380 protein-coding genes, 1 tRNA gene, 2 other RNA genes, 9 pseudogenes and 1 other annotated feature are annotated in these 392,072 nt (G+C 57.6%); of the genes and pseudogenes, 134 read left to right on the plus strand and 258 right to left on the minus strand.

Annotated elements, in window-relative coordinates; genetic code table 11:
* Window positions 1-236 precede the first annotated feature (236 nt).
* A pseudogene (locus tag ACFO6X_RS04580) lies at window positions 237-512 on the minus strand (transposase); the annotation flags it as partial.
* Window positions 513-1,062: 550 nt separating this feature from the next.
* Here ACFO6X_RS04580 and ACFO6X_RS04585 point away from each other — a divergent pair.
* Window positions 1,063-1,920, plus strand: a complete 858-nt coding sequence (locus tag ACFO6X_RS04585; protein WP_382430534.1) for a hypothetical protein — start codon at window positions 1,063-1,065, stop codon at window positions 1,918-1,920.
* A 110-nt stretch (window positions 1,921-2,030) separates the two neighbouring features.
* A complete protein-coding gene (locus tag ACFO6X_RS04590; protein ID WP_382430536.1) occupies window positions 2,031-2,204 on the plus strand; it encodes a hypothetical protein in 174 nt (57 codons plus the stop codon).
* Window positions 2,205-2,372: 168 nt separating this feature from the next.
* On the opposite strand, the gene ampC is transcribed toward ACFO6X_RS04590, so the two are convergent.
* From ampC to ACFO6X_RS04625, 7 genes are all read right to left on the minus strand, one after another.
* A complete protein-coding gene (gene ampC / locus ACFO6X_RS04595) occupies window positions 2,373-3,536 on the minus strand; it encodes a class C beta-lactamase (protein ID WP_382430538.1) in 1,164 nt (387 codons plus the stop codon).
* A gap of 262 nt (window positions 3,537-3,798) precedes the next feature.
* Entirely contained in the window at window positions 3,799-5,064 is a 1,266-nt protein-coding gene (locus ACFO6X_RS04600; RefSeq protein ID WP_382430540.1) for a cystathionine gamma-synthase family protein, read from the minus strand.
* 24 nt (window positions 5,065-5,088) lie between these two features.
* Window positions 5,089-6,303 carry an MFS transporter gene (locus tag ACFO6X_RS04605; protein ID WP_382430542.1) on the minus strand — a complete coding sequence of 405 codons (1,215 nt, stop codon included), beginning with the start codon at window positions 6,301-6,303 and terminating at the stop codon, window positions 5,089-5,091.
* A complete protein-coding gene (locus ACFO6X_RS04610) occupies window positions 6,293-7,330 on the minus strand; it encodes an alcohol dehydrogenase (protein ID WP_382430544.1) in 1,038 nt (345 codons plus the stop codon). The genes ACFO6X_RS04605 and ACFO6X_RS04610 overlap by 11 nt, the downstream gene beginning before the upstream one ends.
* Window positions 7,327-8,430, minus strand: a complete 1,104-nt coding sequence (locus ACFO6X_RS04615) for a flavin monoamine oxidase family protein (protein WP_382430546.1) — start codon at window positions 8,428-8,430, stop codon at window positions 7,327-7,329. The genes ACFO6X_RS04610 and ACFO6X_RS04615 overlap by 4 nt, the downstream gene beginning before the upstream one ends.
* An 18-nt stretch (window positions 8,431-8,448) precedes the next feature.
* Window positions 8,449-8,790, minus strand: a complete 342-nt coding sequence (locus ACFO6X_RS04620) for a carboxymuconolactone decarboxylase family protein (RefSeq protein ID WP_382430548.1) — start codon at window positions 8,788-8,790, stop codon at window positions 8,449-8,451.
* A gap of 59 nt (window positions 8,791-8,849) precedes the next feature.
* Complete coding sequence (locus ACFO6X_RS04625; protein ID WP_382430550.1) at window positions 8,850-9,131, minus strand: hypothetical protein; 282 nt, start codon at window positions 9,129-9,131, stop codon at window positions 8,850-8,852.
* Window positions 9,132-9,285: 154 nt separating this feature from the next.
* Between ACFO6X_RS04625 and gcvA (ACFO6X_RS04630) the strand changes: the two genes are divergently transcribed.
* Window positions 9,286-10,200 (plus strand): transcriptional regulator GcvA, encoded by a 915-nt coding sequence (gcvA, locus tag ACFO6X_RS04630; RefSeq protein WP_382430552.1) that lies wholly within the window; start codon window positions 9,286-9,288, stop codon window positions 10,198-10,200.
* 136 nt (window positions 10,201-10,336) lie between these two features.
* Window positions 10,337-11,557, plus strand: a pseudogene (locus tag ACFO6X_RS04635) (IS3 family transposase).
* Window positions 10,615-10,731, plus strand: a sequence feature (AL1L pseudoknot). Its footprint overlaps the pseudogene before it by 117 nt.
* Before the next feature lie 129 nt (window positions 11,558-11,686).
* Here ACFO6X_RS04635 and ACFO6X_RS04640 read toward each other — a convergent pair.
* Complete coding sequence (locus tag ACFO6X_RS04640; RefSeq protein ID WP_382430554.1) at window positions 11,687-12,001, minus strand: hypothetical protein; 315 nt, start codon at window positions 11,999-12,001, stop codon at window positions 11,687-11,689.
* Window positions 12,002-12,025: 24 nt separating this feature from the next.
* Between ACFO6X_RS04640 and ACFO6X_RS04645 the strand changes: the two genes are divergently transcribed.
* On the plus strand, window positions 12,026-12,217 hold the full coding sequence (locus ACFO6X_RS04645) for a hypothetical protein (RefSeq protein WP_382430556.1): 192 nt from the start codon (window positions 12,026-12,028) through the stop codon (window positions 12,215-12,217).
* Between the two features lie 841 nt (window positions 12,218-13,058).
* Here ACFO6X_RS04645 and ACFO6X_RS04650 read toward each other — a convergent pair.
* Window positions 13,059-13,640, minus strand: coding sequence for a hypothetical protein (locus ACFO6X_RS04650; protein ID WP_382430558.1), 582 nt, complete (start codon window positions 13,638-13,640; stop codon window positions 13,059-13,061).
* Window positions 13,641-13,673: 33 nt separating this feature from the next.
* Complete coding sequence (locus ACFO6X_RS04655) at window positions 13,674-14,645, minus strand: hypothetical protein (RefSeq protein ID WP_382430560.1); 972 nt, start codon at window positions 14,643-14,645, stop codon at window positions 13,674-13,676.
* A 373-nt stretch (window positions 14,646-15,018) separates the two neighbouring features.
* On the opposite strand from ACFO6X_RS04655, the gene ACFO6X_RS04660 reads away from it, so the two are divergent.
* Window positions 15,019-21,450: a hypothetical protein gene (locus ACFO6X_RS04660; protein ID WP_382430562.1), complete on the plus strand. Its 6,432-nt coding sequence runs from the start codon at window positions 15,019-15,021 to the stop codon at window positions 21,448-21,450.
* Window positions 21,422-22,081, plus strand: coding sequence for a hypothetical protein (locus tag ACFO6X_RS04665; protein ID WP_382430564.1), 660 nt, complete (start codon window positions 21,422-21,424; stop codon window positions 22,079-22,081). The genes ACFO6X_RS04660 and ACFO6X_RS04665 overlap by 29 nt, the downstream gene beginning before the upstream one ends.
* Before the next feature lie 471 nt (window positions 22,082-22,552).
* On the opposite strand, the gene ACFO6X_RS04670 is transcribed toward ACFO6X_RS04665, so the two are convergent.
* From ACFO6X_RS04670 to ACFO6X_RS04755, 18 genes and pseudogenes are all read right to left on the minus strand, one after another.
* Window positions 22,553-23,677 (minus strand): hypothetical protein, encoded by a 1,125-nt coding sequence (locus ACFO6X_RS04670; RefSeq protein ID WP_382430566.1) that lies wholly within the window; start codon window positions 23,675-23,677, stop codon window positions 22,553-22,555.
* 258 nt (window positions 23,678-23,935) lie between these two features.
* Window positions 23,936-24,199: a DUF2274 domain-containing protein gene (locus ACFO6X_RS04675; RefSeq protein WP_382430568.1), complete on the minus strand. Its 264-nt coding sequence runs from the start codon at window positions 24,197-24,199 to the stop codon at window positions 23,936-23,938.
* A pseudogene (locus ACFO6X_RS04680) lies at window positions 24,196-25,469 on the minus strand (TraB/TrbI/VirB10 family type IV secretion system protein). Before ACFO6X_RS04680 ends, ACFO6X_RS04675 begins: the two are co-directional and overlap by 4 nt.
* A gap of 2 nt (window positions 25,470-25,471) precedes the next feature.
* Entirely contained in the window at window positions 25,472-26,464 is a 993-nt protein-coding gene (trbG, locus tag ACFO6X_RS04685; protein WP_382430570.1) for a P-type conjugative transfer protein TrbG, read from the minus strand.
* A complete protein-coding gene (gene trbF, locus ACFO6X_RS04690; protein ID WP_382430572.1) occupies window positions 26,461-27,165 on the minus strand; it encodes a conjugal transfer protein TrbF in 705 nt (234 codons plus the stop codon). Before trbF ends, trbG begins: the two co-directional genes overlap by 4 nt.
* 12 nt (window positions 27,166-27,177) lie before the next feature.
* Window positions 27,178-28,557, minus strand: coding sequence for a P-type conjugative transfer protein TrbL (trbL, locus tag ACFO6X_RS04695; protein ID WP_382430574.1), 1,380 nt, complete (start codon window positions 28,555-28,557; stop codon window positions 27,178-27,180).
* Window positions 28,554-28,847 carry an EexN family lipoprotein gene (locus ACFO6X_RS04700; RefSeq protein ID WP_382430576.1) on the minus strand — a complete coding sequence of 98 codons (294 nt, stop codon included), beginning with the start codon at window positions 28,845-28,847 and terminating at the stop codon, window positions 28,554-28,556. Before ACFO6X_RS04700 ends, trbL begins: the two co-directional genes overlap by 4 nt.
* Before the next feature lie 10 nt (window positions 28,848-28,857).
* On the minus strand, window positions 28,858-29,622 hold the full coding sequence (gene trbJ / locus ACFO6X_RS04705) for a P-type conjugative transfer protein TrbJ (protein ID WP_382430578.1): 765 nt from the start codon (window positions 29,620-29,622) through the stop codon (window positions 28,858-28,860).
* Window positions 29,619-32,033: a conjugal transfer protein TrbE gene (trbE, locus tag ACFO6X_RS04710; protein ID WP_382430580.1), complete on the minus strand. Its 2,415-nt coding sequence runs from the start codon at window positions 32,031-32,033 to the stop codon at window positions 29,619-29,621. Before trbE ends, trbJ begins: the two co-directional genes overlap by 4 nt.
* Window positions 32,034-32,043: 10 nt before the next feature.
* Window positions 32,044-32,313, minus strand: a complete 270-nt coding sequence (locus ACFO6X_RS04715) for a VirB3 family type IV secretion system protein (protein ID WP_382430582.1) — start codon at window positions 32,311-32,313, stop codon at window positions 32,044-32,046.
* Window positions 32,310-32,696: a TrbC/VirB2 family type IV secretion system protein gene (locus tag ACFO6X_RS04720; protein ID WP_382430584.1), complete on the minus strand. Its 387-nt coding sequence runs from the start codon at window positions 32,694-32,696 to the stop codon at window positions 32,310-32,312. The genes ACFO6X_RS04715 and ACFO6X_RS04720 overlap by 4 nt, the downstream gene beginning before the upstream one ends.
* A complete protein-coding gene (gene trbB / locus ACFO6X_RS04725; protein WP_382431250.1) occupies window positions 32,693-33,730 on the minus strand; it encodes a P-type conjugative transfer ATPase TrbB in 1,038 nt (345 codons plus the stop codon). Before trbB ends, ACFO6X_RS04720 begins: the two co-directional genes overlap by 4 nt.
* A pseudogene (locus tag ACFO6X_RS04730) lies at window positions 33,713-34,147 on the minus strand (CopG family transcriptional regulator); the annotation flags it as partial. The pseudogene ACFO6X_RS04730 and the gene trbB, both read right to left, overlap by 18 nt.
* Complete coding sequence (locus ACFO6X_RS04735) at window positions 34,144-36,150, minus strand: conjugal transfer protein TraG (RefSeq protein WP_382430586.1); 2,007 nt, start codon at window positions 36,148-36,150, stop codon at window positions 34,144-34,146. The pseudogene ACFO6X_RS04730 and the gene ACFO6X_RS04735, both read right to left, overlap by 4 nt.
* 235 nt (window positions 36,151-36,385) lie before the next feature.
* Window positions 36,386-36,652 carry an EexN family lipoprotein gene (locus tag ACFO6X_RS04740; RefSeq protein WP_382430588.1) on the minus strand — a complete coding sequence of 89 codons (267 nt, stop codon included), beginning with the start codon at window positions 36,650-36,652 and terminating at the stop codon, window positions 36,386-36,388.
* Entirely contained in the window at window positions 36,649-37,593 is a 945-nt protein-coding gene (locus ACFO6X_RS04745; protein WP_382430590.1) for a LysR family transcriptional regulator, read from the minus strand. The genes ACFO6X_RS04740 and ACFO6X_RS04745 overlap by 4 nt, the downstream gene beginning before the upstream one ends.
* Before the next feature lie 57 nt (window positions 37,594-37,650).
* Window positions 37,651-38,247 (minus strand): carboxymuconolactone decarboxylase family protein, encoded by a 597-nt coding sequence (locus ACFO6X_RS04750; protein ID WP_382430591.1) that lies wholly within the window; start codon window positions 38,245-38,247, stop codon window positions 37,651-37,653.
* Window positions 38,248-38,267: 20 nt separating this feature from the next.
* Window positions 38,268-39,428 (minus strand): YbfB/YjiJ family MFS transporter, encoded by a 1,161-nt coding sequence (locus tag ACFO6X_RS04755; protein ID WP_382430592.1) that lies wholly within the window; start codon window positions 39,426-39,428, stop codon window positions 38,268-38,270.
* Window positions 39,429-39,491: 63 nt separating this feature from the next.
* Between ACFO6X_RS04755 and ACFO6X_RS04760 the strand changes: the two genes are divergently transcribed.
* From ACFO6X_RS04760 to ACFO6X_RS04770, 3 genes are all read left to right on the plus strand, one after another.
* Complete coding sequence (locus ACFO6X_RS04760) at window positions 39,492-40,361, plus strand: LysR family transcriptional regulator (RefSeq protein ID WP_382430593.1); 870 nt, start codon at window positions 39,492-39,494, stop codon at window positions 40,359-40,361.
* A 70-nt stretch (window positions 40,362-40,431) separates the two neighbouring features.
* On the plus strand, window positions 40,432-40,872 hold the full coding sequence (locus ACFO6X_RS04765) for a GNAT family N-acetyltransferase (protein WP_382430594.1): 441 nt from the start codon (window positions 40,432-40,434) through the stop codon (window positions 40,870-40,872).
* A 3-nt stretch (window positions 40,873-40,875) separates the two neighbouring features.
* A complete protein-coding gene (locus tag ACFO6X_RS04770) occupies window positions 40,876-41,403 on the plus strand; it encodes a 2-thiouracil desulfurase family protein (protein WP_382430595.1) in 528 nt (175 codons plus the stop codon).
* On the opposite strand, the gene gcvA (ACFO6X_RS04775) is transcribed toward ACFO6X_RS04770, so the two are convergent.
* Window positions 41,400-42,302 carry a transcriptional regulator GcvA gene (gene gcvA / locus ACFO6X_RS04775; protein WP_382430597.1) on the minus strand — a complete coding sequence of 301 codons (903 nt, stop codon included), beginning with the start codon at window positions 42,300-42,302 and terminating at the stop codon, window positions 41,400-41,402. The genes ACFO6X_RS04770 and gcvA (ACFO6X_RS04775) overlap by 4 nt on opposite strands.
* A 118-nt stretch (window positions 42,303-42,420) precedes the next feature.
* On the opposite strand from gcvA (ACFO6X_RS04775), the gene ACFO6X_RS04780 reads away from it, so the two are divergent.
* Both ACFO6X_RS04780 and ACFO6X_RS04785 read left to right on the plus strand, forming a co-directional pair.
* Window positions 42,421-43,848, plus strand: coding sequence for an L-lactate permease (locus tag ACFO6X_RS04780; RefSeq protein ID WP_382430599.1), 1,428 nt, complete (start codon window positions 42,421-42,423; stop codon window positions 43,846-43,848).
* Window positions 43,849-43,860: 12 nt separating this feature from the next.
* Complete coding sequence (locus ACFO6X_RS04785) at window positions 43,861-44,250, plus strand: DUF4260 domain-containing protein (RefSeq protein WP_382430601.1); 390 nt, start codon at window positions 43,861-43,863, stop codon at window positions 44,248-44,250.
* Window positions 44,251-44,259: 9 nt separating this feature from the next.
* On the opposite strand, the gene ACFO6X_RS04790 is transcribed toward ACFO6X_RS04785, so the two are convergent.
* The 9 genes and pseudogenes from ACFO6X_RS04790 to ACFO6X_RS04830 all read right to left on the minus strand — a co-directional run bounded on the left by ACFO6X_RS04790 (window position 44,260) and on the right by ACFO6X_RS04830 (window position 51,474).
* Window positions 44,260-46,236 (minus strand): DUF3363 domain-containing protein, encoded by a 1,977-nt coding sequence (locus tag ACFO6X_RS04790; RefSeq protein WP_382430603.1) that lies wholly within the window; start codon window positions 46,234-46,236, stop codon window positions 44,260-44,262.
* Between the two features lie 308 nt (window positions 46,237-46,544).
* Window positions 46,545-47,018 (minus strand): annotated as a pseudogene (locus tag ACFO6X_RS04795) (S26 family signal peptidase); the annotation flags it as partial.
* A complete protein-coding gene (locus tag ACFO6X_RS04800) occupies window positions 47,015-47,560 on the minus strand; it encodes a DUF2840 domain-containing protein (RefSeq protein WP_382430605.1) in 546 nt (181 codons plus the stop codon). The pseudogene ACFO6X_RS04795 and the gene ACFO6X_RS04800, both read right to left, overlap by 4 nt.
* A complete protein-coding gene (locus ACFO6X_RS04805) occupies window positions 47,557-47,841 on the minus strand; it encodes a chromosome partitioning protein ParB (protein WP_382430607.1) in 285 nt (94 codons plus the stop codon). Before ACFO6X_RS04805 ends, ACFO6X_RS04800 begins: the two co-directional genes overlap by 4 nt.
* The gene (gene parA / locus ACFO6X_RS04810) at window positions 47,838-48,476 is read right to left on the minus strand and encodes a ParA family partition ATPase (RefSeq protein WP_382430609.1); all 639 of its coding nucleotides are present in this window, start codon (window positions 48,474-48,476) and stop codon (window positions 47,838-47,840) included. Before parA ends, ACFO6X_RS04805 begins: the two co-directional genes overlap by 4 nt.
* 265 nt (window positions 48,477-48,741) lie before the next feature.
* Entirely contained in the window at window positions 48,742-49,587 is an 846-nt protein-coding gene (locus tag ACFO6X_RS04815) for a replication initiator protein A (RefSeq protein ID WP_382430610.1), read from the minus strand.
* A gap of 26 nt (window positions 49,588-49,613) precedes the next feature.
* Window positions 49,614-49,898, minus strand: coding sequence for a helix-turn-helix domain-containing protein (locus ACFO6X_RS04820; RefSeq protein ID WP_183018174.1), 285 nt, complete (start codon window positions 49,896-49,898; stop codon window positions 49,614-49,616).
* Between the two features lie 113 nt (window positions 49,899-50,011).
* Entirely contained in the window at window positions 50,012-50,779 is a 768-nt protein-coding gene (locus tag ACFO6X_RS04825) for a DUF2285 domain-containing protein (protein ID WP_382430613.1), read from the minus strand.
* Window positions 50,780-51,123: 344 nt separating this feature from the next.
* Window positions 51,124-51,474, minus strand: a complete 351-nt coding sequence (locus ACFO6X_RS04830) for a DUF2958 domain-containing protein (protein ID WP_382430614.1) — start codon at window positions 51,472-51,474, stop codon at window positions 51,124-51,126.
* 279 nt (window positions 51,475-51,753) lie between these two features.
* On the opposite strand from ACFO6X_RS04830, the gene ACFO6X_RS04835 reads away from it, so the two are divergent.
* On the plus strand, window positions 51,754-52,047 hold the full coding sequence (locus tag ACFO6X_RS04835) for a helix-turn-helix domain-containing protein (RefSeq protein ID WP_382430616.1): 294 nt from the start codon (window positions 51,754-51,756) through the stop codon (window positions 52,045-52,047).
* Window positions 52,048-52,288: 241 nt separating this feature from the next.
* Window positions 52,289-53,320 carry a DUF4917 family protein gene (locus ACFO6X_RS04840; protein WP_382430618.1) on the plus strand — a complete coding sequence of 344 codons (1,032 nt, stop codon included), beginning with the start codon at window positions 52,289-52,291 and terminating at the stop codon, window positions 53,318-53,320.
* A gap of 382 nt (window positions 53,321-53,702) precedes the next feature.
* On the opposite strand, the gene ACFO6X_RS04845 is transcribed toward ACFO6X_RS04840, so the two are convergent.
* Window positions 53,703-54,017: a DUF736 domain-containing protein gene (locus ACFO6X_RS04845; protein WP_382430620.1), complete on the minus strand. Its 315-nt coding sequence runs from the start codon at window positions 54,015-54,017 to the stop codon at window positions 53,703-53,705.
* Window positions 54,018-55,006: 989 nt separating this feature from the next.
* Here ACFO6X_RS04845 and ACFO6X_RS04850 point away from each other — a divergent pair.
* Both ACFO6X_RS04850 and ACFO6X_RS04855 read left to right on the plus strand, forming a co-directional pair.
* The gene (locus tag ACFO6X_RS04850; RefSeq protein WP_382430622.1) at window positions 55,007-58,273 is read left to right on the plus strand and encodes an AAA domain-containing protein; all 3,267 of its coding nucleotides are present in this window, start codon (window positions 55,007-55,009) and stop codon (window positions 58,271-58,273) included.
* Between the two features lie 17 nt (window positions 58,274-58,290).
* A complete protein-coding gene (locus ACFO6X_RS04855; protein WP_382430624.1) occupies window positions 58,291-58,668 on the plus strand; it encodes a hypothetical protein in 378 nt (125 codons plus the stop codon).
* 206 nt (window positions 58,669-58,874) lie between these two features.
* On the opposite strand, the gene ACFO6X_RS04860 is transcribed toward ACFO6X_RS04855, so the two are convergent.
* From ACFO6X_RS04860 to ACFO6X_RS04870, 3 genes are all read right to left on the minus strand, one after another.
* Complete coding sequence (locus ACFO6X_RS04860) at window positions 58,875-59,078, minus strand: hypothetical protein (protein ID WP_382430626.1); 204 nt, start codon at window positions 59,076-59,078, stop codon at window positions 58,875-58,877.
* A 63-nt stretch (window positions 59,079-59,141) separates the two neighbouring features.
* The gene (locus ACFO6X_RS04865; protein WP_382430628.1) at window positions 59,142-61,202 is read right to left on the minus strand and encodes a ParB N-terminal domain-containing protein; all 2,061 of its coding nucleotides are present in this window, start codon (window positions 61,200-61,202) and stop codon (window positions 59,142-59,144) included.
* A gap of 65 nt (window positions 61,203-61,267) precedes the next feature.
* Window positions 61,268-62,095: a DUF932 domain-containing protein gene (locus ACFO6X_RS04870; protein ID WP_382430630.1), complete on the minus strand. Its 828-nt coding sequence runs from the start codon at window positions 62,093-62,095 to the stop codon at window positions 61,268-61,270.
* A 522-nt stretch (window positions 62,096-62,617) separates the two neighbouring features.
* Here ACFO6X_RS04870 and ACFO6X_RS04875 point away from each other — a divergent pair.
* Window positions 62,618-62,986: a DUF3892 domain-containing protein gene (locus ACFO6X_RS04875; protein WP_382430632.1), complete on the plus strand. Its 369-nt coding sequence runs from the start codon at window positions 62,618-62,620 to the stop codon at window positions 62,984-62,986.
* A gap of 60 nt (window positions 62,987-63,046) precedes the next feature.
* Here ACFO6X_RS04875 and ACFO6X_RS04880 read toward each other — a convergent pair whose 3' ends face one another.
* The 5 genes from ACFO6X_RS04880 to ACFO6X_RS04900 all read right to left on the minus strand — a co-directional run bounded on the left by ACFO6X_RS04880 (window position 63,047) and on the right by ACFO6X_RS04900 (window position 69,113).
* Window positions 63,047-63,397, minus strand: a complete 351-nt coding sequence (locus ACFO6X_RS04880; RefSeq protein WP_382430634.1) for a DUF2958 domain-containing protein — start codon at window positions 63,395-63,397, stop codon at window positions 63,047-63,049.
* Between the two features lie 276 nt (window positions 63,398-63,673).
* Window positions 63,674-64,180, minus strand: coding sequence for a RadC family protein (radC, locus tag ACFO6X_RS04885; protein WP_382430636.1), 507 nt, complete (start codon window positions 64,178-64,180; stop codon window positions 63,674-63,676).
* Between the two features lie 371 nt (window positions 64,181-64,551).
* Window positions 64,552-65,622, minus strand: a complete 1,071-nt coding sequence (locus ACFO6X_RS04890; RefSeq protein ID WP_382430638.1) for a ComEC/Rec2 family competence protein — start codon at window positions 65,620-65,622, stop codon at window positions 64,552-64,554.
* A gap of 45 nt (window positions 65,623-65,667) precedes the next feature.
* Window positions 65,668-67,923, minus strand: coding sequence for a ThiF family adenylyltransferase (locus tag ACFO6X_RS04895; RefSeq protein ID WP_382430640.1), 2,256 nt, complete (start codon window positions 67,921-67,923; stop codon window positions 65,668-65,670).
* A complete protein-coding gene (locus ACFO6X_RS04900; protein ID WP_382430642.1) occupies window positions 67,920-69,113 on the minus strand; it encodes a ComEC/Rec2 family competence protein in 1,194 nt (397 codons plus the stop codon). The genes ACFO6X_RS04895 and ACFO6X_RS04900 overlap by 4 nt, the downstream gene beginning before the upstream one ends.
* Window positions 69,114-69,202: 89 nt before the next feature.
* On the opposite strand from ACFO6X_RS04900, the gene ACFO6X_RS04905 reads away from it, so the two are divergent.
* Window positions 69,203-70,105 (plus strand): WYL domain-containing protein, encoded by a 903-nt coding sequence (locus ACFO6X_RS04905; protein WP_382430643.1) that lies wholly within the window; start codon window positions 69,203-69,205, stop codon window positions 70,103-70,105.
* Between the two features lie 6 nt (window positions 70,106-70,111).
* Window positions 70,112-70,900, plus strand: coding sequence for a hypothetical protein (locus tag ACFO6X_RS04910; protein ID WP_382430645.1), 789 nt, complete (start codon window positions 70,112-70,114; stop codon window positions 70,898-70,900).
* 83 nt (window positions 70,901-70,983) lie between these two features.
* Here the strand turns inward: ACFO6X_RS04910 and ACFO6X_RS04915 are convergent, their stop codons facing one another.
* Genes ACFO6X_RS04915 through ACFO6X_RS04930 form a run of 4 tightly spaced genes read right to left on the minus strand, consistent with a single transcriptional unit; the run spans window position 70,984 to window position 74,546 of the window.
* Window positions 70,984-72,267 (minus strand): hypothetical protein, encoded by a 1,284-nt coding sequence (locus ACFO6X_RS04915; protein WP_382430647.1) that lies wholly within the window; start codon window positions 72,265-72,267, stop codon window positions 70,984-70,986.
* 13 nt (window positions 72,268-72,280) lie between these two features.
* Entirely contained in the window at window positions 72,281-73,096 is an 816-nt protein-coding gene (locus ACFO6X_RS04920; protein WP_382430649.1) for a TIGR02391 family protein, read from the minus strand.
* 19 nt (window positions 73,097-73,115) lie between these two features.
* Window positions 73,116-73,595, minus strand: a complete 480-nt coding sequence (locus ACFO6X_RS04925) for a hypothetical protein (protein WP_382430651.1) — start codon at window positions 73,593-73,595, stop codon at window positions 73,116-73,118.
* A gap of 12 nt (window positions 73,596-73,607) precedes the next feature.
* Window positions 73,608-74,546, minus strand: coding sequence for a hypothetical protein (locus ACFO6X_RS04930; RefSeq protein WP_382430653.1), 939 nt, complete (start codon window positions 74,544-74,546; stop codon window positions 73,608-73,610).
* A 184-nt stretch (window positions 74,547-74,730) separates the two neighbouring features.
* Between ACFO6X_RS04930 and ACFO6X_RS04935 the strand changes: the two genes are divergently transcribed.
* Window positions 74,731-75,066: a helix-turn-helix transcriptional regulator gene (locus ACFO6X_RS04935; RefSeq protein ID WP_382431252.1), complete on the plus strand. Its 336-nt coding sequence runs from the start codon at window positions 74,731-74,733 to the stop codon at window positions 75,064-75,066.
* A 14-nt stretch (window positions 75,067-75,080) separates the two neighbouring features.
* On the opposite strand, the gene ACFO6X_RS04940 is transcribed toward ACFO6X_RS04935, so the two are convergent.
* The 4 genes from ACFO6X_RS04940 to ACFO6X_RS04955 all read right to left on the minus strand — a co-directional run bounded on the left by ACFO6X_RS04940 (window position 75,081) and on the right by ACFO6X_RS04955 (window position 80,751).
* Window positions 75,081-75,605, minus strand: coding sequence for a helix-turn-helix transcriptional regulator (locus ACFO6X_RS04940; RefSeq protein ID WP_382430655.1), 525 nt, complete (start codon window positions 75,603-75,605; stop codon window positions 75,081-75,083).
* Window positions 75,606-75,609: 4 nt separating this feature from the next.
* Entirely contained in the window at window positions 75,610-75,885 is a 276-nt protein-coding gene (locus ACFO6X_RS04945) for a hypothetical protein (RefSeq protein ID WP_083881241.1), read from the minus strand.
* Between the two features lie 60 nt (window positions 75,886-75,945).
* The gene (locus ACFO6X_RS04950) at window positions 75,946-77,202 is read right to left on the minus strand and encodes a tyrosine-type recombinase/integrase (protein WP_382430657.1); all 1,257 of its coding nucleotides are present in this window, start codon (window positions 77,200-77,202) and stop codon (window positions 75,946-75,948) included.
* A gap of 393 nt (window positions 77,203-77,595) precedes the next feature.
* Window positions 77,596-80,751 (minus strand): hypothetical protein, encoded by a 3,156-nt coding sequence (locus ACFO6X_RS04955; protein WP_382430659.1) that lies wholly within the window; start codon window positions 80,749-80,751, stop codon window positions 77,596-77,598.
* Window positions 80,752-80,808: 57 nt separating this feature from the next.
* Here ACFO6X_RS04955 and ACFO6X_RS04960 point away from each other — a divergent pair, with 57 nt between their 5' ends.
* On the plus strand, window positions 80,809-81,015 hold the full coding sequence (locus tag ACFO6X_RS04960) for a hypothetical protein (RefSeq protein WP_382430661.1): 207 nt from the start codon (window positions 80,809-80,811) through the stop codon (window positions 81,013-81,015).
* A 134-nt stretch (window positions 81,016-81,149) separates the two neighbouring features.
* Here the strand turns inward: ACFO6X_RS04960 and ACFO6X_RS04965 are convergent, their stop codons facing one another.
* The 4 genes from ACFO6X_RS04965 to ACFO6X_RS04980 form a co-directional block, all read right to left on the minus strand.
* Window positions 81,150-81,347, minus strand: a complete 198-nt coding sequence (locus ACFO6X_RS04965; RefSeq protein WP_382431264.1) for a hypothetical protein — start codon at window positions 81,345-81,347, stop codon at window positions 81,150-81,152.
* Window positions 81,304-86,274 carry a glucosaminidase domain-containing protein gene (locus ACFO6X_RS04970; protein WP_382430663.1) on the minus strand — a complete coding sequence of 1,657 codons (4,971 nt, stop codon included), beginning with the start codon at window positions 86,272-86,274 and terminating at the stop codon, window positions 81,304-81,306. Before ACFO6X_RS04970 ends, ACFO6X_RS04965 begins: the two co-directional genes overlap by 44 nt.
* 105 nt (window positions 86,275-86,379) lie before the next feature.
* Window positions 86,380-87,357, minus strand: coding sequence for a Rha family transcriptional regulator (locus ACFO6X_RS04975; protein WP_382430665.1), 978 nt, complete (start codon window positions 87,355-87,357; stop codon window positions 86,380-86,382).
* A gap of 76 nt (window positions 87,358-87,433) precedes the next feature.
* Window positions 87,434-87,607 (minus strand): Arc family DNA-binding protein, encoded by a 174-nt coding sequence (locus ACFO6X_RS04980; RefSeq protein WP_382430667.1) that lies wholly within the window; start codon window positions 87,605-87,607, stop codon window positions 87,434-87,436.
* Window positions 87,608-87,748: 141 nt separating this feature from the next.
* Between ACFO6X_RS04980 and ACFO6X_RS04985 the strand changes: the two genes are divergently transcribed.
* The 3 genes from ACFO6X_RS04985 (at window position 87,749) to ACFO6X_RS04995 (ending at window position 89,381) form a co-directional block, all read left to right on the plus strand.
* Window positions 87,749-88,360 (plus strand): hypothetical protein, encoded by a 612-nt coding sequence (locus ACFO6X_RS04985; RefSeq protein ID WP_382430669.1) that lies wholly within the window; start codon window positions 87,749-87,751, stop codon window positions 88,358-88,360.
* A 169-nt stretch (window positions 88,361-88,529) separates the two neighbouring features.
* The gene (locus ACFO6X_RS04990; RefSeq protein ID WP_382430671.1) at window positions 88,530-89,180 is read left to right on the plus strand and encodes a DUF1902 domain-containing protein; all 651 of its coding nucleotides are present in this window, start codon (window positions 88,530-88,532) and stop codon (window positions 89,178-89,180) included.
* Between the two features lie 3 nt (window positions 89,181-89,183).
* The gene (locus ACFO6X_RS04995) at window positions 89,184-89,381 is read left to right on the plus strand and encodes a type II toxin-antitoxin system HicA family toxin (RefSeq protein ID WP_091451312.1); all 198 of its coding nucleotides are present in this window, start codon (window positions 89,184-89,186) and stop codon (window positions 89,379-89,381) included.
* 10 nt (window positions 89,382-89,391) lie between these two features.
* Here the strand turns inward: ACFO6X_RS04995 and ACFO6X_RS05000 are convergent, their stop codons facing one another.
* From ACFO6X_RS05000 to ACFO6X_RS05100, 21 genes are all read right to left on the minus strand, one after another.
* The gene (locus ACFO6X_RS05000; protein ID WP_382430673.1) at window positions 89,392-90,936 is read right to left on the minus strand and encodes a hypothetical protein; all 1,545 of its coding nucleotides are present in this window, start codon (window positions 90,934-90,936) and stop codon (window positions 89,392-89,394) included.
* A gap of 20 nt (window positions 90,937-90,956) precedes the next feature.
* Entirely contained in the window at window positions 90,957-91,721 is a 765-nt protein-coding gene (locus ACFO6X_RS05005) for a hypothetical protein (protein ID WP_382430674.1), read from the minus strand.
* Window positions 91,722-91,900: 179 nt separating this feature from the next.
* On the minus strand, window positions 91,901-93,154 hold the full coding sequence (locus ACFO6X_RS05010) for a hypothetical protein (protein ID WP_382430676.1): 1,254 nt from the start codon (window positions 93,152-93,154) through the stop codon (window positions 91,901-91,903).
* A 4-nt stretch (window positions 93,155-93,158) separates the two neighbouring features.
* The gene (locus ACFO6X_RS05015; protein WP_382430678.1) at window positions 93,159-93,488 is read right to left on the minus strand and encodes a hypothetical protein; all 330 of its coding nucleotides are present in this window, start codon (window positions 93,486-93,488) and stop codon (window positions 93,159-93,161) included.
* A gap of 9 nt (window positions 93,489-93,497) precedes the next feature.
* Complete coding sequence (locus ACFO6X_RS05020) at window positions 93,498-95,408, minus strand: autotransporter outer membrane beta-barrel domain-containing protein (protein WP_382430680.1); 1,911 nt, start codon at window positions 95,406-95,408, stop codon at window positions 93,498-93,500.
* Complete coding sequence (locus tag ACFO6X_RS05025; RefSeq protein WP_382430682.1) at window positions 95,405-98,419, minus strand: hypothetical protein; 3,015 nt, start codon at window positions 98,417-98,419, stop codon at window positions 95,405-95,407. Before ACFO6X_RS05025 ends, ACFO6X_RS05020 begins: the two co-directional genes overlap by 4 nt.
* Window positions 98,419-98,904 (minus strand): DUF2514 family protein, encoded by a 486-nt coding sequence (locus ACFO6X_RS05030; RefSeq protein WP_382430684.1) that lies wholly within the window; start codon window positions 98,902-98,904, stop codon window positions 98,419-98,421. Before ACFO6X_RS05030 ends, ACFO6X_RS05025 begins: the two co-directional genes overlap by 1 nt.
* 55 nt (window positions 98,905-98,959) lie before the next feature.
* Window positions 98,960-99,526 carry a glycoside hydrolase family protein gene (locus ACFO6X_RS05035; RefSeq protein WP_382430686.1) on the minus strand — a complete coding sequence of 189 codons (567 nt, stop codon included), beginning with the start codon at window positions 99,524-99,526 and terminating at the stop codon, window positions 98,960-98,962.
* Window positions 99,526-99,879: a hypothetical protein gene (locus ACFO6X_RS05040; protein ID WP_382430688.1), complete on the minus strand. Its 354-nt coding sequence runs from the start codon at window positions 99,877-99,879 to the stop codon at window positions 99,526-99,528. The genes ACFO6X_RS05035 and ACFO6X_RS05040 overlap by 1 nt, the downstream gene beginning before the upstream one ends.
* A gap of 28 nt (window positions 99,880-99,907) precedes the next feature.
* On the minus strand, window positions 99,908-100,228 hold the full coding sequence (locus tag ACFO6X_RS05045) for a hypothetical protein (RefSeq protein WP_382430690.1): 321 nt from the start codon (window positions 100,226-100,228) through the stop codon (window positions 99,908-99,910).
* Between the two features lie 134 nt (window positions 100,229-100,362).
* On the minus strand, window positions 100,363-101,307 hold the full coding sequence (locus tag ACFO6X_RS05050; protein WP_382430692.1) for a hypothetical protein: 945 nt from the start codon (window positions 101,305-101,307) through the stop codon (window positions 100,363-100,365).
* A 97-nt stretch (window positions 101,308-101,404) separates the two neighbouring features.
* Entirely contained in the window at window positions 101,405-101,593 is a 189-nt protein-coding gene (locus ACFO6X_RS05055) for a hypothetical protein (RefSeq protein WP_382430694.1), read from the minus strand.
* Complete coding sequence (locus tag ACFO6X_RS05060) at window positions 101,590-101,946, minus strand: hypothetical protein (RefSeq protein ID WP_382430696.1); 357 nt, start codon at window positions 101,944-101,946, stop codon at window positions 101,590-101,592. The genes ACFO6X_RS05055 and ACFO6X_RS05060 overlap by 4 nt, the downstream gene beginning before the upstream one ends.
* 370 nt (window positions 101,947-102,316) lie before the next feature.
* Window positions 102,317-103,012 (minus strand): phage adaptor protein, encoded by a 696-nt coding sequence (locus ACFO6X_RS05065; RefSeq protein ID WP_382430698.1) that lies wholly within the window; start codon window positions 103,010-103,012, stop codon window positions 102,317-102,319.
* A 9-nt stretch (window positions 103,013-103,021) separates the two neighbouring features.
* Window positions 103,022-103,633, minus strand: coding sequence for a hypothetical protein (locus ACFO6X_RS05070; protein WP_382430700.1), 612 nt, complete (start codon window positions 103,631-103,633; stop codon window positions 103,022-103,024).
* Between the two features lie 12 nt (window positions 103,634-103,645).
* Window positions 103,646-103,972, minus strand: a complete 327-nt coding sequence (locus tag ACFO6X_RS05075) for a hypothetical protein (protein WP_382430702.1) — start codon at window positions 103,970-103,972, stop codon at window positions 103,646-103,648.
* A 71-nt stretch (window positions 103,973-104,043) separates the two neighbouring features.
* On the minus strand, window positions 104,044-104,496 hold the full coding sequence (locus tag ACFO6X_RS05080) for a hypothetical protein (RefSeq protein WP_382430704.1): 453 nt from the start codon (window positions 104,494-104,496) through the stop codon (window positions 104,044-104,046).
* 9 nt (window positions 104,497-104,505) lie between these two features.
* Entirely contained in the window at window positions 104,506-105,621 is a 1,116-nt protein-coding gene (locus ACFO6X_RS05085) for a N4-gp56 family major capsid protein (protein WP_382430706.1), read from the minus strand.
* A gap of 65 nt (window positions 105,622-105,686) precedes the next feature.
* Window positions 105,687-105,899, minus strand: a complete 213-nt coding sequence (locus tag ACFO6X_RS05090) for a hypothetical protein (protein WP_382430708.1) — start codon at window positions 105,897-105,899, stop codon at window positions 105,687-105,689.
* Window positions 105,899-106,858 (minus strand): hypothetical protein, encoded by a 960-nt coding sequence (locus ACFO6X_RS05095; protein ID WP_382430710.1) that lies wholly within the window; start codon window positions 106,856-106,858, stop codon window positions 105,899-105,901. The genes ACFO6X_RS05090 and ACFO6X_RS05095 overlap by 1 nt, the downstream gene beginning before the upstream one ends.
* Before the next feature lie 20 nt (window positions 106,859-106,878).
* On the minus strand, window positions 106,879-107,076 hold the full coding sequence (locus tag ACFO6X_RS05100; RefSeq protein ID WP_382430712.1) for a hypothetical protein: 198 nt from the start codon (window positions 107,074-107,076) through the stop codon (window positions 106,879-106,881).
* Window positions 107,077-107,358: 282 nt separating this feature from the next.
* On the opposite strand from ACFO6X_RS05100, the gene ACFO6X_RS05105 reads away from it, so the two are divergent.
* Complete coding sequence (locus ACFO6X_RS05105) at window positions 107,359-107,634, plus strand: hypothetical protein (RefSeq protein ID WP_382430714.1); 276 nt, start codon at window positions 107,359-107,361, stop codon at window positions 107,632-107,634.
* Between the two features lie 62 nt (window positions 107,635-107,696).
* Here ACFO6X_RS05105 and ACFO6X_RS05110 read toward each other — a convergent pair whose 3' ends face one another.
* Together ACFO6X_RS05110 and ACFO6X_RS05115 are read right to left on the minus strand one after the other, a co-directional pair.
* The gene (locus tag ACFO6X_RS05110) at window positions 107,697-108,620 is read right to left on the minus strand and encodes a KilA-N domain-containing protein (protein WP_382430716.1); all 924 of its coding nucleotides are present in this window, start codon (window positions 108,618-108,620) and stop codon (window positions 107,697-107,699) included.
* A 76-nt stretch (window positions 108,621-108,696) separates the two neighbouring features.
* A complete protein-coding gene (locus ACFO6X_RS05115) occupies window positions 108,697-108,864 on the minus strand; it encodes a hypothetical protein (RefSeq protein WP_382430718.1) in 168 nt (55 codons plus the stop codon).
* Between the two features lie 106 nt (window positions 108,865-108,970).
* Here ACFO6X_RS05115 and ACFO6X_RS05120 point away from each other — a divergent pair, with 106 nt between their 5' ends.
* Window positions 108,971-109,294, plus strand: a complete 324-nt coding sequence (locus ACFO6X_RS05120) for an Arc family DNA-binding protein (RefSeq protein WP_382430720.1) — start codon at window positions 108,971-108,973, stop codon at window positions 109,292-109,294.
* 26 nt (window positions 109,295-109,320) lie between these two features.
* Here the strand turns inward: ACFO6X_RS05120 and ACFO6X_RS05125 are convergent, their stop codons facing one another.
* The 10 genes from ACFO6X_RS05125 to ACFO6X_RS05170 all read right to left on the minus strand — a co-directional run bounded on the left by ACFO6X_RS05125 (window position 109,321) and on the right by ACFO6X_RS05170 (window position 117,884).
* Window positions 109,321-111,624 (minus strand): portal protein, encoded by a 2,304-nt coding sequence (locus ACFO6X_RS05125; RefSeq protein WP_382430722.1) that lies wholly within the window; start codon window positions 111,622-111,624, stop codon window positions 109,321-109,323.
* Window positions 111,617-112,033 carry a hypothetical protein gene (locus ACFO6X_RS05130; protein ID WP_382430724.1) on the minus strand — a complete coding sequence of 139 codons (417 nt, stop codon included), beginning with the start codon at window positions 112,031-112,033 and terminating at the stop codon, window positions 111,617-111,619. Before ACFO6X_RS05130 ends, ACFO6X_RS05125 begins: the two co-directional genes overlap by 8 nt.
* A 28-nt stretch (window positions 112,034-112,061) precedes the next feature.
* The gene (locus ACFO6X_RS05135; protein WP_382430726.1) at window positions 112,062-113,648 is read right to left on the minus strand and encodes a terminase; all 1,587 of its coding nucleotides are present in this window, start codon (window positions 113,646-113,648) and stop codon (window positions 112,062-112,064) included.
* Window positions 113,629-114,345: a terminase small subunit gene (locus tag ACFO6X_RS05140; protein WP_382430728.1), complete on the minus strand. Its 717-nt coding sequence runs from the start codon at window positions 114,343-114,345 to the stop codon at window positions 113,629-113,631. The genes ACFO6X_RS05135 and ACFO6X_RS05140 overlap by 20 nt, the downstream gene beginning before the upstream one ends.
* 124 nt (window positions 114,346-114,469) lie before the next feature.
* Window positions 114,470-114,799, minus strand: coding sequence for a hypothetical protein (locus ACFO6X_RS05145; RefSeq protein WP_382430730.1), 330 nt, complete (start codon window positions 114,797-114,799; stop codon window positions 114,470-114,472).
* A complete protein-coding gene (locus ACFO6X_RS05150; protein WP_382430732.1) occupies window positions 114,796-115,236 on the minus strand; it encodes a RuvC family protein in 441 nt (146 codons plus the stop codon). The genes ACFO6X_RS05145 and ACFO6X_RS05150 overlap by 4 nt, the downstream gene beginning before the upstream one ends.
* Window positions 115,233-116,012: an ATP-binding protein gene (locus ACFO6X_RS05155; RefSeq protein WP_382430734.1), complete on the minus strand. Its 780-nt coding sequence runs from the start codon at window positions 116,010-116,012 to the stop codon at window positions 115,233-115,235. The genes ACFO6X_RS05150 and ACFO6X_RS05155 overlap by 4 nt, the downstream gene beginning before the upstream one ends.
* A complete protein-coding gene (locus ACFO6X_RS05160) occupies window positions 116,012-117,094 on the minus strand; it encodes a DUF1376 domain-containing protein (protein WP_382430736.1) in 1,083 nt (360 codons plus the stop codon). Before ACFO6X_RS05160 ends, ACFO6X_RS05155 begins: the two co-directional genes overlap by 1 nt.
* Window positions 117,091-117,462, minus strand: coding sequence for a hypothetical protein (locus ACFO6X_RS05165; RefSeq protein WP_382430738.1), 372 nt, complete (start codon window positions 117,460-117,462; stop codon window positions 117,091-117,093). The genes ACFO6X_RS05160 and ACFO6X_RS05165 overlap by 4 nt, the downstream gene beginning before the upstream one ends.
* Complete coding sequence (locus ACFO6X_RS05170; protein WP_382430740.1) at window positions 117,459-117,884, minus strand: hypothetical protein; 426 nt, start codon at window positions 117,882-117,884, stop codon at window positions 117,459-117,461. Before ACFO6X_RS05170 ends, ACFO6X_RS05165 begins: the two co-directional genes overlap by 4 nt.
* 77 nt (window positions 117,885-117,961) lie before the next feature.
* Between ACFO6X_RS05170 and ACFO6X_RS05175 the strand changes: the two genes are divergently transcribed.
* Window positions 117,962-118,309 carry a hypothetical protein gene (locus ACFO6X_RS05175; RefSeq protein WP_382430742.1) on the plus strand — a complete coding sequence of 116 codons (348 nt, stop codon included), beginning with the start codon at window positions 117,962-117,964 and terminating at the stop codon, window positions 118,307-118,309.
* 209 nt (window positions 118,310-118,518) lie between these two features.
* Here ACFO6X_RS05175 and ACFO6X_RS05180 read toward each other — a convergent pair whose 3' ends face one another.
* Entirely contained in the window at window positions 118,519-118,758 is a 240-nt protein-coding gene (locus ACFO6X_RS05180) for a transcriptional regulator (RefSeq protein WP_382430744.1), read from the minus strand.
* Between the two features lie 81 nt (window positions 118,759-118,839).
* Here ACFO6X_RS05180 and ACFO6X_RS05185 point away from each other — a divergent pair, with 81 nt between their 5' ends.
* Genes ACFO6X_RS05185 through ACFO6X_RS05195 form a run of 3 tightly spaced genes read left to right on the plus strand, consistent with a single transcriptional unit; the run spans window position 118,840 to window position 121,541 of the window.
* Window positions 118,840-119,541 carry a S24 family peptidase gene (locus tag ACFO6X_RS05185; RefSeq protein WP_382430746.1) on the plus strand — a complete coding sequence of 234 codons (702 nt, stop codon included), beginning with the start codon at window positions 118,840-118,842 and terminating at the stop codon, window positions 119,539-119,541.
* 36 nt (window positions 119,542-119,577) lie between these two features.
* Window positions 119,578-120,765, plus strand: coding sequence for a DUF262 domain-containing protein (locus ACFO6X_RS05190; RefSeq protein ID WP_382430748.1), 1,188 nt, complete (start codon window positions 119,578-119,580; stop codon window positions 120,763-120,765).
* Complete coding sequence (locus ACFO6X_RS05195; RefSeq protein WP_382430750.1) at window positions 120,762-121,541, plus strand: MAE_28990/MAE_18760 family HEPN-like nuclease; 780 nt, start codon at window positions 120,762-120,764, stop codon at window positions 121,539-121,541. The genes ACFO6X_RS05190 and ACFO6X_RS05195 overlap by 4 nt, the downstream gene beginning before the upstream one ends.
* Here the strand turns inward: ACFO6X_RS05195 and ACFO6X_RS05200 are convergent.
* From ACFO6X_RS05200 to ACFO6X_RS05215, 4 genes and pseudogenes are all read right to left on the minus strand, one after another.
* Entirely contained in the window at window positions 121,499-122,581 is a 1,083-nt protein-coding gene (locus tag ACFO6X_RS05200; RefSeq protein WP_382430752.1) for a DNA cytosine methyltransferase, read from the minus strand. The genes ACFO6X_RS05195 and ACFO6X_RS05200 overlap by 43 nt on opposite strands.
* Window positions 122,574-122,660, minus strand: a pseudogene (locus ACFO6X_RS05205) (type II toxin-antitoxin system HigB family toxin); the annotation flags it as partial. The gene ACFO6X_RS05200 and the pseudogene ACFO6X_RS05205, both read right to left, overlap by 8 nt.
* Window positions 122,661-122,681: 21 nt before the next feature.
* Window positions 122,682-122,981, minus strand: a complete 300-nt coding sequence (locus tag ACFO6X_RS05210) for an addiction module antidote protein (RefSeq protein ID WP_382430754.1) — start codon at window positions 122,979-122,981, stop codon at window positions 122,682-122,684.
* A gap of 9 nt (window positions 122,982-122,990) precedes the next feature.
* Window positions 122,991-123,281: a type II toxin-antitoxin system RelE/ParE family toxin gene (locus ACFO6X_RS05215; protein ID WP_382430756.1), complete on the minus strand. Its 291-nt coding sequence runs from the start codon at window positions 123,279-123,281 to the stop codon at window positions 122,991-122,993.
* A gap of 446 nt (window positions 123,282-123,727) precedes the next feature.
* Here ACFO6X_RS05215 and ACFO6X_RS05220 point away from each other — a divergent pair, with 446 nt between their 5' ends.
* The 12 genes from ACFO6X_RS05220 to ACFO6X_RS05275 all read left to right on the plus strand — a co-directional run bounded on the left by ACFO6X_RS05220 (window position 123,728) and on the right by ACFO6X_RS05275 (window position 131,406).
* A complete protein-coding gene (locus tag ACFO6X_RS05220) occupies window positions 123,728-123,958 on the plus strand; it encodes a hypothetical protein (RefSeq protein ID WP_382430758.1) in 231 nt (76 codons plus the stop codon).
* 608 nt (window positions 123,959-124,566) lie between these two features.
* On the plus strand, window positions 124,567-124,830 hold the full coding sequence (locus ACFO6X_RS05225; RefSeq protein WP_382430760.1) for a hypothetical protein: 264 nt from the start codon (window positions 124,567-124,569) through the stop codon (window positions 124,828-124,830).
* A gap of 151 nt (window positions 124,831-124,981) precedes the next feature.
* Entirely contained in the window at window positions 124,982-125,344 is a 363-nt protein-coding gene (locus ACFO6X_RS05230) for a hypothetical protein (RefSeq protein WP_382430762.1), read from the plus strand.
* 1 nt (window position 125,345) lies between these two features.
* A complete protein-coding gene (locus tag ACFO6X_RS05235) occupies window positions 125,346-125,537 on the plus strand; it encodes a hypothetical protein (protein WP_382430764.1) in 192 nt (63 codons plus the stop codon).
* Complete coding sequence (locus ACFO6X_RS05240) at window positions 125,534-125,668, plus strand: hypothetical protein (RefSeq protein WP_382430766.1); 135 nt, start codon at window positions 125,534-125,536, stop codon at window positions 125,666-125,668. The genes ACFO6X_RS05235 and ACFO6X_RS05240 overlap by 4 nt, the downstream gene beginning before the upstream one ends.
* Window positions 125,669-126,134: 466 nt before the next feature.
* A complete protein-coding gene (locus ACFO6X_RS05245; protein WP_382430768.1) occupies window positions 126,135-127,121 on the plus strand; it encodes a YqaJ viral recombinase family nuclease in 987 nt (328 codons plus the stop codon).
* A gap of 23 nt (window positions 127,122-127,144) precedes the next feature.
* Window positions 127,145-128,131 carry a recombinase RecT gene (locus tag ACFO6X_RS05250; protein ID WP_382430770.1) on the plus strand — a complete coding sequence of 329 codons (987 nt, stop codon included), beginning with the start codon at window positions 127,145-127,147 and terminating at the stop codon, window positions 128,129-128,131.
* A gap of 165 nt (window positions 128,132-128,296) precedes the next feature.
* Window positions 128,297-128,731: a hypothetical protein gene (locus tag ACFO6X_RS05255; RefSeq protein ID WP_382430772.1), complete on the plus strand. Its 435-nt coding sequence runs from the start codon at window positions 128,297-128,299 to the stop codon at window positions 128,729-128,731.
* A gap of 64 nt (window positions 128,732-128,795) precedes the next feature.
* A complete protein-coding gene (locus tag ACFO6X_RS05260; protein WP_382430774.1) occupies window positions 128,796-129,044 on the plus strand; it encodes a hypothetical protein in 249 nt (82 codons plus the stop codon).
* Between the two features lie 57 nt (window positions 129,045-129,101).
* The gene (locus tag ACFO6X_RS05265) at window positions 129,102-129,416 is read left to right on the plus strand and encodes a hypothetical protein (RefSeq protein ID WP_382430776.1); all 315 of its coding nucleotides are present in this window, start codon (window positions 129,102-129,104) and stop codon (window positions 129,414-129,416) included.
* 14 nt (window positions 129,417-129,430) lie between these two features.
* Window positions 129,431-129,991 carry a hypothetical protein gene (locus tag ACFO6X_RS05270; protein WP_382430778.1) on the plus strand — a complete coding sequence of 187 codons (561 nt, stop codon included), beginning with the start codon at window positions 129,431-129,433 and terminating at the stop codon, window positions 129,989-129,991.
* A 341-nt stretch (window positions 129,992-130,332) separates the two neighbouring features.
* Window positions 130,333-131,406, plus strand: a complete 1,074-nt coding sequence (locus tag ACFO6X_RS05275; RefSeq protein ID WP_382430780.1) for a hypothetical protein — start codon at window positions 130,333-130,335, stop codon at window positions 131,404-131,406.
* Window positions 131,407-131,489: 83 nt separating this feature from the next.
* Here the strand turns inward: ACFO6X_RS05275 and ACFO6X_RS05280 are convergent, their stop codons facing one another.
* Together ACFO6X_RS05280 and ACFO6X_RS05285 are read right to left on the minus strand one after the other, a co-directional pair.
* Complete coding sequence (locus tag ACFO6X_RS05280) at window positions 131,490-132,161, minus strand: response regulator transcription factor (RefSeq protein ID WP_382430782.1); 672 nt, start codon at window positions 132,159-132,161, stop codon at window positions 131,490-131,492.
* Entirely contained in the window at window positions 132,158-132,901 is a 744-nt protein-coding gene (locus ACFO6X_RS05285) for a hypothetical protein (protein ID WP_382430784.1), read from the minus strand. Before ACFO6X_RS05285 ends, ACFO6X_RS05280 begins: the two co-directional genes overlap by 4 nt.
* A gap of 353 nt (window positions 132,902-133,254) precedes the next feature.
* On the opposite strand from ACFO6X_RS05285, the gene ACFO6X_RS05290 reads away from it, so the two are divergent.
* Entirely contained in the window at window positions 133,255-134,076 is an 822-nt protein-coding gene (locus ACFO6X_RS05290; protein ID WP_382430786.1) for a KilA-N domain-containing protein, read from the plus strand.
* Between the two features lie 68 nt (window positions 134,077-134,144).
* Here the strand turns inward: ACFO6X_RS05290 and ACFO6X_RS05295 are convergent, their stop codons facing one another.
* Together ACFO6X_RS05295 and ACFO6X_RS05300 are read right to left on the minus strand one after the other, a co-directional pair.
* Entirely contained in the window at window positions 134,145-134,372 is a 228-nt protein-coding gene (locus ACFO6X_RS05295; RefSeq protein ID WP_382430788.1) for a hypothetical protein, read from the minus strand.
* Between the two features lie 14 nt (window positions 134,373-134,386).
* On the minus strand, window positions 134,387-135,649 hold the full coding sequence (locus ACFO6X_RS05300; protein WP_382430790.1) for a hypothetical protein: 1,263 nt from the start codon (window positions 135,647-135,649) through the stop codon (window positions 134,387-134,389).
* Between the two features lie 144 nt (window positions 135,650-135,793).
* Between ACFO6X_RS05300 and ACFO6X_RS05305 the strand changes: the two genes are divergently transcribed.
* Window positions 135,794-136,015 carry a helix-turn-helix transcriptional regulator gene (locus ACFO6X_RS05305; protein ID WP_382430791.1) on the plus strand — a complete coding sequence of 74 codons (222 nt, stop codon included), beginning with the start codon at window positions 135,794-135,796 and terminating at the stop codon, window positions 136,013-136,015.
* Here ACFO6X_RS05305 and ACFO6X_RS05310 read toward each other — a convergent pair.
* The 3 genes from ACFO6X_RS05310 to guaB form a co-directional block, all read right to left on the minus strand.
* The gene (locus ACFO6X_RS05310) at window positions 136,006-137,202 is read right to left on the minus strand and encodes a tyrosine-type recombinase/integrase (RefSeq protein WP_382430793.1); all 1,197 of its coding nucleotides are present in this window, start codon (window positions 137,200-137,202) and stop codon (window positions 136,006-136,008) included. The two genes, ACFO6X_RS05305 and ACFO6X_RS05310, sit on opposite strands and share 10 nt — an antisense overlap.
* Before the next feature lie 310 nt (window positions 137,203-137,512).
* The gene (gene guaA / locus ACFO6X_RS05315; protein WP_382430795.1) at window positions 137,513-139,132 is read right to left on the minus strand and encodes a glutamine-hydrolyzing GMP synthase; all 1,620 of its coding nucleotides are present in this window, start codon (window positions 139,130-139,132) and stop codon (window positions 137,513-137,515) included.
* Between the two features lie 63 nt (window positions 139,133-139,195).
* Entirely contained in the window at window positions 139,196-140,671 is a 1,476-nt protein-coding gene (gene guaB / locus ACFO6X_RS05320; protein ID WP_382430797.1) for an IMP dehydrogenase, read from the minus strand.
* Window positions 140,672-140,724: 53 nt separating this feature from the next.
* Between guaB and ACFO6X_RS05325 the strand changes: the two genes are divergently transcribed.
* On the plus strand, window positions 140,725-141,228 hold the full coding sequence (locus ACFO6X_RS05325; RefSeq protein ID WP_382430799.1) for a DUF4124 domain-containing protein: 504 nt from the start codon (window positions 140,725-140,727) through the stop codon (window positions 141,226-141,228).
* Here the strand turns inward: ACFO6X_RS05325 and ACFO6X_RS05330 are convergent.
* Together ACFO6X_RS05330 and ACFO6X_RS05335 are read right to left on the minus strand one after the other, a co-directional pair.
* Window positions 141,225-141,563, minus strand: coding sequence for an RnfH family protein (locus ACFO6X_RS05330; protein ID WP_382430801.1), 339 nt, complete (start codon window positions 141,561-141,563; stop codon window positions 141,225-141,227). The genes ACFO6X_RS05325 and ACFO6X_RS05330 overlap by 4 nt on opposite strands.
* Window positions 141,556-141,996, minus strand: coding sequence for a type II toxin-antitoxin system RatA family toxin (locus ACFO6X_RS05335; RefSeq protein ID WP_382430803.1), 441 nt, complete (start codon window positions 141,994-141,996; stop codon window positions 141,556-141,558). The genes ACFO6X_RS05330 and ACFO6X_RS05335 overlap by 8 nt, the downstream gene beginning before the upstream one ends.
* Before the next feature lie 94 nt (window positions 141,997-142,090).
* On the opposite strand from ACFO6X_RS05335, the gene smpB reads away from it, so the two are divergent.
* Window positions 142,091-142,564: an SsrA-binding protein SmpB gene (gene smpB, locus ACFO6X_RS05340; RefSeq protein WP_382430805.1), complete on the plus strand. Its 474-nt coding sequence runs from the start codon at window positions 142,091-142,093 to the stop codon at window positions 142,562-142,564.
* 24 nt (window positions 142,565-142,588) lie between these two features.
* On the opposite strand, the gene ACFO6X_RS05345 is transcribed toward smpB, so the two are convergent.
* The 9 genes from ACFO6X_RS05345 to ACFO6X_RS05385 all read right to left on the minus strand — a co-directional run bounded on the left by ACFO6X_RS05345 (window position 142,589) and on the right by ACFO6X_RS05385 (window position 156,272).
* The gene (locus ACFO6X_RS05345) at window positions 142,589-143,683 is read right to left on the minus strand and encodes an enoyl-CoA hydratase/isomerase family protein (RefSeq protein WP_382430807.1); all 1,095 of its coding nucleotides are present in this window, start codon (window positions 143,681-143,683) and stop codon (window positions 142,589-142,591) included.
* A gap of 184 nt (window positions 143,684-143,867) precedes the next feature.
* On the minus strand, window positions 143,868-145,691 hold the full coding sequence (gene typA / locus ACFO6X_RS05350) for a translational GTPase TypA (protein WP_382430809.1): 1,824 nt from the start codon (window positions 145,689-145,691) through the stop codon (window positions 143,868-143,870).
* The gene (gene truB / locus ACFO6X_RS05355) at window positions 145,688-146,683 is read right to left on the minus strand and encodes a tRNA pseudouridine(55) synthase TruB (protein WP_382430811.1); all 996 of its coding nucleotides are present in this window, start codon (window positions 146,681-146,683) and stop codon (window positions 145,688-145,690) included. Before truB ends, typA begins: the two co-directional genes overlap by 4 nt.
* Before the next feature lie 2 nt (window positions 146,684-146,685).
* Window positions 146,686-147,057 (minus strand): 30S ribosome-binding factor RbfA, encoded by a 372-nt coding sequence (rbfA, locus tag ACFO6X_RS05360; protein WP_382430813.1) that lies wholly within the window; start codon window positions 147,055-147,057, stop codon window positions 146,686-146,688.
* Between the two features lie 2 nt (window positions 147,058-147,059).
* Window positions 147,060-149,945 carry a translation initiation factor IF-2 gene (gene infB / locus ACFO6X_RS05365; protein ID WP_382430815.1) on the minus strand — a complete coding sequence of 962 codons (2,886 nt, stop codon included), beginning with the start codon at window positions 149,943-149,945 and terminating at the stop codon, window positions 147,060-147,062.
* Window positions 149,946-149,969: 24 nt separating this feature from the next.
* Entirely contained in the window at window positions 149,970-151,454 is a 1,485-nt protein-coding gene (gene nusA / locus ACFO6X_RS05370; protein WP_382430817.1) for a transcription termination factor NusA, read from the minus strand.
* Between the two features lie 79 nt (window positions 151,455-151,533).
* On the minus strand, window positions 151,534-152,127 hold the full coding sequence (rimP, locus tag ACFO6X_RS05375) for a ribosome maturation factor RimP (RefSeq protein WP_382430819.1): 594 nt from the start codon (window positions 152,125-152,127) through the stop codon (window positions 151,534-151,536).
* 176 nt (window positions 152,128-152,303) lie between these two features.
* Window positions 152,304-155,888 (minus strand): DEAD/DEAH box helicase, encoded by a 3,585-nt coding sequence (locus tag ACFO6X_RS05380; RefSeq protein ID WP_382430821.1) that lies wholly within the window; start codon window positions 155,886-155,888, stop codon window positions 152,304-152,306.
* A gap of 33 nt (window positions 155,889-155,921) precedes the next feature.
* Window positions 155,922-156,272, minus strand: coding sequence for a thioredoxin family protein (locus ACFO6X_RS05385; protein WP_382430823.1), 351 nt, complete (start codon window positions 156,270-156,272; stop codon window positions 155,922-155,924).
* 189 nt (window positions 156,273-156,461) lie between these two features.
* On the opposite strand from ACFO6X_RS05385, the gene ACFO6X_RS05390 reads away from it, so the two are divergent.
* The gene (locus ACFO6X_RS05390; protein ID WP_382430825.1) at window positions 156,462-156,668 is read left to right on the plus strand and encodes a YjfB family protein; all 207 of its coding nucleotides are present in this window, start codon (window positions 156,462-156,464) and stop codon (window positions 156,666-156,668) included.
* A 22-nt stretch (window positions 156,669-156,690) separates the two neighbouring features.
* Here the strand turns inward: ACFO6X_RS05390 and ACFO6X_RS05395 are convergent, their stop codons facing one another.
* From ACFO6X_RS05395 to ACFO6X_RS05415, 5 genes are all read right to left on the minus strand, one after another.
* Complete coding sequence (locus ACFO6X_RS05395; RefSeq protein ID WP_382430827.1) at window positions 156,691-157,509, minus strand: HDOD domain-containing protein; 819 nt, start codon at window positions 157,507-157,509, stop codon at window positions 156,691-156,693.
* Between the two features lie 6 nt (window positions 157,510-157,515).
* Window positions 157,516-159,882, minus strand: a complete 2,367-nt coding sequence (locus ACFO6X_RS05400) for a Tex family protein (RefSeq protein ID WP_382430828.1) — start codon at window positions 159,880-159,882, stop codon at window positions 157,516-157,518.
* A 72-nt stretch (window positions 159,883-159,954) separates the two neighbouring features.
* Window positions 159,955-160,560: an isochorismatase family protein gene (locus ACFO6X_RS05405; protein ID WP_382430830.1), complete on the minus strand. Its 606-nt coding sequence runs from the start codon at window positions 160,558-160,560 to the stop codon at window positions 159,955-159,957.
* Between the two features lie 50 nt (window positions 160,561-160,610).
* Complete coding sequence (locus tag ACFO6X_RS05410) at window positions 160,611-161,525, minus strand: ribose-phosphate diphosphokinase (protein WP_382430832.1); 915 nt, start codon at window positions 161,523-161,525, stop codon at window positions 160,611-160,613.
* Window positions 161,526-161,530: 5 nt separating this feature from the next.
* Entirely contained in the window at window positions 161,531-163,105 is a 1,575-nt protein-coding gene (locus ACFO6X_RS05415; protein WP_382431254.1) for a thymidine phosphorylase family protein, read from the minus strand.
* A 158-nt stretch (window positions 163,106-163,263) separates the two neighbouring features.
* Between ACFO6X_RS05415 and ACFO6X_RS05420 the strand changes: the two genes are divergently transcribed.
* On the plus strand, window positions 163,264-163,875 hold the full coding sequence (locus ACFO6X_RS05420; RefSeq protein WP_382430834.1) for a C40 family peptidase: 612 nt from the start codon (window positions 163,264-163,266) through the stop codon (window positions 163,873-163,875).
* 61 nt (window positions 163,876-163,936) lie between these two features.
* Here the strand turns inward: ACFO6X_RS05420 and ACFO6X_RS05425 are convergent, their stop codons facing one another.
* Window positions 163,937-165,319: a diguanylate cyclase gene (locus ACFO6X_RS05425; protein ID WP_382430836.1), complete on the minus strand. Its 1,383-nt coding sequence runs from the start codon at window positions 165,317-165,319 to the stop codon at window positions 163,937-163,939.
* 156 nt (window positions 165,320-165,475) lie between these two features.
* Between ACFO6X_RS05425 and ACFO6X_RS05430 the strand changes: the two genes are divergently transcribed.
* Window positions 165,476-165,727, plus strand: a complete 252-nt coding sequence (locus ACFO6X_RS05430; RefSeq protein ID WP_382430838.1) for a GlsB/YeaQ/YmgE family stress response membrane protein — start codon at window positions 165,476-165,478, stop codon at window positions 165,725-165,727.
* Window positions 165,728-165,732: 5 nt separating this feature from the next.
* Complete coding sequence (locus ACFO6X_RS05435; protein ID WP_382430840.1) at window positions 165,733-166,242, plus strand: hypothetical protein; 510 nt, start codon at window positions 165,733-165,735, stop codon at window positions 166,240-166,242.
* Window positions 166,243-166,247: 5 nt separating this feature from the next.
* Here the strand turns inward: ACFO6X_RS05435 and ACFO6X_RS05440 are convergent, their stop codons facing one another.
* Together ACFO6X_RS05440 and ACFO6X_RS05445 are read right to left on the minus strand one after the other, a co-directional pair.
* Complete coding sequence (locus ACFO6X_RS05440) at window positions 166,248-167,408, minus strand: hypothetical protein (RefSeq protein ID WP_382430842.1); 1,161 nt, start codon at window positions 167,406-167,408, stop codon at window positions 166,248-166,250.
* Window positions 167,408-167,983: a DUF4337 domain-containing protein gene (locus ACFO6X_RS05445; RefSeq protein ID WP_382430844.1), complete on the minus strand. Its 576-nt coding sequence runs from the start codon at window positions 167,981-167,983 to the stop codon at window positions 167,408-167,410. Before ACFO6X_RS05445 ends, ACFO6X_RS05440 begins: the two co-directional genes overlap by 1 nt.
* 116 nt (window positions 167,984-168,099) lie before the next feature.
* Between ACFO6X_RS05445 and ACFO6X_RS05450 the strand changes: the two genes are divergently transcribed.
* Both ACFO6X_RS05450 and ACFO6X_RS05455 read left to right on the plus strand, forming a co-directional pair.
* Window positions 168,100-168,414, plus strand: coding sequence for a DUF2322 family protein (locus ACFO6X_RS05450; RefSeq protein ID WP_382430846.1), 315 nt, complete (start codon window positions 168,100-168,102; stop codon window positions 168,412-168,414).
* A gap of 97 nt (window positions 168,415-168,511) precedes the next feature.
* Window positions 168,512-169,312, plus strand: coding sequence for a DNA-binding transcriptional regulator (locus tag ACFO6X_RS05455; RefSeq protein ID WP_382430848.1), 801 nt, complete (start codon window positions 168,512-168,514; stop codon window positions 169,310-169,312).
* A 136-nt stretch (window positions 169,313-169,448) separates the two neighbouring features.
* Here the strand turns inward: ACFO6X_RS05455 and ACFO6X_RS05460 are convergent, their stop codons facing one another.
* The 7 genes from ACFO6X_RS05460 to aceE form a co-directional block, all read right to left on the minus strand.
* Entirely contained in the window at window positions 169,449-170,519 is a 1,071-nt protein-coding gene (locus tag ACFO6X_RS05460) for a porin (protein WP_382430850.1), read from the minus strand.
* A gap of 193 nt (window positions 170,520-170,712) precedes the next feature.
* Window positions 170,713-171,633, minus strand: coding sequence for a class I SAM-dependent methyltransferase (locus ACFO6X_RS05465; protein WP_382430852.1), 921 nt, complete (start codon window positions 171,631-171,633; stop codon window positions 170,713-170,715).
* Window positions 171,634-171,663: 30 nt separating this feature from the next.
* Window positions 171,664-173,766: a CAP domain-containing protein gene (locus ACFO6X_RS05470; protein ID WP_382430854.1), complete on the minus strand. Its 2,103-nt coding sequence runs from the start codon at window positions 173,764-173,766 to the stop codon at window positions 171,664-171,666.
* A 61-nt stretch (window positions 173,767-173,827) separates the two neighbouring features.
* Window positions 173,828-174,526 (minus strand): M48 family metallopeptidase, encoded by a 699-nt coding sequence (locus ACFO6X_RS05475; protein ID WP_382430856.1) that lies wholly within the window; start codon window positions 174,524-174,526, stop codon window positions 173,828-173,830.
* A 116-nt stretch (window positions 174,527-174,642) separates the two neighbouring features.
* The gene (lpdA, locus tag ACFO6X_RS05480; RefSeq protein ID WP_382430858.1) at window positions 174,643-176,475 is read right to left on the minus strand and encodes a dihydrolipoyl dehydrogenase; all 1,833 of its coding nucleotides are present in this window, start codon (window positions 176,473-176,475) and stop codon (window positions 174,643-174,645) included.
* Window positions 176,476-176,487: 12 nt separating this feature from the next.
* On the minus strand, window positions 176,488-178,140 hold the full coding sequence (aceF, locus tag ACFO6X_RS05485; protein WP_382430860.1) for a dihydrolipoyllysine-residue acetyltransferase: 1,653 nt from the start codon (window positions 178,138-178,140) through the stop codon (window positions 176,488-176,490).
* Window positions 178,141-178,161: 21 nt separating this feature from the next.
* Window positions 178,162-180,873 carry a pyruvate dehydrogenase (acetyl-transferring), homodimeric type gene (gene aceE / locus ACFO6X_RS05490; protein WP_382430862.1) on the minus strand — a complete coding sequence of 904 codons (2,712 nt, stop codon included), beginning with the start codon at window positions 180,871-180,873 and terminating at the stop codon, window positions 178,162-178,164.
* A gap of 195 nt (window positions 180,874-181,068) precedes the next feature.
* Between aceE and ACFO6X_RS05495 the strand changes: the two genes are divergently transcribed.
* From ACFO6X_RS05495 to ACFO6X_RS05525, 7 genes are all read left to right on the plus strand, one after another.
* Window positions 181,069-183,651: a PAS domain S-box protein gene (locus ACFO6X_RS05495; protein ID WP_382430864.1), complete on the plus strand. Its 2,583-nt coding sequence runs from the start codon at window positions 181,069-181,071 to the stop codon at window positions 183,649-183,651.
* A gap of 21 nt (window positions 183,652-183,672) precedes the next feature.
* A complete protein-coding gene (locus ACFO6X_RS05500) occupies window positions 183,673-185,166 on the plus strand; it encodes a sensor domain-containing diguanylate cyclase (RefSeq protein WP_382430866.1) in 1,494 nt (497 codons plus the stop codon).
* Between the two features lie 186 nt (window positions 185,167-185,352).
* On the plus strand, window positions 185,353-185,979 hold the full coding sequence (locus ACFO6X_RS05505) for a response regulator transcription factor (RefSeq protein ID WP_382430868.1): 627 nt from the start codon (window positions 185,353-185,355) through the stop codon (window positions 185,977-185,979).
* A 51-nt stretch (window positions 185,980-186,030) separates the two neighbouring features.
* Window positions 186,031-186,888, plus strand: coding sequence for a bifunctional methylenetetrahydrofolate dehydrogenase/methenyltetrahydrofolate cyclohydrolase FolD (gene folD / locus ACFO6X_RS05510; RefSeq protein WP_382430870.1), 858 nt, complete (start codon window positions 186,031-186,033; stop codon window positions 186,886-186,888).
* 57 nt (window positions 186,889-186,945) lie between these two features.
* The gene (locus ACFO6X_RS05515) at window positions 186,946-188,976 is read left to right on the plus strand and encodes a M3 family metallopeptidase (RefSeq protein WP_382430872.1); all 2,031 of its coding nucleotides are present in this window, start codon (window positions 186,946-186,948) and stop codon (window positions 188,974-188,976) included.
* 24 nt (window positions 188,977-189,000) lie between these two features.
* A complete protein-coding gene (locus ACFO6X_RS05520; protein WP_382430874.1) occupies window positions 189,001-189,651 on the plus strand; it encodes a glutaredoxin family protein in 651 nt (216 codons plus the stop codon).
* A 213-nt stretch (window positions 189,652-189,864) separates the two neighbouring features.
* Window positions 189,865-192,954: a sensor domain-containing protein gene (locus tag ACFO6X_RS05525; protein WP_382430876.1), complete on the plus strand. Its 3,090-nt coding sequence runs from the start codon at window positions 189,865-189,867 to the stop codon at window positions 192,952-192,954.
* A 2-nt stretch (window positions 192,955-192,956) separates the two neighbouring features.
* Here ACFO6X_RS05525 and ACFO6X_RS05530 read toward each other — a convergent pair whose 3' ends face one another.
* From ACFO6X_RS05530 to ACFO6X_RS05560, 7 genes and pseudogenes are all read right to left on the minus strand, one after another.
* A complete protein-coding gene (locus ACFO6X_RS05530; RefSeq protein ID WP_382430878.1) occupies window positions 192,957-193,568 on the minus strand; it encodes a hypothetical protein in 612 nt (203 codons plus the stop codon).
* An 82-nt stretch (window positions 193,569-193,650) separates the two neighbouring features.
* The gene (locus tag ACFO6X_RS05535; RefSeq protein ID WP_382430880.1) at window positions 193,651-194,721 is read right to left on the minus strand and encodes an RNA-guided endonuclease InsQ/TnpB family protein; all 1,071 of its coding nucleotides are present in this window, start codon (window positions 194,719-194,721) and stop codon (window positions 193,651-193,653) included.
* 97 nt (window positions 194,722-194,818) lie between these two features.
* On the minus strand, window positions 194,819-195,664 hold the full coding sequence (locus ACFO6X_RS05540; protein WP_382430882.1) for a DODA-type extradiol aromatic ring-opening family dioxygenase: 846 nt from the start codon (window positions 195,662-195,664) through the stop codon (window positions 194,819-194,821).
* 107 nt (window positions 195,665-195,771) lie between these two features.
* Window positions 195,772-196,188: a group II truncated hemoglobin gene (locus ACFO6X_RS05545; RefSeq protein WP_382430884.1), complete on the minus strand. Its 417-nt coding sequence runs from the start codon at window positions 196,186-196,188 to the stop codon at window positions 195,772-195,774.
* A gap of 28 nt (window positions 196,189-196,216) precedes the next feature.
* Window positions 196,217-198,736 (minus strand): ABC transporter permease, encoded by a 2,520-nt coding sequence (locus ACFO6X_RS05550; protein WP_382430886.1) that lies wholly within the window; start codon window positions 198,734-198,736, stop codon window positions 196,217-196,219.
* 24 nt (window positions 198,737-198,760) lie between these two features.
* Entirely contained in the window at window positions 198,761-199,000 is a 240-nt protein-coding gene (locus ACFO6X_RS05555) for a hypothetical protein (RefSeq protein ID WP_382430888.1), read from the minus strand.
* 122 nt (window positions 199,001-199,122) lie between these two features.
* A pseudogene (locus ACFO6X_RS05560) lies at window positions 199,123-200,851 on the minus strand (AMP-binding protein).
* A 108-nt stretch (window positions 200,852-200,959) separates the two neighbouring features.
* Here ACFO6X_RS05560 and ACFO6X_RS05565 point away from each other — a divergent pair.
* The gene (locus ACFO6X_RS05565) at window positions 200,960-201,511 is read left to right on the plus strand and encodes a hypothetical protein (RefSeq protein WP_382430890.1); all 552 of its coding nucleotides are present in this window, start codon (window positions 200,960-200,962) and stop codon (window positions 201,509-201,511) included.
* Here the strand turns inward: ACFO6X_RS05565 and ACFO6X_RS05570 are convergent, their stop codons facing one another.
* A complete protein-coding gene (locus ACFO6X_RS05570) occupies window positions 201,512-202,480 on the minus strand; it encodes an SDR family oxidoreductase (RefSeq protein WP_382430892.1) in 969 nt (322 codons plus the stop codon).
* A gap of 150 nt (window positions 202,481-202,630) precedes the next feature.
* Between ACFO6X_RS05570 and ACFO6X_RS05575 the strand changes: the two genes are divergently transcribed.
* On the plus strand, window positions 202,631-203,686 hold the full coding sequence (locus ACFO6X_RS05575) for a CDP-6-deoxy-delta-3,4-glucoseen reductase (protein ID WP_382430894.1): 1,056 nt from the start codon (window positions 202,631-202,633) through the stop codon (window positions 203,684-203,686).
* 12 nt (window positions 203,687-203,698) lie between these two features.
* Here the strand turns inward: ACFO6X_RS05575 and ACFO6X_RS05580 are convergent, their stop codons facing one another.
* The 24 genes from ACFO6X_RS05580 to ACFO6X_RS05695 all read right to left on the minus strand — a co-directional run bounded on the left by ACFO6X_RS05580 (window position 203,699) and on the right by ACFO6X_RS05695 (window position 229,590).
* On the minus strand, window positions 203,699-204,937 hold the full coding sequence (locus ACFO6X_RS05580; RefSeq protein ID WP_382430896.1) for a hypothetical protein: 1,239 nt from the start codon (window positions 204,935-204,937) through the stop codon (window positions 203,699-203,701).
* Window positions 204,912-206,105 (minus strand): MbnH family di-heme enzyme, encoded by a 1,194-nt coding sequence (locus ACFO6X_RS05585; RefSeq protein WP_382430898.1) that lies wholly within the window; start codon window positions 206,103-206,105, stop codon window positions 204,912-204,914. Before ACFO6X_RS05585 ends, ACFO6X_RS05580 begins: the two co-directional genes overlap by 26 nt.
* Window positions 206,102-206,998, minus strand: coding sequence for an MbnP family copper-binding protein (locus ACFO6X_RS05590; RefSeq protein WP_382430900.1), 897 nt, complete (start codon window positions 206,996-206,998; stop codon window positions 206,102-206,104). Before ACFO6X_RS05590 ends, ACFO6X_RS05585 begins: the two co-directional genes overlap by 4 nt.
* A gap of 115 nt (window positions 206,999-207,113) precedes the next feature.
* The gene (locus tag ACFO6X_RS05595; RefSeq protein ID WP_382430902.1) at window positions 207,114-207,620 is read right to left on the minus strand and encodes a copper chaperone PCu(A)C; all 507 of its coding nucleotides are present in this window, start codon (window positions 207,618-207,620) and stop codon (window positions 207,114-207,116) included.
* Window positions 207,621-207,841: 221 nt separating this feature from the next.
* Complete coding sequence (locus tag ACFO6X_RS05600; RefSeq protein ID WP_382430904.1) at window positions 207,842-208,198, minus strand: hypothetical protein; 357 nt, start codon at window positions 208,196-208,198, stop codon at window positions 207,842-207,844.
* Window positions 208,199-208,251: 53 nt separating this feature from the next.
* Window positions 208,252-209,241 carry a CobD/CbiB family protein gene (locus ACFO6X_RS05605; protein WP_382430906.1) on the minus strand — a complete coding sequence of 330 codons (990 nt, stop codon included), beginning with the start codon at window positions 209,239-209,241 and terminating at the stop codon, window positions 208,252-208,254.
* 48 nt (window positions 209,242-209,289) lie between these two features.
* Complete coding sequence (locus ACFO6X_RS05610; protein ID WP_382430908.1) at window positions 209,290-209,994, minus strand: CoA pyrophosphatase; 705 nt, start codon at window positions 209,992-209,994, stop codon at window positions 209,290-209,292.
* A gap of 85 nt (window positions 209,995-210,079) precedes the next feature.
* Window positions 210,080-210,466: a 50S ribosomal protein L19 gene (gene rplS / locus ACFO6X_RS05615; RefSeq protein ID WP_382430910.1), complete on the minus strand. Its 387-nt coding sequence runs from the start codon at window positions 210,464-210,466 to the stop codon at window positions 210,080-210,082.
* A gap of 103 nt (window positions 210,467-210,569) precedes the next feature.
* On the minus strand, window positions 210,570-211,334 hold the full coding sequence (gene trmD, locus ACFO6X_RS05620) for a tRNA (guanosine(37)-N1)-methyltransferase TrmD (RefSeq protein WP_382430912.1): 765 nt from the start codon (window positions 211,332-211,334) through the stop codon (window positions 210,570-210,572).
* Window positions 211,335-211,346: 12 nt separating this feature from the next.
* The gene (rimM, locus tag ACFO6X_RS05625) at window positions 211,347-211,919 is read right to left on the minus strand and encodes a ribosome maturation factor RimM (protein ID WP_382430914.1); all 573 of its coding nucleotides are present in this window, start codon (window positions 211,917-211,919) and stop codon (window positions 211,347-211,349) included.
* 91 nt (window positions 211,920-212,010) lie between these two features.
* Window positions 212,011-212,262, minus strand: coding sequence for a 30S ribosomal protein S16 (rpsP, locus tag ACFO6X_RS05630; RefSeq protein WP_382430916.1), 252 nt, complete (start codon window positions 212,260-212,262; stop codon window positions 212,011-212,013).
* A 166-nt stretch (window positions 212,263-212,428) separates the two neighbouring features.
* Window positions 212,429-213,439, minus strand: coding sequence for an inorganic phosphate transporter (locus tag ACFO6X_RS05635; RefSeq protein WP_382430918.1), 1,011 nt, complete (start codon window positions 213,437-213,439; stop codon window positions 212,429-212,431).
* 22 nt (window positions 213,440-213,461) lie between these two features.
* On the minus strand, window positions 213,462-214,109 hold the full coding sequence (locus ACFO6X_RS05640; RefSeq protein WP_382430920.1) for a DUF47 domain-containing protein: 648 nt from the start codon (window positions 214,107-214,109) through the stop codon (window positions 213,462-213,464).
* 169 nt (window positions 214,110-214,278) lie between these two features.
* Window positions 214,279-216,078, minus strand: a complete 1,800-nt coding sequence (locus ACFO6X_RS05645; RefSeq protein ID WP_382430922.1) for an acyl-CoA dehydrogenase C-terminal domain-containing protein — start codon at window positions 216,076-216,078, stop codon at window positions 214,279-214,281.
* Window positions 216,079-216,100: 22 nt separating this feature from the next.
* Window positions 216,101-217,051 (minus strand): NAD(P)H-dependent flavin oxidoreductase, encoded by a 951-nt coding sequence (locus ACFO6X_RS05650; RefSeq protein ID WP_382430924.1) that lies wholly within the window; start codon window positions 217,049-217,051, stop codon window positions 216,101-216,103.
* The gene (locus ACFO6X_RS05655; protein ID WP_382430926.1) at window positions 217,052-218,713 is read right to left on the minus strand and encodes a long-chain-fatty-acid--CoA ligase; all 1,662 of its coding nucleotides are present in this window, start codon (window positions 218,711-218,713) and stop codon (window positions 217,052-217,054) included.
* Window positions 218,714-218,740: 27 nt separating this feature from the next.
* Window positions 218,741-219,316 (minus strand): chalcone isomerase family protein, encoded by a 576-nt coding sequence (locus tag ACFO6X_RS05660; RefSeq protein ID WP_382430928.1) that lies wholly within the window; start codon window positions 219,314-219,316, stop codon window positions 218,741-218,743.
* Entirely contained in the window at window positions 219,310-219,828 is a 519-nt protein-coding gene (locus ACFO6X_RS05665; RefSeq protein WP_382430930.1) for a DUF4442 domain-containing protein, read from the minus strand. Before ACFO6X_RS05665 ends, ACFO6X_RS05660 begins: the two co-directional genes overlap by 7 nt.
* 12 nt (window positions 219,829-219,840) lie before the next feature.
* Window positions 219,841-221,040 (minus strand): acetyl-CoA C-acyltransferase, encoded by a 1,200-nt coding sequence (locus tag ACFO6X_RS05670; RefSeq protein WP_382430932.1) that lies wholly within the window; start codon window positions 221,038-221,040, stop codon window positions 219,841-219,843.
* Window positions 221,041-221,061: 21 nt separating this feature from the next.
* Window positions 221,062-223,461, minus strand: coding sequence for a 3-hydroxyacyl-CoA dehydrogenase/enoyl-CoA hydratase family protein (locus ACFO6X_RS05675; RefSeq protein WP_382430934.1), 2,400 nt, complete (start codon window positions 223,459-223,461; stop codon window positions 221,062-221,064).
* A 129-nt stretch (window positions 223,462-223,590) separates the two neighbouring features.
* Window positions 223,591-224,871, minus strand: coding sequence for an OmpP1/FadL family transporter (locus ACFO6X_RS05680; RefSeq protein WP_382430936.1), 1,281 nt, complete (start codon window positions 224,869-224,871; stop codon window positions 223,591-223,593).
* A 136-nt stretch (window positions 224,872-225,007) separates the two neighbouring features.
* The gene (locus ACFO6X_RS05685) at window positions 225,008-227,368 is read right to left on the minus strand and encodes an acyl-CoA dehydrogenase (RefSeq protein WP_382430938.1); all 2,361 of its coding nucleotides are present in this window, start codon (window positions 227,366-227,368) and stop codon (window positions 225,008-225,010) included.
* Between the two features lie 176 nt (window positions 227,369-227,544).
* Window positions 227,545-228,219: a TetR/AcrR family transcriptional regulator gene (locus ACFO6X_RS05690; RefSeq protein WP_382430940.1), complete on the minus strand. Its 675-nt coding sequence runs from the start codon at window positions 228,217-228,219 to the stop codon at window positions 227,545-227,547.
* 72 nt (window positions 228,220-228,291) lie between these two features.
* Window positions 228,292-229,590, minus strand: a complete 1,299-nt coding sequence (locus ACFO6X_RS05695) for a replication-associated recombination protein A (protein ID WP_382430942.1) — start codon at window positions 229,588-229,590, stop codon at window positions 228,292-228,294.
* Window positions 229,591-229,673: 83 nt separating this feature from the next.
* Here ACFO6X_RS05695 and cutA point away from each other — a divergent pair, with 83 nt between their 5' ends.
* A complete protein-coding gene (gene cutA / locus ACFO6X_RS05700) occupies window positions 229,674-230,024 on the plus strand; it encodes a divalent-cation tolerance protein CutA (RefSeq protein ID WP_382430944.1) in 351 nt (116 codons plus the stop codon).
* Between the two features lie 37 nt (window positions 230,025-230,061).
* Here cutA and lolA read toward each other — a convergent pair whose 3' ends face one another.
* Together lolA and ACFO6X_RS05710 are read right to left on the minus strand one after the other, a co-directional pair.
* A complete protein-coding gene (gene lolA / locus ACFO6X_RS05705; RefSeq protein WP_382430946.1) occupies window positions 230,062-230,703 on the minus strand; it encodes an outer membrane lipoprotein periplasmic chaperone LolA in 642 nt (213 codons plus the stop codon).
* A gap of 19 nt (window positions 230,704-230,722) precedes the next feature.
* Complete coding sequence (locus ACFO6X_RS05710; protein WP_382430948.1) at window positions 230,723-232,864, minus strand: DNA translocase FtsK; 2,142 nt, start codon at window positions 232,862-232,864, stop codon at window positions 230,723-230,725.
* 197 nt (window positions 232,865-233,061) lie between these two features.
* On the opposite strand from ACFO6X_RS05710, the gene trxB reads away from it, so the two are divergent.
* The 3 genes from trxB (at window position 233,062) to rpmG (ending at window position 234,627) form a co-directional block, all read left to right on the plus strand.
* Window positions 233,062-234,021 carry a thioredoxin-disulfide reductase gene (trxB, locus tag ACFO6X_RS05715; RefSeq protein ID WP_382430950.1) on the plus strand — a complete coding sequence of 320 codons (960 nt, stop codon included), beginning with the start codon at window positions 233,062-233,064 and terminating at the stop codon, window positions 234,019-234,021.
* A gap of 190 nt (window positions 234,022-234,211) precedes the next feature.
* On the plus strand, window positions 234,212-234,445 hold the full coding sequence (rpmB, locus tag ACFO6X_RS05720; protein WP_091451105.1) for a 50S ribosomal protein L28: 234 nt from the start codon (window positions 234,212-234,214) through the stop codon (window positions 234,443-234,445).
* 11 nt (window positions 234,446-234,456) lie between these two features.
* Complete coding sequence (rpmG, locus tag ACFO6X_RS05725; RefSeq protein WP_091451102.1) at window positions 234,457-234,627, plus strand: 50S ribosomal protein L33; 171 nt, start codon at window positions 234,457-234,459, stop codon at window positions 234,625-234,627.
* A gap of 90 nt (window positions 234,628-234,717) precedes the next feature.
* On the opposite strand, the gene ACFO6X_RS05730 is transcribed toward rpmG, so the two are convergent.
* Together ACFO6X_RS05730 and ACFO6X_RS05735 are read right to left on the minus strand one after the other, a co-directional pair.
* A complete protein-coding gene (locus ACFO6X_RS05730; RefSeq protein WP_382430953.1) occupies window positions 234,718-236,613 on the minus strand; it encodes a hypothetical protein in 1,896 nt (631 codons plus the stop codon).
* 57 nt (window positions 236,614-236,670) lie between these two features.
* The gene (locus tag ACFO6X_RS05735) at window positions 236,671-237,993 is read right to left on the minus strand and encodes an RsmB/NOP family class I SAM-dependent RNA methyltransferase (RefSeq protein ID WP_382430955.1); all 1,323 of its coding nucleotides are present in this window, start codon (window positions 237,991-237,993) and stop codon (window positions 236,671-236,673) included.
* Between the two features lie 100 nt (window positions 237,994-238,093).
* Here ACFO6X_RS05735 and ACFO6X_RS05740 point away from each other — a divergent pair, with 100 nt between their 5' ends.
* A complete protein-coding gene (locus ACFO6X_RS05740) occupies window positions 238,094-240,310 on the plus strand; it encodes a Kelch repeat-containing protein (RefSeq protein WP_382430957.1) in 2,217 nt (738 codons plus the stop codon).
* On the plus strand, window positions 240,282-241,952 hold the full coding sequence (locus tag ACFO6X_RS05745) for a hypothetical protein (RefSeq protein WP_382430959.1): 1,671 nt from the start codon (window positions 240,282-240,284) through the stop codon (window positions 241,950-241,952). Before ACFO6X_RS05740 ends, ACFO6X_RS05745 begins: the two co-directional genes overlap by 29 nt.
* On the opposite strand, the gene ACFO6X_RS05750 is transcribed toward ACFO6X_RS05745, so the two are convergent.
* On the minus strand, window positions 241,914-243,053 hold the full coding sequence (locus tag ACFO6X_RS05750) for an ATP-binding protein (RefSeq protein ID WP_382430961.1): 1,140 nt from the start codon (window positions 243,051-243,053) through the stop codon (window positions 241,914-241,916). The two genes, ACFO6X_RS05745 and ACFO6X_RS05750, sit on opposite strands and share 39 nt — an antisense overlap.
* Window positions 243,041-243,781, minus strand: coding sequence for a response regulator transcription factor (locus ACFO6X_RS05755; protein WP_382430963.1), 741 nt, complete (start codon window positions 243,779-243,781; stop codon window positions 243,041-243,043). The genes ACFO6X_RS05750 and ACFO6X_RS05755 overlap by 13 nt, the downstream gene beginning before the upstream one ends.
* Before the next feature lie 235 nt (window positions 243,782-244,016).
* Between ACFO6X_RS05755 and xopAW the strand changes: the two genes are divergently transcribed.
* Entirely contained in the window at window positions 244,017-245,054 is a 1,038-nt protein-coding gene (xopAW, locus tag ACFO6X_RS05760; RefSeq protein ID WP_382430965.1) for a XopAW family type III secretion system calcium-binding effector, read from the plus strand.
* Between the two features lie 33 nt (window positions 245,055-245,087).
* Here the strand turns inward: xopAW and purN are convergent, their stop codons facing one another.
* Window positions 245,088-245,669, minus strand: coding sequence for a phosphoribosylglycinamide formyltransferase (gene purN / locus ACFO6X_RS05765; RefSeq protein WP_382430967.1), 582 nt, complete (start codon window positions 245,667-245,669; stop codon window positions 245,088-245,090).
* A 20-nt stretch (window positions 245,670-245,689) separates the two neighbouring features.
* Here purN and ACFO6X_RS05770 point away from each other — a divergent pair, with 20 nt between their 5' ends.
* Complete coding sequence (locus ACFO6X_RS05770; RefSeq protein WP_382430969.1) at window positions 245,690-246,370, plus strand: YceH family protein; 681 nt, start codon at window positions 245,690-245,692, stop codon at window positions 246,368-246,370.
* Here the strand turns inward: ACFO6X_RS05770 and ACFO6X_RS05775 are convergent.
* Window positions 246,351-247,292, minus strand: coding sequence for a bestrophin family protein (locus tag ACFO6X_RS05775; protein WP_382430971.1), 942 nt, complete (start codon window positions 247,290-247,292; stop codon window positions 246,351-246,353). The genes ACFO6X_RS05770 and ACFO6X_RS05775 overlap by 20 nt on opposite strands.
* A gap of 192 nt (window positions 247,293-247,484) precedes the next feature.
* Here ACFO6X_RS05775 and ACFO6X_RS05780 point away from each other — a divergent pair, with 192 nt between their 5' ends.
* From ACFO6X_RS05780 to ACFO6X_RS05795, 4 genes are all read left to right on the plus strand, one after another.
* The gene (locus tag ACFO6X_RS05780; protein ID WP_382430973.1) at window positions 247,485-248,519 is read left to right on the plus strand and encodes a bifunctional riboflavin kinase/FAD synthetase; all 1,035 of its coding nucleotides are present in this window, start codon (window positions 247,485-247,487) and stop codon (window positions 248,517-248,519) included.
* A gap of 89 nt (window positions 248,520-248,608) precedes the next feature.
* On the plus strand, window positions 248,609-251,479 hold the full coding sequence (ileS, locus tag ACFO6X_RS05785) for an isoleucine--tRNA ligase (RefSeq protein ID WP_382430975.1): 2,871 nt from the start codon (window positions 248,609-248,611) through the stop codon (window positions 251,477-251,479).
* Window positions 251,480-252,007: a signal peptidase II gene (gene lspA / locus ACFO6X_RS05790; RefSeq protein ID WP_382430977.1), complete on the plus strand. Its 528-nt coding sequence runs from the start codon at window positions 251,480-251,482 to the stop codon at window positions 252,005-252,007.
* A gap of 120 nt (window positions 252,008-252,127) precedes the next feature.
* Window positions 252,128-253,030: a DMT family transporter gene (locus ACFO6X_RS05795; RefSeq protein ID WP_382430979.1), complete on the plus strand. Its 903-nt coding sequence runs from the start codon at window positions 252,128-252,130 to the stop codon at window positions 253,028-253,030.
* A 3-nt stretch (window positions 253,031-253,033) separates the two neighbouring features.
* Here the strand turns inward: ACFO6X_RS05795 and ACFO6X_RS05800 are convergent, their stop codons facing one another.
* Window positions 253,034-253,420 carry a PilZ domain-containing protein gene (locus tag ACFO6X_RS05800; protein WP_382430981.1) on the minus strand — a complete coding sequence of 129 codons (387 nt, stop codon included), beginning with the start codon at window positions 253,418-253,420 and terminating at the stop codon, window positions 253,034-253,036.
* A gap of 103 nt (window positions 253,421-253,523) precedes the next feature.
* Between ACFO6X_RS05800 and ACFO6X_RS05805 the strand changes: the two genes are divergently transcribed.
* Window positions 253,524-254,282, plus strand: a complete 759-nt coding sequence (locus ACFO6X_RS05805) for a 2OG-Fe dioxygenase family protein (protein WP_382430983.1) — start codon at window positions 253,524-253,526, stop codon at window positions 254,280-254,282.
* A gap of 54 nt (window positions 254,283-254,336) precedes the next feature.
* The gene (locus ACFO6X_RS05810) at window positions 254,337-254,774 is read left to right on the plus strand and encodes a universal stress protein (RefSeq protein WP_382430985.1); all 438 of its coding nucleotides are present in this window, start codon (window positions 254,337-254,339) and stop codon (window positions 254,772-254,774) included.
* A 70-nt stretch (window positions 254,775-254,844) separates the two neighbouring features.
* Here the strand turns inward: ACFO6X_RS05810 and ACFO6X_RS05815 are convergent, their stop codons facing one another.
* The 5 genes from ACFO6X_RS05815 to gcvH form a co-directional block, all read right to left on the minus strand.
* On the minus strand, window positions 254,845-255,828 hold the full coding sequence (locus ACFO6X_RS05815; protein ID WP_382430987.1) for a Bug family tripartite tricarboxylate transporter substrate binding protein: 984 nt from the start codon (window positions 255,826-255,828) through the stop codon (window positions 254,845-254,847).
* Between the two features lie 56 nt (window positions 255,829-255,884).
* A complete protein-coding gene (locus ACFO6X_RS05820; RefSeq protein ID WP_382430989.1) occupies window positions 255,885-256,643 on the minus strand; it encodes an SDR family NAD(P)-dependent oxidoreductase in 759 nt (252 codons plus the stop codon).
* Between the two features lie 24 nt (window positions 256,644-256,667).
* The gene (locus ACFO6X_RS05825) at window positions 256,668-257,348 is read right to left on the minus strand and encodes an RluA family pseudouridine synthase (protein WP_382430991.1); all 681 of its coding nucleotides are present in this window, start codon (window positions 257,346-257,348) and stop codon (window positions 256,668-256,670) included.
* The gene (locus ACFO6X_RS05830) at window positions 257,345-259,522 is read right to left on the minus strand and encodes a PAS domain-containing hybrid sensor histidine kinase/response regulator (protein ID WP_382430993.1); all 2,178 of its coding nucleotides are present in this window, start codon (window positions 259,520-259,522) and stop codon (window positions 257,345-257,347) included. Before ACFO6X_RS05830 ends, ACFO6X_RS05825 begins: the two co-directional genes overlap by 4 nt.
* Before the next feature lie 104 nt (window positions 259,523-259,626).
* Window positions 259,627-260,001 carry a glycine cleavage system protein GcvH gene (gcvH, locus tag ACFO6X_RS05835; RefSeq protein ID WP_382430995.1) on the minus strand — a complete coding sequence of 125 codons (375 nt, stop codon included), beginning with the start codon at window positions 259,999-260,001 and terminating at the stop codon, window positions 259,627-259,629.
* Window positions 260,002-260,354: 353 nt separating this feature from the next.
* Here gcvH and ACFO6X_RS05840 point away from each other — a divergent pair, with 353 nt between their 5' ends.
* Genes ACFO6X_RS05840 through ACFO6X_RS05870 form a run of 7 tightly spaced genes read left to right on the plus strand, consistent with a single transcriptional unit; the run spans window position 260,355 to window position 269,233 of the window.
* Window positions 260,355-262,718: an MFS transporter gene (locus ACFO6X_RS05840; protein WP_382430997.1), complete on the plus strand. Its 2,364-nt coding sequence runs from the start codon at window positions 260,355-260,357 to the stop codon at window positions 262,716-262,718.
* Between the two features lie 20 nt (window positions 262,719-262,738).
* Window positions 262,739-263,815 (plus strand): ABC transporter substrate-binding protein, encoded by a 1,077-nt coding sequence (locus ACFO6X_RS05845; RefSeq protein ID WP_382430999.1) that lies wholly within the window; start codon window positions 262,739-262,741, stop codon window positions 263,813-263,815.
* Window positions 263,812-264,498, plus strand: a complete 687-nt coding sequence (locus ACFO6X_RS05850) for a GNAT family N-acetyltransferase (RefSeq protein ID WP_382431001.1) — start codon at window positions 263,812-263,814, stop codon at window positions 264,496-264,498. The genes ACFO6X_RS05845 and ACFO6X_RS05850 overlap by 4 nt, the downstream gene beginning before the upstream one ends.
* Window positions 264,495-265,625: an alanine racemase gene (locus ACFO6X_RS05855; RefSeq protein ID WP_382431003.1), complete on the plus strand. Its 1,131-nt coding sequence runs from the start codon at window positions 264,495-264,497 to the stop codon at window positions 265,623-265,625. Before ACFO6X_RS05850 ends, ACFO6X_RS05855 begins: the two co-directional genes overlap by 4 nt.
* Window positions 265,622-266,377 carry a hypothetical protein gene (locus ACFO6X_RS05860; RefSeq protein WP_382431005.1) on the plus strand — a complete coding sequence of 252 codons (756 nt, stop codon included), beginning with the start codon at window positions 265,622-265,624 and terminating at the stop codon, window positions 266,375-266,377. The genes ACFO6X_RS05855 and ACFO6X_RS05860 overlap by 4 nt, the downstream gene beginning before the upstream one ends.
* Window positions 266,367-267,176, plus strand: coding sequence for a hypothetical protein (locus ACFO6X_RS05865; protein ID WP_382431007.1), 810 nt, complete (start codon window positions 266,367-266,369; stop codon window positions 267,174-267,176). The genes ACFO6X_RS05860 and ACFO6X_RS05865 overlap by 11 nt, the downstream gene beginning before the upstream one ends.
* On the plus strand, window positions 267,176-269,233 hold the full coding sequence (locus ACFO6X_RS05870) for a PP2C family protein-serine/threonine phosphatase (RefSeq protein WP_382431009.1): 2,058 nt from the start codon (window positions 267,176-267,178) through the stop codon (window positions 269,231-269,233). Before ACFO6X_RS05865 ends, ACFO6X_RS05870 begins: the two co-directional genes overlap by 1 nt.
* Here the strand turns inward: ACFO6X_RS05870 and ACFO6X_RS05875 are convergent.
* The 4 genes from ACFO6X_RS05875 to ACFO6X_RS05890 all read right to left on the minus strand — a co-directional run bounded on the left by ACFO6X_RS05875 (window position 269,230) and on the right by ACFO6X_RS05890 (window position 273,775).
* A complete protein-coding gene (locus ACFO6X_RS05875) occupies window positions 269,230-270,024 on the minus strand; it encodes an ABC transporter ATP-binding protein (protein WP_382431011.1) in 795 nt (264 codons plus the stop codon). The genes ACFO6X_RS05870 and ACFO6X_RS05875 overlap by 4 nt on opposite strands.
* 23 nt (window positions 270,025-270,047) lie before the next feature.
* A complete protein-coding gene (locus ACFO6X_RS05880; RefSeq protein WP_382431013.1) occupies window positions 270,048-270,938 on the minus strand; it encodes an ABC transporter permease in 891 nt (296 codons plus the stop codon).
* Window positions 270,939-271,043: 105 nt separating this feature from the next.
* Complete coding sequence (locus ACFO6X_RS05885; protein WP_382431015.1) at window positions 271,044-272,009, minus strand: ABC transporter substrate-binding protein; 966 nt, start codon at window positions 272,007-272,009, stop codon at window positions 271,044-271,046.
* A gap of 65 nt (window positions 272,010-272,074) precedes the next feature.
* Window positions 272,075-273,775, minus strand: a complete 1,701-nt coding sequence (locus ACFO6X_RS05890; RefSeq protein WP_382431017.1) for an electron transfer flavoprotein-ubiquinone oxidoreductase — start codon at window positions 273,773-273,775, stop codon at window positions 272,075-272,077.
* A gap of 283 nt (window positions 273,776-274,058) precedes the next feature.
* Here ACFO6X_RS05890 and ACFO6X_RS05895 point away from each other — a divergent pair, with 283 nt between their 5' ends.
* The 10 genes from ACFO6X_RS05895 to ACFO6X_RS05940 all read left to right on the plus strand — a co-directional run bounded on the left by ACFO6X_RS05895 (window position 274,059) and on the right by ACFO6X_RS05940 (window position 285,139).
* Window positions 274,059-274,862, plus strand: a complete 804-nt coding sequence (locus ACFO6X_RS05895; protein WP_382431019.1) for a sulfite exporter TauE/SafE family protein — start codon at window positions 274,059-274,061, stop codon at window positions 274,860-274,862.
* Between the two features lie 6 nt (window positions 274,863-274,868).
* On the plus strand, window positions 274,869-276,641 hold the full coding sequence (locus ACFO6X_RS05900) for a nitrite/sulfite reductase (protein ID WP_382431021.1): 1,773 nt from the start codon (window positions 274,869-274,871) through the stop codon (window positions 276,639-276,641).
* A gap of 23 nt (window positions 276,642-276,664) precedes the next feature.
* Window positions 276,665-277,054: a DUF934 domain-containing protein gene (locus tag ACFO6X_RS05905; RefSeq protein WP_382431023.1), complete on the plus strand. Its 390-nt coding sequence runs from the start codon at window positions 276,665-276,667 to the stop codon at window positions 277,052-277,054.
* Complete coding sequence (locus ACFO6X_RS05910; protein WP_382431025.1) at window positions 277,054-277,815, plus strand: phosphoadenylyl-sulfate reductase; 762 nt, start codon at window positions 277,054-277,056, stop codon at window positions 277,813-277,815. Before ACFO6X_RS05905 ends, ACFO6X_RS05910 begins: the two co-directional genes overlap by 1 nt.
* A 14-nt stretch (window positions 277,816-277,829) precedes the next feature.
* Window positions 277,830-278,762 carry a sulfate adenylyltransferase subunit CysD gene (cysD, locus tag ACFO6X_RS05915; RefSeq protein WP_382431027.1) on the plus strand — a complete coding sequence of 311 codons (933 nt, stop codon included), beginning with the start codon at window positions 277,830-277,832 and terminating at the stop codon, window positions 278,760-278,762.
* Window positions 278,762-280,084 (plus strand): sulfate adenylyltransferase subunit 1, encoded by a 1,323-nt coding sequence (locus ACFO6X_RS05920; protein ID WP_382431029.1) that lies wholly within the window; start codon window positions 278,762-278,764, stop codon window positions 280,082-280,084. The genes cysD and ACFO6X_RS05920 overlap by 1 nt, the downstream gene beginning before the upstream one ends.
* A 114-nt stretch (window positions 280,085-280,198) precedes the next feature.
* A complete protein-coding gene (fdxA, locus tag ACFO6X_RS05925; protein ID WP_382431031.1) occupies window positions 280,199-280,528 on the plus strand; it encodes a ferredoxin FdxA in 330 nt (109 codons plus the stop codon).
* 34 nt (window positions 280,529-280,562) lie between these two features.
* Complete coding sequence (locus ACFO6X_RS05930) at window positions 280,563-281,657, plus strand: NAD(P)/FAD-dependent oxidoreductase (protein WP_382431033.1); 1,095 nt, start codon at window positions 280,563-280,565, stop codon at window positions 281,655-281,657.
* A gap of 48 nt (window positions 281,658-281,705) precedes the next feature.
* The gene (locus tag ACFO6X_RS05935; protein ID WP_382431035.1) at window positions 281,706-284,576 is read left to right on the plus strand and encodes a bifunctional diguanylate cyclase/phosphodiesterase; all 2,871 of its coding nucleotides are present in this window, start codon (window positions 281,706-281,708) and stop codon (window positions 284,574-284,576) included.
* Window positions 284,577-284,719: 143 nt separating this feature from the next.
* Window positions 284,720-285,139 carry an SH3 domain-containing protein gene (locus ACFO6X_RS05940; RefSeq protein WP_382431256.1) on the plus strand — a complete coding sequence of 140 codons (420 nt, stop codon included), beginning with the start codon at window positions 284,720-284,722 and terminating at the stop codon, window positions 285,137-285,139.
* A gap of 6 nt (window positions 285,140-285,145) precedes the next feature.
* Here ACFO6X_RS05940 and thiD read toward each other — a convergent pair whose 3' ends face one another.
* The gene (gene thiD, locus ACFO6X_RS05945) at window positions 285,146-286,000 is read right to left on the minus strand and encodes a bifunctional hydroxymethylpyrimidine kinase/phosphomethylpyrimidine kinase (RefSeq protein ID WP_382431037.1); all 855 of its coding nucleotides are present in this window, start codon (window positions 285,998-286,000) and stop codon (window positions 285,146-285,148) included.
* Window positions 286,001-286,270: 270 nt separating this feature from the next.
* On the opposite strand from thiD, the gene ACFO6X_RS05950 reads away from it, so the two are divergent.
* The 4 genes from ACFO6X_RS05950 to thiE are packed head-to-tail and all read left to right on the plus strand — an operon-like array spanning window position 286,271 to window position 289,299.
* On the plus strand, window positions 286,271-287,371 hold the full coding sequence (locus ACFO6X_RS05950; RefSeq protein WP_382431039.1) for an FAD-dependent oxidoreductase: 1,101 nt from the start codon (window positions 286,271-286,273) through the stop codon (window positions 287,369-287,371).
* Window positions 287,372-287,385: 14 nt separating this feature from the next.
* Complete coding sequence (thiS, locus tag ACFO6X_RS05955; protein WP_382431041.1) at window positions 287,386-287,583, plus strand: sulfur carrier protein ThiS; 198 nt, start codon at window positions 287,386-287,388, stop codon at window positions 287,581-287,583.
* Window positions 287,584-287,587: 4 nt separating this feature from the next.
* Entirely contained in the window at window positions 287,588-288,400 is an 813-nt protein-coding gene (locus ACFO6X_RS05960) for a thiazole synthase (RefSeq protein WP_382431043.1), read from the plus strand.
* Complete coding sequence (gene thiE, locus ACFO6X_RS05965) at window positions 288,397-289,299, plus strand: thiamine phosphate synthase (RefSeq protein ID WP_382431045.1); 903 nt, start codon at window positions 288,397-288,399, stop codon at window positions 289,297-289,299. Before ACFO6X_RS05960 ends, thiE begins: the two co-directional genes overlap by 4 nt.
* A 20-nt stretch (window positions 289,300-289,319) precedes the next feature.
* On the opposite strand, the gene ACFO6X_RS05970 is transcribed toward thiE, so the two are convergent.
* From ACFO6X_RS05970 to ACFO6X_RS06005, 8 genes are all read right to left on the minus strand, one after another.
* Entirely contained in the window at window positions 289,320-289,595 is a 276-nt protein-coding gene (locus tag ACFO6X_RS05970; RefSeq protein ID WP_382431047.1) for a FixH family protein, read from the minus strand.
* A 22-nt stretch (window positions 289,596-289,617) separates the two neighbouring features.
* Window positions 289,618-291,063, minus strand: a complete 1,446-nt coding sequence (ccoG, locus tag ACFO6X_RS05975) for a cytochrome c oxidase accessory protein CcoG (RefSeq protein ID WP_382431049.1) — start codon at window positions 291,061-291,063, stop codon at window positions 289,618-289,620.
* A 72-nt stretch (window positions 291,064-291,135) separates the two neighbouring features.
* A complete protein-coding gene (gene ccoP / locus ACFO6X_RS05980; protein ID WP_382431051.1) occupies window positions 291,136-292,056 on the minus strand; it encodes a cytochrome-c oxidase, cbb3-type subunit III in 921 nt (306 codons plus the stop codon).
* A 23-nt stretch (window positions 292,057-292,079) separates the two neighbouring features.
* A complete protein-coding gene (locus tag ACFO6X_RS05985; RefSeq protein ID WP_382431053.1) occupies window positions 292,080-292,217 on the minus strand; it encodes a cbb3-type cytochrome oxidase subunit 3 in 138 nt (45 codons plus the stop codon).
* Between the two features lie 14 nt (window positions 292,218-292,231).
* Window positions 292,232-292,864, minus strand: a complete 633-nt coding sequence (gene ccoO, locus ACFO6X_RS05990; RefSeq protein ID WP_382431055.1) for a cytochrome-c oxidase, cbb3-type subunit II — start codon at window positions 292,862-292,864, stop codon at window positions 292,232-292,234.
* 18 nt (window positions 292,865-292,882) lie between these two features.
* Entirely contained in the window at window positions 292,883-294,325 is a 1,443-nt protein-coding gene (gene ccoN, locus ACFO6X_RS05995) for a cytochrome-c oxidase, cbb3-type subunit I (protein WP_382431057.1), read from the minus strand.
* Window positions 294,326-294,387: 62 nt separating this feature from the next.
* Window positions 294,388-294,525, minus strand: a complete 138-nt coding sequence (ccoS, locus tag ACFO6X_RS06000; protein WP_300076935.1) for a cbb3-type cytochrome oxidase assembly protein CcoS — start codon at window positions 294,523-294,525, stop codon at window positions 294,388-294,390.
* Window positions 294,526-294,547: 22 nt separating this feature from the next.
* The gene (locus tag ACFO6X_RS06005; RefSeq protein ID WP_382431059.1) at window positions 294,548-296,950 is read right to left on the minus strand and encodes a heavy metal translocating P-type ATPase; all 2,403 of its coding nucleotides are present in this window, start codon (window positions 296,948-296,950) and stop codon (window positions 294,548-294,550) included.
* Between the two features lie 59 nt (window positions 296,951-297,009).
* On the opposite strand from ACFO6X_RS06005, the gene ACFO6X_RS06010 reads away from it, so the two are divergent.
* Entirely contained in the window at window positions 297,010-297,453 is a 444-nt protein-coding gene (locus ACFO6X_RS06010; protein WP_382431061.1) for a universal stress protein, read from the plus strand.
* Between the two features lie 5 nt (window positions 297,454-297,458).
* Here ACFO6X_RS06010 and ACFO6X_RS06015 read toward each other — a convergent pair whose 3' ends face one another.
* The 5 genes from ACFO6X_RS06015 to ACFO6X_RS06035 form a co-directional block, all read right to left on the minus strand.
* On the minus strand, window positions 297,459-298,928 hold the full coding sequence (locus ACFO6X_RS06015; RefSeq protein ID WP_382431063.1) for a malonyl-CoA decarboxylase: 1,470 nt from the start codon (window positions 298,926-298,928) through the stop codon (window positions 297,459-297,461).
* Window positions 298,929-299,025: 97 nt separating this feature from the next.
* On the minus strand, window positions 299,026-299,844 hold the full coding sequence (lgt, locus tag ACFO6X_RS06020; RefSeq protein ID WP_382431065.1) for a prolipoprotein diacylglyceryl transferase: 819 nt from the start codon (window positions 299,842-299,844) through the stop codon (window positions 299,026-299,028).
* 36 nt (window positions 299,845-299,880) lie between these two features.
* A complete protein-coding gene (locus ACFO6X_RS06025; RefSeq protein WP_382431067.1) occupies window positions 299,881-300,636 on the minus strand; it encodes an alpha/beta hydrolase in 756 nt (251 codons plus the stop codon).
* A 152-nt stretch (window positions 300,637-300,788) separates the two neighbouring features.
* Window positions 300,789-302,648, minus strand: coding sequence for a dihydroxy-acid dehydratase (gene ilvD, locus ACFO6X_RS06030; protein ID WP_382431069.1), 1,860 nt, complete (start codon window positions 302,646-302,648; stop codon window positions 300,789-300,791).
* An 85-nt stretch (window positions 302,649-302,733) separates the two neighbouring features.
* Complete coding sequence (locus tag ACFO6X_RS06035) at window positions 302,734-302,976, minus strand: TIGR04438 family Trp-rich protein (RefSeq protein ID WP_382431258.1); 243 nt, start codon at window positions 302,974-302,976, stop codon at window positions 302,734-302,736.
* A gap of 109 nt (window positions 302,977-303,085) precedes the next feature.
* Here ACFO6X_RS06035 and ACFO6X_RS06040 point away from each other — a divergent pair, with 109 nt between their 5' ends.
* A complete protein-coding gene (locus tag ACFO6X_RS06040) occupies window positions 303,086-303,391 on the plus strand; it encodes a c-type cytochrome (protein WP_382431071.1) in 306 nt (101 codons plus the stop codon).
* A gap of 105 nt (window positions 303,392-303,496) precedes the next feature.
* On the opposite strand, the gene ACFO6X_RS06045 is transcribed toward ACFO6X_RS06040, so the two are convergent.
* From ACFO6X_RS06045 to ACFO6X_RS06060, 4 genes are all read right to left on the minus strand, one after another.
* The gene (locus ACFO6X_RS06045; protein WP_382431073.1) at window positions 303,497-306,583 is read right to left on the minus strand and encodes an efflux RND transporter permease subunit; all 3,087 of its coding nucleotides are present in this window, start codon (window positions 306,581-306,583) and stop codon (window positions 303,497-303,499) included.
* Window positions 306,584-306,591: 8 nt separating this feature from the next.
* Window positions 306,592-307,719 carry an efflux RND transporter periplasmic adaptor subunit gene (locus ACFO6X_RS06050; RefSeq protein ID WP_382431075.1) on the minus strand — a complete coding sequence of 376 codons (1,128 nt, stop codon included), beginning with the start codon at window positions 307,717-307,719 and terminating at the stop codon, window positions 306,592-306,594.
* A gap of 129 nt (window positions 307,720-307,848) precedes the next feature.
* Window positions 307,849-308,301 (minus strand): ribonuclease HI, encoded by a 453-nt coding sequence (gene rnhA, locus ACFO6X_RS06055; protein WP_382431077.1) that lies wholly within the window; start codon window positions 308,299-308,301, stop codon window positions 307,849-307,851.
* A 6-nt stretch (window positions 308,302-308,307) separates the two neighbouring features.
* Window positions 308,308-309,078 (minus strand): class I SAM-dependent methyltransferase, encoded by a 771-nt coding sequence (locus ACFO6X_RS06060; protein ID WP_382431079.1) that lies wholly within the window; start codon window positions 309,076-309,078, stop codon window positions 308,308-308,310.
* Between ACFO6X_RS06060 and gloB the strand changes: the two genes are divergently transcribed.
* The 10 genes from gloB (at window position 309,077) to ACFO6X_RS06110 (ending at window position 321,039) form a co-directional block, all read left to right on the plus strand.
* On the plus strand, window positions 309,077-309,856 hold the full coding sequence (gene gloB, locus ACFO6X_RS06065) for a hydroxyacylglutathione hydrolase (protein WP_382431081.1): 780 nt from the start codon (window positions 309,077-309,079) through the stop codon (window positions 309,854-309,856). The genes ACFO6X_RS06060 and gloB overlap by 2 nt on opposite strands.
* Window positions 309,856-311,457 carry a transglycosylase SLT domain-containing protein gene (locus ACFO6X_RS06070; RefSeq protein WP_382431083.1) on the plus strand — a complete coding sequence of 534 codons (1,602 nt, stop codon included), beginning with the start codon at window positions 309,856-309,858 and terminating at the stop codon, window positions 311,455-311,457. Before gloB ends, ACFO6X_RS06070 begins: the two co-directional genes overlap by 1 nt.
* A gap of 88 nt (window positions 311,458-311,545) precedes the next feature.
* Window positions 311,546-313,342, plus strand: a complete 1,797-nt coding sequence (locus ACFO6X_RS06075) for a methyl-accepting chemotaxis protein (RefSeq protein WP_382431084.1) — start codon at window positions 311,546-311,548, stop codon at window positions 313,340-313,342.
* 4 nt (window positions 313,343-313,346) lie between these two features.
* A complete protein-coding gene (gene cheB / locus ACFO6X_RS06080) occupies window positions 313,347-314,411 on the plus strand; it encodes a chemotaxis-specific protein-glutamate methyltransferase CheB (protein ID WP_382431086.1) in 1,065 nt (354 codons plus the stop codon).
* Window positions 314,408-315,871: a CheR family methyltransferase gene (locus ACFO6X_RS06085; protein WP_382431088.1), complete on the plus strand. Its 1,464-nt coding sequence runs from the start codon at window positions 314,408-314,410 to the stop codon at window positions 315,869-315,871. Before cheB ends, ACFO6X_RS06085 begins: the two co-directional genes overlap by 4 nt.
* 2 nt (window positions 315,872-315,873) lie before the next feature.
* Entirely contained in the window at window positions 315,874-318,036 is a 2,163-nt protein-coding gene (locus ACFO6X_RS06090; RefSeq protein ID WP_382431090.1) for a hybrid sensor histidine kinase/response regulator, read from the plus strand.
* A gap of 34 nt (window positions 318,037-318,070) precedes the next feature.
* Window positions 318,071-318,442 (plus strand): response regulator, encoded by a 372-nt coding sequence (locus tag ACFO6X_RS06095; protein WP_382431092.1) that lies wholly within the window; start codon window positions 318,071-318,073, stop codon window positions 318,440-318,442.
* Between the two features lie 2 nt (window positions 318,443-318,444).
* Entirely contained in the window at window positions 318,445-320,127 is a 1,683-nt protein-coding gene (locus ACFO6X_RS06100; protein ID WP_382431094.1) for a GGDEF domain-containing response regulator, read from the plus strand.
* Window positions 320,124-320,636, plus strand: a complete 513-nt coding sequence (locus tag ACFO6X_RS06105; protein ID WP_382431096.1) for a chemotaxis protein CheW — start codon at window positions 320,124-320,126, stop codon at window positions 320,634-320,636. The genes ACFO6X_RS06100 and ACFO6X_RS06105 overlap by 4 nt, the downstream gene beginning before the upstream one ends.
* Window positions 320,637-320,643: 7 nt before the next feature.
* Window positions 320,644-321,039 (plus strand): hypothetical protein, encoded by a 396-nt coding sequence (locus ACFO6X_RS06110; RefSeq protein ID WP_382431098.1) that lies wholly within the window; start codon window positions 320,644-320,646, stop codon window positions 321,037-321,039.
* Window positions 321,040-321,055: 16 nt separating this feature from the next.
* Here ACFO6X_RS06110 and recR read toward each other — a convergent pair whose 3' ends face one another.
* The 3 genes from recR to dnaX are packed head-to-tail and all read right to left on the minus strand — an operon-like array spanning window position 321,056 to window position 323,791.
* Entirely contained in the window at window positions 321,056-321,646 is a 591-nt protein-coding gene (recR, locus tag ACFO6X_RS06115; RefSeq protein ID WP_382431100.1) for a recombination mediator RecR, read from the minus strand.
* 25 nt (window positions 321,647-321,671) lie between these two features.
* The gene (locus ACFO6X_RS06120) at window positions 321,672-322,004 is read right to left on the minus strand and encodes a YbaB/EbfC family nucleoid-associated protein (protein ID WP_382431102.1); all 333 of its coding nucleotides are present in this window, start codon (window positions 322,002-322,004) and stop codon (window positions 321,672-321,674) included.
* Window positions 322,005-322,057: 53 nt separating this feature from the next.
* The gene (dnaX, locus tag ACFO6X_RS06125; RefSeq protein WP_382431104.1) at window positions 322,058-323,791 is read right to left on the minus strand and encodes a DNA polymerase III subunit gamma/tau; all 1,734 of its coding nucleotides are present in this window, start codon (window positions 323,789-323,791) and stop codon (window positions 322,058-322,060) included.
* Between the two features lie 109 nt (window positions 323,792-323,900).
* On the opposite strand from dnaX, the gene ACFO6X_RS06130 reads away from it, so the two are divergent.
* Both ACFO6X_RS06130 and ffs read left to right on the plus strand, forming a co-directional pair.
* Window positions 323,901-324,449, plus strand: coding sequence for a cytochrome b (locus tag ACFO6X_RS06130; RefSeq protein ID WP_382431105.1), 549 nt, complete (start codon window positions 323,901-323,903; stop codon window positions 324,447-324,449).
* Between the two features lie 55 nt (window positions 324,450-324,504).
* Window positions 324,505-324,601, plus strand: an RNA gene (ffs, locus tag ACFO6X_RS06135) — signal recognition particle sRNA small type.
* Window positions 324,602-324,888: 287 nt separating this feature from the next.
* Here ffs and plsY read toward each other — a convergent pair.
* The 3 genes from plsY to ACFO6X_RS06150 form a co-directional block, all read right to left on the minus strand.
* Window positions 324,889-325,593: a glycerol-3-phosphate 1-O-acyltransferase PlsY gene (plsY, locus tag ACFO6X_RS06140; protein ID WP_382431107.1), complete on the minus strand. Its 705-nt coding sequence runs from the start codon at window positions 325,591-325,593 to the stop codon at window positions 324,889-324,891.
* 72 nt (window positions 325,594-325,665) lie between these two features.
* A complete protein-coding gene (locus ACFO6X_RS06145) occupies window positions 325,666-326,169 on the minus strand; it encodes an aminoacyl-tRNA deacylase (protein WP_382431109.1) in 504 nt (167 codons plus the stop codon).
* A 41-nt stretch (window positions 326,170-326,210) separates the two neighbouring features.
* Window positions 326,211-327,272 (minus strand): aldo/keto reductase, encoded by a 1,062-nt coding sequence (locus ACFO6X_RS06150; protein ID WP_382431111.1) that lies wholly within the window; start codon window positions 327,270-327,272, stop codon window positions 326,211-326,213.
* Window positions 327,273-327,416: 144 nt separating this feature from the next.
* Here ACFO6X_RS06150 and ACFO6X_RS06155 point away from each other — a divergent pair, with 144 nt between their 5' ends.
* From ACFO6X_RS06155 to ACFO6X_RS06175, 5 genes are all read left to right on the plus strand, one after another.
* Window positions 327,417-328,340 carry an alpha/beta fold hydrolase gene (locus ACFO6X_RS06155; RefSeq protein ID WP_382431113.1) on the plus strand — a complete coding sequence of 308 codons (924 nt, stop codon included), beginning with the start codon at window positions 327,417-327,419 and terminating at the stop codon, window positions 328,338-328,340.
* A 63-nt stretch (window positions 328,341-328,403) separates the two neighbouring features.
* A protein-coding gene (gene prfB / locus ACFO6X_RS06160; RefSeq protein ID WP_382431115.1) for a peptide chain release factor 2 occupies window positions 328,404-329,508 on the plus strand; the annotation gives its coding sequence in 2 pieces (ribosomal slippage) (window positions 328,404-328,484 and window positions 328,486-329,508; 1,104 coding nt in all).
* Window positions 329,509-329,516: 8 nt separating this feature from the next.
* The gene (gene pepN, locus ACFO6X_RS06165; RefSeq protein ID WP_382431117.1) at window positions 329,517-332,225 is read left to right on the plus strand and encodes an aminopeptidase N; all 2,709 of its coding nucleotides are present in this window, start codon (window positions 329,517-329,519) and stop codon (window positions 332,223-332,225) included.
* A gap of 11 nt (window positions 332,226-332,236) precedes the next feature.
* A complete protein-coding gene (locus ACFO6X_RS06170) occupies window positions 332,237-333,244 on the plus strand; it encodes a class 1 fructose-bisphosphatase (RefSeq protein WP_382431119.1) in 1,008 nt (335 codons plus the stop codon).
* Window positions 333,245-333,254: 10 nt separating this feature from the next.
* Window positions 333,255-333,330: transfer RNA gene (locus tag ACFO6X_RS06175), tRNA-Thr, on the plus strand.
* Between the two features lie 147 nt (window positions 333,331-333,477).
* Here ACFO6X_RS06175 and ACFO6X_RS06180 read toward each other — a convergent pair.
* The 10 genes from ACFO6X_RS06180 to gyrA form a co-directional block, all read right to left on the minus strand.
* Complete coding sequence (locus ACFO6X_RS06180) at window positions 333,478-334,515, minus strand: NAD(P)H-dependent flavin oxidoreductase (protein WP_382431121.1); 1,038 nt, start codon at window positions 334,513-334,515, stop codon at window positions 333,478-333,480.
* 163 nt (window positions 334,516-334,678) lie between these two features.
* Window positions 334,679-335,836 (minus strand): lipopolysaccharide assembly protein LapB, encoded by a 1,158-nt coding sequence (gene lapB / locus ACFO6X_RS06185; protein ID WP_382431123.1) that lies wholly within the window; start codon window positions 335,834-335,836, stop codon window positions 334,679-334,681.
* Complete coding sequence (locus ACFO6X_RS06190; RefSeq protein ID WP_382431125.1) at window positions 335,826-336,128, minus strand: LapA family protein; 303 nt, start codon at window positions 336,126-336,128, stop codon at window positions 335,826-335,828. The genes lapB and ACFO6X_RS06190 overlap by 11 nt, the downstream gene beginning before the upstream one ends.
* A 32-nt stretch (window positions 336,129-336,160) precedes the next feature.
* On the minus strand, window positions 336,161-336,475 hold the full coding sequence (locus ACFO6X_RS06195) for an integration host factor subunit beta (protein WP_382431126.1): 315 nt from the start codon (window positions 336,473-336,475) through the stop codon (window positions 336,161-336,163).
* Window positions 336,476-336,574: 99 nt separating this feature from the next.
* Complete coding sequence (gene rpsA / locus ACFO6X_RS06200) at window positions 336,575-338,260, minus strand: 30S ribosomal protein S1 (RefSeq protein ID WP_382431128.1); 1,686 nt, start codon at window positions 338,258-338,260, stop codon at window positions 336,575-336,577.
* Window positions 338,261-338,440: 180 nt separating this feature from the next.
* The gene (locus ACFO6X_RS06205; protein ID WP_382431130.1) at window positions 338,441-340,462 is read right to left on the minus strand and encodes a bifunctional 3-phosphoshikimate 1-carboxyvinyltransferase/cytidylate kinase; all 2,022 of its coding nucleotides are present in this window, start codon (window positions 340,460-340,462) and stop codon (window positions 338,441-338,443) included.
* Window positions 340,463-341,344, minus strand: a complete 882-nt coding sequence (locus tag ACFO6X_RS06210) for a prephenate dehydrogenase (protein ID WP_382431132.1) — start codon at window positions 341,342-341,344, stop codon at window positions 340,463-340,465. It abuts the gene before it with no gap.
* 8 nt (window positions 341,345-341,352) lie between these two features.
* Entirely contained in the window at window positions 341,353-342,468 is a 1,116-nt protein-coding gene (gene pheA / locus ACFO6X_RS06215) for a prephenate dehydratase (RefSeq protein ID WP_382431134.1), read from the minus strand.
* Window positions 342,465-343,577 carry a 3-phosphoserine/phosphohydroxythreonine transaminase gene (gene serC / locus ACFO6X_RS06220; protein WP_382431136.1) on the minus strand — a complete coding sequence of 371 codons (1,113 nt, stop codon included), beginning with the start codon at window positions 343,575-343,577 and terminating at the stop codon, window positions 342,465-342,467. Before serC ends, pheA begins: the two co-directional genes overlap by 4 nt.
* 38 nt (window positions 343,578-343,615) lie before the next feature.
* Entirely contained in the window at window positions 343,616-346,264 is a 2,649-nt protein-coding gene (gene gyrA, locus ACFO6X_RS06225; protein WP_382431138.1) for a DNA gyrase subunit A, read from the minus strand.
* Between the two features lie 224 nt (window positions 346,265-346,488).
* On the opposite strand from gyrA, the gene ompA reads away from it, so the two are divergent.
* From ompA to ssrA, 4 genes are all read left to right on the plus strand, one after another.
* Window positions 346,489-347,130, plus strand: a complete 642-nt coding sequence (ompA, locus tag ACFO6X_RS06230) for an outer membrane protein OmpA (RefSeq protein ID WP_382431140.1) — start codon at window positions 346,489-346,491, stop codon at window positions 347,128-347,130.
* 91 nt (window positions 347,131-347,221) lie between these two features.
* On the plus strand, window positions 347,222-347,935 hold the full coding sequence (gene ubiG, locus ACFO6X_RS06235; protein WP_382431142.1) for a bifunctional 2-polyprenyl-6-hydroxyphenol methylase/3-demethylubiquinol 3-O-methyltransferase UbiG: 714 nt from the start codon (window positions 347,222-347,224) through the stop codon (window positions 347,933-347,935).
* Window positions 347,936-347,949: 14 nt separating this feature from the next.
* The gene (locus ACFO6X_RS06240) at window positions 347,950-348,615 is read left to right on the plus strand and encodes an HAD family hydrolase (RefSeq protein ID WP_382431260.1); all 666 of its coding nucleotides are present in this window, start codon (window positions 347,950-347,952) and stop codon (window positions 348,613-348,615) included.
* A gap of 11 nt (window positions 348,616-348,626) precedes the next feature.
* Window positions 348,627-349,004: a transfer-messenger RNA gene (gene ssrA, locus ACFO6X_RS06245) on the plus strand.
* A gap of 203 nt (window positions 349,005-349,207) precedes the next feature.
* Here the strand turns inward: ssrA and ACFO6X_RS06250 are convergent.
* The 29 genes from ACFO6X_RS06250 to ACFO6X_RS06390 form a co-directional block, all read right to left on the minus strand.
* Complete coding sequence (locus ACFO6X_RS06250) at window positions 349,208-349,675, minus strand: hypothetical protein (protein ID WP_382431144.1); 468 nt, start codon at window positions 349,673-349,675, stop codon at window positions 349,208-349,210.
* Window positions 349,672-350,226 (minus strand): lysozyme, encoded by a 555-nt coding sequence (locus tag ACFO6X_RS06255; RefSeq protein ID WP_382431146.1) that lies wholly within the window; start codon window positions 350,224-350,226, stop codon window positions 349,672-349,674. Before ACFO6X_RS06255 ends, ACFO6X_RS06250 begins: the two co-directional genes overlap by 4 nt.
* The gene (locus tag ACFO6X_RS06260; protein WP_382431148.1) at window positions 350,223-350,510 is read right to left on the minus strand and encodes a hypothetical protein; all 288 of its coding nucleotides are present in this window, start codon (window positions 350,508-350,510) and stop codon (window positions 350,223-350,225) included. The genes ACFO6X_RS06255 and ACFO6X_RS06260 overlap by 4 nt, the downstream gene beginning before the upstream one ends.
* Before the next feature lie 65 nt (window positions 350,511-350,575).
* Window positions 350,576-350,836: a hypothetical protein gene (locus ACFO6X_RS06265; RefSeq protein WP_382431150.1), complete on the minus strand. Its 261-nt coding sequence runs from the start codon at window positions 350,834-350,836 to the stop codon at window positions 350,576-350,578.
* A gap of 41 nt (window positions 350,837-350,877) precedes the next feature.
* Window positions 350,878-351,408, minus strand: coding sequence for a hypothetical protein (locus ACFO6X_RS06270; protein ID WP_382431152.1), 531 nt, complete (start codon window positions 351,406-351,408; stop codon window positions 350,878-350,880).
* On the minus strand, window positions 351,408-352,673 hold the full coding sequence (locus ACFO6X_RS06275; protein ID WP_382431154.1) for a glycine-rich domain-containing protein: 1,266 nt from the start codon (window positions 352,671-352,673) through the stop codon (window positions 351,408-351,410). Before ACFO6X_RS06275 ends, ACFO6X_RS06270 begins: the two co-directional genes overlap by 1 nt.
* A complete protein-coding gene (locus ACFO6X_RS06280; protein WP_382431156.1) occupies window positions 352,643-353,545 on the minus strand; it encodes a hypothetical protein in 903 nt (300 codons plus the stop codon). Before ACFO6X_RS06280 ends, ACFO6X_RS06275 begins: the two co-directional genes overlap by 31 nt.
* A 9-nt stretch (window positions 353,546-353,554) precedes the next feature.
* The gene (locus tag ACFO6X_RS06285) at window positions 353,555-360,652 is read right to left on the minus strand and encodes a coiled-coil domain-containing protein (protein WP_382431158.1); all 7,098 of its coding nucleotides are present in this window, start codon (window positions 360,650-360,652) and stop codon (window positions 353,555-353,557) included.
* Between the two features lie 54 nt (window positions 360,653-360,706).
* Window positions 360,707-360,961, minus strand: coding sequence for a DUF1799 domain-containing protein (locus tag ACFO6X_RS06290; protein WP_382431160.1), 255 nt, complete (start codon window positions 360,959-360,961; stop codon window positions 360,707-360,709).
* 53 nt (window positions 360,962-361,014) lie between these two features.
* Window positions 361,015-361,458, minus strand: a complete 444-nt coding sequence (locus ACFO6X_RS06295; protein ID WP_382431162.1) for a phage tail assembly chaperone — start codon at window positions 361,456-361,458, stop codon at window positions 361,015-361,017.
* An 81-nt stretch (window positions 361,459-361,539) separates the two neighbouring features.
* Window positions 361,540-362,193, minus strand: coding sequence for a phage tail tube protein (locus tag ACFO6X_RS06300; RefSeq protein ID WP_382431164.1), 654 nt, complete (start codon window positions 362,191-362,193; stop codon window positions 361,540-361,542).
* A gap of 94 nt (window positions 362,194-362,287) precedes the next feature.
* A complete protein-coding gene (gene gp17, locus ACFO6X_RS06305; RefSeq protein ID WP_382431166.1) occupies window positions 362,288-362,641 on the minus strand; it encodes a tail completion protein gp17 in 354 nt (117 codons plus the stop codon).
* Window positions 362,638-363,216 carry an HK97 gp10 family phage protein gene (locus tag ACFO6X_RS06310; protein WP_382431168.1) on the minus strand — a complete coding sequence of 193 codons (579 nt, stop codon included), beginning with the start codon at window positions 363,214-363,216 and terminating at the stop codon, window positions 362,638-362,640. The genes gp17 and ACFO6X_RS06310 overlap by 4 nt, the downstream gene beginning before the upstream one ends.
* On the minus strand, window positions 363,213-363,548 hold the full coding sequence (locus ACFO6X_RS06315; RefSeq protein ID WP_382431170.1) for a phage head closure protein: 336 nt from the start codon (window positions 363,546-363,548) through the stop codon (window positions 363,213-363,215). The genes ACFO6X_RS06310 and ACFO6X_RS06315 overlap by 4 nt, the downstream gene beginning before the upstream one ends.
* The gene (locus tag ACFO6X_RS06320) at window positions 363,539-364,081 is read right to left on the minus strand and encodes a hypothetical protein (protein ID WP_382431172.1); all 543 of its coding nucleotides are present in this window, start codon (window positions 364,079-364,081) and stop codon (window positions 363,539-363,541) included. Before ACFO6X_RS06320 ends, ACFO6X_RS06315 begins: the two co-directional genes overlap by 10 nt.
* A gap of 1 nt (window position 364,082) precedes the next feature.
* Window positions 364,083-364,472 carry a hypothetical protein gene (locus tag ACFO6X_RS06325; protein ID WP_382431174.1) on the minus strand — a complete coding sequence of 130 codons (390 nt, stop codon included), beginning with the start codon at window positions 364,470-364,472 and terminating at the stop codon, window positions 364,083-364,085.
* A gap of 14 nt (window positions 364,473-364,486) precedes the next feature.
* Window positions 364,487-365,947 carry a phage major capsid protein gene (locus ACFO6X_RS06330; RefSeq protein ID WP_382431176.1) on the minus strand — a complete coding sequence of 487 codons (1,461 nt, stop codon included), beginning with the start codon at window positions 365,945-365,947 and terminating at the stop codon, window positions 364,487-364,489.
* A gap of 68 nt (window positions 365,948-366,015) precedes the next feature.
* Window positions 366,016-366,705: an HK97 family phage prohead protease gene (locus ACFO6X_RS06335; RefSeq protein ID WP_382431178.1), complete on the minus strand. Its 690-nt coding sequence runs from the start codon at window positions 366,703-366,705 to the stop codon at window positions 366,016-366,018.
* Window positions 366,677-367,936, minus strand: a complete 1,260-nt coding sequence (locus tag ACFO6X_RS06340; RefSeq protein WP_382431180.1) for a phage portal protein — start codon at window positions 367,934-367,936, stop codon at window positions 366,677-366,679. The genes ACFO6X_RS06335 and ACFO6X_RS06340 overlap by 29 nt, the downstream gene beginning before the upstream one ends.
* The gene (locus ACFO6X_RS06345; protein WP_382431182.1) at window positions 367,933-369,585 is read right to left on the minus strand and encodes a terminase large subunit; all 1,653 of its coding nucleotides are present in this window, start codon (window positions 369,583-369,585) and stop codon (window positions 367,933-367,935) included. The genes ACFO6X_RS06340 and ACFO6X_RS06345 overlap by 4 nt, the downstream gene beginning before the upstream one ends.
* Window positions 369,586-369,621: 36 nt before the next feature.
* Window positions 369,622-370,113: a terminase small subunit gene (locus ACFO6X_RS06350; protein ID WP_382431184.1), complete on the minus strand. Its 492-nt coding sequence runs from the start codon at window positions 370,111-370,113 to the stop codon at window positions 369,622-369,624.
* Window positions 370,114-370,302: 189 nt separating this feature from the next.
* Complete coding sequence (locus ACFO6X_RS06355; RefSeq protein WP_382431186.1) at window positions 370,303-370,632, minus strand: HNH endonuclease; 330 nt, start codon at window positions 370,630-370,632, stop codon at window positions 370,303-370,305.
* Window positions 370,632-370,886 (minus strand): hypothetical protein, encoded by a 255-nt coding sequence (locus ACFO6X_RS06360; protein WP_382431187.1) that lies wholly within the window; start codon window positions 370,884-370,886, stop codon window positions 370,632-370,634. Before ACFO6X_RS06360 ends, ACFO6X_RS06355 begins: the two co-directional genes overlap by 1 nt.
* Before the next feature lie 149 nt (window positions 370,887-371,035).
* The gene (locus ACFO6X_RS06365) at window positions 371,036-371,401 is read right to left on the minus strand and encodes a hypothetical protein (RefSeq protein ID WP_382431189.1); all 366 of its coding nucleotides are present in this window, start codon (window positions 371,399-371,401) and stop codon (window positions 371,036-371,038) included.
* A gap of 26 nt (window positions 371,402-371,427) precedes the next feature.
* Complete coding sequence (locus tag ACFO6X_RS06370) at window positions 371,428-371,778, minus strand: DUF1064 domain-containing protein (protein WP_382431191.1); 351 nt, start codon at window positions 371,776-371,778, stop codon at window positions 371,428-371,430.
* A gap of 4 nt (window positions 371,779-371,782) precedes the next feature.
* Window positions 371,783-372,388, minus strand: coding sequence for a hypothetical protein (locus ACFO6X_RS06375; protein WP_382431193.1), 606 nt, complete (start codon window positions 372,386-372,388; stop codon window positions 371,783-371,785).
* A gap of 70 nt (window positions 372,389-372,458) precedes the next feature.
* Entirely contained in the window at window positions 372,459-373,292 is an 834-nt protein-coding gene (locus tag ACFO6X_RS06380; RefSeq protein ID WP_382431195.1) for a helix-turn-helix domain-containing protein, read from the minus strand.
* Between the two features lie 22 nt (window positions 373,293-373,314).
* Window positions 373,315-373,494, minus strand: coding sequence for a hypothetical protein (locus ACFO6X_RS06385; protein ID WP_382431197.1), 180 nt, complete (start codon window positions 373,492-373,494; stop codon window positions 373,315-373,317).
* Complete coding sequence (locus tag ACFO6X_RS06390) at window positions 373,491-373,634, minus strand: hypothetical protein (protein WP_382431198.1); 144 nt, start codon at window positions 373,632-373,634, stop codon at window positions 373,491-373,493. Before ACFO6X_RS06390 ends, ACFO6X_RS06385 begins: the two co-directional genes overlap by 4 nt.
* 20 nt (window positions 373,635-373,654) lie before the next feature.
* Here ACFO6X_RS06390 and ACFO6X_RS06395 point away from each other — a divergent pair, with 20 nt between their 5' ends.
* Window positions 373,655-373,900 carry a hypothetical protein gene (locus tag ACFO6X_RS06395; protein WP_382431199.1) on the plus strand — a complete coding sequence of 82 codons (246 nt, stop codon included), beginning with the start codon at window positions 373,655-373,657 and terminating at the stop codon, window positions 373,898-373,900.
* A gap of 143 nt (window positions 373,901-374,043) precedes the next feature.
* On the opposite strand, the gene ACFO6X_RS06400 is transcribed toward ACFO6X_RS06395, so the two are convergent.
* On the minus strand, window positions 374,044-374,271 hold the full coding sequence (locus tag ACFO6X_RS06400) for a hypothetical protein (protein WP_382431200.1): 228 nt from the start codon (window positions 374,269-374,271) through the stop codon (window positions 374,044-374,046).
* A gap of 5 nt (window positions 374,272-374,276) precedes the next feature.
* On the minus strand, window positions 374,277-374,522 hold the full coding sequence (locus tag ACFO6X_RS06405) for a helix-turn-helix domain-containing protein (protein WP_382431202.1): 246 nt from the start codon (window positions 374,520-374,522) through the stop codon (window positions 374,277-374,279).
* 78 nt (window positions 374,523-374,600) lie between these two features.
* Here ACFO6X_RS06405 and ACFO6X_RS06410 point away from each other — a divergent pair, with 78 nt between their 5' ends.
* From ACFO6X_RS06410 to ACFO6X_RS06425, 4 genes are all read left to right on the plus strand, one after another.
* On the plus strand, window positions 374,601-375,128 hold the full coding sequence (locus ACFO6X_RS06410) for a helix-turn-helix domain-containing protein (protein WP_382431204.1): 528 nt from the start codon (window positions 374,601-374,603) through the stop codon (window positions 375,126-375,128).
* Window positions 375,129-375,244: 116 nt separating this feature from the next.
* On the plus strand, window positions 375,245-375,694 hold the full coding sequence (locus tag ACFO6X_RS06415; protein WP_382431206.1) for a hypothetical protein: 450 nt from the start codon (window positions 375,245-375,247) through the stop codon (window positions 375,692-375,694).
* Window positions 375,695-375,713: 19 nt separating this feature from the next.
* On the plus strand, window positions 375,714-376,115 hold the full coding sequence (locus ACFO6X_RS06420; RefSeq protein WP_382431208.1) for a helix-turn-helix domain-containing protein: 402 nt from the start codon (window positions 375,714-375,716) through the stop codon (window positions 376,113-376,115).
* A complete protein-coding gene (locus tag ACFO6X_RS06425) occupies window positions 376,112-376,558 on the plus strand; it encodes a hypothetical protein (protein ID WP_382431210.1) in 447 nt (148 codons plus the stop codon). The genes ACFO6X_RS06420 and ACFO6X_RS06425 overlap by 4 nt, the downstream gene beginning before the upstream one ends.
* 1,260 nt (window positions 376,559-377,818) lie before the next feature.
* Here ACFO6X_RS06425 and ACFO6X_RS06430 read toward each other — a convergent pair.
* Window positions 377,819-377,971: a hypothetical protein gene (locus ACFO6X_RS06430; protein ID WP_382431212.1), complete on the minus strand. Its 153-nt coding sequence runs from the start codon at window positions 377,969-377,971 to the stop codon at window positions 377,819-377,821.
* 176 nt (window positions 377,972-378,147) lie between these two features.
* Between ACFO6X_RS06430 and ACFO6X_RS06435 the strand changes: the two are divergent.
* Window positions 378,148-378,252, plus strand: a pseudogene (locus ACFO6X_RS06435) (hypothetical protein); the annotation flags it as partial.
* Between the two features lie 447 nt (window positions 378,253-378,699).
* On the plus strand, window positions 378,700-379,374 hold the full coding sequence (locus ACFO6X_RS06440) for a thermonuclease family protein (protein WP_382431262.1): 675 nt from the start codon (window positions 378,700-378,702) through the stop codon (window positions 379,372-379,374).
* 37 nt (window positions 379,375-379,411) lie between these two features.
* On the opposite strand, the gene ACFO6X_RS06445 is transcribed toward ACFO6X_RS06440, so the two are convergent.
* The 4 genes from ACFO6X_RS06445 to ACFO6X_RS06460 form a co-directional block, all read right to left on the minus strand.
* Complete coding sequence (locus ACFO6X_RS06445) at window positions 379,412-380,029, minus strand: hypothetical protein (protein WP_382431214.1); 618 nt, start codon at window positions 380,027-380,029, stop codon at window positions 379,412-379,414.
* Complete coding sequence (locus tag ACFO6X_RS06450) at window positions 379,984-381,015, minus strand: hypothetical protein (RefSeq protein ID WP_382431216.1); 1,032 nt, start codon at window positions 381,013-381,015, stop codon at window positions 379,984-379,986. Before ACFO6X_RS06450 ends, ACFO6X_RS06445 begins: the two co-directional genes overlap by 46 nt.
* A gap of 63 nt (window positions 381,016-381,078) precedes the next feature.
* On the minus strand, window positions 381,079-381,387 hold the full coding sequence (locus ACFO6X_RS06455) for a BrnA antitoxin family protein (protein ID WP_382431218.1): 309 nt from the start codon (window positions 381,385-381,387) through the stop codon (window positions 381,079-381,081).
* The gene (locus tag ACFO6X_RS06460; RefSeq protein ID WP_382431220.1) at window positions 381,380-381,691 is read right to left on the minus strand and encodes a transcriptional regulator; all 312 of its coding nucleotides are present in this window, start codon (window positions 381,689-381,691) and stop codon (window positions 381,380-381,382) included. The genes ACFO6X_RS06455 and ACFO6X_RS06460 overlap by 8 nt, the downstream gene beginning before the upstream one ends.
* A gap of 529 nt (window positions 381,692-382,220) precedes the next feature.
* Between ACFO6X_RS06460 and ACFO6X_RS06465 the strand changes: the two genes are divergently transcribed.
* Together ACFO6X_RS06465 and ACFO6X_RS06470 are read left to right on the plus strand one after the other, a co-directional pair.
* A complete protein-coding gene (locus ACFO6X_RS06465) occupies window positions 382,221-382,721 on the plus strand; it encodes a hypothetical protein (protein ID WP_382431222.1) in 501 nt (166 codons plus the stop codon).
* A 173-nt stretch (window positions 382,722-382,894) separates the two neighbouring features.
* On the plus strand, window positions 382,895-383,620 hold the full coding sequence (locus ACFO6X_RS06470) for a hypothetical protein (protein ID WP_382431224.1): 726 nt from the start codon (window positions 382,895-382,897) through the stop codon (window positions 383,618-383,620).
* On the opposite strand, the gene ACFO6X_RS06475 is transcribed toward ACFO6X_RS06470, so the two are convergent.
* Window positions 383,597-383,770 (minus strand): hypothetical protein, encoded by a 174-nt coding sequence (locus ACFO6X_RS06475; protein ID WP_382431226.1) that lies wholly within the window; start codon window positions 383,768-383,770, stop codon window positions 383,597-383,599. The genes ACFO6X_RS06470 and ACFO6X_RS06475 overlap by 24 nt on opposite strands.
* Window positions 383,771-383,927: 157 nt before the next feature.
* On the opposite strand from ACFO6X_RS06475, the gene ACFO6X_RS06480 reads away from it, so the two are divergent.
* The 5 genes from ACFO6X_RS06480 to ACFO6X_RS06500 all read left to right on the plus strand — a co-directional run bounded on the left by ACFO6X_RS06480 (window position 383,928) and on the right by ACFO6X_RS06500 (window position 387,168).
* Window positions 383,928-384,302: a hypothetical protein gene (locus tag ACFO6X_RS06480; RefSeq protein WP_382431228.1), complete on the plus strand. Its 375-nt coding sequence runs from the start codon at window positions 383,928-383,930 to the stop codon at window positions 384,300-384,302.
* Between the two features lie 88 nt (window positions 384,303-384,390).
* Entirely contained in the window at window positions 384,391-384,651 is a 261-nt protein-coding gene (locus ACFO6X_RS06485) for a hypothetical protein (protein ID WP_382431230.1), read from the plus strand.
* Window positions 384,648-385,862: a helix-turn-helix domain-containing protein gene (locus ACFO6X_RS06490; RefSeq protein WP_382431232.1), complete on the plus strand. Its 1,215-nt coding sequence runs from the start codon at window positions 384,648-384,650 to the stop codon at window positions 385,860-385,862. The genes ACFO6X_RS06485 and ACFO6X_RS06490 overlap by 4 nt, the downstream gene beginning before the upstream one ends.
* A 13-nt stretch (window positions 385,863-385,875) precedes the next feature.
* Window positions 385,876-386,121, plus strand: coding sequence for a hypothetical protein (locus ACFO6X_RS06495; RefSeq protein WP_382431234.1), 246 nt, complete (start codon window positions 385,876-385,878; stop codon window positions 386,119-386,121).
* Between the two features lie 9 nt (window positions 386,122-386,130).
* A complete protein-coding gene (locus ACFO6X_RS06500; RefSeq protein ID WP_382431236.1) occupies window positions 386,131-387,168 on the plus strand; it encodes a hypothetical protein in 1,038 nt (345 codons plus the stop codon).
* A 55-nt stretch (window positions 387,169-387,223) separates the two neighbouring features.
* On the opposite strand, the gene ACFO6X_RS06505 is transcribed toward ACFO6X_RS06500, so the two are convergent.
* The 5 genes and pseudogenes from ACFO6X_RS06505 to ACFO6X_RS06525 form a co-directional block, all read right to left on the minus strand.
* Window positions 387,224-387,517, minus strand: a complete 294-nt coding sequence (locus tag ACFO6X_RS06505) for a hypothetical protein (protein WP_382431238.1) — start codon at window positions 387,515-387,517, stop codon at window positions 387,224-387,226.
* A gap of 99 nt (window positions 387,518-387,616) precedes the next feature.
* Entirely contained in the window at window positions 387,617-387,973 is a 357-nt protein-coding gene (locus ACFO6X_RS06510) for a collagen-like triple helix repeat-containing protein (protein WP_382431240.1), read from the minus strand.
* Window positions 387,974-388,074: 101 nt separating this feature from the next.
* A complete protein-coding gene (locus ACFO6X_RS06515) occupies window positions 388,075-388,854 on the minus strand; it encodes a hypothetical protein (protein WP_382431242.1) in 780 nt (259 codons plus the stop codon).
* 338 nt (window positions 388,855-389,192) lie between these two features.
* A complete protein-coding gene (locus tag ACFO6X_RS06520; RefSeq protein ID WP_382431244.1) occupies window positions 389,193-389,966 on the minus strand; it encodes a hypothetical protein in 774 nt (257 codons plus the stop codon).
* Window positions 389,967-390,282: 316 nt separating this feature from the next.
* A pseudogene (locus ACFO6X_RS06525) lies at window positions 390,283-390,408 on the minus strand (DUF1010 domain-containing protein); the annotation flags it as partial.
* Between the two features lie 265 nt (window positions 390,409-390,673).
* Here ACFO6X_RS06525 and ACFO6X_RS06530 point away from each other — a divergent pair.
* A complete protein-coding gene (locus ACFO6X_RS06530; RefSeq protein WP_382431246.1) occupies window positions 390,674-390,946 on the plus strand; it encodes a hypothetical protein in 273 nt (90 codons plus the stop codon).
* 309 nt (window positions 390,947-391,255) lie between these two features.
* Here ACFO6X_RS06530 and ACFO6X_RS06535 read toward each other — a convergent pair whose 3' ends face one another.
* Window positions 391,256-391,798, minus strand: coding sequence for a hypothetical protein (locus ACFO6X_RS06535; RefSeq protein WP_382431248.1), 543 nt, complete (start codon window positions 391,796-391,798; stop codon window positions 391,256-391,258).
* Between the last annotated feature and the right edge of the window lie 274 nt (window positions 391,799-392,072).

The following is a 392,072-nucleotide window of genomic DNA, read 5'->3' on the forward strand; positions in this document are numbered from 1 at the left end:
ACCAAGTTCCGGTGGGGCTGCCCCAGCCCGCAGAGAATGTGTATGTCGAGCTCAAAGATTATGTGCAACTGGTGCCCACAGCCGCTTTGACAGGCGTGAGTTGGTACACAGGGTCGGTGGATTCGTTTTCCTAGAGCGTGTTATGAACTGCCAGCGGTAGCTAAGATCTAACTCGCCGCTGGCCACATCAGCATCACAAACACCAGAAAGTTAGGACGGCCTTGTTCGCCTCAAGCAACACGAATGCTAGAGCGCAAATCCGAGGTTATCACCTTAAAGCAACCAGCCTGCAGCCAGCGGTGTGTTGGTTGGTATACCGCTTCCCAAGGAGGCAGATCATTGGGCAGTATGCGCCAAGGAGCTTCAGCACGCACGAGCCAGCGCAGGGCGTTAAAGGCTTTTTGCAGATCGTAGTGACGTTGGGGCGCCTCGGTGATGATCAGTGTCAAGTACGGTAGAGCGAAATCCCATTCCTCGCCACTGACATCGGTGGGGTAGGGCTTGCGGGAGATGACCACAATTTAACCCAAGGCCAGGCCAGGTCTGAGTTCATGACACGCTCTAGGGAGGGCGACCGTCTAACGCTTGTCAGTTAAGGTGTCCAAACGGTTGCTGCCGACAGCGGCAAGTGGCATGCAACGCACAGAGAGGTGCCGACATGGCAGATATCCAAACGGTCATGAAACGGCTTTGCTCAGCTCGGCGACTGGGTGGGCCAAGACGACCGCTTGCTGGTTCAGGACAAAACGACAACGGTGTAGCGAAGAAAAGCGAATTGCTCATCTTGCCGAAGCCGAGGTGCAAAGCCTGAGCTTGGGCCGAGTTACATCAACCATGGTAGATGCCAACGGTAACGCCCACAAACAAGTGGGTACCTACACCCGCACAGACGGTACCAACCACGCTATGACTGAGTTTGGTTTGGCTAGGACACGGCGCGTACAGCAACGCTGTATCGTTGCCAAAGAAGAATGAAAAAAGAGCAAGCAATATATAAAAAATAAGCAATAAGTTTATTTTTTATATACACAGACAAGGCGCATCCAATTTCCGAGGTAACTCATGAGTCCATCTGCGAAATTCCGTTGGGGCAAACGCACCTTGTGGTGGCTGATCGGCCTGCTTGGGCTGTCGGGTGTGCTGCTGTTGTGGCGTTTTGCCTCCCCCATACTTCTTGGAAACCCGTTCGAGCCACCAGGGATGGCGGCGGCCCACTATACAACGCGCGATGTAGTAGGTGATCTGGGTGGTGTACCGGTCACCATTCCCCGCCACTTTGCCAACTTTGTGGAATACGAAGGCGACCCCGGCTGGGGAGAGAAACGCAAAGGCCCCCGGCACGAGCGCACTCACCAATCCAGGCTGGTGAGCTTTGGCTACGACACGCGCTTTCCAGACATGGCAGGTGAGTCCAGCCAGGAACTGATCAAGGATAAAAGCAGTTATTCGATTTACACAACGCCCTGGATCAGCGTTGGCATCACGACCGGCAATATTTATCCCGGTGACGGATTTTTGGATCGGCTCACTACGGCCAACATCGGCAATGTTGAACGCATTCTCAAATACGAACAGTATGAACCGTTGCCCGAACCAGAGCATGGTTTGACAGTTTATGCGGCTGTGGGAATTGACCCCAATACCAAAAAACTTTACTGGGAACATCCCAACGCCAAAGATATCTTTGTACATCGCGATAAAACGGAGCGGGTGGATACCTATATCCGATGCAGCAATCGGCTAGGGGTTCCATCGCAGCCATGTACGCACGATTTCAGCTTGGAGCCGCACATGCATGCAAATGTGTATGTGAGCTACCGCCGTACTCAGCTGCCTCATTGGCGAGAGATTCAACAGGCCGTGGCGCAGCAGATTCTGAGTTTCAAAGCACTACCAACGAATGCGGCATCTAAGCCTTGATGCCACATCGTTGAAACCAGGTTTTTTAAATTTATCCACCAGGAAGCCATCTATGCCACAACCACTTACCAGCACACAAATTCGGCAATACATCAACCAAATTGACACCGGTGGCGTTGAGCAACGCCCGCCAAATCTATGACACCCTGAACGACCAAGGCAACCGCTACGCGGGCTGGGCAGTGGACGTGGCCCGTGGTGACTCCACCACCGGCGTTGCGGCGCTGAACTTTTTGCAAGACACAGCACTCATGGCCTGGGCGGTGAAACCTGCCGCAACCTGATACCGGTGCAAATTGGGGCCGTCTCAGAATTCGGAAAAAATCTACATGAACTTCCCTAGTAGTCAAGCAGGGTAGGTGCGTTTTTCCTTGAAGACGATTTCCTAGCGATTGAAGCAGCGAACCTAGCGTGTCATGGTTAAATCAATGGCTGGTTACGACCCAAAGCTATCATTCCTTGCCGATTAGGTTACTGTAAATTTTGTGAGCAATTTCTACTCGTTCAGCATTGGGGTAGTTTTTATTGGCAAGCAACACAACTCCAAAGCGCTTTTGAGGCAAAAACGCAACGTAAGCACCGAAGCCATTGGTGGACCCCGTCTTATTGACCCACACATTACTGTTAGGTGGCATGGCAGGCTCTTTTGCTCTTACTGGGTGTGGATTCAGGATAAGTTTGGGAGCGTTGCCTTCTTGCAGCGTAGATAAGTCAACAGGCATTGCATATTCCTCCCAGATGAGGTCTTGAGTCATCTGGCCTACGCTGAAATAGCTCTTGCGGGTATTGTTTAAAGCCGCTTGCAGCGTGCTATCCACGAGCAACATGCCCATGTTTGCCTTCACAAAGGTGCTCAGGTCAGAAGCCGTGGTTTTGATGCCGTAGGCTTCACTATCCAACATGCCTGGATTGACGCGCACAGGCTTCTTATCCTTGTTGTAGCCCCAGGCGTAGCTGGGCATCTTCTGTGTAGGGACGCTCAGATAAGTGCTAGCCAAACCAAGGGGCTGGAAAAGGGTTTGAGCCATGGCCGTAACAAAATCTTGGCCCATACTTTTCGCCGTAATCCACCCTAAAGCACCGATGCTTGGATTCGCATAAGTACGCATCGTGCCGGTTTTGTACGCAGGCTTCCAGGTGCGGAAGTATTCCAGAAGCTGCTCCCGAGTTTGGACTTCGTCAGGCACCTGTAGAGGAATACCGCCAACGGTGTGTGTACCAAGATGGAAAAGCTGCAAGTTGCCGAAGTCCGTACCTGCCAACTCAGGCAAATACTTTGCTGCTGTATCGGTCAGCTTTAGCTTCCCAGTGGCTTCTGCGTGCGTCGCCAGTGTGGCCGTGAAGGTCTTGCTGATAGAGCCAATTTCAAAAATCGTCTCGTCAGTTACTGGTTTTTTTTTCTCAACATCTGATACGCCATAGTTGAAGACATAAGTCTTTTCACTCAGTACCAATGCCACAGCCATACCAGGAATTTGGTTCTTTTCCATGGCAGGCAGCACGACTGTAGAGATGGCTTTCATTGCTTCAGCACTGGAAATTTCAGCAGCGTTAACAGCCGAGCCAATACTAAAGACAGCGCTTGTCAGAAGAACAATAAATAGACGGTTTTTCAATTTTTACTTTACGGGTGAAGGAGGAAAGCCGACGCTGGCACTTTGGTGCAATTGAGTGCTGTTACGCTGCGAGCTGGGGATTCTACAAAATTTGATAGCAAATTGGCTCTGCATCGCGGAGCAATGGATGACTGCTTCTGGCCGATTCCTGGCGTTCAAAAGCACGATTAGGTGAAGGTAAGACAACCTTCTGGAGTTCGTATTAAATCAGCGAACTCATTAGAGCGTGTTATGAATAGCCCCTGGTTTCGTTGAGACACCTTTACCTGAGGGCGGCTTCGAAATCAGCGATCAGGTCAGCCACCTCTTCCAATCCCACGGAGACTCGGATTAGGCCTTCAGCAATACCCATCTCCTTTCGGGTATCCACGCCGGCCTCCCAGAAAATAGTCGGTGCAACGGGGATGATTAGTGTGCGAGTATCGCCAAGACCAGTGGATTTAATGGCCAGGGAAAGGCGGTTGAGTACATCGATCATTGAGGATGGGTCGCGTAACTCGAAGCTTAGTAACCAAGAGCCGGCGGAGAAGAGCCGCTTCGCGCGCTCGTGGTCCGCGTGAGATGTCAACCATGGGTAGTGAACAGCATCAATCTTCGGATGCTGCTCAAGCCACCGAGCCAAGCTGAGAGCCGTTTTGCTGGCCTGTTTTATCCGTAGGGATAATGTCTCGCTGCCAATGCTGATGCGATGCGCCTGGTCCGAGCACATCGTCCCCCCCATGTCACGGAGGCCCTTCTTGCGAATTTGCAGCAGTCCCCACCCCTTGGGCTCGCCCTTCCGATAAGACGAGAATAGGTTCGGGTAAACGGTCCAATCGAATAGCCCCGTGTCTGTAACAGCACCACCCAATGCCTCCCCGTGACCGGCAATGGTCTTGGTCAGCGAGTTGATCACCAGGCTCGCGCCGACCGAGCGAGGCCGGAATAGCGCCGGTGAGGTAATGGTGTTGTCCACTACGTAGACAATCCCGCGCTCGCGACACAATTGTCCAATGCCTTCCAGGTCCACCACCTGGGTCCGAGGATTGGCGATAGTCTCGACAAAAACCATGCGCGTCTCGGGACGGATTGCGGCTGCCACGGCCTCAACCGAACAGGCGTTCACCTTGTCTACGGCAATTCCAAGGCCCTCGACCGTACCAAGGAGACTGTTGGTGTTGCCGAAGATGAATCTGCTCGCGACAAGATGGTCCCCTGCACGTAGGAGCGAAAGCAAGGTCGCCGCGATTGCACCCATACCGGTTGCAAAGCATACCGTTCCTACACCGGCTTCCAAGGCGGTGATCTTGGACTCAAGGGCAGCGGTGGTCGGGGTACCTTGGCGGGCGTATTGGTAACCGCCTTTGTAGGTGCCCTGAAAAGCGCCGATCAAGTCTTCAACCCGGTCGAAACCATACTGCACCGAAGTATGAATCGGCTTGTGGAGGCCCCCATGTTCGACGCCAAAGCGGCGATCAGAATGAACATTGTCGGTGGAGAGGGCGCGGCTGACAGCGAATGACTCTTGTAAGGCGGTGTCTATTGGCATGACGATTCGGGAATTTCAAAAAACTTAAGCGTTGGCGTTACGTCGCATCTCGGAGCGCGCGAGCACAAACACCGCCAACGCGAGAGGTATGAAGGATAGCCAGAGCACCGTGTTCCATCCGTAGGCCGTCAGGAAGCCCCCAGATAGCAAAGAGCCCAAAGCCACCATCCCGAACAAGATGAAGTGATTGAACGACTGGACGCGTGTTTTTTCTTCAGGGCGATGACATTCCAGGACGAGTGCCGATGCGCCCACAAACCCGAAATTCCAGCCAATGCCGAGCAGGATCAGCGTCAGCCAAAAATGGGTGACATCTACCCCTAATAAGCCAATGCCGGCCGAAATTCCAGTCAACACTAGGCCTGCCATCACAACCAGTCGCGCACTAAAGCGCGTAATCAGTTGCCCAGTAAAAAAACTCGGGGCATACATTGCGATGACGTGCCATTGAACGCCCAGGTTTGCAGACTCCTGCGACAAGCCGCACATCCGCATGGCCAAAGGGGCAGCCGTCATAAGGAAGTTCATCAACAGATAAGAGACGACACCACAGGTAACGGCCGTAATGAATTCGGGTTGCCGCACAATCAGGCGGATAGGACGTCCTTCGGCAACTTCTTTTTTTGTCGGCTTGGGAAGCCGGACGCCAACCAGGATAACTGCAGACAAGGCAGCCACGGCTGCTTGTCCCATGAAGGTTCCTGCAAACGTATACGGTGCCCACCAATCCATGGTGTGCGTGACGAGCTGCGGCCCAATCACGCCGGCAAAGACTCCACCAGCCATGACGAAGGACAATGCTTGGGGACGTTTTGCCAGCGGTACGCAATCAGCGGCAGCAAAGCGGAACGTGAGGACCACGGCCGCGTACGCGCCACCAAAAAGCATCGCCAGGCAGAAAAGCCAGAATGAGCCCATCAACACAGCCAAAGCAGAGACCAAGCCGATTAGTACGCCGCATACCGTTCCCAAGAGAAAAGCCGTACGTCGTCCGTAGCGCTGAGCAATCATGCCGGCTGGTAGTGAGCATGCGGTCATTCCCAGCACAAAAATGGTGATCGGAAGAGTCGCCCATGCTCGATCGGGGGCAAGCATGTTGCCAACGATGGCGCCAGTTGCATAGACAACCACCGCGTTTGCCCCGGAAAGAGCCTGCGCCACCGTCAGCCTGACGATGTTGCTCTTTGAGTGTGCGTAAAGACTTGTAGAGTCGAGTTCGGTTTCGTCGTTAAGACCCATTGTGGGCTTCCTTCATCGTCAGAACCATCCGGAATTTGACGGTACCAGACTTCATTTTTTTATAAGCCTCGAATGCTCTTTCCAGAGGCATGGTTTCAATCAGAGGACGTATACCGGCGAGAACACTGAAATTCAGTGCTTTCTCATTTTCGTAGGGTGTGCCGGTAATGGAACCAAGCAAGCTGCGCTCGCCAACGACGAGATGGCCGGGTGTCACAGGTAGCGAATCCTTGCCAGCGCCCAGGAGCACCAGCCGGCCGCGAGGAGCAAGGCCTGGCAATACGGCGGATACTGTTCCCACCTGGCTAATTGTCGTAACGATGGCTTGAGCACCGCCCATGGACTGGAGTTGGGCAGCAGCATCCTCGACCTGGGTGTCGATGTAGACGTGAGCGCCCAAGGACAGGACGTCTGCGGAGATGTCCTGGCCGCGTCCGATGGCAACCACCTTGAAGCCCATCTTCCGGGCATACTGCAGCGCCATGTGCCCCAGGCCTCCGATACCCAGGATCGCAACGAGATCGCCGGCTTCTGCGCCAGATTTTTTCAGTGCGTTGAAGGTCGCGATGCCAGCACAGAGAATCGGGGCGACTTCCACGGAAGCGAGTTCGTCGGGGATCGAGACAAGCCCGGTGCTGCGCACCCGCATCATCTCGGCGTAACCGCCATCACAGGAGGCACCGACAGACGGCTGATTCTCGCAGAGCTGGAACCGTCCCTGACGGCACTGTGGGCATGCATTGCAGTGGCCACCGAGTCGACCTACGCCGACGCGTTGCCCAAGCTTCCAGATCGAGGGGACGTGCTCCCCGATAGCGGCAATGCGGCCAATCACCTCATGGCCTGGCACCCGCGGGGGCTGTAGCGAAGAATCTGCATCCTCAATATCAGTTGCATCGGCACCACAGATGCCGCAGGCTTCGACCTCAATCAGCACCTCACCAACACCAGGCTCAGGGGTTTTCCGCTCCACCAGCTCCAGGGTGCCGGGCTGGGTAATTTGCATTGCGCGATAGGTTGCCCTCATGAGGCTGCCTCCACTTTGTTCATAATTTGCATCACTGCATATTCAGCGGCTTCGACTGCCCCGGCAAGATAACCTGCGTCTCGGCGACCGGCCTCACTGCCGGCTAACCAAATGCGGTTATTCCATTTGCCAGGCACCGAGGCAAGGCCTCGCGGAATTGGATGTCCTCCCGCTTCCCCATCATCCGCTGTCGCAGTCAGCGAATCGCTGGCCCAATCCTTATACAGGGTCGCATGGGGACGGCCGGCTTCTGGCCCAAACAGCTGGGCGAGTTGCTGGATGGACGCTTCGATGATCGCATCGCGTCCAACCTTCTCGCGCTGCCGTATCAGAATGCCGACAAAGCCAAACAAGGCTGCTTTCCCGGAAGCCGTAGTCGCATCATGAATTTCCGAGAGTGGGCCGACCATGCTTTGAGCTGTCCCGGAGAGACCGGCTTCACGCCAGAATGGCCGATCGTAGAGGGCAAAAAACTTGGCGTGAGGCGCCATCCAGGTCGGTGTATCACGCCAGTTCCGGGCCGTTGCGGCATCCAAGGCGGGCGAGAATTCAACCGTGGCTTCGAGAAGGCGTGGTGGCAGGGCAAACAGGACATAGGTCGCCTCTATGCGTTGGGTCATGCCCTCAGCATTGACGAAGCAGACTTCTGCACCTGCTTCATTAAGGGTGGCATGAGTGACACGCGAACCAAGCTGGATATTGTCTTTTGGCAACGCTGCGGCCAGTACCGAAACAATGGCACCAATACCTCCATGCAGTCGCATCGACTCTGGAACTTGGCGAATGCCCTGGAAGCGCTCTGGGGTTTGGCTATGCATCCGCTGAAAGACGATGTCGCCATCGCTATGCTGCGGAAAATAGCGAAGTCCAAGCTCACCCACGAGGTAGTTCATCGCCGATTGCATACCCGGCCAGAACCATGAGGGCCCAAGGTCAAAGCCGTCATCCGAGACCTCCCCCGCGGCATCAGTCGAAAGGATCCGCCCTCCCAATCGGTCACGGGCCTCAAGAAGGTGAAAACCGATACCGGCTTGATGAAGGAAGCGGGCTGCCGTCAGGCCGGCGAGCCCACCTCCGATGATGAGGACGGAAGTCTTCATGGTACTCAGGTTCGACGACTATTTCGGCAAGGCTTCAATGGTGTCGAAGACGCGCGCAGTGTAGGCAAGGGCAGCACCTGCATTGAGCAGGATCGTGGTACCCAATGCCTCTGCGATTTCTTCGTTCGATGCACCCAGTTCTACGGCCTTTTGGGCGTGGACCGAGATACAACCATCGCAACGAGTCGTGACCGCAACGGCAAGTGCGATCAGAGCATGGATTTTCGGCTCCAGTTTGCCGTTCTTTGCAGCGCTGTTCTCAATCGTTTTCATTCCGCTCAGAACATCGGGGCTCAAGTTGGCGAAGTCGCCAATACGACTCATTAGTGAATCTCGGTAGGCATTCCAGTCTTGCATCATGGCAATCTATTTCCTGGGAGAAATGGCCAGACACCGAATACGCGCCCGGCAGAGACAATTTAGGCGACTTGATAGATGCGTACGTCCGGAGCTGCTTCCAGCAGCGGCTTCAGGGCTTCGACGACATCGGCGTTAAACAACGCGCTCTGCAGGTAGGCGCTTGCGTTCTCTGCAGTGTCGAAGCCGTGTAGCACTTGCACGTCTTCGCTACGCACCAGCAGTTCTTTAGATTTGGCACCGGTAATGGTGTCGCGGAACGGTGCCTTGTACTGCTGATAAATACCGGCGGCGGCAGGCCGATTGGCATCGGGGATCTTGAGGGTGATTTGCAGATAAACCATTTCATTTCTCTTGGTTGAGTGTTCGTTTGGCCAGGAGGCCGGCCTCGACCCACCATTCAAAGCGCACCTTGAATGCGGATTGAATTGTTTACTTGTCCGCTTTCGCCAGCAAATGAGATAAAGTGTGTGGCATTAAAAGAAAATCTTTATCGAGATGAAGGCTCCCGTCCATCTCAATGCCTTACGTGCTTTCGAGGCCAGCGCACGACATCAAAGCTTTTCTGCGGCAGCAATCGAGCTTCACGTCACACCTGCAGCGGTCGGCCAACTTGTACGGACCTTGGAAGAATGGCTGGGCACCCCAGTGTTTCTCCGCAATAACAGCGGACGTGCTCGACTTGTCCCAACAGAAGCGGCCGAACGTGCGTTATCTGAGATTCGTGCCGGTTTTGACCGACTGGCGCTTGGTTTGGAACGCCTCAAAGAGGGGGCGGCTAGCGGGGTACTCACCGTCACGGTCAGCCCAGCCTTCGCCGCCAAATGGCTTTTGCCCCGCATCGACGGCTTCCACACTGCCTGGCCAGATACTGATCTGCGGTTGGACACGAGTCTTAGGGGAGTAGATTTTGTTGCCCAGCGGGTCGATATCGGCGTGCGCTATGGCACAGGAAGCTGGCCTAGATTAGCGGCTGACAAACTGATGGATGAGGAAGTCTATCTGGTGTGTTCCCCCAAGCTGCTAGTTGAGCCAGGTCGCTTGCAGACACCAGCTGATCTGTCCTGGGAGACTCTCATTGATGACCTTTCGATGGACGGTCACTCAGGCTTTCCTACCTGGGATTCTTGGCTGCAGAAAGCCGGTGTGATAGAGGTGGCAACGAAGCGTGGTATGCGGATTAACAACTCCGCCGCCGTACTTCAGGCGGCCATTGATGGGCTTGGTATAGCCCTGGCTCGTAGCGTCATGGCACGTGACGATCTGGCTGCTGGGCGTCTCGTGCGCTTGTTTCCGGAAATCAACTACGCATCGGAACTTGCCTATTACGTCGTCTATCGGCCGGAGTGTGCAAGCTTGCCAAAGCTGATCGCATTCCGCGATTGGATTATTGGCGCAGCCAACGCGGGCTAGTTTGGGGTTGCTTCAGAATTCGAAAAAAATCTACTGGGACTTCCTAAGTAGTCAAGCAAGGTAGGCGCGTTTTTCTTTGAAGACGGTGAACCGCCCCGGGAATGGAGGAGGCACCAACGTCTGAGAAGATGGAGCCATGACAAAGTCAAACAAGTTCTCACCGGAAGTGCGCGAGCGTGCCGTGCGCATGGTGCAGGAGCACCGAAGCGACTACCCGTCGCTGTGGGCAGCCGTTGAATCGATTGCGCCCAAGATTGGCTGTGTGCGGCACACCCTGCACGAGTGGGTCAAGAAGGCCGAGGTCGATAGCGGACAGCGCCCAAGTACCAGCACGTCCGATTTCCAGCTCATCAAAGAACTGGAGCGCGAGGTCAAAGAATTGCGCCGGGCCAACGACATCCTGAAGATGGCCAGCGCATTTTTTGCCCAAGCGGAGTTCGACCGCCGTTTGAAGAGCTGAAACGCTTCATTGACCTCAACCGCCATGCCTTTGAGGTCGAGCCCATCTGTCAGGTACTACAGATGGCCCCATCGTGTTACTGGCGTCATGCGGCATGCCCACGCTGCCCAGCATTGCGCAGCCAGCGTGCCCAACGTGACGAACTCCTCAGCGCAGATATCCAGCGCGTTTGGCATGCTAACTGGCAGGTCTATGGTGCCGACAAGGTCTGGCTGCAACTCAACCGTGAGGGCGTGCGGGTAGCCCGTTGCACCGTCGAACGCTTGATGCACCGTTTGGGTCTACAGGGTGTTCGCCGAGGCAAAAGCGTACGCACCACCACAGCGGACACCTCCAGGCCATGTCCATCGGCAGTTCAAAGCCAGTCGGCCCAATGAGCTGTGGGTGTCAGACTTCACCTACGTCTCTACAGGGCAGGGTTGGTTGTATGTGGCTTTCGTGCTCGATGTGTACGCCAGGCGCATCGTCGGGTGGCAAGTGAGTCCCAGTATGCACACCAACTTTGTGCTCCATGCGCTCGAGCAGGCTTTGTACGAACGTCAGCCAGAGGCGCATGCCTTGACACACCATTCGGACAGGGGCAGTCAGTATGTTAGCATTCGGTACACCGACAGGCTCAAGCAGGCGGGCATACAGCCATCGGTGGGCAGCAAGGGCGACAGTTATGACAACGCACTGGCCGAAACTATCAACGGGCTGTACAAAGCCGAGTTGATTCACCGCCGGGCTGCCTGGAAGACCAGGCAATCCGTGGAACTGGCCACCCTAGAATGGGTACACTGGTTCAATCACGTCCGACTGCTCACGCCGATTGGGGGTATCCCCCCGGCAGAAGCTGAGGCAAACTACTGGAGGCAATTGGCCAACAGCAACACCTCGGCAGAGGTATTCACTTAAACCAACCTGCCTCCTCGAAACCCGGGGCGGTTCAGTGCTCAGTTCACCAGCATGTTGACGCAGGGCCACTGTCTGCCACATTTCTGTGCTGATGGGACATCGGATTGGAGTGGACGAACGGCTCCACTTTTATTTCATAGGCATCAACGAATCTGCCTCGCTAATTTCCGCCTTGCCTGTCTTACGTTCAAATAGGCACAATTCGCGGCCCTCTTGACCCTGCATGTGTTTTTGTGGATAGCGCCCCCCGATCATCAGCGCCGTGTAGCCTACGCTGTCGTCGAATAGCACCGGCGAGCCCAACACTTTTTTGTTCTGTAGATTGCTCCGCGCCAAACAGGTCTGACGCTGTAGCTTGTCTTGCGCCAGCCATGCATCATCGGACGAGGCCTGTACGCTGCCAGCGAAGAGCGTGGCGAGCAAGGTGAGGCAGGTGACTTTCATAGAGTTTCTCCTGAAGTGATATCTGTGATAGCTAATTTTAAGGATGGCTTTTCATTGCTTGGCCTGAGTGCCATCCTGTGGGGGGAATTTTTTTCAACTATTGATAGAAGAATCATGAAATTCTCTGCCCGCAATAAAGCGATCTTCACTGCAGCCACGGCCATGATCCTCGCATCGACTTGGACGGGTGAAAATCGACCATCAAAGACGTGGTGATATTTTAAATATCAACAAGTTAAATCTATACAGTACCATCACTCAAAGTTTGTGATGGTGTTGGGATCGTGCCACCTCGATGGTATCTGATAGCTTTAGTACCATGAAAAATGCCATGAAAAAACAGTTCTTGGCAGTTCCAGTTATTTCCAGTTGTTTCCATATTCAGGAGCAAAAAAGCCCGCAGTGATGCGGGCTAGAAGGCCATTTAGTTCCTGTCAGTTCCGGTAGTTTCCGGTTGCCGGATTATTCCCACTCGATCATCAATAGATCTCGCAGACCCGCATAGTTAAAGGGATTGGCTGTGATCGACATGGTTCTTTACCGTCGCTTTTACCGTCAAGGAAAAAGAGCTTGTCTGGTGCAAGAGATGAAGCTAACTTCACGGAAGCTACGGTGGCTAGCCCACATCGATCAGACTGAAGCATACCGAAAATACCAACTAAGGTCAGCCGCAGACTCGAACTATCGAGCCGCGCCCGCTAGTCGCCGCTATTGCCCCCTCAAGTTACGTGCCGGCCGGTTCCTTTCGTTTCGATCCATTCGCCATAAGTGTTCGATGCGGCCACTTAGGTGCTCGAGCAAACACCGCGCCACGCTGTGAGTTCGCGAATAACAGCAAGCAATTGGAGCAGGCCGATCTCGCTGGTGCGTGGGCTTCCAGTTCCATCGCCACTAAGCCCAGGAACCGACATCACATCCCTCTAAGCGAAACACCGCTCCATCCGGCGTCGGCAAGAACTCCAAAGACGCCATTGGCACATAGGGCAGCAACAGCGGCACGAAGCCTAGAGTGTTCACCGGAGTGCTGTTGCCCAGGCTTTTCGGGTGTTTTGACACGTCAGTCGTGCCATTCAAAGCACGCGCTACGGCCTATGAACCTCCTCAAAATTTTGTCGCAAGCTACAACTAGTTGGTGGTCACGGTGGTTCTCTACCGACTTCGATCCATGAAACAGATTGCATCGCACGAGGTAGATGGTGCGCAAGAGTTGCGACCAGGTAAGCATGGCTCCTTTCGTCCAGTCGACGGGCTGCTGCTTGACGGCGGCGCGCAGCGCTTCGTCCATGAGTGCTATGCGGTCGTACTTACGAAAAGCGTCTCTTCCGAGCTTCTTGCGCACGTCCCGCACGTTCAAGACCGGGAGCAGCGCAGTAAAATTCAAGATGTTCTCCTCGAACTCGGGATCATCGTTTAGGAGACTATGGTATGCGGTTACGAGTTTTGGGTGATCGGCCAAGGCGTTGATCATCGCCGCATCTGTCTCAGCCTGCGTGACGCACTCCATCCACCCGTTGAAGGCCATCCAAACATTGATGAACGACGAAAAAGCCGAGCGTTGCTGCTCGGACGCCTCGACAAGCTCGCGGGCCAAGTCAGCGGCTTCAGGATCAAGAAAACGAAAGTTGTCGAAACTGCTCATGGGATGAGCCAAGGCGGGAGTGGATGGTCTAGTTCATGAGGCGCGGAACTGAGCCGACCGTACGGTGACTTTTTCAGCATCAGACAAGAGCTGGATGACCCAATTGTTTGGGGAATTCACGAATACATGCTGTAGCACCGTACCGAACTTGGCCCTTGAAAAGCTCATGTCGTCGGAATTGATGTCGGCGAGTGTGCCGGCGAGGTAGTCCGGCAGTCTCACCATCTCATCGAAGCGGTGTCGCCCCGTCTTCTCCGGCATCTCGAAAATGATCTCCGGAACACTAAGTCGCAGACGGCCTTCGCTGTCTGAAATGGGCAGTTCGTGCTCGGAGCGAAGGAGCAGGAAGTAGAAGTACGCAATGTCGTACACCACCATGTCGTAACGCTCAAGCAGTGCGTCCCGGTCCGAAATCCATCGCAAGAACCCGGCCCGAGTCGACTCCGTCACCAGGTGGAACACGATGGCGGCAGCGCTCGCGGCGAGATGGATCTGGCGTGCGAGCTTTTCATTGACTTGTTTTTTCCGAAGATCTTGTTCAAAGAGCTTGAAGCGCTTGATCGCTTGGTCGTAGTACGGATTGACGTCGGCGGAGTTGTCTCGCCAGGCCTTCATCATCTCGCAGGCGTCGGGCAGAAAGTCCGCCATCTCCGCCGTTTGAAGGTAGCGGCGTAGCAGCGCTTCATCTCGACGCAATACGAAAGACAGACTGAACGTGATCGGCTTTGGACAGGTAAGGTACTGCACGAGCCCCAAGGGCACTTGGTTTGTGTTCTTGAGATCTTTCGGCGCAACGTTGCCCAAATATTCGCAAATTTCCGCCGCGGTGGCGTGGTTGGCAATCACAACGAGCGAAATGACATCGTTGTTTTTGTTGATGTTCCCGATGCAGTAGTCGGACACGACTGTCCAAGGCATTCCTGGCGGGTACTCTGAGAACCACGCCTCCATTTGTCGCTGCAAGGTGGCGGTTGCTTCGACCAGTCTTGGGAGGATGTCAATCATGATTCATCTTATGAGAACTTGCTCCTCAAATGGTGGCCGCTGTATTGATGCCGCTTATAGATGCCTCTCCCCTGGCTGGCGTAAGTAGCCCCCTCCTTTGGATCGGCTGACGCCTTCGTCCTCGCCCCGCAGTACGGGCCCTTCACTTGCCTCATGTGCGGCCTATCCCTGCCGCGTTGTTCCTTGCGCGCCTGAAGGACCGGCAAACAGTCGGTACCCGGTCGCCCGTCGCTCCCGCGGCGCTGCGCTCTTCGCTTGACTGGGTTCGACGCCAGCGTTGGCTAGTGCCCCCCCCCCCGCGGGTACGTTGACTCGACTGCAGAGTCGAGTAGAGGATAGCCGGGAGCAAAGCATCCTGAGAGAGAATGCACTGGTGTCTCAGTCCGAATTCCAAATTGACTACACCTCCGCGCGAGGATCCAACACCGGCGACGAGTACCATGAATTGTGGGCTGCGCGGCAAGCTCTGAAATTGCTCGATGGCCGCAGTTCTCTTTCGGTAGTCACCGTGGAGGGATTGACGGCGAACGAAGGGACGGACAAGGTATGGGATGGCGTGGACTGTAGCCTTATGTTCGGAGGTGACGACGCCGCGAGTGCAGAGCGTGTCGAGGTTCAGCAGCTGAAGTATTCGGGATCAAGCCCGACCAGCCCGTGGACGACGTCCAGGCTCTGTACGGGAAAGGATGGTAGCCCCAAGACGTCGCCCATCCGGCGACTGGCCGATGCCTACAAGGGATTGCTCGCTAAGCGCCCTGGCAAGCCGAACAACTCGCTGCGGGTCGTCCTGGTCTCGAACCAGCCGGTCGCATCCGAACTACTGACGCTGGTCGAAGACGCACGGAGCACGGTCCCCGAGTCCTATAGCCGCACCTGGAAGACGGGTTTGCCCGACCTGCATCGCCTGGTTTACGCCAGCGGACTGAAGCCCGCAGAGTTCGGGGAATTCGCCCAGGTGCTCGATCTGCAGGGCGCATGCGGCTCGCGCTTCGCGGTTGAAGATGGCATGTTGAAGGCCATCTCGGAATGGACGGATGTCGAGCTGCATGCGTCGGCAAGCCGCGTGCGCGACTACATTCGAAAGCGCATGCTCCCCGAGGCGGCTGGCGAAGTCATCACGCGCGAGAAGGTACTGGTCCAGTTCGCGGGTGTGTCCGAAGACTACACCCTGTTCCCATGCCCTTCAAAGATCGAACCCGTCTCGTCGGCCGTGCCTCGGCCGATCGCGGGTGAGATCGTTGGCCGGATGAAGGCAGGTGCCCGGCATCTGTGCCTGCATGGCGGAGGAGGCGCAGGCAAGACCACCACGCTGCAACAAATCGACCAGTCGCTGCCGGCAGGGTCTTTGATGGTGGTGTTCGACTGCTATGGCGCCGGTTCATACCTTGATGCCAGCGCGCTGCGCCATCGTCCGCAGGATGCGTTCGTGCAACTCACGAACGAGATTGCCTACCGACTTCGTCTTCCTCTTCTGCTCGTGCCGCAGGCATCGCGCGACTATCCGCGGGCCTTCCGCAAACGTCTGGAGTCGGCCGCCGGTGCTATGGCGACCACGTCGCCCGACGCGCTGTTGGTCGTGGCCATTGACGCTGCGGACAACTCGATCCTGGCGGCGCAGACGCGATCTCCGGCCGAGACCAGCTTCGTCCACGACCTGGTGACGATGGATGCCCTGCCCGGCAACGTGCGGATGCTGATCAGCGCGCGCACCGGGCGACTGGACGAACTCCGCCTGCCGGTCAGCTTCGAGAAATTCCCACTGCCGGCGTTTTCGCTGGAGGAGACCGCTTCCAACATCCATCGTTATTGGGCGGCACCGCAGCCTTGGGTCGATGACTTCCATCATCTCTCCGGTGGGGTGCCCAGAGTGCAGGCCTACGCCTTCGAGAATGCGGCCAACACGCCCGAACACGCGCTCGATGCACTGCGGCCATTCGGAAAGAACCTTGACCAGGTGTTCCGAGAACAGTTTCAATTCGCACTCCGCAAGAATGCACGCGAGAACGATCTGGAGCACCTTTGCGCAGGATTGACTTCGCTTCCGCGTCCGATACCCATCAGCGATCTGGCCATCGTCCTCGGGCAGCCTCAGGCCAAGCTCAGCGATATCTGTGTGGACCTCGCACCGGGGGTTCGCAATACAGGTGGGCTGATCAGCTTCGCGGACGAGGACTTCGAGAGTTTCGTGAGGACCGCTGCGCAACCCGCGATGGCGGATGTACAGGCCCGCGCGGCGCAGCACCTCCTCAATCGGTCCGGCGTCGACGCCTATGCGGCCCTGAACGTGGCACCAGCGCTGCTTGTCGCCGGCAGGAGCAAGGAGCTTCTGGAACTGGTAGAACGGGAGCCGCAGCCCCCGGTCCAACTTTTGCCCGATCCCATCCGCAGGCGCGAGGTGCAGTTGCAGCGCCTGCAGATCGCGATTCGCGTGTGCCGGGAAGCCAGCGATGCGGCCCATGTGCTGCGCTTCGTGCTGATTGGCGCCGAGGCCATCAAGACGGAAGAGGCGACATTGAAGCAGCTCGTCGCCAATCCAGATCTCACATCGCGCTACGCCAAGGACACGGCGAGCCGGCTTGTCCTCGGCGATCCGGGAAAAATCGCCGCTCATGGACCGCTCTTGTTCCACCTGCTCGCCGACGACGCCGCGCGTGGCGACGCCATCTCCGTCAGGGAAGGTTGGCGGCGCATTCGGGCGTGGGAAAGCGCACGCCGCGATGATTTCGATAAGCAGATCCGGCGCTACGGCCATGCCTCCGCATGGCAGATTTCGCCCAGGGACGTTGCTGCGGCCATCCACGCGACGCTCTTGCTAGAAGGTCCCGTTGCAGCCGCAAATCACTTCCAGCGAGTTGGCCCGCGAGAGTTCGCCTACCGCTCGGCGAAGCACCTCGTCAGCCGCCTACTCGCAGAGGGCAAGTTTCAGGACCTTGAGAAAGCGGCGGAGGTCCTCAATGATGTCGAGTCGCTGTTCCTGCTGGTCCCAATGGCGGCTGCAGGCCGCAATGTGGACTTGCAACGCGTGGCCTCCGGCCTACGCCTGGTCAAGCGCCGGATGCGCAGGGCCGGCGCAATTCTCGCCCGCGCGGAAACGTCTCGAGACGAGGTTGGTCTCTGGACCATCGACACCTCCCTGACAGCGGCCGAAATCCTGATCGCCCGTAAAGGGGAGCAGTCGGTTGCGGTAGATGTGCTTTCGCCCTTTTTGGATCTTGAGCTTCGGCGCATCGACAAGGTGCATGAATCTCACTATTTGTTGATCGACGCCATCCTCCGAGCCGTGACCTTGACCGATGTGCTTGCAGGCAGGACCGGTGCAGCTGATCTGATCCTCATTCCAAGGCCAAAACCGTCGGAGGAAGAGAAAAAGAAGGCAAGGCACGACAGCCACGCCGAAGAGCACGATCGCAAACTACGTGAACTGGTCGAAGCGTTCGTCGGCCTCTACGCTGCACGTGCGATGCTGCTCGTTTCGTCGTCCGGTGACGCGGTCAAGGATGCCGAACTGCTCGACAAGGCGAAGCAACGGTTGGAGCGCGACAGCTGGAGCATCGACCGTCGCTTTGGGACCTCCTCGATGCGAGCAAAGGCGGCGGAGAGCCTGTCATTGCTGCTTGCTACGAACGTGCCGCCGACCTTGACCATGGACCGTGCGCTCGAGGTTCGCCGCGGGTGGTCGCCGAGCGATGCACATGGACTGTTCTATCGGCTGGCCGCCGTTCCGGCTCTGCACGACCCCCTCATCCTCGGCATTGCGCAGGCCGCGACATCGAACCGCACCGGTCGCAGCCCCGCTGGAGAACGATCGGAGTTCCTGTCGGCGTACGCATCCCTCATGGCAGCGATCAGCCCTGCGGATGCCGATGCCATCTTCCAATCGTCCATCGAGGTCGCCGGCGAGCTGGACACGGAAGTGATCGACCAGCTTCGCTTGATCTCGCAGATGACCATGCAGAGCCATCGCAGCTTCGGGGACAGAGGACGTCTCCTTGCTGCGGACCTCACCGAAGTCATCCAGGATGCCGCGATCCGCATCGACAGCTACGACCACTTCCCTTGGCCCGATTCGATCCGGGCTCTGGCTCAACTGGACTACCCCATCGCGCTCGCCGCTGTCGCCCGTTGGCACGATTCAGAATTGGCAGCCCTGCGCCTGACCCTCAACAGCGCGCTCGCTGCCGGTCTCGAGCTTGGGGCGCTGTCGGCACCACAGGCAGCTTCGCTCGCAGTGTTGCTGCAGGATATCGACGGCGAGGTATTGCGCCAGATCGGCACCCATGCCGAACGCGACGGACGCGATGCATCTGCCCGGATGGCGGAAGAGTTTGCGCGTGATTGCCTACTTGATCGCTTCGATAATGAGCGCGCGATCCAGTCATTCCTTGCCAAGAATGCCGAGGGGTTCTGGTCCAGACGGCTGCTCGCCCAGCATGCGTTCCAGAGCACGCTGGCGGTGACGCCTGTCGCGGATGCGAGCGTCGACGATTCGGCGCGTGATGCTAATGGCAAGCCGACTGTTCCGCCGGCCTCGTGGGACGAAGCGGTTCTGGTCAACGTTGACCTGCTCGGGGCGGAACTTCGCCGGATCAAGGAGCAGTCGCGTCAGGATCGACGATACATATCGACCGAAGACACGCTGTCGCAGGCCGGGCAGCACGTACCCACCCGCCTTCGCATTGGTCATCTCGATGCGCTACTGCGCTTGGATGCGATGTGGGATGAGGCCGATGTGCTGCATGCTTTGCTGGCAAGACTCGACGCTTGGGCAGGTAGCCCTGCGGTTGTCCAATGGCGAGATCGGCACATGGCGGAGGTGCTCTCGCGACGGCTTGCGGCGCTTTGCCGTTATCTCCCTCACCATGATGTCGAGCTGCGGTCCGCACTGACAATGGCGCGTTCCGCAAGGATTGGACTGGCGGACGTTTTGCTGCGCGGCATCGAGCTCAATTTCGATCGATTCCGTGCATCCGGGCTGTTCGCCGTATCGGGGATCATCACAAGTGAACTGAAAAGCGAACAGGTCTCGGAACTCTGCGACTGGTACATCCGGCGTCTGGCTGGTCGCATCATCGACCAAGACAGGGAAGGCGTCCAGGCAGCCATGATCCCTGGACAGGTCGAAGAGACACTAGGCCGCTTCTTCTACGCCATGCTCGGTGATGTCGATGTCCGAGTTCGCTGGCGCTGCGCCCATGCACTTCGGCGCCTCGCTCGCATGGGAGAAAACAACATCCTGGACGCGATTGTCGCCCAGCATGCACGGACTGCAGAATCTGCGTTTCGCGTGCCTGGTGCCCCCTTCTACTGGGTGGCGGCTCGCCTGTGGCTGGTCATCGCCCTGGACAGGATTGCGCTGGAATCGCCGGCGGCAATTGCCAAGCATGGTGGCTGGCTCCAGCAGGTGGCCTTCGACGAGCAGTTCCCTCACGTGCTGGTCAGGGGCTTTGCACGCGACGCCTGCATGAAGTTGATCGAATCCGGCCATTTCGCCGCGGACAGCGGAACCAGAGAGGCGCTGGCCAAGGTCAATCGCAGCCCGCTGCCGCGCAGCAGAAAAAAGCGCGACTACGGCAGGAGCTTAGACTCCTTCCACAGTCACGACGAAGGCCTGCGATTCCATTTCGATGGTCTGGATACGCTGCGATATTGGTATGACCCCCTGCTTCGCGCGTTCCCCGACGTGACGCCGCGGGAATTCCTGGTCATTGCCGAGCATTGGATCGTGGATGCGTGGGAAGCGAAATCCGGCGACTCCTTGCGCCCACACGACCCAAGGAAGCACCGCTTCAGGGAGCGGAATTGGCAGCTTTACAGCAAGAGTCATGGCACCAACCCCACGCTGGAGGATTACCAGACCTATCTGGAATGGAACGCGATGTGGTGTACCGCGGGACAGCTGCTGCGCAGTCGCCCCTTGGCCGCACGCGACTATGGACGGGATGAACTCGAGGAGCGCATCGGGTACAACACGCTTACTCTGTCGCCGCTCTGGCTGGCCGACCTCGCCGGGCCGGTGCCGCTGCAGCCAAGCCGTTGGAAGACCCCCGCCAACACTGCCGGATGGATCAAGAACGTTTCCGACGATGAACTCCTGGCGGAGCTGCTGGCCAGCGACGCACCGGGCTTTGTCGTGGCCCACGCCCACATCGACGACAGATCAAGCGAGCATCACCAAACAGTGCGCGTATCGACGGGGCTGGTGTCGCCGGCGACTGCGCATGCGCTGGTCCGCGCACTGCAGACCACCGCGGACAGCTCGGCCTTCTACATTTGTCCGGAGGGCCACGATCTGGAGATCGATGAACTCGGTTTCCAATTGAGCGGATGGCTGGTCTGCCCGGAGGGCGACACGTTGCTCGACGAGAAGGACGTGTTCCGCAATGGTGTTGCACGTATCGACTACTGCCCAGGAAAGTCCGTCACAAAACTGCTCGGGCTCACGCGCCGCATCGAGCCCGAGATTGCTTGGTATCGTTCTGGCGAGCAAGCGCCAAGTTTCGTGTACCAGGCCTGGGGCCACCAGGAGAGCGAAACGGACCGGGACCATCGCTATGGTCGCCAGACCGAGTCGTCGGGGCACCGCCTGCTCGTCTGCAAACGCGGATTGGCCGAGTTCCTCGACAAGAAGAAGCGCGATTTAATCGCTGAAGTGGAGATCACGCGCCGTGAACCAAGAACATCCGGATATTCCGATCACGAAGAAGAGCCCAAGGAAGTTGAATTCGAGAGGATCCTCCTCCGACGAGACGGCTCGATCCAGGCCGCTGAGCGAGATTTTGGCACTTGGGGACCGGCTGGTTCGTGAGTTCGGACTGGAGGACAGCACCGACACCGCGGGCCGCTGGATGGCCCACCACCTGGCCGAACTGCTCGACCAATCGAGAACGCTGAAGGGCGAAAAAAAGAAACAGGCGGAGACGGCAGCGACGGATCTGATCCTGAGGCTTTGGTCTAGCCGCGAGGCTCTGCCCGGCGCTGCCTACCCGCTGAAGGCACTGGGGAGACCACTCTCCGTCTTGCGCCTGCTCGGTGAAGAATCGTCCCCGTTCAGTGCGAGGCACTCGCGGACGGAAGAGGCGCTGCTGGCCGATGCGTTCGACGGCTTGCGTAAGCTTGTTGCCCACGGCGTGCTGCTGTTCTCAGCTCGACTAGACGAACATCCAGAAGACAACGTAACGACACCCTTTCTGGTGGACGAGGAACGGCGGTCCATAGAGGCATTGAACCTGTGGGTAGAGCATTTCAAGCAGGCGCGGAAACCTAGCGTTTCGATCGTGGACTTTTCCATCGCTGCTCCCGATGCCAAGCCCAGCCCCGATCCCGATCCAGAGACCCTGACGGAAGAGGCCCGAGCCAAGCGCGCCTTTGTCGAAGAGATCGACAGGCTCCAGACCACGCTTTCGAAACTCAAAGATAGGCTCGTACCAGGCGGATGAGCTACGAGCAGTGCCGGGCCAGCGATGTCTATCGCTGCCATGCAAGGTTCGTGGCAGCGTCCCTCGTAACATTCGACGTCCAGCACGCACCCAACTCAACTGAGGCCACATCGCTAGGGCGCTGCCGGTACAGCTTTTAACTTCGGAAGCAGCTTTGGAAAATGCGATTGTCCGTCAATCCAAACACAACTCCGCCAGCCGCACAAAGGCCTCAGAGAGCGATCAATACTGTCGCGGAAGATATTGCCGTCGCTGCACGTGCGAGTGCTCAGCCAATGAGGCTCGTGCGAACCGTCACGTTACCGTAAGAAGCGCGCATCTTTTGATGGCGCGGGAGATGAAGCGATTTGTGGGGCGGCGACTCTGGCAACACCATCATCAATCAATTCACATCATACCGAACAAGGGCCAAAACTTCAGCCTTTGCGCATCAGCGCAATCCAACTTGCAGGAACGGCCGTCATCGACGCACTACGCAATGCGGCGCCGAACCCAGTCGGCAGCTTCTTCAGCGGAAGACATGACTCGGCACGCAAAGTCGCGTTCGATGGCTAGGTTTCGCTGCCTCAACAGTGCGTGCATGGGTCCATCGGTCAGGAGTACGTCACAGTAGCCCAGCGCCGCTTCTGCATGGTGAAAGTCGAACATGTCGTTGGCGTTCAACTTCTGCGTGCGATTCCAGCGCAAAGCTGCATGCAACAGAGCACCGACCTGCAAAGTACGCAAGGCCCGCCGACCGGCTGGCTTCCGGATGGCCGCCCGCAACAGGCCGAGACACTGCCTGGTGATTTCTTCCCGCTCTTCCGCCGAGGACTGGGCTGCAGGACCAAGAGCCTTCCTAGCCATATCGTGCAGCACGTCGGCGGCGATCGGGGCGGCGAGTTCCAGCACGCCATTGATCTCGTCCCGGTACACCTGTGCGAAGCTCTTCATTGATGGCGCATGCACCGCGTTGTCGCGGTTCAACCGATTGGCGATGTCGCCGAACGGTGAAGCAAGCGGCCAGGCGCTTCCGATGGTCCCCACCATCGTCGAAAGAGAAAACTCCCACAGGTGGTCGAAGAACGCCTTCTGGATCACGAGTTGCTCATCTTCCGGGAAGGCCGTGGCCACCGGATGCTGAACACCCAGGATGTACGGGACCTTTGTCCAGACCAGGTGCTCCAGCGGATGCACGCTGTGACCTGCATTCGCATGAAGGAAGTGAGCGACTTCCGTCGCGACGCGGGTCGGTTCGTGGCAGAGCGTGATGCCGCAGCTCAGTTCGTCGATCAATTCGGCAGTCGCACCCCGCGTGGTCAGGTCCGACTGTTTCATCAGTTCAAGGAACAGCGCATCGCTGATGGGACAGACCAGCCGCCCTGCCGCGACACCTGCAACGAGAGCATCCAGAAGATCCGATGCACCTGGTGGGCATGGCGCCCGCATTCGCGCGCCCCGCAGGTAAATCCAGAAACACTTGTCGAGGTAGATGCGGTCTCGTGCCATCACCCATTCGCCAAGTTCGATGACTCGGCGTCGCGCGTGCTCGTCGGCCGTGATTTGCGGCGTGGCGCGATGCAACGCGAATCGTTCGGCAATTTGGGCTGAGGTCACGGGGGCTTGCGCTTCTTGTCGGGTCGAACGGACTTTGGCTTGAGATGATCGGGCTCGCTCAGTACGAATCGAACACCACGGCGTTGCAGCAACCGTACATAGTATTCGACCAAATCGCCATTTTCGCTGCTCAGTAAGTCACGCCCTTCCCGCGCATCCTCACCCTGCCCTGCTGCCGACCATAAGTGGTGTTTGAGATGCCTCGTTGGGTCGTAGCTGGACTACGACAATATTTTTCCGAAATCTTCCGAACCGTCTTCAGAGCCCGTCCGGTGCAGGAGAACGCGAGCCCCCTCGTCTGCCCTCCTCCTTTTGTCGTCGGAACCCTCGATCCCTGACCATGAACGCCTCCAGCATGTGCGGAATCAGCGTCGCAGCATCGATCGTCTCGCCATATGTCTGCGCGTGCAGCGCGGCGTAGCGATCGAGGTCGGCCTTAAGGCTGGTCGGGCATGAGAAGGTCTGCTTGATGCTCTCGGTCTTGGGCAGCGGCCCCAGCCGCAGTTTGCGAGCCGTGCTCATCGCGAAGTCCCCCGATTGAAGAACAACGGTTGATACGGCCGCAGCACCAGATCCCGGTTGACGATGATGCGCACCGGCAAGCCGGGCCGCTCCGTCAACGTCGGCTGGATGTTGAGGTTGCGCCGCGTCATCTCCTGTCCGACCTGGTTCACGCTGTCCTGCAGGCTGTCGCGCCCGGCGATGACGACGCGATCGCCGTTCTGGCGGCTTTCCGGCGCAGCCAGCTCGGCGCCGATGCCCAGCAGCGTCGTCAACGCAGCGCCGGCGAAGATGCGGTCCCAATACCAATCGACGCCATCCTCCAGTCCAGCGTAGCCAGCCGGATCGGTGCCCGCCAGGTTGTCCAGCGTCAGCGAGGACGTGTCGGGCAGGATGATCCGGTTCCACACCACCTGCACCCGGCTCTGCCCGTAGCTCACCTGGCTGTTGTAGCGCCCCAGGATGCGGGAGCCCTGCGGGATCAGCATGAACTTGCCGGTGGCCGTGTCGTAGATCGGCTCCGTCACCGAGGCGATCACGTCACCCGGCAGATCGGATTTGATGCCCGTGACCAGCGCGCCCGCGATCACCGTGCCGGCCATGACCTGATACGGCGAGGCCGGCATTCGCAGGTTCCCGGAATTGCGGGTTTCCGTGGAACTGGCTTTCAGGAACGCCTCTTTCTGGTCCTGCCGGTTCTGCACGGTGGTCGGGTCGGTGGGCTGGGCCGCCGTCGAGGCCGGCCCGGCGGCCATCGGGTCAAAACCCGCCAGGCCAGACGACGGACTGGCCGTGGCGATCTGCATCGGCGCAGCAGTCGCACGCTGACCACCCGAACGGAAGAACACCGACGAGCCCGCCGCCGCTTCCGCTTCCTTGCGCTGTGCGTCGCGCCCAGCGGCGGCCGGGTCTTGGCCGGGTGGCGTGTAGGTGGGCATCACGGGCTGCTGCGACTTCACGATAGCGGGCCCCAGGTCCCCCGCGGCGGCCCCAGTTCCGGTATCTGTGGCGGCAGTTTCGAGTAGTCGGTTGGCAGCTTGTCGAGCCCTTCGGAGCGCGAGACCCGATCCACGTTGTAAAGCTCGCTCTGTTCGCTCGCACCGCGCTTGCGTGGTTGTAGCGACCACATCGTGGCGCCCAGCACGGCCACGGCGAGGCCTCCGGCCAGGATCGCCAAGGTGCGTCGGTTCAAGCGTGTCACCGCGCGCGGCTGCGCGCGCAGCGCCACTGCCTCGGGGGCAACCTTGCCCGCCTGCGGCGCAGCAAGGTCGGGGGTGTCGTCCTGGCTCATGGTCAGTACCCCCGCGCAATGCCATCCGTGCGTTCGATCCGCACGATGTCGCCCTTGTCACCGCCCAAGCGCAGTTCGGCCGCGCCGAACAGCCGATCTACGATGTAGTACGGCGCGCGGAAGCGGTAGTTCATCAGTTGCCCATCGCCTTGCGCGCCGATCACGAACAGCGGGGGCAGTTCGCCCTGCGCGATGCCCGGCGGGAACTGGATGTAGACCTTCTCGCCATCGTCGAAGGCGCGCAGCGGCTTCCACGGCGGATTGTTGCCGCTGACCGCGTAGCGGAAGCGAATCTTCTCCAGCGACAAGCCGGTATCGATCGGCGCCGTCGCCTGCGCGGCCTGTGCCTGGCGCTGCAAGGCCAGCATCCGGTCTTTCGGGTATTCCCACGACACCGAAGCCATCCAGGCGCGTTCGGTCGAGGTCAGCTCGATCAGGTAGGTGCGCCGACTGGTGGTGACGACCAGGTTGGTCTTGAGACCGGAGCGGATCGGCTTGACCAACACGCTGACGCGCATGCCGCTGGACGTGTCACCGACGATCCAGCGAACCGTGTCGCCGGCGGCGACCGTCACCAGTTCCTCGCCGGGTTGGAGAGAGATCACAGTGACCCGGCCCGGCGCCGCATAGACCTGGTACAGCGCGCCGTCGGTGAATGGCCAGACTTGGATGGCGTTGACGTAGCCCTCGCGCGTCGGCGCCATCCGCGCCTCGGCGTTGGCGCGAGAGACCCGGAGCTTTTCATCGGCGGGTTCGGGTGCCGCCTTGGTGTCGCCCCCCTCCGGCAGCGGCTTCATCTGCGCCGGCATCGGCAGCACCTTCGGCATCTCGACCACTTCAACCGGCTTGGGCAAGTCGGGCAACGGCTGGGCCTGTACCGGCTCATCGAGCGAGATGGCTGGCGGCGGCGTGCCTTGCGTGGCACAGCCCTGCAACAACAGTGCAGAGGCTGCAAGCGTCAACACGAAAGCGTAAATGCGGAAGAGCCGGTTCATGGTTTGGCTCCTTCGGTGGCATCGAGTTCACGGCTCCACGACAGGCCGTTGACGTAGATGCCCAGGGGGTTCTTGCGCAACCGCTGCTCGGTGCGCGGGGTTTGCAGGACGGTGGAAATCACGGCGTTCCAGCGCTCGGTGCCCGCAGGCGCACCGTTGACGAAGCGCTGCTCGTTCCATCGCACGTTGAACGACGTGTCGCTGGCGCGCACGACGCTGGTGATCTGCACCGTCACCGACTCCTTGCCGACACGAATGAACGGGTCGTGGGCACGTGCGTACTCATTGAGCACGGCCGCACCGCGGTCGGTGGTGTAGTCGTAGGCATCAAACCAGTTCTGCCGCACGACAATGGGATCGATGGACAGTGAACGAACCAGCACGACGAAGTGCGCCAAGTGATAGGCGATCTGCGCATCGTTCGGCCGGTACGGCGTGGCGGCCTCACCGACCGCCCGAACCTGGCCGGCCTGGTCCACTTCCACCACGTAGGGCGTGACGATGGATTGCGCCGAGCGCCAGACCATCCCGCCTGCCATCAATAACGCAAGCACCAGACAACCGAAGGCCATCAGCCGCCAGTTCTTGGCCTGCACGCGGGCCGAGCCGATGCGCTCGTCCCACACCTGGGCGGCGGACTGGTACGGAGTGGCAGGCTGCGGCGTATCGGCATAGCGCACCTGCGGTCGTTTGAATCGCATAGATCGTTCTCCTTATGAATCGGAATCGCGCAGGCTTGGACCACTGCTGGAGCCGCCGCCGTCGCCTCCGCGCAGTGAGTGGGCTGCGGTCGTGGCGGCATGGCTGAGCTGCTGGCGCCGGTGCAGCCGCTTGGCCCAGGCGGGTTGCTCCTGCTGTGCGGCGTCCGCAGGGGCTTCGCTGGCAGCGGACTGACCTCGTGCGGCTGCGGCAGCGCCACCGCTGGGCGCCGCACCCGCATCGTCTGTGCGGAAGGCCGCTGCCGCTTGCTCCTTGAGCGAGCGAGCCCCGGCGGCCGTCTTCTGCCCGACCGCCTGCGCACCGCTCTTGGCAACGTTGCCCACGCCGGCTGCGGCGCCCTTGAGGCCGCCTCCAGCGGCTGCGGAACCCGCTTGATAAGCCAACCGCGCGCTGCCTGCGGTCGAGGCCGCAGCACGCGCACCGCTGGCGGCCAGCTTGGCGGCGGCTGGCGCCATCCGCGCCCCGGCGGCCACCGCGCTGCCAACACCCGTTGCGGCGGCACCGACCGCAACGGCGGTTCCCGCTGCGCCCACCGCTGCCCCGGCCATCGCTCCAGCGCCGAGCTGCGGCGCCCCAGACACGAGGCCCGTGGCGATGCCCGGCCCGTAAATACCCAGGGCCAGCAGTGAGAGCGAAGCCAGCATCACGACAAGCGCGTGGTCGATGGATGGTTCGTCGGGCGTGACCTGGAACTCGGCGAACAGCCCGGTGCCGATACCGACGATCACCGCCAGCACCAGTACCTTCACGCCAGACGACACCACGTTGCCCAGCACCTTCTCGGCGAGGAAGGCGGTCTTGTTCCACAACGCGAATGGCACCAGCACGAAGCCGGCGAGCGTGGTCAGCTTGAACTCGATCAGCGTGATGAAAAGCTGCACCGCCAGCACGAAGAAGCAGAGGATGACCACCAGCCACGCGAGGAACATCACGACGATGGGCGTGATGTTGATGAACACTTCCGGGAAGCCGGCCATCTGGCTGATCTGGTCGAGGATGGGCGCACCGGCGTCGATGCCGGTCTTGGCCAGGTGCCCCGGCTGCAGGAACGTCTCCATGGTCATAGTCGAGCCGGAAGCCGTGAGGCCCAGACCGGCGAACGACCGGAACACAATGCTCGCCAGCCAGTTGAAGTTGCCGATGATGTAGGCGAAGGCGCCGACGTAGAGCACCTTGCGGATGAGCTTGGCCATCACGTCCTCGCCCTGGCCGGTGGCGTGCCCCAGCGCCCAGTAAAGTCCGGCCAGGGTCATGTCGATCGCCACCAGCGTGGCGGTGAGGAACGCGACTTCACCCCGCAGCAGGCCAAAGCCCGAGTCGATGTAGGTGGAGAAGACGTTGAGAAAGCGGTCGATGATGGCAACGTCGTTCATGGCCGTTCGTCCTGCGAAGTTGTGGGTGAGTCGAAGCTGACCGGAATCGCTGGTAACTCGGCCAGCGTCTGGTACTCGTCCGGCCCGGTGTGCCCGGAGAGGAAGCGCTGCAAGTCGGCCTGGGCGACCTTCGCGCAGAGCGCGCCGTCGTGCTCGCCGCTGTCGCATTGCATGCGCAGCGCATGCAGCCGCGCCGGATCGGCAGCCAGCGCATCGACCGACAGAACCTGCGGCCGGTCGCAACCGGCCAGCAGGCATGCAAGAAGGAACAGGACGGACGCGCGGTTCATGGCCTGCCCGTCAGTTGCGATAAAAGGTCACGGACTGCGGCGTGTAGGCCGTGCCGCTGCCGAGGAAGCGCCGCGTCACCTCGCGCCCACGCTCGACGGCGGCGGCCTGTCGCGCCAGTTCCAGCGAGGCCGCGCGGTCCTGTGTGAGCTGGAGTTGCTGCGACTGGATGGACTGCTTGGCTTGCAGAGCCAGGAGCTGGTTGGTCGCCTGCATGGCCTGCAAGGCGCCGGTGGCCGACTGGCTCTGGCTCACCAGATCGGCCAGCACGCCTTCGTCCTCGGACAGGTTCTGTGACACCTGCGCCTGCATGCGCATCGCGGTCTGCAAGCCGCCGAGGGTGTTCTTCCAGCGCTCGCGCGCGTCCTGGTACATCCGGTCGCCGCTGACGGTGGCGGCGTACTGTTCCGGGTACAGCCGCGCGAACTCGGCGTCCATGCGCCACAGGTCATAGGCCAGCCCTCGCGCCTGCGCGATGAGTTGCTTGGTCGTCTCCAGGTTCGAGCGCAGGCGGTTGACCACGTTGAACGGCAGGCTCGCCAGGTTTCGCGCCTGGTTGATGAGCATCTGCGTCTCGTTCTGAAGCTGTTTGATCTGGTTGTTGATCTGCTCCAGCGTGCGCGCGGCCGTCATGGTGTTCTGCACCAGGTTGGTCGGGTCGAGCACGATGTCGCCGATGCCGAACAGCGCATGCGCGGGCGGCACGGTGCCGATGGCCAGTGCGCAAGCGGTGGCCAGCGCGATCAGACGGGGTTTGAAGGAAGCATGGACCGTCATGGCAGTTCTCCTTTGGGGTGGTGGTGGAACAGGTCGGCCGCCCAGTCCAGGCCGTGTTGCCGCAGCCAGGCAGGAGCAAAACCAACGTGGGGAGCGGGGGTGGACAGCTCGTCGATGAGGCGCTGGTCCTGCGGTGTGGAAGCGCCCGCGAAGGCGAGCGTGACGGGCCCGAGGTCCAGGTCAAACAGGCGGTTGCCCAAACGCGACTGGTAGTAGTAGTCGCGCTTGGGTTGGGCGGTGGCAACGATCTCGATCTGTCGGCTGTTGAGGCCGAAGCCTTCGTAGATCGTGCGGATCTGCGGCTCGGTGGCCTGCGGGTTGGGCAGGAAGATGCGGCTGGCGCAGCTCTCGATGATCGCGGGCGCGATGGTCGAGTCCTTGATGTCTGCCAGAGACTGCGTGGCAAAGATGACGCTGACGTTCTTTTTGCGCAGCGTCTTGAACCATTGGCGAATACGCGCCGCGAACACCGGGTCGTCCAGGAACAGCCAGGCTTCATCAAGAATCAGCAGCGTCGGCGCGCCGTCGAAACGCTCGTCGAAGCGCGCAAACAGGTAGCCCAGCACGGCCAGTACCGCAGCCTTGCTGTGCATCAGCTCTTCCATTTCGAAGCACTGCACGTCCGCGGCGCCCAGCCGGTCGCGGTCGGCATCCAGCAACTTGCCGTGGGCGCCACCGAGCACATAAGGCGCAAGTGCCTGTCGCAGCACGTTGGACTGCAGCAGCAACGACAGGCCGGTGAGCGTGCGCTGCTCCACGGGCGCGCCCGCAAGACTGACGAGAGCCGACCAGATGGCCGCCTTCTCGTCTGGGCCGACACTGATCCCCTCATGCCGCAGGCGGCCTTCAACCCATTCAGCCGCCCAGGTGCGATAGCCCTCACGGTCGATGCGGGCGAGTGGCTGAAACGCGATCGAACCGTCAGCGCCCAGGTCGTAGTGCTCGCCGCCCAGACCAAGAATGGTGGCGCGCATCGAGCGCCCCATGTCGAAAGCGAATACACGCGAGCCGGGATAGCGGCGGAACTGCATCGCCAGCGTGGCGAGCAAAACCGACTTGCCCATGCCGGTCGGTCCGGCCACCAGCGTGTGCCCCACGTCGCCGATGTGCGTCACCAGCCGGAACGGCGTCGCGCCTTCGGTGCGCGTGACTATCAACGGCGGGCCGTCGAGGTGGTCGTTCTTTTCCGGGCCGGCCCATACCGCCGACACCGGCATCATGTGCGCCAGGTTCAGCGTCGAGACGATAGGCTGACGCACGTTCGCGTTGGCGTTGCCGGGAATGGACGACAACCACGCATCGACCGCATTGAGCGTTTCGGGAATCGTCACGAACCCGCGCCCCTGGATGGCGCGCTCCACCATACGCAACTTCTCGTCGGCCACGGCGGCATCCGCGTCCATGACGGTGGCGGTCGTTGTCAGGTAGCCGAAGGCGACTTGATCGCTGCCCAGCTCTTGCAAGGCGGCGTCGGCCGCCTTGTTGTTGGCGTCGGTATCCACCAGCGGGCTTTCCTGCTGGAAGATCGTTTCATGCAGCAGCGCGATGACGTTCTTGCGCTTGGCGAACCACTGGCGGCGAAGGCGTCCCAACTCCCGTTCCGCCTCGGATTTGTCAAGACATAGGAAGCGCGTACTCCACCGATAGGCAAAGCCGAGACGGTTGAGGTCGTCCAGAATCCCCGGCCAGGTCGAGGTCGGGAAACCCCGCACCGACACCACGCGCAGGTGCTGGTCGCCCAGCATGGGCGCCAAGCCGCCGACCAGTGCGGAATCGGTCAGCAGCGCGTCGATGTGGAACGGCACTTCGGGAACGCCGACGCGGTAGCGCCGCGTCGAGATGGAGGCGTGCAGGTAGGTCAGCGTCTGGCTGTCATCGAGCCAGGCGATTTCCGGCATCACGCCGTCGAGCAGGTCGAAGACGCGATCGGTTTCCGCGACGAAGGCTTGCAGGCGCTCGCGCCAGTCCACGCCATTCGTCGGCGTGTTCTCGTAGAGCATCTTGGCTGCACGGGCACGGGATTCTTCGGGCGGCAAGTACACCAGCGTCAGGTGATAGCCGCTCTCGAAGTGGTTGCCCGAGTCCTCAAAGGTGGCGCGGCGTTCCTCGTCCACCAGCCACGACAGCAGTTCAGGGAACTCCGAGTGCGGATAGTCGGCAGCGGCACGGCGTTCGGCTTCGATAAACAGCGCCCAGCCCGAACCAAGCCGGCGCAGCGCGTTATTCAAGCGCGCCGACGTGGCGATCAGCTCGCCTTGCGTGGCGCTGTCCAAATCCGGCCAACGAAAGCGTGCCGTGCGCTGGAACGAGCCATCCTTGTTCAGCACCACGCCCGGCGCGATCAGCCCGGCCCAGGGCAGCCAGTCGGCTAGCAGCGCGGGCCGCTGGCGGTATTCGGCAAGATTCAGCATGGCATCTCCCTCACACGTCCAGCAGCGGCTTGTGCTTGATGTGCCTGGCGAAGACCGGCATGAACTGCGGATCGACATGCACACCCCAGACCGCCAGCGAATGGCCGACGATCCAGAGCACCACGCCGGGAATCCACAATTGCAGACCCAGCCCGACGGCGGCGGCCAGCGTGCCGTTGGCAATCGCCACGGTGCGCGGCGCTCCTCCCAGCAGGATCGGCTCGGTCAGCGAGCGATGCAACGGCACTTCAAAGCCCGGAAGATCAGTGGCCGTGCTCATACGACGGCCCCGCCGGAGAAGCTGAAGAACGAGAGGAAGAAGCTCGAAACCGCGAAGGCAATGGACAGGCCGAAGACGATCTGGATCAGCTTGCGAAAGCCGCCGCTGGTATCGCCGAAGGCCAACGCCAGGCCGGTGGCGATGATGATGATCACCGCGACGATGCGGGCCACCGGCCCCTGGATGGATTCGAGGATGGATTGCAGCGGGCCTTCCCACGGCATCGAGGAACCGGCGGCCTGCGCCGTGCCCGCCAGCAACAGCATCAACACCGCGAGCAGCAACCCTTGTCCTGCAGGTCGGGCCAGGCGATGCAAACGCGCCAGCATGGGCAGCGGGGAAAGCAGATTTACAGAAAGATGGAAAGCATCAACGTGCGTCATGGCAGTTCTCCAGGTTGGTTAGTGGTCGGGCAAGGCGCAGCGGCAGCGGCTGCAAGAGGAACCGGCGGCAGCTCGGGAAGCTGCGCTTCCAGCGCATCCGCCAGGCGGTAGCCCGCGCCGTCGAAACCGACGACGCGAGAAATGGTTTCGATGTGGCGCTTGCGGCCACGGCCTGCGATGTGGATCACGACATTGACCGCCTCGGCGATCAGGGCGCGGGGCGGATTCACCGCCACTTCGAGGATCAGTTGCTCCAGGCGCAGCAGTGCGCCCAAGGCGGAGCCGGCATGGATGGTGGCGATGCCACCGGGGTGGCCGGTGCCCCATACCTTCACCAGATCCAACGCTTCGCCGCCGCGCACTTCGCCCACAATCACGCGATCCGGGCGCAGCCGCATCGTGGCGCGCACCAACTCCTGCATCGACACCACGCCCGCACGGGTGCGCAGCGGTACATGGTCAGGGGCAGCGCATTGCAGTTCGATGGTGTCTTCGAGCACCAGCACGCGGTCGCCGGTGGCGGCGATCTCGGCCAGCAAAGCATTGGCGAGCGTGGTCTTGCCGGTGCTGGTGCCGCCGGCGATCAGGATGTTCTGTCGCTCTCGCACGGCATGGCACAGGAACTCGGCCTGCCCAGCGGTCAGGATGCCATCAGCCACATAGCGATCCAGACCGATGATGCTCACGGCGCGCTTGCGCAGCGCAAAGGCCGGTCCGGGTGCGGCGGGCGGTAGGATGCCCTCGAAGCGTTCGCCGGTTTCTGGCAGTTCGGCGGTCAAGAGCGGTTGGCCGCGATGCACCTCCGCACCGACATGGGCGGCCACCAGACGGATGATGCGTTCGCCATCGGCTTCGGGCAGTTCGACGCAGAGCGGTGCACGGCCAGAGGACAGACGATCCACCCACAATGTCCGGTCGGGGTTGAGCATCACTTCCACCACGTCCGGGTCTTCCAGCGCAGCGGCGATCACCGGCCCCATCGCCGTGCGCAGCATCTGGATGCGGCGATCCTGGGACGCCGCCGCGTCATCCATGCGTATTGGGTCGGGGTGCAGTTCTTCCACCACGTCGCGCACCAGACTGCGGCCACGCAGCAGGTGGCGAGCCAACTGTCCGACGAACTGCTCGAAGCGCGCCTTGCCCTGTGCGCGAGCTGCGTTCTGATGGGCTTCGGGCACTGGCGTGCTGACGGTCAGGAAGTAGCGAATGAACAGCGCCAGCGTTTCGATCTGGATGTTCTGGTCACGCTCCAGACGCTCGGCCTGCCGCGACAGACGATCCAGCCGCTTGGCAATCGCCGCCTCGCGCTGGTCGCCGGCATCGGGAGACAGCCAGGCTGCCAAGGCAGCGGCGACGATGCTGGACTTGGACACGCCTTTCTTGGCGGCCAGCTCGTCCAGGCGCTTGGCATGCTCGTGCTGGATGAAAAGGTTCAATCGGTATTGGCTCATAGGTCAATTCCGTCGTTGGGGTCGAGAGATGCCAGCCGCGCCGTGCGTTGCAGAGCGGGATCGAGCTGGCCGGGAAGCACCGGGGTCATGTCGTCGTAATCGAGCAGCGACAGGTCACTGGCCGGGGCATCCATCTCGGGGGCGTAGGCAATGGCTTCGGACAGTTCGGGCTGGCGGCGTGGGCCGTCGTCGTCGGTCGAACCCAAGGCCTCCAGGTCATCGGCGGATGCCGTGGCCGGTGCCGCAGGAACCGCAGGTATTGCCAAACCGCTCCAGTCGTCAGGCCGTGCAGGCGGCACATCGGCATAGCGACCTGCCGTCACCGCAGGCGGTGGCAATACCCGCTGCTTGAAATTGGCGTCGGCGAAGTAGCGCAGCTTCTTCGCCTTGATCGGCGGCAGGCTGGACACCATCACCACCGCTTCGTCGGGCGGAAGCTGCATCACTTCGCCCGGCGTCAGCAGCGGCCGTGCGGTTTCTTGGCGCGACACCATCAGGTGCCCCAGCCACGGTGCAAGCCGATGGCCTGCGTAGTTGCGCTGGGCGCGCAACTCAGTGGCCGTGCCCAAGGTTTCGGAAATGCGCTTGGCTGTGCGTTCGTCGTTGGTGGCGAAGGTCACGCGCACATGGCAGTTGTCCAGAATCGAATGGTTCTGCCCATACGCCTTGTCGATCTGGTTGAGCGACTGCGCGATCAGAAAGCTGCGGATGCCGTAGCCCGCCATGAAGGCCAGCGCCGTCTCGAAGAAGTCCAGGCGGCCCAGCGCCGGGAACTCATCGAGCATCAGCAGCAGCTTGTGGCGGCGCTCGATGCCGTCGCTGCCGTCGAGCGATTCGGTAAGCCGCCGGCCGATCTGGTTGAGAATCAAACGGATCAGGGGCTTGGTGCGGGAAATGTCCGACGGCGGCACCACCAGGTACAGCGAGACGGGATGCTCTGCAGCAATCAGGTCAGCAATGCGCCAGTCGCAGCGCGAAGTGACTTCAGCCACGGTCGGATCACGGTACAGGCCGAGGAACGACATAGCTGTGGACAGCACGCCCGACCGCTCGTTGTCCGACTTGTTGAGCACTTCACGGGCAGCGGATGCAACGACGGGATGTTGGGTATCGCCCAGGTGCTTCGTCGCCATCATCCGGTGCAAGGTCAGCTCGAACGGGCTGGCCGGATCGGACAGGAAGTTGGCGACGCCACGCAGCGTCTTGTCTTCGCCCGCATACAACACATGCAGGATCGCGCCGACCAGTAGCGCGTGACTGGTCTTCTCCCAGTGATTGCGCTTTTCAAGCGCACCTTCGGGATCGACCAGGATGTCGGCGATGTTTTGCACGTCGCGGACTTCATGCGCGCCGCGTCGTACCTCCAGCAGCGGGTTGTAGGCCGCCGACTGTGCATCGGTCGGGTTGAACAGCAGGCAGTGCGAGAAGCGCGAACGCCAACCAGCGGTGATCTGCCAGTTCTCGCCCTTAATGTCGTGGATGACGGCGGATGCAGGCCACGACAACAGTGTTGGCACCACCAGGCCCACGCCCTTGCCCGAGCGCGTGGGCGCGAAGGTCAGGACGTGTTCCGGCCCTTCGTGCCGCAGGTAGTGGCCGTCATGCTGACCAAGAAAAACACCAGCAGGCTGCGTCAGCCCGGCCTTGCGAATGTCGGCGGCATCGGCCCAGCGTGCCGAGCCATAGGTCGTCACCTTGCGCGCCTGGCGCGAACGCCACACTGACATGGCGATGGCGACCGCCACGGCCAGCAGGCCGCTGCCCGCCGCGATCATGCCGCCGGTGTCGAACACCTGCGGCGCGTAGGCGTCGAAGAAGAACCACCACTCGAACAGCTTCCACGAGTAATAGACCGGCGTGCCGTACAAGTCGAACCAGGGCGATCCCAGGCGTAGCTGATAGCCCAATCCAGCGGCTGTCCATTGCGTGGCACCCCACACACCGGCGATCACGATGCCGAACACGGCGGCGATCTGCCCGAACAACACACCTTGAGCCTGCATACCATGGCCTCCGATTTCTCCTGCGCTGATTCCCCGTGGAAAACGCGGCACAAAGGCGTGCCCCAGGCGTCAGGATCGGTGCCAGTTCAGTGCCGGTCAAAGACCGTTATCGGCAGCAAGGTGATGTAAGGAACATTGTTTCATGCAGGGACGAAACCAGTAAAAACGCCACAGGCGCGAGCGCACTGCGGCGTGTCGAGAAAGAAAACGAAGATATGCGGCAAGCCGCCAACGGTCAGAACTTCGGCGGCGTTTCCGATGGCGTGTAAGGCACCTTGCCGTCGCCGAAGAAGCGCTTGTTCGACGCTTCGGCCACCCGGTTGCACAGCACGTCGCCCATCGTCGAGCGCTCGGTCTTGCACTGGCGACGCAGTTCCTTCAAACGCTCGGGATCAGCGGCCAGTTCGTCCACGGTCGGCACATTGGCTTGCTGCTTCGGCGGCTCGGACGGGCCGCAGGCCGTGAGTGCTGCAACCAGCAACAAAGGGGTAAGTCGCTTCATGGCTCGATGTCCTCCGGGGGATCGGGTTCAGGTGGTGGCGCGGGTCTCACGCCTTCGGGCAAGTCGATGGCCTGCACCCTTTCGATGAATCGAGACAGCACTTCCGAAGACTCACCTTCTCGATGCAGCAGATAAGTCGTTAGCACAGGGGAACGGCCCGCCAGAGGCCGCGCGACCACACCCGGCTCGCGCCTGGCCGCGATGTGTGGTGCACCAGTCAGGCCCAACGCAAAGCCGGCCGACACCAGCGCCATCATCAAATCGCAGGACGCCACGCGCTCAGCAATCAGCGGCTCCATGTCCGAGCGGCGCAGCACGCGCTCGACTTGGCGCGCATGGCCTTCGCATACTTGTGGATCGCACAGCACCAGAGGATGGCGCAGCAACTCTTCCAGCGGTATGCGCTTGTGCCTGAGCAGTGGATGCCGCGCAGGCACTGCCACCATCAGGGGGTCACTCCAGACTGCTTGAGCCACGACGCCATCGCCCAATTCATCGGACTGCGCGAAACCCACGTCGTAGAGGTCATCATGCAGCCCCTTGATCTGTTGTGACAGCGGCACCTCGAACAGCCGGATCTCTACTTCGGGCTCCTCCTGCCGGCACAACGCTAACAAAGCCGGCAGACGCGACGGCGTGATGCCGTCGGACAGGGCAATGCGCAACTGACCATGAAAGCCATTGACCGCAGCCGGCACGCTGTCGCGGGCTTGTTGCAAGGCCGTGAAGATGCGCGGCACATGCTCCAGAAACAGCTTGCCTGCACGTGTCAGCTTTGTGCTGCGGCTGGTGCGGACGAACAACTGTTCACCCAGGTCTTCTTCCAGCTCTTTGATGGTGCGGGACAGTGGCGACTGCTCGATGTGCAGCCGCTCGGCAGCCCTGGCAAAGTGGAGTTCTTCAGCCACTGCTAAAAAGCATCGAAGGTGGCGCAACTCCATATCGACTCCCTCTCCTCACTTAGCACAGCATCTTGCTGGGGCGTACGACCTGCTCTTTCATGAGGGCAGGCCGGTCAATACCTGTTCACCTTTGGGAGCAGGCGTTCGAGCGACATTCATGATCCAGCAAACGCATGAGAAATAGCCGATCAAGGCACATATCTCCACTACGCCACGCTCGCCCCAACGTTCTCTCGCCGCCTCGTAGGTCGAATCACTAACACCGTGCCGATGCAACAGTTCGGTGGTGAATGCCCATGCATCGGCCTCCTCCTCTGTCATCGTGCGAGGACGGGTCGCTTGAGCCATGTCCTCCAGTGTGGTTTCGGCTACGCCCGCGCCTATCGCCAGAGGAAAATGGACAGCCCATTCAAACTGATTACCTAATTCGCGAGCAACCATCAAAGTCACAAACTCGTTGCCATTTTTTGGCAGAACAGATTCAAACCGCAGATATTCTCCGACGCCGGCCAGTCGCTCAAGCAATACCGGGCTTTGCATCAAAGGAATGAAAGGCCCTTTCACTCCTTTTCGGGGCCCGGCAATCAATGCATCGGCTGCAACTCGTTGAGCCTGCGTCATAGACTCCATCGGCGGTAAGGGCAAACGCTCGCTGCGATTTTGACCAAAGCCTTGCCGAATGGTTGTGTTCATGAGTTCTCCTAAATGAAAGCCTATCGAGAATTAAAACGAACGAGCAATGCGCTGCTTGCCAGCAATGCTGATATCCCTAACCACAGCGCCGAATTGAATGGCCAGCCCACTCGAAGCAAAAAATTGGCTGCAATAGGGCCTGTCAGCTGACCAACAGCAAATGCAGCAGTCATTGATGCCAATAGCTTCTGTGCGTTATGACCTGCCTGTTGCCGCGCCTCCTGCAAACCGATCAAGGTTATGAGCATGAAAGTTCCGCCCACGCAAAACGCAGCTACCGAGAGCCCGAATAGGCTAGGTACGACGATGGGCATAAATATCCCAATGGCCATGACCACTTGCGCACCAGCCCAGATATATTTCCGGGGCCAACGCACAAGGAAACCTACGCACAATGTGGACAGGGCCGCAGCCATACCGAATAGTGGCCACACCCAACCAAAAAGCACTGGGTCATTGAGTAGCGAACGCGCTTGAGAGGGTAAATACGTCGCGGGAAGGATGTAACCGAAGCCGAACAAGCCATAACAAAGAACCAGCGAATACACGCCCCGTGGCAGTGGTGCCTCTAGCGTCATTCGCGTACCTCCCTGTGAGTGGAGGGGGGCGTTTTTCCTATCTATCTTGAATGTCATCAACGTGCCAATCAGCGCCAGCCCCGAAAGGGCAAGCCAAAGTACCGAGACTCCCAGCCCCAGCAGTGCGCCCACGTGACAAATCAGCCCGACCAAGGTAATGCCGATTCCGACGCCAGCAAACACAAGACCGTCGAGACGACGAACATCTAACGCCGCGAGATGGGCCAGCACGACACTTGCCGTCCCGACTAAAACCCAGGCGCTAGCGATGCCCGCGATGAACCGCATTCCCAGCCACCATGTGAAAGACTCGGGAACAGCCATTGCCGCAGTGCTCACGACGACAGCCCATAAGCCACATCGCATCAACACGAGCGCAGATATACCCCTCGTTCCGGCAAGCACGGCTCCTATGAAGTATCCCGAGTAGTTGGCTACCGCCAACCACCCTCCGCCAGAGAATGAAAGCCCGAGGTCTGCTTGCATCAATGGCAACTGAGGAGTGAATGCAAAACGGCCGACTCCCATCGCCACAGCGAGTGCTACAAGACCACTCAGAGCGATGCCAAGGCTTGTCGGAGCAGATGTGTGAAATTTGTCCATGCGCCATTCTGGCGCGCTATAATTTTCTCGTAAATTGAATTATAGAGAATTAATTTTCTTTAAATGAGAAACTTCGACCTGGACGATCTGTCCATTGTTCAAGCTGTAGTGGCGCACGGTGGCGTTGCTCGGGCGGCACAAGCTCTGCACCGTGTGCCGTCCAACATCACTACGCGCATCAAGCAACTTGAAGCCCGCATGGGGCTAGAGTTGTTCGTGCGTCGTGGTCGTAGTCTGGTACCCACAGAGGAGGGCCGCTTGTTGGTCAGCTATGCGGAGCGTCTACTGCGATTAGCTGATGAGGCAGAGTCGGCCCTGCGAACAGGGAAGCTACTGGGGACATTGCGTATCGGCTCGTTGGAAAGTACCGCAGGTAGCCGGTTGCCAGAGCTTTTGTCACGTTACAACCAAACTAACCCTGCGGTGCGGATTGAGCTTGTTACTGGGACAACCGGTGCGCTGATCAGCAGACTGGCGCGCCATGACATCGAAGCCGCCTTCGTTTCAGAACCTTTTCATGCTCCAGGTGTGGCTGCTGAACCCATTTTTCAAGAAACGCTGGTGCTCATTACTGGTTCACATATTAATTCATTGTCCAGTCTCGCTAGTATGGGAAATTTTGCACTTATTGCCTTTGCAAGCGGCTGCTCATATCGTCGTCTGCTGGAGCAATGGCAGAGTGAAAATGGGGTGAGTGTTTCCGGTGTTTTGGAATTCTCATCGTATCCAGCGATTGTCGCATGTGTCGCGGCAGGTACTGGCGTGGCAATTGTTCCGAAATCCGTTCTGGCCGGTTTGCATGCGGCTCAAATGGTGCGTGTCCATGAGCTACCCGCACACATGGCATCCAATAGAACGCATTTGATTTGGCATGAGGGAAAAGAATCCTTGGCACTGAAGAGCATGCGCCAACTTCTAATCTCAGCAGAGTAGATCAATCATTATTTTGAATGAGCCAGATGATTGTTTAAATTTGTGAAAAATATTTTTTAGGACAAAAAAATTGTTTCTCCCCATCCAAAAATCAGATATCCAGAAATGTGCTAGTTTATACACACAGGTTTTTTCCTCTCCACCTTGGAGCGAACCGTGGACTGATGAAGAAGCGGATAATCGTCTGCGCTACTTAATGGATAGCAAAGGGTTTTTTGGTTTCTTGGCAGAAAAAGATGGCAAGACCATAGGATTCGTTCTGGGTACCACTGAGCCCTTTGTAGGAGGAAATGCTTTTTATCTCCGCGAAATGTGCGTTTGCCCCACTGAACAGGGACAGGGCATTGGCAAGGAATTGATAGCGTATCTCCATACGGCGCTTGTTGCTCTTGATGTCTCTCGCTCCTACCTCATCACGCAAAGAGGCGGGCATGCGGCGCGCTTCTATGAAAAAAATGGCTATATCCAGGAAGTTGACGATGCCGTATACCAAGCTGATCTGAAGGAATAGCACATGCAGCGGATTCTTGTCAGTGCGTGCTTGCTGGGCGAGCAGGTGCGCTACGACGGTTCTCACAAGCGATCTCGCCACCCGATTCTTCAACAGTGGGTTGCAGAGAACAGGGTGATCTCCATCTGTCCAGAGTTATCAGGGGGCATGCCTGTTCCACGTCTACCGGCAGAAATAGCGTCCGGTGAGGGCGGAGAAAAAGTTCTCCAAAGACAAACGAGCGTTGTGGACTCATCCGGAGCTGATGTTTCTCACACGTTTATTGTTGGCGCACAAAATGCACTTCGCATAGCGCGCTTACACGAGATTCACATAGCTGTACTGAAAGAAGGCAGCCCTTCATGCGGCTCTCACCAAGTCTATGATGGCTCGTTTAAGGGGCATCTGGTTGCGGGGCAAGGTGTAACGGCTACATTGCTGAGAATATCTGGCATCTTCGTTTTTAGTGAGATGGAGTTCAACGATGCCCATAACATGCTGCTCCATCTGGAAGCAGACGGTATCGCTAGTCCAATTTTCCATAAGCCCTAAATCTCAATTTCTTTCGAACACCGCTTTGCTTCGTTCAGCAACCATGCACGGAACAAGGCTACATCAGGCCTGCTGGAGACAGCGGATGCAGGATATACAAGCCAGTAGCTGTAATCGTTAGGCTGGGTAATCGAGAAAGGCTGAACGAGACGGCCTGCCCGAAGTGCATCGCCAGCCAACAGCAGCTTTCCGAGTGCGACACCTTGACCGTCGATGGCCGCTTGAAGGACATGGCTGTGATCATCGAATTTTGGGCCGCTGCCAGCGTTCGGATTCATGACTCCCACATGAGTAAACCAGTAAGGCCATGCGTCCTTAGGGGTGTCGTGCAAAAGACATTTCGCAAGCAGGTCTGCGGGTTCCATCAACGGACGATCCGATGCCTGCAATGAGGGGCTGCAAAGCGGCGACAGCATTTCCCGCGCAATCAAATCAGCTTTCAGCCCTCGCCAACGTCCGAGCCCCGAGCGGATGCCTACATCGAAGCGGTCATCAGACACGTCCCATAGTTCGCCCGAGCTGGTCAGCTTCAGCTCAATGTCCGGGTGCATTTCCCTAAAAGCGCCCAGACGCGGTACCAACCAGCAAGTGGCAAAAGACGGCAACACCGTGATGCGCAAAGGCCCATCATCGCGTTCACGCAGTGAACTGCTGACGAAGGACAGCCGATCCAACATGGCTGTCAGTTCCGGCAGCCAAGCCTGTCCCTTGTCGGTCAGGCGCAGCGCATGTCCCGCACGCAAGAACAGCGCAGAACCCAGCCACTCTTCCAGTTGCCGTACCTGCTGACTGATGGCTGCCTGGGTTACGCACAGTTCCGCCGCCGCACGGGTAAAACTCATGTGCCTCGCTGCAGCTTCGAAAGCACGCAATGCGGTTAGTGGGGGAAGGCGTCTCATGACAGATGACCAGTTCTTGATTAGATATACTTATGGAGGGAATCAGTATAAGTCGCTGGCAGGTATTCAGGTCAAGGTGTCAAATGATTAAGTTATTGCGCCAGCCCTCGTAGCCCCAATGCTTTCGTTACTTCATATCTCCCCTGTTCTGTTGGTTCTCTCTGCGATTCTTATATTCAAACAACCGCCTGTCAGGGCGGCTCTTGTCGGTGCCACCCTTGCCGTTGCACTCATGTTCCTTGGCGCCGGGCAACCGCTTTCACGCGAACTCTCGCAATGGATCGCACAAGACACGCTGATTCTGTTTGTCAGCGTGGCGTTCGTACTAGCCCCCGGAATGATGTTGGTCGTTCTGATTGAGCGTACGGGCGCAACCCAGGCTCTGAGCACATGGGTAGGCAACCTAAAGCTGCAAGGCGTTCAGCAGTTGGGCTTCATCGTGCTGGGGCTTGCCCCTTTGCTGGAATCAATGACGGGATTCGGTGTTTCACTGATTGCCGTCATTCCTGTATTGCTGGCACTTTTTGACCGTGACAAAGCACTGCGCATTGCATTGGCTGGAATGGTCATCATGCCCTGGGGAACCTTGGGGCTGGCAACGGTGGTGGGAGCCACACTGCTAGATGTGGCACCAGCGAAATTGGCCAGTCAAACAGCAATCACAAGTGCGCCAGTGTTTGTTGGTTTGGCTTTGACGGCCACCTGGATTGCCGGTTATCGCAAACTGACTGCCTATATCTCAATGCTGGCCATAGCGATGCTGTTTGTGTCGGTTTTATATGTCGCCTCGGCTTGGCTTGGTCCGGAAATCGCGGGGGTGAGTGCGGGTTTCGCTGTCGTGCTGGTGGGGCTGCTGAAGTCATGTCCAAAAATTCCCTCCGCAATTCATTGGCCGGCAGCAGCATGGCCTTACATGCTGCTATTCTTCTGCGTTATCGCACTCAAGATACTTGTTGTTGTAACTCAGGCCGACATATGGCTGGTGGTACAAGGGGCAAGCATTGCATGGAAGCCACTGGCGTCTCCGGGAGTCCCGATACTACTCGTGTGCTTGGTTTTGCTTGCTCGACGAGATGAGCGCCTCGGGCTTCAGACGTTTTGGCAATCGGTGTCCCAGCGAGCGCGGCGCCCGTTACTGACGATTCTGTGTTTCTTGTTCATGTCACAAGTCATGGTGAAGGCGGGTTTTCTTTCGGGTGTGCGCGACAGGCTCTCTGCCATGGATAGTGAGTTGCTGCCATTCTTGGGCGCCATACTTGGGGGGATCGGTGGCTACCTCACAGGGTCAAACGTGGGCGGCAACGTTCTCATGATGCCAGCCATCGCAGACCTTCCAGCATCGTTACTTCCCAGCATGGCAGCCACACTGAACAGTGCGGCCGGCCATGCAGCACTGGGTTCTTTACCCATGATTGCTACGATTGCTGGCTTGGCAAAAATCAATAATCCAGAAGAACAACGTCTGGTGCGCTTCGCTCTTGTCGTTGTGGTAGTCAATATGGCCCTGGTGGGGTGTGCTGGTGCATTTTTGGCTTATTTTAATTAAAAGGATAATTCGGTGACGGAAAAAGGCTCAGTATCAGGCGGCATCAAAGATCTATTGAGAATTGAAGGGTTGACGGTTTTGTTGCTCAGTTTATTTGCATATTCTGAGTTTGGTTCGGGCTGGGGATTATTTGCACTTTGCTTCCTTCTCCCGGATTTGTCTTTGCTCGGCTATATCGTGGGTGCTCGGATCGGTGCGGTGCTATACAACACTGCTCACTCTTACGTTGGCGCTTTGCTTTGCGTAGCAGCAGGCGTGTATCTCTCTCAGCCATTGGCAGTTTCATCGGGAATCATCTGGATCGCTCATATTGGCTTTGATCGCTCACTTGGATATGGATTGAAGTACGAGAACGGCTTCCGATTCACTCACCTTGGAACAATCGGGCGACCAAAAAGCTGACGTTCAGCTCTACGAAACACTCGGGCTTCGGCCCAAGTTCCAAGACACGCCACCGCCGCGCACCGTCGCGGCGAGTTGCTGCCCCAGCCACTGTTCGATCACCGGCCGCCAGGGCACCAAGCTGAACCCCATGCCGTCATCGAGCATCGCGTAGCGACCGCTGGCAAGCATGACCGAGCGCCGGTAGATGCCGGCCACACGCTGACCGTCGGCGACGGGTCGATGCTCCAAACCGGTATCGGCGGCAATGTCCTTTGCAGCCTGCGCCAGTTCCCGATTGCGCAGCGTGCCCAAGAGGTTACGGGCGAGGATCACGCGCTGCCCGCGCCGCTCGGCCAGCCCCTGCTCAGCGAGGAACTCACCGCGCTGTTGCAGGGTGTTCTTCACCTCGCCGCCAAAGCCCAGGTCGCCCAGTCCCTTGCCGCCGCTGATCAACTGCTGATCCAGCCAGGTCGCGCCGATCACGCGCGCCTGCCGCTCAATCGGCAGGTAAGATTTGAGTTCCACGGCGACACCGCCCAGGCGCTGCGCATCGTACTGGCGGCCACGCTCGGCCAGGTCGTCCGGCACCTTCCATAGCCCTTCGGCCACACGCTCCACGATGCCAGCCCGGCGTAGAGCTTCCAGCCGCCGGACGTGGGCGGCGACGACTTGCTGCGGGTCGCGTCCGGGCGTGGCCCGGCCCTGTTCAATGGCCAAGTGATGATCGGCACGGTACAGGCCATCGCTCGCCAGCGCAGCGATGTTCTTATCGGCGGCGCGCACGTCGGCCGACTCCTTCACTTCCACCACCGCGCCCGTGGGATAGTTCGCCAGCTCGTCGCGGGCGTTCAACGCGACGTAGTGGGCCTTGCCGTCCACGCCGTCGATGACCAGATAGCCTCGGTCGCGCAACTCGTCGGCCACGCCCTTGGCGGCCACGCGGCCGATGACGGTACGGCCATCCTTGCCCGGCTCGAACACCGCCAGCTCGCGCGGTTGCCCGCTCATAGCCCGCTGCATGGTGCGGATGATGTCGCCGCGCTCGCCCAGGGCGCGCAAGGTCTTCTCGGCGTCGGTATGGATGGCCCAGGTTCCGGGCTGCACCTCATCGGCCAGGCCCAGGCGCTGCAAGCGTTGCAGGCGGCCGATCAGCAGCAGGCGTTGGCGTTGCAAGCGGGGTTCGTTAAGCCGCTCGACCTGCACCCGGCCATCGTCGCCAGCCTCGCGCTGCAAGGTACGATCCAGGCTCGTCCACCGCTCCTGTTCCACCTCGCGCCCCAAGGTCTGCTGGATCTCCAGTTCGGTGCGTGGCCCCAGCCACTCGGTCGCCAGTTCGGCGGCGCGGTGGCGGAAGCCGTGGGCGATGTAGTCGCCCGCGATGATGAGGTCTTTGCCGGTGTCGTCGCGCCCGCGCACGATCAGGTGGGTGTGCGGGTTGTCGGTGTTCCAGTGATCCACCGCCACCCAATCCAGCCGCGTGCCCAGGTCGGCTTCCATGCGGTTCACCAGATGCCGGGTGTAGGTGCGCAGGTCGTCCAGTTCCGCGCCGTCTTCGGGGGACACGATGAAGCGGAAATGATGCCGGTCGTCGGCGCAGCGTTCCTTGAAGGCATCCAGGTCGGCTTCGTCGGCCTGTGCCCCATAGGCCCGGCCCGGTTCGCCATCGCGGCCTGCGCCGTCGCGCTCGATGTAGCGCAGGTGTTTGGCGAGCGATTGCGGGCTGGCCCGCTGGTGATTGACCAGCAAGGTCTTGATAGTCACGCGCCGCGACATGGGCGTCAGCTTCTCCCCGGCGAAGCGCGCCGCCGTATGGCCGCGCCCCAGGCGCGAGCCGGGGCGCTGGCCGGTGCCGGCCGCCCCAGGACGGCGCACCGCCGACTTGCCGCTGCTGGCTTTGCCAGCCTGCTTGAGCACCTTGGAAACGAAACTCTGGCCTTGGCCCTTGCCCCGGTTCTTCGGGGCGCTCGGACGCACCCGGAAATCGTCATCGCGGCGGTTGGTCATCGCCGTTCTCCCTGCAAGCTCTGGCGTGTCCGGTCGTGCGAAGCACGCGGACATGCCTGCATTGGCGCGACCCTCGCGCCGAACGCGGCACGGCGGCAAAGCCGCTCCGTGCCGCACCACCCCCACGTGCAGACTGGCTTTCGACGCGGGCCGGTGCCGCGTCCTTTTGTCTTGCCTTCCGCCTTTGCCCTTCGCTGTCGCTCCGGGCGTCGGCGGCCCGGCGACGCTGCGCTGCCTGCAGCCAGCGCGCCGGTGAACGCGCCAATGGCCGCAGGCCGGGCGCGTTCGAGGCAAGACGCCTGCACGTTCTCCAGCCAGATCGGGCGCGCAACGCCGATCACGGCGGATGCGCTGACCGGGCCGAAATACCGACTGTCGAAGGACGCCGGATTGGTCACACTGAGCAGGAAAAGTTCGCCAGGGCGAAGCTGCCGGCATTGCGGCCAGGATGGCAGCGGCCGGCCCAGCCGATCAGCAGGCAGCACGGCGGCCGAAGGCACGCCGTCGATGCGCACCTGACCGGCGACGATGCAGACGTGTTGCGGCGCCACCGCGCCCACACGTTTGAGCAGCGGCACGCGCGTCGGCAGGTAGCCGCGCTGCGCAGCGAGCGTGGCAGCCGTGGCCGGCAGCGGCGACACGAGAGCCGCCCAGGCCAGCGCAGCGAAGCAGATGGCGGCCAGTGTCGCCGCGATGATGCGAGCGCGCAAACGTGAACGCGGGTGCGAGCGAGGACGTGGCGCAACGGTGGGTGTGCTGGCCGTGGTGATCGGGGCGGTCATGGCAGCACCTTCCCGGCCAGCCAGGCGGCCTGCCGCTCGGCGGTGTATTCGGGCAGCGCAAGGCGAGCCGCAAGACGGTTGCCAAGCGTGCGCCAGTACGCAGGCGACACGTCAATGGCGGCGATGCCCAGCGCCTCGATGGCGTCGATGCGTTCCAGCACGGCGCGCACGTTGGCATCGCCTTCGACGTGCAGCAGCAGGCGCGCGCCCGGCTGCACCCCGGGGATGCGCTGCGCCGCGTCCAGCGGTGTGCAAGCCTGCATCACCATGAGCTGCCAGCGGATCGTGCCGTAGTCGTTGGCTTGCCAGCGGATGCGGCAGAACATCGCGCCCGGCAGGAACACCGCGCAGCGCCGCCAGCGGTCGAGCTGGAGCGTGCGCGCCGGTTCGCCGAAGCGCAGATAGAGCTTGAAGCGATGTTCGAGGTAGGCCAGCGAAACGCGCGTCAGCGGCACGTTGCTGGCCTGGCCGGCGAGTACCGCGGGATGCAGCGACGGTGCAGCCGTGGCCGCGCCAGCGGCGGGCGAAGCGGATGCGGTCATGGCGTGTTCTCCCTGCGGTGTTCTGGAAACTCCCGCTCCAGCAGACCGCGCAGCAGGTCAGCCACGGTCACGCCTTGCGTGAAGGCCGACACCTTGATGCGCGCCCGCATGGCGGGCGTGATGTCGAGCGTGAGGCGGGCCGTGTAGAGGTCGCCTTTGCCCAGCGCATCGGCGTCGCCCTGGCGAATCCACGCCTCGGCGTGTGGATTCGCGGGCGGACGTGCGCCGATGCCGACGCGCTTGCCCGGGCGTTTGCCGTTGGGTGGCTGCTGCGCTGTCATGTCGGCCACCGCAGCAGTTCGTCCACCAGGGCGGTGATTTCGCGGGCGGCGGCGCTGTCGGGCGCTGTCTCGCGTGCGAGCCGACCAGCGGCCACGCTGTCGGCGAACACGATGCGCTGATGCACCTCCGAGCGCAGCGCGGGCAGCGGCTGTTCTGCGAGCGATTGCCGCGCCTCGCGGCCGATGATGGTGGTGCTGACGCGCCGATTGATGACGAAGGCCGCGCGCAGCGCAGGCCGGAACACCTGCGCCTCGCGGATCAGCGCCACCATCTCGGCGCTGGCCCACACGTCATAGGGGCTGGGCTGCACCGGGATCAGCACGCGCTCGGCCGCCAGCAGCGCGGAGCGCGCCAGGGCGGCGATGCGCGGCGGCCCGTCGATGATGACGTGATCGGCCCGCCTGGCGAGTTCTGGCGATTCCTGATGCAGCGTTTCGCGGGCAAGGCCCACGGCGCTGAACAGCCGTGGCAAGCCTTGCTGGCTTCTGCGCTGCGTCCAGTCCAGCGAGGAACCCTGCGGGTCGGCATCGAGCAGGACGACATGCTGGCCGCGCATCGCCAGTTCGCCCGCGATGTGCGTGGCGAGCGTCGTCTTGCCGACACCGCCTTTCTGGTTGAGCAGAGCGAGGATCATGGCGCGGCCCTCCCTGCTGGGAAGCCGGGCTTTGCCTGTCGTGCAAAACGCTGTTCGCCGTGCCGTTTGGTGGTTGTCCACCGAAACGGCGCGCTTCTACTAAAAGTTATGTATTTCTTGTTAGGGAAGTTAGAGGGGCGGCAAACCCGCGCCGTTATTGGCTTTCCGGTGTTTTCGTACTCCTGATAGCACGATAGGCGTACTCCCGATAGCACGATACCCGTTACTCCTGATAGCACGAGGCCGTCCACACCTTTTTCCCGAGTTATCCCCGTGCCGTGTGCAGCACGGGCCGGAACGTCAGCAGCTCCATCCCGTCGTCCAGCATCCGCTCGATGCCCAGGACGTAGCCGGGCAGCGACTGCCGCGCCACCAGGACGCGCAGGTCGTAGGCGAAGTCGGAGAAGCGCGCAGCGCTGCCCGACTTGCGGTGCAGGTGCCGGAAGTCGAATTGCCAGCCGCCCGGCTGCTTGCCGCCGTGCTTGCGCACCAGGCGGTACAGCCAGCGTTCGATGCCGCCCTTCAAGCGGAAATAGGCCGGGTCGATGGTCAGCACCAGGGCGGCATCGAGCACGCCAGCATAGAACCAGTCCGGCAGGATCAGTTCGATGCCCAGCGGAACGCCGCTGGCATCGGCCAGTTCCTTCCACTCGTTGATCCACGAGAAGCGATGCAATCGCCTTCCCGTGGTTTCGCGGATGGACGTGGCCACCGTGGTCGATTGCAGCCGGTCGAGCGCGGCTTTCAGCCGCAGGTAGTCGTTGAGCGACGTGCTGCGTCCGATGAAGCGCAGGATCTCGTAGGGGGTGGCGCGTATCCAGCGCGACGGGCGGATGCCCGCGTCGCGCGCCTCCACGATCTGCGAGGCGGCCCATATCAAAACGTCCGCATCCCAAATGGTCGCTATGCCATGCTCTTGCGTGCCTTCCACGCGGATGGTGATGCCGCCGGCGCGGAAGTCGATCGGCGCGATGCGCCGCGACTTGGAGAGCGAGAAGAACGGAAAGGCCATCAAGTCCTGGCTGTCGCGGGGTGCCATGTCGCCCGGCAGCGCGCGGAACAGGTCGAGCTGTTCGCGCTGCGGCAAGGCTTGCCCTGGCGGGCTGGACATGGCGACGGCCACCCACGCGCCAGCGATCAGCGGCCGTCACGGTAGTCGCCCGCGTGGCGTTCGGCATATTCCGGGTCGGACGTCGCCTCGTAGCTGCGCTGGTCGGCCCAGGCATCGAGGTCGGACACCGCGTACATGACGCGCCGGCCGAACTTGCGGAACTTCGGGCCGCCGCCGACCACGCGCTGTTTCTCCAGCGTGCGCGGCGAAAGGCGCAGGTACTCGGCGGCTTCGTCGTTGGTCAGGTAGCGTTGGGGCTGCGCAGGCGCAGCGGCAGCAGCGGCGGCAGGCCGCAAGGGAGCAGGTCGCATGGGATGAACCTCCATCAAGCCCGGCCGCACCACGCGGCCGGATAGAGGCACTTTCGAGAAAGCGAGGCTGCTTGCTAAGGGACGATCTGCGAGGGACGCGAAACGTCCCCCTGCTACAACGGCAGCAGCGGAAGCTGTGCCAGGCGGCGATAGCCGCCGCGCATCAGCGCCTCACCACGGCGCACCAGCCGCCGCACGCGGGCGCGCAAGGCGCTGTCCTTGTGCCAGTCGGCCGCGACCGCATCCACGCCGAACAACCCTTCGGCGACTTCGCGCAAGGACGCGCCCGCCAGGGTCGCGTCGAGCGCCTGCAAGGTGTGCAGCTCCAGCACCGCGCCGGGCGTAGGCCGGGAACGGGCCGCCGCCGCAGGCGCGGCAACCGTGGCGGCGGCCAAGGCATCCAGCTCGGCCACGAGCGTGCGATAGCGAACGCAGGGCATCGCGCAGGCGCGGGTCGCATACAGGTAGGCCATGCCGTCTTCCAGGCCCGGCCCGAGCGCGACCCGCAAGCAGCAGCCCGGCCAGTGTGACACCAGCACCAGGCGCTTGCCGTCGTGGATAAGTTGCTTGCGGCCAGGAACACGCCAGAACTCGAAGGCATGGGCCTCGGGCGGCGGGTCGGCATCCGGGTAAAGCTGCACCACGGCATCGTGATCGGGAAACCAGGCCGGATGCGCGTCGCGCGCATCCAGGGCTGAATCTTCCAACAGGCGCAAGCCCCACGCGTGCGCCGCGTCCGGTCGTCGGCGACGGCGCAGCCAATGGCGGCGGTAGTCGGGATTCCTGCGCAGGTATTCCCAGGCCAGCGCGGGGCCGTCGAGGTGCAGGACGTAGAGATAGGCCGCTGTCGGATACCAGTGTTCGGCGCTGCGATCAGTCATGGCGAAACCTCCCTGTGTATGGGATGCGTCGCCACCATTTCCGCGATACAGGAGCTATCGAAATACCATCAGGTCGTCTTCAAAAACTGTTAGTCTGTAACTAACAATTACAAGACAGTTTGGCTCCTGCGTGTTGCGGAATTCGTCTGAATGCGACGGCTGCGCCGTCAGGAAAATGGCGCGTAGCACTGGATACCGTGCCGCGCCCTGTGCCAAAGATCAGGACTGTTTGCAGCAGGGTTGCACCGCTTCGGTGCAAGCATGCGGATTCAGACCTGCACGGTCTTGACCAAGACTGAAATAGTCACAATGTGCCCCGGCTGGCCGAGCCGCACTGGCTTTCATCAGTCCGTGATCGCGCCGTTCTCTTGCGCCAGCCGGACGTACTCCGATAACGGACGCACCGCGTGGAAATACCGATCGCGTCGCACGGGCAACTTGCGCGGCCCGACGATGCCAGCCAGGTCGGACAACTTGACTGTCCCTAGCGCAGGCATTCCGATACCGAGATCAATCAGGCCGTAGGCCGTGTCGCCATCCGCAGGATCGAGCGACACGAGCAACCAGGTCACATGCGCGTCCAGAGTGAACAGGCGCACCACGGGCAGCGGGTCGAGCTGCTGACCAGCAGCGAGCACCGCGCCGTGGGCCAGCAGCCGGGCGCGTTCATCAGCGGTGACAAGCGGCAGGGTCACGGGCAGCCTCCCAACGAAACCAACGATGCGCGGATGCGCTTTTGTGCCGAAGTGCAGAACCGCCGAAACGCATTCGCGTGGAAGCACGGATGCGCAGAAGCGGAGTTACAGGAAGCCGGAAAGACACGGATGCGTGTCCCCTGTTCTGTCGGAATTCACAGATGCGGATTTCCGTAAAAGTACGAAAGCGGGCCTTTCAGCCATGAATGAACACTATAGATTGTAGCTCTATAGGGCTCAATGAGCTGTCATCTTGGTTTTCATGGGGAAACCAAGTCAGTGGCAGCGAAACACTCATTAGCAGCGGCAATACGGACAGTCAGGAAGGCGCGAGGCTTGAGCCAGGAAGCGTTCTCCGACGTGTCCAGCCGCACCTATATGAGTACGCTGGAACGCGACCTGAAAAGTCCGACCCTGCACAAGCTGACCGAGCTGTGCGAGGTCATGGAGGTTCACCCGCTCACGCTGCTGACGCTGGCCTATACCGGAGACGACCTGCGGCAGGCCGACCAACTGCTGGCGCAAGTGCGGCAGCAGCTGGAGACCGTGACGAAGAAAAGTGACACGCTATAGCGTGTGCGCATGCGCTGGCATGGCTGATCCGGCTCAGCCGGTTCAACGGTGTTCAAGGGGCGCCAAGCTGCGCGCGGCGGGGATAGCCCGCAGGGCTATCCCCCGGAGTACAGCGAGGCATGCAGCTGCAGCAGACTGAGAACGGGGCACGAGTGACCTATCCGCAGTGCGCGCAGGTTCTGAGTCCGTGACCACGCCCGAAAATATCATCATGTAAACGAACAACAAGGAGGAGCCAGGGATGCCATTCCCCATCTCACAGTGGACGCAGATTGCGCCCAACTACCAACAAGGAACGATACTTCTGGGCAACGGGGCGAGCATGGCTGTCTCGCCCGGCTTCGGCTACGGCTCATTGCTGGAGCATGCCCAGCGAACGGGATTGCTCGCCGATGATGTAAATCGCCTCTTTCGCTTTTTCGGAACATCCGACTTTGAGCTGATCCTTCGACTGGTCTGGCAGGCGTCCAACGTCAACAAGTCGCTGGAGATACCAGACCAGCGCACGCATCAGGCCTACCTGAACGTCAGAGAGTGTTTGATTCAAGCCGTTCGCAATGTGCATCCTGAGTACGATCTGGTGAGTGGTCGATTGCCCAGCATGTACCAGTTCTTGAAGGGGTTCGATACAGTCATTTCGCTGAACTACGACTTGCTCGTCTACTGGACGATGACCTATGGCCTGAATGTCGAAGATGGCCATCAGTTCAAGGATTGCTTTCTCGGGAATGGCGCCTTCGATGATGCGTGGCAAAGATTCCGTAACCGTTATCGGGAGCAAACCAACACATTGGTGTTCTATCCCCATGGAAACTTGGCTCTATGCCGCAACGCTGTGGAACAGGAACTCAAGATCCATAGTGCTGGAGCGGGCTTGCTGGAGGCAATCCTGCATGCGTGGCGCAGCGAGCAAGTCGTGCCGCTGTTCGTCAGCGAGGGAACGATGCAGCAGAAGGTGTCCTCCATCCAGAATAGCTACTATCTGTCCACGGTGTACCGGGAGGTGCTCACCTCGCAACGATTCGCGTTGACGCTGTTCGGTTGGGGAATTGGGGAGCACGACAGGCATCTGCTGAAGCGGATGCGTGGGACCGGAGTTCAGCGGGTGGCGGTCTCTGTTTTTCGTGGTAATCAGGTTGACTGCAATTACGCGTATCAAGTCATTCAAGATGATCTTGGACCTGTTCACGTAGATTTCTTCGATAGCGAAAGCCCCGGTTGCTGGATTCACGCAGTGCCACAGCCGGGACTTGGCCAATTAGGGCGCTACTAAAGCGATCCTAAATGCCCAGCCGTAGGCACTGGCCGGGCCGATTCGGCGCAGCCGGTTCGGCGGTATCGAGGGGCGCCAAGCTGTGCGCGGCGGGGATAGCCCGCAAGGCTTTCCCCCGGAGGCAAGCGAAGGTCGCAGCGCCGCAGGCGCGAAGGCGTGAGGGATTGGAGCCGAATGGGCGTGACGGCAAAGACGGCACGGGGCGCAGCCCGCAAAGCCCGGCGGAGCACCGCGCCGATAGGCCAGGCCCAGACAACCATTACAGACGCTGCCTCTAGACAGGAAGACACGGCCCGCCATGGGCCACGACCTGCTGCCGCCGCGTTGGAGGCTAACCTACTGCGCAGCGCCCCGCCGCATGGCGGGGCGCTGCGGGCGGCGGTCACGCCGCCTGGGGCTTGCTGCGTGACCAGATCAGGTCGTGCGTGCCGTCTTCGCCCTCGATCAGGCGGGCGTAGACCGTGGCCGCGAACGAAGGGTCGTCGAGGGTCACGGAGATGTACTCCCGCCCGGCCTCGCTGGTCTTCTTCCACGCCGCGCCGATGTCGTGGCTGGCCGCCTGCAGGCGGAAGTCCGGGGCTTTCTCGTTGTCGCCCTTGTCGTTGGGAACCAGCTTGACCTTGACGTTGAGCGTCAAGGTGCGAAGCGTGCCGGTGAAGCCGTCTTTGTCTGCGTTGAAGCTGCCGATGTTGGCCATGATGAAACTCCTTTTCGGTGGAACAAGGTTCGCGCCCATCGCGTCCTTGTTGTGATCCGGCCTGCGGGGGACGGGCGGGCTGCACCGCTTGCGGGCGCAACGCAGTGGAGAGCCGGGAGACGAAGAGAATTTGCCGCGCGAGGAATCTGCGCAGCTGAGGGGAAATTGTTTTCGCCGGACGGTTGCAGCCATGAAGCCAGAGGCGCAGCCGCGCCACCGCCAGGATTCACAACAACACAAGGACGCCTTGGGCCGAACCACTCCGAAAGGAGACTGGCCGACTCGACATCCCCGCACGAAGTCTGCACCGGCATGCTTGCCGACGCGGGCCAGGTCAAACACCCCGACGACAAGCGAGAACATCCCCGCCGCACTCTGCGGCGCCAGTCTTGAGGCGTGGTGTGGAATCTCCATGGCGAGGCTGAGCGGTATGTCCGTGAACCGTCCTTCGTGACGTGATGGGCAAGAACCGGCAGCGTTGAGGAAGACACGCATGCGCGCAACCTGTCTCAGCAAGCCACGGCGTATCCACCCCCGCCCCGCCCTGCCCTTCGCCGGCGGGACGCTGGCCTGGCCGATCCGGCGAAAACCGGTTCGGCGGTATTCAGGGGCGCCAAGCCGCGCGCGGCTGGGATGGGCCTTGCGCCGATCCCCTGGAGGTAAGCGAAGCGCGCAGCGCCACCGGGCGCGAAGGCGTGGGGGATTGAAGCCGGATGGCCGTGACAGCGAAGTCGGCACGGGGCGCAGCCCGAAAGCCCGGCGGTGCGGCGCACCGACACGCTACACGGCTCCCGTTTACCACTTTGTCAGCCACCACGACAGCGAAGTACGGCGTCCGTGGGAAAGCCAGGGCATAGCAATATGGAAAATCAAAGCATCACTGAGGTGTCCCGCATGCGAACTGCATCCATGGTAATTCAAGCCAATGGACGGCAAATGCCCGCAGCGTGGACTCTGAAGCAAACCAAGAACATGAAAGGGAAGGCATCTTGAAAGAGTCCGAGAACATCGTTCGGTACTGGCATGCAGTCGAGTTGCTGCAGCCGCAATCGGCCCCCAAGATCAAAAAGCGCAACAGTCCCCATGGGGCATTCATTCACGACACGCCGTGCACACGCCCCATCCCTCCTTGGGCACCCGAGAGCATCGTCAGCAAGCAGGCGCTTCCCGACACGCGCGCATGGAGCCACACGCTCTATGCCCACCTGTACGACAGTCGGCTCGTCGCCGCCGCACTCCAAGAACTGTACGGTGCCGACCAGGGCTACCGCGAACCACAGAACCGAGAGTCAGCCCTGTTCGCCGCGAAGTTCACCATGAGCGGGCAACTGGTGGAGGACAGTTTCGTGCTCTCCAGCGAAGCCTGGCTCCTCGGACGGGCGTTGGCGAAAAAGGACTGGACGCGCGGGTTCGAGGACGATCAACGAGTCGCCGCCGAGCAGGCGCTAACGCAGCTGCCGGGCCAGGTGTCCGGCGACGCGCTGCGGGACTTCACCCGGTGGGTGCTGCAGTTCCTCGGCGTGGCGGACTTCTTTGCGACTGTTGAGCGCCCACCACTGCGATTCCGTTCCCAACCCGTCAAACCCGACAAGCCCACATCGGAGGACGATCCGCTCAACAGCTTCCTGCTCGACGATCTGGCCACCGTTGCTGACAGTCTCAGCAAGGGCGTGGCGAGCGAAGCGTTGAACCAATACCTTCGCCGCCACAATCCGCAACCGCGGCTGCACATCGACAGCGACGACGCATCCCGGTCGCTGATCGAGCGGCTGATGCCGCAGGCCCATGCCGATAGCTGCTGGCCTTCCGAACGGCACCTGGGGCTTGTGCATTCCCAGCAACTGGCCGTAAACACGGTACTGTCCAAGCTCGCTGACGGACAAGGACTTCTGGGAGTCAATGGCCCGCCGGGCACGGGCAAGACGACCCTGCTGCGCGACTTGATCGCCGCCATCATCACCAGCCGGGCCGACGTGCTTGCTACGCTGCGCCGCGCATCCGACGGTTTCGCCAGCAACGCGCGCGAAGCCTGCAACGATGGCGGCAAGGGACAGGTCGCCTTCAAGCTCAATCCTGCGCTGTACGGCTTCGAGATTGTAGTCGCTTCGTCCAACAACGGCGCCGTGGAGAACGTCACCCTTGAACTGCCCCAGCGCGACAAGATCGACGAGAGCTGGCTGCCCGAGGCCGAGCACTTCGCCGACCTGGGCGAACTGATCACCGGCAAGCCGGCCTGGGGATTGATTTCTGGTGCGCTGGGCAGCAAGGCGCGGCGCAAGGCGTTCGTGGACCGCTACTTCTACGGGCAGAGTCCATCGGCCAGCCAAGGCAAGGTGGACAGCAACGAGGATGCCAACGACGAAACCGACGATGAGAATGTCGTCAAGACCTTGTTTGCCAGCCCGGCCACTGCTGCCGGGGCCGATGGCCTTCAAGCTCCTCCAGAACTACAGAAGAAGGCGCCGCAAGGCCTGATGGCATGGCTTGGCGGGCATAGTCAGCTCAACAAGGAGCGCAAGCCGGAAGAACGCCAAGCCCTGTGGCAGCAGGCGGTCGCCGAGTACGAGGCGGCCAAGGCGCAGGTTCGCTCGGCATGCGCCGATGCCTCCCGCATCCGTGCTCTGATCCAGACGCTGGAAACGACCAGGAAGAAGATCACCGAAACGACCGCCACCGTGCAAGCGCTAGAAAATCGCTTGGAGCACACGACGGAACAACAGGCACGTCTGGATGCCGAGGAACGCCGCCCCGCCAATGCGGCGTTCAAGCATGCGCTGGAGGCGCTTGCACAGCACCAAGCTAGCAAACCAGGGTTCTGGGCGAACCTATGCAGTCTGTGGGGAGCGTCACGCACCTGGAACACTGTGCTGAAACTGCTGCAAGACCGGCATGGTCTCGCCAAGGCCGAGTTCGACCGCATCGCACGACTCGCCAAGCAGTTCGAGGACTCCAGGCAGCAACTGGATCTGCAGATCGCCAATGCGCAGCAGGCGTTGAAAAAAATGCGGGCGGAAAATCAATCCCTGACGCAACAGGCCAGCGATCTGGCCAGCGCTTGCCGGGCCGACCATCTGCTGGCATGGCTGCGAGGCGGCGTCATCGGTCGTGGCGACACCATCGAACTGGCCGAACCCTGGAACATCGAGGGCTGGCGACAGGCCCGAGCGCGCGTCTTCGTCCAGGCACTGAAGCTGCATCGGACGTTCTTCGAGCTGGAGGCGGCACGGATGCGCTCCAACCTGTTCCTGATCAACGCGATGTTGACCGGCACCCACCTGCAAGGACTCTCGCACGAGGCAATTCGCTCGGCTTGGGCCTCGTTGTTCATGGTCGTGCCGGTGCTCAGCAGCACCTTTGCCTCGTTCGCGCGCTCTTTCCGCTCGTTGGGGCCGGGGGAGATCGGCTGGCTGCTGGTTGATGAAGCCGGACAGGCAACTCCGCAAGCAGCGGTGGGGGCGCTGTGGCGCTCCCGGCGCGCGCTGCTGGTGGGTGACCCTCTCCAGCTCAAGCCGATCGTCACCGTGTCCGACGCAGTGCTGGAACACATGCGCACGCGCTACCGCGTCGATGCGCATTGGCTCCCCAACAGACAGTCCGCGCAGACCTTGGCAGACCAGGCCACGACATGGGGCCGTCTGGCGGGACCGGCCGACAGCAAGACGTGGGTGGGGTTGCCCTTGGTCGTGCATCGGCGCTGCGACAAGCCGATGCACGGGCTGGCCAACCGCATCGCCTACGACGGTGCGATGGTGTACGGCACCATCGCACCGCGCGCCGACAAGGAGACGCGCGCGCGCCTGCCGACCGGATGGATTCACGCCAGCGGAGCATCTGACGGGAACTGGGTGCCGGCCGAAGGAGAGGCTTTGCGGGCACTGCTCGCCCTGTTGCGCATGGACGGCGTGGATGCGGCCGACATCTCGGTCATCACGCCCTTCAAGGCTGTCCAGGAAAACCTCAAACGCCTGCTCGGCGACACGATGGTTTCCGGAACCATCCACACCATGCAGGGTAAGGAGGCTCCCATCGTCATCATGGTGTTGGGCGGCAATACCGAAGGTTCCGGCGCACGGGAGTGGGCGGTCTCGGAACCCAACCTGTTGAACGTGGCGGCCACACGGGCAAAGCGGCGCTTCTACGTGATCGGCGACCGGAACGACTGGCAGAACCGGTCGTTGTTTTGCGATGTCATGGACCTCTTGCCGCTCCAGCGCCTCCCCGAGCGCGAAGCAGTATTGACGTCCCAACCTCAATAGAAGTGCAGGACTGGAACATGAGCCCATCCATTCGCTTCGTCCCGATCACCGTGCTGTGCCTGCTGCTCGCAGCCTGCTTCGAAACATTTCCGCCGGTCTCATCGGCCGTCGTGACCCATCATCAGGGCGTAAAACCACAAGGCGCAACGCAGCAACTCTCGCCGGAGCAAATCGCTTCGGTGTCTGCATGGCTACAGGATCACCGCTGGGGCTGGTATCCCGTGACCGCCACCTACGGTCCCGGAATTCTGATTTTGGCGACGCATGCCGATGGCACGCTTTTCCGCATCAACCTGATGCAGAAGGTGCTGATCGTGGGACAGCATCAGCGCAGCCTCTCCAAGGAAGAGAGTCGGGAGTTGCATTCAATGATCGGTACGAAAGATGATCGATAGAGCCCTTTAGACAGGCCCAGATGAACCCGATGGCGCGCGGATGCTTCGATTGCCGCCTGTCGCGAGTCTGCGGTATCCGACCACATCGGGCAGCAGGCACGATGCTGCTGTTGGCCTTCCACACCGGGCGCGGCCACTGCCGCGCCCGGATTTTTTGGTATCCACCGGCCCCAGGGCGGGACGACCTGGGGCCGGTGCTGGCTTGCCTATTCCTTCGTCTCGATAAGCCACCACACGGCACGCGGCAAGGTGCGGCCCGTGATGGGGTGAATGTCCGTGAGGTCAGCGCAGGCCGTCCAACCGCGAGGCGGACGGCGCCCGCGCACGTCGCCGTGCCAGCGGCGGACGCGCACCGCGCCTGGTGCGTAGGTCGCCACCATGCGCGGGCGGCTGATAGCGGTGCGGGTCATGGGCGGTTCTCCTTCCAAGCGAAGCGCCCCGATCGAGGCCGGGGCGCTTGCCTTTGGCGCGGGTCAAGCGGCCAGCGCCTCGGCGGGCTCATCCGCCACTGCTTCGGCATCCTCCGGGGCTTCCTGCTGCGGGCCATCTTCCGACGCGGCTTGCTGCGGGCCATCGGCCTTGAAGATCGCCGGCATCCAGCCCGTGCCATCGGCCAGCCGTTCGGCTTCGCTGGCAATGTCGGCCTTCTTGAGCTTCGCCAGCCGCGTGACGTGATCCGGCGCGTACTCGCCCACAGCTTGCAGAATCGCTGCCTTCGGAACGTGCCTGAAGTAGCCTTCGGCGGTCGGCTGCCACCATGCGGCCATGTCTAGGCCCACGGCCTGCGCCAGTTCCTTGCCGGGCTGGCGCGGCGCGGCGCGGGGCGTCACCACGTCTACCGTGGAGGCCACGCACACGGCCAGCAGCTTGACCAGCTCGCCTTGCTCCATCGCCAGCAGCGCACAGAACAGTTCGGCGCTGTCCTCGGGCAGCTTGCCGGCCCATGCCTGTTGCAGTTCGCGCAGCGCCTCGGCGGCGGACGATTCAAGCCAGTCCGGGGCCATGCTTTCCAGCCGGTCTTGCGGCGTGAGGCGCACGCCCAGTGGCAGAGAATCACGGTTGAGGCCGTAGCCGCTTTCCTGCAAAACGGTCTGCACCATGCCATGCACCAGCGCGGCCAGCGCCGCTTGCGGATGCCGGGCGACTTCGATTTGCAGCGCCGCCGTGCGGTGCGCACTCAAGCGTTGCGCCAGCCGGTCGGACATGGCGGCGGTCTTGGGTTGCTCGTCGTCCTCGCCTTCGGCGTCGTTCGCAGCATCGTCGCCGAAAACCTGACGCAGCCGCTCCAGCGTGCGCAGCGCCTTGGCCTCGGCCTCGCGCAGCAGGCCGCGATGAATCACGGCTTCGCCGTTGCGGTCGATGGTGACGATGGCACCGGCGGCGGCCTTCACGGTCGCGCCGTAGTCCTGCAACCCATCTTCCAGCGCCTGCAACTGTTCGCCCATGGCTTCGCCTTCCTTTTGCAGCGCGTCGGCCTTGTCCTCGTCCTCGGCATCCAGTGCGGCGTCGAGCGCTTCGCCCACCTCCTGCATCTTGGTTTGCAGCTTCTCGATGCGCTGCGCCTCACGCTTGCTCGGTTCTCGCCGCTCCCTCTGCGCACGCTGGAAGGCGTGCAGGTCGGCATGGGTGACGCCGGGCGTGGCATCCACCCATGCCCAGCCTTCGGCCTTCACCTCGGCGGCGATGCCTGCCAGCTTGTCTTGCGCCAGCCGTTCCAGCAGCGCGGCATCGGTCAGATACACGCCCGCATCGCCTTCCGCGAACAGGTCGCGGCGCACGCCACCGCCTGCAGACTCGTAGGCATCCAGCCCGACAAAGCGCACCAGCGGATGCCGGTAGGCGTCGATTTCGCGCTCGGTGAGACGTTCGCGCAAGTTGGACGGGTGACGCTGCCACGTCGGAGCATCGTAGAAAGCACTTTCCTGCGCGGTGTGGTCGTCGGTGATGACAAGCGCCATCAACTGATCGAGCGTGACGGCATCGGCGCGGTAGTCGGCCATCAGGCGCGGCGAGACGTTGGCCAGCTTCAAACGGCGCTGCACCACCAGCGGCGTGACGGAAAAGTCCGCCGCAATGTCCTCGATGGGCCGGCCTTCGGCCACCAGCGCCGCGAACGCTTCAAACTGGTCTGCCGGGTGCATCGCTTCACGCTGCACGTTCTCGGTGAGGCTGGCGGTTCGCGCCGTGCCATCGGCCACCAGCAGGCAAGGCACGTCCCATTCCTTCGGGATACGGCGCTTCTTCGCCAGCAGCTTCAATGCGGCCAGCCTGCGGCCACCGGCCACGACTTCGTAGTGCTCGCCATCGGCGGCGGCGATCACGATGAGATTTTGCAGCAGGCCCACGCGCTGGATGGATGCGGCCAGTTCGGGAATGGACATGCGCTGGGTCTTGCGCACGTTGCGGCCCGTGGGGCGCAGCAGCAGCCGCGACAGCGGAACCAGAATCAGGTTCTTGCTAGGGTCGGCGGCTTCCAGCGGGATAGCGGCAGCGACGTTGATGGCGCGGGCTTCGGTTTGGGTAATGGCGTTCATGGTGTATCTCCAATCGAGTGAAACAAGGGAATGGAGGGGAACCGCCCCTCCGGCGGTGGGACAATTCAGGCCTTGAGGACGCGCATGCCATCGGCCAGCAGCCACAGGGCGCGGTTCAGACGGATGTTTTGGTCAATACCCTGCACCGGGCGCGTGCTTTGCCTGCGGCCATTTGCGGCGCGGCCATGCAAGCCACCCTTGGTCAAGTTCTCCTGCGTGCGGTTGAACACGCTCCACAGGTCGGGGCGGCGGTCGTCGAACCGGCGCGGCATCAGGACTTGCGATTCCGTGATGGGTGCGGGCTTGTCCGGGTCGTCGTACTTGAGGGACAGCGCGGCACGGGCGAACACTTCGGCTTCGCCATCGTCCAGCGTTATGCCGCGCATCAGGTCGCGGGATGCCTTCACCAGCTCGAAGCCGCCCAACACTTGATAAGCGCCTTCGATGACGTGCCCGGCCACGTCGCCTTTGTGGGGCACGCGCACGTCCGCCACGGTGTCGCCGCAGACAAGGCCATTGCTGCAAACGAAGCGGAACATCCCGGCCAGCATCTGATAGCTGCTCGTCCCGTCATGGGAATTGAGCAACACGATTTCATTGGCTTCCGCTCCGTTGATCTGGCTGGCATGGCGCAGGCGCAGCATGTGTTTCGTGTGCTCGCGCTTGCCTTCATCGCGCACGCGGGTCTGCGTCACCATGAAGGGCTGAAAACCTTCCTTGCGCAGTTCGGTCAGCACGGCGGCGGTGGGGATGTAGCTGTACCGCTCGGAACGGCTCTCATGCGGGGCGTCCGCGAAGATGGACGGGGCCACGCGGCGGATTTGGTCATCGGACAGCGGGGAATCGCTGCGCAGCGACGGGGAACGGGAAGCGAAACGGGTTGCGAGTTGCATGGTCTTTCTCCTGACAAAAAGGGTTGCTGTTCACACCGCACACCGGATTCCAAGATTCGGAGCCCAGCCTTTCGGCTGTTCGGTGCGGTCGGCACGAAGAACCCGGTTGGCCTCGTTGCCACCGTCTTTCCTGAGTTCATCGCCCGCGACGGTCAGGAGCGCGCGGACGGGGGCCGTCAAGGAAACAAGCGCGGGGTTGGTGCGGCCCGCAGGCGCAGCCGAGGACACGGCCCTGCGCGCCTTGACGGCACACGGCCGCGGGCTACAGTCGCGAGCAAGGTGATGGGGTCAGGAGAGATGGCTGGACAGGCAACGGCCACCTTGATGTGCTGACCGTACGGCAAGCGAAGCGCGCAGGCCCGGATCGGGAAGCCGGGCCGGAGGCGTCAGCCGAGCGGAGCGAGGGAACGATGGAAGCCCGAATGGGGCGAGACGCCGCAGGTGGCTCGATGCGCAGCAGGACAGCGCGACCGGCCATGTCTTCTTGGCCGGGGACGCCCATTTCAGCTTGAGCAGGTATGGATGGCTGCAGCAGTTGAAATCTACGCAAGCACCCCCACTTTCCCTCTCGATGTTCGCCATCTACACAAGGGGAGGGATATGGCAGATTTTTGCATCACGGCCGTGCGGTACAACCAAGACCACAGTCACATCGAGTTCGTTCGTGTAAAAGAAGAAAAACCCGGAGAAATCGGGCCGAATCGAACTGTGCCGCGAGCGTTCGTGGCCGACCTCATTCGCCTTGGCAAGGTGACATTCCAGACCCGGACAGAAACGCCCGAAAAAAAATGGAAGGTTGGTGCGCAGGTGCATGTCATCGACGATGTCTACCTGACGACCAACAAGAACAGCACCAAGCGGGACAATCTGGAGAACCTGCCGGAGTTCTAAGGGGCTCGTGTTGCCTCGCGTCGGGTTTGAAGGGGCGTCCTGCGACGCCCCAGGGCCGGGTCAAACGACGACCCGCCCAGCCAGGCGCGCATCGCGCGCATAGGCGCTCAACCGCTTCTCGGCGCGGAACGACAGGTCACGCTCGATCGGCAGGCCCAGCCCACCGCGCACAGTCGCCAACTCGCCTAGGCTGACCCAGCCGATTTCCGGCATCCCCAAGCCCAGGTCGCACAAGCCGAAGGCGTGATCGTGGTCGTCGGGATCAATCTCGGTCAGCAGCCAGGTCGCGCCAGCGTCCGGCGTGAAGAGCTTGACCACGGGCGCCGGATCGAAGTCCGGGTTGTCCAAAGAGTCGCGGCCGTTGGCCAGCAGCATCGCGCGCTGCGCGTCGGTGATGAGTGCGTTGTTCATGGTGAACTCCTGAAGATTGCCGGGCGGAATTGCCCGTCACCTCCGGGGCACGACGCAGCGCAAGCGGTCAGGGGTCGAAGACGGCCGGAGGCCGCCAGCGTGCTTGCACGCGCAGCCCTTGACGGCGAGAACGCCGTGGCACGATGAAGGGAACAGCAAGACCGCCCCACCCCACCACACACGCAGACCTGCCTTTGGCAAGTGCGCAGCACGCGCAGGCCTGTAGGACGGAGCTACGCCACTGGGCGCAGCAAAAAGGGGCCGAAGCCCCCGTGGTTAGAGCAGGCCACATTCGGCAAATGAAGTGGTGACCGCGCCGCCGACGACGACGTGATCCAGCGTGCGCACGTCCACCAGCGCCAGGGCCTCCTTGAGACGCTGGGTCAGAACCCTGTCGGCCTGGCTCGGCTCGGGACTCCCGCTCGGATGATTGTGCGAAAAGACCACCGCTGCCGCGTTGAGCCGCAGGGCCTCCTTCACCACCTCGCGCGGATACACCGATGCCTGGTCGATGGTGCCGCGGAACAGTTCCACGTACTCGATCAGCCGATGCTGGCTGTCGAGGAACAGAGCCGCGAAGACTTCGTGCCCAAAGCTGGCCCGCTTGGTGCGCAGGTAGTCCATGACCAGCGCCGGCGATGTGAACAGTGTCCCGCGTGGGTTCTTCAGATCGATGACCTGGCGTGCCGCCGCCAGAATCTGGTCCGCCGACACCAACAGGTAACGCCCCTGTGCGTCACGCACCAGCAGCGAAGAATCGAGAGACAGAGAAAGTTGCGACATGATCGTGCTCCGGTTGCTCAGGCGGAATTGCCTGGAACCGGCCCCAGCACGGCGCAGCGCAAGCTGTCACAGGGTCGAAGACGGCCATGGCCGCAAGCGCCAAAGGCGCGCAGCCCTTGACGGCGAGAACGCCGTGATACGGTGAAGGGAACAGCAAGACCGCCCACAGCCCACCACCCGCAGAGATGACGGATGGGCAAGCGCAGCGCGCAGGCCCTCAAGGGCCGGAGGCGTCAGGGATCAAAGCCGGATGGCCGCGACTCGGCACGAGGCGCGGGGCACAGCCCGCGAGCCCGACGGCGGAACGCCGGGATGCACGCAATAGAGTCAGCAGATCAGAAGTCGAAAATCCGTGCCAACTTCAATCAATGTCAGTTTTCTTGATCTTCGGGATATGCCGCTTGGGGAATCGGTACCCAGCCCTCGCGGGTGATGCCTGCCCCGATGCGTATGTTTTGGCTTTCGGTCGCAGCCCAGTGTCCGCCCCGGTGCAATATGGCACGAATCACCGACTTCCGCGGATGATCCTCATCCGCCTTGGCAGAGCTGCAGATTGCATTCCAAGTATGCTTGTCTGGCATGCTGTCCAAGCGTGGGCCAACCAGTTGGTCCAGAATTTCAGTCGAGACATTGTGCCGCCCACCATGGTGAGGCACCTGAAAATACCGAATGCCCGGTAGCGCGAGTCCGGCGAAAGGCGCGTAGCCAATCACTTCTTGCAGCGCCTCACGCCCGGCATCGCCAGTGAGCATGACACGATGACCGTTCAAGACGGCCGACTGCACCACGCTCATTTCATTTTCACGACTGGTCGGCTCGGGCGGGAAATATTCTTCTCCCCACAAGGACTTGATGTAGGCGGTCGCAGCCTTCACAGCCCGGAATATGCTGCTCAGCGCGCTATCTAGAGCACTTTCTTCAACAGCTTCCGGAGTCTTCGCGGAGTCCACGATCAGGTCCAGGTAGCGTTCCAGGCTAGGAGCCATGACCGTGAACGGGCCGATGCTCTGCCCCTGTAGAGGCGCATGGATTGGAATTTTCTTCGCCACCGCAAGATCCTCAAGAATTGCTGTGGCATCGTAGATGGAGCGCAACTTCCGTCGCAGTGCTTCAACCGATTCATAGGTTTCAAAGCGATCGATCAACTGGTCTGCGTATATCCACGGCCGGTTGATCCAAAGATTCTTGACCGTGCATTGCTCCAGGACTTTTCGCAGCCCATTGGCGTGATCGCGATCGGGGTGCGTGAGGATCACATGGTCGATGACTGTGGTTCCATAGAACGTCTTCAGATGCTCGACGATCTGATCCCCTGTATCCAGATACCCACCGTCAACGACGTGTACACCCTCCGTACCATTTACCGAGTAGCGCAGCGTGATCGCATCGCCGCTTTTCGCGGTTTCGACGCCAAGAAAATCGATCTCGAAGTAATCAGCCATACATCCCTCTTGTTCTATGCCAACAAAGTGCCGGTGGCTTCACATCTACCAGCGATCCACAGCACACGTGAGTCCTGTCGGAGTCCACACCAGCGACACGGCGGGAAGCCCGCCAGCATCCTCTGCGATGCCGCGCAATGTATTTCGATCTATGCCCGAATGTGGGCCACCTTTCGGGTGGCTGTGCCAGGTGCCGATGAAGGCGAGATACCCCAAAGAGGCAGCGTTTGCGGCGCGCAAATTTTGAACAAGCCCATTGGTTCCGAGGACGAAACGGGCGGCCTCTCGCACGCTATCAGGCGGCGCCTCAATAAGGCCCGCAATGGTAATGGTTCGATTTTCAAACGAGATGCGGCCGACCAAGGTCCCGCCTGTTTCCAGTGCTCCCCAGCGCAGCGCTTCAGCATGGATCGCTTGCGCGACCGGGTGCAGAACTCGAATGTTCCAGCCACCATCGTCGGCTACGTCGAGCACGGTGGTCGGGCCAAGGCTGGTGCGGCTCCATGCCATGCCGAGTCCTTCGGCATCCGATATCCCGGCGCAAAGCGTCGCCTCCTTCGGAAGCCCGTCAACGAGCCAGCGCTCCAATTGCAAACCGGCCAGTGACGCAGAACGCGAAACAACGGCATCAGACATTGGCATCGTCAGGGAACGGCAGTTGTCACCCACGAAAATGCGTGTCGGCTCAGAGGTGTCACCGGAGATCGAGGCACGCAGCTCCGGCACAAACCGGCAGCACTCGAACAAGAATGCCGTAAGGTCGTCAACCCGACCGGCCCGGCCAGGTCCTTCGAGCAAAACCGCGACGCAGCGCCCGTGTCCATACATCACGATCCTTGCCAGTCGCGCAGGGGATTGGTTCAGCGCCGTTGATTGTGCTTCTGCGGCCAACACCTGAAGTGAAGCCGTCGCATCCACGATGAGGGCAGCATCCTGCGGAACGGTTGCAGCAAACTGTTCAGGATCGACCAAGAGAGTCGCTGCGTCGGTGTCGAACGCTCGCGATTGAAGATGAGACAGGCTTTCAAAGGCCGTCTTCATCAACGCAGACTTCCGCGGTGGGACCAGCACCGATGCCCGCTCAATAAGTGCATGTCGCGCCGCGTTATGAGGCGACATGGATTCGTTATCGACGAAGGTCACTGAGCCGAAACCCGCTCGCCCCAGTTGCAGCGCAATTTTCGATCCCACGCTTCCGCAGCCGAGCACGACCAGCGACTGCGATGTGGCCGCTGATGGAATGCCGGACGTCCTTGCCAGCAATTCGGGAGACAACGAATGCGCGTGAAAGGCTGGGTGAACCGTGGCGTTTCGCTCCAAGAGCGATTGAGCGTTGAGTTCGTAGCGCACCACATAGGGCAATACCTCGACACTTCTCCCCGGGGAGCCCACAAGCGACGCTGGCCTTTGTACAGCCAGAATCACAATCGCGTACACGCCATGCAACCAGCCCCGCGAGTCCTGCTGCCGATCCAGGATCGAGCGCCCGTAGTAACCATCCAAGCCTTGGGCCAAAGCGCCACGATCAATGCCGAGTTCTGCTGCTCGATCAAGCAGCGTCGCAAGATCGACAACCGTCTCCGGTTGGTAGTGTCCGACCACATGCGGGTGGCCTCCGGTCATGGTAGCCCGGGCAATGAAGGCGGCGGTGTGGCCGTTTGCCCATTTGCCCAATTTGTCGTTGTGAGTCTCCTGGTAAAACACAGGATCGACTTGCGGGGTCAATTCGGCATTGATGATGGCGTATAGACCGCCATCAATCGTCACGTAGCCTGCGGGGACTACCAGAATGGTGCCGTCAGCGGGAGCTGCGGCCGCAACCTTCTCGGCACTGAATACCACGGTCGAAGGACAGCTGTCTCGTCGAGTCGGCTCCCACCCCTGTTCAAGGTCCAGCAACGTGCCCGCTGCGGCCTTGTGCAGCCAATCGATCAACTGATCGACAATGGCGTCTAGGCCAAACCGATGCAGCAGTTCGTTGAGCGCCCCCTCGAACAGGCAAGGCGAGACCAACTCGCCCTCGCGATGAGGGTTGATATGCGGCAAGTTGAGCGGGAAGTCCGCACGCAAGAATGGCTTGGGCGCGGACAGGGGCCATTCAGTGCCGAACACCAGAACGCATGTTTCGACCGAGCGTACTCCGGTCTCGGATACCCCTCTGCGCCGAGACCTGCTTGGCAATTCAACGGCAACATCGACTTCAATCTGCGTCAACGCGCCCAATGCCGTTGGCTCGCCAACGCGGACAAGGCCCCGATGCCGCTGAAGTTGATGCAGTGCGTCCGCGATGCGGTCCGTCATGATGCCCCGTGCGGCATGGGCGTGCGCGCGGAGGTGATCACGGCGGCAGCCTTCGATCCGGCTTCCTTCTTCGAAGGAGGCTGCACACCCTGAGCGGTGACGGTGAAAACGAGGGGCTCCACGGATTTTTCGCTCGGATATTCGCCCGTGCAGTAGAACTCGCCTTTTGCGTCGTTCACGATCGCCACGTACTCACGCTTCGCGCGGATGCAGGGCGGATCGCTGTCATCGTCTGCGATCGGCTTGCAGCTGGCGACGATAACGGCACCATCACGGGTCTGCGAAAGTGCCTTGCGGGCATCGGCGTCGAGTTTGGCCTTCTCGCCGAAATCGGACCAACTGTCATAGGACAGCGAATGCCAGGAGCAGTGATGCGGTGCCTGCATGATGTCGTACTCAAGCACATCGGCTTCAGTCTTGTGGCGCTGCCACTGGCGGTTCCAGATGAATACCTCGGCATCGCCACCAGTCAGGAATTTCGCGCCATCCGGCGTCTGCGCATCGGCGGCCAATGTGATGTTCAGGATCACGCTGGACTGGTTCTTGACTAGGCACTCTTCCTCTTCTTCGTCGTCCTGGGCATCCAGGGGAGCCAAAAGAAGCGCGGAGAAGAATGCCGAACTCTTGCCATTGATCGTCGAGAAGCGCGTGTCCACCTTCCGCACGATCGAGGTGAGATCGTCGGTTTTTCCGTCGATGTCCTCGCCCATGATCTGAATGCGGTCACCGTTCCCGACGGCAAAGTTCTTGTCCCGGTTCAGTTGCACGCGCCGGCGTGCCTCGGTGTTGAAGGCCTTGGCGTCGTCGCTCAAGGTATGAGTCTTGCTGGTGCGTCGAAACACGATCGGGGACGACCACATCTCGCGGATCACGATCTTCTTGTCCTTGTCGTCCTTCTTGTCATCCGGGTACTTGGCGAGCGGCCCCAGGTAGAAATGCCGCGTCAGGCCGCGGCAATGATCCTGATCCGGGTGGCTCAACAGGAAGGCATCGACATACGGCCTACCGTTCTCATCCTTCTTCAGCCGTTCGCGCAAGTCCTTGGCAACGTCGCGCACGTCCTTTCCGGGGTCGTCGGCGTCCTGTCGGATGTTGATGTCGATCAGCAGCGTCGTCGCGTCGAGGTCGCCGAACTTGATGAGCGTCATGTCCCCGTTATCAACGGGGAAAAACGTGATGGTGGTGGGCATGAGGGTCTCCGGGTAGACGACCGAAGGATGATCGCGTATAGTTAATATACGACTATTTTTTACGCCCTTCTACTTTTTAGACGCTATTGATGCAAGAGCCCCCTGTTACTGCCGCCGAGCCCGCTGAATCCAAGGGATTAAGTTGGGGGCTGGAGAGCAGACTTCAATTCATCGATTTTCGTTTGCGCTGGGAGCGGCGCATCAATCGAATGGATCTCACTGAGCACTTCGGCATCTCTGTTCCCCAGGCTTCACTGGACATTGCCAAATACACAGAGTTGGCGCCGGGCAATTTGGTCTACGACCGCAGCTCCAGGACCTACACGGCAGCGCCGGGCTTCCAGCCGCTGTATCAACGAAGCTCGGCACAGCGCTATCTGGCAGAGTTGCTTGCAACCAAGATGGGTGTTGTCGAGCCGGCTGCCAGCTTCATCGGTTCTGCGCCAGAGACGGATTGGGCACCTTCCCCTTGGCGCACGATCAATGAGCAGACTGTCGAAGCGGTGGTTCGGGCAATCCGGCAGCGGGAAGCCATTCGGGTGAGCTACCAGTCCATGACGTCCCTGGACGAATCGATTCGCTTGCTGTCACCGCACGCCCTTGGCAACGACGGTTTTCGCTGGCACGTGCGCGCGTTTTGCCACAAGCGCCAGCGCTTCAGCGATTTCGTTCTCGCCCGAATTCTGCGCATCGACGGTTTCGAGCTGAGCCAAGTTGACTTCAGCCAGGATGCGCATTGGCATACTGTGCTGATGCTGGTCCTTGCGCCGCACCCTGATTTGCCCCCGGCCAAGAAGCGAGTCTTGGAGCTGGATTACGGCATGGAATACGGACAGGTCAAACTTCCATGCCGCCAAGCGTTTCTGTACTACACGCTGAGGCGTCTGGGCCTGCATACCAAGGAAGCGCCAGACCCTCTCGCGCAGCAGATCACGCTGAAAAATCGCGATGAAATCCAACCCTATATCGATGCCTTGACGGCACAGGCCTGACTTCATATGACAACCTTTTTTGAGCTGGTCAAGGACCCCTACGAGCGCAAGGCGCGTGTGGTCCCCGGACTTCTTGTGGCCCTGCCGGTGCTGGTGCCGCTTCTGTGTGTCTACGGGCCAAAGCATCCCGTGCTTACAGGTGTGATCGGCCTGCTTGGTGGCTGCGGCGCTATCTATGCGCTGGCGAGTGTCGCCCGCGGGCGCGGGAAACAGCTTGAAGAGATGCTGGTTGCAAAGTGGGGCGGCATGCCCACAACCATCGCACTGCGTCATCGCGACAAGTTTCTCGATGGTGTCAGCAAACAGCGTTATCACACGGCGATCACGGCCAAGCTGGGTATCGACATGCCAACGGCAGAAGAAGAGTCAGCAAGCCCTGACAAGGCGGACGATATCTACGTTGGCGCCACCAAGCGGCTTCGCGAACTCACGCGCTCCAACAAGCAGCTCTTGCTGAAAGAGAACATTGCCTATGGGTTTCACCGCAATATGCTGGCGATGAAGCCGGTCGGTATCGTGTCGTGCATCCTGGGCATCATCTACGGATTGCTGATTGCGAAGGTTCTGCAGGTAGTCCCACCCCATTTTGACCCAATGCACCTTGCCGATCCGGGGCTTGCCGCAGGCCTGACGTTGCTCATTTCGTTGGCCTTGCTTGCTGCTTGGCTGCTGTACTTCGATCAGGGCGCAGTCAGGCGGATGGGGTTCGTTTATGCGGAACGCCTGTTCGAGTGCTTGCCGTCTTTGTCTTCTTCGGCCCCGAGAAAAAAGCCTGCAAAACCGACTGCGGACTAAGATTCAACGCACTCTGCGGATAGGCATAGGCGCGTAACTCCGCTGGAATGTTGGCCTATCGGCTGACTTTCGGCAGAGGATGGTCAAGTCTCGTGGCTGGCGGCCACGTGATTGCGATGCAGGTCCGAAACCACGGCGATCAGCCTGTTGATCGGTTCGGCCAGCCGCTTCGGCAATACGCGATGCTGGGTATGGGTTTTCAGATCGGCGATCCAGCGATGCGCCACCCATACGTCCTCTTCGGGGTGGTTGTTGTCCACGCCGTTGCAATACTTGTAGCCAACGAGCGCATCGGTGTGCGACAGCAGGATGCGCGCCATCGTCATGTGGAAGCGATGGGCCTGGAGGTCCGCCGGGCCTCTGGGACGCGGTAGGGTCAGCCGTAGGCATCGCTGGGCGTTGAACTCACTCCAGTCGGGGCCAACGACTTGCCCCGCGCGTTCCAGCATCTTGCAGGACTGCTCGTTCTTGCCGTTGACCAGGGCAACGGCGACCGTACCCTTCGGGTACTCCAGCTTTTCGGCGAGTAGGTTCATCCAGCGCACCAACTTGTTCAAGGTCTCATCGTCGGCAAACACAAGGAACTGATGGCGTTGCTCGTCATCCAGAAACGCCGGCAATTGCGCGTAGAGGGGGTACAGCAGGTCGTGGAGATAGATGTAGGTCTGCCGGCGTCCTTGCTCGTGGCTCCGCGTGGTTGCGGTCAGTACCCGCTGTGCCCACTCGGGCGTGAGTTCGTCCAGCGCCATCTCGGTGATGTCGATGGAGATCAGCGGGAATCCTAGCGACTTTCCGATCAGCGCCTTCCGCCCGTCAAAGGCGTGGCCGAGTTCAATTTCAACGCCGCCCAGCACCATCGGCTCGGTCTGGACCGGCGGCCCGAGCACAGCCACGTCAAGCCGGAATTTGCTGCCGAATGGTGTCTCCAGGGGATGCTCGGTTGCCACCTGGTCGGCGCCGAGCAACAAGTTGCCTTCCAGCGGATAGTCCGACGCATCCGCATCCTTGAACGCCCACGGCATCGCAAGCCCGGCATGCAGGCGTCGTGAGAGTTCAGCCGCAACAAGTTCTTTCGCCCGCCGGTGTTCAGGGCTTTCCTGCACGGCGCGCCACCGGCTGGCCTCTTCATCGTCGAAGTGCGCTTTGGGGTTGAAGGTGTGCTGGGCAGGAAGCACCCGGAAATGGGAGCGCCGACGCAACTTCCCACTCTCGAAGGAAGGGCTGACCCATGTCACCAGCTGCTGTGATGCGCCGGGAGATACCAAGGGCCACAGTTTGCGCGCATGCTCCCGGCTGCGAACGTCGCGCGCGGCGATCGTGGTCTGAAAGATCCCTTTCCGAGAGAAGACAACGATCGCCTCGTCCATTCTTGTCTTTCCCTTATGGCGATACGGCCGCTAATTTCGTGGTGCTATCCAGCTTGCGGTGAATCAGCGATACCAGCGTCAGGATGTCCAGTGCGTCCTGTTCGGACATCGGCCAGTTCGTCTTGGGTGCATGGGCCAGCGGATTGCGCACGGCGCCAAACAGGCCGATCAACAGATTGGCAAAGCCTTTCTGCTCGCTCTTCTCGGACTCTGTGGTGAGCGGCCCCAAGGCCAGAACGGGCTGCTGGCCTGCGAATGCCTTGTTCACCAGCTCAGCGCCATCGCCATTCAGGCCCGACAGCAGGCGAATCCGCTCCGCAACGCCTTTCGTTGCCTCGAAGACCGCATGGAAATAATTTTCGTCCAGTAACTCGGCGCGGCAGTAGTTCAGCACTTCCGTATGCACGATGCGACTTTCCAATGCAGCCTTGAGCCGTCCCGCGCGGGCTCGCGCGGCATCGAGCGTCGTGGCCTTGTCGGCGTACCCGACCTTGCCGTCGTCACGCACGTAGAAACCGGAGAAGGCAAGGACGACATTGAGTTCGTCGCACCGCCAGGCGAACGTCGCAGGGTCGCGGGCGTAGTTCACCGGGTTCATCGCGCGATTGATGAACATGATGAGATGGTTGCCGATTTGGTGGTGGTTCTGTGCGCCGGCCAGCGCATTGAACAACCGCTTCCACTTGGTCATGCCGGGCGACGTGTCGGCAATCTCGATTTCTTGCCGCAGGCGTTCGATCTGCGTGCCGCTCAGGCCACGCTCGGTATCGGCGAGCACGCGGCACGCAGCTTCAAGGTGCTGTGAGCTGAACGGTGGAATGCGTGTCATGAGTCTTCCCTGTTGCCTCTCAAGCCCATTCAAGCATGGTGATGACCACCCGCCCCTCGGTTCCAACCTCCACAAACAGGGCATGCTCGTAGCCAAGCTGCTGCTTGTAGCCCCGAAGTTTCCGTAGGTCGATCTGTCGGTCAACGCGGCTCGTTGACTTCTTGAACTCCAAGACCAGATAGTTATTTCTCGTGCCTCGTCGATGAACGATCACATCTGGAAATACTGTCTTCGCCTCATCATCCTCGCTGTCCGGATACAGCTCCAGATGCCCGAGCCTCTTCGGCTCAGCGCCATCGCGGTTGTATTCGCAATCCACGGTCCAATCAGGAAAATGCCGTTGGAGATACATCGCGAAGCGAAAGGTGATGGATCGTTCGTTGGCGTCGATACCGAGCAAGTCATGGTCGTTTTCCAGCAGTTCGGACAACGCGCGGGCCACGGCCTCGCCTGGCGGATGGTGATTGAGGTACCGAATTTGTTCTTCGGACAATGCCATATCCATGCTCGCCTACTGAAGACTCACGTCAAAGGGCGCATACACCGATCGAAACATCGTCAGAATTTTCCGTCTGGCTTCGTCCAGTTCGTCGGCAACGCGATGCGTGAGCATGTACGTGGGGCAATTCGGCTGACCGCACCCACAGTGTCTGATCTCCCCTTCATTGAGACGGGTCACAAAGATGCGGCGAAGCCCATCGACCTGGCGAACCACCTTTGCAAGCACTGCGCGGATGCGTTGATCTCGAAGATGATGGATCGAGGGGATACGCCTGATCTCGTCTCCTTCGCGCGTCCGCCAAACGCCTGTGTTGAGTGCGCCAATGGTGTCTTCGATCGCCTGCTGAAAAGCAGGCAGAGAGCTTTCCTGCTGAAACGGTGTCCGAAAGGCCGGGCGATCGAACACGGCCGCCATCAATTGCAGTGCATCGGCGTCCGAGAGATCGGGGAAATCGTCCACGAACTTTCGGATCTCCATCTCAGCGTCGGGAAACTCGATGCCATGGACGAAACGGTGCAGCAGGTACTCGGCGCGAAGCCGCAGGTTCTCCTCGAATTCCACGCCCGACCATATCGTCACATGCGCAACCCCGAGGGATGCCGCGGCTTGCTCGATTCGAGTTCGGCTGGCGTCCGAAACAGGGCCACGAGAGACGAACTTGAAAGCATTCGGCGTCCCGCCAGCGGCTTTGACCGCCTTGGACATGTCGCCCTTGGCCTTCGCTAGGGTCAGCGTGTCCCGGTTCGCGCATTGGATGATGGTCTTGCGTGCCGGCTGGTCGTCGAATGGCTCGATACCCGCGATGTCCCGCCCTTTGTCGCCTCCCGATTGGCCATGCCAGATCAGGTCACGCCAGCCAGCGCGCACGTGGTATGCAAAGACAAGGCGCTCAAACTGGATGCCGCTGTAGTCCTCGAAATGAATCGGAGAAACCGTTATCGTCGCCATACTCTCCCCCTTTTCCTTGGCTATTTGTCTTCAGTACGCCTCTCTACGCTCCAGTGAGTTCCCGCGATAGCAATTGAAAGCCACCATGTCGTCATGCGGTGGCAACTCATATCGCCGGACAACCACGGAGTTCGACATGGAGAATAACCCGACAGGAAACATAGGCCGAGTCAACGGTACCGAGATGCGCTCGCCGTCCGCCCTCCCCCTGCCCGGCTCGATCGCCTACGGCGATCTCCCCCAGTTCCCGAAGTACGGCCTGCTGCCATTTCGGCGCACCATCCGCCGTCATGAGTTGCGTCAGATCGTCCCCTTGGCCGAAACGACGATCTACGAAATGGAGCGTCGCGGCGAGTTCCCACGGCGTTTCAATCTGACGCCGCGCTGCGTGGTGTGGGACCTGGCCGAGGTCGAGGCCTGGATCGAGGAGCGCAAGCAAGCCCCTCCCATCAGCGCCGCCAAGCCGGATGTACACCTGCGAAAAACCCGCCCTGTTCGGGCGGGTTCCGGTCAGGAATGAGGCTGGCGACGGCCTCATCCAACGAGAGATTCCAGCTCCTTGGAAGCTGAGCGCGATAACCGCCGCCCCTCCTTGGCCACGTTGACCTGCAAGGCAACGCACGCCACCTCCAGAACGTCCATGGCCAGCGAGTAGCTACCCTTTGCCTGCAGCCAGGTCAGCACATCCGCCAAGTGCCAGATCGATGCGCTGCCTTCATGCACCGGCGCTGGGAAGGTGCCCGGATGGGCCAGCATCAGCTTGCGCATGTTCTGCCGCGACACGCCCACGATGTCGGCCACGTCGGTCAGCCCAACTAGATCAGGCGCGACCTCGATCAGCCTGGCCGATGGCACGACGCTCCGCACGTCGGCCAACGCGCTGCGTACAGCCGCGTCCGCACTGTCCGCCTCTCGGGTGAACTCCAGCGCGAGCCGCCCCGGCTGCCCGATGCCGACCAGGGCATCGTCGCACCCGGCCTCGCCCAGACGCTCGACCAGTGCATCCGGGTCACGGTCATCGTCGGCGAGTTGGTATTTCAGGGTGAAGGTGTATTCCATCGTGCTACTCCTCGGCATCGTCGGCTGCCTCCTGCTGCTTGCGGTGCGTCGTGCAGTTATCCACGACTCGCCGCAAGGCACGCGCATGGTTGCCAGGGTTCTTCGGCGTACTCCACACGCTGGTGATACAGAACTCGCCGCAGCGACACTCCGCATCGTTGTACGGACAATAAATCCGCCCCCAGGCGTGGCTGCCACCGACTTCCACACGCCAGCCCTGCCCTTCGGCGTGCCTGAGTGCTTCCTCGACTTCTTTCTTCGGATGAGAGGACCGGGCCATCAACAGTCTCCAGTATGGGAATGATTGCCAAGGTTGTCAAGTGACAACCTTGGCCCTGCTTCAGGCCATCGCACTCAACACCGGCACGACCACGTTCTCCGGCATCAGCTTCGGCACGTAGGTCTGCCCGTCGATCCAGGCATCGACCATGTTGGCCCACTCCTGAAGCATGTGGCGCCGCTGCTCGGCGTACTCGGCCTTGTTGTAGATCGAGCGCGAGGAACGCCCTTCTTCGTGCGCAAGGCACTTCTCGATCCAGTCGCGGTTGAACCCGATCTCGTTGAGCAGCGTCGAACCCGTGCGGCGCAGATCGTGGACGGTGAACGGTTCCAGGGGCAGGCCTGCGGCCTTGGCCCGCTGCGCCACGATCTGTGTGACCCGGTTTAGGGTCGCGTGCGACATACAACGGTCAGAGTCGTAGCGCGACGGCAGCACGAACTTCGAGCCGGCCGCGCAGGTGTGCAGCGCCACCAGGATGTCAAGCGCCTGGCGCGACAGGTAGACCACATGCGGGTTGCGCCCCTTCATCCGCTGCTTCGGAATGGTCCAGGTCGCGCTCTCGAAATCAACCTCGTCCCAGATAGCCTCGATCAGTTCGCTCTTGCGCACCAGCGTCAGCAGGACCATGCGCAACGCCAGCCGAATGGTCGGATAGGTGGCCACCGACTCCATCTGCCGCGACATCAGGCGGATCTCCAGCGGCGACAAGGCGCGGTCCTTGGGCACGAAGGTCGCAATCGAGGCTGCGCCCACGTCGGCCGCCGGGTTGTCCACCTTCTCCCCATGCAGGATGGCGAAGGCATAGACCTGCTTCACGATGTCGCGAATGTGCACCGCGGTGGCCGGGGCGCCCCGCCCTTTCACCTTGCCGCACAAGGCACGCAAGTCGTCGGCGGTGATTTCGTTGAGCAGGCGGTTCTGGAAGGCCGGCAGGATGTCCCGATCGACGATGCTCTTGCGCATCGCTCGCGTGCTGTCGGCCATCCGGGCACCGGCCATCCACTGGGCGGTCATGTCGCCGAAGTTCTTGGCGGCGGTCAGGCGGCGCTTCTCGCGCTGCTTCTCATGCGCCGGGGACTTGCCCTGAGCGACGGCCTTCTTGGCGTCCAGCAGCTTTTCGCGGGCCATCGCGAGCGAAATGCCGGACGGCCCATACCTTCCAATGGTCAGCGTCTCGCGCCGGCCGTTGAGACGGTAATCGTAGCGGAAGGTGACGGTACCGGTGGTTGATACCGTTACGTACATGCCGTCGCGGTCGGAAGCCTTGTAAATCTTGGACTTAGGCTTGAGATTGCGTAGTGCGGTGTCGGTAAGCATCGAGGTTTTTCCTCCTGTTCATGACGGCTTTTACCGTCAGGGGTCAGGAGACCTGCTGATGCTCGGAAAGCCGCATGAAACAAGCTTTCCTGAGGAGTGATTTACCGTCAAAGACCGGTTTGGTCTGGATAGTAAACGGGAGGGTCTTAATCCGGCCTCCGGTTTCTACCGTCGCCTCTACCGCCAATCCGTTTTGCTGATCGGCGATAGCCACCGATAGCTGCCGTGACGCATTTCTTTATAAATCAACACGTTAGGACAGTTTTTCGATAGGTCACGATAGTCCCCGAAGGACCTGATTTCACTCCCACTCAATAGTTGTTTGCGACCACAAACCTAGAATTTATGCGGGTTTGGAGACATACTGATCCAACAGTACCATCATCAATACCATCACTGCAATCGTTCACTCAGATTTTGCATAACGCCTCGTTTTTTCTCCATCTCCCGCTGCACCTGTGTCTTGAATTCGTCTCGACCCAATCGATGGGTCTGGTACTGACGCCGCAGCTGGGAGATATTCAGGTCAATCTCGCGCGCCTTGGCATTGGCCTGTGCAACAAGGTTGCGTCGCATCACATCAGCCGGATAGCTACCCAATTTCACCCCAACCGATGATGCGATGGCCTGCGCTACCGACATTTCACGACCGAAGGCATCAGTGCGGCCATGTGCAGCATCGCTGACCGAAGACCATGCGTATGTCTGTCCGGCATTCTTAACCCCCGACGCCTCCTCTAGTGCCCAGCCAACTGGATTGGGTAAGAGCAAATTGGGTGCAAACGCCTTATAAAAGTAGTCTGCCAGCTTGGCTGTCTTCTGGGCAACGGTATCGGTCTCTTGTGTGATTGGCTTACCGGTGAAGCTCGTCTTGTTCAGTACCACTTCAAACAACATGGCCAATGGCCCCGTAGGCATCAACCCCGGCAACATAGGGATGGCAGCATGCCCTTGGCCCACATCAAACACATCGCCCACCGGTATCCAGCGCCGAATGTCTAAATAAACGGGCGAGTCATGGGCATCATTCCACGGCATACGAATCAGCTTGGGCACCATGCCCCAAATAGCACCGGCCTTCTCTTCTGGTAGCAGCTTGCGCTCCTTGTCATCATCGCCACCAGCCAGCATGCTCCCTAACGCGTTAAGCCCACCGGCCAGCGCCATGAGCTTGAGCAGCTTGTGCGGCTTTTTGGCGGCAATCTCTGCCAGCATCGGCACTGCCCGATAAGTGAACGCCAAAAATGGCCACCCAGACTTGCGCATGGCGTTGATCCAGGGAGCATTGATGCTGTAATCCAAAAATGACTTGCGCGCCACCTTGCCAGCGGCCATGTCATCCAAGCCATCCTCCTTAGCCTTGAGCCATGCTGCCAGCCGAAACACATCATCCTCAGCTTGGTAGATGTCGATCATCGCCTTAGCCGCTTTACCCATCCCCTTGCCCGGTTTGCTGGCGACAGCAGCTGCCCAGCTATCGGAAAATCTGCCGTGGCTGGCGTGTTGTAGGGCCGCCATTACGCCTATTTGCGCCTGCATACTGCCGCCATCGTCTTGCCCAAGCTCTTCCTCCAGCGCCGCCAGCAGCGGCTCCAACTGCTCGTTGGCAATCTCTTGGGTGGCCCACGATCCGGTATCGCCACCACTGTCCTGATACCTATTTAGCACCTCCTGTGCCGCCTCGCGGTCAGTAATGCCGCCCAGTTTTTGGCTAGCAGAAAGCAAAATGCGCAAGGCTTTGGTCACATGGCCGGCCCCCACATCATGCCAATCAGCCATCACAAAGTTGGACATGACATTGTTCATGTGCACGCTGGGCGACAGTGCCGTCTTGCTGGTTTTCCACAGCGATAACAACTTGTCATATTTCTCACCAAACGGCTTGAAGTGCCCACCAGCAACCACTTGACGCACATCATTCCAAATCGGGCCAGGAAGATAATGATTGGCCAACTTCCCATACTTGAGCACCTCTGTGCCGGGTATCTTCACATCCGGAACCCTCACCCATTCATTGGTGGCAAAAGTGTCACGCATCCGCTCAGAGGCATCCACTACAGTGCCATCTACCTGATCAGCGTCTTTCTTGCCATAGTTTTGGGCCATCCACTCCAAATAACGTCCCACCTCCACATCGTGGATCATCATCTGGAGCGTCTTGGCAATGGCAAACCGGGCCTCGTCAATTTCACCCATCTGGGTGCGCTCATTCTTGGTAAAGTCGCGCCACAGCACCACCTTCCCTGCTTGGGTGTCGCGCACTTCCCATGTTCCTGCCGGCGACCAGTCACTGAGCTTGTCGCTGTACTTGCTGGGGATGGGTTCGCCAACAGGCCAGTACGCCACCTCCTGCAACTTGCCCGGTTGCTTACCCTCCATGCCTGGCAAAGGCTCTACCCCTTCACCAGACGGCGCGCGCCGCTCTAGGCGGATGAACTTCTGCCCCTTCAGAGATGTATCGACCTTGTAGGGCACCACCTTGCGCCCCCACCATTCAGGAGCGGCATTGCGCATCTCAGCCATAGAGGCAAATTCGCTCAGGCCACGGCCTTGGTATTGCTCCCCTAAAACGGCAATAGCCCGTGAGCGCACGGCTTTCTCTTCGGCGCTCAGGCCCAAGGTGTACTTCTCATAGGATCGATGCAGGTAGGCGAACTTATGCCGCTCGTACGCATCTGGGGACAACTGCCCAAGGCGCACCGCCTCACGGCTCAGCTTGTCGATCATTTGCTGCACTTCTTTGAGCACCTTGACCGACTCTTGGGGTAGCCCCTGCATCACGGAATCATAAGCAGCCGCGTCAGCCCCCTCCTTCATATTCATCCACTCATAGGCCACCCGGCTCTCAGCCCGCGTCAGGGTGGCCAGTTTCTCCACGAGGGCGCCCGTCTTGCGCAGCTGTACCCGCTGGCGGCCTTGGAGTAAAGAGCGTTGGTCAATCACCGCTTCAGGTACCCCGTAATCTGAAACGACACCCGCCTTAACCCGTTCAGGAATCAGGCGCTCCAACAGAACAGCCGCCTTGTCGTAAACATTGCGAGTCACCCACTCAACACCGGTGACGCGGGTAATGGCATGGGCTACAGCATCCAACGGTGCTGTACGCCCTACAGACTTAGAAATCAGCTGGTTGGCCCGTTCGGCAGCCGAAGGATTCGGGGCTTGACTGAATGCGTCATCTGCGGTGAATGCCCAATCGCTCTGGGTAGCGGGGGCATCGTCTTGAAGACGGGTGAACACGCTGCGCACGTAGGCTTTCGCTTCTATGTTGGTCATGCCACGCAAAAAGGCAGCAACTTGCCCAGCATTGAATTTATCCGCCATCTTTGCCAGCCATTGCACAACCCGACGGTAGGTATTTGCCTTCACATTGTTGGATTCTTTGCCTCCCTCAGTGTCTTCAGCCAGCCGTGCCAAGGCTTCGTCCACCCCGCGTGCCCGGGCGTACTCAACCCCACCAAATCGAATAGCTGCAGCCCCTTCGCTCGTCCGAACCCACTGATTGGCGAATCCCCGTACCCACATGTCACCGGTATACAACGCTGTCATCTCAGCGATAAACTGGTCTTTTGTCAAAAACCGGCGCAATCCGTAATGGAGCAATTCATGCCAAAGAGTCTTGATCACCTCAGTCCTGTTCGGGATCTGGCTAAGGAAGAGATGCACCCGACCACGATGCACAGCACCCGCGATAGCGTCGTTATTGCTTGCTCCCGGCAAGACCCCTACGGCGCTATCAGCAATGACAACAGGAGCCTGATGAGCAAACTGGGCCAAAAATTCATCAACTACCTGCGTCGCCTCGCTGATTGAGATGCCTGCCCCCTTACCCGGTGCGTAGACAATAGGGGACACCTGCACAGCATCGCCCCACTGTTGTGCATTTAACGAGCCATTGAGCGGGGCAGCCCTTGCGGCTGTAGGATTCTTTGTGGGATCGCCGAGACTCAGGCGGGAGTCGGGGCTTGGTGAATCCGCGCGTTGGGGAATATTTTTTGCAGCGAGGCGATCGATTCGCGCTTGTTTTGCTGTAACGACTCGAGTTCGGAGCTCGTCAGCCGATCGGAAGCCAATGAGGTATTGAGCTTCTGCTGCGGTAAGCTACTGGGAGCCGAAGCCGAAGAGTTCGCGGACAACTTCTCCATGACGGGCCTCCAGTTGGTTGACGGTTTTGCGATCAGCTTGAATTTTACCTCCGCGCATGGCATTGACCAACACCACGGAGCCAGCCACGTCACCGCCACTGCTTTGAATATAGGCGGCCAAGTCGGCCAAAGTGCTACCCATAGTGGTCACGTCATCCACCAGCACATAGCGTCGGCCAGGCTCAACATAACCTGAAAACTCAGCACGGGCCAGTAAACGCTCCATCGCACCCGCCCCAGTGTGAAATGCACGATTGGCCTGTGCAATGCTGGTATCGACCTCTGCACCCGAATTGGCCGCATACATCATGGCCAGAGCATTAGGGATCTGATTTCGCCCTGCCGCCTCTTCAGCATGGACAGGAACAAACACCACATCAGATCCAAACTTTTCATGGGCCGATTGCAAATCTTCTGGCTTCACAAGATCCTGCACCAGCGCGGCGGCAGCCATGAGGTCACCTCCCTTCGCTGCCTTGTAATCTGGGTGCGCCTTCATAGGAATATCATTTTTGAAGGTGCCAATCACCGTGGCGCTGCCTTCATTAAATCCCCTGCCCCCATGCGCCCGAGATGGTGCAGCGGGTGCAGACACGCTCGCAGCAGAATCTTTCAGCCGAGACAAGCGCGTGGCCCCCACGTACCCTGATGGCTGCCCGTCGCGCTGGCCGGCCACATAATCGCGTGCAGCGCGCACCAGATCGGCCACAAACCAGTCAGCCTGTTGCTGCTCATCCAAAGAGCCATTGAGCCAAGTGGTGAGGCGGTCAGCCAGCTTCTCATAGCCACGGCGATCAAGAAAATCCCGCACCTTTAGCACTACCTTGCGCCAACCCTTGAGCTGGGCCAGTTCCTTGGTCGGAATGTCAACAATCACCTCTTCCGTGGCTTCAGCATCTGACAGACGGCCCCGCTCTTGTAGTTTGGAGGCCTGTTTTCGCACACTAGCGTTGTGGACCCAAACCATTTGCATGGCGGACTTCAAGCCCTCCACACCCAGAACGGCCCGTAGCCCAAAGTGAGCCGCCTCATGCTCTGCCAGCACATGCTCAGCCTGCTCAAGACTTTGCAAGCCAGACCCGAACAGGTAGAACTCTCCTTCGTGCATCGCACCCTGAACGTCATACCAGGCATCTTGCCGGTTGATGTATTCCATCAGGCTGTAAGGTGCACTGGATGGGTCAGCCAACACATTCACCTTGGGCATATTCGGCATTCTGGCCTTTAGCCGGTCAGCCAAGGCTTGCAGATCCTGCAATGGGACGCCAGGCACACCATCGACAGAACCGGCGACGCCTATAGCCAACCGTGTGTCAGCGCCTAGGGGTGTCTTTTCTGCCTCTACTGGTTCTCTGCGGCTATCGACTGTGGCTTGGCCTTCTGCTGCTCCCGGCTGTCCTGCTGCGGCATGGGGTCGGGGGGCTGCATCGCTTTCAGGGCTGCGGTGATCGCCCTGCGTATCTGGGGATTGCTCTCGACTTTGCCCATCAGGGAGCGAACTTTCTCGATCGACTCCCCGCTGGGAGTCTTGGTTAGAGTTGTCATTTGGCGTCACCTCTCTGGCTTGTGTCAGTAAATCGGATCGTGATGGTGCAGGCCCCACATCACCAAGGATTGACGATTGCCGTGGGTCTCCAACCTGCTCCAGTGCCTCGTAATAACGCTGGAAGAACTCTGCAATCCGCCGTGGGCTGCGCATGTTGTCTGCCAAGAACTGCATCAGTGCGGCTGTTTCTGGGGAATATTTGGGGCCAGTCAGATCCGTCTGTGCCAACTCTTGCGCCACCGTCCAGCCCTTATCGCGCAAGGCAGACAAGCCTTCTACCGCCTGTACCAAGTCGGGTGCAATGTCTGCCTGATGCAAGGCCCCAGCCTCCATGCGCTCGCGCGCCGATGCAATGGTAGGTGCCACTCGCAGCAGAGCCTTACTGATATTGAGCAAGTTGTTGTCCATGCTCTCGGTCATCCGGCGCAAGGTGGGTGAATCCCCATACGCCTTGGCCAGTACCGCATTCTGGATGCGCCGGTACCCAGCAGCCGACAAACGCCCGTCGGCCTCCATCATCTCGCTTTGTTCAGTAATGGGCAGCGTGCTCCTGAACTGGCGAATAAAGTCACGGCTGTTAGAAAAATCGCCATCCTCCGTGGGGTTGAGGCCCTCTAGGCTATTGAGCCGAGCTGCATCCGCCTTGGCCTGCTCACTGGGGCTCATGCGCTGCACCGTGCTGGCATTGGCTTGGCGTGCAAACTCAGCCCGGTTGACGGGCGTGGAGCGCACCCGTACCAATACCGGTTTGGGCGTCACATCCACTTGGGCTGGATCAATACCAAACTGGGCGGCGTTGTCCCGCAGGAAGGCTTTATAGTTTTCGGCCTTCTGGCCTTTGGCCTGGTACACGCGCTTGAGGGCAATCGTTCGGGCATTGCCAGACTCCACCAAGCCGTCCATCCCCACAATCGGCGCACCGGTGGCGGCGTCCGCCGAAGCACCCAACCGTTCTGGATCCAGCTTTTGCACAATGCCTGATACCTGTAACTCACTGGCACTTCGGCTGCGGTCGCGTGGCTGCAACTCTTGTGGATACAGCGGATTGGGTTGCAAGCCCTCAGTATGGGATGTGACCAGATCATCTGCACTCATCAGCGCATAAGTGCCAGCGAGCTTCACGCCAGAGTCGGTACCAAAGGAAGTAGGTGCCCCTTTAGCCGCCTGTGGCCATGTCGCTGCAATTTGGTTGCGCTCTTGCTCCAGCATGGCCGCCTTGACTGCCAACTCTTGGCGTGACTGGTCAAAAGCGGGGCCGTAGCCGTTTTCTGGGGTCTCATCCTGCAACCGCTCCCGAACGTGCGCCAGTTCAGCATCCAGCTCCACCGCCCGATCCAGTGCCGTCAGGGCCACCGGCTGCTTGAGCGCCTGTTCGGCAGCACTAATGGGGGCATCGTCGGTAATGGAGGAATTTTCTTGACTGGAAGTAGCTTGCTCAGGTGGGGCAGGTGAAGTATCAGGGGTGGGCGCTGATGTTTGTTCCCCTGAACTTGGGGCGTGCCCATTGCCCAGCGCCTGCTTGCCATAAGCAAAGCCGTGCATCCCCCCGCCCATTGCCAAACCAGCCGCAGCATTTTGGGCAATCGCCCCGCCGACATCCAGCTTGGCCGATTGATCCGCCTGCACCACGGCACCATGTTGCACCGTATCCTCCGACACGCCTTGAACCACCTCCTCCACCGTGTCTTGGCCAACCCGCTTGGCCAGCTCTTTGCCCGTCATGCGGTCAACACCGGACACCGTCTTAGCTGTCGCATCACCACCGAATATCTTGTTCGTGATGCCTGTCCCTAGGCCTGTGACCACCGCCGAGGGCAGTGCTGCCTGGTCGGCCAACTCATTGGCCAGCCGTTCACGGGCCTTATACGGATTCTTGACCTCCGCCATCAGCTCCTTGTACCGATCTGAGGATGCGGCGAGCTTATCCAGCGGCATCCCCATCACCTGCTGATAAATCCCCTCCGAGGCATTCATGCCCGATGAGGCTGCCTCTGACAAAAGGCCAGCACTAGAAGCCCTAGCCACGGCCTGCTGTTGCAGCGGCGCCATTGCTGCGGCCGCCGCTTCCGCCTGTGCTGCTGCCGTTCCACCCGCTTTGGCTACGCCCACCGCAGCCGCATCGCCAACATTGGTCGCTGCCGCCAGCTTGCCACCGGCGGCCAAACGCGCCATACCCACGCCCATCAGCATATCGGGCACCGAGCGGGCCATCGTGTGGGTGAAGGCCATCGGGTTGTCCGCAATGGCTTTGAGGTTGCCTACAAACCCTTCGGCTTGTGCCGTTGCCTGCTGTTGTCGCAACAGTTCGGGGTTAGTAGCCGCATCCGCTGCCATGATGGCTTGGGTGCGACTGCGGGCATCCTCTTGCAGGCCTAAGCCCATCCGGGCCATCATGGTCATGGGGTTGGCCCAGCCCCCATCTTCGCCCACCTTGGCGTTTTCCAGACGCTGCTCAGCGGCAAACTGCGATGCCATCTGTGCAGTCTGCTGGATATCTGGGTTCGCCTTGGCATCCATGCCTTCCAGCTTATTCGCCAGCCATGTCACGCCGCGATCAGCCAGCGCGACACCACCAGCCACCGCCGCCAATGAATTAGCCGCCGGTGCCTGCAAGAACTTGCCAATACCGCCTTGGATACCCAAAACGCCGGTACCAATGCCACTCGACACTGCACCGGCATAGTCCCCAGCTTTCTGTAGCGCAGTCCCTGGCATGGGTGCCTTCGGGTCAATGCCTGCCTCCACAAACAGGTCTCGCCCACCACCATCCAGCGGCGCTTTGGGATCAATGCCCGCCTCTGCAAACAGATCACGCCCACCAGCTGGGCGATTGCGATCAATCCCCAACTGGGCAAACACGTCGCGCCCCGCAGTGCCCGGTGCTTGCTGCGAGGCACCAGCCGACAAATTAGAACCACCCTGCGCCGAGCCAATCACGCGTGTTAGCTTGTTCACATAGGCCGGGTCAGTGGCATAGCCGCCTGATTTCAATGCTTGGGCAAACTCTTGCGATGTCTCTGCTACCCGTGCATCCGGGTATTTGCGATCCAGCAGCCGCACGACATCCCGCACCGACTCTTCGTAATCAGCGTATTGGCGGTAACGATGGTTCGATCCCTCCGCCTTGTCAGTGGCTCGGATGCCTGTTCCATCCTTGGAAAAATCCTTGATGTTGAACAGATTGTGGGTATCTACCCCGTCACCCTTGATCGTTGCGGCCCCGCCACGGGTTTCCAACTTGGACAGCCCCAGCAAAAAATCATAGTTGTAGCCCGTCTCCTGCGCCACCTTCTTGATGGCATCTTCCGGGGAGAGCTTGGTATCACCCCCCTCAGACCCCCTGACCTCAATTCCCAACTCAGCGAACAAGTCCCGTGCCATAACAAACCTTTGGTTGAACCTCCAAAGGCTGCCATGCTTGGTGGCTGTCCTTGCACCTCCTTGGACAAGAAAAAGCCCGCACGGGGCGGGCTGGTGAGAAGACGATCAAGCCGTCATTGAGCCAATTGAGCCGGTGCCGCCACCCAACCGCCGCGCCAGCCGATTGGTACAGGCTTGGGCCAGCCCAGCCAATTCGATATTGCTCAACAGGAAGCCGGGGTCGTTGATGCAATCAATCAACTGGCGAGTAGAGGTGACAAACTCATCATGGCCCACCCGCTGGATAACGGCAGGTGCGGCCAACTTGCTATCGGTGATGAACGAGAGCAGCCAGCGGCCAAATTTCCATTCATCATTGCCCGCCAACACCGATTCAAAAACGGCTTGTTGCACTTGGGCACCGGCTTGGGTGGCAGTTTGCATGGCGGCGTGGATGCGTTGCAAGTCCGGCACCGGGGGCATAGGAGCATCACCATCGAACACGACACTGTCGGCATAACCATCGGGCAACTTTCCCCGCAGATAAACACAAGCCTCGTCGTATCGGCTGGCAGGCAGTTCCAAGTAGCTGTTGACCCGGAACTTTTTGTGCAGGCGGTTCCACGTTTCCCCGAAGCCTTGCACGCCAGCATCGACCACCTGATGCACCAGTTCCTTGATGTCTTGGGCTTGGGCCGGATTGATGCGCTCGTAGTCGATGGCCGGGTTGTACGGGCGTTGGGTGGAGGGCTGTTGCTTGAGTAGCTCCTGCTCCATGCGCTCAAACTCATCGGCAAATGCAATCTGATGCTGCACAGCCTTGGCCCCTGTGAACTTACCGACGACAAAATGGAAGCCCTTCTTGGTCATGCGTATGACCTGATAGGTTTGTCCGTTCTGCGGATCGGTGTAGGGGGTCTCCTTGAAATTAAGGACACCCCACTCGCCTGCATCTGCAATGCGCGCACGAACGATGGCAAGCACGTTGTCATGACGCTTGCCGTAAACCTTGGCAATGTTGTGTGTGGTGGTGGTGGGCTTACCATCGACGATGGCGATGTGGTGGGCTATGGATGTGCTTGGCGTTTGGATAGAATCGGGCACGTTGAATCCCTTTGTAAGAGTTGGGGTTGCTTCATTCAAGGCCTCTACCGTTGGCGCGGTAGAGGCCTTATCTTTTTCAGGCCTGCTTTCCATGCTGGGCCTCCTCTGCTTCACGACTTGCTTGAAGTCGATAAGTGATTTCATTTGCCAAGGATCGCCGGTTGTCGATGGCTTTGTGCTTCAGGTAGTCCTTCAACTCTGGCGGCAGCTTCACGGGCGTAGCTGTGATCTTTTGCTTCATATCTTTCATGTTTCATCCTTATTACGCGAAACGTTATCGAATCAGCGTAGCCTCAAAGATACCATGTGTTCATTTTGAACACAACACATCTATGTGATTTTTTCGGATATTTTTCACACATCTCATACAATGCACAAAAAGGATGGTCATATGGTTGAACAAGATAAGCGCCGCGCGAAGGCTTCATCGGAGACGACGAAGACAGTGACTGTCTCCGTTCGCCTTGATCCAAAACTGAAATACTTGGCTGAGTTAGCGGCTCGCAAACACCGTCGAACCTTAAGTAGCTATATTGACTGGGCTGTTGAAAGTAGCTTAGAGCGTGTGTTCCTCCACGAAGGCGACCGCTACGACGACAAAACTAGCGTTGCGGATGAGGCGCGCCGACTTTGGGATGTCGATGAAGCAGAGCGCTTCGTCAAGCTTGCCATCACTTACCCGGAACTAATGAATCTTGAGGAGCAGGAGCGCTGGAAGATGCTTGCAGACACAGATCTGCTTGGCCCTGCGAAACACAGAGATCTAAATGGTGTAGTTGTATGGAATCAGCCTGTGCTTGAGGATGTGGTTTACCCAACCGTTCGTCAGCACTGGCGAAGCTTGGTGGCAGCGCATGAAGAGGGGGTTGACGCACAACGTGCATGGGTTCAAGAGACCCTCCAAAAAGTTAAGGCGGGGAAAATCTATTCTGATTACCCAAGGAAGGCACTCACAAAGACACATGCTTGTGGTCAAGTGAATGACGACGATATCCCGTTCTAACCTCGCACGGGCGACATCGAAGCAGATGGAATTTTGCTGAACCTGATTGGTAGCAGCTCCTGAGCTTGTAGCGCAACAGGGAGCTGCACCGCCTCGCAACGACCCCAAGGCGGAAGGTATGACGATCTCCGTCATACCCTCGGATTTGAGACAGGTAGATAATGGCCCGATGAGCTTTTTTGTTGCCAGTTTTGGTGAGTTGCCTGTGCGCTTTGTGCTGCGCAGTGGTGATTTGTTTGTCTCCAAAGATGACCTGTTCGCAGCCATCACTTCTTGCTTTACGCCGCGCATTCAGGCGCTGGGGGTGCAGTTCATTGAGCACGGGCTCTCCTTGTTAAGCGACAGCCACGACAAGCGCGCCGCAGTGATGGGCGACAGTGAGATTGGCCCGGCGGTTCATTTCCATGCAGCGGGCAGTCTGCTGCACTCTCTGAGCGACTTGACGGACGTAGACAGCGATGATTTGCGCGAATCCAGCTTTCGCGTAAGCACTTTGCTGCGCTGGTATTCCGCTGCCACCGCCCGTGCCGATGAACACTTTGGAAGAACCGTGGTCGATCTGTTGGGCTCTGTAAAAAAACGCCTTGATCGACTGAACCCTCCGCTTACGGTGGAGGTCACTTTCAGCGATGGTTTCTACACGGCAGAATGCGACGCACTGAACCTGGTCACGGAGGCCAAGACCCTAGACGAGTTGACGGAACGCACTTGGCTGTTGGTGCCTGACTTGATCGAGTTGAACGATCTGCCGATGGATGCCGATTCTGTCCGGCTTCGGTTTGACTTGGTGCAATCCGCCCAGCAGCGCGTTGCACTCTGAGCGATGGGTTCCGGCTTTTACCCGCAACTGCGGGCGCTGCTATTGCAACATGGCTGCGTGATGATCCGACAAGGCAAGGGCAGCCATGAATTTTGGGAAAGCCCCATTAACGGCGCACGCTTTCCTGTAGCAGTGACGGTAAACACCCGCAATACAGCCAATGCCATTTTGAAACAAGCAGGGATCAAGGCAAAGCTCTGATAGTGCAGGCTCACATCCCCAACCGCCGCTTCACCACCTCTTCAGACACGCCATGCCGTTTGGCGGTATTTGCAATGTCTTGCGGCGTTACATCTTTGAGCGGTTGACCAATGGTATTGGGGATCGGTTTGCCGGTGCTTGGCTTACCCCCGCTGGCAGGAGTAGGTGCAGCCCCCGGTGCTGATGCCGCTCCACCCCTGACCTTATCCATCCAGTTATCACCGACGAGCAAACGCATATTCTTGTCCACCTCCTCATCGCTTGGGCTTAGACCATCTGGCCTTTTCATCCCTTTCACCTGAAGAAAAACGTCCTGCGCTGACTTCGATTTCCTTGTCGTCGCCATTTCAAGGCCAGACTTCAAATCAGGCACAACACCCGCACGCACCAACTCCTGTGCGTGCTTCAGTTCGGGTGATGAGTTTTTCGCATCTCTCAGAGCATTCCGCCGAGTTTGGAGCGCCTTGTACTCTGGGCTGTCTGGGTCATGCTTGGCCATCTCGATACTGATACTGGCATCCAGCGCCGCAACATCATAGACTGGCTTCTTGGCATCAAACTCCTGCCGTCTCAGGCTCTGATCCGTTGCTGCACGACCATCCGAAACACGGGCATGGCGAATAGCCTCATTCTTAGCCGCCGCATCGTTATTGTTGGCCACCACGCTCTTTTGCAGCTCATTGCCCCGTTGGATGCGTTCAGCAACCTCTTTGTCGATCAAGGTCAGGTTCTTATAGCCCCGCTCGTAATTGCCATTCTCCATGTCTTGCAGAGCGGCCACCATCACCCCCAACTGGTGCGGGGCCAAGCGCACCTCCCGCCCGGTGTCTTTGATCTTGAGGGTGGTCATCCCGTATTTGGGATCAAAGTCTGCGACCAACTCCCCATAGCTGTTGTTCTCTGTCAGTCGCTTGGCCAGCGCCGTGCCCATCTGGGGGTTGTTCTGCAACTCGTGCATCGTGACGCCCACCATCTTGGCCGTAGCAAAGTCTGAATTCAGCGCATCCAACTGGGCACCCAATCCACTTGCGGCCACGATATCCCGTTTGGCTGTGGCTGCATCCATCAGGGCCTGCAACCGCTTGCTTTCACGTTGAAATCGCTTTTCGATGGGGGCGATGGCCGGATGAGAAGCTGCTCCCCCAACATTACCCTGTGTCTGTTGGCCAAGTGGCTTGGTCGGGATATTGTTGGTCGCAGGATTGGCTTGAGGTTCTGATATCAGATTGGTTTCCACAGCAGATTCAGCCGAGGCATTGCCCTGCCCCGTCAAAGCAGCCATGCCGCCCATATCTGCTGGAGGTGCAGGAGGCTTGCTCTCCTGACTACTGAGGCGCTGGAGATAAGAGGTCATTCCACCCACATCGGCCCCAGCACTGAGATCGGCACGGGGCATCTGTCCCAAGGCAGTATCCAGCGCCCGATTGCGCTGCTGCTCATCATTGAATCGGGTTTGCTCCCGCGCGTCGATTTCCTCCTGACGGTTACGAGCGATTGCATGCTCATACATGGAAGTGCCACGATTGATAGCGGTAGGGTCTACATAAAAGGCCATAACAGTTATTCCTCAGACATTCAGAATGCGCTTAGCAAATCACTAGAAGTCAGATCCAGACCCGCATTACTAGAGAGAAAGTCCCCAAAATCCCCACCCAAGCCCAGCAAGTTGGAAACACCGTTCCACCCGTTCTTGGCAAAGTAGGAGGTGGCCGCACTGCCCAAGATGCCCAGTCCAGTCGATACCACCTGACTAGGTAGGCTGCTTTGCCCCTTCAACACATCGAGCTGGCTTTGCTTGAATGCATTGCCGGTGTTGATCTCGTGCATCCGTGTGGCCAGCGACCCCAAGCCCAACTGGTAGTCGTTGGCCGTCTTGGTTGCATTGGTTTGGGCATTGAGCGCACTGGCCGAAGCATTGGAGCCCGCAGCGGCTGCACTGGCCATCGAGGCATCAGCCTGCATCTTTCTTGCTGCAGCACCGGCCCCCATATCCGCACCGGCCAGCCCCACCTTGCCCAGCTCGCTGCCCATCTGCAAATACTTGGTGCCCAGCTCACCAGTCTTGAGGCCCATCGTATTGATCGCCCCAATGCCCTGCACCCATTCGCCCCGTGCCTTTTGATCACTGTCCATGGCAGCCGCAGACTTGCCCAAGGCGGTTTGAGCCGCCGTTTGGCTTTGCATCTTGGCCATCAGGGATGGATTGGCCATGCCCATCGACGCCATGCGCCTCTCCATCTGGCCCAGCTGCTGATCTGATGCCTGCTGCACCCCGGCAACGGCGCGGCCACGCTGCTGCGCCTTATAGGCATCAGACCCCAGCATATCCACATGTTGCATGAACTTCTTATCGTACGGCTGGTAATCTGCTGCATACGATTGACCCAACTGCATGCCCAAACCATTCGCAGCCTCTGCCCCTTGACTGGCCATACCAGCCATATTGCGACCGTACCTGTCCGCAAACACCTCTGGTGCCGCATCAGCAAAACCGATTCCCATAGATACCCCCCCCGTTTTCAAATAGAGCCGAGGGTCTTGCCCTTGGCAATCAAACTGTTCATAAACCCAGTGCTTGAGCCACCCTGACCACGAAATAGGCCATCTAAGAAACCTTGCTCAGAAGAAGATGGGGTAGATGTGGGCGCTGTGGTTTGCAAGGCCGGTTGGGCCAGTGCTGTAGCTGTTGAGTCCGCAGGGCCTGCACCGCTAGGCGTGCGATCCATGATGCCGTCCACCACCATCTTGGTACCCATCCTTGCAAAGGGTGTTGCCCCCGCAAAGCTCGACCCCGCCACGCTAGAACCCACCCCTCCTACCAAGCCGCCAGTCAGCATCCCCTTGCCCACGTCGCCGCCCGTCAGCGCACTCATAGTTCCACCTGTTAAAGCACCAGCGGCTGCAGCAGAACCAAAGGCACCCAAAGCAGGCACCGCGGACTGAATACCGGCGGCCAAGGCAGAACTGGCTCCGGCTGTAAAGGGTGCTAAAAGAATGGGCAGGGCTGGAAGAACGGCATCCTTAAAGAAGCCCTGGCTATTCTCTGGTGCGTCATACACCTGTGCGTCACCTTGGGGCACCAACTTATCCCCATTGCGCACATACAGCGAGCGCACTGCTTTTTGCCCAGTGTTGCCCGTCTGGCCCGGCAAGCCCTGCGCCATGCCCCCGACCAAATACACGTCCTTGTAGCGTTCATCAATGGCGTCATACAGCCGATTGGCATCCAATATCTGTTGGTCTGGGGTCACCACCGCTTTGCTGCCTTGGCCTGTCGTGCTGCCTGCCACCGTGTTGTAGTACGAGGAAACATCCATGCCCAACTGCTGTGCCACCCCCGTCAACTGCTTTTGGTAGTCCTTATAGTCCGATGCCCATCGGTCTGGGTTAGGGCCACCCGACCACTCCCCATTGCCATACACCGGTGCTTCGGAGGACATCCGGTCAAGCCCTGTAGCCGCAGCCCCCCGCTTGATGAATGAACCAACCGTGTTGCCCCCTAAATCCCATTTCCATGTGGAGCGATCCATGCCATCGGTATTGACCTCGGATGTGCTCCAGCCTGTGCCGGGCGGCCCCTTCTGGCTTGGGCGCTCACTTTGTTGCTTAAACAGATCATCCGCCCAACGGGCATCCAACTCTGGCACCAAACTGTGCTGTGCAGCTAAACCGGCAGCCCCTGCCCCACTGGCACCAGGACTGGTGCCAACGATGCTGGATGCCAACGGGGAGCCATTGAATAGGCTGCCCAGAAAATCAAGTTCTGCGGTCATCTAGTCATGCTGCCATGCTTGTTGGAGCCGCTGCATCCCGCTCCAACGCAGCCTGCATATACAAGCTGTAGAGCAACTGGTACACCTGTGCATGGGTACTGGTCTGGCCCGTCAACTCCCCCGTCTCGGGGTTTCGCAGGGCAATCGTGCTGTCTGGGCGGAACTCCACACCCAGCATGCCAGCAAACTGCTCACTGGTGACGCCATTGATACTGGCGCATTGGGTTTCCTGAAACGTAGCCACAGCGGCTCCATTGAGGGGGTTCTCGACTGTCATGGCCCGGCATCGCACCCATGTGCGGCCTGTGGCCTGCTGTTCCTTATAGTCTGGCATCGTCACTCCTTAAACATAGATGGGTATCCAGTAATAGTTCCCACCGACCAAAATTTGGGCGTATCCGGCAAGAGCCTTACTGCCAGCGGTGGCGCCGGTGAAGCGCAAATAGTTGCTGGCGGTCACACCCCCCAGAGACCCTGCATCCACGGCGTATGGAGTGGAAGTGTGGGTATGCGTTTTCGCAGAGAAGTTGGCCAGCACATAGTTGGCGTTGTTGGCATTGATCTGGCTAGACACGCTGTCCTGAGTCGGAGGGGTGTAGCCCAATGCTGTGGTCACATCCGAGCTGCTCAACGTCACTGGCCCGGCGCGGCCATTGAACGTGGTCACGCCACCAGATGCAGAGGGCGTCACCCACTGGCCCAACCCATTCAAAAACGAACTGGATGAACCATTGGGTTTGGCAACGGCCGTATTGCCCCACAGAATCGTTCCTGACCCAATCAGCGCCAAGTCCGCCGACTGTCCAGAGAACACGCCGCCATAAGCACTGACGCCCCCAGTGGCAACGCCAATCACCCCCGCACTGACATTGCTGCCTTGTCCACGGGCCTCGCCCAGCAGTCCAATCGAAAGTGCCGATGTCCCCGTAGCGATGCCATAGTGCCCTGCATATAAGCGTGCCGTGCTATTGCCCGTGGCGGTGACTTTGGACGGGCTCATGCCAGAATAAGAACTCAACCAGCCAGACGAGTTGGTCATGTAGAAGGTGAACGCCGCCTCGCTGGCCCACTCCGCGCTGCCATAGGTTGCCGTCACATCCAGGCCCCCCCGAATTCGCACCCCCGCATTCATGTAGATGCGGCTGCCACCCGAAGGCAGGTTTTCCACGGAAAACGGGATGCTGCCTGCCGGGGGCGCTGTCGTCATGCCACCGCTGTAGCCCGGGGCCACAATGGCAAACTTATCGGCAGACATGATGATCGCGCTGGTGGCGTTACCTGCACCGTTGTCCGTCGCAGCCAGTCCAATCCCCGCCCATGCCCCACCAGCTGTGACCTTGACTGTGTAGCGGGCCTCGTACCCCGCTACCTTGCTGGCCGTGGCCGAACTCTGGGTTTTTACTGCCGCAAAGTCTCCCGTATCCAATCGGGCCTGCACCTGATTGATAGATTCAGCATTGGCCGAATCGCCGTTGGCCCGCGCTGTCTGCTCATTCGAGATAGCCGATTCCGCCGTGCCCACCCGTGTTTGCAGAGTCGTCACGCTGCTGGCAATGGCCGTGGTCTTGGTCACTTCGGTACTGAGGGACTGCTCCAGCGTGGCAATGTTCTGCCCCAGACTGGCCCCCAGCTGCGTCACCTGCCCGGCAATGGCCCGGTCGGCATCAGCATAGGCAAACGACAGTTGCCGCACCCCTGCTGCCGCCTCCCCCATCGCGGCGGTGATTTCTTCCAGCTGGCGCGCAAACCGCGCTGCTCCATCTTTGACGATGGTTTCCACCCGAGAAATATCCGTACCGCGCCGGGCCGCCTCTTCGGCAATGCTGGTCATCAACTCCCGGCGCAACTGCTGTGGCACCCAATCAAACCGCGAGGGATCGCGCACATCCTGCCACTGCAAAGGCTCCATCAGTTTTTTGAACAGAGCAGTTTCTGTGATCGCCTTGGCAAAGGCATCCATATCGGCCCGCTCGATGGCCTTTTGGGCTGCGGCATCCACCAGCGGGGCCGCTGCCGCCACAGCCCCTCCGGGGCGCACGGTGATACTGCTGCCCCGGCTATTGGCCATCAGTACATCCACATTGAACCCAATGGCTTGCAGGTCACGCAGCGTCAAAGCCCGGTTGAGCGGATCACCACGGGCACCATGCAGCACCTCCAACTGCTCCTGCACCCCATCGGCCCAGCGGTTGATCTGGGCATCCTGCGTGCGCAAAGAAGGCAGGCCTGTTTTGCGGGGGGGATTGCTGCTCATGGCACAGCCTGCAATTCGGCGGTGGACGATGCCAGCGTCACCCCCGTGATGCGCGCACGGGATTGCACCTCCACCTCATACTCCAGATAGCGGCCCGCAGGCATGCGCACCGGCAAGGTGTTGGTCACCGTGTAGTGCCCCACCGCTGGGGTCAGTAGCACCTCCACCTCAGAACCATCGGGCCGGATGGCATAACCAAACACCCGTACCGTGGCTGGTTCGGTGGCGCTTTGCTCGCCCAACACCCGCAGCCAGCCAAACCCTGTATAGGTCTCCAACGTCAGGCGCTTGCTGTGAAAGCTGGCCAGTCGGCGGCGGGTAGTGTCGGTGAACAGCTTGACCGCCTGGCGCGTGCTGGCCAACACCCCATAGAGGGTGTCGGTGCTGCGGTCAGCGTAGATGGCCGATAACTCGCGCACTGGCGGATCGGCATCCCCCAGATGCACATTGACCAGTTTGCCTGTTTGCAGATGCAGGGCCGACAACCACATGGCGCCATTGGGATCGGGATGGCCGTAGAGGAAATACAGCACCCCGTCATGCTCGGCACACTGTAAATGGCGCACATGGATCAAGTCCATATCGGCCCAAGCCACCTTGCCCGTGGGGGCGGGCAGAAACACCTGAATCCCCGTAGGCGAAGCCAAGCACAGGCCATCCGGGGAAGCAAAGATCACCCCGCCCTCCACTGGGCAGACAGACCGTGCCGACACGCAGGCCTGATTGCTGCGCGTATCGTCCTTGCTCATGCTGGAGGGATCACTGCCAGAGAGATACCAAGGCCCCGTCTCTGTCAGCACCACCAAGGTCTGGCCGAACACCCCCAGCCCCACAATCGGATATTGGAAAGTGTGGGTGTACTCCGATGGCCAAGCGTAGGGCCGAAACACCTCAGAAAAATACACCGTCTTGTCGATGAACCCGGCCATGAACCCGTTGGGCAGGGCACAAATGCCTTGCAGGTACTTGCCATTGACCACCGGGGGCGGCTCCCAAGTCATGCTGGCCAAGGACTCGAGCAGGGCCGCGTTGCTTTTCTTGTCCGTTACCAGGTTGTCTGTCAGTGCCTTCTCAAACACCAGCTGGAAGGCGCTGGCTTGGCTGCCGGAGTTGCTGCGGTACAGCCGCCACTTGGCATAGCCATAGCTAGCCATGTCCATAGGTGATGGCATGGCGGCCTCCACCAGCACCTCATCATTGCCATCTAACTCCAACAGCTCGAACTCGGCATCGGTATTGCCATTGCCCGGTAGGTAGGGCATGGACTCCTCGCCCCAGTCGTTCACCAGCGTCCAAGTGTAGGCACGGGTTTCCTTCAGCTCTACACCGCTCAGGTCGCCATGGCGCCCGACCACCTGAATGCTGACCAAATAATCCAGCGCCGATTGGCGTACACCATCAATGGCCTCGGCATAAACCGCCATCACATCCGCATGGGCCGTCTCCAACAAATCGCGGGCACCAACAACGGCAGTAGCTGTCAGCCGTCCCACCGTATCCGTCACCATGCCTGAGCCGTCATCGATTAAGTCGCTAAATGCCTCGGGCGTGGTAGCGTTGTACAGCGTGCGCAATGCAGGAGTGAAGTCCAAACCCAGTGATGCCTGGTACACCGCCCCTTGTTTGCCCGCCTCGGAGGCACTGGCCGCCTTGTATAGCACCCGCTTTTGGGCATCCAGCAAGGTCTTGGCTCGCGCAATCGTCTGGGTCGTAATCTGGCCCACCCCGCCGGTCAGTTCCTGCTTCACGGCAGCCATGATGGCCGCTACCGCCGTAGCACGGTTGCTGGAATACAGGGTCAGCGCATCACCCGATTCCACCAGAACTTTGGCAGAGTCGGCCACGACCCCCACGGCAGATTGCATCAGGTCGTACACCGTCTGGGCAAAGGCGGTGTAGGCATCATTGATCCGGGTTGTTGCAGTGCTACCGTTGAGGATTGCTGCCACATTGCTGATCGCTGTCTCACCCACCTTGCCATCGAGCATATTGGTCAGTACGGCATAGCGAAAGTCCAGCCGTGCAATCGCTTGTGCCAAGTCGGCATTCTTCGTTGTGTCAAACTTCTCGGCCGCCTTGTCTAACAAGGCATGGAGCTCACTGCTGGAGAGCAGCGGCTCATCGGGCAAGCCCGGCTTGGCAATCCCCAGCAAAGCCTCCCATGCTGCGCCAGTGCGGGCAAAGCTATAGGTGGGGTAAAACGCCTTGAAGACGATAGCGGCGCATTTCGTGTTGGCCAAGGTGTGGCCCCACATAGTGGTCGATGGCAGCGTGCTGCTGATCCAAGGCACATTGACCAGGTCAGCCAACAACACACGAGCCTGTGACAACTCCATGGATAAGAAGGGGTCTAGCCCACCATCTGGAGCTGCACCGATCACACGGGCCTGGTAGGCCTTGTCACCCTCGCCAGTCATGCCCAAGCTGTAGCCCGCGGTGCCCGATGTGTGACAGTCCATGTAGCCAGGTCGGGTGGCACTGGCATGCTGGCCCTGCCACTGCGCCACCAACAGCTTCTCGATGCCCACCCACATCTCATAGGCAATCGCATCAAAAGCAGGGCCAATCGTCTGTGCCGTCAGTGGATCTTTCTTCACCACGGTCAGTTTGAGCTTGGCCGTGGGTGGGGGTACGCCCAGCTTGCGCCCACTGGCATAGTCGTTGTCTTGCCAGAACACACCCGGTGCGGTACTGCCATCGCCCGTGACGTAGATGCGCTGGCGGGGAATGCTGGAGCCATCGGCATCGGGCACCAGGGCACGGGCCACATTCATCGGGAAGGTGGTGCCAAACAGGGTTTTGGAGCCGGTCTTGTAGTACATCAAGGACTTGACCGGGCCGGTACCGCCAAAAATCTCAATGGCCTCGGGCGCGCCATCCTCTTGTAGCGGCGTGAAGGTCTGCACCAAGGGAGACAGGTTATCCACCTGCTGGCCTGCCTCCATCGGCAAATCGCGCTTGGCCACGCCCAGCTTCATGCCACCAAACTGGTTGATATGAATGAGCCCCATCACTGCTCCTGGCTGATCGCTACGGCTGCGTCATACGTGTCCGCGCATCCATTGCCGCGGGCGAGGGACTCGTCAAATGCTGCCGCCAGTTCTCCCGCTCGTGCATCAGCGCGGCTGAACAGGTCGGCAAGCACCAGGGCGGCGCTGTCGTCTGGCGCGCACTGTCCGGCAGCGGTGGCTGCTTGGGCACGATGGCGATGGGCTTCAATGAATCCGGCGAGATCGTGCTGCAACCCGACAGAAACAGCGCGGGCGCGATCAGCATCAGCATGGGCCACAGCAATGGCAGCTTGGGTTTCTTTGTCTTTTTGCTCAGTGTCATGGCGGTGTTGGGTTTCGAGGTTCTTTTTCTGTGCCCACGCCAGATCTTGCTGGTGTTCCAGCTCGGCGGCATGGGTTTGGGCTTGGTGCAGTTGTTGGCCTTGGACATACAGGCCAAGGGCCAAAATGAGAGCCACGATGGGCCAGAAGACGGATGTAGTCATTGCCATACCATCCACCAAAACCACGGCGTCACCGCCATGTAGAACACGATGGGGTTCACGTCTGGGCCTCCATGCAGGCTTGGTAGCGATTGAGCTGCCGCGTCCATACGCCACGGCAGACCTTGTTGCCGGGGGTAGAGCAGTCGTAGCGCCAACGTTTGGGTGCGTACTGTTCCCACCCTGCAATTGGCTTGCTGCTGGTCACAAAGCGATAGGCCAACAATGCTTTGCACGCCTGCGGGTGCTGTCCTGCCAGCAGGTGGGTTCGCATAGGCGATTTGAGCCATGCGCCTACGCCGAATTGATATGCCCAGTCCCAATACTGGTCGTATTCTTCCTGGTACAGCTCGACACCCGGTAGTGATTCTCGGAATTTGACCTCTTCTTTGTCGATGTGGGCTTTGACTTTGATCAGGGCACGCACGGGTGTAGTGGTGTCACCCATTTTTACGGGTGTGCCGTCCTCGTGAAAGGTGCTGCCAAAGCCCAGGGTAGGCCGGTCGCCTTCGGTCGGGATGACAGCTTTATCGCTGTAGCCTTCGCGCTCCACCATACCCAGAAAGCCGGCGATTGACAGCACCAATGCGGCCACGGCTGTGCGTTGTTTATTGCGGGTCTCCATCACAACAACCCAATCTGCTTGGCTGCGAACATTACCGCCAGCCCAGCGGCTCCATATACGGCAGCAATCACCCATTGGCTTACTTGGTGCTGCATCGGTTGCTCGCGCTCAAGTGCATCGACACGTGACTCCACAGTGTCAGTCTTAGTGCAGCACTTGTCGATTTCCTTGAATGCGCGCTCCAGTGCTTGCGATGCCTGCGCCTGACGCTCCTCAATCAGGGCTAGCTTGGTCACAGCGGCAGTCAACTCTTTGACTACCCCCTTGATGTCGCTCACATCGCCGTGCAAGGTCTCAATGCGGGCCGCTACTTTGTGCAGCAGTCCAACTTCATGGGTGGTATCTGGTGGCATATCGCCTCCTCTTGTGGGTGGAGTGGGGTCAAACCCCTTTAGATCTATTGCAGTGGTTGTGGTCGATGGCGTCCAGCAGGCGGCACAAGATGCAGCCCCAGCGCCTGTTGCTATCGCGTGCCCGTGCAGCACGGCTAGAAATGGTTTCGTCTTCGCTGCCATTGAAGGCAGCATTTGCGTTTTGATCTTTTGATAAGGCCAACTTCCATGCCCGGCGCGTCGAGAACGCCACCGACCACAGGTAGCGAGCCCACCACACCACTTCAGCTACCAATAGAAGCAGCACCAAGGCCAACAGAATCAGCCGGGTTTTGAGGCCAGCGTCCAACCTCTTCAGCGAGGCATTCATGGTATTAACCCTATGCCGAATTAACCTTAGTTGTGCGTGACGGTAACGCCGCGCGCCACCAAAATGGCCTTGCTTGCGAGACCGGCTGCGCTGGGGGCGGCCAAGACCGCCCCTCTTTTCACCACGACAGATGGTTACAGTGTGTAGGGGTACTGCACTACCACCTGCTTGCCATCGAACTGACCTGCGCTATCAGGAATCAGGGTGTAGATTTTCCCGGTGGGGTCGTCCCAATTCGGCATCACGGAAATGTCAAACGCAGCCCCAGTATCTGTATCGGTGTGGCGCACAGTGCCGAAGTTAAAGATCGTGCCGTTCTTGGGCTTGTGGGTCAGCGTAATCTTGTCAGCAGTCACCGTGCGGGTTTCCGTGTGGAACATCGCACCGCCAGCATTGCTGGCCGCCTGTACAAACGCCTTGACAGCAGCCGCACTGGCGATCTGGGTGTCGGTGACACCAGCCAGTGTCGTATCAGTAACCAACTCATCGGACTGGATCACCTTGTCCAGATCGATAGATTCGGTGACACTGATGAAACCTACCTTGGCCTGTTCAGCATCGGTGAATGCGTTGGTGTCGGCATTGGACTCGTAGGCCGTCTTGATGCTGGACGCGGTGTTGGCGTTGAGGAACGTGTCCTCATCCATCAACACATCCCACGAGGTGGCCACACCTTGCGCGTCAACAGCGCCAGGCTGATAGACAACCCACTTGGTGTCGCCATCATCCAGCACGCGAACGGTGTCGTTCAGGGTCAAGCCGGTCAGAGCATCACGCTCGGTGCGGTCGGCCACGCGGTAACTGGTGCCCAGTGCCAACTTAGCGGCCTCGATGGACGCTTCACGGGCGGCTTCTTCGGCGGTGATGGCGGCAGCACGGGCGGCAGCTTCGGCAGCAATGGCCGTATTCAGGGCAGCTTCAGCAGCTTCAGCGCGGGCCTTTTCATCCAGCACCTGTTGAGCCAGAGCGGCTTCGGCAGCTTGGGCGCGGGCCAGCTCAGTGGAGTCGGCAAGAACTAATGCGGCCAGATCGGCATTCAGGCCATAGATTTGAGATTTGGAACGTTGCAAAACGGCCATGATGGAAATCCTAAAGAGTTAGACACCTTGGGGGTGCGGTCTAACCAGATTTCCGTCTTGGGGGGACGCTTGCACATTGCGTGCAAGTTTGCAAATCTCAAGAGAGTCGCTTGATTCGTTGAAGAATCGGTCGGTATTCTAGTCGATAGCGATTGAGCAAAATGGAGAACTGATCGTCTGGAATGCAAATTCTGAAAGACCCGTCCTGATTACGCTCATAAGGGTAGCCATGATGCTGCATTACCGCCACCAGCGCCGTGTCTTTGATGTTGTTCTTGTCAATCATGGTGCTGCCGCAGTGAGATAGCTAACCACCGCATATAGACCATCTGCGGGGGCTGGGCGGGTAAAAAGAACGCTTGCACCAGCCGTTTGCACTAGGTGATCTTCGACAAGGTAATCGCGGTTCGTCAGTAACACACCCGCTGCATCAAAATCAGCTGGCGTTAAGTCAAGATAGACCAGCGCCATATTCCAAACCACTGCACCTAGAGGGGCAGATGGAAGCGTAATTTGACTGGATTGAATGAGCAGTGGCTTAGTAGTGACAAGCCTAGCTGCTGGCCCAGGCGGCCCTGCTTGCCCAAACTCAAAAAGCTCAATGATTTGAACTTTCTCTATGAGCATTTCAGTCGCCACGAGTCACCTCCCGACTCACAACAACCATGCCCCTCATTTTGCGCATCACGGTTCCATCTGGAAATCTAATCTCAAGATCGTAGATGCCGCCATCCCAATCAATTACGGCAGTGTCATCAGCCTCAATTCGGAGTCGAATGGTTCCTGCTACCCCTCCAAGAACAATGCGTCCGTTTTCGGTAGTCAGTCTCATAAGCACAGTTGATGAATCGAGACCTGGGCGAATGTGGGCACGAGCCGTACAGCCTGTCAGATCTACCGGTATGGCAGTTTGCGGCGAGTCCCCCATCTTCCAAACCACAATGTCATCAAACGTGGCTCCTTGATCTATGGTTAGTTTTCGCTTGAACGATGCCATGCCCGTCCCCTATCAAGCCTGGGGCACCGTGCGGGCTGCTGCCCCTGTGGTGCGAGGGGCTACGGCCACCGTGGCTTTGATCTCGATACCCAGCGCATTGGCAAACGCCGCATAGTGGGCTTGGGCACGCTGGGCATTGCCTGCGTACTCGCTGTCCTTCATGTAGGCCCGGTACAGGATGTAGTCCTGCAACACGTTGCCGTAGATGTCGGGCAGGGAGATTTCTCCAGTCACCGCCTCGAATGTGGAGCCATCAGCAGGCTCTGGCACATCTGTTGGATAAGCTGAATACACCAAATCGACCTGCGCGGCCGCACTGGCTGGCGGGTACACAAAGAAGGCCGTGGGGTCGCGGGGGTCGTAGGTGTAGTGCAGGATCTCGGTGGTACCGGGGAAGTTGTGCCAGCCCGGCAGCTGGGCATCCAGCACTTCCCGATTCGTGACCCGGATGGCCGCCCGGCTGCTCGATGGGGCCGCATTGCGGATTACCTCAATCAACTTGGATCCATTGGCGGGGATAGCCTGACGGGCACCGGCCACGCATTGCAGCGTGGTGTGCGTCACCATAGCGTCAGGCCGATACACCACCACTTCACGCTGGCCATCGTTGAGATAGCGCACCAGCTCAGGCACTGGCCAGCGGATGGAAGTGTTGTCTTGCAGCGTGTCGATGACACGGCGAATAACGGATTGGGCTGTGATGCTCATGGTCAGTCCTCAGCAAAAACGGGCGCGAACCCTAGGAACGGAACCCGTGGCACCACGCCATGCCACGACCGTTTTGGCTGCAATCGCAGCTTCAAAGACCGCTTTCGCGGACATGCTCAGATCACCATTCAGGAATGCAGGTATCAGGAAAAGACGGTGTTTTGCACCGGCCACAATGTCTTCGGCATGCTGGGCAAACAAATCGTTGGGGATGCCCTTGCTCGAATGGCTGGGCATCAAGGAGACCTCGGTGGCCACGAGTGACCCCGCAGGCAGTGGCCGGGTCAGGTGAAAGGTCTCACGGTCACGGCTGACAATGCCCGCCACTGGAGCCGCCGCCTCTTGATAGTTGAATGGCAACCCGTTATGGGAGAGCACTGGCATGGGCTGACCATTGACAGTACATTGCTCAATCCGCACCACCGTGGCGCCAGTAGGCACTTCCAAGTCGTACTCACGCACGTTGTTGACAACGCGCACGGCGTCCAGCCATTCACGCCACAGCCTGGTGCGAGACAAAAACTCCTGTGCCGCACGGCGCAAAGCAAAATCAGCCGTTGGTAAAGGACAAGCGGGTAAGTGCACCAGCAAGTCTGGATAGAAATCCGACCAGGTAGACATAGCGCGATCAGATCAAGCCGTCTTGGCCTTACGGCCCCCACGCGCGGGTACAGGTGGGGTGTTGGCCTCAATCGGCAAGCCACCCCCCATGTCCTCAAAATCGTCCGCCTCGCTGAGTTCGCTGTGAGGGACAGCAATGGCCAAGGCGCTTTCAAAATCGGCTTCTTCGCAAGGAAAGAACAGCCCACCTTCAATCAGGTGTTTGACGGTGGGGGCATGATCCACCTCACAAGTCAATTCCCCATCTATGTCCATCTTGAAAACATAGGGGGTGCCATGAAGGCCATTGACGATGACCGTGCCGTCATTGCGCGGCTTGATAGAAGTTTGCAGTTTCATGGTGCCAATCGGTTGGAGAAACTGGAGGCACAGCCCCCCAACTTCAGAGAGAAGGAACGCAATGCCGCCGCTCAGGCCGAGCGATAGATCAGCGTCAGGCCCACTTCACCGGCCTGCGCAGATGCCGCTCCAGTCGTGAACTTGATGCCGATCTTTCGGTCGCTGGTCAAAGACTGAGCTTCACGCACCATGGCAGTCGAGGTGCCACTGAAGGCAGCGCCAGATTGGCAGGCCGTGATCCCAGCAACCCAGACAGTGGCCAGATCAGTGCCCGCGTCATTGAGCAGGCCCACCGAAGCCACCACGGTGGGGGCAGCATTGGTATCGAGGTCGTCACTGTCAAAAATCAAACTCACCGGCACGGTACCGGGCGGCAAGATGCCGATAGCCCCCACCCCATTGGTCACCAGATCCGTGGTTTTGAGATTCAACGCAAAGCGCACCGACACCAGCTCACCGCCAGAGGGGGTTTTGACCTGCTTGCGACCGGCCAAGAAATCATTGGTATTGGCAAACATCTTCATCACCCCCGATCAGCGGCTCGCACAAGCGGTATCCAGAGAGAACAGCCCAAAGTCCTGCGGGCCTGCATCGGTCTCAAAACGAACCTTCTTGGTACCGAAAATGCTCGATGTGGTGATCACCACCTTGTCCCCGTTGTCGCGGGTTTCTTCGTGCCAGTCGAAGCGCAAATTGGTGCCCGGAGAGCCGTAGGCCACCACACCAGCTTGGGAGCCCATGAACAACGCCCGGGCAGACTCGACATTGGAGGCCGCGCCCGCATCGTTAGAACGGATGACGTTGCGATGGCTGTGCAAAATACAGCCGCGATACATACCCAGACTGCTCTTGAACAGCGGGCTATTGCGCCCTTCAGCAGCAGCGGCAGCACGCTGAATGTCCAGCCACTGGCCCGCAGCCGTGTCACTGCGCAGGTCATCCTCTTGGAACGTGTGCATCACACAGACAAAGGTTTCTGCACCATCGATCTTGCAGGGCTGGAGCGTGGGGATATTGGTGGCCCCGCCCCCTTGGCTATCGGCGCGGGTCTTGGCGCGATCAATCAGGCGCAGATTGAACTTGTCGCTGGCGTCGATGTTGTTGTACGCCGTAGCGTCACCGCCATACAGGGTGTGGTCGGCATCGGGGTCGGTCAGCAGGTTATTGGCCCGGCCCGTATAGCCCATGGGCAGTAGGAAACTGGGGTTAATGCCGCGCTTGCCAGACAGATAGATGAACATCAGCTCATCCTGCAAACGTGCCCACCAGCCCGATTGCTGCTGCTTGGCCCGCGCACGCAAGTCATGCAGCGTGCGCTTACGGGTCATGCGACCGCCGGTATTCACACCGCAGCGTGCTTGGTCGATGTACACCGTATCGGTGTAAAAGCGTTGGCGTTCTTCGTTGCCTTCGAGGTTGTCTTCACCCTCGACCGGGGCCATGGTCAGTTCGGCCAACAGGTCATATTGGATCTGCTCCCCCGCATCAGACTCCAAATCCGTCAGGATCTGGATGGGCACTTCGGCATCAGCGCCGCGTGCCATGAAACGGGTGTTGAAATACGACTTCTGCGACGAGTCAACGGCCAACAGGCCAGCCCAACGCTTAACGGCTTTGGGGTCATTGACCCCCACAATGGTACGAGCCATAGAAAACTCCTTGAGGTTTACAAGCCTGAAGGAGCACTCCTGCGCTCACAGCGGACAGCGTTTACTTACTGCGGTTGCAATGAAACCATGCTTGGTGGATGTTCCAACACATCCTCACTGGCATCGGGCAGGCATTTCTTAATACCCACCTCACGGGGGGCCAGCACCCGCACCCTGGAACGCTGACCACTCTTGTGCACAAACTCCACCCGCACACCCAAGAATTCAAGCGCCTCCCCGGGGCGCAAATCCATCGTGGCGGTGCTCAAGTCACTCATCAGCGGCCGCCACGCAAATACTGCTCACGCTGGGCCTTGGGCATACGAGCAAGAGCATCTTCCAGCTCTAGGCCATCTAGGCTGTCGAGCTGGGTGAACTCACCGCCATTCAGATCAGTGTTCGCGTCATCAGCACCAGGCACCTGTGCCAAGGTCTTCGGGGCCGTTTCCAGTGGTGTTTTGCGTGGCGTTGGTGCAGCAGCAGGCGGGGCAGCAGGGGCTGGGGCTGGCGTAGCAGCAGCCTTGCCTAGGCGTTGCAGCACGTTCTTGTGGGCCTCAGCGTGGATTTGCGCCACCGATTTGCCAGCAAAGTCCGGATCGCCCGCCAGAAAATTGGCATACCGATCAAACATCGCCGCTTGCTTGGGGTCGTTGTAGTCGATCCCATCGGCCTTGGCTTGGGCCATCACAGCAGTCAAAGAGGTGTTGATTTCTTGGTGCCGTGCCTGCTGCTGCATCTCGCGAGCAATCTCGGCCTTGGTTTGGAGCGAGGTCAACTCGTTGAGCTGGGCGCTCAGGGCGTCACGCTCGACTTCGTACTGATCCACCTCGATCTCGCCGGTACGAAACTTTTGACGCAAATCGGCCAGCTTGCCATTCACATCTTGCTGGCGTTGCTCGAAATCGTCGGGCAACACCACTTGGTACACCGGCGCGGGGGCTTTGGCAACTTCCACTACTTCTGCCGCTGGGGCCGATGCGGGCATGGCAGTGGCTGGAGGTTCTGCAGTGGTGTCAGGAGCGGGTGCTGGGTCTGTGGTGCCCAGATCTTCGTCACCCGATGGCGCGGGTGGCGTATCGTCGCCATCTTCGGCGGGGGCCATCGCCGCCAGCTTGGCCATGGCCGCTTTTTCATCTTCGCTGACATCGCCATCATGGATGGCTGCCAGTTCTTCGGGTGTCAACAGGGCCTTGTCTTGCTCAGACAGGGCGAATGCGTCAGGTGGGGTCGTGCTCATGGTGTGCTTCCTTGTAGAGATCAGGATTCGTCAGTACCCTCTTGCGCCACGGATGCCATCGATAGCATCTTGGCCTTGGCCAGCTTCGACACGGCCGCCATGCGCTTGGGGTCTTTTTCAATCTTTTTTGCTTCCAGCAGCGTGTTCAGATCAGACTCGACATGCCAGTCGGTTTCATTTGCGACATCCGCGCTGAGGGACTTGTGTTTAGTGGCCATGCTTGCTCCAGTGGGTTTTGCTGGGCGAGACGATGCCATGCTTGGTGGTGGGCGTCCTTGATTCACCCTGAAACGGCATGAGAGTGCCGTTTGTGCCAAATCAAAGTGCGGTTGGGATTTGTTCTTACGCTGTCTTCGGGGAGATTCAGTTCATTGATAGAGTAGGATGGTGCCGTTTTATGTTAGGGTCAATCAGCATGGCGTTGTCTTCTACCCCTAGCTTCCCTTCCAGAAAGGAATATTTATATGTTTAGAGTAACTGGTTCGGCGACTGTTGAGTTCGTGACTGAAGAAGGAAAAACTGAGCAAGAAATTTACGGTTCTGAATTCAGTTTAGAGGAAGGTGGTTGGCGTAACTTGGGAGACAATGACCATCAGTACGAAGCACTATTCATTTACTTCGGAGAAGAATTCGAAATTCGTTTCCAGGCAACCTACTTGAACGGGAGTATTAGTGTCTACGACCTCTCCACGCGCGGTCGGGTCATGATCCTTGATGACAATATTAATGTTGAATGGGGTGGCAGTAGCAATCCCGAGGATGACTACGACGAATAACAACAGTGGGTTAACAACTTTTCTCAGCCGACCCGCATACTGCGGGCGGCTTGCTTGCTTCGTCACGCCGCCATAGACCCCGCCCCACCACCCAACCGCCGCGCCAGCCGGTTGGTGCAGGCTTGGGCCAGTCCTGCCAGCTCGGTGTTGCTCAACAAAAAGCCGGGGTCGTTGATGCAATCAATCAACTGGCGAGTAGAGGTGACAAACTCATCATGGCCCACCCGCTGGATGACGGCAGGGGCGGCCAACTTGCTATCGGTGACGAACGAGAGTAGCCAGCGGCCAAACTTCCATTCATCATTGCCCGCCAACACCGATTCAAAAACGGCTTGCTGCACTTGGGCACCGGCTTGGGTGGCGGTTTGCATGGCGGCGTGGATGCGTTGCAAGTCCAGCACCGGGGGCATGGGGGCACCGGTATCGAACACCACACTGTTGGCATAACCATCGGGCAACTTACCCCGCAGGTAAGCGCAAACCTCATCGTACTTGGTGGCAGGCAGTTCCAGATAGCTGTTGACCCGGAATTTATGGTGTAGCCGGTTCCACGTTTCACCGAAGGTTTGCACACCGGAATCGACTACCTGATGCACCAGTTCCTTGATGTCTTGGGCTTGGGCAGGGCTGATGCGGGTGTAGTCGATGGCAGGATCGTAAGGGCGTTGTGCCGGGGTAGGAGCCGTGGCATCCAGAAACACCCGAATGACCTTGAGGTGGAAGGCGGCGCTGATCCATGCGGCGTAGGCGATGACCAGTTCGCGGGAGGCGTAGGTTCCGACCTTTGGTTTTGACGTAATAGCGGGAATTCCCGCTTTTTGAATTTCCTCCAGTAGGTCTTGCGCTTGCTGGTTGCGCAGCCATTCACTGGGTTTGTGTTTCGCTTCACCGCCTGCGGCTTTGTGCAGGTCGTTGAGGCTGAACAGATCACCGACCCGACGGACGGTTGCCCCACCAATGGTCAGTGCAGGGGTAGAATTTGACATGGAGGTTCCTTTCTTGTTTGTTTGGGACACTTCAATTGACGCCTCGGAAGGTGAGATTTCCGGGGCGTTTCCTTTTTCAGGGTTGCTTTGCATTGCAGCCCTCCTGATCCTTCTTGGCTTGCTCAATGAGCTTGTTCACTATCCATGTGATGGATCGCTCTTGTTTCTTAGCAGTCCACTTGAGCCACGCATGGGCTTCCTTGCCAACGCGAATCTTCAATTGCACATCTTCAGAATGATTCATTTGCTGCCCTTAAAAATGGATCACCGTGATCCATTTGTCGCATCATAAACCACCGTGATCCAATTCAAGAAAGACCATATGAACCACTGTGGTTTATGATCCGCACATGAGCCGTGAAGACCCACAACTAAAGATCAGGTTGCCTGCCGATATGAAAGACCGCATTGAGGAGGCGGCAAAGCAAGCGGGGCGCTCCATGAACGCCGAGATCGTGGCGAGGTTGGAGCAGACATTCCAAACTGGAACTCCAGGCGCTATAGATGTTGGCTGGCTTGCAACAGAACTGGCACAGCGGTTGTCTGGCAACGGGCTACAACTTGCTGTCATTGACGCTGCTTCATCCTCACCCCTAAGCTCTGACGTGCGCACCACAGCGGTGCCGTTGTCAAAAGCAGAGCAGTCGCCGATAGAAGAACCCCACAAGACATAAACCCGCTGCGGGCACAGAGGCTGCCTTTACGCATCCTTGCCCCGCTCTGATGCGTCCACACTATCCAGCTTGGCCTGCATCTGCGCGATGCGCTCATCACTGGCGGCCTGGATTTCTGCCACCCGCGCACGACTTTCTGCGTCGATGCGGGCCACCTCTACGCGGGTATCGGCATCGGTGCGAACCTTCATCGCCTGCGATTGCAGCTCGGCCTGAGCGCGGCGCAGCTCATCGGTCAGCCGCTCAATCTCTTGGGCCGCTTGGGCCTGCACTTGGCTGGCCATGCCAGAGGCCGCGCCACCATTGCTCCCGGCTTCTGCCTCCAGCTTCATCGCCCGCGCATTGATTTCCCGAATCTTGGCCCGCTGCTCTTCCAAAGCAGCCATCGCCATCTCCTGCTGCATCTGCATTTGCTGGGCCTGCTGCGCTTGCATCTGCTGCAACTGGGCTTGCTCCTCGGGCGTCATGGGCTTGGTTTCATCGCGCTCGCCGGTCAGTTTGCGAATCTGATCGGCTACCTCGTCTTTATTGGGCAAGTCGGAGTACTCAAACGCCATCGTCAGCAGGCGCAGGGCCACTTCCGGCGGCAGCCGCTGGGCGACATTGCTCAGGCTCTCAAACATCGCCGCCCGTAGGGTGCCCGAGTAGTCCTGCTCAGACACCACAAAATCCGAGGCGCTGGCCGTAATGTCGTTCAGATAGCGCACCGAGCCGTCGGGCTGGCGCTCTGGCTGGTTCACGCGCAACCACTCAATCGCCCCTTTCTGGCCCGTCAGGCGAATCACCTTCTCTTCGCTGTAAAACTGCTCGACCAGACTGTTTTGCTTCTCACCTTGCACCTGCACCGCCAGGCGCAGATTGTCGAAAGGCTCAGTGGTCACCACGCTACCCTGCAACTGCCGGGCCTTGATGGCCTCGCCCGATACCGCATTGGTCTGGCGGCCCATGTTCTCTTGGCTCACCCCAGCGGACTTCTGGATACTCTGGGCATCCAGCGTCATCATCTGGATCTGGCCCGTGGCCCCATCGGTATCCCGCCGTATACTGAATTCCTTGCCCGGCTTCTTGATGATCACACCATCAGGGCGGCTCACCTCATCGGCGGCTTCATTCCAATCTGCCACCGCCCCTTCTTCGGCAATGATCTGGTTGGTGTTGAGCATGAACAGCGCCTTGCTGGCCCGCTTGTTCAAGTCACGCTGCAAATCCCGCACCCGGCGCACGACCCCATAGGGCATCCGGTCACGGTTGCGCCGGTAGCACCAGATGGGGGTCAATGTGAATCGGTTGTGCCGAAACACACTCGGCCCCATGGAAAGTACGTCCGACTCGGTAAAGACAGCGATATGCACCCGCATCGTCACCTTGTCGATGATGCTCCCGCCCTGCTGATTCAGGGCTTGCACCAAGGCATCGTCGCCCTCATTAAAGTAGCTGCCCTTCATCGGGCCGCTGGCCACGACCTTGGTTCTGACGGGCTCACGGTACTGGCACTCAAAAAGGCGCACCCGGCGACGCTTCACGTCCACCATCATGCCCGTCCCTTGGGCATAAACGGCACCTGACGAACTGGCGCTATCGCTCATTGGGAACTCAACCTCGTCTTCCGCAGACCAGCTGGCATGATTGCGGCTCTCTACCGCCCGCCGGATGCAGTTCTCCCGGTCTGGAAACATCATCACTGCGATGTCTTCATCTACCCACCGCCAGCGAAAGATGTAACGGGCATCGGACAAATCCAGCTCATAGCTGGCACTGTCGTAGAGGATGTTGCGCCAATCCTCATACTTGGAATACAGAACATCCTGTGTCGGGTCATCGCGCACACCATCATCCATCCAGCCAATCCCGCCTTTCACGGCATCAGCAAACGCACGCGAACGAAGGAACTGCACCCTGTTGATGTCGCTGACGTACTTGAGCACCTGTGTCTTGATATCAGCAATCTGCACATCGTCTTCAGTGCGTGGCAGCACCTTCCAATCCACACGGGTTCGGCGCTCAGTACCAATCAACCAGTCCACCATCGGGGCAATTTCGTTGAACACCAGCGGCAACTGACCACGATCGAGCAGCGTCTGCTTGTCGTCTTCATCCCATTGCAGGTTGTCGTAGAAGTCGTGGTCAACGGCCATCTCTAGCCGGTTGGCCGATTGCTTCTCCCGCTCGTAGTAATACCAAGACAAGAGCTTGCTCAGGGTTTTGCGCGCCCCTTCACTATCGAGCGGATGGGCCTGCTGTGTTACGAGGGCACCAGCATCTGCCGCCAATTCGGCTTGGTATTGATCGCCAGAGGCACTGTGGTCGGATGAAATCTCAAACTCAGGCATAGGTCACACCGCCATGCTCAAGCTTGATGTCCTCTTCGCCAACGGCTTTCCCATCCTCACGCAGCAAAAGTCGCCCATAGGACGCCTTACTCAGCACCTTCGGTGGGGAACTGGGCATACGGATCAAGTCCGGCAGCCCCTCGTTGATGATCGTGGCCACACGAACCCAATTGGAGCGACTGGCCTCGATACCCAACACATCGCACGCAATGGCACACTGTTTGGCCAGATATGCTGGGTCGTCATATTTGTAGGCTGCCGACTCCATGACGATGTACCAAGGTGCACCAGGCCGGTAGGCTGGCATAAGCACCATGGCACGCTCGTCATTGACCCATGTGTAAACGGCGAACAGATCACCGTGCTGGCGCGTCAGGTGCGCTTTCCGTGTATCGATGGTTGCTGGCATAGTGCAGTGACGATGCCATGCTTGGTGGCTACGCGGCCATGCCAGAGCGGCGCCTGCGCACCGATTGCTCCGTTCTAGCCACCGCCCCAGACTGAAACCGCTCTCCTCCCTCGGCCACCTGACCAAACTGCCGAAACGCATCGGCACCGTGGGAGTTGTTGTCATGCAGCGGCTCACTGCTCCAGCGGCCCATCTTCGTGTTCCACACCTTTCGGTAATTGGCCAGCCGCTTGATCCCGTCACCGCAGCCCGCCTCATCAAACCAGCATGACGAGAACTGGTTGCGCGTGGACTGGATGCCGCTGATGGTCGATGTAACGCGGGGGACAATATCAAACCGCTGGCCAGGCATCAGGCCCTCCAGCATCTCTTTGATATTCTTGTTGGTATCTGGCGTCTCCCCCATGCGCTTGTATCCAGCATCGTGCGGCAGATAGTGGGTGCCAAACGCCACCCCCAGCTTTTGCAGCCACCCCACAAAGTGGATCAAATCCTCACCGCTGGCCTCGTAATAGCGAATCCAGCGGTTCTCTGGCCCTACACGCTGGTGGCACCAAATGGCTGTCATGTCGCCGCGACCAATGTCCCAGAACGTATTGACCGGGGCCGCTTCCATAGGCAGTGCAGGGAGAATACGCCCCTGTTTGCGGGCCGTGGACAACTGGGAGGCGTAATAGCAGCCCTCTGTAGAGACCTGAAAAGCCTCTTCCGGGGTGCTGGGATACTCTTGCCACATCAGCGGGGCATCGCCAGAGAAGTCGGAGTTGAGCGTGGTCACATACCAAGCGCGCTGGCCCTGCGTCAGTTCCCGGCCAATCTTCGCCTCAACCTCCGAAAAGTAGGCATTGTTGGCTTCCGTGAACACCACCCCAGTCGGATCAATGCTGTATTCAGGTGCCTGCCACCAAGCAAAGAAGTGGAATCGGTAATCCTTGGGCGTTAGATGCGCCCGCTGCTCGGCCAACGCCTTGGCACGCTGGGTCATGTCATAGAACTTGCCATCCTGCCCTTCAGCAGTCGATTCGATGATGCAGATACCAGAAAGCGGCACGGCGGGGATAGACCCAGTGACCACCTCTTGGGCCTTCTCGGGGTACTTCGCACAGATTTTTCCGAATTCCGAGATGTGCAAGCGGTGAATAGTCCCAGACCGCATGGACGTGGCCACACGAATGCTGGAGCCATTGTGGGCGAACTCGATTTCATTGGCCGTGCGTTTTGCAAACGGCATCTGGGCCTTGAGTTCTTCGGGCAACTGGTCGTATGCGAACAGCACCTTCCCCCGGAATATTGCCTCGGCCGCCTCACGATCCTGCGCCACGATGCCGCACCGGATAGGTGCCTTCGAGAATAGAGCCGTATCGAGCCACAAGATGCACACCAATGTCGTGAACCCCAGCTGCCGGGCCTTGAGAATGATGTTTCGATGGTGCAGCCGTGCGATCAGCCTGCGCTGCGCCCGGTTGGGCTTGAATGTGATGACCAGATCATCGCCGGGGCTGCCCTCATCGCCCTCATCCCCCTTGATGATGATCTTGTAGAGGTTGGACAGCCGCCACATGGGGTCGTCCAGCTTCATGGCCAAGTCGTCCACCTCACTCACTGGGCAGGCCATCGGCACCCCCATCTTTGACCACGCCAACCACATTGCCGCGCAGACCCTCCATCAGCGTTGCCAGAGGGTCAGCCTTTTGTTTGTTGTCTTTCTCATACAGGCCAAGGTGCTTGAACAGCTTCTCCATCGCTGCTGACTTGTCGTGCATCTGAATCTCGATGCCAAACTTGGTTTGCTTGGCCCCGGCATACAAAGCCCGCGCTTTCTCAGACAGATGCCGGGTATCTTTGAGTGCCACACGCGAAATGCCATCACCGCCGCACTCAGGGCATTCGGGGTTAGGCAACAGAATTGGGCTGAAACCAATCCCACCTTGCTCATCAAACTCCGCCGGATCGTTGCCTTTGTCCAACCAGATTTCCCGGTCATGGTTGAACTCTTGGATGGTGCGCTGGTGCTTGAAGCCCTCGCCGTAGCAGCACCGGCAGCAGCCCACCTTCACATCTACCAGCTCGCGCGGGTCTGCCGTGGCGATGTTCCACGCCTCTAGCAGCACCTTGTCTGCGGTGATGGCGGTACGTTCCTGCTGCTCTTTACGGGCCTGCGCAATCGCCTCCTGAATGCTAAGTTTTGCTAAGAGTTGAGAGGCTTGCTCATTCGCAGTGTGTTTGCTGTAACCAGCACGGATAGCTGCTTGTGTGCCATTGAGATCTACCAAATACTCATGAACAAACCGCTGCTGCTTGGGTGGCAACACAGCTGGCCTGCTGTCCGGGCTGCCTTTGGGCAGGTTTGTCTTGGGTTTTCGCATCATTGGCGCAGTGTCTGCACCGGCCCATTGCTAGGTCAAACCGCCAAGCATGGGCGGTAAAGAACCCCCATCACCGCGTCACTCTGTCCTGCGCTCGGTTGCTAGCCTCTCGACTGCGCCAGACCTCGACACGAAGTTGTGCGGCCACCTGCCGCCAGCGCAACTCCTCCTCAACCTGCACAGCCTCCCGTAGTCCTTCCAGCAATTGGATGTACTCTGGGTGGCTGTAGGCGTACTGCTCACGGGCGTTTGCGGCCTTTTCGGTGCATTCGGCCATCAGCAGTGCCTTTTTACTTTTCCGAAATTCTTCGAGATAGACCCGATTAGCCTTGGCTTGGGCAAATTTCACGGCGTTGGACACCATGAAATCCACCACCCGGTTTGGGTCGATCTCGCTCACCCCCGCAGCTCCCGTGAAGGCACAGCACGGCGGTAGGGCCACGCAACCATCGCCGCGTCACGGCTGTGTTCATTGGTGCTTCCACTCCAACCGGTGATGCGCGCAAAGCGGCCAGCATCCACCTTCGCCCCCTTGCTTGCCGGGCTAACCCCATGTGCTGGAATGCCTAGCTCTTCGCAGATGGATGCAATCAAGCTGCACCAAGCATCAATCTGCCCCACGTTACGCGCCATCTTTGCACTGGCAGCGGCAGTTTTGGCCCGGGTCCATGTGTGACTTTGCAAACGACTGTCCTCAAAAACAACCCGGGCAGGCATCCGTTCTCGCAATGTGCGCTCGATTTGGTGGGGGGCGATGGTCTCAAGATGCTCCAGTACACCATCCGCAAAAACCGCAATGCCGGTGTGAGCGCCGGGGTCGATGCCCATGATGCTCATGCCACCCGCCCCCGCCAGCTTTCCCAGTCGAACGGGATCGATTGCCCACCACCCTCGCGCAGCCGATCAAAGATACGTTCACCCAGATATTCCTGCACCTCATCCAAAGGCAGGTTAGACAGCATCAAGGTTGGCTTGCGCTTTTCGTAGCGTTCGTTGATCACATCGAACAGGATCTGGCGTTCAGTTTCGCTGCCAAACTGCACCCCCACCTCATCCAAGATCAGCAGATCTGGGGATGCCAACGCCGCCACAGCTTCGCTTTCAGTCTCCCGGCTGCTACGGCTCCAGGTGTCCTTCACTCGGCGGATAGCCCGCTTGACCGTCATGAACAGCACCGTCCGGCAATCGCGGTGCATCAGGCGTAAACCAATACCAGCGGCTAGGTGCGTCTTCCCGGTACCGATATGGCCAATGAACAGCGCACTGCGCCCGGTTCTAAGCACCTCGTCAAATCCATCTGCATAGGCCGTGGCAAAGGCCAGCGCCTTTTTTTGCTCCGGCGTCTCGGCAACATAGTTCTTCAAGGTGCGGTCTTGGAAACGCTCCGGGATGCCAGAGTCACCAATGCGCTGCTGCCACGCTGCCAGTGCATCTGCACGCTCTTGGGCTGCTGCTTGCGCCTGCACTTGGGCTGCCTTGGGACGCTCACATTCAGGGCACTTTGACCAGATGGCGCCGAAGTAGTGTGTCGAGGTGTACGGGCCGTGGGTGTCGCACGAAATAGTGCGTGGGGGCTGGCGTGTGTCCAGCAAACTGCCGATGTTTTTTATCATCACAGCATCCCTCCAACGTAGCGTTTCTCTGAGAATTTGGTGGTGGTCTTGGGTGACTTGCTGCCAGCACCGGCACCAGCCACGGCAGCACTGGCCATTGCGGCGGCGCGCTGCATTTGGCCCTTCACGGTGCCGATCACGTAGGCAAAAGCGTTGCTGGGCAAGTTACCGCGCTCACGCATATCGCGGGCTGCCTGAACAAAGCTGTCCACCGTGGCACCAGCATCGAGCAGGACGCGCAAGTCAGGGTGCGATGGGTTGGTGCTGGCCATGCCCTCGGCCTTCAGGGCCAGACACACCGCGCTGGCCATTTGGCTCTTGGGCGTGGTGCTGCAAGGGGGAATGTTGCCTAGGTCGTCGTCTGCATCATCAGCTGCAATGGGGCTGATAGAAACCACACCCACACCGCCGTCAGGCGCATCCCCCGGTTGAGGCTCACGCGCTGGTTGATCAATAGCTGCCGCTGGCTGTGTGTTGGTATTGGTATTTAAATATCCCTCTCCTTCTCTCTCTCCCTTGGATGCCATGTCGCTAGGGACAGCATCGGGACAATCTTGGTTGTCGCTAGGGACATCTGTTTTTGGCTCTGGGCTGTCGCTGGCGATTGGATGGCCCATTGGTCGGCCTGCTGCCAGCCATTCTTCATATTGGGGCAGGGGGTAAGCAGTCTTGTTGCGCTCGTTGTGCTTCTTGATGCGGGCACACTCGGTCTTCCAGCGTTGTTGCAGCTTGGACTCCCAAGCCGTGTTCGCCTTCTCAGCCACCGTCTTGTGGTACAGGCGGCCATCGCTGCATTTCACCCAGCCATGCAGGGCACCTGCCTTGTGCTTGCGCCACTCACGCACTACCCGGCCATAGCCCGCTAGGTTGGCCAACACCCGGTCATCGTCGGGTAGGCTGCCAGCGGGCACCTGGTGCCAAGCGGAGCACCACAGCAGCACCGCCGCCCAGCAGGCCTCTGGAGATTCAGTGAGCGCCATGTCGCTGTCGCGTAGGCGCTTCACATCCAGCAGCATGAACGGAAAATCCCGCAAGTCGCAGTCTGCGGGGGTCAGGGGGGCTAGGGTGGTGGTGCTACTCATGTGCTCTCCAGCTTCTTGGCGCGATAGCGCTTGTACCGGCTATTGCGGTTGTCAGCGCCAGACTCAATCAGGGACAGTGCTTGCAAATAAAGTAAGGCCCAGCACACCGACTTGGTACTGCGCTGGGTAGCCAGCAGGAGCTGTGCGTGGGTCATCCATGCGCCTGTCTTGCGCAATACAGCCAGCACCGCCCACGATGCCGACCCCACTTTGATCGTGCCCGGCTTGGAGCCTGTGGGGCTGTACCGGGGCACCTCCAGCGGCATAGAGTTTCTGACTCCATTGCGCCCAGACGGATAGGTGCCCATACGCTGCAATTGCGCTGTCGTCCATGACGACGGTGTTGGCGTTCGGAGTGTGGGGTTCACAAAATCCCCCGGCTATTCGTCGGGTGGCCTTTGGCAGCGCCGCGTGTCATCCTCACGGCCATGACCAAACGACCGAAGGCGTGGCGCTCCAGTACGGCATCTTTGTATTCCTGTACCGAGATGCCGTGCAGTGTGGCCAAGGCCGCCAGGGCTTCTTCCATACCAATATGGCATTCGCTGTGGTCTGCGGCCACATGGTTGCCCATCCTGCGCTGTGCAATAGCCAGTGCCCCCCAAGCGTCTTGCTCTAGGGATTCACGGATGCACTCCGCCTTGGGACGACTTCTCAGGGTGGAAATGGTGATGAACGCATCATTGAGCTCATCGGAGCACGGAACATCCAGCCGAGAGGTCATCTTCCCGCCGGGGTCGGTGCGGCCACTGCGGGCCAACATGGTGGTGGAGTTCATGGGGTCAGGCATGGGCTGGCTCCTGAATGGTGGCCGGGGTTGCTTTGCCACAATGGGAGTTCCTCAACAACCCAGCAAAAGCCCCGGCCATGAAAGAAAAAGATGTCACCGCATCATTGGTGAAAGCCATAGAACAGCTGTACCAACGATCCGATGCTATGACCGATCTGATTGCGCTCATTTGTCTGCACCTTCGGGCAATCGACTCCACCACCGCCGAATCCATTGCAAAACTGTTGGAGGGCCTGCCAAAAGTCGAGTCAGCCACGATGACCGAGGAGTTGAAATGGCTGGCTCAACACTTGACACCGATCTTGCAGGGCGATCCGGACGCGCCACTGCTCCTGAGCGTGCGAAAACCCCCGCCTGTTCGAGATCGCGAAGCGTTACGCGATCTGCTTCAGGTTCTGCCCGGAGGGAAGCAAGAATCGCCTTAAGTTCTTGCCCATCCTGTGCAGAGTTGGTATCAATGGCAGGAACTGATAGTGCAGCCAGAGCAGCAGCCGTAGCCTGCTCATTCCTACCGTGGTGTTGGGTGGCCTGTGCGGCCAAATACACCTGCGCCACCTTATGCCCAAAAGCCACAGGGTCACGCTCTGTGGTGGAATTGCTGCGCGCCCACTCGGTGGCGGCCATCAGGAGAAGATCAGGCATTTCCCACCCCCTGTTCGGTGGTGGCGGCCTTAGCCGTGCCGCGCAAGTAGGCCCAATCCACATCCGGGCGCAGTTCTTCGCAGGTGATGACGCGGCGGCTCTCACGCTCGAGGACGATGCACAGCTCAGGACTGGCAGGCTTGCGCCCCGTCAGCACTTGATAGAGGTAGGCATCACCAATGCCGCTTTTTTTGGCAAGCTCGCGGCGGGCTTCAATGGGAATTTGCGTCATACGCCGAATTCTAGCGTTACGTTAGAAATCATGGAAGCGTTTCGTTGATTTTTTTGTCTAGCGAATTGCTATAACCCTGCCATGGAAAAAATAGACCCGTCTGTTGATGCGCTCAAGCACCTGTGCCAGAAGGTGGGCGGCCACAAGATGCTGGCTCTTGAAATTGGTGTTAACGATCAAACCATCTACCAGATCGTCAGCGGAGTAAAACTGCCATCAGGCAATCCCAAAGGCGTAGGGCCAACCCTGCGGCGCAAAATTGAAGCGCATTACCCCAACTGGCTGGCCAGTGGCAAAGGAGAAACAGCCCCGCTGACCGCAGGGCTTGGACTGGCGCCAACGTCGATTGCGCTGGAGAACAACCCAGACTACCCAGCCGTGCGCCGGGTTCAGTTCAAGCTCTCCGCAGGTGCCACAGGCTTCGGCGTGGAGTACCGTGAAGAAGATGGTGCCCCCATCGTGTTTCAGCGCCAGTGGTATGAAGGCCGTGGCCTCCGCCCCGACAAGCTGTTTGCTATCAAGGTAGCCAACCACAGCATGGAGCCGGGCCTGTTTGATGGCGACACAGTAGTCGTCAATACTGACAGCGTAACGCCCAAAGATGGCGTAGTGTTTGCCGTCAATTACGAAGGCGAGATGGTCATTAAACGGCTGGCGCGTGACGGCGGCCAATGGTGGCTGTGCTCAGACAACCCCGACCAGCGCCGCTACCCACGCAAAGTTTGCGATGAGCACAGCATCATTATTGGTGAGATTGTGCATAAGCAAAGTGAACGAATTTAGTGCGCTCTGAATTTAAAAAATTAATTGGGGAAACTAATGCCGACCGAAAAAAATACATCTATCGCCAATCCAGATAAAGCATCATTGGTTGATAACCATATTGATGAACTGCAAAAAATTACTGATTACGAAATCAGAGAATGGCCAATTGAAGTGTTGGTGGAAAAATTCATCAATGGCCGCGAAACTGACGAATCTGAAATATTTATACCGGATTACCAAAGAGAAATGATTTGGTCTGCAAAACAGCAGTCTAGGTTTATTGAGTCCATACTAATAAAATTGCCAGTTCCATTTATTTTCGCTGGCGATGTACCTAATGGCCCTAGAAAAGGATGCCTTGAAATTATTGATGGCTCCCAGCGAATAAGAACACTTGATAATTTTTTATCTGGGCGACTTGAATTAGAAGGCCTTACAAAACTCACCAGTGCCATTGGCTTAAGATTCTATGATCTAAGCAAGCCACGGCAACTTCGGTTTAAGCGATCAACCATTCGAGTAATTGAACTAACTGAGCAGGCCGATGAAGATGCACGCCGAGAAATGTTTGATCGCCTAAATTCTGGCGGTACAAAGCTCAGTAATATGGAGATACGCCGTGGTGTGATTGATGGGCCATTTATGCAGTTCATTACTGAATTGGCATCAGACCAAAGATTTAAGAATCTTGTGCCTCTTAATGATCGTAATATCAAAAGAAAAGAATATGAAGAAATAGTTCTGCGCTACTTTTCATATCTTAACAACTATAAAAACTTTGAAAAGAGTGTTGATGGTTTTCTAACTGAATATCTTAGGGAGAAAAACAAGAATTTTTCTGATAATGAGAAAAATAGCATGAGGGCCGAGTTTGACAATATGCTTTCATTTGTGGAAAACAAATTCCCCAACGGCTTCAAGCGAAAAGATTACACTACTGTTCCCAGAATTCGCTTTGAAGCGATTTCTGTTGGTGTCTCATTGGCTCTCCGTGAAAACCCAACCCTACAACCAACAACCGTAGATAGTTGGCTTGATAGTCATGAATTCATCAGGCATACCCGGTCAGATGCTAGCAATTCTCGACCAAAACTCATTAATCGCATTCACTATGTGCGTGATAATTTACTAAATCGATCTCTTCAAGAAGATCAAGATACGGCAATCGTAGAATCAAGCGCCAATCATGATGCCCCACCCGATGAAGAAGATATCTTGCTTCAAACAAGTCTTTTCTCATGAATTGTGTACCAATTACTGATGCCCTCCTGCAAGATCGCAAAGCAGAAGTCGATGACTATTTGAAGTTTCTTGAGGTGGCTTTAGAGCGGAATTCTATCATCTCTGCCAATGGCGGAGCGACTTCGCTATCGCTCTCTATTAATATAACCCATACACTTAAGGCCAATCTGCTTCTGTTGCTATACAGCGCAATGGAGGCTACACTCATCCAATTATTAGATGAAATGCACGACGCTATCAACAGCAACTGTGATAGTGCAGATAACCTCAATAGTGAGTTGCTTCGTCTTGTTTTAAAAACATTTCAAAAAAATGCAAACACACAATCTTTTTCTGCCAACTCTCCTCTGCATCAGGAGTTATTCAAGCACTGGATGAACGACTGGCAAGGAAAAACCACTGCAAAGGAAAAACGCAGTGACGGTATTTCCGGAAGTGTCGATGGTGTGGTTTTCTACAAACAACTCAAGAAATTCGGTGTAATTGCAGCAACACCAAATGACAAGCCACCCCCTCATTTAACCCACTGGGCACTCCAGAAAATAAAAAATGATCGCAATGATCTCGCTCATGGCGAAAAGAGCTTTGTTGATCTAGGGCGGATGCTCTCACTGGAAGAGCTTAAAATAAATGCAGAGGCTGTTTTCGTTACTCTTAAAAATATAGCCCTTGAAGTTGATAGCTACCTATCTAGTAAATGTTACTTGGCCATCCCTTCTACAATAGGATCAGCTCAGATAACAGGTGCTCTGCCATCAATAGGTAACGAAACATAGAGTGAGCGGGCCACGGCTTCGCCCAATTTTGGAGGAACAGCGTTACCAATGAGCCGCGCAACAGACTTAATAGTTACCTCGCCACCCTCTGGCACAAATTGGTAGTCTTCTGGAAACGATTGGAAGATAGCCGCCTCACGCAACGTGATAGCCCGATTTTGCTCTGGATGACCAAAGCGCCCATTGCCATAGCCATTGCACAGTGTCGTCATGGTGGGTGCTGGTTTGTCCCACTCCATGCGACCATACACTCCTGCCGAATGCTTGCCGCTTTCCCGTTGGTGACACGCAGCCACCAGATGCTGGGGCCAGTCACGCCAAGTGCCCCCCGGCTTGCTGGCACGAATGCGGGCACGGTTCAGCTCCGAGAGCGTAGAAGCCACATGCAAGGGGTCTTTTCTGCTGGCTTGCCCGTCAGTGAGCTTCTCAAGGTGCCCTATTGCCTGTCGCACTGTCACCCATTTCTCAGGCCCCTCATGGGTGGGTTTTGGCACCGCTACAGGGCCAAGCCTTGAGGCTACTAACACCAAACGCTTACGTTGTTGAGGTGCACCATAGTTGGCAGCACTCACTACCGCATAGTCAACGTGGTAATTGCCACGTTGTAGCGCCTCTAAAAAGTCTTGGAATGGCTCCGCTTCTTGCAAGCGGGGTACATTTTCCATTGTCACCAAGTCCGGCTGGCACTCACTGACCAGCCGGGCAAACTCGCAAAGCAGCCGCCACTTGGCCTTATCCACTGTAGCGGTATTGGCGTAGCTAGAAAAAGGCTGACAAGGTGCGCATCCTGCGAGGAGACGGACAGCACCAGGAGACCATAGCGCATGGAGCTCATCACCCTTGATCGTGCTGACGTCACGCAGGAAAAACTTTGCTCCTTTGTGGTTAGCTTCGTAGGGAAACTGACACGCAGGATCAACATCTATCCCCGCCACGACATGCACTCCTTGAGTAGCAAGGCCATAGCTCAAGCCACCAGCACCACAAAACAAGTCGATACCCTCAATGGTGGGATGAGTAGTCTTTTTCTTATCAGTCATGGAATTCTTTCAATTTTGCTGCGGCCACCACCAAGCGATAGTCGTTGCCCTTGATGTTGAAAACGACGCGGCGATTTTTAAGAACTTTTTTCTACCTGCTTCAGCTATGGGCTATTGGCCCCACACTCAGGCGCAGTCCCAGCGCGTGCGTTACCTTCAAAATGGTGGCAAAACTAGGATTGCCCTCGCCAGACAATGCTTTGTAAAGGCTCTCGCGCCCCAGCCCTGTGTCCCGTGCTAATTGAGACATGCCACGCGCACGCGCTATGGTGCCTAACGCGCTGGCGATAAAAGCCGCATCGTCCCCTGCTTCTTCTATGCAAACCTGTAGATACAGCGCCATGTCCTCTTCGGTCTTGAGGTGCTCAGCACTATCCCATTTGCGTAACTTGATGCCCATGATGATCTCCTACAGTTGCCGTGCCAGATGCAGCGCCGCCTTGATATCTTTGGCCTGAGTAGATTTGTCGCCACCGGCCAGCAAAATCACCAACTCCATCCCGCGCTGGGTGAAATACACCCGATAGCCGGGGCCATAGTCGATGCGCATCTCAGAGACGCCCTCACCCACGGGTTTGACGTCACCAAGGCTTCCGCGCTCGGCTCGGTCAATGCGCACCTGAACCCGCATCGCGGCTTGCCTATCTTTTAACCCCTCAAACCAAGCATCAAAAACTTGGGTGGTTTGAATACTGCGCATGGCCCAATTGTATCCTATTTGATACACAAAGTACTCCTTCCCACCCACCACCCATACCTATTGGAAAAACTAGGGGTTTACCCTATGTTTTGAGAATTTATAGCGTTTCGCTTGTTTTATTCTATCGTTTCGCTAGAATTCTACCATGCCGCAAAAAACGCGGCGTGGGCACCGGGTCATCGGACAGGCACGCCCTTGGCCTTTAAAAACTCAACACGCAAAGAGCAGCCGAAAGGTTGCGCTGCCAAAAGCTAGGCAGTCCCAGTCCGCCGAAGCGCGGTACACGGGTAGGGAAGGGCCTGCGCAGAGAGGGCAGGAGGATGTCACCAGCAAGGTGCCGAATGTTGATTCGGCCAAACGGATACCAGAGTCCGCACGCCTTAGAGATAGGGCGGAAACCTGAGCATCGCGGGTCGGTGCTGTGGTTTCCACAACAGGAGATAGGCATGGAAAACGTAAACAACACTGGCATCAACATCAAGTGCTTCTACAAAGTGCCACGCGGATTTGGGCTGCCGTTTGCTGGCCGCTGGCTCAAAGCTATCGGCCACCGCCTCAACTGCGTCGAGTTTGTTGCTGCCGGAGGAACCGTCGCAAGTCTTGATAACGAATCTGCGGAGTTGCTGGCCCGAAATGCAGACGCCACTCGCCTCACAAGCCCACAGGCATTTCACTGACGATTTGCCAGCACCCGGCCCAGCGCCGGGCCTTCAAGTGGATACCTTACGGATCGTCGTCTTGGCCGCGACGAATAACTCTCCGGGGTTGTGTTGAGGAATGGTGCCCCATCCAAACCGCAGGGTATCCACTTGAGGGCAGTGAAACATTCAACGCACGACAGGCCAGAAATGACGCGCATACCGCGCAGCACTGCCTTCTACTTTTGACAATTTAGAGGTGATCGAAATGTAGGAACCCAGCCAGCCTGCGGCATGCAGGCGCGCACCCCCTCCGCGCTTAGAGGGGCCATCAGGTAGGCGCTTTGCCACTGGGACTTCCCGGTGGGGAGCGCAAAGCGTCTTCCTGATAGCACCATAGAACATCAATCAGAGAAAACCTATGACAATCGTCAGATGAGGCGGCTCTGCACCGCCAAGAGCAGAAAAAAAGCAGCTTTTCTACCCGGCCCAGTGCCAGGCCTTGTGCGATGCCTACCGAGTGTGGGTATCCCAGAGGGTGCTGAACAAGCAACAACACCGGCAGTGTGAGCGCGCAATCGCGTACCAGCGCCCTCTACCTATCAACCCCAGCCCGCGCACCCAGCGGGCTTTTTCATATCCTGACCATGCCAGCACCAGACACGAAACCACCAGAATCTTCAGCCAAGTTGCTTGCAGAAATGATGCAGCGTGAAATCTTGGGACATGGAAACGACGCAGCAGTTCTAGCTAGGCTAGAGGCGCTCACTGAAGAAGTACGGGCGCTGCGTGAAGAACTGACGCCGTCGCCGTCTGGCCTTATCACTGGCCGCCACGCAATCATTGAGTTTGACAGGCTATGCACGAGACTGGAACAACCGCACTGGAACAACCGTAGCCAACTTTCCTGAAAAACGTTCCAACTTAAACACCCCACTACACAGAGAGATTTTTACGTTTGGAACATTTACGACTGGAATGACCATCAGAAATGTTCCAGATGTTTCAACTCCCCAGCCCGCACTAGCGGGCTTTTTTTCGCCCATCCCCAAGGAGAAGTCCATGTTCTACACAGCAAACCCTGAACTCGATGCCGCCCGGCATGAAGATGCAATGGAAGCGGCGCAAGAGGCCACTGCCCATGAATACCAACAGGTGGCAGCCGACATTCGCTACCTGTTCACTGAGCTGGTGATGACTGCGCCACTGATGCGCCTGACCGCACCGCAACTGCGCAGCACCGGCAGCGGCATCTTGCCCGTGCCCATCATCGAAGCCATCGACGACTCGCTCACCTACAGCAAGCCCCACGATGCACTGATGGCCGTCATTGCGCAAAGCCAATGCCCACTGGTGGCCCACTTGCGCGAAGCGTTGGCCCAGCACTGGATCGACCACCATGCTCAAGATTTGGCGGGGGTGTGACATGAAACTGCCCATTAAAGCCATCTCAGCCCAAATGGTGCCCTGCTATCAAGTTGGGGTCATCAGCATGACACTGGAGATGTCCAAAGACCAAGTGCTGCGAATGCTCGATGAGATGGCCAAGCAAGTCACCCCCGAAGTGCTGGTGGAAATGCTGGACTCGGTGCTGGAATGCGCGGGGGTGGAGCAATGAGCCGCTACATCGTCAAGATTGGACGCCATCAGTTTGACGCCATCGGCCCCAGTACCAAGGCCGTCTATAACCAAGCTGCCTTGGATTACCCAGAGGCGCGCAGCATCATTGTGCTGTGCGTGCGGCAATGAGCCGCATCACCGTCTGGATCATCACAGCCGCTCTCGTAGCGGCTTTTTTGTGCGCCGGGCCTTCTATCGACGGCCCGTTCCAAGAAAGGCTGGTCGCCAATGTGCCTTAACCGCTGTAACCAAGGGCGCGGCATCTGCCCACACCCAGAAGCGTGTTTTCACCCCGACAGGGTGGAAAAGGCACTGACCTTGGGGCTGTGGCTGGGGCCACTGATCACATCGATTGTGGGCTTTGCGGCATGGCTGGTCAGCTAGAAGAAGCTACCTGCCGCACAGCCAAGGTCTGCATGGACTTTGGCTTGGCCCAGCAAGTCGCAAAGAAAGACCGGCGCAACTACCACATCCCCATGTCCGCCTACCACTGCAACAAGTGTGGGTGCTGGCATGTGGGCGTCTATCCAACACGGCGGCCACCGGGGCCGCTGCCCATTCTCGATACCAATCACCAATTTTCAGGAGTAAGACCATGAATACTCCGATGAGCAAAGCTGAACGACAGGCCTTCTTGGATGCCCGCCGCCAAGGTATCGGCGGCAGCGATGTGGCGGCCATCTTAGGATTTTCCCCTTGGAAAACGCCACTGGATGTGTACCTGGACAAGACGGCACCACCCCAACCCAACGAGATGAGTGAGCCCGCCTATTGGGGCACGGTACTGGAAGACGTAGTGGCCCAAGAATACGCCAAGCGCAGCGGCTGCAAAGTGCAGCGCGTGCGCCAGTTGTTGCGCCACCCCCACCACCCCTGGGCACTGGCCAATATCGACCGTGCCATCGTCACCCCTAGCAGCCGGGCACGGTTGGATAGCGGCGGTCACTTGTTGGGGGTGGAAGGCATCCTCGAATGCAAAACAGCCAGCGCATACAAGGCCAGTGACTGGGGCCGTGATGGTGATGATGAAGCTATCCCCGTCCACTATGCCGCCCAAGGCATGTGGTATTTGGCCGTGACTGGGCAACCGTGGTGTGATTTTGCCTGCCTGATTGGTGGCCAGAAATTCGTCATCAAGCGCATCGAGCGCGATGAAGAAACCATCGCCAGCATGGTGGAGCAATGCCGCGTCTTCTGGTTTGACCATGTGCTCAAGGGGGTTCCACCAGCCATCAGCAATGGCGCAGATGCCGCCAAGCTGTTCCCACTGGACAACGGCCAAGCCATTGAGGCCAACACTGAAATGCTGGCCGCCTACAGCGATGCCGTGGTATTGCGGGCGCAGATTGAGGCCGCAGAACAGACCCTAGAGCAATGTCTGGACACCCTCAAGACATCCCTAGGCGAAGCCTCAAGCATCACCCTACACGGGCACAAGCTGGTCAGTTGGAAATGCCCCAAAGACAGCCGAAAAACCGACTGGCAGGCCGTGGCTATCGCCTGCGGAGCCAGCAAAGAACTCATTGCTGCCCACACCCATACCCAACCCGGCAGCCGCCGATTCCTCTTTGCCAAGCAATAACGATTTCACAGGAAAAACCCATCATGACTACCGCACTCAAATCTGCCGTTGCCAAAACTACCTCTGCTGCTGTCAGCTACAAAGAACTGCCACCCAAACAGCAAATTGCCTATCTGCTGACAAGCAAACGGGCAGAAATCGAGAAGATGCTGCCCAAGCATCTCCATGCCGAGCGTCTGCTCAAGGTAGCTCAAATTGCCGCTACCACCACCCCAGCCCTAGCTAAGTGCGATGTCGCCAGTTTGGTGGGGGCCATTGGGCAGTGTGCCCAAATGGGACTGGAACCTAATACCGTGTTGGGCCATGCCTACCTGCTGCCCTTCAATACCAAACGCAAAGATGCCGGTGGTCAAGAGCGATGGGTGAACAGCGTTCAAGTCATCATCGGTTACAAAGGCTTGATCGACTTGGCCCGGCGCAGCGGCCAGATCATCAGCATTGCAGCACATGAGGTTTGTGAAAACGACCACTTTGATTTGGTCTATGGCTTGGATGAGAAGCTGGAGCACAAGCCTTGCTTGGGTGAGCGCGGCCAAGTCATTGGTTTCTATGCAGTCGCCAAGCTCAAGGATGGGGGGCACTGCTTTGAGTTCATGAGCCGCTTGCAAGTGGAGCAAATCCGAGCTGCGGCAGAAGCCAAAAACAAACGCCCGAGCAGCGTCTGGAAAGAGCATTTTGTGGAAATGGGCCGCAAAACGGTTATCCGCCGCTTGGCCAAGTATCTGCCGCTGTCCATAGAGTTTCAAACGGCGGCTGCACTGGATGGAATGGCCGAGGCTGGAAAGGATCAGCACCTCGACACTATTGACGGGGAGTTCAGCATCCTGCCTGACGATGCACCGACCGTGGTTGACCCTGAAACTGGGGAAGTGCAAGAAATGCTGGCATCCAGCGCCCCGCCTGCACCAGAAATGATGGCGCCGATGCCCACACATGGAATGGAAACGGCACAAGCCATGCAAGCGCCCCAAACGCAAGACGAGTTCTTGCGCGAGTTCGGTAGCGACTGATTGGAGCAGAGTTCCGTGTTTATGCCGGAATCTGCGCCACTCGACTGGCCCCAATTCCACGGCCTAGGCCGCTGGCTGCACCAATCACCTAGGCCGCGCCCGTGGCCTGCTGATGCGCTGCGGGCGCTGGCGTATGCAATGGCGTGATACGCAGGAGAGAAAACTATGAGCGATAAAAAACTGAAGTTCTGGAAAAAACCAATCACGGAAGATCGTGTCGCTGTTTTGCGCAGGGGCTCGAATGGTGATGAATGCAAGTTTCAATTCATGCTGTGGGCAGATGGAACTAGCCTAGACATTTCTGGCATTCACGGTGGAGAGCCAGTTTTTAGGCCAGCAATATGCGCATGGGAAGCATGGAAGGGGGTATGGGCACTGATGAGTTCTGGCCCCGATATGCAAAAAACCAGTGCTGCCGAATCGGCAAAGCTGCGCGAACGCATCCGCGAACTGGAACTTATAGAAGAAGGCGCACAAGATGCCTTTGCTGCGGTCGTTGAGAAGAAGCGGCAGCTAGAAGCCGAATGCGCAAGGTTGCGCAAGCTGCTTGATGGCGCTCACGAAACTATCCGAAAACAAGCCTCTGGTCTTCGATATTAGACAACCCCCAAAACCACCAACCAGCCCACCTAGCGTGGGCTTTTTTACGTCCCAAGGAGCCTCGATGGCCCAATCCGATATGTTTTCAGCAGTTTCAGCAGAAGTGGTGCTTGCGCGATTCAATCTCGTACTGCCATCGTATCAAGAGCGCATTCGCTATCGCGATGTATCGCGCCGCCTCGCTGAGTTGTTCAAACAAAATGAATTCGATCAGTTACGCGAGCTGTCCATCACAGCAGCACCCTTCTGGGGCATTGCCGGAGAGGGATGGCTCAAGCTGTACGCACCCGATACTCTCGCAGCAAAGCATTGAGAACCCACCAGCCCGCACCACGCGGGCTTTTTTTCACCCAAATTTCAAGGAGCCACCATGCCCACCACCAATTTCTCCATTGGAGATTCCGTCTCTGTCGCGCTGCGCACCCACGGTGCCAAGGTTCAAAAAATCGGCCAGGTCGAGGCCATCATCCCACCTTATGGTGATTTGCCTGACGCCTACCATGGGGAAGTGCCTGCCCTTCCTCCATCGAGCCAGTCCACCTACATCGTCCGGGTGCCCCACGACACCGGCAAAGGCAAGGGCAAGGCCTTCTGGCTCACTGGCGATGCTCTCACGCTCCAAAAGACCTGCCTCGGTTGCGGCTCCAAGCAAGACGCTGATGGTCTGCTGGCCTGCGGGCATTGATAGGGAGAACTGACATGGCAACAACACAACGCCCAGCTTTCAAGATCAACCACCCGGCCAGCATCAAGCACATCAACGTGCGCAAAGAAGGCGAAGAGGGGAACGAGGTTCTGGCCCTCGACCTAAAGCTGGTCTTCAAGGGTCTTGACCGCAACTTGTGCGCCTACTTTGATGAAGCCCTAGAGGCGTTCCTGTGGCGCGGCGACACCGAAGCACTGATTGTCCGCAACGACTTTCTTTCGCCGGTGCAATACGCCAACTATGTGAGCGGTGCCTGTGTGCACATTGGTGGCCGCGACTTCGATGGCTCGGAGTCACCACCGAAAGCGTCGCCTTCCTGTCTGGCCTGCTACACGATGAAGGCCGGGTTGAAATCACGGGGCCGCTTGACCTTTTCGATGCAGACCCGGTGCCGATTAAGCCGGTACCCACAGTGCAGGCCCTGCCGCTTGAGCAGGGTATCGATGGCATTTATGCCTTGCCTTGGGAGGGTAGCGCAGCATGACCAAAAAACTCGGTTGCAACTACGAGGCACCTACGTTTGGGGCCTACTACCCAGATGGCCGATGCCTTGATGGGTATATGTGGGATTTGGATGCTTGTGATGAGCAACAAATGCTGACCGGCGGCCCAGAAATGGCATGCCCATACTGCAACACCCGTGAGCATATAGAGGACACCCTTGCAGGGTTTTCGGGCAACTCGCGTCAGCGGCGCAAAGCAATCCGTAAAAAGATCAAAGAAATTCGCCAATGGGCATATCACCGCTCATCGTTTCCACCTGACGGCGGCCCGTTGTTTTAGGTGAATCTACTTTTGATCGAAACACATCACACCAGCCCGCCCAGTACGGGCTTTTTTAAATTCCCACCTCCATAAAATGCCCCCGCATCTATCCCCAAAGATTTACAAAGCCTTGGCCGCTGTTTCTGCCTGCATTGGCCTATCCTTCAGCGCAGTCACCGGGCATTTCTTTGTTCTGGGTTTGCAGCGGATGGAGCCTAATGAAACTGCTCGTGATGCACTGGCGATTGCAGGATTGCTGATGATTCTGGCAGAGGTGGCAGCATTTTTTATTGCCGCCCTCCTACCCAGCAGGGTTATGCGGTCTTTACGCTGGCTGCTGCTGGGAATGGGATTGTTATTGATGGCGTTTGAAACCGTCACCGTATTTACAACCCAGCAAGTGCTGATGCAATCAAGTGAGGCCAGTCGGGCCGGTACACAGGCCCGCATTGATTATCTATACACCAGCATTGCCAAAGCCCAGCAAAGCGCGATTGCCATGCGCCAAACTGCCCAAGAGCAGGTGGGTAGTCGCTTTATCAACCAACGCCAAGATGGTGCCCAGCTTCTGCAAGCAGCTCAAGCGCTGGAAGCACAAGCCGATGCCCAAGCGGTAGAGTTGGCACGGTTGCTGGCACAGCAGCAGCACACTTTGGCACAGGCACTGGGACACAGCGGCACCATTGCTTACAACACTGCCCGTGCTGTGCTCATGAGCATCACGGGCTTGGTGCTGATGAGCACAGCGGGTGTGCTCCTGCGTGCCAACTGTGCTTTGCCTGTGCTTGCTACCGTGCCAACTGTGCCAGCACAAGCACAAAACACCGTGCTTCCCTCTGTAGGCACCGTGCCAGACTGGGGCAAGTGGCTGATGATGACAGGCACAGCCATTACCCCGTCCAGCGTGGTTTGGGCCATGCCTGTGCCCACTGTGCCAGCCCAAACCGTGCCGCCAGAAGCACAGCAGCACAGTCCGGTGCTTAAGCCAGTTGCGGTACCGGCCACCGAAATCCCCAGCACGCCCACCGCGACCGACCAGCGATATGCCAAGGTGCGGGCCGCCGTGCTGGGGGGTATGAACCCAAGTGTGCGGGCTATTCAAGAGTTGGTGGGGGGCAGCACGGGGACAGCGCGGGAGTTGCAGGCAGAACTGTTGGCGGAGGGGGTGATTAAGCGGTGGAGGAAAAGTTATCGTACTATTTGAATAGTAGCAGTTGAATGCTATTTCGCAGTAGACATTCTTATGCGATGGTCATATATAAATTCCAAATTTTTAATTTTTAATTTTTATAAAGATGAAACAAGGCCAACCAATGTTGAGCCGGATGCAGTTATCTCATTAACCCCTGCATTCAATGATTCTTCACGTAGATTTCTAGCAGCCCAAGAGCCACAATAAATAAATATTGGTATTTCTGAATTCAACTCCCTCACTCTCTTCGTAAGATCAATCCCAGCATGATCTCCTTCTGGCCGCCCCATATCCGAAATTATCAAATCATATTTATTTTCCAAAAAAAGCTTAATGCCTTGATCTGTACTAATGGCTACATCTACACTTTTCACTTGATCTTTCAAATTCTCCATCAAAGTGCTATTATTTCTCGGAATATCATCAACCCATAGAATGCGTTTCTTTCCTTTTTTCGTATTGACTCCTAAATCATCCATGATAGATGCATCACTCTGTGAAATTTTCTTTTCTAATACAGCAATTTTCTTAGCAAGATCAGCAATAATTACTCTCTGCTGCTCAGATGCCTCTTCCATGGTAAGTTCATTACCTCCAACCTTAATCGTAAATTTCCTTCCTTGCGCCGAATCAATCAGCCCTTTTATTGGCTCATAAAGCTTATACACCAATACAGCAATGATTAATGGCCACGCAAGCCCAGAAATCGAAGATATCAGCTTTGAAAACGAATCCACTTCAAGACCCTTCCGAACAAAATTACTCAAACAATAATCCCACCAAAATTACCAACATAGATCCCAACATCCACATCACCATTGAGTAGATACTTTTTACTCTTTTGGTCTATCGTGATAAATATCGAGATAGTTGGCCCTTGGTTTATTTTCCCACCAGCAATCAATGCTTTGAGATATGCACTTGGAATGATAACGAATTCATTATTTGTCTTACGTCGCAAAACAAATACATAAAACATCGTCGAATCATGGTTCGACTGGAATGATGCATTCTTGATGGTAAAAATAAACCGCCCATCACGCTCCGATGCCGTCTTGACCTGAACGTGGAAATATTTCCCGCCCTTGCTGGCAACAATATCAATGCCGGAATCAACTAGCATTGACGATGCGTTGTACTCCCAAAACAGAAGCTCACTCATCACTGCGAGTTCGCCAGCCTTCCCAAGAAAAGACCTATCAGCTTCAGGCGGCACGATGACGGGCGTTGTTGACACCGACCTGTCAATCTTGACCCGGTACCAGCCCCGCTTGAACTGCCCTTTCTTTGCACCCTCTACCTTCGCAAAGGAAGGCTTTTGCGTTTTCAGCTTCAAGTTACTGGCAAGGGCAGATTGGATGCGCCTAGAAAAATCTTCGGCAGACAGGCCCATGTTCTTGTTGACAGACACGGCCGCTGCCGCGATCTCGTCAACGTGCATCCCCTTCATGCCTGCGTTTTTCAGGATGTCCCGGACGACCTCAAGAATTGGTGTCAATTTGACCATCGCTTCCCCCGCTACTTTTTTGTGGAAACCAACTTTCTACCATGACGCCACCATCTAGACAGGCCAGCAGTTGCCAAGGTATGATGCTTGTGCCTCGAAAGAGGTGGAGCGTAAGAACTCCAGTAACAAGCGGATGAACCGCACCCGATAGTCAGCGGTTTTTTTGCGCCCGGACATTCCGCGCCTGCACTTTGCAGGCGGTTGATTTGCGGCCGGGAGGGCGACGGATACAAGACCCGCAAGGGGAAGAAGTCCGCCAGGCTTGTTACTGGTTCTTAACCTCCCGGCCACCTCGTTGGCGGCGCGTAAGAACGCTCCAGCGAGGCTTCAAAGTCTCAACAAGGAGCCGCGCCATGTCGCAAACCATTCAAACCTTCGCCATTGGCGAAATCGTCGTTCGTCAACTCAACGGCCTGTTCTCACTCAACGACCTACACAAAGCAGCAGGCGGAGAAGACAAGCATCGACCGAGCTACTTCATCAACAACGAGCAAACAAAGGCGCTGATTGATGAAATTCAAATAGCCGGAATTCCGGCTATTACTGCCAAGCCAAAGATTGGCACCTACGCCTGCCGCGAACTGGTTATTGCATATGCCACATGGATCAGCGCAGCCTTTCACCTCAAGGTCATCCGGGTGTTTCTGGATGCCACTGCACCGCATCCCCACGATCCGGCCATCGATTACACCCGCATCAGCCCCGCCCAAGCCCAAGGCATTAAAGAGCTGGTGCATCAGGTAGTGGATGCCGGTGTGCAAGGTTTCGGCGAAACGTGGAACCGGCTGCACCATAAATTCCGGGTCAACAGTTACCACGAACTGCCCGCCACCAAGTACGACGAAGTGTGCGCTTACCTGCGGGGCAAGCTGCCCCCGGCACCGGCCCCCAAGCCAGCGGCCATGCCACGGCCATCGTTGATGGAACGTTCGCCCCGGCGCTCCACCCTAGTCAACTTCGATGCCCGGTACAAATACATCGAGTTGCGGGCCGAAGATGGCGAGCCGGGCAATGCCTTTGTATCCAACCTGCTGGACGAAATCCAGTTCGGCCTGATGTTCAACGGCTGTGCCGCCCACGTCAGGTTGACAGTGGATCGGGCGCGAGAAATCGGCAATGCCTTGCTGGAGGTTGCAGCAGTGCAAGCCGTGGTTGAGCAGCGTATTGCAGCGTAGCCCTTAAAGACCAAAACCAAAGCCCGCACAGGGCGGGCTTTGTGAGTGGCAAGCGAAAGGACAGACTGTCAGTGCTGACTCAAAAGCCGACTTTTCTGATGGTCTGCATCCTTCCCAAAATTCTTCTTTGCCCACAACACGAGCGGGCTTTGATCTGCACGCTCTTTTGCAGCAGCCTCCTCTGCAGCAAATGCTTGGTAGCTTGTTATGCGCGGCACTTCCTGCTCCATCAATTCCTGAAGAGGCGATCCTGGGCGCTGCTGCCCAGAGGAAAGAAACTGTTCCAGTTTATTCATGTCCGCACTCCTGTTCATTCGAATGAATGCTCAAGGCGAGCTGCGTATCTCATGTTCAGATTCGCATCAAAATAATGTTTGCGCCGTATCCACACAAGCCCTTCGGACTTGGTAATCGCAGCGACATCGATAGGCCCCCCAACCGACTCGGATGACGAGGTTACACGCTCTTTGAGCGATTCCAAACTTAGAAGAGACTCCGCAAGGTGCGCCATCTCCTGAACGCTCAAAGATTGCAATACTCCAAGAAGAGGATGAAAGTTCTGCTGCCAATTTTTACTCTTCCATGCTCCCATGAAGTCTGTTTGGCACCTCTGAGTAATCGACTGAACGAGTTCTTTCGGAATATCCACGCCATTTTTTTTCAGCTCCTCAAAAATGGCAAGAAAAGCAGTATTTCCCTGCTCTTGGATTATCTTCTCCAATGAAGCACTGAAACCTTCTGTGAACATATTGATCATAGATGCCTGAGCTAGCGGCTGGATCATTGCGGTGCTAGTGTGCGTAACCTCAAATGAAGTTACTTTCTTGTAGGCAAGCTCCTCACCTATGTGACCGTAGACAGCGAAATGTTCATACGCAGGGAAGATTTGATCTTCACCAAAACCAGCGATCACAAGTCCAGTGCTTCCGAGTACTAGTTCTGGATAACAGTAGCGAATTTCGTGCCCGAGAGCCGCAAGTTCATGTGCATTTACAGCATCTAGCCCAGCCTGAAAAAGTTGCTCTGTGACACGTGAGACCCAAGGAGTAAGCGCGTAGCGATCTAATATTTCGTCAAGAGGTTTTTGTGTCAGTGCCTGGCAAACCCCTCTGTCCTTGATAAGTGCTTTCAGGCGCTCCACCTCTTTCGCCCAACAATTCCGTCTCTCCTGTAACGGAACGTCTGTGTCGAAAATTCGGCGACTCATCTCATTCAAGGCTACTTTCACTGCTTCGTCAAACTGGCTTTCGATCCAGGAGGTTCGAAGCTCCGCCGGAAACAACTTATTGTTTCCACTCAAGAACTTAAGGAGTGCAGTGCTGTACTCATCGAGACGGCTAAAGGATGTGTTCCCAAGCTGCGTTCTGAAGAGTTTTAGAGCAATCTCCCAAGGGAGCAAGTCTATTGTTGCAGAGCCGAAAATTGTTGCGGCAACATTGCCGCCCCGCGAGAGCTCGAAAATCTTGTTCGCTGACTTAGAGTACCTTGGATGATCGCCGCCAGACGTAGTGACAGCACTATCAGCCCCTAGCACGACCGCACGCTTATTAAGAATCAGAACTTCACTAGTCACCGATGCACCCTCTGTTTTGTTATCAAAGAGGATAACGCACACTCTACTACACCCCCCATGCAGTAGCACCGCCCAGTGCGGGCTTTTTTTCACCCTCCCCCACCACGCCCCGCCAGTCGGGGCTTTTTCTTTTGGAGCACCACTATGACCACCACCGAGCCTATCCGTTACATTCGGCGCAAGACGCTGCTAGAGCGTGTGCCTTACACCGACCGGCACATCCTGAACCTCGAAAAGAAGGGGCAATTCCCCAAGCGCCGGGTGCTTAGCGCACGCTGCGTGGCTTGGGTAGAGGCGGAGGTAGAAGCATGGCTGAAATCCCGCCAAATTGGCTCTTTGACCCCGCCATGCACCCATCAGTCCTGACCTGCCACCCAGCGGTCAATCATGTCGGCCCAGTCCTGCAACATAGCCGTCCGCTGCTCCCGGTATTCGGCCTTGTTATAGACCGCCCGCACCCCTTTTTGCTCATGGGCCAGACACTTTTCTATCCAGTCGGTGTTGTAGCCCGACTCGTGCAAAAGGGTGCTGGCAGTGCGGCGCAGATCGTGGGGGCCAAACTTGCCCAGCTTTTGCCCTTCTTTCTGGGCCAGTCGGTAGACCAAGGTCATTACCTGGTTCAGCGTGGCGCTGCTCATCGGGCTGTCGATATCGTAGCGCGAAGGCAGCACAAACCGAGAGCCACCGGCCATGGTCTTCAATGCGACCATGATGTCCAGTGCTTGGCGCGACAGAAACACCAGATGGGGTTTCCTGCGCTTCATGCGCTCTGCTGGAATCGTCCACACCGCATCGGTGAAATTGACCTCGCTCCATTCAGCGTTGGTCAGCTCACTTTTGCGCACCATCGTCAGCAGCAACAGCCGAGCAGCTGCCCTGATGCTGGGCGACGTGCCAATACGCTCCAGATAGCGATAGAACAGCTTGATTTCTGCTGGCTCCAGTACCCGATCTCGGGGTTCAAATCGGGCAATGCTGGTAGGTGCCACCAAATCAGCCGGGTTGCTCACCGGCTGGCCTTTGGCGATGGCAAATTTGTACACCAACATCACAATCTCACGCGCATGGACTGCCGTGGCCGGTGCCCCCCGTGCCACGATGGCGTTGGCCAGCATCCGCACATCCTCGTGGGTGATCTCGGCCAACTTCACATTCTCAAACTTCGGCTTCACATCTCGCTCGTAGACAGAGCGCCGCATGTCCCTGGTGCTGTCTGCCATCTGGTGCAGATCCAGCCACTTCTGTGCCCAAGCGCCAAACGTCTCACCAGCGTTGGTACGGGCTCTTACCCTTGATTTCTCTCTGGCCGGAGACTTCCCGGCCGCAATCATCTTCTTGGCCTCATTGAGTTTGTCGCGGGCCTCTCCCAGCGTCAAACCACCGGCACCGTAGCACCCCAAGGTAAGGGTCTCCTGACGCCCATTGATGCGGTAGTTGAACCGGAACGACACCGTTCCTGTAGGCGTGACGGCAACATACAGGCCATCACGATCAGGCATTTTGTAGAGTTTTCCTGTCGGCTTGAGGGTGCGCAGTTTGGTATCGGTCAGCATCGAATCCTCCTGAATTCGGCTGCAATACCAGCATCTAGAAATAGACCATCAAAGACGTGGTATTGCTTTAAATATCAACAAGTTAAACCGATACAGTACCATCACTCAAAGTTTGTGATGGTGTTGGTATCGTGCCACCTCGATGGTATCTGATAGCTTTAGTACCATGAAAAATGCCATGAAAAAAACAGTTCTTGGCAGTTCCAGTTATTTCCAGTTGTTTCCATATTCAGGAGCAAAAAAGCCCGCAGTGATGCGGGCTAGAAGGCCATTTAGTTCCTGTCAGTTCCGGTAGTTTCCGGTTGCCGGATTATTCCCACTCAATAGTAGCTGGTGGTTTGCTAGACACATCGTAGGTGACACGATTGATACCACGCACCTCGTTGATAATCCGGCCAGAAACCTTTTTCAGCAATGCATAGGGCAATTCAGCCCAGTCGGCAGTCATGAAATCAGAGGTTTGTACGGCCCGCAGCGCCACCACATAGTCGTAGGTACGGCCATCGCCCATCACGCCGACGCTTTTCACGGGCAAGAACACCGTAAAGGCTTGGCTGGTCAGGTCATACCAACTCTTGCCCGTGGCTTCATCCACAAAGTTGCCCAGCTCTTCAATAAAGATGGCATCGGCACGGCGCAACAGGTCAGCGTACTCCTTTTTCACCTCACCCAAAATACGCACCCCCAAACCGGGGCCAGGGAAGGGATGGCGGTACACCATATTGCGCGGCAGGCCCAGCGCCACGCCCAATTCGCGCACTTCGTCCTTGAACAGCTCGCGCAGCGGTTCTAGCAGTTTCAGGCCCAATTGCTCAGGCAGACCGCCAACATTGTGGTGGCTCTTGATGGTGACCGCCTTTTTGCTCTTGGCTCCGCCCGATTCAATCACATCAGGGTAAATAGTGCCTTGGGCCAAGAAGGTTGCCCCCTTGTGACCGCCATCACCGGCCTTGAGCTTAGCGGCTTCAGCCTTAAAGACATCGACAAACAGGCCGCCAATGATCTTGCGCTTTTGCTCTGGTTCTGACACCCCAGCCAGCTTGCCCAAGAACAACTCGGAGGCATCCACCCGAATCACCTTGGCGTGCAGCTTGCCTGCAAACATCTCCATCACCATGTCGCCCTCGTTCAGGCGCAACAGACCATGATCGACAAAAACGCAGGTGAGCTGGTCGCCAATCGCGCGGTGAATCAGTGCAGCCGCCACCGACGAATCCACACCACCTGACAGCCCCAGAATCACTTCTTCATCACCCACTTGCTCGCGGATCTTTTGCACCGCTTCCTCAATGTAGTCCCCCATAATCCAATCGGGGCGGGCTTGGCAGATATCCAGCACAAAGCGATTGAGCAACGCTTGGCCTTGCACCGTGTGCGTCACCTCAGGGTGGAACTGCACCGCGTAGTATTTGCGGGCTTCATCGGCCATCCCAGCAATCGGGCAGCTGGGCGTGCTAGCCATCACCTGAAAGCCGGGGGGCAATTCAGTGACCTTATCACCGTGGCTCATCCAGACCTTGAGCATGCCGTGGCCTTCGGGGGTGGTGAAGTCGGCAATATCTTGCAGCAAAGCCGTGTGGCCGTGGGCGCGCACTTCAGCGTAACCAAACTCGCGGGTGTGGCCGCTTTCGACCTTACCACCCAGTTGCTGTGCCATGGTTTGCATGCCATAGCAAATGCCCAACACCGGCACACCCAATTCAAACACCGCTTGTGGTGCTCGGTCGGTGCTGTCTTCATAAACGCTGGCATGGCTGCCCGACAAAATCACCCCCTTGAGCGTGCCATCTTGGGCATAGGCGCGCACCCAATCGTCAGACACATCGCAGGGATGGACTTCGCAGAAAACATGGGCTTCGCGCACACGGCGGGCAATCAGTTGCGTGACCTGAGAACCAAAGTCGAGAATGAGAATTTTGGAATGTTGCATGGCGGTAAAAAGAAAAAGGCCCGAACACCGCTGGCTGGGTTCGGGCCTGTGGCGGTACAAGAATCAATCGGCGCGGTAGTTGGGCGCTTCTTTGGTGATTTGCACGTCGTGGACGTGGCTCTCACGGATACCGGCCGTGGTGATTTCGACGAACTCGGCCTTCTCGTTCATTTCTGCAATCGAGGCGCAGCCGCAATAGCCCATGGCGGCACGCACGCCACCGGCCATCTGATAGACGATCGATACCATCGAGCCTTTGTAAGGTACGCGGCCTTCGATGCCCTCGGGCACCAGCTTATCGGCATTGGGGTTGCCGGTGCTGGACTCCTGAAAGTAGCGATCGGCACTGCCCTGCTGCATGGCACCAATACTACCCATGCCACGGTAGCTCTTGTAGCTGCGGCCTTGGAACAAAATCACCTCGCCGGGGGCTTCTTCAGTGCCAGCAAACATGCCACCCATCATGATGGTGCTGGCGCCAGCGGCCAAAGCTTTGGCAATGTCGCCCGAATAACGAATACCGCCATCCGCAATCAATGGCACGCCCGTGCCCTTGAGCGCCGTGGCCACATTGTCAATCGCCATGATTTGCGGCACACCCACACCCGCCACAATGCGCGTGGTGCAAATAGAACCGGGGCCAATACCGACCTTGACGGCATCAGCACCAGCCTCCACCAGCGCCAGCGCCGCCGCGCCGGTAGCGATGTTGCCGCCCACCACGTCAATTTGTGGGTAGTTTTGTTTGACCCAACGCACGCGCTCGATCACGCCTTGGCTGTGCCCGTGGGCAGTGTCGACCACAATGGCATCTACCCCAGCCCGCACCAGCGCCTCTACACGCTCTTCGGTGCCAGCGCCCACCCCCACAGCAGCCCCCACACGCAAGCGGCCCGAGGCATCGCGCGCGGCATTGGGAAAGCTGGTTTGCTTGGTGATGTCTTTGACAGTGATCAGGCCTTTGAGCTCAAAGGCATCATTGACCACCAAGATGCGCTCAAGCTTGTACTTGTTCAGCAGCGCCTTGGCGGTTTCTGGAGAAGTACCATCTTTTTCATTGACGGTGATCAGGCGCTCGCGTGGTGTCATGATCTGATGCACCTTGACGTCGTAGCGGGTCTCAAAGCGCAAGTCGCGCCCCGTCACGATACCCACCACCTTGCCGCCATCGCACACCGGAAAACCAGAAATGCCCAATTGCTCAGACAATTGCAACACCTGCAACACCGTGTGTTCTGGCGTGATCACGACTGGATCGCGCAAAACACCCGATTCGTAGCGTTTGACGCGTGCCACTTGGGCCGCCTGCTCTTGGGCCGTCAGGTTTTTGTGCACGATGCCAATACCGCCTTCTTGGGCGATGGCAATGGCCAAGCGTGCCTCTGTCACGGTATCCATGGCAGCGGACACCAAAGGCAGGTTCAGCTCGATGTTGCGGGAGAAACGGGTCGCGAGGGACGTGTCCTTGGGTAGGACTTGGGAATAGGCTGGCACCAGCAACACATCGTCGAAGGTGAGTGCTTTTCCAAGAAGGCGCATGTGAAAGCTCCAAAAAACCAATTGTAGCCGCCAGCGCCGCTACACTTCGAACCATGAAAAAGCACTACCCCCTTTTGCTTGCACTGCTTTGCACCCTGTCATCGGGCGCCTGGGCCCAATGGCAATGGGTGGAAAAGGATGGCCGCAAGGTTTTCAGTGACCGCGCACCCCCCATAGACATTCCAGAACAAAACATTTTGCGCAGGCCAGGAGGACATCAGCGCACGGTAGCCCCTGTGGTAGAGACCACACCACCGGCTGATGAGGCGGCAGCAACGGCAGCACCCAAGGCCAGCAAAGTAGATCCTGCATTACAGGCCCGTAAAGCACAGGCTGATGCAGCAGAAGCGGCCAAGAAAAAGGCCGAGGATGACCGTGCAGCCCAAAGCCAAGCCGAAAACTGCGCGCGTGCTCAAGCCGCCAAGACCACTTTTGAGTCAGGTCAACTGCTGCGCCATACCAATGCCAAGGGAGAGAGCGTGTTCATGGATGAAGCCACGCGCGCTACTGAGCAGCAACGCATCCAAAAAGTCATTGACACCAACTGCAAGCGTTAAAGCGGGGCCTTGGGGCGGGCAAACAGACCTGCTGCGCGTGCGCCCTGACGGGCAAAGCGTTCACGCCGGGCCACCTTAGGATCTACCGTCAAGGGGCGGTACAGTTCTACCCGGTCGCCATCACGCAGCGGTTGCGCAGGTGCCATCACCTTGCCCCAAATGCCACAAGTGGGCCATTGCTGCAATGGCAGCTCTGGGGCCAGTAAGGCACTGGCCCGCACAGCATCCGCCAAGGTAGCGCCTAGAGGCAATTGCAATGTGCGCTCCAAGACTTGGCCGGGCTGCAAAGAGGCCACAACGCTCACGCTCAAAACAGAGGGCAGCATCTCAACCATAGACCTGCTGTGCGCGTTTCACGAAAGCATCGACCATCGTAGCGGCAATGCGGTCAAACACTGGCCCCACCAAACCAGCCAGCACCTTGTTAGAAAAACCGTAATGCAGCTTCAGCTCCACCCTAGAGGCCCGCTGCGAGCCATCGCCCACGGCATGGAAATGCCAGTCCCCATCCAGCCGTGAAAATGGCCCCTTGACCAATTTCATTTGCACGCGCCGCCCTTGCTCATGGGTGTTGCGGGTGACAAACGATTGGCGCAAGCCACTCAGGGCAATGCCCACTTCGGCCAGCATACTGCTACCGTCTTGTTCAATCACGCGCGCCCGATCACACCACGGCAAAAACTGTGGATATTGGTCTACCCCGGTGACAAGGGCAAACATCTCTTCGGGGCTATACCAGATCAATACGGACTTGCTGACGGTTTTCATGGAATGCTGTGGGGGAAACTAGAATCGCAGTTGCGCGACGGCAGCAATTGTAGGGAGGCCTTTGATCTCCCGGTTGGCGCCGCAACTATTTCCGATGGCCAAGAAACCCCAAACCTCCTCCCGCATTGCCGATAACAAAAAAGCGGCCTACAACTATTTTTTCGAAGAACGCTACGAAGCGGGCGTAGTGCTGCAAGGCTGGGAAGTGAAGGCACTGCGCGAAGGCAAGGTGCAACTCACCGATGGCTATGTGGTGATTCGCGATGGCGAGCTGTTCTTGTTTGGCTGCCAAATCAACCCACTCAAGACGGCATCTACCCACGTCAACCCTGATGCCGTACGCACCAAAAAACTGCTAATGCACAAGGATGAGATCCGCCGCCTGATTGGCAAGGTGGAGCAAAAAGGCTACACCCTGATTGCCCTCAATCTGCATTGGAAAGAGGGCCGCGTCAAATGCGAGGTGGCACTGGCCAAAGGCAAGGCAGAGCACGACAAACGCGACACCATCAAAGAGCGCGAAGGCAAACGCGAAGTCGAGCGGGCCATGAAGGTACACCACCGCTAAAGCGGGGCGTACCGGCGGTTGAACTCAACCCACCAAGGCGGCCAACGGGTGGGCGTGGGCCGGCCAAGGGCTGGCAAAGAAAGATTGCACCAGCTCAGGCGATACGTCTTCAATGCGCTCCGGGCTCCAGCGCGGCGACTGGTCTTTGTCCACAGCCAGCGCACGAATACCCTCCAGGGTTTCGCTTTGACCAGGACGCAAATAGAAGCAATGGCGCACCAAATCACGCTCCATACGCAGGTCTTGGGCCAAGTCCATGCTGCGGGCCCGGCGTACCTGCTCCAACACCACATGCAGCATCAACGGTGAACGCTTGCGCAACAAGGCCGCTGTGGCCTTAGCCCAGTCGCTATCGGCAGCTTCCAGTGCCGACACGATGGCACTGACGCTACCAAGTGCAAAATACTGGTTGATGTCGGCATGGAAGGTTTCCAGCTTGGGCACGGCTGTTTTCAATTGCTCTGCCACAAAAGCACGCACAGCGGCGCCGTTGGCAAAAGTCTGCTGGCCCAATGCCTCCCAGACGCTGGCTTGTTGGTCAGCGGCCAAGAAGCCATCGGCCAAGTTGAAGGCAATGGCATCACCAGCACCAATGGTTTCACCCACCAGCCCCAGCCACTCGCCCGCACGACCGGGGCAACGGCTCAAAAAGTAGCCGCCCCCAACGTCCGGAAACAAGCCAATTGCCGTCTCGGGCATAGCCATTTTGGTACGCTCCGTCACAATGCGCAGCGCAGCACCTTGGCTGATGCCCATACCACCACCCATCACAATGCCATCCATAAAGGCAATATAGGGCTTGGGATAGCGGTGGATCAGGTGGTTTAGGGCATATTCTTCGGTAAAGAAATCTTCGATTTGGGGATCACCCACGCTGCCCGCTTGGTGCAAAAAGCGGATATCGCCCCCAGCACAAAAGGCACCAAATGGGCCTTCTTTGTTGCTGCCCCGGATGGCTACAGCCAATACGGTAGGGTCATCCTTCCAGGCCAACAAAATGGTCATCAAATCACGCACCATGCCCAACGAAAGCGCATTAAGCGCCCGTGGACGGTTGAGCGTGATCAACCCCACCTGTCCACGCACTTCACTCAAGACCTCAGAGACCGTCTCCGTCATTTTTCTTTCCTTCTGGTTCATTTACGACACAAAGCGTCCATTGTGCGATACGGCAGGGTACCGATTGCGCCATTAGGGTTGGAATAGATGACTCCATGCAGCCATGGCAGCTGATTCCTAAAAAAAAGCCACCGCAAAGGCAGTGGCTTTTGTGCTCACACCGGCACCCAGTGCCGGGCAAAGATCAAGAACGACCAGCACGCTTGCGATCGCTCTCTTTGAGGTGGCGCTTGCGCAGACGCACACTCTTGGGCGTGATTTCGACCAGTTCGTCGTCCTCGATAAACTCCACGCCGTATTCCAGCGTCAGATCAATCGGGGGCGTGATTTTGATAGCATCTTCCTTGCCACTGACACGGAAGTTGGTCAACTGCTTGGTACGGGTGGCATTGACCACCAAATCGTTATCACGGCTGTGGATACCCACAATCATGCCTTCGTACACTGGATCACCGGCCTTGACGAACATACGACCCCGGTCATCGAGCTTGCCCAGAGCGTAGGTGAAGATTTCGCCTTCGTCCATCGAGATCAGCACACCATTTTTACGACCAGCAATATCACCCTTGTGTGGTTCATAGCTGTCAAAGATGTTGGAGATCAGGCCCGAACCACGGGTCAGGTTCAGGAATTCGTTGGTAAAACCGATCAGACCACGGGCCGGAATGCGGTATTCCAAACGGACACGGCCCCGACCATCGGGTTCCATATTGACCAGTTCACCCTTGCGCTCGCCCAAGGCTTGCATCACACCACCTTGGTGACCTTCTTCGATGTCGGCAGTGACCAGCTCAATAGGTTCGTGCTTTTCGCCGTTCACGTCTTTGAAGACCACACGGGGTTTGGATACCGCCAGTTCGTAACCTTCGCGACGCATGTTTTCCAGCAAGATGGTCAGGTGCAATTCACCCCGGCCAGCCACTTCAAAGATACCGTCTTCGTCAGTTTCCTTGACGCGCAGGGCCACGTTGTGTTGCAGCTCTTTTTGCAGACGATCCCAAATTTGGCGGCTGGTAACGTACTTGCCTTCGCGGCCAGCCAAGGGGCTGGTATTGACGCAGAAGTTCATGATCAGGGTAGGCTCATCCACCTTGAGCATGGGCAGCGGTGCGGGGTTGAGCGGATCGGTCACCGTCACGCCAATACCGATGTCAGCAATACCGTTGATCAGCACAATGTTGCCGGGGCCGGCTTCGGTCACTTGCACACGGTCTAGACCTTGGAAAGTCAGTACCTGATTGACACGCCCCTTGAACTGGTTGCCATCTGGGCCTTCCATCACCAGCACGTCCATGCCGGGCTTGATGGTGCCTTGGCTGACACGGCCTACGCCGATACGGCCGACAAAAGTGGAGAAGTCCAGCGCCGAAACCTGCAACTGCAACGGAGCGGCTGGATCTCCCTTTTGTGCGGGCACATGCTTCAGCACGGTGTTGAACAGGGCCGACATATCAGGGCCCCACTGCTCACCAGGAGCACCTTCTTCCAGCGAAGACCAGCCATTGATACCCGAGGCGTACACCACCGGAAAATCCAATTGCTCATCGGTGGCACCCAGCTTGTCAAACAAGTCAAAAGCGGCATTGACCACCTTGTCGCAGTTGGCACCGGGTTTGTCTACCTTGTTCACGACCACGATAGGCTTGAGGCCCAAGGCCAGCGCCTTTTTGGTCACGAAACGGGTCTGGGGCATCGGGCCTTCTTGGGCATCGATCAGCAACACCACGCCATCGACCATCGACAGCGCGCGTTCGACTTCACCACCGAAGTCCGCGTGGCCGGGGGTATCGACGATGTTGATGTGGGTACCTTCCCAGCTCACGGCACAGTTCTTGGCCAAGATGGTGATGCCGCGCTCACGTTCGATGGCGTTGTTGTCCATCACGGTATCGACCACTTTTTCGTGGTCGGCAAAGGTGCCTGACTGGCGCAGCAACTGGTCAACCATGGTAGTTTTACCGTGGTCAACGTGGGCGATGATGGCGATATTGCGAATTTGTGTGCTCATAGTGTTTCCAAAATGCTGGCAGCAGGGGCGGCCAGCGTACGACTTTCTAGAATTTGTTGAATTTCAATCGGACTGAGCAGGCGATCGGGCACCAGCTCTCCCGCCACGGTGTGCCCCACGCCCAACAGTGTGTGGGGAGAGTGACCAAACACAGCCACTGCGGGATGGTTAGGCCAAGCACCCCGTCTGCGCACCCCCGACAGAAAGCGCCCAGCATCTTCGCTGCCCAATGTGACATGCAGATGGTCGGCCAGCAAAGCCTCGGGGGGTAACAGACAGGCCAACCGCTGCGCCTCGTTCATGGCCTCAAAGTCGGCCAGCGTGACACAGCGTTCTACCCCTAGGCCACCGGTATCGGTGCGGCGCAAAAAGGTCAGGTGGGCACCACAACCAAGTGCTGCGCCAATGTCCTCGCCCAGGGTACGGATGTAGGTGCCTTTGCTGCATGTCACAACCATCCGAATCACAGGATGGCCCTGTGCATCAGATGACAACACCAAGCGCAAAGCGTGAATCTCCACCTCGCGGGCTGCACGTTCCACTTCTACACCCGCCCGTGCATACTCATACAGGGCTTTGCCATCCTTTTTGAGCGCACTGTACATCGGTGGCACCTGACGGATAGCCCCAGTGAACTGCTGCTGCACTGCTGCCAAACGCTCAGGGGTTAGCATCTCGGGCGTGATGGCACACCGTGCCAGCACATCACCCTCGGCATCACCAGTGGTGGTGGTCACACCAAGATAGGCAATGGCTTCATAAGTCTTGACGGCCTCTAGCTGCAATTGGCTGAACTTGGTGGCAGCACCAAAGCACAGCGGCAGCACGCCAGTGGCCAACGGGTCCAGGGTGCCAGTGTGGCCCGCTTTTTCGGCGCGCAGCAACCACTTGGCCTTTTGCAAGGCATCGTTGCTGGAGAAGCCCAGCGGCTTATCAAGCAGCAACACCCCATGCACAGGGCGCCGCTGCACCCTCGTGCGTGGCGCGTTCATGCTCAATCCTCTTTAGCGCGAGAAGAAACTGCCTTGGCAATCAAGGCGTTCATGTCTGCCGCCCGCTCGGTAGTGCGGTCGTAGACAAAATGCAGCGTGGGCACGGTATGAATGTGCAAACGCTTGAACAGACCATTGCGCAGGAAACCTGCGGCCTGGTTCAAGGCATCTTGGGTTTGCTGGGGGTCACCCACCAGCAAACTGAAGAACACCTTGGCATGGGCGTAGTCGGGAGTGACCTCTACGCCTTGCAACGTCACCATGCCCACACGCGGGTCTTTCAACTCGCGTGCAATGAGTTCGGTCAAATCGCGTTGGATCTGATCGGCCACTTTGAAGGCACGGTTGGGCGTAGCAGACTTTTTGGCAGCCATGATTACAGTGTCCGCGCGATTTCCTTGATCTCGAAGAACTCCAGTTGATCACCTTCTTTGATGTCATTGCAGTTCTTGAGCTTGATACCGCACTCGAAGCCTTCTTTGACTTCCTTGACATCGTCTTTGAGGCGACGCACAGACTCGACATCGCCAGTGTAAATAACGATGTTCTCGCGCAGCAGGCGGAAGCGGCAGTTGCGTGTCACTTGGCCCGACGTGATGTAGGAACCAGCCACTGTACCAATCTTGGAAGCCACAAACACGGTGCGGATTTCTGCCGTACCCAGTGCCTCTTCGCGCTGCTCGGGAGCCAACATGCCCGACATGGCGGCTTTCACTTCATCAACAGCATCGTAAATGATGTTGTAGTAGTGGATATCGACATCGTTGGCTTCGGCAGTCTTGCGAGCGCCAGAGTCGGCACGCACATTAAAGCCGATGACAATGGCCTTGGAGGCAATCGCCAAGTTGATGTCAGACTCGCTGATGCCACCCACACCCGCATAGACCAACTGCACGCGAATCTCATCAGTAGACAGCTTGAGCAGCGAAGCGCCCAGAGCTTCTTGCGAACCTTGCACGTCCGCCTTGATGATGATGGGCAGGGTTTTGACCTCGCCCGCTGTCATGTCGGCAAACATGTTCTCCAGCTTGGCCGCTTGTTGCTTGGCCAGCTTGGTGTTGCGGAACTTGCCTGCACGGTAGGTAGCCACTTCGCGGGCGCGGCGCTCGTCCGACAGCACGGCAAAATCGTCGCCAGCCTGTGGCACTTCGGTCAAGCCTTGGATTTCGACCGGAATGGATGGGCCAGCCGTTTTAGCCACCTTGCCCGCTTCGTCCAACATGGCGCGCACGCGGCCAAAGGTTTGGCCTGCCAGCACAATGTCGCCCACCTTGAGCGTACCCGACTGCACCAGCACGGTAGCCACAGGGCCGCGGCCTTTGTCGAGTTTGGCTTCAATCACCAAGCCCTTGGCTTGGCTCTCAACCGGGGCTTTGAGTTCGAGCACTTCGGCCTGCAACAGCACCTGCTCCAGCAACTCATCAATGCCCATACCCGTCTTGGACGAGACCGGCACGAAGGGCGAATCGCCACCGTACTCTTCGGGCACCACTTGTTCGACCACCAACTCTTGCTTGACACGCTCGGGATTGGCATCGGGCTTGTCGGATTTGGTGATCGCCACCACGATAGGCACACCAGCCGCCTTGGCGTGCTTGATGGCTTCTTTGGTTTGGGGCATCACGCCGTCATCAGCGGCCACCACCAAAATGACGATATCGGTGGCTTGGGCACCACGGGCACGCATGGCCGTGAAGGCCTCGTGGCCGGGGGTATCGAGGAACGACACCATACCGCGTGGGGTTTCGACGTGGTAAGCGCCAATGTGCTGTGTAATGCCACCGGCTTCGCCCGTAGCCACTTTGGTGCGACGGATGTAATCGAGCAGCGAGGTTTTACCGTGGTCAACGTGACCCATGACGGTAACGACCGGGGCACGTGGCAGCAGGGGCACATCTTGCTGTGCTGCTTCATCCGTGAAGGCTTCGGGGTCGTCCAAGGCGGCCACCACGGCTTTATGGCCCATTTCTTCCACCACAATCATGGCGGTGTCTTGGTCGAGCGGCTGATTGATGGTGACCATCTGGCCCATCTTCATCAGCGCCTTGATCACTTCAGATGCCTTGATCGACATCTTGTGCGCCAATTCGGCCACAGTAATGGTTTCGGGCACATGCACTTCCAGCACGCGCGCTTCCACCTGTGCTGCCTGGTTGTGCTGCTCATGACCACCACGGTCATTGCGGTCGTTGCCACGGCGGCCCTTGGGAGCCGCCGAGCGCCAAGCACTGCCGCCACGACCGGCACCTGCACCGGTATCGCCACGGGTTTTGATTTCTTTTTTCTTGGCTGTGTCACCTGCCCAGCTGGACGACAGCTTGGCCGACTTCACCTCTTTGCCTGCACCAGCTGGTGCAGGAGCAGGGGCTGGCGCACGTCCGGCAGCCGTGCCAGGGGAGGCTGCGGGCTTGTGCAGCGTGCCTTTTTTGGCATCTGCAGCGGGTTTGGGCGCCGGCTTTGGCTCTTCGGGCTTCTTGGCCACGAGCACCTTGGCGGGTGACGAGAGCATAGAGCGAATGGCAGCGGCCTCGGCCAATGCTTTGCGGCGGCGCTCGTCCAAATCGGCAGCACGGGAGGCCTCTTCAGCGGCGCGGGCCTTGGACTCTTCTTCGGCTTTGGCGCGTGCGGCGGCTTGGGCTGCAGCCCGTGCAGCAGCTTCAGCAGCGGCTTCACGCGAGGCTTCTTGCTTCATGGCAGAGGCTTGGGCCTTTTTGCGGGCTTCTTGGGCTGCATAGGCTGCGGCACGCTCAGCGGCCTCACGCTCACGGCGCTCACGCTCTTCGCGCTCCTTGCGTTTCTCGGCCAACTCCTGCTCTTGACGACTGAGCAGCTCGGCTTGCTGGCGCGCTTCTTCCTCACGGCGCACCAGATCAGAATTCTGGGCTGGCGTGATATCCGGAGTAGAGGCCACCGTTTCGGCTTCGGCCTGCGGTGCCTCTGTAGAGGCGGCATCGGCCGTTTCTTCGCGTTTGATGAAGGTGCGCTTTTTGCGCACTTCCACCTGAATCGTGCGGGCTTTGCCTGAAGCGTCAGCCTGCTTGATCTCGCTGGTGGAGCGAGTGACCAGCGTGATCTTCTTGCGGTCAGCGGCATTGACACCGTGACTGGCTTGCAGATGCGCTAAAAGCTTTTGCTTATCAGCCTCGGTCAGGGCATCCGATGCCCGGTTCTTGGTAACACCGGCCTGCTTGAGTTGCTCCAGCAGGGTTTCGGGGGATTTCTTGAGTTCGTTGGCGAACTCGGCAACGGTGGTGCTGGACATATGTGGTTTGTACCTCCCTGACCTTTATTCTTGCCCTGCGAACCAGTGTTCGCGTGCCTTCATGATCAAGGCTTTGGCTTCTTCTTCGGACTGGCCGGTCAGGTCGGTCAGCTCGTCGATGGCCAGATCGGCCAGATCGTCGCGTGTATGGATGCCACCAGCAGCCAGCTTGGCAATCAACTCGGGCGTCAGCCCTTGCAGATCGCGCAGCTCTTGCGATACATCGTCCACGCTCTCTTCCCGTGCGATCTCCAGAGTCAGCAGGGCATCCTTGGCCCGCACTCGCAGCTCGTTGACGGTATCTTCATCAAAGCCTTCGATGTCGAGCATCTCTTGCAGCGGCACATAGGCCACTTCTTCGAGACTCTCAAAACCCTCGGCAATCAGGATATCGGCCATTTCTTGGTCGACATCGAGTTTTTCCATGAACAGGCGGCGCGCCGCATCGGTCTCGCTGGCCTGCTTTTGCGCCGACTCGGCGGCATCCATGATATTGATTTTCCAACCTGTCAGGTCGGAGGCCAGACGCACGTTCTGACCACCGCGACCGATGGCAATAGCAAGGTTTTCCTCGTCTACCACCACATCCATCGCGTGTTTTTCTTCATCGACCACAATCGATTGCACATTGGCTGGTGCCAGTGCGCCAATGACGAATTGGGCGGGGTCTTCAGACCACAGCACGATATCCACACGCTCACCAGCCAACTCGTTGGTGACCGCATTGACACGGGTGCCGCGCACACCGACACAGGTGCCGATAGGATCGACGCGGCGATCATGCGAGACCACAGCAATTTTGGCACGGCTGCCTGGGTCACGGGCACAGCTCTTGATCTCGAGCAGCCCCTGCTCGATTTCAGGCACTTCGTTGCGAAACAGCTCCACCATGAAGGCAGGTGCCGAACGCGACAAGATGATGGGCGCACCACGCAAGGTCAGATCCACGTCCATGATCATGGCACGAACCCGGTCGCCACTGCGCAGGTTCTCTTTGGGAATCATTTCGTTGCGGCGCAGACGGCCCTCAACGCGACCTGCTTCCACAATCAGATCACCCTTGTCCATGCGCTTGACGGTGCCTGTGAAGATCTTTTCGCCACGCGACATGAAGTCGTTGAGCAGCATTTCGCGCTCGGCATCGCGAATCTTTTGCAAGATCACCTGCTTGGCTGCCATGGCACCAATGCGCCCAATAGGCAAAGACTCGATGGGCTCTTCGATGTAGTTGCCCACCTCGACGCCGGACACGCGCTCTTGCGCATCCATGAGCAGCTCTTCGGCCTCGGGGTTTTGCAGCCCGGCATCGTCGGGCACCACCAGCCAGCGGCGGAAGGTTTCGTAGTGGCCGCTGTCGCGGTCAATGGACACACGAATGTCCACTTCGCCTTCATAGAGCTTTTTGGTGGCTTGGGCCAGTGCCAATTCGACAGCACCCAGCACCACATCACGCTCGACATTTTTCTCGCGTGAAATGGCTTCAACCAACATTAACAATTCGCGATTCATGCGACGACTCTCCTGTTTCCTTCACCTGCATTGGGCAGCTCGGTCATCCCGACCCGGGCCACCCAGACGTTTGTTGCGCTCATCCGGGCTGACCGGGCGCTGGAGCATGGCCTCGCCCCTTGAAGTCGACAATGGGTGCCAGACGGGCGTCACGCAACTCATCGAGCGCAAAGCCTAGCGCCTGCAATGGGGCAGGCACCCGTTTTTTGCTAACTTTCTGGCCCGGCTTGGGCGGCGGCTCGTCACTCCAGACAATTTGCCAGCCACCCGTCTCAGCACGTTCTAGGGTACCGCGAAATTTTTTCCGATTGGCGTTGACCTGCCCATCGGCTGCCGCACCTATCGGGGCTTTGAGGGTGATATCGATGACTTCACCCTCAAAACGCTCAAAATCTTGCTGATGGCGCAACGGACGGTCAATACCAGGCGAGGAGACTTCCAGACGCTTGTAGTCCACGCCATCGACTTCCAGGGCAAATTGCAATTGGCGCGTGACCTTTTCGCAATCTTCGACCGTGACAAACTGCTCTGGTGTGGTGGAGGCACCTTCAACTGGCGGTTGCCAAGGCCAATCAATGGTGATGCGTAGCAGACCCCCCGCAGAGCGTTCAATCTCTACCAGGTCATAGCCCAGACCCACCACGGTTTGTTCAACGATTTGCTGCAATGCCACGTGTTTTGATTCAGTCCCAGAAAAACAAAAAACCCGATAACCCCCAGAGGCTTCGAGCTCCAAAAGCAAACGACCAAAAAAAACGGGCGGTGGATACCCGCCCGTGTGGTCGTGAGGGTTCTATTGTAGCCTGCAAACCGTGCCTTGGCACAGTTTGCCCCACAGAAAAAAGGATGTCAGGGCGCAAGTGGCTTGAGCAGTTCGGCAACATCGTTGGCGGTAAACATAGGCTCTTGGCGGGCCGTGGCACCGCTGTACATGCTGTCAGCCAATTGCGCTTTACGCTCTTGCAAGGCCAAGATGCGCTCTTCAATCGTGCCTTGGGCCACCAGCTTGACCACCCAGACGCTTTGCGTTTGGCCGATGCGGTGGGCGCGGTCGGTGGCTTGATTTTCTACCGCTGGGTTCCACCACGGATCGTAATGGATCACGGTATCGGCTTGGGGCAGGTTCAGGCCGACACCGCCGGCCTTGAGGCTGATCAAGAACAGGGGCACTTGGCCGCTGGTGAATTGTTGGATGATGTCATCTCGTTTTTGACTTTGCCCGGTCAGTTTGACCCAAGGCAACTGGCGTTTTTCGAGTTCGGCTTCAATCAGGGCCAGCATACTGGTGAATTGGGAGAACAGCAAAATGCGCCGCCCTTCGGCCAGCATCTCGGGCAATATCTCCATCAGGTATTCCAACTTGGCCGAGGTTGGGACTTTGCGGGCGGCCTCTAGGGGTACCAGTTGTGGAGCGCAGCAAACCTGGCGCAGCTTGAGCAGAGCATCCAAGATGGTCAATTGGGATTTAGCCAGTCCTTGGGTCTCTAATGCGTCACGCACACTGGCTTCCATAGTCAGGCGGATGGTCTCGTAGAGGTTGGCCTGTGGGCCTGCCAGTTCTATGCGCATCACGGTCTCGACCTTTGGAGGCAGATCGGCAGCCACTAAGGCTTTGGTGCGCCTGAGCATGAATGGTGTGACACGGGCACGCAACTGTGCCAAGCGGGTGCTGTCGCCCCATTTTTCAATGGGTTGACGAAAAATTTCGGTGAAACGTTTTTGGCTCCCTAAAAAGCCGGGCATCAGAAAATGGAACAAGCTCCAGATCTCACCCAAGTGGTTCTCCATCGGGGTACCCGATAGACACAAACGGTGGCGGGTCTGCAATTCACCGACCACCTGTGCCGCTTGGGTGCTGGCGTTTTTGATATTTTGGGCTTCATCGAGCACCACCAGATGCCAGTGCTGCGCCAACCAACGCTTGCGGTCGCGTTGCAACAGAGAGTAGGGCGCGATGACCAGATCGCAATCGGCGATGTCTTCTACGACAGCATGGCGATCTTTTCCATGCAACACCAAAGAGCGCAATTGCGGACAGAACCGTGCCGCTTCGCGCTGCCAGTTGCCCATGAGGCTCACGGGGGCGATGATCAGGGCAGGGACTGTCAGACGCCCGGCCTCTTTTTCAACCTGTATATGCACCAAGGTTTGCAAGGTCTTGCCCAAGCCCATGTCATCGGCCAAGATGCCACCCAAACCGTGGTGGCGCAAGAACTGTAGCCAGTTGAGCCCCTGTTGCTGATAAGGGCGCAGCTGGGCTTGCACGCTGGTGGGGAGGGGCACGTCAGGCAGTGGAGACTGGTGGTGAAGTTGCTGCACCAACGAATGCAAAGCCGTAGCACCGGCCCACACCGCCCCCTCACCCAGGGCCGCACTGGTGCGCAGTGCATCCATGCGCGACAAGCGCAAACTGTTGGCAGTGAAGTCGTGCTGGCGGTCTCCCACCAAGTCAAACAGTGCCGCCAGCCAAGGCTGCAAAGCAGCCGTGGGCAACCGCAGAAAACCCGTAGTACGGTGAGGTGCTGGCACAAACAGGAAGGGCGGCAGTTGTCGCTGGCCCGTCTGGGGGTCTGTGGGGCTGTGGGCGACTGTGGCAATGATCTCTGGCAGCAAGGGCAGAATGTTGTGGCGTTGGCCGTCAATTTCTATGCCCAGTGACAACTCAAACCACGGTGAGGTAGCAACAGCCTCCGTACTGTCTTCTAAACCGGGGGGGATGCCCTCGGGTTGTAGTCGCACATTCAACTGATCGGCGCGAATAATCCACTGCTGCAAGGCTGTATCGGTGGTGATTTGGAAGCCTGCCGTCCGCAAAGTGGCAAAGTCCTCATCCAACCATTGCAACCACTGTTGGCGCCCTGCGGCATGGCCCAATTGAAACTGGCCGTGATCGCCAAGGGGGGTCAGGCCCAAACCCAGCAGTTGCGCCATCGCATGTTGTTCGGCAGCCAAGTCTCGGTGCAACAGCACTTGGTTGGTTTGCCCTGCCGTGGCCTCCACCAAGACGGTGGCTTGTGCTGTAGGCCACCAGCCCGACAGCCCTTGGTAATCAAAACGCAGCTGGGCGCTGAGCATGCCCAGCTGGCCCTGTTGGGGCGCAGGCGTGGGACTAAGGTGCAATTGGGCTTGGGGGGAGACTCCACGCAGCACGGTGATGTCTTGCACCACAGCCGGCAGCGGCAGATGGCCCAGTTGCTCTATCAGCGTTCGTTGGTGCTGCTTTAACAGGGTCTCTGAGGCTGGTGGAGCTTGCAGCAATACGGCCAACTGTGCGGGGGTGAAGCCGGGCATGTGCACGGGGCCGCACAGGCCGTGTGCAGCATCCAGATACAGTGGCGGCTGATTGGCACAGAGTTGCATGCCCTCTTGTACCGCCACAGCCTGCAATTGCCATAGCGGGGCAGCGCCAGTGGGGGCGATATCCTTGGTTTTCCAACTCCACTGTGCTGTGTGTGCTTCGCCCCATTGCACCGGCATACCAGGTTGCCCATCGGTCTGGGTCAGAAACAACCGTTTGGTGCTGGCAGCATGTTGGAGGGCAGATGCAACCATCGGCCCTTGCAAAACCACCCCTTCGTGCAGTATGCGATGGCCTGTCGGGCTGCTTGCGTGCTGCTGCGATGGTTGGGCCGGGCGCTGTGGAAGGCAGCAAATGCTGCGCAGCAATTCCACCGTAGTGCGATCGTCCTCGCTGGCTTGTTGGTAGAGGGGATCGCTCGGCAAGGGCAGATGGTTGAGGTGGCGCACCTTGGCCCAACCACCCGCCTTTTTGGGGTAGGACTGCACCAGGTGTAGGCACAGCATGGGCAGCCTATCAGCATCAGGCACGGTGCGCTCTTCTGGTACGGCCAGCGCCAGCAGGTACAAAAAACAGTCTGCCCGCTGGGGAGGATGATTTGCTGTAGTGGGGGCTGTACGCGGATGGCTTTGCTCCAGCGTATGTAACCATTGCAGCCATTGCGTGTCTATCAGGGCACGGGCTGTAGCCTGTTGCTGGCGTTGTTGTTCTGCCACGCTTTCTTCTGAAGCGGCTCGCTCGGCTTGCAAGGCCTCAGGGCTCAAGCGGATGGTTCCGGGCAGGCCGATGTCCGGAAAGGCTTCATGGCCGTGGTGCGAAGCATGCAGCAACAAAGCCACTGCATGTTTGCATTGGTGGCCGACTGGGCAACTGCACTCACTCTCCCAGCTATAGGGTTGACCAGTCATATCGACATGGACTTCAATGCTCAGTGTGTAAGGTGCCGTGGCACTGCCCTGAACCTGACCAAACACTTGCCAATGGTCATCCAGTGCTTCAATATCAAACGCGAGGATGGCACCTTGGCGGTACAGCTCTTGCCCTCGCTGCCCCGTGGAATGGCCCGCGCCGTGGGCGATGGTGGTCAGAGGAATCCAAGGAGCCTGAGCACTGGACGGTCGAACAAAGCGGGACATGGGGGATGGAGAACAATCAGCAACATTCTGCCGTTATGGGTGGGCTGCACGCAGACGCTCAAACAGCAGTTGTGCTTGGGGATCGATACAGGCGGGCGCAGGAATGCTGGCCAACATACGGGCCAGCACCCCGGCCTGTGGGGGCAATGGCCCCAAAAAACACACCTGTGTGGTGTTGGCCAACAACAGGGTCGGAAAGGTTTCAATGTCCAAGTCACCAAGCAAGTCTGCTTCGTCCTCGACATCTACCCAGACAAAGCGCATGTGCGGGTGTTGCACTGCGGCGGCGTTAAAAACATCGACATAGGCATCGCAGGTGCGACACCAAGCGGCACACAGGCAAATGACCCAATGGGTAGGGGCGATGGAAGCAGAGGTGGGCACAGGTATGAAACTGGAGCGGGGAGCAGCGCCGATTGTGCCCCAAGCCATCGGCGTCACCACTGGGCCTGTAGTGTGCAGGCACCAGCCCAGACAGCCCCCATCGGCACGCGGTCTTTGACTGGCAGGGCTGTCAGTACGGAACTACACTGGACAAATATTGTCCTCTTAATTTACTGCTGGAGTTTTACGATGGATGTCTCTCTCACCAACCAGATCATCAACACGGCCACGGCCATGAATCAGGCCAAAACGGCGCAGGAAGTGAGCACGACGGTGCTCAAAAAGAGCATGGACATGCAGGAGTCTGCGGCAGCAACGCTGCTTCAGGCATTGCCCCAAGTGCCCCCCTTGGCGACATCGGGCTCTTTAGGTACCCAAGTGAACACCTACGCCTAAAACACGGGTTGACCTAAGCGGGTTAGTCGTCGGCATCCGGGCGGGCATACCAGTCGATAGGGTCTTGCTGCAACACCATGTCGATATCCAACCCCAAGGCCAACCCTACTTCGGCCGGAAAACTGACGGCCAATTCTTTGTCGTTCATGCCTGCTTCGCGGGCGCGGGCACGCCAAGCAGCCAAATGAATGACCCCGGCCAAGGGCTCATAGGCTTGGTTGTCAAAAGGGGCATCTTGGTAATTGATGGCGTCAATGACCACCTGTGGCAGTTGCCAGCGCCGCGCCAATGCGGCACTCACATCGCCATAACAATACCCCAACAGCCGCAGCTCCAGTTTGCTGCGCCGAATGTCTAGCGGCGGTAGCAAGGCATTGATGGATGGCATTCTGTCGGGGTGCCCCCAATGGATGAGCAGCTCACCCAATGCGTGCAATAAGCCCGCCGTGTAGGCGGCTATCTGGTTTTGCTGCACAGTGCCCGCCAAAGAGCGGGCCAGTTTGGCCGTGTTGCGACTGTAGCGCCAGAAGTGTTGCAAATTCATGCCCGGCACCGAGCGCGAAGTGGTTCCTAAGGGTGCTGTTTGCACCAAGGCCCGCAGATGAGCCACCTCTAGCAGCGCCAGCGCCTCGGAAATGCCCGCCAACTGCCCTGACAGGCCAAAATCTGCCCCATTCGCCAGCGCCAACAGGCGGGCAGCCAGGGCCGGATCGGTGCCAAACAGTTGATTGAGGCGGCGCAGATTGGGTTCATCTTGCGCCAACTCCGTCATCAGCAAGGCTACGGCGCGCGGCAGGCTGGGCAGCGCCGGGGACATCTCCAGCAGGGCGTGCAAGTCCATAGGTGGTCAGTGGCCCTTGCGTTGCTGCAATTTGGCAAAGGCAGAAGCCATTGCCGAGGGGGGCGCTGTTGCAGTATCCCGGCCACGGGCTGCCTGCTGTTGGCGGCCAGCGGGCGCAAAGCGATGGTCTCGTGCGCCATCGCGGCGGGCCGGGGCGGCATCGAGTTTCATGCTCAGGCTGATGCGTTTGCGCTCTACATCCACTTCAAGCACCTTGACCTTGACGATATCGCCGGTCTTGACCACCTCACGGGCATCACTGACAAACTTGTGCGCTAACTGGCTCACATGCACCAAACCGTCTTGGTGTACCCCCAAATCGACAAAAGCACCAAACTGGGCCACATTGCTCACCGTACCTTCGAGCACCATGCCTTCGCGCAGGTCTTTGATGTCTTCTACGCCTTCGTTAAAACGCGCCACCTTAAAGTCTGGACGCGGGTCGCGGCCTGGCTTTTCTAGCTCACTCAAAATATCTTTGACGGTAATGACACCAAACTGTGGATTGGCAAACAGCTCTGGGCGCAATGTTTTGAGCATCTCAGCACGGCCCATCAATTCGGCCACAGGTTTGCCTGTGTGGGCGATGATGGCTTGCACCACCGGGTAGGTTTCGGGGTGGACGCTGGTCATGTCCAGCGGGTTGTCGCCCCCCCGGATGCGCAAAAACCCGGCCGCTTGTTCAAAGGTTTTGGGCCCCAACCCTGTCACTTCGAGCAGTTGTTTGCGGTTGCGGAAAGCCCCGTGGGCTTCGCGCCAACGCACCACGGCTTTGGCTACGCTAGGCGATAGCCCCGACACCCGCGACAACAACGGCACGCTGGCAGTATTGAGATCGACGCCCACCGAATTGACACAGTCCTCCACCACGGTGCCCAACGTGCGGGCCAACTCGCTCTGGTTCACATCGTGCTGGTATTGACCAACGCCAATGCTTTTGGGGTCGATTTTGACCAGTTCGGCCAGTGGGTCTTGCAAGCGACGGGCAATACTGGCCGCACCACGCAAGCTGACATCGACCTCGGGCATCTCTTGGCTGGCGTATTCGCTGGCGGAATAGACCGAAGCCCCGGCCTCACTGACCACTATCTTTTGCACACCAGTAAGGGACGGACTGGCCTTTTCCAGCAACTTGATGAGATCGGCAGCCAGCTTGTCGGTCTCGCGGCTGGCGGTGCCATTGCCAATGGCAATCAGTTGCACACCATGCTTACGGCAGAGCTGGGACAGGGTGTGCAGGGCACCATCCCAATCCTTGCGAGGCTCGTGGGGGTACACAGTGTGGGTATCGACCAGCTTGCCGGTGGCATCTACCACAGCCACTTTCACGCCGGTGCGGATACCGGGGTCTAACCCCATCACCACCCGTGGCCCTGCTGGGGCCGCCAGCAGCAAATCGCGTAGATTGTCGGCAAACACTTTGATGGCGACTTTTTCGGCTTCTTCGCGCAAACGCGAGAACAAATCGCGTTCGGTAGACAAGCTGAGTTTGACGCGCCAGGCCCACGCCACGCATTTGCGGATCAGATCGTCGGCGGCACGGCCCGCATGGCTCCAGCGCAAATGGACGGCTATTTTGCCTTCGGCCAAACTGGGGTGACCGGGTTCGGGTTCTATGGGCTGCACCAGTTTGGCATCCAATATCTCCAGTGTCCGGCCCCGAAACACCGCCAGCGTCCGGTGGGACGGCACGCGGCCTATGGGCTCGTCGTAGTCAAAATAATCGCGAAACTTGGCTACTTCAGGATCGGATTCGATCTTGCCATCTACTTTTTTGCTGCGCAGCAAGCCTTCGGCCCATAACCACTCGCGCAGCGATTGCACCAGTACGGCATCTTCGGCCCAACGCTCCGACAAAATATCGCGCACGCCATCCAACACCGCAGGCACGGTAGAAAAGTCCGGGCCAGGCTTGCCATCGTCCAAGGTTTGCGCCGGACGCAAAAAGGCCAGCGCCTCTTGGGCAGGATTCAGTGTCGGATCGGCCAGCAGTTGGTCGGCCAGTGGTTCAATGCCGGCTTCTTTGGCCATTTGGCCCTTGGTGCGGCGCTTTTGTTTGAACGGCAGGTAGAGGTCTTCCAGCTCCTGCTTGGTTGGGGCTGCGGCAATGGCCGCGCGCAGAACATCGGTGAGCTTGCCCTGTTCATCAATCGCCTTGAGCACAGTCAGGCGTCGGTCTTCCAACTCGCGCAGATAAGACAGACGGGCTTCGATCTCGCGCAGCTGGATATCATCCAGCCCTTGCGTAGCCTCTTTGCGATAGCGAGCGATAAACGGCACCGTTGCGCCGCTGTCGAGCAGCTCCACGGCTGTTTGCACCTGCTGGGCCGTCACCCGGATTTCTGTGGCAATTTGCCCGATGATTTTTTGCATTGCTAAGAACAGTGAGCCTTGCGGCAGCCATCAAAAAGCGGGCGAGTGTGCCACAGGCATTTTTCAGATTTTTTATTTGATCAAAGCCAACATGTCTTTGAAGGCAGGGTGCTCACAACTACCCAACCATTCAAAAGCCACCATCTCCGTGGTGACCAATTCAGCACCCGCCCCGGCCAAGCGGTCAAAGGCCGCATCGCGGTTGCGTTCAGTGCGCGAGCTGCACGCATCGGTCACGACCCACACCTCGAAGTCTTCGGCCAAGAGCTCTAAGGCCGTTTGCAAGAGGCAGACATGGGCCTCACAGCCTGCAATCACAATGCTGGGGCGCTCGGGCGCCGCCGGTTGCGCTGGTTTTTGCAGGTGTTTGGGCAGGCTGCGCGCATTGCCGCCTTGGGGTTTGACGGGAGGTCGCAACCAATCGGCCAAGCCATCGGGCACTGCACTGAAGTGCATTTTGTTTAAAGTCTTGCGGCACAGCGCCCGCAAGGCCGCATCGTTGGGGCCAAGGCGATCAGGGTTTTGCTCCGTGCCCCAAACAGGCACGTCCAACATCTGTGCCATCGTCGCCAGACGCACCGCATTGGCCAGCACCACTGGGCCTTCGTGGATGGCAGGCATCAGACGGGTCTGGTAGTCCACCAGCACGAGTTGGGATTCAGCAGCGTCCAGCAGCATGGAGAGGTCTTTCTTGAGTTCAATACAGGGGCAGATTGTCGCAGCGCCCGCTAAGGCTGTAGCGTTTGCAAGGCATCGCTCAACGCAGGTGCCAGCGCAACACAATTGCTGGGGTGTAGCACGGCATCTGTGCTCCAGAAGTGCTCAACTCCGGCATCGTGCAGGGCTTGCAATGCAGCCGCATCCAACAAGGCATGGGTCACAGCCACGTCCACTGAAGTGGCACCAGCGGCCCGCAGCAGTGCTGTGGCTTGGATCAGTGTATGCCCAGTGCTAGCCATATCGTCCAGCAACACAACTGCCCGCCCTTGCACTGGCACAGGCGGCAAGACAATGCTGACCTGTCGGTCGCCATGGCGCTCCTTGGTACAAACCGCATGGTCTAGGTTGTGGCGGGCCGCTGCTTGGGCCACCCATTGTGCTGATTCGCCATCGGGCCCCATCAACAAGGCACCCGCACGCTGTTGGACGATCCAATCGGCCAACAGGGGCGCACCACTGACCACGACCGTTTGCATGGCGGGTACCGCTTCGTGCAAGGTAGCCACCCGGTGTAGGTGTGGGTCCACGGTCAGCACAGCATCAAACAGGCCTGCCAGAAAATCTCCCACCACACGCTGGCTCACGGCCTCGCCGGGGTGAAAAGCGATGTCTTGGCGCATATAGGCCAAATAGGGGGCGACCAGCGTCAGGTGCTGCACGCCCAGACGGCGGGCCGTCTGGGCCGCCAACAGCAACTCCACCAGTTTGTCATTGGGTTGGTGCAGGCCACGCAGCAACACCACCCGTGGCGGCAACAAGCCTTGGGCATCGACTGGCAGTGTCAATTTGAGCTCCCCATCCGGGAAGCGGTGGCGTGCAATAGGCCTTGCTTGCAAGCCAGTGGCACGGGCCAGCCGCTCGGCGCTGGCCTGCTCATCGGCGAAGAACAGCAAACAGGTGGTGGGGCTGTGCAATGCAGTCATAGTGCTCAAAACTCCACAAAGACACGGGGCAAATCGTCTGCCGTACCAATGCGGTAGGCACTGGCCCGGCTGCTGGCTTGACGGGCAAACTCCAAGTCGGCGGCATAGCCCGCATAGACACGGTACAACACGTCCCCTGCGGTCACGGCATCGCCCAACTTGCACAGCAGGTCAACACCCGCCCTTTGCACTTTGGGCGCACCCGCCAAACGGGCAATGCGGGCAATTTGCAAATTGTCGATACCCGCCACCACCCCACTGGCGGGCGCAAGCACCTCAAAACTCAGCGGCCCCAAGGGGGGGTGGTTGTGGTCAAAGTCTTTACCGCCTTGGGCGGCGATGATGTCACGCATCCGTGCCAACGCACGGCCTGAGTCCAGAATATCGCGGGCAATGGCATAGCCATCACCACCGCGAATGTCTGGATCGCACTCAATCAAGCGCCCGGCCAAGCGCAGGGCTTTTTGTCGCAGATCATTGGGGGCTCTTGGGTCGTTTTCGAGCACCCGCATCACATCACGCGCTTCCAGCACTGGGCCAATACCGCTGCCCACTGGCTGGCGGCCATCCGTAATCACCACATCCAGCGACAACTGCAAGCGCCGCGCCACATACTCAAACAAACGGCGCAGGCGCTGGGCCTCGGGCATGGAGCGCACCTTGGCCGTGGGGCCAATCGGGATATCCAACACCAGATGGGTGGAACCCGCCGCAATCTTTTTCGACAAGATAGATGCCACCATCTGCCCTGGCGAATCAATCGACAATGGGCGCTCCACCGAAATCAACACATCATCGGCTGGCGAGAGTTGGGCTGTGCCCCCCCAAGCCAAACAACCGCGATGGTCGCGCACGATGTCGGCCAGTTGCTCTAAGGGCAGTTCCACATTGGCCAGCACCTCCATGGTGTCTGCCGTGCCTGCAGGCGAAGTGATAGCGCGTGAAGACGTTTTGGGACACAACATGCCATGTGCGGCCACAATGGGCACAATCAGCATAGAGGTGCGGTTGCCCGGAATGCCGCCAATACAGTGCTTGTCTACCACCCTGGGCTCATGCCAATCCAGCCGCTGGCCCGTAGCCACCATTGCATCAGACAGAAAGAACACTTCTTCTCGGTCGAGTTCATCGCGGTTGCAAGCCACCACAAAGGCCGTCAGTTCGATCTTGGAGTAGCGATGTCGGGCAATGTCGCGCACGATGGCATGAAAATCCTCGCGCGCTAGCCGTTCACCGGCAATTTTTCGGAACAGTGCCCCCATGGATTCGGGCGGTTCTGCCTGAGACACCGTAACGGTATGACCATCAGACACCCCCAGTTGGGCAAAGGCATCTTCCGATAAGCCCAACTCTTGGCAGCCCACAATCGACAAATCATCGACCACATTGACCGTAGCCAGAATGCGCCGCCCATTGCTGCGCACCTCGATTTTGGACAGGGCTTGAAAGCCCTCCGCGCGGTAGACGGCGCAATCGCGGTGCAGATAGGCAACGTTTTCACGCCAAGTATCAATGGCCACACGGCGCACCGCCAATTGAGAGACGGGCACTACCACTGGGGCAGACTCGGCCACTGCCATAGCAGAAGAGGGGGTAATTTCAGCAGTCATAGTGACAAGACTACACCGGATTAACCGGCCCGCGTACCGGGTCTGCACAGGCAAGCATGGCAAAAGTGAGTGCAATGACAGGTTTTTCTGGTTTTGGGCTGGCCTTGACCGTGTTACCCTTCGCGCCCATGTCTAAATGGTTTTGCATCCTGTTGATTGCTTGCGCCAGCGCCCATGCGGCCCCTGGTGCAGCACCCGCCGACGACGCAGTACAGGTTTTGAACGACAAAAGCCTGCTCAACCAACTCGTTGAAATCCAACACAACGTGGCAGAAAAAGCCCAGAGCAAACTCTCCGCAGTCGGGCAAAACGTGAGCCAGACCGCACACCAGGTGGCCGATAGCACTGCCGATTTGGTGATCACCTCCATGGGTTTTTTGGGCTTGCCCTACCGCCGTGGTGGCAGCAGCGCAGAAACTGGCTTTGATTGCAGTGGCTTTGTTCGGGCGATGTACCAACAAACCGTTGGCATGCTGTTGCCGCGCCGGGCCAGCGATCAGGCAGCCTCCACCCAAGTCATCGACAAAAAAGAGCTCAAGCCTGGCGATTTGGTGTTTTTTAACACGATGCGCCGTGCCTTCAGCCATGTGGGCATCTATGTAGGCAATGGCAAGTTCATCCATTCGCCCCGCAGTGGCTCCGAAGTGCGTGTAGAAGACATGCGCGAGAGCTACTGGGCCAAGCGTTTCAATGGTGCCCGCCGGGTGGCTGGCATTGACGAAGGCGCCAAGACTTACTGAACCACACCACCCGATGGTGTGGCCCGCCCCATAGTGCAGGCCAAGGGCGGGGCCAGTTGGTTCAATCTTCTCCTTGGATCACGCGGTTACGGCCACTGTTTTTGGCACGGTACAAAGCATCATCGGCTTGGCGCAAGACACGCTGGTAATCGGGGTGCCCATTGTGGGCAGCCACGCCCACACTGATGGTCAGGTGCAGGGTATGGTCTTGCGGTAGACGAAACGCCTCGCGCTCGATCAGCTTGCGCAGCTTCTCGGCCATTTTTATGGCGTCGCCCAGTTTGGTATCTACCAGCAAGACTAAAAACTCCTCGCCCCCCATGCGGAAGATGTAATCTCCACCACGGCTGCTGTTGGTCAGTATGGCTGCCATCTGCTGTAGCACCATATCTCCGGCTTCATGCCCATACCGATCATTGACCTGTTTGAAATGGTCAATATCAATCGCCAGCAAGGCAAAACTGCTCTTGCGCTGGCGAGAGAAATTAATTTCTTTACTCAACACCACGGGCAAAAACTTGCGGTTGAGCAAGCGGGTGAGTACATCACGGCCCGCCTCTAACTCGTTGTTTTGTGCAAACAAACAGTCCAGATGGTAGGCAATGCTCTTGGTGGCATCGCGCAATTCGCGCAGACACAGTACCCGGTTTGCTTGCAAGGAGGCGGGTGCCAAGGCAAACATGGGCAGTAGCACCTCGTCTACCCGATCTATGGCATCCAAAATCATTGTGGCTTCTGTGGAGCCATGAAAGGCATGTGCCCCCTTGTGGCGAAACCACAGGCCAAACTCTGAAGAGCCTAATCGGGGGAGTTGGGCAGCATCAGCCCCCACCGCCTGATCGAACATCAACTGGTTTTCCCAGGCCAACAAGGCGGCACGCTGGCGCTCGCGTTCAGAGCCTACATGCTGCGACACCGAAAACAGACGGTAGGCTTCTTCGGCACGCGAGTTGCGGTCGTTGGCCGAGGAGTAGGTCTGACTCATGATCTCCATGGCCGTGTCAATCACCCCCACCGCCAGCCGGGTAGCTATGTGTGCTTGTTCACCTTGCAATTCTGGGTCTGCATGGAGCAGATCGACAAATCGCTCTTTGAGGCATCGGGCACCCCGCAGCACCAAATGCACTGGAATGCCAATACGGGCATGCACTTCGCCAATATGAATTTGCTGCGCCACAATCGGCAGCAGGTCGGTATCGCTGCGTGCAGAAAATACGGTAGTGATCCACCGCTGCATAGAACCATGCAGGCGCTCCTGCACTTGCTCATGGGAGAGAAACTGCGATACCACCGCATCTCCGAGCATTTGCTCATAAAAATAGCTCGCCAGAGCCACTTGGTGGGTTTGCGCCTGTAAATAGATGCGTTCATGCACCCCATTGGGCACCACAGCCAACAACCGACCCCATTCGCGGGCCAATTGTTCGGGAGAGATTTTGGGCATGTTGTTTTTTGAATCCGACAAGGGGCGCAAGCTTAGCCGCAAATCGGGAACCGGGGCACACGCTGGTGTATCACATCGTGAATGGAAAAAAGGTCTTTCTGGCAAGGCCGTACTATCCCTTGTTAATGGTTCATTTCATGTTGCAGGAGGTGCTGTATGTTTTCGTTGATTGGAACGCTGTTCGTGGGTTTGATCGTGGGGTTATTGGCCAGGGCGCTCAAGCCTGGCGATGACAAATTGGGTTGGATCATGACGGCGGTGTTGGGGGTGGCTGGCTCGTTTGTAGCAACGGCAGTCGGCAATTGGTTGGGCTGGTACCGGCCTGGTCAAGCAGCAGGCTGGATCGCTTCGGTGTTGGGTGCGATCACCTTGTTGGTGATTTATGGCCTGATAAAGAAAAAGGACTAACGGGCATGAGAAATACATTGCCCAGCGCCCAAACGCTTGCTGGAGCCGATCCGGCCTTGCAGGCGGCGGTGCAACGCAGTCGGCGGTTATTGCATCGGCGCGCTTTGATGGCAGCAGTAGCTAGCAGTGTGCCTGTTCCTGGATTGGATTGGGCTGTGGATGCGGCCCTGCTATCGCGCCTGCTGCCGCAAATCAATGCCGAGTTTGGCCTGCTGCCAGAGCAAATTGCACGGCTAGATCCCCACCAACGTGAGCAGGTACAAAAGGCCGTGGCAATGGTTGGCTCGGCGCTCATTGGCAAACTCGTGACCCAAGATTTGGTGCTCAAGTTGGCCCAAACCGTGGGTATTCGCATGGGCAGCAAACAACTGGCGAAGTATGTGCCATTGGCTGGTCAGGCGCTGTCTGCCGCATTGGGTTACGCCACTTTGCGCTATTTGGGTGAACAACATCTGTGCGACTGTGTGCAAGTGGCCAAGACGGCGCAACTCACCTTGCCAGCGCCTGGGCGCTGAAATGCTCAGAAGCTGGGGCGCTCTCCAGCAGGAATCTGCGAGGGCGACAGGGCCGGCGGCTGCATTGCAGTGGGGTTGGCTGTGCAGGTTTGCGGATCGCTAAAGTAGGCCGCAGGGCCATGTTGCTGTAAACGCTGCAAATAGCAGCCATAGTGCTTGGCCCAACCAAAAGCCTGTGTGTCAGCCAGCAGCCCTGGCACATTGGCCACCTTGATCTCTTGGATATACAGGTGCTGGCCCGCAGTGGCTTGCAACAAGCCTTCGGTCAACAGCATGTCAGACAGCAGGTAATTGGCATACGGTGGCGCAATGCCTGTGTGCTGTACGGTAGCATCTAAGGACAGAGGTGCCAACTGTTCAATGGCCGCGGCCAAATCGGTACGTTGGAGCAAGGCGCTGTGGTGTGGCTGTGTGGTGGGCAGCAGCCGTTGCACGGCTGTTTGCACACCCTGTGTCACGGGGCGGCTGATGGCCGTCATGCTCACAGATTCAGGCAAAGCAGCCGCAAGATCATGCAATTGCTCTTGCAAGAGTTGACGCGCTTGGGCCAGTTCTGTGGCATTCAGGGGTTGCAGCGTGCAAGCCGGTGGGGCCTTGGGGCGCAACTGTTGGCACAACACCCGATGCCAAAATTTTTGCCCCAAGGCTTTACCATAGGTGCTGCGTTCCCCAGCAATTTGCAAACTGCCACCACCAATGTCCAGAATGTGGCTGGTTTGCAGGCGTGCGCCCAATTTTTGCCGGGCAGCAGTGTAGCCATAACTGCCTTCTACCGTTTGGGGGATTACCAACAGCGCCACGCCGCTGCCGGTATGGATCTGTTGCAAAGCAGATAGGGTTTGTTCTGCCGACTGGCTCCAAGCCAGACGCCACGCCGAAAAGCCTCCGGCCACCCGCTGACAACCAGAATCCAATTGGGCTTGCACAGGCAACTGGCGCAGGGCCGTGGTGGTGGGGGCGATGATCTCTTGCAGCCCACGCCCAGCCCAAAGGGGGCTGAGGTAGTCAATGTCGACACGGGCTGTGGGCTGGCTGTTGGACGCCCCCACCCGTATGCCAGAAGACCCCACATCAAAAGCGATGCGGCAGTGTTCGTCGGCATGGGCGGCCATGGCCGTCAGCCCCAAGCTGCAAGCCCACAAGCACTGGCGCAGACGGAGATACATCACAGGTGCAGATAACCCATGATGCCTGCACCCAACCCCAGTGCAGTGGAGCCATAGACCCCCAGCAACATCCACCGCTTGCGTGTGAGCAGGGCGATAGCGGCCAACGCAATAGCGACTTGCAGCAGCGTGGTACCCATAGCCCAACGCTCATGCACCCGCATCTCTAGCTCGCTCTTTTTGTTGGCGGTCTCGGCAGCCAGCTCCAACTTTTCGGCTGCCGCCTTGATCTCCACTTTCTCTTGTTGGTAGCGCCCTACTTCTTGGCGAAATTTTTCTTGTGCATCACCCGACGTCAGGGTGACCGACAGCTCCGCCAAATTTTGCTTGTTGCTTTTGGCTTGGTAGTAGTTCCATTGGTTGGAGGCGGCCGTTTTTTGAATCGAGGCTTCGTTTTTGTACAGCAGCGCGGCATTTTGCGAATGCCCACCCATATAGCCAAACACGGCACCAATGGTTGAAATAATGGCCGTCAGTACCGCCAGGCGCGACGTGAAATCATCGCCGCCATGATGGGCGACATGCTCAACCTCATGGTCGTGCGGGCCATGAACGTGAAATCCACCACCAGACATGCAATTTCCTTGGAAACAAGACAGGGCGGCTATGGTAACAAGACCAGCGCAAAGCTGTGCAGAAGGGCCAATGGTTTGCCGGACAATCGGCGGCTTTGTCTTCTGGAGAAACCCCCATGGCCTTTGCCGACCACTTACAACAGCTCCCCTCTATTACCCATCTGGCCGCCCTAGAGCTGATCGACAGCACTGGGCATGTGGCCGCCACCATTGAGAACAAACCGGGCAAAGCCGGATCGCTGGCAGTTTATGCGGCTTTGGCAGCCCAACATGGCGGCATCAATGCAGCCGCTGCCCAACAAGGGCTGGATCTGTTTGCCGAACACACCGACGATGCCCGTGCCCATCCTGGCAAACATCCCAACATCGACCGCCTGCTGGCAGTGGTGGCATCAGGACAAGGCTATACGGTACGGCTGATTCCAGCATAAGCCCCGCACGTTAATACCTGCATAGCTTCTTTGTGTTCAAAAAATCATTATTTGCATACAATAAGTCTATGTTTGGTATTTTATTGGTGGCATCCCCATGGTGGCAAAAGACTTACAGTACAAGGAAGTTCGGGGTCTGAGCCGTGGTTTAGGGCTGATCCGGGCTCTGAACCGGATGCCGGGCGGGTTTGCATCTACCAGCGAGTTGGCTCGGTTGTGCGGCATTCACCGCACAACCGCCAAGCGTTTGCTGGAAACCCTGCGTGCGGAAGGTTTGGTGCGCTCGGGGAGTCGCGATGGTCAATACCACTTGACCCAAGATGTGCGCCAGCTCAGTGAAGGCTTTTGTAATGATGCCTGGATTGCGCAGGTAGCCGCACCGCTTTTACGGTCGGCGGTACGCGAGTTGCTCTGGCCTTGTGATTTGGCTACTGTGCAGGCGGGTTGGATGATTGTGCGCGAGTCCACCCACCGCTGGAGCATGTTGTCACAGCACCATGCCATGCCCGGCGATCGAATGCCCTTGCTATCGACTGCACTGGGGCGTGCCTATTTGGCGGCCTGTAGCGCCGAAGAGTTGGAAGCTCTGCTGTGCTACTTGGATGAGAATACTGCGCAGATGGATGTGGACCCTTGCCAACGCAGGCATATTCACCAGATCGTGGGGGAGACCCGCACCCGCGGCTTTGCTTTCAATGATGGCGAGTGGAGCAAAGAGCCGCATTTTGCGGCGGTGGCCGTGCCGTTGCTCAGTGCAGGTTGTCTGCTGGGTGCCCTGAACATGGTTTTTCCCAAAAATGCCATGTCTCTGACAGAGATTACCGAACGCTATGTGCCCAAGCTGCAATTATTGGCCGTTCGCATTGGAGCGCATATTTCTTTGCCACCCACGCATTGAGCAAAAAAGGTGCTGCATCGCCACTTGGGCAATACAGCACCTATTCAAAACCCAGGGGTGTCGCAATGTTCTCCGTAGAGCACCCTGTGTTCAAGCTCCATCCCAACCACCATCAGGCTGGAGCCTGTTTCTGGCGTTAAAACACGTGGCGGATGCCTACGGCATACACATTCTGTTTGCTGTCGCTCGACGTCGTGACTGCCATGCTGGCCTTGCCACCGTTGTCTACCTTCTGGTGGGAGTAAGCGCCATAGACAGAAGTGCGTTTGCTAAGGTAATACAGTGCCGAGAGGTTGAACTGGCGCACGTCTTCATCGCGTACTGATTTATCGTTGAGGTGCTGGTATCCAGCAGCCAGATGCCAACCGCCCACGGGTATTTTGACCATCAGGTGAAGCACATCACCATCGCTGTCCTTGACGTTTTTGGCGTTCTTCTGGCTGGTGTAGATACCAGCGAGCTTAGCCATGCCCAGATCGTAGCCCACCCCAAGTGCCCAAAGCTTGTCATCATCGGTGGTAGCGGTACAGCCCGTGGTGATGCTAGAACACTTGCGTACGATATAACCCAAGCCAGAACTGAGCGCACCAGCGTTGTAGCCCAGGCCTACCGATGAAAGCTGGCCAGTCTTGGCGCTGCTGGCATCGGGGCGTGATTGCCACATGGCGTTGAATTTGAAGCCCGAGAACTCTGGTGAGGTGTACTTGAAAGAGCTGTCGATGCGGGTGCCACCGAGGGTATTGTCAAAGCGTGCCACCGTCGAACCGGGGGCTGCAATGCCATCGACCGCACCACCGCCCACACCAAAGGTGGGAGCACCACTGAGCGCAATCAAATGATCATAAACAGGGGTGTACTGACGCCCCAACGTGAGAGTCCCCAGAGTGCTGGAAGACAGCCCCATGAACGCTTGTCGGTTAAACAACGTGGTGGTGGAAGAGCTGGCACCAGTGGTGACATTCAGGCCACTTTCCAGAGTGAACAAAGCACGCAGGCCACCTCCAAGGTCTTCGGTGCCACGAAAACCAAAGCGCGATGTTTGCAGGTAGCCTGAAGCCATTCGGGTTTCGCTTTGGCCCGCATTGTTGCTGTTGTGCATTACACCGGCATCCACAATGCCATAGAGGGTAAGGCTGCTGGTGGCATTTTGTGCCAGTGCGGGGGTGCCTATGGCAGCGATGGCCAGCGCGAGAAAATGCTTGTTCATGCTTGTGTCCTTGATGTTGTTGTCGTGGGCCGGGGCTGGAAGGCCCACTAGCGGAAAAACACACCCCCTCTGGAAGGAGGTGGCCGACAGATTTTTCAAGGATTAGGCCGTTAACCCAACACTGTGCATCGGGTGCACAGTGTGTTCGGGCTTGTACCAATGGTCAGAGGTATTAAAACATGCAAATAAATACCTATTTATTATTTTTGTATACCAGAACCTTCAGTGCCCGATCTGGCGACACATCGGCAAACACCTGCGGATTGGCAACCTGCTCTTGCAGCGCCAGCGTGGGGGCCAATGCTTGCATTTGCTCCTGCAAAAAGGCCAGTCCCAGTTCGGGCGCATTCAGGCACAGCAGTGCATGACCGCCCGGTGCTAGCAAATCAGGCAAGCGCCGCATGAGTCGGGCGTAATCCTTGGTGGCAATGAAACTACCCTTCTGATAGCTGGGCGGGTCCACAATCACCAACCCATACGGGCCATTGCGGCCAATTTTTCCCCAAGAGCTGAAAATATCGTGGCCCAGAAAACTGGCACCACCGGCCAGCCCATTGAGTTGGTGGTTGTGTTGCCCAATCGCCAGAGCGCCCCGCGCCATGTCCACATTGACGACTTGGCTGGCCCCTGCTTGCAGGGCTACCACGGAAAAAGCACAGGTATAGGCAAAGAGATTGAGGACTTTGAGTTTGGGATGACAAGCAGTATGGTGGCGCACCCAACGACGGCCCTCCGCCATGTCCAAGAACAGTCCGTGGTTTTGCCCGCGCAACACATGCACCCGAAAACGGCTACCGTTTTCTGTGACGATATGGGGTTCGGGCACACTGCCCCGCATGAGCCGAGTGTGGGCATGGCCTTCTGCACGGCACTGGAATACCCAATTGAAGGCTTGCTCAGGGGTCAATTGCTGCCAGCGTTGTTGCAAGGCGCTGCCCAGTATGGACAACACATCTTCCGCCACCGGCTGGAAGCTGGTCAATACCCAAACCGGCGGATAGGCGTCCAGTGTCCACTGTTCACATCCCGGATAAAGCCCCCCCCGGCCATGAAAGATGCGCTGCGCATCTTGGGGCAGTGGCATGGTGGCAATGGCGTCGAGCAGGGCTTGCATTGGCGTAGGACAAAACATCAAGCCAGCCACTTAACGACAACCCGCTTCACCAACCCAAAAAGACTCCAAGCCCAAGTCAAGCGACTGTGTACCTTGCTGAAAATACACATGCTGATCCAGTGCCGACACCCCCAAATAGGATTGGGTGCCGGTGTAGTAGCGGTAGGCACTGAAGGGGGGGCGGCCTGTGGTCTGGGTGCTGGCCGATGGCCACAACAGATCGGTCACCATACGCTCCGCCCAATTGAACAAACAGTCTGTGGAGCTGACCGTACCAGCCACCGCCACACGCAAGGCCTTGCTCCAGCCATCGTAGTAGCCATACATGCCAGGGCGCACTTGCAATAGCACCTGTGAACCGCCAGAGGCTGTGAAGTTAAAGCCCGACGTGCTGGCCGCTGGTGCGGGCGTACTGGCCGAGGCGATGGCCTCTACCCCAGACAGGCGAATGTCATCAATGTACCAACCAATGCCCCGGCTGGATTGGGGATAGAAAGAACCACCGACATAGGCATAACGCAAGCGCAACAGCACCGACTGATCAGCAAAGGCCGCCAGCGAAACCGATTTGCTGTTAAAGCTGGATTCACCAAAATTAGAGGTGGTGCCGCTTTGTTGCCCAGCTTGGCGATAAATTTCCTGCCAGTTGCTGCCCTCATCGGTAGAGACTTCCACCAGCGCCACTTGGTTGGCGCTGGACAAGCCCAAACGGCTAGCAAAGCTGAGTGTGGCACTGCCGCTTGGCACAAAGGCCGACTGGAGTTGCAACGTCTGGTCGGTGCCAGTGGTGTGTGCCAAATGGAAGGAGCGCCCCCCGCTGGCCGAGATATCGGTAGCAATCGGGCTGTAGCCGGTGCTGGTGTTGGCAACAAAGGCGGTGGTACTGCCTTCTGCCCCTTCGTCCAGCGCATAGGGTGCCAATGTAATGGCACGCCATTGGAACTCAGTGGCCGCGTTGCTGCCTGTAAATTGGTAACTGCCGGTTTGCCCGGCAACCAGCGTGGTGGCTCCGGTGGGTTGTAGGTTGGGGGTGTCTGTGCCCGGCACATCAGGATCAAACACCGTGACGCTGTAACTGAAACTGCGTGTCTGGCCGCCCACACGGACATTGCTCACCGTGACTTGATAGACCGTATCGGCACTCGGGCGGCTCCAACTACTGCCATCGGTATAAGTGCCAGGCAGCCAGACCAAGGTAGGCTCACCATAGCCGTTTTGCAAAGTTTCTAGGCGGGTGGCCAAAGCGCGACCATTTTCGGTCATGCTGACACTGGCCCCAGAGAAATCCGCCCCCGGATAGGCCAATGACCAGCGGGGATACACCGTGGTGTAAGGCACAAAGCCCGCAGGGGGCCAAGCCACAAAGTCGTCGCGCACAGTAGGGCGGGTAGCTCCTGAGTTGCCATCAAACACCCAAACGGCATTGGCCGACAAGGTGTTGGCCGCGCTGGGGGTCACATCCCCCACCCCCATGATCTTGGTCTGTGGGTACAAGAGCCAGCGCCGATGCCCCACAGGAGCGTTGTTGCTGCCCTGATCGCGGATGTAGCCGTTAGCCACCGAATCAGCCCCGGCCTGGCCCAGCGACAAATTGGAGTTACGGGCACCTTCTGCACCTTCGGCGGTGTAGCAGGCCCAAGCACTGTCTGGATAGTGGCTCAGTGCGCCTTGGGCCGACATCATCAGTGCCGTTTGTTGTGCCTTGCGGTTGTAAGTGCTGTCCAGTCCAATGCTGGCGGGCACGCCAGCCATCGCTCGGAACCAGTTGATACGGCGCAGTGTCGCCGCCTTATAGTCACTGTGGGTGTCACCTGCCGTACAGGTAGACAAATCGCCACTCCAGCCACTGGCCACATTGTTGGAAGAAGCAAAAACGGTGCGATAGAAAAGCCGCGCTGCCTCTCGGCTTGCGAGGCTAATCTGATAGCCTGCGTCTTGTGTGGTGCTGTACGGTATCTGTCGCCAGCGTTCTACCGGCGTATCTGGCAATGTGGAGGGCGACTCTGGTGCGGTAGGCCCAGCAAACGGCACCCCATTCCAAGCGGTTGCATGGGCTGTGGTCTGGGCGAACGCAGAGGCATATCCTCCCAAGGCCAAGGTCAGGGCGGTCATGGCGGGTAGGATGCGTTTCATAGTGTCTTTGAATGGTTCAAGAAGAAGGCGCTGTATGCAGCTTTGATTTTCCCCCATTCTGTTATGGGGTTGGCACATGGTTCAACATGGCCCGCCACGACCGCCACTGGGGCATGAAGGCATCCATCACCGACACAAACCGGGCGTTGTGGCTGGGTTCAATCAGGTGGGCCAGTTCATGCACTACCACGTACTCCAGACACTGCGGCGGTTTTTCGGCCAAAGCGGTATTCAAGCGAATAGATTTTTTGCTCGGGGTGCAACTGCCCCACCGGGTTTTCATGCGCTGCACCAACACGCTTGAAGACTTTACGCCCATCAAGGGTTCCCATTTCTTGAGCAGGGGCAACACTGCTGCACGGACTTGCTCTCGATACCACCCCTCTAACAATGCCGCCCGCTGCTGGACAGATGTGCCAGGACGCACATAAAGCACCATCTGCGGGTGTTGACCCTCCATACGGGGCACCGTGTCGCACTCAAACACGGTCAATCGATGGTGCTGGCCCCACAGCACATGGCTCTCACCGTCGATAAATTGGTGGGGGGCTGGACGCGGTTGCGCCTCCATTTTGCGCTGCTGGGCCTGAATCCACGGCCACTTAGCCAAGGCGAATGCCCGAAGGGTGTCCTGTGCCATGTGTTTTGGCGCAGAAATTTGCACTTGTCCGCTGGGTGGGCCAACACGCAAATACACATGTTTGATGTGTTTTCGGACGACATGGACGGTGGTGCTGCCCAATGCAATGGTTTCAATCATCACTCTGGTGGCGATGTGGCGACTTCCGTCGGTAATGGAAAAGGCTGCGCAATCCTCCTAGGACATGCGCAGCCAGCCACTGGGGCACCCACCTTGTCAGTGGCTGGCAAGCAGCCTCACTTTTTGCTGGGTGGCAAATCGGTGCAAGAGCCGTGCGCCACCTCTGCCGCCATGCCAATGCTCTCGCCCAGCGTGGGGTGTGGGTGGATGGTTTTGCCAATGTCTACTGCATCGGCACCCATTTCAATCGCCAAGGCAATCTCGCCAATCATGTCGCCCGCATGGGTGCCCACCATGCCACCGCCCAAGATTCTGCCGTGGCCGTGCGCCTCGGGTGAATCGTCAAACAACAGCTTGGTCACGCCTTCGTCGCGGCCATTGGCAATGGCGCGGCCCGAGGCTGTCCAAGGGAACAAGCCCTTTTTCACCTTGATGCCTTGCGCCTTGGCTTGGTCTTCGGTCAGGCCGACCCAAGCCACCTCGGGGTCGGTGTAGGCCACGCTAGGAATGACGCGGGCATTGAAGGCGCTGGCCGCCAGTTCCTTGTTGCCTTGCAGTTCCCCAGCAATGACTTCTGCCGCCACATGGGCTTCATGCACGGCTTTGTGCGCCAGCATAGGCTGGCCCACGATGTCGCCAATGGCAAAGATATGCGGCACATTGGTACGCATTTGGATATCGACATCGATAAAACCGCGCTCCGTTACCGCCACACCAGCTTTGTCCGCCGCCAGCTTCTTGCCATTGGGCGTGCGGCCTACCGCTTGCAGCACCAAGTCATACACGCCTTCGGACTTGGTGCCATCCAAGCCTTCAAACTGCACCTTGATGCCTTCGGGCGTGGCTTCTGCGCCCACCGTTTTGGTTTTCAGCAGGATGTTGTCAAAACGCTTGGCATTCATCTTTTGCCAGATTTTGACCAAATCGCGGTCGGCCCCTTGCATCAGGCCGTCCATCATTTCGACCACATCCAAGCGTGCGCCCAAGGTGGAATAGACCGTGCCCATTTCCAGCCCGATGATGCCACCGCCAACGATGAGCATTTTTTTCGGCACACCGGCCAGCGCCAGCGCACCTGTCGAATCCACTACGCGCGGGTCATTGGGCATAAAGGGCAGGCGCACCGCTTGCGAACCGGCAGCGATGATGGCTTTTTGGAAGGCCACCACTTTTTTGCTGCCGGTAGTTGCTTGGCCTGTGCCAGTGGTTTCTTGCACTTCCAAGTGGTGCGAACCGACAAACTGACCCAGACCACGCACGATGGTCACTTTGCGCATCTTGGCCATGGCCGCCAAGCCGCCGGTCAGTTTGGCAATCACCTTTTCTTTGTGGCCGCGCAGTTTGTCCACGTTGACGCTGGGTGCGCCAAAATCCACACCCAAATCCCCCAAGTGGGCCACTTCGTCCATCACGGCGGCTACGTGCAGCAGGGCTTTAGACGGGATGCAACCCACATTCAGGCAGACACCACCCAAGGTGGCATAGCGTTCTACCAGCACCACCTTCAGGCCCAAGTCGGCAGCGCGGAAGGCCGCCGAGTAGCCACCGGGGCCACCACCCAGCACCAGCACATCGCACTCCACATCGGCGGAGCCGGTGTATTGCACCGCACCCGGTACGGGGGCCGTGGGGACGGCTGGTGCCGCTGCTACGGGGGCAGCAGCTACTGGGGCTGTCGCAGCAGCAGCGGGTGCTGGCGCAGCCGCATCGCCTGCGGCCTCTAGCACCAATACCACACTGCCTTCGCGCACCTTGTCGCCCAAAGCGACTTTGAGTTCTTTCACTACACCAGCGTGGCTGGAGGGAATCTCCATCGAGGCTTTGTCGCTCTCAACGGTAATCAGGCTTTGTTCTGCCTTGATGTTGTCACCGGGTTTGACCAGCAACTCAATCACGGCCACATCGGCAAAATCGCCAATGTCTGGGACTTTGATATCTATCAGTGCCATAGCGTGGCCTCCTTACAGCAGCACGCGACGGAAGTCGCTGAGGATTTGGCCCAGATAGACGTTAAAGCGTGCCGCAGCCGCCCCGTCAATCACGCAATGGTCCCAAGTCAAAGACAGGGGCAACATCAGGCGCGGCACAAACTGTTTGCCGTCCCAAACGGGCTCCATTTGGCTCTTGCAGACACCCAAAATCGCTACCTCAGGGGCGTTGATAATCGGGGTGAAATAACGGCCACCAATGCCGCCCAAGCTAGAAATGGTGAAGGTGGCACCACTCATGTCTGCCGGGCCAAGTTTGCCATCGCGCGCTTTTTTCGCCAGCTCGCCCATTTCTTGGCTGATTTGGAAAATGCCTTTTTTGTCGGCATCCTTAATCACCGGCACCACCAAGCCATTGGGCGTGTCGGCAGCAAAACCGATGTGGTAATACTGCTTGTAGATCAGTGCATCGCCGTCCAAGCTGCTGTTGAACTCGGGGAACTTCTTCAGCGCAGCCACGCAAGCCTTGATGATGAAGGCCAGCATCGTCACTTTGATGCCGGATTTTTCGTTCTCTTTGTTGGTGGAGATACGGAAGGCTTCCAAATCGGTGATGTCGGCATCGTCATGGTTGGTGACCGCCGGAATCATGATGGCGTTGCGCAACAGATTGGCACCGCTGATTTTTTTGATGCGGCTGAGTTCTTTGCGCTCAATCGGGCCAAACTTGGCAAAGTCCACCTTGGGCCAAGGAATCAGGCCCAGTTCAGAGCCACCACCCGTACTGCCTGATGCAGCAGGGGCTTTGGCCGCTTGGGCCAAGGTTTGGATGGCCCCCGCCATGACCGACTTGGTAAAGCCTTGGATATCGGCTTGGGTGATACGGCCTTTGGGGCCAGAGCCTTTGACTTCGGCCAGCGGCACGCCCAACTCGCGGGCAAACTTACGCACCGAGGGCGAGGCATGGGGCAAGCCCAGTGCCGGGGTGGCGGTGGGGTTATGGGCTTGGGCCGCTGCTGTGGGTGCTGCCGCAGCTACTGGGGCAGCGGCTACTGTTGGGGCAGGGGCAGCCACTGGAGCTGGCGCAGCACCCGCTGCACCTTCCAGAACAGCCAACAAATCGCCAATGTTGACCTTATCGCCCACCTTGACTTTCAGCTCTTTCAGCACCCCAGCATGGCTGGAGGGAATCTCCATCGAGGCTTTGTCTGACTCTACGGTAATCAGGCTTTGCTCGACCTTGATGCTATCGCCGGGTTTGACGAACACCTCAATCACGGCCACATCTTTAAAGTCGCCAATGTCGGGCACACGCACTTCCACTGGGCCAGCAGCCGCTGCCACCGCAGGGGCCGCTGCCGCTACTGGGGCCGCTGCCGCTACTGGGGCAGCTACAGGTGCTGCCGCCACAGGGGCCGGGGCTGCCGCCACAGGCACAGCAGCCTCGCCAGCGGTTTCTAGCAGCAGCACCACGCTGCCTTCTGCCACCTTGTCGCCCAAGGCGACTTTGAGCTCTTTCACCACGCCTGCGTGGCTGGAGGGAATCTCCATCGAGGCCTTGTCCGACTCAACGGTGATCAAGGATTGCTCAGGTGCAATGCGGTCGCCGGGTTTGACCAACAGCTCAATCACTGCCACTTCACTGAAATCCCCAATATCGGGGACTTTGATTTCTACCAATGCCATGTTTGTCTCCGGTGGGGTGGTTTAGGCGTACAGCGGATTGACCTTGTCGGCATTGATGCCGTACTTGGCAATGGCTTGGGCAACGCGCTCGCGTGGCACCTCGCCTTGTTCGGCCAAGGCGGTCAGGGCCGCCACGACGATGTAGTGGCGGTTGATTTCAAAGTGTTCACGCAGTTTGCTGCGGAAGTCGGAACGGCCAAAACCATCGGTGCCCAGCACCTTGTAGCTGCGGCCTTGCGGGATAAAGGCGCGGATTTGCTCGGCATAGGCCTTGATGTAGTCGGTGGAAGCGACGATGGGGCCGGTGCTGGTGTTGAGTTGCTGTGCCACAAAGGGCAGGCGTGGTGTTTCTAGCGGGTGTAGCAGGTTGAAGCGTTCGGCATCTTGGCCGTCGCGGGCCAACTCGTTAAACGATGGGCAGCTCCAAACATCGGCTTGCACGCCCCAATCCACCGCCAGCAGTTCTTGTGCGGCAAACGATTCGCGCAAGATGGTGCCCGAGCCGAGCAATTGCACCCGTGGGCCAGCCACGCCTTGAGCGCCGGGTTTGCTCAGATACATCCCCTTGATGATTTGCTCTTCGGTGCCGGGCTGTAGGCCGGGCATGGCGTAGTTTTCGTTCAGCAGCGTCAGGTAGTAGAAGACGTTGTCTTGTTTTTCTACCATGCGCTTGAGGCCGTGGTGCAAGATCACGCCCACTTCATGGGCAAAGGTGGGGTCGTAGCTGATGCAGTTGGGAATGGTGCCTGCCAAGATATGGCTGTGACCGTCTTCGTGTTGCAAACCTTCGCCATTGAGCGTGGTGCGGCCCGAAGTGCCGCCCAGCAAGAAGCCCCGCGCCTGCATATCACCCGCAGCCCAAGCCAAGTCGCCAATGCGCTGGAAGCCAAACATGGAGTAATAGACATAAAACGGCACCATGATGCGGTTGCTGGTGCTGTAGCTGGTGGCGGCAGCAATCCAGCTGCTCATGCCACCGGCTTCGTTGATGCCTTCTTGCAGAATTTGCCCCGCCTTGTCTTCTTTGTAATACATCACTTGGTCTTTATCGACCGGGGTGTATTGCTGGCCCAAGGGGTTGTAAATACCAATTTGGCGGAACAAGCCTTCCATACCAAAGGTACGGGCCTCATCCACCAAAATCGGCACCACGCGCGGGCCCAAAGCTTGGTCACGCAGCAATTGGGTCAAAAAGCGCACATAGGCTTGGGTGGTAGAGATTTCACGGCCTTCGGCGGTAGGCTCTAGCACCGCTTTGAAGGTTTCTAGCGCGGGCACCGTAAAGCTCTCTTCGGCCTTTTGGCGGCGTTGGGGCAAATAGCCGCCCAGCGCCTTGCGCCGCTCATGCAGGTACTGCATTTCTGGGGTGTCGTCTGCCGGTTTGTAGAACGGCACTTTAGCCAACTCGCTGTCGGGCACCGGAATGTTAAAGCGGTCGCGAATATATTTGATGTCTTCGTCAGTCAGCTTTTTGGTTTGGTGGACGGTGTTCTTGGCCTCGCCCGCTTTGCCCATGCCATAGCCCTTGACGGTTTTGACCAGCAACACCGTGGGTTGGCCTTGGTGCTTGACGGCGCGGTCAAAAGCGGCAAACACCTTTTGCGGGTCGTGGCCGCCCCGGCGCAGGTTCCAGATGTCATCGTCGCTCATGTGGGCCACCATCTCGAGCGTGCGCGGGTCACGGCCAAAGAAGTTTTTGCGCACATACGCCCCATCAAAGGCTTTGAAGCCTTGGTAGTCGCCGTCTAGCGTCTCCATCATCAGCTTGCGCAGCGCACCGTCTTTGTCGCGCGCCAGCAGCGGGTCCCAGTCGCTGCCCCACAGCAGCTTGATCACGTTCCAACCAGCGCCCCGGAATTCACCCTCCAACTCTTGCACGATTTTGCCGTTGCCACGCACCGGGCCATCCAAACGTTGCAGGTTGCAGTTGATGACGAAAATCAGGTTGTCCAAGCCCTCGCGGGCGGCCAAGCCAATGGCACCCAAGCTTTCGGGTTCGTCCATTTCGCCATCGCCGCAAAACACCCAGACTTTGCGGTTGCTGGTATCGGCAATGCCACGGGCGTGCAAGTATTTGAGAAAACGGGCTTGGTAAATCGCCATCAGTGGGCCTAAGCCCATCGACACGGTCGGAAATTGCCAAAAGCCGGGCATCAATTTGGGGTGCGGGTAGCTGGACAACCCCTCGCCATCGACTTCTTGGCGGAAATGCAGCAGTTGCTCTTCGGTCAGGCGGCCTTCTAAGTAGGCGCGGGCATAAATGCCGGGCGAGACATGGCCTTGGAAATAAATGCAGTCACCGCCGTGGTTTTCGCTCTCGGCCTGCCAAAAGTGGTTGAAGCCCGTGCCAAACATGGTCGCCAGCGAGGCAAACGAGCCAATATGGCCACCCAAATCCCCCCCGTCTGCCGGGTTGTGCCGATTGGCCTTGACCACCATCGCCATGGCATTCCAGCGCATATAGGCGCGCAGACGCTCCTCAATCTCGATGTTGCCGGGGCAATGGGCCTCTTGGTTGGTCTCAATCGTGTTGACGTAAGCCGTATTGGCGGAGAACGGCAGGTCGATGCTGTTTTGACGGGCTTCTTCGAGCAATTGCTCAATCAAGAAGTGCGCGCGCTCTGGGCCTTCTTTGGCAATGACCGCACTCAGGGCATCGAGCCATTCGCGGGTTTCTTGGCTGTCGATGTCGGGGCCGTTGTGCAAGGCCTGGGGATCGGTCGGTGCTGACATGGTTTGTCTCCTATCGGTAAACCGTAAAGAAAGTATGTGCGCGCAGGGACGCTGCATGGCAAGTTTCGCACATTTTTGCATTATTTCAAATAATGACCATTAATATCACAATATAAAAAATTGTTGCAACTGCACATTTTGTGGCGCACGGTCAGCCCCCCAAAGTCAAGCCGGGCCGCCCTGCACTTGCAGGCTATGGTTTCAAGTTTTATCACTGCCTCCCGCCAACGTACGGCGGCTTTGCTGCGCCGGTGCGATGACTGGTGGCGCGGCCTGTCGCCCCACCACCAAGACCGTTTTGCGGCCCTGGCCCCGTTGGCGGCGGTGTTGTTGTTCATGGCAGCCATCGTGGCGGCCTTTTGGTATTTGCGCACCGAAGAGGCTGAACGCGAACATGAGGCGCTGCGCCGCGATGTGGAATACGCCCAGCAACGAGTGCGTCTGCGCTTGCTAGAGCGCCAAGAGCAGGTGATGCGCATTGCCCGTGATTTATCCAACCAAGATCTGGCCGAAGAAGCCTTTGGTCAGCGGGCCGAGGCCTTGGTCAATCAGTACCCAGAACTGCAAGCCATCACTTGGGTAGATGAATATGGACGTACCAAAGCCAGCCATCCAGCCCCTTCATTGCCGGGGGAGCTGATCCGCAGCCGTGGCGAAGTGCTGCAAGGCGATGAAACCGCGCAAACCTTTGATTTGGTGCGTGAGCAGCAGCAGCCCGTGTATGCCCAACAAACTGCCAAGGCCAGCCAGCCTGTACCCTTACTGCAGTTGCAAGTGCCCCTGAATGTGCAAGGGCGCTTCAATGGTGTCGTGCTGGCCGAGTACTCCGTCGATGGCCTGATGCGCTACGGCACACCTACTGAAGTGCTGGCCCGTTATGCCATCACTTTTCTGGATGCAAATGCACAGGTGTTGGCAGGAACTCCGCTGGCCCCGCGCACACGCGCTCTGCCTTGGGGCAACATGGGCGTTCATGACGCCAACGCCTACGAAGTGCCCATTTCTCCAGTGGGCGACCGACTGGTCTTGCGGGCGCAGGCGTACCGCACCTCGTTGGGCGTCGTAGGCAGTGGCTTATTTTGGTTGGTGGTCACCCTCAGCGCCATCACTGTCTGGATGCTGCTGGCTACTTGGCACCACACCCGTCGGCGTATGCAAACACAGTTGGCGCTGGTGGCCGAGACCAACTTCCGCCGGGCAATGGAAAACTCCGTATTGACCGGAATGCGTGCCTTAGACATGCACGGCCAGATCACCTATGTGAACGCAGCGTTTTGTCAGATGACCGGCTGGAGCGAAGAAGAGCTGGTGGGACAAATCCCCCCCTACTCCTATTGGCCTGAATCCGATTACGAACACCTGCACCACCATTTGCAAGAGGAGCTATCGGGCAAGACCATGCCAGGGGGCTTTCAAGTGCGCGTGCGCCGCAAAAATGGCGTGCTGTTCGATGCCCGGCTCTACGTCTCGCCCCTGATTGATGCAGTGGGCAAACAAACCGGCTGGATGACCTCGATGACCGACATCACCGAGCCCAACCGCATTCGTGAGCAACTGACCGCCTCACATGAACGCTTCACCATTGTGCTGGAAGCGTTGGATGCCTCGGTCTCCGTGGCTCCATTGGGCAGCCAAGAACTGCTTTTTGCCAACAAGCTGTATCGACAGTGGTTTGGCTCTCATACGGCGGGGCACCTGCAATTGGTAGCGCAGGCCGGTGTGCTGCCCACAGCCACAGCCACCAGCGCCGACGATGAAGATGGCCTGATGGGCCTGCCCACCGATTCGGTCACCAGTGCCCATACCGAAAACGCCGAAATCTACCTGCCCGAATTGGGCAAATGGCTAGAGGTGCGCTCACGCTATCTGAGTTGGGTGGATGGTCGATTGGCGCAGATGGTGATTGCCACCGACATCACCCCGCGCCGTTTGGCTGAAGAGCAAGCTGCACGCCAAACCGAACGGGCACAATCGGTCAGCCGCCTGATCACTATGGGGGAAATGGCTTCTAGCGTGGCCCATGAGCTCAACCAGCCCCTGACCGCTATCAGCAACTATTGCAATGGCTGCATTTCACGGCTGCGCAATGGTCAGCTCAGTGAAGAAGCCCTGCTCACTGCCTTGGAGAAAACGGCGCACCAAGCCCAACGCGCAGGCCAAATCATCCAACGCATCCGGGCTTTCGTCAAAAAGAGTGAGCCCAACCGCCAATTGGCCGATGTGGCCAAAATGGTGGCCGAGGCCGTGGAGTTGGCCGACATTGAACTGCGCCGCCATAACGTGCGCCTAACGCACCATGTGGCCGCCCGCCTACCGCCAGTGATGGCTGACGCCATTCTGATTGAGCAGGTATTGATCAACCTGATGAAAAACAGTGCCGAGTCTATTGCCCACGCCAACCGCCCAGCATCGGGGCGCAGTGTAGAGCTGCGCGTGGTGCCCAAGACGATAGAGGGGCAGGCTGTAGTGGAATTTGCTGTGCAAGACACAGGACAGGGCTTGGCTGAAGAAATCCGCGACCGGCTATTTGAAGCCTTTTTTTCCACCAAGCAAGAAGGCATGGGCATGGGCCTGAACCTGTGCCGCAGCATTGTCGAATCGCACCAAGGCCGGATGCAGGCACAGAACCTCTACAACGGCTCGGAAGTAACGGGTTGTCTGTTCTCTTTCTGGTTGCCACTGGCAACCCCCCTCGGTGATACGGCACCCACTGTGCTAGCCAATGCCTCCCCGGCCAAAGGGCTATCGCATGGTGCTGATGCCGAAAAAAACCGCTAAATCAATGGGCTGAATGACAAAATGCAGGCGCCCGCTCTTCAAGTACGGCTGTCACAAAGGCCACTGTATGTAGCGGGTTTGCTGTTGTTGGCACTCGTGTTGATCGCAGCATGGCCGGTGACCGACTTTTGGCGAGAGCGCCAGCGCATCTTGGCCGATGCGGCCAGAATGGCCGTACAACAAAGCCAGCTCATGGGGCGCTCGTTTGGTGACACCTTTCTGGCCACCGACTATGTGCTGCGCGATGTGATTGGCAGGGTCGATCTTGCCAAAGATTTAACCTACCCCCACCCCGATACCAGCACCAGCCAGCGCCTCGATACGCTGCTAAAAGAGAAAATCACCACCGTGGTGGGTTTGAGTGATCTGGTATTGCTCAATGGCGACTGTCTTTTTGTGGCGGTAGCCATGTACCCGTTTCGGGGCACCAAGAGCCGGCAAAATTTTTGTACCGAAAGCCACGTCACTCCGGGGCAAAGCCTGCGCATTCAGTATATGCCGCAGGATAAATCGGTCTCTCAGCGCCCGGTGGTTCTCATATCGCGCATCGTTGGCTCAGCGGAGGGGCGCCTTCTGGGCGCTGCAATGGCTGTGATTGATCTGGAATATGCCCAACAATGGATTGCCGCCTTGGCCGTTGATCACCATGACGTCCTGACGATTGTGGACACCAATGGCACCTTGTTGGCACGCAACCCATTCCAGCCCCAATCATTGGGTCGACGCACTTCATCGCCATCGGGCCAACCCAGTTTTGCCGAAATCGGCGATGCGGCCACCTTCATTGCAAGCTCACCCATTGACGGGCGCGAACGTGTCTTTGGTCTGAGCCGGTTGGCCCGGTTTCCGTTTGTGGCCATCGTGGGTTTAGACAAAACGCGCGTGCTGGCGGGCTGGCAACGGCGTGCATGGCAGTTTAGTGCTGGTTTTGTGGTGCTGGCCCTGTGCTGTGTGGTGGCGTTGCGTGCGCATCTGGCGGCTGTGCGCCAAGCGGAGGCGATGCGCGTCTTGGCTACCACCGATGCACTCACGGGCATTGCCAACCGCAGGCACCTGATCGATATTGGCAATCAGGCGTTTGTCCATGCCAACCATGACGGCCAAGCACTCTCGGTGCTCATGCTGGACATCGATAAATTCAAATCCGTCAACGACCGATGGGGTCACGCCACGGGTGACCGTGTCATTCAAACCATGGCCCAGCTCATCGCCTCGACCCTGCGCGACCAAGACACGGGTGGCCGCCTTGGTGGCGAGGAGTTTGCGGTGATTCTCCCGGCAACGGACGTTGCCGAGGCCTTGACGCGCGCCGAGCAACTGCGTCATTTGGTGCAATCGTCAGAAGTGCTGCACACCGATGGAACCACCATGGTGAAATTCACCACCAGTATTGGTATTGCCTCGCTGATGCCGGGCGATGGTTCATTCAATGCCCTGCTGCAACGTGCCGACAGGGCGCTCTACCGGGCCAAACACCAAGGCCGCAATTGTTCAATGCTGGCGGAATTGACCTAACGCCACGGTATGCCCAAACCGTGTGGCCCACCGTTGCGCAGGGCTGCCTGTGTCGAATGCAGGCGCAGAACATCTACAATGGCTCAGAGGTCACCAGTTGCCTGCGCTCGTTCTGGCTGCCACTGGCCGTGCCTTCTGGTGATACTACAAATACTGTAGCAAACGCACACCCCCAAGGACAATTGCATGAGTTTGATTCCGAAAAAAGGCACTGTTTACGTGGTCGATGACGATGAGGCCGTGCGCGATTCGCTGCAATGGCTGCTCGAAGGCAAAGATTACCGGGTACGCTGCTTTGATTCGGCTGAGTCGTTTCTGGCGCGCTACGACCAGCGCGAAATTGCGTGCCTGATCGTGGATGTCCGCATGGGCGGCATGACGGGTCTGGAGTTGCAAGACCGACTGCTAGAGCGCAAGTCCCCCTTGCCCATCGTCTTTATCACTGGTCACGGCGATGTACCGATGGCCGTCAACACCATGAAGAAGGGGGCACTGGACTTTATTCAAAAGCCCTTTAACGAAGACGAGCTGGTGCATCTGGTCGAGCGCATGTTGGAGCATGCCCGCGAAGCCTTTACCGACCAGCAGCAAGCGGCCACCCGTGAAGCCTTGATGTCCAAACTCACCACCCGCGAAAGCCAAGTGCTGGAGCGCATTGTGGCGGGCCGCCTGAATAAGCAAATTGCCGACGATCTGGGCATCAGCATCAAGACCGTCGAAGCCCACCGTGCCAACATCATGGAAAAACTGGGTGCCAATACGGTGGCCGATTTGCTCAAAATCGTGCTCGGGCAGAACGCGCCCAAAGCGTGACCCTCTTGCCACCCTGTCTTTTTTTTCCTGTTCTTCATTTTTCATTGCACCATGACTGCCCAACTCATTGACGGCAACGCCCTTTCTCGCCAACTGCGCACCGAAGTGGCTGCGCGCGCTGCTGCCCTCAAAACCCAAGGCATCACCCCCGGTTTGGCCGTGATTTTGGTAGGAGACAACCCAGCCAGCCAAGTCTATGTGCGCAACAAAGTCAAAGCGTGCGAAGAAGCCGGTTTCTATTCGGTGCTGGAAAAATACGATGCCAGCCTGAGCGAAACCGAACTGTTGGCCCGGGTGGAGGCACTCAACAACGACCCAGCCATCCACGGCATCTTGGTGCAGTTGCCCCTGCCGCAACACATTGACGACCACAAGGTGATTGAAGCCATCTCGCCCCTCAAAGATGTCGATGGCTTTCATGTAGCCAGTGCCGGTGCTTTGATGGTAGGCGAAGTGGGCTTTAAGGCCTGTACCCCCTATGGCTGCATGAAAATGCTCGAATCCATCGGCATGAAGGATTTGCGTGGCAAACACGCCGTGGTGATTGGCCGCTCCAATATCGTGGGCAAGCCCATGGCCATGATGCTGCTGGCAGCCAATGCCACTGTCACCGTCACCCACAGTGGCACGGCAGATTTAGCGCACCATACCCGCCAAGCCGACATCGTGGTGGCCGCCGTGGGCAAACGCAATGTGCTCACTGCCGATATGCTCAAACCCGGTGCCGTGGTCATTGACGTGGGCATGAACCGCAACGACGAAGGCAAACTGTGTGGCGATGTCGATTTTGACGGCTGCAAAGAAGTCGCAAGCCATATCACCCCCGTGCCCGGCGGCGTGGGCCCCATGACCATCACTATGCTGCTGGTCAACACGATGGAAGCGGCTGAACGCGCCGCCGGGGCTTAACCATTCTTTACACACGTTCTCCTTGAACCTGTAGCCCACAACGCCATCTGAACCCGCATGAGCAACCCCCTCCTCGACTTCTCCGACCTGCCCGCGTTCGACCGCATTGCACCCGCTGATGTGGCCCCGGCCATCGACACCCTGTTACAACAGGCCAATGCAGCACTGGAAACCGTCACGGCCCCCGATTTTCCTGCACAGTGGGAGACCATGGCCCAAGTCTTGGACGTGGCTACCGAGAAGCTGGGGCGGGCGTGGGGTGCCGTCAACCACCTCAACAGTGTGGTCGATACCCCAGAGTTGCGAGCGGCTTACAACGAAGTGCTGCCGCGCGTTACAGAATTTTGGACGCGCTTGGGCGCCGATGAACGCCTCTATGCCAAATACAAGGCCATTGATGTGCAAACACTCAATGTAGAGCAGCGCCAAGCCCTGAAAAATGCTGTGCGCAACTTTGTCTTGTCTGGCGCTGAGCTCACGGGCGCGTCCAAAGAGCGATTTGCCCAGATCCAAGAGCGCCAAGCCGAGCTGCAACAAAAGTTCAGTGAAAACGCCTTGGATGCCACGGACGCCTACGCATACTATGCCAGCGCCGAAGAGCTCGATGGCGTGCCCGAAGATGTGCAACACGCCGCACGCGCCGCCGCCCAAGCCGAAGGCCACAACGGTTACAAGCTGACGCTGCGCATGCCTTGCTACCTGCCAGTCATGCAGTTTGCGCGCAGCAGTGCCTTGCGCGAAAAACTCTACCGCGCCTACGTCACCCGTGCCTCTGACCAAGCTCCAACAGATGCACTGAAATTTGACAACACCGCCTTCATCCGCGAAATTTTGGCCTTGCGCCAAGAAGAGGCGCAACTGCTGGGCTATGTCAACTTTGGCGAGGTCTCCGTGGTGCCCAAGATGGCCCAATCAGCCGCCGAGGTCATTGCCTTTCTGCGCGATTTAGCCCAACGGGCACGGCCTTATGCCGAAAAAGACGTGGCCGATTTGCGTGCCTTTGCTGCCGACCATTTGGGCCTGCCCGACCCACAGGCTTGGGACTGGCCCTACATTGCCGAACGCCTCAAAGAGGCCCGGTATGCTTTTAGCGAGCAAGAGGTGCGCCAATACTTCTTGGCCCCCAAAGTGCTGTCGGGGCTGTTCAAAATCATCGAAACCCTGTTTGAAGTCAACATCCGGCCCGATCAAGCGCCCGTCTGGCATCCGGCAGTAGAGTTCTACCGTATTGAGCGTGCTGGTCAATTGGTAGGCCAGTTCTATCTGGACTTGCCTGCCCGCAGTGGCAAACGCGGTGGTGCTTGGATGGACGATGTGCGCACCCGCTGGTTGCGTCCCGACACTGGCACGCTACAAACCCCAGTGGCCCATCTGGTGTGCAACTTTGCCGAAGGTGTCGATGGCAAGCCCGCCCTGCTCACACACGACGATGTCATCACCCTGTTCCACGAATTCGGCCACGGCCTGCACCACATGCTCACGCAGGTCAATGAGCGCGATGTCTCAGGCATTGCTGGCGTAGAGTGGGATGCGGTCGAATTACCCAGCCAGTTCATGGAAAACTTCTGCTGGGAATGGAACGTGCTGCAGCACATGACCGCCCATGTCGAAACTGGCGAGCCGCTGCCGCGCGCCCTCTATGACAAGATGATTGCCGCCAAAAACTTCCAAAGCGGCATGCAAACTTTGCGTCAAATTGAGTTTTCGTTGTTTGATATGCTTTTGCACACCGAACACGATCCGAGCCAAGATTTCATGCCGTTGCTGGGCTTGGTGCGCGCCGAAGTGGCAGTATTGCAACCACCAGCCTTTAGCCGCACTGCTCACACCTTCAGCCATATCTTTGCCGGTGGCTATGCGGCGGGCTACTACAGCTACAAATGGGCTGAAGTGCTCAGTGCCGATGCCTACGCCGCTTTTGAAGAAACGGCCAGCCCTGATGGCGCCCACAACCCCAACACGGGCCGGCGTTACCGCGAGGCCATCTTGGAGGCCGGGGGCAGTCGCCCTGCAATGGAGTCATTCAAGGCATTCCGGGGGCGCGAGCCTAGCCTTGATGCACTGCTGCGCCACCAAGGCATGGCCTGATGGATGGCTGGAGAGATTGTTACCATGTCAAATTCGCATACCCTTCGTCCTTGGAGCATGGCCCTGTTGCTGGGTTTGTGTGCAGGGGCTGCCCTAGCGCAGCCGGTGTACCGTGTGGTTGGGCCGGATGGCAAAGTCACCTTCTCTGACCGTGCGCCCAGCTCCAATGCCGCAGCCGTCACCAGCGGTAGCACCAGTGCAGGGGCCAACAACGCCGGTAGCAGCCTGCCTTTTGCATTGCAGCAAATCGCCAACCGCTTTCCAGTCACTTTGTATACCGGCAACGATTGCGCACCTTGTGCCAGTGCCCGCAACCTGCTGGTGCAGCGGGGCGTGCCTTTTTCTGAGCGCACTGTCTCCAGCAACGAAGACATCGCTGCCTTGCAGCGCCTGAGCGGCAGCGCCAGCCTGCCATTTGGCACGATTGGCAGCCAACAACTCCGAGGGTTTTCTGATGCAGAATGGACACAGTTTCTAGACGCCGCCGGCTATCCCAAACAATCACAATTGCCCAGCTCTTACCGGCGGCCAGCCCCCGCCCCATTGGTCACAGTCCAGTCATTAGATCCAACACGGGCCACCCGCAACCAAGAATCCACCCCCACCGGGGCAGATGCTAACGCACCTCTGCCCAGCGGCCCCACGCCCAGCAACCCGGCCGGAATACGTTTTTAATCCATTGATGGACTGTGGTGCTTCAGCGACCCTCCTACCAGCCCGCATGCTTGCGGGCTGTTTGCTTTGGCCCCAACCTACCCAAGAGAAAAAAGCAGCGTTCCATTATGTTGGTTTCTATTGCATGATGGCCTATCGATGAGAAATCTGTTTTTTCAGGGGCCAGCGCCAACCAGTGCTGTTGGATGAGCCACCTTTCAGGACTACCGCCCCATGCACTTGCGCATTGCCCCGCCTATGGTGAGCTTGACGGCCTCTGCAGCCACACGGATCAGTCTGATTTATTTTGTGTTGGCCAGCGTATGGATATGGGGGTCTGATTGGTTGACTCAAGCCTTGCCCAGCCCAGAGGTCAATTGGTGGGGCTATGTCCAATCGTGGAAAGGGCAATTCTTTGTGTTGCTCACCACAGTGCTGTTGTTTTTACTGGTGGGCCGGGAAGAGCGGCGCCAAGCAGCCTTATTGGCCGAGTTGCGCGAGATCCAGTCACGGTTGGAGCACCTGGTGGATGTGAGCCCCACCGTCATCTACGCGATGGAACAGAGTGGTGCTACCCAAAACCGTCGGTGGACTTATGTCAGTGGCAATGTCCGAGGCGTGACAGGCTATGACCCCGAAGAAATTCTGGGAGCAGATGACTTTTGGTGGAGCCGCCTGCACCCAGACGACCATGCACGGGTTCGCGAGGCATTGGCAACGATGGAGCAAGGTGCAAACACCTTCGCCATGCACTACCGCTGGCAGCACCAAGATGGCTCCTACCGCTGGATGGAAGACCAAGCCTCCATTAACCGCGATGCAAACGGCCAAGTGCTGGAGGTGGTGGGCAACTGGCGGGATGTGAGCTTTGAAGTCCATGCCCGAGAGGAAATGCGCTCGCGGCAAGAATTGCTGGCCACTTTTGCCGACCATGTGCCTGCCGCAGTGGCCTTGTTTGACCGAGACATGCACTATGTGCTGGCCAGCCAACGTTGGCTGGATGATTACGGACTGAATGCCCAGCCAATGGGGGACGGTTCGCGTTATGGGTCATTTCCTCAGATGCCCCAACGTTGGCAACAGGCACATCAACAAGCTTTTGCTGGAAAAGTAACCCGTTGCGAAGAAGATCAATGGGTGCGTGATGATGGAGCGGTACAGTGGCTGCGCTGGGAGGCACGGCCTTGCACCACAGTGAACGGACAGGTACAAACCATTGCTATCCTGACCGAGGACATCACCCAGATCAAGCGCGATCAGGTGTTGTTGCAGGCCTCTGAAGAACGCTGGCGTTTTGCCATTGATGGCAGTGATTTGGGCCTCTGGGATTGGGATGTAGCCACCGGCACCGTGTTGTTTTCCACCCGTTGGAAAAGCATGTTGGGCTACGAAGAAGCCGAAGTGGGTTCAGCATTGTCCGAATGGGAAACCCGCGTGCATCCCGAGGACATGCCCAGGGTGATGGAAGATGTGCAGCAACTCTTGCAAGGCCACACCACGTTCTATAGCAATGAGCACCGTGTGCTGTGCAAGGATGGCCGATACAAATGGATTCTGGATCGAGGCAAGGTGGTGCAGCGTGATGACAACGGCCAGCCATTGCGCGTCATTGGCACCCACACTGACCTGACTGAACTCAAGCAACGTGAAGCCGCCTTGGACTTGCATGCCGGGGTCTTTATGAACAGCCTTGAGGCCATTGTGATTTGTGGCCCAGACAACACGATCAAGTCGGTCAATCAAGCCTTTACTGAAATCACGGGCTACAGTGCCGAAGAAGTGCTGGGGCACCCCCCCTCCTTCATTGCCTCAGGGCGCCACGATCAAACCTTTTACAACGAGATGTGGCGCCAAGTGCAAAATGCCGGACGTTGGCAGGGCGAGATCTGGAACCGGCGCAAAAACGGTGAAGTATTTGTGGAATGGCTGACCGTGAATGTAGATCGGGCATCCACCGGGGAAATACGGCATTACTACGCCATCTTTAGCGACATCACCCAGCGCAAGCAAGACCAAGACCGAATCAGACACATCACACAGCACGATGCCCTGACCGATCTGCCCAATCGTACCGTACTGCGTGATCGGCTGGAGTTGGCACTGTCCCATGCCCAGCGCCAGAGCGAACCTTTGAGCGTGCTGTTTTTGGATCTGGATCGTTTCAAGAATATCAACGATTCTTTAGGGCCGAGAGTAGGTGATGCCTTACTCATTGAGGTGGGCAAGCGCCTGCGCCAAGCCGTGCGCGAGCAAGACACCGTCTCGCGCCAAGGGGGGGATGAGTTCACCCTGCTGCTGCCACAGGTGAATGCAGATGGGGCCGCCCATGTCGCCCAGAAGCTGCTCGATGAGTTGTCCCAGCCGATGGAAGTGGGCAGCCATCAATTGGTGGTGCCGCCCTCTATTGGCATTGCGGTGTATCCGGCAGATGGCAAAGATGCCGATGGTTTGTTGCAGGCCAGCGATATGGCCATGTACCGGGCCAAAAATGCGGGAGGCAATACTTTCCGCTTCCATAAAGCCGAGATGCAACAACGGGTCAGCCGGGTGCTCCAACTAGAGAACGCCCTGCACCGTGCCTTGCGCAACGATGAACTGCTGCTGCATTTTCAGCCTCAGCTGCAACTCACCTCCAATGCCGTGATTGGTTGTGAAGCCCTGATCCGGTGGCAGCACCCAGAAATGGGGCTGCTCTCACCCGCCGAGTTCATCCCGATTGCTGAAGAAAGCCGTTTGATCTTGCCGATGGGCGATTGGGTGCTTCAGGCTGCGGCAAGCCAATGCAAAGCATGGCAACAAGCCGGATTGCCCCCCATTGTCATGGCCGTGAATGTGTCGGCCTTGCAGTTTAGCCAACCCGATTTTGCCCAGCGGGTAGACAGGGTGTTGCAAATCACGGGGCTCGATGCCTGTTGGCTCGAAATCGAGCTGACCGAGAGCGTAATGGCTGAAGACCCAGAACGGGTAATTGTCACCATACAACAGTTGCATGGCCTGGGCGTGCGGTTGTCAATTGACGATTTTGGTACAGGATATTCTTCGCTGGCCTATCTCAAACGCTTCAGTATTCACAAGCTCAAAATTGACCAGAGTTTTGTGCGCGACCTGATGACGGGCACCCACAGTGCCTCCATTGCCGAAGCCATCATTTCTATGTCGCGCAGTTTGGGCCTGTCCACCATTGCCGAAGGCATTGAAACGCAGGAACAGGCACAGTGGTTGACAGGTCGGGGCTGTGATCAAGGACAGGGCTATTTGTTCTCTAAGCCTATGCCCGCAGCACAGTTTCAGCACTGGTTTGGTGCCAAGTCTCAACAACCCTGACCTTACCTGCGGCGCCCAAACCGGAAACCCGAGGTGCGGCGCGATGAAGACTGGTATTGCACTTGTACGCTGCTAGCGGGGGGTGCCTGCCAAGCAAAAGCGGGTCTGGCGTTGTGTGTCGCTTCTGAAGGCCGAATGGCTGCGATAGTGGGACGGAAATATTCTCGGTTTTGCCGAAGCTGGCGCTGTGCTTCAGCCTCAGCCTGTTCTAAAGCAGCCACAGCCGCTTGGGTCATGGCCCGCGCATCGGCTTCGGCCTGTGCCTGTGCTTGGGCCTGCATACGGACTTGGGCTTCGGCCAAGGCTTTTTGATTCTGTGCTTCAGTCTCAGCCTTGTGGCGGGCGTAGCGGGCCTCATTGAGCAAAATATCGCTATCGACTTCTGGGCAATGGTCTTGTCCAGTCAGTGGCGCAAACACCATCGATGCCCCTGGCCCAAAAATGGGCGGTATGGTGGCACTAAAGGGGTAAGACATGTCCACAGGGGGGCGAACGGATTGGTGCAAGATCTTGCCGCCGCCATCACGCACCGTGTAGCAGTTCAAGGCCAAGGCTGGAGCAGATGCCATACTGGTGATGGCAGCAAAAGTACAAAGTAGGTGCAGTCGGCGCATATCCCGATTTCACCGGAGTCTTTTCCTGGCGTCAATGGGGGATATGCAACATCCATGCTGTTTGCTTGACATCCTCTCCGGGCTAAACCCCGGAGATTCCTACTGCTAGACGGCGATGCCCCGCCGCGAGAATGTTGCGTGCTGCATTCACATCGCGGTCGTGTACCGCACCGCAATCGCTGCACTTCCATTCCCTTATTCGCAAACCCGCCCTACCTTTCGGACTGCTGGCGGGTATGCTCCCGCAGCACGAGCAAGTTTGGGTTGAATACGCTTCGTTCACTTCCATAAAGACGATACCGGCCTGATGGCTCTTGTATTCCAACATCTTCTTTAGCGTGGCCCAGCCCGCATCCAGTGTGGACTTGGCCATTTTTGTTTTGACCAGCTTTGCGCTGGCTACGTCGCCCACGAAGATGGCGGCGTTTTCTCTCACCATCGTGGTGCTGAATTTGTGCAGCGCATCTTTGCGCTGATTGGCAATTTTTGCGTGGATGGCTTTGACCCGGTGCTTTTTATGCGCCCGTTGTGCTTTAGCCAGTTCCAATTCATGCTGGCGATACCAGCGGCCATGCTCTTTTTTTTCGTTTGACGCCGTGGCACAGTCTCTCAGGCCCAAGTCAATACCCACACTGGCCGTTGCCACTGTAGGCTTAGCTTGTCCCTTGACTACGATATTGAGATACCAACGCCCCCGGTGGTCTTGGCTAAAACTGCCAGAACGTAGCTCATAGTCTGCCAAGCCGTAACTATCCCAAAGGCTCCATTTCTGACCGGCAAAGGCGACTTGCCCTGCCTTGTACTGCAAGGCCCGCGCTTTGAAAGGAATCCAGCCCAAGCTGTATTTGCTGCTCTGGGGGTTGGAGACACGCCAGCACAGCTGGGCCTTTTTGAACTGCCTGCGGGCCTTGGCATAGTCTTCACACACTTGCTGCACGGTGGGCGAACCGATGTGTATGCCATCACACTTGCTGAAACCGTTGGTTAGCTTTTGCAGGTCGTAGCCCGAAAGCCACTGATGACGCTCACGGATGGCGCGGTGGCTGGTTTCGTTGCAAAAATTCCAGACCTGATTAACCTCACGCGCCATCGCAGATAGCACGCGAGCGTGTTTATCTTTGATGCGTAGGCGCAGGGTTTTGGTGCAATTCATGCTGTGCATTATGCTTAAACGCAGGGGGGTCTATGGCTCTCGACCTCGGGCTGAACCCCGAGGCTTCCCGCGCACTGGGTGATGGGGCTATGGCGAATCAGCCAAAGCTAAAGCCCGAGAGCACCCTGTCCATGACCCGATCGGCATAGACGCGCTGTCCGGGGTCTTGGCCTGCGGCCCCCACAGCCACCATCAGCGGCAGCAAATGCTCTTCACCGTGGGGTGGATGGCACAGACGCGCAAAAGGCGCCTGCTCCCAGTTCAACAGCGCCTGACGGCGGGTGGTGGGATCGGCCTCGAGTGCGCTGGTCAACCAACGGTCAAATTGCTCCGACACCGGCCCATATTGCGGATCACCACGGGTGCGCAGGTTATGAAAGCTCATGCCGCTGCCAATGATGAGCACACCTTCATCGCGCAATGGCGCCAGGGCGGCCCCCACTTGCAGATGCAGTTCGGGATCGAGGTCGTGGCCTAGCGAGAGTTGCACCACTGGAATATCTGCTTGCGGAAAGATCAGCATCAGTGGGATGAACATGCCGTGGTCAAAACCACGTTGGGCATCGGTTTTTGCGGGCAACTGTGCCTGTCCCAACAGGTTCACTATCCGGTCGGCCAAAGCAGGCTCACCGCGTGCGGGGTATTGCAAGCTGTAAGTATGGGGCGGAAAACCGTAGTAGTCGTAAATCAACTCGGGCTGTACGCCACTGGTGACGCTGAGTACCGGCTCCAGCCAGTGCGCTGACACCATCACAATGGCTTTGGGGCGCTGCGGCAAGGTGCTGGCTGCCGTGCGCAGATACTGCTCCATGAGCTTCCAAGCATCGGGCGGATTCCAGTCCATGAAGAAGCAGGGGCCACCACCGTGCGGGATGAACCAAGTGGGCATCCGGTGGTGGGCACCAGGGGGCAGGGCTGAGGAGGTGGTAGGCAGGGCAGACATGGTGTGCATTCAAAACAACGATGTCTGCATTGTTGCCGCAGTTGCATCAGCCAACCGCCAAAGGGCTATTAGGGCGGCTGCCAAGGTGCAGCCCTTATAGCGATTGATCAGCCGTTGCGGTTGCGCATCCAGTCGGCGGTTTGCATGAAGCTCTCGTTGAGGCGTTCGCGCAGCGGCTCAGGAATGCCGGTCTCGCGCATGGCCTGATCCATGCAAGCGACCCATTGGTCGCGCTCTTTGATACCAATCGAGAACGGCAAATGGCGGGCACGCAGACGAGGATGGCCTACCCGTTCGACAAAGTAGTCGGGGCCACCCAACCAACCACACAGAAACCAGAACAGTTTCTGCTGCGCTTCGTCCAGTGTGGTGCCGTGGGTGGCCCGCAGTTCAGCGTAACCGGGTTCCAAATCCATCAGAGCATAAAAACGCTCGGTCAGGGCTTGCAGACGTGGCTCACCGCCAATGAGTTCAAAGGCAGTGACTTGGGTTGTCTTGGAGGGGGTCTGGTTGTCGGTATCCATATTTTTCAGAACAGGCTGGGTGTGGGGCTTATTCTGCCGCACGGCGCAAGGTGGTCATCACAGAACGCTGCAGTATTTCCCGCAAGCCCCACCAACCTGCCGCCCATGCCAATAAGGCTCCAGCCACACTGCCAACAAGGGGCACCAGTGCAGAAGCCGTCCATGTAAAGTCAAAGACATAGCGTGCCAAGGCCCACCCCACCACCACAGCCACACTGCTGGCCAATAATCCAGCCAACAGACCAATACCTGCCAGTTCTGCGCGTTGCACTTGGCGCAACAGGCTGGCACGGGCACCCAAAGCCCGCATGATGGCAAATTCTCGCGCCCGCTCCTCACGCGTGGCCGTTACGGCGGCAAAGAGCACCACCAGTCCCGCTGCCAACGTGAAGAGAAACAGAAACTCTACCGCCCGCACCACCTGATCTAGCACGCGCTGCACCTGTGCCAGCGTAGCACTCATATCAATCTGGGTGATGTTAGGAAATTGACGCACCAAAGCATTGTCAAAACCTGCCACTGTAGGCGCTCGATATGCCGCCAGATAGGTCATGGGAACATTGGAGAGCTGATCGACGGGATACATGGCAAAGAAATTGGCCCGCATTGATCCCCAATCAACCTTGCGCAGACTAGTGATGCGCGCATCGGTCATGACACCAGCAATGTCAAACCGCAAGCGATCACCCAGCTTCAAACCCAAGGTTTGGGCGATGCCCTCCTCCATGCTAATGGCATCCTTTTCTCCCGCCGTCCAGCGCCCAGCAACAATCTGATTGTGCGCAGGAGCTTGGGTGGCCGTGGAGAGGTTGAACTCCCGATCTACCAAGCGTTTGGCACGGTCTTCGCTGTAGTCGTTGGCATTGACGGGACGGTCGTTGATAGCTACCAAGCGTCCGCGAATCATGGGATACCAATCGTATTGGCGCACACCAGCCCCATCCAGCGCCCCCCGAAACGCCGCTGCCTGATCGGGTTGGATGTTGATGACAAAGCGGTTGGGAGCATGCGCCGGTGTGGCTTGGCGCCAACTGTGGATGAGGTCAGTGCGCAACAACACCAACAGCACCAAGGCCAGCAAGCCCACGGCCAAACTGCTGATCTGCACCACAGCATAGGCTGGCCGGGCCGCCATCTGCCGTGTAGCCAATACCAGCCAACGTGGGGCACTGTGTTCACGAACACTATGGCGCAACAGTTTGACGGCCAACCAGCCCAACACGGCAAACAGTGCCACCGCCACAGCAAAGCCGCCTACGGCAATCAAACCCAAGCGACTGTCTTGGCTTACCACCAGTAGCAGTGCGGCAAATCCCACCATACCCGCAGCCAGTGCCACCAAAGAAGCAGGCCGCAAAGCACCCACCTCACGCCGTATGACGCGCAAGGGCGGCACTTGGGCCAATTGCAGTACGGGCGGAAGGCCAAACGCCAACAACAGCGTCAGGCCCACGCCCAAGCCCAGCAGTGCGGGCCACAGACTGGGGTTTGGCAAACTGGCATCGAGCAGGCCTGCCAGCAACCACACAAAGCCGTGGTGTACTGCCCAACCCAATGCCACCCCCAACGTGCTGGCACACAGGCCCACCAGTGCAAACTCTACCGCGTAGCTACCAGCAATGGTGCGTTGGCTCTGACCCAACACCCGCAGCAGTGCCGAAGCGTCCAGATGGCTGGCTGCAAACCCCCGCGCCGCCAAAGCAACCGCCACCGCGGACAACAATGCGGCCAGCAGCGCCACCAAGTTCAGAAATTTTTGGGCACGCTCTAGCGTTTGCTGCATTTCGGGGCGGCCACTGTCGAGCGACTCCACACTCACCCCATGCACAGAGGGCTTTTGTGTCTCTTGAACAGCCCAAGCCTTGAATTGTTCTACGGCAGCCTCCGGCCCCGCCAAGGCCATCCGGTATGTGATTCGACTGGCAGGCTGCACCAGCCCCGTAGCCCTAAGATCGGCCTCATGAATCATGACCCGTGGTGCAAAACTCAAAAAGCCAGAGCCCCGGTCTGGCTCCACAGTGATAATCCGGGCAATGCGCAGGGTGGTATCCCCCAACAACAAGGGCTGCCCCATTTGCAAACCCAAAGCCTCTAGCAGTGCACCATCTATCCAAGCTTCACCAGGTGCAGGGATGGCTTGCGTCGGGTAGCCTGCACCGTCTGGTGTATCGGCCACCTGAAGTTGCCCCCGCAGCGGGTAACCTGGCGAGACGCTTTTGAGGGCCACCAGTTTAGCCATGCCACCTTGGGCATCACTGGCCCGGGCCATCGTAGGAAAACCCAAGGTGTTGACGTTTTGCAACCCCAGATTTTTTGCCTGTTGTGCAAAGGCTGCGGGGGCAGGCTGGTCACTGACCACCACCACATCGCCCCCTAACAATTGCCGCGCATCGCGTTGCAGCCCCCCCTGAAGCCGATCAGAAAAAAAGCCTACAGAGGTCAATGCCGCCACAGCCAGTGTGACAGCCACCAACAGCAGACGCAACTCACCAGCCCGCCAATCACGCCACAGTGTGCGCCACCCTAAAAAGAAAAAGGTAAGGTTCATCGCACTATGACTAGGGCACATAGATCAAAGTTCGGCCCAAGCCGGGATATGTTCCCAAAAGGCACCAATCTGTGTGCCCCGAGAGGCGGCCATTCCTTTGGCTACTGCGTAATGGTGCAGCGACTCTTGGAGTTTGCACAGCGCACTGACCCCACCCACCAAAAACAGACATTCGCCAAGCAAACGCAATTGCTGACGGGCCTCTTCATCGCCTTGGCAGGCTCGGTCGGACAAGACAAAAAGTTCGGCCAGTGGTGTTTGCATGCTGAGATGGATAGAGGTGGACGGAAAACCCTGAATTATCCGGGCAGATATCCTCACACCTCCTCAGGAGCAGCGCCCCGGCGGCCACACCCCAACGATGCCAGCATGTTCTGCCCTGCTTTTCAGGCCGTTTGGGCCTGCACGAGCTGGAGCTCGTGCCATCATTTGCTCACGCATAATGAACTTCTGCACCTTGCCAGTGATGGTCATGGGCATGTCTTGCACGATGCGGATATAGCGTGGCACTTTGTAGTGGGCGATTTGGTCGCGGCAAAAGCCCCGAATGTCGTCCTCGGTGCAAGTGTGGCCGGGCTTGGGCACAAGCCAAGCACAAATCTCCTCGCCATATTTCATATCCGGGACACCAAACACCTGCACCGACTGCACCTTGGGGTGGCGAAACAGGAATTCTTCGATCTCGCGTGGATAGACGTTCTCCCCCCCACGAATCAGCATATCCTTGGCGCGGCCCACAATGTTGCAATAACCTTCCTCGTCCAAAGTGGCAAGGTCGCCCGTGTGCATCCAGCCGTCTTGCACCGCCTCTTGAGTACGATCAGCATCACCCCAATAGCCCTGCATCACAGAGTAGCCCCGTACCAGCAACTCCCCCTTCTCGCCCACCGGCACCACCTGCCCTTCAGCATTCACCACCTTGGCTTCCAATAATGGCTGGATACGGCCCACAGTGGCCACGCGACGTTCTAGCGGATCGGTGGTGGCACTTTGGAACGAGACAGGCGAGGTCTCTGTCATGCCGTAGGCAATGGTGATCTCTGAGAGATTCATATGGGCCACCACGCGCTTCATGGTCTCGATAGGGCAAGGAGATCCTGCCATGATCCCAGTGCGCAAGTGCGACAGATCAAACTCGGCAAAACGCGGGTGGTCTAACTCGGCAATGAACATGGTGGGCACACCATGCAGGGCGGTACAGCCCTCTTCGCTGACCGCTTGCAATGTCATTACCGGATCAAACGACTCCCCCGGAAACACCATCGTCGCGCCCACGGAGACACAGGCCAACACCGACATCACCATGCCAAAACAGTGGTACAAGGGCACCGGCACACACAGCACATCCGCATCGGTAAAACGCATGGCTTGGGCCACAAAACGGGCATTGTTCACCACATTATGGTGGGTCAGGGTGGCTCCCTTGGGGTTGCCTGTAGTGCCACTGGTGAACTGAATGTTGATGGCATCGTGGCACGACAATCCTGCGCCCACCGCATCCAAGGCAGCCACATTCAGTTGTGCTTGGCCCTGCGCCAGCAGATCGCCATAATTGAGCATGCCCGCAGTATGCCCATCACCCAGCCGAATCACGGCCTGCAACATCGGCAAACGAGCGGCCTTTAATGCCCCTGGAGCGCAGGTGGCCAACTCAGGGGCCAAACGCTGGAGCATTTCTAGATAGTTGGAGCTCTTGAGCTGCTCGGCTGTCACCAGCGCACGGCAGCCTGCCAATTGCAGCGCATATTCCAACTCCGAAACCCGATAGGCGGGATTGATGTTGACCAGCACCACCCCGATACGGGCGGTTGCAAACTGCGTGACCACCCATTCCACCCGGTTAGGTGCCCAAATACCCACCCGATCCCCTGCCTGCAAGCCCAGCGCCAAAAAGCCTGCCGCCAACGCATCTACCTGCTCCTGCAGTTGTGTCCAAGTCCAACGCACCCCCTGCTCCCGAAAGACAACTGCCAACTTGTCTGGAAAGCGCCGCACGGCATCGGCCAAAAATTGTGCAATGGTGGCCTCAGACAGGGCTGCATCGGTGCGCCCCTTGACCTGCGACAAGCCATGCTGCGGTGCAATATTCCAGTCTTGGACAACGGATGCGGTCATTGTTGTGTCTCCTGCTTCTCGCGTACGTGAAAAAAATCAAATTGTGCAGACACGAAACACACCAAAATGGACAAAATGGTTGCAAAACCAACCCAGAGAGGTTCTCCCATGTCCCCAACGTTTCTTTCTCGTATAGCCATCATCGGTGCCTTGGCTGCGCTCGTCACTGGTTGTGCAGTAGACGACCCCTACTACTACGATGATGGCCCATCGGGCGCTCCGGTGTACCGAGACCATTACTACGGTGGCAGCCCCAGCTACTACGATGGCCGTCACAACGATTACCACCGCAGAGACAACTACTACCGCAATGACTGGCGTGATCGTGATGATCGGGGTGGACGCCATTCCGTGCGGCCCGACGCCAGAGATAACCGTGATGGCCGTGATGGCCGCGACGCACGGGATGGCCGCGATGGACGTGATGGCCGCGACGGCAGTCGCCCACCCCGGCCCCAATCGCCCACACAAAACAACCCACCACCACGCAATCCACAGCAGGGCCATGCCCAGCCCCCCCGGCCTAACCCTCCGCCACAGGTACACAACAATCCACCACCACGCCCTAACCCCCCGGCCACGTCCCATCCACCCGCCAAATCAGATCGCTACAACCCCAAGACCGGCCAGCACCTGCCCAGTGCCAATGACATGCCCTGATCACACGGTGCCTCCACTGCACAGGCCTTGCACTACGGTGGGGTAACGCAGCGACAAGCGCAGCTCTTGGCGCAAACGACGGTTCTCTAAACGGCGCGACTCCCCCATAAAACTCCACAGGAGCGGGGGGAGTTGCTCTTGTGCCTGATGGCGTGACCAACGCGGAGGTCTGGGCAACCCATAGAGATCAGCGGCCAAATCAAAGTAGTCCCCCATGCGCAGTTCGGTGTTGTCGCTGGCATGGTAAATGCGCTGTGCAGCACCACGCCACAGGGCCAATCGACAGGCCTGCGCCAAGTCATCTGCATGGATATGGTTGGTAAACACATCCTCGTTGGCTTGTAATACTGCGGTGCCACGCAACAGCCTCGCCCGTGGCGTTCCTCCTTCACGGTCTGGGGCATAAATGCCTGGCACACGCAAAATACTGACCCGCACGCCCGCTCGCCCCAAATCCCGGCGCAAGACGGTTTCTGCATGCACACGCCGCTGCGCGCGCGCTGTGGCTGGGGCTACGGGGCGGGTCTCTGCCACCCAAGCACCCGCACAATCCCCATACACACCGCTGGTAGAGGCATATACCAGCGCCTGTGGCAAACGCCCCCGGCGCAGGCTGCGTGCCAAAGCCAATGTGCGTGGATCATGATGCAAAACACCACCATCCGCCGCTTGCCCCGGTGGCGGTGCCAAATGCAGCACATGGGTAGCCAAGCCCGCCAAGCGGCGCAAACTCGAAGACTGATCCAAATTGCCCAATAAAGGCGTGATGCTGGCAGCACGCAATACCGGCAACCGCTCTGGGCTGGACGTCAAGGCGTAAACCCGACCACGCAATGCACTCTTGGTTAGAGACGACGCCAGGCGCTGCACACGCAAACCCACATCACCACAACCAATAATCAACCACCGAGGACGCCGAAAACGTGCAGGCAACGCCCTGCGCAAGCCAACAAAAGCAGTAATAGTCATGGTATTGAACAACACACACGCAAAAAACGCAGGCAGACAGGACAACATGGCATTCCTGCCCGGATATAAATGCCACAGCATTGACGATCTGGCTGAACAGGCAAAATCCACCTTGTTCAACCTGTTTGATCTTCCAAGGATACCCAGCCCATGAGCAACACAACTGCCACCGTACAAATTACCGTGCAACCCAGTGGGCGCACTTTTTCTGCCCAAGCAGGCGAAACCATCTTAGAGGCCGCCATCCGCAACGGCATCGGCCTGCCCTACGGCTGCAAAGACGGCGCCTGCGGTTCCTGCAAATGCCAGAAGCTAGAAGGTGACGTGCTGCATGGCGACTACCAAGCCAAGGCCATGAGCGCCGAAGAAGCGGCTGCAGGCTTGGTGCTAACCTGCCGTGCCCAAGCCCAATCCGACGTGGTGCTGGAGTCACGCCAAGTCACAGACGAAAGTGCCTTCCCCATCAAACGGATGCCCGTGCGCGTCAGCACCCGCACACAGCTCTCGCATGATGTCATGCGGCTGCAACTGCAATTGCCCGCCAACGATCCCTTCCGTTACCACGCCGGACAATACATCGAGTTTATTCTGCGTGACGGCGCCCGTCGGGCCTATTCAATGGCCAATGCTCCCCACACCCAAGCGCAAGCACCCAGCATAGAACTGCACATCCGCCACATGCCCGGTGGCCGCTTTACCGATCATGTCTTTGGCGCACTGAAAGAAAAAGAGATTCTGCGCATCGAAGGGCCGTTTGGCAGTTTTTACCTGCGTGAAGATAGCGACAAGCCCATCATTTTGCTGGCCTCGGGCACCGGCTTTGCCCCCATCAAAGCCTTGATCGAGCAGTTACAGTTCAAGGGCAGTACGCGGCCAGTCCACCTCTACTGGGGCGGGCGCCGCCCAGCCGACCTCTACATGGACACTTGGGTACACGAACAAGTTGGCGCCATGCCAACACTACGCTACACCCCCGTGCTGTCGAACACGCTGCCCGAAGACGGCTGGACGGGCCGCACAGGCTTTGTCCACCAAGCAGTATTGGACGATTTTGCCGATCTGACCGGCTACCAAGTCTATGCCTGCGGCGCCCCCATTGTGGTGGACTCGGCACGGCACAGCTACACCCAAGAGCGCAACCTGCCAGCCGAGGAGTTTTATGCCGATGCCTTTACCAGCGAGGCCGACAAACAGCCACAGGGCTAAATCAGCCCTAACTCAAGGCAACAGCTGTTTTTCTAAGCGCCAGATCCCCCGCAACACAGCGTAGCTCTGGCGCTGCCCAGCCACAGCCTCTTGGCCCAGTTCCAATTGCAACTCCACCCCTTGTGGTACCTGATAGCCAAGCGTGGTGGCGGTGCGATGGGCACGGTGGTAGCGATTGAGCCGGGTTTCTGTGGCCAACAAAGCAGCGCCCGGCCCCTGCAAATGGTGGCTGGCCTGCACATGTTCAGTGCGGACACCCCATTCCCAACGTGGGCGCCATTGCCAACGCGCATCCAGCCAGCCCCCATAAGATGTTCCCCGGTAAGCAGCATTTCCGTTGGCGGATGCCAGCCCCCCCTGATCACGACGCCACCAGCCAGCAGCGGTAACAACCCACGGCACATCATGGCCCCGCCAACGGGCGCTGGCAGCCGTCAGATCAGTGCTCCCCGCAAAGCAAGCCACCTTTCCGACCGTACTGTCATTGCACAACGGTGACGCATGGCTATGCCCTCCACCCACATTGCTGGTGCGGCTCCCACGCCCCTCAGGCTCCCAATGGGCAGCAAAGCCATCCAGCGCCAGCTGGCCCTGGGCCATAGGAACGACTGTACCGATATGGAGGGCAGGCACCACTGACCCCTGTGCTGCCCCCGGAAAGACGGCTCCTTTCCACAACCCCACGTCCACCGTTGCAGGCCACTGGGCCAGCGCACCACGCCAGCCCAGTTGCACACCATCATCCATCCAGTCACCGCCCAGAGTCGCTTGCTTAGCCAATGGCATCAAAGCAAAGCGGTCAAAGTGACCCGCACTCTCCAACACCACACCCATCGCAGGCCGCTGCCGCCCTGCAGTGAGTAGCCAAGTGGTCTCTCCCTGGGGTTGACGCATCTGCACCCAAAATGCTTCTGTGTGTGCGCGGTCACTCCCGTGCTTGCCTATGGCGGCGTAAGCCATCCACTGTGGGCTCCAGCGCCAAGCAGCATCCAATACACCGTGCTCCAGCCCCCAATGTCGCCGGTCACTGCCCTCATCGCCCTGTAACAAAAAGCCATCCATGCGCGCTGAAGGCAAAACAGCGTCTGCATGGAGGTAGGTGACGGCTACAGCCGCACCCACACGCAGACCATGCTGCTCCTGTGGTGCTGCCTCTGCCAGCTCGGCACTGCCGTGCGCCACCGCCCACAACGGACAGCCAGCCAGCAACGCCGCCACAGCGACCTTACGGGCGCGGCCACGGATTGGCATAGCGGGAATCGGTAAGAAATTCATGGTCGGTCAATGTCTTGAGAAATGCAACGATGTCGGACTTGTCCTGAGCGTTCAGGTCGATCAGGCTCACCAGTTCACTTTTGTGCGGGTTTTGGCGGCCATCCCCAGCATGGGGGCCAGTAGTTATGTTTCTGCCACCGGCAGCATAGAAATCCAGTACATCTTCCAGCGTAGCGATGGTGCCGTCGTGCATATATGGGGCTGTCACTTCCACATTGCGCAGGCTGGGTGCACGAAAAAATCCCATGTCCTTGACCAACGCCGTTAACTCAAACACCCCCCGGTTATGCTCTGGAAACGCCCCTGTGCCTCCCAAGTTGTACAGCCCTGTATTGTGAAAAGGCGTCTCCACCATCCGGCTGGCGGCATGGACGATCTGGTCGTTAAAGTTAAAACTGCCGTGGCAGTGAAAGCACTCGGCCTTCTCACCAAAAAACAAGGCCATACCGCGTGTTTCTGGCACCGACAACTGCACCTTGCCCTGCAAATATTGGTCATAACGGCTGTGCCCCGACAGCAATGAACGCTGAAAACTGGCAATGGCCTGAATCACATGCCCCCAATCGATAGGCGTGACCACCCCAGGAAACGCTGCTGCAAACTTGGGCGCGTAGACCGGCTCGGCACGCAAACGCTCCAATACCTCGGCCCGGTTATGGTCGTTCACACCCATCTCTACTGGATCGTCACCAAACAGCGGGACCTCCATCTGTTTTTCTAAGGTGACTAAGGAGGGATTGGCCCAAGTCAGCGTGGCGTTGTAAACCACATTGGCTAAACCTTGGGCACCACGCGGATGCACCACACCAGTAGAGCCTACGGCCTGCGCCAAGCCGTCCGTAAAGGCTTTGTCTTGATGGTGACAACTGGCACAAGATTGGGTGCCATTGCCCGACAAGCGCCGGTCATAAAAGAGATGGCGGCCCAGATCTACCTTGGCCTCGCTCATCGGATTGGTCTCCGGCACCTTGGGCACCGGAAAATACGCCGGTAACGTCCACTGCCAACCGTCACCTGATGGCTGCACCGTATCATCGATCGATACGCCGCCCCCTCCGCCACAACCAGCCAGCACAACAACCCCCAACAGGAGGCTGCCAGCCAGCCAGCGCAGCGCCTTGTGTGTGCGCTGCGCGGTGCTCATCGCGCTACAGGCCGGAAAATAGTTTGCGAAACACCTGCCGCTATAGGTAAGCCTGTGCCCGTACCATCGGCTTTCCAATCAATAGCCAATGCCCGGAACACGCCTACACATTCAGGGTCAGTGCCACCCGACATGCAGCCAGCGGCCCCGCCCAAGTTTTTGGTCACGTCATTGCCCGCGACCAAGGCTTGTATGTCCAACGCAATCTTTTGCTGATCAGGGTTGAACGAGGTCAGACGCGCCTCCATCCGATTGGGTGCCTTGCATTGCACCGTCTCTCCGGTAGCGGGGTTGCCGACACAGCCAGTCGACCCCAAATGCACTGCAAAAGTCTTGGCTGTCCAATTGCCCGTAGCGCCCTCGGGGTCGGTCAGTTCAATCTTGGTGAACTTGCGCCCCGACTGCCAAGACCAAGCCATTGCACCAATATCCAACGGCGGCTTGGCTGTGGCCACATCAGAATACAGGGTGTGGTTCAGTGCAAAGGGCACCCCCATCGTCAATTTGAGACCCACGTAGTTTCCAGCAGGCACCGTACCGCGCACCACCGCATTGGTGGCTGGCGTGCCACTGCTACAAGCACCAGTGGCATTTTCTAGGTCAATCAAAGTGACGCGGTCGGTACCGACTGTCAAATTCCAATGGTCATTGGCTGACAAGGTCAGTGGTGTTTCTGTGCCATCGGCTTGCAACAACGCCAGATTAGAGACGTAGAAGCGCAAATCCTTGATTTGCGCAGGCGCACTGCCAGCACCCAACCCCGCCACCACCGTACCGCACTGCACAGGCGTATGGCCTGCCACCGCCACAAATTCCAGTGCCACCTCACGGGTGCTCGCTGCACCATCATCACTACCACCGCCACCGCAAGCTGTCAGAGCCGTCGCTGCCATGGCAGACACCCAGGCAGACAAAGAGAGAGAAGAAAACTTGAACATATCCATCCCGACAATAAATCGATCAAAACCAGTTTGTGTATCTGTAGCCCGACCGGGGCTTTTTCTGGCATCAATGGCTGTGGCCTGACGACTTGGATGGTCGTGGCTGCTGCACCCAAACAACAACCTCTTGTGGGCCAGCATGGGCAAAATGCAAAGTCAGCACAAAACGCTCACCCAGCACCAAAGGACGCTGTAGCCCCTGCAATACCAACGGTGCGGCTTGGTCATGGCGCCAGGCTTGTGCAGAGCGAGCAGGCAAGGCAATCGTTACAGGCAGTGGCTGTGCCCCACCACCATGCACAGCAACGTGCTGTAGCCGCACCACTGGTGCTCTAGGTGTTTGTGCAGCCACCAAACGATCTTCTTGTGCGCCCTCATTGCGCAGAGAACGGAAATACACCCTGCCCTCCGTCTGACCAGGCTCTGTGGGCAAGGCGTATGGGTGGTCAATTTGCAATGCACCAACCGCCACACCATGCGACTGCACAGGCCCAGCAAAGGCCACGCTCGCCCATACCAGCCACGTCAATACCTTTTGGGAGCGCGCAGCCATCCCATCCCAAGACCACACCATGAGACCCATCCTTACAACCTTGCACGCGCAAGCCAACACCACACACCACCACTGGCCATCTAAACCAGTTGTGCGTCTGTGGCGTACGCAGCCAAGCAATGAAGAAAACACCCACAACCCACACACCCACCTTGAATCAGGGCAGGAACAAGCCGGATGACAAATACACGACAAAAGACAACCCCACCCGCAAGGGGTGGGGATGTGAAATCAAGGGGTTGTCAAGATGAGAAAGGCGGGCCACGCGCTGGCATGGGCGGAGCCACCAGCGCAGCAATGCGGGCCGCTGGAATGGACTGCATGGCATAAGCCAGCGATGTATCCAGCAATGAGGGCACTTGTGCCAAAGGAGGAGGAGCCAAGGGGCTCTGGCACAGAGGACAATCCAGCACTGTATAACCAGATTGCACATCGCCGTTGTTGTCTTTGACCAGCAACTTCATGCCATTGTTCATGGAGCAGACCAACTCCATGGATTGCTGCCCTGTGAGGGGAGCAGCAATGGCAGAACTCAAAGACAGCACAAAACACGCCAGCACCCAGCGGATGACAAAAGGCATGGAACGAAGTTTGTGCATTGGCCCATTATTCCATAACCAGCGCAGGGATTTAGCGCCAGTGCCCATGAAATTCAACCCAACAGACGTGCCAAAGTCAACAAGGCCAATAACAACAGCCACACCACGACCGAACGCCAGACCAACCCAACAACGCTGCGCAAATGCCCCACCTCTGGCTCTCGTCCTGGGGTGCGGTCACTGTCGCCAATATCTGCATCTACGGTCATTCCTGGTGGGGCTGGCAGAGCCTCTACCCGCAGTTTCAGTGCCTCCCCCCCCAAGCGGACATTGATAGCACCCGCTGTGGCGGCCAACACGACACCATCGTTGTCGTTGGGAAATCGCTGGGCGTGGAAACGCCAACCATCAATAGCCTCTTCAAAACTACCGACCACGGCAAAACACAGGGCTGTCAGACGGGCAGGCAACCAATCAATCATTGTCCAAGAGCGCAAAGCCACCGCCTGCAAAGCCAAACTGGCGGGTGCGGCCAAAGCGCCACGGCGGGGTGCCCAAAAACGGGCAACAAATTCAGCCATGCGATAAAACACCGCCCCAGCAGGCCCAAGCCCCAATGCTGCCAACAAAGAAAACCACGCCAGCACACCAAACACATGGCGATGCGCCGCCAAAACCGAATATTCGATCACATGGCGCACCATCTCGCTGCGAGGTAAATGGGCGGCATCGACCTGCTGCCACTCGGCCAGCAACATGCGTGCACGCTCTTGGTCGTCTTCTTCCAAAGCATCGCGCAGACGGGTGAAATGGTGGCTAAACTGGCGAAAACCCAGTGTCAAATACAGCACCACAACGCTCCACAGCACGGCAAAAGGCCAGCCCACGCTCCACAGCAGCAACCAATGCACCGCCAAAGCAAGCAGGGCTGGCAGCACCACCGCCAACGACCAAGCCACCCACGCATGGTGGGGCTTGCCAGCATCAAAGTTGCGGCCTACCAAGAGCGCCCAAGTGCGCAATCCGGCATGGATAGGGTTGTGTGCCGCCAGCGGACGCGCCTGCTCGATCAGCAAGGCAAACAGGATGGCAAAGAAACTCATGGTTCCATCATACCCAGCCACTTCTTGTGCATGGCCAGACGACCCGCCTCAAGCCTGTAGGAAGCGGTAAAAATTGCGTAACATGCCCGCCGTAGCCCCCCAAATGTAGTGGGTCTTCTCACCATGTTGATAAGGCATAGAGAACCACTCACGGCGCACGCCCTGCCACTCAAAAGCATGACGCCGATGGTTGGCTGGGTTCATCAGAAAAGCCAACGGCACTTCAAAAATGTCAGCCACCTCGTGGGGATTGGCATGCAAGGTGCATTGTGGCTGCACCAAAGCAACCACTGGTGCCACCACATAAGCCGACCCAGTGACATAAGTGGGCAATGTGCCAATGACCTCTACCCAATGCGGCTCTAAGCCAATTTCCTCCTCGGCTTCGCGCAATGCCGCCGCCGTCACAGACGCATCTTCTGGATCGACACGCCCCCCTGGAAATGCCACCTGCCCCGAATGGCTGGACAGGTGCATACTGCGCTCGGTGAGCAGCACCGTGGGCTGCTCCCGCAACACAATGGGCACCAGCACGGCAGCAGCGGCCTGTGATCGCTCAGAAAAGGCAGGCTCGTACAGCACTTCGGGCTGCCAATGCAGCGGGGGCTGGGCAAAGCGTTGGCGCAATGCCTCTGGGGTCTGTGCCAACGCGGGCACGGGGGGTAAGTGGCTATCTATTCCCAACACAGGCACCTGCTGGGGATCAAAACTGGGCAATCGAGAGCGGGAGGGTGTGGAAGAGAAGGCAGTCACAGCAAACCAGAGATTGAAAAACAAAAAGCCGCTACAGGCAATGCTGTAGCGGCTGATGCGCTCAAGGCGGCGGGGGAAACAGACTTTATGCTGCTGCCACGGCTGCAGGAGCCTTGCGCTGGGGCAACTTTTCTTTGATACGTGCCGACTTACCGCTGCGCTCGCGCAGGTAGTACAGCTTGGCACGGCGCACATCGCCACGGCGCTTGACTTCGATCTTGGCGATCAGTGGGCTATAGGTTTGGAACGTACGCTCCACGCCTTCACCGCTGGAGATCTTGCGCACGGTGAAGCCGCTGTTGAGACCACGGTTACGCTTGGCAATGACCACTCCTTCGTAAGCCTGTACGCGCTTGCGGTTGCCTTCAACCACATTGACGCTCACGATGATGGTGTCACCGGGGGCAAACTCAGGGATATCTTTGTTGAGGCGGGCGATTTCTTCCGCTTCCAGGGTTTGGATCAGGTTCATGCTTGCATCCATCGATCATGTCCGCGCCATAAGTGGCATTGTCGGGATTGACGTTTTGCCTTGCGGTGCAAGGCGGCCGGCCAGAGGATCGAAAAGCCAAAGATTATAGCTTGCCCGGCAAATTGCGCAGTAATGCCTCGTCGGCAGGCGACAGGCGTCCCGCAGCGCGGGCTGTGGCAATCAGCTCGGGGCGGTGCTGTGCAGTAGTACGCAAGGACTGATCACGGCGCCAGCGTTCAATCTGCGCATGGTGACCCGACAACAAGGGGGCAGGCACCACCTCACCTTGCCATTCTTCAGGGCGGGTGTAGTGTGGGCAATCGAGCAGACCATCCAAGGCCGGATTGAAGCTGTCGAGCTGGTGGCTGCCTTCATCATTGAGCACACCCGGCTGCAAACGCGCCACGGCATCCAACAAAGCCAACGCGGCAATTTCCCCCCCCGACAGCACAAAATCTCCCAAGCTGATCTGTGCCGTGACATAGCGATCGATAAACCGCTGGTCAATGCCTTCGTAACGACCACACAGCAAAATGGCACCGGCACTGCCTGACCACTGCGCTACAGCCGCATGGTTAAGCGGCACACCTATGGGTGCAAACAGCACCACGGGCACGGGTGTTGTTGCTTGCGCCCGATCCGCCTGAATGGCGGCCAGACAACGCTCCAGCGGCGGGGCCATCATTACCATACCGGGGCCACCACCAAAAGGCCGGTCGTCCACACGACGGTAATTGCCCTCGGCGTAATCCCGCGGATTCCACAGCCGTACATCGACCAAACCGGTGGCATAGGCCCGCCGGGTGATACCGCTGACCAAGAATGGAGCAAACAACTCCGGAAACAGGGTGATGACATCAAAGCGCATGGTCAACACCGCTCAATAATCAGGCTGCCAATCCACCAATATGCGGCGTTGGGGCAGCTCTACCTTGTCGACAAACGCTGATACAAACGGAATCATGCGCTCAACAGGCTTGCCACCAGGGTGGGCCGCCTCAAGCACCAACACCGTCTGTGGCCCTGTGGACATCAACTCACGCACCTGCCCCAAAGCAACCCCTTCGCGGTTGAAAACCTCCAGCCCGATCAGATCAACCCAGTAATACTCATCTTCTTGCGCAGGTGGAAAATCGGAGCGCGGCACGAAAATACGGGCACCACGCAACGCCTCCGCCGCATTGCGGTCGTCAATGCCTTGGGCAGCAGCCACAATGCTGTCGGAATGGGGCCGCACTTGGCGAATCGCCAGTACGGCAGTACCACTGAAAGTACGGGCACCACGCTCGCTGGGCTGTATATACCAGTGGGCAGCAGCAAACAACGCATCAGGTGCTGCATTGTGCGAAATCACCTTGAACCAGCCCTTGACGCCCCAAGCATCGGCAATGCGCCCCACCTCGATGGCATCAGCGGGCAAAGAGACAGATTCCAGGTTCAGAACAGTGGACATGGCAAGGAATGAGGGAAGACGGAAAAAAGAAAAGGCGGGTTTCGTCAGTGGGCACCGACGAAACCCGCCCTGTATCGCTAATCAGCTGCGATCAGGCGGCCTTTTGGGCAGCTTGCTTGATCAAGCGATCTACCGTGGGGGAGGATTGAGCACCAACGCTCTTCCAATAGGCCAGGCGATCTTGGGCAATACGCAGACCTTCTTCGGTGCTCTTGGCGCTAGGGTTGTAGAAACCCAAACGTTCAATGAAGCGACCATCGCGGCGCACGCGCTTGTCAGCCACGACGATGTTGAAGAAAGGACGGGCCTTGGCGCCGCCGCGAGAGAGTCGAATGACGACCATGATGTGATCCTTGGGGTGGTGGGCCAGGACGGTATGCCTGATCCCGGTGTTCGCAGCGTTTGAGACACGCGACATGACCACCCGGCCAGCGACACGCTGCAAAGCCTGCAATTATAGCGGCTTGCCCAGCAGTTACAGCCCCCTGCTGGGCAAGAGAAGAGCAATTTCAGAACAGATACAGGCTGATCCAGTAAGCAATGGCGGCCACAAAGGCACTGGCCGGAATGGTCAGTATCCAAGCCCAGACGATGTTGCCTGCAACCCCCCAGCGCACAGCACTGGCCCGTTGTGTGGAGCCAACGCCCACAATAGCGCCAGTGATGGTGTGGGTAGTGGAGACCGGAATGCCCAAGCCTGTTGCAATGAACAGCGTCAGGGCGCCACCGGTTTCAGCACAAAAACCACCAACTGGCTTGAGCTTGGTGATCTTTTGGCCCATCGTTTTCACAATGCGCCAGCCCCCAAACATCGTGCCCAAACCAATGGCCGCATAGCAAGCCACAATCGTCCAAGTGGGCGGTGCACTGTCGCTGGCCGAAGCGTAGCCTGTGGCAATCAACAATAGCCAGATGATACCGATGGTTTTTTGGGCATCATTGCCACCATGCCCTAGGCTGTAAGCCCCCGCAGACAACAATTGCAGACGTCTAAACCATTTGTCCACTTTGCTGGGTCGTGTGCGCCGGAAAATCCAAGCCACGGCCACCATCATCAGCGAACCGAGCAAAAACCCCAGCAACGGCGACACAAAAATGAAAGCCACAGTTTTGAGAATGCCCGTGGACACCAAGGCGCCCGCGCCTGTCTTGGCAATCACCGCCCCCACGATGCCCCCAATCAGGGCATGGGAGGAACTGCTAGGAATGCCGTAATACCAAGTAATGACGTTCCAAGTAATCGCGCCCACCAAGGCACCAAAAACAATATGGGTGTCTACCACCCCTGGCTGAACGATGCCCTTGCCCACAGTGGCCGCCACACTCAAATGGAAGATGAAAATGGCGACAAAGTTGAAAAAGGCGGCAAACACCACCGCCTGCGTGGGTTTGAGCACCCCAGTCGAGACCACGGTGGCAATGGAGTTGGCGGCATCGTGAAATCCGTTCATAAAGTCGAACAGGATGGCCAATGCCACCAGCATCACCACGACCCAAAGGGCAGCTTGTGCAGTTTCCATAACGTGTGCAGTCCTGTCCTGCTCAAGCGTTCTCGAGGATGATGCCCTCGATATGGTTAGCCACCGTCTCGCACTTATCGGTGATGGTTTCTAACTGCTCATAGACGGCCTTGAGCTTGATCAACTCGCGCACATCAGGCTCTTCGCGGAACAACTTGCTCATGGCGGTACGCAGCACACGGTCAGCATCGCTCTCGAGTTGGTCGATCTCGGCACAGGTTTTGAGGGCTGCCTCGGCAGTAGACTGATCGGCCACCTTGTCCAACAACCGCACCGCTTCGCGCACACGCTCGCAGCACTTGACGGCCAAGTCCGTCAGACGGGTAATTTCACCCGTCATGTGCTGGATATCGTACAGTTCCATTGTCTCAGCCGCATCTTGGATCAAGTCGGCCACATCGTCCATCGCATTGATCAGGGCATGGATCTGTTCGCGATCGATTGGGGTGATGAAGGTCTGGTGTACCGAGCGATTGACCTCGATGGTGATCAGATCGGCTGCCGCTTCAGCAGTGTCCACGGCCTGACCATATTTTTGGCGCAGGTCGATGTCACTGTAGTTAGAAACCAGCTGTGCCAATGCCTGTGCGGCTTCCACAATGCGATCGGCATGGTGGTTGAACATCTCGAAAAAATTGCCTTCTCGCGGCAGCAGCTTGCCAAATAGCATTAAATCTCCTAGGGAGGAATTAGAAACAACCGTTACGCTGTCATGACAAAACCATGACAAATGCGTGAATAGTGGAAGTTTAACCGTGGCATCTGCCTGTACCAGCACCAATAACAATGCCGGCGGGTGAAAACCCGCCGGCCAGATGAAGCACGCAAGAAGGTGTGGTTTAGAACAATTCGTCGCTGCTCAGACCAGCCATCGCTGTGTCGCTGGCCTTGACGGTTTCGGCATAGGCTATGGCTTGTGGCAGCACCTGATCAGCATAAAAGCGGGCACTGGCCAGCTTAGCACGGTAGAACGATAGATCGCCCTCGCCCTTGTCTAAGTAGTTAGCAGCGACCAGCGCCGCTTTGCCCATCATCCAGCCACCACAGACCGTGACGGCCAAGTGCAGGTAAGGGACAGCAACTGTGAGCACACCGCTCAAACCTGTTTGGGCATTCGCTGCCAACCATTCGGTGGCGTCGGTCCACATCTTCAAACCCGCACCCAAACGCTGGCCTATCGCCTGCAATTCTGGCTTGCCAGACATACCCAGTGCCTTGGCCGTAGCGTAGATTTCGCCAAAAACCACCTTGGCGGTAGCGCCCTGATCCCTCATCAGTTTGCGAAACAACAGATCATTGGCTTGAATGCCTGTGGTGCCCTCGTAGATCGTGGTGATGCGCGCATCGCGCCAATGCTGTGCGGCGCCCGTTTCTTCGATGAAGCCCATGCCACCGTGGATCTGAATGCCAAGCGAAGTCACATCAATGCCCATTTCGGTGCCACCTCCTTTGACAATCGGGATCATGAACTCTGCAAGGTAGAGGCAGCGTTTTGCGGTATCTGGGTCATGCCCGCCAGCATGGGCACGATCGAGCAAACCAGAGGTGTAATAGGCCAGAGCACGACAGGCTTCCACACGCGACTTCATCAACATGAGCATGCGGCGAATGTCCGGATGCTTATCGATGCTCACCAGTGGCTCGCCCGTCAGGGCATCACGGCCTTGCTTGCGGTCTCGGGCATAGGCCAGTGCTTGCTGGTAGGCACGTTCACCCAGCGAAATACCTTGCAGGCCCACACCCAAACGGGCCGCGTTCATCATGATGAACATGTATTCCAAGCCCCGGTTGGCTTGGCCAAGCAGGTAGCCTGTGGCCCCACCACTGTCTCCGTAGGCCATGACACAGGTGGGGCTGGCGTGGATGCCCAGCTTATGCTCTAGCGAGACGCAGTAGGCATCGTTGCGGGCGCCCAACGAGCCATCGGCTTGCACCAAAAACTTCGGCACAAGAAACATCGATATGCCCTTGACTCCAGCAGGAGCATCCGGTAAACGAGCCAGCACAAGATGGACGATGTTGTCGGTCATGTCGTGGTCACCATAGGTGATGAAGATCTTTTGACCAAAGATGCGGTAGGTACCATCGACCTGCGGCTCGGCGCGCGAGCGAATCAGCGCCAAGTCTGAGCCTGCTTGTGGCTCGGTCAGGTTCATCGTGCCAGACCACTGGCCGCTGATCATTTTTTCTAGGTAGACCGATTTGAGTTCGTCACTGGCGCAGGTGAGCAGCGCCTCGACAGCGCCAGCGGTTAGCAATGGCCCCAGCGAGAAGGCGAGATTGGCCGAACAGGCCATCTCTTTGACGGCCAGCCCCAATGTTTCTGGCAGCCCTTGGCCTCCAAACTCGGTGGGTGAGGTCATGCCATTCCAGCCTGCCTCGCAAAACTGGGCATAGGCTTCTTTCCAGCCCGTGGGTGTGCTCACTCCGTTGGCGGTGAGCTGGCAACCTTGGGTATCACCCACACGGTTCAATGGCGCCAACACCTCGCCGGTGAACTTGGCCGCTTCGTCCAGCACTGCATTGACCAAATCGGGCGTGGCCTCCTCAAAACCGGGCAACTGGCAAATTTGCGGTAGATCGACGATTTCGTCCAACACAAAACGCATCTCTTGCACTGGGGCATGGTAGTGGCTCATTTTCTCTGTCTCCTTGGTATTGTCAGAATGGGTTGTTCCACAAAGCGGCTTTGGCTGCCCGGTATTCCTGCTGCATACGGGCAATAACTTCGGGGGTTGACCAGACTTCATTGATGGTGCCTACCCCCTGACCAGCCCCCCAAATATCTTTCCATGCCTTGGCACCACTGGCGGCTGCGCCAAAGTCCATGGCCTTCTTGTCCTGGTCTGGCAGGTTCTCTGGATCGAGGCCCGCAGCGACAATGCTTTTTTTCAGGTAGTTGCCATGCACACCCGTGAAATACGGTGTGTAAACCACATCTTTGGCCGCCGAATCAAGAATGGCCTGCTGATAGGCAGCGACTGCATTGGCCTCGCGGGTGGCAATAAAACGCGTGCCGATATAAGCAAAATCGGCCCCCATTGCCTGTGCGGCCAGCACGGACTGGCCGTTGGTGATGGCCCCAGACAGGGCAATCGGGCCATCGTAGAACTTGCGGATTTCTCCCACCAGCGCAAACGGACTCAAGGTGCCAGCGTGACCGCCCGCGCCAGCACAGACCAAAATCAAACCATCCACGCCCGCTTCTAATGCTTTTTCGGCATGGCGTACGCTGATCACGTCGTGAAAGACTTGGCCACCATACGCATGGACATCTGGGACGATCTGCGTGGGCGCTGACAGGCTGGTGATAATCAACGGCACTTCATGCTGCACGCACAGTGCCATGTCATGCTCCAGCCGCGTATTGGACGGATGAATGATCTGATTGACCGCAAACGGTGCCGCCTGAGGGGCGGCGGCCAGCTCGCGCTTGATCCGGGTCAACCAATCATCGAGCAGTGATTCCGGACGGGCATTGAGCGCCGGAAAGGAGCCAATCACGCCACTCTTGCACTGGGCAATGACCAGATCAGGATTGGACACGATGAACATAGGCGCGCAGATAACCGGCAACGCAAGGTTCTGGTTCAGGGACACAGGAATAGGCATTTAAGCTCCCTCTTTCAATGCACGACGCAAAATCTTGCCCACGTTGGTACGCGGCAAATCCTCACGAAACTCAACGTGCTTGGGCACCTTGTAACCCGTCAACACGCTGCGGCAATGCTGAATCAACGCAGCCGCGTCGAGCGCCGGGTCTTTGCGCACCACAAAAATCTTGACCGCCTCGCCAGAGTGCGCATCGGGCACACCAATGGCGGCTACTTCCATCACCCCCGGGTGCATGGCAACCGCTTCTTCCACCTCTTTGGGATAGACATTGAAGCCAGAGACCAAGATCATGTCCTTCTTGCGGTCTACCAGATAGATAAAACCCTGCGCATCCATATAGCCGATATCACCAGTGCGCAAAAATCCATCCGGATAAAAGACCAAGGCGGTCTCTTCTGGCCGCTGCCAGTAGCCCTTCATCACCTGCGGGCCACGAATGCAGATTTCGCCCGCCTGCGACACGGCCACTTCGGTGCCGTTGTCATCACGAATGGAGACCTCGGTCGAAGAGATGGGCAGGCCAATGGCACCGTTGAACTCTTTCATGTCCAGCGGATTGATGGTGGCTGCGGGAGATGTTTCGGTCAGGCCATAAGCCTGTAGCAATGGCGTCCCCGTCACCTGCCGCCATTTCTCTGCGATGGGTGCTTGCACCGCCATGCCCCCGCCCAAAGTCAAGCGCATGGTCGCGAAGTTGAGCCTAGAAAAATCTGGATGGTTGAGCAGCGCATTGAACAGCGTATTGACGCCCGTTACCACGCTGACGGGGTACTTGCCCCACTCCTTGATGAAGCCAGGAATATCGCGTGGATTGGCAATCAGCAGGTTGCGCGCACCAATCATCAGAAAGGTTAAGCAATTTGCAGTGAGTGCAAAGACGTGGTAGAGCGGCAGGGCCGTAATGATGAATTCCTCTCCCTCGCGCACCACGGGATGAATCCAGTTGTAGGCTTGCGTGACATTGGAGGCCACGTTGGCATGGGTCAGCATAGCGCCCTTGGAAATGCCGGTCGTCCCTCCGGTGTATTGCAAGAAGGCAATATCCGACTGCTCCAGCGGCACAGGTGTCCAGCCGTGGCTACGCCCCATCGCCAACACGGCATTGAAACCAATCGTCCCCGCAATTTGCCAAGGTGGCACCAGCTTTTTGACCTTGCGCACCGCCAGATTCACCAATGCACCCTTGATGCGCCCCAGCATTTCACCCATCGGCGTGACCACCACATGCTTGAGTGCCGTACCGTCCATCACCTGCTGCAAGGTGTGGGCGAAGTTTTCCACAATGACAATGGCTACCGCCCCAGAATCTTTCAACTGGTGCTCAAGTTCGCGTGGCGTATACAAGGGGTTGCAATTGACCACCACGCAACCCGCCCGCAACGTACCAAACAAGGCCACGGGGTATTGCAGCAGGTTGGGCATCATCAATGCCACACGGTCACCTTTCTTGAGCCCCTTGGCCTGCAACCAACCCGCAAAAGCTTGGCTTTCCTGCTCCAAGGCACGGTAGGTCATCTCTTTGCCCATGCTGATGTAGGCCACCTTGTCTGCGTATTTGCGACAGGCATCCTCAAACAACGCCACCAGCGATGGAATGTGATCGATATCGATCTCGGACGGAATGCCCGGCGGATAGCTTTTCAGCCAGATTTTTTCCATGGTTATCTCCTCTTGCCACTTCCGTCCTCAGCCGCCAAGCAGGGACTGCTTCAAGGCGGGGTCAGCGGGCCTGTCACCCAACCACACCTTGAGTAGCGCCGGTGCCAAAGCTGGCGCAGCTATTTGGCCCCGCAGCTGACCATTGAGGCTGACAGCCACCCCATCGGCCATCAAGTCGATTGCCACGGTTTGGCCCTCACGCACCTTGCCGATCTGCTGCATGATGGCGGCCAACTGATCGCAGGCCGCTTGCAGGCCCGCCAACTCACTGGGGCTCAGGTTGGCCTTGAGACCATCGTCCAAAGCAGCATGCAAAGACTGCGCATCCACATCACGCAATAAACGCAGTGCCATGCGGCGCGGTGCAGCGTTGTCGAGCAACACGGCCACTTGTGTCGATTTCTGCGGTACGTAGAGCGCCCCCACATAGAGCTTGATAAAAAGCTTGCTGCGCAGGCCCGCGCCATTGAGTACCAACTCGCGGTTGCCCACACGCAGGCTATCTTCTAAGCGCACCCCGGCCACCTCGGCAGCGTGCAACCCAGGGGCCGTGAGCAACGCTGCCATCAGCGCGCCCCGCCACACGGTCATGGAATTCAACATGGTTTGTCTCCTCCACCAGTCTTTTGCCGGTAGTAGTTTTTCTCGGCGATGTACACCGTGCGTTCCACCACGGTGTGTACAACGCCATGCTCATCTTTCAACTCCACCAGAAAAGTCCGCTCGAGTTCGGGGGTTTGCCCCAGCGCCCTGCGAATCTCGTAGAGCTCTTCGTCGGTCAAGCGGAAATCGGCATAGAGCGTCGTATAGCCAGGCTTCTTGTAACGGATGCTGGCTGCCTTGTCCCAAACGATGTAGCCCTCGCCCAAGGCTGCCATCAGCATCATGGGATGCGCACCATCGGTGATCGCAAACAGCGAGCCGCCATACAGCGAACCGACAATATTTCTTGTCTTCCACGACAATGCCAAACGCACACGGATATGGCGCAAGTCATGCGCCACATACACCACGCGTCCACCCGTACCACGAAAGGCGGGATGGAAGTTGAATCCCATCCGCACCATACGTGCCCGCCAAGCGGGGGGCCATTGAGCCATCCAGGCGGGTTTCATGGGCAACAAACGTCAAATGCGCTCAAAAATACCGGCAGCGCCCATGCCCGTGCCAATACACATCGTGACCATGCCGTACTTTCCCCCTGTGCGTTGCAAGCCATGCACAACGGTGGCTGTGCGGATGGCCCCGGTAGCGCCCAGCGGGTGCCCCAACGCAATAGCACCACCGAGCGGATTGATCTTTTCTGGGTTCAGGCCCAGCTGCTGAATCACCGCCAGTGACTGCGCAGCAAAGGCCTCATTCAATTCGATCCAGTCCAGATCGTTCTGACCAATGCCTGCCTGCGCCAAGGCCTTAGGAATCGCTGCAATCGGCCCAATACCCATGATTTCAGGGGCCACGCCACTGACGGCATAACCTGCAAAACGAGCCAGCGGGGTTAAATTGTGCTGTCGGAGGATCTTTTCCGACACCAGCATCACCGCCCCCGCGCCATCAGACATCTGCGATGAGTTGCCCGCCGTGACCGAACCCCGCGCATGAAACACCGGCCTCAGCTTGCCAAGTTTTTCCAACGAGGCATCCGCACGCGGGCCTTCGTCTGCCGTCATCGTGCGCTCGCGCTGCTGGATCTGACCCGTTTGCAGGTCAGGCAGACTTTCGCGCAGGACATACGGCGTGGTCTCGGCTTGGAAGTGCCCAGCAGCCAAGGCAGCACAGGCTTTTTGGTTGGAAGCCAGGGCAAACGCGTCTTGTGCCTCACGGGAAATCTTCCACTGCTGAGCCACCTTCTCTGCTGTCAGCCCCATGCCGTAGGCAATACCCAAATTTTCGTCCTTGGCAAAGATAGCCGGATTCATTGCCATCTTGTTGCCCATGATTTGCGGCATTACGCTCATCGACTCGGTGCCCGCAGCAATCATCACATCTGCCAAGCCCAAGCGAATCTGGTTGGCCGCATCGGCCACTGCTTGCACGCCAGAAGAACAAAAACGGTTGATGGTGACTCCCGGAACCGTCACGGGCAGACCCGCCAGCAGAGCGCCAATGCGGGCCACATTCATGCCTTGTTCGGCCTCTGGCATGGCACAGCCAACGATGACATCACCGATCAAGGCAGGATCGATGCTGGGCACTTGTGCCACCACGGAGCGCAACACAGCGGCCAGCATGTCGTCGGGCCGCACATGGCGGAACATGCCATTGCGCTTGGCCACGGGCAAACGGGTCGCGGCAACAATGTAGGCGTCTTGAATCTGTTGTTTCATTTTTTCTGTCTCCTGACCCGATTAGTTACGCAGTGGCTTGCCGGTTTCCAGCATGTGTTGCACTCTGGCTTGGGTTTCGGGGGTCTTGAGCAATTCGACAAACAAGCGCCGCTCGACGGTGAGCAACCACTCCTCATCCACCAAGCTGCCACCTTCGACCTCACCGCCACACAAAGCAGTGGCTGCCGCCTTGGCAACGCGGTAGTCGTGTGCCGAAATCATCCCGCCCTCTTTCATGTTGAGCAGCATCATCTCCAGCGTTGCAATGCCGGTCTTGCCCGCCACCGGAATGCCACGCGCCATCAGCGGGGGGACATAACCCACATCGGCCATTGCACGGGCCTCTTTGATCGCCACCCAGAGCAACTCATTGGCATTGAACAGCACGGTATCGGTAGGCTGGGCAAAACCGTGGTCGATGGCTTCCAGCGCACTCTTGGCCACTTTGGCCATAGCAATGTTCTGGAACACCGGTTGCAGGAAATTGAAGACCTCGTTTGGTGTGCTCGATGCCGCAGCCCAGCGGGCGGCACGGATGGCAAACTCCTTGCAACCGCCACCGGCTGGAATCAAGCCCACGCCTGCTTCCACCAATCCCACGTAGCTCTCCAGCGCCAGCACACGCTTGCTGGCGTGCATGACAAACTCGCACCCCCCGCCCAGCGCCATGCCCTGCACAGCTGCCACAACCGGCACCTGTGCATACTTGAGGCACTGCGATGTGCGCTGGAACTTCTCGACCGTGGCCTCCAACACATCAAACTGACCGGCGGCACAAGCGGCCCCCACTTGTTGCAGATTGGCCCCTACGGCAAATGGTGCCTCATGCCAGATCACCACGCCATCCAGAGCCAATTCGGCATGCTGCACTGCCGCCATCACGCCATCGAGCACTTCATTGCCAATGGTGTGCATTTTGGATTTGACAGAAATGATGCCAATGCGGGCATCTATCGTAGGCAGCACCCACAGGCGAACACCATCGTTCTCATACAAAGTGGTGCCCGACTTTTCCGGCGAGGCCACCGCCTCCCCCAGCACCCGTTCTGGAAACAATTGACGCTGATAAACCGGCAGCATCGAGCGAGGAACGTAGGTTTTCTGGCTTGCCGAGTAAGACCCCTCGGCGGTATGCACCCCCATACGCCCTGCTTCCAACGCCCAGCCAGGCAGCGGTGTTGCGCTCATGGTCTTGCCCGCAGCAATATCGGCAGCAATAGCCTGCGCCGTAGCTGCCCAACCTGCTGCCTGCCAAGTCTCAAACGGCCCTTGCGCCCAGCCAAAACCCCAACGCATCGCCAAGTCAAGGTCACGGGCATGGTGCGCGATGTGCTCCAACTGCACTGCCGCGTAGTGGAAGATGTCGCGGAAAATAGCCCACAAAAACTGTGCCTGTGGATGCTGTGAGGCCCGCAGCGCCAAGAATTTCTCTGCTGGGTTCTTGATTTTCAAAATAGCGGCCACGTCTTCAGCAACCTGACCCACCGAAGGGCGATACGCCTGCGCTGCCAAATCCAACACCTGGATTTCTTTGCCCTGCTTACGGAAAATCCCACCACGGGTTTTCTGGCCCAATGCACCCTTCTCAATCAACCCGTGCAACCATGCAGGCACCTTGAAGTGGCTGTGCCACGGATCATGGGGCAAGGTGTCTTGCATGGTCTTGACCACATGTGCCAACGTGTCCAGACCCACCACATCTGCCGTACGGTAGGTGGCACTCTTAGGCCGGCCAATCTTCGGGCCAGTCAAGGCATCCACTTCATCAAAACCGAGGCCAAAAGCCTGGGTGTGGTGCATCACGGCCAAAATCGAAAACACACCAATGCGGTTGGCTACAAAGTTAGGGGTGTCCAATGCCCGAACCACCCCCTTGCCCAAACGAGACGTCAACCAAGTCTCTAACGCATCGAGCGTTGCCGCATCGGTGCTCTGCGTGCCAATGATTTCAACCAAGTGCATATAGCGTGGCGGGTTGAAAAAGTGAATGCCACAAAAGCGCGGATGCAACGCCTCAGGCAATCCTTGTGCCAACGCATTCATCGACAAGCCCGACGTATTGGAGGCAATGATGGTATTGGTGCCAATATGGGGTGCAATCTTGGCGTATAGCTCGTTCTTCCAGTCCATGCGCTCAGCAATGGCCTCAATGATCAGGTCGCATTCAGCCAGCAAGGGCAGGTGCTCCTCGTAGTTGGCGGCATCGATCCACTTCAACTTGTCCACGCTGGCCAGCGGTGCCGGATCGAGTTTTTTCAGCCCACTGAGGGCTTTTTTGACGATGCCGTTTTTGTCGCCCTCTTTGGCTGGCAAATCGAACAACACCACAGGCACATTGGCATTGGCAAGGTGCGCTGCAATTTGCGCCCCCATCACACCAGCGCCCAGCACGGCAGCCTTTTTCACGGTCAGTTTGCTCAAGGTTGTCTCCTTTGATTTTGGGGTGCCGAAAAAATAAAACGAACGTTTGAATTGTAGAGGGGCCGTTCTACGGGTCAACCACTTTTTGTGAAAATTTTTTGCGCGTTGACCGTAGTACGGCAGATGCTGTTAGAAGGCGTAGTTCAACTGCACCGACAACATGTCGGCAGAGGTTTTGAACTGGCCGCGAATGGTCTGCACCACCGTGGTTTCGCTGGGATTGCTATAGACATTGCGTGCCGTCCTTGCATCCTTCACAAAAACATGGACATAGCCAAAATCCAGTGAGGCTTTGGGCGTCATACGCCACTTTGCCCCCAGCGCCAGCCAGACACGGTCGGCATCCGGCACGGTCATGGAGCGGAAGGTATCGCTTGGTACGGGGTTTTTGTCATAAGCCGTTCCAAACCGCAGCATCCATTGCTCATTGAGCTGATAGGTGGCCCCCAAACCAACGCGATAGGTGTCTTTGAAGTTATAACGCAATGGCGCTACCGCTCGCGTGCCATCGGCATAAACAGGCTCCAATTTTTGCAAACTGCTCCAACCCGACCATGTGTAGTCTGCCAGCACCGCCCATTTGCTATTGACCCGGTGGTGCAACGCCAAAGAGGCGGTATCGGGCGTGGTCAGATCAGCGGTAATGTCGCGTGTTGGGTTGGCTGTCTGGGTTTTTTCGCCCTTTAGATGAAAACGAATTTTGGAACGGTAACTAAAGCCCACACGGGTTTGTGGCTGTAGTTGGTACATCACACCCAAGTTATAGCCCCAAGCACCGCCATCGCCGGTCAGCCGGCCCGTTCCATCGGGGGTCGTGTTGGGGCCAAGCACCGTAGCCTGTTTGAAATCCACCTCTGCTCTGGCATAGTTGATCCCCACAGCCACCGACAGCGCATCATTGAGCTTGTAAGCCACCGATGGATTGAGATTGATGACTTTAATGCTGGTTTTTTGCCCCGAATAACGTCCGGTGAAAGCTTCTCCATAACTGGTTTCGTCGGCAAACGTGGGTGTGACCGCCATGCCAAAGCGCCAATCTGGCGTTGGTGCATAAGCGTAGTAAAACATCGGAATGGCATGCACCCCGCCGCCATCACCGCCACTATCACCTATGGGTTTTCCCACCACAGCATTCAAATAGCCACCCGTTCCCTCGTTGGTGAAGTGCGTACTGCGGTCAAGCACGGTGGTCGCCATGCTGAAGTTGTGTCGTTCAGGCAGATACGTCATACCAGCTGGATTGACAAATACGGTGCTGGCATCTTCTGCTGCGGCAGCAGCACCAGCATTGGCTACACCAATCCCAGAGGCGCTTTGCTCTGATAACTGAAAACCCGAAGCCAAGGCACCGCCACAAAACGCGGCAGCGATCAGCGCCGGAATGAGGCGCAGGGTCATTTTCTTTTTCATCCGTTTGTCTCCTGTGTTGTTGATGTAGGAATAAAAATTAGAACGAACATTCGTTTGAATTGATGGCAAAAAAATAATGCCCGTTCTGGTGGGATGACAGTGAAAAAATCTCTAGCGTTGATTACACCAACGTGCCTCAGGCCGCCTTGCGGCACACGGCGGGCTTATTGGCCGTTGCTACGTGGTAATCAAAGGGGAAATCATCCACACGCACCACCATGTCACGCAGATGATTGCGTCGGCGCATGATGTGGTACTCCGCTACGTTAATAACCCCTGCCTCCAAGGCCACCATGGCAATATCACGCACATTGGCTTGGGGGTTGTTGACAAAGCGCCCCTCTTTCTCAGCCGTGCGGATTTTGGCTTCGATCTCTTCGGCGGCCAGCGTTGCTTGGAGCGCCAGTTCAATCGCGCCAACCGGCTCATGCTCTTGGAGCGGCACAAAACACTCGGCGGTCAAGCGGTCGCGGGTGGCCGATGGTGCAATCAACAGCTGAGCCACTTGATGCCCCAGCGCATCTGATGGCAAAACACATGGATGGCCCCACGGAAACAAGATGCGATAAACCACGCGGGCCATGAAGCGCGCCGGAAAATTGGCTATCACCCCATCAAACGCCTGCTGTGCCTTGTACATGGCGTCCACAATAGCCCAATGGGCAAGGGCCGCATCCGCCTTCTGGCGACCTTCAGCTTCGTAGCGTTTCAGGGTGCAAGAGATCAAATACATCTGGGCCAAAATGTCACCCAAACGGGCCGACAGCTTCTCACGGCGCTTGACACTCCCGCCCAATACCAACAGCGACACATCAGACAAGAAGGCAAAGGCAGCAGAGAAACGGCTCAGTTGCTGGTAGTAGCGTTTCATTTCCGGGGCCACATCGGTATTGACACCCGCAAGGTGCGAGCCTGTCAGGCCCAACCACAAGGCACGCAAGCCATTTTTGGTAGTAAAGCCGATATGACCAAACAAGGCCTTATCAAAGTCCACCAACCCTTGCTGCACATGGGGGTTCTGGGCCGCCCGCATTTCTGACAACAAATAGGGATGACAGCGAATCGCACCCTGCCCAAAAATGATCAATGAGCGGGTTAGGATATTGGCACCCTCCACTGTGATGCCGATGGGCACTTGCTGGTAGGCACGCCCCAAAAAGTTGGACGGGCCAAGACAAATGCCCTTGCCGCCAATCACATCCATGCCATCATTGACCACCTGACGAGCACGCTCGGTTACATGGTACTTGGCAATGGCAGACACCACCGATGGTTTCTCTCCCAAATCCACCGCACCAGCGGTCATTTTGCGCACCGCATCCATCATGTAGGTGTAGGCGCCGATACGGGTCAGCGCCTCCTCAACACCCTCAAATTTGCCTACGGCCATCTTGAATTGCGAACGCACACGGGCATAACCGCCCACGGTACGCGCCGCCATTTGTGCCATGCCAGTGTTAGATGACGGCAGCGAGATAGAACGGCCCGCCGCCAAACACTCCATCAACATACGCCAGCCCTGCCCGGCCATCTTCGGGCCACCAATGATGAAGTCCAATGGCATGAACACCTCTTTGCCACGGGTTGGGCCGTTCATGAACATGGCATTCAGTGGGAAGTGGCGACGACCCGTATCAACACCCGGATGGTCGTATGGCACCAGCGCACAAGTGATACCTATGTGTTTTTGCTGACCCAGCAGACCCTCTGGATCATAGAGGTGGAAAGCCAAACCAAACACCGTGCATACCGGTGCCAAAGTGATATATCGTTTATCCCAAGACACCCGCATGCCAAGCACTTCCTTGCCTTGGTACATGCCTTTGCACACAATGCCCACATCCGGAATCGATGCCGCATCAGAACCGGCCCAAGGGCTGGTCAAGGCAAAGGCGGGCACCTCAATGCCCTTGGCCAAGCGCGGCAGGTAGTAGTTTTTTTGCTCCTCAGTGCCATAGTGCAACAACAACTCTGCTGGGCCCAGCGAGTTGGGCACCATCACAGACACCGACAACGCCGACGAGCGGGTGGACAGCTTGGTCACCACCTGCGAATGCGCATAGGCAGAAAACTCCAAACCACCGTATTTCTTGGGAATGATCATCCCCAAGAAGCCCTTGTCTTTGATGAAGCGCCACGCTTCGTGGGGCAGATCGTACAGTTCGTGGGTGACCTTCCAGTCATCCACCAAACGACAAGCCTCCTCGCACTCTGTATCAAGAAAGGACTGTTCTTGCGCCGTCAACTGGGGCACGGGGTAGGTGTGGAGTTTGTGCCAGTTGGGTTTGCCACGAAACAACTCCCCCTCCCACCAAACCGTGCCTGCCTCCAGTGCATCACGCTCGGTGTCGGACATCTGGGGCAGCACTTGGCGGTAAGCCGCCAACACAGGGCTGGTAATCAGGCGGCGACGCAGCGGACGGATGGTAAGCAACAGCCCTAAGGCCAGTGCCACCCCTGCTGCCACCACAGGCCCGCTTGTCAATGTGAACTCCATCATTTGTCTCCTAGGATGCTCTCCAATGTTTGTCCCCTTGCTGATGGGCAACAAACATTCATACGTTCGTTTTAAATAATGATAAGAAGAAGGCCCGTAGATGACAAGTCTTTTTTCATTCATTCGTTTGAACGAGCTCCCCCGTCACGCTGGAGGGGGAGAGCACTAGGCAGCGATCAATGCTCTATCGGGGCAAATTGCGGCAGCGGTGCGCGCAAGCCACCCAGCAAAAAAGAGAGAAGGCGAGGCAACAACCGATCAATGCGATCAATCGAATCTTCGGGTTCAATCTGCCAGTCGGTCACCAAGCGCAAGCCATCGGTTCCAGCAATGGCGTAAGAGGTGGCCCCCAACATAAAGTGGAAGCGCCAGACAATCTCGGCCTTGGGCACATCTGGCAGCGCCTTGAATAAGGCCTCTTTGTAGCGTTCTACCACCGCCCCATACTCATGCGCCATAAAGGTACGGATGAACTCGGAAGGATCGGTTAACGTGCGGCCCAGCAAACGCAGAAAAGTCACGCCACCATGCTGCTGATTTTCGGCCATGCGCAACAAGGTGCCAAAAAAACCGTCCACGATCTGTGACGGCTTCAAGGGCTTGCCTGCAGCCGCACTTTCCATTTCATCCAGCACACGCAGGCGCTCTTCATTGAGCCATGCCAAGCGGCGTCGGAACACCTCCTGCATCAGTGCCCCCTTGGAACCAAAATGGTAATTGACTGCGGCCAGATTCACCGCGGCTCCACTGGTAATCTGGAGCATCGACGTGCCATCGTAGCCCTGTTCCATGAACAAACGCTCCGCCGCGTCGAGAATGCGTTCACGCGTATCTACCTGCCGAATTTCCATCACACTCACTCTCTATCATTCATACGTTCGCTTGAATGATAGAAAGAAGGCACAACTGCTGCAATCGTTTTTTTACGCCTTCCCGCCCGCGTCTTGATCCCACTTTTTCAAGCGGGCCAACTTCTCTTGGATCTTGATTTCCAGCCCTCTGGGCACTGGTTGATACCAACCAGGCTCTGCCATACCATCTGGCAAATAGGTGGCTGCTGCCGCATAGGCATGGGGTTCATCATGGGCGTAACGGTATGCCTGCCCATAGCCCTGTTCTTTCATGAGTTGGGTGGGCGCATTGCGCAAATGCACAGGCACTTCACGGCTCTTGTCCCGCTGCACAAAGGCCCGTGCCTGCTGGTAGGCCGCGTATCCTGCATTGCTTTTGGCCGCCACCGCCAGATAGATCACGGCCTGCGCCAACGCCAACTCCCCTTCTGGGCTACCCAATCGCTCATAGGTCAGGGCAGCCTCGTTGGCTATCTGCATCGCCCTAGGATCTGCGAGCCCAATATCCTCCCAAGCCATGCGAACTATGCGCCGGGCCACATAGCGAGGGTCGGCACCGCCGTCCAGCATGCGACAGAACCAGTAAAGCGCAGCATCGGGGTGGGAACCACGCACAGACTTGTGTAGCGCCGAGATCTGGTCATAGAAACTGTCTCCGCCCTTGTCAAAACGCCGACTGTTGAGGGTCAGTGCATTTTGGATAAAAGCCGCATTGATCTGGGTAACCCCAGCCGCATAGGCAGCCGTTTGGCATTGTTCCAGCAAATTCAGGAGCCGTCGGGCATCACCGTCGGCATAAGCGATCAGGGTGTCTTGGGCCGCAGCATCCCACTCCAGGGCGCTGGGTGCAATGGTGTGTGCGCGTTGCCACAGCTGCTTCAACTCCCCGTCAGTGAGTGGCTTGAGCACATAGACCTGGGCACGAGAGAGCAAAGCCGAGTTAACTTCAAAGGAAGGATTCTCTGTAGTGGCACCAATAAACGTCACCAAACCACTTTCGGCATAGGGAAGCAGGGCATCTTGCTGGGACTTATTAAACCGGTGAATTTCGTCCACGAACAGCAGTGTGTGCTGGCCGCTTGCCAGATGCTGTTCTGCCCGCTCCATCGCCGCTCGAATGTCTTTGACGCCAGAAAACACCGCAGACAACGCAATGAATTCGCACTGAAAAGCAGTCGCCATGAGCCGGGCCAAGGTGGTCTTGCCCACCCCTGGCGGCCCCCACAAAATCATGGAATGGGGTTTTCCTGATTGAAAAGCCAATCTGAGTGGTTTGCCCTGCCCCAACAGATGGGACTGTCCAACCACGTCATCCAAAGTTTGGGGGCGCAGGACTTCGGCCAGTGGGGTGTGTGCAGAAGACGTGGGCATGGCAAGCAAACGCAGAAAAAACGGGCATTATCCAACCCCCCACCTGTTCTTCAGGTATGTCATTTATTTTTCTGACACTGCACATGACCCCACACCTGTCCGCAGATCCATTTTTGATGGTGGTGACTACTGTAGGTAGCGCCGAACTGGCCCGCCAGATGGCCCGCAGCTTGGTCGAACAACAGCTGGTGGCCTGCGCACAAATCAGTGCCATTGAGAGCTTTTACCCTTGGGAAGGAAGGGTACAACACGATACCGAATGGCGCATTCTGTTCAAAACCCAGCGCCACCTGTATGCCCAGGTGCAATCAGCCATTCAGGCACTGCACAGTTACGATTTACCAGCCATTCATGCCGTCGCTGTGGAGGCTATTGAACCAGCCTATGGTGACTGGGTACAGTCCCACTGCAAACCAGCCGTGCTCTCTGTCTGACACTCTCCTCAGACCCAACACCGGCAATAGCCTGCTGTTACTGACGCAATACATCCGCCCCTGCGGGGGGCTTGAACTGGAAGGTAGCAGCGGGCAATACCGGATTGGTTTGCACCTGTGAAAACCGGATCATGGAACGCTGTCCAAAGCTGTCCAGAATTTCCAGTGCAGCCAATTGTTCCCCAGCAAAACCAATGCGCACACTTTGCAATTGGCCCTCTTTGCTCTTGGGGCGGGCCAGCACCCACTCCAGATTTTCTTCACCTTGAGGTGCCGGACTGACCTCTAACAGAAAATCCATGCGCAAAGCCTTCAAGTCGGGGGCAGCAGCCAATAAAGCTGCTGGTGCGCTACCCAAGGCCTGCGCCTGGGCACGTTGCGTGACTTGGTTCAAATCGGCATCGTAGAGCCACAGACTTTGACCGTCGGCCACAATGGTTTGCAAAAACGGCTTCTGGTAAACAAAGCGAAAACGCCCTGGACGCTGGAATTCAAAGGTGCCACTGGATGTCTTGCTGCGCGCTGCCTGCCCATCTTTGCCAGGGGAAGTCACTACCTGGGTAAAGTCTGCTCGCCCCGTTTGGGTTCCCCGCAAGAATACGTCAAGGCTTTTCAACCCGTCGGCCATCGCCGATGGAATGCCCACCAGCAAGACGAATGCAGTCAGTATCTTTTTCATCGGCATGGGCAACAGACACTTAAAAACCGACGGTCTCATCTGGTGCCAGTGGCTCATCCAGCACACCGGGCACATACACAGGCCGCCCCTGAGACTTTAAGAACGCCACTACGCGGTGGACTTCGTCGGCAGAAACCAACGCGCCATGCACCCGTGTTGGCACACCGGCGCCAGCCATCACATACAACATGTCTCCCATCCCCAGCAGGGTTTCTGCCCCAGTCTGATCGAGAATGGCTCGGCTGTCGGTCTTGCTGCTGACTTGGAAAGCCATGCGGGTAGGTATATTGGCCTTGATCAAAGCCGTAATGACCTCAGTGCCTGGTCGATGGGTAGACAAGATCAGATGGATACCCGTGGCACGGGCTTTTTGTGCCAAACGTGCGATCAATTCCTCGGTTTTCTTTCCCGCCACCAGCATCAGATCTGCCAGCTCATCGACCACCACCACAATGTGGGGCAAGTGCCCTAAAGGCTCGGGCTCCGAAAAATCTGCCACCAACGGATTGAGAATGCACTCATCACGGGCCTCGGCGGCATCAATCTTGGCGTTATAAGCCGCCAGATTGCGTACCCCCAACTTGCCCATGAGCCGGTAGCGGCGCTCCATTTCTGTCACGCACCAGTTCAAACCACGGGCTGCCTGGCGCATATCGGTCACGACAGGGGCCAACAGATGCGGAATATGGGCATAAAGGGACATCTCCAGCATCTTGGGATCGATCAGCAGTAGGCGCACATCCGCAGGCTCGGCCTTATAGAGCACACTCAGCAGCATGGCATGCAGGCCCATAGCCTTGCCAGAATCGGCGGTGCCCGCCAGCAAAACATGGGGCATTTTGGCCAAATCAGCAACCACTGGGTGGCCCACAATATCTTTGCCCAAGGCCAACGCCAGTAAGGAGGTATGCTCCCGAAAGGCTGCCGATGCCAAAATCTCGGTTAAACGAATACTTTGGCGTTTGACGTTGGGCAACTCCAACGCCATATGGTCTTTGCCCACAATGGTTTCTACCACCCGAATAGACACCAGACTCAGAGCGCGCGCCAAATCACGGGCCAACTCCACAATTTGTATGGGCAGTACGTCGGGGGCGAGTTTGATTTCGTAGCGGGTCACCACCGGCCCAGGCATGGCCGCAGCCACAGTCACCTCGACGCCAAAATCCCGAAGCTTCTTTTCAATGAGACGACTGGTCATCTCGAGTGTGTCGGAAGAGACGGCCTCCTGCCGCACCACTGCGGTCTCTAGCAAGGTCAATGGTGGCAGGCCCGTGCGGGGGCGATCCATTGCTGGGGCTTCCGACCGCTCCCTCATCAAGGGAGCCGGTGCAGAGTCTGGGGCCGGATCCACCCAGCGCGGCGCCGCTTGTTCTGGATCAATGATTTTCAGGGGCTGTGGATGGTGCTCTTCCAACTCGATGCGTTCTTCATGCACCACTTCTTCACGCAAACGGGCTGCACGTTTGCCCTCAGCAATATCTTTGGCCTCTTCGCGACGGACGCGCCCCAATTGCACCACAGCGTCGAGGCGTGCGCCCAAACCCTCGGCCAAACGCGTCCAAGAGAAATGAAACACCTGTGCGGCACCCAGCACCGCCAATGCAAAACCCAGCAGACCCGAGCCATCAAAGCCCAACCACCGCATGGTGGCTGGCCCAACGATGTAGCCCAACACACCACCTGCATGGCCTGGCAACAACGACTCAAAATGATACAGACGCGACCACTCTAGCCCTGCACTGGCGCACAACAACAACGCCAACCCACCCCAAAAGCGGGCACGACGGGCCAATACTTCTTTGAGCGACAGCTCATCGGCCAGCAACTCGTCACCGCGCAAGCGCCGGGCCAAAGACGACAGCCAAACAAAGGCTCCCGCCACCAAACACCACCACACCGAAAAACCCAGAGAAAAATAACTGACATCGGCCAGCCAAGCACCTGCCCGACCCAGACGGTTGCGCACCAATCCATCTCCGGCCCCAGAAGTAGACCAGGCCATGTCCAGTGGCGAATAACTCAGCAGCGTCAGCAGCCAGAGCACCAGTGCCAACGCACCGGCCAGCAGCGAGACCTCATGGCCTAGCCGGGCAATGCCTGTGCGCAGTGCAGATTTGCCAGGGGGAGAAGCATTCAGGGTGTTGGATGAATAGGTCATGGGCGTGCGGGCGAAGCTTACCCGATGATGCAACGACATATGGCGCAGAAGCCGACCCCGCCGACCAGCATTGCGCTGCCATTACGGCTATTGTCGTTTTCAATGAATGCCATGCAAAGCATGCCATCAGCAAGACGGCCAAGTTGCATGATACTTGCACCTCTGTGTAATCGCATGAATCTGAACTTTTAAGCCCTATGTCCAGCACCTCACACGCCCAAGTCCTGATCCTTGGTTCCGGCCCTGCCGGTTATACCGCTGCTATTTATGCTGCCCGCGCCAACTTGAACCCGGTGCTCATCACTGGCATGGCGCAGGGTGGACAGCTCACCACCACCACCGAGGTGGACAACTGGCCTGCCGATGTGCATGGCGTGCAAGGCCCAGAATTGATGCAGCGTTTTCTGGAACATGCCGAGCGATTCAAGGCACAAATCATTTTTGACCATATCAACCAAGTAGACTTTTCCAAACGCCCCTTTACCTTGACAGGCGACAGCGGCACTTACACCTGCGATGCCCTGATCATTGCCACCGGCGCTTCGGCCAAATACTTGGGCCTGCCCTCGGAGCAAGAATTTATGGGTCGGGGGGTTTCGGGCTGCGCCACCTGTGATGGTTTCTTTTACCGCGAGCAAGATGTCTGCGTGGTCGGTGGCGGCAACACGGCGGTGGAAGAAGCCCTGTACCTGTCCAACATTGCGCGCAAAGTCACGCTGGTGCATCGGCGCGACAAGTTCAAGGCCGAACCCATCTTGATCGACAAGCTGATGGAAAAGGTGGCTGCGGGCAAAATTGAACTCAAAACTTTCTTTACCCTACAGGAAGTGCTGGGCGACCAAAGTGGCGTCACTGGCATTCGCATCCAAAGCACCCAAGACGGCCACAGCGAAGACATTGCCCTGCAAGGCTGCTTTATTGCCATCGGCCATGCCCCCAATACCGACATTTTCCAAGGCCAACTGGAGCTGGACAACGGCTACGTTGTGACCCAAGGCGGGCGCAATGGCTTTGCCACACAAACCAGCGTACCTGGCATTTTTGCCGCCGGGGACGTGCAAGACCATATCTACCGCCAAGCCATCACCAGCGCGGGCACCGGCTGCATGGCTGCACTGGATGCCCAACGTTTCTTGGAACAAAACCCACCCGTTTAAAGCGCACGGGTTATAATCCTAGGCTTTGCCAAAACTGGCCCAGTCTCTTGCAGACAAAGCCGGGGTTTTGATAACCATGGCAATCGGGTTACCGCCACCCTTCTGGCGAGGTGAGGTTGAGCCACCAGGCAGGTGCCGCAAGGCAGCCGCCCCGCAGTGGCCAACCGTTCCAAATGATCGGAGTGTCCTTATGGCACGCGTATGTGACGTCACGGGCAAGAAGCCCATGGTCGGGAACAATGTTTCCCATGCCAACAACAAAACCAAGCGCCGGTTCCTGCCGAACCTGCAATACCGCCGTTTCTGGGTTGAGTCGGAAAACCGCTGGGTGCGCCTGCGTGTTTCGAGCGCAGCCCTGCGTTTGATCGACAAGAACGGTATTGAATCGGTGCTCGCAGACCTGCGCGCACGTGGTCAGGCTTAAGGAGAAGCACCATGGCAAGCAAAGGCGGACGCGACAAGATCAAGCTGGAATCCACTGCGGGTACTGGCCACTTCTACACCACCACCAAAAACAAGAAGACCACGCCCGAGAAGATGCTGATCATGAAATTTGATCCTAAAGCTCGCAAGCACGTCGAATACAAAGAGATGAAGCTGAAGTAATACTTCTGCCTCTACCTTCTCCAAAAGGCTGCCCGGTACACCATGACCCGGCAGCCTTTTTTCGTTGCCAGTCCTCTCTTTACTGAGCGTTCAATCCTTGGCATCGATGCTAGGACAGCCGACACGCATCAGCCGCAAGGCGCCCTGCTCATGGACGATACGCAGCGAGCCATCCGCTTGGGATGCTTCGATCATGGGCAGCAGAAGAAAACGGTGCAACAGCAAATAGCGAATTTGGGAAAATCTTGGCGAGATGGCCTGCAATTCGCACCAAGGGCGTCCTTGCACCAAGGCTTGGCTTAACACTGGCGCTAGGTTGGGGTTGTCTGTAAGCGGTGGGGTATGGCGCCTCAACTCCTCCATCATCAGCATGGGGGCATAGGTGGTCAACACCAGCCCCCCGAATCCGGGGTCGCGTGCATAGTCCAGCAGATAGCGGTTCAACGCCGGATCATCAGCCGCCTGCTGCAACGAGTGCTGCCTTTGACGGAAGTCTTCGATGCTCCAAGGGGCCACCCAAGCCAGCACAGCAGCCACGGTTAGCACACCAAAAGACATCCATCGGCCAACCCCAGACAAAGGCCAGTTCACTAGACCACCGCCGTCTGCAGCGACTGTGACAGGAAGCACTTTGTCCCATTGGTCGAGTAACCACTGCACGCCAAACCCCAAAGCAAGGGCCACAGGCACCATGACGGGCAAGAGATTGCGACTGTCATAAGAGAACAAGCTGGCCCACAACAACAAATACGGTAGACACAGGCCAAGCACCAAACGCCGACCATCCACCCTCATGCAGGCCATCGCCAACAGGACAGTGACCACACCAGCAGCAGTAGTTGCAGAACCAAAACCAGCGAATGCGTCCATCAGCGGCCCTTGCAAAGCATGGCCGATACGCTGTATCCAGTTCCGATCTGCATGGATAATGCCAACGAGGTAGCCAATGTTTGTCACATCGACCCCCATGCGAATGCGCCAAGCGGTATACAGATACCACGGGGCGGCAAGCGCCAAAAAAAGCAACGCCTTAAACGCAATTGATGACCACGGCACCTGACGGCGCAGCCACATCGCAGCCGCTGCGCCTAGCCACCACAGCCATGCAATACCGCCCGGCTGCTTGGTCAACAGTGCAGCAGCGGCGGCAATGGCCGCCAGCGTCAGCGCCATACTGCGATCTATGCTGCCACGATAGCCAAGCAGGAGCAGATAGGCTGTAAGCGAAACAAAGCAGGCCACGGGCACATCCGCATAGCCGGAGTCGGCCATGCCGCGGAACGCGAAACGCAGCAAAACCAGCCAAGCAGCACACCCCCACAAAAAGGCATCGTCACGCCAACGCCGATACCCATCCACCAAAAGCAAACAAGGCAAAACTGGAAACAGCAGTATGAAGAGTCGGGCCACCGGCTGCGCAGCATCCGGATCGATCCATCCATACAGCCCCGCCAGAGCCGTCGGCAACAGTTGTGGATAGCCCATCGTATAGATGGGCGGAACGTGGCGATGCCATTCTGTAGCCCAGCGATTCCAACTGACAAGGGCATCCCAAGCCTCAAACACACCGGGCACGCCACGGGCAATATCTTGGGCGAGCAGGGCCAGGGCAATAGCAACAGCGGCCATCGCCAGTGCGTGCCGATACCAGCGGCCTTTTGCAGGGGTGGCTGGCATACCCAGGTGTACATGCCGGAAACGGCGCACGAGCCAAGCCCACGCCACGAACGTGAGAGCAGCGGCAATGGTAGGCAACGCCCAAGCCGGCAAAGCCCCCTGCCCCACGGCCACGGCAAAGAAGAAAGTCTGGAAATTTGCCAGCAACCCAAGACACATCCCAAGGCCCAAGGCAGGCACAAACCCCAGCTGTCGCCCCAATGCCGTGGGGGCTAGCCAAGGCCACAGCAAGGGCATGAACCCCACCCACTGGAGCAATGCCATGAGGGCAGCGAAGGTGGCGTGGACGCTCAAGAGGTCTGCGGTCATTGATCAGGCGTGCGCCGCACGCAATTTGAGCAAGAATTGCCGTTTAGCGTGGGTAACTCAGCCTTTTCTGACCCAGACTGCGGCAAAAAAACCATCAGTTTGGTGCAGGTGCGGCCACAGACGCACATACTGCGTGCCCGTGTCACCACCGCTGCACAAACTGGCCGCCGCATCGACTTTGAGCTGTGCCAACACTTGGCCGGCATCCAGTGCCACAAAGTCGGGGTGTGCAGCCGCAAAGGCTTGGGCAATGCGTTCATTTTCTTCGGGCAGCACGCTACAGGTCGCATAGACCAAACGCCCACCGGGTTTGACCAAGCGTGCAGCACTGGCCAAGATGGCCGCCTGTTTGACCTCTAGCTCCTGCACGGCTTTAGGGGTTTGGCGCCATTTCAAGTCGGGATTGCGGCGCAGGGTGCCTAGGCCAGAACAGGGGGCATCGACCAGAACACGGTCAATCTTGCCCGTCAGGCGTTTGACACGTTCATCACGCTCATGGGCAATGGCGGCTGGATGCACGTTAGACAGTCCGCTGCGCGCCAGTCGTGGCTTGAGCGCATCCAGCCGGTGCGCCGACACATCAAAAGCATACAAGCGCCCAGTGCTGCGCATGGTGGCACCAATCGCTAGTGTTTTGCCGCCCGCACCAGCGCAAAAATCTACCACCATCTCGCCACGCTTGGCATCGAGCAGCAGCGCCAGCAGTTGCGATCCTTCATCTTGCACTTCAATCGCGCCACGCACAAAGGCGGGCAACTTGGTCAACGCAGGCTTGCCCACCACACGCAACCCCCAAGGGGAATAAGGGGTTTCTACCGAAGCTATACCCGCCTGTGCCAACTCTCGCTGCACATCGGCGCGTTTGTCTTTCAAGACGTTGACCCGCAAATCCAATGGCGCACTGCACGACAGTGCCCGCACCAGTGGCCAAAAGCCTTCTCCCACTTGCAGTTTCAGTGGCTGTGCCAGCCAATCGGGCAGGTTGTGGCGGTGGCGCTCCATCAACTCATCGTCGCGCACAGCATCGCATTGGATGAGCCATTGTTTTTCACGCTCATTCAAGGCGGCATGCAAAAAATCACGGGCACCGTGCACAGCCTGAGGGTGGGTGCGCCGTGCCTCCTCGTCTTGCCAGTGGGCAAAGCCCAAGATGGCCAGCCGTCGCTCACGCGGGCCAGAGCCGGAAGGGGCCATGTGGTCAAACAAAAGTTTCTTGCGTAATACCGTATAAACGGTTTCGGCCAATGCCGCACGCTCGCGCTGGCCCAAGCCCCGGTGATCACGGAAAAACCGCGACACCACGGCATCGGCTGGGTGTTCAAAGGTAAGGGTGAGCCGCACCAGTTCGGTACAGGCTTCAATAAGGGCTTTCGGATGCATGGGGGTGATTGTCCCTGATAAGGAGATAGCCCTCCCGCCCCTAGCATCATCATCACCACCCGTTAGGATGGATGGTCTGCCACGCCCCAGGAGCGATGCCGTGCCCCTATCCCCACGCTGGAGCCACTGTTTGTTGCTGTGCAGCATGGCCCTGCTGCCACTGGCGCATGGGGACGGTGCCCCTGCACCACGAGAACAAGCCTCGGTATATGCCCATATTGCTTGGCCCAATCCGCTCAACCCCGATTATGTGCCGCTGGGGCAAGACCAGTTTCTGCTCTTTACCCGCCAGGGAATGCGGCGCTGGGATGTGCCCACCCACACATTCAGCACGGTGCCTAGTTGGCCTGCCCACCATGCGCTCAAAGAGATATGGGCACCCTTGGGAGCAGGCAGGCTGGTGGTAGGCCGCAGCCATGACGCACAGGATCAATCGACCGATGTAGTGGTGTGGTGGGATACGCAACAGCAGGCTTTCTCGCTGCCCCTGCCACAGGCACAGAATGTTCGGATTCATGCCCTTGTGCCGCTAGACGCCCAACACGCCCTGGTGTGCCAGCAACCGCCTACGGCATACGGCAGCACCCAGCCCGCGCACCGAGCCGCTAAGGTGCTGGCCCTGAATCATCGCCAACTGCATTGGGTATCCACACCCACCGAGGCGCTGCGCCAACGCCTGCAGGCCCACGGTGTGCGTGGGCAGATTGAAGACTGGGGGAGTCTACCGAACACCCCCACCCACCACCCGGTGTATTTTGATGCCGATGCCTGTGCATGGAAGCTCACCCATCCGCCCAATGCCATGCGCAACCTGCCTGAGCTGCGCATTCAGCACCACCGCTTGCCCGATGGCCGCGTGCTGGTGTCGCAAGCCGAATGGAATCGCCAGAACGACAGTACCCACCCCACACTGGGGCCGCCTATGGTTTGGGATGCAACAGCCCAACATTGGACACCCATAGAGCTAACGGGCGAGAGCGCCTCTGCCCCCAGACATTTGCACGCCTTGGGGCTGGATGATCTGCCGGTGCGTACGCACAAGACCTTCATTGAGTTTTTAGACCCACAAAGCCTGCGCTGGGTACGATCTCGGCAAAATTTCCCAGAATCGCCCTGGCCTCGGGTGGCTCCCTTGGCGAACGGGCAGGCGCTGGTGTTGGGGTTTGATAACGGGGAGGTGTATAAGCTAGACCAGCAAACCAAACCCGACCGTGGACACCTGCTCAGTGCTCACGGTCGGTTTGGTGTTGTCCGACAGCACCACGGTGGGGTGTTGCTGGCAGGCGCGGGGCAGCAATGGTCACCAAGCAACCGGGTACAACGGATTGACACCTCGCAACGGCAAGCCCACAGCGCCGCCCCTATGCATTGGCCCATAGCTTACTTATCGGGGCTAGAACTGGCCGACCGCAGCGTGCTCTACTTTGGTGGTGCGCCCACCGGCTGTGCCCCTTCGTCATGGGGCGAGCCATGCAGCCAACAAGAGGCGATGCCCTCGTTTCGTTATTTTCCGGCCCAAGACCGTTGGGAAACAGTGCCCGACTTGCGCATCCACTTTGCCCACGGCTGGCATTGGGATACAGGCAACTCGGATGTGGTAAGCCAGTGGCCCCGGCACGATGTGCTGCGGCGGCGCAATGGCAACGTGTGGTATCTGGAGGCAGGCAACCCTTGGCAGCGCCCCCCGGAAGGACAAGCCCCTGCACCTGTGCGGCTGATGCGTTGGCACGCTGGTGGGCCTCCCCAAGAGGTACTGCCCCTACCACAACACCGCACCCAAGCCACATTGCTAGAACTGCCTGCAACAGCACAGGGTAGGCTCGTGGCTGTGGTAGGGGGGCAATCGAACCATACAACCCCCTTGCGCAGTACCCTGCTGCTGGACGAACGAACGCAACGTTGGCGCTCAGGCCCGCCAGCCCATTACCCCGGCGGTATGGCGGTACAGCTCCACAATGGGCGCATCTTCAAACTATCGCTCAAAACCCAGTTTGCGGACTCTGGCTACCAAGCAGAAATCGCTGACCGAAGGCTGCGCCGCTGGAGCCGTTTGCCCCCCTTACCACTGCCCCCAACGGGGGTGGGCAATTTCCGCATCACCAACATGGTGGCAGCTGGCAACCGGGTGTATTTGTTCACCAATGTTTTTGACCGCCGCAGCTTGATCTGGGATGACGTTCGCCAGCGTTGGCAGGTCTCTGGGCCTTGGCCCCAGCGTGAGTTGGCCCCAGACTATGTGTTGCCCCTGACCCCACAGCGCCTGTTGGTGCGCTCTCAGGAGAGATTCCATGTGGTTCCCTACCCGCAGGCACGCTGATCTGCCTTGGCCCCGGCTGCGCTGGTGGCTGGCTGGTTTGGTACTGCTACTGGCAGATGGTATGAGCGCGTGGGCACAAGCATCTTCTGCACTGCCAGAGCCACCCCCCCCTGCCATCGCCCAGACGCCCGTGGGAATGGCGGTGATGACCAGCTTGCAGCCTTTGTCTGCACTGGAGTTTGACGCGGCGGTGATTGAATCCAAGCGCCGCCACCGAGGCAGGCGCGAAGACCCCGTAGATGGGCCGTGGGAGTTTTTAGACCCCGACCGGCTGCGCCGGATGCTCCAGATGCCAGCCTTTGCAGCCTTGACTGCTCAAACCAAGGAGCCGCTGATCGACCAAGCCGGGGCATGGAATTTACTGACCTTCGAGCGCCCCTCAGAGGCACTGGCGCTGTGGGCCATGCTGTTTCCAGAGCGCCAGCCCGGCCAGCCTATCGATCCTCAGTGGGGCACCCATCTGCCCAGTTTGCAGGTCTACCGGGCCGATGCCTCTTGGGCCACCGAGGCCGCGGCCACCATGATCATGATGGATTGTCTGTCCCGCCCGGTTTGGCATATCTATGCCCAAGACCCCATGCTGTGGGCCATGCGCAGCAACATGGGTTGGGAAATGCCCAACAGTTTTGATTTTGGTATCTGTGTGCGCAAAAGCACCCCCGCCCACGGCCCAGGCCGTTGGAGCCATAGCCCCGACACCGACTACGGGCACCAAATTGCGGCAGTGCTAGAACAGAAATTCTCTCGCCTGTTGCTGCGCCAAGGTTGTGATGGCAAAGGGCCAGACAGTTGCTTGCACTTGATGTATGCCTTGGCCTCCCTGAACCCCCGCCATCCACAATGGCCTGCCATTTTGGATAAGACCGCTCTGGCCTTTACCCCAGAGCAGATGCCACTCCCCACAGCACAATGGTTACAACGGGTGCGAGACAAGGGCCATCCGCTAGACGATGCCGACCGCCACACACTGCTAGCAGCCCATACGGCCATTGCACGGCAGATGATCTACTTGGGCATTCGCTTGCAGGTACTGAGCCACAGCGCCACCAGTTGGCCTCAGCATGGCATGCGCGAGCTGCGTACCACCATCGACCACATACTGACCCAAGCCTTGGCACAGCAAGCACTGGGGGCTGTGTATATCGGACAAATGCCTTTGGATGTGGTGGGCACTTCATTCCCACCCTCCGACCCGTGGCGTAGTTTTCGTGCAAGCCCTGAATGGCCCTCGGCCTTGCAAGCGGCAGTACGGGACTGGGCACGCGACCATGCCTCGGCAGCAGATTGTGTCTTGCCTGAACGGCTGCTCCAGTGGGTGCCCCCGATGATGGCACTGGCTTGGTCTTTGGAAAGAATGCAACAAGGCCGCGATACCTGCAAGGCACTGCCCCAACAGTGGATTGCGCAGCAATACGCCCAAGGCCACACGGCGGCTCTGGCCCAGTTACGCACCTACCTGCCTCTGGCTGCATCCCAGCATTCCACCAAGCATCTGGTAAGGATAAAAAACCACAGCTGGCTTTGCACTGGCTGGACTGACATCACCCGCCCACCACCCCAAGACCCTTGGAAACTCTGCAAGGCTCCCCTGCGAAAAACGCAGTCAGGCTCCACTGCGAGGCAGCTCCACACGGGCCAGTAACCCGCCGCCTTCTGCATTGCGCAATTCGAGCATGCCCCGATGGCGCTGAACAATGTCGTTGGCGATGGCCAAACCCAGCCCAACACCCCCAGTATGGCGGTTGCGCGAGGTTTCGACACGGTAAAAGGGAGCCAGCACCCGTTCTAACTCGGTGTCTGGCAGACCGGGGCCGTGGTCTCGCACTTCAATGGTGAGGGCCGTAACGGTATCGTGCAGCACGATCTGCGCACTACCACCATAACGAATGGCATTGCCCACCAAATTGTCCATACAACGGCGCAAGGCGCTGGCCTGTACCCGCAGTGGAACCGCCTTTCCTTGCACTGTCACAGTGTGTCCACAGGCCTGCTGGTCATCGGCCAGACTCTCTATCAAAGCCTGCACATCTACCAGCACCCAAGGCTCGGCTTGAGCCCCCCCGCCCAAATGGTCTAGGGTGGCGGCAATCATGGCATCCATTTCTGCGATGTCGCGGCTCAAGAGGCGGCGCTGCGCATCATCTCCCAGACATTCGGCCCGCAAGCGCAAACGGGTCAATGGGGTGCGAAGGTCGTGCGACACAGCCGCCACAAAACGGTCACGTTCTTGTAATTGTTGGCAAATGCGCGCCTGCATCTGGTTAAAGACCCGGCTGGCCTCACGGCATTCCAGCGGGCCCACTTCGGGCAAGGGCGGGCGGTGAATGTCTTGCCCCAAATCCCGTGCCGCTGCGGCCAGATGGTGCAGGGGTTGCGACAGCCAGCGCGCCCCTACCCAAGCGGCAGCCATCAAAGCGGCCAGACGCACCCCCACATCCAGCAACAGCCCTGCGGGAAACCCCCGCCCCGGTGGCTCAGGCGGCTTGCCGGGGTGGGGCGGTGGGGCGCTCCAACCGGGGGGTGGAGGATGGCCCGGATGGGCCACATGCAACGGCGGTCGGCCCGGTGCCCCTGGCCCAGGCTCGGGACGCAACTCGAACAACAGTGTGATAGCCAGGGCATGGCTGCTCAACACTGCCACAAATAGCAAGGCTGCCAAACGGCCAAACAAAGTTGCAGGCAGCAAATGCGCCAGCACCTGCTGCACGCCCCGGTAGCAACGGGTGGCACTCAACGCAGCCATGCCACTGGCCCTTGCACCGTCTGGCTATTGAACAAATAGCCTGCACCACGTACCGTTTTGATCATGGCAGGCTCGCGCGAATCATCAGCCAGCTTATGCCGCAATCGGGACACCAAGAGATCAATGCTGCGGTCTAGCATGTCCATTGCGCGTCCTCTGGCCTCTTCCATCAACTGATCGCGCCCCAAGATGCAACGCGGTCGGCGCAAAAAGGTACACAGCAGGCGAAATTCGGCATTCGACAAAGGCACCACCACCCCTTGGGGTGACACCAAATGGCGCTCCATGCCATGCAGCGTCCAACCATCAAAACGCACCACAGCATCTGCACCGCCTCCTACAGCGCCCCCAGAGCTGGCCCCTGTGGCAACCGCACGACGCAGCACCGTCTGGATACGTGCCACCAACTCCCGTGGTTCAAAGGGCTTGCCCATGTAATCATCGGCCCCCATCTCTAACCCCAACACACAATCGTAGGGATTGGCCCGCGCCGTCAAGATGATGATGGGCAATTGTGAGCGCGCCCGCAGCTCACGCGCCAAGGTAATGCCATCGGTGCCGGGCAACATGATGTCCAGCACCACCAAATCAATCGGGTGCGCTGCCAGTTGTGCGCGCATAGACCAGCCATCACTGGCTGCATGGGCCGTGAAACCAAAACGGTTGAGGTACTGGGTCAGCAGCGTGGTGATGTCTTCATCGTCATCCACCACCAAGATATGGGACATGGGCAGGTGGCAGCACAAGCTGCCAAACAAAGCAAAACGGCAGTATAGGCAAGGCATGCCCCCCAGCCATCCCCCGAAATGGTGGGTGTTTTACAAGCTGTTAGGAGGCTGAAACCGGCTTTCGTATCAACCTTGGTACAAACAGGACAAACTGGGTTTACCGGCAGTTCCAACAATGCCTCTCAGGCTGACGCAGGTCATGCGCCAGCCCTTCATGGAATGAAAGGAACCGACAATGACAAGCATCAGTGGCGTCAGCAGCGCATGGTCTCACACCTACGCGCAGCGCAGCAATGCGCAACCGCAACCAGGACGGTTGTCCGAACGCCTGCAAAACAAATTTGACCAAGACCAAAGCGGTGGCATCGATGCCACCGAACTGGAAGGGTTGCTCAGTGATGTAGCCCAGAAAACAGGTGCCAGCAGCACCTCCAGTGCTGCCGATTTGCTCGCCAGCAACGATGCCAATGGCGATGGCAGCCTCAGCGGTGATGAACTCGACAACACCCTTCAAAGCGTGCTGCCACCCCCCTCCACCATGGAATTTGCCCAATCGCGTGGCCTGTCTACGGAGGCGGCCAGCCAAGAGGAGGGGGATGACCTGTTTGGCAAGGTAGACAGCAATGGCGATGGTGCCGTCAGCCAAGAGGAATTACAGGGGCTGCTGGAAAAAATGTCTGGGGGCACTGCCAGCCAAACAAGCGTTAGCTCCGATGAGGTCTTTAGTCAGCTCGATACCGATAGTGATGGCAACCTGACCCCAGCAGAATTTGATGCGGGCCGCCCTTCTGGGGGCCAACAACAGGTGGCGGGTGACTCCCCTGCCGCAGGTATGCCGCCCCCACCCGGCGGAATGCCACCGCCTGCCCCCGGTGCCAACTCCACCGCAACCGACAGCACCAGCTACGACGAACTCGACACCAACGAGGACGGCGTGGTCTCTGCCGCCGAGCGGGCTGTGGCAAGCCTCCAAGAGAGTGTGCAAGACACCCAAGAAGCCGCCTCCACCCTGTTCAGCGCCATCGATACCGATGGCGACAACACCATCAGCAGCAGCGAAGGAGAGGCCTTTATTGCACAACTCAACAGCCAGAGCAACACCAGCCAGACCGATGCGGACAACACCCGTGGCACACAGCGCAACCCGCTGAATGAGGAAGTACGCCAAGATTTATTGCAACTGGCCCAGTTGGCACAACGCCAATATGCGGCTGTGGCGAACAATTTGTCCAGCACAACCACCCAAGGCAACACCGTCAATCTGTTGGCTTGAGCGGGGTGCCACCCCTCGGAATGGGGGTAGCGACTAACGCGACGACAACCATTGTGCAATGGCCCTGGGGTACAACACATGCTCTTGGGTCAGCACCCGTGCCGCCAAGGTGTCGGCGGTATCGTCAGGCAGCACCGGCACCACCGCCTGATCGACAATCGGGCCCACATCCAACTCTGCCGTGACTTGGTGTACGCTGGCCCCCGCAAACTTACAGCCAGCATCCAACGCACGCTGGTGTGTGTGCAAGCCGGTAAAAGCGGGCAACAGCGAAGGATGGATGTTGAGCAACCGCCCCGCGTAGTGCTCAACAAAACCGGGCGTCAAAATACGCATAAACCCAGCCAGTACCACCAGGGCCGGATCGTACTGGTCAATCAACGTAGCCAGCGCCGTATCAAAGCCCTCGCGGCTGTCAAATTGTTTGTGGTCTAGCACTTCCGTGGCAATACCTTGCGCACGGGCCAGCTCCAACCCTTTGGCATCAGCCTTGTTGCTGATGACCACTGCCACCCGCGCCCTTAGGCGCGTAGCCCAGTCTTGTTGCTGCGCTGCGCGCACAATGGCGGCCATATTGGAGCCACCCCCCGAAATCAAAATCACGATGTTTTTCATTGCTTTGGATTATCCCCGCCATGCCCTTTGATCCGACCACCCACCCCCTGACTGCTGTGCAAGCCCGTGTGCTGGCAACCCTGATGGAAAAAGCCCGCACGGTGCCCGACAGCTACCCACTCACGCTCAACAGCTTGGTGCTGGGCTGCAACCAGAAAACCACGCGCGACCCCGTGATGAATGTGAGCGAAGCCCAAGCCCAAGAAGCACTGGATGAACTCAAACACCTGTCTTTGGTGTTTCATAGCAGCGGTGGACGCACGACACGCTGGGAACACAATTTTCAGCGCGGTATTGGGGTGCCCGAACAATCGGCAGTGCTGTTGGGCTTGCTGATGCTGCGTGGCCCGCAAACAGCCGGTGAGTTGCGCATCAATGCCGAACGCTGGTATCGCTTTGCCGATATTTCTTCGGTCGAGGCCTTTTTGGATGAGCTGCAAGAGCGCAGCAGCGAGAAAGGCGGCCCGCTGGTGGTGCAGTTGCCACGCGCTCCCGGCGCCAGAGAACAACGCTGGGCACATCTGCTGTGTGGCCCCGTCGATACCAGCAGCGCCAGCCCAGGCGGCAGTGCTGACAACACAGCCCCCGCATTACAAGCACGGGTAGCCACCCTAGAGGCCCAAGTGGCAGCCTTGCAGGCCACCGTAGAGCGCCTGTGCAACGAACTGGGCCTGCCTGGGCCTACGTCAGCCGAAAATTGACCGGCAGCAGCGGGGGAGGCAACTGCGTCTCTCCCAACGACTCACGCAACATAATTTCCATGCTGCGGCACAGTGTGTCTAGGGGCAAATCGTTGCTCTCCAAGCCAAATGGCTCCTCAATCTCATCGCCCAAAGCATCCAGACCAAAAAAGGTATAAGCGACAATGCCAACAACAAACGGCGTCATAAAGCCAGTCACATCTACCAACCCAAACGGCAGCAAGAAACAGTACATGTAGGCCGTGCGGTGCAGCAGCAGCGTATAAGAGAACGGAATCGGCGTGAACTTGATGCGCTCACACGAAGCTGCCGCCGCCGTCATGGCCGAGAAGGTCTGATCCAATGGCACCGCCAAAGCTGGGTCAATCTGCTTTTGGCGCACACACTCGCCCAGATCGCGCCCCATCGCTTGCATCAGTGCATCGGCCACATTGGAGCGGTGCTGCACCTGTGCCCATTCGGCAGGCGTGAGCCAATTTTGCAGCAACGCATCATCTTTCTGGCCCCGCAATTGCAAGCGCAGCGCATGGACAAAAGCAATCGCCCGGTGCACCATGCGCACACGCACATCGCTCTCACGCTGGCGGTAGTCCAGTGCTTGGGGCAAATGGATCAGGCTCTGGCACTGGCGCGTGAGGGAGCGGGTGCGCAGCACCAACTCACCCCACAACTTTCGTGCTTCCCAGTAGCGGTCATAGGCGGTGGTGTTGCGAAACCCCAGAAAGATCGCCAACGGCAAGCCAATCAACGTGAATGGAATCGCAGTCAGCGTGATTTTGAGTGTAAAGAGGTTGCCATGCGCCAAAGTCACCAAAGTAGCCAGCAAAATGTTGAGCAACAAGGTAAAGCGTATGCGCTGCAACACCGAGCCGCGCACGGCCAGAAACAGGCGCCAACCGGCGGGGCGATCACGAACGATCATCAGAATCCCATCCTGAAAGAAACAGCAAAGGGACTGCATTGGAGCATGTTGGACAGCATTTTGCGCACCAGATACTGAATGTCCTACGTACCAAGCCGCACAGGCTGGGCGACAATAAGCCCTTTTCGAGCCTCCGGGGCCGCCACTGCCGCACCAGCAGGTATAGGGCACCTTTGCAAAGAACTCCCCTCCATGAAGATTTTTCGCGGTTTCCGCCACCCTGGCATCGCACCCGCCTGTGCCCTGACAATGGGCAACTTTGATGGCGTACACCGGGGCCACCAGGCCATGCTGGCACTGCTGCAAAACGAGGCCCGGCACCGGGGCGTGCCCAGTTGCGTGCTGACCTTTGAGCCCCACCCGCGCGACTATTTTGCTGGCGCTTTGCACCGGCCCGAACTGGCCCCGGCCCGCATTGGCACGCTGCGTGACAAGCTCACCGAGCTAGAACGCTGCGGTGTCGATCAAACCGTCATTCTGCCGTTTGATGCCCGCTTGGCAACCCAACCACCGCAAGCCTTTATTGACCAAGTGCTCGTCGCCGGTTTAGGGGCACGTTATGTGTTGGTGGGCGATGATTTCCGCTTTGGTGCCCAACGCGCCGGGGACTATGCCCTGCTAGATGCCGTAGGCGCAGAACAGGGCTTTGATGTGGCCCGGATGCTCAGCTACGAAGTCCACGGCCTGCGCGTCTCCAGCTCTGCGGTGCGGGAGGCGCTGCTGGCGGGCCGGATGCAGGATGCAGCGCAACTGCTGGGACGGCCCTACACGATTTCGGGCCACGTAGTGCATGGGCGCAAGCTGGGGCGTGCGCTGGGCGCCAGCCACAGCCAGGCCGATGATGGCTTTCGCACACTCAATTTACGCTTTGCCCATTGGAAGCCTGCCGCCAGTGGCATCTTTACCGTATGGGTACATGGCCTCAGCGATACCCCCTTGCCCGGCGTGGCCAATTTGGGCATCCGCCCCTCCCTCGACCCCAACGATGTCAACGGGGGCCGAGTGCTGCTAGAAACCCACTGTCTAGAATGGCCCAGCTCCCTCGGAGCCGAGGGGGGCTACGGTAAAATTGCCCGGGTGGAACTGCTGCACAAACTGCACGACGAGCTCAAATACGACAGCTTCGATGCCCTCACGGCGGGCATTGCGCGCGACTGCGCCGACGCGCGCGCTTGGTTTGCCACCCATGCCCAAACCCGCCGCCAAACCACCCGCGACCGAATTTGACGGGCTGCTTTGCCCGCCCTCCCCTTTGCTGCGCTACCTAAACAGCCCCGTTTAGGCTGCGTCTATCGTATTTCTCCAAAATTTTTGCTATGTCAGACACCCAAAAATCCACCGCTGCCACCGACTACCGCAGCACCCTGAACCTGCCCGACACCCCCTTTCCGATGCGTGGCGACCTGCCCAAACGCGAACCAGCTTGGGTGAAGGAATGGGAAGACAAAGGTATCTACCAAAAACTACGCGACGCCCGCAGTGGTAAGCCCAAGTTCATCTTGCACGATGGCCCGCCCTACGCCAACGGCCAAATCCACATCGGCCATGCGGTGAACAAAGTCCTCAAAGACATGATCACCAAAGCCCGCCAGCTGGAAGGTTACGACGCGCAATATGTGCCCGGCTGGGACTGCCACGGCCTGCCGATTGAAAACGCCATCGAAAAACTGCATGGCCGCAACCTGCCGCGCGACGAAATGCAGGCCAAGAGCCGTGCCTTTGCCACCGAGCAAATCGCCCAGCAAATGCAAGACTTCAAGCGGCTGGGGGTGCTGGGGCAGTGGGACAAGCCCTACAAAACCATGAACTTTGCCAACGAGGCAGGCGAATTGCGTGCCCTCAAGCGCGTGATGGAGCGCGGCTATGTCTATCGTGGCCTCAAGCCGGTCTATTGGTGCTTTGACTGCGGCAGCTCCTTGGCCGAGTTTGAAATTGAATACCAAGACAAAAAGAGCGAAACGCTGGACGTGGCCTTCAAAGCCCACGACCCAGCCCGCCTAGCGGCTGCGTTTGGCCTGCCTGCGGTGCAGCCAGAAGCCTTTATCGTCATCTGGACGACCACTGCTTGGACAATTCCGGCCAACCAAGCCCTGAACCTGAACCCAGAGCTGCCCTATGCACTGGTGCAAACCGAACGCGGCCAGTTCATTGTGGCGGCGCAGTTGGTCGATGCCTGCCTGCAACGCTGGGGCTTGACCGGCCAAGTGCTAGCGACCGTGCCCGGCCAAAGGCTGGATGCACTGGAGTTTGAGCACCCGCTGTACGACGTGGCCAACCCCGATGGCAGCTACGGCTACCGCCGCTTGTCGCCCGTTTATCTGGCCGACTACGCCACCGCCAGCGATGGCACGGGTATCGTCCACTCCGCCCCCGCTTATGGTGTGGATGACTTTAACTCCTGCATTGCCCACGGCCTGAAATACGACGACATCCTGAACCCCGTGCAAGGCAATGGCTGCTACGCCGCCGACTTCCCGTTGTTTGGCGGCCTGCACATCTGGAAAGCCGTACCCGTGGTGCTGCAAGCCCTGCGCGATGCCGGGCGCTTGTTGGCAACGCAAACCATCACCCACAGCTACCCACACTGCTGGCGGCACAAAACCCCGGTCATTTACCGCGCTGCGGCCCAATGGTTTGTGCGTATGGACGAGGGCGAAGGCGTATTCACCAGCGACAAGGCCGAAAGCACACTGCGCGCCACCGCCCTCAACGCCATTGAGCACACCCATTTTTACCCCGCCAATGGCAAAGCCCGCCTGCGCGACATGATTGCTGGTCGGCCCGACTGGTGCATCTCGCGCCAACGCTCTTGGGGCGTGCCACTGCCGTTCTTCCTGCACCAAGATTCGGGCGAGCTGCATCCACGCACGATGGAAATCATCGATCAGGCTGCAGAGATCATCGAACAAGGCGGTATCGAGGCTTGGAGCCGCGTGACAACCGAAGAGATTTTGGGCGCTGAAGACGCACCGCACTACACCAAGAGCACCGACATTTTGGAAGTGTGGTTCGATTCTGGCTCCACCTTCTGGCATGTAATGCGCGGCACCCATCCCGATATGCACCACGACAGCGGCCCCGAGGCCGACCTCTACCTCGAAGGCCACGACCAGCACCGGGGCTGGTTCCACAGCTCGCTGCTGCTGGCCAGTGCCATCTATGGCCGCGCTCCTTACCGTGGACTGCTCACGCACGGCTTTACCGTAGACGGCCAAGGCAAAAAGATGAGCAAGTCCTTGGGCAACACCGTCTCGCCGCAAGAAGTCAGTGGCAAGATGGGGGCAGAAATCATCCGTCTGTGGTGCGCCTCGACCGATTATTCGGGCGACTTGGCGATTGACGACAAAATCTTGGCCCGTGTGGTCGATTCTTACCGCCGCATCCGCAACACCCTGCGTTTCTTGCTGGCCAACGTCAGTGACTTTAACCCAGCGCAAGATGCGGTGCCGTTTGAGCAATTGCTAGAGATTGACCGCTACGCGCTGATGCGTGCCACCCAATTCCAGCAAGAAGTGTTGGCGCACTACAAGGTGTATGAATTCCATCCGGTCGTGGCCAAGTTGCAACTGTATTGCTCGGAAGACCTGGGGGGTTTCTATCTGGATGTGCTGAAAGACCGGCTCTATACCACGGCACCCAAGAGCTTGGCCCGCCGCAGTGCCCAAACCGCACTCTGGCACATCACGCACGCCATGCTGCGCTGGATGGCTCCGTTCCTCAGCTTTACCGCCGAAGAAGCCTGGAAGGTGTTCGGCCAGTCTGAATCTATCTTTTTGGAAACCTACGGCAGCATCGGCGTGGGCACAACCACCGACGAAGGCTTGCTCGACAAGTGGGAGCGCATCCGGGCCATCCGCAATCTGGTGAACAAAGACATTGAAGTGGTGCGCGCTGCCGGTCAGGTGGGCTCCTCACTCCAAGCCAAGGTGGTGCTGACGGTTCCGCCCGAAGACCATGCCCTGCTGGTCAGCCTGGGCGAGGATTTGAAGTTTGTCTTCATCACCTCGCATATCGAGCTGCAGGCAGGCGATGCCTATGCGGCCCAAGTGAGCGCCAGCACCGATGCCAAGTGCGAACGCTGCTGGCACTACCGCGAAGACGTGGGCCACGATGCAGTCCACCCCACTCTCTGTGGCCGCTGCACCAGCAATCTGCACGGTACCGGCGAGCACCGGGCCCACGCCTAAATGGGTTCTGCATTTGAGTTGGGCCGCCCCACAGGCGGCACCCTCTGGCCTTGGTTGGGCTGGGCGCTGCTGTTGCTGCTGGCCGACCAAATCACCAAGGCCATGATTTTGGGTGCTTACCAATTGGGTGATTCCACTCCCATCACCCATTTTTTTAACATTGTGCGGGCGCACAATACGGGCGCTGCCTTCTCCTTTCTGGCACAGGCGGGCGGATGGCAGCGGTGGCTGTTCACGGGCATTGGTGTGGTGGCTACCGTGTTCATTGTTTGGCAACTGCGCCAGCATCCAGGGCAAAAACTGTTTGCCTTTGCCTTAGCGAGCATTTTGGGTGGTGCCATTGGCAATGTCATCGACCGGGTCATCCACGGCTATGTGGTGGACTTTTTGGACTTTCATTGGGATTTTTTGTCTGGCCTGTTTTATGGCGGCCATTTTCCTGCCTTCAATATTGCCGATATGGGCATCACGGTGGGAGCCGTGTTGCTGATTCTGGATGAGTTTCTAAGGGCTCGCGCAGCACGCTGACATCCATTCGGCTCTGTCCCGATAATGCCAGTGACACTGCTGCCCCCACGCGGGACAGCGTTCTTCTTTTGACCCCTTCTTGGTGTTGGCCTGTGAACACAGGTCAGCACCAGCCATGCCATGAAATCCTCCCTGACCCCTGGCACCGCTGCCATGCTAACCTTAGCCCCTTTGCTATGGGCAGGCAATGCAGTAGTGGGACGCCTGATCAACGATCTGGTGCCCCCCATGACGTTGAACCTCATCCGCTGGCTGTTGGCTTTTGTCTTGCTGCTGCCACTGGCCCACCGGGTGCTGCGCCGTAATAGTCCGGTATGGACGCACTGGCGGCGCTTCATGGTGCTGGGTTTGCTGGGCATTGGTTGCTACAACGCCCTGCTGTATCTGGCACTGCAAACCTCTACCCCTATCAATGTCACCCTGGTGGGCTCCAGCATGCCGGTGTGGATGCTGGCCATTGGCACGCTGTTTTTTGGCGTCTCGGCCACACGGCGACAGGTAGCGGGAGCCGCACTGTCCATCACAGGGGTGGTGGTGGTGCTCAGCCGGGGTGAATGGGCTCAATTGCTGGCGTTGCGCTTGGTGCCCGGCGATTTTTTCATTCTGCTGGCTACCGTGGCTTGGGCGTTCTACAGTTGGCTGCTGGTGCGAACGTCTGAACCAGCGACCATCCGCAACGATTGGGCAGCCTTTCTGATGGGTCAGTTGGTGTTCGGTCTGGGTTGGTCATGCTTGTTTGCAGGCGCTGAATGGGCCAGTGGTATGGGCACGCCAATTGTGTGGGGCACACCCTTGCTGGCCGCGTTGGCCTTTATTGCTATTGGCCCAGCCCTGTTGGCCTACTGTCTTTGGGGCATTGGTGTGCGCCGTGCTGGCCCCAGCTTGGCCGGTTTTTTCGCCAACTTGACCCCTCTGTTTGCCGCGTTGCTGTCGGCGGCTTTTCTGGGCGAGACGCCCCACCTCTACCATGCCCTGGCTTTTAGCCTGATTGTGGGCGGGATTGTGGTGTCGTCGCGGCGCTAAGATTCAGTCGTCGTATCCAACCCGTGTGGCCCCGGCCACCAATTGCGACAAATCCCGGTCTAGCAGTGCTGCATCGCCCAACTGCCATTCGATCAAGCGGCGCAGGTGGGTAATGCTGTCCAAATCCATGTGCAGGCAGCGCAGCCCTGTGTGGTGCTCGTCGCCCCGAGCCACTTCCACCGACATCGTGATATGAACGCTCGATGGTGCCAAAGTCAATTGCAATTGGCACAGGGTGCCCGGCGGCACCGTCCGACCCTCAGGCAACTCCACCAAGGCACCCTTGAGCGAAAGATCCAACACATGCACACGCAGGCTGGAATGCTCAAGCTTCAATAAGGCCGGGGCATCGAAGTGGACACGGGTGAAATGGCGACGTTCGTGGGACATGGCGGCTCAGATTAGATGAAACGAATATGGCAGTTTAAGCGCCTGCTGTGTCTTCGTGTGAGAAACTGACAGCTTGTTTCTGCTCCGATTCAAGCACGCTTTCATGGCCACACCCACTTTTCTGCCACCGTTTTGCGCCCTTTCCGAGTTGCCGCAACGGCTCCAACAGCAGGGTTTTGCTGTCTTGCCACCCGCAGATGTGGCCCGCTGGATAGGCTGCAATCTGTCTGACTTGCAGGCGCTCGAGCCTGACTGGAATGACCTGCCCCCAGACCACTATCTGAGAGATGGTGGCCGCTACCGCCAACGCCGCCATGCCTCTTTTATCGTGCAAGAAGCCACTGTGCATACGGTGCACCACCGTGCCCACTGGCAACCTGTGGAATACAACGCGCTGCACGGCGGCATGGAACGGTGGTTTGAACCCATGCGCCCAGACAGCCTGACGCGCCCAGTCTGGAACCAATTGCTGCACACACTAGGGCAGTTGTGTACCGATGTGTTCACGCCCGGCCACCCGCCGCCGCCGTGGTTTGTCGAGTCGCACCAGTTTCGCATTGATACCACCGATGGGATTGGCCGCCCAACCCCCGAAGGCGCACACCGTGATGGCGTAGATCTGGTAGCCGTGTTTTTAGTGGCGCGCCAAGGCGTCAAAGGAGGCGAAACCCGCGTGTTTGAAGCCTGTGCGCCCGCCGGACAACGCTTTACACTGACACAACCGTGGTCACTGCTGTTGCTGGACGATGCCCGCATGATCCATGAAACCACCCCCATCCAGCCTGAAGTGGCAGGCGGTTACCGTGATACGCTGGTCATCACCTGTCGGCGTGGTGGTTTCCAGGACAACCCTCGTTCCTGAGAGCGCACTACTGGCCCGGCCCCTCTTGTGTCATCAACTCCAAGGAGAAAAACCATGTTCAAACACATTCTGGTACCAGTAGACGGCTCGCCCACCTCGATGTTGGCCGTCACCAAAGCGGCTGGTCTGGCCAAGACCTTTGGCAGTGCTGTCACCGCACTCTATGTGATTGACCCCTATCCCTTCACGGGCGTGGGTGCTGACTTTGCCTATGGTCAGGCGCAATACCTGAGTGCTGCCACCGCAGAGGCCAATGCAGCCCTAGAAGCCGTGCGCCAAGCCATGCAAGAAGCCCAGGTGGACGTGCAGGTGCTGGTGGGGGAAGGCCATGCCGTGCATGAAGGGGTCGTGCAAGCCCTTGAGAAGACGGGTGCCGATCTGATCGTTATGGGTTCACATGGCCGCCGTGGTCTGGAAAAACTGATGCTGGGCAGCGTGGCCCAACGCGTCCTCAGTGCCGTGCATGTGCCGGTGCTGGTGGTGCGCCAATAAATCCCACACCGCCCCTATCCCCCCCACAGGGGGCTGGGGGGTGTGCGGTTTACTCTTCAGAAGATCGGCTTTATTCGATCTTGGCGCCCGAGGCCTCCACAATGCCCTTCCACTGGGTATATTCACGTTGCAGCTGTTGGCTCAACTGGGCTGGGGTCATGGCTTGGGGTTCGGCACCCTGGGCCTGAATGGCGGTCTGGATTTCGGGCTTAGCCAGTAGTTTATTGACTTCTGCATTGAGGGTGGCGACCAACGCAGCAGGTGTGCCAGCTGGCGCAAACAACCCATACCATGTACTGACATCAAAGCCTTTGTAGCCTGATTCGGCAATGGTTGGCACATCTGGCAGCGAGGAGCTGCGCTGGGCCGATGTCACGGCCAGTGGGCGCAATTTTCCTGCCTTGATTTGTGCCATAGCCGATGGCACCGAGGACACCAGCAAATCGACATTACCCGCCAGCGCATCTAGCAGTGCCGGGTTGGAGCCTTTGTAGGGGATGTGGCTCAACTGAACACCTGCGGCCTTGGCAAACAGGTCAGCGGCCAAATGGATAGAAGTGCCATTGCCGGGTGAACCATAGCTCACGGTATGGGGGGCAGTGCGCGCAACCTGCACCACATCGGCCAAGGTTTTAAAACGAGATTGGGCACCTGTGGCGATCAGCACTGGGGTATAGGCCACATGGGCCACAGCCACCAAATCTTTGGTGGGGTTCCAGGGCAGGTTTTTGTACAACCAAGGGGCAATCACCAAGTTGTCTTTTTGCCCCATCACTATGTCGTATCCGGTGGGCGCGGCCTTGACGGCTTCGCCGATGCCGATGGTGCCACCTGCACCAGCCTTGTTGTCGGCCACGATGCTCCACTGGGTTTGCTCTGAGAGCTTGGTTGCCACGAGCCGGGCCAAAATATCGGTGCCACCCCCCGGCGGAAAGGGCACCACCATACGGATAGGTTTGCTGGGATAAGGTGCTGCCGCCACAGGCGTCTGGGCATAGGCGCTAGCGCCCCACAGCAAGGCCAAGGCAGTGCAAGAAAAAGAGCGACGCAACATGAGGGGGTTCCTTGTCCAGTAATCAAAGAGAAAAAAGCTGTGGACTGGATGCAGGCTCAGTCTGAGCGCACATCAGCCACGGGCAGACTGCCAAAATCGGGGCGGTGTAACCAAGCCAACAGGCGGGCCGCCGCCTCTTGTGGGGACGTGAGCATACCGGCGGTTTGCAGTGCCACAAAGTTGACCGCATCAGGGAAAGCACTGGTCTGGGCGCTGCGCAACTGCACCTGCATGTCTGTATCAATCACACCGGGCGCTAGGGAGCATACCTTGGCCCCGTGGGGTTTGAGCGCCTCATCCAAGGCCACACAGCGGGTAAAGTGGTCCATGCCTGCCTTGGCTGCACAGTAGGCCGCTTGCGAGGCCATGGCCCGCCGCCCCAGCCCCGAAGAAATGTTGAGCACCTTGCGCGGCAACGGCCAAGCCTCGGTAGCCCCCAAAAATGCAGCTGTGAGCAGCATGGGGGCTTCTAGCCCCACCCGCAGGGCTTGGGCCAATGCCACCGGATCGCTGGCAGACAATGGCGCAATGGGGGGGATGACCCCTGCATTGTTGATAAGGGTTGCACTGGTAAAAACCCCCACAGGCTGGGCTTGAAGCCACTGGCGCAGCCGCGCCGCCGCCGCAACGCCATCGGCCAAATCATGCTGCCACTGCTCTAAGGTGGTGCCCTGGGCCTGTGCTTGCTGTGCCAACCCGCTGTGGGTATGGCGGGACAGACAAATCAAGGTATCGCCCGGCTGCAATAACTGGTGGGCCAGTGCCAGACCCATGCCCCGTGATGCGCCCGTCAAGATGGTAAGGTTGCCGCTCATGCTGGGTGCTGCTCCTTGGTGATGCTAAAAATCCGGGGGGCAAGTGTAGTGCAATGGTTGGCCGGTGGCTGGATGCACCAACCCCAATGCTGTGGCGTGTAACAGCAGCCGGGGCGAACGGGCCAAGGTGGCCGCATCGGCATAGAGCGCATCGCCCAAAATGGGGTGGCCGCAAGCGGCCAAATGCACACGCAACTGGTGGGTGCGGCCTGTGAGCGGCTCTAGCTCGACCTTGGTGGTCTGCGTGGCGGTATTGGCAGCCAGCACCCGCCAACGCGTCTGGCTGGGCTTGCCGTGTACGAAATCCACCACGCGCAATGGCCGCCGCTCCCAATCAGCGGCGATGGGCAAATCAATGAGTTGCCACGCCCCACAGATGTCCGGCGGCGTCCACAGCCCTTGCACCACGGCTTGATACGACTTGTGGATACGGCGCTCGGCAAAGGCGGTGCTCAAGGCCCGTTGTGTGGTCAGATTGCGGGCCATGAGCACCAGGCCAGAGGTGGCCTGATCGAGCCTGTGCACAATCAATGCTTCGGGCCAACAGCACTGAACGCGGGCACTGAGGCAGTCTTGCTTGTCTGGGCCTCGTCCGGGCACACACAGCAGCCCAGAAGGCTTGACCAGCACCAGTAAGTCGGCATCGACATAGAGGCAACGTACCCCCTCTGGACTAGCACCCACTGCATGGGTAGGCGGGGTCACAGTTCACCCATCAGGAGCTTTTGCACGGTGGCGCACATCTCCTCGACATCGTTGGGTTTGTGGATGAGCGCGCGCGCACCTTCGGCCCGTGCGGCCTGCTCAATCTCTGCGGTGATGTAACCCGAGGCCAACGCCACAGGCAAATCGGGGCGAATACCCAATGCCTCGCGTACCAAATCGACACCACAATAACCGGGCATGTTGTAGTCTGTGACCAGTAAATCGTAGGTTTGCGGGTTGGTGCGCAAGGCCTGCGCTGCTTGGCGTGGGTCGGTAAAGCCACTGACGATATAACCGCGGCGCTTGAGCAGGCGCTGCACCAGAAAAACCAGTGCTTTGTCGTCATCCACATACATCACATGGTGTTGGCGACTGGGTGGGATAGGCGCTGCAGGCGCGCTACTGACGACGGGCAAGGCTGGCTCCTGCACCTCGCTGACAACTTCTGCCGCCAAAGCTGGAAAATACAGGGTAAACCGGCTGCCCTGCCCCAGCACACTGTGCACATCGACGGCGCCACCATGGGTGCGCATCACACCATGCACCACCGATAGGCCCAAGCCTGTGCCTTGCCCTACCGGTTTGGTAGTAAAGAAAGGCTCAAAAATGCGCTGCAAGATAGCTGCCTCAATGCCGGGGCCGTTGTCTGAGACTGTCAGACTCACGTAGTCCCCCTGTGCCAAGCCCAAACGTTCGCGCTGGCGTTGATCGGGCCGCGCGATCTGCAACTCCACCTGCACACTGCCGCGCCCATCACCCAGGGCATGGATAGCGTTGGTACAGAGGTTGAGCACGGCCTGCTCCACTTGGGTGGGATCGGCCAACACAGGGGGCAGTTGGGGGGCCACATGTAGCCGCAGCTCGATGGCTGGGGGCAAGGTCACACGCAGCAAACGCTCGGTGTCTCCCAGCACCTCACCCAGTGCCACAGTGGAGCGCCGGGGTGGCTCATTGCGGCTAAAAGTCAAAATCTGACGCACCAGATCGCGGGCACGTCGCCCGGCCTTTTCAATCTCGACCAAACTCTCATGCGCAGGGGAGCCAGATCCACAGTCGGCCTTGGCCAGTTCGGCATTGCCCAAAATGGCACTGAGGATATTGTTGAAGTCGTGGGCAATACCGCCTGCCATCGTGCCCACAGCTTGCATTTTGTGCGATTCGCGCAGCTGCACTTCCAGCTCGTTGCGATGGGCCTCGGCTTTTTTACGTCCGGTCAGGTCGCGGGCAAAAATAGTGGTGGTCTCACCCTCAGCATGGCGCTCGAACGATACGCTCACTTCCACCGCCAGCTCCTTGCCGCTGACGGTGTGCGCCGTCATTTCCCCCAGCATGGCTTGGGTCGCCAATTGGGCAAAGGCCAGCACTTGTTGTGCATCGGGCAAAAATCGTTGTACGGGGCTGCCCAGCGCATCGCTGGCAGCACACTGAAACAAGGCTGCCGCCGTGGGGTTAAACACCGTGATACGCTGGTGCTGATCAACACAGATGATGGCGTCTAGCGAGGAGTTGATAACAGCCTCCAACCGCCGTTCGCTAGCGTGAAGTTGGGCATTGCGCTGTTGCAACTCTTGGGCGCTTTGCTGCAAAGCCTGCCGCTCTGCCAATAGCGGCCCCTGATCAATCACGGCACACAAAAACTGCAACAATGGCGGCTCGCCATCATGCTGGGGTGCCTCAATCCGGGCAATGTGCAAATCCCCAGTAATGTGGTGCTGGTCGCCAATAGAAAAGACGACTTCGGTGGCTTCGCTGTGGCCCTCGGCCAAGGCCTGGGCAAAAGCCTGCTGTACCCGCTCTGCATGGGCCTCACAGACAAACGCTTGCAATTCGGTCAAGGGCCGGTCTCGTTCAGTGGGCTGAAAAGAGCGGTGGGCCATAGAGTTGGCCTGCACGACCATGCCATGCTCATCTAACACCATCAGCGCCAGCGGCACACTAGAGAAGAGGGTTTCAAACCGCTCGGAGGCGCTCTCTGCTGCCGACTGGCTATAGCGCAATACCTTGTTTTGCGCCTCCAGTTCGACTTGGTAAGCGCGCAATTCGGCAATCAGATCAGCCATGGGGCCACTGGGCCGCTCAGCCAAATTGCGCCGCTCTTTTTCCTCCACCGGGGCCGGTGGCAGCAACAGTGGCTCGGTGGTACGCAGCAAAAATGCAAGATCGGGGCGGCTCATGGCAACAAACACCCCTGGCAGGTGGGCACAAATATCGGCCCAGTGGCTGTGGGGTCAGGTGGGCGAGTGTACGCGCAGCACTGGCCTTGACCACCACGGCCTGCTCAGGCATTTTGCACAAAGGCGGCATAGGCGGCTTCATCCATCAAAGCAGACAACTGCGCCGGATCTGCCACCTTGATTTTGAAGAACCAACCGGCGCTCAGGGGATCGGTGTTAGCCAGTGCCGGATCGGCGCGCAGTGCCTCATTAACGGCCACCACCTCACCCGCCACCGGCATGAACACGTCGGCCGCGGCCTTGACCGATTCGACCACGCAGGCCACTTCGCCTTGGGCCAAGACCTTGCCTACTGTGGGCAAATCCACAAACACCACATCGCCCAGCGCCTCTTGGGCATGTGCGGTAATACCCACCGTAGCGGCCTGCACATCGGCTGCATCGATCCATTGGTGGTCTGGAGAAAACTGGAGGCTCATGACAGCAATCCTGGCAAAAATTAAAAAACTGCACTGTAGCGGCTTTTGACTTTTGCCACCTCTTCATCAATAGGGACGGGTTTTTGCCGCTATGAAATCAGTAGCTTTTCTGGCTCCGCTACAGACCGCTCTTTGCCCTCTGGGTGCCTCAGACACGCGGGCCTGACACTATTCGGCTGGACGAACACCGCCTTTTCCAGAAAAATGGTCTGCACCCCGATTGAACTTTGCCTGTAGGCCGCCTGTTTTCTGCCGTCCATGTGCACCATCTTTTTGTTCTCTGACTATCGTTCTGTTGTCAGATCCACGGCCACAGTTGCCGTTGGCACTCCATTCTGCAAAGGATGCACACCATGAAGCGGTTGCTGTGGTGGTTTCTTGCCGTGTTGGTGAGCGTCTCGGCAGGGTGCATGCTCATCAGTGGCATGCTGGCCTTCAATACCCTGCGCAATACACAAAAAGATGTCTTCAATGCCAAATTTTCTGTGGCGGCACAACGGGCGGCTACAGCGGCTGAACAAGCCGTGGCCTTGGGCATGCCCCTGTCCGACCAGTCCCCGCTGGAAGCCATGTTGGCGCGTGAAACCATCCTTGAACCTGCAATTGCGGGTTTTGGCATTGTCTCGGCCCAAGGGCAAGCCCTGTTGGGCCAGCGTCCTGCGCACACCACACAGCCCACCCTGACGCTGCTGGAGCAACCCATTCGCAACGATTTGGGTGAGACGATAGCCAAAGTTGCACTCTACTACGACACATCGGCACGGTTACAGGCAGAGCAGCAATTGCGCCAACGCATCACCACGGCCACTTGGACAGCCCTGCTGGGCGTGTGTGCTGCCACCTTGGTGGCAGGCTTTGCTCTGTTGCGCCATATTGGCACCCCCCATGCCCGCCGCGCCCGCCCCCTGATAACGGGCGGCTTGCGTCTGTCCCTCACTGCCATGGCCGCCTTGGTGTTGAGCTTAGGTATGCTGTGGATAGGTTGGCAGGCCCACCGGGCTGGTCAGGATCTCATCCAACCCGACCAACTCGCCAAAACTGCCGCTATTGTTCGCTCCAGTGCAGGCCTCATAGAGCGAGGGCTGGCCGCAGGCATTCCAGCCCAAGCATTGGTGGGCCTTGATGCACATACCGACCGGTTACGCCAAGAAAACCCCGAAATCGCATCCCTGTCCTTTATTGCCACCACGGGCCACGCACTCTATGGGGCTGTCCCCACCGCCACAGAAAAACGGCTGGCCTCCACGGCCCCCGTGACCCATGCAGGCATCGCCGTGGGAGAACTCGTGGTGGTGCTCGACCCCAGCATACTGGCACGCCTGCTACAGGCCACCCTGCTGGATATGGTCTTTCTGGGAGCCATCAGCCTCTTGATGGCGCTAGAACTGTTGGCTTTGGCCCTGGGTTCACGTGGCGCACGGGCATTGGCCAGCACCGAAGTACGCCAACAACGGCTGGCCCATCCAGAACAACAGCACACGCCGTGGCGCACTACCAGTGCCTCCAGCGTGCGGCCAGCACTGTTCCTGTTCATGTTGTCGGAAGAATTGACACGGCCCTTCTTGCCGGGCTGGGCCCGCCAAATTGCCCCCGAAGGGCAGACACTGTCTCCCGAATTACTGGCCGGATTGCCGTTGGTATTGTTTTTGGCCACCGTGGCACTCCTGCAATGGCCGCTGGCCAGCTGGTCAGAGCGCCGTGGCCGCAAGCCCGGTTTTATTCTGGGGGCATTGCTCAGTGCCACCGGCTTGGCGCTGGCCGCAGCCACACAGCACTACGGCCTCTTTCTTGCGGCCCGGCTGTTAAGTGCTGCAGGCTTTGCTTTGGTGTTTGTCTCTGGTCAAGGGTTGGTGATTGATGGCTCCATGCCTGCCGACCGGGCCCGGAGCCTGGCCCAATTTGTCCGGGCTATTCTGGTAGCAGGGCTCTGCGGCCCTTCATTGGGGGGGCTCATTGCAGACCACTGGGGCGTGCAAACCGCTTTTGCCATTTGCAGTGTTCTGGCCCTGCTCGTGGCGGCTGTAGCATGGATGCAACTGCCACCAAGCACACCTGCCGCCCCCACCGCCCAAGAGCGTCCATCGACCAATCCGACGCATACATTAGGTACGGTACTGCGCCAACCAGGGCTCATGACCCTGCTGATCGGTTGCGCACTGCCCGCCAAACTGCTGCTGGCGGCACTGTGCTTTTATCTCCTGCCGGTCTATCTGCAAGACACCGGCCACAGCAGTGCCACCATTGGCCGCCTGCAAACCATTTACCCCCTCACCATGGTCTTACTGGTTCCGCTGGCAGCCCGTCTGGCCGACCGCTGGGGGCGGCGCAGCCTGTTCGTACTCATGGGTGGCCTGCTGGCCGGTTGCAGTGCCATGCTGGCGTGGCCCACCGGCACTTCCACCACCGCGCTGGCGCTCGTTCTGCTGGGCTTGGGGCTAGGACAATCGCTGTCCATTGCTCCGCAATCTGCCCTGATTGCCGATTTTGCGCGCAACGCCCCAGCGGGCCAGAGCGCAGGCATTCTGGGTCTTTTCCGACTGGTAGAGCGTGGTGGCAGCGCATTGGGGCCAGCCACTGGGGCCATGCTTTTGACTGCCTGGGGCTTTGGCCCCGCCTTGGCCTGCATCGGTTTACTGGTGCTGGGCGGCAGCGTCACCTACGGCTGGCATCTGTTCCAACAACCTGCCGATACCCCACCCCCACAACCGGCACACTAAAAAGCAGCACGCCCCTGACCATGAGCAATCGTCGCCACTTTCTGTCCCGCAGTCTGCACCATGCCACCAGTGCCTCTTTGTTGTCATGGGGCACATGGAGCAGTGCAAGCACCTCCCCCCGTCATCTGCGCCACAGCACAGGACGGCCCTTTCGCATCCTGATGATCACGTTCAGGGGAGAAACCGATGTAGACCGTGGTTTCCGGGCCTATCTCACCGAGGCAGGGCTAGACATGCAGATCACCGTGCGCGATGTGCAACAAGACATCTCTCGGGTGCCGGGCATTCTGCGTGAAGCCCGGCATTTGCAACCCGATTTGATCTATGTCTGGGGCACCCCCATCACCTTGGCCGTGGTGGGCGCACACGATGCCCCCAGCCAAGGCAGCCACTTCATCCGTGACATTCCTGTGGTTTTTGCTCTGGTTGCAGCCCCCCTGCAATCGGGCATTGTGGCGCGGCTCGATCGCCCGGGGGGCAATGTGACTGGCGCCGTACACGTTGTTCCTACCGATGTGCAACTGCGGGCCATGAAATCCTACCTGCCCTTCCGAAAGCTGGGGGTGCTCTACAACCCCGCAGAACAAAACTCGCGGGCTATCGTGGCACAGGCACGGGATTACTGTCAGCGCAATGGGGCTCAGTTGATTGAAGCCAACTTTCACACCAACACCGCCGGACAACCCATCAGCGATGGCGTAGAAGATTTGCTATCGCACATCCAAAAAGCAGGTGCCCAATGGCTTTACCTGCTGCCCGACACCTTTTTGGGCAGCCTCTATGGCCGCATTGCCCCAGCCGCACTGGCACTGCAACTGCCCTCCTTTGGCGCCGCAGAATTGGCGGTGCGTTCGGGCGGTGCGCTGGTAGGACTGGTCAGCCGCTATTACTCAGTAGGGCAACTGGCCGGGGCCAAAGCACTGGATATTTTGGTCTCGGGCAAGCCTGCGGGCCAAATACCTGTCGAGACACTCAAGCGGTTTTCTCTGCTCGTCAACATGCGCGTTGCCAAAGCCCTAGAACTCTACCCCCCCATTGACATGCTCAATTACGCAGAGGTCATTGCCATTGGCACAGGGGAGCAACAACCCTCATGAGCTCCCCCCCCACCCCTTTGTTACGCACAAGCGGCCTGCATTGGCGCCTGCTCCAACCCCAAGACCTTGATGCAATGGAGGCTTTGCACCACCTGAGCATTGCGGGCCTGCCACCACACACGGTCAAGGCCGAAGCACGCACATTCCTGCAAAGCCTGCTCCAAGGCCGGGGCACTGTGATTGGTGCTTGGCACCACCACACCGAATTGATCGCCTATGGCGTACTGCAACATGACCTGCTGCCCACTGACGATCCCCGTGAGCACCTGCAACTGCCCCCACAACAGACGCTCGCCAAACTGGCTGGCGCTGCTGTCGCCCCCCAATGGCGTGGATACGGCTTGCAGCGGGCCTTGATCACCCAGCGCATTGGCCACACAAACAGCACCACCGTACTGTTTGCCACCGCTGCCCCCGAAAACACGGTCAGTTGGCACAACCTGCTGGGTTGTGGCTTCAGAGTGCGGGCGCTGGAATATCGCTATGGCGGCTTTGCCCGGTATTTGCTGGTGCGCCTGCCCTCTCACGCCCCTCCCCAAACCTCCGATGCCAGCCCACTCGAACTCCACATCGATGCCCTAGCACAGCAACAGACCTTACTAGCCCAAGGATGGCAAGGCATTGCCCCTGGCACTCTGCCCGGCAGCCTGCGCCTACAGCCCCCCACCGGGAACCCTGGATGAACACCTTGCTGGCCCATGACCGCCCCCACATGCACATTGACTTGGGTGTGCTGGCCAACAACTGGCGCACGGTGCGCCGCACCTTTCGGGGCCAACGTGTTGGGGTCGTGGTCAAAAATGATGCCTATGGTCTGGGCATATCCCAAGTGGCTCCGTTGCTCTGGAACCTAGGCTGCCGCGACTTTTGGGTCAGCCACAGCACCGAAGCCCTCAAATTGCGGGGATTGCTGCCCGAGCACAGCACCAGAATCATGGTTTTGCATGGTCTTGGAGGCATAGCCCCCGAAGATTTTGCGGCACACGGACTCATTCCTGTGCTGGCTGGCCCCCATGAACTGCACCAGCTACAAGGATATGGCAGCAAACACGGCCAAGCCATGCCTGTGGCTATCCACCTGGATACTGGTCTGACACGGCTGGGGTTTACTGGCACCAACCTGCACTTGTTGCACGATAGCCGCTTGCAAACCGATATCAAAGCCATGATATGGGTCAGCCATCTGGGCCGCTTCAGCCACCCGGATGCCCCAGAGTGCCTGCACCAACGCCACACCTTTGCGGCCTGGCTCCAACAGCTGCCACCGGCCGAACGCAGCATCACCACCTCATCGAGCGTGTTTGCCAACCCCGCTTGGCACTGTGACCATGCGCGGGTTGGCAGCGCCTTGTTTGGCGTACAAACAGCCGCCCAATACCAACAACCTCTACAGAACGTTACCAGCCTGTACGCTCCGGTGATGCGGGTGGCCGATGTCCCCGCCTACACCGAAGTCGGTTACGCCGGACAATACCGCACCAGCCAAAACACCCGCATCGCCACAATAGCAGCCGGTTATGGCGATGGCCTACCGATCAGTCTGGCCCCACGCGGCGTCTTGTACCTCAAAGGGCGCCCGGCCCCCATTGTGGGAGGCATTGCCATGGGCATGCTGGGGCTGGACATCAGTGCCTTTGCCCCCGGCGAGATTCAACCGGGCATGTGGGCCGAAATCTATGGCCTGCACCAGCCCCTCGCGCAATTGGCGGCCACCGCAGGCATCACCCCTAATGCTTTATTGGCATGCACTGGCGCACTGGCATTGCGCCGCTACATGTCCCCGCATTCTGGACAGGAGCCACTTGTATGAGCCCACGTTCCCATCTCTTAGCCATTGTTCTAGGCTGTGTGCTCAGTCTATTGGCCATCAATCAAGTGCTGCTGCTTTGGGCTACCAAAACACTAGACCAAGAAGTTGCCAGCCAACGCGACCTTTACTTACTGCAAAGCCTGCACACCGCTGTAGACAACTACTCCACAATTGGCCTCGATCTGGAGCAGATGGACGCCCTGCAACGGCTGATAGAACGTGAGCGCAGCAGCTTTGCCGAAGTATTGGCGATTGATATTTTTTCTGCCAATGGCACTTTGCTCTACAGCACCGATCCGCATACCCGTGGGAGCCGTGTGCCCAACGCCTGGCTAGAGCACCTTGCACAAAAAGACGCATGGCATATTGACAGCCCCTCGCAACGCCAGATGGGGATACGCTTTGAAAATGACCTCGGACAGGCCGCAGGCGGTATTGCCCTGACGATTGCAACCACCAGCCCCTCCAAGGTTTTGGATCAATGGAAACGCATAGGCCAACAAATCATGGCCTGGCTACTGGTTGCCATACTGGCCTGCACAGCCGCGGGCCTGGGTATTTTCTGGGGACTGCGCCACCTGTTACGGCCCTTTGCACGCATCTCACCCCTGCTCCAGCAAGACCGGCCCCTCTCGATGGGTGCAGACCCACTGGAAAAAGCCGCCCACCACACCCGTCTCAGTTGGGCAGAGCAAACGCGCCAGAACCAGGAGCGACTGCGCCAACTCCAGGAGATCGACCATGCAGGATAAGGCCACCACCCGCTGCGCCCAACCACTGGACTGGCGTGTTGGCCTGCTGGCTTTCTGCACCACTGTGCTCATTGGCAGCGTATGCACCATCTGGGCGCTGCAACAGCTCCACCACAGCACCCAGCAACAGGCCAGCCAAGCGGCCCAAGCTTTAGCGCATTCTGTGGCCCATACCCTATCGCAGCAGATCGCCCGGGCGATCCGCATCGGCATTCCGGCCAACCATATTCCGGGTCTGGACAGTTATCTGCAACGGGCACTCGACCAAGCGCCAGGACTAGCCTATATTGCCTTGCGCAGCCCCAACAACACGACACTCAACACCACGCAACTGCGCCCTGCCCACGAAGAAATTCATGCCGAAGTGCAAGTACACGGGCAGACAGTAGGCATTGTGGCTGTAGGCACGGCACCAGCCACCCTAACCCACGGTCTGACTGCTATTCAAGCACTATCAGCCCTGCTGGTTTTGTGCATGGGTCTGCTCAGCGGTTGGCTAGCAGCACGCGGCCCTGGCAAGCGTCTGGAACAACAACGCTGCCAACTAGAAATGGGTCTGCAAGGCGCTCGGCTAACGCCCGCTGTACCACTGCACCACACCAGCAATGCCCTAGAGCAGGCACTAGAAGCCTTGGCCCAAGGTCAGCAGCAACAACAGGAGCAAGCAACCATGCTGAACAGCTATGCCGAAGAACTTCTAGCGGTAGATTTCGACCACCGCATGCAAGTGCGCATTGCACAGATCATGGCCCCCACTGGCACCTCAACCCCCTCTGGTTCACAAGACGGGGAGGCGTAATGTTGCTGCGTACCCGGATCACCCTGATTGTTGGCACAGCCCTGGTACTCACCGTGCTGGGATTGGGGGGCGCCAGTCTGCTGCGCGAACAGCTATTACAGCAGCGCCTCACAGCCACCGCTGTGGCCGGACAAACGGCCCTCTGGAACGAGATGCTGGCTACAGAAAGCCAACGGCTAGAACAGTCTCTCCAGTCACTCAAAGCCCAACCGGGCTTTTTGCAAGCCCTTTATTCGGCAGATCGGGCCACCATTGCACAAGCCTTGACCCATGCCCATGTGCTCATAGGCCCACAAGAACCCTTGGCACTGATGGGCGTGATCAGTGCAGGTTCAGAACCGATTGTGTTTGGGACTGAACCACCACGCCCCTTGTTAGACGCTGTGAGCCTCGATCGCGCACTGGGCGGAGAGGGAGTCAGCGGACTGCGGATGGTGGCAGGCAGTACGCCCGTCATGATTGCAGCACACACACTGCCCGGCAGCACCTATCCCATCGTTCTGGTGCTAGGGCGTCATGCTGAGCATGGGCTGCAGCGATTCGCTCAACGCAGCGCCACCAGCGCACACCTGATCGACTTGCACGGTACCTTGCTGGGCAGCACCGACAGCAACTTATGGCAGCGTCTCCAAATCACCTCCTCTCCCCGCATAGCCACCTACCAACAACACCAAGACAAAGACCACACTTACACACTCAACAGTACGCCAGTCACCGACCTCTCAGGGCACCCTGCCGGTGCTCTGGTCACGTTGGCAGACAACACCCATGAGGCCAGCACCCGCCAGTTCCTAGACCGCATGGCGTTGATCAGCACCAGCTTGCTCATGCTCACCGTGCTTTTGGGGCTGTATGTTTACCTGGGTAAAAACTTCCGCACCCTCGATAACGCAATTGCAGCCCTCCAAGCCTTGGCACGCGGTGATGCCCGCGTGCGTCTTCAGCATGCGGGCAATGATGAAATTGGTCGCATTGCCCAAGCCGTTGTGGTGTTTCGGCACAGTGCCGAAGAGTTGACCGCGAGCCGCTCGCTGCGCGAACGGGTGCGCCGTCGGCAAGAACGCCTGATCCACACCCAATTGCAACAATTGGCAGACGCCACCGACATGACCAGCCGAGAAGAAGTGCTAGAGCTGCTGCACAACGGTGAGCCACACCAGGGCAGTGCAGCTTCTGAAGACGAGGAACAACTGCGGCATCTGGCTGCAGTCATGGGAAGCCTGACCCAGCGCATTATTGGTCAGCACCAGCGCCTATCCACCATGATTGTGGAGCTGCGTGAAGCCTTGGTTACCAAAACCAGACTGGCCGGACTGGAGCAAGAACTCCAAATTGCTGCACAGGTGCAATTGAGCATCCTGCCACGCCACCTGACTGTGGATTCCAGAGTGCAAATCGACTGCCACATCACCCCAGCCCGCGAAGTAGGGGGCGACTTCTATGACTACTTTGTCATTGATGCAGAACACCTCGGTTTTGTCATTGCCGATGTGTCGGGCAAGGGCGTGCCTGCGGCATTGTTCATGGCAATTACACGCACCCTGCTCAAGGCCACTGCCGTGTTTGTCACAGCACCCGCTTCCTGCATTCGCAAACTCAATGACCTGCTAGCCACCGAAAACGAACAGATGATGTTCGTCACCATCTTCTATGGTGTGCTGCACCTGCCCACTGGCCGGGTCACCTATGTGAATGCGGGGCACAACCCACCCTATTTGCTGCGTTTGGGCACCACCACACCACTGCCACGCACCGATGGCATTGCCGTTGCCGTCAGTGATGGCTTCGTCTACGACGAAGGGGTTGTAGATTTAGCCCCTGGCGACAAACTGTTTTTGTACACCGATGGCATCACCGAAGCCTTTGATCCGGATGGACAAGAGTATGGCAATCACCGCCTCGAACAGGTATTGCAACCCTTGGCGGCACCGCATTGCACTGCACAAGCCACCAACGAGACGGTGCTGGCCGACGTACACCGCTTTGAACGCGGAGCACCACAGGCTGATGACATCACCTGCCTGTGCCTGCAATACCAAGGCGACACCAGCCACTAGCCCAGCAGCAACGCATCGTCGGCAAGCTTTTCGCCACGCACTTTCTCAAACATCTGCAACAAGTCGGGCACATCCAAACGTTTGCGCTGCTCACCCGACACATCCAACACCACCTGACCTTGGTGCAACATCACCGTGCGCTGGCCCACATCCAAGGCTTGGCGCATGCTGTGCGTGACCATCATCGTAGTGAGCTGGTTTTCCGCCACAATGCGTGCCGTCAGTTGCAGCACAAAATCCGCAGTGCGTGGGTCGAGTGCCGCTGTGTGCTCATCCAAAAGCAAAATGCGGGATGGCTGTAACGCCGCCATCAATAAACTGACTGCTTGACGCTGCCCACCCGAGAGCAAGCCAATACGGTCAGTCAGACGGTTTTCCAGCCCCAAACCCAAGGTGGCCAAACGGGCACGAAAAGTCTCCCGTTGTGCCACCTTCACCGCCCCCCGCAAGTTGCGCATGGTGCCGCGCTGCTGTGCCAGCGCCATGTTTTCTTCAATGGTCAGGTCTTCACAAGTACCGGCCATGGGGTCTTGAAATACCCGTGCAACCCGCGAGGCCCGCGCCCAAACGGGCTGGCGCGTCACATCACTGCCATCAATGGTAATGGTGCCACTATCGACCGATTGATCGCCAGAAATGGCATTGAGAAAGGTGGATTTGCCCGCTCCATTGGAGCCGATGACAGTGACAAACTGCCCCGCCGGAATGCTCAACGACATGCCGCGCAGAGCGCGGGTTTCGATGGGCGTGCCAGGATTGAAAGTGAGTTGGAGGTTTTTGGCGCTCAACATAGCAAGTTTTTCTCTGGTGCGCTTTATTGGGGGCGGCGTGCCGCCATTTTGCGTTTGAGTTGGGGAATCACCAACGCCACCGTCACCAGCAAAGCCGTGACCAAATTCAGGTCTTGGGCCTTGAGACCGATGAAATCGCTGTTGAGGGCCAGTGCAATAAAGAAACGGTACACAATCGCACCAATCACCACAGCCAATGTGGCCAGCACCAGCTTGCGAGACGGCAAAATGCTCTCGCCCACAATCACTGCGGCCAAGCCAATGACAATGGTGCCAATACCCATCGAAATATCGGAGCCGCCTTGGGTTTGGGCAAACAGCGCCCCCGCCAACCCAACCAAGCCATTAGACACCGCCATGCCCAACAACACCATACCGCCGGTATTAATGCCTTGGGCACGCGCCATGCGCGCATTGGAACCGGTAGCCCGAATTGCCAAACCGCGCTCGGTGGCAAAGAACCAATCCATCGCCAACTTGGTGGCCAGCACCACCACCGCCAAAATCAACGGACGGGCCACATAGTCACTCATACCATCGGGTTGCAGCAGGGTCAGTAGGGTCGGGTCGTTGATCAGTGGCACGTTGGGGCCCCCCATGATGCGCAGATTGATCGAATACAACGCAATCATCATCAAAATGCTGGCCAGCAGATCCATGATCTTGAGCTTGACATTGAGCCAGCCAGTGATCAGCCCAGCTACCGCACCAGCAGCCATTGCTGCCACGGTAGCCAGATAAGGGTTGGTGCCTGACGCAATCAACACAGCACAGACAGCACCACCCAACGGAAAACTACCATCCACCGTCAGGTCAGGAAAGCGCAGCAGGCGGAACGAGATAAACACGCCCAGCGCCACCAGGCTAAAGATGAGGCCGATTTCAACGGCGCCAAGCAGGGAAAAAAGGGACATGGTGCAACGGCAAGGAAGCAAAAAACAAAGCAGGAGCCAGACAGTGCATGGCTCCTGCGCAGCAGTGGGGACTGCCTGTGCAGCCCCCGAATAAAAGGGTGTACTTTACTTCACCACTTGGGCGGCTGACTTGACCAACGCGTCAGACAGCTTCACGCCCTGCTTTTCGGCGGCACCGGGGTTGACGAAAAGCTCCATCTTGGTGCTCACTTCGGGCTTGAGGTCTCCGGGCTTTTCGCCCTTGAGCACACGCACCACCATGCGGCCTGTTTGCTCGCCCAAATCTCGGTAGTTGATACCAAAGGCCGCCACCGCACCACGCTTGACGCTATCGGTATCGGCAGCCACCAGAGGCAACTTGGCCTCTTGACCCACCTTGACCAAGGCCTCGTAGGCCGAAACCACATTGTTGTCTGTGCTGGTATAGATCACATCGACCTTACCAATCAAGCTGCGGGCTGCGCTACCCACATCCACCGAGCGTGGGGCCACTGCTTCAACCAGCGTCATGCCCAACTTGGGCAACAGCGCCTGCAATTGCTTGACCACCACCACCGAGTTGGCCTCGCCAGGGTTGTAGACCATACCAACACGCTTGGCACCAGGCACGACCTGCTGTACCAAATCCATCTGCTTGTCCAACGCCAACAGATCCGACACCCCTGTCACATTGGTTTTGGATGGCTCCCAGCTACCCACCAACTTGGCTGCCACTGGATCAGTGACGGCAGAAAACACCACTGGCACAGTCTTGGTAGCAGCCACGACCGCTTGGGCCGATGGGGTAGCAATGGCTACGATGGCATCGGGCTGGTCGCCAACAAACTTGCGCGCAATCTGCGCAGCCGTGCCAGTGTTGCCTTGGGCACTCTGGTATTGCCACTTCAGGTTTTTACCGGCTTCAAATCCAGCCTCTTTCAGTGCCGCCTGCACACCATCGCGCACGGCATCAAGGGCCGGGTGCTCAACAATGGCCGTCACGGCCACCGATTTTTGCTGTGCGCTGGCGGGAGCCACCGCTGCTACGGCCAATGCAATGGCGCCCAAGGTCATCCAAGGCAATTTTTTCATCCAATATCTCCAAGATCAAAAGGGTCTGCACCACAGACCCGGACAGCGCAAGGCGCCACAATGGTTCACATGCCGGAGTAATTCGGGCCGCCGCCACCTTCGGGCGTGACCCAGACGATATTTTGCGTTGGATCTTTGATGTCACAGGTCTTGCAATGCACACAATTTTGCGCATTGATCTGCAAACGTTTGCCGCCACCACCTTCGTTATCCACAAACTCATATACCCCGGCGGGGCAATAACGCTGCTCTGGCCCCGCAAATCGGGTCAGATTGACGTTGACCGGCACGCTGGCATCCTTGAGGGTCAGATGGGCAGGCTGGTTTTCAGCATGGTTGGTGTTGCTGATAAACACGCTGGACAGACGATCAAAGGTCAGTTTGCCATCGGGCTTGGGATACTCAATGGGCGTACACTCTGATGCAGGCTTGAGGTAAGCATGGTCGGGCTTGTCACGGTGCAATGTCCAAGGCACATTGCCCTTGAGCACAAACTGCTCCAACCCATTCATCACCGTGCCAACCGTCAGCCCCTTCTTGAACCACGCCTTGAAATTGCGTGCCTTGTTCAGTTCCGTATGCAGCCAACTGTTCTCAAAGGCACGGGGGTAGGCGCTCAACTCATCATGCTGGCGGCCTGCCACCAAGGCGTCATAGATGGCCTCAGCAGCCAGCATGCCGGTTTTGATGGCGGCATGGCTGCCCTTGATGCGGCTCACGTTCAAATAACCAGCATCGCAACCCACCAAGGCGCCACCAGGAAACACCGTCTTGGGTAGCGAGAGCAAACCACCCGCCGTGATGGCACGGGCGCCATAACTGATGCGCTTGGCTGGTTTGATGCCCTTTTCGGCATCACCCTCTAGGTAGTAGCGAATATTGGCGTGCGTCTTCCAGCGTTGGAACTCTTCAAAGGGGCTCAGATACGGATTGCTGTAGTCCAGCCCGGTGATAAAGCCCAGCGTGACTTTGTTGTCTTCCATGTGGTAGAGGAACGAGCCACCGTAAGTGTCACTGTCCATCGGCCAACCCGCCGTATGCATGACAAAGCCCGGTTGATGGCGCTGGGGATCGATCTCCCACAGCTCTTTGATGCCAATACCATAAGTCTGTGGATCACGACCTGCATCCAAGTGGAACTTGGCGATCACCTGCTTGCCCAAATGGCCCCGTGCACCTTCAGCAAAGATGGTGTACTTGGCATGCAACTCCATGCCCAACTGGAAGTCTCCCGTAGGCTCGCCTTCCTTGCTGATGCCCATATTGCCTGTGGCCACGCCCTTGACCGACCCATCATCGTTGTAAAGCACCTCGGCAGCCGCAAAGCCCGGGAAGATTTCTACACCCAAGTTCTCTGCCTGTTGGCCCAGCCAGCGCGTCACATTACCCAAGCTGACGATGTAGTTGCCGTGGTTCTGAAAACACTGCGGCAGCAAAAAATCGGGCGTGCGAAAAGACGACTTCTCGCCCAAAAAGATCATGGCATCTTCAGTGACCGGCTGGTTCAGCGGTGCGCCCAGCTCTTTCCAATTGGGAAACAGTTCGGTCAGCGCCTTGGGGTCCATGATGGCGCCCGACAGAATGTGTGCGCCTGGTTCGGAGCCTTTTTCCAACACCACCACAGAGACGTCTTGGCCCTTGTCTGCGGCCAGCTGTTTCAGTCGGATAGCGGTGGACAGACCCGCCGGCCCGCCCCCCACCACAACCACGTCGTACTCCATCGCCTCGCGGGGGCCGTACTGGGCCAAGATTTCTTCATTGTTCATCGGGATGTCTCGCTCAATAGTGGGATTGCAAAAGTCGGGGCGCCTGACGCTCTTGCGACAGATGTTGATTGACGTAAACGTAAGGCGAATGAAAGATTTTATGCGGCACTTTACTGTCACTAAGCTGGACAGTCGTTTCTTTTTTGGGGGGTAGCAGCAGGCTCTGACCCCCATCGCCCCCCCATGCCCCGCTTCTTCTGTGCTTTCTATATTTACTTTTGCGTATATGAGAAGCACAAAACAATTGTTTGCTTTTATATGCAAGGCTACTACATTCGCCGCCATGCATGATTTCGCATTTGTTTTTGCTGGATTTGCCGTAGGGCTGATTGTGGGCCTAACCGGTGTGGGTGGTGGCTCGCTCATGACACCCATCCTGATCTTTTTCTTCGGTATCAAGCCGCACATGGCTGTCGGCACCGATTTGCTGTTTGCCGCTTTTACCAAAATGGGGGGCACCGTCAGTTTGGCCCGCCAACGCTTGGTACCCTGGCGCGTAGTCGGCATGTTGTGCGCTGGCAGTATCCCTGCTGCTTTGGCCTCGCTGTGGCTGTTGCATTATCTGGGGCCAGCCAGTGCCAAAGCCCAGCACATCATGACCACCACGTTGGGTATAGCTCTGTTGCTGACCGCTGCAGCCACCCTTTACAAGGTCATCGCCTTTTCACACACCAAACAAACCACCGACCATGCCAAGCGACTGGCTAATCCCGAACTGGCTACGCAGCCACGCCACTGGAGTTTGCCAATACTGCTAGGGGCTGTGATTGGCACCTTGGTCACATTTACCTCCGTGGGCGCAGGGGCAGTGGGCGTAACGGTGTTGCTGCTGGTCTATCCGCTGCTGCCTTTGCCACGGATCATTGGTGCCGATATTGCCTACGCCGTGCCCCTGACACTGGTCGCCGGGTTGGGCCATGCCTCTCTCGGCTCGGTCGATTGGCCCTTGCTGGCCCTCTTGCTGGCTGGCTCACTGCCGGGCATCTGGCTCGGCTCTCGTCTCGTCTCCCACGCTCCAGAGCGGTTGATCCGCTCGGCGCTTTCCGTGTTGCTCGCTTGGGCGGGCGCCAAACTGGTTTTGATCTGAAGCACCATGTACCAATACACCGACTTTGACCGACAGTTCGTCCGCCTGCGCGCCGACCAATTTCGCGACCAGCTAGACCGCTGGCAAGCTGGCAAACTGAGCGAAGACGATTTCCGCCCACTGCGCCTGCAAAATGGCTGGTATGTGCAACGCTACGCCCCCATGCTGCGCGTGGCCGTGCCTTATGGCGAGATTGCCAGCCGCCAGTTGCGTGTGCTAGCCACCATTGCCCGCGACTACGATGCCCCTGAAGCCACCGTATTCCAAGAGGCCATGACCGGCCAAGGCAAGCTGGGCACCACCTTCTTGCCCACCCACTGCGCCCACTTCACCACCCGCACCAATGTGCAGTTCAATTGGATTCCGCTGTCCAAAGCTGCCGACGTCATGGACTTACTCGCCAGTGTCGATCTGCACGGCATCCAAACCAGCGGCAACTGCATCCGCAACACCACCACCGATGCGCTGGCCGGTATTGCCGTTGATGAAGTGGTCGATCCACGCCCCTATGCCGAAATCATCCGCCAGTGGACGACTTTGCACCCCGAATTTGCCTTTTTGCCACGCAAATTCAAAATTGCCATCACTGGTGCCACAGAAGACCGTGCCGCCAGCGCCTGGCACGACGTTGGCCTGCAATTAGTGAAAAACGCGGCGGGCGAAATCGGCTTTAAGGTATCGGTAGGCGGTGGCATGGGTCGCACCCCTGTCATTAGCAGCGTGATCCGCGAGTTCTTGCCCTGGAACCAGATCATGAACTACATCGAAGCCATTGTGCGCGTATACAACGAGCAAGGCCGCCGCGACAACAAATACAAGGCCCGCATCAAAATTTTGGTCAAGGCCGAAGGCCAAAGCTACTTTGACGCCGTGGAAGAAGAATTCCGCCAAATCGTAGAGATCGACGGCGGCCCACACACCATTCCACAAGCTGAACTCGACCGTGTGGCCGCCTGCTTTGTGCCGCCCGTGTTGGCCGATGTGCCCGCTATCGACCCTGCGACATTGACGCAGCAATTGCAAACCCAGGCCACCCAACAGCCCGCCTTTGGCCGCTGGTTGGCGCGCAATGTCCATGCACACCAAAACCCACAGCTGCGCGCCGTCACCTTGTCGTTCAAGCGCCTAGGCCAAGCCCCCGGCGATGCCACCGCCGACCAACTCGATGCCTTGGCCGCACTGGTGGATAAATACTCGGCAGGCGAAGCCCGTGTGACGCACGACCAAAACGTGCTGCTGCCTTGGGTACATGGCAGCCAACTGTTTGCTTTGTGGCAAGAAGCCAAAGCCTTGGGGCTGGCCAGTGCCAACGTACAACTGCTCACCGACATGATTGCCTGCCCCGGTGGCGACTTCTGCGCCTTGGCCAATGCACGCAGCTTGCCCATTGCCGAAGCCATCACACAACGCTACCAAGATTTGGACGAGCTGGACGACATCGGTGAGATTGACCTGCACATCAGCGGCTGCATTAACTCGTGCGGCCACCACCACAGCGGCCATATCGGCATCTTGGGGGTCGATAAGGATGGCAAAGAGTGGTATCAAATTACTTTGGGCGGCTCCGATGGCTCGCGCCTGTCTGGTGCTGCGGTGGCCGGTAAAGTGATTGGCCCCTCGTTCTCAGCCGCCGAAGTGCCCGATGTGATTGAAGCTGTGCTCACCACCTACCGCGACCAGCGCCAGCCGCGTGAGCCTTTCGTCGATACCGTGCGTCGCATCGGCTTGGATGCCTTCAAGCAGGCTGCCAATGCCGTGCGTATCCCGGTGGCTGCCTAAAAAATACAGTGGATGATCGCCCCATGAACTTTCAGATTCTTGCTTCTGCCAGCCACACCCCGCCCACCGAAGGCGACACCAGCGCCGTGGCTCTGCCCAACGATGCGGACGCCTTGACTGTGTCACTCGACGGCGTGACGCGTATCGACTTGCACTTTCCCAACTTCACCGATGGCCGTGCCTTTAGCCAAGCCTACCTGTTGCGCCGCCGCCGGGGTTTTACGGGCGACATCCGCGCCACCGGCGATGTGCTGATTGACCAATTGGTACAAATGCAGCGCACCGGCTTTAGCTCTGCCGTGCTGAAAGCAGGGGTCGATGCCGCCGACGCACAGCGCCAGTTTGAGCGTTTCCAAGGCTTCTACCAAGCCGATGCGGTACAAACCAAACCCATTTTTGCCTTGGAGCCATGATGAGCAGCAGCAGTTTGCTTTCACGCGGTGCGCCCACCAAAGCCACCAGCATCCATGCCCGTCCCAGTGCCGACTTTGCTGCCAAGCTAGAGCAAACCCGCGCCTTGCTGCGCCAAGCGGCTGCCTTGGGTGCGCCCGGTGCGGTCACGCAAGCCTCCAGCCTGGGTGCGGAAGATGTGGTCATTACCCACCTCATCAACGCACTGGCATTGGATATTCCCGTCTTCGTGCTAGAAACCGGCGCACTGCACACTGAAACGCTGGCGCTATTGGAGCGCACACAAGCCCACTCCCGCGCTCCCATCGTCGTCTATCGCCCCGAGTTCGATGCCGTCATCCAATTCATCCGGCGAAACGGCCAAGATGCCATGTACAAAAGCATCGAGTTGCGCAAAGCCTGTTGCCACATCCGCAAGATGGAACCCTTGGCCCGCGCCTTGGCCGGCAAGCAAGGCTGGATTACTGGCCTGCGGCGCGAACAATCCAATGCCCGTGCCGACGTGCCCCAGATTGACACCGCCGAAGTCGCCAACAAGGGCTTGACCAAATTCAACCCGCTGGCCGACTGGACACTGGGCGATGTTTGGCACTACATCGCCGAAAATGGCGTGGACTACAACCCGCTGCACGACCAGTTCTTTCCCAGCATTGGCTGTGCCCCCTGCACCCGTGCCATTGCCTTGGGTGAAGACTTTCGCGCTGGCCGCTGGTGGTGGGAAGACGAAGCCGCCAAAGAATGCGGCCTGCACGTCAAGAATTGATTGGAACAAGCAACATGAATGCCCGTATCGACACCTCTGCACTAAGCCATCTCAGCAACCACCACCTTGATGCCTTGGAAGAAGAAACCATCTTCATCCTGCGCGAAGTGGCCGCCGCTTTTGAGCGCCCCACGCTGCTGTTTTCGGGTGGCAAAGACTCCTTGGTGATGCTGCGCTGCGCCGAAAAAGCCTTTGGTGCAGGCCGCATCCCCTACCCGCTGTTGATGATCGACACCGGCCACAACTTCCCCGAAGTCACCGATTTTCGCGATGCTCGCGCCAAAGAGCTGGGTGCTGAACTGATCGTGCGCAGCGTCGAAGACTCGATGGCCCGTGGCACCGTGCGTCTGGCCCACCCCGGCGAATCGCGCAACGTCCACCAATCGGTCACGCTGCTCGAAGCCATTGAAGAATTCCGCTTTGACGCCCTGATCGGCGGTGCCCGTCGGGACGAAGAAAAAGCCCGCGCCAAAGAGCGCATCTTTAGCCACCGCGACAGCTTCGGCCAATGGCAACCCAAGGCCCAACGTCCAGAATTGTGGACACTGTTCAACACCCGGCTGGCTCCGGGTGAGCATTTCCGTGTCTTCCCTATCAGCAATTGGACAGAGCTGGACGTCTGGCAATACATTGACCGCGAGAACATCGCCCTGCCCAGCATTTACTACACCCACCAACGCCAAGTGGTCGACCGCCGGGGCTTGTTGGTGCCCGTGACCGAACTCACCCCGCCCAAAGAAGGCGAAGAAGTGGTGGTGCGCGATGTGCGCTTTCGCACGGTGGGCGACATCACCTGCACTTGCCCCGTAGAAAGTCTGGCCGCCACGGCGGGTGAAATCGTCATCGAAACCTTGGCCGCTGATGTCAGCGAGCGCGGTGCTACACGCATGGACGACAAAACCAGTGATGCCTCGATGGAAAAGCGCAAGAAAGACGGATACTTCTGATGACCACCCCCGACAACACCCCTATTTCGGCCCTGCGTTTTATCACCTGTGGCAGTGTGGATGATGGCAAAAGCACCCTGATTGGCCGCCTGCTGGTCGATAGCAAAGCCGTGCTACAAGACCACTTGGCCGGTGTGCAGCGCCAAGGCGAAACAGACCTGGCCCTGCTCACCGATGGTCTGTCGGCCGAGCGCGAGCAAGGCATCACCATCGATGTGGCCTACCGCTACTTTGCCACCGAAGCGCGCAAATTCATCATTGGCGATGCCCCCGGCCACGAACAATACACACGCAACATGGTCACTGCCGCCAGCAGCGCCGATGCTGCGGTAGTGCTGGTCGATGCCACCAAACTCGATTGGCAAAATCCACAACTCACCCTGCTGCCACAGACCCGCCGCCACAGCCTGTTGGTGCATTTGCTGCGTGTGCATTCGCTGGTGTTTGCTGTCAACAAGCTCGATGCCGTGGCAGACCCGGCCTTGGCCTGGAAGCACATCAGCGCCGCACTAGATGCCTTCTCGGATGCCGCCGGCATTGACGTACACACCACCGTGCCCGTCTCGGCGCTCAAGGGCTGGAACGTGGTCGATGCCCAACCCGGCTGGTGCGGCTATACCGGCCCCACCCTGCTGGAAATTTTGGAGCAACTGCCCAATACCCCCACCGATGCCCACCTGCCACTGGCTTTTCCGGTGCAATGGGTCGAGAAGTTCCACGACTCTGCCATCACCACCCAAGGGCGGCGCGTCTTCTGGGGCCGGGTCGCTGCGGGCAACGTTGCCGCAGGCACCGAAGTGCAAATCTTCCCCAGCGGCCAAAAGGCCGTAGTGGCCCAAGTGATTGACCACGCCCGCCAACCCGGCAGCGTAGCCGCTGGCTTGAGTGCTGGTATCACGCTCGACCGCGAGGTGGATGTATCGCGTGGCGACTGGATTGTGGCTGCCCCCGTATCTGCTGCGGTGGCCGAAGACGACTTTGACACCCCCGCCGCCATCAGCCCGTGGCCAGGCCACAAAGAACTCTCCACCACCATCGCTTGGATGGACGATGAACCACTGGTGGCGGGCCGCACCTACTGGGCGCTGCACGGCCACCGTTGGGTCAAAGCCAAAGTGCGCCGCGTGGTGCACAAACTCAATATCAACACCTTGGCCGAAGAAGAGGCGACGCAGCTAGAGCCCAATGCCATCGGCCATGTGGAGCTGCTGCTGCAAGAAGCCCTGCCTGCTGCCCCGTTTACACAGGCACGCGTGTTAGGCTCGTTAATTCTGGTCGACACCGCCAGCCACAAGACCGCCGCAGCCGTGCTGGTGAATTAACCCGCATCCATTTGGTTGCACCACAGCCTCCCCACGCTGGGGAGGCTTTCTTGATCCATACCCAGTGAAAACTTCTAAAATCACAGGTTTTCACCGTTCCCACTCAAAAATCCCATGACCCACGTTGTTTCCGAAAACTGCATCAAGTGCAAATACACCGATTGCGTGGATGTGTGCCCGGTGGACTGCTTCGTTGAAGGCCCAAACATGTTGGTCATCAACCCAGACGAGTGCATCGACTGCGCTGTCTGCGTGCCCGAGTGCCCCGCTAATGCGATCTTTGCCGAAGAAGACTTGCCTCCAGCCGAGTTGGCCTTCATCAAAATCAATGCCGACCTGACCAACGCCTCCGGCTGGAAAGCCATCACCAAGCGCAAGGCAGCCCTGCCCGATGCTGATGCCTGGAATGGTCAGCCCGGCAAAATCAAGGATCTGGTGCGTTAAGCGCAGATCTGTTTGTTGCTCCCCGAGTCTTGCCGTGCCAGCATCTCACCACACTATTGACACCGATGCCGTCGTGGTGGGTGCTGGGCCTGTGGGTCTCTTCCAGGTTTTCCAGTTGGGTCTGCAAGGCTTGCAAACCCATGTGATCGATGCATTGCCCGCCTTGGGAGGGCAATGCGCACAACTCTATGGTGACAAGGCCATCTACGATATTCCGGCACTGTCTGCATGCAGCGGCCATGAGTTAGTGCAAAAACTGGCCCAGCAATGCGCCCCCTTTGCCCCCCAGTGGCACTTGGGCGAACTGGTCAACAGCATTTCCCGACAAGCAGATGGTCGCCTAGAAGTCACCACCGCACAAGGCACACGGTTGCTCACACGCACTGTGTTCATTGCAGCAGGGGTTGGTGCTTTCATGCCACGCCCTCTCAAGTTGGCCGGGCTGGACGACTTCTTGGGCCAACAGGTGTTCTACGAACTCCACGATGCAGACATGCTGGCCGGTCAGCATGTGGTCATTCACGGTGGTGGCGATTCAGCCATCGCCCAAGTGCTGGAATGTGCCAGCCTACCACCCGCACAACGGCCCACCAGCATCACGCTGCTCCATCGGCGCAATACCTTTGAAGCTCCAGCAGACATGTTGGCCCAATTCGAAGAACTGCGTGCCCAAGGATTGATTCAGGTGGCCGTAGGCCAAGCAACTGGCATCCAAACCCATGCAGGCAAGCTCGCCGCCCTAACCTTGCTGGCCCCCGATGGCAGCACACAGGCACTGGTGCTCGATATTCTGTTAGTGAAGCTAGGATTATTGCCACGTTTGGGGCCGGTGACCGAATGGGGGCTCACGCTAGAGCGCAAACAGCTGGAAGTGGACACCGCCACCTTTGCAACCAACAGCCCTGGCATTTACGCCGTTGGTGATATCGTTACCTACCCTGGTAAACGCAAACTGCTGGTCTGTGGTTTCCATGAGGCAACATTGGCCGCATTTGCAGCCATAGAATATCTGACAGGCCAAACCACACCGCTGGAATACACCAGCAGCAGCACGCGATTGCAACAACGCCTAGGCATTTACGCCACCCACAGCCAGAATCACAGCAACTTTCCAGCAGCATTGCCATAGAAGCCGCCTAGAATTCGCGCACCTTTTGTTTCTAAATGTTTAGTGCGCATGCACCTGTCCGTCAACGAAACCACCATGCCCCGATTGCACCTGATCGGGACGCTCAGCTTGCTCCTTGTGGTCACGCTGATGATGGCGGGTTTCTTTTCCTGGCAAAGCGTTCAAGACCATCGTGCCTCGCTGGATCGCATTGCCAAAGTCATTCACGAGCAGCAGCAAGCACGTTTGACCAGCGAAATGCGCTCCGCAGTGGACTATCTGGAGTTTGTGCGCCAGCGTACCGAAAGCGTCTTGCGCCAAAGCGCCGTAGAACAGGTCGACACTGCCATGCAGATGGTCGAGGCCATTCATGCCCAAGAATCCAAACACCGACCTGCGGCAGAAGTACAACAATTAATCCGCGAAACCCTGCGCCCAGCTCGCTTCTTTGAAGGCCGGGGTTATTTCTTTATTGATGACCTCGAAGGCCGCTTCATCCTATTGCCTACCGCCCCCCAATACGAGGGCAAAGGAGGCATAGACAACCGGGACGACACCGGACATTACATCATGCGCGGCCTGATCGAAGCGGCCCGCAAACCCAGGGGAGAAGGGTTTTCACGCTACCGTTGGTACCGCCCTGATGCGCCCCAAACCATGGCTGAGAAAATCGCCTACGTGCGCCTGTTCGAGCCCTATCAGTGGCTGATTGGTACCGGGGATTATCTCTATGAATGGGAAGATCGCCAGAAAAAAGAAGCTATGCAGCGTCTACGGGCCTTTCGCTTCGGTGCCAGTGGCTCCATTGGCTTATTAGACCGCGATGGCCGCTCCCTGATCAGCCCCAACAATCCTGCACTGGAGGGGCTACACCCCCATCAGATGGCTACGAACGAGAGAAAGGCACTCGAAAAACTCTGGGCCACAGCCCAAGCAGGCGGCGGCATTGTGGAATACGACTGGCCACGCAAACGGGCCAATGGTCAAGAGCTAGGACGCAAAACAGCCCTTGTCAGTACCTATGCCCCTTGGGGCTGGGTGCTGGTCACCTCCATGTTCAATGACGAACTGGAATCGGCCTTACATGCCGAAATCTACGCCCACGAAGCAGGCAACGGCGAACACTACCTGCGTCTGGCCATAGTGCTGCTGGGGGTAACAGCACTGGGCATCATGGGCTCTTTCGTCTTCTCACACTGGTCTAAAAAACTGTTTTCTCGTTACCACCACGAGTTAGAACAAGCCCATGCCGACCTGCGCATTGCGGCCATTGCCTTCGAGTCCCAAGAAGGTATTTTTGTGACCAATGCGCAGGGCGTCATTTTGCGGGTCAACCATTCGTTTACAGATATCACTGGCTACAGCGCAGAAGAGGCGATTGGTCAAACGCCCTCCTTGCTCAAATCAGGCCGCCACGAAGCGGCGTTCTACCAACAGATGCAGCAAACCGTAACCACCACGGGTTGCTGGTATGGTGAAATCTGGAATCGGCGCAAAGATGGCACCGTGTTCCCAGAATGGCTCACCATCACTGCCGTCAAGACCGACCAAGGCGAAGTGACCCACTATGTCAGCACACTCACTGACATTACCCAGCGCAAGGCCGCCGAAGAAGAAATTCGCTACTTGGCCTATTACGATGCTCTGACCAAATTGCCCAATCGCCGACTACTGTTGGATCGGTTGCAACAGGCTTTGCTCACCAGCCGCCGTACCAGCCGCCAAGGCGCCTTGATGTTCATCGACCTGGATCACTTCAAGCTCATCAACGACACCCAGGGGCATGATAAAGGCGACATCCTTCTCCAAGAAGTAGCCCAACGCTTACTCAAGACAGTGCGTGCAGGCGACACCGTAGCCCGTCTTGGTGGCGATGAGTTCGTGGTGCTGCTGGAAGAGCTCAGTCCACAAATTGATGAAGCAGCCTCTCAGGCGGACGCCATTGCCCAGAAAATATTAGCCACCGTCAACCAAACCTACACCCTGGACGGCAACGAAATCAAAAGCTCATGCAGCATTGGGGTGGTGCTGTTTACCGACACCAAAGCCAGCGCTGAAGACCTGATGAAACATGCAGATCTGGCCATGTACCAAGCCAAAGAATCTGGGCGCCATGCTGCACGGTTCTTTGATCCAGAGATGCATGCAGCCGTCATCAAACGGGTTGCATTAGAAAAAGACCTGCGCACAGGTCTGCAACAAAGCCAACTCTTCCTGCTCTACCAAGCCCAAGTCAACAACCACGGACACATCGTGGGAGCAGAGGCTTTAGTGCGGTGGCAGCATCCACAGCATGGCATGGTGTCCCCTGCTGAATTCATTCCCCTTGCCGAAGACAGCGGCTTGATCCTGCCACTGGGTCAGTGGGTATTACAAGCTGCCTGCAAACAGCTGGCTTGTTGGGCGCAAGAACCGATGTATGCACACCTGACATTGGCCGTCAACGTGAGTGGACGACAGTTGCGCCAACCCGATTTTGTGCAGCAGGTGCTGAAAACTCTGGAAAATACCGGAGCGCCAGCAAAACAGCTCAAACTAGAGCTGACCGAAAGCCTATTGCTCGATAACCCACAAGATGCCATCACCAAAATGGTGGCCTTGAAGGCCCACGGCGTGGGCTTCTCACTGGATGATTTTGGTACCGGCTATTCCTCTCTGGCCTATCTGCGTCGCCTGCCATTGAGCCAACTAAAGATCGACAGCAGTTTCGTCCGCGATCTGGTCTCCGAACCACGCGCCGTGGCTATTGTGCGTACTATCGTTACCCTGGCAGACAGCTTGGGCTTGCAAGTGATTGCTGAAGGAGTAGAAACCCAAGAGCAACGAGACAGTTTGGCACGCAATGGCTGCCATGCCTACCAAGGTTACCTTTTTAGCCGCCCCGGCACAGTAGAAGAACTCTATCTTTGTGCCCCTGATACCAGCGCACACATAATGTAGCAAAGCCACGCGGTAAGGAAGTCTGGCGCAACCCCTTGCCGTCCCTCCAGCCATGTTGCCTGTTTGTCGCTTTTTTCTCGAAAGGAATTCGCCCTGTGTTTTCTTTGTCCCGCCGTCTTTCGCTGTCGCTGCTCGCTTGTGGCATGACTGCCTTTTCCATTGCCATGCCAGTGCAAGCACAGGCGCAGGAATTTGTCAGCGTCAAAGGTCACAATGCCAATGTGCGTGAACAACCCTCCACCAAGGCGGCTACTCTCTGGGAATTGAGCGATGGTTATCCCCTGCAAGTCATCCAACGCAAAGACGGCTGGGTGCAGGTCAAGGATTTCGAGGCCACGTTGGGGTGGATTTATGTGCCTCGTACCAGCAAAATACCCCATATGGTCATCACAGCCCGCGTGGCCAATTTGCGCGCTGGCCCCAGCCAACAGCACAAAGTAGTAGCCAAACTGGAAACACAGGAAATCGTCAAAACCCTGAAAAAATCCAGCGATTGGGTACAAGTAGAACGCAGCAACGGCCAAAAGGGCTGGATTGCGGGCAACTTGGCCTGGGGTTGGTAAAAAAGCTCAGGAACTCTGTACGCGTTGCGCCACTGGAGCATAGGCATGGTTCAGCGGCCCGTGCCCTTGTCCAGTGCATACTTGAGCACCTGCAGCAATGGCCCCCAGAATATAGCGGCGGGCCTGCCCCACTGCTTCAGGCAATGGGTGGCCCAAGGCCAAATATGCAGCCAACGCCGATGACAAAGTGCAGCCAGTGCCGTGGCTATTGCCAGTGGCAATGCGTGGCGACTGCCAACGTAGCACAGGGCCATCGGTCTGCGCCAGCAAGTCCACGACCGTATCCCCCACCAAATGCCCGCCCTTGAGCAAAACGGCCGATGCGCCCAAGCTCAGTAAGGAAGATGCGGCCATATCCAAGGTGTGCACGCCCTCAATGGCATACCCCAACAACAAGCTTGCCTCATCCAAATTGGGTGTGACCACCTGTGCCAACGGAAACAGCTCTTCCACCAATACCTGCACAGTCTCACCGGCCATCAAACGATCTCCGCTACTGGCCACCATCACTGGGTCTAAAACGACGTGGGGCAACTGATATGAGCGGATCGCCTCAGCCACCACCCGAACCACTTCGGGTGAATGCAACATACCAATCTTTACTGCATCTACACCGATGTCTTCCACCACAGCAGCAATCTGAGCCTGTAGTATCTCTGGAGGCACCCCATGAATCGCGCGCACTCCTTGGGTATTTTGCGCGGTGATGGCGGTGATAGCCGTCATACCATAACACCCCAAGGCGCTAAAAGTCTTGAGATCAGCCTGAATGCCCGCACCACCACCACTGTCCGAGCCAGCAATGGACAATACCCGCACATAACGATGGCATGTGTCAGAAGTCACAGCAGAAATTGACATGGAAAAGTTCCAGAAAAACCAGCCATCCGCACCTACTTGCGATGGCCCAAGCTCAATTGTGGCGTATGCGCCAAGTCAAGTCTGACACCATCGGCGTGTGATGTAATCTTGCCAGGACGAAACAGGGGTGTCTGCCCAATCGGCGCGGACTGAGAAACACCCTGGGGCTCAACCGCCCCGTAACCCGATCCAGGTCATGCTGGCGTGGGGAGTTTTCGGTACCGGCACATGCCCGTTTTGTCCCTGGATTCTCCACCAACGGACAAACCGATGATCTCTCCATCCTCTTCTTTTGCCATTCTGGGCGCTGGCCTGATGGGCCGCCTATTGGCAGTTACGCTGGCCCAGCGCGGTCATAGTGTCACCCTGTACGATGCACAAGATGCCAGTGGTCAAGGCAGTGCCGCTCGCGTGGCAGCTGCCATGCTGGCGCCACTGGCAGAATCCGCCATCACAGAGCCGGGTGTAGTGCGCATGGGTGAACATGCACTGGTACGCTGGCCGCAATTGTTGGCTGGATTGCAGCAACCCGTATTCTTTCAACAAAACGGAACGTTGATTGTCTGGCACCGCCAAGATGCTCCCGAAGCTGCCCGCCTGCGCCGCCTCTTCGAAACCACCAGCCGAACAGTACCGAGTTTGCCCGCTATGGAAGCACTCGACAGTTCCCGCATGACAGACATCGAACCAGCCTTAGCCCAGCGTTTCCACCAAGGTCTGTATCTTCCTGGAGAAGGGCAACTTGACAACCGCCAGCTGCTGGCAGCACTGGAGCAAGAAATGGCCTTGCTGCATATCACCTGCCATTGGAATACGCCCAAAACTATCGCCGACTTCCACCCCGGCCGCCCTGGAGAGCCAGACTGGTTGCTAGATTGTCGCGGCTTGGGCGCACAAGCACAATGGCCCGCCCTGCGCGGTGTGCGTGGCGAAGTGGTGCGGATTCATGCGCCCGATGTCACCTTACAGCGCCCCACACGATTGGTGCATCCCCGCTACCCCATTTATATTGCCCCCAAACAGGATCATCTTTTTGTCATCGGCGCCACCGAGATCGAATCCGACGACATGTCCCCTGCCAGTGTACGCTCAGCCTTAGAACTAATGAGTGCGGCTTATGCCGTACACCCCGGCTTTGCCGAAGCACGGATTCTCGAAATTGCCACACAATGCCGACCGACACTGCCTGACAACCTGCCCGCTGTACGACAAACCGCACCACACACACTAGAAATCAATGGCCTATATCGACATGGCTTCATGATCTCTCCAGCGTTGCTGGATGTGGTGCTAGAGCTACTCACCACAGGCCAATCGGCTTTGGCTTCTCGTTTTGATCTGCGTGTTGAGTTGCTGCCAAACAGCCTCTAATTACACGGTGCCCCATGAATCTGACCATCAACCAGCAAGCTCACCAATTACCTGACGATGCCACTGTCGTCGATGCCATCGCTGCTATTGGTGCCCGGCCACCTTTTGCCGTAGCAGTCAATACAGTGTTCATTCCCAAAACCCACTATGCCCAACAGCAGCTGCACACTGGCGACCGGGTGGAAATTATCTCCCCCATCACAGGAGGCTAACACCATGCACAACCATCCCTCCTCTAACGATCCTTTGGTGCTGTATGGCGAGGTGTTTCACAGTCGCCTCTTACTGGGCACATCGCGCTATCCCTCTCCCAGCGTACTAGAAGCCTCCGTACAACGCGCACGCCCGGCAATGGTGACAGCCTCCCTGCGGCGTCAAGGCAGTAACCCCGCAGAAAACGGCCAGCGTTTTTGGGAATTGCTACGTCAGTTACAAGTGCCCGTATTGCCCAACACGGCCGGATGCCATAGCGTGCAAGAGGCCATCACCACAGCACAGATGGCGCGTGAAGTATTTGAAACGCCGTGGATTAAGCTAGAACTGATTGGTGATGACTACACGCTTCAACCCGACACCCTCAACTTGGTCAGTACGGCAGAACACCTGATCCGTGATGGATTTCGGGTGCTGCCCTACTGCACCGAGGATTTGGTGCTCTGTCAGCGTTTGGTGGATGTAGGCTGCCAAGCTGTCATGCCTTGGGCCGCCCCCATTGGTACGGGACGTGGCCCTGTCAATCCTTACGCCCTACAGGTACTGCGAGAACGTCTGCATGTACCACTCTTGGTCGATGCCGGTCTGGGCTTACCATCTCACGCATGCCAAGTGATGGAGTGGGGCTACGATGGCGTGTTGCTCAACACGGCTGTAGCCTTAGCACAAGACCCGGTATCTATGGCCGGTGCTTTTGCTGATGCCGTAGAGGCAGGACGGGCTGCCCACCGCGCTGGAGCCATGCAAGCCCAAAATACCGCCCAACCCAGTACCCCAGTGCTGGGTACTCCGTTTTGGCACCACGATACGCCATGAACCAGAACCAAATCGACACCTTGGCGCAAGACATCGTGCGCCTACACAGCCACACTTTTGCACCTTGCACACCGCAAGCTGTACCCGTCAGCACAGACCCCGCCCCCATCTACCAAGCTGCCCTACGGGCTTGTAGTGCATTAGGATTCATCGCTACAGATGCCCAATGTCTGGCACGGGCTTGGCAGGCACAAACCGAACGCACTGGCAGCCTTGATCTCACACACTGGCCTGATACCGTAGAAGATTTTGGCCTACAAACCTCACCCACTGTGCCTGATTTTGCCCCTTGCCCACCCGCCTTGGGACTCTATGCAGTGCTGCCAGATGCCGCATGGGTAGGCCGGATGGCCCGGGCAGGTGTACCTACCGTACAGTTACGCTACAAGTCCACCGATACAGCCGCCATTTCTGCTGAAGTGCATGCAGCCGTAGAAGCAGTCAGGGGCACCAATGCACGTTTGTTTATCAATGACCATTGGCAAGCAGCATTGGCTGCGGGTGCCTATGGCCTTCATCTAGGCCAAGAAGACTTGGATGCCATGCAACCAGAGAATCTGGCGCAAATCCGTCGTTCTGGACTGCGTCTGGGGGTCAGCACCCATGGTTACGCAGAGATGGTGCGCGCCCATGCCATAGGGCCAAGCTATATTGCTTTGGGTGCGGTATTTCCCACCACACTCAAACGCATGACAACAGCACCACAAGGACTAGCCCGACTCGCCGCCTATGCACGCCTGATGCGACATTACCCATTGGTGGCGATTGGCGGCATTGGGTTAGAACAGTTCCCAGCAATCCGTGCCACAGGGGTAGGGTCTATTGCTGTGGTCAGGGCATTGGTCAACGCACCTGACCCAGAAGCCGCCGCAGCAGCACTGTTACAGGCGATGACCTAAGCCACCGCCCTCCCTACACCTTAACGGGGGGCAGGTTGGTCTGCAGGCGGCGTCACCGCATGGTTGCGACCGTTGACAGCAGGCAACAGGCTTTTTTCAACCAATGTTTTGTTGATTTCAATACCCTGACGATAGTAGTCTTCACTGACCACAGGATCAGGTGTCTTGATAGCCAACCACAGCGTATAAAACCCTGCCAAGATCACAATGGCAGGCCCAGCAAGAATCAACCAAACATAGCCAAACTTCCACCAAGGAGGTGCCACCAAGTCTGGTTTATTGGAAAGGGTTGTCATAAATTTATCCTCAAAACTGGTATTAACGAGGCACCAAGAACACAGATTTCTCTGTCAGTTGAGCATCAGCACCTATTGCCTGAATATCAAAATAAAACGGATGTGAGCCTGAAGGCATAGAACCATATGGAATTTGCAGTCGCACTGGAACCCAGCGCGACTGGGCAGCCTCAATCTCTACCTCAGCGTCAGAAGCGACCTCTAAGCCATCCAAACCACGGGCAGAAATACGATACCGTTGGGTTGCTTCTGTTGCATTCATAATCTGCAACCGATAGATATTTTCTAGCTTGCCACCAGCCACAATCCGAGACAAAGCTGCACGATCACGCACCACATCGACCTTCAGTGGTGTACGCATTACCAAGCTGATCAGCATAGCCATACACAACGAAAGCAAAATAGCGGTATACACCAAAACCCGTGGCCGGAATATGCGCCGTATGATTTCTGACTGCCCCCAGCCTTGGGCCACACCGTTTTGCGTGGAGAACCGTACCAAACCACGGGCATAACCCATTTTGTCCATTACAGTATTGCAAGCATCTACACACAGACCACAACCGATGCACTCGTACTGCAAACCATTACGAATATCAATTCCTACAGGGCAAACCTGCACACACAGCGTGCAATCAATACAGTCCCCCAACCCTTTGGCTTTGTAATCAACGGTTTTATTGCGTGGCCCCCGCTGTTCACCACGAGCTGCGTCATAAGTAACGATCAGTGTGTCCTTATCAAACATAGCACTCTGGAAGCGTGCATAAGGACACATATATTTGCAGACTTGCTCACGCAAGAAACCGGCATTGCCATAAGTAGCAAAACCATAAAATCCTACCCAGAATATCTGCCAAGACCCCTGCAAGGCCATCAGCTCTGCACCCAGCTCACGGATAGGAACAAAATAACCTACAAAAGTAAATCCTGTCCAAGCAGCAATAGCTACCCACAAGAATTGTTTGAGCGATTTTTTCCAGATTTTTTCGAATGTCCAACCACTGTTGTCCAAACGAACCCGCGCACTGCGATCACCCTCTACTTTATGTTCTATCCACATAAAGATTTCGGTATACACCGTTTGTGGACAAGAAAAACCACACCACAAACGCCCTGCCACTGCGGTAAACAAAAATAGAGACAAGGCTGAGATAATCAATAATCCAGTAAGATAAATAAAATCTTGTGGATAGAGAACTAAGCCAAAAATATAGAACCGTCGTGCCCCCAAGTCGAACAGCACCATCTGGCGCTGCCCCCACTCGACCCACGGCAACCCATAAAAAACAAGCTGGGTCAGGAAAACCATGACCCAGCGCCAATTTGCAAACAAACCACTGATAGAACGTGGATATATCTTTTTATGTGCCGCGTACAAAGAAACAGTTTCTTGATCGGAATTTGATTCTGCTGCTACAGGCTTGATCGGAATGATCTTTGGCTGCTTTCCGTCAGAAGGTTGCATGGTGCAATATCTCAAAAATCACTGGCACTCACAGCGGGTGGTGCCCTTTGGGCACCACCAAGGCTAACGAAATTAGCGGGCAGCACCCGGCTTATTCGATAGACCCCAGACATAAGCGGTCAGTACGCTCAGCTGCGCTTCCGTCAATTTACCAGTGCCAGCTTGCGCAGGCATTTGGTTGACCTTGCCATTATTGATCATTGCAGTAATGGCTGCCTCACCCCAACCATGAAGCCAGATGTCATCAGTCAAGTTGGGAGCACCCACAGCCTGCATACCTTTGCCATCAGAACCATGGCAAGCAGCACAAGCCACAAACTTGGACTTACCCAGCGATGCACGCAAAGAATCGTGCGGGCTGCCAGACAAGCTCAGAACATAGTGGGCCAAGTTGCGTACATCTTCTGGGGTACCCACTGCAGCAGCCATTGGAGGCATGTTGCCAATGCGGCCCTTATGCAGAGTTTCGCTGATCTTCTCAGGGGTGCCGCCATGCAGCCAATCACCGTCTGTCAGGTTGGGAAAGCTCTTGCTACCGCGTGCATCCGAACCGTGGCACTGGGCGCAATTGTTCAGGAACAAACGCTCACCAATAGCCATAGCCTGAGGATCGGCAGCCATCTGCTCTGGAGGCATGGAGGCAAAACGGGCATAGAGAGGCTCCAGCTCCGTATTGGCAGTAGCCACCTCCTTGTCGTAAGCACCATACTGGCTCCAGCCCGCCTTGCCTTGGTAACTGCCCAGACCAGGGTAAATGGCCAAATAACCAAGGGAGAAAATGACGGTCAAAACAAACATCCACACCCACCACCGTGGCATGGGGTTGTTCATTTCGCGCAGATCGCCATCCCAAACGTGGCCAGTGGTGTTGTCACTGCTGGAGGCAACCTTTTTGCGTGCGGTCATCCACAGCAGCAACAAGCAGCCAAAAATGCCGATGAGGGTAATTCCGGCGATAAAAACCGACCAGAAATTGCTAGTGAAGTCACTCATAGTGTGTTCTCGTTCTGGTGGTGTCAGTCTTGTAGAAAGGGCAGGTGCGCTGCTTCGTCAAACCGTGTCTGGTTCTTGCGGGCGTAAGCCCAAACCCAGATGCCGATGAACATAGCAAACGAAATCAGCGTAACCACAACGCGCATGGTGGTGATATCCATAGCCGATTCCTTTCTTACTTGAGCGTCAGGCCCAGAACTTGCAGGTAGGCAATCACCGCTTCCATCTCAGTTTTACCCTTGATTTCTTCTGGTGCAGCAGCAATCTGCTCATCGGTATAGGGAACGCCCACCTTACGCAGGGCCGTCATGTGCGACGCAATCGTTGTGGAATCGACCACATTTTTTTCCAACCAAGGATAAGCAGGCATGTTGGACTCAGGCACCACGTCACGTGGATTGTTCAAGTGAATACGATGCCATTCGTCGCTGTATTTGCCACCCACCCGGTGCAAATCTGGGCCAGTGCGCTTGCTACCCCATTGGAAAGGATGGTCATACACAAACTCACCGGCCACAGAATAGTGACCATAACGCAGCGTTTCTGCCCGGAAAGGACGAATCATCTGCGAGTGGCAGTTGTAGCAGCCTTCGCGCAGGTACACATCTCGTCCAGCCAATTGGAGGGAGGTGTAAGGTTGCAAGCCCTTCACAGGCTCGGTTGTCGACTTCTGGAAGAACAAAGGCACGATCTCTACCAAACCACCAAAGGCAATCACAATCACGATCAAAACGATCATGAGGAAGTTGTTGGTTTCGATAGTTTCGTGCGAGAAGCCAGTCGAGGGGCTATGGTTGTTATCAGACATGAAATAGCTCCTCGGGACTTAGGCGTGGGCCGGTTGGGCAGAAGGAATGGCCACAGTCACGGCGCGACCAGAAGTCACAGTCATGATCACATTCCAGAGCATCATGACCATACCTGTCAGGTACAGCACACCACCGGTGAAACGAATCACATAGAAGGGATAGGTAGCCTTAACACCTTCAACAAAGGTGTAAGTCAGGGTGCCGTCGGCATTGACTGCACGCCACATCAGACCTTGCATCACCCCGGCAATCCACATTGCAGCGATGTAGAGCACGATACCAATCGTAGCCAACCAGAAGTGAACTTCAATGGCCTTGACCGAGTGCATTTTGTCTTTACCAAACAGACGGGGCACCAAGTAGTACAAGGAACCCATTGTGATCATGCCAACCCAGCCCAAGGCACCTGCATGCACGTGACCTACAGTCCAGTCGGTATAGTGGCTCAGGGCATTGACGGTTTTGATGGCCATCATGGGGCCTTCAAACGTGGACATACCATAGAACGACAGCGAAACGATCAGGAAGCGCAAGATAGGATCATCACGCAGTTTGTGCCATGCACCCGACAGGGTCATGATGCCGTTGATCATGCCACCCCAGCTAGGAGCCAACAGAATCAGGGAGAACAACATCCCCACGGACTGTGTCCAGTCGGGCAATGCGGTGTAGTGCAAATGGTGAGGGCCAGCCCACATGTAGGTGAAGATCAGCGCCCAGAAGTGAACAATAGACAAGCGGTAGCTATAGACGGGACGACCTGCCTGCTTGGGAATGAAGTAGTACATCATGCCCAAGAAGCCAGCGGTCAGGAAAAAGCCCACAGCATTGTGGCCATACCACCATTGCACCATGGCATCTTGCACACCTGCGTAGGCAGAGTAGCTTTTCATCATGCCTGCGGGAATGGCAGCACTGTTGACAATGTGCAACACCGCCACGGCCAGAATAAAGGCACCGTAGAACCAGTTGGCGACATAGATGTGGCGCACTTTACGGATGCCCACGGTACCGAAGAAAACAATGGCGTAAGCCACCCAGACCAAGGCGATCAGGATGTCAATGGGCCATTCAAGTTCGGCATACTCTTTGCCTTGGGTATAACCCAGAGGCAAGCTGATGGCAGCAGCCAGAATGACCAATTGCCAGCCCCAGAAAGTAAACGAGGCCAGTGGGCCTGCAAACAGACGGACTTGGCAAGTACGCTGCACCACATAGTAGCTGGTAGCAAACAATGCACTGCCCCCAAAGGCGAAGATCACCGCGTTGGTGTGCAAAGGTCGCAAGCGTCCATACGTAAGCCACGGAATGCCAAAGTTGAGTTCGGGCCAAGCAAGCTGAGCGGCGATGATCACGCCAACCAGCATGCCAACCACCCCCCAGACTACAGCCATGATAGAAAACTGCCGCACTATTGTGTCGTTGTAGTGCGCAGCATCTGCGTTTTTCGGTATATCCATCGGGCACCTCTTGATTTCAGAGAAAGTATTAACCGGAGAAGGAGTAGTGTTTTTGACAGTCGTCAATTATCGCGAAGAATACGTTCACCCTCCTGTTCGATGTTCTCGAATTGTCCACGGTAAACAGCCCACCACAGCCCCAGCAGGATCATCAACACCAACACCACAGACAAAGGAATCAACAAATACAGGATGTCCATGGGACGCTCTCTTCTCCATTGGTTATGCAACAACTGCGTGACTACTGGGTTGCTGAGGGGGCACCGAAGACTCCAACGCTGGCAAAGGCAAGGACAGGCGGGCGGCATTGAGCACCACCAACAGCGAACTCAAAGCCATGCCCAACCCGGCTAACCAGGCGGGCATATACCCTGCCACTGCCAATGGCACGCTCAAAGCGTTATAGCCTGCCGCCCACCACAGATTCTGGCGCACCACACGCAAGGTGCGGCGCGCCAACAACACCGCCTGAGGAATCAACCAAAGGCTATCACCCAGAACCACGAAATCGGCCCTGGATTGTGCCAGTGCTACCGACTTGCCAAAGGCAAATGAGACATGGGCACCCGCCAATACCGGCCCATCGTTCAAACCATCACCCACCATCGCTACCTGTTTGGCCTGCGCCTGCAGTGCTTGCATGGCTTGTAGTTTGTCTTGCGGTGTACAGGCACCACGCCAGTGCTCAATACCAGACTGGGCAGCCACACGGGCCACTGCCATCTGCTGATCCCCCGACAGCAGGTGAACCTGTACACCAGCTTCGAGCAAAGCACGTACGGCACTTGGAGCCTGTGTGCGCAAATCTTCGACCAGATCAAAACGGGCCAACTCTTCCAACTCGCCACTGTCTTGCTGACGTACCAGATAAACCTGCTGGGCGGTTTCTTGGGCAGAAACACTGGCATTGGTGTGTCGTGCTGAACCAAGTAACACTTTACTGACAGGCCATAACGCCTGCTCATCTTGCACCCAGGCTATCAGGCCCTGTCCAGCCACCTCCTGGACTTGCGATACTTGCCAACGCGATGCCCCAGCCGCATTGGTTTCCTCTGCCTTGGCGATCACAGCCCGTGACACTGGATGGAGTGAATGACGGGCCAGTGCCGCAGCCAATGCCAGCACCTCTTTGGCGGACAGCCCTGCCGATGGCTGCACCGCAGAGACCGACATGCCATCCCGTGTCAAGGTGCCAGTCTTGTCAAAGACCAAAGTATCCACACTGGCCAGTGCTTCTAAACCCTGCAAATTGCGCACCAGCACCCCTTGGCGAGCCAAGGTGCCCGCAGCAGAAAGCATAGCTACGGGTGTAGCTAAAGACAAAGCACAAGGGCAGGTGACAATCAACACCGAAACAGCCACCATGAGCGCATGGGCTGGGTCGGTAGGCCACCACCACATCGCCGCCAAGCCAGCAGCAACCAGCACTGCCACCAGAAAAGGGCGAGCTACTTTATCGGCCAGTTGAGCGAGCCGTGGTTTTTGCAGCGATGCGCTCTCCATCAGCGCAACAATTTGACCAAACCGGGTAGCAGCCCCTGTACCTTGCACCAACACTTCCACAACAGATTGAAGGTTGTAGCTGCCTGCGGTCACCATACTGCCTTCGGTGCGTAACACGGGTGTGGATTCACCAGTCAACAGTGCCTCATCGGCCAAGGTCTGACCCAAGACAATCTGTCCATCTGCAGGAAAGGCCTCTCCGGGCAATACGCGAATGGTGTCACCCACCACAAGACGCCGCACAGCCACCCGCTCAAAATGCCCGTCTGCATTACGCCGCTCTACACTGTCGGGCAAGCGGTTCATGACGGCTTCCAGAGCGCCTGCTGTGCGGTCACGCAGACGCAATTCCAACCAGCGACCAGTCAGCAAAAAGAAGACAAACATGGTGAGAGAGTCAAAAAACACCTCTCGACCAAAAGGCCCAGATGGATCAAATGTGCCTGCGGTGCTGACCACGAAAGTAATCACCATGCCCAGCGCCACTGGCAAATCCATACTTACCCGGCGCTGACGAATATCTCGCAATGCACTGGTAAAAAAAGGCCCACAAGCAAACAGAACCACTGGCAGCGAAATAACCCAAGAAGCCCAGCGTAATAGGGTTTCCATCTCTTGGGTCAAATCACCAGGTGCTGCCACATAGGCAGGCCACGCATACATCATGACCTGCATCATGCAAAATCCAGCGACCAACCAACGCCATAGGGCACGACGATTTTCACGTCGGCGCTGTTCACGGGCCAAGGCGTCCATTGCTGGCAAGGCTCCATAGCCTGCCTTGCGCACAGCGGCAACCCACTGAGAAGGCAGCACCTGAGTAGGCTGCCACACGACCCTAGCCCGCTGAGTGGCGGCACTCACTTCTGCCTGCACAACGCCAGGCACGGCCAGCAGAGCATCTTCAATGGTCAGTGCACAAGCAGCACAGTGCATCCCCTCCAGCACCACGTGCGACTCCCACGGCACGTTGTCGGGGGCGGCATGAGCGGTTTGATGGGCGCAGGGACGGCCAAAGGCTGCCCACTCCTGGGGGTCGTCCAGCAATTCGGTGGCGGCACCAGCGGCGGCACTATGCACCACCTGCCCCGACGTAAGGACACTCTCGGAATTCGTTGACATGTGGCAAGCTTACCCCTTTTGCATGCCATACTGGCCTGTCCGCATTATTTGATTGAACCATGTACCAACATATTCTGATTGCGACCGACGGCTCAGAGCTGTCTGACAAAGCAGTGCAAAGCGGCCTGTCCTTGGCTGCTCTGGCGGGGGCCAGTGTCATTGCCCTGAAGGTAGTGCCACGTTACCCGCGCAGCTACTTCGAGGGGGGCTTGCCTGTGGATGCACAGGATATCGAGCGTATTGAAAAACAGTGGGACGAGGCAGCACATGCCTTGGTCAATAAAATCAAGGCCGATGGTGAGGCACAGGGCGTCACTGTCCAGTCGGTGATTGCCAAATCAGACTTGGTGGCAGAAGCCATCATTGCTGCTGCAAAAAAACACGAATGCGACCTGATTGTGATGGCCTCACACGGTCGCAAGGGTATACAGCGCATGCTGTTGGGCAGCGAAACACAGCATGTACTGACCCATTCGCATATTCCTGTGCTGGTGTTGCGCTAAGCCCATCAGCCTCGGCACAGACCCTCAATTTCCCGCGAGACTGCCACCCGCCCCTGCGCTAGCTGGGCGCGGTGTTTGTCAATGCGCTTGAGATCGTAGAGGTAGTTGACCATCAAACCATACGATTGCTTGATGCCTTTGGCAGAAGGGTCTCCGGCCCAATTCAGGCGCTCAACACGGGCACCATTGCCCAAATGGAAACGCGCAACCGGATCCAGTGGTTTGCCCGCTTGCAGCTCGCACGCCAAATAGTGGGCTGCGCAGTGCAATAACCATTGCCCTAGTGCTGATTTGGCGTCAAGTTCTAAGGGTTTGTCCAGCGCAGCGAGCAGATGCGTGACCTCTAGCGTTTGCGGTGCAACCACACCCACAGCCTTGGACAATTCTGCACGGCGCTTTTCTGTCAAGGACTCCCATCTGGCACTGGCCTGCTTGTTCAACCAAGATCGAAACCCTGGAATGGGCGACAGTGTGGCAAAAGTGCGCAGCCGAGGAAATTCGGCAGACAAAGTCTCTACCACATGCTTGATCAAAGAGTCCCCAAAACTGACCCCCCGCAGCCCTGTTTGGGTGTTGCTGATGGAGTAGAAAATAGCTGTGCTGGCCCGACTGATATCTGCTGGAGCTGCGGCCTCATCCAGCAAGGGGGTGATGGAGTTGGAAAGGCTCTCTACCAAGGCTACTTCGACAAAAATCAATGGCTCATTGGGCAAATTGGGGTGAAAGAAGCCATAGCAGCGACGATCGCTATCTAGCCTGTTTTTCAAATCTCCCCAGCTACGGATGTCGTGGACAGCCTCATACTGGATTAGTTTTTCCAGTAGCGATGCGGGCGAATCCCAAGACAAACGGCGCAACTCCAAGAAGGCCACATCAAACCAAGTGGAAAAAAGTTGCTCCAGATCAGCATCTAATGCCAACAACCGCTTGTCAGCCTTGAGTCTTGGCAACAACTCTGCCCGTAGATCGACAAGAAAACGCATCCCCCCCGGAAACACCGCAAAACGTTGCAACAAGCGAATTCGGGGCGATACCAGCGCACGGCGCAGCGCAATTTCAGCCTGTGCTTCGTCTTCAGTGCCCACTGCAACTTCGTAGCCCTGGCGCGCAGCTTGCACACGCACAGGGTCGGAAGCAAACTGTTCACACAACAACCACCAAACGTCTTGGCGTTCTTCGGGTTGGGCTTGGGCATACCATACAGCCACCGCCTGTGCATGGCGGGCACCCTCCACTTCACTGACCTGCACTGCTGCCGCAGCCTGCAAGTCTGCGAGCAGCTTGCGCAACGCTCTGGGAGAGAGAGCCTCATGACCGCGCCGCAACGTAGCTTGCAACCGCTCGTGGGTGGTGCGCTGGACACCAGACTTACGGGGAGCAGGGGCCACAGTGCCACTATCGCCTGAAGCATCGGCCGTTGCTGCAGAACGCAAGCGTGAGACACTGCGCGCAATCCAGTTAGTGGCGTTGGTCATGGATGCATCTCCTCTGAAAAAAGCGGCTCATTGACAGCCAACGGGCTGCTGATCCCGACAGAATACAAGACGGTGCGCAGCTCTAAGCCGTTTTTGCTTATCGATTGCGATCTGCACGCCCCTGCGCCCACCACCACAGGCCAGCACCGCCCAGTACCATCGGCAAGCACAACCATTGCCCCATGCTCAGACCCAAAGGCAATAATCCCAGAAAGCTGTCAGGCTCCCGGAAGAATTCGGCGACAAAACGTAACAAACCATAACCCAGCAAAAAGGCTGCTGCCACCTGTCCCTGCTGGCGCTTGTGCCGTGCATACAACCACAACAACACAAACAGCAGCAAGCCCTCCAACAAGAATTGATAAATCTGGGAAGGATGGCGAGGCTGTAGCGAACCACTGTGGGCAAAAACCATACCCCAAGGCAGATCGGGATGAGAAAAACGGCCCCACAACTCTCCATTGATGAAATTACCAACCCGCCCAGCAGCCAGCCCTGTAGGCACACAAGGCGCCACAAAATCTGCCACTTGGAGCCAAGGACGCTGGCGTGAACGGGCAAACCAGATCATGGATGCAATCACGCCCAACATGCCCCCGTGGAAACTCATGCCACCTTGCCAAATGGCAAAAATTTCTAGGGGATGGGCAGCGTAATAGCCAGGCTTGTAGAACAAGCAATAGCCCAACCGCCCGCCCAAAATAACGCCCACCACCCCCAAAAACAGGATGTCCTCTACATCTTTGCGTGACCAAGCCCCAGCCCCAGAGAGATGGACAAACGGTGCATGGCGCAAACGCAAACTGCCCAGGAACAGAAACAGGCCAAAGGCGGCCAGATAGGTCAGGCCATACCAATGAATGGCTACTGGGCCCAATTGCAGGGCTACCGGGTTGATATGTGGGTAAATCAGCATGGGGGCCATTGTGCCCAAACGCTGCACCCGGCTTCATCAGGAGGACATACCCCAATGCAGGAGTTGCTGCCACTCTGTCGCCGTGAGGCGAGGCATCCAGCTATTGTGATTGGCTTCAGTTTTCATCATCAGATCTGCCGGGCCACGGCTTTTGGCTTGTGCCAACAACTTCAACCCTGTGGCTGAACCAATCACTTCATCTTGACCAGCGACCAAAATACTGACTGGCCCGGTGTAGCGATGCAGGTGTTGATCTGACGCAAAATGGTCTTTGAGCAGCCATGCCACTGGCAACATCCAGTATTTTTGGGAAGCCACTTCTGTGATACTGGTAAACGGTGTGAGCAACACCACCTTGCTGGGCGGCATACTGGCCCGAGCCGCGACCTGTGTGGCAACACCAGTGCCTAAGGATTTTCCCACCAACATCACTGGCTGATCTTGGGGGGTGGAGCGGCGCCAATGCTCATAAAGCGCCACACCTTCGTTCACTATCTGTTGCTCATTGGGTTGCCCACTGCGCCAACCAAACCCCGGATATTCTGCCAACACCATGCGATACCCCATCGCATTGAATTGCTGGTGGTATGCAAGATACTTCCACGCATTGCCAGAATTACCGTGGAAAAAAATGACGGTACCCTTGCTGGGTTGCAGGTTTGGCTCTACCACAATGGCATGGCGCTGCACATCAACCCCAGAACCCGCAGGAAGGCCAGACACAACTTGTTGCAGTGGTGCTACGGCATGTTGTTCGGGGTGGTACATCAGCCGGCCTTGCTGTGCATACATGTATGCACACACCAAAAGATAGCCTGTAACCAGCAGGGCAATGCCGTATTTTGTGGTTTGTTTTTTCTGCATTTTCTCTGGAGCTGGAGACCAGACCCCCAAGGGCATGAGGGGCAGAGTCCCCCATGCCCATGCAGCCTGGTTAGTCCGTTTTAATCATCCAGCAACGAAACGTCGCGTACTGCACCCTTGTCGGCGGAAGTCACGAGCTTGGCATAAGCTTTGAGCGCAGCAGACACTTTGCGCGGGCGCGGTTGTGCGGGCTTCCAGCCCTTGGCTTCTTGCTCAGCGCGGCGTTGGGCCAACTCTTCGTCACTCAGCAGCACATCAATGCGGCGATTGGGAATGTCGATGCGGATGCGATCGCCAGTGCGCACCAAGCCAATCGCGCCACCCGCTGCTGCCTCGGGCGAGCAATGACCAATCGACAAACCCGACGTACCGCCAGAGAAGCGCCCATCGGTGAGCAAAGCACAGGCTTTGCCCAAGCCTTTGGATTTGATATAGCTGGTGGGGTAGAGCATCTCTTGCATACCAGGGCCGCCTTTCGGGCCTTCGTAACGCACCACCACCACATCACCGGCCTTGACCTTATCGCCCAATATATTCGCCACTGCTTCGTCTTGGCTTTCGGTGACATGGACGGGGCCTTCAAATACCAACAGCTCGTCGTCTACGCCCGCGGTCTTGACGACACAGCCATCCAAGGCAATGTTGCCATGCAGCACCGCCAACCCACCTTCTTTGCTGAAGGCATGGTCGTAAGAGCGGATGCAGCCTTCGGCTCGGTCGGTATCTAAACTAGGCCAGCGCACCGACTGGCTGAAGGCCACTTGCGTGGGCACGCCACCGGGGCCAGCCATGTAAAAGGTTTTCACGGCCTCGTCAGTGGTTTGCAAAATGTCCCACTGCTTGAGGGCATCGCCCAAAGTGGGGCTGTGGACGGTGGGCACATCGGTGTGCAGCTTACCGGCGCGGGCCAGTTCACCCAAAATAGCCATGATGCCACCGGCACGGTGCACGTCTTCAATGTGGTATTTGTTAGTGTTGGGAGCTACTTTGCACAGTTGTGGCACTTGCAAAGACAGGCGATCAATGTCCTTCATGGTGAAGGCAATCTCGGCTTCTTGGGCAATCGCCAAGAGGTGCAAGATGGTGTTGGTAGAGCCTCCCATCGCAATGTCCAGCGTGATGGCATTTTCAAAAGCCTTAAAGCCGATGGCGCGTGGCAACAGGTTTGCTTCGTTGCCTTCGTAATGACGCTTGGCTAACTCGACAATCAGATGCCCTGCACGTTTGAACAGCTGCTCTCGGTCGGCATGGGTAGCCACCACCGTTCCGTTGCCGGGCAAGGACAAACCCAGCGCCTCGGTCAGGCAGTTCATGGAGTTGGCAGTAAACATGCCCGAGCAAGAACCGCAGGTGGGGCAAGCCGAACGCTCTACTTCAGCCACATCGGCATCCGACACCTTGTCATCGGCGGCCATGACCATGGCATCAATCAAATCGAACTTTTTGATTTCGATGGTTTTGCTGCCGGGCTTGCTCAATTGCACCTTGCCCGCTTCCATGGGGCCACCCGAAACAAAAACCACTGGGATGTTCAGGCGCATGGCGGCCATCAACATACCGGGGGTAATTTTGTCGCAATTAGAGATACACACCATCGCATCAGCGCAATGGGCGTTGACCATGTACTCAACCGAATCGGCAATGATGTCGCGGCTGGGCAAGGAGTACAACATGCCGTCATGGCCCATCGCAATGCCATCGTCCACTGCAATGGTGTTGAACTCTTTGGCTACACCACCAGCAGCCTCAATCTCACGCGCTACCAACTGGCCCAAGTCTTTGAGATGCACATGGCCTGGCACAAACTGGGTGAATGAGTTGACCACCGCAATGATGGGTTTCTGGAAGTCGGCATCTTTCATGCCAGTGGCCCGCCACAGCGAGCGGGCACCAGCCATGTTGCGGCCAGCAGTGGAAGTTTTGGAGCGGTAAACAGGCATGGGAATTTTTCTATGGAGTTGACGCATCCATCCTGAGATGCTGTCTGATTATGTCCCAGCCCCATCAACCTGTTCTGGAACACTGTCAACGCGGCTTGTTGGGACGCATCCCCAAATTTTCTTTCTGTTTGTCCAAACGATCTTTTTTGCGTTGATCCATTTTTTCCATAGCCTTGCGCTTGGTGTAGCCGGTGGAATCGGCCCAGCCCCACCACAACAGGGTGAGGCCAAAAGGCGACAACACCCACCACCAAGACCACTGCGCGACAGGCCCGATCTCAAGATACTTCAACAAAGCCAACACGATTCCCAACATCAATAGGTACATGGCGAAATCCTTTACTGAGCCAAAAAGGGCCACTTTACCGGTACAACCCCCAAACCAAATCACTACAATCAGCGCAAAACAATGTAACTCAACCCGAAGAAAGCCCACCATGAAACGCTCTCTGACTCTTCTTGCCCTGACATTGTGTGCAGCTGTGCCCGCCATGGCCGATCAGGCATTGGCTACTGCCAAGAACTGCATGGCTTGCCATGCCGTCGACAAAAAGCTGGTTGGCCCCTCCTACAAGGACGTTGCCGCCAAATACAAGGGCGACAAAACAGCCGTAGACAAACTGGCTGCCAAGGTCATCAAGGGTGGTTCTGGCACTTGGGGCCCTGTGGCCATGCCGCCCAATCCACAAGTCAATGATGCCGAAGCCAAGAAGCTGGTGGCTTGGGTGCTGACCCAAAAATAAATGCTCAGGCGTCTTGCAACGCCCACTTCTACCGTCCGATCACGGTGCCATCATGGGTGGTGTTGTGGTCGGATTTTTATTGCATTGCCAAAGGGACACACCGCCCTAGTGCCGCGCTCCAGGCACTGTAGAGCGGGCTAACAAAGCATACATGGTGGGAACGACAAAGACCGTCAACACTGTTCCCAAGCCCATACCGCCCACAATCACCCAACCAATCTGCGTGCGGGTTTCGGCCCCCGCCCCGCTGGCAAGTGCCAAGGGCACTGCGCCTAAGACCATAGCCCCAGTGGTCATCAAAATCGGGCGCAAGCGTTGCGCCGAGGCCTGCACCAACGCATCTACCATCTCAAGCCCCTGTTGGCGCAATTGGTTGGTAAATTCAACGATCAAGATGCCATGTTTGGTGATCAAGCCCACCAAGGTGATCAACCCAATTTGCGAATACACGTTGAGTGAGCCACCACTCCAACGCAAAGCCAGCAGGGCACCGACCACCGACAACGGCACCGACACCATGATGACAAGAGGGTCGATAAAGCTCTCAAATTGCGCTGCCAACACCAGAAAAATGAACACCAGCGCCAGCACAAACACCAAGCCCAGTGCCCCTTGTGAGTTTTTGAACTCGCGTGAGGTGCCATTCAAATCAGTGGTGTAGCCGGGTTTAAGCACCCGCGCTGCGGTGGCGTCCATGAAGGCCAGCGCCTCGCCCAATGCATAGTCGGGTGCCAAATTGGCCGTGATAGTGGCTGAACGGCGTTGACCAAAGTGGTTGAGTTCGCGTGGGCTCACACTCTCGCGCACCGTCACCAAGGCCGACAGCGGAACCATGGCTTCTTTTTGGCCGCGCACATAAATGCCATCGATGTCTTCGGGGGTAGTGCGGCCACTGGGTTGGGTTTGCACAATCACATCGTATTGCTCCGCATCGCGCTTGTACCGTGTCACGGTACGCCCACCCAACATGGTTTCAATGGCCTTGGCCACCACATCCACATTCACGCCCAGATCAGCAGCCCGCTCCCGATTGACGTCAATGCGCAGTTCTGGCTTGTTCAGGCGCAAATCTACGTCGGGCGATAGGATGCCGGGGTTTTTGGCCATTTCAGCTAGCACCTGTTCAGCCACAGCACTGAGATTTTCGTAGCTGTCTGAAGTCTGGATAACATAGTGCAATGGCCTAGAGCGAAAGCCCTGCCCCAAAGAAGGCGGTGTGATGGGAAAAGCACTCACCCCTGGCAAGCTTGCAAGGCGCGGCTGTAACTGTCGGGCAATATCGAGCGTGCTGCGGCTGCGCTGCTCCCAATCTACTGTGCGATAAACCACACTCCCCTGCGAGACCGTGGGATTGCCAATGTTGGCAAAGATACGGTCAAACTCTGGATAGTTACGGCCTATTTGCTCCAGCTCCAAGGCGTAGCGGTTGGTGTAGTCTAGTGTGGCACCATCGGGTGCAGTGATGTTGGCAACAATCGTGCCCCGATCCTCTAGGGGCGACAGCTCTTGCTTCATCTGTGGATACACCCACCACAAAGTCAGGGCGCTGGCAGCCATCAGCGCCAACACCAACCACCGGGCTTGGACACAGGCAGCGCCAATGGCGCCTGCCCCCCGATAACGGGCCGTCAACAGCCAACGCAGCAGCCGTGCATACGCTTGCGACAGCGCAGTCAGGCAGCGTTCCATCGTCCGATCAAACCAGTGCGGCTGTGGGTTGTGCTTGAGCAAGAGTGAGCACATCATGGGCGAGAGTGTTAAGGCCACAAAACCTGACACGAGCACCGCACCTGCCAACGCCAGCGCAAACTCGACAAACAAACGCCCAGTGCGCCCCGGCGTAAATGCCAGCGGGGCATACACCGCAACCAGAGTCAGGGTCATGGCCACAATCGCAAAGCCAATTTCGTGCGCCCCCCGAATCGCTGCCGCAAAGGGTTCCATGCCCTCTTCAATATGGCGGTAGATGTTTTCTAGCATGACGATGGCATCGTCCACCACCAAACCAATCGCAAGTACCAGTGCCAACAGCGTCAAGGTATTGATCGAAAACCCGGCCCATTGCATCAGCGCAAACGTGCCTACCAAGCTCACCGGAATCGTAATGATGGGAATGATGGACGCGCGCAACGTGCGCAGAAAAACAAAAATCACGAGCGCCACCAACACCACAGCTTCCGCAATGGTCTGGTAAACGCTTTTCACTGAGCGATCGATAAAGATGGAATTGTCATTGGCCACTTCCACTTTGACATCGGCCGGCAAGTCGTCTTGCAAGGTTGGCAACATCGCTCGCACCCCTGCCGACAGTTCCAAAGGGTTGGCTGTGGCTTGGCGGATGATGCCCACTGAGATGGCCTCTCGGCCATTGAGCCGTACTTTGCTGCGATCACTGGCCGGGCCTTCTTCAACCTTGGCCACATCGCGCAAACGCACTGGAAATCCATTCACAGTACGCACCACGATCTCGGCAAACTGTGCAGGCTGTACCAAATTGGTCTGTGATGTCACGCTGAACTCACGTTGCTGCGACTCAATGCGCCCAGCAGGCAGCTCTAGGTTGTTGCGGCGGATAGCGTCTTCTACATCCTGTGGCGTGAGGCTATAACCGGCCAGACGCTGCGGGTCTAACCAAACACGCATGGCATAGCGCCGCTCGCCATAAATAGGCACATCGGCCACGCCCGTCACAGTTTGCAACCGCGGTTTGACGATGCGGTTGAGCAAGTCATTGATCTCTAGTGGCGTACGTGTGTCACTGCTAAACGCCAACCACATCACCGGAAAGGCATCTGCCTCGACCTTGGCAATGACAGGTTCATCCACGTCCGCAGGCAGGCGACTGCGCACCCGTGCCGTGCGATCACGCACTTCGGCGGCAGCATTGTCGGCATCTTTTTCGAGCCGGAAACGCACCGAGATTTGGCTGCGTTCGGCCCGGCTGATGGATGTGATGACATCTACAGCGTCAATGCCCGCAATCGAGTCTTCCAGTGGTTTGGTCACCTGCGACTCGACCACTTCGGCGGATGCCCCTGCATAGGAGACGCTGACCGTGACCACGGGCTCGTCAATTTTGGGATATTCACGCACCGATAAGCGCGTAAAGCTCACGGCACCGATCAGCAATACCAACAGCGACAGCACCGTGGCCAGCACTGGGCGGCGGATAGAAATTTCGGCAAGTTGCATGGCTGGTTTTAGCCCGGTTGGCCCACAGCTGCAGGCACAAACAGCTGCACCTTGGCACCATCTTTCTGCAAACGTTGTTGACCTGCCGTGACCACGCTGTCGCCAGACTCTAAGCCTTGGATGACTTCCACCCAACCATCACGGCGCAACCCTAACTGCACCGTCGTACGGCGCACTTGCCCCGACCGAGCATCGGTAGCAGGTTCAAACTTCCAAACGATTGCGGCATTGCCCTGCGGCACAATCGCTTCCTCGGGCACCATGCGGGCATCAGAGCGCAATCCCAGCTCTACGCTGATGCGTGCAAACATACCAGGGCGCAAAGGGCCATTGCGATTGTCCAAGCTGGCTCGCACCAGCAGCGAGCGACCGTTGGCATCAATTTGTGGGTCGAGTGCTTGCACCATCGCCGTGTATTGAGCACCCGGTAAGGCATCCAATGTGATGCGGACGGTCTGCCCACGTTGAATCTGACGCTGATAGCGTTCAGGCAAACGGAAATCCACCAACAAACCGTCAATGTCCTCGATATTGACAATATCCGTACCGTCTTTCAGGTAGTCGCCCACATGGACATTGCCAATACCAGCCACACCATCGAAAGGTGCGACCATGCGCAGCCGAGCAGCCGTGGCTTGGGCCAAAGCCAATTTGGCTTGGGCCACTTCCAGATTGGCCGCACTCTCCTCCAATGACCGTTGGCTGATGAAGCCTTGGGCCACCAGTTCCTGATTGCGCTGATGGTTGGCTTGGGCGATAGAGCGTTCTGCTTGTGCCTGCTGCACTTGGGCCTTGGGCAATTGATCGTCTAACTGGGCCAACAGCTGCCCTTGGCGCACCAGTGCCCCATCACGAAAATGCAATGCCATGATGCGTCCGCTCACTTCTGGACGCAACACGACACTGCGCCGAGAACGCAAACTCCCCACAGCCTGCACCTCATCGCGCAGTGTGACCGTGCGCACCACAGCCACCTCAACACTTACCGGTTTGGCCGCACCTGTCTGCGCTCGGCCAGCCTCCACCACAGGCACCACGGCAGGAGACGATACAGGTTTTTGCCACCACCAGGCAGCAAAACCGGAGCCAGCAATGCCAATTGCGGCAACAACAAGATAGAGTGCTCTGGTGGCCATGAAAAGGGCAAGAACTGGTCGGGCAAGGGAGGGCAGCACTGTAGCAGCGCATTCTCGCCAAGCAACCACTTCACATAAACAAGCACCCCCAAAACGGGGCTTTTTACGCCAGCTTTACCTGTAAACAGCCTATGGCTTACATCCCAGCGCCTGCTCAACGCCCCGGTTAGCCAACCCATCGGCACGTTCATTGCCCGGATCACCCGAATGGCCTTTCACCCAGTGCCAAGCGATGCGGTGTCCCCCTCCTTGCACCAAAGCATCCAGACGTTGCCAAAGCTCGAGATTTTTGACGGGTTGCTTGTTGGCGGTTCTCCAGCCCTTGGCTTTCCAGCCATGAATCCACTCAGTAATACCTTTGCGCACGTATTGGCTGTCTAGGTACAACGCTACTGAACAAGGCCGCTTGAGTGCCGACAGTGCCTCAATGACGGCCAACAACTCCATACGGTTATTGGTAGTGTCCAACTCGCCACCAAACAACTCTTTCTCCACACTGCCAGAACGCAGGAGCACGCCCCACCCCCCAGGGCCGGGGTTGCCCTTGCAGGCTCCATCGGTATAAATCTGAACCTCGTTCATTGTTTCCTATCCATGTTGTTCATCGCTGGTACGGCTCAGCGCCGACACAGCCTGCGCTGCCCGTGGCGGGCGCTGGCGCCATGCTGGCTCCAACAGCCGCATACCATGCACACGCTTGATAGCCACGACAAAATAGCCAGCACCCAGTATGGGCCAGGCATGGGGGCCCAATCGATCTAACCAAGCAAAGCGGCGCAGCCAACCCGCTGTGCGCAATGCAGGGCGATAGCAACCAAACTGGGCTTGGCCCACCTCAAAACTCAACAGACGCAACCAATCGCGCAAACGCCAAGGCGTGATGAACTCACAGTCCTCCGGCAAATACCACGGCCCACCCCAACGCTGAAGAAATCGCCGCTGGTGCAGCCCCCACAAACTGATTGGGTTAATGCCACTGATCACCACCCGCCCCTCGGGCAACAAGACCCGCGCCACTTCTCGCAAGGTAGCATGGGGGTCAGCACTCAACTCCAATGTATGTGGCAACAACACCAAATCGAGGCTGTTATCGGCAAATGGCAGCGCCCCCGTGTGTAGCAGCAGATCTGGGGCAGGGCCAGCCCCAGGGCCAGCCACGAACGTTGCGCCCGCCGCTCGCCAGCAGTGGGGAATGCGACTAGAGCGCAGCCCTTGCAACAAGGGCATGCCCATTTGTAAAGCATGGTAACCAAAAATATCAGCCACTGCCGCATCAAAACAGCCCTGCTCCCATTGCAACAGGTAGTGTCCCGGCGGAGAATCGAACCAATGGTGCAAATCTATAATTTCGGTACTCATGAATCTGCTACCACTGCCCGCCTTCTCCGATAACTATATCTGGATGCTGCACGATGCAGGCCAGGCGCTTGTAATTGACCCCGGCGATGCTGCGCCAGTGCTGCAAGCACTGGAGAAGTTCGGGTTACAACTACAGGCGATTCTAGTCACGCACCACCATTCCGATCATGTGGGGGGTGTTTCGGCTCTTCACGCGGCCACTGGGGCCATTGTCCGTGGCCCTGCCCGAGAGAGCATGCCAACAGGCACTGTGCCAGTGCATGGTGGGGAGCAGGTACACGCGCTGGGCCTGTCCTTTGATGTGCTGGATGTGCCCGGTCACACGGCGGGCCACGTTGCTTACTATGCTGCGGTGCCTACACAGGCACCATTGCTTTTTTGTGGTGACACTCTATTTTCTGGCGGTTGTGGGCGCCTTTTTGAGGGTACCCCCGCACAAATGTTGACCTCGCTGGACACCCTGGCGGCGCTGCCCCCAGACACCCGCGTCTGCTGTGCGCACGAATACACACTGTCCAATCTTCGGTTTGCCCGTGCTGTAGAGCCCGACAACACAGCCTTGGCACAATACGAACAGCATTGTGAGGCTCTGCGAGCACAGCAACTGCCTACCCTGCCATCGCACATTGGTCTGGAGCGGCAGATCAATCCTTTTCTGCGAGCGCGCATACCCGCTGTAGCCGCAGCGGCGCAAACCCAAGCACCCTCTTCTTGTCTTAACCCCGATGATGCAGTGGCCGTGTTAGCCACCTTGCGGGAATGGAAGAACAATTTCTGATGCAACTCCTGTCTCTGACCTGTCTGGCAGGTGCCCTGCTGCTCTCGGGCTGTGCCACCACCACCCTCAGCACTGGCCCTACTGCTGCCGTAAACACTACCGATAATGCCTGGGAATCCCCACGCTATAGTGCATTAGGCGCCGACAAGACCTTGCAACCCATCACTCCGGCCAAAGCGGGTAATGGTAAGGTGGCGCCGCTGTTCACCCCTGCTGATTTGTGGGATCGCATCCGACGGGGTTTTGCCATGCCCGATCTGGAACATGAGTTGGTGCAAGACCGCGAGCAGTGGTATGCCCATCGTCCAGAATACATGCAGCGCATGACCGAACGCTCCAGCAAATACCTGTTCCATATCGTTGAGGAACTGGAGCGCCGAGGCATGCCCACTGAGTTGGCCCTGTTGCCTTATATCGAAAGTGCCTTCAACCCACAGGCTGTCTCCAGTGCCAAGGCTGCAGGCATGTGGCAATTCATGCCCGCCACTGGCACTTATTTTGACTTGAAGCAAAACGTTTTTCGCGACGACCGACGCGATGTATTGGCCTCCACCCGCGCAGCGTTGGACTATCTGCAAAAGCTGCATGGTATGTTTGGCGACTGGCACTTGGCACTGGCGGCCTACAACTGGGGAGAGGGCAGCGTAGGGCGTGCCATTGCCAAAAACCAAAAGGCAGGGCTGGGCACACGCTACACCGACCTGAACATGCCCGCTGAGACGCGGATGTATGTGCCCAAACTGCAAGCAGTGAAAAACATCGTTGCCAACCCCGATGCCTTCAAAACCGAACTGCCACTGATTGAAAACCACCCATACTTCCAAACTGTAGACATCACCCGCGACATTGATGTGGCACTGGTGGCTCGCTTGGCTGGTGTGCGTGAGGCAGACTTTCGGGCACTCAACCCCTCTTTTAACAAGCCGGTCATTCTGGCGGCAGGCACGCCGCAAATTTTGCTGCCTTGGGACAACGCCAAAGTGTTTGAGCGCAACCTAGAAGCGCACAACCAAGGCCAATACGCCAGTTGGACGGTCTGGACAGTGCCTAGCACCATGAGCGTCACCGAAGCTGCACAACGCGCCGGTATGCCTGAAAGCGAGTTGCGCGCACTCAACAATATCCCGCCGCGGATGCTCATCAAAGCGGGTTCTGCGCTGATGGTGCCACGCTCTACCACCACGCGCGAAGATGTTACCGAACATGTAGCAGACAACGGTCAGATTGCGTTAACTCCAGAAATCGTCACACGGCGCACGGTTGTACGGGCCAAAAAACGTGACACGGTGCTCACACTGGCACAACGCTACCGTGTGAGTCCAGCCAACGTGGCTGACTGGAACGACGTCAAGCTCAAGGCAGCCTTCAAACCAGGACAAGAAGTGGTGCTGTTTGTACCTGTGTCACTCAAGGCACAGGTTGCAGCCCGAGACTCTGGTAAGAAAACGACCTCCACTACAGCAGTTGCCTCCAAGGCAGGCAACAAAAAAGCCGTGGGCGGCAAGGAGCGCACGGTCACAGCGGCCTCCAGCGCCAAAAAGAAAGAGCCTGCGCGCAAAGTGGCACAGGCTGACCCCCCTGCCAAAGTACGCCGCCACTGAGCCTTGGGGCCAAGCCCCGCCCCACAGGTAACCGGCAGCCCTGCAAATATGTGGGGTGGGTCGGTTTTGTGCCTTTCAAGGAATATCCATGCGACAGTTCAAGTTCAGTCTGCACTCCGTTTTTCTTTGGCTGACAGCCTTGTCGCTGCTTTTGGTGTTGCTCACCTTTGCTGCCTTGGCCCGTCTGTCTGCAGCCGCAGACCGTGTGATTGAAGTGGATGGCAATCTGCACCACTCATACCTGCTGGCCGATATGCTGCGCCAAAGTTCAGATGACTTGACCCGATTGGCCAGAACCTATGCGGTCACAGGAGATCCGCAATTTGAGAAGCAATACTGGGATGTGCTGGCTATTCGCAATGGCAACAAACCGATGCCAGAAGCCTATCACCGCATTTATTGGGATTTGGTGGCAGCAGGACAAACCCAGCCACGCCCAGCAGGCCAAAAGGCTTCTTTGCGCCAATTGATGAAAGAGGCTGGATTTACAGAGGTCGAATTTGCCAAGCTGGATGAAGCCGTAGAAAAATCTGACACCTTGGTACGCCTAGAAACCATTGCCATCAACGCCGTTAAGGGCCAATTTGATGATGGCAAAGGAGGCTTTACCCGGCATGGTCGCCCCGACCTGGAGTTGGCACAACGGCTGATGCACGATGCCAACTACCATGCCGAAAAAGCCAAGATCATGCAGCCCATTGACGAGTTTTTTGCCATGATGGAGCTGCGCACGCAAAATACCGTGCAAACAGCAGCACAAGACCGTGAAACCGCCCGCAATCAAGTTTGGGCCACCATTTTGTTCAATTTTTTTGGGGTGGCATTGGGCTTGCGCTTAGCCTACCAGCACCTGCTCAAAGTGTTGGGTGGTGAGCCTGCCACGGCCACAGAGGCCGTGCAGCGGGTGGCCAATGGCGATATGCGCGAGCTGACACTGAACAAACGTGTCCGTAGCAACAGCTTGCTGGGACATCTCAAAACCATGCAGCACAAGCTGGGCTTGGCGTTGGCCGATGTCAAATCGGCCTCTGGCGCTGTCCACCGTGGCACCCAAGACATCAAGGCTTCCATCATGCAACAGGCGGCCTCCTCTTCACAGATGTCGGCTTCCGTGAGCGAAATCACCGCCACCATGGAAGAGATGTCGGTAACTTCATCACAAATTGCCGAACATGCCAAATCGGTCGTCGATTTGGCAGAACAGGGTTGGCACAACAGCCGCGACTGCCTGCAAGCCATTGAAGAGGTGCAATCACGCATGGCAGGCATACGCGCCCAAAGCGAACATGGCACCGAAGAAATCATTGCGCTGGGGGTTAAATCCAAGCAAATTGGCAAAGTGATGGAAATCATTAACGACATTGCCGGCCAAACCCGCCTGATTGCCTTCAATGCGGCCTTAGAAGCCTCCAGTGCTGGTGATGCCGGACGGCGGTTTTCTGTGGTAGCCAGTGAGATTCGCCGTTTGGCCGATAGCGTAACCTCTTCAACACAAGAAATTGCCGAAGAAATCAATGCCATCCAAGACTCGATTGAACGCCTGGTGTTGACTTCCGAAAAGGGGGTGGCCAGCATTGCAGAGGGCATACAGGCCACGGGCACCGCCACCCAACGCCTCGAAGCCATGGTCACCGCCACCAGCCGCACCAACGAGGCGGCCTTGCAGATTTCTCTGTCCACCCAGCAGCAAAAAACCGCCAACAGTCAAATTTTGACGGCCTTGCGTGAAATCATGCAAGCCAGTGGCAATACCTCCGATTCCATCCAAAGTATTTCCAAGGTCAGCCAGCACTTGTCGGGATTGGCCGCTTCGCTCAATGAAGCTGTGGCCAATTTTGAGCACGATCCACACCCAGAATCAGCCCTGGCAAACCAGCGCGCATAAGCACATGCCACAGGCAGTAAAGGCCATGCCAGCCAAAATACGGGTAGTGATTGCCGATGACAGCACCTTGACGCGCGAGTTGCTCAGGGCTTTGCTACAGGAAGAAGACGATATTGATGTGGTGGGTGAGGCGGCCAATGGCCGCGAAGCACTTGATCAGGTTCGGCGCCTGCGACCCGATGTTCTGACGCTGGACATCATCATGCCGATCATGCCTGGCCCACAGGCCATCCGCGAAATCATGGCTGTGTGCCCTCTGCCCATTTTGGTGCTGAGCAGCGTAGCTGATGCCAAAAATGCATTTGACTGCATCCAAGGTGGGGCGCTGGATGTGGTCATGAAACCCCTGTTCAACGCCAGTTCAGGGGCCGAACTGGCCCGGCGCATTCGTGTGCTGGCTAAAACCCGTGTCATGCGCCACTGGTCTATGCTCCGACCTTCCAGCACCACCCAACCCCCCTTGGAGGCCCGCGGAACCACCGATCTGCACAAACAGCCGTTTCACCGTGTTTTTGCGATTGCCGCCTCCACAGGTGGCCCCCAAGCATTGGCCGCTATTTTGCCTTCCCTGCCAGCCCATTTTCCTTGTCCGGTGGTTGTGGCACAGCATGTGGCCCTGGGTTTTGCCCAAGGTATGGTGGATTGGTTGAGCAGCCTGTGTCCTATGCCTGTGCATCTGGTCAACCAAACAGTGCCCCTACAGGCTGGACACATCTACATTGCACCACCAGAGCGCAATCTGTGCATCAACCGACAGCAACACCTGATTCTGGAAGAGCAGATGCCGGGGGATATCTTCCACCCCAACTGCGACTGCCTGCTCCACTCGGTTGCAGAAGTCTGTGGGGCACAGGCTGTGGGCATTATCCTATCGGGGATGAGCTCTGATGGCGCCAAAGGCATAGCCCGGATTCGCCAGCGAGGGGGGGTTACCTTGGCCCAAGATGAAGCCAGTTCTGTGATTTTTGGTATGAACCGTGTGGCCATTGAGTCAGGCGCTGTGCAGCAGGTCTTGCCCGTCACCGCGATTGCCGACTCCATGCAAAAGCTCGCTGGTAAATCCACATGAGTCCACTGGTTGATCTGGCACCGTTCAAGGTGCTCATTCATGAGCGTTGTGGGCTGGGCTTTGCAAGCGAGGGGGACGACTATAAGTTGCGCCAAGCCATCTTGGCACGCACCCAATCCCTGCGGCTGCGGGCAGATGCTTATTTTTTGCACTTAGGCTTCAACCACGGTGAGTTTCAAGAACTGGTCAACCTACTGACCATCAACGAAACCTACTTCTTTCGTGAACCCGAACAGTTGCGTTTTGTGGTTGACCGAGTGGTGCCGCGCCTAGTGGCCCGGCACGCTGCCTACCCCATCCGTATTCTCAGTGCTGGCTGCTCGTCTGGTGAAGAACCCTACTCCTTGGCCATCGCCCTACAAGAAAAATACGGCCCTATCGCCGCGGAAATGTTTTCTATCCACGCGGCTGATATTGACAGCGCCATGGTCGAAAAAGCCCGGCAAGGTGTTTTTTCCGACTTCTCTTTCCGTGGTGTGGCCCCCGAAATCCGGCAACGCTATTTCCAAAAATCAGCCGCTGGTTATACCTTGGCAGCAGAGATACGCCAACGCGTGACGTTTCGATTGCTGAATTTGGTGCAGCCAGAACGGCCCCTGACCCTCACAGACTTTCACGTCATTCTGTTTCGCAACGTCTCCATCTATTTTGATACCGCCACCCGCCGACGCATCCAGCAGCATTTGGCTGAAATGCTCAAGCCCGATGGCCTGCTGTTCACTGGCATTGCCGAGACCCTTGCCAACGACCTACAGGTTTTTCAGCTGGTAGAAGAAGAAGGCACCTTTTATTTCTCTAAGGACAAAACACCACCACTGCCGAGTGCGCCCGCGCCCCGTACGCCCTCCCCCTTGGCAGCAACATCCTCCCTTCTGACGCCCAAACCGCCAGCACGAGCCCCAACCGCCAGCACCCCAACCACGCCAGCACAGAAACCCTACACCCCCCCCGCCCCCGATAGCCAAGCCCTGCGCCGCTTGGTGGCCGGACAGCATTACGATCAGGCCTTGCCACAGCTCGACACTGCCATAGCCACAGCCCCCCAGAATCCGGCTTTGTTGCTGCTCAAGGCATTGGTGCTGCTGGAGCGACGTCAGTTCTCAGATGCCACCGCCCTGGCCCAACAAGTGCTGGCACAAGACCACTGGTCGATTGATGCCAGCTTTTTGCTAGGCCAAATCGCCCGCAATCAGCAACAAATGGATGAGGCCATCCGCTGGTTCAAACAAGCTGCTTACGCACACCATGCCTGTTGGCCGGCCCACTATTATCTGGCTGACCTGTACCGCCAGCGGGGTGATGTGCAACTGGCGCGCCGCGCCTACCGTGCCGTGCTGCAATTGCTGGACGACCCCAGCACCAACCACGGTATCGGCCACATACCACTGGCCCTGCCCAGTAGCGAAATCCGCAAACTCTGTGAACGCCATCTGGCGACGCTGGTTGGGGAACGGAGATAAACATGGCTCTGGACATCCGTAAGTTCATTGGTCGTTTTATCGAAGAAGCCCGCGACCATGTGCGCCAACTGGGGGAGGGCATCGTCCAACTTGGGCATGGCGGAGGCAACGACACCATCAACGCGCTGTTTCGCTCGGCCCACACCATCAAGGGCTCGGCACGGATGCTCAAGCTGGTGCCTATCACCGACACTGCTTTTGAGGTGGAGGAAGTACTGGGCAAGCTGCGCGATACCAGCTTGGTTTATACCCCCGCACTGGGCCAGTTACTACAACAAGCGGTCGACCAATTGGCCACACTGGTTGATCAGCTGGCCAGCAGCGGTGATCCCCAAAGCCTGCCAGCAGTGGATGCCAAGATAGTGGCAGCACTGCGCCAAGCCAGCAATGCCAACCCTGCCACAGCGCCAGCGCCCCCCCATGCCGAACAAGCCACGCCTGCCCCTGCCCCGCTGACCACCACACCAACAGCAGCCACCACTACGGCCGAACCCCGGCTCATCGCCAGTGACACCGTGCGTGTGCGGCTTGCCAAACTCGATGAACTGATCAAACTGATGGGCGAGGTGGTCTCTAGCCACGTCCAACTGCAACAGCACCAGATGGATCTGGTGCACTTGCAACGTGCAGCCAGCCAAACCGATGTCAGACTGGCCCAACAACTCCGCAGCGTGGCCCAAACGCTCAAAGACGACGTTCAGGCGCAGGCCATGCTCATGAACGAATTGCACGACAAAGCACTGGCCATGCGCATGCTGCCATTGGCCATCGTCTTTGAGCCAGCCGCCCATTTGGTACGCGACCTGGGCCGCTCTGTAGGCAAGCAGATCGATTGCATCGTACGTGGGTCGGAAATTGAGCTAGACCGGCAAATGACAGACCGGCTGGCCGACCCTATCCTCCACCTGATCCGCAACGCTATTGACCACGGCATTGAACGGCCCGAAGTTCGCACAACCGCAGGCAAACCCGCTGTGGGCCGACTGACGCTCAGTGCCCACCAAGATGGCAACTGGGTGGTCATTGCCATCACCGATGATGGCGGCGGCATTCCACTAGAACAGGTGCGAGACAAAGCCATCAAGAAAGGGTTGATCACCGCAGAAAAAGCAACGGCCTTGGGCGAACGTGGCCTGATTGATCTTATTTTTCTGCCCGGTCTGTCCACCAACGACATCATTACCGATCTGTCTGGGCGTGGCGTAGGCATGGATGTGGTCAAGCAATGTGTTCTCGATGAGCTGCATGGCAGCATCAGCGTAGAAACCCAAGCCGGTGTGGGCACCACCTTCTCGCTGCGCCTGCCCCTATCGCTGGCAATGATGCGTATCTTGTTGGTACAAGTCCAGGGCTTGCCACTGGCCATCAATGCCCAATATGTCGCAGAACTGTTGCGGCTACCTAGCGATGCCTTGATGACGGTGACCGGGCGCCAGGCCGTGATTTTGCGCAACGAGTTTGTGCCTGTGGTGCACTTGGCAGAACTACTGGCGATTCCAACACAACAACGCCCCGCCTCACCACCACGCAGCACCACTGACGAGCGCATGCTGTTGCTGGTGCTGCGCGTAGACCACGAGGCACTGGCCCTGTGTGTGGACGAACTGCTGGACGAGCATGATATGGTCATCAAGCCTCTGCCCAGCCATTTGCAACACCTCCCCATGCTCTCGGGCATGGTGCTCACCGGACGCAACGAACTAGCCAGTGTGCTACATGCACCCGCCCTGCTAGATGCAGCACGCCAAGCCCGAGGCGAGTCCGTGCGTGTACAAGCCCACCACCACGACAGCGACAATACCTACCATGTGCTGGTGGTTGATGATTCGCTCAATACCCGTGAGATCGAGCGCGATGTGTTGCAAGCTTACGGTTACCAAGTCACCCTGGCCGAAGACGGCCTGGATGGCCTGAACAAAGCTTTAGCCTACGACTTTGATGCTGTGCTCACCGATGTAGAAATGCCAAACATGGACGGCTTTACCCTGACAGCACGCCTGCGCCAAGAAGCAAAATACCAAACGCGGCCCATCATCATCATCACCTCACGCGAAAAGGACGAAGACAAGCGACGGGGTGTCCAGGTTGGGGCCGACGCTTATATCGTTAAAGGCGATTTTGATCGCAGCAATCTGGTGGATACACTGAAAGCCCTGCTCGGCTGAAGGCCCCACAGACATCACCGCAAGGATAAGAACAATGCAGATTTTGGTAGTCGATGATGATCCCTTGGCCGCAGAAATGGTCGGCGCTGTGCTGCAAGAACTGGGGCACCATGTGCTGCTGGCCGAGAATGCGATGGAAGCTATCAGTCAACTCAACGAGCACCCCAGCATAGAGATGGTCATCAGCGACATGAACATGCCGCTCATCAGCGGCATTGACCTGTTTCGTGAGCTGCGCGAGCAAGGCAATGCCCTTCCCTTCATCTTGCTCACTGGCGATGATCCCGATAAATTGCGGACGATCGAACCGCGCCTAGGCGCCTGTGTGCTGAAAGACTTCCATCTGGACAGCACACTACCAGCCGCCATGACGCAGGCCCGCACAGCGACCACCACTTCGGAATGACTATGGCTAGACTGGCCTCCGCCAGGGCAAAAATTGCAGCTCTGCGCCAAAGATTCCTCGAGCAACTGCCAGAACGACTGGAACAAATCCAAGCCCTATCCCATCAGTTGGATATGGCTGCCCCCGACGCCGCTCTGCTGCGAGAATTGCACCGACTGGTACACAACATCAAGGGGACGGGCCGCTCATTTGGCTTCAGTGCCCTGGGCGACTTGGCAGGAGAGTTTGAAGACCTGCTGACTACCGTTTTAGATCCAGAGATCAACCCTCCACCACCGGATTGGCCTGTCTTGCTAGAGCGGTTTGTTCAATCGCTGGTACTGAGCATTTCCAAGCTTTGCACACCCACGCTTGACGGCATCGTGCCAAGGCCACAAATACCGGAGCTGTACCAATCTCCCCAAATGTTCTCAGCCGAAAAAGAGACTTGCTTGGTCTATTTGTGCGAGGACGACGCGTTGCTGCTGCAACAATTGTCAGCACAACTGGCCTGTTTTGGCTATCAAATTCAAACCTTCCTGAGCACCGAGGCGTTGCGGCAAGCCGTCCGTGAACGCTGGCCCGATGTGGTGCTGATGGACATTGAGTTTCCAGAAAGCCGCTGCGCTGGCACCGAAACCCTGCAAGCCATTCGCCAAGAGACGGGTAAAACCCCACCTGCGGTGTTCATGTCCAGCCATGACGACATTCAGTCCCGACTCAATGCCGTGCTGGCAGGTGGCGAAGCCTATTTTCATAAGCCGGTCAATGTCATGGACTTGGTACGGGTGATGGACGAGCTGAGCAACCGTTCGCAGCCCGAACCCTATCGGGTTCTGATTATTGATGATGAGCCAGATGTAGCCACTTACCATGCCATTTTGCTGCAAGAGGCCGGCATGCTCACGGCACAACTGAGCAACCCAGCAAAGCTGCGCTATATGTTGGAGGCTTTTCGGCCCGACATTGTGCTGATGGACATCTACATGCCCGGCTGCAACGGTCGTGATTTGGCCAAGCTAATCCGACAACTGCCCGATTATGTGGGCTTGCCCATCGTGTATCTGTCCAGCGAAACCGACCGCAAGAAACTATTCTCAGCCATGCAAGTGGGCGTGGAAGGATTTTTGTGCAAACCAGTGGTGCCTGAGGAACTGATTGCGGCGGTTAGCATCCGCGCCGATCGGATGCGCATTTTGCGCTCACGGATGGTACGCGATAGCCTGACGGGCCTGCTCAATCACACAGCGATCACCCAGTTTTTAGAAAACGTCTTGGCCAATGCCGAGCGGCAGCACACTGAATTGTGCTTTGTGATGATCGACATTGACCACTTCAAACAAGTCAATGACACCTATGGACACCCGATGGGTGATCAAGTGCTGTTGGCCTTGTCACGGCTAATGCAGCAGCGCCTACGCGGTTCGGATATCGTAGGCCGCTATGGCGGGGAAGAATTTGCTGTGATTCTGTCGGGAGTCTCTATGGTTGAGGCTTGGAAGGTGGTTGACGAATTGCGCCGCAATTTTGGCCTGTTCAAATTCAAAACCCCCCAAGGCACCTTTTCCAGCACTTTCAGTGCTGGGATTGCCAGTTGCACCCGCCATGCCACCTTGACCGATTTGCGGGAAGCCGCTGACAGGGTACTTTACCGGGCCAAACGCAATGGACGCAACCAGGTACTGGTGGAGGACGTAGAAACATGAGCAGCCAAACGCTCGACCAAATTTTGTCTGAAGACCGACAAACCAAGCAGGGCATCATCAATGTCGACGAACCCATCGTCAAGCTGGTGGTGGTTGAATGGGGTCAGCAATGGTTTGCTTGTCACGGCGAACGGATCAAAGGAATTTTGGCCAAACAGCCGGTGTTTTTCATTCCGGGTGCCCCCCCAACGATTGAGGGCGTGATCAACGTACGCGGAGATATCGAATCCGTACTATTGCCCCACACCCTGCTGGGCCTGCCAGCCACATCCAGCACAGCGGACTCGCTCATTCTGATCGCCCAAGGAGACAAGGTGCGCAGCGGTATCCGGGTAGACCGGGTCATTGACGTCTGTGATGTGCTGCAAAGCAATATTCTGCCCCCACCCTCTACGGTCTCTCTCCTGCTTCGGCCACTGATTTTGGGTGTACTGCAGCTGCATGGGCGGCCAGTGTCACTGCTCGATATCAATCGTCTGTTGTCCGACTATGCCAACATGGGGGCTTGAACATATCGTGTCAAGCCCTAGCAACACCGCTGCGCTGGAAGTGGTGCTGTTTGATATTGGGGCTTATTGCATTGCCTGCCCCAGTGATCAGGTGGCCGCGATGCTGGCTACGCCCCCACGCGATACCTGGATATGCCTAGAAACGCTGCTCGGGGTCGAGCCAAAACAGTGCAAACACCAACAACGCCACTACTTAGAGATTTACTGCCCACAAGGCACCACGACCATCGCACTGCCATCCGCCCCGCGCATGGCCACATTGGATGCCGCTTGCGTTCATGCCTTGCCATTGCTGTTGCGCCAACACAACCACCTGCCTGCACTGGTGGCTTTGGGGTTTCTCCCAGACGTTGACTCCAGCGGCCATCACTGTGTGCTGATTTTTGATTTCAGACGCCTATAAGGCAGGCAGCCCTTGCTCAACGACGCTCGGCAAGGGCATGGGCAATAGTGCCCAAATCCACATACTCCAACTCACTGCCCACTGGCACACCACGGGCTAGGCGGGTGGTGCGCAAGCCCCGCGCCTTGAGCGCCTGGGCAATGACATAGGCCGTAGTTTCACCTTCGGCTGTGAAATTGGTGGCAAGAATGACTTCTTGCACCAAGCCATCATTGACCCGATCCAACAGCTTTTTGAGTCCAATATCGTTTGGCCCCACCCCATCCAATGGACTGATACGCCCCATCAAGACAAAATACATTCCCCCAAAGGCGCCCGTACGTTCCATAGCAGCCTGATCTGCGGGTGTTTCAACCACACACAGTCGGGAGGGATCGCGGGCAGGATCCAGACAAGTGCTACAAATTTGTGCCTCGGTGAAGGTATGGCAGCGTTCACAGTGGCGCATCGTCTGAACAGCCCGCGCCAAAGCCTCAGATAATTGCAAAGCGCCTTCACGATCACGCTGCAACAGATGAAATGCCATGCGTGCCGCAGACTTGGCACCGACACCAGGCAAGCATCGTAATGCCTGAACCAATGTATCCAGACTGTGTGGGGCGGGCATAAGGAATCAGAACAGAGCCACAGCCTCAGAAAGGAAACTTCATGCCGCCCGGTAGTCCAGGCATGCCTGCGGTGATCTTGGCCATTTTCTCTTGTGAGGTTTCTTCGGCTTTGCGCACAGCAGCGTTGAAAGCAGCAGCCACTAAATCTTCTAACATGTCTTTATCTTCGGCCAGCAAACTGGGGTCAATGGTCACCCGTTTGACATCGTGTTTGCAGGTCATGGTGACTTTTACCAACCCGGCACCCGACTCGCCCTGCACTTCTACCTGCCCCAGTTCATCTTGGGCTTTTTTCAGGTTGTCTTGCATGGCTTGGGCTTGTTTCATCAAGCCTGCCAGTTGTCCCTTATTAAACATGTAAGTTCCTTTCGTTATAAACTATCAAGAGAAAAAGAAAGAGCAATCGCCAATCAAAGTGGCCGAATACTACCCGGCACGATGCGGGCCTCGTGATCGCGCATCCAAGACTGCACCCTGGGATCGGCCTCTACTGCGTCACGGGCCTGCTGCTGGCGCAGCTGTTCTGCGGTAGCGTTGCGTTGGGCCGGGCAATCAGCCACAGCTCCAAACTCAATGCTGACCTGTTGGGCATGCCCTGCCGCTTGCAAGGCGGCGGTGAGCCGTTCACGCGCTATAGATTGGTTCAGAGATTCTCGCTCAATGCGCAAATGCCAATGTCCACTGTCACAGGCCACCAATTGTGATTGCAAGGCCAATTCACGCGCCAAAGCTGTGATCGCCTCATCCGCTATCAGGCCTTGCACTACCGTGTACCACAAATCCCCCATTGGTGCATCGTGATCAGCAGCTGTGATGGGGGCCGCCGCTTGCGTTAGCACCGCAGCAGTGGTCGTTTGGGCAGGTGCAAGCTCCATCGTACTTGGTGGTGCAGGCGGCACAGGCACGGTGGCAGGCGGTGCAGGTACCAAGGCTGCATCTGGTGGTGCCCAGTTCTGGCTTGACTCAATGGTCAATGGTGGGACTGGTGTTGGAGTTAAGGCTGGAGCAAGTGTTTTTTTTTCTGCCAAATCGGGGGGTGAAGGCTTGAATGCCAGCAAGCGCAACAACACCATCGTCAGCGCCGCATATTCATCTGGGGCCAAGCCCAACTCAGCACGTCCATGGAGACCAATGCTATAGAGCAACTGGGTTTCATCGGCAGGCAACAGTTCAGCCAAACGGGCCGTTGCAACCGCGTCCGGATCGTGGGCATCCACCGTGGCGACCATAGATGGCACCGCCTGCAAAACAGCCATGCGTTGCAAAACAGCGCACATGTCCTCTAGGGTAGAGGCCGCAGAGACACCATGCAGACGCAACGCCTCAGTAGTTTCGACCACCGTCTTGCCATCGTTCAACGCCAGTGCTTCAATCAGACGAAAAACATAGCTACGGTCTACACTGCCCAGCATCAAACGAACGGCAGCTTCCTGCAGTTGCCCACTGCCAAAGGCAATGGCTTGATCGGTGAGTGACAAAGCGTCACGCATAGAGCCACGGGCAGCACGCGAGAGCAAGCGCAAGGCCTGAAGATCGGCAGGGACGTTTTCAGCGTGCAACACACGCACAAGGTGCTCTAACACGGTCTCAGGTGCCATAGGGCGCAGATTGAACTGCAAGCACCGCGATAGCACCGTGACGGGCACCTTTTGCGGATCGGTAGTAGCCAACACAAACTTCAGGTACTCCGGCGGCTCCTCCAGCCTCTTGAGCATGGCATTAAAGGCCGTGTTGGTCAGCATGTGGACTTCATCGATCATAAAGACCTTGAAGCGCCCTTGCACCGGCTTGTATACGGCTTGCTCCAACAATTGCTGCACTTCATCCACCCCACGATTGGAGGCAGCGTCCAACTCGGTGTAATCCACAAAACGACCACTGTCGATATCTTGGCAGGCTTGGCAGACTCCACAGGGAGTGGCCGTGATACCTCCCTGCCCATCTGGCCCCTGACAGTTGAGCGATTTGGCCAGTATGCGCGATACCGTGGTTTTTCCCACCCCTCGGGTGCCAGTAAACAGGTAGGCATGGTGCAGGCGCTGCTGCGTCAAGGCATTGGTCAGGGCCTGCACCACATGCTCTTGCCCCACCATCTCGGTGAAGTTGCGCGGACGGTATTTGCGGGCGAGCACGATGTAAGACATAGGGCGATTCTATGTGCGCCTCTGTCCATCGCAACTGAGCCGCTTCCTGTCTTCAGCTAACCTTCAGTTGGCAACACCATCATCAAGGTTTTGTCCAGGAACCCCAACGATGCCTGCCACCTCTTCTAACCGCTACAGTAGCCTTTCTATCACCATGCACTGGCTGATGGTCATATTGCTGGTAGCTACCGCTGCCACCATGGAACTGCGGGGCATGTACCCCAAAGGCAGTGATGCACGCGAATTGATCAAATCAGCCCACTACGCATTGGGTCTGGCTGTATGGATGTTAGTCTGGGTGCGCTTGATAGCCCGTTTGTCGAGTACCACACCGGCCATTGTGCCCGCGCCTTCTGTCTGGCAAACCCGTCTAGGCCATACCGCACATGCCGGACTTTATGTTTTGATGATTGGGCTTCCCCTGGTGGGTTGGCTGGCACTCAGTTTCAAGGGAACGCCCGTCTACCTGCCTGGGGGAATTCCAGTGCCTTTGTTGACCTCTACCAATAGCAACACGGCGCACTGGCTCAAAGATCTACATGAAACTGGGGCTGTGGCAGGTTATGTGTTGGTAGGGTTGCATGCAGGGGCCGCCTTGGCACACCACTATTTGCTGCGCGACAACACATTGGTGCGCATGTTGCCAGGAAAACGTTAAAACACCCGCCCACCACCGCGCGGGGCATAAGCCACATTGGATTACAATATGCGCTGACGGGCCTCCCCGCATGGGGAAGCGGCCAACCGGGTCAGGTGGGGAACCAAGCAGCCCTAACCGTGGAGCCAGTGCCGGGGGTAAGGCTCGTCAATTTCCTTTTTATCTCACCACCCCAGCAATCAGGGTGGTTAAGAAGGACTGGGCCGGTCTTTGCGCCAGTTCGCTTACGGCCTCTGCCTATTCAGGGCCATACTCCCACGTTTGCTTGAGATACTTCCCTTGGGCACCTTCCCCAAAAGCACGCCATACGCACAACACCTGCGATAGACTGCCTGCGGGTTGCATTACCAGCTTGTGCAATGCAGCCCCGCCACTGTGGCCAGGGGTATAGGGCTTTGCTTTGGCACACAGCCCCATCCCCATCCAATAGCCCCGTGCTTCAGTGAGGGCGTTGGCGTTTTTTGGTGCCCACTGGGTGTGGATGGGCAGCCACTGAAGGCTCTGCCAAGTGTGCTTTGTTTTTACCTTGGCCCAGTTTGGATTCAGTGCCACGCAGCAAGCGTCCCATATTTTCTTGGTGGCGCCAAACCAACAGGCCAGCCATACAGCCAATAGCTGCCGCTACGCGGTGATCGGCATACCACAATGGGCCACTGGCCAGCAAAAAGAAGGTGGGGGCAAACAAGGCGGCTGCGATGGAAGACAGCGACACATAACGCGAAATAGACACCACGACCAACCAAGCACCCAAGGTTGCTAACCCCAGCCATGCGCTCACACCCAACAACACGCCCAGTGCCGTTGCCACGCCTTTGCCACCCTTAAAACCAAAAAACACAGGCCACAAATGCCCAGCAAAGGCGGCCAAGGCTACCAGTGCCTGCGTGCCTTCTTCCAAGCCATAAGGTGTGCCAAACCAGCGCACCAGCGCCACTGGCAACCAGCCTTTGGCAGCATCCAACACCAGCGTCAACACAGCGGCAACCTTGCTGCCAGAACGCAATACGTTGGTAGCACCCGGATTTTTACTGCCAAAAGTGCGCGGGTCATTCAAGCCCATCACCCGGCTAACAATGACCGCAAACGACAACGAACCCAGCAAATAGGCCGCCAGCACCGCCATTGCGGAATAAACGAGGGGCAAGATCAATCTCCTGAAGGGGGAAACAACGCTGCAAATTCAGCGGGGCGCCATTGTGCCAGTGGCCCGTGGTATTTACTCAACCAAAGCGCATTGCACTGGCGTTGCGCCCAACAAATGCACGCACACTTGTGGCTTTATCTGCACCAAAAATCCCCGGCGGCCACCGTTAATGGCAATGAGGGGCAACTCCAAAATGGACGATTCGATATAGACCGGCATGGCCTTGCGTGTGCCAAACGGCGAAGTGCCACCCACCAAATAACCACTGTGGCGGTTGGCGACCTCGGGAGCGCAAGGCACGACCGATTTGGCACCAATCTGGCGCGCCAGCGTCTTGGTCGATACCTTGCAGTCGCCATGCATCAACACCATCAGGGGCTTGGCATCTTGGTCTTGCATGACCAGCGTTTTCACCACGGTGTGCTCGTCCAAACCCAAGCTGGCGGCGCTGTGGGCTGTGCCACCATGCTCGAGATAGTCATAGGGCAAGCCGATAAATTCCACACCCTGTGCCTTGAGCCACTGGGTGGCGGGGGTCTCACTGACGTGGGTCGTTTTACTGTCTTTCTTGGCCATAATGCCAAATTGAACCACAAACGCCCCTCTGGCCTACCGGCTCAAAGGGCCGGGTCGCCCAACTCCCAGCGAATGGCATCGACCCCAGCCAGCAATTCGGGCGACAAGACAGTGCCCCAAGCGTCCAGATCTTCCTCGAGTTGTGCCAGCGAAGTCACACCAATGATAGTGCTGGCCACCTGCCATTTGGTGTAGCAAAACGCCAGCGCCAGCCGGGTGGGCGTCAACCCATGCTGACGGGCCAAGGCGTTGTAGCGGCGGGCGGCTGCCAAGGCTTCTGGGCGCCCCCAACGCTGCTTGCGCACCGACTCGTAGGTGGACAAACGTGCGCCCTGTGGTGCCTGTGGCCCCGTAATACCACTGTCGTCGTACTTGCCCGTGAGCAGGCCAAACCCCACTGGAGAATAAGCCAACAGCGACACGTTCAGGCGGTGGCAGGTTTCATCGAGGGCGTTTTCGTAGCTGCGGTTGATAAGGCAATAGGGATTTTGCACGGTGGCAATGCGTGGCAGGCCATGCTGTTCGGCCAGACGCACAAACTCATGAACGCCATAGGGCGTTTCGTTAGACAGTCCAATGTGACGCAGCTTGCCTGCTCTCACCAATCCGGCCAGTGCTTCTAATTGTTCATGCAACGAGGTTTGTGTGCGCTCTTGTGCAGGGTCGTAGTATTTGATGCCAAAAGCAGGCACATGGCGCTCCGGCCAGTGGATTTGGTAGAGGTCAATGACATCGGTTTGCAAGCGACGCAAACTGCCCTCGCAAGAGGCGACGATATCAGCGGCCGTTAAACCATCACTACCACGCAGCCACGGCATACCACGGGAGGGGCCGGCAACTTTGGTGGCTAGCACGATGTTTTGGCGCACACCAGGGTTTTGCGCCAACCAACGACCAATGATGGTTTCGGTGGCCCCAGCCGTTTCAGGTCGGGCAGGGACTGCGTACATCTCGGCCGTGTCGATAAAGTTGATGCCTCGTGCCACAGCACGGCTCAAAATGGCGTGGGCATCAGCCTCTGGCACCTGCTCACCAAAGGTCATGGTGCCTAAGCAAATGGGGGTGACATGCAGGTCGCTCTGGCCTAACTGGATGGTATCCATGCGTGTGCTCCGCTCAAAACTCCCAGTGTACGCAAGGCCAAATGGCTTTGCCGGTATCAGTTCATGACACAAACATCGCTGGCCCATACTGGGTTACTAGCAGCCGGATGGGAGTGACAAGCCACGCTGCGGAATAATCCAAGGATGTACCAGAGCATTCGTCCCTTTCAAACCGCCTTGATCCCGCTGCGCACGCTGCACTACCATGTGCGCCACTGGGGCACGCCCTCCCACACTGAAGCACCGCTTGTGCTGCTGCATGGCTGGATGGACGTGGGCGCCTCATACCAGTTTGTGGTGGATGCGTTCAGTGAGGCTTTTGTCCAAGGGCGGCACATCCTGGCTCCAGACTGGCGCGGGTTTGGCCTAACCCAGCCGCCCGCAGGTAATGACCACTACCAGTTTGCCGATTATCTGGCCGACTTGGACCGCCTCCTAGACCACTACGCGCCCGACCAAGCCGTCGATTTGGTAGGACACAGCATGGGCGGCAATATCGCCATGATGTATGCCGGTGTGCGCCCCCAACGCATCCGCCGCCTGATCAACCTAGAAGGCTTTGGAATGCCCGCCAACACTCCCGAGCAAGCGCCCACGCGCTATGCCCAATGGCTGGATGAGTTGCAACGCTGCGAACAAGGCACTTTGGGCCTCAAAACCTATGACAGCGCCAGCGCCGTGGCCCGTCGTTTGATCAAAACCAACCCACGCCTGCCCCAAGACAAGGCCGATTGGCTGGCCCAGCACTGGGCGCAACCTGATAGCCAAGGGCAATGGCACATTCTGGCCGATGCCGCGCACAAAATTGTCAATGCACAACTCTACCGGGTAGAAGAAACGCTGGCCCTATGGCGAGCCATTACCGCACCCACCTTGGCCGTAGAAGCAAGCGACGACAGCCTGAGCCAATGGTGGCAAGGCCGCTACACGTTGGCGCAATACCATGAACGTCTGCAAGCAGTGCATGATTGCCAAATCGCCATCGTGCAAGACGCAGGGCACATGCTGCACCATGACCAACCCCACGCCGTGGCGGCGCTGATCGAATCGTTTTTAGCCCGCACCTAGGCTGCACAGTAGGCGTGAGAAAATCGCCCACCATTTACCAAACATACACACAGAAAGAACACCATGGAAGCAGAACGCATCAACCAAATCGGCAACACGCTACAAGACCTGTCCACCCGGACAGAAGAGTTACGGAGGTATCTTTGACTACGATGCCAAGTTTGAACGCCTGCGCACCGTCAATGCCTCGCTAGAAGATCCGGCTGTCTGGAACGACCCCAAAAAAGCCCAAGAACTGGGCAAAGAAAAAAAACTGCTCGATGGCGTGGTACTGACGTTAGAAAAGCTCACACATGAGCTGGCCGACAACGCCGAGCTGTTTGAGATGAGCAAAGAAGAAGGCGACGAAACAGGCCTGCTCACCATCGAAGAAGAATCGGCCAAGCTGCGCCCGTTGATTGAAGATCTCGAGTTCCGCCGCATGTTCAGCAACGAAGCCGACCCGCTGAACTGTTTTGTCGATATCCAAGCCGGTGCCGGTGGCACCGAAGCCTGCGACTGGGCCAGTATGTTGCTGCGCCAGTACCTCAAATACGCCGAGCGCAAAGGCTTTAAAGCCACGGTGGAAGAAGAAACCCCCGGCGATGTGGCAGGCCTCAAGAGCGCCACCATTCACATCGAAGGTGAATATGCCTATGGCCTGCTGCGCACCGAAACCGGCGTGCATCGCTTGGTGCGCAAATCGCCGTTTGACAGCTCTGGTGGCCGCCATACCAGTTTTGCCAGCTTGTTTGTCTATCCCGAGATTGATGACTCGATTGAAATCAACATCAACCCCTCGGATGTGCGTACCGACACTTACCGCGCCAGCGGTGCGGGTGGTCAGCACATCAACAAGACCGACTCGGCGGTGCGCCTGACGCACATCCCCACCGGCATCGTGGTGCAGTGCCAAGATGGCCGCAGCCAACACGGCAACCGCGACATCGCTTGGCAACGTCTGCGCTCTAAGCTGTACGATTTTGAAATGCGTAAACGCATGGAAGAGCAGCAAAAGCTCGAAGACACCAAAACCGATGTCGGCTGGGGCCACCAAATCCGCTCTTATGTGCTGGACAACAGCCGCATCAAGGACTTGCGTACCAATGTCGAAATCTCTGCCACACAAAAAGTGCTGGACGGCGACCTCGACGCATTCATCGAAGCATCGCTCAAACAGGGCGTTTAAGGAAAACCATGTTGCTTATGCCTGACGGACAGGGCCAACCCACGGCCATCCACCGCAGCGACTACCAGCCCCCAGCGTGGTGGATTGACACGGTAGAACTGACCTTCGACCTCGACCCGGCCAAAACCCGGGTACTGAACAAGATGCGCCTGCGCCGCAACCCCGAGGTGGCGGCCCAAGCCCTGCGTCTGGACGGCGAAGAACTGAACCTGTCGCGGGTGCTGGTGAATGGGGCTGGCACCTCGTTCAAAATGGACGGCAGCCAGTTGGTGCTAGAAAACCTCCCTGAAGGGCCAGAGCCGTTCGATTTGGAGATTTTTACCACCTGCGCCCCCGACAAAAACACCCAGCTCATGGGCCTGTACGTCAGTCAAGGCACTTTCTTTACCCAGTGCGAAGCCGAAGGCTTTCGGCGCATCACCTATTTCCTAGATCGCCCCGATGTCATGGCCAGCTACACCGTGACACTGCGTGCCGACAAGGCAAGCTACCCAGTGTTGCTGTCCAACGGCAATCTAGTAGAGCAGGGTGATTTGGACGCTGGCCGCCACTTTGCCAAGTGGCACGACCCGCACAAAAAGCCCTGCTATCTGTTTGCCTTGGTGGCCGGTAAGCTGGTGGCACGCCAGCAGCGTATTCTGTCGCGCTCGGGCACCGAGCATTTGCTGGAAGTGTATGTGCGCCCCGGCGACTTGGGCAAGACCGAACACGCCATGAACTCGCTCATGGCCAGTGTGGCTTGGGATGAGGCCCGCTTTGGCCTGCCCTTGGATTTGGAACGCTTCATGATTGTTGCTACCAGCGACTTCAACATGGGCGCGATGGAAAACAAGGGCCTCAACATCTTCAACACCAAGTATGTGCTGGCCAGCGAAGCCACTGCCACCGACACCGACTTTGCCAATATCGAAGCCGTGGTCGGGCACGAATACTTTCACAATTGGACAGGCAACCGCATCACCTGCCGCGACTGGTTCCAACTGTCGCTCAAAGAGGGGCTGACGGTGTTCCGTGATCAAGAATTTAGCATGGACATGGCGGGCAACCCTTCAGCCCGTGCCGTCAAGCGGATTGAGGACGTGCGTGTGCTGCGCAGCGCACAGTTTCCCGAAGACGCTGGCCCGATGGCACACCCGGTGCGCCCCGACAGCTATATCGAAATCAACAACTTCTACACCGTCACCATCTATGAAAAAGGTGCAGAAGTGGTGCGCATGATGCACCACTTGGTGGGCCGCGATGGCTTTGCCCAAGGCATGAAGCTGTATTTTGCCCGCCACGACGGCCAAGCCGTGACCTGCGATGATTTTGCCCAAGCCATTGCCGATGCCAACCCCGGCAGCGCACTGGCTTTGCAACTGGAACCATTCAAACGCTGGTACAACCAAGCAGGCACACCGCGTGTGCAAGCCAGTGGCCTGTACGATGCCGAAACGCACCGCTACACCCTGACACTGCGTCAAAGCTGCCCAGCCACCCCCGGCCAACCACACAAAGAGCCATTTGTCATTCCGGTGGAGTTAGGGCTGCTCAATCACGAAGGTCAGGCACTGGCCTTGCAACTGGAAGGTGAACAAACCGCCAACGGCAACAGTCGCACTTTGGTATTGGACGGGGCGGAACAGCAATGGACGTTTATCAACGTGGCGCAAGCGCCCGTGCCCTCGCTGCTGCGTGGCTTTAGTGCCCCCGTGGTGCTAGAGGTGGACTACAGCGATGCCGAGCTGCTCACACTGCTGGCGCACGACAGCGATGCCTTTAACCGCTGGGAAGCGGGCCAACGCTTGCTCTTGCGCCGGGCGCTACAAGCCATCACGGCCCCAGACGACAGCCAAGATGCCAGCATCCTGGACGAGTCCCTGTTACAGGCGCTGGGCCAAGTGCTACGCGACCCGCAACTGGACGCGGCTTTCAAAGAGTTGGTACTAACGCTGCCTTCGGAGACCTACATCGCCGAGCAACTGGAGGTGGTCAATCCGCAACGCATCCACGCTGTGCGCGAAGCCATGCGCCTGCAACTGGCCTTGGCGCTACACACTGATTGGCAAGCGACCTACGAAGCCCACCAAGCCAGTGGCGCTTACCGCCCCGATGCAGCCTCGGCGGGGCGACGCGCCTTGGCTGGTTTGGCCCTGACCATGCTTTGCTTGGGTGCACAACACGGCGGCGATAGCATTTGGCCGGGTAAAACCTTGCAGCGTTTCAAAGACGCAGGCAACATGACCGACCGATTCAATGCCTTAGCGGCCTTGGTAGGCTGCGGCCATGCACTGGCAGCACCCGCGTTAGAGCGCTTCCACAGCTGGTTCAAAGACGACCCACTGGTGCTGGACAAATGGTTTGCCCTGCAAGCTGGGGCCAGCGACCGTGCAGGCCATGTGCTACCACTGGTCAAACAACTGATGGCACACCCCGATTTCACCATCAAAAACCCGAACCGTGCCCGCAGTTTGATTTTTAGCTACTGCAATGCCAACCCCGGAGCCTTCCACCGCGCTGATGCCGCCGGTTATGTGTTCTGGAGCGAACGGGTGTTGGAGTTGGACGCCATCAACCCCCAAGTGGCCGCCCGTTTGGCACGCGCTTTAGACCGCTGGAAAAAGCTGGCCGAACCCTGGCGCAGCAGCGCCCGCGAAGCTATCGCCCGCGTCGCTGCCCGCCCCGATTTGAGCAACGATGTGCGCGAGGTCATTACCCGCGCCTTGGCCGACGAATAAGGAGAGAACCTATGGCAAAACGAATCAGCCTGACCCGCTATCTGGTCGAACAACAGCGTGTAGATGGCCTGATCCCCTCGCAACTGCGCCTGCTGCTCGAAGTGGTGGCACGCGCTTGCAAGAGCATCAGCCAAGCGGTGAACAAAGGCGCACTCGGTGGTGTGCTGGGCAGCGCCGACAGCGAAAACGTACAGGGCGAGGTGCAGAAAAAACTCGACATCATCGCCAACGAAGTACTGATTGAGGCCAACGAATGGGGCGGCCACTTGGCAGCGATGGCTTCGGAGGAAATGGACGGCATCTACGTGGTGCCCAATCGCTACCCGCAAGGTGAATACCTGCTGCTGTTTGATCCCTTAGATGGCTCCAGCAACATCGACGTGAACGTGAGCATCGGCACGATTTTCAGTGTGCTCAAAAAACCCGAAGGCGACCGAGGCGTAGAAGAGAAAGACTTTTTGCAAGCAGGCTGCCAGCAAGTGGCAGCGGGCTATTGCGTCTATGGCCCACAAACCACCTTGGTGCTCACCGTGGGTGACGGCGTGGCTATGTTCACCCTAGACCGTGAGCAAGGCTCGTTTGTCCTGACGCAAGAAAAAGTGCGTATCCCCGAAGACACGAAAGAATTTGCCATCAACATGAGCAATATGCGCCACTGGGATGCCCCTGTGCGCCGCTATATTGACGAATGCTTGCAAGGCAAAGAAGGCCCACGCGGCAAAGACTTCAACATGCGCTGGATTGCCAGCATGGTGGCCGACGTACACCGCATCATGACCCGCGGTGGCGTGTTCATGTACCCTTGGGACAAGCGTGAACCCCACAAGCCCGGCAAACTACGCTTGATGTATGAGGCCAACCCAATGGGCTGGCTGGTCGAGCAAGCCGGTGGTGCAGCCACCAATGGCCGCCAACGTATTTTGGACATCCAGCCCACGCACCTGCACGAGCGTGTCAGTGTGATTCTGGGCTCTAAGAACGAAGTCGAGCGCGTGACCAGTTACCACCAGCCGGTATAATCGCCGCTTCGCCGGTGTAGCTCAGTCGGTAGAGCAGCTCATTCGTAATGAGAAGGTCGGGTGTTCGATTCATCTCTCCGGCACCATAAAATCAACAACTTAGCCACTTCTTCGGGAGTGGCTTTTTTGTCTGTAGTGGTGTAACCCAGCCAATGCGCAGCAACTGCAACCTGTCAAAAACCAGTATTCACCGTTCAAAACTGCGTGTTCCCTCCAACACGAGCCACCACAGCCTATAGAACACCAACCAACTGCCGGGTCAACACGGCCGCTGGAATTTCCTTGCAGCCTGACACGTTTTGCCCAGCCCAGAGTGGAGAAAAATCCCCCAAGCCTGCACCCTCAACCTTTGCCCGCAAAGGTGCCGATGCGGCAGTTGCCAACGGAAACTCTGGTGCCAAACTGTTCATTGGCCCCAACTCCCGCATCAAACGATTCACAATGCCCCGTGCCGGTCGGCCTGAAAACAGATTGGTCAGTGCAGTGACCTGTGCCATCTCACCCTGAAGCGCCGCCCGATGCACCATGCTGGTGGTGGCCTCTGGGCACAGCAAATAGGCCGTACCCACCTGTACACCCGCAGCGCCTAAACCCAAAGCGGCACGGACACCCACTGCATCGGCAATGCCACCAGCCGCAATCACTGGCACCTGCACAGCCTGGACGATTTGTGGCAGCAGAGCAAACGTACCTGTTTGGGTATTGATGTCCTGCGTCAGAAACATTCCCCGATGCCCCCCAGCTTCCAATCCCTGGGCAATAATGGCATCCACACCCTGAGCCTGTAGCCACAGAGCTTCCGACACTGTGGTGGCAGAAGAGAGTATCTTTACACCGGCACTGCGCACCATCCCTAACAATTCCGGTGCTGGTAGGCCAAAATGAAAACTCACCACCGCCGGCCGGTACTCGCAGACCAGCGCCGCCATTTCCCGATTGAATGGCATTCTGGCAGGGCCAGGTGCCACCTTGGTCGAGTCAATTCCCCACTGCGCGTAATATGGTGCAAACAATGCTTGCCAAGTGGCAGCCCGCCCCAAATCGGGTTCTGGCTGCTGATGACAAAAGAAATTGAGGTTGAAAGGCCGATGTGACTGCGCAAGGACACTGTCTAATTCGGCCCGTAGCGCCTCGGGGCTAAGCATTGCACAGGGCAAGGAACCCAACCCTCCAGCATTGGAAACGGCAATCGCCAAGGCGCTGTTCTGTACGCCAGCCATCGGCGCCTGAATGATTGGAAGCTCAATTCCGAAAAGATCTTCTATTCGCATAACTATGCTCCTCCTTTTGCATCATTACTTCCCAAGCGACAGGCTGCCTGCATTCCAAACCCACTACGACAAAGACAACATGGGCCCATGCCTGCCTCCGCCACTGGTATTTAGGCAACCCAAAGCACTGGCACGACTGCCTGTCCTTTTGTAAATCCTGCCCTCAAAGCTCCTCAATACGTCGAGCGGGATAACTGTCCCAGCTCTGACAACCTGGACATTGCCAAAAATGCTGACGTGCTTCAAAACCACAAGCAGCACAGCGGTAACGTCTCAGGGGCTGTGCCGCATGTTCCAGCGCCCGTTGTACCCAAGGTTGCCACTGCGGATGCCCCAATGTCTCATGACTAAGCCATTTGGCAGCTGCGACCAGAGAGGGCTCTTTTTCTAGATGGTGGGCATAACGCATGGCCCCCTGCGCCAGCGACTGCCCAGTAGCCACCTCCAAATCCACCATACTGTCCAAAAGATCCAGTGAAGGCAGTTCTTGGTAATACGTCTGCAACAACTCCAGTGTTTGCTGCTCCCGCCCTGAGGCCTTGGCAGCCTGCGCCAACAGTGGTGCAGCCAAAGGCAACGCTTGGGGAACATCTCGCCCCAAATCCATGAGTGTGGACAGTGCCAGCTGTGGCTGCTCTAGACGCAATTGCAACTGTGCCAACATCATCCACGGACGGGGAGCATCCGGCGCAATCTGCATCGCTTGCTGCAAAACGGCAGTCGCTTCCGTCCATTGCTCTTGGTCAATCAACGCCTGGGCTTGCTCACACAAAAAATGGGCCTGCCGAGTGCTGAAATCTCCTTGTCCAGCCGCTTGCATTTTCTGAGCGATACCCATCGCTTGGCACCAATCTCGCGAACGCTCATGAATCGCCAACAGCGCCAACCGGGCCTGGGCTTCAAAAGCAGTCCCCTCAAGCCGCAACAAGGCCGCCTCGGCACGATCGAGCAAACCAGCCTTCAGAAAATCCAAAGCCAAGGCATATTGGGCCCGATCCCTGTCCTTGCCATCCAAATCACCACGGGAGAGCAAATGCTCATGCACACGCACGGCACGGTCATACTCACCCCGACGACGAAACAAATTACCCAGCGCAAAGTGCAGTTCAGACGTATCCGGGTCGTTCTGCACGGCCTCAATGAAAGCATCAATAGCCTGGTCCTGTTGCTCATTGAGCAAATAGTTCAGTCCCTTGAAATAGGCTTTAGGAACCGCACGGTTCTCAGCGCGCAACTGGCGCAAGTCAAAACGCGAGGCCAGCCAACCCAACATAAAAGCCAGGGGCAATCCCAGCAAAATCCAGCCAAAATCAAATTCCATGGGGAGTACTGTCGGGCGCAGAGGCAGTAGAAGGAGGGACAGCAGCAACATCAGGCATGGGTACAGACTGCTGACGCCGAGCCGCACAGCGGTGCATCCACCAGCGTGGCACCATGCCCAACACACCCACTACCATGCCAATGGCAAATGCACTCAGCACCAACAGCACCATCGGTGCACGCCACTGCGTACCAAAAAAGAAATGCACTGTGGCATCCTGTTGGTTGTTCAGTGCAAAAGCAAACAGGGTAAAAAAAATGGCTGCTTTGAGCAGCCACAGGAGGTATTTCATTGCAGTCCATATCCCCGTAGTGACGGGTCATTCTAAAGCGGAGGCAAGATCATCCGTGCTTCAGCACTGGTACCATCCACCGCCTCACGCAAAGCTTTACCTGCCTTGAAATGAGGTACCTGCTTGGCTGGAACAGCCACGGCCTCTCCACTGCGTGGATTACGCCCCATGCGCGGGGGCCGAACATGGACTGAGAAACTACCAAAGCCCCGAATTTCAATACGCCCGCTATTTTCTAACGTAGCGCCCATTGCATCCAGAATAGTTTTCACTACAGCTTCTGCATCTCGGTGGCCCAATGGCTCAAACCGCGCCTCCAAGGCATCCACCAAGTCCGATCGGGTCATGGATTTTTGCAAGCTCATCACCAATGCTCATGAAAAAAGGGCCGGGCATGTGCTTACACACAAACCCGGCCTCTGGTCAGCCTTCAGGCCAACAAGATTTTACTTGTCGGAATTGTCCAACTTGGCACGCAGCAAGGCACCCAGGCTGGTGGTACCAGCACTTTCACGGGCCGATTGCTGGCTCAAAGATTGCATGGCTTCTTGTTGGTCAGCCACATCCTTGGCCTTGATGGACAACTGAATGTTGCGTGTCTTACGATCCACATTGACCACCACGGCGGTGACTTCATCACCTTCCTTCAGCACATTCCGGGCATCTTCCACGCGGTCACGCGAGATTTCGGAGGCACGCAGATAGCCGATGATGTCTTCACCCAGATCGATTTCAGCGCCACGGGCATCAACGGTCTTGACCTTACCAGTGACGGTTTGGCCCTTGTCATTCACGGTGACAAAAGTGGTGAACGGATCACCATCGAGCTGCTTGATGCCCAAGGAGATGCGTTCGCGATCGACGTCCACGGCCAACACGATGGCGTCAACTTCTTGACCCTTCTTGTAGTTGCGCACAGCGGCTTCGCCAGCTTCGTTCCAAGACAGATCAGACAGGTGCACCAAGCCGTCGATACCAGCAGCCAAGCCCACGAACACGCCAAAGTCGGTGATGGACTTGATCGGGCCCTTGACGCGGTCGCCACGCTTAGTGTTTTGTGCAAATTCTTGCCAAGGATTGGCCTTGCATTGCTTCATGCCCAAGCTGATACGACGCTTGTCTTCGTCAATCTCCAGGACCATGACTTCGACTTCATCGCCCAGCGTGACCAACTTGGAAGGAGCGATGTTCTTGTTGGTCCAGTCCATTTCGGAGACGTGTACCAGACCTTCGATGCCAGGTTCGAGTTCCACAAACGCGCCGTAATCGGCGATGTTGGTGATCTTGCCGAACAAGCGGGTGCCTTGGGGGTAACGGCGCGACACGCCCATCCAAGGATCGTCGCCCATTTGCTTGAGACCCAGAGACACGCGGTTTTTCTCGGTGTCGAACTTGAGGATCTTGGCAGTGATTTCTTGACCAGCAGTCACCACTTCGGAGGGGTGACGGACACGGCGCCATGCCATATCGGTGATGTGCAGCAGGCCGTCGATACCGCCCAAGTCCACAAACGCACCGTATTCAGTGATGTTCTTGACCACGCCCTGAACGATGGAGCCTTCTTTCAGGGTTTCCATCAGCTTGGCGCGCTCTTCGCCCATCGAGGCCTCGACCACGGCACGGCGGCTCAACACCACGTTGTTGCGCTTGCGGTCGAGCTTGATGACCTTGAACTCCATCGTCTTGTTTTCGTAGGGAGTCAGGTCTTTGATCGGACGAGTGTCAATCAAGGAACCAGGCAAGAAGGCACGGATGCCATTGACCAGCACGGTCAGGCCGCCCTTGACCTTGCCGCTAGTGGTACCGGTGACAAATTCGCCAGACTCCAGCGCCTTTTCCAGAGCCAGCCACGAGGCCAGACGCTTGGCGGTGTCACGCGACAGGATGGTGTCGCCATAACCGTTTTCAATCGAGCCGATAGCCACGGAGACAAAATCGCCCACTTGGACTTCGACTTCGCCCTGATCGTTTTTGAACTCTTCCAGCGGTACGTAGGACTCGGACTTGAGGCCAGCGTTCACGACGACAAAGTTGTGCTCCACGCGCACGACTTCGGCGGTGATCACTTCGCCCGGACGCATTTCAGTACGCTGCAGGGATTCTTCAAAAAGGGCGGCAAAAGATTCAGACATGTATTTCCTTACCACTAACAGGTTGACCACAGCCCGATTACCGTAGTTTCAAAGGCTGCCAGTGGTGGTTTGCTATGTGGTCACAGACCACAGGTTAAATTGACAAAGAACCACACCACCCGTGTGCTACTGCACAACAGAAGTTGGTGTGGGCCAGAGTTGGTTGATAACAACCCTTTCTCAGCCTTGTGTACTAGGCACAAAAGGCTGACGTTGCTGCCACCAAGCCAACACCTGTTGCACAGCTTCATGGGCCGTGCAGTGGGTGCTGTCCAGCAACAGCGCATCCTGTGCGGGCCGCAGAGGCGCCACACTGCGGGACATATCCCGCGCATCACGCTCCTGCAAGTCGGCCAAGAGAGCAGACATATTAGCCGAATCCCCTTTGGCAATCAACTGCTGATAACGCCTTTGGGCGCGTGCCTCAGCACTGGCCGTGAGAAAAATCTTCAGGGGTGCCTGAGGAAAAATGATCGTGCCCATATCCCGACCATCGGCCACCAAACCAGGCAAGCAACGAAAACTGTGTTGCAACGCCACCAATGCCGTGCGCACTGCTGGCAGACCAGAAACACGTGAGGCATTCATTCCAGCTTCTTCAGTGCGGATGGCTGTGGTGATGTTTTCTCCGTTGAGCCATACCTGCTCCGCCTCGAAACGAATATCCAAGTGCCGCACCAACGCTGCTATCTCAGCCTCTGCACTGGCCTCTAGTGCCAAACCGGCACGGATGGCTGCCAATGCCGTAATCCGGTAGAGCGCACCCGAGTCAAGAAAGGCGTAACCCAACGTTTGTGCCAATGCGGCCGCCACCGTGCCCTTACCTGAGGCAGTAGGGCCATCCAAACAAATCACAGGGATAGTATGGGGGGCGGTTTGCACCACCGAGAACAAGGCCTCAAAATAGTCCGGAAAAGTTTTGGCAACGCATTTGGGGTCTTCAATGCGCACAGGCAACCCAGCCGGATTGAAGGCTGCCAACGAAAAGCACATTGCCACCCGATGGTCATCATAGGTATGGATGGTGGCCGCACGCCAATCAGCGGGGGCTGACGGTGGAGTGACACGGATAAAATCCATCCCCTCTTCTACTGTGGCCCCCAATTTGCGCAATTCGGTTGCCATCGCAGCAATCCGGTCAGTCTCTTTGACACGCCAACTGGCAATATTACGCAGTGTGGTGGTGCCATCAGCATACAGCGCCATCACGGCCAATGTCATGGCTGCATCAGGAATGTGATTGCAATCCAGATCAATGGCCTTCAGAGGCCAACTCCCACGCTCGATCTGCAACCAATTGGGGCCACCGCTGATCTGTGCCCCCATCAGCCGTGCAGCCTCGACAAAACGAATATCACCCTGGATGGAGTCCAACCCCACGCCCAGCACCTTAACACCTGGTGCAACCCCGGCAATGGCACCTGCCGCAATGAAGTAGCTAGCTGACGAGGCATCGGCCTCTACGTGGATCGTGCCGGGCGATTGGTAACGACTGCCCGCGGGAATGATGAATCGCTGCCAGTGCTCGTGACGCACGGCAATACCAAAACGAGCCAACAACTCTAACGTGATGTGAATATAAGGCTTGGAGATCAACTCCCCCACCACTTCAATCACCACCTCTTGTGCTGTCGCCACTAAGGGCAATGCCATGAGCAAGGCCGTAAGAAACTGGCTCGAAACATCGCCGCGTACACGGATAGGCCCGGCCAACGACAAAGCGGGGACTCCATCGGCTTGGGCAATGCGCAATGGTGGATAACCGTCTTGGCCCAAGTAATCGATATGGCAACCGAGTTGACGCAGTGCATCGACAAGGTCGCCAATCGGGCGCTCGTGCATACGGGCAATGCCACCTAATTCATACTCGCCACCCAGCAAGGCCAGCGCCGCCGTAAGCGGTCGCATGGCCGTGCCTGCATTGCCCAAAAAGAGTCGGGCCGGTGACTGCGGCAAACACCCCCCCAACCCCACAATGCGGGCTTGAGTTCCATCCTCTTCGACACCACAACCCAATTGGCGCAAAGCATCCAACATGACACGGGTATCGTCAGAGGCCAATAGGTCTTGTACCAGAGTCGTTCCTTGGCTCAATGCGGCCAGCAACAGGACACGGTTAGAAATACTTTTGGAACCAGGCAGTCGCACGCTACCAACGGCGCTGCCCAAGGAAGGAAGATCAAGAAATGGAATAGCAAACATTCAGTGGCCTTTGCCTCGTTGCGCACCCATACGCCAATGGGTACGGGTTTCACTGGCCAGTGTGATCAAGTCTTCAAGGCCTTGCGCGTTGCCGCTGCGCACCAACTGCTCGAGCTGCGTCAATGACTGACGAAACAACTCCGACTGTGCCAGCACTTCTTGGCGATTGGCCAGAAAAATATCACGCCAGATCTTGGGCTCCCCCCCGGCAATGCGGGTGAAGTCACGAAACCCCGGCCCAGCCAGAGAAAAGAAGTTGTCGGATTGGGTCTGACCGGCCAACCCATTAATGAAGGCAAAGGCCAACAGATGTGGCAAATGGCTGACTGCCGCAAACGCCTCATCATGCGACTCTGGGGACATGCTGGTGACACGGCAGCCCAAAGCCTTCCAGACCTCTTCGGCTTTTTTGAGTTGTATGGTCAGGGTCCGCTCAATCGGCGTCAGGATGACTTGACGGCCTGCATACAAATCCGCGTCAGCGTGTTCTACCCCTGCCACTTCACGCCCTGTGATAGGGTGGGCTGGCACAAACGAACCAGCCTTCTCGCCCAATGCACTGCGAGCAGCCTGCACTACATCAGCCTTGGTAGAGCCCACATCCATGATCAGCATGTTGGGTGCCACCAGATGCCTAATGGCTTTGAGCGATGCCTCGGTCGCTGAAACTGGCACGGCAAGCAGCACAATATCAGCACCCGCCACGGCCAGCAAAGCCGATGGAGCCTCCACGTCAATCACACCCATCTGGCGAGCACGGTCGGTGGTCGATGGCGACTTGCTGTAACCGACCACCCGTTTGACCAGCCCCGCACGTTTGAGTGCCAACGCAAACGACCCGCCCATCAGGCCACAGCCAATGAGGCCCAGTTGTTCAAACATACGTTTCCTCAGGAAGCTACCGGGTAGGTGCCCAGCACCTTGTAAAAAGCACACAAACCGCGCAACGCAGCCAATGCTGCAGCCACATGCGGCTGGCTTGGATGACCATCAATATCGATGTAAAAATAATATTCCCACTGACCCGTACGGGCCGGACGGGATTCAAAACGCGTCATCGATACACCGTGCTGCTTGAGTGGCACCAACAAATCATGCACTGCCCCCGGTTGGTTGGGCACCGACACAATCAGGCTAGTGCAATCTTGGCCTGAGGGGGGAGGCGTTTGCAGTGTATGTGGTAGGCAAATGATGGCAAATCGGGTGCGGTTGTAGGCATCATCTTGGATGGCATGGGCCACAATGTGCAGACCAAACTGTTGGGCCGCACGCTCACTGGAAAGTGCGGCCCAAGCCGGATTGGTTGCAGCCAGACGAGCGCCCTCCGCGTTACTTGAGACCGGACGCCGTTCAGCATGGGGCAAATGCTTAGATAACCAAGCTTGGCATTGGGCCAGTGCTTGCGGATGAGCCAGCACGACCTCAATGCCCTCCAAATTGTTGGTTTGGCGTAGCAGATTGTGCCGAATCAATAGGCTGACTTCCCCGACCACATGGCAAGGCGTGTGGAGAAACATGTCCAAAGAACGTGTCACGACCCCTTCAGTGGAGTTTTCTACGCCCACCACGCCATATTGGGCGCTACCTGCTGCCGTGGCATGAAATACTTCGTCAAAATTGGCGCAGTACATCAAATCGGCAGCCCCGCCAAAATATTCGATAGCGGCTTGTTCACAGAAAGTACCTTCTGGCCCCAACACCGCCACCCGCTGGGGCGACTCTAGTGCCAGACAAGCCGACATGATCTCGCGCCAAATGGCGGCCACATGGGCATTTTTGAGTGGGCCTGGGTTGGCTGTCTGGATCTTGTCAATCACTTGGGCCACGCGATCAGGCCGGAAGAACGGCGTGCCCTCACGCTTTTTCACTTCGCCCACCTGCTCAGCCACCAGCGCACGCTGGTTGAGCAAGGTCAGCAATTGTTGATCGATACTGTCAATTTGGACACGCAGACCAGCCAAATCGGGTGATGCCTGAGGGATAGGAGGAGTGGAAGCGGATGTCATGCGTATTGGCGTTCGAATTCTTGCAGATAAGCCACCAATGCTTGTACCCCTTCGAGGGGCATGGCGTTGTACAGGCTGGCGCGCATACCTCCCACAGACTTGTGGCCTTTGAGTTGCAACAAGCCACGCTCTTTGGCCCCAGCCAAGAAAGCATCATTGAGGGATTCATCACGCAGAAAAAACGGAATGTTCATACGTGAGCGGCAATCGGGAGCCACCTTATTCACATAGAACGGCGATTGGTCAATCGTGTCGTACAGCAACTGGGCTTTAGTGATGTTGCGCTGCTCAATCGCAGCAATGCCCGTCAAATCACCTTCGCGTTGACGCTTGAGCCACTGGAAGGTCAGGCCTGCCATATAAATCCCCCAAGTGGGGGGCGTGTTGTACATGGACTGATGATCGGCCACGATCTGATAATTGAAAGCACTGGGGCAGGCAGGCAATGCCTGTCCCAGTAAATCTTCTCGTGCTACCACCAAAGTCAAGCCCGCTGGCCCCAAGTTCTTCTGTGCGCCTGCAAAAGCCAGCCCAACACGAGACCAATCTACAGATCGTGAAGCCACGTGCGAAGAGAAGTCGATCACCAGTGGTGTATCGCTCCCAAGCGCCCGCAAATCAGGCAACTCATGAAACTCCACTCCATGAATGGTTTCATTGCTGCACAAATGCAAGTAACTGGCCCCTTGGCTCAGTTGCCACTGTGCTGGGTCGGGGGCCATAGTGAAGCCACTGTCTTCGCCAGAAGCCACCAAGTTCACTTCGGCGGCATATTTACCCGCTTCTTTGTACGATTTTTGGCTCCAGCTGCCAGTCACCACAAAATCCACGGTTCCACCATGCGAGAGGTTCAATGGCACGATGGCATTCTGTGCCAACCCCCCTCCTTGCATGAATAGAATTTCAAACTCCATCGGGATGGCCAGCAACTCACGCAAGTCGGCTTCGGCTTGCTCGTAGATAGAAATGAACTCCTTGCCGCGGTGGCTCATTTCCATCACTCCCATGCCACTGCCTTGCCAGTCCAGCATGTCGGCGGCGGCCTGTTCCAGCACTTCAACCGGGATGGTGGCTGGGCCAGCAGAGAAGTTGTAAGGGCGTTGCTTCATATATCAATATCCCAAAATAAGGCTATGGCGATAGCCCATCAAGCCTGCACCGATACAGACGAAGTGTCAGTATCCCCATCAGTTTCAGCCATATCACCAGGGTTGGCATCGTTTTCGACAATGCGCTGCAAACCGCTGAGCTTGGAGCCTTCATCCAAAGCGATCAAGGTGACGCCTTGGGTAGCACGGCCCAACTCACGAATCTCACTGACACGGGTACGCACCAGCACCCCCTTGTCAGTGATGAGCATGATTTCATCATCTGGGCGCACCAAGGTAGCGGCGACCACCTTGCCATTGCGTTCGGATTGCTGAATGGCAATCATGCCCTTGGTTCCCCGCCCGTGGCGGGTGTGCTCAGCAATGCTGGTGCGCTTACCGTAACCATTTTCGGTGGCTGTGAGCACCGACTGGGTTTCATCTTCGGCCACCAACATGGCAATCACGCTCTGTCCTTCTTCGAGGTTCATGCCACGTACACCACGGGTATCACGGCCCAAAGCGCGCACATCATCCTCATCAAAGCGCACAGCTTTGCCACCATCAGAGAACAGCATCACATCATGTTTGCCATCGGTCACGGCGGCACCAATCAGCTGATCACCCTCATCAAGCTTGATCGCAATGATGCCAATTTTGCGTGGGTTGCTAAATTCTTGCAGCGCCGTTTTCTTCACCGTACCAGCCGCCGTAGCCATAAAGACATAGTGGTCTGCAGGGAAGCTGCGCATCTCCCCCGTCAAAGCCAAAACGACATTGATCTTCTCACCCTCTTGCAGCGGGAACATATTGACGATGGGGCGACCACGAGAACCGCGAGAGCCAGCGGGCACTTCCCAGACCTTGAGCCAGTACAGGCGGCCCCGGTTAGAGAAGCACAGAATGTAATCGTGCGTATTGGCAATAAACAGCTGGTCAATCCAGTCGTCTTCTTTGGTCGCAGTGGCCTGTTTACCACGCCCACCTCGCTTCTGGGCACGGTATTCGGACAAGGGCTGGCTCTTGATATAGCCCGAATGGCTGAGCGTGACCACCATGTCGGTAGGGGTAATCAGATCTTCAGTCGAGAGGTCTTGGGCACTGTATTCGACTTGGCTGCGACGCGCACCCAGTTTGCTCTGACCAAACTCAGCCCTGATACTGTTGAGTTCATCGCCAATAATGGTAGAGACACGGGCTGGAGTAGCCAAGATGTGCAACAGATCATCAATGTGTGCCATCACCTCTTTGTACTCGGCCACAATCTTGTCCTGCTCCAATCCCGTCAGACGTTGCAGACGCATCTGCAAAATTTCTTGGGTTTGCGTTTCGGACAAGCGATACATTGCATCAGACTGCATGCCAAACTCGGCGTCCAACGCATCAGGGCGGTAATCTTCGGCATTGACCACAGCACCATCAGTACGCGTGCACGTCAACATGCCGCGCACTAGGGCGCTGTCCCAAGTACGGGCCATCAAGGCCGCCTTGGCCACCGGAGGCGTAGGGGCATTGCGGATGATGGCGATAAATTCGTCCACATTGGCCAAAGCAACGGCCAGGCCTTCTAATACGTGGCCGCGCTCACGCGCTTTGCGCAGTTCAAACACTGTGCGGCGCGTAACCACTTCGCGGCGGTGCTGCAAAAAGACACGGATCAAATCCTTGAGGTTGCACAGGCGCGGCTGACCATCGATCAGCGCCACCATGTTCATACCAAAGGTGTCTTGCAACTGTGTTTGTTTGTACAGATTATTGAGCACCACCTCGGGCACTTCACCACGCTTGAGTTCAATGACCAAGCGCATACCAGACTTGTCAGACTCATCCTGAATGTGGCTGATGCCTTCGATTTTCTTTTCGTGAACCAGTTCGGCCATACGCTCTTGCAGCGTCTTTTTGTTCACCTGGTAAGGCAGCTCATCCACAATGATGGCCTGACGCTGGCCCCGATCAATATCTTCAAAATGGCACTTGGCCCGCATCACAATACGACCCCGCCCAGTGCGATAGCCGTCTTTGACGCCATTGATACCGTAAATGATGCCTGCCGTCGGAAAGTCGGGAGCCGGAATGATTTCCATCAACTCATCAATCGAGGCGTCTGGATGGGCCAGTAGGTGCAAGCAAGCATCCACCACCTCATTGAGGTTGTGTGGTGGAATGTTGGTAGCCATGCCCACAGCAATACCCGAGGAGCCATTGACCAGCAAGTTAGGCAACTTACTGGGCAGCACCAAAGGCTCTTGTTCGCTGCCATCGTAGTTGGGGCCGAAGTCCACCGTTTCCCGGTCGATATCGCCCAACATTTCATGGGCGATCTTGGACAGGCGGATTTCGGTGTAACGCATAGCCGCTGCGCTATCACCATCGACGGAACCAAAGTTCCCTTGTCCATCCACCAACATGTGGCGCAAAGAAAAATCCTGCGCCATCCGCACAATCGTGTCGTAAACAGCACTGTCGCCGTGGGGATGGTATTTACCAATCACATCCCCGACAATACGCGCCGACTTTTTGTAGGGCCGATTCCAGTCGTTGTTCAACTCATGCATGGCAAACAGCACCCGGCGATGCACCGGCTTCAGGCCATCTCGCGCATCTGGCAAGGCCCGCCCCACAATCACGCTCATGGCGTAATCGAGATAACTGCGCCGCATTTCTTCTTCTAGGCTGATGGGCAGGGTTTCTTTGGCAAACTGGGTCATGACAAGAGCAAGGACAGCAATGGACACCCATTTTAGGGCCAAGCCGTTGTAGCAACTGCGCAACACATGCATTCAAATGCAGGCCCGTACTGCGGTCACTAGGCTACCGGGACGTTTGTGCCGTGTTGCGTATGGCACAATCAAAATAACGTTTTTGGTGGTGGTCACCGACGACGTCATTGATACGCAGCGCGGCTGCGGCTTTTTCCCCAAGAGGAGAACCCATGAAAAAACTGAACAAAGTGGCGATGTTGTTTGCCTCTGCAGCGCTTGCAACCGCCGCTGGCGCACAAACTGTAGACAACTGGAAAAACGGCTCTGGTGATCTGGTTTGGAAAAACGGCAGCAATGAACTGTGCTGGCGCGATGCCAACTGGACACCCGCTACAGCTGCTCCAGGTTGCGATGGTGCTTTGGCTGCACCTGCTCCCGCACCTGCTCCCGCACCTGCTGCGGCTCCCGCCGCACCTGCAGCACCCGCTGCCGCAACCACTGCTCCTGCCGTAGCCAGCAAAGTCACTTATGCTGCCGACGCCTTCTTCGACTTTGACAAGGCTGTGCTCAAGCCCGCTGGTAAGGCCAAGCTGGATGAACTGATTGCCAAGGTCAAGAGCGTCAACCTGGAAGTCATCATCGCTGTGGGTCACACAGACTCCGTGGGTTCGGATGCCTATAACCAAAAGCTGTCTATCCGCCGCTCTGAAGCCGTGAAGGCATATCTGGTGTCTAAGGGCATCGAGAAGAACCGCGTTTACACTGAAGGCAAGGGCGAAAAGCAACCCGTCGCTGACAACAAGACCAAAGATGGCCGCGCCAAGAACCGCCGCGTGGAAATCGAAGTGGTCGGTACCCGTCCCGCTCAGTAATCCTACCGATTGCTGTAAAAAAGCCCCGCACGCGGGGCTTTTTTTATGGTCGGCAGCATACTCCTGCCCTGCTTTGCTAGAGAATCACTCCATGAACCACCACACCGAGAACGTTGATCTGGCTGAATTGGCCAAGTTTTCTGACCTGGCCCACCGCTGGTGGGATACAGAGAGCGAGTTTCGCCCACTACACCAAATCAATCCATTGCGCTTAGATTGGATCAATAGTTTGACTCCTCTGCACGGCCAACGTGTGCTAGATGTGGGTTGTGGCGGTGGCATTTTGGCTGATGCGATGGCCCGCAAAGGGGCAGAGGTAGTAGGCATTGATTTGGCAACCAAATCCCTACGGGTAGCGCAATTGCATGCGTTAGAAGCACAAACCCCAAATGTCAACTACCGCGAAATCAGTGCTGAAGCCTTGGCAGAAGAAGCACCCAGCACTTTCGATGTCGTTACCTGTATGGAAATGATGGAACATGTGCCCGATCCCCAATCCATTGTGCATGCTTGTGCGCAGCTGGTGAAACCAGGGGGCTGGGTATTTTTTTCTACCATCAACCGCAATACCAAAGCGTTTTTATTGGCAATTGTGGGGGCAGAATACATACTGAACATGCTACCCAAAGGCACTCACGAATACGCCAAATTTATTCGTCCCAGTGAGCTAGCAGCCCACTGCCGTGCTGCTCAGCTAGACGTACTGCACACCCGTGGTCTGCAATACAACCCCTTGACTCAACGTTACTGGCTCAGCAACGACACTAGCGTCAATTATCTTATTGCTACCCGTCGGATAAGCTGATGCCATCGATCACTATGTTCAAGAACGTAAAAGCCGTCTTGTTCGATTTGGATGGTACTCTGATCGACAGTGCCCCAGACTTAGGGGCTGCTGCTGACAAAATGCGCACTGACCGGGGTTTGCCTTCATTACCAGCACAACGTTATCGACCGATGGCAGGTGCTGGGGCACGCGGCCTGCTAGCCGAAGCCTTTGGCATCACACCAGACGATGCCGACTTTGTGCAAATGCGTGAGGAATTTTTCCAAAACTACGCAGCACGCCTCACCCAAAACACAACCGTTTTCACAGGCGTTCCCGAGTTGATAGCCCGCTTACAAACGCACCAGCTGCCTTGGGGTGTAGTGACAAACAAGATAGCCCGCTTTACCACCCCTTTAGTGCAGTCCCTGCCTCTATTTCAAACAGCGGCAACAGTGGTCAGTGGTGACACCACAGCCCATGCAAAACCCCATCCAGCCCCTCTACTCTATGCCGCACAACAGCTCGGGGTACAAGCTTGTGATTGTATTTACGTGGGTGACGATGCACGCGACATTGTGGCAGGACTGGCTGCTGGTATGGGCACAGTGGCGGCCACCTATGGTTATTTGAGCAACCAAGCTGATGCCCAACAATGGGGGGCTCATGCCGTGGTTAATTCTCCACAGGGACTGTTGCAATATTTGAATCTGGCCTAGAATGAGGGATAGGGGCTGCCCTGGTTTCGACGTGGGTTCGGAATTGGTGTGGTGCATGTCGAGCTTGATTGGCGCTCGTAAATCTGCATTCAACAAACTAACTGCAAACGACGAACGTTTCGCACTCGCCGCTTAAATCCGGTGAGCCTTGCAACAGCACGCTAGTGGGCTGGGCAAGGGGGTCGTAAGATCTCCAGGCTGCAAGGTAATTTACATTAGCTGGTTTTGCATCGGGTACCTTGGTGCAAAACAAGATTTAAGGGTACTGGCATTTGGTGTAGCGTGCGACTGCGCGGCACCGAATGTAAGATCCAAAACAGACCGCTAAACATGTAGATCTGCCCAAAGAAGGCTTGCGGACGGGGGTTCAATTCCCCCCAGCTCCACCACACAAGACAACGCCAGACAATGAGTGTCCCTCTAGTCTGGCGTTTTTTTGCCCATAGATTGCCTTGAGTTGTCCTGAAATTCACACCGAAATCACACCCACTTCACACCGATCCCCATGTTTGACTGTCGCTACTGCATCATGTGGGCATCTAGCTAGTGATTTTTTGTGAGAAATTGAAACAGGTTCGCCGCAGATTGAGGCTCAAGGTAGCCTCGTTGGGGCTGCGGTAATCACAGGCCAAGCTTGGGTGATGGTTCTGACATCACTTGCGTGCCCATCAGCTTTTTCGACCATGCCTGCATACGCTGCACGGCAGTCGTCGAATACGGTGCCGAGGGCAGCGGCGTACTCAAGGACGGCGGCGGGGGGAGCTGCGGCAAGTTGGCGGGCTGTGTTGGCGTTTTGTTCGCGCAGGCTGTCAGAAACAGCGTGCAGGTGGCGAAGATCCGTATGAAGTGCAGCTTCACGGGTGCGTGCGACATTGAGAGCCTCTATGTAAGTTTTGCTGATTGCGCGTTCATTAGCACGGCCCTGAGTCTGGGCTTGTAGCTTTTCTTCCATACCAGCCAGCCGGGCATCAGCCACGGTGGCATCCATCCGGGCGTCTTGAAACGTCCAAACGGCGGCAGCAGCCACGCTGGCCATAATCAAGTGGGTGAATAGACTCATGCTGGGTCTCTGGGATAGCCGGGGTGGCCCCAGTGCAGGCATAGCTCCTGCGTAGCGCCACGGCGATCAACTAGGCCTGGCAGGGTCACCAGCTCACCCTTGACGCGGCCTTTGACCCATTTGACCAGCTCGTTACAGCCCCCATCCAGATCACCCACTGCAAATTTGCGCCGCAACGTCGATTCGCGGGCTTTGGTCTCGCCCACGTTGTAGAGCCAGTCAATCAGTGCACCTTTTTGCCACTGGTTGAGTTGGTCGTACCCAGCAATCAAACGCCGGGCGCTAGCTTCGGCGCGTGCCAGATGCTTTTGCTCCAGCACCCGGCACTCTGTTGCTGTGTAGAGCCTGCCACGCACTACATCAGACCCCGTTACCCCCCGGCACACCGTCGGGATGCCTACGGGGTCTAAATAGACACGATACAGCACCGTGCCATCGGGTTGGGTAACTGTTGGGCCATCACCTTCATACCACGCCCCTAGTGCTGCTGCTACTGCAATCGCACCACTGGTGCTAACGGCCAACAGGCGTTTTTTCAGCAGCTCGTTCATCCTTTCACCCCACGCATGGCACTCCATGCCCCAGCCAGTGTCACGCACAGCGCAATGATGGCTGCCACAGGCCGTGCCAATGTCCCAACCCAGTTCAGAACTTTGAAGGCCCCTTGCATCGCTTCAAAAAACTCCAGCAGATCGGTGATCTGCATCCGCAGCTCATGTTGATCTTTCCGGGTCGCTGCGACATCAGATTCGATATTGCCCATTCGCTTGTCGCCCTCGACTAAACGCTGGAATACCGCACTCGCGGGCAGTTGGTTACCGAAATCGTCTTGCATATTGCCTCCTCTCAGGCATAAAAAAACCCGGCGAGGCCGGGTGGTGGGGGAGTGGTCTGGGGCATCTATGTCCCCTTGGATTTGTTGCAGTGGTCGGGGTCGATGGCATCCAGTAGGCGGCACAAGATGCAGCCCCAGCGCGATCCCTGATCGCGTGCCCGTGCGGCGCGGCTGCTGACCGTTTCGTCTTCGCTGCCGTTGAAGGCGGTGTTCGCGTTCTGGTCTTTGGATATGGCCAGCTTCCATGCCCTGTACGTTGAAAACACCACCGACCACAGGTAGCGCGCCCACCAGAGGACATCAGCGGCCAAAAACAATGGGATCAAGGCCAGCAGAATCAGCCGGGTCTTGACGCCCCCGGCCAAAGTCAAAAGCTGCGCTTTAATGCTGGCCAGCCCACAGTCACATCAATAGCCGCAATGTCCTCAGCCGTCTGCGCCACAGCAATCTGATCCCACAGCTTCTGCCGGTGCCCGGTGAGCGCGCCGTGGATCTGCCGATATGCCGTATCCATTGTGAGCACACGGGCCGCCAGTTCAGCTTTGTCGATACCACGGGCTGCGCTGGCTGCATCCAGCCACGGCGTCACAGCTTGGGGGTCGGTGGTATAGGCGGTGGCTTCTGCGGTCTGTATGGGCCAGCTTTCGCGTTCGTATTGTGAGTACCCTGAGGCCAAGGTTTGAACACGAGCGTTGTACTCATTAAATAGTGCTGCACGAGCTGCTTCTACTAAGTCAGCAAACAGCACTGATTTGGTAGGCTTTGTAAATTTACTACCATCGTAAATGTCGCCAATTGACGCTGTGCCCGATGGAATCCATCTGCATTCAGCGGCATGAAATTCATCTGATTCGACAACATTAACAACAAATCCATTATTAACGATAGCGTAGCGCATTATGCATACTCCTCGACTATACAAACCCCCGATTTGCCCGGCCCACCGCTGGCACCATTACCAAGTGAGTGGGCACCACTACCTCCACCACCATAACCATACGCTGGTGCTAAACCTGCTCCATTACGATTTGGAGCACCACCAAAACCCAGAAGAGAATTCCCGCCAGGAAAGCTGCTGTTTACTGGATATGTGCTACTGCCGTTTGTCATTCCCGGTTCGCCTCCAATCAGAATTTGTCCGATAGTTCCATATCCACCGACAGAGCCAGAAAGTCCTCCTCCATTGGCTTGCAATCCCCCCATTCCTCCCGTAGCTGCGCAATACGAACCAAATGATGTAGTTCCACCATTGCCGCCGTCAGTCGCCGTAGCAGCACCGCCCGCCCCAATAATTACAGCGACTGTAGATATTGCAGAAACATCTAACAGAGTTTCTGCATAACCAGCTCCCGCTCCACTACCACCAATCGTTCCACTAGCGCCCCCAACACCCCCACCAGCGCCTCCACCACCAACAAGCCGAATACGCACCTTTTTTGTGCCTTGGCCTCTTGTCCATGTGCTACTGGCTGTAATTACAGTAATTCGCAATAGGCTTCCGGTGATTGACTTCGCAATTGCCTGAGACGTGCGAAGCGATGTCATCGGCTTAGTGTTTTCTATGCCCGCTTCTGCCTCTGCCTGAGTTGGTGCTATTACTAACCCAGTCAATCCATTAATGCTGGTGACGGTTGTTACATTGCCAGTCTGCCCGTTAACTGTACTAACGCCAGATACTCCTGTAACTCCGTGTACCCAACCAGCAGAATTGGTATAACAGCGAATGAATCCAGAGACTAAGTTAATGTACCAATTCCCGTCAACAAGTGGAGCTCCACCGGAGCCAGTCGCCGGGTCTGAATTCAGCGGGCCCAAGTACAGGCGTGTTACATATCTAGCCTCTGCTGCTGATACAGCAGCAGCAGAGGCACTATTTATCGCCTCTACAGCAGCAGTTCCAGCCGCACTGGCATGTAGCCCAGCTTGGCCAGCTGCTGCTTGTGCAGCGGTTGCATCTTCTGCAACTGCCAGCGCATTGGTGTAGACGTTGGTGGCTAGTGCATTGATGCCCGGTACCATCACCTCCCCTTCCCATCTCATGCGCTCCTCATAGTCGGCATCAAAATCCGCTTCTGCTTTGCTTGCATCCGGCACCACAGGTGCAGGGCCAATTGAGATTGGTGCAGTTGCCATCAAATATTTCCTTCCACGGTTAAGTCGCATATCGCCGTTTCATAGCGATAGCGCAGGGGGGATTTCGTTGCGAAGCCAAAAGCACAAAGCCCGGTAAAACCGGGCTTTAGGCTCAAAATCCAGCACACAGGCCGGTTCAATAAAAGCTCTAGCTCTTGTACACATCGATCCGCTTGGGATCGCTCCATCAGTACGGTGAACGACAGGTTCTTCGCGCTGCCGCGCGGAACGATCTTGTAGGTGCCGTCGGCTTCAGTTTTTCTGTACGTGAAACTGCGGGGGTCTACCATTGCGTCTGTCTGCGTGCCGCCAAAACCACCACGGCCGTGCAGGGCGGTCAACTTGCCACGTATCAGCATGCCTATGGCCCGTGTACTGGTGCCGCTGGCGGCAACCGTGACGCTGATTTCCGCATCCTTGTGGATTGGCAAGCCCGTGAAAATCAGCGATGTACGGCTGCGACGCTGGCCGTAGCCGTAGTCCCAGTAGCCGCGCGCCGGATATTGCAAGCGCACGGTTTTGCTGTAGAGCACGACACCATTGGCCGTAATCGTCAGCGTGACCGTTTTGCCTCGCAGTCCGTACAGCACCACAGCATTCACAAACCGACTTTTGAGCTGGTAGGTGATGTCGGTGGTAGCCGTAATGGCGGTCGAGGTGTACACGTCGAATGGAGCCCAGCGTTGTGTCGGCCTCATATCATTCCAGCCAGTTGGGTCAGCTTCTGGGCTGATCGTCTTGTCACCTGCAACAGCACAGCGATAGACCCGGTGTGCCGCTGCAACGTGCCTTTCCTCGCCTACAGCGTAGGTTGCAGCCGTCCAGGCTGGGGTCGGGTCTTCCGCAGGCCCAGACAAGAGTTGAGCCTCCGTTGTCTCTATCGGATCAATGTAGTAAGCCATCAAAAATCCTCAAACAGATGTGGCCACAATGTCGGCACGCATAGCGTTGCCGCCCTCCGTGACCTGATCCCAGAGCTTGAGTAGCTCAGCACGGGCCACTTTGGCATCGTCCCCCTGCTGTTCCAGCCTTTCAATTCGTGCCAAAAGCTGCTCAAAGAGCTGCTCTAGCCGGGCGCTGTTGCCAGCACCGCCCAATATCTGCTGGGTATCCAGTGCAGACCAGTAGCGAGCCGGGCCGGTGGCCTCGATTTCTGGCCCTCGTTCACCCACCAGCCGCAAGCCCCCTACGTGATGGCCACCAGCAACAAACGCAGGCAGCCCGTTAGAAGCAGCCCAGGCCAAAATGTCGCTGGTGTCTGTATTGGAGTACCCCAGTTGCTGTGCAACTGCAGCAACATCTGCACTGGTCAATCCATGTGCAACTGCGTATTCATGCACTGGTGTGAGATCGCCCGTCACATTGCTTGCGTGTTCTAACAATGAAGCGGGAATTGCAAAATTTTTATGGTCTGCGATAGCACCCGAATCTGTGTAGCTACCCGTCGTTCCACCTCCTGCCCCGCTGGCACTGGGCATGGCCGAGGATGCAGCAGCACGGGCTGCCGTCAACCCAGCAATGGACGCATTGAGTGACCCCATAGCGGCTGCAACTGAGTGCACGCTGATGTCGATACCTTTAGCAACGCTGACCTGATCTTGGGCCGATTTGAGCTGCTCGTCCAGTGCAGCCAGCTGTGCATCGCGGGCTTTCTCAATCGCACTGATCTGGTCTTGGGCCAACTTGTTGGCATTGGTCAGGCTATCGAGCTGCAGTTCCTGCACAGATTTCTGTGCATCGACTAGGCTGCCCAATTCGTCCAACCTGCCCGCTTGCACGAGTTGCGCGAACTCAAAATCTGCCACGGTGGCATAGCCATCCATGTTGTCTTTGCTGACAGCACTGATCGCATCCCGCAGCTTTGCAGCATCAGGCAGCGTGCCCGCTTTGGCCAGCGAGAGCGACATGTCGATATAGCTGCGGGCCTGTAGCAAATCCGCCTCTGCATTGACACCACCGCGCAGGCTCTTGACCGCGTCCGTAATGGTGCCAAACAGTCCCGTCAGCGTGTTGACCTGCCCTTGGGCCTCCGTAATCGCTTTGGCCCCCGCATCCATGCCTGTGCGCAGCGCCTCAATCTGCGCCGCAGCAGCTTTGCTGATCTGGTTTTTGTCAGCATCGACAGCCCGTTGCACCCCCGACATGGCCGCATCCATCGCAGTGGCCGCGTCCGTGAGGGCGTACAACCGCATTTGCAGTGGCCGGTTACTGGCATCCAGTGCTGCCAGCTCACGCTCACGCAGAAGGGCCGTTTGGCCCAAGGCTTGCGCGATGGACTGCTCCAAGCCTTGGCGCTGCTGCATGGCTGCGACTTGGGCATCAATGGCATGGGCGTAGTCATAGGCCGCCACTTGCGCCGCTGTCATGCCGTGGATGTCCAGCTCACGTTGCAGTGCCAACGCCCCTTGCGCATCCCCTTGGGCCTGCAGCAACTTGATGTCGGCCCCAGTGCGGGTAGCCGCCACTGCCGTGGCCTCTTGCATCGCCGTGATTTGCTGGTCGATGGCGCGGGCATAGTCGTAGACGGCCACCTGTGCAGCGGTCATGCCACGGATGTCCAGCTCACGCTGCAACACCAGCGCCTCTTGCTCCTTGCCTTGGGCTTGGAGCAGCTTGATGTCGGCCCCCGTGCGTGTGGCTGCCACGGCATCCGCAGCGGCCTGTGCTTGCAGTTTGAGATCAATGAGGCTGCCCCCAAACTGCAAAACCGCGTTCTTGGCCTGTGGCCCCGCATCCGACTGCACAAAGGCCAGCACGGCGGTTTTGATGTCTTCAACGCCAATCGAATCCAGAACTTTCGCACTGAAATCAACACCGATACCCAGCGCCGGATTGTTGAGCTGGTCAGTAATGCGCTGCACACGGTACTGGCCTAACGCCTCTGGCGTCAAGAATTTTTCGGCTAGGCTGTCCGCCGTGCCCACCAGCGCCTCCATCGCCGTTTTGAGGTCCGTGGTGGCCTGAATTTGGGCACGGGTAGCGGCGTTGACGTCGTACTGGGCAATTTCGAGGTCAGTCCAACCCTTGATTGCCAACTCGCGTTCTGCCCGTAGCGCCGCAGATTCGTTGCCCTGTGCGCGCAGTAGGTCAATCGCCAGCGCAGCTGCATCGCTGCGCAGGGCGTTGAGGTTCTGCTGGGCGCGGATCTGCTCTTTGAGCGCATTGTTTTGCGCCAATTGCAGACTGTACAGCTCCCGATTTGCGGCATCCCAGCCCTCGGTGGCCTTGTTCAGCTCCATCAGGGCAGCGGCAGTGTCATTGCCTTGGGCGCGCAGCAGCTCAATTTGTAGACTCAGGCCATCGGTTTTGAGGCCATCTAGGGCGTCTTTGATTCGTTTTGCAAGGTCTTCTGCGGCTTTCTCTGCTGCGCTTTGCTGCTCCTCCTTTGCTTTGTTGACATCGGGCTTCCAGTATGTGGGCTGGTAGTCCATCGCCGCACCAGCACTGCCCAAAGCTGAGCCCACCGTGGTTTTGATCTGATCCAGCGCCGCCTTGAAATCCACGTTCGTGAAAATCGCATTGAGCGCCTGAGCCTGCGCCGTGGCCTTTTGCACCACAGCGTCAATGCTTGATTGCGACAGTGCCTCAGACACGCTGGCACCCGTGGCTAGGGCATCTAGCATGGGGGTGATGATGCCCACGTTGACGGTATCGAAAATCTGGCCAGCACCGGCGGTCATTACGGTTTGCTCAATGCTGGAAACCAGCGAGAGCGCCACGTTCTGGCCTGCGGTGGCCGCGTCAGTCGTTGCAAGGCCCTCAGCGAATTTCTGCACCAAGCTGTCGCGGTCAGCCCCAAACTGGGTGAGCAGCGTCTTGGGCCAAGCGGCAAACTGGGCAAGTGCATCCAAGCCGTCAAGACCCGCCAGTTTTTCCAGCGCGTGCTCTGCCCATGCCGGAATGTTGGCCTTGGCAAGCGCGTCCAGCATGGCCCGGCTGGCGTCATTGGTCAGCTTGGTCATCGCCTCGCTGCTGTTCTCGCCCAGATTGCGGTTTTTGTAGCTGGCCAGCGTGTCGCCAGTGGCTTTGTCGATCAGGTCAAAGTAGCCAAATGCGCTCTTGTCTTTGCTCTTGCCGCTCAAATCCGCAGCAAAACCAAGCGTCAGGTCGAACTGGTCACTGGCTGTGCCGAGCATCTTGGCCAGGTCGTCAAACGTCTTGACAAGCCCCTGGCCAACTTTCTCGAGTGGCTTGCTAATGGCTTCATTCGCACGATCAACAAGGTCACGAGCAGCCGCACTGTCGTTCTGCGTGACGCGCATGGCCGTGTCCATGTTGGCAGGGCTGCTGGTCGAGTAGATGCCACCGCTGTGAACTTCACCGATAGAGCGGCCAATACCGCCAGCTAATAGGGCGCCGACACCGGCTAATGCCCAACCCCACCCAGGAATGGCTGCCAACGATGAACCAAGGCCGGATAACCCGGTGACGGCCGTTGCGCTGGGGCCGACCATACTGGCTGCAATGGTTGCCCCGCTATAGCCCGCAGCTACCTCTGCAAAGCCGCTGGTTATGGCCGTACCGATGGCGCTAGATGCCACTGATCCCAAAATACCACTACCGGCCTGACCAGTTGCTGGGTTGCCAAACGACCCGATGGCATTCGTAATGGCCCCAGCCACTGGCCTAGATGCAGCGGCAAAAGTGGGCTGCAGCACCATCGACTCAAAAACACGCTCAGCTTCGTCAGCAAGACTTTGGGCAAAAGACTCGCCGCGCCCAAACCCTCGCATCAATGCGTCGGTTAAGGACGTTTCAATTTGACCACTGGTGCGGAAGAAATCGTCTTGCAGCACTTTGTTGACTGCCGTGCTGCGCTCAATCTCCGCCTTTTCTTCTGCCTTTGCTCGTTGTTCAGCCTTTTTCTTATCATCGAATCCAGAGCGATTAATCTTGTCCAGCTCTTTCGCGAGATCTACCTCGACTTTGCGCAAAGCCACGATCTTGGCCCGCTCTACAGCACTCAGGCCGATCAATCGGTATTCATCCTCATAGAGCGCAGCTTGGGCCTTGGCAGTCACAATGCCCGCATCCAAGGCTTCATCTGATTTCTTGTACCGACTTTCGGCTTTGGCTGCGTTCAGCCTGACTGTGGCCTTCCATTCCTCAGTGAGTTGGTCGATAAGTTGCTGGGAGTCACCGAGACTCATCGCAATGCCCACTGCATCTTGGGCACGTTGCGCATTCAGGGCTTCAATGGCAGCTTCAGACTTGCCATAGACCGCATTAGCAGCCTCAAGATTCTCGGCCTCCTTGATCAACGACTGGATGCGCTGCTGAATGGAAGCGACTTGCTTTTGCTGGACAGCAATCGCGTCTTCCATGACCTTATTGGCTTTTTCTTGTTCCCCGCGCTGTTGGGCCAGAGCAGCTTTTTCCAAATACAGTGTCGCAACTTTTTTGTCGCGCTGTGCATTGGCCAACCCAGTGAATTTTGCTGCCTCGCGTTCGCCCTCCGTCTGTTTTTGATAGGGCACACCAGTGCCTTCTGCTTGCAACTGCGCTGTGAGCTGGCGGCCTATGTCCCGCACCGAGTCCAGACGGGCCTTGAGCTGGGCCAGTTCATTGTCGGCAGTTTGCTGGCGTTTGGCGGCGGCGGCAGAACCTTTGTCGGCCAGGTGCTTGATGGCTTCATCACGCTCTTTCGCAATCGCCTTTTCATACTCGGCTTGGGCTTGGACGGCCTTATTGAGCTTGTCTGTCTTTTGGTCTTCAGTGAGTTTTGTACTGTTTTGGGTCTCTTTCTCCAGAGTCTTGAAAGCCCGTTGAGATGCCTCTAGAGATTCCTTGTACTTGTTTTGGATGTTGGTGGCAGTCTTGGCGTGCTCAGTGAGCTTTTTCCATGCGTTCTCAGCGGATTCTGCGCTTTGCCCCAAAGTGGTTGTACTGGTAGCAAGCCCAGCATTCGATTTTTGGAGCTTGTCAATATCCGCTTCTACATTGGCAAGTGCAATATTCAGTTCGCTAGCTTTGCCATATGTCAGCTCGCCTTGCGCGTTGTAGTAGGTGCGAATAGCCCCACCAGCCAAAATAGAACTATCGCGCACCTCACGCAACTTTTGCGCGTAGGCTTGCATGGCAGCAATATCCCCAGCCTCCACCCGCTTCCCATCAAACCCAGCATCCATCGCACGCTTGTAGCGCATAGCTGATGCAGCGGCATCGTCTGCGGCACCAGCGGCACTCCGATACCACATTACCAATCCAGCAATGGCGGCAACGGTGATACCTACAGTGCCGCCCAATGCCCCCATTACCGCGCTCATCGTTCGTCCAGAAGAGCTTGCTGCATCTTGAGCGGCGGCCAATTGGCGGACAGCAACGGCATGAGCCTCAGTAGCAGCAGTACTTCCCAGTGACGTAGCGGTCGCTGCGGCCATAGCGCCCGTGCGGGCGACATTGGCTTCCAACTCAGCAATATAGGCCACGGTTTTCTGCCGGGAGGTCATAACAACCGTTTCATTGGCAGCCGCTTCAGCAGCAGATTGCACTGCGGCAAGGCGAGATGCCTCTGTTTTTGTGATGATGGCCGATGCTGTGGTAGCCAAGTCGGACGCAATGCTGCCCACCTTGTATGCAGCCCATGCAGCAACCATGAGTTGGATGGCATCGCGGTATTCCCACAGCGTGGTGATACCCGTTTTCATGACGCCTGCTCCAGCAACAACGCTGCTGGAGATGTCCTGCAAGCCTGCTACCAGTTGTGGGTTGATCTGGATGTTCTTCGACTCGTCAATTGTCACGAACAACCCAGACATCTCTCCAGCTGCTGTACCGATTGCAGCTGTGAGTGGATCCATGCCAGCGGCAGCAACACGGATAGCACCCTCTTGAAGTTGATCCAGCTTTCCTTGTAGCGTTTGGCCGTATGCCTCAGAAGAGGCCTCAAATCCCTTGAGCTTGTCGATCAAAAATGCAAACAGGCCTTCTGAACTTGCTTTGGCCTTGGAAATATCTTCATCTTTCAGGCCCAATGCCGTTGCCAGCGTAGAACTGGATGCAGTGATGCCCCCAGCCACGAGATCGCGCAGTTCTTGTACCAGTTGGTTTGACCCCAGCCCCATCGACTTGACGGCATTGGCCCCCACCACTGTCAGTTCGCGGATCTGTTCTAGCCCCATACCCGCTGCCAAGCCGGGGGCCAGCAGCGCCTGAAAAGTAGAGACCAATTCCTTGCTACTCGCAGCCGTGCGCAACGCATCGTCGTTGAGCTTGAGGATCATGTCCTTGGAAATAGACAGAGCTTGGTTGTATTTGACCTGCTCACCACCAAGAGTTGCCACAGAGCCAATAACCCCGGCCATGCCCACTGCGGACACTTCCAGATCCTTGGCAAAGTTGAAGCCCTCGCGTGGCAGCTTGGTTACAGCGTCGGCAATACCGCCAATCAGCTTGGTCACCACACCAAGGCCAGCGCCAGCAGCAACGACACCACCCAGCGACAAGCTCAACCGATCCATGTGGGCAGCAGTGGCAATACTGGATTGATCAATTCCACCTAAGTTGCGCGTAACCTCAGCCGCCATTTGTGCGGCAGATGCCCCAGTGTTTTGCGTGCTGCGGGCCACGGCCTTGTGTGCATCCTCCGCTTTGCGCAACTGGGCCAGATATGGCTCCAGCACATCGCTGCCAACCCCACGCTGGCGTGCGATGGCTTCAAAATAGTTGGCGGTGCCTTTTTTGCCCGCCTCCAGCTCTGCCGTAGCCCGCTGGATGGCTGCAATCATGTTGCGAGATGCACGCTCTACGCCCTGGCTGGCTGCATCGGCACCAGTTCCTAGGCCACCTAGGCTACCAGCCGTCTGGCTGGCCTCCTTGCCAGTAGCAGCCAGAGCATCAGTGACTTTGTCCGCAGCGTCTCCGATGCGATTGAGGCCAGCTGCTGCTTTGGTGCCGGATTGCTCCACCTTCGCGGCCATGATTTCAGCATTGGACTGCACATTCTGGATAGTGCCACTGGCTTGATCCTCTGCAGTAATAGCAATACCGAATTTACGATCTTGAGACATAACTGGAGCCCAAAAGAAAAGCCCGCATCAGCGGGCCGAAAACACATTGCGGCGCTAAGAACGGGGTTGGTTTAGCACCGCCATCTCCATGTGCTGCACATCTGCAAACAGCACATCCCATTCCGATTGATCGCCTCCGGTCAGGCGATCTAGCTGCGGATACAGGGCCTCATAGCGCAGGCCTACACGCCCCCCACCGCCAAAGCCCACTGCCCAGTTCCACTGCGTCTGCATACCTACAAAAAGATGCAGCACAGGCCAGTTTTCCGGCCAAACCTCTACCGAGTCTTCCCAGTAGTCCTCTGGCATAAAACCCTCTGCAACCTCTGGGCTAGGCCGGAAAAATGCAACCGCAGCGGCGCTTAGTTTCCCAAGCGGCCATGCACCATGGCGGCGCGATACGCTTCAAACAGCTCAGAGGCCGCCGCTGGGACTTCGTCAAACAGTTGACCGAGGTTTTCAGGGGTCAAGTCATATTCGAGATTCCAGCCAGCCAAGAACTGCAACGTGTGATCCACATTGATGCGATTGGCGTCGTCGAGAGCTGCCGTAAAAGTGACCTGTTCTGGCGGGGCCACAGGCTGTTCCTGTTGATCTTGACCAGCATCAGGGGCAGGCGCTTGGGGCTTGGGCTTGCTCAGCGAGTCCCAGAGCTGACCAAATTCGGTGCGCGTGCGGTATTTGAACTTGCATTCAATGGCGTGGATCTCGCCGGTGGGCAGGGTCAGTTGCACAGTCGCTGGGATGGTTTCGGGGCGCTTGCCCAAAATGAATGCAGCAGGCTTCTTTTTAGCGGTGGTAGTCATGTTGATCTTTCAAAAACGGGAGAGAAATGGGAAATAGCTGCGCACAGCGGGATTGCCGTGGCAGCATCGGTAGGGGGGCGATCAGGAGGCGTAGCGGGTGGAGCGGGATTTGCCAGAGAACACGGCACTCACTGCATTGACTTGGCCGTCTTGCATCTTGACTTCTTCATTGAAGGCCACGGTGCAAGCCAGATAGCTTGTCGCACCGTTTTTCAGCGTGACGCGCTGGATGGTGTCGGCACCACTGGCGGTCAGGCTCACCAATGCGGCGTAGCCCGCTGTTTCGAGGGCGTCAGCATCAACGTCCAACTGCCGCGAAACAGCACTGAAACCGTCGTTGATTTCCAGCTCGTTTTCAGAGTCAAGGTAGCGGAACGTGGATTTCTTCGCGTCACCGCCGGAGGTGTTCACTTTCAGAATCTTCAGCACATCGACCCAAGTGTTTGCCTTGGCAAATGCACCTGCACCGCCACCGGCAGAGAATTGCTTGGTATCGCTAGTGTTGGCGTGCTGACCCTCCAGCGTGAAAGTGTCAGCTGTCACAGCCTTGACGCGGAATGGTTTGTTGTCGATACGGCCCCAGCCGCTGTACAGCATGATGATGTCGCCCGCTTGCAGGCCGTGGGTGTCACAACTGCAAACGGCCTCGGTAGCATTCGAGATAGTGGTCACAGCCTTTTTGACCGAGAACTCAGTGGCAAGAGCGATTTTGCTGCCACCTGGGAGAGAAGCCATGGTGTAGTCCTTTCAGAAACGAAAAACCCGCCGTGTTGGCGGGTCGGTGGTGCCCCTACGGGCAAAAAAACCGCTGGTAGCGGTGGTGTTGTGGCTACCGGGCACCACAGACGGTGAACGTCTGTAAATACCCGCTGGCCACATCAGCATCGTCGTAAGCCAATATGGGCTCCCCATGCACTGTGGTAACGAGTGCTGGAGCAGCGCAAAGAGCCTCCTCGATCTGCTGGATCAGTTCAAACGCCTGCATGGGAGTGGCCGCCCACGCATTGATTTGGATTTCAGGGCTGCGTGTGGATGCTGCGGCGTTGTCCAGATAGCGCAGAGACTGCCCGCCAACGTGCTGCCATGTGACATAGGGCACCTCGGTATCTACGGGGGCAGCACCTACGGTCACACGGGGGCAGCAGATGTGCAACACAGCAACCATGTCGGCTTCTAGGCTCATCGTTGCGATCTTTCCTTACGACCCAAGCGGCTATGCAGCTCATCAACAGCGGCCTGCATTGCAGGCTGCGTGGCACTACTTGCAGCACGACGGGCAAAAGCTCGCCCCAAGTGTTGTTTGGGGCCGCCTTTGCGAGGCATATAGTAGGCATCTTTTTCGGCTTGGCTTGCATGGCGTCCAGGCTTAGGCTTACCCCGCATATTGGGTCGTACTAAGGTCTTCCAGCGGCCATTGATCAGACGCACCTCATACCGTTGTATCCAGCCGTATTCCAGCCAGTGACCATGCGGGGCCTTTTTGTGGTTCCAAGACACGTTGTATTGGGCACGTTTACCTTCGCGTGAATGCTCACGGCTGTATTTTTGGTAGATTGCCGACTCAAGGTTGCCTTTTTGTTTACCAATAGCCCGCACGTTAGCAAGCATGTGATCCCGATAGACTTGGGCTGCTGCCTGTGCTGCTGGACGGACTGCCTGAGCGACATCCTCTTGCAGTTGGCTCATGAGGGCCTGCAAATCCCCCATATCAGCCTTCATACTGAATGTATTGGCACCAGTGAGTTTCTTCTTTGTCATGGTTTCGGCCCTACGATGAGTTTGCACACGAGATCAACGTGCCGACGTGTCGCGTCAGGCAGCACAGCCTCAATGTCATACGCTTGATCAGCGTAAAGCGCACGCATACCCGCAGTGATTCCTGTACGCCAGCCGATCCTGATGGATGCACGCACAGTCGATGTTTCAGCGCCAGCTCGAATGGCACTGATACCGGATTGATGGACAACCTCCGCCCAGACCTTCACCACATCTTCCCAAGCCTGCGGCAGTGGTGTGCCCCAGTTGTCTTTGCTGTCAATTCGGTGCTGGATAGTGATTCGATGATTGCGTTGACCACGGTTCATAGCCATCGTCTTTCACGATCCAGCAGGCCAGAAAGATATGCAGGAGGGTTACTGGGCTTACCCGATGTAGCTGCACTGGTGAGTTGGTGGCAGACCATAGCAATGATGTATGCACGGACATTCTCTGGACAGCCCACATTCACCGTTACCCGCACACGCACACCAGGCACTTTCAGTAGCGGTGGCAAGGCGCCACCACCATAGACGATTCTGGTTGTACCGTTCGCATCACGCTCCAGCGTCCAATCGGGCATTTCGGCCCACCCAGTCGCCAGATCCAAGGTTTCAACCTTCACCAGTTCAGTGACTAGCTGTAGCGGCCAGATATCCGTAGGCCAGTCGTCGTAGCCTAGGCGCATCGTGCATGGCAAGAACAGCCGCTCACACTCATGTTCGGCCACTAGCCGGGCGGATTTGATCAACGTAGCGATGTGACCATCCAGCTCAGTGATGTCGTTATCAATCCGGGCGCTGACCTTCACCTCATCGACAGTGACAGGCTCCTGACCCAGTTCAGTGACGGTTGTGGTCAGCAGCATGTCAGACGCTGCCCGACAGAGACAAATGGCCTTTGATCAGCACAGCGCCAGCGGCTACCGAAGTGCCGCTGGTCTTGGTGATCACCATGCGAACATAGCGTTTATTGCCACGGTAGCCCACGGCATAGGCGGTATCGGCGGCCAGCGATGCGGGGAATGCCCCCAGCAGGTCGTCCGCAGCTACGTCCACGCCGTCAGCCAGATCAGCAGCGTTGCCATGCACCAGTTTGACAACAAACAGACCATCGCCAACGATAGCCCCGGTATTGATCACCACAGTAGCAGAGCCTGCGCCTTGCAGGTCTACGATAGGTGCATCCGCCTTCGAGGCAGATTGCACAGCAGGGGCCAGCGCCAGCACGGTTGCAATAGAGCTTTTCAAATCAGACATGGCTTTTCCTTGGCTTAGGCAGCAGCGAATTTCAGGAACTTCACGGCTTCAAAATTAATAGCACCGCCACCGGTGCGCCGCGTGCTGTAGAAGCGAACGTAGGGCTTGGCGGTGTACGGGTCACGCAGGGTGCGAACCCCAATGCGATCAACGATGAGGTAAGCCTCACGGAAGTCGCCAAACGCTAGGGACAGAGAACCATCGGCCAATGCGGGCATGAATTGGTCAATGCGTACTGGGTAACCATTAAGACGATCTGGCTGACCCGCTTGGACGGACGGCTCCCACAAGTAGCGGTCATCAGAGCCTTTGAGCTTGCGCATTTTGGTGCGCACCTCACGGCGCATAACGAACTGGGCGTTTTGCAGGTACTGATCCTTGAAAGCACCTTGCAGATCCTGAATGGGATCGAGCTTGGTGGTGTGGAAATCGCTATTGGCCCCAGTGATGATGTGCTGGAAGGTGCCCCATGGGCGCGTATCGTCACCAGTTGCCGCCGTGGAGTAAGCGGCCAAGCCGCGTGGCTTACCAACGCCATCACCCGTCCAGAATGCCGCCCCTTCCACCCGCGCAAATTTAGTACCCACCTTGTTGGCCAGCCACGCCTCGATGTCGGTGGCAGCATCGTCGATCAGCTTTTGCGTGACCTTGGGCTGGGCATACATCTCATGCGCTTCGATGCGGTACTTACCAACTTGCGGTGTATCGGTATCGTTGCGGGTGCCCATTTCAGATACCCAGCCAGCATCCGCTTCGTCGTTATCCACAACGCCCTCGACCGCATCGGTGCTGATGGTTTGCACCGTGGCGAGTTGGCGCATCAGGGACTGCTCTTGCACCTTCTGGATCATGCGGCCCACCGTGGGGGCAGGGAGGAGATAGCCGCCGTCAGGGTCAGAGCCAGCAGACATGGCCTTGCGTTCATCAGCAGTCAGGCGCTCGATGTCGCCGTGGCGCACCAAGCTGAAAAATGCGCTCTTGTACTGGGTGTACGCATCCACCGAGATTTCAGCAGGGATAGGGCGGCCTTTGGACTGGAAATCGGCGCGTAGCATGGCATTCCAGCTTTTGCACTCGGCCTCAAGGTCGGTTTTGTCTTTTTTGCCGCCAGCACCGGGGCGCTGCAGTTCCAGCATCAGCTTATCAAACTCGGATTTCAGCTGGGCCAGTTGATCCATGTCCTTGCTGATTTTGGCCAGCTTGGTTTCCAGATCTGCTACTGCCTTGCCATCGGCCTTGGCTTGGATCAGCTCATCATTGGTCTTCTTGAACTCCTCCCAAGCCTTGCCTTGGTCTTCGATCAGCTTTTTGATTTCCACCACACTGCTGATTTCGCCGGACATTGCCATAGGCACCATGCCGATGCCAGCCAAGGCTGCGGGGTCAATCATGGGATGCCCCATCAACGCCAATACAGCGAGCACAGCGATGCCAACCAAGAGGCCAAGTGTCAGATTTTTACGAGTGAGTTTCACGGGGTTTACCTTTCAGAAATGAAAAAGCCGCCTTAGTGGCGGCCCTGTTGGGGATGGATACGTTGGGGTCAGCGTGGTAGATGCTGCTCGCGGGCCTTGATGGCCTGAACCAGCTCGGCCAACTCACCGCCAGCGTCCCGCATAGCCATGAGGCTCTTAAAGCCCTGGTTGATAACCACCTGAGCCTCGCTTCGTGACAGCCCAGCACCCTGCGTGAGCAATCGTTCGAAGTCGCGTTCGGTCATCTCGCCTTTGACAGAGGACACACGGGCCTTGCCATTTGCAGGTCGAGTGACCAGAGAAATTTCAATGAGATCAATGCGCTTGAGACGCCGTTTCGGGTCTTCAGGCTTGCTGCGTGGTTCCCATTCTTTGGCGACGTAGCCAATCGACATGCCATCAATGGCTGGGCGCGGGCTCATCTTCATGAGCGTGTACATATCCCGGCCACGCGGTATGTCTGCCAATTCACCCGACAATTTCAGTCCATGGCCATCCTCAGCCAAGTCCGTCCATACGCCGATAGGGGTCAAATCTTCGGCGCTCATCTGCCAGCCGCCGTGCTGCGACAGCAATGCTGGCCACGGCTGGGCCCCAGACTTCACATCCGCCAGAAATTTGGAAAATGCGCCCGGCTCAATCACATCGCCATAGCTGTCCACGTTGCCAAACACCGCGCCGTAGCCAGAAAAACTCATCGTCTTTTCGTCTGAAGCTGTGAATTTGAGTTCACGCAGGCTGCAAATCAGGTTTTCCATTGATTTTTTCCTTAGGAGTGGCAGCACTACCGCCAACATTGGTGGGTTTAGGCAGTTCTGCTGCCGCTCCGCCCTTTGGATTGAGTTCTTCCAGCCCCCGCACCTCGTCTGGGGTCATCCAAGCGGGAGAACCTCCAGCTCCGAGTGCCTTGGCGAAGTATTCGCTCCGGTCTTTGTGAGACCCGCGCATCAGGCCAGCTGCGTTGAACTTGATGTAGTACCCCTCGTCCAGCTCTTTATCTGTGAGCAAATTGCAATCCGCAGACTGCTCTATTCGCTCATACCAGGGCGACAACGTATGCACCACATGAGCCAAGAACATTTGCTCAGCACTGGCATAGGTGGCCGCTTTATCGGAGTACCCCACCATGATTGGCATCACCCGCATGGCCCGGCATATCTCTTCGATCTGGTGACGGCGCGTTTCCAGCAGCTGGGCATCCATCCCGGTCATCGTGGACGGATAAAACTTGGCGCTGCGGTCGAGCAACTTGGTCTTGCCAACGTTTTCGATGCCGTCAAAATTCTTGGCAAGCCATTTGCGCAGGTCTTCATACTGCTGCTTATTGAGCGTGCCCTCTACAGAGTAGACCCCACCAATGGCCGCACCGTTGCGCTGCATCCGGGCATGAGACTCTTCTGTGGACATCGCCAGCCCAATGGCCTCACGGGCCAGATTGATAATGTCCATACCCACGACACCATCCCAACTTGGCCCACGCCAATGCCAAATAGCTTCTGGAGGAAAAGGTCTGGATTCACCGTTAGGTGCTGTGACTCGATACACCAGCGAGTAATTGTCCTGCTGCTCTACCGTGACACAACCCATTTTGATAGGAATCAACTCCCGCACCTCACCCCGCAGCCGGTTGACGAACGCATAGGCATTGCCCGTCAGTGCGCAGTGCATGGTCATCATCTCGCGCATCTCAAAGCTGGTCATCCAGCCATTGGGCTTTCGGTACAGCACACGATAGAGCGGATGTTTCTTGGCTTCGTCCATGCCTTCGCCAACCGTTTTCGTTTTAAACACCTTCAGTGGCACTTGGGCCACCCCTTCGGCCAGCACCCTGACACAGGCCAGAACTGCGGTAACCTCCAAAGATGTTTTGTGGCTGACCGACATCCCACTCTTCGTAGCCATCCATCCAAAGAGCTTGCGGAACAAGTCCAGCGAATTATCGACAGCCCCGTCATGGCCTGACTTGCGGCTAAACGGCCAGAATTTCATGAGTCCTCCCAGAATGATCCGCCCTGCGCAGCAGGATTGAGGCTCATCAACTGCACAGCATTGAAAAGTGCCATCAGCGGGTCAATCTTCGCCGTCCCGCTGGCCTGTTTTGTGATGAGGATGGCGTTGCCCTTGGGCTCGACCTTTGCATTGCTGACACACCACGCCATCATCGGCTGGCCGCCGTGCCTGAGAACGCCCTCAGCCAGCTTGCGCTCAGTGGTCTTGATGGCCCCGCCCAACTTCCAACCTTGGCTGATGCCGATGATCTTTTCTTGGGGCACGCCAGCCGCCATCAGCGCCTCCAGCACACCACCAACCCCGGCGGGGTCTACCCCCACCATATTCAGCAGACCACAATCCTCGACACTGGCTACGATGGATGCCAATTCCTCTACGTCATCCCCGATTTGATTCACAAGCACTAAGTCCCCGTCCTTGGCGAAGTCTTGCAACCGGGGGGCAATTTCCTTGCGCCGCTCAAGCACACTGGGATGTGCCCATGCTCGGCACCATGCCAACCAGCCCCCTGTGTCTTTGCAGCGTCCGACCAAGGCCAAGCCCAACAAGTCATCTAGGCCACCGCCGTCAACCCCTACGGTGACTACCTCGCTGCGGCCAAGCAGTTCAGACAGAGTGACCCGCTCCACAGCCCCCTCCCAGAAGTCAGCGCCAGCCCAGCGATCACTGCGCAGGCCGAGCCCAATCTCGACGTTCAGGTGCTTGGCCAAGAACTGTTGGGAGGTTCCATCTGTTTTTGACAGATTCTTCCTGAGCTGATCTTCCAGCCACTCCGCACTGACAGACCGCCCGATGTTCGGGTTCGTGATGTAGAAGTTTTCAGGGTTCAGATAGCCTTTGGTTTTCAGCATCTGCCGTGGGAACTCGTACAAAATGCCCAGCGTCTTGAGGTCAGTGACCTTGCCATCACGCACATCGCGCCAGTAGTTGAGGCGATCCTTGAATACGCCAGCTGGCGGATCGTCGGATTGGGTCGTCAGGTAGATGACCCACCCTTCATCCCGTGAAATCTGGCCCCCTAGGGCCTCAAGAAACATGGCCTCTGCGTTGGCGCGTTTGCCAAAGAGCCAGAGTTCATCCACCAGCACCTTGCCAGCTTTTTTCCCGGACACCGTATCAGTGTCTGCCGCCACCACTTTTAGGCTGTTGCGGTTTACTCGGTGGGTGATGGTGCGAATGTGATCCTGAATGTGGAACAGATCGGACAACTCCTCATCAGCACGGATCATGCTGGCCGCTGGCTTGAACGAGTTATCTGCCACCTCCTTGGTGGGTGCCAAGATCAGGTGCTCCTCTTCAGCACGCCAACAGAGGATCAGCGCCGTGAGCATGATCCCCGCTGCGATGGTCGATTTGGTGTTCTTCTTGCTGATCAGCAGGCCATACTCCCGGATCAACTGCTTGCCAGTCTCTACATCGTAGCCCCCGAAGATCGCTCGCACAAAGTCGAACACCCACTGCTTGGAGCACTCGCCAAATGTGGGTTTTCCCGGAAGATCAACAACCCTCAACTCCTTGAAGATGCCCAAAGCCTGTTCGGCATGGTCGGGAAAGATTGGGGCCGGGATGATGGACTGCTCTCGCACCAATCGGTTTGCCCAATCAGGGCACGCAGTTGTCCATTGCATCAATGTCCAGACGTAAAAAAACCGCCTAAGTGGCGGTTACACGGATTTGCCGCCCGAGGCGACAAGTTTTGGGGAGGCTCCCTGTGAAAACTTGCTGGCCACCTTCTTGGCGGCATCTGCTTGTTGCTCTTTCTTGCCTCCTTCCCCCTTCTTGGCGAACTCAAAAGGCATGAGCGCCTTGGCAGCGTCAATGCGCAGTTTTGGTTCCAGCACCAGGTCATTCATCGCAGCCATCAAGAATGCTCTGGGATTCTGGTGGGACACAGCCAAACTAATGTCGAATTTGCTCCCCTCGGCACCCGAAGATGGCGGCTGATCCGCATCCGACTGTGCTGGAGCCTGTGCCAATTTTTCCTGCTTGACCTTTTTTCTCGCCAAGTGAGCCAGCACGTCCTGGTCTTTTGCCAGCCTCGACCCAGCCGCAGATGCAGACGCCGGGCTGTACCCAGCATCTAGCGCAGCTTGCTTGTTCGATTTGCCAGCCAACAGGGCTTCGGCGAACAGCCGTTTCTTGCCTGTCAGCGCCATCGCTTACTCCTCTAGGGTTTTAACATCCCTTTAACATCAAAATTGCCTAGAAAAATGGCTCAAACCCAATACTGGCGCGGCTTCCGGGCTATTTCATAGGGATGTTAAAGCTTTAACATTTTTTCTGACGGGGGAAATTTTCTGCGCCTAAAGGACAGGTCGGTTTCCGGCTTCAAGGCCTCCAGACTTTTAACTCCCCCACCCCCTGCCAGCCCTAGCCTTGGCCTCTGCCGCTGTCTTCTTGGCATGGCAACGATCTGGGCCAGAACACAACAATTGCAGATTGCTGTCGTCGTTACTGCCGCCCTTCTCTAACGGAATTCGGTGATCAACGTCATGGTCTGAGCGAATCGCACCACATGCAGCACACTTGTAGTGATCCCGCAAACCGATGCGTTCCCGCTGCCGCATCCAGCCCCGTCCACGAATGCGCTCCGTGGCCCCTGCTTTGGTATCCAGCACTTGAACGCGCTGGGTGTTCAGCACCGGGAGACTGCTCCTTAGTGTGGTGAGCTTCATCAGCGCAGCACCGGGGAATGCCGGTAGCAGTGGAATAACACTGGGCGTCGGCCCCCACCGCTGATCGCGTGAATGGCATCGAAGCGCAGTTCAATAGTTTCAACATGGCCGCGTGAATCAACCTTGAACGGTGATGCGCAAAACACCACCACACCAGTGTCCGTATCCAGACTGATGACACGATCCAGCCATCGCCCCGCCATGACATCAAAAACCTTGGTGTTATGGGCCACGTTGTCACGGGTATAGATCATCAGGATCATCCAGTTGCTGCGACCAAAAACACAAAAGCCCGCAAGGCACAGGCCAGCGGGCTTTTTTCTTTTCCTCATGCCTCCGGCTGCCATGAGGCAACCGAAGCACACGACTCAGTGTCGCGGAGTAATGGCGCGATTGTGCATCATCATGTCAAGTAACGCAAGCGGTAGATGTTCGAGAACTGGCGAAGGCCTTCCAACCTGCTGCGCTCCCAAGTGCCAGACGTGATCTTGAGTTGCCGACGGATAGCGTGATGCGGCAGTCGCTGTGGGATGTAGTAGGCGTGCAGCACACGGCGAAACTGCATCGGCACCACCTGCAATGCGCGCTGCACCTGCATTGCATTCCAGTCTGGCAATGGCGCAGACAGGGGGCGCTCTTCATCACGTCCGAGGGTCGGTGCTTGGTATCCACCCTCGGCACTGGCACAGCGTTGCTTACGGTAGCGGTCTTGAGCCCACCGGCCATACCGCTCCAGCAACTCTTCCGCATCCCGCAGTTCGACCGGCACAGCCACATATCCTCTTTCTGCCCGGCTCATTTCAGCACCCGCACTTCCTTGCCCAGCAGCGCCAGCATGAGGTGTCGCTTGATCTTGAACTCTTGGGTTTCAACGCCCTTCACGTCTTCAATCACCTCTTTACCATTCTCGGTATAAACGAAATCGGCCACGTAGCGGATAGATGGTTTGGCACGGGCAGCGCCAGCAAACTTCACGCCGGACACCAGCTCGAACGACACCTGACAGCGTAGGTTGGAAATGTGCCCAGCCCGTTGCAGGATCATCAAGTGGCTGTAACGCTGTGCTTCGGCCCGACTGTCAAATTTAATGTCGTTCACCACGGTCTTTGTATTGCCGTACTTTGGCGGCTTGGTCTGCTGTTCCAATGGGCTATCCCTCGTTTTTTATGATCATTCTGGTTTTGCAGGTCGGCGCCAGCAGCCGATCCAGACGCATCAGCTCAATGGCCTCATCACCACCAGTACAGGCCACGGCCTGGGCAATAGCCTGTTTGAGCAAATCCAGTCCACCTACAGAGTCATCTGGTTGCGTTTGTGTGGCCCGGCTGTAGCCCTTCGCGTCATAGCAGGCATTGATTTCTCTAGCCTTTGCTGCATAAGCACTGCGCAGGGGCTGCCCCATCTCGATAGCAGCGCCAGCAGCTGGGCGATAAGTTTGGCGCGGCTTGTTTGCATGGCACAAAGCCACGAACTGGGGCAGCGTTGGCGGGAATTCCGAGTGGACTTGCACTGCCTGCCGGAATGCTGTCTTCACGGTGTCAGGGCTGAAGTTGCGCATACTGGCCTCCCACACTTGGCGGGCTGCCAGAACCCCCTTGTCTTTTCCCCTATCTGGCCCTTTGTCCTCGATCTCACCAGTAGCAAAGCGGCTGACGAACAGGCTGCCGTAGGTGCCGTGCATCATGCGCCAGAGCCACGCCACGGCAGCCCGTGCCTGTTCCTGCACGCCCGCCGCCTGTGCACTTTCCTTTGGCACAGAGCTGTCTGCCCCTCTCTGTTGGGCTAGCACGATGGCGGAAATCGGCTTCATGGTCATGCGTCTAAGCTCAGTAGTCAGGGAAGCCGTCATCAAAGATGGCTTTGGCTGCGGCGCTGTGTTTGTTGTGGCTGTGGGTTGGGGCTGGCATAGGTGTGCGGCCTGTGACCCACTGCGTCCGGTATGCCTCAGCGTTGGCCAGCAGCAGGCCGGTGTCGTGCATACGGCGCACGACCAGCGGATCTGCCACCCGGTCGACAAAGAACCCCGCTACAGCTGGGGCCTCGTCGTGACCAACACGCTGCACAAAACCTTTGATCGCGGCGTTGACCTTTGCATTGCGCAGTGGTGCTGTGCCGTAGCGGGCTGCGTAGGCGGTTGAGTAGGCTTCCCATGTGGCTCGGCAGGCTGCTTGTAGCGCAGTCTCATCCAGCGGGGGTTTGGACTTGGATCTAACTTTGCGGGGACTGGCTGGTGCGGGCGCTTGCGCACGCTGAACAGATTGATGGTTTATTGATGATTTATGACGGTTATTTGCGGGTGCAATAGGTTGCACCCTTTCATGCTCTGTTTTGCACCCTTTACTGTCGTCGTTTGCACCCTTTTGCATGGGTGCAATTTCTGCACCGTTTATCCAATCTTGAGAGATTTGGTACTCACGGGCCATACTGCGGCCACCGTTGCCATAGCCTACTAGGGTCAGCCATCCCGTCTCTTCCATTCGGCGCAGCTGGTACTGCACAGCTCGTTCGGACTGGCGGGTCTTGATTGCAAGATCTTTGACTTTCGGGAACACACGGCTGCCGTCATCGCTTGCGTGGTCAGCCAGTGCCAGCGCCAGCAACATCTCCCCCCCACCATTGGGGTAACGCTCGAACACCGCAGTCATTACCCTGACGCTCATGTGTGGTCTCCTTGGCTTGGTCTCACGCTAGCCCTTTTTCGTCGATATAGACCAGCGTGGCACGGGCCGATTGCAGTTCCATAGGGCTGACGGGAAGGCCGTCCCGGTGCCGCCTCATCAGTTTCTTGGCCCATGCCTGCATATAGTGGATGCTGCCGTGGAACCGCCGCTCCAGAAGTGCTCGGAACTGATCTGTGGTCATGCGGCCACCTCTTGCAGGTCACGGTTGATGGACAGGAAGGCAGCGCCAGCAAGGCGCATAGGGGACATGATGGAGATGCTCCATTGAGTTGAATGGGCGGCAAACGGCACCTCTCCTAGAATGAAGATTCCAACCATCATTCATAGAAAGGGCCTTTGCCATGAAAGAAACCGATTTGGACGCACTTCGGGGTCAAACCAGTGCGTTGTCCTCAGTGCTGACCGCCATCATTCAGACGCTACCGCCTTTGAATGCAGCTCAGGCCGCGTTGCACTTAAAGACATCAAATCTGGATGCGAAATCTCTGGATGAGTCGGAAGGGACGCCGCCAGTGGAGGCCCAGATTCGGGATGCGGTTGTGGAGGCGTACCTCGGTCTGCTAAGCACTGCTGCTCAGCGCGTTTGACGGCAGCGATGAGGCGGCTGGTGGATTTATCCATGCGGTCTTCCTTGCCCTTCGGGCTGTTAAAGCTGAGAGTTAGGCAGCGCCAGCAGAATGCTGCCAAGTAAACAAACAGCACAGAGCCAAATGCTGGTAGATACAGCTTTTCATGTGCCTGCCCCGCCGCTGCGCACAACCTGTGCGGGTTCTTCGATAGCGTGCAGGCGCTGTTGCTCGGACACTTGGGCCATCGCCCGACGGCGGGCCTCTAACCTGAGGAGGTGCCGAATGAATGCCGATTGCGTCATGCCTTCGCTATCAGCCATCGTCTGCATGGAAAAGAACTCATCTGCGGTGAGGCAGGTGACGACACGGACATCGTGGGGGTTGGCCATTTGCTTTAGGCTCCTGTAGGGCTGGTAGTGGGCTTGGCTGTGCCGCGCAGGTATGCCCAATCCACATCGGGGCGCAGGTCTTCGCAGCGCACAACTCCGGAGGTGGCTTTTTCGATAGAGGGGCAAAGCTCGGCGGGGAAAGTCCTTGCACCGCTGCGCCACGAATAGATAGCGGGGGAAGATGCACCAATTACAGCGGCCAAGCCCGATACGCCGCCGGTGATGTCAATGGCTCGTTGAATTGGATTCATGCACACATTCTACAGTTGTAGATAAACAATATCTATAAGCGTAGTAGGTGCTAACTCACATTTGTATAAGGTGCAGGGATGGCACTCGGAAAACAAATTAAGCGGTACCGCGAACTATTGGGCTGGACTCTGGAGTCACTGTCTGAGAAATCGCGCGTCGATGTTGGAACCATCAGCGCAATGGAGAACAGGGACAGCCAGAGGTCAAAGTACGCCGCGCCTTTGGCGAAGGCTCTGGGACTGACGCTAGATCAGCTGCTGGATGAATCGACCACTTACACCCCTAACTTCGGGGGCGGCAATCGAGTTGTATCAGAAGTCGCCCCTCAAACCGGGCAGTCAAAGCCATCAACAATGGCCGAAGCACTGCAAACCATAGAGCAGCTAATTCAACAGATTCAGAGTGAAGTGGCAGCGCAAGGGGCTCGGGTTGGTGGCGTTCACCACATAGAACACGCATGGCCTTTTGGCAGCATCAAGCGGGAGCAGTGGGAGGCGCTAACCCCCCAGCAAAAGACGGCTGTCGAAGGCATCATCCAAAGTATGTTGGCTACTCAGCACAGCACAATTGGCAGCACGGCTGATAAAAGACATGTCACGGGCTAGGCCCAGTGCGCAAATTGTGATGTTTCCCACCAGACCATGCCACCAAGCACCCAAAGGATGCACATACCAAAAGCCAGTGTAAAAAGACGATGGCTGCATAGTGGTAGCATCACCACATGGCCAACGAATATAATCGTAGAGTTATAGACTATTGCATCGAATGGGCTGACGGTGTGCAGGAAGACTTGGATGCCGTCTATGTAGAAAACGAAGACAACGGACTTTTCTTGGATGAACTCTTTGATCTATTGGTAGAAAACGCCAAGGTCAGGGAGGCGCTTACGTGGAGCCGGTTTCAACACATTAACGACCCACGGTTCGACGCCGCCCCAGTGGAATGGTCAAAACAGTGGGGCTACAACCTCTACTATTTGAAAATGTGGCGGCAAGATGGGGTCCTGCTGCCGGTGCGGTTGATCTACGCCGTACACCATGTGGCTCCCAATCCATCTATCTGGATCATGGGATTGATGCACAGGAGTGATGATTATGATGAACACAGTGAATTTGCACAGCGCGTACGCTCTGACTATGACCGTTACGGCATCGCTCGCATTCCCTGTTAATGGGGCACAGCAACCTGTTGTGACCCCCGGTTTTCAGTCCGGGCAAACCGTGACTCAGGTGCTGCCAGAGCTGCGCCCATTGGCCCGCAATCCTGCCAAAACCCAGCGCCCCACCTCACGCCGACGCGCCGAATTGCTGGCCACACCAGCAGGCCAAGAGATGGCGCGTGCAGCACGTGAATCGCTGGGCACGGCGTTGCAAAGTCACGGCTTGGCCTCGCTGGCAGCGTTGCGTTTGCAGTGCGGCCTTTCTCAAAAAGCACTCAGTGAGGCTTGTGGCCTGCCGCAGCCACATCTGTCGAGGCTGGAAAATGGCAAAGTGCCTAACCCAGATGCGGCCACCCTAGAAGCTCTCGCCTTAGGGTTGGGGGTCAGTGTGGACAAGGTGCTCGCAGCCATCCGTCAGGGTGTACAAGCATGACCGGCCCAACCACGACGGCCTTCACACTGTTTTGCGACGACCTGCGTCAAGAAGCAGGTGGCAAGCTCTCTGCAATGGGCATTTATCACGGCGTTATGGGGATTCACGGTACTGAGGTGTTGTTGCCAAAACTTGTGGCGTGGAACGTGCTGATCTTCTCAGGCGTGTGGTCTTCAGACGATGTCCAACTGCAATTGCTGGACGGCGACCAAGTGCTGACCGAGACCCATTTTGTCATGGAGCCGCCACAGGCGGAGTTGTTCAACGAAGTGACCGACGAAGATGGGCACACCATGTTAAACGTACCATTGGAGATGATCCCGTTCATGGCCCGCGCTGGCATGGCTTTGCGGGTTCGCATTACGGCCAATGGCCTAGATTACCAAAGCGAAGTACTTCGGATCGTAGGCCAACCCTCACTTGAAGCGGGACAGTCTGCGTAGACATCACTTACCCCACCAACCAACCGCCTTCGAGGCGGTTTTTTTATGCCCAGCACACTAGCACGGGGGTGCAACAGCAGAAGGGGGTGTTTGTTTTATTAGGGTTTACCCTTGTTTTTATAAAAGTTTTCTACATATGTGGGTATTTATTTTCTACAGTTGTAGAATTACCCATGTCGCAAACCAAAGCGGCATGGGTACCCTGGCATCGACTGGAGGATCGCCCAGCATCTTTAACACTGCTATAGGCCGATGTTGCTTGCTCCCCCAACGCGGGGCATTCGTCCGGCACAGAGAGACCCCAAGGCATGGGCTTGGGTTATCGCCGCCACTCCGGGCGGTTTCCAGTCCGCCCAAGAGCGGTAAACGGGACAGGGAAGGGATTGCGGGCACGTTGAGGACGGACGCAAGAGGATGACACCACGGAGCGAAAAAACGGTGCTGAATGTTGATTCAGCGAATGGCTACCAGATGCCCTGCCCTTGGCAACAGGGGCGAAACCAAAGCGCCTTGGCAACAGGGCTTTTTGGCGATGGTCGTGCAGTGCCCCGTAGGGAAATACAAGGGTGGTGAAAAGCACTGTACGGCCATCACCAAAGATGCGGTGGCTGCGGCGTTGAAGGAAACGCGCTGATGCGATGCAGCAGACGACACCCTCGGGCCATCCCTGATGTAAGCCCGAAATAAGGCTGGGCGCTCGTGAATCATCGCCTTCACCTAGCTGGTATCAAGTCCAGCCAGCCCACCACATCACCTACCAGCCCTACCGAAGCCCCGAAGCAGGCGGCGCTCCAGAGGGGTAAATCTGGGGCAATTCCGGCGTTGAGCTGTCACCGTAACTGCCCGACAGCGATAGCACTGATAGTGATCAGCAAGCAGCCGCTAGGCGCTGTACCGACAATCATTCAAAGGGAAAACAACATGACGAAGCACATGCCAAGGGCACCCCCCTTCAAAGAGAGCACTGCATATTGCAACGTTAGAGCCGCACGATAGATGGCATGGGATCAGAACTGGCTGATGGTTGAGGAGTACCCACCCTCGTGAACCAAGAGACGCCACACGAAACACCACGCGCCGTGCCCCCCGGCTAATGGGGGCAAAGACTTTTCAGAGTCATACGCGAAAGCGCAAGACGGATAGAAATGATAACCCCAGCGCTGGGGCACTGGCAACAACGTAGAGGTCATTCGAGCAGCTCGTTAAAAAGCCCGCTCATGGCGGGCTGGTTCATAGTTTGGTTCACGCTTGGTTCATGGTTCAACGCTTGTGACCACCAATGTAGTGGCTGCCTTTGCCGTGGCTGTTGGTGCCGCCCACCCGGTGGCTGCCCTTGCGATTGGCTGCACCGGCGTCCAGCGCCAGCCCCAGTAGCATCGCCATTGCAGTCAAAACAGAAATCGTCTTTTTCATCAAGTTCTCCTCAGAAGGGTTGTAGTACAGAAAATGTACACCGATAGAAGCTGCTACACCTTCTTGTGTAGGAGCCATTGGTTGTGACCAGGCTGAATCCAAGCACCAAAATAGTGCAAATCAAGCCGACGCAGGGTTATATTGGGCGTCTGCCCCCTGTTCACATCAGCACACCCATGAACCGAACCGCCCGCATCCAACTATTGATTGCTGCCGTCAGCACCATTACCACCTCAGCTGCACTGGCCCACTCTGGGGGCTTAGATCGTTATGGTTGCCATCACAACAGAAAAACAGGCGGCTATCACTGCCACAACAGTCCGTCCCCTGCACCAGCTCCAACGCCTGCACCAGCCCCAACACCTGCACCAGCTCCAACGCCTGCACCAGCTCCAACGCCTGCACCAGCTCCAACGCCTGCACCAGCCCCAACACCTGCACCAGCACCAGCACCAGCACCAGCACCAGCACCAGCACCAGCACCAGCACCAGCACCAGCCCCAGCACCAGCCCCAGCCCCAGCACCAGCACCAGCACCAGCACCAGCACCAGCACCAGCACCAGCACCAGCACCAGCACCAGCACCAGCACCAGCACCAGCACCAGCTCCAGCTCCAGCTCCAGCTCCAGCTCCAGCACCCACACCTGCGCCCGCACCGGCCCCCACCAGTCCGCCCGAAGTTGCCACCAAGCCCGCTACCCCACCCGGCACCTGCACCACGGCCACCGTGGATCGGGTGATTGATGGCGATACCATTTCTGTGCGTACCGAGCAGGGTCTAGAGCGCGTTCGGATCAACCAGATTGATGCCCCTGAGCGCAGCCAAACCTTTGGTGTGGATGCAACCACCTGCTTGACCAACATCCTTGGCAGTGGGATTGTGCAAATGTGCAGCGATGGCAAAGACCGCTACGGTCGCACCATTGCCAGCGTATCCGCCCAAGGGCAGGACGTGGGAGCCGCCATGGTGTTCCAAGGGTGTGCTTGGGCCTATACCAAGTACCTTGAAGCTGGCAGCAGCCTACCCACACTGCAAGCATTCGCCCAAGCCGCAAAGAGTGGGCTGTGGGCCAGCAGCAGCGCACAGGCACCTTGGCAATACCGCGCTGGTGTTGGGCCAGTCACAGCCACGAATGGGCAGCCTGCGGTCAATATCAGCGCACCCACCACGGCGGCAGTCCATGACCGGGTGTTTGATTGGGTTGAACACAAGTTCCCTGAGTTCACTGCGCAGGGTACTGAAACCACCTCGAACAGCGGAGCCTATGGGCGCTGCTATGCCAGTGGCTTGTGTGTGCGTTACCAAAATGGGCGCTTCTTGATTGTGGATCAGAACGGTAATGCGACCGATGCAGGTAGCGCAGCCGATTTGACACCGTTGGCGGCATCCGAAGGATTCTGATCCGTAATTTTCAGAATATTTAAGAGGCACATGGCGTTCATGCCATGATATTAGGCCCATTCGACCAGCCCTTATTGGGTTGGTTTGAGTTTTTAGATTTACCAATTAAAAGTTCTAGCGTTCGTTTTTCTGTTTTTATCTTGGCTTCCAACTTCTTTTGACTTACGTAGTTTTTAGCTTGTCGTTCCCAGTATGCAGCTAGCAAATATGGGTAAATTGTAGATGCAACCGCTGTGCATGATGCCAGCACCATCCAATGCCACACAGACCCAATCAATTGATCAGCGATAGCTGGGAATGATGATATCAAGGCCATTGCACCAGTGAATATTGCCCACTGTGTTGATCTATTGCGGTGCTCATTATTTAATTTGACAAAGGATTTGTATTCGCTTGCAGACATGGAATCTTGGTCTATAGTGTCGTCTAATTTTTCACGCATGGCCCAAACAACTGTTGCACACATCATGCAAAATGGAGATGACAAACCAGAAAGCCAAGAAAATATCTTAGAGCTATCAATATAAATCCATAGCAGCTGGCCGATTGTTAAGCCTATTGCTATAAGGGTGGGTAGAGTTATTTTGCGTGGAACTGCCAACCAATCTATCAGCAGATAGATATCTCGCTTGACGAAATCTTTTCCAGTAGCCATTGCCTCATCCCTTCAAAAACTTCGGATTGACTTAGTTGACCATCATAAGACGACACTGAAATTGAACCCGTAATTTTTAGATCATTGCCTTTAATTTCGGTTCCATCTTTTAGTTTTAAAGATGTTTCAATATACTCATTGTGACGGAGCGCCGCTCCAAGCGTATCCATTAATTCTTGACCTTTGTCAGTTGTACTGCGCTTGTAACCTAATGTCACACTCATTTGTATGTTTGAGTTGTGTAGTTTTTCAAGATTTATCTCTGATGATTTTGATGGGTTTAGTAGGCCTCTCAAAAGACCTAATCCCCAGATGTTTTCCCTAGCCTTGTTTGAGTCTGTATTCTTATCTTCATGCAACTCGTCATCATTATCTTCAGGAAGTAATGACATTTGTTGCATGGTTTTTTCATGATTGACTTCGCCACCAATTGTGATGGAGATGACATTTTTTCCTTTGTTTAATTTCTCTATTATATCCGGTGTTGGTATGTCTATTAGAGAAAAAGTATTGTTTCCTTTTATTACTTCTGCCTCGTGAAGGAACCACTGAAGAAATGATTCTAGTTGATTGGATCTTAGTGCTTGTGATTGCATGAGCACTAAGTGATTTTCAAGAACACCAAAGTACATCATGGACGATAGAAATTCACGTCGTTTTCCACTTTCGGTGGATGGCGCTTTTAGTTTTTCTATAATTACGTCGAGGGCTTCATCATCATCAACCAAGAACAATGGATCAGTTCCTGGAGCATAGGTCATTAAAGCACCAAAGACAAAGCCACCAGATTCGCAGTGCGGCGTGCCTATGATTTGATAGATGGGATTTTCTTTGTCGCCAGAAATGTTTATTCGCCTATCTCCAATAGTTGTCTTCTTGTTGAGGGATTGTTCAATTAATGTCTTAAGTGATTCATTGTCTAGATTTTTATTAAATACGGCTCGTTTGTACACCAAATTTTTCTTGATTGTTTTTGGTTTTATCATTTTTAAATTTAATAATTTATTCAAAGAGGCCGAAATTAACTTTATACAAAATTAATTACAAATCTATTTGCAGATCAGCGAATGCGCCTGGAGCCACTCTTTGAGAGCAGCATCAATCCGTGTTTGCCAGCCTCTGCCAGTGGCCTTAAAAGCTGCCATGACCTCTGGAGAGAGGCGGATGGTGGTCGATTGCTTGGGTGCAGCTTTTACTGTTCCTACAGGTCGTCCCGCTTTGCGCCGTGCAGCAATGTCAGTGGGGGTATGCACACGGGCAAATTCACCATGCTGGGATTGGCCTATAGAACGCATCAGCGCCTCTTCAAATTCCCGTATTTCGGGGTCTGAGTGAGGCTTGAGTTGATCGTCATACATCGTATTTTTCCTTGAGTCGGTTCAACAGTTCAGGGCGGATGTTGTCAAACTTGGCCTTGGCATACACCAGCACCAACACGATTTCGCCACGGGCATTGCGCGTGAAGTAGATCACCCGTGCACCACCACGTTTGCCCATACCGGCACGGCCCCAGCGCACCTTGCGTAGCCCGCTGGTGCCTGGGATCACATCGCCTGCCTCGGGGTTGTCCGCAATCCAGTCGATGAATGCTTCTCGCTCGGTATCGCTCCACACCTGAGCTGCCCAGGCCTTGAATTCTTCGGTTTCGACAACGGTCAACATACGCCTATCGTAACAACAAATAATTAGTACAGCAATTATTTGTTAGTACATCAGCCAGTATTCCACTTTGTGCAACCCGCTCCCCCTTTGCAGAAAAGCAAGACACCGGTTTGGCGTGCTTGCACCCAGACCGGCACCAGAAGCACATAGCAGCCTGTCGAGCAGCAGGGTAGGAGTGTGTGTCAGCGGCAATGCACAGACCCTGTGGCAATACCGGGCGGGCGTTGGGCCTGTCACAGCCATGAATGGACAGCCTACAGTGAACATCAGAACCCTACCACTGCTGCGGTTCATGACCGTATCTTCCACTGGGTAGAACAGAAGTTTCCAGAACATACAGCGTAAGGCACCGCAACCGTCTCCAATGGCACGAACTATGGCCGCTGCTATGCTAGTGGCTTGTGTGCTTTACCAGAATGGGCGCTTCTCTATCACAGACCAGAGCGGCACTGTCACTGATGCGGGTAGTACAGCCGATCTGATGCCATTGGCGGCTTTGGACGGGTTTTAATTTTTATATGGGTTGTCTATGAGTGATTTTGATCAAGAAACAATGACTCAACTGCGGTTAATTTATCAAGATATGAGATGGCTTGCAGATCGTGATCATGTTGGGCCTAAGCGAGCGAGAGCTTGGTATTCTGCTGTTATGAATCGAACTGTTGGTAAGAAAGTCTGTTTTTTTACAGGAAAAGTCTCTGAGAAAGCTGTTCTTCAGAGGAAAAACTTAGTATTTGAACATTTCGAGCGACTCTCTAGCAGTTTGTCTCAATTGCTTGAAAAGCACAAGGAGTCAAATGCTAGTGAGGATGAAGGTTTTAATGATTTTGTTAATTTAATAAAAAAATGTGAGAGAGTTAATATCACAACAAATAAAGAAAATGATGAAATAAAGAAAGCTGAAGGAAATTATGAAAAGGCTGGAGTTGTTTTGATTGATTGGAGTGACATTAAATGTCAAAACGCAATTCGTGCTTTTAAAAAGAAGATAGCAGGAGGAAATATTGCCAATGCAAAAGAATTTCTTTGATTGAGTGGTAATTTCACGCCGTTTAAGCAAAATTTGTTAATTATATTAGATGTCTGTGCTATCTAGCCGCCTGCTTAGGTTGCACTTGATACAGTAAACTGTACCTACGAGAGATAAGTAGGAGCTTTTCTCATCGTTATGTAACGTTGATGTATTCGATTTTGGCGGGGTATATGGATACACTGAAAAACTACGGTCATTTTGAATCAACAATGTGCTTCAAAATAGAAGCTGTAGGCACTTCGCACTATCGAAGTAGAATATCAAAGCTGGCTCAAAATCCAGTGGGAAAGCGGGCGCTGTCTTTCTTTATTGCCTATCTTGTTTTGGATAATAAGAACCCTTATGACTCTAATGCAGTCAAAGTGGTAATTGAAGGAAAAACGGTTGCTCATCTATCCAGAGAGTATGCAAAAACCTATCGGTCATACATCAGTGATTTACCAAAATATGTTGAACACATCTCAGTAGCGGCAGCAATCACCAATGGAATGACAACTCCAGACGGAGGAGAGTATGAGTACACCATTGAACTCGACATTCCTGATAGTCTAAAAATTTACCTCTCTTCTAAGCCACAAGCAGATGAGCCGGTCAGACGGTTTGGATATGCAAATCCACAACCTGATGAAGATGGAAATGTTGAGGTCACAGTATGGATGCCTGTTTCTGATCCTAAGGATTTGCACGAAAGCCTTTCTGTTGAGGAGTGGACGAAAGATTCTTGGGATACTGTCAACTACTATGTTGACAATAGGCAGAGGGCAGGTGTCGGATTCAAAATTTATGAACTTCCAAAACAGGAATACGCCAAGATTTTTGGCAATGGCCCGACCGTGGCAAAGCTAACCTTGGGCAAGAACAGATTTGCTGTGTTACGGATTGAGCCAGTTCGTTAAATTTCTTGCGCCCATCATCAGGTGGTAGCCAAGTTGGAATGCTTGCGCTACACTACCCCCGCCCTGCAAAAAAAGCAGGGCACGGGTTGGGAAGCCCGGTTTCAGAAGGCGCAGCAAGCCGCGCCACTTTTGGGGAGCGGCTTTTTTCATTTTGATGCTGCACGCACGGACACGTTTTATGGTGGGCCGTGTGGGGGCACCGCAAGGTGCGCCGGTACCTTCTGCCGGTCTTCCTACCCTACACGGCCTGCCACCCTCGTTGGGAAGCGAGGTTGTCAGGCTCCTACAACGTCCAGAAGGAGCCATCATGGCTGACACCTCCATCCGCACTGCCCCGCGCAGTCGTACAGAACACGCCGCTATTGCGGTGGCCACCACCAACTTCCGGCCACTGCTGTCATGCGCGCAGATCGAAGCTTACGAAGTCCTCCAGAGCACCACTTGGGAACCCGTGCGGCGCTTGACCATGACGGTGCTTAGCCGCAGCCGCTCCCAGTTGAATGCCGGGCTTTTCCTGCATGGCAGCGCCAGCATGCTGCAACAAACCATTGCCGACGTGCAGGCATGGCAAAAGCAATTGCAGCTCCAAGCCTACATGGCTGATATGGCCTTGGCCCGTCTGCGGGCCATCGACAACGCTACCCCCACGGTCGCGCCCAAGCGCACAGCCGTAGCGGCTTAACCGCCCCACCCTACCCACTTGCCTGACAGTCGCTGCGTGCGGCTGGCTGTGGGTTGCTTCGTCCCATTGTTCTGTTTTGGAGGTCGCCATGACTCAATCTCTTGCCCCCACCACGCTTGATTACAAACTCCACTTGCTCCTTGACGTTTACCAACGCAGGCTAGATGCGTTTAAGCGACTGATTGCTCTTGAAAAAACTATTTCTTGTGGCCTTGACCAATACGCATTGCGCCTAGCAATGATGGCACTCGCTTGTAAAGAAACCGACACGCTGATAGAAATTAAAGATCTCGGCGGCATCCTGTTTGCGTTTGACCGCAACATGGAGCACGAAGGAGTGGCAGCATGACACAGGCTGTTTTCACCCCATGCACTGATGCAGAACTGTTCGAAGCCGAAATCGAACTCAAAAGTGCCAACTTACGCTTGCTGCAAAGCACCGTGCGCGCAAACCTGCCCAGCGGCACCAAGTTCGTGGCCATGGTGCTGTGCGTCCATCACAACGACACCGCTGGCTGCGCTTGGCCCAGCGTAGCCCGCTTAGCCAAGCTATGCGGGATGCACCGCACTACCGTTGAAAAACATCTAGCCACTCTGAAAGAGCTGGGGCTGGTACTGGTGGGCAAAGTGGCTGGTATACGCACGCCAGCCTACGTTTTGCAAGAAAAAAACCTGCAGGCGGTCGCCATAGAAGGCATCACATGGGCCAAAAATATGCTCGGCAGTGCAGACTTTCTCAAGTCATCGCCAGTGCCCCCCACAGTGCCCAATGCTGCAAAACCTGACACAAACACAGAAATCTCTGCACAAGGAACGGAGGGAACGGAGGGAACGGAGGGAACGGAGGAACTGAAAGAACGGGAGGGAACGGAGGCACGCGCCACGCCACCAGCACCTGTGCCAGCTCCAGCACCAGCCACCCTGGCTGCGCCAGAGCCTGCCCCCTCCCCTGCCTTTTTTGCTTCGCAGTCTCAAAAGTCCGAACAGCCAACAGCCCAGCAGGACGACACAGCCGCTTTTGCACAACTGGTTGACCGCATCAACGCACAGCGCGCCAACAACGGCAAACCGCCCCTCACCGTGGCAGACATTGCCCAGCTGCGCGCCGAAGCGGCCAAGTCTGGTATCACTGCCATGCAAGCCGCCCAGTGGATTTTGGAGCGCACAGGCCGGAACTTTTTCAAGGCCGACTACTTTGCACCACCCGCACCGGCCCCAGTCGCGCCCACAGCACAACCGGTACGGCCCCAGCCTGCGCCCGCGCTGACCCCAGAGCAACAAGCCCAGGCTGCGGCCCCAGATGCAGCTACCAAGGCCCAGATTGCCATTCTGTTGGCCCGAAGCCTGCATACAACAACGATGGCGGCCCCGGCAGACCGCATCCCGGCAACAGACGAATTGACGGGCCCCAGCTGGGCAATTGAAAACGTGCGCCGTGCCCGCGCCGGGGTCAATCTCACCCCGCAGGTGATGCGAGACAGTTGCCAAGTTCTACGCATCAACTACCGGGCATTGCACGCTGAAATCAATGTGGCCCGCACAGTGGCCGTCACTGTGTGAGCAGGAGAACACCATGTGTCAAACCGGAATGGAATTTGGACGTATACGGGCGCTTTGTATCGCAGCCCGGCAAGGTGAACACCGTGCATGGACAGAGCTGCGCAATATTGGACAACAGGCTGCCGATCAAGGGGGCGTGCATGCGATGTGCGATTTGTTCTGGCGATTTCACGATGATCAGCTCAAATCATCGGCTGTCAATCCTGCTCAGGAGTTGAGTGCAGCCTGGGAATCAATCCCCGAATGGGCCAACCTGTAAGGAGCCAATATGCACCACCAACTCCCCCGCTGGGCCGTGATTGCATTGGCTCTGCTGGCCGCTGCCATCGGGCTCGCTGCCAGCGCCGTGACCGCTGACTTCTTCGTACTGGGCCTGCAACAGACCGAAGCCGATGCTGCTGCCCGCCAAGCCATGGCTGTTGCGGGCCTGCTGATGATTGCCGCAGAGGTGGCCGCGTTTTTCATCGCCGCCCTGCTGCCGCGTGGCCACAGCCTGCGCCCCTTGCTGCTCACCGCTGGTGCGCTGCTACTGGCATTTGAGTGCGTCACCGTGTTTGCTACCCAGCACGCGCTGGTGCAGGCCGGTACCGCAGCTCAAGCTGGGCAACTGGCCCGCATTGAGCACCTGCGCACTAGCATCGCCCAAGCCCAAGCCAACGCCGCCAGTTTGAGCGCAACAGCCCAAGAGCAGGTGGGTAGCCGGTTCATTGGCCAGCGCCAAGATGGTGCCCAGACCCTGCGCACAGCCCAAGAGTTGCAGCAGCAGGCTGACACCCAAGCGCAAGAGCTGGCGGGCTTGCTGGCCAGCCAACGCCCCACGCTGGCCGACACCTTCGGCCAGACGGGCATGCTGGTCTACACCGTGGCGCGTGCTGTGCTGATCTGTGTGATGGGACTGGTGATGTGTGCCGCTGCTGGAGCCCTGCTGCGCGCTGCCTGCTGTGGCGTGCCGGTGCCAGTGGTGCCAAAGGCAACCATGCCCACCGTGCCCGTGCCACCAGCCAGTGCCAAGTGGCGCAGTGTGACCGTGCCCGCCATCAGCATGGCCGTGGCCCCCATGACATGGGCCGTGCCAGCTGTCACCGTGCCCACTGTGCCAGCGCCGGGGCCACGCTATGCCGCTGCCCGTGCCGCCGTACTCGATGGAAACCTGAGTGTGCCGAGCGTGCGGGCCATTCAAACCTTGGTGGGGGGCAACACCAGCGCAGCCCGCACTATTCAGGCCTGTCTGGTGGCCGAAGGCCTGATTGAACGCTGCGGCCAAGGCTACCGGCTGGCCAGCGGAAAGCAGGGAGTGTTGATCTAACGCACAAAGGTAAGCAGCAGCTGCAAGCTGTCCGCTTGAGTGACTTGTTAGACCATTACTGCACAATAGCAATACGATGGTCAAAGCTGCTATGCCGCCCAGATGGGTAAGGACGCTTCCCCGGGAATGTTGTCTCAAGAACTTTTAGACCAACTATTTCATGAAGGTCAAAACGACGCCAATCTGGAAGATTGCCACGACTGCTATGACCACCTGTTTGATAACAAAGAACCTGCTTAATTCCGTTAGTTATCCCGAGCACATGGGGTTCTGCAACTCGGTGCCTGCCTTGATATCTGAATTCGATAAATTTCTTCTGATTTATTGCATGAGCAATTAATTCTTCCATGGCATTCCCTTATGAGGCCTAACGATTAAGCTAACGGGAAGACAAAAGCGTAGCTTTGGGCTGTCCAGCGAATGAAGTGAGCGATAGTTGAGCGCATTGTTAGGCACTAAGATACGCAGTGGGATTTTGATTAGACCAACCTCTGCTGCCAGGGCGGCCTGGAGTACCTGAGTATCCTGGGCGGCCTGGCGTGCCGGCGAATCCGGGCATACCGGGTGTGCCAGAAAGACCCGGTACGCTGGGTAAGCCAGTTGTGCGGTTTCGGCTGAATGCCAATGCTGAGTTGGTGGAGTCAAATATGACTCCATGATCAAACCAGCCAATATGATCACCTTTTAATGAGTAGACATTATCGCCGCTTAGCCAGGCGATAACTTTTCCGTGTCGATCACGAATCTTTGTATCGTCCCAGATTACGCAAGGCTTGCCGTACCTATCAAACATCCATTCAGCCATGATTTTTCTCCTTGGTGCCTAACGTGCAGTTTGAGGGGCGCGGAAACAGGCGGCAAAGCCGGCTGTTGGAGCGTCCCTCTCGAAGCGTTTTTTGGGCATTATTAACGAATTATTCCGGACTGAAGTCCCCAAGGCGAAGCACACATGCAATTCCACCCAACTGGCCCAACCCACTTACAAGAGTTGACCTGAGTCACACAAACATCCCCATTTTGCTGGGAAGGAAAAGGCGTGTATGGTTGTGGTTGGTATTGTGGTGTAATCATGGGTGACCCTGGCGCAGCCACTGTGCCACTACGTATTTTGTTCCAAAGAATATCTGTTACTTGGTTCGCTTTAGCCTCAGCAGCAACTTCAAAATCATGAACATCATGCACGTCAAAACGACCTTTCTTAACCACATCCAGACCAGCTTTTAGAACGTACTCCGCCAAATAGGTACGTTTCCCCCTATTTTGGCACTGCACGGTATGTTCAAGTTCATGCAATACGTGATGTAATTCGCTTCTGTCTTGCCACAAATTGCCATGTCTGACGAAAAAAATCCGATCACAGTAAGAAACGGACATTCCTGAGCCTGTGTTTATATCATCGGCAAAGGTTATGCGACTCAAATCAACGCTAAAATATTGTTGCGCAAGCGCAACAAATTCTGGAGAAAACGAATGGGTTCTTCCTTCAGATTGGCGATATAGTCCGTCAATATACGCTTGCACTGGAAGTACTAATGGAGCTGAAACAATTTCGCTGGCACATTGAGGTATATTACCTAAGCATGCTTGAATTGCTTCAGGTGTTTTTCCAAGTTCTCTTGCAATGTTGTTCACCGCCCTCTTGGATTCTTCTCCAATCTGACCTATAGTGCCGCTAATTTTTGGCAAGCATTTGCAATCCTTTATCTCCTGTGCGCACCCACCAAATGGCCTTGGGATTATGCATGCCTGGTAACACTTCTCATACTCATTAATCCCACATGAATATGCGAATGTTGGTGCTATTAATCCCGCGAGCAATATTAAATATTTCATCGGCTTCTCCATTCAAGGTGCTTAATGACATGCCCAACGAACCAAGGTAAGCGGCGGCTGAAAGCTGTCCGCTTGAGCGAAAAGTTAGAACCCAAGCCCACACACCAGCCACGCAAAGCCAGCAGAATGGGCGTAGAACAAACACCACCGTGAGCAAGTGCTAACGTTTAACATAATCAAACTGCCAGACGTCACTGGAGTGTGCCATCGAGCGACTTATGGGAAGCCATCAGATCGTGAATTCGAGCTTCAAGGATATCGTCTTGAGCACGAATGGCCTCCAAACGCTCAAGGAGAAAGTCCTCTCGAACTACCTCAATAACCGTCGTTTTCCGACTGTCGCCGTCATGCCAATTGAACTCCAAGCGTGCAAGTGGAGCTTCCTGCAAGAGGATGGCACCCTCTGGGGAGAACTTCGCCGTTAGCAGTTGGCCGCTGACTACCAGCATAGGATGCCAAACAAAAAGTCGCCAATACTTTCCAGTCTCGTTTTCTGTCCATTCTTCAAAATCGGCAACTTGGTCTTCCGTGTACTCCGCGGCCTTGAGAAGCGATGAGTAAATATCGTCAGGATGACTGGCCATTAATTCGTCTTTGCCGCTCTTCTTGCTCAGGGCACAGAACTGCGAGAAGAGGTTGTTCCAATCCGCTCCCTTCTCATCATAGATGTGAATTTCATGAAGGAACGGACACGGGTTAGGACTCGTACCAAACTTTACGTAGCTCTCGAAGTCTGCGTTTGGAGACGACGGCCGCTCCGTGAGAAGAACTATCGGGAAGCGGTTATTGACAGCCTCAATCACGAAGGTCGTCTTAACACAAACGCCTCGGCGAAATGATCGTAAGGCGCTCTCGGCCGTCAAGTCGATCTCTCGCGCCTTGCCTGTACGAGGATCCTTGTGAGACACATTGGGTTCGACAAAGAAGTCAGCAGCGGTGAGGATGCGAACGAGCCGGGACTCCATAAGGTAGCCCGATCGTTCGAGAGCGTCGCGTACAGCGTCGAGTGGAACTGGTGGTTCTGCGTGCATGGGTGTGTTTGATGCTTAACGAACCAAAAAGGCTGGAAGTCGTCCGCTTGAGCGAAAGATTAGAACCCAAGCCCACAAACCAGCCACCTAAAGCCAGCAGCATAGCCGGAAAAGCGAACCTGCACCAGCGCCAATACGAAGCCAAAGAATACTGATCGGCAAGCCAAAAACAAAGTTTACTTTTGAACACTAGCGGCAGAAAAACCCGGATTTTGACAGCCGTGGAATCAGCACTACCGTAGGAAAAATGCTAACGCCCAAGATAAGCCGCCCGCCTGCGGGTCGGCTTGAGCGAAACGTTAGAACCAAATTCAAATGGCAACACTTGAACAAATGGCAGAAAAACTAAGGGCGGCCAACCCAAGCAATGATGCCATGAACACGCGCTTCATAGCAAACATACTATGGCCGGATGCCTGCTGGTTGAAAACACCAATATACCGGCACAACGGTGGGCCAAAGAAAGGCCAGTGGGTTGCCGCCGGAGCTGCTGCACGAATGGAAAAACGTGGACTGCTGCGTCATTCAACTGTGGAACGCGGATGCTGGCATTGGACACACTCTAACGAACCAAGGTAAGCGGCGGCTGGAAGCCGTCCGCTTGAGCGGAACGTTAGAACATAATTTTTAAGGATGAAGTCATGGCGAAGAAGCCGATGGTTAATTTAACTGACGATCAAATCGATACTATTACAAGTTATGCCGATGGCGCAGATAGAGTGATGCGGGAGCTTGGAATTGATCGTTCAGTCCTCAACGAATCACTCCTAAATCACAACGTAGAGCGATGCGGAAATCCGCGCTGCGCTTGGTACACCGACAGCTTCAGTTTGCTAGATGTTGGCGAAGATGAGCCGGACGGTTTTTGCGACAACTGCCGTCGATACGACAAGCCATCTAACGAACTAAGGTAAGCGGCAGCTGAAAGCTGTCCGCTTGAGCGCAGAGTTAGACCTGCGCCGACATGCCAGCCGCTAAATACCAATAGGATAGCCAAAAAACTAAAATTACACCAGCACTAAAAGGGAACCGAAAAATCGGTTATACCAATCAAAAGTAAAACCTACTTTGAAATTACCGGCGACAGAAAAAACAAACTTTTACAGCATTGGAACGAGCACTGCTGTGAGACACGACTAACGAACCAAGGTAAGCGGCGGCTGGAAGCCGTCCGCTTGAGCGCCGAGTTAGAACACACGCCCATGCACCAACTACCAGAGTCATTAGCGGAATGAGCGGTAATCAACAGCGACACCTTTTGAGGATTTTTCTGCACGTATGATGCGAGCGAACTCATGGTATTGTATTTCTAAGTTGCTGTCAGACAACCAATTCAGTCGAAGCTCTGGCCCATGTGCCTTGCCTTCGGGAGCCTTGCCATAATCGCTATTCGCAGCGAAAAAGCTTTTGGGTAGTGCGTCTTTCTCCGAAATTTTCTTATTCCCTGGAACAATCGCCACTTGGCTATTGAAATCAGTGGTAGCACCACAATCGATCTGAAATACGACAGCTTTAATTTTTCCACTTGGTGATGCTGCTTGATCAATTACAGTTGTTGCACACATGCCAGAAAAATAGTAATCGAGCCATACGATACAGCCACCAATCGTGACAATTGCAACAGTTAACAGTCCTGAAATAACATTTTTCCAAGTCGCCATATCAATACCGCTAACGAACCAAGGTAAGCGGCGGCTGGAAGCCGTCCGCTTGAGCGACAAGTTAGAACCAACGCCCACACACCTGCTACCCAAAGCCAGCAGCATAACCGGAAAACCAAACCTGCACCAGTGCTTATACGAAACCAAAGAACACTGACTGGCAAGCCAAACGCAAAACCTACTTTTGAACGCCAGTGACAGAAAACCTTGGATTTTGGCAGCCTTGGAATGAGCACCAGCGCGGGCGAAATGCTAACGAACCAAGGTAAGCGGCGGCTGGAAGCTGTCCGCTTGAGCGCCGAGTTAGAACCCAAGCCCACACACCAGCCACCCAAAGCCAGCAGCATAGTCGGAAAAACGAACCTGTGCCAGTGCCGCC

Source organism: Giesbergeria sinuosa (genome assembly GCF_042652905.1).
GTDB classification, from domain to species: Bacteria; Pseudomonadota; Gammaproteobacteria; order Burkholderiales; family Burkholderiaceae_C; genus Simplicispira; species Simplicispira sinuosa.

Bases quoted from the DNA above. Each gene is read 5' to 3' on its own strand.
- ACFO6X_RS04585 (WP_382430534.1), top strand. From the start codon at position 1,063: ATGAGTCCATCTGCGAAATTCCGTTGGGGCAAACGCACCTTGTGGTGG.
- ACFO6X_RS04600 (WP_382430540.1), bottom strand. From the start codon at position 5,064: ATGCCAATAGACACCGCCTTACAAGAGTCATTCGCTGTCAGCCGCGCC.
- ACFO6X_RS04605 (WP_382430542.1), bottom strand. From the start codon at position 6,303: ATGGGTCTTAACGACGAAACCGAACTCGACTCTACAAGTCTTTACGCA.
- ACFO6X_RS04610 (WP_382430544.1), bottom strand. From the start codon at position 7,330: ATGAGGGCAACCTATCGCGCAATGCAAATTACCCAGCCCGGCACCCTG.
- ACFO6X_RS04615 (WP_382430546.1), bottom strand. From the start codon at position 8,430: ATGAAGACTTCCGTCCTCATCATCGGAGGTGGGCTCGCCGGCCTGACG.
- ACFO6X_RS04620 (WP_382430548.1), bottom strand. From the start codon at position 8,790: ATGATGCAAGACTGGAATGCCTACCGAGATTCACTAATGAGTCGTATT.
- ACFO6X_RS04625 (WP_382430550.1), bottom strand. From the start codon at position 9,131: ATGGTTTATCTGCAAATCACCCTCAAGATCCCCGATGCCAATCGGCCT.
- gcvA (WP_382430552.1), top strand. From the start codon at position 9,286: ATGAAGGCTCCCGTCCATCTCAATGCCTTACGTGCTTTCGAGGCCAGC.
- ACFO6X_RS04640 (WP_382430554.1), bottom strand. From the start codon at position 12,001: ATGAAAGTCACCTGCCTCACCTTGCTCGCCACGCTCTTCGCTGGCAGC.
- ACFO6X_RS04650 (WP_382430558.1), bottom strand. From the start codon at position 13,640: ATGAGCAGTTTCGACAACTTTCGTTTTCTTGATCCTGAAGCCGCTGAC.
- ACFO6X_RS04655 (WP_382430560.1), bottom strand. From the start codon at position 14,645: ATGATTGACATCCTCCCAAGACTGGTCGAAGCAACCGCCACCTTGCAG.
- ACFO6X_RS04675 (WP_382430568.1), bottom strand. From the start codon at position 24,199: ATGAGCACGGCTCGCAAACTGCGGCTGGGGCCGCTGCCCAAGACCGAG.
- trbG (WP_382430570.1), bottom strand. From the start codon at position 26,464: ATGAACCGGCTCTTCCGCATTTACGCTTTCGTGTTGACGCTTGCAGCC.
- trbF (WP_382430572.1), bottom strand. From the start codon at position 27,165: ATGCGATTCAAACGACCGCAGGTGCGCTATGCCGATACGCCGCAGCCT.
- trbL (WP_382430574.1), bottom strand. From the start codon at position 28,557: ATGAACGACGTTGCCATCATCGACCGCTTTCTCAACGTCTTCTCCACC.
- ACFO6X_RS04700 (WP_382430576.1), bottom strand. From the start codon at position 28,847: ATGAACCGCGCGTCCGTCCTGTTCCTTCTTGCATGCCTGCTGGCCGGT.
- trbJ (WP_382430578.1), bottom strand. From the start codon at position 29,622: ATGACGGTCCATGCTTCCTTCAAACCCCGTCTGATCGCGCTGGCCACC.
- trbE (WP_382430580.1), bottom strand. From the start codon at position 32,033: ATGCTGAATCTTGCCGAATACCGCCAGCGGCCCGCGCTGCTAGCCGAC.
- ACFO6X_RS04715 (WP_382430582.1), bottom strand. From the start codon at position 32,313: ATGAGCACGGCCACTGATCTTCCGGGCTTTGAAGTGCCGTTGCATCGC.
- ACFO6X_RS04720 (WP_382430584.1), bottom strand. From the start codon at position 32,696: ATGACGCACGTTGATGCTTTCCATCTTTCTGTAAATCTGCTTTCCCCG.
- trbB (WP_382431250.1), bottom strand. From the start codon at position 33,730: ATGGATGACGCGGCGGCGTCCCAGGATCGCCGCATCCAGATGCTGCGC.
- ACFO6X_RS04735 (WP_382430586.1), bottom strand. From the start codon at position 36,150: ATGCAGGCTCAAGGTGTGTTGTTCGGGCAGATCGCCGCCGTGTTCGGC.
- ACFO6X_RS04740 (WP_382430588.1), bottom strand. From the start codon at position 36,652: ATGAAGCGACTTACCCCTTTGTTGCTGGTTGCAGCACTCACGGCCTGC.
- ACFO6X_RS04745 (WP_382430590.1), bottom strand. From the start codon at position 37,593: ATGGAGTTGCGCCACCTTCGATGCTTTTTAGCAGTGGCTGAAGAACTC.
- ACFO6X_RS04750 (WP_382430591.1), bottom strand. From the start codon at position 38,247: ATGAACACAACCATTCGGCAAGGCTTTGGTCAAAATCGCAGCGAGCGT.
- ACFO6X_RS04755 (WP_382430592.1), bottom strand. From the start codon at position 39,428: ATGGACAAATTTCACACATCTGCTCCGACAAGCCTTGGCATCGCTCTG.
- ACFO6X_RS04760 (WP_382430593.1), top strand. From the start codon at position 39,492: ATGAGAAACTTCGACCTGGACGATCTGTCCATTGTTCAAGCTGTAGTG.
- ACFO6X_RS04770 (WP_382430595.1), top strand. From the start codon at position 40,876: ATGCAGCGGATTCTTGTCAGTGCGTGCTTGCTGGGCGAGCAGGTGCGC.
- gcvA (WP_382430597.1), bottom strand. From the start codon at position 42,302: ATGAGACGCCTTCCCCCACTAACCGCATTGCGTGCTTTCGAAGCTGCA.
- ACFO6X_RS04780 (WP_382430599.1), top strand. From the start codon at position 42,421: ATGCTTTCGTTACTTCATATCTCCCCTGTTCTGTTGGTTCTCTCTGCG.
- ACFO6X_RS04790 (WP_382430603.1), bottom strand. From the start codon at position 46,236: ATGACCAACCGCCGCGATGACGATTTCCGGGTGCGTCCGAGCGCCCCG.
- ACFO6X_RS04800 (WP_382430605.1), bottom strand. From the start codon at position 47,560: ATGACCGCATCCGCTTCGCCCGCCGCTGGCGCGGCCACGGCTGCACCG.
- ACFO6X_RS04805 (WP_382430607.1), bottom strand. From the start codon at position 47,841: ATGACAGCGCAGCAGCCACCCAACGGCAAACGCCCGGGCAAGCGCGTC.
- parA (WP_382430609.1), bottom strand. From the start codon at position 48,476: ATGATCCTCGCTCTGCTCAACCAGAAAGGCGGTGTCGGCAAGACGACG.
- ACFO6X_RS04815 (WP_382430610.1), bottom strand. From the start codon at position 49,587: ATGTCCAGCCCGCCAGGGCAAGCCTTGCCGCAGCGCGAACAGCTCGAC.
- ACFO6X_RS04820 (WP_183018174.1), bottom strand. From the start codon at position 49,898: ATGCGACCTGCTCCCTTGCGGCCTGCCGCCGCTGCTGCCGCTGCGCCT.
- ACFO6X_RS04825 (WP_382430613.1), bottom strand. From the start codon at position 50,779: ATGACTGATCGCAGCGCCGAACACTGGTATCCGACAGCGGCCTATCTC.
- ACFO6X_RS04840 (WP_382430618.1), top strand. From the start codon at position 52,289: ATGCCATTCCCCATCTCACAGTGGACGCAGATTGCGCCCAACTACCAA.
- ACFO6X_RS04845 (WP_382430620.1), bottom strand. From the start codon at position 54,017: ATGGCCAACATCGGCAGCTTCAACGCAGACAAAGACGGCTTCACCGGC.
- ACFO6X_RS04855 (WP_382430624.1), top strand. From the start codon at position 58,291: ATGAGCCCATCCATTCGCTTCGTCCCGATCACCGTGCTGTGCCTGCTG.
- ACFO6X_RS04860 (WP_382430626.1), bottom strand. From the start codon at position 59,078: ATGACCCGCACCGCTATCAGCCGCCCGCGCATGGTGGCGACCTACGCA.
- ACFO6X_RS04865 (WP_382430628.1), bottom strand. From the start codon at position 61,202: ATGAACGCCATTACCCAAACCGAAGCCCGCGCCATCAACGTCGCTGCC.
- ACFO6X_RS04870 (WP_382430630.1), bottom strand. From the start codon at position 62,095: ATGCAACTCGCAACCCGTTTCGCTTCCCGTTCCCCGTCGCTGCGCAGC.
- ACFO6X_RS04875 (WP_382430632.1), top strand. From the start codon at position 62,618: ATGGCTGCAGCAGTTGAAATCTACGCAAGCACCCCCACTTTCCCTCTC.
- ACFO6X_RS04880 (WP_382430634.1), bottom strand. From the start codon at position 63,397: ATGAACAACGCACTCATCACCGACGCGCAGCGCGCGATGCTGCTGGCC.
- radC (WP_382430636.1), bottom strand. From the start codon at position 64,180: ATGTCGCAACTTTCTCTGTCTCTCGATTCTTCGCTGCTGGTGCGTGAC.
- ACFO6X_RS04890 (WP_382430638.1), bottom strand. From the start codon at position 65,622: ATGGCTGATTACTTCGAGATCGATTTTCTTGGCGTCGAAACCGCGAAA.
- ACFO6X_RS04895 (WP_382430640.1), bottom strand. From the start codon at position 67,923: ATGACGGACCGCATCGCGGACGCACTGCATCAACTTCAGCGGCATCGG.
- ACFO6X_RS04900 (WP_382430642.1), bottom strand. From the start codon at position 69,113: ATGCCCACCACCATCACGTTTTTCCCCGTTGATAACGGGGACATGACG.
- ACFO6X_RS04905 (WP_382430643.1), top strand. From the start codon at position 69,203: ATGCAAGAGCCCCCTGTTACTGCCGCCGAGCCCGCTGAATCCAAGGGA.
- ACFO6X_RS04910 (WP_382430645.1), top strand. From the start codon at position 70,112: ATGACAACCTTTTTTGAGCTGGTCAAGGACCCCTACGAGCGCAAGGCG.
- ACFO6X_RS04915 (WP_382430647.1), bottom strand. From the start codon at position 72,267: ATGGACGAGGCGATCGTTGTCTTCTCTCGGAAAGGGATCTTTCAGACC.
- ACFO6X_RS04920 (WP_382430649.1), bottom strand. From the start codon at position 73,096: ATGACACGCATTCCACCGTTCAGCTCACAGCACCTTGAAGCTGCGTGC.
- ACFO6X_RS04925 (WP_382430651.1), bottom strand. From the start codon at position 73,595: ATGGCATTGTCCGAAGAACAAATTCGGTACCTCAATCACCATCCGCCA.
- ACFO6X_RS04930 (WP_382430653.1), bottom strand. From the start codon at position 74,546: ATGGCGACGATAACGGTTTCTCCGATTCATTTCGAGGACTACAGCGGC.
- ACFO6X_RS04935 (WP_382431252.1), top strand. From the start codon at position 74,731: ATGCGCTCGCCGTCCGCCCTCCCCCTGCCCGGCTCGATCGCCTACGGC.
- ACFO6X_RS04940 (WP_382430655.1), bottom strand. From the start codon at position 75,605: ATGGAATACACCTTCACCCTGAAATACCAACTCGCCGACGATGACCGT.
- ACFO6X_RS04945 (WP_083881241.1), bottom strand. From the start codon at position 75,885: ATGGCCCGGTCCTCTCATCCGAAGAAAGAAGTCGAGGAAGCACTCAGG.
- ACFO6X_RS04950 (WP_382430657.1), bottom strand. From the start codon at position 77,202: ATGCTTACCGACACCGCACTACGCAATCTCAAGCCTAAGTCCAAGATT.
- ACFO6X_RS04955 (WP_382430659.1), bottom strand. From the start codon at position 80,751: ATGACAGCGTTGTATACCGGTGACATGTGGGTACGGGGATTCGCCAAT.
- ACFO6X_RS04960 (WP_382430661.1), top strand. From the start codon at position 80,809: ATGCCAAAGAGTCTTGATCACCTCAGTCCTGTTCGGGATCTGGCTAAG.
- ACFO6X_RS04965 (WP_382431264.1), bottom strand. From the start codon at position 81,347: ATGGAGAAGTTGTCCGCGAACTCTTCGGCTTCGGCTCCCAGTAGCTTA.
- ACFO6X_RS04970 (WP_382430663.1), bottom strand. From the start codon at position 86,274: ATGGCACGGGACTTGTTCGCTGAGTTGGGAATTGAGGTCAGGGGGTCT.
- ACFO6X_RS04980 (WP_382430667.1), bottom strand. From the start codon at position 87,607: ATGAAAGATATGAAGCAAAAGATCACAGCTACGCCCGTGAAGCTGCCG.
- ACFO6X_RS04985 (WP_382430669.1), top strand. From the start codon at position 87,749: ATGGTTGAACAAGATAAGCGCCGCGCGAAGGCTTCATCGGAGACGACG.
- ACFO6X_RS04990 (WP_382430671.1), top strand. From the start codon at position 88,530: ATGAGCTTTTTTGTTGCCAGTTTTGGTGAGTTGCCTGTGCGCTTTGTG.
- ACFO6X_RS04995 (WP_091451312.1), top strand. From the start codon at position 89,184: ATGGGTTCCGGCTTTTACCCGCAACTGCGGGCGCTGCTATTGCAACAT.
- ACFO6X_RS05000 (WP_382430673.1), bottom strand. From the start codon at position 90,936: ATGGCCTTTTATGTAGACCCTACCGCTATCAATCGTGGCACTTCCATG.
- ACFO6X_RS05005 (WP_382430674.1), bottom strand. From the start codon at position 91,721: ATGCAACATGTGGATATGCTGGGGTCTGATGCCTATAAGGCGCAGCAG.
- ACFO6X_RS05010 (WP_382430676.1), bottom strand. From the start codon at position 93,154: ATGACCGCAGAACTTGATTTTCTGGGCAGCCTATTCAATGGCTCCCCG.
- ACFO6X_RS05015 (WP_382430678.1), bottom strand. From the start codon at position 93,488: ATGCCAGACTATAAGGAACAGCAGGCCACAGGCCGCACATGGGTGCGA.
- ACFO6X_RS05020 (WP_382430680.1), bottom strand. From the start codon at position 95,408: ATGAGCAGCAATCCCCCCCGCAAAACAGGCCTGCCTTCTTTGCGCACG.
- ACFO6X_RS05025 (WP_382430682.1), bottom strand. From the start codon at position 98,419: ATGGGGCTCATTCATATCAACCAGTTTGGTGGCATGAAGCTGGGCGTG.
- ACFO6X_RS05030 (WP_382430684.1), bottom strand. From the start codon at position 98,904: ATGACTACATCCGTCTTCTGGCCCATCGTGGCTCTCATTTTGGCCCTT.
- ACFO6X_RS05035 (WP_382430686.1), bottom strand. From the start codon at position 99,526: ATGGAGACCCGCAATAAACAACGCACAGCCGTGGCCGCATTGGTGCTG.
- ACFO6X_RS05040 (WP_382430688.1), bottom strand. From the start codon at position 99,879: ATGCCACCAGATACCACCCATGAAGTTGGACTGCTGCACAAAGTAGCG.
- ACFO6X_RS05045 (WP_382430690.1), bottom strand. From the start codon at position 100,228: ATGAATGCCTCGCTGAAGAGGTTGGACGCTGGCCTCAAAACCCGGCTG.
- ACFO6X_RS05050 (WP_382430692.1), bottom strand. From the start codon at position 101,307: ATGGCCGTTTTGCAACGTTCCAAATCTCAAATCTATGGCCTGAATGCC.
- ACFO6X_RS05055 (WP_382430694.1), bottom strand. From the start codon at position 101,593: ATGATTGACAAGAACAACATCAAAGACACGGCGCTGGTGGCGGTAATG.
- ACFO6X_RS05065 (WP_382430698.1), bottom strand. From the start codon at position 103,012: ATGAGCATCACAGCCCAATCCGTTATTCGCCGTGTCATCGACACGCTG.
- ACFO6X_RS05070 (WP_382430700.1), bottom strand. From the start codon at position 103,633: ATGTCTACCTGGTCGGATTTCTATCCAGACTTGCTGGTGCACTTACCC.
- ACFO6X_RS05075 (WP_382430702.1), bottom strand. From the start codon at position 103,972: ATGAAACTGCAAACTTCTATCAAGCCGCGCAATGACGGCACGGTCATC.
- ACFO6X_RS05080 (WP_382430704.1), bottom strand. From the start codon at position 104,496: ATGAAGATGTTTGCCAATACCAATGATTTCTTGGCCGGTCGCAAGCAG.
- ACFO6X_RS05085 (WP_382430706.1), bottom strand. From the start codon at position 105,621: ATGGCTCGTACCATTGTGGGGGTCAATGACCCCAAAGCCGTTAAGCGT.
- ACFO6X_RS05090 (WP_382430708.1), bottom strand. From the start codon at position 105,899: ATGAGTGACTTGAGCACCGCCACGATGGATTTGCGCCCCGGGGAGGCG.
- ACFO6X_RS05095 (WP_382430710.1), bottom strand. From the start codon at position 106,858: ATGAGCACGACCCCACCTGACGCATTCGCCCTGTCTGAGCAAGACAAG.
- ACFO6X_RS05100 (WP_382430712.1), bottom strand. From the start codon at position 107,076: ATGGCCACTAAACACAAGTCCCTCAGCGCGGATGTCGCAAATGAAACC.
- ACFO6X_RS05110 (WP_382430716.1), bottom strand. From the start codon at position 108,620: ATGTCAAATTCTACCCCTGCACTGACCATTGGTGGGGCAACCGTCCGT.
- ACFO6X_RS05115 (WP_382430718.1), bottom strand. From the start codon at position 108,864: ATGAATCATTCTGAAGATGTGCAATTGAAGATTCGCGTTGGCAAGGAA.
- ACFO6X_RS05120 (WP_382430720.1), top strand. From the start codon at position 108,971: ATGAGCCGTGAAGACCCACAACTAAAGATCAGGTTGCCTGCCGATATG.
- ACFO6X_RS05125 (WP_382430722.1), bottom strand. From the start codon at position 111,624: ATGCCTGAGTTTGAGATTTCATCCGACCACAGTGCCTCTGGCGATCAA.
- ACFO6X_RS05130 (WP_382430724.1), bottom strand. From the start codon at position 112,033: ATGCCAGCAACCATCGATACACGGAAAGCGCACCTGACGCGCCAGCAC.
- ACFO6X_RS05135 (WP_382430726.1), bottom strand. From the start codon at position 113,648: ATGGCCTGCCCAGTGAGTGAGGTGGACGACTTGGCCATGAAGCTGGAC.
- ACFO6X_RS05150 (WP_382430732.1), bottom strand. From the start codon at position 115,236: ATGAGCATCATGGGCATCGACCCCGGCGCTCACACCGGCATTGCGGTT.
- ACFO6X_RS05155 (WP_382430734.1), bottom strand. From the start codon at position 116,012: ATGATAAAAAACATCGGCAGTTTGCTGGACACACGCCAGCCCCCACGC.
- ACFO6X_RS05160 (WP_382430736.1), bottom strand. From the start codon at position 117,094: ATGAGTAGCACCACCACCCTAGCCCCCCTGACCCCCGCAGACTGCGAC.
- ACFO6X_RS05170 (WP_382430740.1), bottom strand. From the start codon at position 117,884: ATGCCTGACCCCATGAACTCCACCACCATGTTGGCCCGCAGTGGCCGC.
- ACFO6X_RS05175 (WP_382430742.1), top strand. From the start codon at position 117,962: ATGAAAGAAAAAGATGTCACCGCATCATTGGTGAAAGCCATAGAACAG.
- ACFO6X_RS05180 (WP_382430744.1), bottom strand. From the start codon at position 118,758: ATGACGCAAATTCCCATTGAAGCCCGCCGCGAGCTTGCCAAAAAAAGC.
- ACFO6X_RS05185 (WP_382430746.1), top strand. From the start codon at position 118,840: ATGGAAAAAATAGACCCGTCTGTTGATGCGCTCAAGCACCTGTGCCAG.
- ACFO6X_RS05190 (WP_382430748.1), top strand. From the start codon at position 119,578: ATGCCGACCGAAAAAAATACATCTATCGCCAATCCAGATAAAGCATCA.
- ACFO6X_RS05195 (WP_382430750.1), top strand. From the start codon at position 120,762: ATGAATTGTGTACCAATTACTGATGCCCTCCTGCAAGATCGCAAAGCA.
- ACFO6X_RS05200 (WP_382430752.1), bottom strand. From the start codon at position 122,581: ATGACTGATAAGAAAAAGACTACTCATCCCACCATTGAGGGTATCGAC.
- ACFO6X_RS05210 (WP_382430754.1), bottom strand. From the start codon at position 122,981: ATGGGCATCAAGTTACGCAAATGGGATAGTGCTGAGCACCTCAAGACC.
- ACFO6X_RS05215 (WP_382430756.1), bottom strand. From the start codon at position 123,281: ATGCGCAGTATTCAAACCACCCAAGTTTTTGATGCTTGGTTTGAGGGG.
- ACFO6X_RS05220 (WP_382430758.1), top strand. From the start codon at position 123,728: ATGGAAAACGTAAACAACACTGGCATCAACATCAAGTGCTTCTACAAA.
- ACFO6X_RS05225 (WP_382430760.1), top strand. From the start codon at position 124,567: ATGCCAGCACCAGACACGAAACCACCAGAATCTTCAGCCAAGTTGCTT.
- ACFO6X_RS05230 (WP_382430762.1), top strand. From the start codon at position 124,982: ATGTTCTACACAGCAAACCCTGAACTCGATGCCGCCCGGCATGAAGAT.
- ACFO6X_RS05235 (WP_382430764.1), top strand. From the start codon at position 125,346: ATGAAACTGCCCATTAAAGCCATCTCAGCCCAAATGGTGCCCTGCTAT.
- ACFO6X_RS05240 (WP_382430766.1), top strand. From the start codon at position 125,534: ATGAGCCGCTACATCGTCAAGATTGGACGCCATCAGTTTGACGCCATC.
- ACFO6X_RS05245 (WP_382430768.1), top strand. From the start codon at position 126,135: ATGAATACTCCGATGAGCAAAGCTGAACGACAGGCCTTCTTGGATGCC.
- ACFO6X_RS05250 (WP_382430770.1), top strand. From the start codon at position 127,145: ATGACTACCGCACTCAAATCTGCCGTTGCCAAAACTACCTCTGCTGCT.
- ACFO6X_RS05255 (WP_382430772.1), top strand. From the start codon at position 128,297: ATGAGCGATAAAAAACTGAAGTTCTGGAAAAAACCAATCACGGAAGAT.
- ACFO6X_RS05260 (WP_382430774.1), top strand. From the start codon at position 128,796: ATGGCCCAATCCGATATGTTTTCAGCAGTTTCAGCAGAAGTGGTGCTT.
- ACFO6X_RS05265 (WP_382430776.1), top strand. From the start codon at position 129,102: ATGCCCACCACCAATTTCTCCATTGGAGATTCCGTCTCTGTCGCGCTG.
- ACFO6X_RS05270 (WP_382430778.1), top strand. From the start codon at position 129,431: ATGGCAACAACACAACGCCCAGCTTTCAAGATCAACCACCCGGCCAGC.
- ACFO6X_RS05285 (WP_382430784.1), bottom strand. From the start codon at position 132,901: ATGGTCAAATTGACACCAATTCTTGAGGTCGTCCGGGACATCCTGAAA.
- ACFO6X_RS05290 (WP_382430786.1), top strand. From the start codon at position 133,255: ATGTCGCAAACCATTCAAACCTTCGCCATTGGCGAAATCGTCGTTCGT.
- ACFO6X_RS05295 (WP_382430788.1), bottom strand. From the start codon at position 134,372: ATGAATAAACTGGAACAGTTTCTTTCCTCTGGGCAGCAGCGCCCAGGA.
- ACFO6X_RS05305 (WP_382430791.1), top strand. From the start codon at position 135,794: ATGACCACCACCGAGCCTATCCGTTACATTCGGCGCAAGACGCTGCTA.
- ACFO6X_RS05310 (WP_382430793.1), bottom strand. From the start codon at position 137,202: ATGCTGACCGATACCAAACTGCGCACCCTCAAGCCGACAGGAAAACTC.
- guaA (WP_382430795.1), bottom strand. From the start codon at position 139,132: ATGCAACATTCCAAAATTCTCATTCTCGACTTTGGTTCTCAGGTCACG.
- guaB (WP_382430797.1), bottom strand. From the start codon at position 140,671: ATGCGCCTTCTTGGAAAAGCACTCACCTTCGACGATGTGTTGCTGGTG.
- ACFO6X_RS05325 (WP_382430799.1), top strand. From the start codon at position 140,725: ATGAAAAAGCACTACCCCCTTTTGCTTGCACTGCTTTGCACCCTGTCA.
- ACFO6X_RS05330 (WP_382430801.1), bottom strand. From the start codon at position 141,563: ATGGTTGAGATGCTGCCCTCTGTTTTGAGCGTGAGCGTTGTGGCCTCT.
- ACFO6X_RS05335 (WP_382430803.1), bottom strand. From the start codon at position 141,996: ATGAAAACCGTCAGCAAGTCCGTATTGATCTGGTATAGCCCCGAAGAG.
- smpB (WP_382430805.1), top strand. From the start codon at position 142,091: ATGGCCAAGAAACCCCAAACCTCCTCCCGCATTGCCGATAACAAAAAA.
- ACFO6X_RS05345 (WP_382430807.1), bottom strand. From the start codon at position 143,683: ATGACGGAGACGGTCTCTGAGGTCTTGAGTGAAGTGCGTGGACAGGTG.
- typA (WP_382430809.1), bottom strand. From the start codon at position 145,691: ATGAGCACACAAATTCGCAATATCGCCATCATCGCCCACGTTGACCAC.
- truB (WP_382430811.1), bottom strand. From the start codon at position 146,683: ATGAACGCGCCACGCACGAGGGTGCAGCGGCGCCCTGTGCATGGGGTG.
- rbfA (WP_382430813.1), bottom strand. From the start codon at position 147,057: ATGGCTGCCAAAAAGTCTGCTACGCCCAACCGTGCCTTCAAAGTGGCC.
- infB (WP_382430815.1), bottom strand. From the start codon at position 149,945: ATGTCCAGCACCACCGTTGCCGAGTTCGCCAACGAACTCAAGAAATCC.
- nusA (WP_382430817.1), bottom strand. From the start codon at position 151,454: ATGAATCGCGAATTGTTAATGTTGGTTGAAGCCATTTCACGCGAGAAA.
- ACFO6X_RS05380 (WP_382430821.1), bottom strand. From the start codon at position 155,888: ATGTCCCGCTTTGTTCGACCGTCCAGTGCTCAGGCTCCTTGGATTCCT.
- ACFO6X_RS05390 (WP_382430825.1), top strand. From the start codon at position 156,462: ATGGATGTCTCTCTCACCAACCAGATCATCAACACGGCCACGGCCATG.
- ACFO6X_RS05395 (WP_382430827.1), bottom strand. From the start codon at position 157,509: ATGGACTTGCACGCCCTGCTGGAGATGTCCCCGGCGCTGCCCAGCCTG.
- ACFO6X_RS05400 (WP_382430828.1), bottom strand. From the start codon at position 159,882: ATGCAAAAAATCATCGGGCAAATTGCCACAGAAATCCGGGTGACGGCC.
- ACFO6X_RS05405 (WP_382430830.1), bottom strand. From the start codon at position 160,560: ATGCTGCTGGACGCTGCTGAATCCCAACTCGTGCTGGTGGACTACCAG.
- ACFO6X_RS05410 (WP_382430832.1), bottom strand. From the start codon at position 161,525: ATGACTGCATTGCACAGCCCCACCACCTGTTTGCTGTTCTTCGCCGAT.
- ACFO6X_RS05415 (WP_382431254.1), bottom strand. From the start codon at position 163,105: ATGGCAGTGGCCGAGTCTGCCCCAGTGGTAGTGCCCGTCTCTCAATTG.
- ACFO6X_RS05420 (WP_382430834.1), top strand. From the start codon at position 163,264: ATGTCTAAATGGTTTTGCATCCTGTTGATTGCTTGCGCCAGCGCCCAT.
- ACFO6X_RS05425 (WP_382430836.1), bottom strand. From the start codon at position 165,319: ATGCCCAAAATCTCTCCCGAACAATTGGCCCGCGAATGGGGTCGGTTG.
- ACFO6X_RS05430 (WP_382430838.1), top strand. From the start codon at position 165,476: ATGTTTTCGTTGATTGGAACGCTGTTCGTGGGTTTGATCGTGGGGTTA.
- ACFO6X_RS05435 (WP_382430840.1), top strand. From the start codon at position 165,733: ATGAGAAATACATTGCCCAGCGCCCAAACGCTTGCTGGAGCCGATCCG.
- ACFO6X_RS05440 (WP_382430842.1), bottom strand. From the start codon at position 167,408: ATGTATCTCCGTCTGCGCCAGTGCTTGTGGGCTTGCAGCTTGGGGCTG.
- ACFO6X_RS05445 (WP_382430844.1), bottom strand. From the start codon at position 167,983: ATGTCTGGTGGTGGATTTCACGTTCATGGCCCGCACGACCATGAGGTT.
- ACFO6X_RS05450 (WP_382430846.1), top strand. From the start codon at position 168,100: ATGGCCTTTGCCGACCACTTACAACAGCTCCCCTCTATTACCCATCTG.
- ACFO6X_RS05455 (WP_382430848.1), top strand. From the start codon at position 168,512: ATGGTGGCAAAAGACTTACAGTACAAGGAAGTTCGGGGTCTGAGCCGT.
- ACFO6X_RS05460 (WP_382430850.1), bottom strand. From the start codon at position 170,519: ATGAACAAGCATTTTCTCGCGCTGGCCATCGCTGCCATAGGCACCCCC.
- ACFO6X_RS05465 (WP_382430852.1), bottom strand. From the start codon at position 171,633: ATGCAAGCCCTGCTCGACGCCATTGCCACCATGCCACTGCCCCAAGAT.
- ACFO6X_RS05470 (WP_382430854.1), bottom strand. From the start codon at position 173,766: ATGAAACGCATCCTACCCGCCATGACCGCCCTGACCTTGGCCTTGGGA.
- ACFO6X_RS05475 (WP_382430856.1), bottom strand. From the start codon at position 174,526: ATGATTGAAACCATTGCATTGGGCAGCACCACCGTCCATGTCGTCCGA.
- lpdA (WP_382430858.1), bottom strand. From the start codon at position 176,475: ATGGCACTGATAGATATCAAAGTCCCAGACATTGGCGATTTTGCCGAT.
- aceF (WP_382430860.1), bottom strand. From the start codon at position 178,140: ATGGCATTGGTAGAAATCAAAGTCCCCGATATTGGGGATTTCAGTGAA.
- aceE (WP_382430862.1), bottom strand. From the start codon at position 180,873: ATGTCAGCACCGACCGATCCCCAGGCCTTGCACAACGGCCCCGACATC.
- ACFO6X_RS05495 (WP_382430864.1), top strand. From the start codon at position 181,069: ATGGTTTCAAGTTTTATCACTGCCTCCCGCCAACGTACGGCGGCTTTG.
- ACFO6X_RS05500 (WP_382430866.1), top strand. From the start codon at position 183,673: ATGCAGGCGCCCGCTCTTCAAGTACGGCTGTCACAAAGGCCACTGTAT.
- ACFO6X_RS05505 (WP_382430868.1), top strand. From the start codon at position 185,353: ATGAGTTTGATTCCGAAAAAAGGCACTGTTTACGTGGTCGATGACGAT.
- folD (WP_382430870.1), top strand. From the start codon at position 186,031: ATGACTGCCCAACTCATTGACGGCAACGCCCTTTCTCGCCAACTGCGC.
- ACFO6X_RS05515 (WP_382430872.1), top strand. From the start codon at position 186,946: ATGAGCAACCCCCTCCTCGACTTCTCCGACCTGCCCGCGTTCGACCGC.
- ACFO6X_RS05520 (WP_382430874.1), top strand. From the start codon at position 189,001: ATGTCAAATTCGCATACCCTTCGTCCTTGGAGCATGGCCCTGTTGCTG.
- ACFO6X_RS05525 (WP_382430876.1), top strand. From the start codon at position 189,865: ATGCACTTGCGCATTGCCCCGCCTATGGTGAGCTTGACGGCCTCTGCA.
- ACFO6X_RS05530 (WP_382430878.1), bottom strand. From the start codon at position 193,568: ATGCGCCGACTGCACCTACTTTGTACTTTTGCTGCCATCACCAGTATG.
- ACFO6X_RS05535 (WP_382430880.1), bottom strand. From the start codon at position 194,721: ATGAATTGCACCAAAACCCTGCGCCTACGCATCAAAGATAAACACGCT.
- ACFO6X_RS05540 (WP_382430882.1), bottom strand. From the start codon at position 195,664: ATGTCTGCCCTGCCTACCACCTCCTCAGCCCTGCCCCCTGGTGCCCAC.
- ACFO6X_RS05545 (WP_382430884.1), bottom strand. From the start codon at position 196,188: ATGGATACCGACAACCAGACCCCCTCCAAGACAACCCAAGTCACTGCC.
- ACFO6X_RS05550 (WP_382430886.1), bottom strand. From the start codon at position 198,736: ATGAACCTTACCTTTTTCTTTTTAGGGTGGCGCACACTGTGGCGTGAT.
- ACFO6X_RS05555 (WP_382430888.1), bottom strand. From the start codon at position 199,000: ATGCAAACACCACTGGCCGAACTTTTTGTCTTGTCCGACCGAGCCTGC.
- ACFO6X_RS05565 (WP_382430890.1), top strand. From the start codon at position 200,960: ATGTCCCCAACGTTTCTTTCTCGTATAGCCATCATCGGTGCCTTGGCT.
- ACFO6X_RS05570 (WP_382430892.1), bottom strand. From the start codon at position 202,480: ATGACTATTACTGCTTTTGTTGGCTTGCGCAGGGCGTTGCCTGCACGT.
- ACFO6X_RS05575 (WP_382430894.1), top strand. From the start codon at position 202,631: ATGAGCAACACAACTGCCACCGTACAAATTACCGTGCAACCCAGTGGG.
- ACFO6X_RS05580 (WP_382430896.1), bottom strand. From the start codon at position 204,937: ATGCCAATCCGTGGCCGCGCCCGTAAGGTCGCTGTGGCGGCGTTGCTG.
- ACFO6X_RS05585 (WP_382430898.1), bottom strand. From the start codon at position 206,105: ATGAGCACCGCGCAGCGCACACACAAGGCGCTGCGCTGGCTGGCTGGC.
- ACFO6X_RS05590 (WP_382430900.1), bottom strand. From the start codon at position 206,998: ATGGCAGCGACGGCTCTGACAGCTTGCGGTGGCGGTGGTAGTGATGAT.
- ACFO6X_RS05595 (WP_382430902.1), bottom strand. From the start codon at position 207,620: ATGGTGTGGTCTTGGGATGGGATGGCTGCGCGCTCCCAAAAGGTATTG.
- ACFO6X_RS05600 (WP_382430904.1), bottom strand. From the start codon at position 208,198: ATGCACAAACTTCGTTCCATGCCTTTTGTCATCCGCTGGGTGCTGGCG.
- ACFO6X_RS05605 (WP_382430906.1), bottom strand. From the start codon at position 209,241: ATGAGTTTCTTTGCCATCCTGTTTGCCTTGCTGATCGAGCAGGCGCGT.
- rplS (WP_382430910.1), bottom strand. From the start codon at position 210,466: ATGAACCTGATCCAAACCCTGGAAGCGGAAGAAATCGCCCGCCTCAAC.
- trmD (WP_382430912.1), bottom strand. From the start codon at position 211,334: ATGCGCTTTGATGTCATCACCCTGTTTCCGGAGTTGTTTGCTCCATTC.
- rimM (WP_382430914.1), bottom strand. From the start codon at position 211,919: ATGTCCACTGTTCTGAACCTGGAATCTGTCTCTTTGCCCGCTGATGCC.
- rpsP (WP_382430916.1), bottom strand. From the start codon at position 212,262: ATGGTCGTCATTCGACTCTCTCGCGGCGGCGCCAAGGCCCGTCCTTTC.
- ACFO6X_RS05635 (WP_382430918.1), bottom strand. From the start codon at position 213,439: ATGGAAACTGCACAAGCTGCCCTTTGGGTCGTGGTGATGCTGGTGGCA.
- ACFO6X_RS05640 (WP_382430920.1), bottom strand. From the start codon at position 214,109: ATGCTATTTGGCAAGCTGCTGCCGCGAGAAGGCAATTTTTTCGAGATG.
- ACFO6X_RS05645 (WP_382430922.1), bottom strand. From the start codon at position 216,078: ATGAGCCACTACCATGCCCCAGTGCAAGAGATGCGTTTTGTGTTGGAC.
- ACFO6X_RS05650 (WP_382430924.1), bottom strand. From the start codon at position 217,051: ATGCCTATTCCTGTGTCCCTGAACCAGAACCTTGCGTTGCCGGTTATC.
- ACFO6X_RS05655 (WP_382430926.1), bottom strand. From the start codon at position 218,713: ATGGAAAAAATCTGGCTGAAAAGCTATCCGCCGGGCATTCCGTCCGAG.
- ACFO6X_RS05660 (WP_382430928.1), bottom strand. From the start codon at position 219,316: ATGTTGAATTCCATGACCGTGTGGCGGGGCGCGCTGATGGCAGCGTTG.
- ACFO6X_RS05665 (WP_382430930.1), bottom strand. From the start codon at position 219,828: ATGAAACCCGCCTGGATGGCTCAATGGCCCCCCGCTTGGCGGGCACGT.
- ACFO6X_RS05670 (WP_382430932.1), bottom strand. From the start codon at position 221,040: ATGAAACAACAGATTCAAGACGCCTACATTGTTGCCGCGACCCGTTTG.
- ACFO6X_RS05680 (WP_382430936.1), bottom strand. From the start codon at position 224,871: ATGAAAAAGAAAATGACCCTGCGCCTCATTCCGGCGCTGATCGCTGCC.
- ACFO6X_RS05685 (WP_382430938.1), bottom strand. From the start codon at position 227,368: ATGGAGTTCACATTGACAAGCGGGCCTGTGGTGGCAGCAGGGGTGGCA.
- ACFO6X_RS05690 (WP_382430940.1), bottom strand. From the start codon at position 228,219: ATGGAAATTCGGCAGGTAGATACGCGTGAACGCATTCTCGACGCGGCG.
- ACFO6X_RS05695 (WP_382430942.1), bottom strand. From the start codon at position 229,590: ATGCCCACGTCTTCTGCACACACCCCACTGGCCGAAGTCCTGCGCCCC.
- cutA (WP_382430944.1), top strand. From the start codon at position 229,674: ATGACCCCACACCTGTCCGCAGATCCATTTTTGATGGTGGTGACTACT.
- lolA (WP_382430946.1), bottom strand. From the start codon at position 230,703: ATGAAAAAGATACTGACTGCATTCGTCTTGCTGGTGGGCATTCCATCG.
- ACFO6X_RS05710 (WP_382430948.1), bottom strand. From the start codon at position 232,864: ATGACCTATTCATCCAACACCCTGAATGCTTCTCCCCCTGGCAAATCT.
- trxB (WP_382430950.1), top strand. From the start codon at position 233,062: ATGTCCAGCACCTCACACGCCCAAGTCCTGATCCTTGGTTCCGGCCCT.
- rpmB (WP_091451105.1), top strand. From the start codon at position 234,212: ATGGCACGCGTATGTGACGTCACGGGCAAGAAGCCCATGGTCGGGAAC.
- rpmG (WP_091451102.1), top strand. From the start codon at position 234,457: ATGGCAAGCAAAGGCGGACGCGACAAGATCAAGCTGGAATCCACTGCG.
- ACFO6X_RS05730 (WP_382430953.1), bottom strand. From the start codon at position 236,613: ATGACCGCAGACCTCTTGAGCGTCCACGCCACCTTCGCTGCCCTCATG.
- ACFO6X_RS05735 (WP_382430955.1), bottom strand. From the start codon at position 237,993: ATGCATCCGAAAGCCCTTATTGAAGCCTGTACCGAACTGGTGCGGCTC.
- ACFO6X_RS05745 (WP_382430959.1), top strand. From the start codon at position 240,282: ATGTGGTTCCCTACCCGCAGGCACGCTGATCTGCCTTGGCCCCGGCTG.
- ACFO6X_RS05750 (WP_382430961.1), bottom strand. From the start codon at position 243,053: ATGGCTGCGTTGAGTGCCACCCGTTGCTACCGGGGCGTGCAGCAGGTG.
- ACFO6X_RS05755 (WP_382430963.1), bottom strand. From the start codon at position 243,781: ATGTCCCATATCTTGGTGGTGGATGACGATGAAGACATCACCACGCTG.
- xopAW (WP_382430965.1), top strand. From the start codon at position 244,017: ATGACAAGCATCAGTGGCGTCAGCAGCGCATGGTCTCACACCTACGCG.
- purN (WP_382430967.1), bottom strand. From the start codon at position 245,669: ATGAAAAACATCGTGATTTTGATTTCGGGGGGTGGCTCCAATATGGCC.
- ACFO6X_RS05770 (WP_382430969.1), top strand. From the start codon at position 245,690: ATGCCCTTTGATCCGACCACCCACCCCCTGACTGCTGTGCAAGCCCGT.
- ACFO6X_RS05775 (WP_382430971.1), bottom strand. From the start codon at position 247,292: ATGATCGTTCGTGATCGCCCCGCCGGTTGGCGCCTGTTTCTGGCCGTG.
- ACFO6X_RS05780 (WP_382430973.1), top strand. From the start codon at position 247,485: ATGAAGATTTTTCGCGGTTTCCGCCACCCTGGCATCGCACCCGCCTGT.
- ileS (WP_382430975.1), top strand. From the start codon at position 248,609: ATGTCAGACACCCAAAAATCCACCGCTGCCACCGACTACCGCAGCACC.
- lspA (WP_382430977.1), top strand. From the start codon at position 251,480: ATGGGTTCTGCATTTGAGTTGGGCCGCCCCACAGGCGGCACCCTCTGG.
- ACFO6X_RS05795 (WP_382430979.1), top strand. From the start codon at position 252,128: ATGAAATCCTCCCTGACCCCTGGCACCGCTGCCATGCTAACCTTAGCC.
- ACFO6X_RS05800 (WP_382430981.1), bottom strand. From the start codon at position 253,420: ATGTCCCACGAACGTCGCCATTTCACCCGTGTCCACTTCGATGCCCCG.
- ACFO6X_RS05805 (WP_382430983.1), top strand. From the start codon at position 253,524: ATGGCCACACCCACTTTTCTGCCACCGTTTTGCGCCCTTTCCGAGTTG.
- ACFO6X_RS05810 (WP_382430985.1), top strand. From the start codon at position 254,337: ATGTTCAAACACATTCTGGTACCAGTAGACGGCTCGCCCACCTCGATG.
- ACFO6X_RS05815 (WP_382430987.1), bottom strand. From the start codon at position 255,828: ATGTTGCGTCGCTCTTTTTCTTGCACTGCCTTGGCCTTGCTGTGGGGC.
- ACFO6X_RS05820 (WP_382430989.1), bottom strand. From the start codon at position 256,643: ATGAGCGGCAACCTTACCATCTTGACGGGCGCATCACGGGGCATGGGT.
- ACFO6X_RS05830 (WP_382430993.1), bottom strand. From the start codon at position 259,522: ATGAGCCGCCCCGATCTTGCATTTTTGCTGCGTACCACCGAGCCACTG.
- gcvH (WP_382430995.1), bottom strand. From the start codon at position 260,001: ATGAGCCTCCAGTTTTCTCCAGACCACCAATGGATCGATGCAGCCGAT.
- ACFO6X_RS05840 (WP_382430997.1), top strand. From the start codon at position 260,355: ATGAAGCGGTTGCTGTGGTGGTTTCTTGCCGTGTTGGTGAGCGTCTCG.
- ACFO6X_RS05845 (WP_382430999.1), top strand. From the start codon at position 262,739: ATGAGCAATCGTCGCCACTTTCTGTCCCGCAGTCTGCACCATGCCACC.
- ACFO6X_RS05850 (WP_382431001.1), top strand. From the start codon at position 263,812: ATGAGCTCCCCCCCCACCCCTTTGTTACGCACAAGCGGCCTGCATTGG.
- ACFO6X_RS05855 (WP_382431003.1), top strand. From the start codon at position 264,495: ATGAACACCTTGCTGGCCCATGACCGCCCCCACATGCACATTGACTTG.
- ACFO6X_RS05860 (WP_382431005.1), top strand. From the start codon at position 265,622: ATGAGCCCACGTTCCCATCTCTTAGCCATTGTTCTAGGCTGTGTGCTC.
- ACFO6X_RS05865 (WP_382431007.1), top strand. From the start codon at position 266,367: ATGCAGGATAAGGCCACCACCCGCTGCGCCCAACCACTGGACTGGCGT.
- ACFO6X_RS05870 (WP_382431009.1), top strand. From the start codon at position 267,176: ATGTTGCTGCGTACCCGGATCACCCTGATTGTTGGCACAGCCCTGGTA.
- ACFO6X_RS05875 (WP_382431011.1), bottom strand. From the start codon at position 270,024: ATGTTGAGCGCCAAAAACCTCCAACTCACTTTCAATCCTGGCACGCCC.
- ACFO6X_RS05880 (WP_382431013.1), bottom strand. From the start codon at position 270,938: ATGTCCCTTTTTTCCCTGCTTGGCGCCGTTGAAATCGGCCTCATCTTT.
- ACFO6X_RS05885 (WP_382431015.1), bottom strand. From the start codon at position 272,009: ATGAAAAAATTGCCTTGGATGACCTTGGGCGCCATTGCATTGGCCGTA.
- ACFO6X_RS05890 (WP_382431017.1), bottom strand. From the start codon at position 273,775: ATGAACAATGAAGAAATCTTGGCCCAGTACGGCCCCCGCGAGGCGATG.
- ACFO6X_RS05895 (WP_382431019.1), top strand. From the start codon at position 274,059: ATGCATGATTTCGCATTTGTTTTTGCTGGATTTGCCGTAGGGCTGATT.
- ACFO6X_RS05900 (WP_382431021.1), top strand. From the start codon at position 274,869: ATGTACCAATACACCGACTTTGACCGACAGTTCGTCCGCCTGCGCGCC.
- ACFO6X_RS05905 (WP_382431023.1), top strand. From the start codon at position 276,665: ATGAACTTTCAGATTCTTGCTTCTGCCAGCCACACCCCGCCCACCGAA.
- ACFO6X_RS05910 (WP_382431025.1), top strand. From the start codon at position 277,054: ATGAGCAGCAGCAGTTTGCTTTCACGCGGTGCGCCCACCAAAGCCACC.
- cysD (WP_382431027.1), top strand. From the start codon at position 277,830: ATGAATGCCCGTATCGACACCTCTGCACTAAGCCATCTCAGCAACCAC.
- ACFO6X_RS05920 (WP_382431029.1), top strand. From the start codon at position 278,762: ATGACCACCCCCGACAACACCCCTATTTCGGCCCTGCGTTTTATCACC.
- fdxA (WP_382431031.1), top strand. From the start codon at position 280,199: ATGACCCACGTTGTTTCCGAAAACTGCATCAAGTGCAAATACACCGAT.
- ACFO6X_RS05935 (WP_382431035.1), top strand. From the start codon at position 281,706: ATGCACCTGTCCGTCAACGAAACCACCATGCCCCGATTGCACCTGATC.
- ACFO6X_RS05940 (WP_382431256.1), top strand. From the start codon at position 284,720: ATGACTGCCTTTTCCATTGCCATGCCAGTGCAAGCACAGGCGCAGGAA.
- thiD (WP_382431037.1), bottom strand. From the start codon at position 286,000: ATGTCAATTTCTGCTGTGACTTCTGACACATGCCATCGTTATGTGCGG.
- ACFO6X_RS05950 (WP_382431039.1), top strand. From the start codon at position 286,271: ATGATCTCTCCATCCTCTTCTTTTGCCATTCTGGGCGCTGGCCTGATG.
- thiS (WP_382431041.1), top strand. From the start codon at position 287,386: ATGAATCTGACCATCAACCAGCAAGCTCACCAATTACCTGACGATGCC.
- ACFO6X_RS05960 (WP_382431043.1), top strand. From the start codon at position 287,588: ATGCACAACCATCCCTCCTCTAACGATCCTTTGGTGCTGTATGGCGAG.
- thiE (WP_382431045.1), top strand. From the start codon at position 288,397: ATGAACCAGAACCAAATCGACACCTTGGCGCAAGACATCGTGCGCCTA.
- ACFO6X_RS05970 (WP_382431047.1), bottom strand. From the start codon at position 289,595: ATGACAACCCTTTCCAATAAACCAGACTTGGTGGCACCTCCTTGGTGG.
- ccoG (WP_382431049.1), bottom strand. From the start codon at position 291,063: ATGCAACCTTCTGACGGAAAGCAGCCAAAGATCATTCCGATCAAGCCT.
- ccoP (WP_382431051.1), bottom strand. From the start codon at position 292,056: ATGAGTGACTTCACTAGCAATTTCTGGTCGGTTTTTATCGCCGGAATT.
- ACFO6X_RS05985 (WP_382431053.1), bottom strand. From the start codon at position 292,217: ATGGATATCACCACCATGCGCGTTGTGGTTACGCTGATTTCGTTTGCT.
- ccoO (WP_382431055.1), bottom strand. From the start codon at position 292,864: ATGTCTGATAACAACCATAGCCCCTCGACTGGCTTCTCGCACGAAACT.
- ccoN (WP_382431057.1), bottom strand. From the start codon at position 294,325: ATGGATATACCGAAAAACGCAGATGCTGCGCACTACAACGACACAATA.
- ccoS (WP_300076935.1), bottom strand. From the start codon at position 294,525: ATGGACATCCTGTATTTGTTGATTCCTTTGTCTGTGGTGTTGGTGTTG.
- ACFO6X_RS06005 (WP_382431059.1), bottom strand. From the start codon at position 296,950: ATGTCAACGAATTCCGAGAGTGTCCTTACGTCGGGGCAGGTGGTGCAT.
- ACFO6X_RS06010 (WP_382431061.1), top strand. From the start codon at position 297,010: ATGTACCAACATATTCTGATTGCGACCGACGGCTCAGAGCTGTCTGAC.
- ACFO6X_RS06015 (WP_382431063.1), bottom strand. From the start codon at position 298,928: ATGACCAACGCCACTAACTGGATTGCGCGCAGTGTCTCACGCTTGCGT.
- lgt (WP_382431065.1), bottom strand. From the start codon at position 299,844: ATGCTGATTTACCCACATATCAACCCGGTAGCCCTGCAATTGGGCCCA.
- ACFO6X_RS06025 (WP_382431067.1), bottom strand. From the start codon at position 300,636: ATGTATGCACAGCAAGGCCGGCTGATGTACCACCCCGAACAACATGCC.
- ilvD (WP_382431069.1), bottom strand. From the start codon at position 302,648: ATGCCTGTTTACCGCTCCAAAACTTCCACTGCTGGCCGCAACATGGCT.
- ACFO6X_RS06035 (WP_382431258.1), bottom strand. From the start codon at position 302,976: ATGTACCTATTGATGTTGGGAATCGTGTTGGCTTTGTTGAAGTATCTT.
- ACFO6X_RS06040 (WP_382431071.1), top strand. From the start codon at position 303,086: ATGAAACGCTCTCTGACTCTTCTTGCCCTGACATTGTGTGCAGCTGTG.
- ACFO6X_RS06045 (WP_382431073.1), bottom strand. From the start codon at position 306,583: ATGCAACTTGCCGAAATTTCTATCCGCCGCCCAGTGCTGGCCACGGTG.
- ACFO6X_RS06050 (WP_382431075.1), bottom strand. From the start codon at position 307,719: ATGGCCACCAGAGCACTCTATCTTGTTGTTGCCGCAATTGGCATTGCT.
- rnhA (WP_382431077.1), bottom strand. From the start codon at position 308,301: ATGAACGAGGTTCAGATTTATACCGATGGAGCCTGCAAGGGCAACCCC.
- gloB (WP_382431081.1), top strand. From the start codon at position 309,077: ATGAATCTGCTACCACTGCCCGCCTTCTCCGATAACTATATCTGGATG.
- ACFO6X_RS06060 (WP_382431079.1), bottom strand. From the start codon at position 309,078: ATGAGTACCGAAATTATAGATTTGCACCATTGGTTCGATTCTCCGCCG.
- ACFO6X_RS06070 (WP_382431083.1), top strand. From the start codon at position 309,856: ATGCAACTCCTGTCTCTGACCTGTCTGGCAGGTGCCCTGCTGCTCTCG.
- ACFO6X_RS06075 (WP_382431084.1), top strand. From the start codon at position 311,546: ATGCGACAGTTCAAGTTCAGTCTGCACTCCGTTTTTCTTTGGCTGACA.
- cheB (WP_382431086.1), top strand. From the start codon at position 313,347: ATGCCACAGGCAGTAAAGGCCATGCCAGCCAAAATACGGGTAGTGATT.
- ACFO6X_RS06085 (WP_382431088.1), top strand. From the start codon at position 314,408: ATGAGTCCACTGGTTGATCTGGCACCGTTCAAGGTGCTCATTCATGAG.
- ACFO6X_RS06090 (WP_382431090.1), top strand. From the start codon at position 315,874: ATGGCTCTGGACATCCGTAAGTTCATTGGTCGTTTTATCGAAGAAGCC.
- ACFO6X_RS06095 (WP_382431092.1), top strand. From the start codon at position 318,071: ATGCAGATTTTGGTAGTCGATGATGATCCCTTGGCCGCAGAAATGGTC.
- ACFO6X_RS06100 (WP_382431094.1), top strand. From the start codon at position 318,445: ATGGCTAGACTGGCCTCCGCCAGGGCAAAAATTGCAGCTCTGCGCCAA.
- ACFO6X_RS06105 (WP_382431096.1), top strand. From the start codon at position 320,124: ATGAGCAGCCAAACGCTCGACCAAATTTTGTCTGAAGACCGACAAACC.
- recR (WP_382431100.1), bottom strand. From the start codon at position 321,646: ATGCCCGCCCCACACAGTCTGGATACATTGGTTCAGGCATTACGATGC.
- ACFO6X_RS06120 (WP_382431102.1), bottom strand. From the start codon at position 322,004: ATGTTTAATAAGGGACAACTGGCAGGCTTGATGAAACAAGCCCAAGCC.
- dnaX (WP_382431104.1), bottom strand. From the start codon at position 323,791: ATGTCTTACATCGTGCTCGCCCGCAAATACCGTCCGCGCAACTTCACC.
- ACFO6X_RS06130 (WP_382431105.1), top strand. From the start codon at position 323,901: ATGCCTGCCACCTCTTCTAACCGCTACAGTAGCCTTTCTATCACCATG.
- ACFO6X_RS06145 (WP_382431109.1), bottom strand. From the start codon at position 326,169: ATGGCCAAGAAAGACAGTAAAACGACCCACGTCAGTGAGACCCCCGCC.
- ACFO6X_RS06150 (WP_382431111.1), bottom strand. From the start codon at position 327,272: ATGGATACCATCCAGTTAGGCCAGAGCGACCTGCATGTCACCCCCATT.
- ACFO6X_RS06155 (WP_382431113.1), top strand. From the start codon at position 327,417: ATGTACCAGAGCATTCGTCCCTTTCAAACCGCCTTGATCCCGCTGCGC.
- pepN (WP_382431117.1), top strand. From the start codon at position 329,517: ATGTTGCTTATGCCTGACGGACAGGGCCAACCCACGGCCATCCACCGC.
- ACFO6X_RS06170 (WP_382431119.1), top strand. From the start codon at position 332,237: ATGGCAAAACGAATCAGCCTGACCCGCTATCTGGTCGAACAACAGCGT.
- ACFO6X_RS06180 (WP_382431121.1), bottom strand. From the start codon at position 334,515: ATGCGAATAGAAGATCTTTTCGGAATTGAGCTTCCAATCATTCAGGCG.
- lapB (WP_382431123.1), bottom strand. From the start codon at position 335,836: ATGGAATTTGATTTTGGCTGGATTTTGCTGGGATTGCCCCTGGCTTTT.
- ACFO6X_RS06190 (WP_382431125.1), bottom strand. From the start codon at position 336,128: ATGAAATACCTCCTGTGGCTGCTCAAAGCAGCCATTTTTTTTACCCTG.
- ACFO6X_RS06195 (WP_382431126.1), bottom strand. From the start codon at position 336,475: ATGACCCGATCGGACTTGGTGGATGCCTTGGAGGCGCGGTTTGAGCCA.
- rpsA (WP_382431128.1), bottom strand. From the start codon at position 338,260: ATGTCTGAATCTTTTGCCGCCCTTTTTGAAGAATCCCTGCAGCGTACT.
- ACFO6X_RS06205 (WP_382431130.1), bottom strand. From the start codon at position 340,462: ATGTTTGCTATTCCATTTCTTGATCTTCCTTCCTTGGGCAGCGCCGTT.
- ACFO6X_RS06210 (WP_382431132.1), bottom strand. From the start codon at position 341,344: ATGTTTGAACAACTGGGCCTCATTGGCTGTGGCCTGATGGGCGGGTCG.
- pheA (WP_382431134.1), bottom strand. From the start codon at position 342,468: ATGACATCCGCTTCCACTCCTCCTATCCCTCAGGCATCACCCGATTTG.
- serC (WP_382431136.1), bottom strand. From the start codon at position 343,577: ATGAAGCAACGCCCTTACAACTTCTCTGCTGGCCCAGCCACCATCCCG.
- gyrA (WP_382431138.1), bottom strand. From the start codon at position 346,264: ATGACCCAGTTTGCCAAAGAAACCCTGCCCATCAGCCTAGAAGAAGAA.
- ompA (WP_382431140.1), top strand. From the start codon at position 346,489: ATGAAAAAACTGAACAAAGTGGCGATGTTGTTTGCCTCTGCAGCGCTT.
- ubiG (WP_382431142.1), top strand. From the start codon at position 347,222: ATGAACCACCACACCGAGAACGTTGATCTGGCTGAATTGGCCAAGTTT.
- ACFO6X_RS06240 (WP_382431260.1), top strand. From the start codon at position 347,950: ATGTTCAAGAACGTAAAAGCCGTCTTGTTCGATTTGGATGGTACTCTG.
- ACFO6X_RS06250 (WP_382431144.1), bottom strand. From the start codon at position 349,675: ATGAGTCTATTCACCCACTTGATTATGGCCAGCGTGGCTGCTGCCGCC.
- ACFO6X_RS06255 (WP_382431146.1), bottom strand. From the start codon at position 350,226: ATGAACGAGCTGCTGAAAAAACGCCTGTTGGCCGTTAGCACCAGTGGT.
- ACFO6X_RS06260 (WP_382431148.1), bottom strand. From the start codon at position 350,510: ATGCAAGACGATTTCGGTAACCAACTGCCCGCGAGTGCGGTATTCCAG.
- ACFO6X_RS06270 (WP_382431152.1), bottom strand. From the start codon at position 351,408: ATGCGCTACGCTATCGTTAATAATGGATTTGTTGTTAATGTTGTCGAA.
- ACFO6X_RS06275 (WP_382431154.1), bottom strand. From the start codon at position 352,673: ATGCGACTTAACCGTGGAAGGAAATATTTGATGGCAACTGCACCAATC.
- ACFO6X_RS06280 (WP_382431156.1), bottom strand. From the start codon at position 353,545: ATGGCTTACTACATTGATCCGATAGAGACAACGGAGGCTCAACTCTTG.
- ACFO6X_RS06285 (WP_382431158.1), bottom strand. From the start codon at position 360,652: ATGTCTCAAGATCGTAAATTCGGTATTGCTATTACTGCAGAGGATCAA.
- ACFO6X_RS06290 (WP_382431160.1), bottom strand. From the start codon at position 360,961: ATGCCAGAGGACTACTGGGAAGACTCGGTAGAGGTTTGGCCGGAAAAC.
- ACFO6X_RS06295 (WP_382431162.1), bottom strand. From the start codon at position 361,458: ATGACTACCACCGCTAAAAAGAAGCCTGCTGCATTCATTTTGGGCAAG.
- ACFO6X_RS06300 (WP_382431164.1), bottom strand. From the start codon at position 362,193: ATGGCTTCTCTCCCAGGTGGCAGCAAAATCGCTCTTGCCACTGAGTTC.
- gp17 (WP_382431166.1), bottom strand. From the start codon at position 362,641: ATGAGCCTAGAAGCCGACATGGTTGCTGTGTTGCACATCTGCTGCCCC.
- ACFO6X_RS06310 (WP_382431168.1), bottom strand. From the start codon at position 363,216: ATGACAAAGAAGAAACTCACTGGTGCCAATACATTCAGTATGAAGGCT.
- ACFO6X_RS06315 (WP_382431170.1), bottom strand. From the start codon at position 363,548: ATGGCTATGAACCGTGGTCAACGCAATCATCGAATCACTATCCAGCAC.
- ACFO6X_RS06320 (WP_382431172.1), bottom strand. From the start codon at position 364,081: ATGCTGCTGACCACAACCGTCACTGAACTGGGTCAGGAGCCTGTCACT.
- ACFO6X_RS06325 (WP_382431174.1), bottom strand. From the start codon at position 364,472: ATGTCTGATTTGAAAAGCTCTATTGCAACCGTGCTGGCGCTGGCCCCT.
- ACFO6X_RS06335 (WP_382431178.1), bottom strand. From the start codon at position 366,705: ATGGAAAACCTGATTTGCAGCCTGCGTGAACTCAAATTCACAGCTTCA.
- ACFO6X_RS06340 (WP_382431180.1), bottom strand. From the start codon at position 367,936: ATGAAATTCTGGCCGTTTAGCCGCAAGTCAGGCCATGACGGGGCTGTC.
- ACFO6X_RS06345 (WP_382431182.1), bottom strand. From the start codon at position 369,585: ATGCAATGGACAACTGCGTGCCCTGATTGGGCAAACCGATTGGTGCGA.
- ACFO6X_RS06350 (WP_382431184.1), bottom strand. From the start codon at position 370,113: ATGGCGCTGACAGGCAAGAAACGGCTGTTCGCCGAAGCCCTGTTGGCT.
- ACFO6X_RS06355 (WP_382431186.1), bottom strand. From the start codon at position 370,632: ATGAAGCTCACCACACTAAGGAGCAGTCTCCCGGTGCTGAACACCCAG.
- ACFO6X_RS06360 (WP_382431187.1), bottom strand. From the start codon at position 370,886: ATGATCTATACCCGTGACAACGTGGCCCATAACACCAAGGTTTTTGAT.
- ACFO6X_RS06380 (WP_382431195.1), bottom strand. From the start codon at position 373,292: ATGAGCGTCAGGGTAATGACTGCGGTGTTCGAGCGTTACCCCAATGGT.
- ACFO6X_RS06385 (WP_382431197.1), bottom strand. From the start codon at position 373,494: ATGACCACAGATCAGTTCCGAGCACTTCTGGAGCGGCGGTTCCACGGC.
- ACFO6X_RS06390 (WP_382431198.1), bottom strand. From the start codon at position 373,634: ATGATGGTTGGAATCTTCATTCTAGGAGAGGTGCCGTTTGCCGCCCAT.
- ACFO6X_RS06395 (WP_382431199.1), top strand. From the start codon at position 373,655: ATGAAAGAAACCGATTTGGACGCACTTCGGGGTCAAACCAGTGCGTTG.
- ACFO6X_RS06400 (WP_382431200.1), bottom strand. From the start codon at position 374,271: ATGGCCAACCCCCACGATGTCCGTGTCGTCACCTGCCTCACCGCAGAT.
- ACFO6X_RS06405 (WP_382431202.1), bottom strand. From the start codon at position 374,522: ATGAATCCAATTCAACGAGCCATTGACATCACCGGCGGCGTATCGGGC.
- ACFO6X_RS06410 (WP_382431204.1), top strand. From the start codon at position 374,601: ATGGCACTCGGAAAACAAATTAAGCGGTACCGCGAACTATTGGGCTGG.
- ACFO6X_RS06415 (WP_382431206.1), top strand. From the start codon at position 375,245: ATGGCCAACGAATATAATCGTAGAGTTATAGACTATTGCATCGAATGG.
- ACFO6X_RS06425 (WP_382431210.1), top strand. From the start codon at position 376,112: ATGACCGGCCCAACCACGACGGCCTTCACACTGTTTTGCGACGACCTG.
- ACFO6X_RS06430 (WP_382431212.1), bottom strand. From the start codon at position 377,971: ATGAAAAAGACGATTTCTGTTTTGACTGCAATGGCGATGCTACTGGGG.
- ACFO6X_RS06445 (WP_382431214.1), bottom strand. From the start codon at position 380,029: ATGGCTACTGGAAAAGATTTCGTCAAGCGAGATATCTATCTGCTGATA.
- ACFO6X_RS06450 (WP_382431216.1), bottom strand. From the start codon at position 381,015: ATGATAAAACCAAAAACAATCAAGAAAAATTTGGTGTACAAACGAGCC.
- ACFO6X_RS06455 (WP_382431218.1), bottom strand. From the start codon at position 381,387: ATGTATGACGATCAACTCAAGCCTCACTCAGACCCCGAAATACGGGAA.
- ACFO6X_RS06460 (WP_382431220.1), bottom strand. From the start codon at position 381,691: ATGTTGACCGTTGTCGAAACCGAAGAATTCAAGGCCTGGGCAGCTCAG.
- ACFO6X_RS06465 (WP_382431222.1), top strand. From the start codon at position 382,221: ATGAGTGATTTTGATCAAGAAACAATGACTCAACTGCGGTTAATTTAT.
- ACFO6X_RS06470 (WP_382431224.1), top strand. From the start codon at position 382,895: ATGGATACACTGAAAAACTACGGTCATTTTGAATCAACAATGTGCTTC.
- ACFO6X_RS06475 (WP_382431226.1), bottom strand. From the start codon at position 383,770: ATGAAAAAAGCCGCTCCCCAAAAGTGGCGCGGCTTGCTGCGCCTTCTG.
- ACFO6X_RS06480 (WP_382431228.1), top strand. From the start codon at position 383,928: ATGGCTGACACCTCCATCCGCACTGCCCCGCGCAGTCGTACAGAACAC.
- ACFO6X_RS06485 (WP_382431230.1), top strand. From the start codon at position 384,391: ATGACTCAATCTCTTGCCCCCACCACGCTTGATTACAAACTCCACTTG.
- ACFO6X_RS06490 (WP_382431232.1), top strand. From the start codon at position 384,648: ATGACACAGGCTGTTTTCACCCCATGCACTGATGCAGAACTGTTCGAA.
- ACFO6X_RS06495 (WP_382431234.1), top strand. From the start codon at position 385,876: ATGTGTCAAACCGGAATGGAATTTGGACGTATACGGGCGCTTTGTATC.
- ACFO6X_RS06500 (WP_382431236.1), top strand. From the start codon at position 386,131: ATGCACCACCAACTCCCCCGCTGGGCCGTGATTGCATTGGCTCTGCTG.
- ACFO6X_RS06505 (WP_382431238.1), bottom strand. From the start codon at position 387,517: ATGGAAGAATTAATTGCTCATGCAATAAATCAGAAGAAATTTATCGAA.
- ACFO6X_RS06510 (WP_382431240.1), bottom strand. From the start codon at position 387,973: ATGGCTGAATGGATGTTTGATAGGTACGGCAAGCCTTGCGTAATCTGG.
- ACFO6X_RS06520 (WP_382431244.1), bottom strand. From the start codon at position 389,966: ATGGAGTCCCGGCTCGTTCGCATCCTCACCGCTGCTGACTTCTTTGTC.
- ACFO6X_RS06530 (WP_382431246.1), top strand. From the start codon at position 390,674: ATGGCGAAGAAGCCGATGGTTAATTTAACTGACGATCAAATCGATACT.
- ACFO6X_RS06535 (WP_382431248.1), bottom strand. From the start codon at position 391,798: ATGCTGCTGGCTTTGGGTAGCAGGTGTGTGGGCGTTGGTTCTAACTTG.